The following is a 461,373-nucleotide window of genomic DNA, read 5'->3' as shown; positions in this document are numbered from 1 at the left end:
ATCGCGTACCCAAACTCCTCCGCAAGCTCTTCCGCTTTCTTCTTCCTGTCGGAGCTGGCATTGCCCACCAACACAATCTCCGCCCCCAGCGCAGCCGTCGCCTCGCGCTTCACTATCGGAGCGTTCCCCGGCATCACGATCACCGCCTTCGCTCCCATAACGCGAGCTGCGTAGGCCACGCCCTGGGCATGGTTGCCGCTCGAATACGTGATGAACCCGCGCCCCGCCGCACTAGGATCATGCTCCACGATCGACGCGATCATGTTGTAAGCCCCGCGCAGCTTGAAGCTGCCAATCGGCTGCTCGCTCTCGGCCTTCACGAACAACTCGAACTTCGGAGCAGTCAATCCTGCTGCGGCAAACATCCCCGCATTGATCCGATGCAGTCCCGTCCTCACGGCAACGTCCGCGATCCTTGTCCGCGCATCTAGAAAATCCTGAAGCCCAACCAGCATCACATTCTCCTTCTATCCCGCGAGCAACGCGAGCGCCACGCGAAGCCCAATACAAGTCACGAAGTGACCGCCGCCCGCGCAGGGCACCCGTTTCTACTTTTTCTCTGCAGCTCTCATTACCTTCGCAAAGAAATCGATCAGCCGCCACTCATCCCCAAGTGTAGGCTGGCTGCTCTCAAAGTCGATATGCGAGATCACCGGACTGACCAGTGCCGCCTTCAGTACCTGCGGCGGTAGCTCTTTCGCCAGCCATAGAGTTTCCGCGGAAGGAATGATGTTGTCGGCTTCGCCATGCATCAGATACACCGGCACCGTCAGACCGGTCAGCTTCCCATGGGGAGATAGTTCTTCGAGCTCCTTCATATGCCGGATGCCTGAAGCCACAAGCAGCTCCTGGGTCCCATCCAGTTCCGTATCCATGAGGTGCCTGGCTTCAATCTTTTGTACCGCAGTCAGCGCCGCCATCGTCGAGATCTCCGCTGCCTTGTCTTCGTACAGATGCGCCCGCAGCACAGTCTTGATCGCCGGGACATCGGCGGGAGGGACGAAGTCCTCAACATATTGATACTCGAGAACCAGCGGGCCATACTCATGCGGCTTCAACTCTTCAACTGACCCGTTCGGTCGGGCGTCGCGTCCTGTCCGGTAGTACTCGGTCACCCGTGCCATGGAGTCCTGGGACCCCACCGCCAGCACAAATTTGAAGGCCGTCTTATACGCGGGTTCCGAGGCCGCCACCAACGACAGGCCGCCCGAGAAGCTCAGCCCTACGACACCTACCTGCGTTCCAGTTTGCTTCGCAAACCACTTCGCCGACTCTCCAATCGTCCGCACCGAGCTTGCATCGACATGGTAGTCCTTGATGTCCGGAAGCTCCGGCGTCAGCACCCGTATCCCGCAGTTCGAGATCGCCTTTGCGAACGCCTCAAGTCTCGGCTCGTCAATCCCGAGATGATGCACCCCATGCAGCACTACCAGCGCTGGAGTATCCGTCTTGCCCGTCGGCAGATACTCACGTGCTCGCACGACCTGCTGTGAACCGTCGCCAGTGGGGATGGAAAAGTTGATGTCGGTGATCGTGATCGGCGCTGCGACGGTCGCGGCAATCATCCGCGGAACCGGCTGCCCGCCCAGTATCTTCAGGATTGCCACGGCCTGCAGATGTGTCCGCATCCACGGCCACACCACCAGCCCGCAAATCAGCAGGGAAGCGACCACCACTACGCCAGTCCGAGTCCAGTTTCGCCGCTTCGGCTCCTGATGCTGCCGTATCGAACGCAGATGCCGCAGCGAAGACCCCGGCCGTACCAGCGCTCGGCTCAGGTGCTCCAATCGCTTGCGCCTTGTCTTGTGGTGTTGAAGATCGATCCCGCTCATGTTGTCTCACGAGCATACCGCGTCGTCGACCCGGTGATCGATCACGGGCTTGTGCCGGCGGAGCTTCACTTGCGGCTCGGCGACCCGCAAGACAAGCCCTATAGGGTTATGTGGCTGTAGCCCCTTTTGATTGTTTGACATAGAAGCAGTAGCGTTGCGCAAATGGCTCATTATGAAAGACTTATTCCTAAATACTTCATTGCGCGTGGCTTAGTGGAATACTCCACCCCTTATCTACCTGCAACGCACCAAAGGCACAGCCGAAGCTGTGCCTTTGTTTTATAACCAAGCGGTTTCGCTGAAGCCTCAGATCTCCAAAATCACCGGCATAATCAGCGGCCTGCGGCTGGTGCTCTTCTGAATAAACCGCTTCAGATCGTTGCGCACCTTCTCCTTGACCACGCCATAGTCCTGCTTCTCTTCCGCGCTGGAGTTGTTCAGGGTCTTCTGCACGATGTTCCGGGCCTCGTTGATGACCTGTTCGTCATCGACAGCGAAACCGCGCATCACCAGTTCCGGCAGGCTCTCGACCTGTCCCGTGCGCTTGTTGATGGCGATGATCGGCAGCAGAATTCCGTCCTCGGAGATATGTTTGCGGTCGCGAATCACAACATCCTCGACCACTTCAATCGAGCCGCCCGAATCGATGCATACCCGACCAGTCGTGACCTTGCCATTCTTGACGGCGGTGTTCTTGTCGAAGTCGAGAATCTCACCGTCTTCGAGCAGGATCACCTTCTCGACCACGCCCATCTCGCCTGCGAGTTCCGCGTGGCGTTTCAGGTGGCGGTAGTCGCCGTGGACTGGGATGAAGAACTTCGGCTTGACCAGGTTGATCATCAGCCGCAGCTCTTCCTGGCTGCCGTGGCCGCTGACGTGGATCAGACCCTGCGTGCCGTCGTCGTGGATCACCTTGGCGTCGCGGCGCTCCAGGTGGTCGATCATCCGGTAGATGCCCTTCTCGTTGCCCGGAATCACGCGCGAGCTCATCAGAACGGTGTCGCCCGCGTCGATCTTGGCAAATTTGTGGTTGTTCACCGCAGCGCGGCTGAGCGCAGACATCGGCTCGCCCTGTGTCCCCGAGATCATGATGCAGACCTTGTCCGGAGCCATCTCTTTGATCTGCCCCGGATTGATGATCAATCCCTTCGGCAGATCGAGATAGCCCAGATCCTGCGCAATTTCCGTCGAGTTATCGAGCGAGCGGCCAATGATTGCGACCTTGCGGCCGTGATTGTGCGCCAGCTCCATCGCCAGTCGAATCCGGTGGATCGACGACGAGAAGCAGCTGAAGAACAGCTTCTTCTTGGTGCGCGCGAAGATCTCATCCAGCCGCGGCCGTACGGCCCGCTCGCTCGGCGTATAACCGGGGCGATCGACGTTGGTCGAGTCCTGCAGCAGCGCCAGAACACCCTGCTTGCCCAGCTCCGCAAACGCATGCAGGTCGAAGGGCTTGCCATCCGGCGACGAAAGATCGATCTTGAAGTCGCCCGTATGCAGCACCACTCCGACAGGAGTGTGGATGGCGAGAGCCACGCAGTCTACCAGCGAGTGCGTCACCCGGATCGGCATGATCGAGAACGGCCCAAGCGTGAAGCGGTGCCCTGGAAGCATCTCGATCAGGTCGGCGTCATCGAGCAGGCGATGCTCTTCGAGCTTGCCTTCGACATACGCCAGCGTGAACTCCGTGCCATAGACCGGGACGTTCAGCTCCGAGAGAATCCAGGGCAAACCGCCAATGTGGTCTTCATGTCCGTGCGTTAGTACGATCGCCTTGACCTTCGACCGGTTCTCCACCAGGTAGCTGATGTCGGGAACGACGATGTCGACGCCCAGCAGTTCTTCTTCAGGAAACATCAGGCCGGCGTCGATGACGATAATGTCGTCTTGCCAGCGGAGGGCCATGCAGTTCATTCCGAACTCACCAAGGCCCCCAAGGGGTATCATGCGTAATTTATCTTGAGCCATCAACTTTTGAGTTTAGCAGTAGTGTCCCCGTTCGCATCCGCATCCAGTTCCCACAAATCACGAATAAGGTAACCCCGAGTCGCTTACACTGGCTTGCATGAGCGCAAAGCACAAACAGACGATTCAGGAGCTCGCTTCGGCCCCGCGCAAAGTTCTTGTCCGGTTCGACCGGCCATTCGATGCAGGCTCAACCTCCGGATACATTCTCGATGCCGGGCCGGATTTCTTTCTCCTCGCCACGATCGACGACACCATCCATTTGGACGGTTTTCTTTGTCTGCGCTACAAAGACGTCCGAAAGCTGCAGGCTCCAGCAAAATTTGAGACATTTGTCGCAGCCGCCCTCAAGCAGCGCGGCGAACGGATTCCGAAAGCGCCCTCAGTCAGTCTGGCCAGCATCAGCGACCTGCTTCTTACCGCCGCGACCGCGTTTCCACTGGTTACGGTCCATCGCGAGAAGATTGCGCCAGAGTTCTGTCATATCGGCCGCATTGCTGGCCTGAACAAGAAGCAGGTCGCTCTCCTGGAGATAGGTCCGGATGCTCTTTGGGATGACGAGCCGAGAATCTACTCTCTGAAGGAGATCACCCAGGTGGGCTTTGGCGGCGGTTACGAGGAGGCCCTCATCCTCGTCGGCGGTGAACCCCAGACCTCCCCGTCAATTGCGCCCTAGCCTGAGCGTCTACCGCAGCAGATCTTCGAGCGCCAGAGACAGCTCCGTCTTCTCATCCCGATACTTTACGATCACCGGCGTGTAGACACTCAATCCCCACTCCGCGCCCTTGCCCTTGGTGATTCCGCGCGAGCCCGGCACCACGACAGCGCCTTCAGGAATGATCAGTGGCATCTCCGCTGTGGCCTTCAGTACCGTCCCATTGACCAGGTCGTAGACCGGAGTTCCGCGCGTTAGTACCGTTCCCGCCGCCAGCACGGCCTTCGTGCGCACGATCGTCCCTTCATAGACCCCCGTGTTGCCGCCTACCAGCACATCGTCCTCGATAATCACGGGGCTCGCATTCACCGGCTCCAAAACTCCGCCGATCTGCGCCGCCGCCGAAAGATGCACGCGCTTGCCGATCTGTGCACAGCTCCCTACCAGCGCGTGGGAGTCGACCATCGTCCCCTCGTCCACATAGGCTCCGACGTTCACGTACGCGGGAGGCATCACGACGACGCTCTTCGCGACAAAAGCTCCCGATCGCACGCTCGATCCGCCGGGCACGACGCGCACGCCGTCGCTCACTGCGAACCGCCGAGCCGGGTATGTCGCTTTGTCCACAAAGCCGAAGCCTTCGGTACAGCCCATCTCGACCATCTGCCCGAGACGGAATCCGAGCAGAATCCCGCGTTTCACCCAGGCATTCACTCGCCATCCAATGGCTGAAGCTGCATCCGGCTCCGCCGACCGCAGCGTGCCTGCTTCCAGCGCTCCGCGCAGCTCCAGGAACGCCGTCATCGCATCATTGTTACCAATCGCATCCGCGCCCAGCGCGAAGAAATGCTCAATCTGTGTCTCAAGAAGGGAAGTGTTCGTAGAAGTCATGTTTCTTAGATTGTATCGGCATGAGCCTGCGGATTATTTCTCGCAGGGGCCACGCTCAATCAAAGGCGGAGAATAGGTTCGTGTGGCATCGCTGTAGGTCTCAACTTGGCACGACACTTGTCGGTACTGCGAGCCATCAAACGAATACAACGTTAGACCTGTCTGAAATGCAGACATGTGGGTATATATCAAGATTGATGGCGGTCCATGATGAGCCCGACGCAATACCCTGATTCCGTTGCCGCCGGTCTCGAGAACCATCCGATTTTCACTATCAAGCACCCACACTGCACAGTTGCCGGTGGCCCCGCACAAAGGCGTACCCCAACTTTGAATCAGGAGAAGCGTTCCGGCTCGAGTACTTACCTCTCGCATGAAAAGTTCGCGTCTTACTTCAGCGATCTCTTCTGGGTCGAGATCAAACTCCTTTGCGCGTCTTTGAATCCCTGGCTCAAGCGCTTGGAGAATCGCTTTCTGCCGACTCAACGGAAGGTTCGAGATGCGAACTGGAAAAGGCTGCTCGCCGATAGACCATAACTGTCCTTGCGCACTAGAGCAGAATGCGATCGCAGCCAGAGCCATCATCAGGGAAACGAGCCTCATATTCGGCTCCCTTAAAACATCCTCAAATCGGCCCCGCTAGGCGGAGCCTCCACCAGCAGTCCCAACTCCCCCGCAATCCGCTCCAGCTTCCTCTGCGTCGTTGGCGAAACCTTCACCATCGGCAGCCGCACCGCATCGTCGCCGATCTTCCCCATCAACGAAAGGACCGCCTTCACCGGGGCCGGGCTCGGCTCCATGAAGTTTGCGGCAAGCAGCCGGCCGTAGTGCCGGTTGATCCGTCGCGCCGTCGCCCAGTCGTTCTCGAGCGCTGCCCCAACCATCGCCGCCATCTGCCCAGGAATCTCGTTCGAGGCCACCGAGACTAGTCCGCATCCGCCCACCGCAATCGCGGGTAGCGCCATTCCGTCGTCGCCCGCAAATACGCTGAAGGCTCGCGGCAGAAGGTTGATCAGTTCCGTGATCTGCGCGATGCTCCCGCTCGATTCCTTGATGCCGATGATGTTCTTCTCTTCGGAGAGCCGAAGCACGGTGGCGGGTTCTAAGTTCGCTCCCGTTCGCGAAGGGATGTTGTAGAGCAGCACGGGAAGCCCAACCGCCTGCGCGATCGCGCGGAAGTGCTGGTACTGGCCCTCTTGCCCGGGCCGGTTGTAGTACGGGTTTGCCGTGAGGATACCCGTCAGCCCCGGCATCTGCGCAAGTCGCTCGGCTTTAGCAACCGCCTCGCGCGTCGCGTTGCTGGTGCAGCCCGCGAAGATCGGTACTCGACCGTCCGCCGCGCCAATTACCACTTCGATCGTCCGGAGCCACTCCTGCTCGGTCAGCGTCGCCGCTTCGCCTGTCGTCCCGCAGGGAACCAGGAACGAGATGCCCTCTTCAATCTGCCAGTTCACCAGCGCATGCAGCGCCGGCTCGTCCACGCTCCCATCCCTGCGAAAGGGAGTTACAAGAGCGGTGCCACAACCCATCAAATTCATAATCTTCGAAGTTTACCGCTTTTCTTATAACGACGTGTCCTGCGCGGACGGCGGTCACTTCGTGACATGTAATGGGCTTCGCGCAGTCCTCCCGTTGGTCGGGATCAGCACGCGAAGCGGTATACAAGTCACGAAGTGACCGCCCCGCGCGTAGCGGGCCTTTTAGACCCACTCCCCGCTTCGCATCAAGGGCTCGGCCGTTCCATCTTTCGTCATTCCATCGACATCCATCTTCCCGGACCCAATCATCCAGTCCACATGGATCAGGCTGGAGTTCGCTCCCAGCGCCGTCAACTCGTCCTGCTGCATCTTCTCGCCGCCGATCAGGCACGTTGCATACGCCTGTCCCAGCGCGATATGGCTCGCAGCATTTTCGTCGAACAGCGTATTCCAGAACAGCACGCCGCTCTGCGCAATCGGCGACGAATGCGGCACCAACGCCACCTCGCCCAGCCGCCGCGCTCCGTCGTCGGTCGAGATCAACCGGTTCAGCACGTCTTCGCCAGCGGTCGCCGTCGCCGAGACAATCTTTCCACCCTCGAACTTGCAGGTGATGTTTTCGATCAAAGTCCCCTGGTGGGACAAGGGCTTCGATGCCTTCACAAATCCATCCACGCGGTCCTTGTGCGGCGTGGTGAAGCACTCTTCAGTAGGAATATTCGGGTTACAGAAGATCCCGTTGCCAGCCTCGCCGCCGCCGCCTGCCCAGAGATGATCGTCTGCAAGCCCAACGGTCAGGTCCGTCGTGCCGTCTTCCGACTTGAAGCGCAGCGAGTGGAACCGCTTCGCATTCAGCATATCCACGCGCTTCTTCAAATTCAGGCCATGCTGCTTCCACTCTGCCACCGGATCCTCGCCGGTTACGCGCGAGGCCAGGAAGATCGCATCCCACAGCTTGGCCACGGCCACATCGACTTCTTCGCCCGGGAAGACAAGCTTCGCCCACTCCGGAGTTGCGGCAGCCACAATCGACCAGTTGATCGCATGCTTGGTGATCAACTCCATCGCGGGCTTGCCTGCCTTCGAGGCAGCAATGTTTGCCCGCGAGACCTTCGCCGGGTCCTGCTTGGCGAGGAGCGCTGGATTCGCCCCGGCAATCGCCAGCCTTGCCGCGCCGCTACGAAACGCCGCAGCCATCGAGTCCGCCATCCACTGCGCGGCGTGGTCGAAGCTCGCGTCGTCAGCATACTTGTACCGCGCCAGCACTGACGGATCGTCGCTGTAGAAGCTGGTCACCAGCAGCGCTCCGGCCTTGTAAGCGTGCTCGGTAATCCGGCGCACCAAAGGAAGTGCCTCAAGCGGTGCGGAGATCAGCAGCTCCTGCCCCTTGCCAAGGTTCAATCCAACGCGGACAGCAACTTCCGCAAAACGGTCGAGCTTCTCCTCAAAAGTAAGGGAGGCAAATGTAGCTGGCACGGAAAGTACAGCGGTAGCACTCATGCGTTAAAAGTAGGTGTCAAACCAGTGAAACGCAAGCGTAGAGACCACGGCGGCAGCAGTTCGGGAACAGCTTCCGCCTATTGCCGACCGTGTTTGATCCCTTCGAAGTTGACGCTATTCCGAAATAACACGATCAAAATCAGTCGCAGCCTCTTCAGAACTGGGTGTACACCTCGTGGAAATCGAAGCACCCGGTGCGAGTAGAGAGCCACTCAGCCGCACGCACTGCGCCCTCCGCAAATCCCCTCCGAGAGAAAGACTCATGAGTTAGCACCAGCCGGTCGGAGGCGCTTCGCGCTTCCAGCACATGGACGCCCATCACATCGCCCTCGCGCTTGGACTCGATACGGATCTCTTCAATGTCCGAAGCCTCTTCGACGATCTCGCCCAGCGTGATCGCTGTTCCCGAAGGAGCGTCCAGCTTGCCCGCATGGTGTGTCTCGGAGATGGTGTAGTTGTATCCAGCGCCCTTGAGCGCGGCACCCATCTTCTCAGCCAGCTCCAGCATCACCTGCACGCCAATCGAGTAGTTCGTACCGTACATCAACCCGGCACCCTTGCGCTCCGCGAGTCCGCGCATATCGCTCAGCTTGTCGTACCAGCCGGTCGTGCCAATGACCATCTTCGCGCCCGTCGCCAGGCACGCGCGCATGTTCTGGACCACGGCATCGGGCGTTGTAAAGTCGATCACTACGTCGAACCCCGCCACGAAAGGCGCGGTCAGCGCCGCTGCGTCGCGATTCTCTTTTGCATCCAGGACGTGTACCCCGTGCCCTCGTTCATGCGCTATATCCGCTACCAGCTTGCCTGTCTTGCCGTGCCCAAGGATCAAAATCCGCATTGCGCTTCAGTCTCCTGCCTCAAGCCTATATCGGGACGACCGCGGTCCGAGCGGTTACGTCGAAGACCGTCTCATCGACTGTGGTGAAGAAGACACGATGGAGCGATTTGATCGCCTCCTCAACATCTTCTTCATCGATCATGAAGCTCATGTTGATCTCGCTTGCTCCCTGGGAGATCATCCGCACATTCACATGGCTGACCGCGGAGAAGACGCGGCCCGCAATGCCGTTATGTCCGCGAATGTCCTCGCCCACCATGCAGATCAGGGCCTTGTTGCCCTCGAGCTTCACGTCGGCGATCTTCGATAGCTCCGCGCAGATCTCCGGCAGCCGCTGGTTCGAATCCACCGTCAGCGAGATGCTCACCTCGCTGGTCGAGACCATATCGATCGCGCACTGGTACTTGTCGAAGACATCGAAGACAGCCTTCAGGTATCCGTGCGACATCAGCATCCGGCTTGCCACCACATCGATGATGGTCAGGCGCTTCTTCGCCGCGATGCTCTTGAACGGGCTCGCGCAGGGCGGCGCCATCGCCGTAATTTTGGTGCCTTCGTTTTCTGCGTTGCGCGAGTTCAGCACCCAGACCGGAATGCTCTTCTGGACTGCAGGAAGGATGGTGGCTGGATGCAGCACCTTCGCTCCGAAATACGCAAGCTCGGCTGCTTCTTCAAAGCTGATCGTCTTTACTCGCAGAGCATCCGGGCAGATGCGCGGATCGGTCGTCATGATGCCGTTGACGTCCGTCCAGATCTCGATTGCGCCGGCATGAAGTCCGCCACCGACCAAGGCAGCCGTGTAGTCGCTACCGCCGCGTCCCAGCGTCGTCGTGATCCCTTGTTCGTTCGAGCCGATGAAGCCGCCCATCACGGGCGTCTTCCCGGCCTCCAGCAGAGGCAGGACAAGCTCCGCCAGCTTGGCTTCGATGGCGTCTTCCTGCGGAACTGCCTTGCCATAGGTGCTGTCGGTGATGATGCAGGTACGAGCGTCTACGTGAGCGCCGTTAAGTCCATGCTGATCGAAGGCCTCGGCAACGATGCGGCTCGATAGCCGCTCACCGAAGCTCACCACAAGGTCAGCCGTGCGTGGAGTGAGCTCGCCCACTGCCGCGATTCCGCGCAGCAGGTCGTCGAGCGCGTCGAACTCCGCCTCAATCGCTGGCCGCAGCTTCACAAAACGGTCGCCCTGCAGCAACTGCGCAGCCGTATCCAGGTGCCGCGTCCGCAGCCGCTCGCTGATGGCCAGCGCTCCAACGCGATCGCCGCGACCGGCAGCAGCACCGCTCGCGATCATAAGGTCGGTGACCTTCGCCATCGCCGAGACGACTACCGCTGCCTGCAGCCCGCGTTTGCGCCTACCTTCGACGATCGCCGCCGTACGCCGCATCGCAACCGCGTCCTCGACCGACGTGCCGCCGAACTTCATTACGACAACGTGTTCGCGAGCTGTACTCATGCGGTCACCGCCGCTGGCTTCACAGGTTTCAATTTACCGAGTCGCGCCAGCACCTCCGCGTTCAACACCGCCGCTCCCGCCGCTCCGCGAATCGTATTGTGCGACAGCACCACAAACTTCCAGTCGAGCAGTGGGCACTCGCGCAGACGTCCGACGGTCGCCGCCATGCCCGCGCCGCGCATACGGTCGAGCCGTGGCTGCGGCCGGTCTGGAGCGTCTTCGAATTGGACAGGATTCTCAGGCGCTGTCGGCAGATGCTGCCCATGTAGCGGATCGAACTCCGACCAAGCGGCAAGAATCTCCTCACGGGTAGCTTTCCTCTTGAACTTGATGCTCACACACTCGGTGTGGCCGTCTTCAACCGCCACGCGGTTGCAGTGCGCGCTTACCTTCGCGTCGAGCATCGCGACTTCATCGCCGCGCAGCGTGCCGAGGAGCTTCGCTACCTCTTCCTGCAGCTTCTCTTCTTCGTTCTTGATGAAGGGAATCACGTTGCCCATGATGTCGAGCGAAGGTACGCCCGGATATCCGGCTCCGCTTACCGCCTGCATCGTGCTCACGAAGATGCTCTCGATCCCGAACTTCGTCTCGAGCGGCTTTAGCGCCAGCACCAGCCCAATCGCAGAGCAGTTCGGATTGGTCACGATGTAGCCGCCCGAATCCTTACGCCAGCTCTGCTGCTCGATCATGTCGAGATGGTCGCCGTTTACCTCGGGCACTACGAGAGGAACATCCGCAGCCATCCGGAAGGCGCTCGAATTCGAGATCACCGCGCAACCTGCCGCGGCAAACTTCGGCTCCAGCTCCTTCGCGATGTCCGAATCAAGCGCCGCGAAGATGATGTGCGGCAGTTCTCCGGTTGCGCCTTGGGGCACATTCGGCTGCATCGTCATCGCAGCAATATGTTTAGGCAGGGGCGTGTCGAGCTTCCACTTGCAAGCCTCGCCATACGTCTTGCCCTGGCTGCGATCGCTCGCGGCGAGCCATGTGATGTTGAACCACGGATGATTGTGAAGCAGCTGGATGAATCTCTGGCCGACCATCCCGGTCGCGCCCAAAATACCGACATTCCTGCGTTCCATAATCCTTCAAGGATAACGCGGGCCACCGCCCCGCGCCATCCTCGTACCACCTAAGGATCACTGCAACGTCAACATTCCGTCCCGGCTTGAATCGGATGGAAGGCCACGCGGCGTTAGATGTCGTCCGTCCGCCGCCCGCGCCGCACGTAGGTTCGGCCGCCAGTTCCGCCCCAGACGCAGAGAGCCACAACGAGGTGAATCAGGAACCATAGCCCGATGCCTTCATCGCGATAGATCAGCACCAGGATCAGAACCCGGGGCAGAAGGAGCGCCATGATCGGCGAGATGATGTTGTCCAGATGAAATCGCACCAGGTCGCGGTCGAACCACGCAATGATCAGTGCCACGCGGGGAAGAAAGAGCGAGAAGACTAGGAACCACAGCGGGAGCGCATGAACAGCCAGCGATTGCAAGGTCAAACGGTCGGACATGAGCGGCGTGCCTTTCGAGCTACAAACTGCGGAGAACTATTCCATGCGATGGCCCCAGCTGCGAATTCGTTGTACCCAGCCTCTATTGTTCGGGTGCCCCATCCATCGCGCCTTTGTTCCACGCGATGGGTGGGAACGTAAACCCTCTCCTTGCTACTTCGCCGCAAACGTAAACTTGGCGTCCGCCGTGCCCAGCGCCTTTACCGTCACCTTCATCGTCTGTTCGCCCAGCTTCTCATGCACCGCCGCCAGCGTGTACTCTCCCGCTGGCAAGCCCTTCAGCGAGAACTTCCCGTCTGCATCGGTCACGGCATAGAACGGTGTCTCGCTCACGTTGATAAACGCATTCATCCACGGATGGTTGTTGCACCGGACCGGGATCATCGTCTCCACCTGGTTGAACTGCTTGGTCTGCGACTCCCCCTTGGGAGACTGAGAGATGTCGATCGAGGCGCTTCCCGGAGCCGTCGGCATGGTGTGGATGTTGTGCATGGTGATGTCAGAGTTGCGGAACTCCACGGACCCGCCCTTCATCAGACCGATTACATGCGGCGTATAGCGGCAGCCCTTCTGGTCCATTACCACGGCGGGGCCGCTCCCCGCAGGCATACTGAACGCCGCCGGAGGCCCAGACTTAACATAGATAAAGACGTTCGCCAGATCGCCGTTATGCACCGCATACTGCTCCGACATGTTGTTGTCCCCGCCGGCACTCATTCCGCACGCTGGGTCCATCGTCATATCGATTTTTACCGGCGCAGGAGCCTTGCCCGTGAACTTCACCGTGCCATCAATCGACCCAATCTCTCCCGCAGACAAAGGTGTAGCTGCCGGCACCTGCGCCATTGTGGGCTGCTTCGCCGATCCCTCATCAGTAGGCTTCGCCTTACATCCCGCAACACCCAACGCCACGACAACCGCCGCTACAAAGATCCCGTGCTGCTTCATCCGCATGCTTTCCTACTCCCTGAACCCTATCCCCTACACCCTTGCTTCTAAAGCGCTGCTACAACCGCGTCCGCAAACGCTTTCGTCCCGCTCGTTCCGCCGACATCCTTGGTCAGCGTCTTGCCTTCCGTATAGACGGCTTCGAGCGCCTTCTGTACCAGGTCCGCCGTCTCGGCCTCGTCGATATGGCGAAGCATCAGGATTGCAGATTGCAGAAGCGCCGTCGGGTTCGCCATGTCTTTGCCCGCAATGTCCGGGGCGGAGCCGTGCACCGCTTCGAAGATCGCGCAATCGAGCCCGAGGTTCGCTCCGGGGACCAGCCCCAGGCCGCCGACAAACGCCGAGCAAAGATCGGAGAGAATATCACCGTACAGGTTCTCCGTAAGAATCACGTCGTACTGATACGGATTCATCACCAGCTGCATGCAGGTGTTGTCGACAATATGTTCGGCGTATGTCACTTCCGGGAAACCGGCTGCGACCTTCCGGGCGCAATCGAGAAACAGCCCGTCGGTCACCTTCATGATGTTCGCCTTGTGGATGGCGTGGATCTTCTTGCGGCCAAACTTCCGCGCATACTCGAATGCAAATTTCGAAATCCGCGTCGATCCCTTTTCGGTGATGATCTTCAACGACTGCGCCACTCCTGGCACAATCATCAACTCAAGCCCGGCGTACAAATCCTCCGTGTTCTCGCGGACGATGATCAGGTCCACGCCCGGATAGTTCGTCTTCAGCCCCGGCAGATTCTTGATTGGCCGGAAGTTCGAATACAGGTCAAACTTCTTACGCAGCGTCACGTTGATCGAAGCGAACCCGCCGCCGATCGGGGTAGTCACCGGTCCTTTCAGCGCGACCTTATTTTGCTCGATCGACTCGTACAGCGCTTTCGGGATGTACTCACCCGTCTTCGCGAACGCATCGGCCCCGGCGTCATATGTGTGCCAGTCGAAGCTCACGCCGGTAGCCGCGCCGGCCGTCTCCAGAATCTTCACCACCGCGCCCGAAACCTCCGGCCCAATGCCATCGCCCGGGATCAACGTAATCTTGTGCGTCCGCTTCGCTTCTGTCGTCATGCTCAATCTCTCCTCAACCCTTGTCATCCTTCGCTGAAAGCGGAGGACCTGCTTCTTTATGTTCCTACTTCCGCTTCCGCGAGTCCCCACCCAGCAACTCTTCTAACTCCGCCTTGAACTCACGCACGTCCTTGAAATCTCTATAGACGCTGGCAAACCTTATATAAGCCACCGTATCGATCTCCTTCAACTGGGCCATAATCAGTTCGCCCACCTCGCTCGTAGACCTCTCGCGCTCCGGCGAATCGACTACAAACGCCTCGGTCGAATCGACGATCTGCTCCAGCTTGATCGCCGCCACCGGCCGTTTCTCGCACGCGTGCAGCAGACCGCTCAGGACCTTCTGGCGGTCAAACTTCTCCCGCCGACCGTCCTTCTTCACCACCATGTAGGGAATTTCGTCGATGCGTTCGTACGTCGTGAAACGCTTGTTGCACCCTTCACACTCACGGCGCCGACGGATGGAGTCCGCCTCTTTACTCTCGCGTGAGTCCACAACCCGGTCTTGCGCAAATCCACAGTAAGGACATCTCATAGCCAAAGCCGATTCTAGCAGTGCGGCTCAACCAAGCTGTTCGAACGCGCCTATCCGAGTCTCTGAGACTGTCAACCGCTCAAGCCGGGCATCAAGCTCCGCATATTCAGCGGCGAACTGGTGCCTGAAGCGCTTGTAGCTCACTTCACCCTCCCATCGGTCGATGGTCAGGAACTTATTCGCGGACTGATCTGAGCGCAAAAGAACCGTCCCGAGGTACCCCTCGGCACGTTTGAACAGCTCCACCCAGCTGCCTTGCGGGCCATACGCCGCCTGGAACTCCTCGAGCGACTCTTCGCGGACAATGAACTCCCACACAATCTGCATGGCGCACCCGGAAGATTAGCTTACATCGCTCCCCGACGCCGCTCCACTTTCATCTGCAACTTTCTTCAGACTCACCCGGTCCACCTGCGCGAGCACCAACCCCGTTGGCAGGATGCTCAACGAGAGAACCGCCAGCAGCACCGCTCCACATGCCGTCGCCGACTCTACCGGAACTCCGTAGAAGGTCCTCATCGCCGCCGCAGTCACCGCAATCTGCGTAAACCAGCCGACGATCGGCAACTGCAGCAGAGAGCCGCCGATGCTTGCTCCCATCAACAACATCGTCTGCGAATAGCTGATATGGGCCAGCCCCGGCGTATCCACAAAGCCGTGAAGAACTTCGACGTACGTCAGTCCGATGCCGCCCCACATTACCAGAGAGATCACGGTCACTACTGCAAACTCACCGAACGAAGACAGCGCATTCAGCCCATTGCGAAACTCGAGGATCTTGTTGCTGAGGCTTTCCGCCGCGCCCTTCGAAACGTGCCCGAGCACGCCCCGCGCAAATGCCGCAACGGCCCCGCCAGCCACTCGCACGACCAGCGCGAAGACGGCCAGCACCAGAGTCCCTGCCAGGCTGAACAGCCCCGTCCGAACGAAGACCTCATGGTGCGGCATGTCCTTCGGAGTGAACGCAAGCGCCGCCGAAAAGATCATCGCCGCCGATCCAAGGTCGAACATTCGTTCGATCGTGTAAACCGCAATCTGGGAGCTCAGCGAGAGCTCGACCTTCTTCGCAATCAGGTAGGGCCGGGTCAGGTCAGCCAGCCGCCCAAAAAGTCCCACCGCTGTGAAACCGATAAACTGCGACGCAACGGTCGTGAACAGCCCAATATGCTTTGTGGGCCTGACGAGAACCGCCCAACGCGCGGCCCGCATCCAGTACGTCGAATAGACGAGTGCCACTCCCGCTGCAATCGGCTTCCAATCCACATGCTTCAACTGCGACCAGAAGGCCGCCCAATCGAAGTGGATCCTTCCCCGGAAGATCAGCACCACTAGCACCAGCACAATCAGTGCCGCAAACCACGAGATCCCGCTGCGATTCTTCATTGCATCCCCAGGCTCAATCAGCCGTCAATCTCTGCATTGGCTCTTGTCGTTGAAGGGCTATTGGTCCTGTTGAAGTCCCGCCACCTGGTTCGCGGCCGTCCGAGCGGCCAGCTTTCGCCGATTGAACTCGCCAATCACGCGCGCCACATAAGCTCGAGTCTCGCGATACGGCGGAACTCCGTGGTACTTGTCCACCGCTCCCGGTCCCGCGTTGTAGGCGGCCAGCGCCAACGTTGCGTCGTCGTGATACCGCACCAGCAGTTGGTCCAGATACGCCGTTCCTCCGGCGATATTCTGCTCCGGACGAAACGCATCGTTCACGCCCATCGCACTCGCGGTTCCCGGCATCAATTGCATCAACCCACGTGCGCCCGTACGCGAAACCGCATACGTCTTACCTCCGCTCTCCGCCTTTACCACTGCGGCCAGCAGGTCTTCATCGATATTGTGCTGGGTCCCGGCGCTTGCCAACAAGGTATGCATCTCGGCCTTGGTCGGCTCGGCTGAAGCTTTGCTAGCCCGCTTCACTCCAGCGCTGCTGATCGGGGAGACCACAAACACTGGATCGGGAATCATCTCCACCCGTAACACAGCGTCCGGAGAGACATCGATATAGCTGGAGTCGGCGGCAGCAACGGCAGCCGAGGTCGGCATCAGGAACAGTCTCAAACGACCGTCTTCGAGGACCTCGCGCCGAGCGCAATCCATTTCGAAGCCATTTCGCAGAGTCAGATGTTCCGCCGCCCTGGCAACGCTCGGCAGGGGACTCGCCGCCAGCAGTGCGGTCAACCCCATCTTTTTTACGGAGAACTTCACGCTCACAGGCTACCACTCAGGGCGCGCGCATCGTACTCATCTTCCGCTCTCTGCAACGAAAGTACCTCGTCGATGGCATCAGCCACTCCGTCTTCCAGGTGATGCGCGCCGATCGTCCATCCTCGCGCTCGCGCCATCTCCTTCAGGTCTTCGGGAGCGTTGCCCATCAGCACCGGCCAACCCGCAATCTCCAGCATCGAGAGATCGTTCCAGTTGTCGCCGATCGCCATCATCTCGTTCGCTTCGATGCCCAGCGAGGCGGCCAGCCGTAGCAGGGCCACACCCTTCGAACACCCCGCAGGCAGAATGTCCAGCAGGCTAAGGTCGCGCTCCGGATACTCCGTCCGGCTCAGCGCGACCTCTGCGTCTTCCAACAACTCCGGCGCCGATACACCAGCCGAAAATACCCCTGGATGTTCCAGCAGGCGAGCCTCCGCCCGCCGCATCCGCTCAATAGTCCCGCAGACCATCATCTGGATCGGAGCATTCCCTGCGGCATTCGCACGCAGCAGCGCATCCTCAATCGGCACCGATTGTTCGATATACGGAGAGTTCGCCTCCATCCATTTGCCGATGCTTCCATGCAAGTCCGCAAGCTCTTCCACCACCAGCGATCCCCGCGCGTCCTCGCCATCCGGCTGCACCATGTCGAAGGTCACCACCAGCGCATTGCGAAACTCGGCCAGGTGCTCACACAGCCACAGCGAAGTCGGCAGCGTCAGAAACGTCCGATCAATCAGCCTCGCACCCACGGTCCGCGTCACCGCTCCATTCGAGCTGACTAACGCCTGCTCGCCATGCAGATTCAAGCTACGCAGCACCTTCATCGCATACGAGTGCCGCCGCCCGGTCGCGATCACCACATGAATACCGGCCTCGTTCGCGGCCTGCAAAGCGGCCTTGTTCCGCGCGCTCACCTTGCCCTCGGCACCCAGCAGCGTGCCGTCTACATCGATCGCGATCATTCGCGGTAACTTTTGCTCACTCACCTCTAAATTGTCTCACTTGAAAGGAATACATATCCATAACGGACGCATAATCATGCATTTACCGGATGTTAACTCGACATTCACACATATCCGGGCCACTCTAGAAGCAGGCTTCACAAAGGCTGACTTATGTTTCACAAAAATGTTGCAAACTCCGTTCGGAGTCAATTCTCTTCACCACTAGGTCCACAACCGTCTTCTGAGGTAGCCCAAATCACCGGCCCGCGTCTGGTCCTGCTCCCCGCAGGCGGCGACGGAACCCCGCAGAAGACCTCCTCCGCGCTCATCGACTTCATCGCCATCTCCTCGCATCGCTGCTCGGCGTTCTTTGCCGAGGCAGCTGTGCTCGTCCTAGTGCTGGCCCTGCTCGACAGGTTCATGCTCAAGGGGCGTATGGAGATCGACTGGGTTCTCAGCGCCTTCACCATCAGCCTCATCCTTCTCTCCGCCAGCATAGCGACCGAGTTCACGGCCCGCCGCTGGCTCAAAGCTCATTAGCAGTTGCTCTGAAGTGTTGTCTTAGCGGTCTTCCGGACCGCTGCCCCGTCGCGCCCCAAAAACCCACTATTTCGCCTCCGCCGAGCCAGTTGATTGCTCGAAGGACAATGCACGGTCTAGCGACCAGTCCCAGGACGATTCCCGTTGATGTTGCGCGGCACGATATTTTTACAATTCGACCGCGCCATGAATGCCATCTTGCGTTCTAATCATCTACAACGAAATCAAGGAGAAGATATGCAACTTGCAATGGTAGGGCTTGGACGAATGGGCGCGAACATGGTCAAACGTCTCGCGAAGAACGGCCACGAGTGCGTTGTGTTTGATAGAAGTGCTGCGACTGTCGCGGATCTCGCGAAGGAAAATGGCGTCACCGGTGCCTCGTCCATGGAGGACCTGATCGGCAAGCTGGCCAAGCCACGCGCCATCTGGCTGATGATTCCTGCAGGCGTGGTCGAGCAGACCGTCGAAGCGATCGCTCCGCACCTTGAACCCGGCGACATCCTCATCGACGGTGGAAACTCCTATTACATCGACGATATCGCTCGCGCGAAGATGCTCGCCGAGAAGGGCATCGAGTATGTCGACGTTGGAACCAGCGGCGGCGTCTGGGGCCTCGAGCGCGGCTACTGCATGATGATCGGCGGCAGCAAAGCGATCGTCGAGCACCTCGATCCCATCTTCAAGACCATCGCCCCCGGCCCGGGCAGCATCGACCGCACTCCCGGTCGCCCGACCGGCATCGGCACCGCCGAAGACGGCTATCTCTACTGCGGCCCCAATGGCGCGGGTCACTTCACCAAGATGGTGCATAACGGCATCGAGTACGGCATGATGGCCGCTTATGCGGAGGGCCTCGCCGTGCTGAAGGCCGCAAACATCGGCAAGCATGTCGCCGAAATCGACGCCGAGACGACGCCCCTGCGCGATCCGGAGCACTATCAGTACGAGTTCGACCTGCCCGAGATCACCGAAGTCTGGCGTCGCGGCAGCGTCATCGCTTCGTGGCTACTCGATCTCACCGCCACGGCTCTCATCGATGACCCGCAGATGTCGAAGTTCGGCGGCCGCGTCTCCGACTCCGGCGAAGGCCGCTGGACGATCAAGGCCGCAATCGACGAAGGCGTACCCACCCCTGTCCTCACCGCATCTCTCTACGAGCGCTTCAGCTCGAGGGGCAACTCCTTGTTCGCGGATAAGCTGCTCTCGGCGATGCGTTTCCAGTTCGGCGGACACCACGAAGTACCCGAAAAGAAGTAGCAAGCTCGATGATTGTGTTTGAGCTTTGAAAAGGATGACGGCTCCCTCAGTTTTTGAGGGAGCCGTTACTCCTTGAGAGCCCAGGACAGTTAGCAGCGCCTCCGCCGAGTAGGTAGCATAGAGAGATGCCCCAGATCGCCTTCCTCGAGTGCTCCCGCTGCCATCACCATCTTCCAGCCGACACCCCGCAGACCCTCTGTCCCCTTTGCGCTGGCTCGCTCTACGTCCGGTACGACATGGACGCCCTCAGGCGCTCCGCCCAGCGTGAAGATCCCGCCGCTCGCGCGGTGGCGTCTTCCACCTCGCTCGGCATGTGGCGCTACGCCAGCGTTCTGCCTGACGTCACCCCGGTCACCCTCGGCGAAGGCTGGACGCCCATGCTGCAGAGCAAGCGCTATCCCGGCCTCTTCATCAAGGAAGAAGGCGCGAACCCCACTGGCACCTTCAAGGCCCGCGGCCTCTCGCTCGCCGTCACCATGGCGAAGCACTACGGTCTCAAGCACCTTGCTGTCCCTTCTGCGGGCAACGCCGCCGGAGCCCTTGCTGCCTACGCCGCTGCTGCTGACATCGCCGCCCACATCTATATGCCTCAGGACGTTCCCTTCGCCAACTACCTCGAAGGCGTCGTCTACGGAGCCGATGTCCACATGGTCGACGGCCTCATCTCCGATTGCGCACGTTTAGTCGGCGAACAGATCAAGTCGCAGCGCGAAGCGAACACCCCCGCCGAAGAGACCTGGTTTGACATCTCCACGCTCAAAGAACCCTTCCGCGTCGAAGGCAAGAAGACCATGGGCTACGAACTCGTCGAGCAGCTCCAATGGACCTATCCTGACGCTGTCTTCTATCCCACTGGCGGCGGTGTCGGCCTGATCGGCATGTGGAAGGCCTTCGAAGAGATGGAAGCCATCGGCTGGATCGCTCCCGGTTCTAAACGCCCGAAGATGTACGCCCTGCAAGCTTCCGGCTGCGCTCCCGTAGCCCGCGCCTTCGACGAAGGCAAGCCCGCCAGCGAGTTCTTCCAGAACGCTGCGACCTTCGCCGCCGGCCTCCGTGTACCCAAGCCCTACGGAGACAGCATCATTCTCGACATCGTCCGCGCCTCAGGTGGCAAGGCCCTCGCCGTCGATGATGAAACAATTCTGGCAAGCATCCTCGACTATGCGAAGAACGAAGGCATCTTCCTCTCGCCTGAAGGCGCGGCGGCCACCGCTGCCTACGACCAGCTCCTGGCCACCGGCGAACTCACTCCCACCGACCGCGTCGTCCTGTTCAACACCGGTGCTGGCCTCAAGTACACGGACATGACCGCCGAGGCCATGCACCTCCGCCGCCCCGGCTCGTTGCCGAAGAGCCTTCCTGTAGGAGGCATCATCACCCCACAATAGATCAAGCACCTCATAGAAAAGGAGAGCAGAGGGAAAACAATGTTTGTCGCGATAACTTTAATAATTGCTGGTTGCGCCGTACTAGCAGTTGCTACGTTTGGAAAGAATTTCTCCGTTGGAGACGCTGACGCTATGACGTCATGGGATAGGCCACGCTCCAGATGGTCAAGGCGACCGGTGTCTCTAATTGCCGGACTGATGCTTCTCGGCATCGGCATCAAGTCATTGATTTCCAATTAGGCATACATGCAACAGTTACCCGAACCCCTCTTCCTAAACTTCGTCCTCACCGCGCTCCAAACCACCCACGCGCGCCTTGCCATCACCTCAGGCGAAGCGACACGCTATCCTGCCGCAGTCGCTCCTTTTGCCGCGATCGCAACCCCCACTACGAAAGCTCTCAGCCACCTTCGCGAACTCCTCACGCCTGACGAATACGTCTGGGCAACAGCTCTCGGTGAAGCCGACCCCGCCGCCGCGCAACTCAAAGTCGAGACCTCCATCGACGTCCTCCAGATGATCCTGCCGCCCGAGGTGGAATTGCCACCACCCTACCCCGGCATCCTCCCACTCGACTGTTCGCGCGCCGCCGAGATGGTCGCGCTAACCGATATTGCCTTCCCCGGCTTCTTCCGCCGCCGGACCTGCGAGATGGGCTCCTACTTCGGGATCCACTCCGGCGAAACGAACGAACTCATCGCCATGGGTGGCGAGCGTCTGGTCTTCCCCGGCTACTCCGAGATGAGCGGCCTCTGCACCCATCCTGACCATCGCGGCCAAGGCTATGCTGCTCATCTCCTGTGGCATCTTGCCAGGCTTCACCGCGCGCAAGGCATCGTCTCCTGGCTGCACGTCACCGCAACGAATGCCACCGCCGTCAATCTCTACCTCAAGCTCGGGTTCCAGACTGTCCGCAGCATCAAGCTCCACAAGCTAGTCGTCGTCTAGTTCAGGTCCATCTATCGTCGGCGGTTATCATGGAAGCTCACCCGCTCCCATGCTCCCCATCCGTCCTCAAATTCGTTCGGTCCTCGCTCTAGCCTTGCCTCTCATCCTTGCGGAGGTCGGATGGATGTTCATGGCCGTAGTCGACACCATCATGGTCGGCCACCTGCCTCACCCGGCGATCACCATCTCCGCCGTCGCCCTCGCGCAGGTTCTCTACAACACCATCGCCTTCGGCATCGGCGGCGTCCTGCTCGGTCTCGATACCTACCTCTCGCAGTCCCATGGCGCGGGCAAGTTCGACGAAGCTAACCGCTGGCTCATCCACGGCCTCGTGCTCTCAGCCATTCTCATCGCCATCCTCATGGCCGTCGTCCACGCCGCCAGCTATGGCCTTGCGTACTTCCCCGTCGACCCCGTCATCCGCGATCAGGCAGTGACCTTCCTTCGCGTCCTCAACCTCGGCACCCCCCCGCTCATTCTTGCGCTCACGTTTCGTCGCTATCTCCAGGCCTTCAACCACGCCAGGTCCATCGCAATAGCTCTCGTTACGGCCAACGTCGTCAACGCGCTGCTGGACTGGGCCTTCCTCTTCCCGCACCACTGGGGGCCGATCACGCTTCCGGGGCACGGAGTGGTGGGAGCCGCCATCTCCACCGCCCTCGCTCGCCTTTATCTGGCCCTCTGCTTCTTCGCCGCCATCTGGTACTTCGACCGCAAACATACCTACGGCCTGCGTTCGGTCACGCGCCGTATCGAGTACAGCCGTCTCCGCGAGCTCACCCTCTTCGGGGCCCCCGTTGGTGCGCAGATCTTCGTCGAGATCTCCATCTTCGGCGCCGTGACCTATCTCATCGGGACCTTCGGCCCACTCCCGCTTGCCGGCCACGAGATCGCTCTCAACGTCGCCAGCATCACGTTCATGGTGCCGTTCGCCATCTCGGCTGCAGCGTCGGTTCGCGTCGGTCAGGCCATCGGCCGCAAGTCTCCGGGAGAAGCCCGCGCCGCAGGCTGGACCTCCATAGGCCTCGGCGCAGCCTTCATGCTCTGCGCCTCGGCCGTGCTGGTCCTGATGCCGAACCTCATCGCCCGCGCGTTTACCGTCGACCCCGCAGTGATCGCCGCCGCTGTCCCTCTGCTGCTCGTTGCGGCCGCCTTCCAGTTCTTCGATGGCGTCCAGATCACGGCCACCGGAGCTCTACGCGGAGCCGGAAACACCCACATCGGCCTCTTTGTCCACCTCATCGGATACTGGCTGATCGGCTTGCCCGTGGGCGTCCTGCTCGGCTTCCACTACAAGCTCGGTGCGGTCGGCCTGTGGATGGGGTTGTGCCTCGGCCTCATCATCGCCGGCGCAGCTCTGGTTACAAGCTGGCATCGCACCGCAGGCAAAATCGCGACGCTGATCCCGGTTGCCGATTAGCCTTCGCCGTACGCCCCGCCGTTTACTTCTGCTGACTCAACCGGTACATCATCAGCGCATTCCGCTTCGCCTGCTTCGCGATGGAGTCGAGATAGACGATCTCGCCATCGGCGTGCGCACCCTCACCCATCGCGCCGGTGCCCACAAGCCCCGGAAGATACGCCGCAATGAACGAGATGTCGCCAGCACCGCGCAGCATCGGGTCCAGCTCCGGCATCGGCGGAAAGCCGAGCGTCGCGTTCACCGCATTCAACTGCCTTACCAGGTCGTGGCCCGCTTCGGTCACCGGCATCGCCGGATAGGCCTCGTCAAAAGAGATCGTTGCTCCCGTCCGGGGCAGATGCTTGCCCACGATCTCCCGCATCTTCTGCTCCACGCGCTCGCTCTGACCGTTGTCCAGCGTCCGTATGTCGCCAATGGCGATGGCAGTGGGAGGCACGACGTTCGCCTTGCCGGTCGCACGGCCTCCGAGCTTCGATTCATTCAACTCAGCGGTCGCTCCGCCGAGCATCAGGCCCACGTTGAATGTTAGTCCCGGCTCCGGCAGTTGCGTCCGAAACGCGTCAACGATACGCGTCATCTCGTAGATCGCGCCGGCCCCCATGTAATCGGAGAATATCTGTGAAGAATGCCCGCTCTTTCCTGTCGTATCCAGATGCCAGGTGACCGAGCTCCGTCGCGAGATGCTGATGGTATCCACCCCCTGCCGCCGCACCCCGCTCTCAAACTCGAACGCGACATCGCTCAGCTTCGCCGCGTCGATCATGTCCTTGCGCGTTACCGCGATCGGATCGCCATGCCGTTCTTCGTCCCCGCTCAGAACGATACGGATCTCTGCCGTGTCCAGAACGCCGGCGGACTGCATCGCTCCCAGCGCAACCAGCATGACCACCAGTCCGCCCTTCATATCGTTCACGCCAGGGCCCGTCGCTACATTCCCCGTGCCGTCGGGAACCATCATGTAGGTCTGGAAGCTGCTGTCCTTCTCGAAGACCGTGTCCATGTGGCCTATTAGCAGCATCCGCTTGCCGCAGTTGCCATTGCCCAGCGGGCACGCATGCTCTGCCACGAGATCGCCTGCGCGGTGAGCATCGTCCATCGCCACCCATCGCGTCTTGAAGCCGAGTGCGCGCAGCCGAGGCTCGATCTCGTCCTTCACCGCAATCACGCCTGGGATATTCATCGTTCCGCTGTTGATGTTGACGATCTTTTCGAGCATCGCCACTGCCGCGCGGTTCTGCGTATCGACCGACCGAATCATCGTGCTTTCGACCGGCGCAATCGCCGTCTGCCCAAAGGCAGCAAAGCCACCAGTAAGAACCAGCAGGGAGCTCATCCAAATCTTCGCCATAATTCCCGGAGAATATCACGCAGTCACTGCCCGCAATTGCAGGCAACACATTATCGTCAACGACGGGCAGACTGATGCCCGCATGTCGCTGGTACACTTTGCGTCAGGAAAGGGTGACCGGTTCATGTCGCGAACGCAGCCTGAGGTGATCATCCGGACGGCGACCCCCGAAGACGCCGCCCTATGCGGCCAAATATGCTACGACGCTTTCTTCGCAATCAATACCTCTCATGGCTTTCCCTGCGACCTTCCCGGATCGGAAGCAGGTGTCAGCCTGCTCTCGATGATCTTTTCAAGTCCGGACTGTTATAGCGTCGTGGCGGAGGTCGATGGCCGGGCGGTGGGCAGCAACTGTCTCGATGAAAGTTCCGTCATCTGCGGCGTAGGTCCGATCACCATCGACCCGGGCGTGCAAAATCTCGGGGTAGGCCGCAAACTCATGCAGGCTGTGATGGATCGGGCCGCCGAACGCGATGCACTTGGTGTGCGGCTGGTGCAGGCAGCCTTCCACAATCGTTCCTTTTCGCTTTACTCGCTGCTCGGCTTCGATGTTCGCGAACCACTGGCCTGCATGCAGGGGCCGCCGATCAAGAAGTCTATTCCCGGATGTTCGGTGCGGCCCGCACAGCTTGGAGATCAGCTCGCCTGCAACGCGCTATCGAGTCGGATTCACGGATTCGATCGAGCGATCGATCTTGAAGAAGCGATCCGGAAAGGAACCGCAAGGGTCGTAGAGCGCGAAGATCGAATCACCGGGTACACCTCGCATCTCGGATTCTTCGGCCACTCCACAGCGGAAACAAATCTGGATCTGCAGGCGTTGATCGCGTCGGCGGATTCTATCGCCGGACCGGGAATTCTGGTGCCTTCCCGAAACAGCGATCTGCTACGGTGGTGTCTGGAAAACGGTCTTCGCGTTACACAGCCGATGACGCTTATGAGCACCGGATTTTATAAAGATCCTGCCGGTGCGTGGCTGCCATCGGTTGTCTTTTGACCGATCACTGGCTAGTGGTTGTGATGGTCGAGGAATGAAAACCTACCCGAGACTTTTCCCTAGCAATTCCGCTGACGTCCTCTCCAGCACGCCCACCTGGCGCTCCATGCGCCTCATCTGCTGCTGCTCCACCGTTCCCGGCTTGCCATCGTCCTCGGCAGTGAAAGCGTTGCCCAAAGCTGCAGTCACCGTCAGCGGCCCCGTGCCCAGAAGCGCCGCGCTGGTGGCCTCCAGCCGAGCGATCAATGCTTCCACGCGCCGTATCGTCCGTTCCTCGCCTGAACCCACCGTCGTCAGTGTCGTCGCAACCCGCATCAGTCGCCGTAAATACGTCACGAAGGTCAGTGCCTCGGTTTGAATGTCTCCAGAGGTAGCCTTCCTGCCGAACCCTGGCTCCAGCATCATCCTGTCCAGCGACTCCTCGGCATCGTTGATCGCGAGTCCTGAAAGTCGTCTCGCCGGGGCCAGCATCTGGCGCTCCGCCACGGCTCGCTCCGGTCCGCTCACCTGCCAGTAGCGAGTCATCGCGCGCAGGTATCCTGCGTCCGCGCTGGCTCCCCGGCCCAGAAGCCTGCCCAGCTCCAGGTGCTCATGTTCCGGCCACAGCAAGCGCATGGCGAGAACCGCTACCAGCGCCCCCAGCACCGTGTTCGCCATCCGCACCGCGGCGTAGCTCCAGTCGTGGAAGTACGGCATCGACATCAACACAAACGTCGGCGTCAGAAAGAAGCAGTACCACGCATAGTTCACCGCGTAGGTTGCCAGTGTCAGCGCCGAGACCACGGCTAGTACCGCGATCAGCCCCGCTTGCCCGTGGATCGCGGTCGCCAGTACCGCCGCGAGAACGCCACCTGCGATCGTCCCGCCCACCCGCTGCATTCCGCGCCGCAGCGTGCCCGAGCCATAGGGCTGTAGGACAATGATCGATGTCATCGCCAGCCACGACCCATGTCGCACATGCGTCAACCGCATCAGCACAATATCGATGCCGCCCACCACGGCCATCCGCAACGCATGTCTCATCATCACCGAGTCGAACGTCCAGTTTGCACGTAATGCATCCACCCAGCGATACTGCCCCATTCCTGCCGCCGGCTCTCGTACATCCTCATCGCCTTCGTCGTGTGCGAGCATCTCCCATCGCGCCGCCGCGCCTCCCACCCGCAGTTCCACACCGCTCCAAACCGCGTGTACCGCTTCGAACGCAATCTGCACATTCTCGAGCGCGTCGCGTTCATCGGCCGCCAGGTGAGCCCGCGTCGTCCCCTTGGCAAACGGCCATCGCGGTCGCTTCAGCCTTGGCTGCACATGCTCCAAGGAATGCGACCCCTCAGGCGTATACGAAGCCGCTCCATCCCCCGGCCGCTGCCTCAGGCCTCGCGAGATCGCCCACTCCGCCCCGCTCAGCCACCGGGCCGCCTCGCGTACCGCGGCGAAGGACGCTGGATCGTCCGCAACCTCCGCCAGTTCCCTCCAGCGCATGGTGATCGCGAAGAGCATGTCCGCCGTCTCCAGCAACACGGTCAGGTTCCGCGCCCTCACCGTGCGCGCCGTCATCCGAGCAGGAACGCGCCCTACCGCATGTCGCGCCTTCTCCATCTGCAGCCGCATGGCCCGTTGAAAGTGCCCCGTATGCTCCAGGCTGATCCGTCTCTCTTCGGCAGCCGCGCCATGTTCCCCGTCGCCAGCCCACTCCTCCACCAGCATCTTTCCGGAGAACTCCGCGAGCACCGTGTAGCATTCAGCCACCTCTCTTCGTGCCGGTCGAAATGGGTCGACAGGCCATAAGACCAGACTCAGCGCTGCTGCCCAGACGCCGCCGAGCACGAACTCCAGGGCGGCTGCGCAGGCATGTGTGAAGCTGTGGTCCGCTCCGCCAAAGCCCGCAAAGTACAGCACCAGGATGATCACGCTCGTCGAAGCGATTCGCTCCGATGCCACTCGCGCGAACGTTGCCGCAAAGCAGACCGCTGCCGTCACGGCTACCGCAGTCCATAGATTTCCGCCGACCATCGCCCCAATGACGCAGACCAGGCTGCCGCCCGCGAGCAGCGTAGCCATCGTCTCCAGCCGAGACCGGTACGGGCCGCCATTATCGACCAGAACTGCCTCAAACCCGCCGAGCGCCGCCCATCCCATCGGCAATCCGAGCAGGCGGCATACGGTCATGGCTCCCGCGACCGCGACACCGGCGCGCAATCCGCGCGCCCACTGCAGCGACTTCAAAACCTTCTCGAAACGATCGATCGCTGCCGCAACGCCCATGGCCTCAAGTCTATTGCAGCCTTCCTCGCAACCCACCCGCGACGGCCTCTAGGTAATCGGCATCTGCTCCCGCACCCGAGTCTTCGACCGTGTCGTCAGGGTCACGGCAGAGACCAGAATCAGTCCGCCTCCAACCCATGCACTTGGCCCGAGCCTCTCGCCCAGCACGAACACTCCCAGCAACGATCCCATCAGCGGCTCCATATTCAGCAGCACACCTGCCTGTGAAGCAGGCACCTGGGTCATCCCCCAGTTCCACAGCAGTGTCGTCGTCGCGGTGCAGAGCACTCCGCTTGCCGCAAGCGCTGCCCATGCTTTCCATGAGATACCCAACACTGGCGGCATGCCGTACTGTATCGGGACCCATACGGCGAGCATTGCCGTGCCCACCGCCTGTCCGTAAACCGTGACCGGGATCGCGCTATGCCGCTCCATCAACTGTTTGTTCGACAAAATCCAGAACAATGCAATCGCCAGCGAAGCCACAACGCAGAGGTCGCCCGCAAGACTCGATCCGCCACCAGCAACATGCCCCAATGCGATCAAGGCCGCTCCGCAAGTCGAGCCGCCCAGAGCCAGCCATCCCACCAGGTCCATCCGCTCATGCGCCCACACGGTCGCACCCACGGCGAGAATCACCGGCATCATCCCGACCATCAGAGCCGCGTGCGAGACCGTCGTAAGGGACAGCCCATAAAACTGTAGTAGAAACTGTACCGGCACACCCAGGAACGAGGCCACCAGCAGAACGCCCCACTCCCGCCGGTTGAACTTTGGGGGATGCGTCAGCAGCAGCGGCAACATCGCGAGCACGGCGAACGCAAACCGGTAGAACACCATGTGCCCCACCGACATCTCACGCAGAGCGATCTTGCCAAAGAAAAATCCGCATCCCCACAACGCGCTCGCCGCCGTACAAGCGCCAAAACCTAAAGCCCTATTCTTTCCGTGCATCTTTCAACTGTAAAGGCAGGGAGAAGGGAAAAGGGCCGAGGGAGAAGGGCGATCCCTTTTCCCTCGGCCCTTCTCCCTGCCTCTGCTACCAGACTCGGCAGGCATCCACGGGCACCATCGGAGCGCCCTTCTTGCAACTGAACGCCGCCGCGAATCCGGGCTGGTTCACAATCGCTCCATTCGCCCGGAAGTGGTCTGGTGAATGCCCATCGGTCAGCACCTGGTTCCGCACCTGTTCCGGTCGCGCGTTCTCGCACCAGTTCTGCGCGAAGCCGATGTAAAAACGCTGCGGCTCAGTGTAGCCATCCTTCTTCGCCATCAGGTCGACGCCGTTCGCCTTCGCGCGCTCAAGATACGCCATGTATGCAAGCACCAGGCCACCGTTGTCTGCCGTGTTTTCCCCCAGCGTCAGCTTGCCGTTCACCTTCACATCATCGACTGCAGTGAACCCGCCGTACTCCTTCACCAGGCAATCCGTCCTCGATTCAAACTTCTTCGTGTCCTCAGCAGTCCACCAGTCGCTTAGGTTTCCCTTCGCGTCGAACTTCTTTCCTTCATCGTCGAACCCATGCGTCAGTTCGTGGCCAATAACCGCGCCAATGTGGCCATAGTTCACCGCATCGTCCTGGTTTTTGTCATAGAAGGAGGGCTGCAAAATGCCAGCAGGGAAGTTGATGTCGTTCATGCTCGGATCGTAGTAGGCATTCACCGTCGGTGGCGTCATGCCCCACTCGCTGTGATCCACCGGCTTGCCGATCTTGTTCAGTTCCCGGTCGTTCTCAAACTCCGTAGCGTGCTCCGAGTTCCCAAAAGCATCGTCCGGGGAGATCTTCACCGACGAGTAATCCCGCCACTTGTCCGGATAGCCAATCTTGTTCGCAACGCCGTGCAGCTTCTCCTTCGCCCGCACCTTCGTCGTTGCGCTCATCCAGTCCAGCGAGTCGATGTCCCGGTCCATCGCCGACTCAATGTCATGAACCATCTCAAGCATCTTTGTTTTGCTATCCCCGGCAAAGTACTGGTCCACGTAGACCTTGCCCAGCGCCTCGCCCAGCGTTCCGTTCACGCCGTTCGAGCACCGCTTCCACCGAGCCTTCTGCTGCGGCTGACCGCTCAGCTTGCGCCCGAAGAAGTCGAAGCTTTCTTCGTCAAACTTCTTCGGTAGCTGTCCCGCATTCGCCGAAAGGACCTGGTAGCGCATGTACGCCTTCAGCGTCTCCATATCTGTCGCCCTTACTTCTCTCACCAGCACGGGGAAGAAGTCCGGCGTCGAGTCGTTGATCTCGGTGATCTGAGGCGAATGGATTGCGCTCAAAAACTGCCCGAAGTTCACCGGCGAGATGCTCGCCTCGAACTTCGCAATCGGCACCAGGTGGTAGATCTTCTCCGGATCGCGCATCTCGGTCACGCCCATCGAACCCTTCGCCAGCGCCGTCTCGAACGCCAGGATCGCCGTCGCATCCTTCTTCGCCTTCTCCTCCGGCTTTCCGGACAGCGTCAGCATCTTTGCGATGTGCTCCTCATATTGCTTGCGAATTTCGATGTCCTTCGCGCCCGTCCGAAGGTAGTAGTCCTTCTCGGGAAGACCCAATCCGCCCTGGCTGACAAGCGCGATCTGCTTGGTCGCATCCTTGAAGTCCTGCTGTTCGCCGAAGCCGAAGAAGACCCCGATCCCCAGCCGCTGCAGCTTGCCAATCAACGTCGGCAGGGCCAGCTTTCCGCGCATTCCGTCGCTCAACCCGTCGATCTCTGCGAGCAGCGGCTCGATCGGTGCCAGACCTTTTTTGTCGATCAAGTCCGTGTTCAGACACGCGGCGTAGTAGTCCCCGATCTTCCGCTCATCCGCCGACCTGCTTGCTCCGCCTGTGGCTTCCTTGGTTAGAATTCCGTTCAGCGCCTGCGTGTTCACGTTGTACAGCGCGTAAAACTGATCAACGGCTGTCTGATCGGCCGGAATGGGATGGTTGGCTTCGAACTTTCCGCAGGCAAATTTGTAAAAGTCGTTGCACGGATCCACGCTGGCATCGATCGAAGTGGTGTCGAATCCGGGAATCGGCAGGTACTTCTCAGTGGTCGCACCAGTTCCCGGTGCCGGCGCCAGACTCTGAGCCGCCGCGCAGGCGCCCGCACCCAGAGCCATTGCCACCACACTTGCCGCGGTCACTCCCGCACCCCACCCTGCTGTCCTGATCAACTTCGTTACACGCACATCATTCTCCTCTGTATTTCTGGCACTTCAGCAAACACAATCACTCGTTTGTATCATTACGTCATCGGCTTGATCGAAGTTCACAGGTTCAGGCTGCGACGATCTCGCTCTTTTCCCGTCTCACCAACATGTGAAACAGTAATCAGAAGCACGTTGTCCACCCCCGCGCCGGATGACCATGCCGCTCTCGAACCTCATCGCCGCGATCTCTCCCCTCGCCGATCTTCGACCGGTGTCGCGTCTCCGCTTCGCTCCGCAGCTTGTGTTCGCTGCGCTTCTGCTCTGCGCGCCGCTCTGTATGGCCCGCGATCCCAACCCGCCCCAACGCCTCCCACTCACTCCCTTCGGCTTCCAGACCGTGTCCGAGCGCTATCTCCTGCAGGGCGCGACCATGCTCACCGTCGACTTTGTCGACAACACCCACCTCTTGGTCACCTTCGGCATCTCCCGCCTCATGCAACGCCTTCCCGAGTGCCCGGCCGACGATGAAGACCGCACCGTCAAGGTTGTTCTCCTCGAAGTTCCATCGGGCCGCGAACTCGCCTCGACCGAGTGGCGCTTCCACGATCTTGGTCAGTACCTCTGGAACCTCGGTGACGGTCACTTCCTTCTTCGAAATCGCGATAGCCTTACACTCATCTCTCCGCTTCAAAACCTAGCAGCCAAGCCCTTCGCGCAGGAGTCCTTCCTCCACTTCAGTCGCCGCATCGAGGCCATCTTGGTCTCCGCCGATCATGACCTGCTCGCCATCGAGACCGTGAAGCCCAAGGCTCATGCTCCGCTCGATCCCATGCTGCAGGTATCAACGCAACCGTCTTCCACAGCGGCTCCGGATCCCAGCGCCGCTCCGTCCGTGCCTCCCACTCGCTCCACCGGTCTGCTCCGCCGCGATCCAAATGCCTTAGCTCCCAATCTGCCACCGGTGGAGATCAGTTTCATCCATCTCCTTCACTCTGACCCGGCCCACATCGTCGCCCAGCTCGCTGCCCGTATTCACACCGAAAAAGTCTCCAGCATTCCGCTCACGACCGAGGGCTTCCTCGAGACCCGCGCCGAATCCAAGGACGGCGTTCTATTCCACTTCATCACCTACACCGGGAAGGATCTGGATCTCGGCGACTTCGCCACCAGCTGCCATCCCCGCCCCACCTTCATCAGCCATAGTGAATTCGTTACCTATGGATGCCGGGGTGCCGATGAATCTCTCGACCTCGCAGGCTTCAATCTCCGCGGCGATTTGATCTGGCAGATTAACTTCACCGACACCCAGGCATATCCGTCCTTTGCCTCGGCACCTGCCGCGGGCCGCTTCGCCTTCTCACGAACGATCACCACTTCGAACGTCTTTGGATCAGAGACGCCCTCCGCGTCGCAGCTTACAGCGCAGGAGATCCGCGTCGTCCAGATGTACAACGGCAAGCAGCTTCTCCGCGCTGTTGCGAACCCGATCCAGCGTGCCGGACAGAATTACGCTTTATCGCCAGACGGCCTGACCCTCGCCGTCATTCACGACGTCCCCGCACCGCCCGAGTTCAAAGGCGAAAAGCCTCTCCACGATCCCGCGGTTGAACTCTTCAAGCTTCCCGCTTTCACCGCGAAAGATCTGGCCGAGATGAAGACGGAGGCGGCCATGGCACCTCCTCCAAGCGCCGCCCCGATGCGCTTTTCCCTCCGGGAGATCAAAGACGCTCTGAACCCAAAGCCCTTAGCCCCCGGTTCTACCGACGCTGACAGCAAGATCGTCGGCGACACGATCCATAGCACACCCGAGTCGCCGGACCAGACGACCGCAGGGCGCATCGTTGGCGATCCGCTAACTTCTCCCTCGGCGAAACCAAGTTCAATCACGGCAGCCCCGCCGGTCGAAGGCGCAGCAAGCTCCTCTGCAACGATTCTCACATCCGATGTTGCACCCGCCTGCGCCAACCTCACTGCGAAGTCCGTCGCCGCCTGCCCGGTTAACTCGGCAACAAAACCTGCGACAACCCAGCCTGTGAAGTCCAACGATGACACTTCGCCCGAGCCCGAGAAGCGCCGCAAGCCGCCGACCCTCTACGAACCCCTTCCTGCTCAAACTTCGCCTGCCCAGCCTCAATGATTCAGGCAGGACCCTTGATCCCACCGGCTGCCGAAGATCAACGCGCCGCAACCGGCGCAATCGAGATCTGCCGCGACTCCTTCAACCCGCCATGAATCCCCGGCCCTCGCATCTCTACCTCAAGGGTGTGAGGGCCGGGTTGAATGCCTTCGCCGCCCAGTGGCATCTGCACAAACGCCAGGTATCCGGAGCCGCCGTCGGCCACGAACTTCGTCTCGCTCCGCGCCTCGACGGCTCCCGTATTCGACCGCAAGAGAAACACTGCCGCCCAGCTCTCCGGCGCGTCCTTCTTCCGCAGCTTCTCCGCTGGATACAGCCGTACAAACGTCCGCAGCGTATCCGCCGAAGACAGCCTCTCCGGCGAAACCGGCCTTACTCTGCAATCCTCGGCCTTCATCGGGTCAATCGCAAAATGAACCTGTTCCTCGTCTTTGGCGGAGAGCTCACTCCGCTGCCGCATACCGCCGGCCGCACTCACGCTCTTCCAGCACGAGTTGCCGACGATCAAGCTGCTCGCCATGATCGCCGCCCCGCGCGGACTCTCGATGTTCACCTTCTGCTCGACTACGGAGTAGACTTTGCCCTGGTCGTCATGAATCGCTATCCGCCACACATAGTGGCCGGGATGGAGATGCCCGTCTCTCTCCCAGGTGACAAACCGCCCATTCCAGCCGGCCTGGACCTCTCGATCCAGGGCAGAGGTGGCCAGCGTCACATCTTCAACCGACTCAGCGACCGACAACTCCCGTGGAGCGGGCCCCTTTCCTGTCCACTCCACCAGGGCGCTCATCGGCAGCATCGGTGTCAGCCCGCCGCGGATAGGGAAGTAGTCGACATGCTGCGTGATCCGAAAGTCTGGCGACGCGATGGGCTTCTTCGCCTCCAGCTTGATTCGAGCCAGCACTTCCTTCGAAAGCACCTTGCGGTCTCCGTCGTAGATCGTTCCCACCGCCGCAATGTCGACGATCGTCACCCGCTCCTGGTGATCAGAAACTTCCACCTCTACGGCCGGAGTTCCCTTGTCTCGGTCCGCCGCCGTCATATCGAAGGTCAGCAGGTAGTTCTCGTCCAGGTCGCGATGGATATATCCGGCAAGCGTGCTCAGCGAATTCGAAAATCCGCCCATCGTGTCCTTCGCCGTCTGCATGACTACCGATGTCCGATATTGCGCCACCGTTGCTGCCGCACTGAGTTGGGTCGCAACGCTGATCGGCCCTCGAAAGAGATTTCGTCCTTGCGCGGCACTGTCCTGACTGGCTGAGCCATAAGGGACGATCACTTCCGGGCCGCTCACATTCGCTACATAGATATGGCCGCCAATCGCCAGCGTCATCCCCTCCAGCGCCTCCGGCCCATCATGAGCCAGGATCTGGTCGTTCAAGCCGTAGATCGACTCGCCCACCGGATTCATGGCCAGGATGACCTTTGGCCCATCGAACCGCTGCATCAGCGCAATGGCCTCTTCTGCTTTCCGCAGCCATGTTCCTTCCCAACGAAATCGCTTCGGCAGGGGAGCCGAGGAGGTGTACTGCATCGGCTCGATCGTGTGGTCTACGAAGTCGAGATTCGCTACAAGTTGCGAACGTCCATTGGTAAAGGGTGTCAGGCTACCGTCTGCGTCCAGGATGCCGACCTTCCACGGCAATACCTCATCGGCCAGACCGCCAAAGTACTTCTTCGCCTCGCGTACTCCGATCCCGTGAACAATCGGGTCGTTGGGCGGAAACACCAGCAGCACCAGTGGAACTTCCGGTGGAGTTGCTCCTCCCGGCGCCTGTACCCGCACCTTGCGCACGATTCCGTTGACGGTCATTTTAAAGGCGCTATCCGTTAGACCGTGTGGGACCACTCCCTTTTTATCCGCCACATGCAGCGACACTGTCGCCGCCTGCGCCGACGCAAAACCATCCCTCCGGAGCAGGTCCATCTCCTTGTAGGCCATGGACTGTTCTCTGCTGGGCGCTATCGGCAGATCCAGCAGATTCGGATTGGTCGGGGCCGCGACCTCGGGGCCGCCGTCCGCCGGAGACTGTTGCTGTCCAAGAGCAACTCCAACCGTGAGCAAAGCCGAAAGAAGGAACGGAAGCCGACGGAGATGTCTCTCAATATCCACCCATGCACCGTGGCGAAATTATAGCGCTCCCAATTTGACACGGCATGGCGAAACGCAATCGCAACGCCGGTATCGCATTGCGGTTTTTGCCTTGCTTGCCCTACCGCGCACCAATGTTCACCGTACGCCACTTGCTCAACGCCACCGCCCCGCCGTTGCCCAGCGACCACACCCGCCACCGGTACGCCCCCGGCGCGTCGGCGAACCGCCCCGTCGTCCGTGTTCGCAGATGTCCGTTCTCTCCGGGCACAAAGTACATGTTGGAGGTCGAAAAGCCCACCCCCTCGCTCCGCTGCCACTCGACGATCTGTAGCGTTCCGCCGCCGGGGTTATCCCACCAGAACTCCGGAACCGGCGAGCGATTATCTCCATCCACCGGCGCAGCCAGCGCCACGCTGGTCAACTTCTCCACCGCGTCCCGTCCTACCTGGGCGGCAAAGCCTCCCAATTCCAACTCCCGCATCGCCTCATCCTGCTCTTCCACGGGCAGGTTCGGAGTCAGTTGCAGCACCCTCCACTTCCCAGCCGAATCGGTGCGCAGCACCACCACCGCGTGGGCTGACCCGAAGCTGTCCGAGCCTTCCACCACCGCCCGTAGCGCGACGACCGCGAATCGCCCATTCGTCACGGCATTTGTCGTGTTGATGTCGATCTTCAGCGCGCCAAGTATCTCGCCGCCCTCGGGGAGTAGAGCCATAAGCTGTGCGTGAAGGGAATTGAAGCGCACCATCTCGGGATCTGACGCGCTACCCACACCGCCGCCAGAGAGCACGCTCTCCAGGGCGCTTTTGGCCACTATCACCGGAACCGGGGGATACTTTCGCCCGAAAATATCCGTCCGCAGATCACGTTTTTCGTCCAGGAGCCAAAGCGCGAACGTCCGAGCTGCGAGAGGATGCGGTGCATGGACCATGACTGAGAGCTCCGCTACAGCGCTTCTATCGACCGGTCTCTCTGGCGTCTCCATCTGCGGAATTGGTTCAACTCTCCCCAGCGTCCTGAGAGCATCACCGCCGGTCAGGCGTGTCTCCCGCCACATCCACGCGTTTGGACGCCCCAGCGTCACCAGCACATCGGGAGCATTCTCTTTGCCCGCTACCGCATCCAGCCGGGCGCGAAGTTCCGAGGCTCCCACATCCTCGAAAGTCACCTCGAAATGGCCCTTTGACTCGCTGGAAAAACGCTCCCACTCTGGATCTCGCTTTAGTCGCACCGAAGTGGTTCCTGTGACGGATGCCGCCGCTGCAGCCCCGATCGGCGCGCTGACCAGCGATCCGTTTGCCGCCTCGGCCGCAGCCGAAATCGTATCCAGCGACTCGCCGAAGTTGCCCGCGCTCTGCCCAATGCTCCCGGCCGTTCTGCCCACGCTCCCCGCCGTTTGGCCCAGCGATCCCGCCGTCTGGCCGGTGTTACCAGCAGCGTTGCCGAAACTTCCTGATGTCTGGCCAAAGCTGCCTGATGTCTGTGAACGCACTTCGGTGGAGAGACTTGCGATCGAAACCGCCCGTGGCGGCCCGATTGGAACCACGCGCCACACGGTGAGCTTTCTCTGCTCGCCATTCGGACCCTGCGCAAACGATGCCGCAGTTATCAGCAGGCAAACCGCCACCATTCGTCGCAGCCACATACTCCACCCCGCGCCTTCGCCTGAGTCTACCCGGTCAGACGATCCAGCCTCGGCAAAAGTATCGAATCGCAATGAAGTTCATCCCAAATAGAAACGCAGCGAACCATCACGACGGATGACTTCGCCGTGATGGTTCGCTGCATGGTGTTTCTTGGAGATTGCGTGTCGTCCTCCGGACCGTGCCGGAGAAGAGAACTTACGCAGCCTTTGCGGTCGCGATCGCCTTGAGGCGGGAGTTCAGGCGGCTCTTGTAGCGGCTCGCGGTGTTCTTGTGGAGAACACCCTTCTGTACGCTCTTGTCCAGGATCGAGGCGGTTTCGCGGTACTGCGTGGTTGCAGCAGCATGGTCGCCCTTCACGATCGCTTCGCGGAGTAGGCGCAGTGTGCCGCGCAGCTTGCTCTTGTTGGCCCGGTTCACAGCGGTCTTTACGATGGTCTGACGTGCGCGCTTCAACGACGAAACATGATTTGCCATAAACTCTTCTCTTCTGAACCCGTTAGGAACGGGTGAAATTTGGGATGCAGACCTGGGCTTACTCGAATCGCGTCTCTTGGCTTCCAGTCTTTTATAGACAACAGCCCAACGCGCGCCACAGTCTGCCGCAAACATAAGTCTACGGAACTCCCCCGCCGCAGTCAATCAATTCCGGCACAAATCCCGCCCTACCGCCCAATTCCACCCGCCTTCAGAATTAGCCCCACCACCATCCCGCCGGCTTCTGTCTTCGGAAACATCATCCCAAAGTGCCCCACATCGACAGGGTCCTTCACCTCCACCTTGTCGCCCTTCGCCTCCGCAGCCTTCCTGTAAGCTTCCGCCGCCTCCGGCTCCAGCACCATCGAAGCGACCAGCGATGTCGGAACCCCAGTCGGCAGAAGCAATACCGGATCGGCCGCCGCATACCTCGCCGGCACCTCCGCCGGAAGCCCTCCCATCAGCTCCTGGATCACCGGCTGTCCGCAGATATCCTTGTCCAGCCCGATAAAATCGTGAACATTCCCGGGCCCGTCGATCGCCACCACGCCCGCGATCTTCAGCGGATCAGCCGCCCAAATCTCAGACCCCTTCGCAATCTTCCCTCGCGCCGCCAGCCAAAGTGCCGCCGTCGCTCCCGCCGAGTGCCCTGTAGCCACCACACGATTCAAATCCAGCGGATATCGTTTCGCCAGCTCCCGCAGATGATCCGTTGCCGACGCCCAGTCAAGATAGCTTCCTGGCCACCCCGCACCCTTGTCCCCGATCTGCCGGTACTCGACGTTCCACGTCGCCATCCCCTTCGCCGTCAACTCGCTCGCCAGCGGAGACATATAACTCCGCGTCGCGAACCCCTTCACCCAGCATCCCCCATGAACGATCACCGCCACCGGGAACGGCCCCTTTCCCGGCGGCATCCGAAGCTCGCCAAACTGCAGCGGATCGGCCCCATACGCCTCGGTGATCGTTGGCGCGGTAGACGGCAGCTTTTCCACATCCCTGACCATCATCGATCGCAGATCATCCGCCGCTACCGGCCTCGCCAGAGCCCAAAATCCTGTCGCCAGAACCCCAAACACCGCAACTATTCCAAGCCAGGCCATCTTCCCCATGCGCCCGAGAATAGGTGCCCCGCCGCCTTCCAGCAAGCAAACTTTTCTCCGGGAGCGCCAGCTAGCCCACTACTGTTCCCGCAAGACATTCGCTGGATCGATCTGCAAAGCCCGTCTCACCGGTCCCGTCACCGACAGCAAGCCCGTCAGCACCATCGTCATCCCTACGGCGCAGATCACCACCGGATCGTTCGCCGAAGCCTGGTAGACCACTGCCGAGAGCAGCTTGCCCGTCGCCACGCCCAGCCCAATCCCTACGAGACTACCGCCCGCCAGCAGTATCAGCATCCTTCCCAGCGCCGCCCGCAGCACCTGCCGCCCCTGCGCTCCCAGCGCTACCCGGATGCTCAGCTCCCGTAACCGCTTGCTCACCGTGTACGAGGCCAGGCCAAACGTTCCGGCAATCGAAAGTAGAAGGCCGAAGGCTCCGAAGACGCTCAGCGCTGCCGTCGCCACCTGAGCGGGGAAGAAGCTGAAGGCCAGCGAGCTCTTCCACGACTCCGAGGCGCGCAGCGGAATCGCCACATCCATCTCCCGAATCAGGGCGCGTACCCGCTCCGCCATGTCACCCTCCGCGCCGTCGTCGGCTCGCACGATCAGATCCGTAGCCGTGTCTGGAGCCTGCGTGATCGGATAAAACAGCGCTTCGCTCTGGTCTTCGCTCAGGAAGAAATACTTCCCGTTCTCGACCACGCCGACGATCTGCACCAGCTCGCCCTTCCGGTTCTTGAAGTACCGGCCTATTGCCGCATTGACGTCGACAGAGTGCAGCAAGCTCTTCACAAACTCCCGATTGACCACCGCCACGCGCGGCGTCTTCGCCGTATCCGTAAAGCTCACATCGCGCCCCGCCAACATCCGCGTCTCGGCGGCGTTGAAGTATCCCGGCGAAACCTGGTAGATAAACGAAGCGAACGCAACGTTCGACGGGCGCATGTCTGTAGTCTGCTGCGCGTAGACGTCCGTAGTCGAAGGATTTGCCAGCGGCGTCGTGTTTGCATAGCCTGCCGCCTTCACCCCCGGCATTGCCGCCACCCGCTCCAGCAGTCGTCTCTGAAACTGCTCCGCTGCCTCGTCTTTGTACTGCGCCTGGCTCACATCGAACCGCGTCAGCGTCACATTCTTCGGATTGAATCCAAGGTCCATCGTCAGCGCCCGTGTCATTCCGCGCAGGGCCACAAACACCGCCGTCACCGTCACGCAGCACAGCGCAATCTGCAGCGCCAGCAGCACATCGCGCAGCGCCCATCGCCGTCCCGCCAGCCCTTGTCCTCCGCTCTTGATCGCCTCGTTCGGGTCGGTCTTGAAGATCTGCCGCAGCGGCATGACGCCGAAGACCAGCCCCGCCACCACCGAGACCGCCAGCGCTACCAAGATTAAGGACGGCTGCGGCGTCACCTGGAAGCGGATCGGATAATCGCTCGGCGGATTCCACCGCGCCAGCTCGGTCAACCCGATCCATGCCAGCCCGCATGCAAGCATTCCACCGAACAAGGAGATGACCACGGCCTCCACCAGCACCTGCTGCACCACCCGCCACCGGCTCGATCCCACCGCCATCCGGATCGCAATCTCCCGCGTCCGGTCCGCGGTTCGCGCCGCGAACAGGCTACCCAGATTCGCGCAAGCCGCCAGCAACACGATTCCGCCCAGCCCCAAGACCGCCGACAGAAACGCACGCGCCGGTCGGCCAAGGTAGTCTCCAATCAGCCCCGGCTTCGTCAGCCTGTAGCCAAGCTTCTCTTCCTCCACCGGATGCCCGTGCCGCACCCGGTTTGCGATCGCGTCCAGGTCGGCCTTTACCTGTGCATCGGTGACGCCGTCCTTCAGGCGCGCCATCGCAAAGATGTTTCTTCCGCTCCAGCGGTCCAGCCAGCTGACCCCTTCAAGCGACTCCTCATTCGCCATCGGCACCACGATCCCCGGCTGCAGAAATGTCTCCGTCCCATGGAACCCCTCAGCCGTCACGCCAACGATCGTGTATGGCTGCTTGTTCAACCGGATCATCTCGCCGACGATGTTCGGGTCGCCATTGAACTCCGTCTTCCACGTCGCCCAGGTGATGACCGCGGCGTTCGAGGCTCCAGGATGGTCGTCGTCCGACCTCGTCAAAAGTCTCCCCATCGCCGCCTTCACAGCGATCACCTCGAAGTACTGCCCGCTCACCTCGAGCCCCCACACCGGCCGCGTCAGTCCATCCGCTTCCATTCCGAAGTTCTGCGAGACCTCCGCCGCCACGGCTGAGAACACGGTGTTGCTCTCCCGCAACTCGCGAATCTCCGGGTAGGAAAACACCGGGTACCCTGTCCCCAGCGGCTGCACCTGCCGCACCCGGTCCACCCGATCCACATCCAGCGGCCGCAGAATCAACGCATCGACAACCCCAAAAACAATCACGTTTGCGGCGATCCCCAACGCCAGTGTGAGTACCGCCGTGATGGCGAACCCAGGGGAGCGTCTCATCTGGCGAAGCGCAAATCTCACATCCTGCAGCAAGTTGCTCATCGCGTGCCTCCGGTTTGCAAAAGTGGGTTCGATACGTTCTTGTGCAATTCGAAAACCATAGTCCGGGATCGGCAACTTGCTCAAAGAAATCGGTTTTACCTGTAAACGCTCGTCGGACGCGAGTTGTGCGGTGTCCGGCGCCGCAAAGCACTGTCCACCAATGGACAGCCACTGTGGCCTATCACCGAAACCAGATCCATTCCGATAAAACCCCACAAAAGCGGTAGAAAAATTGGCTTGACTCCCACATCCGTTAGTTCTACTCTCTCCCCATTCGGACTCTTATTGGCACCTCCCGCCAACCCGAGAACAAGCTTCACCGCCAGCCATCCGGCTGCCCGCCGCACTCATCCCATAACTCATACCCGCTTTCTGCCGATATCTTCGGCAGCAACTTTGCGCACGCCCTCACCTGCAACTCCCTGACGGAGGTCAGATCACTAATTGAATAAAAGAGCCCTCGACATCACGCCTGGCATTGAGCCCCTGTACGGGACCCGCGACGAAAACCTTCGCCTCCTTGAAGATGGCCTGCACGTGACCATCGACCTACGCTCCGACGCCATTCATGTCACCGGCCCAGACGACGCCATCGAACGAGTCGCGCGCGTCTTCTCCGACTTCGAATACCTCCGAAAATCCGGCGTCAACCTCCACAACGGTGAACTCCACGGCATGTTGAAGCTGGTCGTCGCCGATCCCACTGTCAGCCTGCGCTCCCTCGTCGAATCCGGCAAGCAACGGTCGGCGGGCGTAAAGCGCATGGTTCAGCCGCGCTCCCCAAACCAGCGCAAGTATGTTGAAGCCATCGAGCAGTCCGACATGACCTTCGGCCTCGGCCCAGCTGGAACTGGCAAGACCTACCTTGCCGTCGCCATGGCCGTCTCTGCTCTCATGGCGAAGAAAGTCAGCCGCATCATCCTCGTCCGCCCCGCTGTGGAAGCCGGCGAACGCCTCGGTTTTCTCCCGGGGTCGCTTCAGGAGAAGGTCGACCCATACCTCCGCCCGCTCTACGACGCGCTCTATGATCTGCTCGACCCCATCAAGGTCGATAAGATGCTCGAGTCCAACGTCATCGAGGTTGCCCCGCTCGCCTTCATGCGCGGCCGCACCCTGGCTGACGCCTTCATCATCATGGATGAGGCCCAGAACACTACCACCGAGCAGATGAAGATGTTCGTCACCCGTCTCGGTAACAACTCCAAGTGCGTCATCACCGGCGACCTCACCCAGACCGACCTGCCCAATCCCAAGAAGTCCGGCCTACTCGAAGCCCTCAATGTCCTCTCCGGCGTCGAAGGCATCCGCTTCTGCCACTTCGAGGACGTCGACGTAGTCCGCCATCAGCTCGTACAGCGCATCGTCCGCGCCTACGACAGCTACGGGCGCACGCAGCAGCAGCTTCCGCTCGGCATCGACACCGGCATGCCAGGCTCAACGCTTGCCGAACCGCCCCACGCAATCTCCAAACCTCAGTAAAGCCACAAACCGGGTGCCCCATCTTCGTCGCAGTTTCATCGCGACTAAGGTGGGCATTCGTGCATAGCACGAACCGCTTTTCTCTTCTCCGATAGAAATGTCATCTCGACAGAAGCGAAGCGCAGTGGAGAGACCCCCGCATTTGCTTTCCTAACCCCGCCCGGCCCTACCCATGCGATACCATCTAAACAGCGACCGATGATGACCATCGACCCTCCAAGTACGCGCTTCATCTCCGCTCTCTCCGCGTTGGCGCTCTTCCTCGCATGCGCCCTCAGCGCCCCGGCGCAATCCCCGCGATGGAACCTCACTTGGTCCGACGAGTTCAACGGTTCCAATGGTTCGGCCCCAGATCCCAAGAAGTGGGCCTTCGACCTCTCCGACAATCAAAATCACGAGCTCGAAACCTACACCCGCAACCCCGCGAACGCGCACGTCGAAGACGGAAAGCTTGTCCTCTCGGCGCTGAAGCAGGACACTACTCGTCCCGACGGCACCACCCGCCATTACACCTCCGCCCGCCTCTTCACCCGCGGGATCTTCGCCCAGACCTACGGCCGTTTCGAGGCCAGCATAAAGATGCCTCTGGGCAAAGGCATCTGGCCCGCCTTCTGGATGCTCGGCGACGACGTCGACACCGTCGGTTGGCCCAAATCGGGCGAGATCGACATCGTAGAAAACATCGGCGAGGCGACCCTCAGCCACAGCACCATCCACGGCCCTGGATACAGCGGCGACAAAGGCCCTACCAGGGCATTCACCCTACCCGAAGGCCAGCGCGTGGACACCGCCTTTCATCTATACGCCCTCGAATGGGCACCTAACGACATCAAGTTCTTCCTCGACGACCATCTCGTCGCCGAGCGCACTCCCGCCGATCTCCCTGCCGGAGCCACTTGGGTCTACAACCACCCATACTTCATCCTTTTGAACCTCGCCGTAGGTGGCGACTGGCCCGGCAATCCCGACCAGACCACCATCTTCCCCCAGCAGATGCTCGTCGACTACGTTCGCGTCTACAAACGGCCTGACCAGCCCGTCCACGCCCTGCCGAGCGCACTCACCAAATGATCTCCATTGACCCGCAAGCCCAGGCGCTCGTCCCGGATGCCGCCGCGCTCTCGAAGCCTGCCCTTTCGCGTTTCCTGAACCGCGCCCGCACCGCCGTCGGCCTGGAAGGCGAAGTTGACGTGCTGCTTACCTCCGACGCCGAACTGAAACGCCTCAACCGCGCCTTCCGCAACAAGAACAAAGCCACCGACATCCTCAGCTTTCCTACGCCGCCCGAGATCGCAGACCATCACGCCGGTGACCTCGCCATCTCGCTCGAAACCGCCGCCTGCCAGGCCACCCAGTTCGGCCACACTCTCCCCGATGAGCTCCGCATCCTCATCCTCCACGGCCTGCTCCACCTCTCCGGTCTCGACCACGAGACCGACTCCGGCCAGATGGCCGCCCGCGAAGCAGAACTTCGCTCCGCGCTCAAACTCCCCGTCAGCCTCATAGCCCGCGTCACTACAGAGTCCGTCAGTACGCGGCGAAGTGAATTTTCCGCAAAGAAGTCGCCACGTATCTCAAAAACCCGTCATTCTGAGCGCAGCGAAGAATCCCCGCGTCTGCTTTCCGCTCGCACCAGTAAAAAGGCCCCGCGCAAGACCGCCGCCAAACGGGCTAGTAAGAAAGCAACCGGCAGGAAGCGGGCCACTCGATGAACGCCGCCTACTTCCTCTCGCTCGTCATCCTGCTTGGCGTCCTCCTTCTTGCCGCCTACGTCGACCGCGTCTACTCCGAGATGGGCAAGTTTCTCGCCCGCGAGTACCAAGACAACATCGACGCCTGGGAAGAGGTCGTCGAGCCGCGCCTCCACCTCGCACGCGAGTCCATCGCCCTCTCTGCCTCGGTCCTGCGCCAGCTCTCGCTTGCCGCCATGGCCATGCTCTCCGGCCTGCGCCTCTATAGCCCCAATTCGCTCGTCCCCGTCTATACGCGCACCCCGCATCTCGCGGACATCGCTCGCACCATCATCGAGCTCGTCCTGCTCATCGTCATCTTCGATCGCCTCCTGCCGCAGCTTCTCTTCACCCGGACCCGAGGTCTTTGGATCGCGAAGATCCGTTACTTGCTCGAAGCCCTCTTTTACCTCGTCCTTCCGGTCACCCTGCTGATGGGACTGCTCCTCTCCATCGCAGCTCTCGCCGAGCCAGAAGACACCACCGAAGAAGATCACCCGTCGGAAGCCATGGACGCTCTGCTCGAAGCTGGTGAAGAAGAGGGCATCCTCGAAGAGTCCGACCGCGAACTCGTTCGCTCCGTTGTGGAGTTTGGCGACAAGGTCGTTCGCGAAGTCATGACGCCACGCCCGGAGATCTACGCCGTCGAAGGTTCAATGACGCTCGAAGTCTTCACAGCGTCGCTCGAAGAGAACATCTACTCCCGCGTCCCGGTCTTCTCCGGCCAGCTCGACAACATCACCGGCATCGTCTTCGCCCACGATCTACTCCAGGTGCTCGATACCGAGGCTGGCCAGCTCACTGTCTCGCAACTGCAGAAGCCCGCGGCCTTCGTTCCCGAGACTAAGAAAGTCAACGAGCTTCTCCGCGAGATGCAGCGCGAGAAGCAGCACATGCGAATCGTCATCGATGAATACGGTGGCGTCGCCGGCCTCATCACCATCGAAGACCTCATCGAGGCCATCGTCGGCAACATCTCCGACGAGCACGACGAGACGGAAGACGACGACGCCCCCGTCGCCGAACCGGACGGCTCTTTCATCGTCTCCGGCAGCTTCGAGATCTCCCGGCTCCGCGACCTCTTCCAGCCGCAGTTCGACGCCCGGTTCGCCGACAGGGAAGACCCGTCCGACACCGCGATCGCCCCTGAATCTTCTGACGCTTCAGCTATAGAAGCGCGCACAAACGCCGATCGCCGCTCCGCTGCCCTTCCGCTAGCTTATTCGGACCGCCGTTCAGGCGAACGCCGCGCCGTGGTCTCAACGACAGTTCACGCTGAGACTGACTCCGACTCGGACTCCGAAGACCCCAACGCCCGAGAAGAGGTCATCACCCGTGAACTCGCACGCGACTCCGACCAGCCCACCGCCCTACGCCTGCCCGAGCACTACGAGTCCACCACCCTTGGTGGCCTGGTCTCGGAGATCGCAGGCCACATCCCTTTGCGCGGCGAAGTCGTCGAAGAAGACGGTCTCCGTCTCGAGGTCCTGGCCTCCACCGACCGCCGCATCGACCGTATCCGGGTCGCCCTCTCTAATCCCTCTGCCCAAGAATAAGCCCGGCGTTGTTCAAAATCTGTGCCCCATGCATCACGGCCTCATCGTGATGCGTGGGACCGCCACGACCCCACCCACAGCGCATAATAGAAAGAATGCCTTTTCGCTCCGGTTTCGTCTCCATCATCGGCCGCCCCAACGCCGGCAAGTCCACGCTGCTTAACGCGCTGCTCGGCCAGAAGCTCGCTATCGTCACGCACAAGCCCCAGACCACGCGCACCCGCATCCACGGCGTGCTCGAAGTCCCGCTCAAGAAGAAGGCAAAGGGCGAGCCCGGCCACCCCGCCGCCCAGATTGTCCTCGTCGACACCCCCGGCATCCACAAGCCCGAGACCCATCTCGACAAGCGCATGATGCAGGAGGTCTACGACGCGCTTGAATCCCGCGACTGCGTCCTCTTCATCGTCGACGTCACCCACCGCCTGCCCCAGCCTGAAAAGAAGGAAGGGCAGGGAACACCTAAGCCCTTCACCGCCAATCGCATGGCGGAGTCCGCCGCCGAAGACAACTTCGCCCTCTCGCTGATCCAAAGGTTGAGCAAAGAGACGAAGGTCTGCCCGGTCCTCTTGCTCCTCAATAAAATCGATGCCATCTCCCCCGGCGAGGTGATGCCGCTCATCGCGCACTGGTCTGCTCTCTATGACTTCGCGGAAGTCATCCCCATCTCCGCCCGCAAGAAGATCAACCTGGACCTCCTTCTCGACAAGGTCGTCGCCCAGCTCCCCGAAGGCCAACGCTACTTCCCCAAGCACCAGCTCACCGACCAGCCCGAGCGCTTCCTCGTCGCCGAGCTAATCCGGGAGAAAATACTGCTGCTGACAGGCGAAGAGGTCCCTTACGCCACCGCTGTCGTCGTCGAAAAGTTCGAAGAGCCTGTTCCTGAACTCACTGAGACGGGCAAGATCAAGAAGCGCCCCGCTGGAGCCAAGCTCCCACTGACCAAGATCGCCGCCGCCATCTTCTGCGAGCGCACTGGCCAGAAGGCGATCCTCATCGGCAAGCAGGGCTCCATGCTCAAGGAGATCGGCACCGCCGCCCGCAAGGACATCGAATCGCTACTCGGCACCCGCGTCTTCCTCGAACTCTTCGTCAAAGTCCAGGACGACTGGCGCAGCAAGCAATCCTTCGTGGAAGACCTCGACTGGCGCCGCCAGCTGGAACAAATCGCCGCCAAACAAGCTGCGGAAGAGTAGCCCATCGGCAAGCCTCTCCCATAAAGCTTGTCATCCTCCGACGAAGTCGGAGGATCTGGTTTCGCCCCTATCCTGGCCATTCCTGGCAATCGTTTACCGGCAGCCGCCGTCTAAAAACAAACCGGCTACCGCCGCCAGGAAACCAAATTTGAACGAGCTATCTCGCCGGTTATTCGTCCGCGGAGCTGTAGGCCTCGCCACCACACTGCAGTTGCAACGAGCCGCGTGGGCCCTCGGCTTCGCCTCCGCACCCGATGTCTGCAAGCTAGAAGCCGAGCAGGAGGTCGGGCCCTACTACGTGGCCAACGAAATGATTCGCCGCGACATCCGCGAGAACAAAGGAGGCTTTCCCCTGGCTCTCGATCTACTCGTCTTAGACAGCCGCACCTGCAAACCGCTGCCTTACGCCGCCATCGACGTCTGGCACTGCGACGCCCTCGGCCTCTACGCGGGCTACACGAAGAACAACCCCATGGACGGCGACGGCCCCGGCGGATTTGGTGGACCGGGTGTCCCCGGCGGGCCTCCGCCGGGCTTCGATCCCAGCCACCCCGGCCCACCTCCCGGCGACCACGGCCCCGGCGGCCCTCCTCCTAATGGAATGGGCGGCATGCAAGGTCCCCCAGCCACCGATAAGCTCACCTTTCTCCGCGGCATCCAGTTTACCGACGCAGAAGGACGCGTCAGCTTCCAGACCGTCTTCCCCGGCTTCTATCAAGGCCGCACCAACCATGTTCACTTCAAGGTTCGTCTGGGCGGTCACACCGGCCTCGCCGATAGCCATCGCACCTATCTTGTCGGCCACACCTCGCACGTCGGCCAGGTCTTCTTCCCCGAAGAGGTCTCTTTAGACCTGATGAAGCAGGAGCCCTATGCCAGCCATAAGATCCACCGCACTACCATCGCAGAGGATGGCGTCTACAACGGCCAGCACGGCGACACCTCCGTCTCAACCCTGAAGTTTCTCGAAGCTGGCAAGCCGCAGTCCGGCATGCAAGCCCACATGGTCGTAGCCGTCGACCCAACCGCCACCCCAGCCCCGGCCCGCCGCGAAGGTGGCCCGCCGCCTCCCACTCAGGGCTGAATAGGTCAAATCTTCCACCACATCGGGTGCCCCATCCATGCAGCTTTATTGCATGGGTGGGCATCGAGCGCAGCGAGACCGCTTCTCCTCCTGCGCCGGATGTACGATTACTCCGTGCCGGAAACCATCACCACGCCACGCCTTGAACTCATAGCCATCACCCCCGAGGCCCTGCGCTCCGAGCAAGCCGCCGACGGCACACTCGCCTCCATCCTCAACTGCCGCGTTCCCGCCGAGTGGCCCCATGCCGACTGGGAGCCCCACGTCTTCGAGCTCCTCCTCTCCACCTTCGCCGAACATCCGGAAGACATCGACTGGCACCGCTACATCCTTCTCCGCTCTGAAGATCAAGAGAAGCCAGTCTTGATTGGCACCACCGGTGCCTTCCGCTGGCCCTCCAACCGCTCCGAGGCCGAGTTCGGCTACGCCATCCTCCCCGAGTTTCGCCTCCACGGCTACGCCACCGAAGCCGCGAAGGCCATGCTGGCATGGATCGAAGCCCAGAATGCCGTTTCGACCGTGATCGCCCACACGTACCCCGAACTCCTCGGATCTATTCGCATCCTGGAGCGTTGCAACTTCACCGTCTCGGGTCCAGGCGCAGAACCCCGTACCTTCCGCTATGTCAGACAGCGATGATTGTTCCCGGCGAGCGGCTGCCTCGTTCCACCTTGCTGCCACCTGCGGCAAGCGCACCGTGATACTCGCCTAGGCCACCTGCACCTTTCCAGCAGCGGCCAACTCTTTGTTGCCGGAGTTACGCAGGCGAATTCGGTTCACGTAGACGCAGACTATTTCTTCAGCTCGAAAACGAGATTAGGTAGTTACTCCTTCACCGTTACGCCCAATGCCTTCATCTTCCGGTAGAGATGACTTCGCTCCAGCCCCAGTCCTTCGGCTGCTCGGCTCACGTTGCCGTGGCACTCATCCAGCTTTTTCAGGATGTAGTCCCGCTCGTACGCCTCGCGTGCCTCGAGCAGTGTCGCGAACTCCTCGCCGCGCCCGTTGCCATTTGAAGTCTTGCCCGCCTCGCGATACACCAGCGCCGGCAGATGCTTGCGATCGAGGCGCTGAATCTTCGGGTTCAGAATCAGCACCCGCTCGACGAGATTCCGCAGTTCGCGCACGTTCCCCGGCCAGTGATACTGCTTCAGAGTGGCCAATGCGTCGTCGCTCATCTCCACCCTCGCCCGCCCATACTGCTGCCCGAACTCAAGCAGAAACTCCTTGACCAGCAGCGGAATATCTTCCTTCCGATCACGCAGAGGCGGCACGTAGAAGGGAATCACGTTCAGCCTGTAGAAGAGGTCCTCGCGAAAGTTTCCTCGCGCAATCTCTTCTTCGAGATCCTTGTTCGTCGCCGCAATCACCCGGACATCGACATGCACCGGATGCGATGCCCCGACTGGCAGGAACCTCTGTTCATCGAGCGCCCGGAGCACCTTCGCTTGCGTCTTCAGACTCATGTCGCCGACCTCGTCCAGAAACAGCGTCCCTCCGTCCGCGCGCTCGAACGTCCCACGCTTCTCCGTCGGCCTGCCGTTGCCTGGAGCACCGCCACCTGGTCCCGCTCCATTGCGATAGCCAAACAGCTCCGTCTCGATGTAGTCCTCGGGAATTGCCGCGCAGTTCAGCTCCACAAAGACGCGATCTTTCCGTAGGCTCTCGGCATGCATCGCCCGACCGATTAGCTCTTTTCCCGTCCCGCTCTCTCCATAGATCAACACCCGCCCGTTCGTCGGAGCCATCAGCTTGATCTGCTGCCGTAGAGCCTTCATCGGCACGCTCTGCCCGGTCACCGTGCCCTTCACGGCAAGCTGACGCGCGAACTCAGCGTTGTCTTCACGCAGCTTCCGCGCCTGCGTTGCGTTCTTCAGCACGACCAGCGTTCGCTCCAGCGATAGCGGCTTCTCCAGGAAGTCGTAAGCTCCCAGCTTGGTCGCTTTCACCGCCGCCTCGATGGTCCCATGGCCTGAGATAATCACTACTTCAGGCGGATGCTCGAGGCTGCGAATCTCCCCCAACGCGTCGAGGCCATCGCGATCCGGCAGCCAAACATCCAGCAGCACCACGTCGTACGGAGCATCCCTTAACAGAGCCATTGCCTCGGTCGCCGTCGCAGCTGTAGTCACCAGGTACTCTTCTTCGCGCAGAATGCTCTCGAGCGACTCGCGGATCTCCTGCTCGTCGTCGACGATCAATACATGGTTCAAACCCGCACCTCTGAAACTGATTCCACTTGTTCTGTCTCGACCGTCGCCGGGTCGCCGTCACCTGCCGTCGCCGCCCGCAGTTCCACAATGAACTTCGCCCCCGCCGGGATGTTCTTCTCCGCACGGATGCTTCCCTGGTGTTCCTGCACAATCTTCGCCGCAATCGCCAGGCCCAGACCGGTGCCGCGTTGTTTGGTAGAGAAATACGGCAGAAACAGCCGTTCCCGCATCTCGTCCGTCAGCCCGCTGCCGGTGTCTGCAATCGTCAACTCCACCATGCCGCTCTCGAGCAACACGGTCGTCACCCGCATCTCGCGCAGCAGACTCGCCTGCATCGCCTCTGCCGCGTTGTCGATGAGGTTGCCCAGCGCCCGCTTCAACGCCTCAGGATCGGCCATTACCAACGGGAGATTTTTGCCGAGACGTTGTGTCAGCCGGATATTCTGCATCCGCCCAGCGAACATCGCCAGGGCGTTCTCGACGATGGTGTTCAGGTCAGCAGGGCGAGGTCGAGCGGTGGGGAACTCAGCGAGCGCCGCGAACTGGTCCACCAGCGACCGCATACTCTCGACCGACGATGTAATCACCTCGCTGCAGCGCTTGATCACGTCAGTCGAGGGCGACACGATCTGATGCCCGGCCAGCGTCTCTCCCAGCCGACCGATATGCCGATGAATTTGCTCAGCCGAAAGAGAGATCGGCGTCAAAGGATTTTTGATCTCATGGGCTACGCGCCGCGCGACTTCCTTCCACGCCGACTGCTTCTGCGCGTTCAACAGCTCCGTGGCATCTTCCAACACCACAACGTAGCCGCGCACCGACCGCTCTCCGCCGCTCACATCCTCCAGCAGAGCTACCGTAGCCAGCAGGTTTAGCTTGCCGTTGCCGCGGTCGTGGTTGGCTGCCGTCATCTCCAGTTCGCTCGATGCCGATCCCATCCGGTGGCTCCGCCGCATCAGCCGGTCCAGAACCTCCAGCACGTCGGCAGGGAAGACCTCTTCGATCCGCATCCCCAGGAACGGCCGCTGGCCTCCGGGATCGATCAGTTCGCTCAGAGCCCGGTTGGCCAGCACGATCCTTCGTTCTGCATCGAGCGTCGCCACGCCATTCGGGATCGTCTCCAGCATCGTCTCCAGCTCGCTCCGCCGTGCCTCAAGCGCCGCGTTCGCCTCGCTGATCTGGACCGTCGACTCCTGCACCTGCGCCCGGCTGCTCTCGAGATCGCCCACCATACGGTTGAAGCTGTGCACCAGGTCGCCCAGCTCTTCGGTCGCACTCTCCTGCACGCGGTGGGCATAATCACCTGCGGCGATTTGGTCCATCGCATCAGCCAGCGCCTCTACCGGCTTGGTCACCTGCTTCGAGAGATGCAGCGCCAGCCAGCTCGAAGCAAAGAGCGCGAGGCTGGTGATCATCAATAGAAGCTGCATGTACACGGCGCGAATCTGTCGACGCGCGCGAAATAGCGTCCAGTAGCCGTCGGCGTCCGCGCGCAGTCGAGCCACGGTTGCAGCAAGACCGTAGGGCATCGGCAGTCCTACTACGATCAAGCCGCCTTCCTTCATGCCCGCCAGGCCTAGAGCATAGTCCGTATTTCCAATGCTGAAGAGCGGAAGATCGGTCCGCTGGGCCGCTGCAAGAATTGTCGCTTCAGTCGCCGGTTGTGTCGCCGATGGGGCTGTCCGCTCACGCGCCGAATCGCTCGCAGCGTGTTCCCCGCCACTCGCTGGGTGCCCTTGTTCTTCCTCATCGATTGGACCGGAAGGCCACGGCTTTACCTTCAGCTCGGTCGCCTCGCCCTTTTCAGCGGGAACATGGAATGAAGCCAGCTCCCGGCCATCACGGTAAACGATTGCGAAGCCGCCCTGCAGCGTGATCTCGTGCTGGCTAAGTACCGGCCGAAGCTCTGTGCCTTGCAGAGAAAGATCCCTCGCGAGTCCCGATGGAGAACCTCCGATGGACGCTGCAATCGAGTCCGCCTCTGCCCGGGCGTTTGCCGCCGTGTAACGCGAGAGCTCCAATGCCATCTGGTTGCTGTCGTCACGCATCTCGGTCACAGGCTTCGAAAACCAGTGATCGACGGCGCGGTTCATCAGCACGAAATTGAACAGCGACATGAACGCGATGGGCAGCAGGCTCACTAACACCGCTCCCCAAAGCATCCGGGTGCGCAGGCGGCTACCCATCACCCGGCTGCGCTGATCCGCATACAACTTCAGAACGTTGCGCCCCAGCAGAAGCAACACGAACACGAAGACCAGAAACACGACCGCCGACAGGCCGGTGAAGACAAAGATCTCCTCGGTCGTCGATGGATTAATGAACTTCAGGTTGTTCGTCAGCGTCGCTACCGTTGCAATCAGCAGCACGAGCACACTGCCCAGCACGATAATGACGGCTTTACGCCGGACGTTGCCTGTCGCCATCGCTGGTCTTCACCCCGGAGAATCGGCCTTATCCAAATCATTAATGCCGATTCATTCGTTCAGTCTAATCCCAGACATCCACTCCAGCCACCGGCTTCCACTCCCGGTCTTGGGCCTTGGCCACCGCCTCGTAGGTCAGAACGCCGTGATAGGTGTTCACGCCCTCGGCGATGCCCGCGTCCTCGTGGATTGCAGCCCTTGCCCCCAGCTTCGCCAGCTTCATCACATAAGGAAAGGTGGCGTTGGTCAGCGCCAGTGTCGAAGTATAAGGAACTGCCGCAGGCATGTTCGTTACGCAGTAGTGGACCACACCGTTGACTTCGTACGAAGGATCGCTGTGCGTCGTCGGACGCGCCGTCTCGATGCAGCCGCCCTGGTCGATCGCAACGTCCACGATGACCGCACCCTTCTTCATCTTCTCGACCATCGCCTTGGTCACGATCTTCGGTGCCGCTGCTCCCGGAATCAGCACGCCGCCGATCACCAGATCAGCCTCGCGCACCGCCGCTTCCACGTTGTAGCTGTTCGACGAGACCGTATAGAGGCGTCCGCCGAAGATGTCATCCAGCTCTCGCAGCCGATTCAAATTCATGTCGATCAGGGTGACCTTCGCTCCCATGCCCAGCGCGATCTTCGCAGCGTTCGTGCCCACGATGCCACCGCCGATGATGCAAACGTTACCCGGAGCCACACCCGGAACGCCGCCGAGCAGAACTCCGCGCCCGCCGTGTTCTTTCTCAAGATATGCCGCTCCCACCTGCACGCTCATTCTGCCCGCGACTTCGCTCATCGGCGTCAACAGCGGAAGCGTGCCCGCTTTGTCGCGCACCGTCTCGTAGGCTATGCCCGTCACCTTCTTTTCTAGGAGAGCATCGGTCAGCCCACGCAACGGGGCAAGATGCAGGTAGGTAAACAGTACGAGCCCTTCGCGAAAGTTACGGTATTCCTTTTCGACCGGCTCCTTGACCTTGACCACCATGTCGGCAAGGCCCCACACGTCAGGCGCTCCGCCAACGATCTCCGCGCCAGCCTCCTGGAAGTCCTCGTCCGCAAACGCCGACAGCGCGCCCGCATTCTGCTCCACCAAAACCTTGTGACCAGCCTCGGTCAACGCCTTCACGCCCGCCGGGGTTATCCCGACCCGGGTCTCGTGGTCTTTCACTTCCTTCGGCACGCCAATAATCACGGTTTCCTCCGTCTTTGCCTGTCTGATTGCTCGTCTACTTTTCCGATTGTATAGAGGCAACTTCAAAACTCTTCGCCCCGCCTGCGATAGCCCATCCCCATGCTATCCTCACTCGAATCCCATGGCCTTAGCCAGCGGTACAAGCTCCATCGATCAGACCGACACGAATTCTTTCAAGGACACCAGCGCCTCCGTCCTGTTCGATCTCATCCGAGGCCTTGCGGCCTTGATCGTCCTCTTCGGACACTGGCGCAACCTGGTCTTCGTCGACTATCCCAGCGTCGCCACGCATCGCCTCATCCTCGCTCTGCCCTACGCTCTTACATCCGCCGGACATCAGGCCGTTGTCATCTTCTTCGTCCTCAGCGGCTATCTGATCAGCGGCAGCGTCTTTCGCTCCTTTACCCGCAATCGTTGGACATGGATCGACTATCTCACCCACCGACTCGTCCGGCTCTGGGTCGTTCTCATCCCCGGATTACTTCTGTGCCTGTTATGGGACTCAGCCGGCCTGGCTCTCCATCTTGCTCCAGCCCTCTATAGCGGCCATCTGCGCGAGGGATTCATAGGAAACATCCCGGCGCGGCTAACTCCGCGGGTCTTCTTCGGCAATCTCTTCTTCCTCCAGAATCTCCTCGTCCCAGTCTTCGGCTCGGACGGGCCGCTCTGGTCGCTTGCCAACGAGTTCTGGTACTACCTGCTCTTTCCCCTTGGCCTGGTCGCCCTGCGCAGCCAGACCCCCACGTTCCAGCGCCTCGCGTGTGGCGTGCTCTTCCTGGCGACGGCCTGGTTTCTGCGCCATGACATTCTTCTGCTCTTTCCCATCTGGCTGGCGGGAACTGTGCTCGCCTTGGTCCCGCCTCAGCGGCTCCGACCCCGCACCCGCGTCATCGCCGCAGTCATATACGCGCCGCTGCCCTTCGTCTTTGCAAAGCTCCACGGTCTCCCCGCTATGCTCTCCGACTACTTGTTTGGCGTAGCGACCTCCCTCTTTCTCTGGATAGTCCTCTCTGCAACCGGACCCGCCGATCCGAAGCTGCTCTTCACCCGGTTCTCCCGATCCATCGCGAAATTTTCGTACACCCTCTACGTCGTTCACCTACCCTTCGCCTTGTTTCTGACGACTCTCATCATGGGCGAGCGCCGCTGGACTCCAGATGCCGCTCACGTCGTCATGGGCCTCGCCATCGCCGCTGCGGTCCTCGTTTACGCATGGTTGATCGCTTTGACGACGGAGTTTCACACCGACCGAGTCCGCCATTGGATCGAAGCCCGCGTTCGCCGCTGATCTCCCTCTGGCCCCGCCGAAGACCCTCCCACGCCTCAGGGCTTACAATGGATGAAGACCCGAAACAGGAAACGACTCACGCCCAATGCCATCGAACGGTTACCAAATGCGGTACTCGCGCATACACAATATGCGCTCGCTCTTCAGCCTCTTTTCAAGCGACCTGGCCATCGACCTGGGAACCGCCAATACCCTCGTCTTCGCCCATGGCAAGGGCATCATCGTCAATGAACCTTCGATCATTGCAGTCAACAAGATCACTAATGAGGTCGAGGCCGTCGGCAGGGAAGCGAAAGAGATGCTGGGCCGCACTCCCGGCAACATCGTGGCCATTAAGCCCATGAAGGACGGCGTCATTGCCGACTTCCGCCACACTGAAAAGATGCTTAACTACTTCATTCAAAAGGCGCACAACCGCAAGATGATGGTGCATCCGCGCATCGTCATCGGCGTCCCTTCTGAGATCACGCAGGTAGAAAAACGCGCTGTCATGGACTCGGCCTATCGCGCCAAGGCCTCCGAAGTGCATCTCGTAGAACAGGCCATGGTCGCCGCCATCGGTGCTGGCCTTCCCATCACCGAGCCCGGCGGCAACATGGTCGTCGATATCGGCGGCGGTACCACCGACATCGCCGTCATCTCGCTCGCCGGCATCGTCTACTCGCGCTCCGTCCGCATGGCCGGCAACCAGATGGACGAAGCGGTGATGACGTATCTGAAGCGCAAGTACAACCTGCTCATCGGTGAGCGCACCGCCGAACAGATCAAGATCGAACTCGGGTCGGCCTATCCGCTCGATAAGCCGATCACGATGGAGGTCAAGGGCCGCAACCTCATCGAGGGCGTGCCGAAGACCATCACCATCGAAGACTCCGAGATCCGCGAGGCCCTCGGCGAGTGCATCGCGACCATCATCAACGCCATCCGCGTGGCTCTCGAACGCACTCCGCCGGAGCTTTCTGCCGACATCTCAGACCGCGGTATCGTCCTCACCGGTGGCGGCGCGCTCATCAAGAACCTCGACAAGCGCATCCGCGAGGAAACGGGCCTTCCCGTTTCGATCGCCGATGACCCGCTTGCGTCGGTTGTTCTCGGCACCGGCAAGATGCTCTCGGACTTCAAACTCCTACGCAAAATCTCGATCGACTAAGGGTTCCCGAAACTTCGTCATCTCCAATGAAGGTCCTTGCAGCTTTGCCGCATGGACCTTCATTCTTTTGTGCCGCCAAGCGAACGTAAACATCCGTAGGGTAGACTTTCGCCCATGAGTCTTTCGGGTAGATTGCACCTCTCCGGCCTTTCGCTTGGCCTCGTTCTTGGTTTGTCTTACACGGCGTGCCTTCAAGCGCAAACCCCAATCCCGCCGCACACCTCACAGATTGTCAATCCCGATCACAGCGTGACCTTCCGCTACATCGATCCCACCTCAGCCTCCGTCTCGGTCGTCGTCGACAACATCAAAGACCCTATCTCCATGACGAAGGACGCCGATGGCCTCTGGAGCGTCACGACCCAGCCGCTTGTGCCCGAGATCTACGAGTACCACTTTCTCGCCGACGGCCAGACCCGCCGCGACCCCACCACGCTCGCCGTTACCGGGAGCACCTATTTCCCGCTCACCAACTTCCTTAACGTTCCCGGCGACGGCCCACTGTCCTGGGACGCCACTGACGTCCCCCATGGCGAGCTGCACCGCCACATCTACACAACGCACATCGTTCAAGGAGTATCGCGCAACCAGAGTGACTACATCGTCTACACCCCGCCCGGATACAACCCCTCCGCGAAACAGGTCTACCCCGTCCTCTACCTTTTGCACGGCTGGGGCGATATGGCGATCGGCTGGACCGACAAGGGCAGGGCAAACTTCATCCTCGACAACCTCATCGCGCAAGGGAAGGCAAAGCCGATGGTCGTCGTGATGCCGCTAGGCTACGGCGATACCGCCTTTGTCAGCGACTGGGGTGTCTGGGGACACGACGAGCCGATCGAGCACAATCTTGACCTCTACAGCCAGGTGTTGCTCACCGAGATCATGCCGCGCGTCGAGAGCGAGTACCGCATCTCGAAGGATCGCAACGGCCGAGCGATCGCTGGTCTATCCATGGGTGGCCTCGAAGCCCTCTCGATCGGCCTCCACAACACCGATAAGTTTGCCTACATCGGCGGTTTCTCTTCCGCTGTTCATCGGCTAAACTTCATCAAGAGCTTGCCGCTTTTGACTCCGAAGGATGCGAACCTGAAGCTGCTCTGGGTCTCCTGCGGTACTGGGGACAATCTCATCGAGCCCAACCGCAAGCTCGTCGCCTTCCTCAAGGGCGATAACTTGGCGGTTACGGCGATTGAAACGCCCGGCTTGCACACCTGGCCCGTCTGGCGCGACAACCTGACCAACTTCGCCCCACTGCTCTTCCAGACGAAGTAGCCGAAAAGCTGTGTGGTCCACGTCTCGCTTCTGAGACGTGGACCACCACCTACTTCTTCGTTCCCTCAACCATCTCACTCACATAAGCCTTGCTCAGCGTCGCCTTATCCTTCGCGACCGCCAGCAGAGTCGGGTAGAACTGAACAAACGTCGTATCCACCGCCGCATGCTGCTGATGGCAGGAGTAACAGGGGGCAGCCTGCGGGATGATCCTCGCCGCCTTCATGCCGTCAAACGAATAAAATCCCCATCCGCCAGGCAGGGAAGAGTCCTTCACATGGACCTCCAGCCCCATGATTTCTCCGGTCTGCGTCAGCCCGTGCCTGTTCAGAGAAGCCTGGTGCTCCCCGCCATGCACCGCACCGCTGTTCTCCAGCACCAGCGCCGTTCCATCCGGCCACGTCCCGGACTTCATGAACACCCTATAACTCGACGGATTCACGAAGACGGTGTTGAACATCGAGTGGTCCGATGCGTCTTCCTTCGTGTTGTAGCTCATGTCCACGCCGGAGCCCAGGTAGACCCACTCGCGATACTGCGCCGGGAACTGAAGTTCCTTATCCGCCGTAATCACGGGCCCATCGGAAGCCGAAACAGGAGCAACTGAATCTGGGCAGACGACGGCGAACAGCATCGTCGATGCCATGGCAAGCGAGATCATCAGTCGGATTTGCATGGTCCACCTTCAGGAATGAGTGATTTCAGAACAAGGTACGCGTCCGCCGCCCGGTGAGTTCCCACTTATCCAGAAAAGTCTCAAGCTCGCCACTCTCGCTGCACGAGAAAAGCCGCGAATTTGCTGGATAATAGAGAGGGGTGGTTGTTCTTAGCTGATGGAATCTTTCTTCGTCCGATTCAGAAATGCACTTGTGCTGGTAACGGTCCTGCTGCTGCAGACCATCCTGCTCGCGGTGCAGGTGCGCGACCTTCGCGGCCCCAGCCAACCCGACGGCCGCAAAGTCACGCTTCTCCGCTCCTGGGCCGTCGCCGCAGTGGCTCCGTTTGAACGCTCGACTGGCTTTATCGGCAGAACAGTCCGTGGTGGCTGGGCCAACTACATCGACCTCCGCCATACCCGGCAGCAGAACTCCGACCTTGAAAAAGAGGTCGCCCGGCTCCGCCTCGAACAGGCCCAGTTTGCCGAGGACGCCATCCAGGGACGACGTCTGCAGGCGCTGCTCGACTTTCGCCGCCAGTACGTCACCTCCACCGTCGCCGCGCAGGTCATCGGCACCAGCGGCGTCGATTCTTCACGCGTTCTGTTGATCGACAAGGGCGCCGACTACGGCCTCAAGCCGGACATGGCCGTCATCACCCCTGATGGCATCGTCGGCAAACTCCGCGACGTCTTCCCGCACACTGCGCAGGTGCTGGAGATCGACGATCCATCATCCGGAGCGGGAGTCATCCTCGCCAGCACTCGCATCCGCGCCATCATTCATGGCGGCCCCGACGGCAAGGTGCAGATCGGCAATCTCACCGCCGACAGCCGCATCAAGCCGGGCGAGATCGTCCTCACCTCGGGTGGCGATCAGGTCTTTCCCCGCGGCCTGAAGGTCGGCACGATCGAGTCCCTCGCCCCCGACAAGGACCGTCAGCTCTACAGCCTCATCAACATCAAGCCGGCCGTTAATCTCTCGCAACTTGAAGAAGTGCTGATCATCACCGCCACCCAGGCCGACCTCTCCGCGCAGGCGCAGCAGGATCTCGCCCAGGGAGAGGCTTCCGGCGAGCAGATCAAGGCGGACGCCAAGCGAGCCGCCGACCTCGCCGCCGAGCGTCTCCCCAGCCTCACGCCTCCGCCCAACGCCGACGGCACACCCGCTGTCGACCCGGCCGCAGCCAAACCCGGCGAGCCGCCGAAGCCCGTAACCATCGTCCCCAGGACGACGCCGGTCCTCCATCCAGACCGCTACTCTCCTGGCCAGACGCCTCCGGCATCCACTCTCACGCCCGGCGGCCAGAACTCTAATCCGGCACGGGCGACGTTCGTGCCGGATAGCTCCACCGATTCGTCTGCGACTGCGCCGGCTCCCACCCCGCGCAAGAAGCCGGTAACGCCTTCCCCTTCAACTCCCCCCGGAACTCCCAAGGAGCCGCAGCGCTAGGCGCGACCATGGCTACCCGCAGTTATACCTCCCGCCGCGAGCTCGACGAGCATACCTTTCACCCCGCCGTCGCTCTTCTCGTGCCCGTCGCGTTCATCATCCTGCAGGCGCTGCTGCCGAAGCCGTTCCCGAAGCTCGCGATCCTCGATCTCCCGCTAATCGCGACTATCTTCTTCGCCGTCAGCCGCCGCAACCCCATTGCTGGCACCTTCACCGGCATGGTGATCGGCCTGCTGCAGGACGTGCTCACTAACCAATACATCGGCATCAACGGCATCACCAAGTCCATCATCGGTTATACCGCCGCCAGCATCGGCTTCAAGGTCGACGTCGACAACCTCTCCACCCGGTCCCTGATGTGCTTCGCCTTTTCCCTCGCGCAGAGCGGCCTGCTCTATCTCATCCAGAACCATCTCCTCGGACACCTGGGCGTGCCCGTGCTCTGGCTGCACGAACTCATCCGCGCGGTGGTTAACACCCTGGTTGCCATCCCCATCTTCTTCCTGCTCGACCGCACAAGATCCGATGAATAGCCGCATAGCGGGACTAAACTGAACGCAGGGCAGCTCTAATCATGGAAAACACGCCACAAGCCGAGGTCGTTCGCGCTGGCAACGAAGAGAAGCTCGCGCCTGGCAAACTCCACGCCGCGCAATACATCGTCGCGCTGGTGCTGGTCGTACTGCTCGGCGGCCTGTGGCGCCTGCAAGTCATCGGTGCCAGTAACTATCGCCTCCTAGCCGAAGCAAACCGCATTCGCAAGGTTCCTGTCCTCGCGCCGCGCGGCAAGCTCTTTGACCGCGATGGCCGCATCCTCGTCGATAACTACCCTTCCGTCACCTGCTACATCCTTCGCGAGCAGATCCGCGACGCCAGCAAAGATAGCCCCGAGCTTGCCCTGATCGCCCGAGGTCTCAACCTCACCGTCGATCAGGTTCAAAGCATCCTGCGCCACTATCAGCTTGCTCCCAAGTACGAGCCCATCCCGCTCAAAAAGGACATCACCCCCGACGAGCAGGCCTTCATCGCCGCCCATCGCGACGAACTTCCCGAGCTCGAAACCCAGGACGAGCAGCGCCGCCTCTATCCCAGCGACGGCTTCGCTGCCCACCTCATCGGCTACGTCGGCGAAGTCTCCGAGCAGATGCTCGACGACGAGCGATACGCGGCCTACTCCGCAGGCGACGTCGTCGGACGCTCGGGCGTCGAACAAACCTACGACGCCGTTCTGCGCGGCACCGACGGCTACCGCAATATCATCGTCAACAGTCACGGTAAGGAGGTCGGCCAGCTTGGCCAGCAACTCGCCGTTCCCGGCCAGGACCTGAAGCTGACGATCGATCTCGACATCCAGATGGCCGCCGAGAAAGCGCTCCAGGGCAGGAACGGCGCAATCGTCGCCATGGATCCGCATACCGGCGAGATCCTTGCGCTCGCCTCCCGTCCGACCTACGATCCCAACGCCTTCGCCGTCCGCCTGACCAAGGCATACTGGTCGCAGATCATCAACGATCCCGAACACCCTCTTCTGAACAAAGCCATTCAGGCCCAACTCGCTCCCGGTTCTACTTTCAAGATCATCATGTCCGTCGCTGGACTGGAGGAGAACGTTGCCCAGGACATGCGCGTGAACTGCGCGGGCGGAGCGACTTTCTATGGCCACTTCTACGCCTGCGACGCGCGCCACGGTGGTGTCGACATCCACAACGCGATCCCGCTCTCCTGCGATACCTTCTACTACACGCTCGCCAACCGTCTCGGCATCGACACCATTGCGAAGTACGCGACCGCGCTGGGCATCTCGCAGAAGACCGGCATCGACCTGCCGAACGAGGCCAGCGGCACCATGCCCTCGACCGCCTGGAAGCTGAAGACCCAGCACGCGCCCTGGTATGTCGGTGAAACCATCTCGGTCGGCATCGGTCAGGGTGCGGTCACGGTCACGCCTATCCAACTCGCTCGTGCGCTCGGCGGCATCGCTTCTGGCGGCGCAATGCAACGCCCCCACGTCGTCTTTCCGGATGAGGTCCCCTCCGAGCTCCGGCAGGCCATCGCGGAGAACTTCCCCGGCTCCGGCGAGAAGGCATTCCCGCTCTCCGTCCCCAACTGGCAGCTCATCACCGACGCCATGGCGCAGACCACCATCACCGGCACTGCCGCCGCCGTGCACATGGCGAACATCGACTTTGCCGGCAAAACCGGTACCGCGCAGCTGGTCAGCCAGAACTTCGGTGCGAAGGGCATGGGTAGCGGAGCGAACCGGGCCAACGCCTGGTTCGTCGGCATGGTCCCACGCCGGAACCCGGACATCGTCGTCGCCGTACTGGTCGAGCACGGCGGCTTTGGCGGAGCGGCCTCAGCGCCCCTGGCTGCCCAGGTCATCAACACCTTCGTGACCAAGAAGCGCAAGCAGGACAACAACCTCGTGGTCGCCGAGGTGCCGAAGCCCAAACCTGCCGAGACGCCTGCGCCGGGAGAGGCGGTCGCCGCTCCTCAACCTGCAGCGATCAAACAATCCTCGCCCGCCGCTGAATAGACCCAGCTTGGTCCACGTATGCGCCCCCAAAAGAAGCGTCATCTCGACCGGGCCCTGGGCAGCGCGAAGGGGAAGTGGAGACACCCCCGCATTTCGTTTTCATCCCGCACAGCCGCGTCGAATGTTCACTTCGCCTTCGCCATCGGCGGATGATCCGGATTCCACATCGGCTGTCCCGCTACGATGTGATCGACTCGCATCCCCGGAAACAACTCGCGTAACTCAGTCGCGCACTGCTCCATGCCCGGCTCTTCTGAAACCTCATGCCCTAACAGGATCATTGCCTTGTGCCGTCCCTGCGCCACCGCGTCCCGGACATACTCGACCGTCTCCCACTCGCTTGCCTCGCCTGCAATCAACAGCTCTACCTCTGGAGCATTGAGTGCGGTTACCTGCTCCTTCAGGCCCGCCGCGCCTGGTATCAGAGCTACATGAGTAATGGAAAGGCTCGGATCGCCCTCGACACGCAGGGTCTCGGCGTGGAACCGCTCTTTCAGCGACTTCGCTAGCTCACCCAGCGTGGTCGCAGGGATAGTGACGAAGTATTCGCCGTGCGGAAACGCCGGGTGCGGCAGCTTCTCCCATCCGAAGGCCTTATAGACGCCCTCAAGGATGTGGTCGCCCTTCGGATCAGCATGGATTTGGTCATGTAGGCGGTAGACCACCAGGTGGTGCTCCACGATGTAAGCCATCTTCTCCTTGTAGACCGGATCGTTAACGAAGTCCTTCGTCTCGTCGCGATGGTTATAGAACGTGGGCTCGTGAGAGATGATCAGGTTGTCACCGCGCTTCACCGCGTCACGCAGCACCTCCATGGTGTCGAGAAACGTAGTCGCGATGCCGGTAACTGGTGTCGACGGATCGCCGCCCTTCAGCGTGTCCACCGTATCTGTCGGCGGCGCTTCGGCGTAGCGATGCTCGATGCGTAGCCAGGCTTCGGCGGCGGTGGGAGTCTGCGCGAACGCGGGCGCAGTGTAGAGACTGAAGCCAAGCGCCAGCGACGCTCCGCTTAGGACGACAGAAAGATTACGAGTCCGGTTCATTCCAGCCATCTTATCGTCGCCTGTAGCCATCCGGCTGCTTTTAGAAGATGCTTAACCCATGCGTCGTTTCAACTCCACGTACTTCCGCGACTTCGACTGGGTGTTGCTAGGCTTCGTCCTGCTGCTCTCCGTCATCAGCGTGCTCGAGATCAAGTCCGCGACGCTTCAGACCAAGTTCCGCGGCTTTGAGACCAAGCAGGTGGAGTTCCTCATTGTCGGCCTCATCTTGATGTTCATCATCTCCATCGTGGACTATCACACACTCATCGACATCGCCCCATGGGCTTACGGCGTGAGCCTGGTCTCGTTGGTGGCCGTGCGATTAGTCGGCAGCAAAGTCCTCGGAGCCCGCCGCTGGATCAAACTCGGTGGCTTCCACTTCCAGCCGTCGGAATGGGTCAAGCTCGTGCTCATCGTCGCCGTCGCCCGATACTTCTGGGGGTTGGCAGGTCGAGACCTGAGTTGGCGCGACATCGGCAAGGTCTTCGCCTTGGTCTGCGTTCCCATGGCAATGGTCCTCCTCCAGCCGGACCTGGGCACCTCGCTCACCTACGTGCCTATCCTCGTCTGTGGCCTCTTTCTCGGTGGCCTCCGCATCAAGCAGGCGGCGATCCTCCTGCTTGTCTTCGCCTTAATCGGTGGAATCGCATGGAAGTCCGGCAAGCTCCTCAAGCCCTATCAGAAGGCCCGCCTCACAGCCTTTATGGATCCCGATAATGACCCTAAGGGCTCGGGCTACCAGATTCGCCAATCTTTGATCGCCGTTGGCTCGGGCGGAATCTGGGGTAAGGGCACTAATAAAGGTACCCAGACCCAGGGCGACTTCCTCCCCATCCCCTACACCGACTTCATCTTCGCCGCCTTCTCAGAGGAGCACGGATTCGTTGGCGCGGTCGGCGTCCTCGTCCTCTACTTCCTCATCCTGATGCGCTTGATCCAAAACGCCCAGACCGCCTCCGACCTTCCCGGGGCCTTTATTATCATGGGGATAGTCGCGGTCATCGTCTTCCAGATCGCCGTCAATATAGGCATGGTCGTCGGCCTGATGCCGGTCACCGGCATTCCGCTGCCGTTGATGAGCTATGGCGGATCGTCGATCCTCTTCACCTTTCTCGCTCTGGGCATCGTCATGAACATCCGCATCCGGCGTTTTGTGAACTGAATCACTTTGGGTGGCTCGGCTTCACGGTCTGCTTCGCCGGGTGAAGCGTATAGTTATGCATAGCGGAGGTTCTGCGATGAAGCATCTACAAGCGGTGAAGCAGCTCGGTGGCGGAAGCAACAGTCCTGGTGGCGGCAGCAACAGCCCGGCCAGAGATATGGCTCTTATGGGCGGCGGATCCGGCGGCTCCGTACAAGCTGCGGCTTAGTTCAGATAGGCCAGACCTGCCAATCGATTCGGTAGGTCGCTCCCGGCAGTGGGTACAGGATCTCAATCTCTAGTTGATGCGGCGAGCGGGGGATTGGCGTGAACGTGATCCGACTCGCTTCAGCATCGTGGCGGTTTCCGCGGAAGCTGCAACTCCTGTCGGGCAAAGCCATGCTGAAGAGACACGCTGGATCGAGCGTAATGACGGTACGGAATCTCCTGTAGGGAAACTCGCAGGTAAATTCATAAAAATCCTGCCCGCTGATCGCGAATGCGTTGGCATTCCATTCGGCCCTCATCTCGAATAGAACGATCGCCCCCTGTGGAGGATTGATCGTTCCCATGGGATCAATCGAGCGTATCTCGAAGGCGGCAAGATTCGGTTTCGGCGTGGTCGATACATCGACAGCCTTTATGCTGTCCTGCGGAAAGTCCTTGAAGCCGCCGCTCCTGAACTTTGCGATCTGCTCTTCGAAGTCACCGATCTTTTCCCCGGGCAACGGGCAGAACACAGCCCGGGATACGTGTGCTTCCTTCTGCTTACAAGCGGAGTTCCACGTAGTCCATCGCTCGAAGGTCGTTCGGTCGGCTGCAAGCACGTGGATGAGTGAGACCTGATGCACCGTGATCGAGCCATCAGGCCGGACGAAGATCGTCTCATCCATATCGTGTACGCCGTAACCGTACCGGCGAACGCAGCTTACGTAGTGCGCTGAGTCGCTCGGCTTCAAGTTACGTGGCTCTTTGGGCCACACTCGGCGGGTAGCCCAGCGAATCACCTCTGTCACGACGTTGATGCGGACTAGCTCCATCACAGCTATGGTGACCTTGAGAATCGGCCACGCCCAGCGAAACAGTTTGAGGAACCTGACAGAGTTCCACAGGGCCAGGGATTTGGCGGGGGCCTGTGCAAACCACACCACGGGGAGCGTGGTGAAGAGAATGCTCAGCACAAACTTCTCCGTATCCGCCTCAAAGTGCAGAGGTTTGTAGCGATGTTGCAGCCACGCCAAGGCGTTGTCAGCGTAGACCGGAAGGGTCCAGTGAAGCTCGACCAAAGCCGCGGCTGCGACGACAAGCGCAACTCCCAGCCACTCGCGGGCCTCCGAGATCTTGTCGTCATACGCCTGCATCTGCCGGAGAAGTCCACGGATGTCCTCGTCGACCTGACCCGGGTCTTTATCGCGCAGATCGGCAAACGCCATCTCAAATCCGGCCAGTAAGCCCAGGCAGCCGAGTACAAAGATCTCTCCAATGGAGTACCAGACGGCATCGTATCCGCCATGAATCAGCGAGAGAAACCACGTTTGGATGAGCACGACAGCGAAGAGAAGCCAGAGCACGTTCGCCAGTGTCTGTGCAGCCAAGAGCAGGATTTTTCGCAACAGGAAGAGCACGTGACGGCAGAATTGCAGGACGAACCAGGCACGTCTGTGGACGGGCGTATCTGAATCCTTCGGCACGAAGCGTCTCCCGTGTGTTGGCGACCATGATCGCACAACTTCGAAACAGAACCCCTCCCAACTTTCCCCCGCTTTGTGAACTGACGGTAAAGTGGTAGAAATAAGGCAGGCAACGCGCTATCTCAGCGGACGCCGGGGTTCACTCCCGACTCGTTTAGCGCAAGCCCTCTCTCAGTCTCGGTTGACTTACTCGCCGGTCGTATAGAAACTGCAGGGACCGCAGTAGATGCAGCAGATTTGGTGCAGAGCTACGCGTAACACCTGTACGGTCAGACGCCGTATAGCGAAATAACCCGCTCCCTTTGGCGCAAGGCGCCGGCAGCGGCAACAAGACTTTAGAAAAAGGCCGGCCAGGCTGAGGATCGACTCCAATGGCCGGACAGGATTTTGGAATGATCGCATCCGGAAGGCAAACGGCCCCGCCTCTACATGAGGCTGTCTTGGTCACCTCCTCATGCCGATCGCCGCAAGAAGCATATCCCCGTGGTTCCGACACATGCCGCGCCGTCTCAGGCCGCTTTTCGAAGTGTGCCCAGGCAGTTCTTCCAACGGTAGTCGCCCTCGCAGCTTCAGCATTCCGCATCCTGTCCTCACCAGAGGTGAGCCCCGCCTAGCCAAAAGCTGGCGCGCTCCCGATCCTTCGTCTGCCTGCCGCTCGCAACCCTACGGGGCCGGGCAGAAAGCAGAGCAATGTCGAAGGAAATTTACATCTCAAGCACCCCCCACGAGACCCGTCTCGCCATCGTCGAGAACGACGAACTCGCAGAGATCTACTACGAGCGCGAAAACGAGTACACCCTCGCAGGCTCCATCTATAACGGCCGCGTCACCCGCGTTCTTCCCGGCATGCAGTCGTCCTTTGTGGACATCGGCCTCGAACGCGACGCCTTCCTTTACATCACCGACTTCATGGAAGAAGCCGGCGACACAGCCGACTTCGAATCCACCCACGGCGGCAGCGGCGAAGCCCGCGGCCCCCGCTCCGACAGCCAGAGATCCGACAACCGCAACGGCGACCGCGGAGATCGAGGAGACCGTGGCAACCGCAACGATCGGGGCGAACGTCCTGCACCGGTGACCATCGAAGCCACCGCATCCGCACCCTCTGAAAATTCAGGCGAAGGCCGCTCCGAACAGAATGGCCGTGGCGATCGCAACGGTCGTGGCCGCAATCGCCGTGGACGCGGCAACCGCAACGGCGAGCGTAGCCAGAGTGGCGACCGCCCACCAGTTACAAGTGACCGCCCACTCGACGAAGAGACTCCACGCATCGCCGACGAACCCGCATTCATCCCCGCTTCCTCTGTCGATGTCGAGACCGTAGGCGAAGGCGCTCCCGGTGCCGATGGCAGCCGCCGCTGGCGTGGTCGTCGCGGCCGTCGCCGTGGCCGTGGAAACCCAGGCCAGCCCGGCGAAACACAGGGCGAGAACACTTCTGCCGACACGAACTCGGAGGCTGCGCCCTTCGCCTCGGACAACGCCAACCTTGTCGAATACGCCGTTGAAGAGAACGTGCCGGAGATTCAAGCCGCTCCCGTACAGGAGATCTACACCGGAGAAGACGAGCCCGCCCGTTCCGCCCCGCCGCGTGACGGCCAGCGTCGCGAAGGTGGACGCGGCGACCGTGGAGGCCGTGGCAGAAACGACCGCGGTGGCCGTGGTGATCGCGACGATCGTGCTCCTCGCGCACCCCGCGGCTTCGCCCCCTCGCACAGTCTCTACGGTGTCGATGCTCCTTCTGGAGGAGAGGAAGAGACGTCCGCGCCATCCGAGCCGATCATCCTCCCTGGTGAGTCGCTCGGAAAGTACCGCCGCGACAGCGAAGGAGCCCCGTCGGCTCCCGCAAGCAGCGCTCCCGCAAATGTCGTTCTTGCCAAGCCAACCACTGTTGTCGACGATTTCGTCGCGACCTCATGGGATGGCGGCGCCGTCCTCCCAGGCGAGACGCTCTCCCGCCGCAGCCGCCCGGACTCCGGACGCGATGCAGGTCGCGATAGCGGTCGTGATTCGCGCCGCGACGGACGCCGTGAAGGCCGATCCGAGCACCGTCAGGACAATCGCCAGAACTTCCGCAACGAGCAGCCCGCAGCTCCCGCAGCCGTCCCGCATGTCGTTCACGACGCCGAGGGCCTGAGCGTCGTGTCGCCGATCGAAGAACAGCCTGAGGTCGCGGCAGTTGCGCATCACGAGCCTGAATCGCCATTCGTCGAGACCATTCCCGCCGCGCTCGATCCCATCGTTGCCGTCCCCGAACCCGGCAGCCCCGAGCCGGTGGAAGCGGTCGCAGTCGAACCCGTCGCGCACGTAGAAGCCGAGTACGAGCCGAGCGAAGCCTCAGCCTCCTACCGCATCGATCCTGCCGCACCCAGTGAGTTCCGTCAGAGCGCTCCTGTAGTCGAAGAAGAGGTCTTCGAGGAAGAGTTTCTCGAAGAGGAGACCGAAGAGGTCGCCAATGCGGTTGAAGTTGCGGACGGCCACGCTCCTGAAGAGTTTCCCCTTTCCGTTGACCACTCGCACCCGTTCAACCGCCTCGACGAGAACGACGCCGAAGTGGAGCCGCACGCGGTCGATCTGAACGCCGTCGCCGAGAGGTCCGAAACCGCAGCCGTTGCCTACGAAGAGCCTGTTTCACACCTCGACACCACCGGAGTTCCTCCACCTCCGCCGCCGTTCTTCGCTCCTACCGAGGTCGCCGCGACCGAGATCACCACTATTGCATCCACGGGCGAGATGCACTCCGAGTCCCTCGCCGTCGCTCCGGTCGCCGAGCACGCGGCTGAGCCCACCGCCCCCATCCTCCACGAGACCAGCGTCGTCAGCACGAACGGTCTTCAGAGCTTTGCTCCCGGAACCGGCACCCTCGAAGAAGAGCTGATCGACGACGAGGAGCACGAGGCCACGACGCTCCACGCCCACTACGACGAGGAGTTCGACGATCTTGAAGAGGAGACCCTCGAAGGTGCAGCCGATCTCGGCACCATGCTCCGCGAGATGTCCATCGACCAGATCACGCGCACCGGCGACGGCGAGTCCGAAGAAGATGAGGACGACGACTTCGAGGAAGAAGAAGCCGAAGGCTCTGCTGAGTTCGAAGACGAGGGCTTCACCGAAGGCGACAAGCCCACCGAGCAGTCCGCTGCGGATGCCGAGTTCTTCGCGAACACCTTCCGTGAACCCGCGACCGAGACCGAAGGCACTGCATCGCGGACCGACTCCGACCGCCGTCCGCGCCGCGAAGGTGGCCGTGATGGCCGTCGTGAAGGCCGCAGCGGCAGCCGCGATGGTCGCGACCGCAACCGCTCGCGCAACACCGGCGGCGACGGCGAACGGCCTCGCTTCGGTAGCGGTGGCGGAGGCCGTTCACGCCAATCCATGCAGGCAACCAATCTCCCCGCAATCAGCGATCTGCTGAAGCCCGGCCAGGAGATTCTCGTCCAGATCGCCAAGGAGCCCATCGCCAAGAAGGGCGCGCGCATTACCTCGCACATCGCGCTCCCCGGCCGCTTCCTGGTCTTCATGCCGACCGTCAACCACACCGGCGTCTCCCGCAAGATCGAGTCCGACAGCGAACGCCGCCGCCTCAAGGAGATTCTCCTCTCCGAAAAGGGCGATGCCTCCGGTGGCTTCATCGTCCGCACCGCAGCTTCGGGCGCAAGCGAGGATGAACTCCGCTCCGACCTCCGCTTCCTGCTCAATCTCTGGGCCGACATCAAGCAGCGTTCGGAATCCTCGAAGTCTCCGGCACTCATCTATCACGACCTAAATCTGGTCGAGCGCATCCTGCGCGACCAGGTCACCGACAACTTCTCCGCCATCTGGGTCGACACCGAGAGCGAGTACGAGCGTGTCCTGCGCTTTCTGCAGCGCTTCCAGCCGCAGCTCATCCGCCGCGTGAAGCTCTACACCAAGGAAACCCCACTCTTCGAACAGTTCGGCATCACCGAAGAGATCAACAAGGCTCTCCGCTCGAAGGTCTGGCTCAAATCCGGCGGCTCCATCGTCATCAACCAGACCGAAGCTCTGGTCGCCATCGACATCAACACCGGCAAGTTCGTCGGCAAGACGGCTCGCCTCGAAGACACCATCGTCAAGACCAACCTCGACGCCATCCCGGAGATCGTTCGCCAGATTCGCCTCCGCGATCTCGGCGGCATCATCATCATCGACTTCATCGACATGGACGAACGCAAGAACCGCAACAAGGTGATGGCCGCGCTTGAAGAGGAACTCAAGTCCGACCGCGCCCCGTCAAAGGTTCTCCAGTTCAACGACTTTGGTCTCGTCGCCATCACCCGCAAGCGTGTCAAGCAGTCGCTCGAGCGCACCTTATCCACCACCTGCGGCGTCTGCCAGGGCACCGGCATGACCAAGTCGCCGATCACCGTCTGCAACGACATCTACATCGAGATGCGCAAGATGCACAAGCATCTTGATCGCGGCGACGTGATGCTTCGCGTCCATCCCGAAGTAGTCAAGCAGTTGAAGTCCGGCACCGCGAAGTGGCTGCAGGAGATGGAAGAGATGGTCGGCAAGACTATCCTCGTCAAGAGCGACCCGAGCCTTCATCCGGAGCAGTTCGACATCCACTAGGACTTACCCGCTGGTGGACTTCTAATGTTGTTCAGAGTGAAAGGGCGTGGCCACGGTCGCGCCCTTCACTTTTCCGGCTGGGAAACTCAGTAGTCCAAATCTCCCTTTCGTGCGTCATACATACACAACCCGCAACAACCGGCGAAAAGCCGGGTTGAACGGGAACAAGCACGCAGAATTTTTTTACGGAGTCCCATCGATGCAGATATCGCCCCGCCCTCTCCAGATCTTCACCCGGGTCGCAGCCGTCGCAGTTTTCGCCGGTGCGAGCACGCTTGGTCTTCAGGCCCAGCAAGCAGCACCTGCTGCTCAGTCGATTTTCTACGTCGCCCCGCAGACGACACAGTCGCTCATCGCTGCGAACGACGAGCCCTCGGCGATCGGCTACAGCACCAGCGCCGGTGCGGAAGAGACAGCCGACGCAGTTGGCTACATCGCCAATCCCTCGCCGCAGCCGCCACCGCGCCGCTATGGCCGCCGCCCGGTCTATGCCGACTCTTCGCACAACGCTGACGGCTCATCCAAGTACACCTTCTTTGGCGGCGCTGGCGTAACCATCCCCACCGGTGGAACGCATGCGTACTATTCGCCCAACTACGACTTTCAAGTCGGCGGCGGCCGCAACTTCAACAAGAAGATCGCGGCTGTGCTCGAGTTTGACTGGCACGCTTTCGGAATCCAGACCTCAACTCTCAATAATCTGCTCACCATCTATAACGGTGGCAATGTTCAAGCCGGTCTTGCCCAGGTGGGTGGTCACGGCCATATCTGGTCTTTCACCGTCGGCCCTCAGTACACCTATTACCAGGGTGACAAGATCGGTGGCTACGTAATCGGTGGCGTCGGCTTCTATCACAAGGTGACGGACTTCACGACCCCTGCGACCGGCACCTACTGCGACCCTTACTATGGCTGCTTTCAATATGAAGCGAATCAGGTGATCGATAGCTACGTGAGCAACGCGGTCGGCGTGAACGGCGGCCTAGGGTTCACCTATAAGATGTCGCGCTTCAGCGATCTAAAGTTCTTCGGCGAAGCCCGCTACGTTTACACCGCCAACGAAAGCCGTCCCTTCTTTGTTGATGCCACGGGAACGACCAATCCCACCAACGACGCAAACTACTTCAACGCTTTTCCCCAGAACAGCGCCAAGACAACCTACATTCCGCTCACCTTCGGCGTACGCTTCTAGCGTCAAACAAGCACTTAGCCACGACCACAGACCTTTGTCGTCCTTCGCTACACAGATCACAGTCACATCGTGATCCGTGTAGCGGAGGATCTTCTTTTTTGCGGGTGCCAAATGTCCGGGTGCCCCATCCATCGCTCCTCTGTTTCACGCGGTGCATGGGTTCTTCCAAAGAAACACCTACAATGAGTAGAGACGACCTATGCTCAACCTCCGCCCCGCAACTCCATCCGATGTGGCCGCCATCCTCGGCTTCATCCGCGAACTTGCTCTCTACGAACGCGAACCCGACGCCGTTCTCACCACCGAGGACGACCTCCTCCGGAACGGCTTCACCGAGCCTCGTCGCTTTCACTGCCTGATGGCCGAGTGGAATGGAACGCCAGTAGGCTTCGCCCTGTACTTCTACAACTACTCCACGTGGGAGGGACGTCCGGGCATCTACCTCGAAGATCTCTACGTACAGCCCGCGCTGCGTGGGAAGGGGATCGGCAAGTCCATCCTCACCCGCCTCGCCGCTATCGCTGTCGAAGAGAACTGCGCCCGCTTCGAGTGGAGCGTCCTCGACTGGAACCAGCCGTCAATCGACTTCTACCACGCCATGGGCGCGGTCGTGAAGAGTGAGTGGCGCGGCATGCGCGTCGATGGCCAAGCTCTCAGGAATCTCGCAAAGCAATATGTAACCGAAGAAGTAGCAAAATGAAAAAGATCAAGATCATCGGCGGCGGCCTGGCCGGCCCCGAAGCCGCACTCACCGCCGCTCGCTTAGGCTGCGATGTCGGCCTCTACGAGATGCGCCCGCACCGCTCAACCGAAGCCCATCAAACCTCCGACTTCGCGGAGCTCGTGTGCTCGAACTCTCTAAAATCCGAGTCCGAAAACTCCGCGCCCTGGCTGCTCAAACAGGAGATGCGTCGCGCCGGCTCGCCTCTTCTCGAAGAGGCCGACGCGACCGCAGTCCCCGCAGGCCACGCCCTCGCCGTCGACCGCGAGCTCTTCTCAGCACGTGTCGCCGCCCGCATCGCAGCCGAGCCCCGCATCACGGTCCACCGCGAAGAAGTCGTCGAGCTCCGCGAGAATGATCCTGAAATAGTTACAATTCTCGCCAGCGGTCCGCTCACCAGCCCCGCGCTTACCAAGGAGCTCCAGCGGCTCACCGGCGCCGACCACCTAGCCTTCTACGACTCCATCTCCCCCATCGTCGATGCCACCACCATCGACATGGACAAGGTCTACTTCGCCGCCCGCTACGACAAGGGCACAGCGGACTACATCAACTGCCCCTTCACCAAAGAGGAGTACGAAACCTTCCTCGACGCGCTGACCACCGCCGAGAACGTCGAAGCTAAGGACTGGGAAAAATTCCCCGTCGACGGTACCGCCAACAAGCTTCAATACTTCGAAGGCTGCCTGCCCATCGAAGAGACTGCACGCCGTGGCCGCGACACCCTCCGCTTCGGCCCGATGAAGCCCGTCGGCCTCACCGATCCAAAGACCGGCCGCTGGCCTTACGCCGTCGTCCAGCTTCGCCAGGAGAACCTCCGCGCCGACAGCTACAACCTCGTCGGCTTTCAGAACCACCTCAAGTACGGTGAGCAGGCCCGCGTCCTTCGCCTCATCCCCGGGCTCGAGAACGCGAAGTTCCTGCGCTACGGCCAGATCCATCGCAACACCTACATCCACGCCCCCAGCCTGCTCACGGAAACGCTCCAGCTCAAGGCCCACCCGAACGTCATGATCGCCGGGCAGCTCTCTGGTGTCGAAGGCTACACCGAGTCCATCGCCAGCGGCATGCTCGCAGGCCGTTACGCCGCAGCCATCGCGAGCGGCAACGCGCCAACGCCCGCCCCCCGAGCATCCGCAAACGGCAGTCTTACCCACTACATCACCCACGCCGAGACCAAGAAATTTACCCCGGCCAACATCACTTTCGACCTTCTGCCTCCGTTGGAGACCGAACTCCGCAAGAAGATGCGCGACAAGAAGGAGCGCCACAAGCTGCAGTGTGACCGCGCCCTCGCCGCCTGGGATGAGTGGCTGCGGTAGTAAATCGCAATAAGCTCTGAACCGGCACAGGACGCTTCGCGTATCCTTTCTCGTAACGAGGAGTCCTCAGCCTTCAGACACGATGGATACGAAGCGGACCAAAACGCGCAGCACGCCTGGCGACTGGCTGAAGAAGCAGCTTGTGCCGCGCGCCTACGACCGCCACATCCTCTTTGAAGAGATCTTCGCAAGGGTCGCAAAGATCTTCCGCCTCGACGACCTTCTGCGTTATCTCGCGCAGACGATGATGGATCGCCTCGACCTCTCATCGCTCACCATTCTCGTAAAGCACGGCAGCGTCTTCGAGGTCATGCGGACTGCGGGCAACGTCAACGTCTCCGGCGTGCCGTTCCCCGTAAACTCATCGGCCATCTCGCATCTCAGGCGCAATGCACGGCCCACCATACTCGACAAGGGCCGCACCGACCCGTGGCGCATGCTGGCCACAAAAGATGAGGTTCACGCGCTCGACCGTCTGCACGCGCAGATGCTGCTGCCCTTCGTCGGCCGCACTGGCCTTGTGGGCTTCGCGGCCCTTGCCCAGCGCGGCAATCGCGGCTTCTCCCTGCATGATCTCTATCTCTTCCGTGAGCTAGGTAGGCACGTTGGCCTCGCGCTCGAAGCCGCAATGACGCTCGAAGATCTGAGCAGGGAATCAGCTCACCGCGCCAGCGCCAACCGCGAACTCGAACTCGCCCGCGAGGTTCAGGAGCGCATGTTTCCGCAGCGCATTCCCGCCATTCCGGGAGCTACCATCGCTGGCCGATGTGTCTCCGCGCAGGCCGTGGGAGGGGACTACTACGACATCTTCCTCACCGTCGATGGCGACATCTGCTTCGCGCTCGGTGACGTAAGCGGCAAGGGCATCTCGTCTGCTCTGCTGATGGCGACACTGCGGGCCTCACTACGTACGCTGATCCTCGACAACGACCTCAGCCCCACGCAGCTCGTATTCAAACTGAACCGGCTCATCCACGAGGCCTCCGCGGAGAATCGCTTTGCCACCTTCGCTGTCTTCTTCTATAAGCCGCGATCGCGCTCGTTGACTTATGTGAACGCCGGACACAATCCACCTCTGCTGCTGCGTGGCAAAGAGGTCATCCGCCTCGAAAGCGGCGGGCCCGTCCTGGGTCTCTTTCCCGACTGCACCTACGAACAGGAAACAATTCAGATCGAACCCGGCGATCTTCTCCTCGTCTACAGTGACGGCGTGACTGAATCGATCAACCCGGCCGGAGACGAGTGGTGCGAAGAGGGTTTGATCGCTGCGATGCGACATCGTCGCAAGGGAGCAACCGCGGTCGTTGAAGATGTCTTCAAGTCACTGCAAGTCTTCGCTGCAGGTACACCGCAGCCAGACGACATCACTCTGCTGGCCTTCGAAGCCGACGGCATCGGCAAACGCTCCCAAGGTGCGCTTGAAGTCGGCCAACCCTTACCAATCGATCTGCCGGAAGAGATTTTCCTGGCTCTGGAGTAATTCCGCGGGTCGAGTGGCTGACCGAAAAGGCAGCTGGTGTTTCGCATTTTTCAGAACTGCAGTGCCCGTTGGGGGCCAAGACTATTTGGATACAGTCCTCCGGCCGCCATGCCGCCTGTCGTGGTGAACGACCGCTGCCGCGCCGACAACCCCTAACACGGGCAATACGAACAGCATAATCAAGTAGATGTTCATCGGAGCTCTCCTCACATTGCCGGATTTGGTCAAACATTTATATCGTGTTACGATACTCTTGGAGTTGGTGAATTGTCCACGCGTCTCAAAAAATCCGAAATTCAAATGCTGGCTCAGTTCCGATATGAGATCCGCCATTTTTTGCAATTCAGCGAGCAGGCTGCAGGGGCTGCGGGTCTGCAGCCGCAACAGCATCAGCTGCTTTTACAGATTGCTGGAGCTCCCGACGGCACTGTAGTCACGGTCTCGCATATGGCCCATGTTCTCGGTCTTCGACACCATTCCGTGGTTGAACTCAGTAAACGGTGTGAAGCGCTCGGTCTTATACGAAGAACGAACGATCTTGAAGATCGCCGGCGCGTAGTCCTCGAGCTGACTGAGCAGGGAGAGACTGCGCTCCAACAACTCTCCCAGGTCCATGCACAGCAATTGGGTGAACTAGCTCCCAGTCTCATCAAGGCATTGAACCGGATACGTAAGACGAGAACGCCTTCCGGCTCCCGCTCAACCTTGGGACTGAAGGAAGAAGGATAATCTTGAAGTCAGAAGCATCTATTCTCAGAGACTTCACCGTGGACCGGAGAGTGTGGCTCCTCTCCGGTGTCTCGATTGGCATTGGCATTTGTGCGACTCTATTGGCTGTCGTGCTGCTGCGCTGTATCTCACTGTCAACGAACCTCTTCTACTACCATCGCTTCAGCATCGCCCCCGTGTCCTCTGCGGGAAGTTCGCTGGGATACTGGATGGTTCTCATCCCGGTTCTTGGCGGCTTGCTCGTTGGTCTGATGGCGAGGTTTGGTTCAGACAAAATCCGTGGGCACGGCATCCCTGAAGCGATCGAAGCCATTCTCCTTCACCGGGCAAAAGTCGATCCGAAGATTGCTCTTCTCAAGCCTCTGTCTGCGGCCATTGCGATCGGCTCGGGCGGTCCGTTCGGTGCCGAAGGTCCCATCATTATGACGGGCGGAGCTGTGGGGTCGCTTATCGGGCAGTGGATGCATGTGACCGATGCGGAGCGAACAACGCTGCTTGTAGCTGGAGCGGCAGCGGGCATGTCAGCAACCTTCGCAACGCCGGTCGCTGCCATTCTCCTTGCCGTCGAGCTCCTGCTCTTCGAGTGGAGACCCCGAAGTCTGGTGCCGGTAGCTTTGGCAAGTGCTACAGCAGGACTCTTGCGGGTCTATTGGCTTGGCGCGGGACCTCTGTTCAACATGCCAGCGTTCGATGCTCCTCCACGTGGCTCCCTAGTGCTCGGGGCTCTCGTTTTAGGAGCCATCCTTGCATTGGTCGCGTCAGCCATGAGCCGAATGATGTATGCCTTTGAAGATCTATTTGAACGACTCCCCATCCACTGGATGTGGTGGCCTGCGATTGGAGGTGTCGGGATCGGTGTAGGTGGCCTGTTCTTCCCGCGTGGGCTGGGAGTTGGCTACGACAATATCGCTGATCTGTTGCGTGGCAATGCTCCGCTTGGGCTCATCGGAGGAATACTGCTTGCGAAATCGCTGATGTGGGCGTTTTCGCTCGGATCAGGTACTTCGGGTGGCGTACTCGCTCCGCTGCTGATGATCGGCGGTGCCGTCGGCGCGTTGGCCGGACATCTGATACACGCACCAGTGGAATCGCAGGCCTTATGGGCTCTGATCGGCATGGGGTCGATGCTTGCTGGGTCGCTCGGCGTTCCCTTGACGGCCATTCTTTTCTGTCTGGAAGTCACCCATTGCCTGCCTGCTTTGCTACCTCTCACCGTAGCCTGCATCGCGTCGTATCTCGTGACGTCCCTCATCATGCCGCGGTCTATTCTCACTGAGAAGCTGAGCAGGCGTGGTTACCACCTGACCCGCGAGTATGGTGTCGATCCGCTTGAACTTGTCCTCGTGCGCGATGTCGTGTCTGCTCCAGCCCAGGGCGTATCAACGCACCAGCTGCCCGACTTTTATGCGTATGCAGACGAGACGACGCGCAGTGCCGCAGAAACGATGGCATCGGAAGGGCTGGAGACTCTTACTGTCGTCGATCGTGAAACTCGACTGATCTGTGGAGAGCTGTCACTCAGAGATTTGCTTCGCGGCAGGGGACGTTCGTATGAACGTGAAAGCGAACGCCTGAAACTCTCCCGGTCTCTTTCCCCAGAGCACGGCGGCCACAATTGATTCGCCTTGGGTCTGGCTCACACACGTGAGCCAGACTGTCCTTATGGGGTCCTACTCCGTCTTCTTTTTATTTCTAGCCTTCACTTTGAACCAGATCGGGCTGCCGATAAACCCGAAGTTCTCCCGAATCTGGTTGCCGAGAAAGCGCTCAAAAGAGAAGTGCAGCTTCACATCCTTGTCAGTAAACAGGACGAACGTTGGCGGAGCCACGGCAGCCTGCGTCATGTAATAAATCCGCACGCGCTTGTTCATCGGCACCGATGCCTTCTGGAAGTCTACTTTCTCAAGGAAGCGATTCATCTGGCCAGTCGTCACACGCTTGCGTCGCTCGCGTGAAACAAGCTCGACCTTCTTAAAGACCGACTCGATGTTCTTGCCATCGGCAGCCGAGATGAACAGCAGCGGAGCATAGTCCAGATACTTCAGCTTGTCGCGAACATCCTGCTCGTAAATCTTCTGATCAGCAGGAGGCTTGCCGTCGAACAGCCGCATGCCATCCGGGCCGACCTTCGTCATCAGGTCCCACTTGTTGATGACGATGATCACGCTGCGTCCGCTCTCGTGCGCATAGCCGCCGATGTTGGCATCGGCTGCGGCAACACCTTCACCCGCATCGATGACGAGCAGAGAAACATCCGCTGCCTCAAGATGCTTGCGCGCCATGATCACGGATAGCTTCTCCGCCATCAGCTTCGTCTTGCCCTTCCGTCTTATGCCAGCCGTATCGACGAACCGGAAGTTATGTCCTCCGCGCTCGACGACTTCATCCACAGCATCGCGCGTCGTTCCCGCAATCGGCGAGACGATGGCGCGATCGGTCCCGGTCAGAGCATTCAGCAGCGTGCTCTTGCCCACATTCGGCCGCCCGATGATTGCGACCTTAGTCTCCTTGTTGTCGTACTCGCCATGCGACCGCAGGCGGCGAACCCTGACCGGTGCCGCGCCCGCCTCGTGCTGCAAAGGCTCGGGCGAAAAGTCCGGGCCATCCTCGTCTTCTTCGAGCTCATTGTCTGCCGTCAGCATCACCGCTTCAGGCTCGTGATCCTGCTCTTCGGGAAGCACCTCAAAGACCGCATCCAGAAGGTCGCCGATGCCCGATCCATGCTCTGCGGAGATAGGCATCACATTCCGGAAACCAAGCCTGCGGAAGTTCTCCGCTCCCGCCAGCAGGGCATCGGTGTCCATCTTGTTCACCGCGAGGAACACCGGCTTGCCCCCGCGCAACAGCAGCCGCGACAGCTCAAGATCAGGCGAAGCAAGCTCCGTCCGTCCATCGACCACCATCACAATCGCGTCAGCCTCTTCAAGCGCGACCTGCGCCTGTCTGAAGATCTCGCTCGGAATCAGCGCTTCGTCGTCGGGAACTACGCCACCCGTGTCGACGATGCGCGCGTCACGGCCCATCCATTCGATCTCGCCATAGATGCGGTCGCGCGTAATGCCGGGCTCGTCGCCGACGATCGAACGCCGCGATCCAGTAAGCCGATTAAACAGCGTGCTCTTGCCGACATTCGGTCGTCCGCAGACCGCGATCAAGGGCAGGTCCGCAGCCTCAGCCGCAACGCCTGTCTCCACGGAGAACCCTGCAGCTATTGCCTCAACGTCGCGCCAGTCGTCGTCGAGCAAGCGCTCGCGTCCAGCCACGTTCGCGGAACGCGGCGTCTGACGGCCCACAATCCCATCCGCAGGCCGCGCATCGTTCGGCGGCGAACCAACGCGCCGAGCCATGCTCTTCTTCTTCGGCGCAGCCCCATCCGCCTGGGCCACCGTCTTCTTGGACTCAAACTCCGGCGACCGCCGCGAGATGCGCTTTGCCGCAGCCTTCTTCGCCGCAGCCGTTGAAATCACCTTGCGCTTCCGCGGATCGACCGCACCTGTAGTCGGCGTCGACTTCGGCGCCCGCCCCTTCTTCGGCCGCGTGCTCGCCTGCCGGTGCTTCTTGCCTAATCTCTTCCGATCGTCTTTTTGCGCCATTGCCTATGCCTTCTTCCGGCACCGCAGCGCCCTTACCATTATAGGGAGCCGCGCCGGTGCGATCCATGTTTCGTGTCACTTCGCGAAGGAAACACGAAACTCCGCATAGAATCGACACAGCCCTGTGTCCTCGACCGTTCAAATCGCGCCCGCGCCGCCCGCGAATCCCAATCCTTCCGGTCGCCTCCCCACGCTCAAGGAGTTCTTCTCCCCCGGTGGCCTTCTCGCGCAATCCACCCTTGCCTTTGAGCACCGCCCGGGCCAGTTCGAGATGGCGAAAGCCGTCGAATCCGCCCTCACCGACAAGCGCCACCTCATCGTCGAAGCAGGCACCGGAACAGGGAAGACCCTCGCCTATCTACTACCCGCGCTCCGCATCGCCCGCGAGCGTCAGCAGCGCATCATCATCTCCACCGGCACCAAGAACCTCCAGGAGCAGCTCTACTTCAAGGACGTCCCCTTCCTCGAGTCTCTACTCGGCCCACTCAAAGTCTGCTACATGAAGGGCCGCGGCAACTATCTCTGCCGCCACAAGCTTTACGCCCTGCGCGCAGCACCGCTGCTCAATGGCCTCGAAGAGATCTCGCAATTCAACGCCATCAACGCCTGGGAGCGCGACACCCCCACCGGCGACCGCGCTGAGATCGACGATCTTCCCGAGAACTCCCCGCTCTGGCACAAGCTCGATGCTCGCACCGAAGCCTGCCTCGGCCAGTCCTGCCCGGATTGGGAGCGCTGCTTCGTCACGGGCATGCGGCGCAAAGCGCTTGAGTCCGACATCGTCATCGTCAATCACCACCTCTTCTTTGCCGACCTCGCCATCAAGCAGCAGGCCGCCGGAGCGCAGGACGCAGGCATCCTCCCCGAAGCCGCCGCCGTGATCTTCGACGAGGCACACGAACTCGAAGAAGTAGCCAGCAACTACTTTGGCATCGGTCTCTCGACCCAGCGCTTCGACGAGCTCACCCGCGACGTCGAGCTGATGCTCAAGTCGAAAGATGCGCTTTCCAGCTCCATCACCAGCGCCTGCACCAGCCTGCACGATCGCGCCCGCCTGTTCTTCGCCGCGCTTCCGTCCGATAGCAACGCCAACATCGGCCGCATGCCCTTCGACCGCCGTGTGGACTTCCTCGAAGAGAGCGGCGACTCTTACACTGCCACGCTCAACGCCCTCACGCGACTCGAAGGCGAACTCGACCGCGTGAAGAACGTCGACGAGATTCCAGGCCTGCGCAACCGCGCCTCGGACATCCGCCGAAGTCTCAACTTCCTCCTCGAATCGACAGACCGCAACACTGTCTTCTGGATCGAACGCCGGGCCGCCGGAGGAGTGCGCAACCTGGCGCGAGCGCCGCATGCTCCCGCCTTCAACACCCATCTACAGGCCACGCCCATCGACGTCTCGGAGCTGCTTGCCACCTCGCTTTTTGACGCCTACGGCTCCGTCGTCCTCACCTCGGCGACCCTGACTGTCGCCTCTACGCCCAGCGCCAGCCAGCAGCAACCGCAGGAGAGCACAGGCGCCGGCTTCGACCACATCCGCAAGCGGCTCGGTCTCGCCTCTGCCCGCGAACTCGTCGTCCCCAGCCACTTCAACTACCAGAAGCAGGCGCTGCTTTATCTTCCGCCCAACCTGCCCATCCCCAGCGATCCTGAGTTTGCCCCACGCGCCGCTGAGCGCATTCGCCGCGTGCTTGAGATCACGCATGGCCGCGCTTTTTGCCTCTTCACCAGCTACAGCGCCATGCGCGACATGCACGAGCGCATCTCTGCCCAGTTGCCGTACCCTTTGCTGCTCCACGGCACCGCTCCGCGCCACGTCCTGCTCCAGCAGTTTCGCGATACGCCCAACGCCGTCCTCTTCGGCACCTCAAGCTTTTGGCAGGGAGTTGACGTCCAGGGTGAGCAGCTCTCGTGTGTCATCATCGACCGCCTGCCCTTCGCTGTCCCCTCCGATCCCGTTGTGAAGGCCCGCATGGACGCCATCGAAGCCGAAGGCGGCAAACCCTTCTTCGACTACCAGGTTCCATCCGCCGTCATCACCTTGAAGCAGGGGTTCGGACGCCTCATCCGCTCGCTCGACGACCGCGGCGTGCTGATGTTGCTTGACCCAAGAATTCAGCGGCAGCGATACGGAAAAATCTTCCTTGAATCGCTGCCGCCCTATCGCATCACGAACGAAATAACCGATGTAGAGACCTTCTTCGGTCAAAACTAGCCAGCGTCACTTACCCTTGCGGGCGCGGCCCTTGCGGAAGAGCTCACTGACGGTACGCACAAAGTGGGCCGCCGGAGCGGGTGTTGCGACGCCACCACTTAGGATCTTCTGGAACGAGACATCGTGGCCGTAGAGCTCGGCTGTGTCCTTGACGTTCTGGTTTACCTCGTCGCCCTGCAGGTCGATCCCAGCGAACAAACCCTTATTGCGGGAGTAGGTCAGGAACTCCGCGTTCGCCAGTTCCGTCGTGGATGCCTGTGCGCTACGCCCAACCGGGCCGCCGGCCACGGAGGCATCCCCACCCAGCTTGACCTTGTCCTTCAGCAGGTGATTCAAGCTCTCATGCGTGCGCCCGATCAGGACGAGATCGGTAGACTGGCCGCCAATCTGAAATCCAAAGCTGGCCCCGGCCATTTGGACAAATACGGGAGCACTCCAGCCCTTCGGCGTCCGGCATGTCGCCACGCCCTGTCCGTACTCTCCACCGATAACGAAAGCGCCCTTCTTAAAGGCAGGCACAACGATGACGCACTGGGCTGACGCGGCGATGTCGAGCGGAATGCCCTTGTCGGGCGTGTTCATCAGTTCGTGCAGGATGGCGTGTGAGGCTTCGATGCGGTGGACCAGCTTGTCGGGCACCTGCGCATGGGCGGCAGGTGCGGCGATAACACTGACGGCGAGTAGCGCAGAGGCAACGAGGTTACGCATAGAAGAGGGCTCCTTTTAGATTCAATCTATTGGAGCCTCTTTCGATACCGAACTGTTGTATGACGGTTTCAGAAGTTTGCATCCCTAATGGCGACGCAGGACAGCGTATCGCCGTGTGCGTAATATTTCGACGGAACAACGATCACGTATCCTTGTAACAGCCCCATGGGACGCAACCTCTACATCCTCGCCGCAACCCTCTTCCTCTTCGCTTTGGTCTCCTGCGGCGTCTCGTTCACCAACATCGCTCAGCAGCCCGGCTCGCCCGGCGATACCTCTCTCTGGCGCACCATGGGCCTCGGTCTCTTCGTTATCTCGCTGCTGGTGACGCTTGGGGGCATCTTCTCCTCGCTCTTCGAGCAGGCGGAGCGCCGAGCCGAAGAAGAACGCCGCCGCAAGCGCTCGCACTAGCTTGACCGCCCAACCGATACAATGAAAGCTGCGGCCACGCTTCGTTCTCACCGGGCCGCGATGCACGAAGGGATCGACGAAAGCAATGTTTGAAGTTACCGTAGAAGCCGGTTTCTCCTCCGGCCACTACCTCCGCAACTACCAGGGCAAGTGCGAAAACCCGCATGGCCACAACTACAAGATCTTCGTCACCCTCATCGGCGAAGAGCTCGACGAGACCGGCCTTCTGCTCGACTTCAAGCTGCTGAAGCACCTGCTGCGGCCCGTCGTCGACTATCTCGATCACCAGATGATCAACGAGCTCAAGCCGTTCGACGAACTCAATCCGTCGGCTGAAAACCTTGCCCGCTACTTTTACCAGCAGACTGCGCAGCAGCTCTCCGATATGACCGCAGGCCGCGTCCGCGTCAAAGATGCCACCATCTACGAGACGGACTCCAGCTTCGCCCGCTACTACGAGTAGCAGGCTCTGTATGTCCTTCTTTCTTGCTTGTCATTCCCCGAAGGGAATCTGCGTTTACAGCCCAAACACCTTCAGGGTAAGCTTCGCCTACTCGCCGGCGTAAGCCCGGCTCTTCCAACTCACGGCCCCGCCCGTCAGCTTGCGCGTCAGCGAGTACCACTGGATCGCCAACAGCGTCGCAATCCCCACTGGGTGCAGCAGAGCTCCACGCCAGTCTTGCCGGAAAGCACGCGCAGCCAACGTGCGCGGGAACCATGCCGCCGCAACTGCCACTGCAACATAGACAGCGACCTCCGGTTTGACAGCATGGCCTGCCAGCAGCGAAATCGCCAATAGATACGGCACGATCTGTCCCAGCACGAGGATCAGCGAGATCGGCAGAATCCTCACCGGCGCGGCGATGCCTTCCGTTGCATTCTTCGCCAGACCGCTCCACACCTGCCTAGCGTTCCGGTACATCCTGCACCGCGCCAGCGTGGTGATGTCGGCGAGGTCGGTCTTCATGCCATGCTGACGGAATAGCTTCGGCAGCATCAATCCGTCGTGCATCGTCGCCTTGATTGCCGCATGGCCACCTGAAGCAAAGTAACTTCCGCGCTCAACCATCATGAACTGCCCACAACCCGCAGCGAACGCCGGATCGGTGCTCTTCCTCATTCGGTCGAGCGGCAGGAATCCGAGCAACACGAAGTGGATCAGAGGCAGCAGCAGCCACTCAAGAAAAGTTCCTGTTTCCTGCCGAGGGAAGCCACTGACCAGCGGAGCTTTCGTCGACTCCATAAACCCGGCCATGCGAATGAGTGCCTCTGACTCAAGCCTCACATCCGCGTCGACAAAGCAGAACGTGTCGTACTTGGCGACATGCGCCAGCGACCAGCACGCATGCTGCTTTCCGTTCCACCCTGGCGACAGCTTCGGCGCAAGCTCGAGCCGCACGCGAGTATCGCGAGCAGCCATCGCAGCCACGATCGCGCCGGTCCCGTCGGTCGAGTGATCATCCATCACCACCACTTCGAACTCCATGCCGGTACTCGTAAGCACTGAAGAGACCGCAGCCTCGATGCCATGTGCCTCATCGCGCGCGGGGATGAGTACCGAGACTCCAGGATGCACAGCCACAGGTGGAAGCGCAGGTGTCTTGTACCGTCGCAGGTTCATCGCAAACAGCACCGCAGGAGTAAGCGCACACAACATGGACGCCACGGACAGCGTATAGAACATTACTGAGTTCACTTAGGCATCTCCTGCATCGGAGTATGCTCCGCAACGTATGGCCGGCGTGTGACAAACGCCCTGATTCGCTTGCCCATGGCGTAGAAGCCGCCCGTCCCGAGGCTGCCGCGCGCCAGCACGTCAAAGGCTGCCGGATCACGAGCGATCGACTTACCCTTCAATTCATTAAGCGCCTGTTCCATCGCCACGATGGATCGCTGCTGAATGGCCTCAGCACTTTCCCCCGGATGCACGATGACCGGTGCCGCGAAGCACAGCAGCGTCTCCGGCAGCCGCTCGTCCCAAAAGGGATACTCGATGGCAAGCGGCAACAGCGTACAAGTTCCGATCTTTGAAGCCACGCGCGCAGCCAGCGCAGCCATCCCTGCCTTGAACTCCAGCGGCCTCTCGCGCGGATCAGCAAAGCGCCCCTGAGGTGTCACCCACAGCACGCCACCTGATTCAAGGATCGCCTCGCCAGTGCGCAGGAACTGCACGGCTCCCCTTGCCGTTGTGGCTTCAACCGGGAAAATGCCGAGACGCTTCAATATCCCATATTTTTCAAGCGCGGCGTCATCCATCGGAGCGTAGTGTTTGCGCTTTGGCATCAACTCCGCTGCCAGCAGCACCGAGACCATGGGGTCCCACCACGAACTGTGATTCGCATAGACAATCAGCGGCCCAGCGACACCCTTGAACCGCTCCACATGGGCAATTCGGACCGCATGAAAGTGCCTGCGAAAGTATCCCCGCACAATCCGCCGGAAGAATCGCAGCATCGGCGTCGAGATGGTCGGGAGATTCATGCAGGTAGCTTAGCCTATTGCCCTTCGATTCGTCCGAAGCTTCATGCCCGCACCGATTTGTCCAGCGTATCTGCGGCGATCCATCCCGACATCATCACCATCGGCATCCCGGGCCCCGGGTGCGCTGCGCCGCCTGCAAGATAAAGCCCATCCAACTCACGACTCTTGTTCGCCGGCTTGAATGCGCCGTTGAAGACCCCATGGCTGGAGATCCCATAGATCGCGCCATTCAGCACGCGATAGCGATCGTGAATATCCTGCGGCGTAAGCGCAGACTCGTACACGATGCGGTCCTCTATGTCCTCCATGCCCGCGGTGCGCTTCAGCTTATCGAGGATCACCTGCCTGTACTCCGGAAACATCTTCGTCCAGTCGTGATGTGGCCGCAAGTACGGCGTATGCACCAGCACGTAGAGCGCTTCGCCTCCGGCAGGTGCGCTCGTCGGATCGCTGCACGATGTCGCCGCCAGATAGCACGTCGGATCAGGCGCAGGCTCGCCAAGATCGTAGATGTGATGAAACTCCTCGTGAGGATCGCGCGAGAAGACGAAGTCGTGATGCGCCAGGTGTTCGTATCTCTTGTTCAGTCCGAGGTAGAGCACCACGCCCGAACATGCTGGCTCATAGTTTCGCTTTGCGTCGAAGTGTCGCTTTACCTCGCCGCCAATCAACTCGCGATGCGTGCGCACCGCATCGGAGTTCGATACCACTGCGTCAAACTTATGCACGATGCCCTTGGTCGTCACCAAACCCTCGACGGCATGGCCATTCGTGAGGATCTTCGCAACATCGGTCTCAGGATGGAAGACGACGCCAAGTTCAGTCGCCAGCTTCGCCAGGCCCTCTGGAATTGCGCGGGTTCCGCCGATCGGATACCAGATGCCTTCTTCCATCTGCATGTGGCCGATCGAACAAAGAATGGCCGGCGACGCATCGGGCGAGCTGCCCACATACTGTACAAAGTGGTCAAGCATCTGCGCGGTGTTCGCATCGGGAATGAACTCGCGGATTGTGCCCGCAACCGTCTTGCCCAGCCGCATGCGCATCACGTCGCGCAGCACTTTCAGATCGAAAGCTCCACTAACATCCATCGTGTCCCGCATCGACCCAATCGATCGCCAGAAGAAGAACCGGTCGCTGATCGAGTGAAGCTGCTGCGACATCTCCAGGAACTTTACGTAGCCCTTACCCATCGAGGGCCACACGGCTTCGAGCTGGGCGGCCATCTCTTCCGTGTTGTCCTTCAGGTCCAGTTGCGTGCCGTCCTCGAAGAAGCAGCGCCACTGCGGATCGAGCCGCACCATGGGCACATAGTCTTCCATCTTCCGGCCAGCTTCATCGAAGATCTTCCGCAGCACCGACGGCTGAATCAGAATCGTCGGCCCCATGTCGAAACGGAAGCCCCTCTCGCACAGTTGCGCCGCCTTGCCTCCAAGCCAGGCATTCTTCTCAAATACCTCCACGCGGTGCCCTCGCGCGGCCAGCGTACATGCAGCCGCAAGTCCCGCAAGCCCGGACCCAATCACGCCGACCTGTGTATCTCTAGCTACTCCCTGCCCCTTACTCATATTGCTCCTGAAAAAGTTACTTATTCCCTGCGCCCATGCGTAGCGCCGCTCGAATCATCAGCCGCACGCCAGCTATCCGATCCGTAAGCGTCGCTCCATGCGTCGATTGAATCACGCCATCGAACAATGCCTTGTGCGCCTCTGTCGTCGCGTCGTAGTTGCGTGTGCTCCTGCTCCGCTGCACGGTGATGCTCTGTGGAGAGGTCATCTCCAGCAATCCCTCCGCGCCTTGCGTCACTCCGAAGCCGCTCTTACCTCGGCCGCCGAAGGGCGTTCGCGGGTCGGCGGCTGGAATCATCAGGTCGTTGATGATCACGTTACTCGCAGAGAGCCTCGCAGCCAGCACACGTGCCTCCTTCTCGGCCCCGAAGATCGACGCAGTCAACGAATAGGGACAAGCCTCATTGATCGCGAGAGCGTCGGCCATGTCGTGCGCCTTCAGCAAAGTCAGGACCGGAGCGAAGATGTCCGCCTGCGCGATCTTCATCGAAGGCGTCGCGTCCGTGATAAGTACAGGCCGCTGCGATGCCTCGATCTCTCGATGGATCTGCGCGCCCAAGCTTGCCGCATCGTCGAGGAGAATTTGTAACTCACGCTGAACTTTTTCCGGAAGCGCGACCCCATGTACCCAGTCGAGCTGGCTCAGGAGCAACCCAATAAACTCGGCGCGCCGTGCGGGTTCCGCGCCGACCAGGATGACGCGTCGCGGAGCCATGCATGTTGCCGACCCATTCAGCCTCATCCCAAACGCAAGCGCCTTGACCACGCGTGAGAGATTGGCGGAGGGCAGCACGAAGACCGCGTCGCATCCTGAGAGTTCGGCGACGCAGGGAGTCAGGGTGTCCGCGAGTTGACGCATCAACGCCTGCCCCGATGTGGCGGAGCCGGTAAACACTACCTTGTCGACGCCACGAGCGATCGCCTCCTGGGCGTCTTCAATCGACTCGCCCGTTACCTCGAGAAGCTCGCGCGGCAACCCCGCTCCATACATCGTCTGCACGACCAGTTCCGCGATCGGCGCGCCTCCAACACCCGGCTTCCACACCACCGAATTCCCGGCCGCAAGCGCCTGCATCACCTGCACGCCGGGAAGAAACAAGGGATAGTTCGATGGAGCGATCACCAGAATGTGGCCCAGCGGCACGCGCCGCACCTCGGTCAAAATCCCCAGCAGCCACAGGGGAACGCTTCGCAGGCTCAACCTTCGCGGCTTCAGAATCGCCGCCGCTTCCTGCTCGAGAAATTTGTACGCGGCAAGTAGCGGGATGATCTCGGAGCAGCACGTATCGGCGGCGTTGCGTGCCAGCGTCGAGGGAATCGCGGCGCACAAGGCATCCGTGCGCGCCGCGAGGAGATGCCTCACCTGCTTCAGAATGCGAAGCCGCGCTTCAACAGGCTGCGCGGCCCAACGTCTTTGTGCCGCCAGTCTGGTCGAGGCATCCGCCATGGCAACCATCTTAGGCTGTCGCGAGATGCTTTCTTCAACCAGAGAGATCGGCATGGTTACGACGCCACTCCCACGAGCGTCTCGCGCGGGATCGCATTACCTGCCGTCGCCGCTGCATCCCACTGCGGCTCCATCCGCAGGTCCTCAAGCAGCAGCCGCGAAGTAATCCGCGCCGACTCAAAGATCACCGGCAGGCCGCTACCTGGGTGCGTCCCTCCGCCGACAAGGTACATCTGGTCGATGTCCTCGAAGCGATTGTGCGGACGCAGGTGCAGCATCTGGCCCAGCGAATGCGCCATGGAAAACGTCGACCCCTTATACAAGTCGAACTCGCTCGCCCATCCGCTCGGCGTCACGATCTTTTCCGTGCGAATGCGCTCTCGCAGCCCGGTGATGCCGATCTTCTCCATCTGATCGATCGCAATCTCGCGATACCTCGGAGCTTCCTCCGCCCAATCGATCATGCCCGCATCATGTGTAACCGGCAGCAGCACATAAAGCGTGCTTTGCCCCGCAGGTGCGAGCGTCGCATCGGTCACGCAAGCATTCTGCACATAGAACGATGGCGTCTCCGAGAGCCGATGCAACTCTTCGATATCGCGAAGGTTCTGCCGGTAGTTCTTCGCCAGATAGATGGTGTGGTGCGACACGTCATCGTAGCGGCCATCGATGCCGAGATACATCATGAACGTCGAGCACGAGTACCGCTTCTTCGCCAGCTTCTCGTCCGTCCATTTATTGCGAAGCCGGTTCGGCACCAGCCGCTTCATCGCTCCGGCAAAGTCCGCGTTCACCACGACAGCATCCGCGGGAAGGCTGTGGTTCGCAGTCTTCACGCCGATGGCTTTGCCCTTCTCGATCAGCACCCTCTCCACAGGTTCGTTCAGCAGAATCTCCACGCCCATCTCGCGACACATCCGCGCCATCACGCGCGTCACCGAGCCGCATCCGCCGGTGGGATGAAAGACCCCATGCTCGTACTCGAGGAACGACAGGATCGAAAACAGGCTGGGACACCGAAAGGGACTCATCCCGAGATACTTCGACTGGAAGCTGAAGCCAAGCCGAATCCGTTCGTCCTTGAAGTGTGACTGCAGATCGCCATCCAGCGACCTCCACGGAGCCAGCAGTGGCAGCAGCTTCAGCATCTCCGGCTTCGCAAGGTCGCGCCAGCTCTCAAAGGGTGACTGCAGAAACGGCAGGAACTTCGCCAGCTTGGTTCGGTTATGGGTAAGGAACTCATGGAACCGCTTCGCATCTTCAGGAGAGATTGCCGCGATCGCCTTCTCCATGCGCTCTACGTTCGGCGTCGCCAACAGTTCACCGCCCGCACCAAAGACTAGGCGGTACTGCGGGTCAAGCCGCGTCATGGGGACTTCAGCCGCAAGATCGTATCCCGCAGCCGAAAAGATCTCCTTTAGCACCTGCGGATAGAGAAAGAAGGTCGGCCCAATATCGAACTTGAAGCCGTCCTGCTCCATCGTCGACGTGCGCCCGCCGACCTGCCCGCGCTTTTCGACGACGGTCACCTTCACTCCCGATTTGGCCAGGAGCAGTGCCGCTGCCAGCCCACCCGGCCCTGCTCCAACGATCACTGCATTGCGAGATTGTTGCTTCATGCGCTAGGAATGCCCCTGCTTCAAATCGATCAAAATGATCTTGCTGACGCCTTGTTTCTTGAGTAGACGCTATTCCCTTGGCCCACGGATCAGTCCCCTAGGGTTCGCTTACAGTGCGATCAAGATTCGCGGGGTTCATCTTTATGGGACTGTAATGCCATCCATCCTAATGCCGAATCGTCGCTTGGAGTTCTCAATCTCGCGGCTTCACTATACTTGTCAGGGACACGGCACTTGATCTGCCGCCGTCTATGGGAGCACGTCTCTGCACATTCTTGTTCTATCGCCGCACCGTAACGACGCAGCCTTTTCCCTTGGCCTCGCAATTGAGAGCTGGCTCGCGGCCAAACATCGCGTCACTGTCCTCGGCGTCTTCACCCGTAGCGCCACTGCCCCGTTTTCGGACGCCGAGACGGTTCACCCCAACGACCTGCTAAGCTACGTCTCCGGTATGCGCCGCAAAGAGGATGGCGAGCTCTTGAAGCTCCTGCCAAAGCTGCGTATGGAAGACCTGAACCTGAAGGACGCGCCGATTCGCCTGCGCTGCGGAACTGACGGAGAGTTTACCGTCGCTCCTGCTGCGGACGACAGCGCCGTCGTAAAGATCCAGAAGGCTCTCGCAAAGCTGGACGCTGAGATGAAGATCGATGCGGTTCTTCTGCCATTAGGCCTTGGTCATCATGTCGATCATCTGGTGGCCCGCAACGCCGCGCTCGACTTCGGCGCAACCCGCGCCTGCGCCTTCTACGAAGACCTGCCCGACGCCCTGCGCAATGGCGATGCTTTCGATACTGATCGCGACACAGACCCGGCCGTCCACGACGAGGTGGCGAGTCTCAGCCAGACTTATACGCCCGTCCTCTTGAAGAGCGGCCACGATGCTGAAAACGGCATCAAGCGAAAGTTGAAGATGGTCTCCGTATACGCCTCCCAGATCGATGAGCCGACAATGCAGACCATCAGCAACTTCGCGACTCGTTATGGAGCGGGAGAGCGCGTCTGGGCAAACGAGACGTGGGTGGCCGATGGCCGGCTCACGTCTGTCACCATCTGAGTAAATCCCGGTCCTCGATATGCGCTACAGGTGCTTTCGAACGAACCGCCTCACCGTCTCCGTCACCACCCCAAAGACCAGGTGCGAAGCCATCTCGCTGGTGTGTTCGCGTGGAGTCTGATCGTCCGCTTCCGCCCCCAGACCCAGCGCCGGAAGCGCGGTCTCATGCGTCAGCGCGGCCAGTGTAAGTCCGAAGCTTGCACCGTCCTTGGCCGTAGCGGAAGGGAAGTATTCGGCCAGCGCGCCATACGCAGCGCCCGTCGCAACACCAAATCCCCAGTGGATCGTACCTGCCGCCAGCGCCTTCGCCGGCCCGCTCAACTCGCGGCCAGCAATCTTCTCCGCAAGTACGTCGGGCGGTTCCGGCTCGCCGTGCGTGCGCGGGGGATAGACTTTCTCTGCCAGCGACTTCGCCGCCGTCGCCACTACACCGGCGATCAATCCTGCCAACAGCCCCTTCATCAGGGACTTCTCCGTCACTTGCAAAGCCTCACTCATTCCAACTCCTCTTGTTTTGCCTTCAACATTATGATGCCGCCCAAGCAGTTTATGACAGCTCGTTTGTGTCAGTCGGCATAAGCTTCGGGTGCGGTAATGTCCGAACCGTACACTGCAGGCCGTTCCGCAAGCCCGGTCGAGCGCAGCGCCAATGTGATGCAGCAAGAAACAGCAAGGTTCATTAGAAGAGCAGGAATTGCCGCATACATCGCGCACACTCCGCCGAAGATATGCAGCGGGTAGACGGACGACTTGAGCCCCAGCGACACGGCCATATACGTCCCTGCCGACATCCCCGCCACCCAGCCCGCGAGGAGCGCCCAAGGGTTCATCCAACGTGTGAAGGCTCCGATCACCACCGACGGAAAGAGCTGCGTCATCCAGATGCCGCCCAGCAACTGCATCTCGATGGCATACGGCGCGGGCAGGTAGAGCACGAAGACCAGTGCCCCGAACTTCACCGCCAGCGAGACGAGCTTCGCCATCTGCGACTCCTGCATGGGCGTAGCCTTCGTCCGTGCGAACTCGCCGTACAGGTTGCGCGTGAAGAGGTTCGATGCGGCAATGGACATGATCGACGCGGGTACAAGTGCTCCGATGGCGACCGCTCCGAGGCAGAACCCTGCAAACCACTCCGGGAACATCTTGAGGAAGAGCAGCGGCACAGCCTGGTTCGGGTCCTTCGTCACCACGCCTGCCGCCAGCGCGATGAACCCCAGCAGAGCGATCAAGCCCAGCATAAAGCTGTACGCCGGAAGCATCGCCGCGTTGCGCCGCACTGTGTTGGCGGAACTCGCGCTCAGTACGGCGGTCGCCGTATGTGGGTAGAGCATCAGCGCAATCGCCGACCCGATCGCCAGCGTCGAATAGCCCAAATACTGACTTGGCCGCAACAAGATCGACGCCGGAGGATTGTGTGCCGCCAGCGCCGCGCTCGCCAGTGAAAAGACCTTCGCGTAGCCGCCAAGCTTCCACGGCAGGATGATCAGCGCGGCCAGCACCATGATGTACAGCATGAAATCCTTGACGATGGCGATCACCGCAGGTGCGCGCAGGCCGCTCGAATACGTATACGCCGCAAGGATCAGGAACGCGGCACCAAGCGGCCATTCGCCCGTAACTCCCAATGCCGCGATGACCACCTTCATACCGACAAGCTGCAACGCGATGTAAGGCATCAGGGCGAGAATGCCGGTTAACGCAATCGCAACTGTAAGCCAGCGATTGCCGTAGCGCCCGGCGACGAAGTCGGCGAAGGTGATGTAGCCATGCCGATGGCAGACCGTCCAAAGCCGCGGCAGCACCAGCATCATGTAGGGGTAGGCGATGATGACGTACGGCAACGCGAAGAAACCCATCGCGCCTGCACCGTAGAGCGCCGCCGGAACCGCGATGACGGTATAAGCGGTGTACAGGTCGCCGCCGATCAGGAACCACGTGATCCACGTCCCGAAGCTGCGCCCTGCGAGGCCCCACTCTTCGAGCGAGTCGATCCCGCCCTCAGGCCGACGCCAGCGCACGGCCCAGAATCCGGCCATCGTGACCAGCAGAAAGATGAGGCAGAAGACCGCCAGGGCTGTCGGGTGATAGGTCGTCATCGGAGAAGGTAGCCCGATGGTATCAGCAGGGTTAGAGCGCAGTCACACGCAGGGTGCCCCATCCATGGAGTTTCATCGCATAGGCGGGATTGAATCGTCCAAAACTACCGGCGTGCCTTCGAAGTTGCCAACCAGTTCTTCGCGATCCACGCCACGTAGCCGCCCTGGAGTATCCAGACCGCTGCATAGGCGTAGAAGAGATTATGCGGATGGCTGCTCAACGGGCCAAGATCGAAGAATTTGTGCCAGGTCATTGGGTGATCTCCAAAGAGGCTTCGATCGCCTCAAGCGCGGCCTCTTCCTGGATGCGCTGCCGCCGCCGTTCGAGGCTGTACCGCAGTCCCAATACGAGAAAGCCCCATAGCGCCCATCCGGCTATATTCCACCAGACGGCAGGGTAGAAGCTGGCATCGAGCGAGCCATCGCCGCCAAAGACCGGCGCAGGATGCTGTGTCCGCCACCAGCGGATCGCCATGAAACTGATAGGCACATCGATCGCCGCGAAGACCGAGATGACCGCTGCCAGGGTGTGGCCTTCATCGTTGCCGCCGGAGAACTTGCGCGCGATCAGGTAGCTCACGTAGAGCATCCAGAGGATCAGATAAGTCGTCGTGCGCGCGTCCCATGCCCACCAGATACCCCACGCCGGCTTCGCCCACAGCGATCCGGTCAGCAGGCCGATGGTGACAAAGATGACCGTGACTTCAGCCGAGGCGACTGCCAGAGCGTCCGCGCCCAGCGCCTTCCATGGATCGCGACGCCGCCAGTAAAGGAACGCGAGCGATGCAGCGCAGTTGACGTATGGAAAAACCATGCCCAGGATGGCATGGGGCAGGTGGTAGTAGAAGATGCGCTGCACGTTGCCCATCGTCGCTTCGGTCGGCACCAGGAAGATCGCTTGGCGGAAGCCGATGGCCAGCACGACCAGCGCCACCGCAAACCAGGCGGCTGCTGCGACGCGGGGAACAACGGATCGGGATGGAGTTTCGAGCTGCACTGGGAGAATTCTAACGCCGCCCGGGCTACTCTGCGTGGAGAATCGTCTCGAAAAGCAGCAGGCAGACCGTAGTGAAGATGATGTCGTACGCTGCCAGCAGTTTGATCCAGAAATACGGCTGAATTGGGTCCACATCGCCGGTCAGGACGTCCGTGGTCGCATTCACCATGGAGAGAATAGCCGGTACGGATATGGGAAAGAGCAGCAGTGGCAGCAGAAGTTCGCGATTCTTGGCCCGCAAACCAAGCGCGGCGAAGAAAGTCCCATTGACAACCAGCGCCCATGTTCCCAACGGCATAATCGCGGTCAGCATCCAGCCATTGCCCAGCGCATGGACGTTGAAGAAGATGACAAAAAGCGGTGCGATTACCAGTTCCACTACCGTCACAAACGCAAGATTTGCCAGCGCCTTACCGAGAAAGAGCGCGGACGGCGGTGCCGGCACCATACGCTGCGCGTCCAGCACGCTGTTCCTCACCTCTCGCGCCCAGCTTTGGTTCAACGTTGTCACCGAAGCGAACAGTAGCGCAATCCAAAGGATTCCGCCGGAGATCTGCCGCGTCGTCGTCGGATTGCCGGTCGGGTCGAATGCGATGCTGAAGACGACGACTACCAGCAGCGAGAAGAACAGCATCCCGTTGATCGCGTCGCGTGACCGCCACTCAAGCTGGAGGTCTTTCAACAGATGGCGTGTGACCTGGCGCAGGTAGTTCATCCGTGTGCTGCCGCCTTGGTAAGGTCGGCCAGAGTCGACTCCGACGCTCGCAGGTAGTCCGCAGGTGAAAGAACCAACTGCAGCCCCCGCTGCCCTGCCGAGACCGAGATAACATCGAATAACTCAATCGTCTCGTCCGCGAAGGCAGGGAAGGGCTTCTTGGCCGCCATCACGGTGACGCCGCCACGAATGTACCCGGTCAGCGGCTCGACCTCCTTGAGCGATGCAAGGTCGGCCTTCTTCGCCCCAGCCGCATGGGCCAGCTTCTTCAGATCTAGTTCTGCATCACCGGGAATGACGGCGAAGACATGCTCGTTTGCGTTTGTATGCGTCAGCAGTGTCTTGAAGACCTGCTCCGCCGGCATGCCAATCTTCTTTGCTACGGAGATTGCGGTGAGGTCATCCGGATCGACCTCGTAAGGCCGCAGCTCGTAGCTGATCTTCAGCCCATCCAGCAGCCGTGCTGCGTTCGTTTTGGCGATCTTGGCCGTGCTCAAATCGCAGGCTCCCGCTTCAGCACGGAGGCGATCTTTCCAGCGCGCATGGTCAGCGTCGTGTCCGCTATCGGCGCGCCAAGGTGCGCCTGGTGCGTGGTCAGGATGATCGTCCGTCTGCCAATCCCTGCCATTGGGCCGCTTGTGATGGGCCAGGTCCGGAAGTCCGCCAGGAGCGTCACCATCATCTCCGCGGACTCCACATCAAGGTTCGAAAAGGGTTCGTCGAGCAGGAGCAGTTCCGGGTCACTTTGCAGCACACGCGCCAGCGATGTCCGCTGCCGCATCCCCTGCGAGTACTGCCCCACCGGCCGCTTCAGGTGTGGATCGAGCCCGACTGCGCGAAGCGCCATCTCCGGGCTCCCCGTGCACAAGCCGCAGCCATCGCCACGCAGACCGGCGAAGTAGCGAAGGTTCTCGCCCGCGGAGAGCTCGTCGTAGAGCATCGGCGCGTGGCTCATATACGCGATCCGTCCGCGCTGCTCTTGCGGTGTAGTGCCAAAGGTAGCCACCGACCCGCGCGATGGCGAGATCAAACCGGCGACCATGCGCAGCAGCGTCGACTTGCCTGCGCCGTTCTCGCCCAGAATCATGGTGCAGCTTCCCATCTCGAAGCTGGTCGAGACGTTCCGCAGTGCGGCGAACGCTCCGTATACCTTCGAGACCTCGCGAAGCTCTGCCGCCGCTGTCTGCGGTTGGGTGGCGATCGCTGCGGCCTGGGCTTTCTCTAGAACCATCTCGTCCATGGCGATCCCGGTACTTCGCCTATGCGAGTATAGAGCGAAGCCCGCCGCAACACACTTGCACCAAGAGGTCACTCCAACCATGAGACTGAAGTCCGCGCTGCTCTCCGCCGCTCTTTTCGCCGCCGTTCCCGCCGCTTCGCTCCTTGCGCAGGGCAAGAGTCCGCTCGATCCCGAGACCGAAAAGCTCTCGCACGAGATCTTCAAGCAGCTTGTCGAGACGAATACGACGGACTCCGTCGGCAGCGTGACGGCGGCTTCAGAGGCCATGCGCAAGCGGCTGCTCGATGCTGGATTTGCCGCCGAAGACCTCGTTCTGGCAGGACCGAACGACCGCAAGATGAACCTCGTCGCGCGCTATCGCGGCAAGGCGGCATCGACGCTCAAGCCGATTCTGATCATCTGCCACGAGGACGTAGTCGAAGCTCCGCAGGCCGAGTGGGCCACCGACCCCTTCAAGCTGGTCGAAAAGGACGGCTTCTTCTATGGTCGCGGCACGCAGGACATGAAGGACTCGGACGCGATCCTGGTGACGAACTTTATCCGGTTGAAGAAGCAGGGATTTGTGCCCAGCCGCGACTTCATCCTCGCGCTTACGGCGGATGAAGAAGGCGGCAAGTCGAACGGCGTGGACTGGCTTCTGAAGAACCGGCCGGAGCTGATCAAGGCCGAGGCAGCGCTGAATCCGGACTCGGGCGGTATCGACACCGAGAGCGGCAAGCCGGTCGTGATGGTGCTTGAAGCGACAGAGAAGCTCTACGGCGACTTCGAGCTTTCGACGAAGAATCCCGGTGGCCACAGCTCGCTGCCGACCAAGGCGAATGCCATCTATGAGTTGACCAAGGCACTGGATCGTCTTGAAAAGTACCAGTTTCCGGTCGAGATCAACGCCGTCACCCGTGCCTACTTCGAGCAGATGTCTTCTATCGAAAGGAAGCGCGGCAACACACAGATTGCTGACGATATGCTCGCCGTGCTGAAGTCGCCTCCCGACCTGGCTGCTGTCACCCGGCTCTCAGAAAGCCCCCGCTATAACTCGACGCTACGGACGACATGCGTGGCGACGATGCTTTCGGCCGGACAGGCTCCGAACGCTCTGCCGCAGTTCGCTAACGCCAACGTGAACTGCCGCATCCTTCCCGGCCACACGCAGGAAGAGACGCGCCAGACGCTGATCACGGTCTTCGCGGAGCCCGGCGTGACGGTTCAGTACAAGGACGATGGCGGCACGTTATTTCCGGTTGGAACGGACCGCGTTTCGCCCACACCTCCACCGCTGCGCGCCGACATCTTCGACCCACTGAAGAAGGTGATGGCGGAGATGTATCCCGGCCTGCCGATCCTGCCGCAGATGGAGACCGGAGCTTCAGACAGCATCTACACCATGGCTGCGGGAGTTCCGAGCTATGGGATCAACGGTGTGGGCATCGATACGGACGATATGCGAGCCCATGCACGGGACGAGCGCGTGAACATTCGCTCTTATGATCGCGGCGTGGACTTTTATTACCGCTATCTTCAGGCGCTGGGCGGCAAGTAGCGCCCAGTTTTACAAAAATATTGCGCGTTTCATGTCACCTCTCAAATGTTCCACGTGGAACATTTGAGGCTGAAAGCGGGTATTCCCCGCTGGTCATCTCGCCAGGCACACAAAAACATTGGGTTTTGGAGGGCGACGCGTGGTCTAGTCAGTTCCGGTGCCCGCGTGGACGCTGAAAAACGAGCATTTCTGAGCTACTTCGTTGAAGGCAAAATAGCAGCGGCGGCGGCCGGTGTAGCGGCCTTCTTGTTGTCTACTGGCGCATACTTTGACGCGCACTTTGCTTGCAGTTCCGTGGCGTGAAAGACGCCGTCGTGCCCATAGGTTCCGACGGCTAGCGCCTGGGAATCGTCCTTGAACGTGTCCGGTGGCGGCTCAGAGCCCTGGTAGGCGACTTGCAGTGTCTTGCCCTGCTCCATCAACGCAAAGTTGACCATCATTCCCTGACGCTTGATCGATCCTGGAGCGACATTTCCGGCCACGCGCAGGTGGCGCGTGTAGGCCTTATCGCCAAGCCCCTGCAGCTCCGCGATGGTGACGTAATACTGCTTGGTCGAGCCGATCGAGGTGACGGCGAGATAGGCGACCGTCGCGAGGATGATGACGCTGGCGACGATGATTCCGATAGGTTTGCGCTGATTGCTGGCCATGACTGCATGTAGTTTACGCCCGCCCGGTAAGCCGGGTGCAGAGCGGGAACAAAAAAGGTGATTGGCGGAAATGGCAGCGGTTCGCATAACCCGGAGTCAGCTAGTCCGAATTCGACAGGTTACCGGCGTATACTCTGAAAACAAGATTACCGATACCAGAAGCAGGGGAATTGCATGAGCTTGAGCAGCGCGAACGGACATTCGAACGGCAACGGAAACGGCCATGCCACGGCCTCAAACGGCAATGGCTACAAGGTTCCTACCGGACGCGCGGAGTGGATCGTCAAGCGCAAGGCCGAGGCTGAGCGCACCGGCGACACCAATATGAGCCAGATGCACTTCGCGCGCAAGGGTCTCATCACGGAAGAGATGGCCTATGTCGCCCAGAAGGAGAAGATCTCCGCCGAACTCATCCGTTCCGAGATTGCCAAGGGAACGATGATTATCCCGGCGAACATCAACCACGTCGAGCTTGAGCCGATGGCCATCGGCGTCGAGTCGCTCTGCAAGATCAACGCCAACATCGGCAACTCCGCTCTATCGTCAAACGTGGATGAGGAGCTCCGCAAGCTGCACACGGCTGTCCACTTCGGTGCCGATACTGTTATGGATCTATCGACCGGCGGCGATATTCCGATGATTCGGGAGGCGATCCTGCGTCATTCGCCGGTGCCGATTGGCACGGTGCCGCTTTATGAGGCTCTGTCGCGCGTCAAGAAGGTCGAAGACCTGAACATTGACCTGTATCTCGAAGTGATCGAGGAGCAGGCGCAGCAAGGTGTGGACTACTTCACGATCCACGCCGGCGTGCTGATCGAGTACGTTCCACTTGTAGCCAAGCGCATCACCGGCATCGTCAGCCGTGGCGGCGCGATCCTCGCGCAGTGGATGACCTCGAATCACAAGCAGAACTTCCTTTATGAGAACTTCGACCGCATCACCAAGGTGATGGCGAAGTATGACGTCAGCTACTCGCTCGGCGATGGCCTTCGCCCCGGCTGCCTCGCGGATGCTTCGGATGAGGCGCAGTTCGCGGAGTTGAAGACCCTTGGCGAGCTCACGCGGCACGCCTGGAAGTCCGATGTGCAGGTGATGATCGAAGGCCCGGGTCACATCCCGATGGACCAGATCAAGCTGCAGGTGGATAAGGAAGTCGAGCTCTGCGACGGTGCCCCGTTCTATGTGCTTGGGCCGCTGGTCACCGATATCGCTCCCGGCTACGACCACATCACGTCGGCCATCGGCGCGGCGATGATCGGCTGGCACGGCGCAGCGATGCTCTGCTACGTGACGCCGAAGGAGCACCTCGGCCTGCCGAACGAGAAGGACGTCAAGGACGGCATCATCGCCTACAAGATCGCTGCCCACGCTGCGGACGTTGCGAGGCACCGTCCGGGAGCCCGCGATCGCGACGATGCTATCTCACACGCACGCTATACCTTCGACTGGGACAAGCAGTTCGCGCTGTCTCTTGATCCGGAGACAGCTCGCTCCATGCACGACGAAACTCTTCCCGATGACTACTACAAGGAAGCGGCTTTCTGCAGCATGTGCGGACCGAAGTTCTGCAGCATGAACTGGTCGAGCAAGGTGGACAAGTTCAATGAGAGCGAGTTCGGTTTGAAGAAGCAGGATCTGACGCAGATTATGACGGAACAGCTCGCCATGCGCGGCTAGTTTGCATCCTACGTTGTGAAGTTGCGTTTCCAGACAGGGCCAATGATTCGTTCATTGGCCCTCTGGGTGTAGCCCCCTTGCGCAAAATTGCACGAGCTATCGCCAGCAAGCAATACCGCCAGATCCTACATTTGAAGCGTGGGTCCTATCAGGATGCAGACTCAGACTCAGACACAGTCAAAGATATTGCTCGATGCAGAGAGTTTTGCGGCTCATTGGGATGAGCTGCAAGAGCTCCGGCGCGGGCTTGGGGTCGAGTCTGATGTGCTGCTTAATCCAATCCATTTTTTGACGGCGACCGACGACACCAGACGTTCCTGCTCGGTGGCCGTATGGCGAGAGGCGAAGCTGGTCGGCGTGCTGTATGCTACGCAACACTATTTGAAGGGTCTGGCCACGGGATATGGAATTGGCGGCGACTTTACGGGGCGCGGTCTGCTTCTGTGTTCGGCTGCCGACGAGAGCTATGTGTTGTGCGCAGCGATTCGCCAGTTGACGAGCGAGGGTGTCCATTCGCTCCATCTGCGGCTTCTGCCTCGGGGCGAGGCCGTCGCTCCGGTGAGGGGGCTCAAGATGAAGACCCTCGATGCCGTCATCCCGGGCGATCTGCTTCCTCTGCTGCCGGACTATGAGGAGTTTCTCAGCGGCCTGGGCAAACATACGCGACGCAACATCCGTGCCTTCACGCGCAAGACGGAGCTGGAAGGGATTGAGTTTGTAACGTTGCTGGGGAAGTTGGAGTACGACCTCGCCGTGGAAAGGTTGAACTCGGAGACCGACTTTCCCGCTGATCCGCTGCGGCTTGCTCGCGACGAGAGACTGCTGGAGCTTCATGGCGGAGAGCGGCTTGGCCTGCGCGATAGTGAAGGAACCCTGGTCGCGGTGATGTGCGGCTTCCGAAAGGGCGGGAAGTTCCACCTTCTTACCCAGTTGAATGATGTGAAGCACGAGCGATTGAGCCTGTCCCTGGTGCTTCGTGGATACGTGACGAAGTACCTGATTGAAGAGGGACTAACGTGCCTGCACTTTATGGGGGGTAGCTCACTGAGTTTCGGGCGATATTGCCAGCCGGAGAACTACAGGTCGATCTTTGTTGACCGTAGGAATGGATCCGCTGCCGCAGTGAAAATGGTTGCGAGCCACGTCGTTCGTCTGATGCAAAACCTGGGCAGGGCGATTCCGGAGAGGTTGGCCGTGATCTGCAACGGTCATCTGGATGATGCGTTGCTTAAAGAAAGAACCGTGCTACGGCCCGCAGCGATGCTGTTGAGCCAACGTCGGGCAGCGGCGACTAATCCTTTGCAGCGTGCCCGCGCATCAGTATAAAAACCGGCCCGATAACGGTAACGACGAATGCAAGAGCAAGAAACAGATCATTAAGCAACATGCGAGGCAGATTCCTTGGGAGAGTGGGACCGCATTCGTTTACAGGATGGAAGCGTTTTCCCGAGTTGGGAATGGCACTTCCGAGATCGATCCCATGCCGCTAACGTTGCACATGAGCCAAGCCCTTGTTTCGTTGCAATGAAATCGATTTTGGTGCATGCCTGCGGGTTAATCAACAGAAATGTGACGATGCCGGGCATTAAATTCTGGTTGCATGCATTCTTCTGAATAACTTGCATCACAGATGGTGCAAAGTGCCTTTCTTGCCAATTCCTACTTCGCCAACTCCAACATATCCGCCGACCGGTTGACGGCTTCGGCGAGGCGTGCGATCTGAGCCTGGGCGCGTGCTGCATCCGGCTCGTCGATCGCCTCCGTCACGCCAGGTATGACAACTGCGGCGTAACCGGTAAACTCGCCCGGCGAATAGATGACGTGCTTGTACCAGCTTCGGCGCGGCAGTCCCTCGGGGTCGAGTAGAGCGGACTCCGCGTCTCGCAGGGCGCGATTCAAGGCAGCGAGGTCGGTGGGAGTTCCGGTCTGACTTCGGTATGCGGTTTGGGCTGCGGCGGAGAAACGGGCGGCGGCCTTAGTGGCGGCGGCGAAGTCTAGGCCTAGCTTGGCGGCCTCAGCCTTCTGCTGTGCGGTGACGATGTAGCCTGCGATCTCCTTGCTGTAGGGGCGGTAGTCGTAGGGAAGGATGTCGGCGTCGGCCATATGCAGAATCTCGAGGCCGAAGACGCGGGCCTGCTGCTGCTCGTAGACGAAGGTGGGGTCGGCGAACTTGGTGAACCAGTTGTAGTTATCGAACACAGAGTGGTAGACGCCGTAGGGGCCCTCGGAGCCGATGTCGGTCGAAGGCACGCCCATGTGCTGGATGAAGGGCGTGAAGTCGGAACCGGAGCCGAGGTCGCCGACATGGACTTCGGTCGATTTGTTGTTGGCCCCGTTCGCGAATTCGGACTGGCCGCGACGGCCATGACCATCTTCCTGGCTCTTCTTCCAGGCGTCGTAGACGGTTCCGCCCTGCGGGCTGGCGACGCCCTGGGTGACTTCGCGGACGAACTGCTTCAGGGATGGAACGGCTGAGGCGTTGAAGTCGGGGCCGGCTACGCCTACATCGGTGTTGAAGTAGGCGACGGCGTGCTTCAGATGCTCGGCGTTGTCTTCAACCCACTCTGTAGAGCCGATGAGGCCTTCTTCTTCGGCGTCCCACGATCCGATGACGATGGTGCGCTTGGGCTTCCAGCCCTGCTTGAGGAGATCACCGAGGCCGTGGACGGTCTCGAGCATGGCAGCAGTGCCGCTGTTGGGATCCACTGCGCCGTAGACCCAGGCATCGCGATGGTTGCCGGCGACAACCCAGTCGTCCTTCTGCTCGGGGTCGGTGCCGGGGATGGTGCCGATGACGTCCCAGATGGTGCGGAGTTTCGTCTCCTGCTCCAAGTGCATGTGGACGGTCACGGCGGCTGCGCCGGGAGCTCCGCCGAGGTGATAAGTGAAGGGAAGGCCGCCCTGCCAGTCACGCGGGGTCTGCGGGCCGCCTAGGGCCTGTAGGATCGGCGCGGCGTCCTTGTAAGAGAGCGGGTTGGCGGGGATGCTGGGCTGGTTCTTCTGGAGCTTGTCAGCGGGGATGCGCTTCGAATCGGGCAGGTCGGGCGTGGAGGCTATGCCGGGGGTCTCGGGGTCGCCGGGATAGATCGGAAGGAATTGGGTCGAGCCGCGCTGGACGCCAGACTCCGGGCGGTAGGGCCCCTTGGGGTACATGTCGCCCTTCACGTAGCCGTCGTCGGCGGGGTCGGAGTAGATGAGGACGCCTTTGGCTCCGTACTGCTGGGCAATGTAGACCTTGACACCGCGGAAGTTGCCGCCGTAGCGGACGAGGACGATCTTGTCCTTGACGCTGACGCCGAGGGCAGCGAGCTTTTTGAAGTCGGCGAGGGTGCCGAAGTTGGCGAAGACGACCTCGCCGGTGATGTCGCCGGAGGGGCTGGAGCCGTTGAAGGCGGGGGTGACGCGGGGATCGTCCTGGAAGGGATCGCCGCCGTCTTTCGTTGGGTCTACGTGTTCGGGCGATGGGCCGGACATGAGGAGCTTGCCGTTGGCGTCGTGGGCCTCGATCGCGATGCTGATGGGCTTGTTCATCAGGACGCTGTAGGGGACGATCTTCGTGTCGAGGCCCGCGGCTTTGAACTTTTCGGCGACGTACTGGGCGGTCTTGTAGTCTTCGGGCGAGCTGGCCCAGTGGGGCTCGGCGGTGAGGGTCTTGAGGTGCTGGCCAGCCAGCTTCGCGTCGGGGACGGCGAGGAAGGCTGCATCCCACTTGGCTTGCTGGGTGAAGTCGCGATAGCCGAAGACCTGCTGCGGCTGCTGGGCGAGGAGAGCGGAGGCAGTAAAAGGGAGCAGGCAGGCGAATCGCTTGAGGGTCAAGTAGGGCCTTGTCTTCTATGGAATTTGACTGCCTATGAGCGTAGAGAGATTTGGGGCGGGATGCAAGGGACACAACGGCAAAGCCACTAACCAGATGTTAGAAGGCAGCACCGATGAAGGCGCTTAGTCCGCAATGCAGAGGTAATCTCCGAAATCATCTTGCTTGTATCTGGAGATGACTGAGTCCACGATTCGATAACCGTGGTCGTTCAACAGATCGAAGAGAGCTTCTACCGTTTGCCCCTTGGGAAGCCATGGGGGATGAGTCGCAATGATGAGTGCAGGATGGTGCTGGGCGAGAAGGTGTCTCGCGCCCTCGCAGACCCACATCTCTGAACCTTCGGTATCGATCTTGATCAGATGGGGGACGAGTCCGGACTGACGCGAGTAGGTGTCCAAAGTGATGGCTTCGATCTCGATCACGGAGAGATTCTCAGGAGAGATATTCGTGATCTCCGTACCCGCAAGAGAGTTCATGAATGAATTGCCGTCTCCAACCAGGTGAAAGGGCGTTAATTCATCTCGATTGGAGACGGCTTTGGAAACGATGTCGAGCTGGGAGAGACGGTTCAGCCGCTTGTGAAAGGACAAGGATTCAAGCAGGGCTGGAGATGGCTCGAAAGCGGCAACCCTGCCCCGGACTCCTACCCGCCGGGCGGCAACCATGGACATCCATCCCTGGTGAGCGCCGACATCGAAAAACACGTCTCCTGGATGCAGCCTTTCGGAGATCCATCGCATGACGTGCGGCTCATTGAGCCTGATATTCAAGAGCCGGGGATGTGTCCATACCGGCCTGCCGAAGAGCATCTTCGGAACCGGGAGTTGGGATTGCCTTAGGCTCTGCTTGAGAAACCCATGCAGCGTGGGCAGGCGTCTCTTCATGGTCGAGCTAAAGGCGGACAGCACTGTGGTCTCTCTACTCGGAGTGATTTCTACCCGCCAGGGCCAACTGAGCGTTGATGCCAGTTGGCCCTGCGCGCTTTATGCGACGACGGGTTCGGTGCAGAACTTGCAGCGCTTCGCGGCGACCGGAATATCCGAGAGGCACTGGGCACAGACCTTCGTGACGGGCGGAGCTTCCGGCACCGGGCCTTTCACCTTCGCGAGCAGGTAGCCGAGTGGAACCACAATGAAGAAATAGACGACCGAGGCCTTCAGGACGAAGTCGATGACGGCATTGAGGAAGCTGCCGTAGAGGATCTTTCCGCCGTTGACGAAGAAGAAGAGGGCCTCGAAGCTGGGCTTGCCAACGATGGCGGCGATGAAAGGGGTGATGATGTCGGTGGTCAGCGCGGTGACGACGGAGCCGAAGGCGGCACCGATGATGACGGCGACTGCGAGGTCGACTACGTTGCCACGAAGGATGAAGTCACGAAAACCTTTGAGCACTGGATAATCTCCCGGGGAATGACGTTGATGCTCTTTATGATGCGGCTGAGTATAGCAGCGTGGTGCGATGAGGCGGTGGATTTGGCGGGGATGTCGACGTTCGCCAGCATTGGGTTAATGAGCGCCGCTCATCCAGAGAGCGTAGGGGTAAAGCAGGAAGACGAGGATGAGCGTGAGGGCCATCAGGTCCATATAGATGCAGAGGATGACGCCAGCGTGATAGAAGCTCCAGCGGCGGCGGATGCAGCGAACCGTGTCGACGGTACCGGCGATGGCCAGGAGGGTGGGGATGACGAGGTAGGGGGTGGCTCGGTTATGCGGGAAGCCGGAGAGGGGGAAGGCGGCTAGAAGACTGGAGAGCACGAGGATGTTTCCGCGAATGAGGGACTTCTGGCGCGGATTGAAGACGGCGGGCAGCACTGATCGATTATCCGCCCGGCTTGGGTAGCGTGGTCTGAATTGCTGCGTGGAGTTGTGGGAGATGAACTTCGCGGCGGTAGCGTTTGACCCTCCCACCGCGAGGTGCGATGAGAGGGTGGCAAGAGGTTTAGGCTTCGACGAGCGCGGGTTGCGTCGTGTCGGCGGAGGCGAAGGCCTGGATTGATTCGTTGTAAGGGCCGGTGAGGACGCCGCGCTCTGTGATGATGGCGGTGACGTACTTCGCCGGGGTGACGTCGAAGGCGGGGTTCTCGATCCCAACGCCATCGGGGGTCATCTGCTTGCCGTTGGAGTGAGTAACTTCGAGGGCGGAGCGCTGTTCGATGGGGATGAGGCCGCCGTGAGCCGTCTTGATGTCGATGGTGGACCAGGGGGCGGCTACGTAGAAGGGGATGCCGTGTTCTTTAGCCAGAATTGCCACACCATACGTCCCGATCTTGTTGGCGACGTCGCCGTTGGCCGCGATGCGGTCTGCGCCGACGATGACGGCCTGAATCTTGCCCTGGTACATGAGCGAGGCGGCCATATTGTCGCAGAGGACCGTGGTGGGGATGTTGTCCTTCATGAGCTCCCATGCGGTGAGGCGCGCGCCTTGCAGGAAGGGGCGGGTCTCGTCGGCAAAGACGTCGATCTTATGGCCGGCTTCGATGGCTGCGCGGATGACTCCGAGAGCTGAGCCGTAGCCGCAGGTGGCGAGTGCTCCGGCGTTGCAGTGGGTGAGGACGGTGCCCTGCTTCGGCAGCAGGGATGCGCCGTTTGCGCCCATCTGCTTGCAGGCAGCGATGTCCTCGTCGTACATCTGGCGGGCGCGGGCTACGACGGCTTCCTTGATCTCGGAGATGGGGGTGTTCTTGGCGGCGAGATTGTTGTAGAGATTGCGGATCTCGGCGATGCCCCAGAAGAGGTTGACGGCGGTGGGCCGGGTGGCGGCGAGGTGAGCGTCGATCTCGGCGACCTCTTTGGTCAGCTCGGCGAGAGATGTTGCTTGGCTGCGCTGAATGCCGATGGCGACGCCCATGGCGGCGGAGACGCCGATGGCGGGAGCGCCGCGGACGATCATGTCGCGGATGACGGTGGCGACCTGTTTGTAGTCGGTCGCGAGAACGTAGGTCTCTTCAAGCGGGAGCTTGGTCTGATCGAGGAAGTTGACGCCGGTGGGAAGCCATTCGAGGGTGGGAATCATGTGTATTTAGTTTATCGCGACGCGGGCAAAGCGAGATGCGCTTTGCGGACGTCGTTTGCGGTGAAGGCGGCGAGGAAGGGCGCGCCTTCGGCGGCGGCTTCGATCCTGGCGCGGCCACCTTGTTCGCGGTCGACCAGGCAGAGGACGCCGGCGACGATCATGCCGGCTTCGCGGGCGGCTTCGATAGCGGTGATGGTGGATCCTCCGGTGGTGCAGACGTCGTCGACAATGACGACTTGAGCGCCGGGCTTGAGGAAACCCTCTATTTTGCGTCCAGTTCCGTGGGTCTTTTCGGATTTGCGGACGAGGAAGCCGTGGATGAGGGTGGGCTCGGGGCCGGGGTCTTCTTCGGATGGGAAGTCGGGGTCGTCGGCCATGGCGAGGGAGAGTTCGAGGATCTCGCGGTGGTCGGCGAGGGCCCAGGCGCTGGCGCTGGCGATGTTCGAAACGAGGGGGTCGGCACCCATGGTGAGGCCGCCCACGGCTTCGATAGCGTAAGCGTTGGGGATGTATTCGCGGATCATCTCGTAGAGAACGAGGCCGGAGAGGCGGCCGCCTTCGGCGTGGAGGGTCGTGACGCGGCAGTCGATGTAGTAGTCGCTCTTGGCTCCGCTGGCGAGAGTGAAGTCGCCGAGCTTGAAGGAGTGGGTGGCGATAAGGTCGAGCAGGGCGGAGCGGGTGTCGGTTGGCATGGCTAGACTATTTTAGCGGTAGAGGGTCTTACGGCCATGGTTGGCGAAGAACGATGGACAGCGGAGATGGAGGCGGAGGTCCGTGAGGCTGCGCTTGGGGCTGGGTTTCATCTCTTCGGGGTTGCGGGAGCGGATGCCGGAGAGGCTGAGGGTGAACGATTTGCGGCCTGGGTGGAGGCGGGGCGCGCGGGGGAGATGGAGTACCTGAAGCGGCGGGATGAAGACGGGGTGTTGCTGCGTGAGGGGGTGAAGGTGGCCATTCCGTGGGCGCGATCAGTGGTCGTCTGTGCGCTGAACTATGGGTCGGAGGAGGCGCTTTCGGTGGAGGAGGCTCCGGAAGGCGCCGGGTGGATCGGAAGGTATGCGTGGTCGGGTAGTAGGGAGAAGGGAGAAGGGCCTGCGGAGCTGGTGGCTACGGACTATCACCTGGAGATGCTGACGAGGCTAAGGGTGGTGGAGGCGACGATTCGCAGTCGCGTGGCGTGTGAGACGCGGTGTTATGTGGATACGGGGCCGATCGTGGAGCGAAGTCTGGCGGCGCGGGCGGGCGTTGGATGGGTGGGGAAGAATACGTGTGTGATCAACCAGGGGATGGGGTCGTGGCTGCTGCTGGGGGTGGTGATTACTTCGCTGGAGGTAGGTGGGGCGGTGGCGCAGATTGCCGCGGCTGACCGGTGTGGAAGTTGTACTCGGTGTATTGAGGCTTGTCCTACGGATGCGCTGGTGGCTCCGCAAGAGATGGACGCTTCGCGATGTATTGCTTATCTGACCATTGAGAAGAAGGGGGCTATCGCTGAGGAGCTGCGCGAGGGGATGGGCCGGCAGGTGTTTGGGTGCGATATCTGCCAGGATGTTTGTCCCTGGAACAAGAGATCAGGGAAAGCTGTGGTGGGCGTGACTGAGGGGATGGAGGTGAGGCGGGAGCTGGTGAATCCCTCTTTGGCGTGGCTGGGTTCTCTGGATAATAAGGAGTTTAAGCGGTGGTTCAAGGGGTCTCCGCTGGAGCGGACAGGAAGGAAACGGCTGATGCGGAATGTGGCGATTGCGATGGGGAATAGTGGTTTAGGGGAGTTTGGCCCGAAGCTTGCCGAATGGGCGGAGGGGGAGGATGAGGTGCTGGCGGAGGCTGCTCGGTGGGCCTTGGAAAGGCAGGGTGTAGTGGGTAGCGTGTAGGGTGTAGGGACAGGGATCGAGCGTGTTAACCGAAAGGTTCGGAGAGCTTGGGCGTCTATGGGTTCGTCGCGGTCCTTCGCTTCGCTCAGGATGACGGCAAGATCAAGAGCAGAAGCAGATCCTCCGCTTCGCGAAGGATGACAATTGCTGGTGCCGACGGATGACAAACGATAGTGCCAGAAATGACAAGGGTTTGTTTGTTGGGTGATCTAAAGATATGCCATCGATTTTGCCTATGAAGACGGGGGAGCCTGAGGAGCGGCGGCGCGGTGCGGAGGTGATCGTGCCTGAGCGGGTGCGTCCTGAACTGCAGACCAGCGTAGCGAAAAATGAGGCAGCGAAGGGTTCCGATGGAGAGAAAGAGCCGGAGCCGATTGAAACTTTGCGGCCAAAGGTTCCCGGTGGGGCGGGCTCGCAGATAGTGGCGCTGGCGAAGTATATGGCGGGGACCGAGGTGCATACCTATGCCTTCAGCGTGGCGGCGAATGTGATCCTGTCCCTGTTTCCATTCATAGTGCTGTTGCTGACCATCACGCGGCAGGTCTTCCACTCGACTGCGATGGAGAGCGTCGTGGGGGATATGATGCGGAGTTTTCTGCCAGTAGGACAGGACTTTATCGTCCGAAATATGCAGATACTCGCGCATCCGCGGAAGGGTACACAAGTCTTTTCGCTGGTGATGCTGCTGGTGACGTCTACCGGCGTGTTCCTGCCGCTGGAGGTGGCGCTGAATAACGTCTGGGGAGTGACGAAGAACCGGAACTATCTGCACAACCAGGCGGTATCGCTGGGGCTGGCGTTTGCGGTGGGCGCGCTCTCGATGATCTCGGTTGCGCTGTCGGCGGGGCAGCAGTCGGTGGTGAGATTTGTGTTCTTCGGGCATACGGACAATGTGGTGTTCCGGTTTGTGGCGGGGTCGTTTCTCCATTTGGTGGGCGGGGTGGTGAGCATCCTGCTGTTCTTCCTGATCTATTGGGCGCTGCCAAACCGGCAGGTGCCAGCGCGGGCGGTGCTTCCGACGGCGATCGTGGTGGGGCTGGCGTGGGAGGGAGCGAAGGTTTTGTATATCCTGGCGCTGCCGTGGCTGGACTTCCAGTCGGTGTATGGGCCGTTTTATATCTCGGTGGGACTGATGATGTGGGCGTTCCTGTCGGGTCTGCTGCTGCTGGCGGGGGCGCATTTTTCGGCGACTCGATATACTCTGGCGCTGGCGCGTGAAGCCGAGCGGGAGGGGTAGTAGGGGATGACGATGGAACCGCTGAAGCGGTTGATGGACAGGCTCAAGCGACCTCCGAGGGGATTGGAGGGCGCGGCTTTCTGGATGGCCGTTCAGTTCTTTGTGCTGGGGCTGTTCCGACTGGGCAACAGCGAGTGGAACGGGCTGTTCGCGGTGTTGCAGGTACTGACGGCGATCACGTTCTTTGGCGTGGGGATACCGCTGGCGCTGCGGTTCATCCGGGCTCGACTGCTGTGGAGTCTGCGGCGAAGGCTGGTGCTTACGTATCTGCTGTTTGGGCTGACGCCGGTGGTGCTGGGCGTGACGCTGGTGAGCGTGTTCGGGTACTTTGCGGCGGGTCAGTTTGCGATTCACCTGGTGGATTCTCGCCTATTGGCCGGGCGTGACCGGCTGGCAGGGCAGAACGGCAACCGATTTGGGCGGATGCTGCAGGCGGCCGGTCTGCAGCCGGGTGGCGTGAAGGGACAGGACCTGGTGGCGTCGCTGCCGGATGACAATACCGGAAGCTCGCTGGACGAGATGCGGGCGACGCTGTTGCATCGGCAGAGCAGGCTGTTTCTGGATGGGGTGATGGTCGGCGTGAGCCAGAACTCGGCGGACGCCAGTTCGGTGCGAACTCCGCTGGGGCTGCCGCCGTGGGCAGCGACGCTGCCGGACGGGCGGTTTGCCGGGCTGGTGCTAGATGGAAACGAACTCTACCTGGTGGCGATCAACCAGGAGAAGATGGCGGACAACCGCGTTCTGAGCCTGCTCACGAGCGTGGAAGTGGACGAACACTTGATGGAGTTGGTGGCCGAGGGGCTGGGACGGGCGGAACTGTTTGCGGTATCGACGAGTCCTACGCCGACCGCCGAGACGCCTGAAGGGCAAGTAAAGCGAAAAGAGCAGTCGACGAGGCGGGGTCGGCCGGATTCGGTTTCGGGCGGTGCTGCTCCGCCTCCGCTCAATGTGGCTGACATCCAGGTGCGGTTTCTGTCTACGCTTCGATTGACGAACTGGGACACGGGTGCCGTAGACAGCATCCCGATCCGGGTGGATTCGCGGCCATCGCTGCTCTACGGGCAGTTGTTTGGTGGATCGCTCGCCGGGGTGATTACGAGTGCGTACCGGATCGCGCTGATTGTGCTGATCGTCGTGTTCGCTCTGCTTGAGTTGCTTGCGCTCTACCTAGCAGTGAGGCTGGGGCGGACGATTACCGGGTCTGTGGCGGATTTGTATGATGCGACGCAGAGCATTGACCGGGGAGATTTCAGCCACCGGATCAAAGTGAAGGGCGTCGATCAGTTGTCGGAGCTGGGGCGGTCGTTCAATGCGATGACGGGGTCGTTGCAGCGGCTGTTAGTGGAGCAGAAGGAGAAGGAACGGCTGCAAAATGAGCTGTCGATTGCGCAGGAGGTGCAGGCGAACCTGTTTCCTCATGCCGATTGTGACTTGGCGAATCTGCAGCTGCATGGGGTTTGCAGGCCGGCGCGGTCGGTGAGCGGGGACTACTACGACTTCATCCTGTTCCACAGCGAGGCGAATCTGACGGGCAAGCTGCGGACGGAGAGCGGCGTGGGGATTGCGCTGGGGGACATTAGCGGCAAAGGGATCTCGGCGGCATTGCTGATGGCGACTCTGCACTCGGCGGTGCGGGCCTACCGGTTTGCGAGCGAGGAAGTGCTGTACGCGAAGGATGCGGTCTCGGGGCTGACGGTGAGTCGCGAAGAAGTGGGTGAGGATGCGGGGGAGCTGTTCCAGTCGCCGGGTAGGATTTTGTCGCTGCTGAACCGGCATCTTTATCGCAGCACGCAGCCGGAGAAGTACGCGACGCTGTTTCTTGCGCACTATGACGCGCGGACCTCGTGGATGACGTACTCGAATGCGGGGCAGTTGCCTCCGTTGGTCCTGAGCCGGGATGGGAGCATTCGGAGGCTGGACAAGGGTGGGACCGTGGTCGGGCTGATGGATGGGATGAGCTACGAGGAGGACGGCTTCCAGATGTCGAGCGGGGACATTATGGTGGCGTATTCGGATGGAGTGACGGAGCCGGAGAACGACTTTGGAGACTTTGGCGAGGACCGCTTGATGGAGGTGGTGGCGCGATATCGTGATGAGCCACTGCACGTGATCTCGGCACAGGTGATGCTGGCGCTGGACGCGTGGATCGGGGCGGACGAGCAGCCGGACGACATTACGCTGGTGCTGGCGCGGCAGGTGTAGAGGTTGTATATTCCGAAGGCAAATGAGGAGACGCGGCTGCCAGTGCTGCAGGCGATGATGCGGGCGCATCCGCTGGCGGCGGTGGTGACGATGGGTGCCGGTGGCCTGATAGCTTCGCATATTCCGCTGGTGTGCGAGGACGCCGAGGGCGCGGAGTTTGGGGTGCTGAAGGGGCATGTTTCGCGAGCCAACTCGCAGTGGAGGGACCTGGCAGAGGGTGTGGATGCGCTGGTGATCTTTGCTGGGGCTCAGCATTACATCTCGGCGGGTTGGTACCCAGGCAAGGCAGAGGATGGTAAGGAAGTTCCGACGTGGAACTATGTGACCGTTCATGCCTACGGGCCGCTGCGGGTGGTCGAGGATGCGGCGTGGATGTTGGCACACCTCACGAGTCTGACGGACACGCATGAAGCGTCGTCGGAGGTGCCGTGGAAGGTGGGGGATGCTCCGGCGGAGTTTATCGCGACAATGATGAAGGGGATTGTCGGGTTCGAGCTGCCGATTCGGAGGCTTGAAGGGAAGTGGAAGGTGAGCCAGAATCGAAGTGAACGGGACCGGCTGGCGGTGGCGGATGCGCTTGAGGGGATTGGGTCTCCGGAGAGCCTGAGGATGAAGGAGTTGGTGGGGCGAGGAGAGTAGCCGATGGCGATTCAGGTTGAGGGGATGGTGCCTTTGCTGGTGGTCTTCGATGTGCCGACCGCAGTGGCGTTCTATCGGGATGTGATCGGGTTCGAGGTGGTGAATACGTCGAAGCCGTTCAGCGATGCGAAGGACGATTTTGGGTGGGCGATGCTGCGGCTGGGCGAGGTGAAGTTGATGCTCAACAACGCCTACGAGAATAATGTCCGGCCCGCGTTACCGGAAGCTTTGCGAGTGATCTGGCATAAGGATGTGATTCTTTACTTTGCCTGTCCGGATGTGGATGGGGCGTATGAGTATCTTCGGATGCGGGGAGTTGTGGTGAAGGAACCGTCAATCGCTTATTACGGGATGAAGCAATTGAACGTTACCGATCCGGATGGGTACCGTTTGTGCTTTCAGTGGACAGTAGAGTAGGAAACCAGCTTTAGCTGGGTTATAGCGGTTGGGTATTTTTCAATTTTTTATTTCACCAAATAGTTAATTAACGATATGGTGAATCTTGTGAAAAGCCTTGATACTACCTTTTCCGCTCTCTCGCACCCCGTACGCAGGAAGGTGTTGGCCCGACTGCGCAGAGGTGAAGCTCCAGTGAAGGAACTGGTGGAGTCGATCGCGATCAGCGGGCCTGCGTTGACCAAGCATCTGCAGATATTGGAGAGGGCGGGGCTGATTACACGGGGCCGCGATGCTCAGCGGAGGCCCTGCCGGCTCTGCGTGAAACCGATGCGGGAGATTGATGCGTGGATGGAGAGTTACCGGGAGATGTGGGAAGAGAGTTTCGACCGGCTGGAAGTACACCTGAAAGCGAAGCAGGAAAAGCAAAGGAGCGGTAAAGATGGCAAATGAGTATGACGACGTCTTGCGACGGGAGATTGTAACGACGCGGGTCTTTGATGCTCCCCGCGCGATGGTGTTCGAGGCGTGGACCGATCCGGAGCAACTGAAGGTGTGGTGGGGGCCGAGAGGGTTCTCGAACACGTTTCACGAGTTCGAGATGAAGCCCGGCGGAACGTGGCGGTTCACGATGCACGGGCCGAACGGGACGAACTACGAGAACGAGTGCCGGATTGTGGAGATCACTCCTCCGGAACGGATCGTGATCGAGCATGTGTCGCCGCCGAAGTTTCGGCTTACAGCGATTTTTGATGAGCTTGGAACGAAGACGAAGTTGACATTCCGGCAGTTGTTCGAGTCCCCGGAGGTCTACGGGCAGATCAAGCGGCTTGCCGGGCAGGGCAACGAGGACAACCTGGACCGGTTGGCGAACTTTCTTGCGGAGTTGAAGACGAAGAAGTGCTAGTTCTTAGCTGTGATGGCTTTGACTACGATGGCATTGGGCGAGGCCCCCGCTGGCAGGATGGTGAAGAGATTGGGGCCTAGCTTGCCGAGGGTGCGAATGACGGCTACGTCGCCGGAGTGCGCGTCGGCGGCGAGGAGGAGATGCTCGTCGGCGGAGAAGGCTAGGAAGTCTGGCGATGAGCCGGTGCGGAGGCTGCTGACGAGCTTGCCGTCATCGATGCTGTAGAGCGAGAGGGAGTCGGCGCCGAAGTTCGAGACCCAGAGGGCGGAGTTATCGGCGGTGACCAGGCCGTGGACGGGCTTGTTGCCGATGGGATAAGTGCCGCCAACCTCATTGGTGTAAGTGGAGATCTCGGAGATGGAGCCGGAGGCGAAGTTGGAGGAGAAGATCTCGCCGCCGTCGGGCTTCATCGCGAGATGGACGGGGGTTTCTCCGACGTCCAAGAAGGCGAGGACGGAGTCGTTCATGAGCGATGGATTCTGTTTCGCGGGCCAGGAGTCGGGTGCGGCGGCGAGGTTGATGGACATGACCTGGTGGCCTCCGGAGCAGGCGATAAACGCTTTAGAGGAGTCGGGAAGGATGACCGCGTCGGTGGCTCCGGGGCAGTGATCGAAGGAAGCTCGGAAGTGCAACGGCTGGGGTTGCTGCTTTGCGGGAGCGTTCGGATCGAGGGCCGGGGTGGGATCGACGGCAAAGATGGAGACGCTGTTGCTGGCGCGGTTGGTGACGATGAGCGAGCGCATGTCGGGCGCGATGCGGGCCAGGCCGGGGGACTCTCCGGTGCCGGCTACGGCGATCTCGCGTCGGAGGTCGAGGTCAATGACGGAGACGTTGTTGGAGGCGGAGTTTGCGACGTAGGCGCGGCGGCCGGCGGGGTCGACGGAGATGAAGTAGGGCTGACGGTGCAGACCTATGGTGTAGACGACCTTGTTGGTGCCGGCGTCGATGATGGTGATGGAGCCGTTGCCGTTTTGGGGTCCGGAGTTGACGACATAGACCTCGTTCTTGACGGGGTTCACTGCCATACCGGACGGGTTCGCGCCGACCTGAAGTGTGCGATCGGGGCGAAGGTAGACGAGGTCGAGGACGGAGACGGTGTTGGCTCCGCCGTTCGAGACATAGGCGAACTCCCGGTAGCCGGAGGGGACGTCGGGGAAGTCGGAGCGGCGGCAGGCGGTGAGGCTACTGAGCAGGGCGGCGGCTGCGAACGCGGCGGTGAACTTCGGGAGATGGGTGGTGTTGGAGTGCACTTCTAGGAGTGTAAAGGGTGGGAGTGTCACAGATGCGCGGTCGGGATTTCGAGGAGTCTAACGTGGAGCTGTAAGGCCAAAGTCTTGGCCTACCTAAAAGCCAAGGCGGTCGAGCTTCGCTCGACCGCCCACCCTAACGACGATACGGCCGTCGCGAAGATGGGGCACCCAGTTTGGGTGGAGTTATTTGACTGGGTTGCCGGATTCGTTCCACTCGTAGACGACGATGCCGAGGTCATTTAGGAGCTGCATGGCGGTCTCCATGTTGCGACGGACTTCAGGGCGGGCTTTGGCGGGGGTGTCGTGGGCCTCTTCAAGGGCGACGACACGGCCGTAGGGCCACGCGGTCCGGGGGACGGCGTTGAGCGCGCCAGGGAGGTCGGAGGTGCGGATGTTGAGGTCTTGGCGGCGGGCTCCGACGGGACGTAGGATGCCGCCTACGCCGAGGTCGCTGGTGTTGGCGTCGGCGACCGTGACGTGGAGGGTGAGCATGTTGGCTTGGACGGTGAGGTAGGGGTTCTCCCACGAGGTGAGAGCGTGGACGGCCATGTACCGCGATTTCGAGGGCGGAGGGATGAGGTCGAGCTGCTGGCGGATGAGCTCGGCCTGCGCCAGCTTTTCGGAGGCGTTGACGCGGGCGTCGGAGTCAGGGACGACGGCGGAACGGTTGCAGCCGGCAAGAGCCGTCAGCGCGAGACAGAGGATGGCGGGGCGGATGAAGGGCACGAGGATAAGCATATCAAGGGGGGGCGCCGTGGCTTTGACGTGAGAACCGAAGGATAAGGTTTGGGCCGTCCCACTCATCGCGATAAAACTGCGATGAAGGGGGCACAGAGAAGGGGGCACAGAGTAACGATCAATGCGGGGGGGGCTCGCTACTTCCCCTTCGACAAGCTCAGGGGCCGGTCGAGATGACGAGTCTGCGAGGGGGGTCGGTTTGGACTAAGGGTTGAGGAGGCCGAAGACGGCTACTGCTTTCTGGGTGCCGACGTAGACGCGGCCGTTGGCGATCATGGGAGTGATGAACTTGTTCCCGTTGCCAAAGGCGTCGCGGCTGCTTGCGGCATGGTTGCTGTTGTAGAGCTCGGTGGCGAGGTTGGAGGCGTCGTAGGCGTGGAGGACACCGGCGGAGTTCGGCGAGCTTTCGACGGCCCAGACGATGCCGCTCCTGGTGCCGTTGGCGGAGACGGCGGGTGTGGTGCCGGGATAAGGGAAGGTAACTGCGGAGATGCTGGACGGCGCAGTGGCTAAGAGGGCGTTAGCGACGGGGAAGGCGCGGAGATTGTCGCCGCGGCCACCGTAGTAGAGGGTGTTGTTGAAGAAGGCTGGGCCTGACCACGCGCCACTGGCGACGCCGTTGGGAATCTGCTGGTAGAGATTCGAGTTGTCAGGCGATGAGAGATTGATCTTGCCCATATCGTCGCGGTCGGCGAGATAGATGTTGCCATCTTTTCCGGCTCCGACTACGAGATGGCGGGTTTTGCCGGCGCTGTCCCGCATGTCGGGCAGGAGCATGGCTCCGCCGGAGCCGAGGTCCTGGTCGATGTCGGATTCGGCGGTGGTGTTCCAAGGTTCGAAGTAGTCAACGACGGCTAACTTGGGGGTGGTGGCGATCTTCAGCAGGGCGTTGCCGAAGTCCGACCTGCTGGGGAAGCCGTCGGGTGTGTATCCGGGGTCGAAGGTGCCGTTGGCGTCGAGTAGATAGATGCTGGAGGCGTCGGCGGCGAGGCCGAAACCGCTCATCCAGACGGCTCCGTCGCTGCCGTTGGGGGTGAGGTTGAGGACGCTCGATTGCTGGAGGGTGGTCTCGTTATAGCCGATGACCCAGCCGGTGTAGGGGGCGATGTCGCAGTGGCTGGTCCAGGTGGTGTAGAGGTTGCCGTTGAGCAGGAGGAGGCCGACGCGTTCGGCGTACTGGCCGGGGTCGAAGGTGAGGGTGCCGTTGGAGCTTCCGTCACCGGTGCCGGGATAGGTTGCGGCGATCTCTGTTGGGCTGCCGGAGAGCTCCGTGCCGGTGACGAGGTCGAGGGCGTGGAGGCGCTGGTGATACTTGCCGGCGTTGTCCTTCGACATGCCGACAACGAAGATTGTGCCGCTGGGGCCGAGGGCACGGTCGATGACAGGCGTGGCGGTGATGCCGATCTCAGGCGCGATCTGATTGCAGCTATGGATGTCGCTGGTGGTCTCGCCGGAGCCGAGGATCGAGGTCTTCCATAGTTGGGCGCCGTTGGTGGCGTCGAGGGCGTAGACGGAGTCATGCTCGGTCGCGACGTAGAGGACGTTCGCGGTGGCGCTGGATGTGACCTTCAGATCACTTACTAGAAGGGGTTGAGCGTCTACCTTGCCATCGACGGGAAAGAGGCCAAGGAGGCCGAAGGTGGTGGAGTTGACGTTGGCCGGGGTGAGCGTGGTCTCCTGCGCGTTGAGGCCATCGCGGGCGTTGTCGTAGTGGTAGGTGGTGACGTCGATGCCGATGGCGACGGGGGGCGGTGTGGTTGCCAGGGCGGCGACGGTGAGAGCGAGCGCGGCGGTGTGTTTCAAGGTGCCGGAGGTTCCGGTGAGTGTGACGTTGGCGGTGCCGGTGGCGGCCTGCGCGGAGGCCTGCAGGGTAACACTCTGCTCGGTGCCGGAAGTGAGCGAGATGGAGGCAGGGGAGGCAGTGACGCCGTTCGGGAGGCCATCCATGGCGAGAGCTACGGAGCCGGAGAAGCTGCCGGTTCCTGAGGCGCGGATGGAGACTGTGGCTCCGGATGCGCCGGTGCTGAGGGTGAGCGCGGCGGGGGTGACGGTGAGGCTGAAGTCGGGGGTGGAGGTCTGCAGGGCCGGGGAAGTGGTGCCGGCGCCGCAGCCGATGAGGCACATGGCGAGGCTCAGGACGATAGCCCCGGGGAAGAACGCTTGAGATGTTGTTTGTTGGGTCGTCATCGGGCCCTTTTGTGTCTTTGTTCAGCTTATGGGTCTGATGCAGGTTTGGATTGAATTGTGGGTATGGGGAGGGGACTGGATGCAGAAATGGGAAGGACAGTTGGGGAGGTGGCGTTGCAGAAGATTTTGTGGCCAAAAGGTTCGGAAGGTATGGGGTGGGTAGCGGTATCGGGTCTTCGACTCCGTCTGGCGCGACGATGCTGCGTCAGACTTCGCTCAGGATGACGGATTTGTGGTGCACCCGGCAGCAGGGGCGGTCCCACTCATCGCGATGAGACTGCGATGAATGGGGCACAGAGTTTGAAATGGGGCGGTTCGGTAATGGTGCGAGCGCGGGTTTTAGTGGCCGTGCCATCGGGGTGTGCGTTTTTCGAGGAAGGCGGCGGTGCCTTCGGTTTTGTCGTGGGAGTTGCAGAGTTCGCCGAAGATCTCGGCCTCGACGCGGAGGGCGTCGTGAAGTTCCAAATGGCTGCCGCGGCGGACGGCCTCCAGCGATCCGGTGATGGAGAGCGGGGCAGCCGACGCGATCTGGGTGGCCAGGGCGTGGCCGACGGCGAGCAGGTCGGCGGCGGGGTGAACCTCATCGACCAGGCCGATGCGGAGGGCTTCAGAGGCGTCGATGGTGTCGCCGGTGAGGATGAGGCGGAGGGCGCGGGATTGTCCGATGAGGCGCGGAAGGCGCTGCGTGCCTCCGTATCCGGGCATGATGCCGAGCTTGATCTCGGGTTGGCCGAGCTTGGCGGTGTCGGCGGCGAGGCGCATGGTGCAGGCGAGGGCGAGTTCGCAGCCGCCGCCTAGGGCGAAGCCGTTGATGAGGGCGATGACGGGCTTGCCGCAGTTTTCGATGAGGGCGAAGACAGTCTGGCCGCGGAGGGCGAGTTGCTCGCCGGTGGGGGAGTTTGGGGCGGTGCCGGCCAGGGCCAGTTCGTTGATGTCGGCACCAGCGGCGAACGCGCGATCGCCGGAGCCGGTGATCAGGACGACGCGGATGGAGGAGTTCTCGGTGATTTGAACGAAGAGCTCTTCGAGTTCGTCGAGAACCTTCGCGTTGAGGGCGTTGAGGACCTTCGAGCGATTCAGGGTGACGGTGGCGACGTGATGCTGGCAGTCGTAGAGCAGGGTTTCAAAGTGCATGGTGGTCTCCCTTGGAGACGGTAGTCCGGGACGGTCGAGTGTGCAAGTGGCGGACGTTCAGGCGGGTACAATGAAGGGATGATCAAGGGAATTACGTTGGTGCAGGCAGTTGGATCCGAAGAGGCGTTCGGCAAGCTGGGTGGCTTGTTCGCGGCGCTGGGATTCGAGCCGGGTAAGGGTTGGGAAGACAAGGACGGCAAGGGAGCTGCGTTTCTCGCTCCGGTGGGGAACATTGAGCTGGTGGCCGGTCGGGCGCCGGGCGTTCCGAAGCTGCTGGTCGAAGTGACGCAGCTGGATTCCGTGCGGGCGGCGATCCATGCGTGGATGCTTTCGAACTTCCGCAGCGAGGATGTTGCGGTGAAGTTGAGTGAAGCGAAGTCGACGCATTGGAACTCGCGGCTGGTGACGGTCGATCTGGGCGATGGTCTGGAGGCTGGATTCTGGGAGTCGGAGAATCCGCTGCATGGCAAGCCGGTGGCGATTGAAGGCGATCTTTCGGCGGCTGGCATGCGGTTCGCGATTGTGACAGCGAGGTGGAACGCCGTGATCACGGACCGGCTGCTGCAGGGATCGCTCGATGGGCTGACACGCAGTGGCGCGAAGATGGCGGACATTGAGATGGTGCGGGTGCCGGGTGCTTGGGAGATTCCTTCGGCTGCGCGGACCTTAGCTGAGACGAAGAGCTTCGACGCGATCATCACGCTGGGATGCTTGTTGCGTGGAGAGACGGCGCACTACGAGGCGATCTACACCGAGGTGGCGCGGGGGATTGGGCAGGCGCAGCAGGAGACGGGCGTGCCCCATGCGTTCGGTGTACTGACGTGCGAGACGCTGGAACAAGCGCTCGATCGCGCTGGCGTGAAGGCTGGGAATAAGGGATTTGAAGCGGCGATTGCCGCGATCGAGATGGTGTCGATCCAGCGGAAGATTGCGGGGCAAGCATAGTGGGGACTCGACGTAAGTCTCGTGAACTGACGATGCAGATGTTGTTCCAGGGCGATCTTGGGAAGCAGACGCCGGAAGAGGTACGAAAGCTGTTCTGGCCATCGCGCGACGATGTGGATGAAGAGACGCGCGGGTTCGCCGAGGACCTGCATCGGGTGGCTACGTCGCGACAGGCGGAGATCGACAAGATCATCGAGGACCACTCGCAGAACTGGCGGATTGAGCGGATGCCAGTGGTGGATCGCAATCTGCTACGGACGGCGATCGCGGAGATGCTGGCGTATCCGAACACGCCGGGGCCGATCATCATCAATGAGTCGCTGGAGGTTGCGAAGCGGTATGCTGCGCCGGAGTCGATTCACTTTCTAAATGGCGTGCTGGACGCGATCGCTCGGGATCTGTTGAAGGCGCGACTTTCATAGAGGCAGGGTATAGGGGATAGGATTTTGAGTGTAGAACGGCAATAGCAAAAGCCCCTCGCGAGAGGGGCTTTGCTATTGTCTGTTTCGGTCCGTATGGTTTCGCTACATCCTGCTTTTAGGTCGTCTTACGGGGCTTCTGTACGAGCAGGTTGGGGACGGCGAAGGTGCCGGCTGCTCCGGTCGCGCTGGGCAGGTTGGGGGCAATCGTCTTGGTGTCTTCGCATGTTGTCGTGCCAATGGCCGCGGGGTCTGTACATCCTGTGGTGCTGATCAGGTGGACGAGCGCATCGCCTGAGGTGCCGACGTAGAGCGTGGTGTTGTCTGCGCTGATGGTTCCTCCAACGGGAGCGATGGCAGGGGTTGTGAGCGGAATCGTGTAGTAGTGTCCTGGTATGGCGACGCCCGAGGTATTGCCGCCTGAGCCGAAGGTGGGCGGAACGTAGAAGGGCAGGAGACCGCTGGTGCCCGTGTAGGTAACGAAGGCCACCTTCGAGTCCGAGGTGGGAAGGACGCCGGTGATGGCGGTGGGCACGATGCCGGTGAGCGGGATGGGAGCTACCAGGCTTGAGAAGGTGAGGCCGTTGCCGTTGGTGGGGCAGGTGATGCCGCCCGAGGCAGTGAGCGATCCCGGGCCGTTGGTTGTGGCGGCGACGGGAGCGAGGTTGACCTGGATGTCGTTGAGGGTCGCTGCCGCTGCGTTGGCGCCGAGGATGTGGAAGCCGTCGTTGGTGGCGGCGAGACGGTCGGTGAGAGCGGCGACAGAGTCGGCCGTGGGGTAGAAGGTGTTGGTGACAGCGGGCGGAGCGACGGTGGTGTCCGTGACCGTCGCTGGGCAGTAGCCCCGTGCAGTCGTGACTGGACCAGAGAAGTAGGCGCCGACTGCAGGGACGGTCACGGCGACGTCATTGACGGCGGTGCCGCCAGCGGTTGCTGGCGAGAGCTGCTTCCATCCGCTGAAGGTGGAGTGGACCAGTATCTGGTTGCCTGCGGCGATGTAGACAGTCTGCGAGTCCGGACTCCATGCGGCATGGGTTCCTACGCCACCGTAGGTGGTGGAGATGGCGCCGCTGGAGTTATAGAGATAGATCTGCTGGCGGACCGGGTCGCTGATGACGACGGTGCTGTTATCGGGCGATACCGAGAGGACGACGCCGTGAACGGTGGTGTCCTGCCTGGAGACGGCGAGCGTGCTGGAGTTGACGACCATGAGCTCGGTATCGCTGCCCATGTAGATGTTGGTGAGGTCGTTGCTGATGGCGATGGAGTTGGGAACGAACGGCAGGCGGACGGGAGCGCCAAGCTGGGTCTGCGTGAAGTCTACGGGGACGATGTATTGTGAGTCGGTGCTGGCCACGTAGAGGACGGTGCTGTTGGTTCCCGGGGTTGTGATGCCTATGGCCTTCGAGGTGACGGCCTTCCCGTTGCCGAAGACACCAAGTTCGCTCTGCGGCGCGGTGTTGCAGGTGGGCGGTTGGCAGATGGCGGTGATGGCGGCCTGTCCGGGGAACGTAGGCGTCACAGTGCCGTTCGAGGAGGCAGGAATGGTGATGGGGGTGGTCGAGACGTACTCTAATGCCAGGCCGGTCATCGGATTGTTATTGGTGTCGGTGACAGTGGCCGAGATGGGCTGGGTGTTGTTCTGATTGACGATGATGTTGGTGGTGCCGGTGGTGCTGCCCGGATAGCTGAGGGCGATGTCCGCGGGCGGGCAGGTGGAGAAGAACCCTGCAGAGCTTCCGGTGAGAGCGACGGTTGCGGTGACGATGGTGGCACCGGGCTGCTCGGCGGTGGCAAGGCCGTTCTGGTCGATGGTGACGATGCCGGCCGATTGCGCGGCGTAGGTGATGTGGCCGACCTGGCAGCTGACGTTTACGCGGTTGGTGCCGGTTCCGGCGTAGACGCGCGCTGCGAGCTGGGCGATCTTGGTCTGAGAGACGCAGCTTTTCTGATCGTAGGCCGTAACCGGGGGATTGGGCTGCACGATGGTGGAGTAGGCACAGCAGCCGTTCGCATAGGCGACCGGGCAAGCGACGGCGGAGGTCGTGGAGCTGTCGGCGTTGGTGGCGGCTGGGCTGCAGTTGGTCGCGGGGTCATCTCCCGCGCAGCCTGCGGCGTCTGATGGCGCGCCGAGAACCACGCTCGTCACGACGGGGTGTACGTAGACGGGGATCGGGTTGCTGGTAACGCCGTTGGCGGTCGCGGTGACGTAGGCGACGCCGGTCTTACCGGTGGAGGTGCAGGTGGTGTAGTCGGGAACGCCGCCGCCGGAGTTGCGGTTCCAGGTGCCGCCGCATAGTCTGCCCGAGGTGGGCTGAATGTCGAGCAGCGTGCGGGTGGTGTCGCTGGAGGCGTAGTTATAGCTTGCGGAGCCGACGCTGGCGTTCTTGCAGTCGGTGCCGGACGGAGAGGACGTCTGGGAGATCTCACCCTGATTGATGGAGATGCCGATAATCTGGGGTCCAAGAACGATCTTGGTCACCTGTCCGACGGATACGCCGGAGTCGCCAGAGCAGTACGTGATGGCTGTTTTCTTGCCGCAGCCATTGATGGAGATGCCAAAAGGGATGGCGAAAAATAATAGAGCAACTACCGAGACAAACCGACGCATTGAACCTCCCCGTCCAACCGGAACCCTAGCTGAACGGTGCTACCGCAGACGCTGAATTACCGAGACTTCAGTGTAAAGGAAAACGGTGTACAGGGGATAGACGGGGCCATGCAGAGAAAAGGGAGAAGGGAAAAATGAAAAGGGTGAAATGCGTGGTTGGTTGTTCCCTTCTCCCTTTCTCTTCTCACTGCTTTTCCGGCATTTCGGTGGCGAACCAATTGAGCATCCGTTCATCGCGGTCGCGGGTGTGGGCTGGGTCGACGAAGTGGTGGCCTTCGTTGGGGTAGACGACAAGCTGGGTTTTGACGCCTTCGGCGCGTAGGGCGTGCCAGAACTCGAAGCTTTGAGGGGCGGGGCACTCGCCATCGCGATCGCCGACGAGGATGAGGGTGGGTGTCTTGACGTTCTTGATGTACTCGATGGCGGAGCTCTTGGCGTAGACGGCGGGGTCGTCGTAGACGGTTGCGCCGAAGAAGGGCGTCATCCACTGGTCGATGGAGTTCTGGCCGTAATAGCTCTTCCAGTCGGAGATGCCGGCGCCGGCGACGGCGGCCTTGAAGCGATTGGTCTGGGTAACGCCGAACATGGTCATGAAGCCGCCGTAGCTCCAGCCGGTGAGGCCTTCGCGGTTCTTGTCGATGGAGTATTTGGCTTCGAGGACGTCCATACCTTTGAGCACGTCGCGGAGATCGCCGTAACCGAAGTCCTTAACGTTGGCCTGGGTGAAGCGCTCGCCCTGGCCATAGCTGCCGCGTGGGTTGGGCGAGAAGACGAAGTAGCCCATGGCGGAGAAGAGCGCTCCGCCACCGGCCCAGGAGTTGCCGAGGGCAGCGGATGGGCCGCCATGAACCTCTACGAGGAGTGGGTACTTCTTTGCGGGGTTGTAGTCGGCGGGATAGAGGAGCCAGCCCTGGACATTGAAGTCGTCGTTCTTCCACTCGATGGATTCGCTCTTGCCCCAGACGGGCTTGATGCCGTCGTTGAGGTGGGTGATCTGTTTGACGGAGCCGAAGGGGCCGGCGTAGATCTCCGGTGGCATATCGAAGGAGCTACGGATGTAGGCGATGGATTGACTGTCAGCCGATAACGAAACGCGCATGGAGAGGCCGCCGGCGCGGAGAGTCTCGGGCCGGTTGAGGTCGTATTGAGCGATGTCTTTTTGCGAGGCGATGTCGTAGGCGAAGAGGTGGGTGTTGCCCTTCGCCATCTCGGAGACACCGAGGGTGTCGGAGTTGACCCAGGAGAACCAGGCGGGGGTGGCTTCGCGGTTGGGGGTGATGTCTTTTGGCTCGCCACCCTTGCTGGAGACGAGGTAGATGTCTCCGCCGGTGGAGCCCTGGTCGGACATGATGCCGCCGATAAAGGCGATCTGAGAGCCGTCGGGGGAGAAGCGGGGGACGGCGATCTGGAGACCGTGGAGTGGGCCGGGGATGGTGGCGGGGTCGAGGATGACCTTTGCTCCAAACTCCATCGTGTCCATGACGTGCTCACCATCTGGAATGCGACCGTTTCCATCCTGCACCACGCCTGCAACGTACAGCTTTGCGACCCACCAGTTGTTTTCGCCTGGCGGGTTGGCCGCGATGAAAGCGATGAAGCGGGAGTCCGGGGACCAATCGAACTCGTAAACGTGGAGATTGGCAGAGTCTTTCGGGCTCAAGAAGCTGAAATGACTGCTTGCGACATCGACAGCGGCGACGCGCTGGATCTCAATACCGTCTTCGCCGATGACGCCGGACCAGGGCTTCATGGCGGCGAGGGCTCCGGCGGAGCGGGTGGCGTTTTCGACGAAGAGAAAGGCGATGGACTTGCCGTCGGGCGAGAAGGCGAGGGATTGGACGTTGCCGGTGAGATGGGTGAGTTGCTTGAACTTGCTAGTGGATTTGGTCCAGAGGAAGATCTGCTCCTGGCCTGCCTTCTCAGATTTTGGAGTGCAACTTGACGTTAACGCGAGGGCGGTACCGTCTGGCGACCAGACCGGTGCCTCGCTGGCGCAGTCTTCACGGCCCTCGATCTTCAGGACGGTGTCTTTGGCGGGGTCGGCAACCGGGGTGATGTGGAGCTGGGTGCCTTCCGAGCGGTTGAGTGTCCAGGCTACGGTTGCGCCGTCTGGGGAGAGCGCGACGTAGGTCGGAGACTTCGAGGCGTGCATGGCCTCGGTGATCTTTTCGAGACGTGGGTCATGGGTCTTGAGGGACTGCATGGGGGCGGGATTGCCGCTTTGGGCAAAGGCAGTGGCAGCGATGACCAGGGCGAGGGCGAAGACGGCGGAGTGCGGGTAGGAGCGGCGTGCGGACATGAGGGAAAGGCTAGCATGCGCCGCTCAAGATATTCCGGGAGTCTCTGTTGCATGTGTTATAAAGGCGCCCTCCCTGCACGGCACGACCCGGACGCGTTCAAAGAGCTTCATGCGATGAGGTGCCATAGTGACTTTTGCCCGGCCGGAGCGTATTTCGGGGCCAGCGGCCCTTTGCGGTCTGACTTATGTGGGGCTGTTCCTAGCCCTCGCCAGCGTCCTACGGAATCATTTCGGTTTTCCTCTCGATGACTCGTGGATTCACCAGGTCATCGCGAGAAATCTGGTGGAGTACCACAAACTCGGATTTCTTCCAGATAAGGCGACCTCGGGAACCACAAGTCCGCTCTGGTCCGGCGTCCTGGCGCTCGGATTGATGCTGCTGCCCAAGGTGTCGCCAGTGCTCTTGTGTGCTTCGATGGGCGCGTTACTGCTTGGAGGCATCGGCTATTGCCTCAAAAAACTCTCGGAAGAAGATGGGCTTCCGTCCATTGAATCGTGGTGCATTGCAGCGGCACCTGCCCTGAGCGGTAATTTTCTGTGGTTTGGACTAATCGGGATGGAGCACCTGCTCTTCATTCTTCTCTCGGTCCTGCTAATTATGACCTGGGCGCGGACGCCCGCGGGACGCGGACGCGGGGACCAGGTGATGCTGTTGATGATCTCCTTGTTGATTGTGCCGACTCGGCCGGAGGGCATTGTCCTCGTTTTTCTCCTTTTGCCTGCGCTGCGTCTCTTCCGGCGGACGTTGAAGGATTACTGCTTTGTAGCGGCGGGGGGATTGGCCGGCGGCTTCGCGTCTGTCTGGATCAGCTGGATGACCTCGGGCCGGCTAAAGCCGGCGACGATGGCGGGGCGGCAGTTGCTTGCTTACGGTCGCCTTGGGTACTTGGCTCAGTGCGGGTACCAGCTTTTGAAGTCCTGGAATTACATGGAACTCGGCAGTCTGACTCGTCGGTATGGCCCAACGGCGGCTGCGCTTCCGTTATTCATCGTCGCCTTGATTCTCGCGCTGGGAATCCGCCGGCTCTTCGTCCTGAGGGCTTACAGGTTCCTATTTCTTTGCGGATGGGGCGGAACGATCGGTGTGCTTTATCTCTTGGAGTTACCGACGCCGGGACACGGCGGTCGCTATATTGCTGTTCTGTTGATGGCTTGCTATTCGTGCCTATTGCTAGGCATCAGCCGGATCGTCTCGGTTTTTGGTGGGCAACGCGTTCTCTACCGGACAGGATTGGCTTTTGCGGCGTTGGTCTGGGTCGGCATATCGATCCCAATATGGAGGGTGGCTGCGGCGGCTGACATTGACCAGATCAACTCGGAGCACGGTGAGATGGGACGCTGGGCGATGGCAAACCTGCCGCCCGAATCCTTTCTAAGTCCGAAGGTGGCGATTTTCGACATCGGTGAGATTGGCTATGAGGTGAGGGGCGACCTGGTCGACCTGGGTGGGCTTGTTGACGCTGGGTTCATCTCCCATATCGTCCAGCACACAACCGGAACGTATCTGAAGCAGCGCGGAGTGAACTATGTGATCCTCGCGGGTGCCACTGGGGGTGACGCGACTTCGCTGGCCAACCGTCTTTCCCTAACGCCACAGTACGGGGTGAATCTCACATTTTTGCATGGCGTGTGCGCTGATCCGATGACGGCCCACATAGGTCTTTTGACGAGCTACACCGCCTATCCCTGCCAAAATGTCTACCGCGTGGCCTATCAGTAGCAAGAAGTCAGCATAATTTCTCGCAACCAGGGCAAATTCCACCAGAATTATTGACTCCGACGGTACGGCTTGATATTGTTAGAAGGTTCCGCGAGTATCCGGAGCGCGCTGCAGGGTAACCAGCGGCGATGTGGGCGGAAAGACTGCCCAGAGACAAGCGCGATCTGTGCGGCGATAGTCGACAGAATCTGCCCTTCGTTTACAATGGATACAAGAGATTCACCCCGGCAAGGTTTGCGTAAGCAGACTAATGTTCGGGGCCTATCGCAATCGTGCCTGTGACACCCTCCACCCTGGATGGGCTATACGGGCCGGGACAGCGAAACGGAGCCGGCCCTTCGGGTTTTTGTTGAGGGCGCTCGGTCACCGTCGACTGTTTTCGTCTGGTTTGTTGTACCGATGTACAGGCGTGAAGCAGGGAAGATCTTCGTAAGAGACGCATCAGCGTTCTCATTTTTTCGCGTGTGCGCGCAAATGCGCCGCCGAAGAGCGAAGCCCTCACCCTTCTGCGCGTCTGAAAACAAGTTTTGTTTCACGGTTTTTCGAAGGAGCTTCAGTGCCTACGTTCCATCAGCTTGTCAAGCAAGGCCGCACGCCGACACGTTATAAGACCGCCAGCCCCGCTCTGCAGGGTTCGCCCCAGCGCCGTGGCGTCTGCACCCGTGTGTACACGCAGACCCCGAAGAAGCCGAACTCGGCTCTCCGCAAGGTTGCGCGTGTCCGCCTCACCAACGGAATTGAAGTTACGACCTACATCCCGGGCATTGGTCACAACCTGCAGGAGCACTCGATTGTGCTGATCCGCGGCGGCCGTGTGAAGGACCTGCCGGGTGTTCGCTACCACGTTGTGCGTGGAACGCTGGACTCGGTTGGCGTGGCGAATCGGAAGCAGAGCCGCTCGAAGTACGGCGCGAAGCGTCCGAAGGCTGCTGCCGGTAAGTAGTTCGACTTTTAGATGAAGTGACAACAGGTTCAGGTCTTGAGAAGTCAACGGCCCTGAAGGAAGAAGAGAAGAGCAATGCCAAGAAAAGGCTACATCGCGAAGCGTGAAGTTTCACCGGACCCGGTTTATAACTCGACCCTAGTGACGAAGTTTGTGAACAGCATGATGTGGGGCGGCAAGAAGTCGACCGCGCAGGGCATCTTCTACACCGCCATGACGAACCTCGAGCAGAAGGGTGGCGACGAGGCTCTGAAGCTGTTCAAGAAGGCGATTGAGAACTGCAAGCCTCTTCTGGAAGTAAAGTCCCGCCGTGTTGGTGGAGCGAACTACCAGGTGCCAATCGAAGTTCTGCCGGAGCGCCGTACCTCTCTCGCGATCCGCTGGCTGGTGACATATGGCCGCGCTCGTGGCGAAAAGGGCATGGTCGATAAGTTGACCGCCGAGTTGCTCGATGCCGCGAATGGCCGTGGCGCCGCGATGAAGAAGAAGGAAGACGTTCATCGTATGGCTGAAGCGAATAAGGCGTTCGCTCACTATCGCTGGTAGTTCGTAGGGAATAGGGATAAGGGAGCAGGGAATAGAAGAGCATTCCCGCTCCCGCAAGTTTGGGTTCAATGTAAGTAACCGCGGATGGAAGTCCGCAGAGTGAGAGATAGAACGTGGCACGCACTACACCTCTGAATCGTTGCCGGAATATCGGAATCATGGCGCACATCGACGCCGGCAAGACGACGACGACCGAGCGCATTCTCTTCTATACGGGCATCACGCACCGTATTGGAGAAGTGCACGAAGGAACTGCGACCATGGACTGGATGGAGCAGGAGCAGGAGCGCGGCATTACCATCACTTCCGCTGCTACGACTTGCACCTGGAAGAACATCCTCATCAACATCATCGATACCCCGGGCCACGTGGACTTTACTGCTGAAGTCGAGCGCTCGCTTCGCGTGCTCGATGGCGCGGTAGCTTGCTTTGATGCAGTCGCCGGTGTGCAGCCTCAGTCGGAGACGGTGTGGCGGCAGGCGGACAAGTACAAGGTTCCCCGCATTTGCTTCATCAACAAGATGGACAAGGCCGGCGCGGATGCAGTGTATGCGACCTCGACGATCGTTGACCGTCTTGGAGCACGTGCGATTCCGATCAACATTCAGATTGGCGCAGAGGCGAAGTTCCTTGGCGTGATCGACCTGGTCACGATGAAGGCGATCCTTTGGCACGACGAGACGATGGGCGCGGAGTACTCGATTGAAGAGATTCCGGCTGCGCTGCTCGATACGGCGAAGGCTGCTCGCAATGTGCTGATTGAAGCGGTTGCTGACTCTGACGATCTGATCATGAGCAAGTACCTGGATGGCGAAGAGCCGACGCTTGATGAGCTGAAGGCTGGCATTCGCAAGGCGACGATCGCGATGAACATCTTCCCGGTGCTCTGCGGTTCGTCCTTCAAGAATAAGGGTGTGCAGACGCTGCTCGATGCAGTCGTTGACTACCTGCCAAGCCCGCTCGATATTCCTCCGATGATTGGTTCGAGCATCGACAATCCGGAAGAGAAGATCGTTCGCAAGGCTGATGATGCAGAGCCGTTTTCGGCGCTGGGCTTCAAGATCATGACCGACCCGTTCGTTGGGCAGTTGATCTTCATCCGTGTCTACTCGGGTGTTCTGAAGACGGGCGATTCGGTATTGAATCCTCGTACCGGAAAGACGGAGCGCATCGGCCGCCTGCTGAAGATGCATGCGAACAAGCGTGAAGAGATCACCGAGATCATGGCGGGCGATATCTGCGCGGCTGTCGGGTTGAAGAACCTGATCACCGGCGACACGATCTGCACCGACAAGGCACCGGTGGTGCTTGAGTCGATCGACTTCCCGAAGCCGGTTATCGAGGTTGCGGTAGAGCCGAAGACGAAGGCCGACCAGGAGAAGATGGGCATGGCCCTCGCCAAACTGGCGCAGGAAGATCCTACCTTCAACGTGCGTACGGACATCGATTCGGGCCAGACGATTATTGCTGGAATGGGCGAACTTCACCTCGAGATCATTGTCGACCGCATGATGCGCGAGTACAAAGTTGAGGCGAACGTTGGTAAGCCGCAGGTGAACTACCGCGAGACGATCCGTTCGAACGCCGATGCAGAGGGTAAGTACATTCGGCAGACGGGTGGTTCGGGTAACTACGGGCATTGCAAGATCCGCATCTCGCCGAACGAGCCGGGCAAGGGTTACGAGTTCACGAACGACACCAAGGGTGGAGCGATCCCGAAGGAATACGTGAAGCCGATCGACCAGGGCATCCAGGATGCAATGCTGCGCGGCATTCTGGCTGGGTACGAGATGGTCGACATCAAGGTCTCGCTATATGACGGCAGCTACCACGACGTCGACTCGAACGAAATGGCATTCAAGATCGCCGGATCGATGGCCTTCAAGGAAGCTGCTCGCAAGGCGAAGCCGGTTCTGCTTGAGCCGATCATGTCGGTCGAAGTGACGGTTCCTGAGGACTACATGGGAACGATCATCGGCGACTTGAACTCTCGCCGTGGCCGCATTGAAGGCATGGAGATGGTAGGCAATACGCAGGCGATTCGCGCCAGCGTGCCGCTGTCGACGATGTTCGGATACGCGACACACATGCGTGGAGCGACCCAGGGCCGCGCGAATTACTCGATGCAGTTCAAGCAGTATGAAGAAGCGCCTCGGTCGGTCTCGGAAGAGATCATCGCCAAGGTGGCAGGCAAGGACCCCGAACGGTAATCGTCCTTGCACGCCGGGCGATTTGAGATTGAGCCACTAACGATTTTGCAGTAAGAGATATACGGAGAGAATCATGGGTAAGGAAAAGTTTGACCGGTCTAAGCCTCACGTAAACATTGGAACGGTGGGTCACATTGACCACGGCAAAACGACGCTGACGGCGGCGATCACGAAGGTGTTGTCCAAGCACAACCCGCACAACGTCTTCCGTTCGTTCGACACGATCGACAACGCTCCTGAAGAGCGCGAGCGCGGTATCACGATCTCGACCTCGCACGTTGAGTACGAGACCCCGAACCGCCACTACGCTCACGTCGACTGCCCAGGCCACGCTGACTACATCAAGAATATGATCACCGGCGCGGCGCAGATGGACGGCGCAATTCTCGTTGTGGCGGCGACCGACGGCCCGATGCCCCAGACCAAGGAGCACGTGCTTCTTGCTCGCCAGGTTGGCGTTCCGTACATCGTCGTGTTCCTGAACAAGTGCGATGCGGTTGAGGATGAAGAGCTGATCGAGCTGGTCGAGATGGAAGTTCGCGAACTTCTTTCGAAGTACGAGTACCCCGGCGACGACACTCCGATCATTCGTGGTTCGGCTCTTGGTGCTCTCAATGGTGAAGCTCAGTGGGAAGCAAAGATCGACGAGCTGATGGAAGCTGTCGACAAGTACATTCCTCAGCCTGAGCGCGCTGTGGACCTTCCGTTCCTGATGCCGATCGAAGATATCTTCTCGATCTCGGGCCGTGGAACTGTGGTCACGGGTCGTATCGAGCGCGGCAAGATCAAGGTGGGCGAAGCCTGCTCGATCGTTGGCTTCCGCGATACGCAGCAGACGGTCTGCACCGGCGTCGAGATGTTCAAGAAGCAGCTCGATGAAGGTCTTGCGGGCGACAATGCTGGTCTGCTGCTCCGCGGCGTTGCGAAGGAAGATGTGGAGCGCGGCATGGTTCTGGCGAAGCCAGGATCGATTACGCCGCACACCGAGTTCAAGGGCGAGATCTATGTCTTGAGCAAGGAAGAAGGCGGACGTCATACTCCGTTCTTCAACGGCTACCGTCCCCAGTTCTATTTCCGGACCACGGACGTGACCGGATCGGCGAAGCTGCCGGAAGGTACGGAGATGGTGATGCCGGGCGATAACATCCAGCTCGAGATCACGCTGCACACGCCGGTCGCGATGGAGAAGGGTCTCCGCTTCGCGATTCGTGAAGGCGGACGCACCGTTGGTGCGGGTACGATCTCCGAGATCATCAAGTAAGAGCAGTGTGTAGGGGATAGGGTTCAGGGTGTAGGAGAGACCTGAATTGAGAGTAACGAGGGTTGCCGATTCAAGTAGAGGTTCTTGGCCGGCAACTACTCCAAACGATCTTTGGAATCAGAAAGAGTAATCAAATGGCTGGACAGAGAATCAGGATTCGTTTGAAGGCTTATGACTACCGCGTGCTGGATACGTCGACCGGCGAGATCGTCGAGACGGCGAAGCGCACCGGAGCCCAGGTTGCGGGACCGATTCCGCTTCCGACGATGAAGAACAAGTATTGCGTTCTGCGCTCGCCCCACGTCGACAAGAAGTCACGCGAGGCTTTCGAGATCCGTACGCACAAGCGCTTGATCGACATCCTCGAGCCGACGCAGCAGACCGTGGACGCGCTGATGAAGCTCGATCTGCCGGCTGGTGTAGACGTTGAGATCAAGACGGTTCAGAAGTAAGTAGATTTCGGTAAAACGTTTCTAGTTTTGCTAAGTGAAGTAGTAACACCGGCAGTGCTGGACTAGAAGTTCAGCATGATGAGGAAAGGAAATTCAAATGTCAGTAGTAGGAATTCTCGGTAAGAAGATTGGCATGACCCAGGTATTCGATGAGCGCGGTGATGTTCACCCGGTCACGGTCCTGAAGGCTGGCCCATGCGTCATCACGCAGCTCAAGACGCTGGCGAAGGATGGCTACGAGGCCGCTCAGATCGGCTATGTTGATTTCATCAAGGCATCGAAGGTCAACAAGGCGATGACTGGCCACTTTGCGAAGTCGAACGTTCCTCCGGTCAAGATGATCAAGGAAGTCGCGCTTGAGACAGTGAAGACGGTTGAAGGCGAAGAGGCGGTTGTTGCGAAGGCTGGCGATCGTATTCTGGTCGACATCTTCAACGACGAGCGCTTTGTTGACGTCATTGGAACCTCGAAGGGCCGCGGATTTGCTGGCGTTATTCGCCGCCACGGCTTCGGCGGTGGTCCCAAGTCGCACGGTCACATGTTCCAGGTGCAGGGTTCGATCGGAGCTTCTTCGTTCCCGTCGCGCGTATTCCCTGGCCAGCGTATGCCGGGCCACATGGGCCACGCGCAGATCACGGTCCGCAACCTCCGCATCCGCAGCATCGATCTTGACGACAACCTCATCCTGGTCGATGGAGCTGTGCCCGGACCTCGTGATGGTTTCGTGCTGATCTCGAAGGCAAAGGCTCCGCCGCGCGAGCGTCGTGGATTTGCCGGTGCCGCCACGAAGGACGCGCTGAAGGCTTCGAAGAAGGCTGCTCCTTCCAAGAAAAAGTAACTCCGCATAAATGAATTGGTTCTCCAATTCATAAACAAGGTCAGGGCCCGCCGCATCGATGGCGGGCAAGAAGAGAGAAGACGATGGCAAGCATCAATGTAGTAAATCTGACTGGAGCGAAGGTTGGCGAGTTTCAGCTCGCTGAACTGTTCAGCCAGGAGATCAACGACGCTCTGCTCTGGGAGTCGGTAAAGCAATACCGCGCTTCTTTACGTCAAGGCACTGCCGCGACCAAGACGCGTAAGAACGTCTCGGGTTCGGGCAAGAAGCTTTGGAAGCAGAAGGGCACTGGCCGCGCGCGTATCGGATCGATCCGTTCGCCGCTCTGGCGCTCGGGTGGTACGGTCCACGGACCTCAGCCGCGCAGCTACGAGTATGCCTTCCCGCAGAAGAAGCTGATGGGCGCTCTGCGTTCGGCTATCTCGGCGAAGATCACCGAGGGCAAGATCACGATCGTTGAGAACTTCAATGTTGCCGAAGGCAAGACGAAGCTTTATCGCAACGCGTTGAACACGCTTGAAGCGGGTAAGACGACGCTGCTGGTTGAGTCCAGCCGCAAGCTCGACGAGAAGCTGTACCTGGGATCGCGCAACCTGAAGGGTGTTGAGCTTGTGCTCAGCTCCGAGGTGCACCCCTACGACCTCCTTCGCTACGAGCACGCAGTGTTCTCGGTCGATGCCTTCGAAGCACTGCAGGACACCTTGAAGAAGTTTGTATCGAAGCGCAAGCACGCTGAGAAGAACGCAGGCACGTCGCAAGAAGAAAGTGAGGTTGCGTAATGCCTACCCTCTATGAAGTGATTCGCCGCCCCCTGATTACCGAGAAGGGCATGACCGTGAAGGAGACGCAGAACACCCTGGTGTTCGAAGTCGCCCTGAAGGCCACCAAGACTGAAGTGAAGCAGGCCGTTGAGACGTTGTTCAAGGTAAAGGTCGAGACGATCCGCACCGCGACCGTCGAAGGCAAGGAGCGTCGCCGTGGTAAGTACTCCGGCTACCGCCCTGACTGGAAAAAGGCTTATGTTCGCCTGAAGGAAGGCGAAAAGATGCCGGAGTATCTGGATAGTCTGTAGGCCACAGCCCGTAGACGTATTTACTGAACGAATTTCGAAATTTGCGTCGCTATAGAAATAAATAGCCGCGCGGCAGAAGGAACAAGATAATGCCGATTAAATCATTTAGACCGATTACACCGACGCTCCGCTTCCAGACGAAGCTCGTCAACGACGACCTGACGACGGACAAGCCCTACAAGCCGCTTCTCGCGGTAAAGCCGCGTACCGGCGGTCGTAGCAGCACCGGCCGTCTGGCTATCCGCCACCAGGGCGGCGGTCACAAGCAGAAGCTTCGTCTCATCGACTTCAAGCGCGACAAGTACGGGATTCCCGGCAAGGTCGAGACGGTTGAGTACGATCCGAACCGCAGCTCGCGCATCTGCCTGATTGCTTATGCTGACGGCGAGAAGCGTTACATCATTCAGCCGATCGGCTTGACGGTTGGGCAACAGATCATGAGCGGACCGGATGCAGACATCCTGGTTGGCAATGCTCTGCCGCTGAAGAACATCCCCACCGGTACGATCGTGCACAACATCGAGCTTCGTCCCGGCAAGGGCGCGCAGATGGCGCGTTCAGCTGGAGCCCAGGTCAACCTGATCGCGAAGGAAGGCGACTACGCTCTTCTGAAGCTGCCTTCGGGCGAGACCCGCAAGGTGCTGGTTGAGTGCATGGCGACGATCGGCCAGGTCGGCAATACGGACCACGAGAACGTCACTATCGGTAAGGCGGGACGTAACCGCTGGAAGGGCATTCGCCCGGCCAACCGTGGTGTCTCGATGAACCCGGTCGACCACCCACACGGTGGTGGTGAAGGTAAGACTTCAGGCGGACGTCACCCGGTAACTCCGTGGGGCCAGCCTACGCGTGGTTACAAGACGCGTAACAACAAGCGGACGGATGTATTTATCGTCAAGCGTCGCAGCAAGTAATTCGGTTTTAGTAGTTAGTTTTCGGTTCTTAGTTCTGAGAGAAACACCAAGTCTCGCACCTAAGAGATTCGTCGTATCGAGCATCGCAACAGAGTTACGGAGCTAAGCAAATGTCACGTTCACTGAAGAAGGGCCCTTTCATCGACGCGCACCTCATGAAGAAGATTGAGGGCATGAACCAGATCAACGAGAAGAAGGTGCTGCGCACCTGGTCTCGCCGGTCGACCATCCACCCCGACTTTGTCGGTCACACCATTGCGGTGCATAACGGCCGCAAGTTCATCCCGGTCTACGTGACGGAGAACATGGTTGGCCACAAGCTGGGCGAGTTCTCGGCGACCAGGACCTTCAAGGGCCACTCGGCCAAGTCGGGCGAATCGGCAAAGCCTCGTTAGTCTGTAGGGCGGCAATCTGCCGCGATGAAGTGCAGTGACGGAACAAGTTTGAGTTACGAAGGACGATGTTATGGCTAAGGCAGCAGCAGTAAAAGTGAGAGAGTTTCGCGCGGAAGCAAAGTTCCAGCGCACCAGCCCGCAGAAGGCGAAGTTGGTTCTCGACCTCATCAAGGGACTCCGCGTAGAGCAGGCGCTCAACACGGTCCACTTCAGCACGAAGCGTATCGCTCCGGTGGTGGAGAAGGTCCTCCGTTCGGCGATCCAGAATGCCAGCTACGTCTCGGACGAGCAGGGCCTGGATGTCGATGTCGATAACCTTTACGTTCACACCGCGGTGGCGAACGAAGGCCCGCGCATGAAGCGTATCCGCCCTGCCCCAATGGGCCGCGCGTTCCGCTACCAGCGCAGGCTCGCACACATCATCGTGACGGTTGCCGAGAAGAAGGCTCCGGAAGCGGCGGTTAGCGCAACGGATGCTCCGGTCAAGAAGGCAGCAGGGAAGAAGACTGCAGCCAAGAAGACCGCCGCGAAGAAGGCTCCGGCTAAGAAGGCAGCCAAGAAGACGGCCGCGAAGTAAGGGTTCAATAGGCGTCATAAACGCAGATTCCCTTCGGGAATGACAAACAAAATGCGGGAATGACAAAGAAGATTTGAAGTAAAATTAAAGTTTTGCGAATGCCCTGCCGGCTCAACCGGCAACAGGGCCGGAGTAAAGGAAGCTATGGGACAGAAAGTCCATCCGTATGGGTTTCGCCTCGGGATCAACAAGCCGTGGAAGTCACGCTGGTTTGTGGAACGCGGCTACGACAAGCTGCTGGTCGAGGACGTAAAGCTGAAGGCTGAGCTGCGCGAGAAGCTGAAGGCCGCCGGCGTGAGCTCGGTTGAAGTAGAGCGCCCAGGCAACAAGCTGCGTCTGATCATCCGCACTGCGCGTCCGGGCATCATCATCGGCCGCAAGGGTGCCGAGATCGACAAGCTCAAGGCCGACATCCAGAAGCGCACCAGCCGCGAGGTGTTCATCGATATCCTCGAGGTCAACAAGCCGGAGCTTGATGCTCAGCTTGTGTCCGAGGCAATTGCGTTGCAGCTCGAGAAGCGCGTCAGCTTCCGCCGCGCGATGCGCAAGTCGGTCGATTCGGCACTGCGTTTTGGTTGCAAGGGGATCAAGGTCCGCGTATCGGGCCGTCTGAACGGCAACGAGATTGCTCGTTCGGAGTGGTATCTCCAAGGCCGCCTGCCGCTGCACACGCTGCGCGCGGACATCGACTACGGGTTCTCCGAGGCCCACACGACCTATGGAATCATCGGCGTGAAGACCTGGGTCTACCGTGGCGACATCTACGAGCAGAAGAAGCGGCGCGACCAGGTTACGACGACGGGCGCATTCGCTTCCTAAGGGCAGCGAAAGGCAGCTTGAAGCAGCTAAGCGCAGCGGAACATCGCTGATGGCAGCAGGATTTGATGGACTAGTTCCTGGCGAATAGCTGGGGCTAGAAGCTAAGAGCTAAGAGGGTTTCATTATGTTGATGCCAAAGAAGGTCAAGTACCGCAAGCAACAGCGCGGTCGCATGTGCGGTAAGGCATGGCGCGGAAGCGATCTGTCGTTCGGTGAGTTCGGCCTGAAGGTCGTCGAATGCGGTTACATCACCGATCGCCAGATCGAAGCGAGTCGTATCGCCATGACGCGTTTCATCAAGCGTGGCGGCAAGGTGTGGCTGCGTATCTTCCCGGACAAGCCGATCACGAAAAAGCCTGCCGAAACCCGTATGGGTAAGGGTAAGGGAGCTCCGGATCACTGGGTTGCGGTTGTGCGCCCGGGCAAGATCCTGTTCGAGATGGAAGGCGTAACGCCTGAGCTCGCGAAGGAAGCGATGCGTTTGGCTGCCCACAAGCTGCCGCTGAAGACGACCTTCGTGATGCGTCACGATGTGAAGGCTACGGTAGCTGCGAAGTAAGTTCGAGCAATAGATTATTCGGCCGGATTCAATCGATCAGGCCAGCAACTTTGTAGTGAAGAGAGAAGAATTATGGAACTGACAAAGATCCGCAGCCTGAGCGACGAAGAGCTGAAGACGGAGCAGGCGAAGGCCGGCGAACAGATCTTCCGCATCCGCTTCCAGAAGAGCCTGGGCAACCAGGAAGGCATCAAGAAGCTTCGCGTGCTGAAGACGGACATCGCCCGCATCAAGACTATTGCTCGTGAGCGCACTTTGAGTGCGGAGCGCGAGGCCAACCCGGTGGTGAAGAACGTCGCCCCGGCCAAGAGCACACGCACCGCGCGCAAGAACGCGAAGAAGGGCTAACCCATGGCAGAGACAGTGAACACTACCCCCGCAACTACGGACGCTACGGCTGAAGCAGCGGCTACGCGCCGCAACGAGAAGGTCGGCCTCGTCGTTTCGACGAAGATGCAGAAGACCATCGTGGTCGAGATCGAGATGCGCAAGGCGCACCCGAAGTACAAGCGCGTAATGAAGTCGAACAAGAAGTTCTACGCGCATGACGAGCAGAACTCCGCTCGCGTCGGCGATGTGGTCCGCATCCGCGAGGCTCGGCCGCTTTCGAAGCTGAAGCGCTGGTCGCTCGAGGAGATCGTTCGCCGCTCCTCGCTCGCGCAGGCTGAAGACAAGGCCCCGGTCGCTGCACCGGCGAAGTAGTTCGCCCGGCGCATTTAGAAATTTGCAGTAGAAGCTTTGGTTAGAGATTCAGGAGCCGAACGATGTCAGTACAAATGAGAACAATGCTTGACGTGGCCGATAACTCGGGCGCACGCAAGTTGCAGGTAATCCTTCCGCTCGGCGGCGGGCTGGGCAAGAAGGCCGGTCTCGGCGATGTCGTTACGGCAGCGGTGAAGGAAGCTTCGCCCGACGGGACGGTCAAGAAGGGCAAGGTCGTGAAGGCGGTCATCGTCCGCACGCGCAAGGAGTATCGTCGCCGCGATGGCACGTATATCCGCTTCGACCAGAACGCCGCTGTCGTGATCAACGACTCGAACGAGCCGGTTGGGACGCGTGTGTTCGGACCTGTTGCTCGTGAGCTTCGCGACAAGAAGTTTTTGAAGATTGTTTCGCTGGCGCCTGAAGTTATCTAACTTCGGATGTTGGTTAACCGTAATTATTAAGCGAGCCGGTCTTAGACCGAGGGACTTCGGCAGATAGCCGGAGTCGATAGCGAGGAGCTAGTTATGGCAAGCATCAAGATCAAGCGTAATGACCAGGTTGAAGTAATCGCTGGCAAGGATAAGGGTAAGAAAGGCCGCGTCCTTCGCGTCATCGGAGAGAAGAACCGCTTGTTGGTTGAGGGCGTGATGATGATGAAGAAGCACGTGAAGCCGAATCCCCAGCGGAACATCAAGGGCGGCATTGCGGAGCAGGAAGCGACCATCCACATCTCGAACGTGATGCTGATCGACGCTGAGGGTAACAAGACGCGCGTTGGCACTCGGGTTGAGGGTGACAAGAAGGTTCGCGTTTCGAAGGTTTCTGGGAATGTGATTCCCGAGAAGAAGAAGTAAGTAATTCTGTAACTAAGGTGCACCCTACGAAACGGTAAAGGCCCATCGGGCATGACTCCGGAACCGTGGAGAAAGCGAAGAGAGCAATCATGGCAGCACGATTCAAAGAGAAGTACAACAACGAGATCAAGCAGGCGATCGCGAAGGAACTGAACATCGAGAACGCGATGGCGATTCCGAAGCTCGAGAAGATCGTCATCAACATGGGTTTGGGCGAAGCGACCCAGAACGTCAAGATCATGGACCCGCTCGTGGCTGACCTGGCATCGATTGCCGGACAGAAGCCGGTGACGACCAAGGCGAAGAAGTCCATCGCTGCGTTCAAGGTTCGCGAAGGCATGCCCATCGGAGCGATGGTGACCCTGCGCGGCGATGCGATGTATGAGTTCCTGGACCGCTTGATTTCGATCGCGCTTCCGCGTGTTCGAGACTTTAAGGGCGTCTCGGCGAAGAGCTTCGACGGCCGCGGCAACTACACGCTGGGTCTGCGCGATCAGCTTATCTTCGCTGAAATTGACTACGCGAAGGTTGACAAGCTCAAGGGTATGAACGTGACCATCGTGACGACCGCCAAGGACGATAACGGCGCGCGTACGCTGCTGAAGGCGTTCGGTATGCCCTTTCGTACTGCCTAAGCGTTAGAAACAGGCAGAACAAGTTCGGTGAAATCCACAAGTTTCGCGTAGAATTGAAAGAGAGTTATGGCAACTACAGCAAAACGCGTCAAAGACGCACGAGTTCCGAAGTTCAAGTCCCGCCAGCACAACCGCTGCCAGATCTGTGGTCGCCCTCGCGCTTTCCTGCGCAAGTTCGGCGTCTGCCGTCTCTGCTTCCGTTCGCTCGCCCTCAAGGGTGAGATTCCGGGTGTTGTGAAGTCCAGCTGGTAATTCCGTTTGACGCGGGTCTGGCGCAGAGCCGAGACCTGCAAAACTCCAGAGACCTCATTTCGTTGCTTCTTCGGAAGCTTCAGAGTGCAGAAGTCTGGACGTAATTTGTAGCAACATTTCCGCTGGTTCTCGCGAGTGCTTTGACAAAAAGCAGGCGTGAGCGAACGGGGAATGAAGGAGAATTGATGAACCTGACCGACCCAGTAGCAGATTTTTTGACCCGCATCCGCAACTCCGTCCGTGCCCGCCACCAGAAGCTTGACGTTCCCGCCTCGAAGTTGAAGGCGGAGATCGCTCGCATTCTGAAGGAAGAGGGTTACATCGCGAACTTCAAGCCTGCTGAAGAGAATGGCATGAAGGTGATCCGGGTATACCTGAAGTACGGCCCGAACAACGAGTCCGTCATTCGCGACCTGAAGCGCATCTCGCGTCCCGGTTGCCGCGTTTACCTTGGCCGCGACGAGATTCGCCGCGTGCAGGGTGGACTTGGTATCTCGATCATGACGACACCGAAGGGTGTTATGACCGGCCGCCAGGCTCGCCGTGAAGGCGTTGGCGGAGAGATCCTCGCTGAAGTTTGGTAATTCTTTTTGAATTTAGGGACTACGGCGTGAGATATCGCCGGGCTGCAGTGGAACTTATCGGTTTCGACTTATAAGGGACTCGCAAGCCACATAAGGATTAGTACATGTCACGTATTGGTAAAAAGCCGATTCCGCTTCCGGCGGGCGTCAAGTGGACCGTCAACGCGGAAGGTACTTCCGTTCTCGTCGAAGGCCCGAAGGGCAAGGTCAGCGCGATTCTCCCTGGCGGCATCAAGCTCGTCGTCAAAGAGGGCAATCTGATCGCTGAGCGCGAGAATGATAAGCAGGCCGCGTTTCACGGGCTTGCTCGTTCGCTCGTGTTCAACGCTGTAACCGGCGTTACGACTGGCTGGACCAAAGAGATCGACATCGTCGGTATCGGATACCGTGCGGAGTTGAAGGGCAAGAACATGGTTGTGTTCACGCTCGGCTACTCGCACCCGATCGAGTTCCCGCTGCCTACGGGCATCGAGGTAACGATCGATCCGAAGCAGACGCACCTTGTGGTCTCCGGAATCGACCGCCAGAAGGTCGGCCAGATTGCCGCCGATATGCGTTCGCTGCGTAAGCCTGATCCGTACAAGAACAAGGGCGTTCGCTACACCGGTGAGAAGCTGAAGAAGAAGGTCGGAAAGACCGGCGCCAAGTAAAGCTTAGGGACCAGGGCTAATGTCCTGGTCCCACCAAAAAAGATAGAGACCGAACGTCATCAGCACTCTGGTGACGCTACTAGGAAGGGAAAAAATGATTAATCCTCGTCAACGTAATGTCATTCGCCAGCGCGTTCACACGCGTATTCGCGAGAAAATGTCTGGCACCGCGGAGCGTCCGCGCCTCAATGTGTACCGCTCGCTCAACCACATCTACACGCAGCTGATCGACGACCTGAATGGCGTCACGATCGCCTCCGCTTCGTCGATGGGCAAGAAGGGCGAAGAGAAGGTCTACGGCGGCAACGTCGAGGCTGCAAAGGCTGTCGGCAAGCTGATCGCTGAGCGCGCTATCGAGAAGGGCGTCAAGAAGATCGTGTTCGATCGCGGCGGCTACCTGTATCACGGCCGCGTGAAAGCTCTCGCTGACGCTGCCCGTGAAGCTGGGCTGGACTTCTAAAGGTTCTTAGGCGCCTGGACAGGCAGCCAGAAAGCTGGATAAAGACTATGGCAGTTCTCAAGAAGAAGATTGACGCAAACCGGCTGAACCTGAAGGACGAGGTTGTTTCGATCAACCGCGTAACCAAGGTCGTCAAGGGCGGTAAGAATATGTCCTTCGCCGCGCTGGTTGTGGTGGGTGACGCCGGTGAAGGCGTTGTGGGCTACGGTTCGGGCAAGGCCAAGGAAGTTCCCCAGGCGATTCGCAAGGGGATCGAGTCGGCCAAGAAGAACCTGTTCAAGATCAACCTGACCGAGACCACGATTCCGCACCAGGTGCTTGGCCACTTCGGCGCTGGTTCGGTGATGTTGAAGCCGGCTCCGGAAGGTACGGGAATCATCGCTGGTAAGACGGTTCGCGCTGTGATGACGTCGGCTGGGATTCAGAACGTGCTGACGAAGTCGCTTGGCACGGCGAACCCGCACAACGTGATCAAGGCGACATTTGACGCGCTGATCCAGCTCCGCAACAAGAGCGAAGTTGCTGCCCTGCGTGGCAAGTCGGAAGACGAGCTCTAAAGACAGTTTTACGTTGTACGTTTCGCGTTGCAGGTGACCGCGGGCGGCAACTATCAGGAGAAGAGTTATGGCAGATACAAATGCAGTCGCGAAGATCAAGCTGCAGTACTTCCGGTCGAAGATCTGCACGCCGGTGAAGCACAAGTCGGTTATCAAGGGACTTGGATTCACCCGGCTGAACCAGATCGTCGAGCGCGAAGATACACCTTCGATCCGCGGTATGGTAGCGAAGGTTCCGCACCTTGTTCGCTTCGTCTAAGGGCAGGATATAAACCGCAACACAAATTACATGCGAGTCGGCCAGCTTCGAGCTGCCGGCGTTATAGCGAGGAAATAGAAATGGCAATTCGTAATCTTTCCAATCTGCGCGCTCCTAAAAAGGCGAATGAGAACAAGAAGCGTGTCGGCCGCGGTATGGGTTCGGGCATGGGTAAGACATCTACCCGTGGACACAAGGGCCAGGGATCGCGCTCGGGTTCGAGCCTGATGCGTGGTTTCGAAGGCGGCCAGATGCCGCTGCACCGCCGTCTGCCGAAGCGCGGCTTCACTAACATCTTCCGCGTTGAGTACACCGTACTTGGCTTGGACCGCGTGGCTGAGCTCGTCGCTGAGCATGGCGCGATCGAGTTCACGCTCGAGAAGATCGTTGAGCTGAACCTGCTCCGCCGGAAGAACGGCCTGATCAAGGTTCTGAACAATGGTGAGATCAGCTCGGCTGTGACGATCCATGCGCACAAGTTCTCGAAGTCGGCTAAGGAAGCGATTGAGAAGGCTGGCGGCAAGGCGATCGTGATTGGCGAAGCGGCTGCAGCCTAAGAATTACCAAGGATCTTTTGTAAAGTGCAAAGCCAGGCCTGCGTGCCTGGCTTTGCACGATAGAATTCAGAGAACGCAATTCATCTTCAACTTGCTTTAGCCCCGAGGTTCCAGAGTTCTGATGTTTGAGAAAATTGCCAACATCTTTCGTATCCCCGACCTCCGCAAGCGCGTGCTGTTTACGCTGGGTCTTCTCGCTGTATACCGCCTTGGCGCACATATCCCGACACCGGGCATCAACGCCGACCTGCTGGCGCAGTTCTTCAACCAGAACTCAGGCTCCGCGCTTGGGTTGGTTGACCTGTTCTCGGGCGGAAACCTGCGCAAGCTGACGGTCTTCGCGCTGGGCATCATGCCGTACATCACTGCGTCGATCATCTTCCAGCTGCTGACGGTTATCTATGAGCCACTGGCGAAGCTGCAGAAGGAAGGCGAGCTTGGTCGCCGGAAGATCACGCAGTGGACTCGGTACGTGACAGTGCTGCTGGCGATTGTTCAGTCCACCGCTATTGCGGGGGGCTTGATGGGAACGCAGACCGGCGCGCCGATGGTGACCATCTCGCACTGGCTGTTTGGCCCGCTATGCGTGCTGACCTTGACGACCGGAACGGCGTTTATCATGTGGCTGGGTGAGCAGATCACGGAGCGCGGTATCGGCAACGGTATGTCGCTGTTAATCTTCACCGGTATCGTGGTTGGCCTGCCGCGCGGTATCGAAGACCTTTATGTGAAGGTTCGCGACGGCGCATGGGGAGCTTTGACTCCTCTCGTCGTGATCCTGCTGGTTGCCGGTATGGTCGCGGTCGTTGCGTTCATCGTCTTCGTCGAGAAGTCTGAGCGCCGGATTCCGGTGCAGTATGCGAAGCGTATTGTCGGCCGCAAGATGATGGGTGGTCAGTCGACCCACCTGCCGCTGAAGGTGAACTCCGGTGGTGTGATGCCGGTGATCTTTGCAAGCTCGATCCTGTCGGTGCCGCTGCTGTTTGGTGGCGTGAACTGGTTTGGTACGCCACTGCGCGACACTTCTTTCTTTAGCCCGATCTTTCGCAATATCGCTCCTGGCGAGCCCATGTATGAATTGATCTTCATCATTGCGATCATCTTCTTTGCTTACTTCTATATCTCGATCGTCTTCCGCCCTGATGACATTGCGGACAACATGCGGAAGTACGGTGGCTTCATTCCTGGTATCCGTCCGGGGAACCGTACGCGCGACTTCATCAACGATGTGCTGACGCGGATCACCCTGGTTGGAGCGGTCTATCTGATCATCATCTCGCTCGTACCGACGTTGTTGATCAGTGGTATTCACTTCAACCATCTCTGGTTGGTTGGGTCGCTCTTTGACCGGCTGCCCACGGTGTTTACCAACGGACTTGGGGTGAACTTCTACTTTGGTGGAACTTCGCTGCTGATCGTTGTGGGCGTCGCGATGGATACGGTACAGCAGATTGAATCACAGCTGATCATGCGGCATTATGACGGATTTACGCCGAAGTCTGGCCGCATCCGTGGCCGCAAGAGCTGGTAAGGGAACGCATTGACAGACTCGATACAGAGAACACCGGCCTCGGCGGAAGATTTCCTGCCCGGGCCGGTTCTTCTTCTTGGCGCTCCGGGAGTTGGTAAAGGCACGCAGGCGCAGATCCTGATGGCGGAGTACGGGATTCCCCAAATCTCGACGGGCGAGATTCTGCGGAAGAATATCGCCGACGGGACGGAGCTTGGATTGAAGGCCAAGGGGCTGATGGACCAGGGCCTTTTTGTCGACGATGAGACGGTGAACGGGATGGTTGCGGCTCGGCTGCATGAGCCTGGGGCTGAGCGCGGTTTTATTCTTGACGGGTATCCTCGGACATTGGCACAGGCAGGATTTATCGATGGGCTGCTGGAGGTTCACCAGGTTTCTGGACAGATGACGCTGCGGCTTCTGGCGGTCAGTTTGAAGGTGGATGAGCAGGAGTTGCTGAAGCGGATCACCGGGCGACGGATCTGCCCGGCCTGCAAGCGGAGTTATAACGTCTACTCGGAGCCGCCGCTGGTTGCGGGCATCTGTGATGTTGAGGGAAGCGAACTGGTACAGCGGCCGGACGATACGGAAGAGACCTTTCGGGAGCGGATGGTGGAGTACAACGCGAAGACGGCGCATGTGATTGAGCATTATCGCGGCCAGGGATGTTTTGCTGAGGTTGACGGGGCGAGGCCGGTTGCGGAAGTGACGGCTAGTGTTGTGGCGGCTTTGAAGAGTTTGCGGGCTGCGGAAGTGGTTGGGAAGGGCTAAGGACGTATCTCAGCGGCTAAAGCCGCAGGGCGGGACAGGCTCTGAAGGTACGGCTGAAGCCGTGCTGTTAAGTGAGACGAGGATCGTAGGGAGTCTTCGCTCCATCTAAAGGATCTATGGCAATTGTGATTAAGACCCGGGCTGAGATTGAGAAGATGCGGGAGTCAGGCAAACTGCTGCGGCAGGTGCATGACGTGCTCGCGCCGTTGGTAGTGCCGGGTGCGACGACGATGGATTTGGAGAATGCGGCGAACGCGAAGATTGCGACGTTCTCCGGCGTGAAAGCGGCGTTCAAGGGGTATCACGGGTTTCCGGCGGCACTTTGTACGTCGGTGAACGCGCAGGTGGTGCACGGGATTCCGAACGAGAAGGTTGTGCTGAAGGATGGCGATCTCGTTTCGATCGACTGCGGCCTGATTCTGGATGGCTACTACTCGGATGCAGCGGTGTCGTATGCGGTCGGCAAGGCTTCGCCGCAGACGCAGCGGTTGTTGGATGTGACGAAGGCGTCGCTGGAAGAGGCGATCAAGTTTGCCGTGGTCGGCGGGCGGCTGTTCGACATCGGAGCTGCGGTGCAGACGATGTGCGAAGCTGAGGGGTTCGGAGTGGTGCGGGACTTTGTGGGCCATGGCATCGGGCGGTCGATGCACGAGGACCCGCAGGTGCCAAACTTTGGGACCAAGGGTAAAGGCCCGAGGCTGAAAGAGGGCATGGTCCTGGCGATCGAACCAATGATCAATGCCGGCAAGCCCGAAGTGAAGACGCTGAAGGATGGCTGGACGGCGGTGACCGTGGATGGAAGCTATAGCGCCCATTTTGAGCACACGGTCGCTATCACAAAAGATGGGCCGTACGTACTTACCCGCTAGGTTTTTCAAGGGAAACAGGGTATCATCAGAGATGCTGCGTGAACCTCGGCCTTCGTGTGCCGTTGTGATCCAAGCAGATCAAGAAGATTCACAGTTTGGGTAGTTGTTTTCAAGGAGATTCGTTTGTCGAAGGAAGATGCAATTGAAGTGATGGCGGTGGTTGTCGAGACCCTGCCAAACGCGATGTTCAAGGTCGAGCTCGAGAACAAGCACCAGGCGCTCGCGCACGTATCTGGACGTATGCGTAAGAACTTCATCCGCATTCTCCCCGGTGATCGCGTTGCGATTGAGTTGAGTCCTTACGACCTCAACCGTGGCCGCATCGTCTACCGCTACAAGTAGACTCTCTCCCCTTGCAGGAATTTAGCTAATAGCTTCCAGGCGCTAGCTGAAGTAGAAGTTGGGTACTATCGCGCGCCTTCAACCGGCAGTATGCGGTCGAAGGGCGAAAGCTTTTGTTTGAAGGGAAATAACATGAAGGTTCGTGCATCCGTAAAACCGATTTGTGACAAGTGCAAGGTCATCCACCGCCGTGGTGTGGTGCGTGTGATCTGCGAGAACGCCAAGCATAAGCAGCGCCAGGGCTAATACCTTGGCCCTCGCATAAGCGAAGGCCTTACAGTTTCTGAACTGCCCGGACCCAGCAGGCGAGTTAGCCGAAGTTAAGGCTTGCGATGAACCTGGTGGAATCGATCCGCAAACCAACTAACCCTGCTTCGCAGCTTTGATCTGCGAGGCCCTACAGAAAAGGAACCCTATGGCACGTATTGCCGGTGTCGATGTCCCGAACAACAAGCAGGCGAAGATCGGGCTCACGTACATCTTTGGAATTGGCGATTCGCGCGCGATGAAGATCCTCACGAAGGCCGATGTTGACCCTATCGCGAAGATCGGCACGCTCGACGAAGACGCTCTGAACCGCATCCGTCAGGTGATCGAAGTGGAAGGCGGCATTGAAGGCGATCTCCGCAAGGACATCTCGCTGAACATCAAGCGCCTGATCGAGATTCAGTCGTACCGTGGCCTTCGCCATCGCCGCAGCCTTCCGGTTCGCGGACAGCGCACCCACACGAACGCTCGTACCCGCAAGGGCCCCCGCAAGGGCACGGTTGCCGGTAAGAAGAAGGTGACCAAGTAATGGCGAAGACTCAGAATCAGCAAAAGAACAAGTCGGCTGCAGGGAAGAACAAGAAGTTCAAGAAGCGCGAGCGGAAGAACGTTCCGTACGGTCTTGTGTTCATCCAGGCTTCTTTCAACAACACCATTGTCACGATCACGGACCAGACCGGCAACACGCTGAGCTGGAAGAGCTCGGGTTCGCTCGGCTTCCGCGGATCGCGTAAGGGCACTCCGTTTGCGGCACAGCAGGCAGCGGTTGGAGCGGCGAATGCTGCTCGCGACCACGGTCTTCGCTCGGTCGATGTGCGGGTTTCGGGACCGGGTTCGGGACGTGAGTCCGCGATCCGTGCGCTCGCGACTGCTGGCATCGATGTGCGCAGCATCCGCGACGTTACGCCGATGGCGCATAACGGATGCCGTCCGCCGAAGCGCCGCCGCGTTTGATCTAAGTGTGAAAGCGATGTGCCGCAGCTGAGTTATTGGCTGCGGCGCATCGGTCGTATCAGATTCATTGGATCGGGACATGAAGCGCTGGTATGGCGTGTAAACCGATCGTCACTCGATTCAGGAGATAAGAAATGGCACGTTATACAGGCGCAGTCTGCCGTCTTTGCCGTCGTGACGGCACCAAGTTGTTTCTCAAGGGAGCCAAGTGCTTCAGCGAGAAGTGCCCCGTTGAGAAGCGCAACTTTCCCCCAGGGCAGCATGGACAGAGCCGCAAGGTGAAGAAAGTTGTGGGCTACGGTCTGCAGCTTCGCGAGAAGCAGAAGGCCAAGCGCATCTACTTCACGCTCGAGACCCAGTTCCGCGCGTACTACCAGAAGGCTTCGAACAAGACCGGCGTAACCGGCGAACTGCTCTTGCAGCAGCTTGAGACGCGTCTCGACAACGTGATCTACCGTCTTGGTTTCGCGATCAGCCGCCGCCAGGCTCGCCAGGTGGTTCGTCACGGACACGTTCAGGTGAACGGCCGCAAGGTGAACATCCCGTCGTTCCAATGCAAGATTGGCGATGAGATCGCGATTCGCGAAGGTTCGAAGGCGCTTGCGCTTCTCGAAGAGGCAAAGGGCTTTGCCAGCGGTCAGAACTCTGTGCCGTGGCTTGACATCAACCGCGATGGTCTGTCGGGCAAGGTCATCGCTCTGCCGTCGCGTGCGGACATCAACCTGCCGGTGAACGAGCAGCTGATCGTCGAACTTTACAGCAAGTAGTAGCTGGCTTGCTGCTGGTTGAGAGCCTCGGCAGTGTAGAGGCTAAAAGCAGATTCCCTTCGGGAATGACAAACAAGGGGTGGGTCGTCGCTGGAACAAGGCGGCTCACCTGAGCATCACCCACAATTTCACCCGTAACAGTAGTACACCGCCATAATCGCAGAATGCATCGCGAGTGAGCCGGATAAGGAGAAACACATGCTTTGGAGAGGTTTTCAAAAGCCCAAGCGTCTTGCAGTCGACACCGAAACACTCACAGACAAGTACGGCAAGTTTTCCGCTCAGCCCTTTGAGCGTGGCTTCGGTACGACGATCGGCAACGCGCTTCGCCGGACTTTGCTTTCATCCATTGAGGGCGCTGCTGTAACCGCCGTTCGCATCGAGGGCGTGCTGCACGAGTTCCAGTCGATCACCGGCGTGGTTGAAGACGCTACCGACATCATCCTGAACCTGAAGCAGATCCCGTTCAAGCTGAACGGCGAAGGCCCGAAGGCTCTCTACCTGCGGTCCGATGCTGCTGGTGTTGTGACCTCGGGCATGATCGAGGCCGACGGCGATGTTGAGATTCTCGACCCGAACGTGTATGTCTGCACGATCTCTGAGGGCGGCAAGATCGACATGGAGATGCGGTTGAAGCGTGGCCGCGGCTACATCTCGGCTGACAAGAACTTCGACGGCGACCTTGGTCTTGGGTTTATCCCGGTTGACTCGGTTCACTCGCCTGTTCGTAAGGTGAACTACCTCGTTGAGGCTGCGCGTCTTGGTCAGATCACCGACTACGACAAGCTCTCGATCGAGATCTGGACGAACGGCACTGTGCTTCCTGCTGACGCGCTTGGTCTTTCCGCCAAGCTGCTGAAGGATCACATGACCATCTTCATCAACTTCGAAGAAGAGATGGAGGCAGGTCACGACAGCCTGCACGATGGTCCGGCGATCCGCAACGAGAACCTCAACCGTTCCGTTGAAGAGCTCGAGCTTTCTGTACGTAGCTACAACTGCCTGAAGAACGCCAACATTGCCACCATCGGCGAGCTGATCCAGAAGACCGAAGCCGAGATGCTGAAGACCAAGAACTTCGGCCGCAAGTCGCTCAACGAGATCAAGGAAATTCTTGCTCAGATGGGCCTTTCGCTCGGCATGAAGATCGACGAAAACGGCAACCCGCAGCCTGGCCCGACCTCGGTCCTTCCGGCGGCGACGCTGGCAGCGAGCTTCGGTCACTTCGACGATGATGATGAAGAGGACGACGAGGATGATCTCGACGATCTTCAGGGAACCGAAACCGAGAACTTCTAACCAGTACTGGGTCCACGAGGCGGAGTCTCTGCCTTGTGGGCCCATTTTCATGAACTGAACTACGTAGTATCCGACGCCTGCAAAAGCAGGAGTCGAAGGAGATCACAATGCGTCATCGTAATGCCGGATTTAAACTCGGCCGCAATACCAGCCATCGTCGCGCTATGCTGCGCAACCTCGTCACGTCTGTCATTCTGATGGATCGCGTTGAGACCACCATCACCAAGTGCAAGGCTTCGCGCCCGATCGTCGAGAAGATGATCACGCTGGGTAAGAACGGCTCTGTTCATGCACGTCGCCAGGCTCTGGCTTACCTGATGACGCCTGAGTCGGTCGACCGTCTGTTCAATGTCGTTGCGCCGCGCTATGCGAGCCGCAATGGCGGTTACCTGCGCATCACGCGCACTGGCCCGCGCAAGGGCGATGCTGCGGAGCTTGCTTACATTGAGCTCCTCGGAGCCGAGCATGAGCTGAACGAGAAGGCGCAGAAGCGTGCTGAATCTCGCGAGAAGAAGCGCGCTGAGCTGGCGAAGCAGCTTGAAGAGCGTGGAGAGGGCGAGCAGCCTGATCCGAACGCAGAGGTCTAAGGGCAGGGAATAGGGTGCAGCGATCGATTGCTGCTTCTGCCCAAAAGGTAAGAAGGACGCGGCCACCTTGTGGTTCGCGTCCTTTTTCGTGCGCAACAGGTCGGTTGAAAGGATTTGGGAGGCTGGGGCGTTACGTGCTCTTTCGGATATAGATCTCGAGAATGGCGAGACAAAGAGGCATGCCGCGCCTCACTTAACGATGGCGTTATAGCCATCGGCGAGCAGGTGCTGGCGCATGGCGTCTGCGTCTTTGCGGGTGGCGAAGGGACCAACCTGGACGTGGAGCAGGTGGTCCTGGGGCTCGTTACGGATGAAGACGGTGTAGCCCTTCTTCTTAAGCGCGGCGATGAGGGTGTCCGCGTCTTCCTGGTGGGAGACGGCGGCGATCTGGACCATCGTGGTGCCGCTGGAGGTGGCTGTTGGCATAGCAACTGGAGCAGTCGCCGGAGCCTCCGCTGGTGCCTTCAGCGCGACGGGGCGGGCTGCGGGTTTGACGGGTGGCTCAGTGGAGGATGTGACAGGGGCGGTCACGATTTCGCCGTCGGGATCGCTCGGAGTGTTGGGCTTGGCGTCCTGAGGCTGGGTGGTCGCGGCGTGGACGGGGGAGCCGGAGCTACCGGCCGATGGCTTGAAGCTGCTGAAGACTCCGCCCGTGGAAGTAGAAGGCTGTGGTGTGGCCGCAGTGATCGCGGTCTGTACGGACTTTCGGCCCATGGAGTAGCCGAAGCCGAAGAAGATGGCACAGAGCAGGGCGAGGCCGAAGAAGATGCCAAGGATGGTGCCGGTGCCGAGGGAGATCTCGCGGTCTTCCTGATCGATGCGGGTGCGGTCGTGTTCCCGATAGTCGGATACGTCGCGGTCTCTGTCGTGAAGGGTGGCCATGGTAGTTCCTGTTGAAGCCGGAGTGTACGTGGTTCGAAGTTAGGGAACGATTGGAGGTTCGGGTGTATTGGCGACGGCGGGAGCTGGGGCGGCGAAGGTTTTGTTCAGGAGATTCATCAGCTCCATGGGGAGCGGGAAGACGATTGTGGTGTTCTTCTCGACGCCGATCTCGGTGAGGGTCTGGAGGTAGCGGAGCTGGAGGGTCATGGGCTGGGTGGCCATCAGTTCGGCGGCTTCGACGAGCTTAGCGGCGGCGTTGAACTCGCCTTCAGCGTGGATGACCTTGGCGCGGCGTTCTCGTTCGGCCTCGGCCTGCTTGGCCATGGCGCGGAGCATGGACTCGGGCATGTCGACCTGCTTGACTTCGACCGAGACAACCTTCACGCCGAATGGGGCAGTATGGCCGTCGATGATGGTCTGAATACGGAGGTTGAGTTGGTCGCGGTGTGCGAGGATGCCGTCTAGTTCGACTTCGCCGAGTACGGAGCGGAGGGTAGTCTGAGCGAACTGTGAAGTCTGGTAGATGTAGTTCTGGACCTCGATGACCGCCTTGACAGGGTCGATGACCCGCATGGTGACGACGGCGTTTACCTTGAGCGTGACGTTGTCTCTGGTGATGACATCCTGTGGGGGGACTTCCATCGCTTCCTGGCGCATGCTAATGCGGCGGATGCTGTCAATTGGGCGAAAGACGAAGATGACGCCGGGTCCCTGAGCCTGGGGACGGACGATACCAAGGCGGAGGACAACGCCGCGCTCGTATTGGTTGACGATCTGGATGCAGCTGAGGCAGTAAAGGACGATGATGGCGACGATGATCAGCAGGGGCATCTGGCGTTGACCTGTGCATGGTGACCGATGAGGAACGTCGGGTATGCGTAGTCAAGTCTACTCTTGCCGGAGATGGTGGCGAATGTGAAATGACCGCGTGGGGCGTGCCTATTCTGGCTCTCCCTTGGATTTTAGGTGGGTTTATCAGGGATTTTGGGCGGGAAGGTTCGGGCGGTACTGTGGTGTAAGGGTTTGGCGGGTCCTTCGACTTCGCATCTCGCGATGAGGCCGCGAGATGCTTCGTTCAGGATGACGGTTTCTTGGGTAGGGGAAGGAAGGTGGTTCGTGCTTTGCGCGAATGTCCCGCCTTAGCGACGATAAGACCGTTACGAAGATGGGTCCGGGGGGTTATTCGGCGGTGTCGATGGCGTGGACGAGGAGTGTCAGGCCTTCGAGGGCATCAACGCGGACTTGAGAGCCGACCGGCAGAGTTTTTGTTGGGGAGGCGAGGCGGGCTTGCCAGAGTTCGCCGCAGACTTCTACCTGGCCGGTGGGTGCGAGCGGGCTGACGACCGTGGCGATCTGGCGGAGCATCGCGTCGGGGCCTAAGAGGACTTTGTTGCGGCGGGCCTTGAGGGCGATCCCGGCGAGAAAGAAGGAGATGGCTCCGAAGCCGATCCCGGTGGCTAGAGCGGTCGAAAGGTGGACGCGGAGCTCGGGGACCGGGCTGTCGACGAGCGTGGCGAGGCCGAAGACAAGGCAGGCGATTCCTGCGGCGGCGAGGACTCCGTGGCTGGCGAACTTGGCTTCCAGCACGATCATGACGAGGGCGGCGAGGAGCAGGGCGACGGCGGTGTGGCGGAGGGGGAGAAGGTTCAGGCCGAAGCCGGCTAACAGGACGCAGAGAGTGCCGAGAGCGCCGGGGATGATGGTGCCGGGGACGTTGAACTCCAGGTAGATGAGCAGGCCGCCGGCGACCATGAGCAAAATCGCGAGGTCGGGGCTGGCGAGGCGGGTGAGGAGGCGCTCGCGGGTACTTGGGGTATCGGTATGGATGACTGCGTTCTTCAGATGGAGGACGGTGGAGGTGCCGTCGAAGCGCTTGATGGTGCGGCCATCAAGCTGGCGTAGGAGGGTGGCGTCGTCGGGGGAGATGAGGTCGATGAGCTTGAGGTCGAGGGCTTCGGAGTCGCTGTAGGACTTGGAGTTGCGGACGGCGTCTTCGGCGGCGGCGACGTTGCGGCCCCGGCGAGAGACGAAGGAGCGCAGGAAGGCGGCGGTGTCGTTTTCTAGCTTCTCCTTCATGACGGGGTCGAGGGTGGTGCCTTCGACTACCGGGTGGGCAGCTCCGGCGTTAGTGCCGGGGGCCATGGCGGCGATGTCTGCGGATTCAAGGAGAAAGAAGCCTGCGGAGCCGGCCCGGCTGCCGGTGGGGGAGATGTAAACGATGACGGGGACGGGGGAGGATTCGATGGCGGTGACGATGGTTCGGGTGGAGGAGAGCAGGCCGCCGGGGGTGCCCAGGGTGAGGAGTACGGCGCTTGCGTGGGCGGCCTGAGCATCGCGGAGGCCTCGGGCTACGTACTCCTGGGTGATGGGTTGAATGGTGTCGTGGAGGGTGAGCTTCAGGACGGTCGCAGTCTGTGCTCCCCCTGGCAGCGTACCGAAGAAGAGGGTGGCCAGGAAGAAGCTGAGAATCCCACCCATGCGAGAAAGCCGCATGGATGGGGCACCCATTGTTGTGTGGCTGTCTCGATGAGTGCGGTTCGTGCTTCGCACGAATGCCCACCTTAGCGACGATAAAGCCGTCGCGAAGATGGGGCACCCGGCACTTGTGGTTTGAGTCATGGGATGGATTGGCCTCGGGAGATGAGCTGCTGCTTCATCCCGATGGCGGAACCGTTCTTGGGGTCCAGTTTGAGGGCGCTGGTGACGTCGGTGGATGCGGCGGCGAGGTCGTTCTGCTTCAGGTCGAGACGGGCAAGGACCATGTAGGCTGCGGCGTTGGGTGCGAGTTCGAGGGAGGCCTGCGATTCACTACGGGCGTCTGCGTCCGCGCCGCTGCGTTCGCGGACTTGGGCAATGCCGGCTCGGGCCGCTGCCGACTTCGGGTCTCCGGCGAGAGCGGTCTGGAACTCGCGTTCGGCCTCGGGGACGAGGCCCTGAGCAAGGTAGTCGTTTCCGAGCTGGGTGTATTGGGTGGCCTGTTCTGCAGGCGGGAGGGTGGCTAGGCGCATGGCGCGGACCTGGTCGAGCTGGAAGGCCGCCTGTCGAAAGGAGGCCTCGGAGAAGGTGCGACGGATGCGTTCCAAGGGCTCGAAGCCACCCGCTGCGATGGCGTTGGTGAGGGGAGTTCCGGTCAGGTGAAGGTTGGCGGCGATGCGGGATTTGAGCTCGGTGGCCTCGGTGTCGAAGGGGCGGAGCTTGAGGGCAGTGTCGATCTCCGGCTGGGCGTGGGCGGGGTCGCCCTGGCGAAGGATGGCGAGGCCGAGGTTGAAGTGGTAGTCGGGATCATTGGGGTCGGCGGCGATGACCTGGCGGAAGAGGGCGACGGCATCTTTGCCCTGGCGGCTCTGGGCGACGGCCTCGTTGTTGAGGACTTCGGGGAGTGGGAGGCGGGTCGCGACTAGTTCGAACGCCTTCTGGGCGTCGGCATACTTGGCGCTGTTGAAGCGGGCGAGGCCGAGGAAGAAGTTGGCTTCGAGGGTGACGCGGTCGTCGGCGGGAACTTTGGCCAAGGTCGCGGCAGCCTGGTCGTACTGGCGGGCCTGGTACTGGGCCTTACCTAGGGCGAGGAGGGCGGCGGCGAAGTCAGGGGCCTCGTTGACTGAGGCTTGCAAGCGCTTGATGCGGTCGACGGAGCTGGTGGACTCGATGCCGCGGATGAAGTTTTCGAAGGCGCTGAGTTTGGCTCCGCCGGGCGCGGCTAGGAAGGTCTGGAGGGCGACGGGGAACTTGGGGTCGATCTGGCGGGCGATCTTCCAGGCGATGGCGTTCTCGCAGTCGAAGAGCTTGGGGAGTTCGCTGGAGTCTTCGAGCGGGGCGGAGAGGCTGAGTTGCTTCACCTGAAGGACGCGGGCCTGCACGACGATGCGACCGTCGGCAACGTTGTAGTTGCCGACGATGACGTAGTCGGCATCGAGGGTCTGGGCGATGCGGATGGTGGTGGCACGGGTGGGTCTGAAGTCGATGGGGAGGCCCAGGTGATCGAGGGCGAACTGGCGGTCGTCGCGAGTGATGGTGAGGAAGCCGGAGGAGTTGAAGCGGCGGTCGAGGGTGTCGGGGAAGGAGTCGGCGATCCAGTTCAGGGTGGGGTCGCCGGAACGGTTCTCGAAGGGGAGGACGAGGACCAGGCGGCCTGGAGTGGTGGGGTCCGGGGACTGGCTTATGGCAGCGGTGGCGGAGAAGAGGGTGCAGGCGAACAGGAAGAGCGAAGCGCGGAGGCGGTGGAGGTTCGACACCTCTGAAGTATAGTTCGCGGGCGATTTGTTGGTGGGAGATGGGATCGGCATTAGATGCGCGAACGTTTTACGTCCCACCCACGCGGTGAAGCCGCATGGATGGGGCACCCAGCTCTCGGCAGGTGGAGAAGCAGGTCCTTCGACTGCGGGACTCGCGGTGATGCTGCGAGTCCCTTCGCTCAGGATGACAGTTCTCTACTGACAGGAAGAGCGAGGCTCAGCGGGGCGGGTTGAGGCGGGCGTCGACGATGCGGGGGAAGTGGAGGATGGCGGCCCACTCGCCGCCGCGCGAGGTCTTCCAGACGACCTCGCCGTGGAGGATGGCGGCGGCTTCGTTTGGGAGCAGGTCGAGATGGAAGTCGAAGTATTTGGCGTCGTTTGCGGAGTTATGGCGGCTCAAGCTCAAGGCATTCTGCGGAGGTGCCCACTTGGTTGCGAAGAGCAGGGCTGTGTCGTAGCCACTGGGGTCGGAGGCGGCGCGCTGGATCTGGATTAGCGAGAAGTTTTCGATCGCGACGAATTTGTAGGGATGGGTCGTGTAGCCGAGGTCGGGGCGGGAGATCTCGGCGGCGGCTGGCCAGGCGGTGAGGACGGTGGCTTCGGGGTAGTGGGCCTGTAGAAAGTCGATGGCCTGCTGATGGACGACGATCATGTCGCGGTAGGTGAGGTTGTCTTCGGGCGCGAAGGCGTAGGGCGGGTTGATCCAGATCCCCGCCAGGAAGGCGACGGCGGTGAGTCCGGCCAGCCAGAACCACTGTAGGCGGGCCATGTGACTCTGCCAGATGGCAACGCAGATCAGGATGACCAGCGGGTACATCGGGAGCAGGTAGCGGGTGAGAAGCGCACCTCCAAGGATGGAGAACTCGAGGAGGTTGGCGGCGAGGATGACGGAGATTGCGGTGACGACGGGGTGCGAGAGGCGGGCGCGGGGGGCGATGGCCGGCATGAGGATCGCGGCGATGGCGCAGGCCACAGCAACGAACATGTTCATGTGCAGCGTGAGGTGGACGATGCGGTGGTAGAGGCAGAGGAAGATGCGGTAGGCGCTGAGGTTGGCGGTGGCGTTGTAGCGGAGGAACTCGGGGTTGCCGAAGATGAAGCCCGTTTTGAAGCGGTGATAGCCGTACCAGGTGAGGAGCGGCAGAACCGGTGCAGACAAAGCGGCGAACGACTTCAAATGCTTTGTGGCCGGGATCTTCGGGACGGCTCGATTTCGGCTGGCGCGGAGCGCGAGCGAGAGCTCATAAATCGCGAGGGCCAGCGGGGTGACGATGGCGGTCTCTTTCGAGAGAGCGGCGAGGGAGAAGAGCGCGGCGACCTTAAGTTGCGGGCGATCTTCGCTCGGCTCGAGGTACAGGGCGATGGCCCAGAGGGTGAAGGCGGCTGCGAAGATGTCGGCGTGGGCCAGGGTGCTTTGGGCAAACCAGACGGGGTAGATAGCGGTGAGGAGGGTCGCGACCCAGGCGGCTTTCTCGCCGAGCAACGTGCGGGTGAGGCGGAAGACCGCCAGCAGAGCGGCGGCGGCGAAAAGGCAGACCAGGACGCGCGTAGCGAGGATGTGGAAGCCGAAGATCTTCCACCATCCGGCCATGACGATTGTCGGGAGCGGAGGGTGGGCGTTGGTCACGGTCGACTGCGGAATGAGGGTTCCGGTACGGAAGAAGTCGAGCGCGGCGGGGACGTAGTAGCCGCCTTCATCCCAGAAATAAGGGAGACGGAGGAGGGTGAAGTGTGAGACCAGGATTGCGAGGAAGAAGACGGGAAAGAGGACGCAGAGAGCTATCGATTTGTTTGCGGGAGATGGCTGCGCGGGGAAGGTTGGCATCGAGTTTGTTGGCGGAAAGGTGCGGACGGTTCAGGTGATGCGATCGCGTTCGGGCTACTTCGACTGCGGCCCTTGTGATTAAGCTGCAAGGACCCTCGCTTAGGATCACGGCTTGTCCTTGTGTCCGAGAAAGCGGATCCTCCGACTTCGTTGAAGGATGACAGGCAAGGTAGTTGCCGACCAGCTTAGTTGACCGGGCCGCCGCGCTGGGGGATGGGAACGACGAAGCGGGGCTCGCCAGAGTTCTCAGATTTTGGTTCGAGGGCGAGAGCGCCGAAGGTCTGCTCATACTGGGCGAGGTTGTTGCCGAGGACGTTCCAGAGGGCCTTGGCCTGCTGCGGGCTGAGGTAGATGCCCTGGAAGTTTTCGATGGCGACCTGCGACTGCGACTCCTGGTGCATGGTGCCGAAGACGAGGAAGAAGTCCCAGACGCTCATGCGCACCTGGACGCTGTTGGCGTAAGAGCTGCGGTAGTCGGGGGTGCTGGAGAGCTTGAGCTCGGGCTGGTCGGGGTTTGGGTTGTTCGGGTTACTCGGATTACTCAAGGGAATTCTTCTCGCGGGTCGGGTCAGACCGGTGTTGGGTAGATCAGAATTTTGGTGCGAAAGGGGGGACTTGAACCCCCACGGATTGCTCCGCCAGATCCTAAGTCTGGTGCGTCTGCCAATTTCGCCACTTTCGCACTGATTGTAAAGGGTTTAGCTTAGGCTTTCAAAACCCGTCTGTTCGGTGTCCGGTTTGGTGTCCCATTGCTTCCGAAGTTTGCCAGCCTATCAACAGCCGACTGATTGTGATCCGGACTCAGGTGGGCGTACCGCATGGACATCTGTATTGTACTGTGTCCCATGAGTTGAGCAATGGTGCGGATGTCCACACCGGCCATAGCCAACCGGGACGCGAACGTGTGGCGATTCTTGTGCCAGGTGTAATTCGCGATCTTCGCCTCAGCGACGGCAGGGTCAAACCATTCTCGGTGCGCAATCATCGGGGTTTTCTTCGAGTTCAGGAACACGGGACCACTCGGCCCTGACATTTCATAGAGCGTCTTGAGAGCGGTAAGAGCAACGTGGTTCAACGAGATGTGCCGACCGCTTTTTGTGTTCGCTAACTTCCGAACGGTGAGTATCCTGCCGTCAAAGTTGATATCGCTCCAGTGCAGTCGCCATTGCTCAGAGGCTCTCATGCCGGTGTGCAGGCTGATGAGGAACGCAGGCAGATAGGAGGGGTGGCGTGTGGCTAAGACTTTCGTGATTGCTTGCTCCTCATCCAATGTGAGGAACCGGACGCTCAGGTTGTCTTCTGTTTTTCTGCGTATGCGTGATGCGGGGTTGGCGGCAATCTTTCCGTTATCGACTGCAACCCGAAACACGAGAGAGAAACAAGCCTGCCAGCGGTTGGTGGTTGCATCAGTCCAGTCCCGGCTCTCCTTCTCTGTTGTCAGCCACCTTTGGATCTGCTGTTTGGCAATGTCATGGACTTTTCTGTCTCCCCAATCTGCCCTCAGACGCTCAATTTTCAGTTTGAGTTCATGTGTCGACCGTTCGCCGTTTTCTGCCTTGGAGTGTTCAAGAGCATCGTCTAAGAGATCGGAGAACAGGAGAGATTTCCCAGACAGTTCGGGGAGCTTGATGCCCTGTAGCTTCTCCGTCTTTCTCTTGTCCAAAAGAGTCTTCGCGTCGGATTTGCGGCCGACCTTCTCACGGTGTTTCTTATGATCTGAGTCTGTCCACCGAATCCACCAGACGTTGCTGCCCTTATCTCTTTCGTAGACACCGAGGATCTTTTCCATGTGTCGACTGTACACCGGACTCTAAGAATTAGACAGTCTGGTGAAACGGACACTTGAGGCAGAGAGGTAATATACAGCATTTTCCTTGACAGGGGGGAGCCACTGTGAGATTATATGAAAGTCATCTCAATTTGGGGTGACGAGGTAGCGCAGGCGGAGGTAGTTTGCCGAACTAGGCAAAAGATCAAACGAAGTCTCAGGCGTAACTATACAAAGACCTGAGAGACCAGAAGCGGCTGAGTCAGTTCTCCGTAAGCTGAGGTGCAGAACACCGACCTGAGTAAAGGGCGCCCCCCCGGTTCAAGTGGGAATCAAAAAACATCTTGTTTTTGATTGCAGCTTAATTGCTGTGGGAGCTCTATGATTCGTCGCGGTCTTGTCATTCCTGTTCAGGTTACTGAGCAGACGATCCCTGTTCCAACCAAGCTTCTCTATGACCGCAAGTCTGCGGCCTTCACCCTTTCTATTTCTGTTCGCAGTCTTGACTATCTGATTGCAAATAAACGCCTGAACACCATCAAAATGGGTTCCAAGGTCATGGTCTCGCATGGTTCGTTGGTCAAGTTTAGCCGACAGCACCACGCCTCATTGACGGAACAAGACTCACAAAACTCTCGCGAATAGAGAGACAGCCAAACATCGCACTCGATGCGTTCACAGCCCGTTCAGGGCTGCGGACACGCCTGTCTCTTTCACCCTTTGGCCGTTGCCATTCAAGAGGATTTTCTGATGAGTTTTGATATTTCCAGCAGTGTGCAGCAACAGATTCACGCCGACGCTATGATGCGGACGGCTGACTACTATGACGAGTTGGTCCGTACAGACCAGAAGTCATCAACCACAGCCATCACCAGTCTTTCCCCCACATGGATCATGGAAGGCTGCATCTCGGGAGGTATCTGGGGACCGTCAACTCCCCACACAGAGCACGCCTGCGCCGCGAGAGAAGCATACAAGTTCGGTCAACGATTTACAGATCGGATATATCCCTCTGTGGATGGCTCCGCAGATCTAGAGATCCCATCGTACGAAAACAGAAGCCTTGTCTTCGACGAACTTGAGATCAAGGAGAATGAGACTCAGCCCGGATTCATCGGTGTCCAAGTACATGACCGCGATCAGTCAAGGAAGACAACCGCGAGCGCGAACACCAGTGCGTTTGGTGCACGCGACCATGAACCAGACTCGGATCACTTCGAGCAATCGGCCGAGCACGTAACTGAAGACGACTTGAACGCAGATTATGCAAACTATCTCGAAGGTACTGCGACGGCAGAAGACGTTCTGGCTGCCATCACGATTTTCATTCGGGCGAAGCTGACTTGGGGCTTTAAAGAAGCCACTTTTCGCAAGCTCAGCGCAGATGATCTGCTCGGGGTGTTCTGGGCCAAGATGGAAGGTCCCGTCGTTCATAAGAGGTTCAAAGCCGATAAGGAAAGCAAGTTCTCTCATTACGTGAACAGCGCCTGGTCGAACCTTCGGGCTGAAGCCTACAGCAAGATCAAGAAAGATCGAAAGCTCTTTCAGAGCAGCACTCCAGTTCCTTCTGACGATCCAGAAGGCTTTGATCGCTCGGATGAGAACGACTATGCGTTAGATGTCTACACGCGAGCTCAGCACGACACGACTCAGGAAACGGCAAGACTTGAACAGGAAATAAAGCGAAGCCTCTCTGCCACAGGTAAAGCGATTCTGGAAGCCTTACTGGATACTCCTAACAAATCAGAAGTGGCGAGGCGACTCGGTATCAGTCGACACGTCGTTGACCGGGCACAGGAGCGGATGCAAGTGGCTCATGCACGGGCGCTACTGCGTTTGGACTCCGGGAAGGTTGCCTAATGAGCAACATCTATCGGTTCGCTTACCCGACCGTGCCCCACTACCAGATGCCATGCGCTATGACCGGCTGCCTGAAGAGTATGAACCTGGAACAGTTCCGGTTCATACACCTGCTCCATTCTGAAGCCCAGAGGACCAATCGGTCTCAGATCTGTATGAGCCCAGCATTCATCAAGGACCGGACCGGGATTCACAGCACGAATCTCGGAAAGGTCCGCACGGCTCTGCGTGAACTCGGTCTGCTGCTCTTTGAGAAGGTGGGCACGGAATACATTTACACAGTCTGCCATCCTGAAACACGCTTGCCGGTGACAGATCAGACGATGCTTCAGACGATTGACTTAAAACTGGTTTCACCGACAGACCGAATCAAGTACATCTTTGGCATCATCCCCGATGGTCATCACGGAGAAAAGGGCATCACTGGCCGATGTCCTCTACCGAAACACAAGGACGATACTGCATCGTTCACCATGTACCCGGAAACCGGTGCATGGCGGTGCAGAGGTTGCGATCAGAAAGGATCGTTGCTGTCTCTTGAGATCCTTATGTCTGAGGACGGGATGGGAGTCACCGTTGACGACCAGGAGGCTTACAAGCGTGTCAGCACTAAGTTGCGTCGCCTGGGTGCTGGCAGTCGCACCACGGGCGTGCCAAGGGCTTCTGCTGACATTGTGTTTCCTTACACAGATGATGACTACGATGTCCTCTATGAATTCGTTCGCATAAAAGGTTTGAAGTCAAAGACGAGAGTGCGACGGGTTGATCCAGACAGACCAGGGCGCTACATCTGGAACGATGACGGCTGCCGCAGAGTCTTATATCGTTTGCCAGAGGTCAGGGACGCATCCACGGTGGTGGTTGTCGAAGGGGAGCCGGATGTGGAGACCGTCCGAAAACTGCTCTTGAGGGACTGTGACGGAGAGTTCATCGCAGTTACCACGAATCCGTACGGGGCACTCAATTGGCTGCCAGAGTACACGGACACCCTGGCTTTCAAACGGGTGATCCTGCTCGGTGACAATGACGACAAAGGGCGGGCTCACGTTGAGCAGGTGAAAGATTCCTTGGCGGCTGCCGCCATTGAGTTCAAGCATGTCGAACTGCCCGATGAGTTCAAGGATGTTACGGAGTATCTGTGTGTCTTTGACCCCGGCTGCCTGACAGAACTGATCGGCAGTGACTGGGTAACGCTGGTAGACAAGACCTACTCCCTTCTATAGGCAGATTGGCTATAAACAAAGACTTATTTGTTTATAGCCAATCTGTGATCCTGAAAACCTTTGTCACCATTGGGGATTGTAGACTTCGCTCCATTGTTAAGGATTGTGTCTTTGTATTGGCTGTTGCTCTTGCTGTTGCTTGTTCTTTGCTAACAGTTCTGTTCGTTCGGAGAATGCAATCTACAAGTCATGCTGAACCAGTACAGCATCGGCGGAAAGTATAGAAAATGTTGAGATGGTCTGCTAGGTGACTCTATCCGCTCGGACAATCCAGACTTCCAACACCACGTGTTTGTGTGCAGAGCCCATCCATCACTACCGAAAATAGACCGCGCATATTTCATAACTCTGCCGTCTATACCAATAGAGGGGTAAATAATCCCACTCTCTTGTTCTGGCTGGGGTTGTGATCCTCATCAGAGTCACAACCCCGTTTTACAAAGAAAGTGAGGCACGGATGCAGTCAAAACCTCTCAGCAAATATGAAGTATCTCGCCGTCTCATTACCCTCTACATCGAACACATTGAAAGCCTCTACGCCGACAATCCTAAAGACGCAGAGAAGCTGGTGACGATCTTGAAGGTTTACAAGCATTCTCTGAAGAGGCGAACCAAACCTCAGCCGGTTGACTTCGACTGGCTCTGGCTGCTGAAACACAACTTGAGGCAGGCAGAGAACGTCCTGGTAGAGATCCTAGAGAACGAACCCGAACTAATGCTGGGTTGGTTCATGGGCTGCAAGGCAACAAACCCGGCGCAGCATCTCAGCAATGTGCTGACCGAAATCATCCTAGAGTTCACGAAAGAGATCATGCAGACCGAGTCTATGTTCCCTCATCTGAAAGCAGAATTTGACAAAGAACGCGCGGAATACCGGCTCGCGAAGGCTGAGTACGAGGATCTATCGAATTATGACTGAAGCAAGCCCAACATCATTAGCCACGTGTGCATTGCGTCTTTACCAACACATCTTGTCTCTGGCGAAAAGGAAGAACCGAACCGAGGTCGGAATCGCTCATGCAAGGGCAGCAGAGATCGCAGGCTGCACTCGCATCGAGTTGAGGTCTGTGCACGATGGGTTCAGAACGAGCAAGCTGCTTGGCTGCAAGCGAACCAAGCACACCTTTCATTACCAACTGCCGACAACGATCAAGCCCTGATCCACGGCCTAGACATTCACCATGAGGACTTCCTGCCCTCTTGGTGGTAGGGCTGGAGCTTTACCGCTGGATTAGTCACCTGGCGGTCTTCGGCCAGCCCGCACGCTCCGAGGGTGACTCGCACCTTCGGGGCAAGTATTGGGACAGTTGAGCTTCGATGCTCCTGTCCCATTTTCATTGCACACTATGCAAACAGATTGAACTCTCCACCATCGTGTCTACAGGCGCGACGGAGAAGGGGCAGCGACTGTCTGCAAGTCCTGCCCTTGATATTGACATTGCTCCGACCGCACATCGGGGTAATAACGGCTGGCCTCTTCAGGCGGATGAACGCACCATCTGCTCTGGTCTCCGCCAGCCGGTGACAACGCGGGCGAGTGACGGCGCAACAAGCCTCCTCGCCCGATGTCATCCTTCAACGCCCAGCAATCCATTCGGAAGGGTAGGCGGTCGACTAAGCACCATGCTTTTTAGCTAGGAACCGACGCCCAAGCTTCTAATTTACTCGCAACTGATCAGGAAAAAAATGCAAAGCACTTCCCACAGTCACATGAGGGCGAACACACTTGTGTTTCAGGGGTTTTGAGGCAGTGATTGCTGTTGAATAGACGAATCCTGCACAGAAAAGGATGCAAAGAAACAATGCCAACACCACGCAAATCTTTATCGCAATTAGCAGTATCCGGCACGCTCGGAAAGAATCTAGGCCGATATCAGAGCCGAATTGCAGCCCAGCCTAACTTCATCCGGCCTGTCGGCAAGGCACCGCCTCATCTCACTCCTGGTGAACGGGCAGTCTGGGCAGAACTTGTGAGGGCTGCTCCACCTGGCTTACTGCAACGAAGTGACCGTCTGGTCCTGGAAGTTCTTAGCAAGCTGGTTGTTCGGATGCGTACTTCATCGGACCCAAAGAGTTCTGAACTCAACAGCCTTGTCAACGTCCTAACCAAGATGGGGCTTACCCCTGTCGACCGAACCAAGCTCAATCTTGAGTCTCCTCCCGAACCCTCTGCACAAGCTGCGGAGGATGCACGGTGGGCAGAACTCGATGAGCTTGACTGATCCCTATTCCTGAAAGATGTGCCTATGCAAATACAAACCCTCGGGCTGTCACCGCCTGAGCGAAGAGCTACGCCTCTCGATAATCCTGCCAACAGTCTGAACAGTCCTGCCAATTGGGGCTGGCTATCTGGTGGTCGCGAGTCGGCAGCCGGCGAACTCATCAACGATCAAACCGCCCTTCAGATCACCACAGTGTTTTCCTGCATTCGTGTATTGGCTGAGTCGGTTGCCAGCCTTCCGGTGAAGCTCTTCACCATCACTGATAAGGGCAGAATACAAGAGCTCAACAGCCCAATCCATTACCTGCTCTCCGTTTCTCCAAATGAGGAGATGAGCAGCTTCACTCTGTTCGAGACCCTGATGTGTCATCTTGCCCTGACCGGCAATGGTTACGTCCAGATTCAACGGAGTCCAGACGGCTCACCCTTAGCTCTATGGCCTCTCAGTCCTCGTCTTACTGTCCCTGTACGGCTTCCTAACGGAACACTGGCATACAAGACTACGGACGGTGAGGCGGGTGGGCAGAGTCGCATCCTGGCAGCTAAAGACGTGATCCACGTCCCTCTCACCAGTTGGGACGGTCTGGTCGGCATGTCCCCGATCATGCAGGCGAAGCAGAGCCTCGGCCTAGCTGCGGCTGCCGAGAAGTTTGGTGCAAGGTTATTTGCAAACTCTGCCGTGCCTCAGCTTGCCATAACCACGACAAACAAATTCAAGCCCGAAGACAAAGCCAAGATGAGGCAGGACTGGGAAGCACTTCACTCAGGTTCTAGCCAGCATCGGATAGCGGTTCTGGACCAGGATCTGAAGATCGAGAAACTGAGCATCACTCCTGAAGAGGGGCAGTTCCTCGAAACCCGGCATTACACGCGAGCCGACATCGCAGCCTTGTTCAGGGTTCCTGCCCACATGGTGGGTGAACTTCAGAAGCTCTCCAACAGCAACACCGAAAATATGAACCTCAGCTTTGTGGTCGATACCTTGCGTCCCTACCTTAGCCGAATTGAGGCAGAACTAGCTCGGAAGCTACTTCCTAGAGAGACCGGCAAGGTTAGCAGCCTCACAGTCCAGTTCGATGTGACAGAGCGTCTACGGGGCGACTATGCCTCACAGACAGCGGGCGCAGCAGCAGGGCGCATCGGTGGCTGGCTCACTGGCAATGATGTACGCCGTTCGATGGGCTTCAACGAAGCCGGACCCGAACTAGATGTTTACCTGGTGCCGGTTAACTATCAGAACGCGGACAGGCTACTCAATGAATCTGCCCCGACAGAAACGGTTGTGAACAATGCCTCATAAGAAAGAACTGAGATATCAAGCAGCAAAGGAACTTCGGGTGCAGTCTGGTCCTGACGGTTCCCGCACCATATCCGGTTACGCGATCCGATACAACGAACCCAGCGTGGATATGGGGTTCACTGAGGTCGTTGCACCAGGTGCCGTTACGGACTCACTTAGGCAGAATCCTAGCGTGCTATGTCTCCGGGATCACGATCCCACCCTGCTCATGGGCAGGACGACAGCAAAGACACTCACATTGACTGAAGATGCAAATGGACTTCGATTCGTCTGCAAGCTCCCCAACACTTCGCAGGCGAACGACCTGGCTGAGTCTATCGACCGTGGGGATCTCGACGGCGTGTCCTTCGGGTTCAGCGTGCCGAATGGTGGAGACAAGTGGTCCAGTGACAGCAAGGGCAACGTCACGCGAACTCTTCTCAAGATCAATTTGGCAGAGATCAGTCCATGTTCATTCCCGGCCTATCCGTCAACCTCGGTCTCAATCCGTTCCTGTCCATCTGAACTCCGAACACTGCTCAAACGATCAGAGGACGATGATGGGGAAGACGAGGATGGTTGCGGGTGTGACTGTGCTGAATGCCTGAACGGAGATTGTGCAGACTGCTCTGATCCTGATTGCACGGACGAAGACTGTGAACACGGCGACGACTCAGCCCGCTCCGTTCATCTCTGGAAGCTTGAACTCCGAATCGCACTAGCCAACCGGCTTTAGACCTAACAAACAACACTGCCTGGACTCACATCCGCATTTGCGGGTGATGGCCGTCTAGCGCCTCACGAAAGACAAGGAACCCAACATGGCAACTCTTATCGAACTCAAGCAGAACCGTAACAAACTTCTCACGGACGCACAGCAGATCCTCACCAGCAAGGCTGCGAACGCTGAAACCCGTATCGCAGCAAACAAGATGATTGCCGACGCGGACGAACTGGATGTGCAGATCGGACTTGAGGAACGCATCGCCAAGACTCAGAGTGAGGAACGCAACAGCACCCGGCCTCCACGGTCGCAGCCTGGAGACCAAGGCATCCCGGCAGATGCAGAGAAACAGAAGATGGCCTTCCGGGACTGGATGCGTACCGGCCACGTATCACAGGAGAACCGCTCTTATCTGCGACAGGCTGAAACTCGCGACCTGGGTGTCGGCACGACTGCTCCGATCACCGCTGGCGCTGTACTGGTGCCGTCTGGCTTCGATCCTCAGCTTCACATATCACAGAAGTCCTACGGTGCGCTAGTTGGGGCAGTGAGGCAGTTCAAAACGGACGACGGACGTAGCCTTAAGGTCAGTCTTGCCGACGATACGGCGCAAGGTCTCACGGTGATCGGTGAAGCCATTGCAGTGACCGAGAACGATCCGAACCTCTCTGGCTTCACCAGCAACGTCGACGAGCTCACCACTGGACTCGTGAAGGTCAGCAATTCGTTGTTACAGGACTCAGCCTTTGATGTCGATGACTTCATCCAGAACACCTTCGCAGCCCGCTATTACAAGGGTCTGTCGAAGATGATCTCGATTGGCAACGGTTCGAACATCGCGGCCATTACGGCAGGTGCAACCCTCGGAGCAACTTCGACTGCTCCCACAGTATTGGACCTGCCCTCTCTGATTGCAATCTACGGCGCGTTGGACGCGGCTTATTTGGAAAATGCGAGCTGGTTGATGAGTTCCACGGTGAGGTCAGGACTCATGGGTCTGACCGACAATTATGGTCATCCGATTCTGCAAGCCGATCTAACTGGGCAGCCGTTCAATGCCCTGTTCGGTCGTCCAATCGTTCTGAGCCCCTTCATGCCATCGGTTGCTGCTACGACAGTGCCGATCCTGTTCGGTGATCTCACCAGCTATACGCTTCGCACGGTCGCAGGCGGCTTGCAGGTTGTCAGGCTCACGGAACGGTACGCGGAATTAAATGAGACTGGATTTATTGGTTATACCCGTGCAGGTGGATACAACACCTCGCAGGCTGCATCGCCTTCGATTGTCAGCCTCAAGATGCATTCGTAAACTGGATCGTACGATACCCAGTCCCCACCATCCCTAGAGGATGGTGGGGTTTTTCTTCGTTACGTTCCAATTGATGTCGGCTCAGCACTCACCGCGGGGTTGTAGTAGGGGACTTCCACGGGAAAGGTCACACACTGCGGGCAATATCTAGAATGATTGATAAGACGAATCAATGCCTCTAGACGTTCTATCTGTTTCAGCAAGTCGACAGGATCCTCTTCAAGATGTCGCCCCGGGGGCAGCATCACTCCTATGCCGTCATCTTTGTTCGCATTCCAGCTACGTAGTAAGAATACCTGTCTATCGCAATTAGCTCGCAGTGTTCCGACAAGCTCCTCTTTGAGGTTTCTGAAATGTAAGAGCTTAAAGTCTCGTTCTTTCCGTTCGGTCTCGTTCAAAAACTCGGGTGGTAATTCATAACGTTCGGATCTGAGTAAAGGTATTTCCATAATTCTCCTGATAAGTCAGTTCATTTTGCTTTACAGATGCTACGCCGAAGCGAGAATCAGCGTGTCTATTGGCAGAGGTAAGCCGACAGGCTTTTCTCTCTCCTATCCATCCTTTTGTAGATCCGTTCCATATCGCGCTTATCGGTTGGTGTCAGTGTCTTCACAGCCTTCAATGCCAGGAACGGACGTAGGCGATCAGCCTCCTGCTGGATAAGCATTGCTTCGGTCATGACGCGGGTGGACAACTGAATATAAGGATCACGGCTCATGTCTCGCATTGTGTGGCCTCTTGGGCAGGATGGGTTCGGTCTAAAATTGACAGTATCCCGACGAATTCATGATGTCAAGGTGTAAGCCGCTGAAAATAAGTCACTTATGTCAATAAATTTGTTGCTGTATAGGATTTAAAAACTACAGAATCAGAGAGATAGTTGTGCAAGCATGAGCAGAAAATAATTCTCAGACGAGGGGATAAACTCATGTATGGCCAATCACGAGGAAGAACTCTTGAATGAAGACCCATCGGGTTACGATCCAGGTGCTCCAACGGCAGACGACTTCTACGCCTGTCCCATCGGTGTGGCTCTGTGGGAGCAGTACCGGGCAGGGCATCCAGATGCACAAGCCGAACCGCCTGCCCTTCCTGAAAGCCTGCCCGATGCTGTTGAGTATTGGGCGCACGCGAACTCTTGTGATGACTGTAACGAGGTATAGCCATGTGTGGACGCTACTATCGCCGTTCTGATAAACAACGTATCGCCGAAGCTTTCCGCCTCGGCAAGCTGGCAGAGTTGCCCCTTGAGGTTGCGCCATCCTTCAACATCGCGCCGACAACCATGCAGCCCGTCATAGTCGCCGACCGTGACACCGGGGAACGCACCATGCGCGTCATGCGTTGGGGTTTGATTCCGGTCTGGGCCAAAGATCCGAAGGCAATGGGGCTTAGCACGATCAACGCGAAGGCAGAAGGGCTTATGGAAAAACCTATGTGGCGCACGCCTTTCAAGAAGCGTCGGTGCCTAGTGCCGGCTGACGGCTTCTATGAGTGGAAGAAGCTCGACGCGAAGACAAAGCAGCCTTACGCCTTCCGGCTCAAGGATAACCAGCCATTAGCCTTCGGCGGCGTGTGGGAGCACTGGAAGGCTCTGGACGGCTCTCTGGAGTGGGATACGTTCTCCATCATCACCACGGAGCCGAACGAACTCACGGCAAGCGTCCACAATCGAATGCCGGTCATCCTGAAGCCGTCGGACTATGAACGCTGGCTGGACACAACGGACCTGGAACGTCCCCCGGTCGATCTCCTACGCCCCTACGATGCCGACCTGATGTCGGCGCACGCAGTGGACCCGCGTGTAGGCAATGTGAGGAACAACGAGCCCGGCTTATGCGAGGCGTTTGAGTGTCCGCCGAATTCAGCATGACATTCATCGTTACTCAGGCACTTTGCCTCAGAATGCATCGTTACTCAGGCACTTTGCCTCAGAATGCTAGGGAGGAAGGTTTTGGCCACGCGCAGGTTCGTTGATCTGCGATGGTAACGTCTGCACGTAGATCCCGTAAACCTGGCATCTCCGTTATCGTGCTTTAGCCGTAGCCAATGCCAGTAATGTTCTTTTTCCTAGGTCCGTGGGAGCCCAGAAGAGTGACTGCCCCCCATTCGTTGTTGGTTGCATTTCGACCTTCGCAAGATTCAACGCAATAAATTGAAGCTTTACCCGTTGAAAAGAATGGGGGTGGGGTGTCCAACTTGTCAGCAAAGTTTTGCCTGTCTCTCGATACAGCTCCTTTAGGGCTAATTCAAACTGGCTATACATGTGATGATCGTTGGGACATCCCAATATATGGGGACCGAGCCTCTCAAAAAGTTGCCCCCAAGTCACCGTGAATCTCCATTGCATGGAAGCCTGGTAGTTGCTACTACGATGAGTTCCTGTGAACTCAACCGGATCCTCTAAGGAGGCTAGATCGGCGACGACCGGCATGGCTTGCCTGAGTTGTTCTTCGAGTTCACCATTACGTCGCTGAAGATTTACGAGGTCCGAAAGGATGTCGGAGGCAGCAATTTGATCCGCCCTGACCCAACCCACAGCCGGCTGGGTCTTCATCGCGTGGACGAGACTTATTGTGACGGCACCCGGCAGATCTTTAGGGTCTTTCCACATCTTAACCATTTTGCCTGTTTTGGCTCTATCCCTGAATCGATCAAGCTTCTCTCTCAGCGCGGGATCTGCTTCGGACTTGTCAAAGGGGATAGAACCCGGAGCCTCGTGAATAAAAGACATAACGGGCAGCCCTTTATTCAAGGCGTAGTCATATTCTTTTTCGGTATAACTCAAGCCTTCAGGTGTAGTAGAGCCATACCGACCGCCAACGATAAGCACGTAATAATCGCAATCGTCGATCACACCTTTGATAAAAGTAAACTGTTCCTCATTTGAGGCCGGAAAGAGTTCCATGACGGAAGGGATGCAGTTCATCTCCAAAAGAGCTTGTATGACCGCCCGTCGCTCATCCATGAGGTCCGCATAAGTCGAACTGACGAACACCTGATAGCGTTTGTTTTCCATAGGAGTCCTGAGTGTTGAGATGCCAGTCTAGCAGTATGTCCGTAGGAGCAGAACAAGCCCTAAATCGGCGAAGGTGTCTTGCCCTGGCTGCGGAGAACTCTGTTAGCCAGGGTCTCCAGTCGATCCGCAAGTTTTAGGGCTTGCTCAGGCGATATCGCCAACTGAACGCAGTCCAATTCGCCCTTTGCTAGGGAATCGGGCGTTGCGGCGAAGAGCAATTGCGCAAAGATACCCACATCAAACTTGTCGATGTTCCACGTTATAAGCGGCATCATCGATATCTCGCCTTTTTCGTTGCGCAGGTATTTGTCGTCTTCCATAAGGCCCTCTCCTGTCATTTCTCTAACACTTTAGCCCGAACCCTCCGAAACACCCGATTGTAAATCTCATGCGCCAACTCTACTGATTCGTCTATTGCGGCACTGGTGGGAATCACGCGGACGTTGACGTGCTTCTCGCGTGCCAACCGAATCCCCGCAATGAGGCACGCACCGAGGTAGACCATGCTTCGGTTGAGGCGAGGCATGTTGGCATCAGGATCGAACATTGCGGGCACCTGTCTTTAGCTTCACATACTGTTCCGTGGTCAGGTTGAGCCAAGCTGAACCCCTCCCGAGGCTAATCCCATGCTCAATCGCCTGTCGGTCAGCCAAAACCTTGCCAGCCCCACCACGCAACGCCATCTCGATCACTTTTATGGAGTCCTGGAAGATCATCTGACGGGGCAGAGGTGTCTTCAGGTCCTCTTCAAGGAACGTGACCCTCCAGCCATTGGGCATCAACATGAAGTGCATATAGACCCTGCGTCTGGGCTCGCAGCGTCCGCAGTACCGTTCACCGCCCGGCCACTGTCCCGCGTCAATGGGAGTCCTGCAGTTGCAGCAGATCTTACCTGCCAACCGTTGCCGGGTTGTCGATGACCGCTCCCCGCCCATGTGCAGAGTGTAGGCGAAGACAAGGCGAAAGTCATCCACGGGTCATCGTAATTTCCGATAACCTCGACTTTCGAGCAGGTACACTCTTCCAGAGCAATGACGCACATGAAAAAGCGCGGCTGGCTGGGTCTCTATCTTCTTCAGGGGACCGTAGTGTTGATGTTCCTGGCATTCCCCTTCGTCGTCGGGGAGGCGACCACCAAGTTGCTGGGTGATCGCTGGTTCTTGCCTGTCACCTTTGTGTACGGGGCGCTATGGCTCAATCAAGGCCGTCTGCTTGGGAAATGGACATGCCCCCGTTGCGAGCGAAGCTTTCTTCGCAGTGACAAGTCAACGGTATCTATGCCCTTCCGGCTGCGATGTGCCAACTGCGGCTTTCGGCTCGGCTCGGTCAGGACATCCGCTCAAGGCGTCTGAAGTTTCCCATAACACCGACTTTCGAGGAGCTATGAAGCACAGGGATAGTCATCAAGCGATCACGACGAGATAAATTGTCTCCATGCAGCGAATGACACTTCGCATCACCTCTTTCGTCGTTCTCTTCCTTGCCGCATTCAATTTTGGATGCCATCGGTCAGGGCCACTTCCCGGACGAGGTGGTGAATGGCTCATGATGACTCAGCATGAGAGACAGATTTTTGTCTCTGCCTATCTCGACGGAACTGGAGCTGGAACATCTGATCTTTGCAAGGATTTGGAAAACAACGTGGTCATCCTCAAAATGAAGGACACCGTAGCTCCTTCGGATCACCCATGCATTCATTTCCGACCCCAATTCACCCACGGAAAGACGGATGCCCTGGCCACCTACAACTACGCTGACCCATATGTGGCGATCATCGACGGTTTCTACAAGCATTCAGAATGCAGGGCAATGCCCTATACCGCGATCATGCAACATCTGAACGATGCGGAGTTCAAATCAAGCGAAGACTTGTATAGGCTCGTACGCTCTGGCGATGCTTCATGGGGCGCATTTTCAGGCTTCGAAGGGATCGAGAAGTGTTACGGTGCAGATCGAAAGCGCTGAGTGCGCGGAAAACGGCGTTTGCGGAAACTACGTCCGACTGCCGCGCATTCAGTTGACGTATTCCAGGATTTGCTCGGTGAATCCTGCCGCTCTCAACACGGAGGGTTCTACATCCGAATGTAAAACCAGCATGGCAATGTTGCCGTCCAAATCGGTGTTAAGCGCCTCGGCTATCTCGCCGGGAGAAGCGATTTCAACATAAGCCAGTTCGGTAAGGCAGTGTGCCTTCGATTCATAAACCTTGAACCAACTGCGAGACGGCGATTCTGGGGCGAGTACACACACTTTGTAACCTTCGTGAGTCTGGGTGATGAGCAAGCGGACATTCATACCGAAAGTATAGGAAAGAGAGATGAATCTGAGAACAGGCTTCGGTCGGCTAAAGCCTATGCTGCACCTCGGTTGAGCACGGCCATCGCATTCCTCAGACTGGAGTGATCCATGTGAGCATACCGGGCAGCCGTTGCAATCGTCTTGTGACCCGTCTCGTATAGGCGAAGCATGAGCGAAGGCACAGAAGCTGTATTTTCAGCATTCAGGACGCGTTATCCACAGTAATCGTATGGGATTTGCACAAAGAATTGCGTTGCACCGAAGTTGGTGCTTCCTATAATGGAAGCTGGCGAGGATGGATAGCCTCCAAACCTCACCTGCTGTTCCTTGCCTCACTCGTCCTCGGACCGGAGGCGGTCTCCAAAACCGCCTCCGGGGCGCGTGATAGCAATTTGCCTACATGCCCATTTTGCTATTGTGGCTGGGTGGTGTCAACAGAACACACCGTGGCTGCCTTTAGCAACTTTGATCGTCTTTTCGAGCCCGACATCAGCGTGGGTCAGTTGGCCCAAATTTTGGTGTCCGCTTTGGTGTCCTTTTGCTTCTGGCTTTGCTGCCATCGATTGCGAATTCCTGCAAGGCCGGATTCTCATAAACCAATAGAATCATGCACTTTGCGATTTGCTGCGACCTAATGCAGTGGGCTGAAACAGGCTGAAACGGTTCCTAAGTCTGGTGCGTCTGCCAATTTCGCCACTTTCGCACTTCCATGGGACCTCTCTATTGTACTGTGTGCGATCGGCTGCGCAATCCACCGGGTGATGGCGCGAGGTAACAACCCGAAGTGTTGCCGACTGAAGGCATTTGCTGTTTTATTGCACAGCTTTCTTGAAGCGCGGCGTAACTTGGACTCACTGTTGATTGGGTTATCGCAAAGGGAGAATGTATGAAGAGGCTATTGAGAGCAGGTTCAGGTTTCGGATTGGGGGTTTTACTCACTGTTTGTATAACGGCTAGTTCGCAACAGAAGCCTGCTGTTTCAGAGCGGTCAACCGTCACCCAAAGTGCTGCCGCAGCCACTCCCGCAGCGACGACTGCCATTCCTGTAACAACCCCTGGAGGCACGGCTGGCCTGATGCCGGTATGGACGGGCACGTCGACGATCGGAAATTCGATCGTCTACCAGACGGCGAACGGGATCGGGATTGGACGCTTCCCCAACGCCACGCTCGACATTGGCGGGACATCGACTTTTCGCGGGTCGATGGGAGTCTCGCGAGCTGGCGATGCGACAACTTCGGCCGGGGCGAACTCTTTCCCGATCCTGATGCAGTCGTCGGTCTACAACACCACGCTTGGCAAGAATGTACTTCCTTACTTTCAGCTTGAGACCGAGGCGGCGGCCAACAACACGGCGAACGCGGGGGCAACGCTGAACTTTCTCTATTACAGCGGCGTAGGTGCCGCGCCGAGCGAGAGCGGGCTATATTTCAACGGCAATGGGACGATCCATTTCGCTGCCGGACAGACCTTCCCGATCACGACCGGAGCGACTGGTCCCGCTGGACCTAAGGGGCCGGCCGGTCCTGCGGGGCCGCAAGGTCCGACTGGGCCCGCAGGCCCCACTGGTAGCGTGCCCGCAAATCTAACCGCGATCTCAGGACAGTTGAGCACGACGAACGGTGTCGCTTATCTGGGCTCTGACCGTTTCGTCTTTCCGGGTAGCTGCGTGATTGGAGATGTCTTTCTCTCGGTGAACGGATACGGGTCCGGCAATGCCTTACCGGCCGACGGTAGATTGGTCCCAATCCAAAACAACACGGCCCTGTTCTCGCTGATCGGAATCAACTTTGGCGGCAACGGAACCTCGAACTACGCGTTGCCGGATCTCCGTGCGTTCGCGCCAAAAGGAATGCAGTACTCGATCTGTCTCAACGGAACCTTTCCTTCCGAGAACTAGGCCTGCCTGTGTCCGAGAGTGGTCGGCATCCGCGCGGATGAGATAATTTTCTTTCGCGCGGAAAACCTGCGCTCGCGATAGAGGCAAAGATTGAAGAAGGCATTGATTACAGGAGTTACGGGACAGGATGGAGCGTACCTGGCGGAGTTTCTGCTGGCGAAAGGGTACGAGGTACACGGGATCAAAAGGCGATCGTCGCTGTTCAACACGGCGCGGATCGACCACATCTATGAGGACCCGCACCAACCGCACCCTCACTTCATCCTGCACTACGGCGACATGACGGATTCCACGTCGCTCATTCACATCGTCCAGAAGGTGCAGCCGGACGAGATCTACAACCTTGCGGCGCAGTCGCACGTGCAGGTGTCGTTCGAGCAGCCGGAGTATACGGCGAACGCGGACGGTCTCGGTGTTCTGCGGCTGCTGGAGGCAATCCGGATCCTGGGCCTCGAGAAGAAAACCCGGTTCTATCAGGCGAGCACGTCGGAGCTTTACGGGTTGGTGCAGGAGATTCCGCAGAGCGAGAATACGCCGTTCTATCCGCGCTCTCCCTATGCTGTGGCGAAGATGTATGGATACTGGATCGTGGTGAACTACCGCGAGGCGTACGGAATGTATGCGTGCAACGGAATCCTCTTCAACCATGAGTCGCCACTGCGCGGAGAGACGTTTGTGACGCGGAAGATTACGCGAGGACTGGCGCGGATCAAGGTGGGTCTGCAGAAGGAGCTGTTTCTGGGCAATCTGGATGCGCTGCGCGACTGGGGACATGCGCGCGACTACATCGAGATGCAGTGGCTGATGCTCCAGCAGGAGAAGCCGCAGGACTATGTGATTGCAACTGGAGTCCAGCATAGCGTGCGGGAGTTCGTAAAGCGGTGCGCGGAGTTGCTAGAGTTGGAGCTGGCGTGGCAGGGTTCAGGCGTGGATGAGAAGGCTCTCGACAAGGATGGCAACGTCATCGTTGGAGTCGATCCGAGATATTTTCGACCTTCCGAGGTGGAGACGTTGCTGGGTGACCCGGGCAAGGCGTGCCGCGAACTGGGTTGGACACCGAAGACGAGCTTCGACGAACTGGTGCGGGAGATGGTGGAGGCAGACTTGAAGTCCGCCGAGCGGGATGCTCTGGTGCGGCTGCACGGCTTCGACGCTTATAACGTGCGGGAGAATTGATCTTGGCCGAGCGTTTTATGGACAAGGGCAGCAGGATCTATATCGCCGGGCATCGCGGGCTGGTGGGGTCGGCGATCGTGCGGGGGCTGGAGACGGCGGGGTATTCGAGCCTGCTGCTGCGAACGCGCGCGGAGCTCGACCTGACGGACCAGGGTGCGGTGGCGGAGTTCTTCGCGGCGGAGAAGCCGGAGTTTGTGTTTCTGGCAGCGGCGAAGGTGGGCGGTATACTCGCGAACGATACGTATCCGGCGGACTTTATCCGCGAGAACCTGGTGATGGAGACGAACGTCATCGAGGCGAGCCGGCAGGCTGATGTGAAGCGGCTGCTGTTCCTTGGATCATCGTGTATCTATCCGAAGCTTGCGCCGCAGCCGATGCCGGAGTCTTGCCTGCTGACGGGGCCGCTGGAGCCGACGAACCGGGCGTATGCGCTGGCGAAGATCGCGGGCATCGAGATGTGCTGGGCCTACAACCGGCAGTATGGGACGCGGTACCTTGCGGCGATGCCGACGAATCTCTATGGGCCGGGGGACAACTTCGACCTGAATACATCGCATGTGCTACCGGCATTGATGCGGAAGACGGCGGACGCGGTGAAGTCAAGCGCTTCGACCGTAACGGTTTGGGGGAGCGGAACGCCGCGGCGAGAGTTGCTTTACTCTGATGATGTGGCCGAGGCCTGTTTGTTCCTGATGAACCTCGATGACGAGAAGTTCGGGACGCTATTGGTTGAAGACGTACCGCCGCTGATCAATATCGGGACGGGCGAGGATGTGACGATTCGCGAACTAGCGGAGACCGTAGCCCGGGTGCTGGGGTTTGCCGGGGAGCTGGTCTTCGATAGCAACAAGCCCGATGGGACACCGCGGAAGTTGATGGACGTGACTCGGCTGCATGGGCTGGGGTGGCGGCATCGGACGGAGCTTGAGGATGGGATTCGTCGGACGTGGGAACTGGTGCGGGAGCAGTTGTAACGAATCCGTCTGCGGATTCTTTTAAAGATTCGAGCGGTCTGGGTGACGTAAGCGATCCTCGCTTCCAATCCTGAGATCCTTCGCCTGCGTTTGGCGCAAGTGCGCGCCAAACTTCGCTCAGGATGACGGCGTTTGCTGGCTGGTGGGGTATCTTAGGCAGTAACAGCAAATCACATCCATAGGAGTTCTTCATGTTCAAGTTGCGTTCTGCCGCGATTGCGGTGGCAATGGTTGGCGTTTCGTATGCGGCGCAGGCACAGGGTGTCGAGGTGAAGCATTTGCAACCAAACCCCAAGGCTGCGATTGCGAGTGGGGTGTGGGCGGGCGACACACTTTATTTGAGCGGACAGTTGGCAGATCCGGTCACGCCTGAAGACAAGGCGAAGGGAACTCCGGCAGTCTATGGCGATACCGAACAGCAGGCGATGTCGGAGCTGAACAAGATTCAGGCGCTGCTGAAGGAGCAGGGGCTGGACATGAAGGACGTGGTGAAGATGACCGTGTTCATGGCAGGCGATCCTGCAAAAGGCAACAAGCTGGACTTCGCTGGGATGATGGCTTCGTACACGAAGTTCTTCGGGACCAAGGAACAGCCGAACAAGCCGGCGCGGTCGGCGATGCAGGTTGCGGCTCTGGCGGCACCGTGGGCGCTGCTGGAGATTGAAGTGATCGCGGTGCGGTCTAAGTAAGGGAGTTGGGAATAGGGAGTAGACGGCCAAGACCCGTCCGTGGCGATATGCGCCGTGGGCGGGTCTGCTATTTGTGGGCAGGCGCTACACTGGATCTAAGACCCTGATGCGCCTGCTGACCCGGTATATCCTTCGCGAAGTTTCGTCCCATGCGGTGCTGGGCGGGGTGCTGTTCACCTTTGTGCTGTTCATGCAGCATCTCTCGGACATTCTGGGGCTGGCGGTGCGAAACTCGGCGAGTCTCGCTGATGTCTGCCGGATCATCCTGTACATGCTGCCGAATACGCTGACTGTGACGATCCCGATGGCGATCCTCGTGGGGATTCTGCTGGGATTGAGCCGGCTGGCGGCCGATAGCGAAATCACTGCGATGCGCGCGAGTGGGATGGGCGTGCTGGGGTTCGTACGGATCGTTTCTATCCTGGCGGCGCTGGGCATGGCAGCGGGGCTGGTGAACTCGATCTGGCTTGCACCCAGGTCGGCGGCGGCGCTGCTGGGGCTCGAGAACTCGTTGAAGTCGAGCCAGGCTTCGTTCGAAGTGCAGCCACGGGTCTTCTATGAGGACCTGAAGAACTACGTGCTCTATGTGCAGGAAGTGAAGCCGGCGTTGGGCGGAGCTTCGATTTGGAAGCATGTGTTTCTGGCGGACTTGAGCGATCCGGAGTCTCCGCATATTACGACGGCGGACAAGGCTGTCGTGTTGAACGAACCGGGATCTGCAAACGCGCTTCCGGGTGGCGCGGATAGTGCGACGATTCGGCTGCATCTGCTGGATGGGACGCAGCATCAGGTCTCCGCGAGTAGCCCCGGGCAGTACGACATCTCGACGTTTTCTACGACCGATATTCCGCTGCAGACGGGAGTACAGAACGGCACACGGGTGAGCCGTTCGGACACGCCGATTCACGCGCTGAGTCTGTCGGAGGTGTGGCGGTTGAGCCGGGTGACACCGAAGGATGGGAAAGACTTCAGCTCTCGACCGTTTCTCATTGAACTGAACTCGAGGTTCTCATACCCGTTTGCATGCATCGTGTTGATGCTGGTGGGTGTGCCGCTGGGGTTGTCGTCGAAGCGCAGCGGGCGGAGTACGGGAATAGTGCTGGCAATCGCGCTGGTATTTGTCTACTACCTGACGTCGCTGGTGGGCGTCGCGTTTGCGAAGTCGGGGAAGGTGTCGCCGTTTGTAGGCGTGTGGTCGGCGAATCTCATTTTTCTGGTCGCGGGCGTGCTGTTGCTGCAGCAGTTGTCGCGCGGAGGCATCGCACTGAACATCTTCGCGTCCGTGGGGCAGTGGCTGGGACGGATGCTCGAGCGGATGATGAGCCGCGATGAGGACGGGCCCGGCACCGCAGAGAAAGTCACTATGGCGCAGCGACTTGCGAACTTCCGCGCCACGCTGCATATACGGTTCCCGCTGCTGCTGGACGACTACGTGATGCGGGAGTTCGTGACGAACTTCCTGTTTGTGCTTTCGAGCTTTGCAGTGCTGTTCGTTGTATTCACGTTCTTTGAGTTGATCGGGGACATCATTCGCAACCGCACCGCGCTGGTGACGGTGGGCGAGTACCTGGTGAATCTGATTCCCTACATCATCTCCGCTGTGACTCCTCTGTGCGCTCTGGTGGCGGTGCTGGTGACATTTGGGGCGTTGAACCGATCGTCGGAGCTGACGGCGATGAAGGCTACGGGGATCAGCTTGTATCGCGTCGTTGCCCCGGTTCTTGTCATTGCGGCGGTGCTGGCGGCTTCGCTGTTCGCGTTCGATGAGTACTACCTGCCCGGAGCGAACCGCCGGCAGGAGGCGCTGCGGGCTGTGATCAAGAACAAGCCGGCACAGACGTTTCTAAGGCCGGATCGGAAGTGGATCTCCGGGCAGACGGGGACGGCACTGGTTCAGGCTGCTGCGACGACGGGGAAGTCCGGAAAAATAGTGCAGCCGGGAGCTCCTGGCGAGCCGGCCCGGATCTTCTACTATCAGTTCTTCGACAGCAACAAGGATGTCTTCGCGAACCTTACTGTGTTTGAGTTGGAGCCGGATACGTTTGTGCTGCGACGGCGAATCTTTGCGTCGTCGGTGCGGTGGGATGGGCATAACTGGATCTTCGACCAAGGATGGCAGAGGACGTTTGCGGGCGAGACGGTGGGGACTTACCAGCCATTCGCGGTGGCCGAGTTTCCGGAGATCAAGGAGCAGCCCTCTTACTTCAAGAAGGAAGATCTGCAGTCGCAGGAGATGTCTTTTGCGGAGCTGTCGGACTACATTGGCGACCTGAAGCAGAGCGGTTTCGACACGATGAGGCTGCGGGTGCAACTGATGAAGAAGATCGCGTACCCGGTGGTGACGCTGGTGATGGCGATCCTGGCGGTGCCGTTTGCGCTTTCGATGGGCAAGCGCGGGTCCCTGGTGGGCATCTCGACGGCGATTGGGCTGGCGATCTCTTACTGGGTGGTGGCGGGTCTGTTTGAGGCGATGGGAAATGTGAATACGCTGCCGCCGGTGCTGGCGGCGTGGTCGCCGGATGTGCTGTTCGGGATCGTTGGGGCATATCTTCTGCTGCGGACACCGACGTAGTTCATACAAAGTAGCGGCCGGAGACGGTAGGATAGAGGCATCTATGAAGCTTGCTCTCGCAGTATTCGCGCTCTCTTCCGCCGCCCTAGCTCAGACACCCGCTCCGGCAACTGCCGCGAAGCCTGTCACTCACCATGCCGCTACGACGGCGACCGCCAAAACGGCAGCTGCGGGGCCGCCGAAGGTCGTTGGCGTGCCGCATACGATGTACTCGTTGAAGTACATCGACACGAAGATTGGCACCGGCCCGCTGGCTGAACCGCGGAAGTACTACACGGTACACTACACCGGATACTTCCCGGATGGCACGAAGTTTGACTCATCGGTGGACCGCAAGGAGCCGTTTGTTTTCCCGTATGGCGCGCATCGCGTGATTATTGGCTGGGACACGGGATTTGAGGGAATGCACGTTGGTGGCAAGCGCCGGTTGTTCGTGCCCTACCAGCTTGCTTATGGGCCGCTCGGCAATCCTCCGCGGATGCCGGCGAAGGCGAACTTGATCTTCGATGTGGAGCTGATTAGCTTCTCGGATACGCCTCCTGCGCCACCCACGCCTCCGACTCCGCCCCCAGCTCCGAAGGCTGACCCGGCTAAGCCTGCGGACGCGCCTGCGACTCCGCCTGCGGGTGCTCCGGCGACAACCCCTCCAGCCACGGCTCCTGCGACGCCTCCGCCTGCTTCGGCCCCGACTACACCTCCTCCTGCTCCAGAGAAGCCGGCAACTCCGCCTTCGAACTAACTCAATTCCAGGAATGAGGGCGGCTGAGAATCTTCAGCCGCCTTTGCCGTCTCTAACGTAAGGAGATCCAGAGATACATGTTCAAGAGACTCGCGCCACTGGCACCTTATCTGAAGCGTTACTGGCCGAGCCTTGCCCTGGGCGGTGTGTCGACGGTTTTCTATAACGTGGTGAAGGTGCTGATCCCGCTGGTGATCGGGCACGCGATCGACGATATGCACTCCGGTATCACCGAGCAAAAGGTGATGTATCACGCGCTGCGACTGGTGGGGCTGGCGGTGCTTTCGGGGCTATTTCTGTACCTGACGCGGCAGGTGGTGATCGGGGTCTCGCGCAAGATCGAGTTCGACCTGCGGAATGATATGTTCGCGAACCTGGAGCGGCAGTCGGCGAGCTACTACCAGACACATCGGACGGGCGACATCATGGCCCGCACGACGAACGATCTGAACGCGGTGCGACAGTTGCTGGGGCCGGCGATCATGTACAGCGCGAACACGATTGTGTTCACGGCGGCGGCTCTGCCGTTCATGTACAGGATCAGCCCGAAGCTGACGTTCTTTGCGTTTGTCCCGCTTCCTCTTGCGTCTGTACTCGTGCAGTACTTCGGCAACCGGATTCATACTCGGTTCGAGCGCATTCAGGCGATGTTCTCGGACATCTCGGCGAAAGCGCAGGAGAACTTCTCCGGAGCGCGGCTGATCCGGGCGTTCGCACAGGAGGATGCGGAGATCGCGTCGTTCGAGAAGGCGAACCAGGAGTACATCCGAAGGAGCCTGCTGCTGGTAAGGCTAATGGCGATGTTGTGGCCGACGCTGGAGTTCGTGCTGGGTCTGTCGCTGATGATTACGCTACTGGTGGGCGGACACGAGGTGGTGTCGCATTTCATTTCGGTGGGCGAGTTCACTTCGTTCAACGTGTACATGGTGCAGTTGACCTGGCCAATGATCGCGGTGGGCTGGGTGGTGAACCTGTTTCAGCGCGGAACCGCTTCTGTCGTGCGTATTGATGAACTGCTCAAGGAAGTCCCGACGATCCGCGATGCGGAGGGTGCTTCGCATACGGCGGAAGAGATCAACGGTGCGATCAGCTTCCGCAACTTGAACTTCGCTTACAACGAAGGCTCGCCGGTGCTGTCGGATATCGATCTGGAGATTCCGGCGGGGTCGAGCCTGGCGATCGTGGGGCCGACGGGGTCGGGCAAGACGACGCTGGTGAACCTGATTCCGCGGCTTTATGACGCGCCTGTAGGAAGCGTGCTGATCGATGGCCGTCCCATTCGAGAGTACCGGTTGGAAGACCTTCGCCGGAGCGTTGGATTTGTGCCGCAGGAGACGTTTCTGTTCTCGGATTCGATTCGCGAAAACGTGGCGTTTGGAGTTGCGAGCGCGACCGATGCTGAGGTGGAAGCGGCTGCTTCGACTGCCCACATCAAGACGGAGATATTGGAGTTTCCCAAGGGATTCGCGACGATGGTTGGGGAGCGCGGCGTGACCCTTTCAGGCGGTCAGAAGCAGCGGACGGCGATTGCGCGTGCGGTGCTGCGCGACCCAAAGATCCTGGTGCTGGATGATGCTCTGGCCAGCGTCGATACCTACACGGAGGAGCGGATCCTTGGCGGTCTACGTGAGGTAATGCAGGGAAGGACGACGATTTTGATTGCGCACCGGGTGTCGACGGCTAGAAACGCGGACAGGATTGCGGTGCTGGTTGAGGGAAGGATCGTGGAGCTGGGGACACACGAGGAGCTGATTGGCGAGGGTGGGTATTACAACGAGCTTTACGAGAAACAGCAGTTGGAAGAAGAAATCGCTGTGACGAGCTAGTGGCTGGCCGTCGAAGTCTGCGCGCAGCATGAGCGAAATGCGGGTTCTTCGGCTCCGCCTCATAACGACAGCTGGGTTTTTAGGCGCTCCAACTCGAGCGTTTTGCTTCTCCGCTGGAGATTTCGAGGCGAGATGTCGTGGGAATGAAGGTCTCTTCCTGGGTGCGGAGTTCGCGGGGGAGGACTCTCCCGGCGATGGGATCTTTTGCGGCTACGGCCCAGGCCTCGCGAACATTGCGCACGCAGGCGACGACCTCCAGGAGTTGTTCCCTCGAGGCGTTGTGCGAGGCCTCAAGCGTCATGGTGAACATGGCGGTGTAAAAATCCGAGAGAGCGGCGGAAGGGCCGGCGGCAAGATCGGGACGGAGACGTGCCTGTAGATACATGAAGACGTCGATCGCTTTTTTTATCGCCGTTCTGCGGCCTTGTACATCGTCTTCCTCGACGCATTGGACGGCGCGATGAAGGAAGCGAATCACACCGTCGTAGAGGGCGAGGACGAGTTCCACGCCCGTTGCGCCTTCGAGTACTCTTTGCCGGTACGTTGAGCTGTCCGTGCGTGCCTCAGAAGTTCTTCTGGTTGTAACCGCTAATGGCGCTGTAGATCTGGCTGATCTCGCTCAGTTGCAGCGGGATTGCCTGGAGCACTTGATTGGCGGCGTTCAGTTCAGCGGTGAGTGCGGTCTTCTGGTTCGCGATCGAGGCATCCTGCTTCGAAATGTTGTCGTTGAGACCGGTCTCCTGGGTAGAGTTCTGTTGCTGGGCGAGAGAGACTGCTCCGTTGACCGAGGAATTTCCGAGATTGCTGAGTGTTTTGGAGAAGCTTTGACCGAAGCTGCCGGTGTTTTGAAAGAAGCCCACAATATCGGAGAAGTTGGCATTGAGGGCGTTGTCGAGCGCGCTGGTGTCGATTGAGAGCGTGCCGTCTTGGTTGGTCGTAAGGCCGAGCTGAGAGAGGCTGTTGATGCTGCCGCTGGCGGAGCCACCGAAGATGGCGGTCTGGAGCTGTGTCTGGATGAGTGCGAGAGTAGGGCTGCCGAAGAGCGGCTGCGCAGTCTTCTCCTGGCCCGAGATGTCCTTGATGACCGCGTTGTAGGCGGTAACGAGGGAGCTAAGCGATGTCTCAATCGCGTTATTGTCGTTGGTGACCTGGATCTGGACAGTGGTGTTCAGCGGAGAGGACAGGAGCTGAAAGGTGACTCCCGGTATGGCCCCGGTGACGGTGTTCGAGGCGCTGGATACGGCAAGGCCGTCCACAGTGAGGGCGGCGTTGACCCCGGCTTGCGCGGTGTGGAAGGCGATGGCGGTGCTTGTGCTGGAGTCGGCGAGGGAGTTGCTTGAGAGGGTGATGGCCCCGGAGGCTCCGCTGGTGTTGCTGGTGATGGAGAGGCGCGATCCATTGGCGTCTGAGACGATGCTGGCGGTGACCCCGATGGCAGCATTGTTGATCGCGGTGGCGAATGTCTTGAGTGTGTCGCTGGTGCCGCTGACGACACTGATCTGATGGCCGTTGATGGTGACGCTGCCGCTGAGTGTGTCGCTGGCGTTGGTGATGGAGTCTGAATAGTTCGAGGCGGTAGTCGCGAGTGAGGTGACGACCACGCTATGACTGCCGGCGACCGCTGTGGTGTCAGCACTGGTCAGTGCGAGGACATTCGTATTGGAGCTGGAACCCTGTTTCTCTGCAAGGACTCCATCGAAGGAGGTGAGCGAGGAGAGAGAGGTGCTGAGGGTTGACAGGTCCGTGCCGAGGGTGCTGAAGACGGTATCCTGCGCCTGGAGAGCGGCTAGCTGCGTCTTCCAAGGGGTTTCAATGGCCTGCTGTACAGCAAGAATGGAGGTTACGGTGCTGGCTACATCGAAGCCGGCGCCGCTTGTGGCTGATCCAAAATTGATTCCAACAGTTCCCATCTTGGGCACTCCGTGTGTTGCTCCGCGCATTCACAAATTGCGGCGGCGGTTGAGAAGGGAACCGGCTGATCCGGCCCGCCGAAGATCTTGCTTTATTCGTGCAGTTTTGTTGCCAAGTCGCATCGCATCTGGTGAGAAGCGACTTTTCTTTCTAACGGAAAAGTGCGGGTGAGACCCATGAGGCCTCACCCGCTTTGAGTGTTACTGCGGTTTACTGCAGCAGCTTGAGGATCTCCTGCTGCACGGTGTTGGCCTGGGCAAGAGCGCTGATGCCCGTCTGGCTCAGTACCTCGTACTTTGCGAGGTCGCTGGTCGCCTTGCCGTAGTTGGTCGCCTGAATTGCGTTCGAGGCGGAGGTGAGGTTGACGTTCGCCGTGTCGGCGACAGCAGCCGCAGCGGTGAGCTGGTTGATGTTGGCCCCAAGGATGCCGCGCTGGTAGGCGACGTCCGCGATCGCTGCCGTGAGGCTGGTCAGAATCGTGGGCGCGGAGGTAGCAGTGAGCGTGTTGATGCTCGCGTCGTTGAAGTTCACGCCGGCACCGGGCGTCTGCTTGGTGGTCTGCGTCAGCGTGCTTCCGGTCAGGTTGAGGGTCTGCCCTGTGCCCGAAGGTCCGTAGATGCTTAGAACGCCGGTGGAGGAGTTGAACGAGGCGACGACATTAGCAGCCTGAAACGTCGCATTGGAGTTGATCTGCGTTGCCAGCGTGGTGCCGCTGGTTCCGGAGTTGACGGTGATGGAGTTTGCCGTGCCGCCACCGACCGCAATGGTAAGCGTACCGGCGAGGGTGTTGGTCGAAGTGCCGAGAGTGATGGCCTCCAATGACCGACCATCTACGGCGGCGGTACCGGCAGCGGCGACAGGAGCCGCATCCGCAACACTGGCCGAGGTGGTCGACGTCAGGGCGTTGTTGGTGAAGGTGACGGAGCCCCCGATGCCGTTCGAGGGTCCCTTGATGGTGATGACGCCGGTTGCGACGACGACGCTCGCGGTGATTCCTTGGGAAGAGAACGCCGCATTTGCGTTGAAGGCGGCAACGAACTGGCTAGCCGTGACACCGGTAACTGAGAAGTTCGACGCTGCGCCGTTCGCGAGGCCGACGGAGATGGTACCGCTGAGGAGATCGGTTGCGTTGGTTGGGGTTATGGTGCCCGTCGACTGCACGCTTGCGGCCGAGGTGGTGCCAGCAGCTGCGACGGTAAGAGCGGCGGTAGTGATTGCGACGGAAGAGGGGCTCTGGCCGACGCTACCCGTGGTGAGAACTCCGACCGTGTCGTTATAGCTGCTGGCACCGGTCACGGAACCATCGGATACAAAGAGGTTCGTGGCATTGGTCGTAAAGACCTGGTTACCGGAGAAGTTGGTCGTGGAACCGATGGCGCCGATCTCCGAAAGAATGGTCTGATACTCCTGGTTTGCGGAGCTGACCTGCTGTGAGTTGAGGGTGGAGTTCGCCGATTCTGTTGCCAGGGTGATAGCGCGGGTCAGCAGGCTGGTCACTTGAGAGAGGGCACCATCCGCAGTCTGCAGAAGGCCGGTACCGTTGGTTGCGTTCTGAGAGGACTGCTGCAGGGCGGCTTCATTGGCCTGCAAGCCATTGACCACCGCGAGGCCGGCCGCGTCATCCGCGCCGCTGTTGATACGTGAACCGGAAGAGAGTTGTTGCAGTACCGTCTGCAGACTCGCCTGCGTCTGGTTCAGATAGTTCTGCGCATAGATTGCCGAGATATTGTTGAGGACACTCAAGGACATTGTGTTCCGCTCCTGTATTGACGATTTGGTGGTATCGAGGTTTTGGTATCAGCGCCGAGTCTGCCCCGAGTGCCGACCGGATCCTGTTGCCCACGCGCTTGTGCAGGATTCGATCATCATGCGGAAGGCTCCGCGTTCCCAGACTTCATCGGCGATGAGACTTTTCGCATTAGGGTGTCTGAATGCGAGAAAGGGAATGTTCGATGGCGGGAAGGAGCGGAGGGGTTACCGGAAAGTCGGCTCGTGGCGTGAGAGTGTCTGCCGATGAAGCACTCGAGGCGGGGCATCCGATGATCGAACTGACACGGTTGAACGGCAATAAATTCTCCATTAATAGCGACACGATCAAGTACATCGAGGCGACACCAGACACGACGATTTCGCTGACCACCGGGGAGAAGATACTGGTCGCCGAGACGTGCGAGACGGTGGTCAATCGCTCCATCGAGCATCGGGCAAAGGTCTTGCGCTTGGCGTGGCCGGACGCGGGGAGGTTTTTGAGCGGCAAAACGGCGGAGAGCGCGGGCGGAGACGCGGTCAGGACTGCGCTTGCGAGTTCCTCGAACTCCTAGGCGGCGACTTGTAGCGGATAGTGATTGCTGTCAGAAAGGAATTTTCTGTGGACATCGCCAGTGTGATGGGCATAACCCTGGCCCTGCTGGGCATCCTGGGCGGCATGTTGATGGAGGGCGGAAGCATCGCCCAGATCACACAGCCGACCGCCGCGATCATCGTACTTTGCGGCACTGGCGGCGCGGTGTTGCTGCAGTTCCCGATAGGCATCTTCATGGCTGCGATAAGGCAGGTGGCGAAGGTGTTTACGGTGGAGACATCGAACGCGCAGATGACCCTGAGCCAGATCGTAGAGTTCGCCAACAAGGCTCGGAAGAGCGGCGTCGTGTCGCTGGATGAGGACCTGCCGAGGATCGCGGAGCCGTTTATGAAGCAGGCGTTGATGCTTGCGGTCGATGGTATCGATCCGAGTGCGATCCGGCAGATCATGCACCTGGAGTTGGAGAATGGCGCGGAGATTGAAGAGAAGATCGCGTCAGTATTTGAGGCCGCGGGCGGGTATTCGCCCACGGTCGGAATTCTTGGCGCGGTGCTGGGACTTATCCAGGTGATGCAGCATCTGGACAACATCAATGAAGTCGGGAAGGGCATCGCCGTGGCCTTTGTCGCGACGATCTACGGAGTGGGACTGGCGAACCTTGTCTATCTCCCGATCGCGGGGAAGCTGAAGATCAAGCATCGCGAGGAGCAGGTGGTGAAAGAGATGGTGCTGGAAGGGATTGTGTCGATCCTGGAAGGAATGAATCCGCGCATGCTCGAGTTGAAACTGAACACTTATCTGCTGGAAGCGCGCGCCGAAGAACAGCGGGCAGAAGATCGCAGGATCAAATAATGAGGAAGAAAGCTGTATCGCATGTGAGCCATGAGCGATGGCTGGTCTCTTACGCGGACTTCATTACTCTGCTCTTCGCGTTTTTCGTGGTGCTGTTTGCTTCGAGCCGAGGAGACAAGCGCAAGCAGGTGCAGGTGTCGGACGCGATGAAGTCTGCGTTCACGGAGATGGGGGTCTTCGATCCGAGCTCGAAGACGATCTCGTTGATGAATGCGGGCGGGGCGACTTCTGCGGGCAAGCCGGTCCCGATGCCGATGGTCGAGCAGAGTCCTGAGGAGTTGAAGAAGGCGATCGACCAGGTAGTGGCGACTCAGGTGAGCCAAGGCAAGCTCGCGGCGGGCAGCGTGACCACGCGCATCACTCCGGATGGACTGGTGATCTCGTTGCATGATGCTGGATTCTTCGCTTCGGGCTCGGCGGAGGTGAACCCGGTATCGCTACATATTCTTACTACGATCATCGAAGCGCTGCCCAACCGTAGATTGCGCGTGGAAGGGCACACGGATAACGTGCCGATTCACACCCAGCAGTACGCGACGAACTGGGAGTTGTCGACGGCGCGGGCTTCGGCGATTGCACGGTTCATCATTGAGCGGCATACGATTGAAGCTAATAACCTTTCGGCTGCTGGATATGCGGAGTTCCATCCCGTGGCGAGCAACGACACGGAAGACGGGCGCACGCAGAACCGGCGTGTTGACATCATTGTTTTGTCGGGTCAGGTTTCATAACTATTTAGTTAATAAATGCCTTGATAGAAGCGCCCTGCGCGGGCGGCGGTCACTTCGTGACATGTGTTGGCCTTCGCGTGGTGCTCCGGTTTGTCGGAAGAACATGGATTTATGCCGGCCGACGCGAAGCGGTATACACATTACGAAGTGACCGCTCCGCGCGTAGCGGACTCGTCCGGCAGGACAACGGGTTATTTTGCTAGGCCAAGTATCTTGACGATCACGCGCTTGCTGCGCTGGCCGTCGAACTCCGCATAAAAGATTCGCTGCCACGTCCCAAGGTCGAGGCGGCCTTTGGTGATGGGTAGCGTTGTCTCGTGATGCAGCAGGAGTGACTTCAGGTGGGCGTCGCCATTGTCTTCGCCAGTGTGGTGGTGCTTGTATCCGGGCCAGCGCGGGGCAATGTTTTCGAGCCACTGCGAGATGTCTTCGATCAGACCGTCTTCATGGTCGTTGACGTAGATGGCGGCGGTGATGTGCATGGGGCTGACGAAGCAGAGGCCGTCGTCGATGCCGCTTTGATGGACGATATCCTCTATCTCGGGCGTAAGGTGCACCATCTCGTAACGTTCCTTCGTGTTGAGCGTCAGGTAGGCGGTGTGGGACTTCATTGTGGCCATGAATCTCCTCTAAAGATCGCAGTGTTGCAGTTAAGAAACGGGTCGAATGGGAGAGATTTATAGTGAGGGGATGAGCCGTGAGACCGATGCTGTCGATATTTCCAGTATGCATTCAAACATCACTGAAATATTTGATGCAGGATTGGAGTGCATGGCTGAGGGGAACGCCTCGCGGGCGGCGGAGTTGTTCGAGCAGGTGTTGGCCGCGAGGCCCGGCGATGTAGAGGCTGCACATGGCCTGATTCGGGCGCTGGTAGATTCGGGACGAGTGGATGAGGCGCTGGCGAGAACGCAGCAGTTGATTGAGCGCGAACCGGATGATGTGCTGGCAGTCACGCGGCTCTCGATGATCTACCAGCAGAAGGGGATGATCACAGAGGCAGAGGCTGCGGCTGCGCGGGCGAAGATACTCGGGTGGAAGATGGAGCTGCGAGGCGGACCTGTGGCGAAGACGGACTTATGACAAGAAGATTGCTGGTTGCGAGTACGAATAAAGGGAAGCTGCGGGACTTTGCTATTGCGGCTGGAGCTGATGTGAACCTGGTTCCGCTGCCGGGGCTGGAGGGAATCGCCGCGCCGGATGAGGATGAAGACACGTTCGTGGGAAACGCCCGGATCAAGGCGACGTACTACTCGCGGTTTGCGCCGGGGGAGATTGTGATCGCGGATGACTCGGGGCTGGAGGTCGATGCTCTTGATGGCGCGCCGGGAGTGCGGTCTGCGCGGTATGCGGATGACATAAAGTTCGTAGGTGAGGGTTCTGCGGATGTGCGGAACAATGCGTGCCTGATGGCAGCGCTTGTTGGTGTTGAGGCGCGCGCAGGGCGGTATCGTTGTGCGCTGGTGGCGGCTCGGGATGGCGTGGTGCTGGCTGTAGGAGACGGTACGGTTGAGGGACGGATTCTTGTGGCAGCGCAGGGCTATGGCGGCTTTGGCTATGACCCGTACTTCTTGCCGGAGGGTGCGACCGGGTCGATGGCGGAGATTGATTCGACGGAACGATTATTGTTGAGCCATCGCGGGCGGGCGTTGCGGGATTTGTTGCCGAAGCTGATGCTCTAATCCCACCCATGGCCAAAGGCGAGCCATGGATGGGGCACCCAATGCATGGATTTCGCACAAAGACTTCGATAATCGGACTCCAAGACTCGGGTTTCTTGACGCTGGCTGAGCGAGGGCGGAATAATCCGAATTGCCCGTCTGTACGAGGATGCGGCACCGCAAGGAGCTCTTCCGATGGCAACTGTCGCTCCGCCTGTACCTTCTTCCTCTTCGACAATTCGTGGTGTGCAGCCGTTGCGCGCCGGGCAGGGGAACTCGTTTTTGTGGCGCAAGCTGCATTCGCTCTCGGGGATTGTGCCGATTGGCGCGTTCCTGGTGGAGCACATCCTTTCCAATTTTGAAGCGATCCATGGGCCGCTGGCTTATGCGCAGCAGGTGAAGTTCCTGAACAGCCTGCCGTTGGTTCGAGTGCTGGAGTGGGCGTTCATCTTCATTCCGCTGGCGTTTCATGCGGGGTACGGAGTGTTCATCGCGTTCCGCGGACGCAGCAATGTGAATGTGTATCCGTGGGCAGGGAACTGGATGTACATCTCGCAGCGCGTGACCGGGCTGATCGCGTTTGTGTACATCATTCAGCATGTGTGGCGGCAGCGGTTCGCCGGCGTGAGTCTACCGGACCATCCTGGAGCAGCGTTTGCGAAGGTACAGCATGAGCTGGCGAATCCCTGGATGCTGGCGATCTATGTGATCGCGATGGTGGCCACGACGTGGCACTTCGCATACGGCATCTGGTTATTTGCAGCCAAGTGGGGGATCACGCCGGGCGAGCAGGCGCGGAAGAAGTTTGGATATGTGTGCGCGGCGATTGGGATTGCGCTTTGTGTGATGGGGCTTTGGGGGATGTGGGCGTTTGTGGGTCCGCAGTATCAGAATGCGCCGGCGGATGTGCTGCCGGCGCAGTCATCGAGGCTCGTGTTGCCTGCGCCGACGGACCTAATGCAACGTGCGATGGCTTCTGAGCGCACGGGGAACGCGAAGTGAACGCTGCTCCTTCGGTTCCTTATCTCAGCTTCAGTCTTCTAGGTATTGGCGCGTGTCTGCTTTTTGTAGGTCTCGTTATTGCAAATAGAGCGGTTCTGAGAATGGCAGACGACCTGAATGCGCGCTATCAGCGCAGAACTTACCGCTGGTATTCCGCCCTCGGCGCCGGATCGTCAGGCGTTATTAGAGAGTATGGTGTCGGGCCTGAGAAACAACATTTACGGCGTGGTTACGCGTTTATCGCTGCCGGGATAGCATTGATGCTTTTACCGGGGTTGATCCACAAAGCAACAGCTTGAGGTAAGGAATGGCAGCTCCAAGAATCATCGTTGTAGGCGGCGGACTGGCTGGGCTTTCGGCGGTCATCAAGATCGCGGAGGCGGGCGGGACGGTTGACCTGTTCTCGATTGTGCCAGTGAAGCGTTCGCACTCGGTCTGCGCGCAGGGCGGCATCAATGCGGCGAAGGACCTGAAGGGCGAAGGCGACTCCGTCCTGAAGCACTTCGACGACACGGTGTATGGCGGCGACTTCCTCGCCAACCAGACGCCGGTGAAGAACATGACGGCGCAGGGGCCGGCGATCGTCGACCTGCTCGACCGCATGGGAGTGCCGTTCAATCGCACGCCGGAAGGCCTGCTGGACTTTCGACGCTTTGGAGGAACGCTCTATCAGCGGACGGCGTTTGCGGGCGCGACCACGGGGCAGCAGCTACTCTATGCGCTGGATGAGCAAGTGCGGCGTCATGAGTCTGAAGGCAAGGTGACCAAGTACGAAGGCTGGGAGTTCCTGTCCGCGGTGCTGGATGCCAATGGCGCGTGCCGCGGTATCTGTGCGATGGACCTGCGGACGATGGAGACGCGGACGTTTCCAGCGGACGCGATTATTATCTGCACGGGCGGCAACGGAGCGATCTTCGGGAAGAGCACGAATTCGGTGGTGTGTACTGGCTCGGCGCAGTCCGCGCTGTATCAGCAAGGGGCGTACTACGCGAACGGCGAATTCATCCAGGTGCATCCTACCGCGATACCAGGAGAAGATAAGCTGCGGCTGATGAGCGAGTCGGCGCGAGGCGAGGGCGGCCGGGTGTGGGTGCCGCGCGACAAGAACGACAAGCGCCTGGCGCGTTCCATCCCAGAGGCCGACCGCTGGTACTTCCTTGAGGAGTGGTATCCGAAGTATGGCAATCTCGTACCGCGCGATGTGGCAACGCGCGCGATCTTCAAGGTTGTCTACGAGCATGGCATGGGCATCGATGGGCAGCCGATGGTGTACCTCGACCTGACGCATCTTCCCAAGGAGCGGCTGCACAAGCTCGAAGGCATTCTTGAGATCTACGAGAAGTTTGTTGGGGACGATCCGCGCGAAGTGCCGATGAAGATCTTTCCCGGCATGCACTACACGATGGGCGGCTTGTGGGTGGACTTCGAACAGCAGACCAACATCCCGGGCGTGTTTGCGGCCGGCGAGGCGGACTACAGCATCCATGGAGCGAACCGGCTGGGCGCGAACTCGCTGCTCTCGTGCATCTATGGCGGCTTCGTGGCGGGGCCGAATTCGCTTGCCTATGCGAAGAGCCTGGCAGCGCAGCCGGGCGATGGCGGTCACGCAGCCGAGCTGCAGCGGCAGAAGGAGAAGAACAACGGGCTGCTCGCTTCCACCGGCACGGAGAACCCGTTCAAGCTATGGCGCGAGTTGGGCGAGACGATGACGAAGCATGCCACCATCATTCGCTATAACAGCGGGCTGGATGAGGCGGACGCGAAGATCGTCGAACTGCTGGGGCGCTACAAGCACATCAACCTTTCGGACAAGAGCCAATGGGCCAATACGAGCTTCGCGTTTACTCGGCAGCTTGAGAACATGCTCGAACTGGGGCGCGTGATCGTGCAGGGAGCGCGGCTTAGGGATGAGTCTCGCGGAGCACACTTCAAGCCCGACTTTCCGGAGCGGAATGATGAGAAGTTTTTGAAGACGACGAAGGCAAGCTTTGCGGATAAGGCTCCGAAGTTTGAGTTCGAGGAAGTGGATACGAGTTTGATCGTGCCGCGGGCTAGGAATTATGCGGCTAGTGCTTAGGGTACGGGCTGCCCACTCATCGCGATGAATGGGGCACAGAGTTTCGACGGAGATTTATATGGCGGCAAAGACGATCAAGGTTGAGATCAAGAGACAGAGCGGGCCGGATGGCGCGGCAACGGTGGAGAAGTTCGAGATACCGTATCGGCCGAATATGAACATCACGTCGTTGTTAGGCGAGATTGCTTGCGACCCGGTGACGGTTGAGGGTAAGGCGACGACGCCGATTACGTATGACTCGAACTGTCTTGAGGAGATCTGCGGCTCGTGCGCGATGCTGATCAATGGCAAGGCGAAGATGGCGTGCTCGGCGCTGGTGGATAAGTTGAATGGGGATGGGAGCGGGACGATCACGCTGGCACCATTGTCGAAGTTTCCCGTGGTGCGCGATCTTTCCGTCGACCGCAGTGTGCTCTTTCAGAATCTGAAGGCGGTGAAGGCGTGGGTGCCGATTGATGGGACTTACGATCTCGGTTCGGGACCACGGCAGTTTCCGCAGCTTCAGGAAGAGCTGTACCCGCTGTCGAACTGCATCTCCTGCACGATCTGCATGGAGGTTTGCCCGCAGTTCAATGACTCGACGAACTTCGTCGGCGCGGCCACCATCGCCCAAGTTAAGCTGTTCAACAACAATCCGACCGGAGCCGTGCTGAAGGCGGAGCGACTGCGGGCGCTGGCCGGTGATGGCGGGGTGCAGGAGTGCGGCTTCGCGCAGAACTGCGTGGAGGCGTGTCCGAAGCAGTTGCCGTTGACCGAGGCGATCTCCGATGTAAGCCGCGACGTGATGTTCCAGCAGGTGAAGGACTTCTTCGTGCGGTAGCGATTTTCTCGCGCAACATGGTAGGGTCGTGAGCGGAAGTCAGGAGATTTGAAATGAGCATTGGACTTGCAGAGGCGCGACGCATTATCGCGGCAGCGGAGAAGAAGGCAGATGAGCTTGGGCAGCCGATGAACGTTGCGGTTGTGGACGCCGGCGGCAACCTGGTGGCGTTCGAGCGGATGGCGAATGCTTGGCTAGGGTCGATCGACATCTCGCAGAAGAAGGCGTGGACTTCAAGGGCGTTCGACATCACGACGAAGGATCTTGGCACGCATTCGCAGTCGGGCGATCAATTCTTCGGGATTCATGCTTCGAATGATGGCAAGGTGATGATCTTCGCTGGCGGCATTCCACTGAAAGTCGATGGCAAGGTTGTGGGTGCGATTGGTGTGAGTGGTGGCTCGGGTGAGCAGGACCATGCTGTGGCTGAGGCTGGGGCGGCTGCGCTGTAAATTAGAACGGCCATCGAGTGGAAAGAGAAACGCCCCAGACCGTTGGCCTGGGGCGTTTTCAGTTTTGCCGGAACTCTTTGGCGAAGCGAAGAATGCGGGATTTTTCGCTTCGCTCAGAATGACGGCGGTATTGCGGTTTGCCAGTCGGCGCTGGTTAGGGCTTGGGGACTTCGTTGATCGTCTTGAGGATCTGCGAGACGATCTGGTAGGGGTCGCCCTGAGAGTTGGGGCGGCGGTCTTCGAGGTAGCCCTTGTAGCCGTTCTTGATGAAGTTCACGGGCATGCGGATGGACGCGCCGCGGTCGGAGAGGCCGTAGCTGAACTGGTCGATCGCCGCAGTCTCGTGTAGGCCTGTCAGGCGAAGGTGGTTGTCCGGGCCGTAGACGGCAATGTGCTCGGCGACGTTCTTCTCAAAGCCCTTCATGAGCGACTCGAAGTAGGGCTGTCCGCCGGTCTCGCGGATGTGCTTAGTGGAGAAGTTGGTGTGCATGCCGGAGCCGTTCCAGTCGCCCTTGATGGGCTTGCAGTGGAGCTCGACGTCAACTTCGTACTGCTCGCAGAGACGCATCATGAGGTAGCGGGCGACCCAGGTGTCGTCAGCAGCCTTCTTGGAACCCTTGGCGAAGATCTGGAACTCCCACTGACCCTTGGCGACCTCGGCGTTGATGCCTTCGTGGTTGATGCCGGCGTCGAGGCAGAGGTCGAGGTGCTCTTCTACGATCTGGCGGGCGATGCTGCCGACGTTCTTGTAGCCGACGCCGCAGTAGTAAGGGCCCTGCGGGCCGGGATATCCGGTCTCGGGGAAGCCGAGCGGGCGGCCATCCTGGTAGAGGAAGTACTCCTGCTCGAGGCCTACCCAGAAGTCGGCGTCGTCTTCGATGGTGGCGCGGTGGTTGGTGGGGTGCGCGGTGCCGTCGGGGAGCATGACTTCGCAGAGGACGATGTATCCATCGATGCGGCTGGAGTCGGGGTAGAGGGCGACGGGCTTCAGGATACAGTCCGAGCTCTTGCCTTCGGCCTGCTGGGTGGAGGAGCCGTCGAATCCCCAGAGCGGAAGGTCGGCGAGCGTGGGCTCATTTTCGAAGGACTCAAGCTTGGTCTTGCCGCGCAGGTTGGGAACCGGCTTGTAGCCGTCGAGCCAGATGTATTCGAGTTTGTACTTGGTCATAGGAGTATTCGCTGACGCTCGGCTTTCTGATGGGTTTTAGACGACTGGTTTTTAGACAACGTGGGTACGTTCAGGCATCAGAGCGCCGTGGAGACGGGCGTGGCGGCGCATCTTTTGCTCAATGTTTGAATCTAAAGTTATCAGATTCCGGTGGATGAGCGCGAAGAAGTTCACGCAGCCTTTACGTCGCCTTTATAACTTTGTGGAGCGGTCCTTGCCTTTCATTCCTGAGGGCGAGTCGCGCGCGCTCGTGCGTGCGCGGCGGGGAATTGCTGCGAATAGAATTAGGAAGTCAGGCTCTGTGCGAGCCATTGTGGAGGTTTGAAGTGGCAGGTTCGGTGAAGAACAAGAAGATCGCGTTGATCCAGATGTCGTGCGAACCGGATACGGCCGCAAATCTGGACAAGGCGGCTGACCGGGTGCGCGAGGCAGCGCGTGCGGGAGCGAACATTGTGTGTCTGCCGGAGCTGTTCCGGGCGCAGTACTTCTGCCAGCGCGAGGAGCATGCGCTGTTCGATCTGGCGGAGTCGATTCCCGGGCCGAGCTCCGAGCGGCTTGCGGCTGTGGCGAAGGAAGAAGGCGTGGTGGTGATTGCGTCGCTGTTCGAGCGGCGGGCGCCGGGGCTGTATCACAATACGGCGGCGATTCTTGAGACGGACGGGTCTTTGGCGGGGATCTACCGCAAGATGCATATTCCGGATGACCCGCTCTACTACGAGAAGTTTTACTTTACGCCGGGCGATCTCGGCTTCAAGGCGATCAAGACCTCGCAGGGACATATTGGAACGCTGGTGTGCTGGGACCAGTGGTATCCGGAGGGCGCGCGGGTAACGGCGCTGCAGGGCGCGAACACGCTCTTCTTCCCGACGGCGATTGGCTGGCATCCGAGCGAGAAGGAAGAGTTTGGTGAGGCGCAGTACTCGGCGTGGCAGACGATTCAGCGAGCCCATGCGATTGCGAATGGTGTGTTTGTGGCGTCGGTGAACCGTGTTGGCTTTGAGCCTGGCGACGTGGTGCACGATGGCGTCACAATCAAGGGGCCTGAAGGCGCGGGGCTGGAGTTCTGGGGTGGCAGCTTTATTGCCGATCCGTTTGGCAGGATCATCGCGAAGGCTCCGCATGACCGCGAGGACATTCTGATCGCAGAGATCGATCTGAAGCTGCTCGAGGATACGCGGCGAAACTGGCCATTTCTGCGGGACCGGCGGATCGATGCGTATGGCGGGATAACGAGCCGGTTCTTGGATTGAGTTGGAACATACTGCAACAAACGAATAAGAAAGCCTGATCGATGACGACACCCCGCCCCAAGGACTACCGAATGCCCGCAGAGTGGGCTCCGCACGAAGCGACGTGGATTGCGTGGCCACATAACGCCGAGGACTGGCCAGGGAAGTTTCAGCCGATTCCGTGGGTGTACTCGGAGATTGTGCGGCATCTTTCGCGGGTGGAGGACGTGAATATCCTCGTAAACGATCTTCCGGCGGAGAAGCGGGCGACACAGTTGCTGCGTCGTGCCGGGGCAAATATGGCCCGGTTGCACTTCCATCATTGGGCGACGGACCGGGTTTGGCTGCGGGACTCGGGGCCGATCTTTGTGAAGAATACCGAAGGGGCGACCGCGATTACGAACTGGAAGTTCAATGCGTGGGCGAAGTACGACAACTGGCGGCGCGACGACCAGATTCCGCAGCATGTGGCGAAGCTGTATGCGATGCCGGAGTTCCGGCCGGAAGTGAACGATCACCGCCTGGTGCTCGAGGGCGGGAGCATCGACACGAACGGCGCGGGCGTTCTGCTGACGACAGAAGAGTGCTTGTTGAGCGAGGTGCAACAGCGCAATCCGGGTGTGAGCCGGGAGCAGCTTGAGGCTGCTTTCGCCGAGTACCTTGGCATTGAGAAGGTGCTATGGATGCACCGCGGATGCGCGGGTGACGACACGCATGGGCATATCGACGACGTGACGCGATTTGTTGGCGAGAACACCATTTTGACGGCGGTTGAGAAGAACACAGCGGACGAGAACCATCTGCCGCTGGCGGAGAATCTCGACCGGTTGAAGAGTGCGCGGAACCTGAGCGGCGACACGTTCGATGTGCGCGAGTTGCCCATGCCGAACCCTGTGATCTTCGATGGGCAGCGGCTGCCGGCGAGCTATGCGAACTTCTACATCGCGAACGATCTGGTGCTTGTGCCGACCTTCAACGACTGCCACGACCGGCTGGCGCTGAACATCATCGCGGAGTGTTTTCCGGAGCGCGAGGTGATCGGAGTTCATGCTGTGGACCTGGTGTGGGGGCTTGGGACGCTGCATTGCATGACGCAGCAGGAACCGGCGTAGATGGGGGACGATCTCGACTTTATGCGCGCCGCAATTGCTGAGGCAGAAGCCGCTGAGCGCGACGGCGAAGTCCCCGTGGGCGCGGTGATCGTGCATGACGGTGAGATCATTGCTCGGGGCAATAATCGCGTCCTGCGCGATAGCGATCCTACTGCCCATGCGGAGATTATCGCGATGCGGGCAGCGGGTAAGTTGCTCGGAAACTACAGATTGGAAGGATGTTCACTCTATGCGACGCTGGAGCCTTGTGCGATGTGCGCGGGGGCGATTCTTCATGCGCGTATTGCGAGGCTGGTGTATGCGGCGAGCGATCCCAAGGCGGGCGCTTGCGGGTCGGTGCTCGGAGTGATGAATCATCCGCAGTTGAACCACAAGGTTGAGGTAGCTTCGGGTCTGCTGGCTGAGGAGTGCGGGGTCATGTTGTCGGATTTCTTTCGGGCTCGGCGGGGGCGATCGTCGGTGGGACAGATTCCGGAATAATTTTTGGCTCGGCTGGAGAGGTTCGGAGGCCGCTCTGCATCTATCTGAAGGAACCAGCCTAGTTGGCTGCGCGAGGAGAGATTAAGATGCCTTCAGGTCGGCTGGCGGGAAAGACTGCGATCGTAACGGGATCGTCTTCAGGGATTGGACAGGGAATCGCTCTGAGGTTTGCGAGCGAGGGTGCCAACGTCGTGATCGACTTCCACGGTCATCCCGAGGCGGGCGAAGAGACGCGTGCGAAGGCTGAAGCATCTGGCGTGAAAGCGATTCTGGTGAAGTCGGATGTCTCAAAGATCGCTGATACGGCGAATCTGGTGGAGCAGGCATGGAGCCAGCTTGGCGGTTGCGATGTATTGGTGAATAACGCCGGAGTAGAGAAGAACGCGGCTTTCCTTGATGTGACCGAAGATGACTACGACCTGGTCCTCGACACGAATCTGAAGGGCGCATTCTTTCTGACGCAGGCCTTTGTAAAGCGGCTGCGCGATGAGAAGATGCGGGGCTGCGTGATCAATATGAGTTCTGTGCACGAGGATATGGTGTTTCCGAACTTTGCGACTTACTGTGCGTCGAAGGGCGGAGTGCGGATGCTGATGCGGGATCTCGCGGTGGAGCTTGGGCCGATGGGAATTCGAGTGAACAACATCGCTCCGGGAGCGATTTCGACGCCGATTAACAAGTCGCTGCTGGAGGATAAGCCGAAGCTTGACGCACTGCTCAAGAACATTCCGCTGGGTCGCTCGGGCTCGGTTGAGGATGTCGCGGGGCTGGCGGTTTATCTTGCCTCGGACGAGGCAGCCTACGTGACGGGATCTACCTTCGTGGTGGATGGTGGGCTGATGCGCAACTATCATGAGCAGTAGGTTTTGATGGGAGTTGCGGATTGAAGTTGACGCTGGGGCAGGTTGCGGATTTTATCCATGCTGAGGGCGAGTTCCGTTCAGGGGATGAAGCGGTTGGATACTCGATCGACTCACGGACGATCGGTGCGGGGGAGTTGTTCTTTGCGGTGAAGGGCGAGCGCGTCGACGGGCACGACTACGTTGAAACCGCTTTGGCGAATGGGGCTGTCGCGGCGGTGGTCTCGATGAGTTGGATGCCGTCGGATGAGCTTGATCCATGCCTCCTGCTGCGCGTGCCTGATGATTGCGAGGACTGCGTGCTGCGAGCGATGCAGCAGCTTGCGAACGCAGTTCGGCGCCTGTGGGGAAAGAGACTGATTGGCGTAACCGGGTCGGCGGGAAAGACGACGACCAAAGAGGCAGTCGCGACGGTGCTGGGGAGTCGCTTCCATGTCTTGAAGTCGGCGGGGAATCTGAACAATCATTTTGGCCTGCCGCTGCAGTTGCTCAAGCTGGAGCTGGAGCACGAGGTTGCGGTGATTGAGATGGGGATGAACCACGCGGGGGAGATTCGGGCGCTGGCGAAGATCGCGGAGCCGGACTGGGCGGTTGTCTCGAATGTGGCGGCAGTCCATCTGGAGTTTTTCCCTGAGGGGATTGCCGGGATCGCGGCGGCGAAGTACGAGCTGGTGGAGGCGCTGCCCGGGGAAGGGATCGCGGTGCTGAATGCGGACGATGGCTATGTAGCTGCGTTTGCGCGGGGACTGGGGGAGCGGGCGGTTTTGTATGGGATCTCGCAGAACGCTGGGGTAAGGGCGCAGGATGTCGTCGACGCCGGGTTGGATGGCGTACGGTTTACCGTCGTCGCGGGCGAGGAGCAGGCGGAGGCAAGGCTAGGCGTGCTGGGACGTCACAATGTGTCGAATGCATTGGCGGCGATCGCGGTGGGACTGAAGTCGGGGATATCGCTGGCAGAGTGCGTGGCGGCGGTTGGGGAGCTGCGGGCCGGGGACCGGCGTGGCGAAGTGCTGATCTGGAACGGAGCGACGATCATCAATGACTCGTATAACTCGAACCCGAAGGCATTGGATGCGATGGTGGATGCGCTGATGTCGGTGGTCGCAAAGCGGCATATTGTGGTGGCGGGCGAGATGCTGGAGCTCGGACCGGAGGCGGCTGAGCTTCATGCGGCTTGCGGACGGCGGATGGCGGAGCGCGGGGTATCGGTGGTGCTGGGGGTTCGAGGGCAAGCTCGGGCTTTGGTGGATGGAATGAGGGAATGTGGAGGGACGGTGGTTTTTGTGGAGTCGGCGGAGGCTGCGGGGGTATGGATGCGCGAGAATCTGCGCGAGGGGGATGTGGTGCTGATGAAGGCCTCGCGGGGAGTGAAGCTGGAGCGGGCGCTTGAAAGCAGGGTATAGGGTGTAGCCATGGTTCAGGAGGGCAGCATCTTAGGGTTATGGCTAAGGAACTGGTTCGAGGTGCAGGACAAGCGATCGCGGTAAAAGGGGCGAGCGCGATCAAGAAGCATGCGAAGAAGGCGGCCAAGAAGCACGCTGCGAAGAAACATGCCGCCAAGAAGCACGCGAAGAAGGCGGCGAAACATGCGGGCGATCATGGGCTGGAAGAGAATTCGACCAAGAGCGGTGGTTCAGCCGAGCAAGAGTTGCGACGGGCATTTCATCACCTCCAGCGGGCCTCTGCTGTGATCTCGCTGATTGAAGCGGAGTCGGGCGGGGACTTGAAGGTGATGCTGCACTACGGGATCGAGCTCTACCGCGAGGCTTCGGAGGGGAAGGTCAGGAAGGCGCGGGCAGCGGCTGGGCTGTTGCGGGCGACGGAGCATCTGGCGATGGCCGGTTTATACGCGGCGCGTGGGGTGCATCCGTTGCACGTCAAAGAGCCGGCCATGGACGATATCGAGGAGCTTGGTTGGTCTATCGGGCAGAGGCTGGCCGAGGTTGATCCGGCGACGGAGTACGGGTTGAGGCTGCACGCCATGGTGTTTGAACTGGTGAAGCGCGCTGAGGGGTCTGAACACGATCCGCACCTGGCTTGGGAGCTGGTGAATGGGGCGGACGGGGTCTGTGTGGCGCTGGAGGCGGGGATCGAGTAGCCGTGGCGAACCTGTCCGTGGTCCCGCGCCTGTATAAGATGATAAAGATGTGCCCTGAATCCACTGTTTGATCGGGGCGCTCCATCTTGAGGGGCGGAATCGACTTTGCTCTATTGGCTGCTTTACCAGAAGCTGTTCCCCTACTTTCGGCTGTTCCGTATCTTCCACTACCTGACGTTTCGGACGGTGTTCGCGAGCCTGACGGCGCTGCTGACGGGGCTGCTGATCGGGCCGTTTCTGATCGCGAGGCTGCGCGAGTTTCAGATTGGGCAGTACATCCGTGAGGAGGGACCGCAGTCGCACCAGAAGAAGGGTGGTACGCCGACCATGGGTGGGCTGCTGATCGTGATCTCGATCCTGGTACCGACGCTGTTGTGGAGCGATCTGTCTAATCCGTTTGTGTGGATCGTGGTGCTTTCGATGTTGGCGTTTGCCGGGATTGGCTTCATCGACGACTACGCCAAGGTGACCAAGCGGACGAACAAGGGACTCTCGGCGAAGGGCAAGCTGGGACTGCAGTTTCTGGTGGGAGCGTGCGTGGCTGTGGCGCTGTCCGTGCTGAACCAGCGCGGCGTATATTCTGCCCGGCTGGCGTTTCCATTCCTCAAGCGCTTTCGACCCGATCTGATCATCGGCAGCCTGCTGCATCAGCCACACTTCTGGTGGCTGGCGTTTGTGCCGTTTATCGCCTGGGTCGTTCTGGTGCTGGCCGGGGCGAGCAACGCCGTAAATCTTACCGATGGGCTTGACGGGCTGGCGATTGGATGCACGATCATCGCGGCGGGTGCGCTGACGGTGCTGACCTATGTCAGCGGGCATGTCGTTTTTTCTGACTATCTTGAGCTGCAGCGCATGCCTATGGTCAGTGAATTGACGATCTTCTGTGGGGCTATGGTGGGGGGGAGCATCGGTTTTCTTTGGTACAACGCGCATCCGGCAGAGGTCTTTATGGGTGATGTGGGATCGCTGGCGCTGGGTGGGGCGATTGGGACGGTCGCGGTCATCATCAAGCAGGAGCTGCTGCTGCCGTTGATTGGCGGCGTCTTCATCATGGAGCTGTTCAGCGTGATCCTGCAGGTGGGGAGCTACAAGCTGAGGAACGGCAAGCGTATCTTCAAGATGGCCCCCCTCCATCATCACTTTGAGTTGTTGGGGTGGTCGGAGTCGAAGGTGATTGCAAGGTTCTGGATTCTGGCGCTGATCTTTGCGTTGCTGGCTTTGACGACTTTGAAATTGAGATGAAGACCGGAAACAAAGTCGACCTCACGGCGCTCATGTTGCTCGCGGTATCGCTTGATATCGGACTTTGTCCAAGCCGTAAACGAATGCTATTTTCGCTACCGGCCTCGTCCTTGCAGGGTTACGGTTGTGCTCCTCATCTACGCCGGTATTAGAGGTTCCCGATGGTGGTTTGCCCTTCCACCGGTTATCTATGTAGCTTTTGAGTGGGTAATTGCTCGGGGAGTGTAATGGAACTAAAGAATAAGCGTGTTTTGGTAGTTGGTCTCGGCAAGTCCGGTATCTCGGCGGCGATGTTTCTGCGTGGGTTGGGGGCGCGGGTGACGGTGTCGGATACGCGGTCGGCGATTGCGCTGGCGGAGCAGATTCCGGCGCTGCTGGATGCGGGTGTGATGGTGGAGTCGGGTGGGCATGGGTTGCTGACGTTTCGGCGGCAGGATCTGATCGTGGTCTCGCCGGGGGTGCCGCTGGATACGCCGGAGGTGAAGCAGGTGATCGGCTACGGGTTGCCGGTGATCGGGGAGTTGGAGCTGGCGACGCGGTTTTTGAAGGGACAGATCGTTGCGGTGACCGGGTCGAATGGGAAGACGACGACGACGAGTTTGATTGGGAAGATCTTTGCCGATGCTGGGAGGGCGACGCAGGTCGGCGGGAACATCGGGCTGCCTGTAATTGAGCTGATTGCTGGAAGCACGGACGAGACGATGAATGTGCTCGAGGTGTCGAGCTTCCAGTTAGAGACCACGGAGGATTTTCATCCCAAGACTGCCGTGATCCTGAACATCACTCCAGACCACCTGGACCGGCATCACAGTTTTGAGAAGTATGTCGATGCCAAGGAGAAGATCTTCGCGAACCAGACTGCGGAAGATGCTCTGATACTGAACGCGGACGATCCCACGACGCAAATGTGCGCTGGTAAGGCGAAGTCTCGGGTGTACTGGTTCAGCGCGACGAAAATTGTGCGGCAGGGAGCGTTCCTGCGCGACGGTGTCGTCTGCTGGGTGGAGAAGGAGGGCGGCAAGTCGAAGCCGATTCTTCCTGTGGCGGAGATTCACCTGAAAGGGACGCATAACGTCGAGAATGTGCTGGCGGCGGTGTGCGCGGCACGGTTGGCGGGTACTCCGGCGGAGCAGATTCGTAAGGCGGTGGCGGGTTTCAAGGCGGTCGAGCATAGGCTAGAGTATGTGCGGACGGTGAAGGGCGTTGAGTACTTCAATGACTCGAAGGCGACGAACGTGGATGCGGCGATGAAGGCGGTGGAGTCGTTTGCCGGGTGCGTGCATTTGATACTCGGAGGCAAAGACAAGGACTCGGACTACACGCAGATGCACCAACTACTGGGCGAAAGGGTTAAAACTGTTTATACGGTTGGTTCGGCGGCGGAAAAGATTGAGCGGCAGCTGTTGGGAGTCGTAAAGATAGTAAGTGCCGGTACGCTAGCAACGGCGGTGGCGAAGGCATCTGCAGGAGCGTTGGCGGGCGATGTGGTACTGCTGGCGCCAGCCTGTTCGAGCTTCGATCAGTTTGACAACTACGAACACCGCGGCCGGGTCTTTCGGCAGTTGGTGATGGATCTTCCGGGGTAACTCTTCCCGGCGATGGAGCAGGGAAGCAGGCGGTATGGCGAAGCGCGTTGGCGTTGATAAATGGCTCTTCGGGACAGTCCTGCTGCTGGTGCTCTTTGGGCTAGTGACTGTGTTTTCCGCATCTGCGGTGATGGCGAAAGATCAATACGGCTCGCCGTATCCTTACATGCTGAAACAGGCGTTCTGGGCGGGAATGGGCCTGCTAGCGCTGGTTGCGCTGATGAAGATCGACTACCGGCGCTATAACAATCGCAAGGTGGTGATCGGAGCGGTTGGGGTGACGATCCAATTGCTGGTGGCAGTGTTTGCCGCGCCGGGATCGCACCATACGCACCGCTGGTTCCGCTTTGGCGGGCTGTCGACGTTTCAGCCTTCGGAGCTGGCTACGCCGGTGATGATTCTGTTTCTCGCCTACTTCTTGCAGACTCGCCTGCACCAGATGGATGACTACAAAGGGACGATTCTTAAGGCAGTTGCTCCGCCGCTGCTGATGATCGCGTTGATCTTGAAAGAGCCGGACCTGGGGACAGCGCTGGTCTGTGCTGGGGTCATGTTGTTCATGCTGTATCTGGCTGGGATGCAGATGCGGTACATCTGGATCGGCGGGCTGGCCGCGGTTCCGGTGCTGGGATACATGCTGTTCTTCGTGCCGTGGCGACTGGCGCGGATGAAGGTCTTTCTCGATCCCGAGGCCGATCCACGCGGAGCCGGGTTCCACATTCTGCAGTCGTTGATTGCTGTCGGGACTGGTGGGATTCGCGGGCTGGGGTTGATGGAAGGGCGGCAGAAGCTGTTCTATCTGCCGGAGCCACATACGGACTTTATCTTTGCGAATGTTTGCGAGGAACTGGGACTGATTGGAGCTATTGGCCTGATCGCGCTGTTCGTCGCGTTGGCGTATCGCGGGATGCGAGCAGCGTACCTTTCGACCGATCCGTTTGCGCGGTTCATGGCGTTTGGAATTACCTCGGCGATCATCATTCAGGCGTTCTTCAATATGAGCGTTGCGGTGGCTCTGGTGCCGACCAAGGGGATTACGCTGCCGTTTATCTCCTACGGTGGGACATCGCTGTTCGTGACGCTGGCTTGTATGGGCGTGCTGCTGAACATTACGCGCGAGATTGATTAAGTGCAGGGTGTAGGGGACAGGGTTCAGGGTGTAGGTTTGCTTCGCGTGTTGATTGCCGGGGGCGGAACCGGCGGGCATGTGATTCCGGCGCTGGCGATTGCGCGGGAGGTTCGCGATGCTTATGGGGCAGAGGTGCGGTTCGTGGGGACTGCGCGCGGGCTGGAGACGCGGTTGGTGCCGGAGGCGGGGTTCCCGTTGGAGCTGATCCATGTTGGGCAGTTGAAGAATGTGAGCCTGGCGACGCGAGTACGGACGTTGCTCGACCTGCCGATGGGGATATTGAAGTGTGTCACCCTGCTGCGGAGTTATCGGCCGCAGGTGGTTGTGGGGGTGGGTGGGTACGCTTCGGGGCCGGCGATGCTGGCGGCGATCCTGCTGCGGGTGCCGACGCTGGCGTTTGAGCCGAACGCGGCTCCGGGACTGGCGAACCGGCTGGCTGGGCGGTTTGTGACGGCTGCCGCGGTGAACTTCGAGGAGACCAGGCGGTACTTTCACGGAGCTCGGGTGACGGGGATTCCGGTGCGGGAGGATTTTTTCTCGATTGCGCCGAAGGCTGGGGGTGCTTCGAAGAGACTGCTGGTGTTTGGTGGGAGCCAAGGGGCTCGGATCTTGAACCAGATCATGCCGACGATACTGTTTCCGCTGCTACGTGATTTGGCGGGGCTTACTGTCCTGCATCAGTCGGGACCGAGGACTGAGGCGGAGACGCGGCAGGCTTATCTCGAGACAGGAGCGGATGAGTCGCGGTGGCAGGTAAGCGCGTATCTCGATGACATGCCTGCGAGATTTGCGGAGGCTGACTTGATCCTGTGCCGTTCAGGGGCGAGCACGATGGCAGAGCTTGCTGCGGCTGGGAAAGCTTCGCTGCTGGTGCCGTTTGCGGCGGCTACCGATGACCATCAGAAGAAGAATGCGGAGGTGTTCGTCGGTGCTGACGCAGGGCGGATGCTGCTGGAGTCGGAGCTGAACTCGCAGGCACTGATCGATACGTTGATGGAGATGCTACGTGATGACGCTGAGTTGAAGGCGATGGGGGAGAAGGCGAGGACTCTGGCGCATCGCGATGCGGTGAAGGAGATTGGGAAGATGGTGCGGGAGTTGGCGGGGTGAAGGGGTTCGAAGTGATCTATCTGGCTCTCTAAAGACAAAAGGCTGGGATCGCGTGATCCCAGCCTTTTGTGTTTTCTAAAGCTTTATTGTTAGTGATGCGGGCCACCATGGTTTCCGCCACCACCGCCACCGCCGTGGGGAGCACCGCCGCCACCGCTCGGGGCTGCATGGCCACCCCCGCCGGGGTTGCCGCCTCCGCCGAAGTTCGCACGGGGAGGTGGAGCCGATTGGCCGCCACCGAAGTTGCTGCGGGGTTGCGCTCCGCCGAAGCCGCCGGGGTTGCCACCCTGGCTGGGGTGGAAGCTGGAACCGGGGTTTACGGTCTGAGTTCGTCCGCCGTTGTTGAAGCCGTTGACCGGCTGCGCGGGGCGGGCGTTGCTTCCAAAGCCATTGCCGTAGGTGCCGCCGGGGCGAACCTGGCCGGGTTGATTGCCGGACTGGAAGCCACGTTGACCTCCGGGCTGGTTTCCCGGCTGATTGAACGACTGACGGTTGTTGTTGGAGAAGCTTCCGTTGCGATCGTTCACACCGCCGTAAGCCCCGCGGACGTTGCTTCCGTTGGCTACACGGACTCCGTTGCTGGTGCCAGCATAGTTTGAGCGACCGTCGCCTTGGCCAAAGCCGCCGCGGGAGACGTTGTTGAAGGTGCCGCCACGGCGATCGTTGCTGATGCCGCGAGCGAAGCTGGAGCCTCCGGGATGGCCATCGAAGCCGTCGATGTGGCGGTCATAGACGTGGCCGTAGTTGCGGCCGCGATCGAAGTGGTTGTACTCGCGGTTATAGAAGAACGAACCGCGATCCCAGTAGCCGCCGTAGAAACCCGTACCGAAGTAGCCGAAGCCGTAGTTGATGCCGCCGTAATAGCCGACAGAAGGGCCCCAGTATCCGGCGTTCCAGAAGTAGCCGCTGCCGCCGTAACCCCAGTATCCAGGCGTCCAGAGGGCACCGGTGTAGGGAGCGGCGACCCACGCTCCGTCAACCCATTCGTAGCCGTCATCGGTGTACTCCCAGTATCCGGGGGTCCAGATAAAGCCGTCACCGGGGCAGATGGGTTGTTCGTAGACGGGGATGGCCGGTGGAGCGAAGCCGACAGAGATAAAGACGCGCGCCTGAGCAGCCTGGGGCGCGAGCATAAGGGCACCGGCCAGCATCGCCGTTCCGAGAGTGTTTGTGATGATGCGCGTGAACTTCATGGCTTCTGCCCTGGCCTGCCTCTCCTTCGCTTGCCCGGTACCGCTTTGCTGCTGCGGGTTGCGCGGAGGGTAGAGCCTTCAAGTCCCGGCCTAAAAGACTTCTAGGTCCGGTCTCACAGCTATTTAGACACAAAAACTGATCAGTTGTTGCGTCTACTTTAGCGCGGATTCGTGCTGAACAGGGCTTTCGGACATATCACGTGAACTCCGCTTTTGGTATCAACAAGTTGAGTGATGTCCACATCGCAGGCGGTCGAGATGAGAGCGTAGGCGTCCTCGCGCGTGAGCAGAGGATGGTCAAGGGTCTGCTGCGAAAGGAAAGTGATCATATTGCGGACGGCCATCTCGGTGGCCTGCTTCAGGTCTTCGTGGAAGCCCATGGAGATGTAGGCGGTAGGCGTCTCGGCGCGGGGCCAGCGAAGCGGAGTGGCATCGTCCGGCTTGGCCTTATGCAGGATGAACTGGAAGGTGCCGGTGAGCTGGGTCTCTAAGGCGGTGATGTCGACCTCGCCGTTGCCTTGTCCTGCGTGGCCGTCGCCGACCTCGAAGAGGCCGCCTTTGGCGTTGACCGGGATGAAGAGCGTCGTGCCGGCGACCATCTCCTTGTTGTCGATGTTGCCGGCGTGCATCCAGGGCGGGGCGGAGTTGTACTTGCCCGCGCCTTCTGGTGGAGCGAGGCCCATGCTGCCGAAGAATGGGTGCAGAGGAATTGTTACGCCGGGAGCGAAGGCGGCGGTCATCTTCTGGCGGTCGAGCGGGATGATCTTTGTGCGTCCGTATGGGAAGTCGTCAGGAAGGAAGCCGCGACCCGGGCCGAAGCCGTTGCAGGCCCAGGGGACATCGATCTGGATCTTCTGGATGCGGACTTCGAGGACGTCACCGGGTTCCGCGCCGGTGACAGCGATTGGACCAGTCAAGATGTGGCCGCCTGGGCCGCGGTCTGCCAAGGGGACCTCGGAGTAGATCTTACGGACATAGTCCGGAATGTCGGAGGGGTTTACGCCGAGGGATTCAAGGCGCTCGGCGGGGCCGCAGGTAGAAAGCGTCTGGATAGTGACGGTGTCGCCGGGGACCACGGTGAGCACGGGCTTCGCCTTGGCTGAGTAGTAGCCCCACGCCACGGTTGTCGGCGTGGCCAGCAGTGTCTGCTGAGCGGAGAGCGTGGTTGCGGAGAGCGAGGCAGCCAGAGCCACCAGCGGCACAGCGGACAGTTTGAACGGCATGGGATGGGTATAACACACGCGGGAGGGCAACGTTGATTCAACCGGATGGCGCTAGCATCTGATCAGATAGAAGGTACAGATGACGACCAGTTTGATAGATCCGGCTGTGGTTGCGATCGATCCCGTTTGTGGCATGAAGGTTGACCCGGCTAAGGCGGCAGCCACGATCGAGTTTGAGGGCGAGAGCTTCTACTTCTGCGGGAAAGGCTGCGCGGCTAAGTTCAGTGCCGATCCGATGAAGTACCTGCAGCCGAAGCCCGCGCCCGAGGCTCCCATTCAGGCTGCACCGGGGATGAAGTACACGTGCCCGATGGATCCGGAGATCGTTCGCGACCAGCCGGGGGCGTGTCCGAAGTGCGGGATGGCGCTGGAGCCGATGACCGTCACGCTCGATGAGGCGAATCCGGAGTTGGAGAGCATGACGCGGAGGTTCTGGACAGGCGTGGCGCTTACGCTGCCGCTGCTCGCGATCATGGTGTCGGAACTGATGCCGGGGCAGCCATTGCAGCATCTTCTGGGTGGCGGGTTGGGATGGTTCGAGTTTGCCATTGCGACTCCAGTTGTTCTGTGGGGTGGGTGGCCGTTCTTTCAACGGGGATGGGCTTCGATCGTCAACCGCAGTCTAAACATGTTCACGCTCATCGCGATTGGCTCAGGCGCGGCGTATCTATACAGCGTTGTGGCTGTGGCCGCGCCGGGTGCCGTTCCCGCATCGTTCCGCATGCCGGATGGAAAGGTGGGGCTGTACTTCGAGGCGGCGGCGGTGATCACCGTGCTGGTGTTGCTGGGGCAGGTGCTGGAGTTGAGGGCGCGGAGCCAGACAGGATCGGCGATCAAGGCGCTGCTCGGCCTCACTCCCAAGACGGCACGGCGGGTTGCAACTGATGGAAGCGAGCACGATGTCGATCTCGCCGAGGTGCATGTGGGTGACCGCTTGCGCGTCAGACCGGGCGAGCGAGTGCCCACGGACGGCGTCGTGGTCGATGGGGCAAGTTCGGTCGATGAGTCGATGGTCAGCGGCGAGCCGATCTCTGTCGAGAAGGAGAAAGATGCGAAGGTAATAGGCGGCACGATCAACGGGACAGGCACGTTCACGATGCGAACGGAGCGCGTTGGCTCCGACACGCTGTTGGCGCAGATTGTGAAGATGGTGAGCGAGGCGCAGCGGACGCGCGCGCCGATCCAGCGGCTGGCGGACCGAGTGGCTGGGTACTTTGTGCCGGCGGTGCTGCTGGCCGCTGTTGCGACGTTCGTTGCATGGGCGTTCTATGGGCCTGCGCCGCAGTATGCGCATGCGCTGGTGAATGCTGTTGCTGTGCTGATCATTGCTTGTCCCTGTGCGCTGGGACTCGCGACGCCGATGGCGATTATGGTGGGCACGGGCCGGGGAGCGCACGAGGGCATCCTGTTTCGCAACGCCGAGGCGCTCGAGACGATGGAGAAGGTCGACACGCTGGTGGTCGACAAGACTGGCACGCTGACCGAGGGCAAGCCGAAGGTCACTGTGGTTGTGGCGGCGGAGGGATTCGAGGAGACCGAGGTTCTTCGGTTGGCGGCGAGCCTGGAGAAGGCTAGCGAACATCCGCTAGCTGCGGCAGTGATCGCGGCGGCTCGTGATCGCGGGTTGGAGATGGCAGCGGTTGAGGCCTTTCAGTCTGCGACCGGGACAGGCATCTCCGGTATGGTGCAGGGAAGAGGCGTGACCGTGGCGAATGCTGCGGGCATTGTGAAATCGGGCACATCCGTTGAAGGATTGCGCGATCGGGCCGAGGCTCTGCAGCGTGAAGGGCAGACGGTGATGTATGTCGCAGTTGATAGCACTTTGGCCGGACTGATAGCAGTTGCCGACCCGATCAAGGCGACGACAGAAGAGGCTCTGGCGCAACTCTTGAGCAAGGGGATTAAGGTCATCATGGTGACCGGCGACAACCGCATTACGGCCGCTGCGGTCGCAGGCAGGCTGGGAATCGACTTCGAGGCTGACGTTCTACCGCAGCAGAAGGCTGACTTGGTGAAGCGTCTTCAGGCGGAGGGTCGGATCGTTGCGATGGCGGGCGACGGAGTGAATGATGCTCCGGCGCTGGCGCAGGCGAACGTAGGCGTTGCGATGGGCACAGGCACGGACGTTGCGATGGAGGCGGGCGGAATCACGCTGGTGCGTGGCGACCTGCGCGGGGTCGCGAAGGCGCATGAACTCAGCCAGGCGACGATGCGGAATATCCGGCAGAATCTTTTCTTCGCCTTTTTTTACAACGCGATAGGTGTGCCGATTGCTGGTGGGGTGTTGTTTCCTTTCTTCGGCGTTCTCCTTAGTCCGATGATCTCAGCGGCGGCGATGAGCTTCAGTTCGGTCTCGGTGATTGCCAACTCGCTGCGGCTGCGCTCGACTCGGATCTGACGGCGGTCGGACGACGTTGCGACCGATGTGTACCGCAGCAGATGCTTTGTCTTAGGAAGTATGAACGAGTAAGCTGAAATACGGCTGAAGTTGCTCGAAACTGTTTTGGGGAGTTGACTGAGAGAGCATGACTGAGCGCGGATATTCGCAGGCTTGCTGCTCTCTGTAGCTAACCAAAGACTGGAATGTAGCCATGCTGGATCCCGTTGCCTTGATGCCTCACGCCGTTTGCTGGGCTGCCGCGCCACGACTGATATGGACGATGGTCGTGACGAACGCGATCACCTTCCTGAGCTACCTGAGCATATGTCTCACCTTGTTATTCCTGGTCAGGCGAACCGGGAAAGTGATTGCGCGCGACTGGGCATACTTCCTTGTAGGCTTCGCGCTATTCATCGTGGCCTGCGGGTCTACGCACCTGCTGGAGGTGATTACGACCTGGACGCCGATATTCTGGGTGGATGCGTGGACGAACGTACTAACTGCCGTTCTTTCGGCGTATGTGGCGATCATGCTAATCCGGCGTGCGGGCCAAATCGGCTTCGGTGTCAACGACTACAGTGCCCGGCTTCAGAACGTAGAGGCAGAGCGGCTCCAGTTGCAGGAGAGCCTGATCTCGGCACAGAAGCTTGAGGAGTGGAGCCGTATCTCCGCAGCGGTGAGCCACGAGATACGCGGGCCGCTTGAGGCCATCCAGAACCTGCAATTTTTGATTCAACATACCGAAGGGATCTCGCCAGATATTGCAGCGCTCGCGCTCACTACGACTGAAGAGGCGGCGAGGGTACTAGCGATCTCTGATTCGACACTTTCCTTCATGCGCGAGACAAAGAGAAGAGAAGAGATCGATATGGCACTGGCGCTCGAATCGGTCCGCTTCCTGTTGAACCCGCTGATTCGCGAAAAAGGCCTGGACTTCCAAGTGGAGATCTCCGGCAACTGCGTGGTTGAGGCTTTTCCGGGGGAGATTCGCCAGATCCTTCTCAACATCATTCGTAACGCGTGTGAGGCGGCGGGTGGGCGTGGGTCGAGGGTATTGGTGCAAGTAGCTGGCGAAGAAGACGGCGTGCAGGTGACAGTGAGCGATACCGGTCCGGGGATCGACCCGGAGATAATGCGGAACCTATTCAGCTTCGGTATGTCGACCAAAGGGAACAAGGGCAACGGGATTGGATTGTGGACGGTGAAGCACCTCATGGACAAGCATCATGGTGAGGTGAAGGTGGATTCGGCTGTCGGGAGAGGGACTAGTTTTCAGTTGTGGTGGCCTGCGAAGGTGGAGCAGGAGAGTGGCGACCTGCTGATGGCGGGCGATTAGGGCCCGTTCGTTCCACAGGCTAGTTTAGAAGCCCCTGCACAAGCTTCTCTGTCTCCTGTCGGAGCTGAGTGTAGGCCGCTTCGGTCGCAGGGCCCGAGAACCCCGTATGCGTCTCCTTCACCAAGCCATCGCGACCGACGAAGAAGGCCGTTGGCCAGCAGTTGAGGTTCCTGCCCTGAGGCAGCTTTGAATTGAGCTGTTCGGGCGTTCCGGCAAGCAGCACCGTGTATGGGATATGGTACTTCGCGATGAACGCGCGGAGGCGCTGCGGATCCTTCAATTCGTCTTCTTCTTCAAAGGAGAGATCGACGATCTCGAGGCCCTTCGCGTGATAGCGGTTGTAAAGCTCGACGAGAAAAGGGGCTTCATCGTGGCAGTTGGGGCACCAGCTTCCACCGATCGCCACGATGACGACCTTGCCTTTGAAGCGCGGATCGGCTTCGGTGACGGTCTCGCCGGCAAGACTTGTCGCAGAGAACTGAAGCGGCTTTGAGGGATCGATAACGCCAGTCTGGTCGGTCGTCTTCGTCGGCGGCGCAAGATTTTCTTTTCGGGCCTCCGCGGGACGTCGAGCGGTCCACTGCTGATTGTCGCGAAGGAGATTCGTGACCAGCAGGGTTCCATCCTGTTGCGGCTTCAAAGAGTAGAGCGCAGCGCCAGCGGCGGACAAGTGGCTTACTCGGTACTCGTTCGCTGCGGCGTCGAAGGAGCCGTAGAGGCCGCCGGTGTCGCCATCGATACGCAGGATCACGGCCTTGACCGGAGGCCGGCTACCGGAGGGAGAGACACGAAGCGTCCATGCCGACTCCCCTTTAGGGGATTTGACGGCGATCTCCCAGTCGCCAGTGATGGCGAAATCACTTACTACTGCGGTGGTTGGTTGGTCGAGCGCGCCCGGTTGCAGCTCGATGGGAATCGGCGTTCCAGTTGCCGTGCCGAATGTGCCGTTGAAGGACTGAGGAGTCAGAGTACCTTCGAGCTTGCGGGCGAAGTAGTCGAAGTGCAGGAGAAGATGTGTGCCGGTGAGCTCTCCGCTGCTGGAGATGGAAGATTCGCCAGCGTTGATGAGGCTTCCGCTGATGTGTCCGTCCTTGGTTGCAGGCGACAGGTCGAGATTCACGGGCACCTGCTGGCCGTGGACGAGGGCCGTGCCGCTCCAGTGGGCAGGAACGTTCTGGGCGGACGAGAGTGAGGGCAGAATCAGGCTTCCGGAGGAGAGAACGAATAGGACAAGAGCGGGAATTTTCATGGAACTTCCTTACGGTTTCGGTCGGCTGTAACGACCGGCGGACACAACTGAAAGTCAAATTGTTAGATGGCCTGCGGGGGTATTGGACTCATGTCTTGGCGGTGGTGGGGACCATGCCCAAATTTCTGCGCAAACCTAAATATAACTTTGTATGCTAGGCGAATATGCCCTCCGGCCATTTTGCCCTGCACCGCATCGTTGCAATAGTTCTGCTTGCCTTCTCCTGCTCGGCACATGCGACGCCCGCAAGCATCAAGAGTACGGCGACCTCTCCTATCGTGATCAAAGAGCTCGGAGAGGGAACGTTCACGCTTAACGGCACATGGCAATTTCACCCTGGAGACGATACAGCGTGGGCGAGCCCCGCATTCGATAGCTCTGCGTGGGAGCAGCTGAGCGCAGACCGGCCGTGGGGCAATCAGGGGCATGCGCGGCTCACAGGCATGGCCTGGTACCGGTGTTCTATCGCTCTCGTCCAGGCTCCCGGCATGGCTCAGGAGATTTCACTTCTAGTGCCGAAGATGCACGATTCGTACGAGATCTATTGGAACGGTTCGCTCGTCGGGCGCAATGGCAGGCTGCCACCCCGCCCCCTTTGGTACATCTCGCAGCCGATGCAGACCTTTGAACTTGGCCGCGTGCAGCAGGGCGTCTTGGCTGTGCGTGTATGGAGACGCCCCTTGCTCTCCGATGATTCCGGCGAGCGTGGCGGGTTTGATGGTGCACCACTGATCGGAAGCCCCGATGCCATTGCGACTGCCAAGGCCGCGTATGAGTATCGGTGGCTGCGAAGCCGGCAACTCCATTTCGGCGCTAATCTGCTTTGCGCCGTAATCGCGTTGCTAAGCTTTCTTATCTGGTTGCAAGCACGTAGACGATGGGTCTTGTTCTGGACGGCAGGCTTTGCCATTGTTCAACCTGCGATTCTGATGCTGCTGAATGCTCACCTCGGATTACCTTATCCTCTCGCCATGGGAGCTGCACAACCCCTGCATGCATTGCAGGACATATCGCTCTGGTTTCTTCTTCTCTGGCTTCTCTCCCTCCATGAGAACCGTGTCATTTGCCGCGTCACGCAGACTCTTGCTTGCATCTACACCGTCTTTGAAGTGGCGGATGGAGCGATGGTTGCGCTCAGTTTAAATCCGCAATGGACCGCGCTTGCCCAGGCATCCGATGCGTTATTGACGTTTTTCACTATCCCGTTTGAAGCTTTTCCGCTGGCACTGGTGGGCTATGCGCTTTTGCGGCGCAAGCGGTTTGATTCGGCGCGCTGGCTGGTGGCCGTCCTCGCATTTCTCGACGAGATGATGCTCTTCTTCACCGACACAGTGAAGCAAGGCCGTCAGTTCACGGGTTGGCCCATCGCGGACAAGATTGATTTGCCGCTCTTTTATGTCGATGGCAATGGTATATCGCTGGGCACGCTCGCTGGAACACTTCTGCTTATCGCAATTGTTTACGCGGCCTATAACAGCGTTCGCGAGGACCAACTCCGCCAGGACGTTCTGGAACGGGAGAAGTTGGAACTTCTGCACGAAAGCAACCGCATGCGTCATCACGCGGAGCACGATGGTTTGACCGGTCTGTTGAATCACCGCGTCATTGTCGAACGGTTGGGTGAAGAGATGGTCCGCTCTCTTCGCGATGGGACCCCGCTGAGCGTGATAATCGCCGATGTCGATCATTTCAAGAAGGTCAACGATACCTTTGGCCACCTGGCAGGCGACCTGGTTCTGAAGGAGATCGGCACAGTCTTTATGCGCACTCTTCGTCCCTATGACTGCGTGGGACGGTACGGCGGCGAAGAGTTTCTACTTATCCTGCCAAATTGCGAGATAGAAAGTGCGCTCGTCCGTGGCGAACAACTGCGGGCGGCCGTGCAATCGGCGCACATTTGGGATGGCGACACGTTGCTGCAGGTAACCGCGAGCTTTGGCGTGGCCTCGGTTCTTTCATCCCATGACGATGCCGAGACGGTAATTCGTGCTGTCGATGCAGCCCTCTACAGGGCCAAGAACAGTGGACGTAACTGCGTCGTGCACGCTGAGATGGAGACCTCGTTTAGCGAGGATCAAAACGAGAGCGGACTAGCGACGCCTCGTTAGAGCAGCGAGAATTCGCCGTGCCTGGTCGTGTCGAGTTGGAATCTTTATGGCCTCCGCGCCGTCCAGCACCGCATTTGTTGTGGGACTCAGCCGGACAACGACGACAAAGCCAGAGCGGCTGTACCTATCCTTGACCGGCAAGGTCATGGTCGTGGTACAGCATCTCTGGCATTGTGATAGCGAGTTAGTGGCCGGTCTTATTTTTCTGTGTCCCCAAGCAGCGATGCCTGCTCCGTGAACGCTTCCTCTGTACTGGTCCGGACCTTCTTTACAAGACCCGTCCACACCGGGTTGGTCTTCGAAGAATCGTAAGTCCCACTGGCCATCTCGGCCTCGTAAGCTGCCCTCTTCTCCATCCCTCTTTGGTAGGCCGGAAGCTCTTTGACCAGCTTGAATGCGGCGGCAATGGCCACCCCGACGTCATCCTTAAGCTCCTCGGGCACGGAAGCGTAGACCTCCGGCTTGTGTTCTTCAATCCACTGGAAGGCGATGTGCAAGACGAATGAGCTCACCCAGTCGCCGTAGGCGTTTAAGGCTTCCATTCCAGCAATCCATGAGGGATGCATCTCCCAATCGCGCGGATGACAGGGAACCGGAGGCTTGGGGTGATGAGGGGGCGGACAGTAATCGCAATCCTTTTTTTGATGCGGCATTAGGAACTCCAGGGCTTTCGAGCGCGATGCAGCATGACTCGATGGCGGGGTTATGAAGACAAATTGTTTACCCCATGCCGTTCTTCCCCATCACGCCGCAAGCTGCTCGGATGTCGTGGATAGTGGAATGACTTCCTAAACCGGCGGTCTGGAAGAGGAAGATCAGGAGATGAGGGCGAATCACATTTCGAGATGATCCCACCCCGTTCCGAATCACTCCATAGCACGGAAGTGGAGATGGAGGGCCATGCGATCTGAGTAAAGGAAGGTCAAGGAAGAATAGTGAGAAGGAGTCGAAACGCATCTACAGTAGCAACGGGGTCACGATCATGCCGCTGCCCGCGCCAAGGGCTATCCTGACCGACATGCCGCAAAGCGTAGTACGTTGGGACGTGCCACAAGTAGGCCCATCTTCAGCGCAAGTTCTGTCCCGGAGTCATCTGAACAAATGCCCTGCTTTTTCGCTTCACGCAAGTGCCCAGTCTTTGTTGTCCTATCAATCCTCTGGATTTCCACGACTGTTTTCGGTCAAACATTGCGCGCGAGCCGTGTGCCACCGCAACTGGTCATGTATCCGGTCCCTGATGAAGTAAGCTGTTCGCACTTTCGCGTGAGCCTGAATGGACGCAGCACGAACGTTCTGCATGCAGCGACGGGATACTACCTGCTGAACTTCGATGCCTCTGGAGCAGTCAAGGTCTCGGTCACTGCAGACGATCCGCATTTCTGGGACGGAGGAGTCGAGATTCAGCCGATGCGGCTTGGCATCCGTCCAGTTCGGCACGGAGCGACGATCAGCTTCACCATGACCGGTTCTTCGAAGCTGACGATCACACGTCCGGGCGACCACTTCGCCGACGCAGAGATCCTCTTCCTCTTCGCCAACCCTATCGACCACTCCGGTATCACCAGTGCAACTCCGCACGTCCGGTACTACGGTCCCGGAGTCCATCACGAAGATATCGATGCCAGTGCCGGGGATACGATCTATCTTGCCGGTGGCGCGGTTGTCTTCGGCTCGCTCAACATCTGGCAGGTGGATGACGTGCGTGTTCTGGGCACCGGCACGATCATCTATGACGGCCCGCAGGACCCGCACTCGGATACCGGATGGATACACAAGAAAAACTGGCATTGCATCGTCATGGACGAAGCGCACAACATCGAGGTTGACGGGATCACATGCATCACGCGCAGCCGGAGTTGGCAGATCCAGATGAAGGACTCGCGGCACATCGGCATCTTCAACATCAAGGCCATTGGAGGCAATCCGAACGATGCCAATCAGGATGGAATTGACTGGCTCGGCGGCGGCGACACCACGATCAGCCATGGCTTCTTCCGCGCCTCGGACGATGTATTTGCCCTGCAAGGCAACTGGGACGGCTACGACCTGGCGCTCATGCGCCATCCCGGAAATGATGTGACCAACATCACCATCGAAGACACGATCGCCTCGACGAGCATCTCCAATACGATCCGTGTGGCATGGCCACAGAAGACCTTCAACAGTGCCCATTTTCACATGAGCAACGTGGACGTGATCCACACCGGCTACGGTGGCTGCAAGGTGCCTTTCGCGTTCTTTGAGCTTTGGGCGGATCCCGAAGGCGCAGGCTCCCACACCGACTATCGCTTTCGCGACATTCGTCTGGAAGATTGGTATTCGCTCTTCAACATCGATCAGCCCAATCCCGGCGTCCGCGATGTTGCGTTCAAAGACATCTGGGCGATGGATGGTCCGGCAATGGTTGCCCCAATTCTGAAAGGCGATGTATCCGGAGTAACGCTCTCTGGCGCAACCGGGCAAGGTTTCGACGGTGCAACGATCGACGTTGCAGGAGGCGCTAGCAGGCCTGTGATTGAATCGGCAAGCATCAAAGCCCACTTCATCTACACTGCTGGTCTGATCAGACCGAAGCAGCTTGTCACCTTTACCGCCGATGATTCGGCGACCGAGACCCGCCACTTCGAATGGTTCTTCGGCGATGGAACACGAGGCAAAGGCCATACCATTCGTCACAGCTTTCCAGACGCCGAAGGAACGCTCCTTGATGGATCTGGCCGCTTTCGCGTCCTCTTGCATGTGATCGATGGCCATGGCTCGCAATCGCAGCAAGGATGGAGCAGCCAGCCGGTCGTGATCGCTCAGGCTAGACCTTTGTCGGCTTCCGGCGGTTTAGCCGCTTCACCGGATGGAGCAGAGATCTTCGACCGCATCCTGCATGTCCCCGCCGATGGTGGATATACCTTCACTCTGCTCACCAGCCTGGAGTCGACGATGAGCATTGATGGACGAGCCGTACACTCACCGAAAGCGCGTCCGCAGGTATGTGGTTCGGAGGGCGACTCCGTTCAACCGATGCGGCTCAGCGCCGCGTTGACTGCGGGAGATCATTCCCTCCGCATCGAACGCAAGCGCGGCATTGAGAACGCGCAGACGCCGCCTGGCCCCATCTCCGACCAACCTCTTTTACTCTGGGAGGGCCCTGGCATTGACCGTCAGGTGATCCCCGCAAGCGCCTACTCCAAGGTGCTCGTATCTTCGAATCAAGAATAGCCTCGTCTCAAAAGAGAATTTCGAGACGTGCTAAGGGGGATCGATAGCTCGCGTTGGGTGGTTAACGGCCGAATCGGCGCCCTCGCCCTTGGCACGGTTTGGGACGCCAGTCTCGATTGCAATAAGGCCGAACGGTGACAGCGGTTATAATTTCGATAGAAGCGGGAGTAGCTCAATGGTAGAGTAGCGGCTTCCCAAGCCGTTGGTTGCGGGTTCGATCCCCGTCTCCCGCTCCAGTGAATCAACGGCGAACAGACTCCTCTCAAAATATGCGCTCTGTTTACAGCTTGAGGTCGGTCTCAAGCTGGGGAGATTCGCCGGCCCGATGCTAAGTATGGCCCAGTCTTCAGTCGAAGAACGAAGTCTGCGGGTCGTCTGAAGAAATAGTTCGCGCGGGCACAAAGAAGACAATCCGGTGACCTTTTGATGACATTTCTGAAGATTTCTGCGGATAGGCTTGCAATGTGGTTCGACTCAGGGAATCACCTTCGGCAAATCCCAGATGAAAGCTTTTCGCGAGATCGACCCTGCCAGTCTTGACTCCGTCTCCCTTAAAGAAGAGATGGATCTTCACGGCTATGTCTTAGTACGTAATCTGCTCCCACGTGAGATTCTTGGTCCTCTACTGAAGGAGATCACTGACGTTCTTTATGTGTCGGGCTGGCTTCTGCCTGACAGCAATCCCATAGACAGAATTGCAAATGTAGACGCCGCCTGTTCTGATGGAGATCCGGTCTATAAAAAAGTGTACGACTACATCTTCGGCCTCCGCAGCTTTCACGCGATGCCCCATAGCTGTGAAGCGCAGCGCGTGATGAAAATGCTTGTCGGCGAGCAACTGCTGATTCATCCCAAATCGGCCGCCCGGCTTATCTTTCCGAACTTCGGACCAGGTGTTATTCACGCACATCAAGACCATACTGCTGTGGCCGGCGATGCCGAAACCTTTACCGCGTGGATGCCGCTACATAATTGCCCCGAAGAACTTGGCCCTCTCTGTATCCTGCAGGGCTCGCACCGTTATGGCCTCCAATCCACCGTCGGCCAAACAGGGTACATTGCGGCAGGGACTGAACACGGTGACGACTGGGTGGGCGGCACTATCAACAGCGGAGACTTGCTACTCTTTCATAGTTTGACGGTGCATAAGGCTGCGCCTAATCGGTCAAGCCAACTACGAATTTCGCTCGACTGCCGCTTTCAAAGCTATCTCAAGCCTGTCAATCCTGGAACTCTTGTCTTTACTGGCTCGGGCAGGCGGTCATGGGAGAAGGTCTATGCCCATTGGCCTAAGGACAAACTCAAATATTACTGGAAGGCTTTACCGCTACAACTCAAGCCTTCAAAAATTGAGTTATCGGAACTTGCCCGGACGTCCCACTCGTTGGAAACGCGCGAGCGATATGCCCGGATACTGGAGAGGCTTGACGCTGAGTTACCCCTCCTCACGTCTTAGCGACTTGTTTCCATCAAAATATGCCATCTGCTCATAAAATTCCGGATTCACCAGGAGCGACGGATCGACGACTGAAGTACATAGTTTGGATAGCAATGCTCCTGGCGACACTCTCGGTGCTCTTCTACAGCGAGATACCACTCTTCAGGCAGCCACAAGAGAAGATTCAGCTCCATGCCCTTCGGTGGATACTCATCCCACACGCTATCGCAGGAACTTTTGCGTTGATCGGCGGCCCTTTCCAATTCTCCCGCCGTCTTCGCCAACATCATAGAGAACTTCATCGCATAGCAGGGCGTCTTTACGCTGCATCGGTCGGCCTCGCTGCCCCACTGGCGGTATTGTCGACCGCTTACAGTCACTACCCTAAAGCGATCTACTTTAAAGTAGCGATCGTCTTTCAGGCCGCAGCATGGGTGATCACAACGGGCTGCGGCATCTATGCAGCGATGAGGCGTCGCTTCGCTGTGCATCGGGTGTGGATGGTCCGATCGTATGCGGTCACCTTCACGTTCGTCGCAACTCGTGTTCTACAGCCGATTCCGGCGTGGAATCATCTTGGACGATTCTGGTTTGCAGCCGCCATCATCTGCATAACCTGCCTCGCTTTGTTGGTTCCGCAGATTGGCCGGTCATCACGCCTTCTCGTGATGCGTCTCTCTTAGTACTACGGGCAGCTGTGTGGGGGCGCGAAAGCCGGATCCTCCGTGCCAATCGACAGAACCGCTGAGCGTGGCTGATGCGAAGCGCGTCAATAGTGGGCGCAGTATCGCCGCCGAAGCCATGCGTAGCAGACTCGCTCCTACACAGGCATGCGGGCCGGCACCTAGGGTCAACTGTCCCGCTTCTCGGCGAAGGACTTCCAGACTGTTGGGGCATGCAAACCGCTCGGGGTCGTGGTTCGCTGCAACGATGCGCAGGATCAATTGATCATTCTTGGAAATAGAAGCCCCTGCAAGGACGATGTCCTCAGTGGCTCTTCGCCGCAGATACCGACTCAAGCCGGCGTAGCGCATAAGCTCCTCAATGGCTTGATCAACTGACGCGGGCTGTTTGTGCAGAATGGTCCATTGCTCCGGGTGCTCTAAAAGGGCATAGCATCCGTTCGCGAGCAGGCAAGGTAGAGTGTGCGACAAGGCAACAAATCCGGAATCGCGCAAACTTTCCGCCTTCGCATGAAAGCATGCTTGAAGCTCTGGTGTGACCGCTCGCGCGTTCTCACGCAGAACGGGGTCAGCGGGCTCTGCCGCGGAAGCCGAGACGGAGTGAGCGAGTTCCCTTAGGGATGCCGCATCCTTCTCCTCTATCTCAGTAACCATTGCGGCGAGCGCGAGACAGGCGGGACGCAGATAGGCCTCCAGCAGGTCTACGACCTGATCCTCTGGGAGGGATGCGAGTGTCTCGTCGATCGTGAGACTGATCGCATCCGCCCACGTGCGAAGCTGCACGTGAGACAGTGCCTCGATCGTCTGTGCGCGCATCCTTGCCATAGCGCGTTCGTCTTCTTCTGTCTGCAGTTGAGAGCTATACATCACGAGGCTTCTAGATCGCAGCGCGGCCAGCACATCGGCGTGCCTGCTCAGCACCCACGCATTGAGCTCTTGATCGAAGTAAGCAGGCTCGACGACAGGCGGAATGGGAGAGTCGAGTTCATCGCTCTTCCAGAGCGGCACCGATTTTTTCTCTGCTGAGCGCATATCGACTCCGCCTTTAGTGTGCCAAGGCTCGAGTGAATGCTTGTCAGGCATTTGTCAGCATTCCGTCACTTCCATCCCCATTCAAGCAAATGACAATGGTCTGACAATCGCGTGACAACCTAGGCTTTAGGACTTACTAGGCTGGAGAGCGTGGCGACGCCTTCCAATCCGCTTAGCTCGGCTGAGATCTACTGGAACGTCGCAGCCGAGACGTACGAAGAGGACTTCAGCGGAACGATCGTGGGAAAGATACGCCGCAGCGTCGTTCAGCAGGCGCTCGCGCGATCCTTCCAGCCGGGGCGGCGCGTACTTGAGATTAACTGCGGCACCGGTATTGACGCAGTCTTTCTCGCGCGCCGCGGCGTCCACGTCGTGGCCTGCGACCTCTCTCCACGCATGATTGAGCTCGCCAGAGCGCTCGCCGCGAAAGAAGACGTATCGCCGTCTCCTGACTTCCGTGTTCTGGCTACGGAACACGTCTCGACGCTCGTTGCAGAAGCCGCGTTTGACGGAGCTTTCTCCAACTTCTCTGGACTCAACTGCGTCGAAGACCTGCATCAAGTAGCCGACGACCTCGGACGTTTGCTGGAGCCGAATGCACGCCTGATCCTCTGCATGATGGGGCGCTTCGTGCCCCTCGAGATACTGTGGTTTCTTGCGCACGGCAGACTGAGGCGGGCCTTTTATCGTCTCCGTAGTCCGAGAACTCACTATGCAGGCACCACTGGCATCGTCATCAAGAGGCCCACGGTCAAACAGATCGAACGCCAGATACAGCCGGCATTCCGGCTGGTCGGATGGAAAGGCATCGGCATTGTTGTTCCGCCGTCTTATGCTGAGCCGTTCGCAACTCGCTTTCCGAGGTTCCTCCATTTCCTTGCAGCGGTCGACCGCCGCATCGGCTCTCTTCCACTCTTCCGCAACATGGCCGATTGTGTGCTTCTCGAACTCGAACGTACGCTGGTGGCTCCGCGCAAATGAGATTTGTTGCCAAGCTGCGTTCAGCTGTTCGGTCCTTCCTGTTGGGGCAGTCGGGATTCTCAACCGCCTTCGACCTTCCGCTTCAATCTCCGCAGACGGAGGTCGCAGTGTGGCTACATGGCCTTGGTGAACCACGTGACGTTACCTTCTGCCATTCCGTGGCGTGCCCGATGCCATGCATCTTCTGCATCGCCTTTGAGACGGATGGACTCGAACAGGCCGCCGATCATCAGCGCGTATCCCTTCATTTCGTTGAGCGCACTGCTAGCAGCCGACTACTCGGCCAGATCGACCTGGACTATCAGGACACCATCACAACTACTGGCCCGGAGTTGCGGCTTTATCGCGCAACGGCCTGTATCGAGACCTGCCTTCCGAGCTACCGGCGGTGGATGCGATCTCTCTACCTGGCGCGCGAGCGTTGGAAGGCCCTCCGGTCCGGACGTTCTCAAATTTCATCGCTCGACAGTCGATGCAACGAGATCGTCTTCTTCTGCCCGCGCCCCATCGTCCTCGTCAGCCTGTTTCATGGCAGCAGTGGCAACATCTTTCCCATGAACCTGATGGGCATGTTTGAGGAAGGGTACTTCGTCTTCGCCCTGAACCGCAGCAAAAAGTCCGCCGGTGCGGTGGCAGCAGCTGCAGAACTTGCCATCAGCACCATTCCCTTCGAGCATGCCGAACTGGCGCGCGGGCTTGGACCGAATCATAGCCAGAATTCAATTGACTTTGCACGTTTGCCCTTTGGCACATTTGCCTCCAGAACTCTCGGTATCCCTGTCCCTGAATTCAGCCTCGCCGTCCTTGAACTTCAAGTGGAAAAGGTTCTCCATCTTGGAAGCCATGATTTCTTCGTGGCCCAAATCATGAGCACCCAGGTCCAGGCCAGCGCTCCCGAGTTCTATCGCATTCATGGTCTGTATGCCGCACATCGCCGCCGGGCTTAGCGGTCTTCAATCCGCGATGCGATTACTTCCAGCCGAGAGGCCTCGACCCCGATGCTCCGGGAACGCAGAAGCAACTCGAAGTAGGGAATGGAACCGTCGGGTTTGCGGATGGAGCGTAGAAAGGGCAGCAGGTAGCCGTCGTCGAAGACGAAGTCCGCAGCGGTCTCGGTGCCGGCCATGGACTGGCCTTCGAGAATGAGAACCTTGCCCGAACCGCTCAGAGTAGGGCGATACGCGACGAGACCGTAGACGGTGTGGTCTGGATCGCTGGCGGTGGCGTCGTACTTCCGTTGCTCGCCCGGATGAGGAGAACGGTTGACGATGGAGAAGACCCCCGCAGTAAGGTCATTCTCGAAGTAGAAGTTCATCGAGGGCTCGAAGAGCTGGACCCATGGGGTTGACTCATAGGTGCCGAGAAGGACGAGGTTGCCCTGCTTGATATCGTCCATGCGTAGATCGCGAGCATAGCGGAACTGGGTGCGGTCCATGTTGAGGCCGGGGATGTGGAAGAGGTGGTTCTCGATACCGGCATCGACGATGGAGGTGTAGCGCCGGATGCCGATGTTGACGGTCTGGGCGGCGGGATAAGGGGATGGCGGAAGATTCTTAAGATAGTCGCCGTTGAGGTAGGTGTCGAGGGTAATGCGGCGCCTGGTCAGGTTTTGCAGGATGACGAGGCCGCTATCGGCAAGGATGACATTTGTCCTGTCGCTCGCATTGAAGAGACTCGACCAGAAGAGAGGTACGCTCTCGCTGACAGCGACGAAAGGTCTGGCGTGGCGGCGCTCCATCAGAAAAGCGCCGATGCTGGCCGTCGCGACGAGGGTGGTCACGATCAGGGCGATAGTGAGAGCCCTGACGAGGATCTTGTTTTCGCGTGGAGTCGCGCCTGACGTCTCGGCTGCGGATACGTGCGCCGGAACGCTCTGCGAAGGGAAGATTTCGGGGTCGATGACGATTGCGGGGTCGGGAAAGGGTCTTGGCGTTGCTGGTTGGGAGGGCGCAATCTGTGTCGGGCGAGGGGCCTGGCGGGTCTCGAAGACCGGGATGTATCCGCCCTTCGGAATAGTCAGAAGAAGCTCTTCTTCGGCACCCTCTTCGGTGAAGTATTGCCCGAGGCGATGGCGGAGTCTGCTGGCGTGGGATCGAACGATGCTGTCGATGCCGGGGTCGTAGTCGGGGTTGCGACCGAAGACGACGGAGCCGATGTACTGTTCGTTGATGTTGTGGGTCTGGCCGGTTTGGGCGAGCTGGCAGACACAGGTGAGGAAGCTCGAAAGGCGCTCTGACTTGGCGAAGGACGGGGAGGCGACGATGCGTTCCACCAACTGCCAGCGCGGGTCGTCATCGATCTCGGGCGACTGGGTGCGGCGGTTCGGTTTGGTCGGAGTTGCTATCAAGTTTGCCAAGAGGGTCCTGTTCGCAGCGCTGTCGAGAGGGTTATGCGAGGGTGACTTGAGGTTAAACGCACGTCGTGAAAGGACGGTAAATCGTTGCATCCGCGACGCTTATATCGTTTAACAGCGAAGTCGCTGCGAATTGCTTAGGTCTATCTCCAGCTGCTGGCTAGAGTTCGAGTCATCACAGCCAAATCTGGAGACCACCTCGCCATGAACCCTTGCTGCACAAATCCTTCGTCCTCTTCCACGTTCTTTCTGCGATTGCCTGCAAGGTTGTTGCTGCTGGCCCTGTTCCTGATTGCAGGGGTGACGGGTCTGCACGCGCAGTTTGACGCAGGCGCGGTGCTGGGCACGATCAAAGACCCTTCGGGGTCGAATATCGTGGCGGCGACGGTGCAACTGCTGAACCTGTCGAAGGGCTTGAAGGTGGTTCGCCAGACGGATGGGAATGGCGACTACGAGTTCGATAGTGTGCAGGCGGGCGAGTACACCCTGACGGTATCGGCCCCGGGGTTTTCGACGTCGACCACCGATCCGTTCACGGTGACGGTGGGGTCGCGACAACGCGTGGGACTGACGCTGAAGTTGGGCTCCAACAGCGAGAGCGTGACGGTGTCGGACGCGGCGAGCCAGCTTGAGACCGAGACCAGCGACCGCGGCGAGACGGTGCAGACGGCGGAGGCGGTTACGTTGCCACTCAACGGGCGATCGTATGCTGATCTGTCGGTGCTGGTGCCCGGAGTACGTAAGTCGCTTCTGGGTACGGTGGCGTCGAACCCGCCGCGCGATGCCTCGTACAACGCCAACGGCCTCACCTCGCAGTCGAATAACTTCGAGCTGGACGGCATCGACAACAATGCTTACCAGGAGGCGAACCAGGGTTACTCGAACGAGGCTGTGATTCCGTCGCCGGACGCGATCCAGGAGTTCAAGGTCCAGACCGATAACTATTCGGCGGAGTACGGACGAGCGGGTGGCGCGATCATCAATGCGACGACTCGAAGCGGAAGCAACGCATTTCACGGCGGTGCGTATGACTACCTTCGCAACACGGACCTGAATGCCTTTGGCCCCTTCGTCGGCACAGGTGTGAAGCCGACGCTGGTGCAGAACCAGTTCGGCGGAACCTTTGGCGGGCCGATCCTGCGAGACAAGGCGTTCTTCTTCGTCGACTATGAAGGTCTTCGTTCGATTGCACATCTTCTGACGACCGCGATTCTGCCGACAGCCACGGAGTTGACTGGCCTCTTCACAGCCGATGGCACAGCGGCAGGCGCTCCCGTGCCGGTGAAGAATCCCTATACGGGGACTGTTTATGCAAACGGCCAGGTTCCGTTGAGCGATCCGAACATCGACCCGGTTGCGCTTGCCGTGTTCAAGGTGCTACCCACGCCAAACATTCCGGGTGCCGCGCTTACCGCCAATAACTACCAGTACCTACCCGCCAGCACGACGAAGGACGACAAGGGAGACGCCCGTGTCGACTTCAATCTGAATGCAGCGCAGAACGGCTTCTTCCGTTATAGCCAGCGTGCGGTGCAGTTCTTCCAGCCGCCGAACTTTGCCGGTCCGGCCGGCGGCAACAACAACGGGACGCTTTTTGCGCGGACGCGACAGATTGCCGCGGGATATAACTGGACCGTGACGCCGAGCTCGATCCTTGAACTTCGGTTTGGACAGACCTGGACGGAGAGCGGCAAGAGTCCAGCGTATCTTGGGCAGACCAACTTCCTTGTGGGCGTTCCAAACGTTCCGCAAGACCCCAGCTATACGGGCGGCCTGAACACGCAAACGGTGACGGGCTTTACCGCCTTTGGAGAGCAGGCGACCAGTCCGCAGTTCACGAACCCCACGCAGGCGAATCCGAAGGTGAACTACACCTGGATCAAAGGCCACCACAGCTTGAAGGTGGGTTATGAGTATGGATGGCTCGCGCAGGCTATCTCGGACTTCCATCCGAAGTTCGGGTCGGACGTGTACTCCGGTCAGTTCAGTTCGGCCGGTAAGACGACGACGCCGCAGGCGGCTAATCTTGCCGACTTCCTCTTCGGTGCGCGTAACAACTATTCGCTCAACGCTGTGAATGAGGTGAACTACAAGCGCTTCTGGCACATGGGCTATGTGCAGGACGACTGGAAGGTGCTACCCAAGCTCACGGTCAACGCGGGACTGCGGTATGAGTTCATGTCGCCGAACTTCGAGCAGGACAACAAGCTGCTCAACTTCGATCCTGTAAATCAGCAGTTGCTGCACGCCGGTACAGGCACGGACGTAAGCAGCGATGCGGTCGGCCATGTCTTTAAGCTGCACTACGAGGGCGGCAGCTCCTTGGCGGACCGGGCACTGGTGAATCCGGACTATAAGGATTTCGGACCGCGCCTCGGACTTGCTTATCAGGCTCTCCCCGGGACCGTGGTTCGCGGCGGCTATGGCATCAGCTATGCGTATCTCTTCCGCTTCGGCGGCGAAGGTCTGCTTGCGTACAACGGGCCGGACAACTACTCCGCAACGCTGCCGGTGAATCAGACGCCGAGCCAGAGAATCTGCACTGCGCTTACTCAGGACCCTACTACCTGCTTCCGTCGCACCCAGGATGGGTACCAGACTAACTTCGCCGGGCCGAGCAACTTCACGACGACGCGCGCGCAGACGCGGTACACGCCGAAGGACTTCAAGAACGGCTACGTGCAGGCTTATCATGTTTCGGTGCAGCAGCAGTTGCCGAAGGACGCCACGCTTGAGGTCTCATACGTTGGCAACCATGCGGTGCATATTGCCACTCTCGAAGATACGAACCAGGCACGGTTGTGCACGGCGGCGGAGATCTCCGGTGGAGCGTGTGTCTCGACGGGAACGGCATCGCTGCTCAACCGGCGTCCAATCCAGAACTTCACGGATATTCTTACCGAGACCAACGCGGGGTTCCTGGTCTACAACTCGCTGCAGACGAAGCTGGAGCGGCGCTTCAAGAACGGACTGTTCCTGATCAACTCGTTCACCTGGTCGCGGGGCATCAATAACTCCTCTGCAGATCTGGAGGCGAACAACGGTGATGGCGCTGTGACGAACATCGCCAACCCAGCCGGGGATCGCGGGCCTTCGGGCTATGACCAGCCGCTGAACGATACGACCTCGGTGATCGCTGACCTTCCCTTCGGACATGGACGCAGGTATGGATCGAGCGCGCCGGCATGGCAGCAGGAGTTGCTGGGCGGCTGGCAACTGACGGGCATCAACATCGTCACCAGCGGTGTGCCGATCGACCTGACGTACACGGCGAACACGAATCAAGTCGTATCTACAACGAGCTCGGTGTATGCGCTGCGACCCAATCTCGTCACGACTGCGGGCGCGGTCTACGGGGGTACGCTGACGAAGTCGAAGAGCGCTCTTGGCGGCTATCTCAATTCTACGGCGGTCTCTGGACCGACGGGAGCGCAGCTCTTCGGCAACGCTGGCCGCAATAATCTGCGCGGGCCTGCATTCGCGCAGTTCGACCTGGCGGCGCACAAGAAGTTCACTCTGCTGACCGACCGCCAGACGCTGGAGTTCCGTATTGAGGCTTTCAATGTGTTGAACTCGACGAACTACATCAGCCCAAGCGCCAACATCGGTACGGAGAGCGCTGCGGGAGTGCTGAGCCCGAACGCCAGCTTCGGCACCTTCAGCGGAAGCACCAGCGTCTTCCCGTCGCGGCAGGTGCAACTGGCTCTTCGTCTCGCTTTCTAACTCAAACCGAAACCTCGCAAACGGGACGACCGTGGCCCTGTCTTTAGTGACGCGGGTCGTCCTGTTTCAAAGCCTCATGAATAAAGGACCTCTCATGCCTCGTGACACACAACTCCAAAGCCGTCGCAACTTTCTGCTCAGCTCCGCAGCCGCCTCGCTGGCTGGGGCGCTCCCCGTTTCGCTGATTGCGGAGCCTGCCCGGCCGCAGGCGACTGAGGATCATGACTCGGACAGCGCCATTCCCACGCGGGATACGGTGCTCAAGTTCTATCCCGATGGCCGCCGCCGGGGGTTTGCGGGCAACACCGTAATCTGCCATCTGCCACAGCAGAGCCACACCCGCGATGCGATCACGGCGCTGGGTGACGCGCTTCGCAAAAGTCCCTTCATCCACAAGCTCGGCATGCTTCCCAGCGAGAGTTACCACATGACCGTGTTCCCAGGGACGAACGACCAGGGCCGCACGGCTGAGAACTGGCCGTCGGATATTCCGCGTGATGCTCCGATCGCCGAATGTAATCGCATTATTGGCGAGCGTATGAAGAGCTTTGATACAGAGTGCCAGCTTCCGATTCGCGTGAGAGTGAATGGTCCGCATACGTTCGGCTATGGCCGCGCCTGCACGCTTCGGCTCTCGCCGGCCGACGAGGTGGAGAACCACAAGCTGCGGACCCTGCGCGATCGACTCTCAGAGGTGTATCGGTTCAGGCTGAAAGACCACGCGAACTATGCCTTCCACATGACCCTGGCCTACCAGGTTGCCCCTTTCACCCAAAAGGAACAGAGGCAGTACCAAGCTGTCCTGGAGCATCACATTCCAGCCATCATCGCAACGGCCCCGGTCCTAGAACTCGGAGTGCCCGAGTTCTGCACCTTCGAAGACATGTTTCGATTCGAGATCAAAACACTGTTGCAGGCTTAGCCGTTGCTATTTGTTAGACGTGGTCGTCTGGTTCGGAGATGTGATCTCCGGGCGCGGCCGGGATGTGGCTGCCCTTCTGGGTCACAACGTAGGAGACGGCACCGGAGCGGATCTCGTCCTGCGCGACGCGACAAGCCTTCATCGACTTTGAGACGCCGAGCGCGGGCGCCCCAGACTGCAGTTGACGGGCGCGGCGTGCAACACCTTTGACCAGGCTGTATTTGTTGTGGAAGGCACTCTCAATCGTCATGCTTTTCACCCCGTGCGGAGAGGGTAACTCACCGCGAAGGAATAGCCAAGGCAATTCCAGCATTACTGGGCAGGTGCGACGACGGAGTATGGCACGTAACTGAAACGGGATCAGGAGTTGTAAAAGGTTGTGAGAGCAGCTTCAAGCCGAGGCGAGGGAGCTGCGGTCAGGCAGGTGGATGCTGTCGCCGCGTCAGTATCTGCGGCTTGAGGTTGCTCTCCTGCGGCGATGATGCGTTCGCTAAGCACTATAGCGCGGAGTTCAGTGGCAGCCTGATCGAGAACATCGTTGACCAGAGCGTAACGGTAGTGCTCGAGTTGCTTGAGCTCTTCGCGGGCTTCGGTCAGGCGGCGCTCGATGACCGCTTCGATGGTCATATGCTCTGCCTGGCTGCGGTTGCGAAGGCGCAATTCAAGCACCTCCGGACTGGGCGGAAGGATGAAGATGGAGACGGCTGCTGGAAGCTTCTTCATTACCTGGAGCGCGCCCTGGACGTCGATGTCCAGCAGCAGGTCTTTGCCCCGTTCGCTGGCGTGCGCGAGGGCCGAGGCGGCGGTGCCGTAGAAGTTGCCGAAGACCTCTGCCCATTCCAGGAACTCGCCCGCGTCGACCATGCGAAGAAATTCTTCGCGGGTGGTGAAGTGATACTCGCGGCCATTCGTCTCCGAGCCGCGGGGCGCGCGGGTGGTATAGGAGATGGAGAACTCGATGCCTTCGACGAGGGTGAGCAACTGGCTGACCAGCGTCGACTTACCAGAGCCTGAGGGTGCCGAGATGATGAAGAGTATGCCTGCCATGGGATCGGATTAAGTGTAACCGCTGGCGAAGAACTCAGGCATTACAGTAAATGTGTGACCCATCTTGCCAACGCGGTCGATCCCAAGCTAATCCTCATCACGCTGCTGATTGAACTGGGTGTCGCGGCTGCGGTGTCGAGCTCGCTTGCGAGGTCTGTCCGCTTCAAGCGCCTGCTGTTGCAGAAGGACAGGAAGCCTCGGCAGACGCTGAAGCTTACGGCGATGATCTGCGTACCGCTGATGCTCGGCGTGTGGGTGAGGGTGACGGTGCCGAACTTCCTGGCGGCTGACATCAGCTTCGAAGCGACGATTCTGCTGGGTCTGCTCCTTGGGCCGGCCTACGCCGCACTAGGCGGTGCCGCAATGGCCTTACCCGCGGTGTTGCACCACGAGTACTGGGCGTTGCCGGTAAATCTGCTGGTGGCCGCAGTGGCGGGAAGCTTCAGCGCCTTTGTGGATGAGAACGACATCTGGCTTTTTTCGCCGTTGATCGATCTAAGCATCTATCGGTGGTTCAAGCGCAATGTGAGGCGGCCGCACTTCGATCGGCAGATCATTCTTCTGGTCCTGATCACGGCGATGCAGTTTGCCATCAGCCTGTTTGCCAGATTCTATCCGCGACACTTCTTCGATCTGTATGCGGACTCATGGTTAATCGAGCTGGCGATCTGCGCCTCGGCTCCGGTAGTCGTGGGCATACCGTTGAAGATCTGGAATGCGATCCGGATTGAGCGGCAGCTCGAAGAGCAGGGAAGGTTGCTGCTGGAGGCTCGGCTGGATGCGCTGCAGCGGCAGATCAATCCGCATTTTCTTTTCAACACGCTGAACTCAATCACATCGCTGGTGCGATCGCAGCCGGAGCTTGCTCGGGAGATGATCGTGAAGCTGGCGAACATCCTGCGCGTGTTGCTCAAAGACCGTGAGGCGTTCGTCCCGTTCAGCGAGGAGCTTGCCTTTACCGACGACTATCTGGCGATCGAGGTGGTCCGGTTTGGATCGAAACTGCGGGTGGTGAAGGAGATTTCTGAGGAGACGCTCAACATCGTCGTCCCCAGCATGCTTCTACAGCCATTGATCGAGAACAGCATCAAGCATGGGCTGGAACCGCGGATCAATGGGGGAACGGTGACGTTGCGCAGTCGGATTATTGATGGGCGGCTTGAGATCGAAGTGGAAGACGATGGCGTGGGTATGGCGCCGGAGAGTGCCTCCGCCTCGCCCGTGAGTGGACTGGTGCGGCCAGGAACGGGGATTGGCATGCGGAACGTGAGAGAGCGGATGGAGGTGCTCTACGGGCAAGAGGCCGAGGTGTCGATCGAGAGCCGGCCGGGGCGTGGGACCAAGGTGGTGCTGCTCATGCCGATTCTGGATTCGGGCGCGGGGCCGTGGGCGGAGCTCGGGGCGGTAGCGCAGGTGGGATGGGGAGCAGCCATGAAGGCGATCTCGCGGGGATAAGTCCTACGTCCCACCCATGCGCGATGAAACTGCGCATGGATGAGTTACCAGAGCTCACGAAGTGAGTTATTTTGAAGCGTAGGGTGTGTAGTCGGTGTACCCCTTTGCTTCAAAGGTGTAGAAGGTGCCGCGGTCGTAGTCGGTTAGTGGCAGGCCCTGCTGGATGCGTGCGGGCAGGTCGGGGTTTGAGATGAAGTGGCGACCGAAGGCCACAGCATCAGCATCACCGGCGGCGATGATCTTTTCGGCGGTATCGGGCTCGAAGCCTCCGGCGGCGATGATCTTTCCTTTGAAGATCTTGCGCAGGCGCTCCGCGCCAATTGGGGGTTGGTCGTCACCACCAACCACGATGTTTCCCCTGACGCGGGGTTCGACGACGTGAAGGTAGGCGAGGCCGAACTGGTTGAGTTGCTCGGCGACGTAGCTGAAGAGGGCATCAGGATTGCTGTCGTCCATGTTGTTCCACTTGCCGCCGGGGCCAATGCGGACGGCGACGCGGTCAGCTCCCCAGACTGAAATTAGAGCAGGGACGACCTCGAGCAAGAGACGTGCGCGGTTCGGAATGGAGCCGCCGTACTCATCTGTGCGGTGGTTGCTGTTGTCCTGCAGGAACTGGTCGACGAGGTAGCCGTTGGCTGCGTGAAGCTCGACGCCGTCGAAGCCGGCATCCATCGCGCGTTTAGCGGCGGCGCGGTAGTCCTCAATGATGGATTTGATCTCGGAGACTTCAAGAGCGCGGTGCGGCGAGGGCTTGACCCAGCCGTCCGGTGTGGAGGTGAGCTTCGTCTCGTCCTGCCAGTACTCCGGATTGACGGAGGCAGAGACGGGGTGGACTCCGCCATTGTTACTGATATGGGAGGCGCGGCCGGTGTGCCAGAGTTGCGCGAACATCTTGCCGCCCTTGGCGCGGACGCGAGCGAGAACCTTCTTCCAGCCTTCGACCTGCGCATCGGTGAAGAGGCCGGGAGCGCCGTACCAGCCACGGCTGGCGAGCGAGATGTTAGTGGCTTCGCCGATGATGAGACCTCCCTCTGAGGCGCGCTGTTCGTAGTATTCGGCCATGAGATCGCCGGGGACTGCGTCGGGCTGGGTGGAGCGAGAGCGGGTGAGGGGCGCCATGACGACGCGATGCTTCAGGTGCGTGGGGCCAAAGTCGACGGGAGTGAAGAGCTTGCTGGTGTTGCTCATTTTCTTGCCTCCGTGCTGCTTCTCTGATTCTCAGCAGTAGTTATGAACTAGATGGTTCAAAAGTCTAGGAAGATGCAAAAGTTAGGAGGCCGCAGCCGGCGACGCCATTATTGCACCGGACAGTGCAAAAGCCGATAATGAATTTTATGAGAACGGGCCGCCCAAAGAACTTCAACCGCGAAGAGGTGCTGGATAAGGCGATCCCGGTCTTTTGGAAGCATGGGTTTTCGGACACCACGCTGGCCGATCTGGAGACAGCGACCGGAGTAAACCGTTCGGGGCTTTATACGGAGTTCAAGGACAAAGAAGACTTGTTCTTAGCCGCATTGAAACGATATCTCGAGACAAGTGGGCTGATTGACGTTCTGGCCCAAGAGCCGAAGGGCTGGGCCAATGTAGAGAGCTATCTGCGCATGGCTTTGAGCTGCTGGCCGGGGCAGAAGGGCTGCTTTTCTGTGAGTTCGATGCGAGAGCTTGCGGTGCTGCCGGATGAGGCGCGGGCGATTGTGGCGAGGAGTATGACGCCGATCAAACGATTGCTGGTGGAGAACATAGAAGCGGCGGCCGCGCGAGGAGACGCGAGTTTTATCGCGGAGATGGCGATGACTTACTTCTCCGGGATCAGCATCGACCAGAACCTTGTAGGTAACGCGACAGGCTCGCGCAGGATCGAGAACTTTATGGGAGTTCTGCGGGAGCTTTAGCGGTGCGGTCGATCACGCGCTGGTAGTACTCCTCATAAAGCGGAATGATGCGAGTAGCGCAGAAGCGGTCCTGCGCGGTACGGCGGGCGGCGTGGGCCATGGTGCTTAGGTCGATGCGGTCTTTGAGTAGCCCGATGGCGGCGGCGGCCATGCCTTCAACGTCGCCAACTTCGAAGAGGCGGCCGGTGACGCCGTCGTCGATCAGCTCCGCGACGCCACCTACGCGGGTGGCGATGGCGGGAACACCGCAGGCCATGGCTTCGAGCGCTGCGAGGCCGAAGGACTCCATCTCGGAGGGCATGATCATGAGGTCGGCTAGCGGGAGAAGTTCGTTCACGTTGTCCTGTTTGCCGAGAAAGTGGATGCGGTCTTGAACGCCATGGCGCATGGCGAGGTATTCGGCGGCGGAGCGGTCGGGGCCATCGCCGATGAGCAGCAGGCGTGAGGGGACTTCCTTGGCGATGCGGGCGAAGACTTCGACGACGTCGGTGACGCGCTTGACCGGGCGGAAGTTGGAGAGGTGGACGATCAGCTTTTCGTTGGACGCGGCATAGCGGGGGCGCATCTCGGCGACGAGGTCGGGATTGCGGACGTAGACGTCGCAGTTGACGAAGTTATGGATGACTTCGATCTCGGAGTGGATGTCGAAGGCCTCACGGGTGCGATCGCGGAGATAGCTGGAGATGGCGGTGACGCCGTCGGACTCCATAATGCCGAAGCGGGTGATGGGCAAGTAAGAGCGGTCGAGACCTACGAGGGTGATGTCCGTGCCGTGCAGCGTAGTGATGAAGGGCAGGTGTTTGCCGCGGGCGGCGAGCATCTGGCGGGCGAGCAGGGCGCTGACCGAGTGCGGAATGGCGTAGTGGACGTGGAGGAGATCGAGCGAGTAGAACTCGGCGACCTCGGCCATGCGAGTGGCGAGGGCCAGGTCGTAGGGGGGGTGCTCGAAGAGCGGGTACTGATAGACCGCGACTTCGTGGAAGAAGATGTTGGCCTCGCGGCCGGTGAGGCGGAAGGGCTGCGAGGAGGTGATGAAGTGGATCTCATGGCCGCGCGCGGCGAGCTCGATACCGAGCTCGGTGGCGACGACGCCCGAGCCGCCGTAAGTGGGATAGCAGGTGATGCCGATCTTCATAGGTACCCATAGTGGATGAGCGCGGGCGGGTTTGGGTGCGAGAGTATTTCAGGGATGACCGCAAGCAGGGCATCGTACTCTATCTTGCGGTGGCTACGCAGGCGGGTTGAGATACCGTCGAGGTCAGTGTCGTTGTAGCCGGGGTGGCAGACGAGCTCCCAGGTGCCTTCGGGTAACTTTGCCATGATTTGAACGAGCGTTTGCTGATCCAGGTCGCCGGTGGCAGAGATGCCGATGCTACCGGTTGTGGAGCGGACCTCTTCGAAGAGTATTTCAGGTTGCGCGTTGAAGGGCTGCCGAAGCTGATCGAGGATCTTCATCTGGATACGGCGTGAGACGCCGCCGTGGCCGAGCGACCAGCTCCATCGCGCTTCGAACGGATGGCGGATAGCGCGAATGCCATGGGCTTCCGCGACCCGGAGCAGAGGACGCGTGACCTGCGGGAACATGTGGGTGTGTTTGTGGGTGTCGATGTGCGTGACGGCGATGCCGGCGTGCTGCAGCTTGCGAATCTGCGCCGTGGCTTCGCGCTCTATGTCGAGCTCGCTGATGCGACCGAGGACGAGATCGCGAACGAAGTCGAGAAGCTTTGGGCGGAGTGAACGGCGATCTAGGCCTGAATTTGGGCCCAGCAGCGAAGGGATCGATTCGGGCTGCGAGACGGGGTCGCCGTCGGTGAGAACGACGTGGCAGCCTACGCCGAGTGTTGGGTTGGCGTGGGCGATGGCGACGGCGTCGTCGAAGGCTGTGCCGTTGGCCATGAGCGTGGCTGAGGTGAGCGCGCCTGCCTGGTGAAGTTCGGCGATGGCGCGGTTGACGCCGGGCGTGAGGCCGAAGTCATCGGCGTTGATGATGAGGCGGGTCGGCATCGGATCAGGCTTGGGTCCCCATGATCTCTGCATCGGGCTGGGAGGCGTACTCGGCCCATGAACCGTCGTAGAGGCTGATGTCGTCTGCGCCTGCGAGTTCAAGCGCGAGAGCGAGGACAGAGGCGGTTACGCCGGAGCCGCAGGTGGTGGTGATGGGTCGGTTCAGGTCGAGGCCGCGTTGCTCGAAGGCGGAGCGTAGTTCTTCGCGTGGTCGGAGGCGGCCATCCTGCACCAGTTCGCCGAAGGGGAGACTGGTTGCGCCGGGCATGTGGCCGGAGCGCAAGCCGGGGCGTGGCTCCGGGGCGGTGCCGTTGAAGCGGGCTGCGGAGCGGGCGTCGACGACCTGAGCGTGAGAGGCCAAGAGGTCTTTGATCGACGCGAGATCTTTGACAGCGATGGGATCGAGCACGGCGGTGAATTGCGCGGCCGAACGATGCACGGAGCCTGGCTCGGTTGGGCCGCCGGAGGAGATCCACGCAGGCAGTCCGCCATCGAGCATGGAGACGCGCTTTGCGCCAAAGGCGCGGAGCGTCCACCAGGCCCGAGGCGCGGAGAAGACGGGCTGCTGCTCGTAGACGACGAGATGTGCCGTGCTGCTGACGCCAAGAGCCGCCATGCTGAGGGCGAAGGCTTCGGGCGACGGCAGCATGTGGGGCAGGGAGGTTTCGTGATCGGAGAGGGCTTCGATGTCGAAGAAGACAGCGCCGGGGATGTGGGCTTCGAGATAACGGGCGTGGACATCGACCACGGGAGTGACGCCAACGAGGGGAAGTGAAGCGTCGAGGACGATGATATCCGAGGCGGAGAGGTGTTCCTTGAGCCAAGCCGGAGAGACGAGGTAATTCACGGTGCGCTCTTTTCGAGGGAGGCGGCAGAGCATACGATGCCCGGCAGGGATTGCGATCTTTGCCGCGAATCGACTCGCATCGCGGCGGCTTCGAAACAGGTTTGCCTCTGTCGCTTATCGTAGCAAACGTGGTGGGTCAGGCTGCACTGACACAGTTCCACCCGGCGAGTGGCTTGCACATTCCAGTGGCCCGGACTTATAGTGGGTGCGCCTTCCAGATGCTTACAGAATCGCCCTGCGAAATCGATTTACTTCATCGATTGTCGGCTGGCGAATGCAAGGATGGCGTTTTGAAGTCCAGGGGATTCGATCTCAAGCAGGTTCAAGGAGTCAGACAAGTGACGCGAACGTTCGTGGTGGGTGCTCTTCTTCTCTCAGGTTCGATGCTGGCGCAGACGACGCCCGCTGTCTATCAGGATGCCTCACAGCCCGCTGCGGTGCGAGCGCACGATATCGTCTCGCGCATGACGGTCGAGGAGAAGGCTGCGCAGCTTGAGGACTGGGCGACGGCGATTCCGCGGCTCGGGGTTCCTGACTACCAGACGTGGAGCGAAGCGCTGCACGGCGTGGCGAACTCCGGCTACGCGACCGTTTTTCCGCAGGCGATAGGCATGGGAGCGACGTGGGACCCGGCGTTGTTGCATAGAGTGGGTGACATCATCTCGACCGAGGGCCGGTCGAAGTTCAACCAGGCACAGCGCGAGAACAATCATCGCATCTTCTATGGGCTCACCTTCTGGTCGCCGAACATCAATATCTTTCGCGATCCGCGCTGGGGACGCGGGCAGGAGACATACGGCGAAGACCCGTTCCTGACCGGCAAGATGGGCGTTGCTTTCATTGAGGGCGTTCAGGGCGACGACCCTGACCACCCGAAGGCGGTTGCGACGAGCAAGCACTTTGCCGTGCATAGTGGGCCGGAGTCGACACGACATACGGCCAACGTGGATGTGAGCCCGCGCGACCTGGAGGAGACTTATCTGCCGGCGTTTCGTACGACGGTGATCGATGGCCATGTGAAGTCGGTGATGTGTGCGTATAACGCGGTTGACGGCATGTCGGCATGCGCGAACACGATGCTGCTGAAGGAGCATCTGCGCGATGCGTGGGGCTTCAAGGGATTTGTTGTGTCAGACTGCGCGGCGATCATGGACGTGACGAACGGGCATCACAATGCCCCGGATATCCTGCACGCAGCGGTGATCTCGATCAAGGCGGGGACGGACCTTTCGTGCAGCATCTGGGCTCCGGGCTTCAACACGCTGGCGGATGCGGTGAAGCAGAATGTGGTCTCGGAGGATCTGCTGACGCAGGCGGCGGAGCGGCTCTATACGGCGCGCTTTCAGCTTGGCATGTTTGATAAGCCGGGGATGAACCCGAACGACAAGATTCCTTTTACGGAGACCGCGTCTGAGCCTCATCGCGAGGTGGCGCTGAAGGCTGCGCAGGAGACGATGGTGCTGCTGAAGAACACCGGGGCTCTTCCGCTGAAGAGGGAGACGCAGTCGATTGCCGTGGTTGGTCCGACGGCTGCGCTGCTGACCTCTCTGGAGGGCAACTACAACGGCGTTTCGGTGAATGCGGTGTATCCGGTGGACGGCATCATGAAGCAGTTTCCTGGCGCAGCAATTCACTACGCGCAGGGAGCGACATTGGCTACTGGTTTCAGCGTGCCGGTGCCACGCACGGTCTTCGGTGAAGGTCTTAAGACAGAATACTTCGCCGATGCCGATTGGACGGGACGGCCGGTAGTAGAGCGGATCGAGAAGGACATTCAACATGACTGGCGGGATGCAGCTCCGGTTCCGGAAATTCAGACGCACGACTACTCCGTGCGCTGGACGGGAATGCTGAGTGTGCCGGCTCCAGGTAAGTACACGTTTGTTGTGCAGGGCGGCGAAGGCTTTCCCTACTCTCCCAATGAGGTGTACAGCTTTGCAGTGGATGGCAAGGTGTTGGGTGAAGGCAGCATGACCGGCAGCAAGCTAGACATGGGCAACTTCAAGATGGCACCAGGAGCGTCGCCCTCTGCGCCACCGATTATGAAGGGGCCGAAGCCGCTTCGCATCGAGATGACGTTTGAAGATACAAAGCCGCATGCCTTCGAGATGAAGTACAGCCACTCCGGCGACCTGGCTGGCGGAGGCACGACGCTGCGCTGGGAGGCTCCGGCGAGTGGTCAGCTGCAGGAGGCTGTGGCTGCAGCGAATGCCTCTGATGTGGTCGTCGCGTTCGTCGGGCTTTCGCCGCAGCTTGAAGGCGAGGAGATGCCGGTAAAGATGGATGGGTTCAATGGCGGCGATCGCACCAGCATCGCGCTTCCGAAGTCGCAGCAGGATTTGCTGGAGGCGGTGGCGGCGACGGGCAAACCAGTGATCGTCGTGTCATTGACTGGGAGCGCACTGGCGATGACGTGGGCGAAGGAGCACGCTGCGGCGGTGATCCAGGCGTGGTACCCGGGCGTCGAGGGGGGCACTGCGATTGCGCAGACGCTGGCGGGCGAGAACAATCCTGCGGGAAGGCTGCCGCTTACCTTTTATGCTTCGGTTGATGACCTTCCCGCGTTTGCCGACTACACGCTGAAGAACCGGACGTATCGCTACTACTCGGGCAAGCCGCTGTGGGGCTTTGGATATGGTCTAAGCTATACGACGTTCAAGTATGGGCCGGTGCAGTTGTCTTCCGCTTCAGTCAAAGCTGGCGATCCGGTTACAGCGACCGTAGCTGTCACCAACAGCGGAGGCGTTGCTGGCGACGAGGTAGTCGAGGCGTATGTGAAGACGCCGCAGAAGGGCGGCCCTATTCACTCGCTGGCTGGCTTCAAGCGCGTGCATCTTGCACCGGGCGAGAGCCAAAATGTGGCTGTCGAGATTCCAGCACGGTCGTTCTCGAGCGTAGACGATGCGGGAGCACGTTCGATCCTGGCGGGTTCGTACAAGCTAAGCATCGGCGGCGCTCAACCCGGCGAGACAACGAGCAAGTCTGAAGTCTCCTTCACAATGAACGGGACGATGACGCTGCCGAAGTAGCCAGGGCTTGCTTTGAAGGTTCAGCGCGGATTGCTAAGCGTTCGTCGAAGCGCTTCAGGGTGGTTGGAGACGAGGATGTCTACCGGGCGATCTTTCAGATACTCCCGGTAGACATCCTCGCCGTTTGCAGCGAACTGCAGGTCGGGGCCTTCCATCAGGTCCGTAATGATCTTCTGCCCTCGCTGGTGAGCGTACTGAAACAAGGCAGGTTCGCCGGTGCGGGGCAGGTAAAGGTCTATAGGGTGTTGACCTGCGGTCTGAATTGCCTGGTCCACCTCGGATTGAGTCTTGGTGAGGATTGAGACTCGTACCTGAGGATCAGAGGCAAGTGCCGCCTGAGCTGTTGCCTCGTCGAAGGTAAGCAGGATCGCGCGATTGAGAAGTCCGTATCGTTTCAACTCCGAAACGACCTGGGCCGACGGGGCATCCTTCAGGTCCACCATTAGCTCAATCTGATGGTGTTGCGCCCAAACTAAGAACTGATCGAAGGTTGGGATTGCCTCCACGAGACGCCCAGTCTCCGGTCCGCGGAGGTGGACTTGTCTGAGCTCTGCCGCAGACTTGGACAGGACTGGCCCGGCGGCGTCGGTGGTCCGGTCCAGCGTGGCGTCATGGAGGAGATAGAGCCGCCCATCGCTGCTTCGACGCAGGTCGAACTCAATCATGGCAACGCCGGCTTGGGCTGTCTTCTCCATGACGGGCAGGCTGTTCTCAACCTGTGAGGGCGAGAGCCATCCACGGTGCGCGCACACGACAGGCTGCTGGTGGTGCGACTGGGGTGGGGCCGGTTGTTGCGCGTAGAGGGCAGTGGTGGCGGAACAGAGTAAAAGAGTTCTAAAAGTTAGCATTTCGTCTCCACCAACCTACACCTTGCGCTATGAAACTTCATTAGAACTAAATCAGTAACCTCCCCTCGCGATCGTGGCGAGGGCTTTTGTTGCCTATTGGCAAACTCTACGAACGGTGACATGCCTTTCGGTGAGCCACTCATCGATGTTTATCGGGGCATAAGTGCCTGTATTTACGGCAGTTTTCGCATAGGCAATCTAACAAGGTAAGCGAGAGGAAAAAGAGACAGGGACACATAGTCTCCGGCCAGCGCAGATGCGCTGAAAAGGAGACTCACCTTGTTCAAAAAGATTGCCACCTCGTCCGCCCTTGCCATCGCCCTTCTCGTTGCGCCAACCACGAAGATGTTTGCCGGGACGCTGCCTACGCCGTCCGCGGTTACCGGTGGCGACCCTCAGCCGACAGGTGAGTCGATCGTTGCTATCGCCTTGATTATTCCTTCACTCGCGGTTCTCTAACTGTCGTAAACTTACTGACGCTGAAGTGATCGTGCCTAGAGGAGGACGTAGTGCATCTTTCGAGCCTCGACCGTCTCTTCTGGGCACTCTCCTTCTTCGGGCATTGCATCCTGCTCGGCGTGCTTCTTATTCGCAACCGGGCGTCAGCTTTTCCGGTCTTCACGACGCTGATCTGCGTGAATATCGTTCGCACGATCGTGCTGTTCTTCACGCTACGGTATGGATCGAAGGGCGAGTACTTCTATACGTACTGGACGCTGGCTTTCGTGGATCTTGCTCTCCAGTTGGCTATCGCTTATGAGTTGGCAACGCACGTTTTCCAGCCACTTGGAGCCTGGGCTCCTGATGTCCGGAAGAGTTTTATCGCGCTGGCCGCTACCAGCGTCGCTCTGGCGGCAGGGCTTGCATGGTTGGCTGCTCCGCCAGCGAAGACGCTGAGACTGGCGATTGTGATTCGCGGAGATCTGTTCGCGTCCGCACTGATGAGCGAGATTTTTGTTGCGATGATTGCACTTTCGGTCACCCTGGGTCTACCTTGGCGCACACACGTTGCGAGGATTGCGCAAGGGCTGGGGCTTTATTCTCTCTACGGCATCTTCATGGACGCGGCCCACACGTTCTTTCCCGCGGACAACATCCACCGACTGCTTTCCGAGTCGCAGATAGGGCTCTATCTGATCTGTCTTACGTACTGGTCTGTGACGCTCGCGATGGAAGAGCCAGTTCCCCGCAAGCTGCCCTCTGAATTGCATGAAGAACTTCGCGCCCTTCAGGAACGGGCGGCACTTGTTCTAAGAAGCTTGCGCACGACGGCGAGTGCATCATGAGGCAAATCGTCTTTCTCTTTATCGTGGGGGCCTTCGTGTCGACGCTCATTGGGATAGCTCTCTACTACATCATGCGGGCCCGCAGAGCCTCTACGAATGCGTGGCGGATTCTGCTAGGACGGCTCCGGCAGATCGATCGCGAGAAGTTTGCCGAGGTCGCCCTGGATCTGCTGGACGAGCGGCCTGATGAGCAGTCGCATCTCGAACCGGACCGCATCTTCGAGATGATTGGCGGGATGAACGGGCTCGATGCTCTCGAGGAGAACTGCGATGTCCTGATCGACTTGGCGACTTATGTGCAACGCTGGTATCCGGATGCGCTGCAACTCTCCGAAGAGCTGCGCCTGAATGCGCGGGAGATTAAGTGGCATATCGGACGGCTTCGCGGGGCTTCAGCGACCGGCCATCTGCGGGAGCAGTTTCCTGTCTATGCGCAGCGTGCCGTCGCTACGTACTACCTGATGACACGGAGCCTGCTGGTGCTGTACGAAGGTGTAAAGCTGCCCGAGTTCGTCGAACTGCAACAGGCGCTCTAGCTGGTGCAATCATTCGGTGCGGCGGATGACCGCAGCGACCACAGTTCCAACTACTTCAATATCCTTGCGATATCGAAAGCGCCGGTTGGACTCGAACGAGAGCGCGTGCGGTATAACGGTGAGCCAGTCTGATTCTTTGTCGAGCTCGCAAAAGCCAGAGACATAGCCGTCGCGCGTCATGAGGAAGTAGATAGGGCGATCGAACTCGTGGTTCCATTCGCGACGGGTGGCGATGGAGCGCTTCTGCGTGTCAATGAGAACGATGGAGCCAGCGCGGATCATGGGTTCGAGGGTTCGGTCTTGTCTTCCGATCACCGCGCGCCGATAGTGACTGGGTAGCAGACCCTGCTCGGCCGGAAGGAGAGCGGTCGCTTCGGCCGGGGTCTCGGTGACGAGGGTGTCGGGCAACCAGACCTTCGCGTAGGTATCAAGATTGCCCTCCGCAAGCAGGGTCGCGTTGGGGACTGAGAGGTCTTCTGACGGTGTAAAAGTTGTGTCCGGTGTAGGGCACATGCCGAGCATCTGATCCGGGGTGAGGCTGTAGATATTGGCGAGGACGATGAGTTTTGTCGCGGAGAGGCCGCGGTTCTCCCGCTCAACGCGATCCAGCCAGCTGGCGGAGATCCGGTAGGCCGGGTTGCCCCACTGCTGCGCGAGCCGCAGCGTGCGCTGTTCGACCTCTCTCAGTGTGAGCTTCCAGGCAAGACGTGATGCCCGAAGTTTGCCGCCGATACCTTCCATGAATTTCTATCCCAGTGCTCTATGAAAATTGACGCGAACGGCCTGAAAAGGAAGACGACGGGCCCGGCGGTCCCAAAAAATGTGCTTTAGGAGTCATGCTATACCACGGCGTCTAGCTGTTGCTGATAAGCAACAAGAACCTGCAAGAGGCCAATATGTGGTGCTGGACAAAGCCGATATCCGCTTCGATTTGCCTGTAAATCCTGCGCCTCGTCCTTGCGAATTGTGTAAACGCAACAAGATTGGAAGCAGAGCCCCTATCCTCAGCGAACTGGGAGACGATCTGTTCTCGCAGCCGGTTCGAACTTCAAAGGGTGCGAGAGCATAGCGGAGAAGGAATGGAACGACAGGTGGCTTTGCAGTGTCTCTGCCTGGCGTTCCGCTGCTCCCTTTTCCGGGATCGTCGGCGGTGACGTGTGTCTGGAGGCTGGGCGGGCTGGCGATGTGATCGGGCGTAACTCGGTCGTCGCGCAGTCGACGGGCTTGACACACACGGTCTCCCTGAGCCTTGTGATCACGCCCTGACAACGCGCCGCCTTCAGTCACACAGTAAAGTTGCTTAGATCCATACCTTTGATTCGATGAAGTTCCCCGAGCGCTTACGGGTGCCGGTAGTTACGCCAGCGCCAGCGTTGGGGTTGACGATCGCCGGAGACGAAGGCGCAGCGGTTTTGGTGGACTGGCGGCTCAGCTTCGCAGTGTTGGTCGTGGATCCAGGTGCGTAGTCAATGTCTTCGCGTCCCGGATATTCTTGCGGAGGTGGCACTCGGTTCATTCGCGCATAGTTCGGAATCGCAACCATAGGCGAACCGTCTTTCCACTTCCCGGTCATCACCATGACTCCGCCGAGCAGGTCGGGTTTCCACTCCATCGACAGAGGAGCGTCGCTAAGCTCGCGTTCGATCTCCTGGTTGTCCGAAGTCTCTACGTTATAGACGAGCGGGCCGTATTTTAGGGCAACGGTGCCAAGATCGGCCTTGATGCGATCGTCAGCAACGACGCGTTGGGGCTCCAGCGGAAGCTCAAACTCGATCGTGTCGCCCGCGTTCCACTCGCGCGTCACTACAGCGTATCCCTTTTCGATATGCGGAGTGATCTGCTTGCCGTTGACTGCGAAACGCTTCACGCCCCGGATCGCGGGGGTCTCGGTATAAAGCTTGCTCGTCTTGCGATTTGGAATGCGGACGAATACGGTAAAGGTGGCGGGCTGCTCCGGATTGACGGTGATGGCGATCGCCCCCTTCCACGGATACTCCGTCTTCTGCACCATCTCGACATTTGTGCCGGCGATCTCGCCGACGCGAATGCGGCTGCCGACGAACATGTTCACATAGACGCCCTGCTTGCTCTTCACGTAGGACCAAGTGGGCATCATCAATAGTGTGCGTGGGATGTTGCCCACGCAGCAGGGGCAGGTGTGCCACTTCGCGCGCTGCGTGTTGACCAGCGGATTGGTGTAGCAGAAGCTCTTGCCATCGAGCGCGACGCCGCCCAGCAGAGCGTTGTACATCGTCTGCTCGTAGAGATCGGCGTACTTCGCATCGTGATACGCAAGGTTCAGCTTGTACTGGAAGAAGACGAGGCCGCAACTTGAGCAGGACTCGCAGTAAGCCGCGTTGCGCAGCGAGTAGTTCGGGCCAAAGCCTTCTGAGGTCTCTCCGCTCCCGATGCCGCCGGTCAGATAGTACTTTCGGTTCACCATGTTGTCCCACAGCGACAACACCGCTCCCTGGTAATCTTTGTCGCCGGTCTCGGCGGCGATGTCCGCCATGCCGGAGTAGAAGTATGTCGCGCGAACGGCGTGGCCAACGGCCTCGTACTGCTGTCCTGGGGGAAGGTGGCTCTGATCGTACTCGGAGCCACCACGGCGTGAGTCGAGCAGAAACTTCGCCAGAGCGATGTAAGCGTCTCCGCGATGATTGCCTTCCTGGTCGTTGACGAAGCGGCCGAAGCGAACGAGGGCCTGCTCCATCTCCTGGTGGCCGTCGAACCAGTCCTTCTTGCCGGGGCCGAGGTTCGCAACCCAACAGTCGGCCAATTTCTTTGCGGCGTTATAGAGACGGAGGTCCTTGCCGTCGGTCAGGGTGTAGTGATTGATGGCGGACTCGATGAAGTAGCCCGACACGTAGCCTTCGTGGTTGCCGCGATGGTCGGGCGACCAGCGCTCCGGCCATTTGCTGCGGTCGGTAAGGATGAAGGCAGTTTGTAGATAGCCATCGGACATCTGCGCGGCGAGGATGATCGGAATCCAGCGCTCCAGCGTTGCGCTCATTTTCTGCTGAGAGGCGATGATCTCCTGATCGCCTTGGGCGTCAACCATCAGAGCGATGCACATCGACTCCACGGTCTGATGGACCCAGGCGTTTGAGAAGACATAGCCCTTGTGCGGGGCATGGGCTTCTCCGCGGTTCGCCTTCGCTGCCTCGACGAAGTTGTCGATTCCGCCATCGCCCTTGTTTGTGGGAATATCTGTGCGTTCGCAGTAGTCGATGCAGTGGGGAATCCAGTCGACGATCAGTGTCTTCGCGCGCGCCCCCCACAGCGGGCTGTCGATGCTGTACTTACGCGTATAGACGACATCCAAGCGGTCGGCCGGTGGTGGAGCCTCCGCGTGGACATGGACGGTCGCTTTCGGGTCGCTGCCTCCGCCTGAACCCATCAACGCTAGGACATAATCTCCGGGAGCAGAGAACTTTGCCGTTGTAACAGGTGCCGTTGCCTTGGCAAATGTTACTGTGCCGGGGCCTGAGACCTTGGACCACCGCGCGACGTTCTCTCGGCGATCCTCCAGCCAGATCGCCTTGCCGGCGAGGTAGGTCTGACCGCCGATCATCACGGAACGATCGATCCCTGCATGAATCACTGGAGGCAGCACCGGCACGGGACCGGCGTTATATACGCGCCACTCGAGCACACCCGCCGGCTTCTCTACTTCGGGATTGACCTGCAGCCGCAGTCGGTCGGTCTTGATCTCGGTGAAGCTGGTCGAATTGAACTGGTCCGCTGCGGTGCCGAGTCCCTTGACGTTCTTCACCGGAGCATAATCGCTTCCGTTCCAGTAGAGGAGCTCGTAGGACGAGGGCGCGACGAGCGTGGCCCATTCGGTCCCCGGAAGGCCCTTGGCGCGGGGCGCGTCGATAGCCCAATAGATATCGACGGAGTCGATGGCGACGGGCGCGCTCCATTGGTAGTCGATCCATGGCGCGGCTTCGTCCGGGGACTCTTTCCTGAGAGCGTAGAGGCTGTTTGACCGATCGCGAGAGTTTGCGGGAGTCTGTCCGTCGTTGACCGCGGAGATGCGGTTCTCGCTGGTGGCGACGAGGCTGGATGGTATCGCAATCTTTGCCAGGTTGACGCGACTAGCGGAGGGCTGGGTGAAGGCGTTGGTCGAGTTTCCATGGGCCAGCATCGCCGCTCCCGCAACGCCTGTGAGGAAACTGCGGCGGCCTATAACGTGACTCGGGTCTCCGTTGTTGGTTTGATCGATTCGGTATTGGTCGTGGGGGCCGTGCGATGCGTTGCAGACAGTTTGGCTGAATATATCCCGGTCTTCGTTGCGAAGCATGGTCCCTCAATCTGCTGTGAAGTATGGAGCGGCGGTGAGACCTCTGCAATCAAGATAAACGTGAACCTCACACTTTCAAGATCCAGGACATCACGCCACACAGGCACAGAAATTGTAGGCATTGGAGTCGAAACGCGAATGGTCCATTTGACCCATGGGTTTTCAAAGTTAACGGACCGCGCATCGAGTATGCACACCGCCCGTTCGTCCTGCCGGCAAATGCTAGCCAAGCGAGCCAATTGAAGCAACCAAGGAGCTCACTCACACAGAAATCGGTAGATATAGATGTCTCGAATGGACCGAAGCGATGCTTTGCCCTCTGTGATCTGAAGTAGTTGCGTTTAGACAATCGATTGTCTAAACGAACAGCAGATACGCGAGCGCTTGGACAACCGTGAAGGCCGATACTTTTAGCAAGAATACTTCATTGAAGATTGACCGCTCGCTGCGTCGCTAGCACCGGGAAAAAGACCTTGACTTGGCTCGCCTAATCGCCGAAGGATCATCGTCTCATGGGATGTGACGGGCAGCGGGCACCTGAACGACGGTTTGGAGAAATACTATCCTGGGATAGGACGAACTGACGCGAATCTGATAAACTTACTTTTGTTGCTGCGATTATTCATTTGGTGTGTCCGTCGGTGTTAGCGAGAAGCGGCCGGGTTCACGATAAAGATGCGCTAGAAGCGAGCTGGATCTTGTAAACGCTTGGCTCTATGAGGCATCTTTCCGAATTGTCAGAGGCAATTGGGGACGTAGCTCAGTTGGTTAGAGCGCTGCCCTGTCACGGCAGAGGTCGCGGGTTCGAGCCCCGTCGTCCCCGCCATACAAAGCAAAGAACTTAGCTTCGTATGGCATCCCGGAGTGATAATTAGATCCGGGTTCAGTAAGGTCCAACAGAAACCTCATTTGACAATTTGAGGGTGTACGCCCCCCTTCGTTTCGCCCAGACTCCCAATCATCACCTCAAAAACTTCCTCTGAGTCGCGTGTTTATGGGAGTTTGCCGGCCGCGTGTGAACAGCCAGCGTGGGCCTACTGTTAGTTGGGGTTGACGCTTGGAGCTTGCCGGATTTCGCCGGGACGATCTTCGACGCCGCCTGGCAGCAACAATATAGGAACCGAGAGAGATTACGTCATTACCGCTGATTCTCGGACGATTCGGGACCGAACGAGCAGTCAACGCTGATATATCGGCTTGCCGTCGGCGAAACTGCCCGCAGAGCTTTCCACATTCCGCAAGAAAAAATACTTCTCGCCTCTTCCCATAGTCATTCGAGTGGTCGTACTATTCCTTTGCATAGCCATTCGAGTGGAGAGTGTGGATGAGATCTAAGAAGCCGTCCGAAGCCGGAGAGATCCTCCAAGGCACGCTGGATTTATTGATTCTGCGAACGTTGGTGACCGGCCCGTCCCACGGACATACGATCGCCCAATCCATTGAACGCACCTCGGAGAACGCATTAGGGGTGGAGCAGGGGTCGCTCTATCCCGCGCTGCATCGGCTTGAAGACCGCGGCTGGCTCCAGGCTGAATGGGGCGTGAGCGAGAACAACCGCAGGGCAAAGTTCTACCGGCTTACGGCTAAAGGCCGGAAGGAATTGAATGCGGCGGCTGGAAGATGGCGGAAGATGACTCACGCCATCGGCCTCATTCTCGGAGAGTCGTTCGAGTAGTCGGGAGGGCAATCACTATGAGCTTTCGTCGGTTCACGAATCGAAGTGGGAAGGATCAAGACTTTGCGGAGGAGATTGATTCACACCTTGCGCATGAACGAGATGCGAATCTAGCTCTCAAGCTCTCCCCTGAAGATGCTCGCCGGCAAGCAATGCTGCGTTTCGGTAATCCTCGGACTCTTCGTGAGAAGGAATGGCTGTATCGTTCCATCCCCTTCATCGAGTCTGTGAGGCGGGACTTGTCCTTTGCGTTGCGGTCGCTTGGAAAGACACCGGGGTTTGCTGCCATCGCCATTCTGGTGATTGCCATTGGTATAGGCGTGAATACTGCGGTCTTTTCAGTGATCAACGCGGTCTTGCTTAAGCCGCTTACCTATCCCGACCCGCAGGCGCTGGTCACGCTGGTCAACACCAGCCCTCGAGGGAACTTTCCCGGCGCCAGTATTCCGAGATTTAGCTTGTGGCAACAGCAGACCGGACTCTTCCAGCAGGTCGCCGCGTATGACTTTGGCGGGTCTGGACTAAACCTCACTGGAGGCGATCACCCGCAGCAAGTCCAGGGAATTCACGTTTCGGCAAGCTACTTCCAGATGTTCGGCGCGCCCTTCGTGGCAGGACGCAGCTTTAACGCTGCGGAAGATACTCCCAATGCCGGACGCTTCACGGTTCTAAGCTATGGGCTTTGGAGGAACCGGTACGGGGGCAATTCAAATGTCGTCGGGTCAACGATTCAGCTGGACGGACAACCCTATTTGGTCGTCGGGGTGGTCGGGCCGGGTTTCGTAACCGACACGCCGGCTGATCTTTGGGTGCCTTTCCAATTCGATCTGAACTCTCACGACATGGTGACTTTCTTCACCGCGGCCGCGCGTCTGAAGCCTGGCGTGACGCTTCAGCAGGCCAAAGTCCAATTGCGGGTGGTCGCAGATCAATTTCGTAAAACGTTTGGCGCGGATGCAATGCCTCCCGGCGGCGGATTCGGAGTCGTGTCTCTCCAGGAAACCATGATTGGCGACACTCGCTCCCGGCTCCTCGTCCTCTTGGGAGCGGTGGCTTTTGTGCTCTTGATCGCTTGCGCTAATGTAGCGAATCTTTTGCTTGCAAGAGCCGCTGCTCGCAGACGAGAGTTCGCGACGCGTGCTGCTCTGGGGGCTGGCCGCGGTCAAATTATTAGGCAGTTGCTGGTTGAGAGCCTCACGCTCTCCCTCACAGGTGGCCTAATCGGCCTCGGATTAGGACTGACGGGAGTTCGACTACTCCTTAAAGTCAATCCTGGCGATATCCCTCGGATCGGCGAAGATGGCTCTGGGATCTCAATCGACTTCAACGTTCTGCTCTTTACCCTTGGGATATCTCTTCTAACGGGAATTGTCTTTGGCTTGGTGCCTGCGATCACCGCTTCACGGCCGGACCTTGCTGCCGCGATGAATGAGAGCAACAGCCGCTCGGGAACGGGCTTTCGGAGCGGAAGGCTTCGCTCCATCCTGGTCGTTGCCGAAATGGCCTTCACCGTGGTGCTGATCGTCGGTGCGGCGCTGCTCATCCGTACCTTCAAAAATCTCGAGTCGGTCGATCCCGGGTTCGCGATGCACAACGTGGTCAGCATGTCGATGTCCGTTAGCGGCGACCGCTTTCAAACAACAGCACCGGTTGCACAGGTCATCCGTGGAGGAACGGACCGTTTACTCGCAATTCCCGGAGTCCTCGATGCAGGGGTAAGCAATTGCCTGCCTATGGCAGGAGGCTTCGGAATGGGCTTCGATGTCGTTGGCCGACCGAAGGGAAGTTCGGGTGGAGGCGCAGGCTTTTGCTCAATCTCGGCGGGCTACTTCACCGCGCTTAAAATTCCACTTCTGCGTGGCCGTTTGCTTACGACGCGGGATGATGCCGCCGCACCTGCCGTTGTGGTGATCAATAAGGCCATGGCCCGACAGTACTGGGCGAATGGCGATCCCCTGACCGGTCAGATCCTTATTGGTGCGGGTGCCGGTCCCGCCTTCGCTGAAGGACCGCGTCAGGTTATAGGAATCGTGGGTGACACCAATGACCGTGGTCCGGATACCGATCCCAGCCCTATGATGTATATCCCGATGGCACAAATGCCTGACCTCGAGACAGCTTTGAACTCGCGCGTGGCTCCGCTTTGGTGGTTCGTTCGCAGCCAGGTCGATCCCCACACATTGGTTACTCCAATCTCTGACGCTCTCCGCGAGGCCAGCGCGGGACTTCCGGTCGCCCACATCCGTACGATGGAAGAACTCGAGGCCCAGAATATCGCGCGTCAGCGATTGAACATGCTGCTGCTATCAGTCTTCGGATTCGCGGGACTGCTGATGGCGGCTATTGGTATCTACGGAGTGATGTCCTATTCCGTTCAGCAGCGGACACAGGAGCTTGGTGTCCGCATCGCACTCGGAGCGCAGGCCTCGAGTCTTCGCAACATGGTGATCCTTCAGGGAATGACGCTCGCGATCATCGGCGTAGTCATCGGCAGTGGTGGCGCTCTCTGGCTCACACGCTTTCTTGGCAGTTTCCTCTTCGGAGTTAAGCCTCTCGACCCGATTTCCTTTGTCGCTACCCCACTCCTGCTGAGTCTTGTCGCGCTGGTCGCTGTCTGGGTGCCCGCAATGAGAGCCACGGGAGTGGATCCTATGGTCGCACTTCGGATTGAATGAATACGATTTAGCAGGTCCACAATGTGCCAAGCCACGCATCAAGTGATGATTGGCGATGAAAACAGCTCGCTCATGCGTCAAACCGGTCCACGCTAAAGGCCAATGCAAGTGTGCGGACGATGGGCCGCAATGCATCCCCTCCCACTTCAGGTCGCAAAGATAAAGGTTTCCGACTCTTCGACTCTGTATCCCCTCCTGACAAGTCCCCGATCACTTCTCCCCCGTCCGAATGCGCAGCAAACCCTTCCCCAAGAGTCCATTTGGCTTCAGTCAAATTATTTTGATGACGAACCTAACCGCGCTCGGAATGCGTTGTCTAATCGGCGCATGGAGAGAGTGGAGTCAGAAGCAATCAGGCAGATACTAGCCGGCGACCGGGACGCATACCGGGTCCTGATGGATCGACACTTCCATGCCGTGTTCCGCGTGGCGTTTCGGGTAACCGGGAACGAGGCGGACGCGGAGGAGGCGGCGCAGGAGGCGTTTCTGCGCGCGTACAACAAGCTTTCGACATTTCGGCAGGAAGCTAATTTTTCGACATGGATCATACGCATCGCGATGAACACCTCAATCAATCTGGTAGAGCGGCGGAAGCGGGACCTGTCTCACTATGCGCCGCGTGCGGGAGAGGACAACGCTGATGACAGGGCAACGACGCAGGTGGCTGATGAACGGGCAGGGCCGGAGCGGATGCTGCTGGACCGAGAGGCGGTAACGCTGCGCGAAGAAGCGATGGCGCTGTTGACACCGATGGAGCGGACGGCATTCACCATGCGCCATATGGAGGAGATGCCGATTGCGGAGATCGCCACGGCGCTGGAGGTCCCGGCGAACTCGGCGAAGCAGGCGGTGTTTCGAGCGGTGAGCAAACTGCGGCGCGCGTTGATGCCGCTTGCGGGAGGACTGGCATGAAGCGGATGGAGCATATAGCGGAAGAGGATTTGATCGCCTACCGGCTGCATGAGTCAGCGGATGAAGCGGCAATCCGAGCACACCTGGAGAGTTGTGCGGAGTGCGCGGCGGTTTCGGATTCGATTGCCGAGACGCTGCGTGTATTTTCGGCGGGGCCCGTCCCGCAGCCTGATTTAGAGCGGAACTGGCAGCGGCTGCGCGGAAATTTGAGCGTGCTAACGGGAGAGAAGAAGCAGCGGTTCAATTGGCTGCGTTCGAGTTGGATGTTGCCGGCCGGCGGATTTGCGGTGGCCATGTTGCTGCTGGCTGCACTCCTGCTGGGGCCTGTGCGGTGGCGCGTGGTTCCGCAGGGCGGGTCGCACGTTGCGAACGTTGGCGGGCCCTTGACGGAGCAGCCGACGGACCCTGCGATGGCGAATCATCTGGATGCGGCAGAGCGTTTTCTGACCGAGGTGAATAACTCCTCGGGCCCGCTGGATGCGTCGACGAAGGAGCAAGCGCACTCGCTGTTGCTCAAGAACGCGGTCTATGTGCAGCAGGCTCGATCGGAGAACGATTTGGGCGAGGCGACGGTGCTTGAGAACCTGGGCCGGGTGTTGACGGCGGTCGACCATGAAGGAGCAGGCAGCGAGACGGCGCGGATCGAAACGGAAGGATACCGGCGGACCGCGGCGGAAGCGGAGAACACCCATCCGACGCTGGGTGTCCGGCTGGAGATGAATACGAGCGGTCTGCTGTTGGAGATTCGCGTGTTGCGGCAGAACGACAAGGTTGGGCAGTAGCGGAGAAAGAGGAGAGATGACGATGCGAAGTGTCTTAGGGCTTGCGGTTTTGGCAGTGGGAATGACGGCGCAAAACGCTTCGGCGACTTTGGTCTCGCCAGGAGCTGGCAGCGCAATGGTGATGCTGCTTGACGACGGCGCATACGGTGACGGAACCAAGGCGATGAATGAGCAGCGCTGGCAGGATGCGGTATCGAGCTTCGACAAGGTGATCCAGTCGAAGGATCGGAAGTCTGATGCGGCTCTGTACTGGAAGGCATACTCGCTGAAGAAGCTGGGTAACGCGCAGGCCGCGGCATCGACATGCGATGAGTTGAGGGCGCGCTTCACGGCGAGCTCCTGGAACCGGGACTGCTCGGCGTTGACGGTTGATGCGCGGGTCTCGATTCCCCCGGTCGAAATGGAGAGACATGAGCATTCAACGGGCCGGACACCGGATGAGGACCTCAAGATTCTGGCGATGAACTCGCTTTTGAATCAAAACCCGGAGAAGGCCGTTCCCATACTGCGAGGGATGCTCGGGTCGAACCAGCCACCTTCACTGAGGAAGCATGCGCTCTTTGTGCTGGCGCAGAGCAAGAGCCCGGAGGCCGAGGCGATCCTGCATGACGCGGAGCTGGGCAAGATGGGGCCGGACGTGCAGCATGATGCGATCCAGGCTGCCGGCGTCTTTCTAGGAAAGAAGAACAACGGGACACTCGTCGAGGTTTACAAGTCGACGGGCGACGCGAAGATCAAGCGGTCGGTGGTGTCGGCACTGTCCGTCTCGCAGGATGCGTCGCGAATGGTAGATCTTGCGCGGAGTGAAAAAGACATCGAGATGAAGCGGTCGATCGTCTCGCAGTTGGCGATCATGCACGACAAGGTCGCTGAAGACTACATGCTGGAACTTTTGAAGTAAGCAGAAAGAACGCGAGGATATTGCAATGACGATGGTGCGATGGATGCAAAGTTCAGTATTGACGGCAATGGCACTGGCCACAGTTGTGGGGTTCGCCCAGCAGCCGGTGGTAGAGCACGCACAGGTGACAGTGCGATCTGCCGAGCATGGGCTTGCGGCTGAACTCGAGATCGCGAAACACGTCGGTTCGCCGGTATGGGTGGGATGGTCGATCCCGGTGCAGGGAGGCTTCTCATCAGGCTGGGATACTGATCACCCAGTGATGCTTGAGGGCGAGAGCCGCTACAGCGACGGCGACCACAAGCAAAGTAAGCGCTTCGATCACTCGTTCATTCTGTTGCGCGTGGCGGGCGGTTCAGTGGAGAAGCTGCGTGTCGAGCAGCCGGATCGGCAATTGGATGCGGGCGGGTTGCAGTTCGTGTGGCTGAACGGAGTGGCCCCAGAGGACAGCGTGAGAACTTTGGCAGCGATGGCTAAGAAGGACTCGGCGAAAAAGTTGAGAGATAGTCTCGTCTTCGCAGTTTCGATTCACGAGACACCGGTGGCGACCGAGGCGCTGGCTGAACTCGCGAGTGATAGCAACGAGCTAGAGGTTCGAGAGAAGGCTGCGTTCTGGCTCGCAAACCAGCGTGGAGCTGAAGGATTCAAGGTGATCCAGAGACTGGCGCAGAAGGATGAGGATGCTCAGTTCCGGGAGAAGCTTACGTTCGACCTGACCTTAGTGAAAGACCCCGCATCAGCGGCGCTGACGGAGTTGATCCGCATGGCGCACCAAGACTCCTCGCCGCAGGTCAGAAAGCAGGCACAGTTCTGGATGGCGACCAAGGGGGGCAAGCAGGTGGCTGGCGATCTGCGCGAGCAGGCGGAGAATGATCCGAACGAGCAGGTTCGGAAGCAGGCAGTGTTCGCGCTATCGCAACTGCAAGAGCCGGAAGCATCAACGCAGTTGATTCAGGTGGCGAGCACTAACAAAGATCCAGTGGTGCGCAAGCAGGCAGTGTTTTGGCTAGGGCAGTCGCATGATCCCAGAGCGCTCGAGTATCTGACGAAGCTGCTGCAGCAGCCTTGAGATCTCAATCGTCGCCGAGCGGTTCCTGAAGAACGTCCGGGAACCGCGCTCGCCGATCCTGCGTAATCCTTTAAACTGTAAGGGACTCGTCGGAGATTCACATGGTTCGTTTTTTTGCTGCGGTCGCGTGGACCGCATCCGCGGTTCTACTTGTGCCAGCAGCCACCGCGCTCTCGCCCCAGGCGCAGCAGCCACAGCCCACGTGCGCAGGCCGGACGCTTACGGGCACAGTGCAGGACAGCACCGCAGCCGTCATCCCCGGCGCGACAGTTCAGATTGACAGTGATCCCGCGCAGAATCGGACCAGTGGAAGCGATGGCCGCTTCAGCTTCAAATGCGTTCCCGCTGGCGCGCACCATCTCAGCATCTCCGCTTCAGGCTTTGCTACCGCGGAGCAGGACCTGCCCGCACGCGTCCCTGCGGATTTCCACATCACCTTGATCCCCACGAGTTCTGTGAGCGTCAACGTCGACGCCGAGGAGACCACCGCTGAGCCCATCCTTGGCGGCTTGAATGGGACTTCTGTTACCGGGGCACAGCTCAACACGCTCGCCGACGATCCCGACGATCTTCAACGCGAGCTACAGCAGCTTGCTGCGGCCGGCGGCGGACCGCCCTCCGGCACCGTCATCTCCGTCGATGGCTTCCAGAGTGATAGCCCGCTCCCTCCGAAGTCCTCCATCGCCCGCATCGAAGTGAATCCGGACCTCTTCTCGGCGGAGAACCGTCAGCCGCCCTGGGAGGGTGGCCACATCCAGATCTACACCAAGCCCGGAGCCAAAAGCTTCCACGGATCGTTGTTCACCACCAACTCTTCCGAGTGGATGAACTCCCGCGATCCCTTTTCGGATGCGCATGCCTCCATCGGCAAGCAGCGTTACGGCTTCACCCTCACTGGCCCCGTGCGCAAGGAGGGTTCGAACTTCTCGCTTGCCCTTGAACACCGCTCTATTGATGAGTTCGCTGTCGTCAACGCAGTAACCCTGGACCCGGATGGGAACGAGACCCCCGTCGTCTCGAACGTCCCGGTACCGCAACGCCTGTGGATCGGCAACGCCCGCGTCGACGCGCAGCTCGGCCCCAAGAACATCGCGTTCGTCGCCTACTCCGCCAACGTAAACCACCTTGTGAACGTTGGCGCAGGCGGTACTTCGCTGCTGGAGACCGGCTATGGTTCCGAACGCTACGACCACACTCTGCGCTTCTCCGATACGACGACCCTCTCCCCGAATCTCCTCCACGAGAGTCGCGTGAGCATTGACTTTCGCGGCGAAATAGACGCCCCCAACTCCAGCGCACCACAGCTTGAGGTCTCAGGAGCGTTCACTGGCGGCGGAGCCGCCATTGGACCGCAGCGTATCCGTCAGGTCCGAACGGAATGGGACGACGACTTCATTCTGAGCAAGGGCAAACACTCCCTGAAGGCCGGCATTCAACTCTTCGACTTTGTCGAACACCAGACGCTGACCAGCAACTTCAATGGAGGTTACACCTTCGGCGGAGGCGACGCCCCCATCCTCGACACCAACAACAACGCCACCTCGAAGATCGCACCCATCAGTGGCCTCGAGCAGTACCGCCGAGCCCTGCTTCATCTCCCCGGTGGAAATCCCTCGCAGTTCTCCTCGGTCACGGGCGATCCCAAGATCAATTTCACAGAAATCTACCCTGTCTTCTTCGTCCAGGATGACATCAAGCTCCGTCCTGATCTCACGCTCTCGGCCGGTCTCCGCTACTTCTTTGCGAACCGTCCCTTCCAGGACACCGGTATTACGCCGCGCCTCGGCGTCTCCTGGGCTCCTGGAGGCAGCAAGACCCTCAAGCTCAACGCGCACCTCGGGCTCTTCAGCGGACACAGTCCAAACGGCCTGCAGGGCACGCAGGCAGAACTGCTCCGCGAAGACGGGAAGGCGCGTGTCACCTCGCTGGCCTACAGCACGGTCTACAACGCCGGGGGAGCACCCGATACCAGCGGCGACTCCGTGATTCACGCGATCCGCACTCTCGCCCCAAACTACAAGAGCAACCAGGTCTTGATGTCACAGATCGGTGCGGACAAGACTCTCCCCTACGGATTTACCCTCAGCACTAACCTTACCTACATCCGCGGCTGGCGCCAGGAACGCACCCTCAACGTCAACGCCCCGATCGACGGCTCGCCAACCGGCCCGCGCGCAGGAGCTGCCAACCTCAATGTCCTTCAGCTTCAGAGTTCGGCTGACACCGCGGGCGACATAGAGTTCGCGGGCATTGGCAATCAGAAGTTGAAGGTAGTCCAATTTTTTGTCGGGGCCGTCCGCATTCATATCCTGACCAACGCGGATGACGATGCCTTCTTCAATCCGCAAAGCTCCGCTACAAATGCCGGCGAATACTCTTTGGAGAGTGGAGACTCCCTCTGGCAGAACTTCGCGAATGTTACGTTCAACCTGCCCAAGAAGGTGATTGTCTCCTCTGACTACTACGGCAACGGCAACTCGCCGTTCAACATCACCACCGGGTTCGACAACAACGGTGACGGCAACTTCAATGACCGCCCGCAGTTCGCCCTACCCGGACAATCAGGAGCCGTTGCGACTCCCTTCGGCAACCTCATCGCTACCGGCGGGACCGGCGTCCTCGCCCGCAACCGGGCGAGCCTTCCCTGGAACTTTCACGTTGATGGGAATATTCAACGTGCCTTCCCTCTCACCCGCAACCCGAAGGCGGACCATCAGCAGACTCTCACGGCCAACATCCGTTCTTCGAACCTGCTGAATCACACCAATGTCACGGCGGAGGGCGGCGTCCTTGGCTCTCATTTCTTTCTGACTCCTTACGCCGCCGACAACAGCCGCCGCATCGAAGGCGGTCTCCGCTATAGCTTCTGACGGGGGCCAGCAATTTTGACGGCACATCCGGATTGCATGATTTAACGCGGGTAATTCTCCGTAAATTCCACCCGGAGTTGAACCTAATCATGTAGTACGAAAACTTTCGTTGACAAGTACGAAGGTCTTCGGATATTGTTTGGCCCATGAAGAAGTCAAAGGAAATTCCGAAGCCGACAGAAGGAGAGCTGGAGCTGCTCTCGATCTTGTGGCAGCGTGGCGAGGCCACAGTTCGTGACGTGTTTGTTGAGGTGAATGAACACCGGCCAGTGGTTTACACAGGTGTTCAGAAGCTGATGCAGATCATGCTGGACAAAGGGTTGGTGCTGCGGGACGTGACGGAGCGGGCCCATGTATATCGTGCGGCTGTGGCCAAGGAAGAGACAGAGCAGAGGTTTATGCGCGACCTGAGCAACCGCTTCTTTGCGGGTAGCGCGGGCCAGCTTGCGTTGCGCGCGCTGGAGATGGAGCAGGCCAGCGACGAGGAGTTGAGCGAGATTCGAAAGCTGATCGCAAAGAGACGGTCGTGAGAAGAAGGGAGGATGGGCATGAGTGTTCTAAACGCAATGCAGGCAAGGGAAGTGGTCGCGCTGGGATGGACCCTGCTGCACTTTTGCTGGCAAAGTACAGCCATATCCGCAATGTATGGGGTGATCGACCGATGCACGACCCGCGCATCCGCAACTGTGCGCTACGGCATCGCTCTAGGAGTGCTGGCGTTATTGCCTCTGGTGGCCATCGCGACGTTTGTGGAGCAGGAACAACTTGTCTCGCATGTACGGATAGAGCAGCATGAGTTCGCCGGATCACAACTGGGAGCGATGCACGCTACGCTGATTGAGCAACTGCCAGCCGCAGCGCCAGCAGTTGGGAACAGCGAGCTGTGGATTGCGCAACACGCGAGTCTGCTGCTTCCGTGGATGGACGGCGTGTGGCTTGCGGGGGTGTTGCTCGTAGCACTTCGCGCCGCTGGCGGATGGTGGGAGTTGCGAGCATTGCGGCGGCGAGCACAGGCAATCGTCCCGCAGGACCTACGTATCAGCTTCGACAAGCTGGTGCGACGTTACCAACTAGGACGCCGAGTAGTGCTGCGTGTTTCGGACGAGGTGATCTCGCCGATGGTGTTCGGTGTCTGGCGGACGGTGGTGCTGATGCCGCTGAGTGCGGCGATGTCTCTGCCAACGGAGCAACTGGAGGCAGTACTGGCCCACGAGCTGGCGCATGTGCGGCGATGGGATTATCTGTGCAATCTGCTGCAGACTTCGGTTGAATGCCTGTTCTTCTTTCAACCCGCGGTGTGGTGGGTGAGCCGGAGAGCGCGTGAGTTTCGCGAGGTCTGTTGCGATGAGGTGGCCGCGAAGGCGTGCGCCGATCCAGTGGTGTACGCGGAGGCGCTGCTTCACATGGAAGAACAACGCGCCCAACATATGCGGCTTGCCGTGGCACTGCACGGGAACGAAGGAACGCTTTTGAATCGGGTACGACGAGTCATGGGGGAGAAGGCAATGGAGCAAAAGTCGATGAGCGGAGTGAGAATCGCGGCGGTAGGAATGGTGCTGATAGGGCTGTATGTGGGACCGCATGTGGCGCACGGAATGAAAGCCGAACGCCGACAGGCGGTGGTGGCTGCGCAGCCACCGGCTATGCCAGACGCTGAGGTGTCAACGCCTGCTCCGGTGGTGGCTTCCGCAGTGAGCGACAGCCCCTCTGTGGCCGCAGTTGCGGCACCCGCGCCTCTGCCGGAGCCCAGCACTATTGAAGCGGCCTTCCCGAGCCCTGCTCCGCAACCGAACCCGTCTGCAATGGCGATAGAGGAGCCTTCGCAACAGGGCGGCGGGACGGCATATCTGCAGAAGATGCGTGACGTGGGCTATCCGCTCGATCTGAACAAGGATCTGGATGAGATTGTCGCGCTACGTTCCGTGGGAGTCACCCCGGAGTACGCGAAGAGCATGGCCCAGGTTGGCTTAGGAACGCCCACGTTGCACGACCTGGTTACGTTGAAGTCAGTAGGCGTGACACCTGAGTACATCGCAAGCCTGAAGGGATCCGTGCTTGCACCAACAAGCTTCCACGATGTTGTAACGACGAGGTCGATGAACATTACGCCTGAGTATGCAAGATCTCTTGAGTCGCTGGGATTGGGCAAGCCATCGGTGCACGATGTCGTCAGCATGAGGTCTATGGGGATAACGCCGGAGTACGTCGCGAGCCTGAAGAACTCTGTGCTTGCACCGACGAGCTTTCACGATGTTGTTACGGTCAAATCGATGGACATCACGGCTGAGTATGCAAGATCTCTGGAGTCGCTGGGGCTGGGCAAGCCGACGATCCACGATGTGGTGAGCATGAAATCGGTTGGTGTCACGCCTGAGTATGTTGCCGCGCTGAAGGCGAGCGGTATCCCCCCGGCTGATCTGCATGAAGCTGTAAGCATGAAGTCCGTTGGCGTGACACCGGAGTATGCCCGCGCCATGGCGTCTGCAGGATTCTCCGGGATGGACGCGCATGAGTTGATCGCGATGCGTTCGCAGGGAATGACGCCGGAGTATGCGAAGTGGTTGAAGGCGACCTTCCCGGATGCGGATAACCACGCCATGCGTCAGGCGACGGTGTTTCATATCGACGCCGACTTTGTTGCCAAGGCAAAGGCCAGCGGCTTCAATAGTGCGAGCCTGGATAAGTTGACGAAGTTGAAGATGTCGGGGCTTCTGAACTAGCCACTTTACAAAGACAGCGAACAGAAGATTCCGCTGCGGTCGAGAGACCGTGGATGGCGAGCTGCGTCCATTGACCGCTCAAACGTGCCATAGAGAAAAGAGACTCGGAGGACCGCATATGAGACGCCATCTGTTCGCATCATTAATATTCGCTTCGTCGATAACGGGAGCGGCGCAAACGATATCCGGGCTGTGCATGATCTCGACACCGCAAAGCGCGGATAGTCCGTTTGTGTCGCAGGTGATGTTGTCCGAGGGCAACTGCGATAAGAACTCAGACAAGTGCATGGAGGTCTCGACTTCGAATCTTGATTGGCGGCGTTGGAGCGGCGTCTCGTCGCAAACGCTCGGGACGGAAGGATCGCAAGCAGCAGCGCGTTTGGCGGGCGATGCAGGCGACCTTACCTGCAGTGGTGTTGTGCATGATGGTGTGCTATCGGGCCGGTTCCGCTTCGACGCCAGTCCGGCGTTTGCGGGGACGATGGAGAAGATGGGGTTTGATGGAATCACTCCGCGTAAGCAACTCAGCTTCCTGATCCTGGATGTAACGGTGGTGTGGACGAAGGAGATGCAGGGGCTTGGCGTGACGGAGCTGTCTGCGAACAAGCTGGACGGTTTGCGTGCGTTGCACGTCGATGCCGACTATATCCACGCGATGGCCACTGCTGGTTATCCCGAACTGCGCGCCGGCAAACTTACCGAGATGAAGGCCGTTGGAGTGACGCCGGAGAAGGTGCGTGATGCTAAGGCAATGGGTTTTCGGCCGACGGAGCAGGAGTTGATCCAGATGTCGATCTTCAAGATTGACCGGCCGTTTGTGGAACGCATGCGTGCCCGTGGGCTGAACGACATGACTCTCGCCAAGCTGATCAAGATCAAGATCTTCAAGCTCGACGACTGAGGCCGAAAGTTTGAGGAAACGAACCGGTTCTTTGTGGAGCGATGATGTCCAAAATGATGATGCTCATGTCATGCGCATTGTGCCTCGTAATCCCTTCTTCGGCGTTGCTACAAGGCCCGCAGAGGTTTGACTCACAACTGAACTTTCGGAGAGGGCGAACGAACTGTTCTCACACATGGAGTTCAGGGCCGTCGCTTACGGTGCGTCTCTCCATTCGCGGTCGGAGTGAAGCATGGGAGCTCGACATCCGTTGCGAGGGATATCATTGCAGGTTCCATGAGTCCCAACATCCACGTGATCCTGAGGACAAGGGAGATGTTGGCATCGCCGCTGTATCTCATCGCGACTCGGTCAGGATCGCAGGTATCGAAGGCTTCACGAGTCTCGCTTAGGAGCAAGCACGCTATGAAATATATCTTCACGCTGTTTGTATGGGCTCTGTCGCTCTCTGCGCAGCAAAGCACAACTGCATCTGCACGTTGGCAGATCACCGCCGACTTCTACGGGACTACGCGCTACTACCGGCTCGACCTGGATCAGCGAGATGCTGCGCATCTGTCGGGTACGTTCAGTGGGACGAAGCTCACGGGAGCTTTGACGGGAGGCCACTTGTCGCTTTCGGGTAAAGCCGATGATGGCGGCGACACACGCTTCGACGCTATGCTGCAGGACGATGCCCTGACGGGCACGCTTAGCTTTGGCGATCCCTCTGCGCCACCGCTCGTAGTGCCGTTCACGGCCATTCTGGTGAAGCCTCTTGTACGGGCGACGCCGCAGACGCACGAGTTCAATCCGACGGCGTACTACCGGCAGTTCTCCCCGTTTTATAAGCCGGTGCTCGCCGCCAATCCCGGTGACACCATCCATACAACAACCGTCGATGCGGGCGGCAGCGATGCGCAGAATATCAAGCGCATCGCGGGTGGCAATCCGCAGACTGGTCCCTTCTACATACAAGGTGCGCAGCCCGGCGACACGCTCGTGGTCCATATCGACCGGCTGAAGCTGAACCGCAATACGGCAGGCTCTGACGATCAACTGGTGCAGTCGGCACTGTCTCCCGATCTGGCTGTAAAGACTCGCGACAACAATAAGGGCGTTACGTGGAAGCTGGATCTGGAACACATGACGGCGTCGCCGGATCCATCGAGCGAGCACCTGAAAGCTCTGAACGTGCCTCTGCATCCCATGCTTGGATGCATCGCCACCGCGACCAGTCCTGGTGGAGCGCCACCGCCGACAGGCGACTCCGGTTCGTTCGGTGGCAACATGGACTTCAACGAGATTGCGGAGGGCGCTACCGTCTATCTGCCTGTGGTGAATCCGGGCGCGTTGTTGTACTTCGGGGACGGGCATGCGCTCCAGGGCGACGGGGAACTCAACGGCAATGCGCTTGAGACGTCGATGGATGTGACGGTCACCGTGGACCTGATCTCCGGCAAACGCCTCGGCTTCCCACGTGTCGAAACGGAGATGCAGATCATTGCGCTGGGCTACTCCGGTTACCTGGATGATGCCTTCAAAGATGCCACGAGCAACATGGCCGACTGGCTGATGGACGATTACAAGCTGACGCCGAGTGAGGTCGCTCAGTTTTTGGGAGTGGCAGCCCATTACCGCGTGACCGAAGTAGCCGACCGCAACTCTGGTGTTGCCTTGAAGATTGATAAGGCGCTGCTGAAAAATCTCTCCGCGCCACAGAAGTCTCAATAGGAGCTGCTCACAACGTTTCATGACAAATCCCGTTGCCTAATCTATTCGGCTCGAAGCGCTTCTACAGGATTGACGGCAGCGGTGCGACGCGCCGGCAGATAGCTTGCGAGGCACGCTGCTGCGGTCAGAACGACCGGTACGGCCGTGAACGTGACTGGGTCGAGAGGGCTAATGCCAAACAGGAGCGAGCGCATGAGTTGCATCACTGCGGCTGCCGCGATCAGGCCGATCGCTGTGCCAGCACCCGTAAGCACCAGTGATGAGCGAACGAACATCCACACCAGTCCGCCCTTGTCTGCGCCCAACGCCATGCGAATACCGATCTCTCGCGTGCGCTGAGAGACTGCATAGGAGATCACGCTGTAAATTCCGAGGATCCCGAGAGCGAAGGCCATGACTCCGGCGATGGCCAGCATCACCAGCGTGAACGATGTGCGCGCCATGGACTCGCTGTAAAGGTCCTGCATGGTGCTGATTGCCGTTACTGGAAGATTCGAATTTGCCGACCAGACAGCACGCTGCATCTCGTTGATGAAGGTCTGATCGCCGGCTCGATTGCTTCGGATTGCGAAGTAGACAGTGCGCCAGGCCTCAAGCTTCTCAGGGACCGAGGGATCACCCATCAACGAAGGCCAGTAGACGGTTGCGGGGGATATCTGGTCCACGCCATTTTCGCGCACGTCCTGCACTACGCCGACTACTTCATGCCAGGGCATGCGCGGAAACTCCTGGAAACGCTTGCCGATTGCAGCACGTGGCGAGCCCCAGAGCTCGATGGCAAGGCTTTCGGATACGATTCCGATCGGACGCGCGCTGTACATCTCTGCCCAGGTAAAGTCGCGTCCGGCGATGAGCCGTGTGCCTGCGGTGTGGAAGTATCCCGGCGAAACGTAGTTGTAAAGACGCATGGGAGCATCCGCGCCTTCATAGCTTTTACCTTCGATGAGAATCTGATCCCAGCTCGGCTCGGCTCCGCTCATAGGAACAGACGCGGCGAAGCCGACGGAAGCGACGCCTGGAATCGCGGCCAGATTATCGAGAATGCTGTTTTGGAGATGAACGGTGGTCGTGGAGTCGTGCACCAGCGTCTCCGGGATCGACAGGCGCATGACCTGGAGCGATCGAGGATCCGAGAAGCCTGGATCGACATTACGCATCGCCAGAAAAGTCCGAATCATCAGGACTGCGCCGATGAGCAGAACGAGCGCCATGGCCATCTGGGCCATCACAAGCAGATTGCGTCCGCGCTGTCTTTCTCGGCTTACACTCGCCGTCCGCATCGCGCCGAGCAGTGCTACGCGCTCCCGCGAAGGCGCATAGCGCAGTACCGGGATGGCACCGAAGAAGAGCCCGGAGAGCAGGGAGAGAATGAGGGTGAAGGCGATGGACCAGCCGTCGAGCGAGATCTCGTTGAGGCGTGGCAGGTCTGTTGGTCCGACAGCCAAAAGCAGATGAAGACCGGCGTAAGCCACGGCTACGCCAGCCGCTCCGCCCAGCAGTCCCAGCGTCACGCTTTCAAGCAGTAGCTCACGCGCGATCCGCAATCGATCGGCCCCAAGAGCGGAACGGACCGCAAGCTCCTGCTGACGCGCATCGGCTCGGACCAGCAGCAGGTTGGCCACGTTGGTGCAGGCGATCAGCATCACCACGCCAATCGTTCCCATGACCACCCAAAGAACCGTATGGATGCTGCCCACAACGGCCTCTTTCAACGGCTGCAGCGCTGGTGTGATCTTCCAGGCCAGATAAAAATGCGGATCGGTGCCCGGACCATTGGTCCACGAATCCATCCATACATTGAGCAGGCGCGCTGCGTCAGCATTCGCCTGAGGGATAGGGACGCCCGGTCGGAGTCGCGCGATACCGCGATAGGCAAAGCCTGCGAGTTGCTCCTTGACCGGGTCGAGAGCCAGAGGAACAAGGAGGTCGAAGTCGTAGGTGACGACCTTGAATCCGCGTGGCATCACTCCAGCGACCACGCGCGGTTGGGAGTTGACGCTTATAGTGCGTCCCACGATGCTAGGGTCGCCGCCGAAGCGCCGCTGCCAGTAGCCATAGCTCAGCATCACTCGGCCCAGACCATGGGCATCCTGATCGGCCCCGGTAAGCCATTGGCCGGTGAAGGCAGGAACGTTCAGCGTCTCAAGAACACCGCTTGAGATCTGCACCGTGCTAACCTGCTCCGGCTGGGCGAGGCCGGTGATGCTGGCCGTTCCCGGGCCATACAATCCGATGGATTGAAAGCTCTGATTATGCGCGGCGAAGGTGAAATACATCGAGGCCGACAGGCGCAGCTCGCTGCGAAACTCAGAGAGCCCAGGTGCACCCGGCGCATCGAGGTGAAGCGAAACAAGTTGTTCCGGCTCTGGATAGGGAAGTGGCCGCAGCAGGACGCTGTTGAGAACGCTGAAGACCGCAGTATTGGCTCCGATGCCAATCGCTAGCGTCAATACCACGGTGATTGCGAACCCCGGAGACCTCACCAATCGGCGGAACACATATTTCAAATCCATCAAGAGTGATTCGATTCTTTGCCACTGCCATACTTCACGACTACGCTCGCGGAGGAGTGCGACATTGCCGAAGGCTCGACGCGCAGTTCGTTCGGCTTCATCGCGCGACATGCCTTCTTCCATCAGTTCATCGGCGCGCTCGTCAATGTGTTCCTGGATGGAGACAGAGATGTCGTCATAGCGGCGATCTCTGGAGAAGAAGCGGCTGAATCGTGGCAATGCACACCTCCTGAATTTTGGCTGCTAGACTTTGGCCGCGGCGAGGACAAGGGAAAAACCCGCAAACATCCGCTCAAAGCTCACAACTTCGCGTTCGAGGTGACGAATGCCTGCAGTGGTTAGCCGATAGATCCGTGTTGGCCGCCCCTTGGCGGAGATGCCAGCTTCCGTGTCGAGCAAACCCTGCTTCAACATTCGCTGTAGCGCAGGGTAGAGCGAGCCTTCTTCGACCTGTAGAAGGTCCTCGGAGACCAGCTTGATGTGTTTCACCAGCGCGTAGCCATGCATTGGCCTCAGCCGCAGCGATTGGAGAATCATGATCTCCAGGGCACCAGGGAAGAGGTCGCGATGTTCGGGATTCTTTGCCATTTCGGGAAGATTAGCCTTCTAATAGCTATTTTGGCAATAGGTATTTTACAGGCAAATATCCAGATTTCTCTACTGATAAAAATAGCGGCGTGATTCCCGTCAAAAACTGCGAGATTTTCTATGAAAGGCGCGAAGTCCGGCCATCGAAATCCGAACGTGGACTGTCCCACTCAAAGTAGTTGGATCGACATATGCGCGGTATCAATTGGATTGCTGCGCGCCACTACGAAAGCGAGGTCCTTATGGTCGATCTCGAAGGTGCCCTGTTCGACCAGCGTCGAGCTCTTGCCCGACCCCAATCGACGCGGCAGCCGAAGAGGATGTCGAGCATCGCGATGCGCTCTGCAACGCGGACTGGATGATTGTAACGATGCAGGTGTGAGCGTGACTCCATAACGGAGGCGGATTCTTTTGGTGATTCCGTATAGCCCCTCGATGATTGCGGCCTCGAATCCTCGTAAACGGTCGAATTACTGTGCTTACAGCAAGTCGATTACCTGCTCGTCTCCGTCGTCGTAGATCACGCGGGAGGTTTCGGACAACGCAAGAATCTGGCGATCCACGTCGGCAGAATTCAGCAACTCCATTTGGGGCCAGGTGTCCCCACGCTTTGGCGGCGGCCCGTTCAGCACTTCGTCTGTCTCCGCTGTAAGTTTGCGGCTATACGCGATGTATCGTACTGATTTGCTCAACAGGTAGCTGCGCAGCGCGGCCGGCGCACCCCGCGTGGGCATGCCTGGAGGAAGACTGCTCATACCGGGAAAGTCGGCGACGTAGATGTTGTTCCGCCGGAAGTCCATCGCGAAGGTCGGTAGAAGGCTGGCATAAACCGCCTGCCCCGGTGGGATTGTGCTCTGTAGCTTCAACTGTCGATCCCGCTCCCGTCGCAGAACGTCGCCGGTCAACCCGTAGAAAGACCCATCCCATGCAAGCGCGGTCTCTCGCTGCTTGAACATGTACTTGAAGAACATGAAATTTTTGTCGTCCCTCCCGAATGCCATCGGTCCCAGGATCAACATTGCCGCGCAGGCGCTGAGGGTCAGGCGCCGTGCCATGATCGACCTGCCCATGCCGGGAATGCGCGCAATAGAAGCCAGCAGGATCAGCGCGAACGGCAACAGGAAGGGCCTGGTATAGCGCGATAACGCTGATCCAGCGGTCGCGATGCTAATGGGGAGCACGACAAATCCGCCGGCGAAGATCAACATCGAAACTTTGTCTGCATAAGGCAAACCGCGCGTAGTGATCCAGTGCGACGCCGCAACCACAGCAAAGGTAATCAGGAAGGTAAGGCCAGCGACGGCCGGATAAATCCCCGGGCTAATACGATGCGGCACTGGACCATAGGCAGCGATCTCAAAGCCCTTTCCCAGCAGCGGGAAAAGCAGTGTTCCCTCCTTCCGCTTCAGATCCAACATCCACGGAATTAGAACAGCCAGAAATGAAAAGGCACTGAGCAGCGCTTCGCGCGCAACCCGCACCCAAGACCGCTCGCGCAGTCGCATGAGATGGAGGCAGAACAGAAGCAGAAGCGCCATGGGAAGGTACGTCGATTTGAGCAACGTAACGGCGGCCGCAAGCAATCCCAGCAGCACTGACCGTGAAGCCGCAGCCGTCTTGTCTGCCGTCTCTAGCAGAAATAGAGCTGTAAAGATCGCCGCCGGAAGCGTCGTCATGGTCAGGTTTAAATGCGAAAGCGGCATGATCAGGACCAGCCATGCAAGGCCGAGAGATACTGTCACTGTATTTCCCAGTTTGCGACCCGCCTCATACATGCAGCCGGCAAAAAGAGCCAGTCCGGCGCCCGCATCGATAAACCAGATCGAACGCAGATCGCCGGCCACCAGCATGAACGCCTGGAGAAAAAAGTTTGCGCCCAGACCGGATTGCACACGGCGCTCGCTGAATGGATCGTAGGGTAGTGAGCCAAGTTGGATAAGCTTTCCCGGTGAAGTAAGGTACGAGGAAAGATCGTCAAACCTGCTGAACCGTGAATAAGTCAGGGTTCCCACCGCTGAAGCAATCAACGCTCCGATGCAAACCACCGCCAGGCCGCGCACATACCACGGCTGTTGCCTGAAGCTTACCCAGAATTCTGACATTCGAACTCTGTACGAGGGCAAGGTAGCCAAAAACAGAATGTCTCCCAGGACGACCATCGCGATCAAAGAGGGCCGATTCACCAGGCCGGCGAGGTTGAGAAATCCCCCAACAAAGATGAAAGTTGATAGGCCGACGAGCCCGCTTATCGGCCACGCGATCTCGGCGAAATCAAGCAGCCGCATAATCTGCCAGCCAGTTCCAATCCACGCCACAGAGAGACAAAGGGCCCAGAGACAGAGGATAAGGTAGTACATCAGCCGTCCTAGCAGATTAGCCGCAAGATTTTTGGAGATTGGAGGAATTTCTATGGGGACCCGGGAAGCCTTGGGAGAAGCGTATCATCTCCTCCGAATGCTCAAACGTCGTTTCCCAAACTGAAGAGTTGGCTGTAGGCCACACTCTTTATCTTGTGCAATGACTATCCAAGGGCATATAGCCCGTCTCAATCTCGTTGCCGATAGGCCATTGCTGACGCAGAGAGAGCAACGGCAGACGAATCTGCATAGGTGCTCTTGAGATCTGGAGTTTTCGGAGAATTCCGGAAAGGGATGGTGGGCAGTGAGGGACTCGAACCCCCGACATCCTGCTTGTAAGGCAGGCGCTCTAACCAGCTGAGCTAACCGCCCGTTACCGGGACAACTTCAAGTGTATGGGAGCGCGGGGAGAGACGCAATCTTTGCCCGGCCTGTGCAACAGCCAACGGGGACAGGATAGAGTCTAGCTCTTCCAGGCTTCGCCCTCCGGGAACGCGAACTTCTTCAGTGATTCCGGACGAATCTCGATGCTGTATCCGGGTGTCTCCGGCAGGAAGTAACGGCCGCGCCGGATGTCGACGGGCGTGAGAAAGTGCTCGTGCAGGTGATCCACGTATTCGATGACGCGATCTTCGAGCGAGCACGAGACTCGAAGGTAGTCGAACGCCGAGAGGTGTTGCACATACTCGCACAGACCTACGCCACCGGCGTGGGGGCATACGGGGATTCCGAACTTGGCGGCCATCAGGATGATGGCGAGGTTCTCATTCACGCCGGCGACGCGGCAACTGTCGATCTGGCAGACGTCAATCGCCTCTGCCTGCAGCAACTGCTTGAACATGACCTTGTTATGGCAGTGTTCGCCGGTTGCGATGCGGGTGGGAGCGACCTCTCGGCGAATGCGGGCGTGGCCGAGGATGTCGTCAGGACTGGTGGGCTCTTCCATCCACCAGGGATTGAGTTCTGTGAGCTGGTTGGTTCGATCGATGGCTTCGAGCACGCCCCACTTCTGGTTGGCGTCGACCATGATGCGGTTGTGGGGGCCGATGGTCTGACGGACGATGCGGCCGCGGCGGAGATCATCTGCGGGAACCCCGCCAACCTTGAGCTTGAAGTGCGTCCATCCGTCGGCCAGACCTTCTTCGCAAAGACGCTTGATCTTCTCGTCGCTGAAGCCGAACCATCCGGCAGAGGTGGTGTATGCGGGATAGCCATTAGCGAGCAGCGATTCGATGCGCTGGGCCTTTCCTTCTTCGCTCGCTGTGAGGATGGCGAGGGCCTCGTCGCGCGAGAGCACGTCGTCGATGTAACGGAAGTCGATCGCGGAGAGAAGTTTCTCCGCGGGCATTCCGGCGAGCAAACGCCAGAGTGGCTTGCCTTCGGACTTTGCGTACAGATCCCAGACGGCGTTGATGAGCGCGCCGGTGGAGAGATGAATGACCCCCTTCTCCGGGCCGAGCCAGCGGAACTGGCTATCGTCGGTGAGCGTGCGGTTGAAGGCAACGAAGTCGTCGGTGATCGATGAGAGCGTGCGGCCAACGATGAAGCGGCCGAGATAGTTCAGCGCGGCGACGCAGAGGTCCGTGCCGCGACCCAACGTGAAGGTAAGGCCGTGGCCTTCAAGAGCGGAGTCCGTCTCCAGGATGCAGTAGGCGGCGGAGTAGTCGGGGTCGACATTGACGGCGTCTGAGCCGATGTGATCGCGCGAGGTGGGAAAGCGTAGATCGACCACACGGAGGGCAGTTATTTTGATCTGCTTCAATCGAACAAACTCCTTGGACTGGGACGCGGGAACAAGCTTTACGGCGTTGGCCAATCGTTGTCAAGCGGTCTACAGTGAAATGGAAGCTGCGAGATTATGGTCTCATGTTGAAGGGCCACGTTTACAGCTCTTGGAGTTCAAAAAAGCCATGACTAATTCGATTAATCACTTCCGCCTTGAAGGTCGCCGCGCGGTGGTTACAGGAGCCGCGAGCGGTATCGGAAAGGCGATTGCCGCAACGCTTGCGGAGGCCGGAGCTCGGGTCGTCGTGCTGGACCTGAACGCGGAGAAGGCGGCGGAGGCCGCGCGTGAGATGGGCGCAGATGCTGTAGGCATCGGATGCGACGTCTCCGATGAGAAGAGCGTTGCGACTGTGTTTGCGACGATCGCAGAGTCCGGGGCATGCGAGATCCTCGTGAATAGCGCGGGGATCGCGCATGTGGGGACGGTTGAGTCGACCTCGGTCGAGGACTTCGACCGACTCTTCAAGGTGAATGTGCGCGGGACGTATCTCTGCATGCAGGCAGCGGTGGTGCAAATGAAGCGGAAACAAAAGGGCGTGATAGTGAACCTCGCATCGATAGCGGCGACCTCGGGCTTGCCGGACCGCTTCGCCTACTCGATGACCAAGGGCGCCGTCTTGTCGATGACGCTTTCCGTGGCGCGCGACTATCTCGAGTCGAAGATTCGCTGCAACTGCATCTCTCCCGCCCGGGTGCACACGCCGTTTGTCGATGGCTTCATCGCTAAGAACTATCCGGGGCAAGAGGCGGAGATGTTCGAGACGCTTTCGCGCAGCCAGCCCATCGGGCGGATGGGAACACCCCAGGACGTGGCGCTGTTGGCTTTGTATCTCTGCTCCGATGCGGCCTCGTTCGTAACGGGCGTGGATTATCCGCTGGATGGTGGATTCTTCAATCTGCGCTGAGGCCGCGCTGCTTTACGACGACCCCAGCGAACCTAGTGGTTAGAGGGTAAGCGACGGGGGAGCTACGCTGTGGTCCGCACCGAAGCTTTGGTTGGGCTCGGCTCCCATCTCGAAGGTCAGGTGGGCTCCGTTTGCAATCTCGGTGTGATTGAACCAGGCACGTGACTGCTGCTGGCCGTTGATGGCGAAGCTCTGGATGTAGGCGTGGTCTGGGTTCGAACGGCGGACATCGATGTGCAGATTCTTGCCGCTGCCAAGATCCACGGTTGCGCTCTCGAAGAGCGGCGAGCCGAGGATGTAGTTGCCGCTGACGGGATCGACCGAATAGAAGCCGAGCGCGCTGAGGATGTACCAAGCTGACATCTGTCCGACGTCCTCATTGCCCTGGATGCCATCGGGCTTCGCAAGGTACATGGTCTCCATCAGGCTTCGCGCGCGGGCCTGTGTCTTCCACGGCTGGCCCGCGTAGACGTAGAGATACGCGATGTGGTGCGAGGGCTCATTGCCATGCGCGTATTGGCCGACGAGACCGGCGATGTCAGGCGGCGCATTCTTGGGCAGTGTGGGAGCGGTAGTGAAGAGTTCATCGAGCTTCGCGACGAACGGCGTGCGGCCGCCGAAGAGGTCGATAAGGCCCGCCGCATCGTGCTGCACGCCGAAGGTCGTCTGCCACGCGTTCGATTCGGTGTAGTCGCGCCACTTGTCGGAGTGGCCGAGATCGATGGGATCGAACGGCGCAGTAAAGCTGCCGTCGGCGAGCTTGGGACGCATGAACTTTGTCGATGGATCGAAGTAGTTGCGATAGTTCTTTGAGCGGTTGACGAGCATGGTGGCGTCGTCGGCGTGGCCCAGCTTCTTCGAGACGTGGGCGATCGCCCAGTCGTTGTAGCAATACTCGAAGGTTTTCGAGACCGATTCTTCTTCGAGGTCGGCGGGGATGTAGTTCATCTTGCGGTAGTAGTTCAGACCGCGATAGTCGTCGACCATGGCGCGCTTCATCATGCACTTGTAGGCCGTTTCCGTGTCTATCCCCTTAAAGCCTTTGTTGACCGCCTCGGCGATGATCGACGCGGAGTGGTAGCCGGTCATGGTGCCGGTCTCGGTGCCCTGCAGCGGCCAGACGGGCATGCCTGCCGGGCTTTCGACCGCCATGCGGATGAGCGAGTTGGCGAAGTCGGGCACGCGAGCCGGTTCAAGCAGCGTGTAAGCGGGGTGCGCGGCGCGGTAGGTGTCCCAGCAGGAGAAGGTCGTGTATTGCTGATGGCCTGCGGGGAGTTGATGGATCTTGTTGTCCATGCCCCGGTAGCGGCCGTCTACGTCGTCGAAGAGCACCGGACCGAGCGACATATGGTAGAAGGCGGTGTAGAAGATTTTTTTATGGGTCTCATTCGCGGAAGTGATCGCGATCTTCGAGAGCTGCTTTCTCCAACGAGCTTTGGCATCTGCGGCGATGCCGTCGAAGTCCCACGCGGGAACATCATGCTTCAGGTTCAGAGCGGCGTTCTCCGCGTTGACGCCTGAGATGCCGGTCTTGATGAGGATCGTCTCGTTGGCACGTGTATCGAAGTGCATCACGCACTTCAGATTCGTGCCGGTGAGGGGAGCCGTTGTTCCGATATCCTTGTCGTCCTGGTAGAAGGCGATGCTCTTGGGCTTCTTCGAGAGCTGCAGGGCGAAGTAGGCATTGCGCCCGTTGCCCCATGCCTTGGTGATGTGGCCGCCGGCGAGTTTGTCCGGAGCAGGCGACGATAGCTCCGCCGAGAGTACGTTCTTGCCCCCCCCATAACAGTGCTGTAGGTCGAAAATGATCCAGGCTTCCTTGCTCTCTGGGAAGGTGTAACGATGGACGCCGGCGCGGTCGGTCGCGGTCAGTTCCGCCTTGACGCCGGAGTCCTTTAGCAACACGGAGTAGTAGCCAGGCAACATCACCTCATCATCGTGGCTAAAGCGCGAGCGGTATCCGAGTTCGGGATTTGCAACTGTTCCCGGAACAATCTTCACCGGCCCGACGCCGGGCATGACGAGGAAGTCGAGCAAATCGCCACAACCGGTGCCGGAGAGATGCGTGTGGCTGAAGCCCATGATGGACGTGTTCGAGATGTGGTATCCGGAACACCAGTCCCAGTCGTCGTCGTAAGTGTCGGGGCTTAGCTGAACCGCGCCGAAAGGAACGGCTGCGCCAGGGAAGCAGTGGCCATGGCCGCCCGTCCCGATACGTATGTCGAGCCACTGCAGCGGGTCTTCATGCGACGACTTTGCGGGACCAGTTTCGGCCAACGCGAGGGCGGTGGAAGGAAGATAGGCAGCAGCGACGGTGCCCGCGCTACGATGCAGAAAACGACGGCGAGTGATCATGGGATATAGACTCCGGGGATGCGGTAACTTAATGCGACATAATCATTATCAGGCAAAATGACAACGTTATCTTAATAGGCAGATGTGGTCGGTCACATGTCTCGCGCGGCGATGATTAACAGAAGTGAAGTACGAAGGTGAAGGGGTAGTCGAGATGGATCATTTATGGACGCGCCGGTTCGCTATAAAGTCTGGAGCCGCGGTCGTCGCTAACGCGGGTCTTCGGGGAGCAGCGGCATTTGCTCAGACCCCGGACCTCACCTCCTTTGATCCGGCGGGTGGACGGCCGAAGGTAGCCGACCGCCGCTTCCAGAGCGCGGTCGTGGAAGAGACGATTACCGAAACAAGCCGAAAGATCGGTGACCCCGCGCTGGCCCTACTCTTTGCGAACTGCTTCCCGAACACGCTCGACACAACGGTTCGACCTGGGACCTTCGAAGGCAGGCCGGACACGGCAGTCATCACGGGCGACATAGCCGCGATGTGGCTGCGGGACTCCTCCGCGCAGGTATGGCCATATCTGCCTCTGGCAAAGAAGGACCCCGCGCTCCGGGCGCTGCTTGAGGGCGTCATTCGGCGGCAGACGCGCTGCCTCTTGATCGACACGTATGCGAACGCCTTTATGGCAGACCTTAACGCACCGCCTCTGAGTTGGAGCACAAAAGACCTGACTACGATGAAGCAGGGCGTTGGCGAGCGCAAGTACGAGCTCGACTCGATCTGCTATCCCATACGTCTAGCGCATGGCTACTGGAAACAGACCGGGGACATAAAGCCGTTCGATGCCGCGTGGAAACAAGCGATGGAGCGGGTAGTGCAGACGATGCAGGAACAGCAGCGCAAACAAGCCGATGGCCCGTATAAATTCCAGCGGACGTCCCCAATCTCGACGGAGACTCTGCCTGCTGAAGGCTATGGCAACCCGGTGAAGCCGGTGGGATTGATCGCTTCTGGCTTCAGGCCCTCGGACGATGCATGCATCTTTCCCTTCCTGGTGCCTTCGAATCTCTTCGCGGTGACGTCGTTGCGGCAGATGGCTGAGCTAGCTAATTCTGTGCTGCATGATGCCGCGCTTGCGAACCGCGCCGAAGCACTTGCTTCTGAGGTGGAAGCCGCCTTGAAGCAGTACGCGGTGGTACCGACAACCCAGGGAACTATCTGGGCTTATGAGGTCGATGGCTTCGGTAGCCAGTTGCTTATGGACGACGCCAACGTACCGAGTCTGCTGGGGCTTCCGTACCTTGCGAGTTCGCCAGATAAGGCGCTCTACGCGCGAACGCGAGCCTTCGTGTGGAGCGAGCGGAATCCGTGGTTCTTCAAGGGCAGTGCTGGCGAGGGCATCGGCGGCCCCCATGAGGGCAGGCCGATGATCTGGCCGATGTCGCAGATAGTCTATGCGCTGACTTCAAATAATGATGCGGAGACCCACCGTTCGCTCGCGATGTTGCTGGCATCTGCGGCGGGTACGAACTTCATTCATGAAAGCTACAACAAGGACGACATCAAGAAGTTCACGCGGCCCTGGTTTGCCTGGGCCAATACGCTCTTTGGTGAGTTGGTGTTGAAGGTGGCCGCTGAAAGGCCGCAGTTGCTGCGCTAGGAGGTTAGAAGTCCATGGACTTCGTGCCAGCGATCGTGAAGGCGACACCGGTGTTAACCGCAAGGTCTGGCTGCGCTCCGCCGATGAAAAGGCGGTAGAGGCCTGGACGAATGCTGCGATGTCCTTGCGCGTCGACGAAGCTGAGGTGGGCAGGATCGACGGTGAAGGTGATCTCGCGCGACTTCCCGACACCGAGATCGACGCGCTGTATCCCAGCCAGAGCGAGATGCGGTGCTCCTGGAAACTGGGGAGGAGCCAGATAGAGCTCCACCACTTCCGTGCCTGCAACCTTACCGGTGTTACTTATCCTCACCGTCACATCGAGAGGCTTACCTGCCGCGAGTGTGCTCCCGCCGAGGTGCGGCACACCATAGGTGAACAGCGTGTAGCTAAGGCCGTATCCAAAGGGATAAAGCACAGGGCCACTGAAGTATCGGTATGTCCGGCGGGACATGCTGTAGTCGTCGAAGGCGGGCAGGTCTGCCACGCCTCGATAGAACGTGACCGGAAGCCGGCCCGAGGGATTCGCGCGCCCGGTGAGGATGTTGGCAATCGCGTGTCCCGCCTCCTCGCCCGGATACCAGGCCTCGAGCAGAGCGGAGGCTCCGATCTTGCCGGGATCGAGCGATACCGCGGAGCCCGAAGTAAGCACCACAACCAGCGGCTTACGCAGTTCGGCGAGCCGCTTGAGAAGAGTCATCTGCGCCGCTGGCAGATCGAGGCTGGTGCGATCGCCACCGGCGAAGCCATCGAGGTGAACCTGCAGAGCTTCGCCCTCGAGATCGGGCGAGAGGCCGACAAAGGCGATGATGGAATCGGCATCGCGGGCTGCGGCCACGGCTTCGTTGAGGAGTGCATCGGCGGGCGGCTCCCACTCGAGCGCGATGCCTTCGTCTTCGCCGATGTGCTCGAGTTCCAGCTTGATCTCATGTGGTGCGGTATCGGCAAAGTGCAGCTTCACTCGGTCGGTGTCGAACTTCTCGCTGTTGTTTTTGATCTGTAGCTTGCCGTCGAGGAAGAGGCGGAAGTGGTCATGTGCGGTGCAGTCCCAGCAGCGTTCCATGTTGACGCGAATCGTGTAGTCGCCCGCGGCTGGAGGGAAGAAGTATCCGTGCCAGCGCGCGGAGTAGTGCGGCGTCACGATCTTTGGATCAGGGCCGACGCGGTCCAGGTCCAGATCGACGTTGTCGACGATGCTGGTGACGAGCGGTTCACCTGAGATTGACGTTGTGGGAAAGTACTCTGCGACGAGACCCGCGAGAGAGTGTTGCTCGACACCGATGTGAAACGCGGTGTCCGGGATAGGCGCGGTAACGCCAGGTGCGAGCAGGCTGCCCTGCGCATATTGAACCGTCTTGAAACTTTCACGCAGCCCTTCGAGAGGTGTCATGCCCTGCGAGGCGGTCCCGTGATAGTTTGCCTCCAGCACCTTCAGCATGTTGGCTGTCGGTCCCACTACTGCAATGCGTTGCTCAGAGGATTTGATGGGCAGCGTGCCATCGTTGTGCAACAGCACAACCGACTCCTCTGCGGCGCGAAGAGCAAGCGCGCGACTTTTCGTCGTGTCGAGATCGGACTTGCTGATGCTGTCGTAAGGCGAGCAGCCGAGGGGGTCCATCATCCCGAGCCGGAAGCGCGCAAGCAGCAGCCGATGCAGCGAGCGATTGATGGTTTCTTCTGTCACGAGTTTCTGCGCGTATGCCTGCTTGAGTGCGAGGTACGAGCTGCCGCAGTCGAGGTCGACACCGGCGTTCAGAGCAGCCGCCGTGCCGTGCGCGGCGTCCGCCGTGTAGTGCTGATACTCGGTAATGTTTCCGACGGCGTCGCAGTCCGAAACGACGTAGCCGTTGAAGTGCCAGAGATCGCGGACACGTGCCTGCAACAGGCTGGAGTTCGCGCAGGAAGGGGTCCCACTGATCGCGTTGTAGGAGCACATCAAGGCAGCCGCCTTACCTTGCGTGGTCACTTCATGAAAGGCAGGAAGGTAGGTATCGGCGAGGTCGTGAGGCGAGACCTTTGCGTTGAAGCTGTCACGGCCTTGTTCTGGTCCGCTGTGTGCGACGAAGTGCTTCGGCGTAGCATTCGCCTTCAGGTAAAAGGCGTCGTTGCCCTGCACGCCTTGCACGAAGTTTGTCCCTAGCGTCGCGGTCAGGAAGGGATCTTCACCGTAGGTCTCCTGGCCTCGGCCCCAGCGCGGATCGCGGAAGATGTTGATGTTGGGCGACCATAGTGTGAGGCCGCCGTAGCGCGGCGAATCGTAGCGGGCGTGTTGGCTGAACTTCGCGCGGGCCTCCGTGGCGACTGTGTCGCCGACGCTGTGCAATAGCTCCGCGTCCCATGTCGCGGCAAGTCCGATCGCCTGCGGAAAGACCGTTGCATAGCCATCGCGCGCCAGGCCATGCAGCCCCTCGTTCCACCAGTTGTAAGCGTGTATGCCGAGACGGGGAATCGCGGGAGCGCGGTCCTGGAGTTGCTCGATCCGCTCATCGATGGTCATCTGCCGGATGATGGTGTCGATGTGGCCGTCGATGGCCTTCGGCGCCAGGTTCTTCGAGCAGGAGTTTTGAGCTCCGGCAGACTGGATCATGACGGAGGCTGTGAGGAGGACTGCAGGAAGAAGGCAGCGACGCATTTGGCTCCTAAATCGAAAAGTTCAGAAGATCTCTGGTCGACACCATTGTGCAGTATCCGCTCGACTTCAGGTTTGAGATCAGTACCCACGCCGGGCGCGCCACAACGCCCCGGCGATGGGATCTACGACGCCATCGAGCGTTGCTATGCCTGGGTACTCGCGATCCACCGCTGCTACCAGGGCGCTACGCACGGGCAGAACGTTCTCCATGATCGAACCGGTAAACGCAAGTGGAGGCACCAGCGATGCGTGGCTCGGAGACTTTCTCATCCGGGCAATCAAGAGGCAGGCAAGATAGGCGAGGTCGGCACCTTCTTTTTCCAGTACTGCCTGCGCTACAGCATCGCCTTCTTGGGCGACCCTCAGAACGCCCTTAGCCAACTGAGAAAAGTCCGGTGCCGGGATGGTGTTGGCGAAGGCCACGATCTCTTCCACCGAGCCGAGATGCCAGAGCTGAAGTACCGCAGCCAGCAGCCGCGTGGGACGCTCTTCATCGATGGAGAGAAAAAGCGCGCGCAATGCTTCCAGTCCGATCCTGTGACCCGAGCCTTGGTCCGCAAGGGCAGGACCCCATCCGCCAGCGGTGGTAACCACGCCATTACCGTCGCGGGCAGCGACATTCGAGCCCGTTCCCGCGAGCACAACAACGCCCGGCTGTCCGGGAAACGCCGCATCGAGCGCAATCTCCACGTCACCAAGCAGAATCAAGCCGCCAGAGACGTGCTTGCCGAAGCTATCGCGCAGCCAGTCCACGACCAGGGGAACTGTCTCGCCAGCGGTGCCGATGCAGGTTCGCGTGATGGACTGCATGGAGATGCCAGAGACGGCAGCAAGCTCCGCAAGTGCTTGCTCAAGATTCTGCGCGGTCGTCTCGGCGTTGGCGCGCATGCGCTTGATGGTGCCGCCGCGCACGCGCGCCAGCACGCTCGTGTCATCCGCAACCAGATAATCGGTCTTGGTTCCGCCGGCATCAACGGCAAGAAACAGGCTCATTACAGAATTCCCTTCGAGATCGCTACTCCGCCAATACGGCCTTGGTCAGGTTGCGCGGATTGTCTACGTCGATCCCGTTGTTGATCGCCATGAAGTACGAGAATAGCTGCATGGGGATGACCTCGCATAGGGGCAGCAGAGCCTCGGAGGCCTCTTCCACGAAGATCGTGTTGTTCGCAAGTTGCGCAACTTCGCTATCACCAGTGTTGGCGATTGCGAGGATGCGCGCACCCTGTTCACGCATGTCGCGCATCAACTGAACGACCTTCTCGTAACGAAGCTCGGAGTCCGGGTCGGAGTGGTCCACGGTGGCCACCATCACCAGTGGCGTCTGCTCACTGACGAGAGCGTTAGGGCCGTGCTTCAACTCGCCACTGGGGTAGCCTTCGGCGTGCAGGTAGGCGGACTCTTTGAGCTTTAGCGCGCCCTCTCGGGCGATTGGATTGTGGACGCTGCGGCCGAGGAAAAGGAAGCTTTGCGCTGTGCCGTAGTGGGTAGCGATCTCGCGAACGGAGCACTCCCAAGCATCGAGTTGGGCGGCAATTTTTGCGGGAAGATCGCGGAGTTCGGAGAGCCGATCTTCAACCTGCTCCGGCAGCAGCTTGTCCTCGACCTCGCCCGCTAGAAGCGCGAGCAGATAGAGATTCAGCAACTGTGCCGTGAAGCTCTTCGTGGCGGGTACGGCACGCTCGCGACCGGCCTCTGTAGGAAAAGATACGGTCGCCTCACGCGCCATGGTGGATGTGGCGACGTTGGTGATCGCCAGGGTCTCGTGATCGTTGCCTTGAGCCTTGCGAAGCGACGCGAGTGTATCTGCAGTCTCGCCGGACTGCGAGATCACCATGACAGAGCCATGATGACGCACCTTCTCCGAGCTGTAGGAGTATTCGCTGGCGTATTCGACATCCACCGCGATTCCGCTCAACTCTTCGATCAACAACTCCGCCACAAGGCCTGCATGACGGCTGGAGCCGCTGGCGGCGATCACAATCGCACCGCCGCAGTTGCGCAGCCAGCCGCGAATGGGATCGCAAGCCTCGGCGCGGAAGCCGTTGCTGTCCACATAGCGGGCCAGGGTTGTCGCCAGAGTAGCGGGTTGTTCGTGAATCTCGCGAAGCATCCAGTGCGGATACGGTGTTGGGCTTACGGAACTCGTCATGGCGTGCTGCTGCCCCCAGTTATCGATAAAGTGACTATTTGAACTCTATTCGATCATAATAGGTTGCGTTTCGTGGAACCAAATGCGGAGATCGCCAACTTTTTTTGGTGCTTACGCTAAACTCAGGCAATTCAGGAGCAATTGGGAAGAGGAACGGACTTTGTCGAAGAAGATCGATGTGCGCGCGGACCGCATCATGCGGGCGTTATTACGTGCCGGAGATATATCGGTGCAAGAGCTGGTGGAACAGATTGGCACCTCCGCCCCCAGCATCCGGCGGGACCTTGCGCGGCTGGAGAAACGTGGATTAGTACTTCGCACGCACGGAGGAGCGACGCTGGTGGAACAGTTGCTGTACGAACCATTCCGCCACGATACGTCGTTTCAGGCGCGCGAGTTGCGCATGGCCGATGAAAAACGGCGGATAGGGCTTGCCGCGAGCGAGTTGATCGCCGAAAAGGAGACGATCGGGCTGACTGCCGGGACGACGACGACGCAGATCGGAAGGTCACTTCGGCATCGGCGCGGCATCTCCGTGATTACAAATGCTTTGAACATCGGCATGGAACTTTGCAATCAGCCGGCTATCAAGACGACGCTCACCGGAGGTTCGCTAGCCTGGGCGTGGACCTTTGCGCTGGCCGGGCAGCCGGCCTTGAATACGCTCCGCGACGTCTACCTGGACAAAGCATTTCTCAGCGTGACGGGATTCGATCTCGAACGCGGCGTGACGACGCTTGAGACGGAGGAAGCGACCGTCTCCCTCGCAATGCTGCGGCAGGCGAAGGAGGTCATTGTGGTCGCGGACTCGAGCAAGATTGGGCATGTCAGCCCTGCGTTGATCTGCCCCATCTCTGCGATCCATGTGCTGGTGACGGACTCGGCTGTACCTGCCGACTTGGTGAAGGCTTTGAAGGCGAAGGGAATAAAGGTGGTCATCGCCTAGCGGATGTTGCTAAGACGAGCAAAAGATCCCCTGGCCCTCTAAGTTTGAAAAGGGCCGGTCTTATGGCTGGGTGGGCGGAGGAGGAATTCCAGCCTCCTCCGCCGTCGGCAGGACTTTGTCCTGCTGCCAGCGGTCGATGAGCGTACTGATCTGGTCGCCACGCCGCTGCCAGTTCTCAATCTGCAGGTCGTAGCGGACGAGCACATTGTCCAGCCAATAGGGACGATTCTCCGCCAGCCAGCTTGCCCGGTAGAGATTCTTGATCATCGAGTAGCCGTCGCGGAGATCTTCGCAGCGGCCATTCATGCTGCTGATGGAATAGAGCAGCTCCCGTGTCTCGGTCTCGTGGGCCTTGTCGTCTTTCTGGGCGTAAGCGCGGGCATAGGCGATGCTGATCTCCTCCGATAACTGGAACTTCATGCCGATGAAGTCGATACGCCGTGCGGCCATCTCCATGGCAAGCAGGGCGTCACGCTCCCGGATGTGAGGATCGGTCGCAAGCACGGTCTCGATCAGCTCGATGGCTCGCTCTGCCTGTAGACGCGCCTTTGGAATCGTGCCGCGAATCTTCGCAGCCTTCTTCCGCCCAGCCTCGCTCCAGGGGTCGAGCCAGAAGGTGTCGTCCGATACATCGAGGCCGTCGACGGCAGCCATCAGATTGCGCTGTGCCTCGTCGATGCGGCCCGTTGTGTCGCCATAGAACGTGGTGCCGAAGGTCACCTGGTAGGCTGCGCCGTCGCTCTTTCCGGGCTGCCACCCGGCAGCGCCGCCGAAGAGGACGCCGAACCAGTCAAGATTGAAGAGGCCCTCACCATCATCGTTCCAGACGGTAGTCAGCTCGCCGGTACTGCCCAGTCGCTGTCCGGATTCGACGAAGCCGGAGATGTTATCCAGCGCGGTGTTGCCGAGCGGATAGACGACGCGCCAATTGGCGTCTCCGGGGGCGACCCAGGTCTCGATGCCTACCTTCTTGAACGGCGTAATGTTGGCGTCGTAGTTGTCCTGGTGCCAGTAGATCCACGGGATGGCGATCATGTCCTTGGGCAGACGCGCAACCGAGGCGGGGTCGCTGCTGCCGAGGTCTCCCCAGAAGAGCAGTCGCCGATTCAGAGGCGAGAGAGTCTTGTGAATGGAAGTGAGGAAGTCCGCGTAGACGGGGCCGAGGCCGCGCTTGTCGACATCCGGCTTGGTACGGCCGGTGCCCAGCTCGAAGGTCTCGTCCGCGCCGATGTGTAGGAAGGGGCTGGGGAAGTCTTCGGCGATCTGGGTAAACCAGTTTTTGATCTGCGGCAGAGTGCCCGCCTGCCCGGGAGCGATCACATGGCCGTGCGGGCTCTCGGCGATGTCCGCGTACTTCTCGTATTTCAGGACATGGTGAAGATGGCCGAACGCTTCCTGCTCCGGGACGATGGTGATATGCAGGCTGCGCGCGAAGGCCGCAAGCTCCTGCGATTCGGCACGAGTGAGCGAGGCTCCTGGAGGCGCGGCGAGCGGATCGCTCGCGTACTGCAGCGTGTGCTCGAAGTAGGGGGAGTAAAGGTTGATCTTGTGTGCGGCGAAGACCTCAAGCTGGTGCTTCTGGAAGGCGAGCGTGGGCATGGGGCCGCGGGCCAGGTCGTCGTGAACGCCGCGATACTTCATTGCAGGCCAGTCGCGTATGGTGCCCGTCCACACCTTGTTGCTTCCGCCGTCGGACTCGACGAGCTGCTTCAGAGTCTGTACGCCATAGAAAACGCCCGCAGCGGTCTCGCCGATGATCTCGACATGACCGGGAGTGGAGACCAGGACGTAGCCTTCATCGTGCATCGCCGGATCGAAGGCAAGCTTGCTCTGGCTGAGCATCTTTCTTGCTGCGGTTGAATCCGACCGGAGCAGAGCGACAGTGAGGTCGGGGCCCCCTGTCGCCGGCGTCACTAGGACTCCACGCTCAGTCAGGATCTTCTCAAGATCGTGCGCGGCGAAGTTGTCCTCTGCGTCTCCTCCTGGAGCCGTCACAAGCGCAGAGTGAACTGGCAGTCGCTCTTCGGCGTGGATCTCACGCGGCTGCGGCGTCAACACAGGATGCGACGGAGTCTGCCCCGAAGCTGCGGTTGTCAAAGCTAAGCCGAGCAGGGAAGCTGTGATTCCAAGATCTAAACCCGATGGCAGGAAGCAACGTAAGGTAGAAGCGATCATATTTGTGAGGGTATCCTCAAAGTGATTGTTTGATGGCTAAATGTACATTGTTGCGGGCCAGGTTGCACAGATCGGGTTCAGCACGACAGGATGAGGTAGAGGGGAATGATGAACCAGCTATTTACGAGGGAACTAGTTCGAGCAGGATGGAGCGCGGTGGCCGCTGCCTCGATCCTTTGCAACGCTGGAAACGTGGTTCTCGCTCAATCTGAGGTTGCACCCTCGCCGCCGACGCCGCTCATGGTGGACGGGTCGCAGTTCAAGCTGCAGGGCAAGCCCTTCCGGATTCTCTCGGGCGAGGTGGAGTATGCCCGCATCCCGCGAGCCGACTGGCGTGACCGGCTCCGCAAGGTTCGTGCGCTGGGATTGAACACCATCACCATCTACGTCTTCTGGGACCTGCATGAGCCGCAGCCGGGTGTCTATGACTTCCATGGTCAGAATGATGTCGCGGAGTTTGTCCGCGAGGCGCAGCAAGAGGGCCTCTATGTCGTCCTACGGCCGGGGCCGTATGTCTGCGCGGAGTGGGATTTAGGCGGCTATCCTTCGTGGCTGCTGAAGGACCACGCGATGCTTCTGCGAAGCGCGCAGGAGAGCTATCTTAAGCCGGTCCGAAGGTGGATGAAGCGTCTGGGCGAAGAGCTTGCGGCGCTGCAGGCGAGCCGCGGAGGTCCGATCATAGCCGTGCAGGTAGAGAACGAGTACGGCTCGTTCGATGTGAAGGAAGATCGTGGCGACTACATGCGCAAGGTGAAACAGATCGTCATCGACTCAGGATTTGGCGAGTCGCTCCTCTACACGGCGGATGGTGGCGACGAGGAGCCGAAGGGATCGTTGCCCGGAGTCTTCGCAGCGGTGGATTACGGCACCGGTGACTCCGACCGCTCGGTCGCGCAGATGAAGGCGTTCCGTCCCAACGCACCTGTCTATGCAGCGGAGTACTGGGACGGCTGGTTCGATCACTGGGGCGAGAAGCATCAGCTTACCGACGGGGCCAAGCAGGAGGCTGAGATTCGTTCGGTGATTGAGAAGGGCTACTCGATCAACCTGTACATGATCCACGGCGGCACCAGCTTCGGTTGGATGAATGGAGCGAACTCCGGGGATGCAGGCTATCAGCCGGATGTGTCGAGCTACGACTATGACGCTCCCATCGACGAAGCCGGAAGGCCAAGGCCGAAGTACTTCGCTCTGCGCAAGATGATCGCCGAGGTGACGCACACGACGCCACCTCCGGTGCCTGATTCCGCTCCACTGATGACGCTGCTTGCGGTGAAGCTGACCGAGTCGCGTTCGCTTTGGTCAGGGCTGCCGAAGAGTGTGCATTCGTCATCGCCGTTGTCGATGGAGGATGTCGATCAGGCGTATGGCTACATCCTTTATCGGACGAAGATCGCGACAGACAGCCCGAAGGATGCGACGCTGCACTTCGATGCGTTGCACAGTTACGCGCGCGTCTATCTCGACGGGCAACTCGCAGGTGTTGTCGACCGCAGGCTAGGGCAGTCGGAGTTGAATCTGACGGCGAAAGCTGGGCAACAGCTTGACCTGCTGGTGGAGAACTCAGGACGCATCAACTTCACAACCAACATTCGCGGCGAGCGAGCGGGAATCGTTGGCGATGTGAAGCTGAACGGAGCGGTGCTGCATAACTTCGAGATTGTTTCGCTACCACTGAATGAGCCGCCGTCGGAGGGCTACTCCGCAACGGGCTGTGTGGGGCCGTGCTTCTATCGTGGAGGATTTACGGTGTCGAAGGTCGGCGACACTTTCCTCAACACGGCGTCGTTGGGCAAGGGCGTCGTCTGGGTCAATGGGCATCTGCTTGGCCGCTACTGGAACGTCGGGCCGATGGGCAGTCTGTTCCTTCCCGGCGCGTGGCTGCATGAGGGCGTCAATGCCATCACGGTGATGGATCTCAACGGCGGCAAAGAGATCGAGGTGAGGGGGGACGACCATCCCACGTACCTCGACCCGAAGCCGGAGTCGACCGAGCCTAAGGCTTGAGCGATATGCGGAACGTGTAGGCATGGTGGCCTACTGGTGAAGCCGGAAGCTTGATGTGGAGGCCATCAGCCTTTTGGTGCCAAGCGAGCTTCTCGCCATAACCAAGCAGCGTCACGTCGCCTATGGCCACCGCTGGCGACGCGAAGGAGCGGATGAAGCTCTCACCACTCACTGGCCAGCCGAGCTCTATCGCGTAGACGAACCCCTTATTCGTGGTGAAGCGATAGTCCTCGGGGGTGAAGGGCTTTTCGACCTTGTCCTGCATAGTGCCGGTGGCGATCTGGGTGGGGCCTTCGCCGAACTTCGTCCAGGGGCGGCTGCCGTAGATCGCCTCACCGTTGACGTTGAGCCACCCACCAATCTCCAGCAGTGTCTGCTGCGCGGCTTCGGGAATGGTGCCGTCGGCACGCGGCCCAATATTCAACAGGAGGTTTCCGTTCTTGCTCACGACGTCGACTAGTTCGTGGATCAGCGGCGTGGGCTGCTTGTAGGTGTCGCCGTCGATGTAGCCCCAGCTTTCGTTGCTGAGCGACGTGTCTGTCTGCCAGGGTAGAACGCGAATGCCGGGAAGTTGACCGCGTTCCACGTCGAGCACGCCGGCGCCCTCGTGCATGTTGTCGAACTTGTAGTTCATCACCACGGCTTGCTGATGTTGTGCGGCGTAGTTGTAATAGAAGGCGGCGAAGCGGCGCTCGGTCTCGCGGAAGGATGGCTGGCCGACCCACCAGTCGAAGTAAAGCAGGTCGGGGTGATACTTCTCGACGATCTCTGATGTCCGCGCGAGCCAATCCTCACGGAAGGCGGCGGAGACGTAAGTAAAGTCCTTGCTTAGTGCCGCATCGTCCTCGCTTTCAAGATTGCGAATCTGCGCCGGACCGTAGAGCGAGGCGTACTTCGGATCGTTTATGTCCGAGTCGATCTTGCGGCCGCCATCGAAGAACCAGTCGTGCTCGGCGCGATGCGACGACGCTCCTAACTTCATTCCGTTGGCTCGAATAGCAACTGCGAGATCGCCATAGAGGTCTCTGTGCGGCCCCATCTTTGCTGCGCTCCACTCCGTGAGGTCGGAGTTGTACAGGGGGAAGCCGTCATGGTGCTCCGCGACGGGGACGACGTAGCGCGCACCCGCTCGCTCGAAGAGGGACGCCCACGCCGCCGGATCGAAGTGCTCCATGCGGAACTGCGGGATGAAGTCCTTGTAGCCAAACTTCGTCTGAGGGCCAAAGGTGGCCATGTGATGTGCGAAATCCTTCTCCGACGGGAGATACATATTGCGCGAGTACCACTCCGAACCCGAAGCTGGGACCGAAAAGACGCCCCAGTGGATGAAGATTCCGAATTTGGCATCGCGATACCAGTCGGGGACGGTCTGCATGCTCAGACTCTCCCAGTCGTCGCGGAACGGGCCGGTGGCGATTGTCTGGTCGGCCAGGGAGAGAATGCGCTGACGCTGCGTCGCGAACTGCCTCGTCGCAAGTATCCAGGAACGATCAATTTGGTCTGGAGTGAGCAGATTTGCAGTCGCATGTAGGTCATTTGTCCGTTTATCGGATTGTTTAGCCGTGCTTTGAGCCAAACCAAAATGAACGCAGAGGAGTGCAAAGATGAGCGCCAAGGCCGCTTTCGGGAGAATTTTGCTTGTTTTGAATGTAAGTGAGCAGAATTCTGAAGATTTATGCACTTCCCAAGACATATCCCATCTCCGATGAAATTTATTTATTGTAAAAATTCCGCAACAGGGATAAATTTCTTTCATTCAATCAGTTTTGTTCACCTTGGCTCCATTTGAACAAAAAAATGGCTCTTGGTCCTATCAAAAAGTCTAGACCCGTGCCCTTCCACCTTTTCGCGCCAGGAGCTCCGCCAACGCAAGTAGCCACAGACACGAACCTCGGGGCCATCAGGCGCGTGTCCAGGTAACACACACATCGGATGCCGCACTTCGTTGCAGACCAGTAGCGATCAATCCGATTTCACAGTGTACGAACGTCCCACATTTTGGAGGCAGCATGATCAAACGGAAAGCACTTTCGCAACCGCTTGCGATCCTATTCACGGCCATTCTTTTCTTGGCGTCGTGTAGGACATACGCGCAGACGATCACTGGAGCGGTCACAGGCACCGTCGTTGACTCGACCGGAGCGATTATCCCGAACGCTACCGTCACCGCCACGAACGTCCAGACCGGCGTGGCGACCCCTACCCACACCAATCAAGACGGAATCTACTTTATCCGTTTCCTCCAGATCGGCCGGTACAAGGTTGAAGTCGACGCTCCTGGCTTCAACAAGCAGGCCACCAGCGAGTTCGGCCTGGAGGTTCAACAGGAAGCTCGTATCGACGTGAAGATGTCGGTGGGTGCGGACAGCCAGGCCGTTACGGTCACAGACACGGCACCGATTCTTAACGCCGAGAATCCGACAACGGGAGTTACCATCACGGCCGCGGTTGCAACCGAACTGCCCCTCCAGGCACGTAACTTCTCCTCCCTTACCACCCTTACCCCGGGAGCCGTCGCCACCGCGCCTGCGAACGCCAACAGCGTTGGTCGCCCTACCTATAACTCCGGCTTCTTCGTTAACGGCAACCGCGAGCAGACCAACAACTACACGCTGGACGGCGTCGATATCAACGACGCGATCGACAACTACATCAATTTCTCCCCGAACGTCGACGCGATCGGCGAACTGCACATCATCAGCGGCAACGCCACCGCAGAGTACGGCAACGCCAACGGCGGCCAGGTCGTCATGGTCACCAAAAGCGGAACGAATCAGTTCCACGGAAACGCTTTCTGGTTCCTTGAGAACACGAACCTGAATGCCGACAGCTGGACGAACAAGCACTTCGCCGATCCTGCAAGCAGGGGCGGGGTTCCGGACTTGAACCGTAGCATCTTCGGCGGCACACTCGGAGGCCCGGTCTTCCGCGACAGGCTCTTCTTCTTTGTGGACTATCAGGGTGCCCGTCAGCACAACAACACCACCGAAGGTGACAGCGTGGCGACCGCTGCCATGCGCGCCGGTTTCGCCCCGGGGCTTCAACAGAATGTTGCCATCCTTAATCCCGTTGCACAATATCTCTTCGCACATCCTGAGATCTATCCGCTTCCCAACGTAAACGTGGCCGCGAATGCTGATGGAAGCGCACCTCTGAACAACTACGTCGGAACGAGATCGAGCGCTACGACGAACAACCAGGGCGACATCAAGGTCGACGGCAAGCTGACCAGGAATGACAACCTCTCCGGACGCTTCACCATTGGGCGCGAGTACGACGGTGACAGCAAGGTCTCCATTCCTACTCGTCCTGGTGGAACCAACATCAGCCCCTATACCGGCTTCTCAGTCATTTGGACTCACGTCATCTCCAACAATGTGGTGAACGAAGCGCGTGCCGGATTCAGCCGCGGTCGCTTCTCGAACCTCGTCTCGGATCCCGCCGGCAAGATTGGCGCAAATGGCAACAGTGATGCAGGCATCCCCGGAAGCCAGGTTGCTCCGGGTCTCGCGGGCATCTACATCAGCGGTAACAATCTCGGTAGCCCGTCCGGGAGTACCCCAGCCTTCGGCGGCAACGGCGTCCAGAACGACAGCCTCACGAACGCCTTTACCTACGGTGACAACGTGAGCTGGCAGATTGGCCGGCACTCGCTGAAGTTTGGCGGAACGGCGATTCGTTATCAATCAAACCGCAACTACTCCGGTAATGACGGCGTTCTCGGCCACTTCGACTACAACGGCACTTACAGCCAAAAGACGTACGGTACCACCGATGCCTGGGCTGACTTTCTGCTCAACCAGTCCTCCGCCTTTGGCCAGGGCTCTTACGTCACCAAGTGGGGCCAGCGCCAGTGGCGCGACGCTCTCTTCTTCCAGGACGACTGGAAGGTCACCCCGAACCTCACCATCAACCTGGGCATGCGTTGGGAGTATGATCAGCCGCTGTATGAGTCGCACGATCGCGAGTCGAACCTGAGCCTCGCGACCGGTGCCATCACCATCGCCGGACAGAACGGTGCCAGCGCCGCTCTCTACAAACCGTTCTACAACGGTTACATGCCGCGCGTCGGGTTTGCTTACTCGCCTGCAGACCTCAAGGGCAAGTTCGTCATTCGCGGCGGATATGGCATCACCAACTTCCTCGAGGGCACAGGCGCGAACCTTCGCTTGACGCTCAACCCACCCTTCTTCAGTAACTCGGCTGGTACGCAGAGCGGCGACAGCGCTTACTTCCAGACCGGAAACGGCTTCCCGCTGCCCACCTCGACCAATATCTGGTCCGGAAACGTTCGCGCCTGGGAGCCCAACCTCAAGCCCGCTCTTATCCAGCAGTTCAACCTGACGACCGAGACGCAGCTCTCGGCCAACACGTCGCTCATCATCGCCTACCTGGGACAGAGCGGACACCACTTGGTCGATCCGCGTGAGGGCAACCAGCGCACCTGCCCCACCTGCCCTCTGCCGATCACAACCCTCTCGCAACTCGCTCCGTTCTCTGCCGCATCACCGAATCCAGTGATCTCGGGTATCTCGAACATCAGCTACACGGAGTCGGAGTCGAGCATGAACTATAACTCGCTGCAGGTCACTGGCCGTCAGCGGGTCACGCACGGGCTGGAAGTGTTGACGAACTACACCTACAGCAAGGGCCTGACCAACAACCTCGGTTACTACGGCGGCAGCCACACATCATCGCAGAGCGCCTACTGGCAGGATGCGTACAACGGTCGCGGCGACTACGGTCCGGCGTTCTTCGATGCGAAGAGCATCTTCAGCTTCGCCGGATACTACGAACTGCCCTTCGGTCGTGGACGTCTCTACGGTTCGAACATGAACCGTGTTCTTGACGAAGCGGTCGGCGGATGGAAGCTTGGTGCTATCGCCAACCTCCACTCCGGCTTCCCGTTCACGGTCAGCTCGCCGGGTAACTACTCAGTCAATCAGCGTGCAAACCGCGGCAACCACTATCGCACGCTGATCGTGAAGGGCCGTTCGGTCGATCACTGGTTCGGTACTGACCCCTCGGCGACCGCCTGCGGTGTCGACCAGGACAACGGAACTTGCGCCTATGGTCAGGAGAGCACGACCGGATTCGGAACAGCAGCTGTCGGCTCCGAGCGCTCGCCCGGCTACAAGGGAGTGGACGCGAACCTGAGCAAGTCCTTCGCGATCCGTGAAGGAACCAACCTCCAGTTCCGCGCCAACTTCTACAACGTCCTCAACACGACCAGCCTGGGATCGCCGCAGAACGACATCTCGTCGAGCAGCTTCGGCCAGATTAGCGACACCGTCTCCACTGAACGCCAGATCGAACTCGCGCTGAAGCTCACCTTCTAAGCAGGTTCGCATCAACCGAAATAAATGCCAGCCAGAATTGCGGGAGACCGCACTCTGGCTGGCATTATCTTTGCGGGTATTGAGCCGTGGCCAACACTTTCTTTCGTAGCATAGGAGTTGAGGGCAAAGATGAAGAGACGATTCCAACAATTGCTGATGGCAAGCATCGGCGCGGTAGTTATATTCAGTTCATTGGCAGCACACGCCCAGAAGACTGAGTTCTGGATGGGCAACGGTGTTGCCGCTGTGAACTCTTTTATGGCGCATAAGGACAAGATCGATATCATTTCGCCGACTTGGTATCAGATCGACGAGACCGGGCTTGTGACGGGTGAGCCTAATGAAGTTGTTCTCAAGGCGGCTAAGGCCTCGCACCTGACGATCGTCCCGCTGTTTGCGATCTTCGATCATGTGAAGATCCATCAGTTGATCAATGATCAGAAGGCGCAGGACGAGATGAACAAGGCCTTACTTCGCGAGTGCAAAGAGCATGGCTACGACGGCATCAACTATGACGTCGAAGATGTGATGTGGACCGATCGCGATGCTCTCTCCGCGATGGTGAAGAAGACCGCCGACCTGTTGCACGCGGAGCATCTGCAGATCCAGATCGATGTCGTTCCCAACGCTCCGGGGCACGCAGGCGAAACGGCCTTTGGCAAGTGGATCTTCGAGGAGTGGCGCGGTGGCTACGACCTGAAGGCATTGGCCGAATCGGTCGACACAATCTGCCTGATGACCTATGACCAGCACACGCATTGGACAACTCCCGGACCTGTCGGCGGATGGATCTGGACGAAGGACAACCTCGACTATGCTCTGAAGGTTGTTCCCCCGCAGAAACTCTCGCTGGGCATAGCTATCTATGGATATCGCTGGTACACAGGCGATCCCGGTCTGGGTAAGGCGGAGAAGAAGCCGAACGAGACTTCGGACTTTATCTCCGGCCCGGAGATCGAGATGCTTCGTGAGCGCTTCCACGGAGTTCCACAATGGGATGAGGTGGACCACACGCCCTGGTTCTACTACTACCGCGACCAGATGCGCGAGTGGATCTTCTGGACCGACAAGCACGCGTTCAAGGATCGCTATGAGCTTGCAGGCAGCAATAAGGTTTTCAGCATCTGCTCCTGGGATCTGGGCGACGAAGATCCCTCCATCTGGGACGCCGTTCCAAGTCGCAGATAGTCCCGTTCTGGTAGGCTTCGCAAAGTGGGCCCGCGCAAGCGGGCCCACGCCGTCTAAGGAGGACCGTGAAACGGATGTGGGCTAGAAGACTTCAGAAGAGCGGATGCGCTCTAAACCTGGCTGTAATCTTCGTGACCGCTACGTTGCTTCCCATGAGGATGATCGCAAGCGGTCCCGCGCCGTTGAATCAAGCAGGGAATCCAGCGATGGTTCCTGCGGATCGCCTCTCGGAGGACTGGTGGAAGCAGCGACATGAGGCCGTTCTGCACGATGTTGCTGAGCATCCAGACACCCAGCTTCTGTTGATAGGCGACTCGATCACCAACAACTACGACAAGTCGACGCTGCCAGACGAAAACTTTCAACCAACCTGGAAGACCTTCTATGAGCCCCGTAAGGCACTGAACCTTGGCTTCAGCGGAGACACCACGGCCAACGTATTGTGGCGGCTCGATCACGGCGAGGTTGCGGGCCTTCACCCGACGGTCGCGTTGATCTTGATCGGAACTAACAACACAGGCTTCAAGTCCGAGAGTGCGGAGCAGACAGAGGTCGGTATTGATGCAGTGATTGCAAATCTCGAGCAGCGTCTGCCGGAGACGAAGATTCTCCTGCTCGGCATCCTGCCGAGCGATATCTCAGATTCGAAGACGGAAACGGACCTGGCAGTCAACGCTTATCTCGCAAACGGCTATAGCGAAAATCCAAGGGTGACCTATCTGGAGGTGGGATCGATCTTTTACAAGAACAACAAGCTCGATGCTTCGATCTTCTACGACCCGCGCCTGCCGCAGCATGGCAAGCCGCTGCATCCGGACACCAACGGGCAGCGCATGATGGCGGAGGCGATCGAACCGACGCTGGCGAAGCTCATGGGCGACTCGCCCCGGATGCCGCTTGACGCTATGACGGAGATCAACACGGCGCTGATACCTGTTCCGAAGCTTGAGCAGGACTCGTACGACTGGTATGCGAGGCATCATGCAGAACTGAATACGAAGCTGCGGATCAATCCGAGGGTAGTGATGATCGGCGATTCCATCACGCACTTCTGGGGCGGCTTGCCGAATGCAAACCACGTCAACGGGCCGACGGCGTGGCAACATCTATTCAGGGACGATGCAGGTGCCGTGCTCAACCTTGGCTTCGGTTGGGACAGGACACAGAATGTTCTCTGGAGGCTTCGGCAGGGGGAGTTTGACGGCCTTACGCCGCGAGCCATCGTCCTTATGATCGGTACGAACAACCTATCCGGAAGCAGCAACGCCCGCGCCAGTACTCCACAGGAGATTGTCGCCGGCATCGAAGCGATCCGCGAGGAGCTTCACAGACGATCTCCGAGCAGCCGTTTGATCGTCATGGCAATACTTCCGCGTGGACGAAGCGCGGCGGATCCGTTCCGCGTCAGCATCATTGCGACGAACAAGCTGTTGTCAGCTCGCTTCGGCAACGATGCTTCCGTTACTTACCTCGACATCGGCGCAAAGTTTCTCGACGCTGATGGAACGTTGCCCGTGTCGATGATGTCAGACGGTGTGCATCCGACCGATGCTGGATACGAAATCTGGGCCGATGCCTTGGCGGATACATTTCGCAAGCTGAACACTACACCGTAGGTCAAACGCTGATTAGGCGTTTTGCAGGAGATCGATCATCGTCCGAATCTCCGCTGCGTCGACGGTGTAGTCGAAGCCCAGAGCTTCAGAGTCGTCGATCGCATCATCCGCGGTCGAAACGGTGTGGGCTGAAGTCTTCCGGCGAAGTGATCCGTGGAAGTGTTGGGCGCCAATCGTCTGGCTAAGTGAGGCCGCATTCTGGATGCGCAGGCCGCCGCCTACGGCGATCTCGATTCGACCGGCTGCCTGTTCCACGAGTGCTGCCAGAGAATGAACCCCGACCATGACGTCGCGCTCGCCTCCAGAGGTGAGAACGCGCTCGCACCCGCTCGTAATCACATCTTCGAGTGCCTGTGGCAGCGATGACGTAACGTCGAAGGCACGATGAAAGGTGACCTCCATCGGCCGGGCCATCTTGACCATGGCTTGTGTCGCTTCCACGTCAACGGTCGCGTCGGGGCGCAGGATGCCGAGTACCACTCCTGAAGCTCCGCACAACTTTGCGTGCTCAATATCGGTACACATCACGGCGATCTCCGCCGCGGAGTAGACAAAGTCTCCGCCACGCGGACGGATCAATACATGTACGGGAAGGCCACTCTGCGCGACTGCGTAGGAGAGCAGCCCGTGGCTAGGTGTAAGGCCGCCCTCGCTGAGAGCGGAACAGAGCTCTATGCGATTGGCGCCGCCTTCTTTGGCAGCGAGACAGGCATCGATCGTCTCGGCACACAACTCAAAAACTATCTTGCGCATTGGATTGCTCTTCACTACAAAACTGAACCGGTGCAACGAATGCCCGGAACATGAAAAAAGACAATGTTGCCAGACAATCATACCGGCTGATAAAACTCAGCCGCGGGCTAGGAGCGTAAACTCCCAACCCGCGTCTTACAGAGCTAGACAGAGTTAGAACTTGTAGTTGAGCGAGAGTTGAATGTGACGTTCCTGATTGCGAACATTGCTGATAACACCGAAGTTGGTGTCATGAATGTTGTTGTCCGGATTGGCATAGTCAGCGACGTTCATGATGTTGAAGAAGTCAGCCCGGAAGCCGAGGCTCTGCTCGCGGATGACCTGGAAGTCCTTGAACAGCGACGTGTCGAGCTGATAGTAGCCCGGCGAGCGCTCAGTGCCATTGGCTGCGGTGCCAAACTCGTACGTGGAAGCCTGGCCATAAGCGCAACCATTCGTCTGAACGCCGGAGCCATCTGTGCAGGTTGTCGCTGAAGGGTCAGTTCCGAACCAGTGGTTGATGTTGCGGTTACGAATCTTGATGTGTCCGTACTGGTTTGCACGGGCGCCACCATAGGAGTTAGTGTTGCCGCCATTCGCGGTGATCGTAACCGGCGGACCGGTGAAGGCCTTGAAGGCATTGGTCAGCGACCATCCGCCAAGTACTTCTTGCAGCAAGATGTTCGATCCGGCACCAAACTGGCGTCCGCGACCGTAGGGCAGGGCATACACGATGACGGCATTGAACTGGTGACGAATGTCGTCGCCGGAGACACCGTAGTCGGCCTTGCTGTTGTAGTAATCCTGGAAGGTCTGATCGCCGCTGGTCGTAGCGGTGTTGGGAACGCCGTAGTTGCCGGCAGCGTTGCTGATGGACTTGGCGAAGGTGTAGTTGAAGTTGTACTCAAGGCCGCGGGACTGCTGACGGCGAACGGTTACCTGGAGGCCGTTGTAGTTCGACACGGCACGGGACTCTGTGACGAGGACGGCACCGCCGGCTCCGGCGAGGTTGTAGTAGGGCGTCAAATCAGCCGTGGGGATTGTTGCGTTCGGGTTGGCAGCTAGCAGGGCATTCACGTCCTTTGCCTGAGCCTGCGTGAACTGATTCTCGTTGCCGTAGTCGATCAGGTGGCGGCCGGTCTGGCCGACGTAACCCATTGAGAGGGAAGTATTGGAGCTGAGCTGCGTCTCCAGCGTCAAGTTGTACTGCTGAATGTAGGCAGGCTGAATGTTTTGCGGCCATGCGCTATACCCGGAACCATTTGCCGAGAAGGCGCTTGATCCGACCGTGAAGCCCTGGGATGCGTGAATCGCGACGCCAGCGGAGCTCGCGGCAGGGTTAGCGGCGTTGTAGTTCGCGGTGATGCCCGTGAGGTTGAAGGTCGAGACGAGTGGCGGGTTATCGGTGAGGCGCTGATTGGCAGCGTTGCCTTCGAAGAAGCTGGTCGCTCCATAGCCACCGCGAATCGAGATGTTCGAGGCGGCCTGATAGGCGAAGCCGATGCGCGGCATGATCTGCTTGTAGTTGGCGTTATAGCAGGCGGTAGTGGGGCAAACGATCGAGCCCGCCGGCGCTCCGAACGGAACGGCCTTGGCGTATTCGAGCGTACCGCCATTCAGGGGGATGATGTTCGCGTTCTTGTTGTTGGCCTCGGTCATGGGCTGGTCAAACTCGTAGCGGATGCCGAGGTTGACGGTCAGCTTGGGAAGCAGCTTCCAGTCGTCCTGGAAGTAGCCTGCAACCCGCCACTGGCGATTGCCAAACTCGCCACCGTCTTGGAGGCCATTGTCGTGCGCCGCATCGAAGATGAAGTCAGCTGCAGGCAGTGAGTTGGACGAGTCGGCGGGATTTTCGGTGAAGCTTCCGTTGTAGTGGAAGAAGCCGAGAGCACCGGCGTTCTGGCTCTGCGTATAGTCCTGTTGGTAGCGAACCGCCTGAGCGCCGATCGTAAGGAGGTGCTTGCCCTTCTGCCAGGTGAAGTTGTCGTTGTAACCGAATGTGTTATCGATAAGCAGCTGCGGTGCGGCGCGGTTCCCGATCGACTGAGCTCCGTCGATGGTCTGCTCGGTGAATCCAACATAGCGCTGTGCGCCAAAGGGAATGCCAACCTGCTGGTCGCCGGATGTCCCAAAGCTGCCGAAGCGATCGATCGGCACGCCCTGGTTCCAGTTGGTCCGCGTAAAGCCGGCGTTGAACTGGTTCACGATCGCCGAGGAGAAAGTGTGGACCCAGCTTGCTCCGAACAAGGTCGTCGGGAAGCTGTTCACGCCCGAAAAGCCGATCGGGAAGACAGTGTCCTTACCGTCGCGCGCCCGCGACTGCGCATAGAAACCAGAGATGTGGTCGGCGGTCCCGGGGGTCCAGTCGATCTTGGCATCGAACTGGTTATTTACCAGGTAGCCGCGCTCGGTTCCATTGAAGCGGGGAATATAGGTGCCGGTATCGGCTGGAGCATTCGGTGTCGGGTAAAGATTGGAGTGCGCAGCCAGGTACTTTGCAACGGGGTTGTTGACCGGTACCTGATTGTTGACGAACGGCTGGTACGAGTTGGTCGCGGTGTTGAAGACCTGGGAGTTGTAAAGCTGGAAAGGGATCGCAGAGAAGTCGCCGGACAGCATGGCGGGCGTCAGTACCTGGTAGGAAGCTGCGCTGCTGGCGGGGCGACGAACGCCTTCATAGTCGCCGAAGAAGAAGAGCTTGTCGTGACCGTTATAGAAGTGCGGTATACGAACCGGGCCGCCGAAGGTGCCACCGAACGTCGTCTGGGTATAGCGATTGATGTTCTGTCCGCGGTTCTTGTTGATCCAGCTGTTGGCGTTCAGCTTGTCGTTCTGCAGATAGGCATAGGCGTTGCCGTGGAACGCGTTGGTTCCGCTCTTCAGAACGGACACGATGTCGCCACCGTTCACGTTGCCGTAGATGGCAGGCGCGTTCCCGGAGATGACCTTGATCTCCTGCAGCGCATCGGGCGCGGGATTATAGGAGATCTGGTTGTTCTGTGGCTCGTTCAGGTCTACACCATCCAGGGTGTAGTAGTTTGCCTGGCCGCGATTTCCGTTTACAGAGATCAGGTTGTTGCTCGTCGTGCTGCGCTCAATGGCATTGCTGCCGGTCAACCCGGTTGGATCGGTCATCACAACGCCCGGCGTAAACAGGGCGACTGACTCGAAGTTGCGACCCTCAAGCGGAAGGGTCTGGATTTCGTTCTCGGAGAATGTCGTTCCGATCACCCCGTCGGTGGTGTTGATGATTGGCGCAGAATCGGTCACTTCAACGGAACTGTTGGCCCCACCGACTGCCAGCACCGTGTTGATCTTCACCGTCTGATTGATCTCAAGCGGGAAAGGCGCGGTTTGCTTCTCCGCGAAGCCGGTCGCCGTGGTGCTGATCTTGTACTGCCCGATTGGCAGGAAACGCGCCGAGTAGATGCCGTCTTTATTGGTCTGGACCGGCGTGCTCACCCCGGTTGCGGTGTTGGTCACGGTCACGGTCGCGCCGGGAATCGCCGCTCCGCTAGCGTCTGTCACCTGTCCGGTCACGGCTCCGTCAACGGTTTGGGCGCCGGCCAGATTCGGTAGAAGGCAGCTCGCGGCCAGCAAGAGGAGACAGAGAGCGGTGAAAAAGCGGTTGGTCTTGGTACTCATTGTCGAACACTCCTGTTGGTTCGGAATTGTCTTGTGGCTCTACCGAATCCGGAATCGGTCACGGCTTGTGAATGTGCGATTAAAGATTGGCTTGTGAGAACTGAGAATAGGAATTTGTTGATGAGCTGTCAATCAAATAATCAAAAACGTGACGATTATTTTCACTATGCGTCACGAAATTGAATAAACTGCTTCATCGGTTGCACAAGACAAACGATGCGTCTGTTTCCCGCTTCACGTAGCATGGTTCCGAAGGAGATTCGCTAGGAAATGACTGCAACGAAACAAGATCGGGCGACGCAGATACTTCATCTGCTGCTGCAAAAGGGCAAGGGCAGCGTTGAGGAACTAGCGCTGGCCGTGGATGCCTCGCCGGCCAGCGTGCGCCGTGATCTGATCAAGTTGGAAGAACGAGGCCTCGTGAATCGCCGCCATGGAGGGGCTGAGGTCGCCGGAAAGATGGCCTACGAGCCGTTCCGTTTCGACGCAGCGTTCCCCTTGCGGGAGGAGAGATTCGCGGATGAGAAGCGGCGGATCGCGCTTTCGGCCGCCGCGATGGTCGCCGATGGCGAGACCATTGCGCTCTCCCCTGGCACGACGACTACACAGGTGGCCCGCAGCCTGCGGCATCGCGAAGGAATCCACATCGTGACCAGCGCGGTGAACATCGGCATGGAGCTATCCAGCCTGCCGAATCTTCGCATCACCCTGACAGGCGGCGCGATCCGGTGGCCGGGCTCGTTCTCCATGGTCGGTGCGACGGCCTTCGATTCGTTGCAGCGACTCTTCTTCGACAAGCTCTTTCTCGGAGCCTGCGGCGTCCACCCGAAGCACGGGATCACTGTGATTGAGTCTGACGAGGCGCTGATCTTGAATGAGATGGTGAAGCACTCCAAGCAGGTCGTCGTCGTAGCCGATTCGAGCAAGATCGGCATGATCTCCGCCATGCAGGTGTGTCCCATCGAACAGGTTCAGTGCATCATCACAGATAACAGCGCGGAACCCGGGATGCTGGAACTCTTCGAGCGTCAGGGAGTAAGTGTTGCCTTGGTTTGAAGTAAGTTAAGCGACAGGGAAGGCCAGCCGGGGAACCTTGCGCCGGCCTTGCCCGTTCGACGGAACGGCTAGCGCCCGACCTGTGCCGCACCGGCCATCAACTGGGAGTGCAGATTGGCCAATTGCTGCGACTGGTGCGTGATGGAATCAACGAGGCCCTCAAAGAAGATGCCCTCGGCAATCGTTGTCCAGCCCGGCTGATGAATGAACTTCAACAGCGTCTCGAACGAATCGTCCGCAGGAAGTGCAGCGACGGCACGTCGCATGTCAGTGACTTTCTTATCGAAGCGTTTGATATGCTCCGCCGCTACTCCGTGTGTTGCAGTTGCAGTCGTCATGGTGATTCTCCAATCATGGCGTGCATTCGCACGTCCCTATCTAGTGATTGCATGCCCCGGGGCGTGTCGCGATAGTCCCGATTTATTTGCATGAGGAACGTTACCGTGGGCCTGGACTGTAAGATCAGGGAATGCCGATTTCCGCTGAAGAACGCGCACAAAAGATCAAAGTCATCGTGTTCGATGTAGATGGCGTCTTGACCGACGGCCAGATCTTCGTCCTTCCTGAAAGCTCCAGCGCCGACGCCAAAGGCATCGAGTTCAAGGGCTTCGCCGCCCACGACGGCCTGGGCATCTCGCTCGCCCGGCTCGGCGGCCTTCGCATCGGCATTATTACCAAGCGCCGCTCCCGCACAGTAGCCATTCGAGCCAATGATCTCAAGGTCGAGTTCATCTACCAGGGACAGGCGCACAAGCTCGCTGCCGCGGAAGAGATCGTTGCCAAAACAGGCACCACGATGGAAGAGCTCGCCTATGTGGGCGATGATATCGTCGATTTCCCCGTTATGCGGATCTGCGGTCTCGCTATTGCGACCGCGAACGCAAGGCCGCAGGTGAAGGCGATGGCCCACTACGTCACGCCGAACGGCGGAGGTCATGGGGCCGGGCGCGATGCAATCGATTTCATCCTTGCGGCGCAAGGTTCGCTGGATCGCGTGATCGAAGAGTATCTTGACGCAGAAAATCCTGCTGCCGCTGCCGCGGATGTCGGTAACGGCGGCATGTAGCTGTGGATCGTTCGGCGAATAAAGTACGAAGACCCGCGCTACAATAGCGCATGGAAACTCAAGCCAGTCTCGCCTGGGCGCATCCGGTCGTGTCGGAGTGGTTCCTCGCGAAGTTCGGCTCTCCCACCGAACCGCAGATCGAAGGCTGGCCCAGCATCGTCAGCGGCGATCCGACTCTGATCTCCGCGCCAACCGGTTCAGGCAAGACGCTGGCGGCGTTTCTAGTCGCCATTGATACCCTACTGCGGCAGGCAATCGACGGCGCTCTCCCGCCGCAGACGCAGGTCATTTACATTTCGCCCCTGAAGGCGCTCTCGAACGACGTGCAGAAGAACCTCGAACTGCCGCTGCGTGAGATTCAGGAGCTTGCCATGCAGCGCGGCTTTCTCTGCCCGGAGATTCGCACTGGCGTACGCACTGGCGACACGCCTACGAAGGATCGTGCCGCGATGCTGCGCACTCCGCCGCACATCCTGGTGACGACGCCGGAGTCGCTCTACCTTCTTCTGACGGCGGGCAAGTCGCGAGAACATCTGCGCCATGTCCGTACCGTCATCGTCGATGAGATTCATGCCATCGCGGACGACAAGCGTGGCGCGCATCTGGCGCTCTCGCTGGAGCGGCTGGACGCGTTGATAATGGGCGAAAACAGGCTCTCTCCTGGCGCGCACCTCACAGGGCGGAGCACGCCACCGCAACGCATCGGCATCTCCGCGACGCAGAATCCCATTGAGCTGGTCGCGCAGTTTCTTGTCGGATGCGATGCGTCGCGCAGGCCGGCGAAGATCATTCAGGTCGGACAGCATCGGCATCTCGATCTTGCGATCGAGGTCCCGAGTGACGAGCTTAGCTCGGTTACGACGAACGGCATGTGGAGCGAGATCTTCGACAAGCTCGCTGCCCACGCCAATAATCACCGCTCCACGCTGGTCTTCGTTAACACGCGCCGGTTGGTGGAGAAGATCGCCTTCTCGCTGGCTGAACGGCTTGGCGCTGAACATGTGGCAGCGCACCACGGCTCGCTCTCGCGCGACCTCCGGCTCGATGCCGAGCAACGCCTTAAAGCCGGCGAGATCAAGATCCTTGTTGCAACAGCGTCGCTGGAACTCGGCATCGACATCGGTGACATCGATCTCGTCTGCCAGATCAACAGTACGCGGGCAGTTGCGGTGGCGATGCAGCGCGTGGGGCGGGCGGGCCACTGGCGCGGAGCGATTCCCAAGGGTCGTCTTTTCGCGACCACCCGCGACGATCTTCTGGAGCAGGCCGCGCTCATCGGAAAGATGCGCGCGGGTGAGTTGGACAGACTCGAGATTCCTGAGCAGCCCATCGATGTGCTGATGCAGCAGATCGTCGCCTGCTGCGGGGCTGAATCATGGGAAGAGGACACTCTCTTCGACGTCATGCGGCGAGCGTATCCGTACCGCAACCTTACTCGTGAGCTCTTCGACGAGATCGTAACGCTGCTGAATACAGGCATCGAAGCGAGTCGCGGCCGCTATGGAGCATACCTGTTGCGCGATGGCGTTCAGCATCAGCTTCACCCGCGTCGTGGCGCGCGCATGACCGCCATAGCGAACGGCGGAGCGATCCCCGACACGGCTTTGTTCAATGTCATATTGCAACCGGAAGGGGTACAAATTGCCACGCTCGACGAGCACTTCGCCGTCGACTCGTCACCCGGAGACGTGGTTCTGCTAGGCAATACAAGCTGGCGCATCCAGCGTGTAGAGGCCGCTGGCCGCGTTCTTGTCGAAGACGCACATGGCGCTCCTCCCAACTTGCCCTTCTGGTTCGGTGAGGCCCCGCAACGCACGGCAGTTCTTTGCGATGGCGTGGGCGAACTTCGCGAGAAGATCTCTGCGATGACGCTGAATGTGCCGCCCGGCTTTATCTCGCCCGCACAGCCGGAGGTCGCGGTGGCCATCGATTGGCTCCAGGAACAATGCGGCGTCTGCGGCAGCGGCGCGCTGCAACTTGTCGCCTACATCGTCACTGGCCGTGCGGTATTGGGCGCGGTTCCGTCAAAGACCACCATCATCGCCGAACGCTTCTTCGACGAAGGTGGAGGAATGCAGTTGATCCTGCACGCTCCCTTTGGCGGACGTATCAACAAGGCATGGGGCCTTGCGCTGCGCAAGCGCTTCTGCCGGGGCTTCAACTTCGAGCTACAGGCAGCGGCGACAGATAACGGCATCAACATCTCACTCGCCGAGCAGCATAGCTTTCCGCTCGCGGATGTCTTCCAGTTCCTCACTGAACATACGGCAAAGGAGCTGCTGGAGCAGGCCGCGATCGCATCGCCCATCTTCAAGACGCGCTGGCGCTGGGCGGCCGGCCGTTCGCTGCAACTGCTGCGCATGTCGAAGGGCAAGCGCATCGCTCCGCAGGTGCAGCGCACGCGATCTGAAGACCTCTTGGCAAGTGTCTTTCCCCAGGCTGCGGCGTGTTTCGAGACGATCGTCGGCGACATTCAGATTCCCGCGCACCCACTGGTCGACGAGGTAATGAAAGACGTGCTGCAGGAAGCGATGGACCTCGAGGGTCTGATCGAAGTACTGAAGGGGATCAAGGATGGGAGCATCCGCTGCCTCGCCGTCGACACGCCCGTTCCATCGCAGTTCGCGCATGAGCTCCTGAATGCGAATCCCTATGCGTATCTCGACGAAGCTGGTCTTGAAGAGCGTCGCGCTCGTGCGGTCTCGCTGGGGCGTGGCGTTCCAGACAGCATTTTGCAGGAGGCTGGGCGGCTGGACCAGGCGGCCATCGACACAGTGCGTCGCGAATGCTGGCCCGACCTCCGGGACGAACACGAGTTGCATGATCTGCTGCAGTCCGTGGTCGCTCTGCCTCTGTCGATCTTGGATCGACCAGAGACACGTCACTGGCCCGTCTTCTACGAACGATTGGTGCATGCTGGCAGAGCCTCGACCATGGATTGCGCCGGTGCGCCGTGCTGGATCGCGACCGAGCGTATCGCGGATGTTGGCGTCTTATGGGGTGATTCGGAAAAAGCTCCTGCAGCAGTTACAAAAGAATCCGCACTGAAGCAATGCACTCAAGGCTGGTTACAAATTCTTGGACCAGTCACGGCAGCAGCGTTCGATTCGTTCTTACGAGTCGGAGCGGCAGACGTCTTCAAGGCGTTTCTCGCCATGGAGATGCAGGGGCTATTGATGCGCGGCGTCTTTGAGAACACAAAGACCGAAGAAGATCACGCTATCGAGTGGTGTGAGCGCCGCATCCTGCAGCGGATTCATCGGCTCACCATGGGGACGAAACGCAAACAGATTGAAGCGGTCGCACCCGGAGTCTACATGGACTGGCTGTTGCGCTGGCAGCATCTCGCGCCGCAGACGCAGCTTACGGGTGAGGAAGGCGTGCTCGATGCGCTGCGTCAGCTCGAGGGCTTCGAAGCACCAGCCGTCGAGTGGGAACGGACTCTGCTTCCCGCGCGCGTCGCCGGATACGATCCCCGGTGGCTCGATGCGCTGTGCCTTTCGGGGGCAGTGGGATGGGGAAGGATCTCGCCGCATCCGGCGTGGTCCGAAGGCGATGGCGCCGCGCCACGCCGCGTGATTCCGACCAATGCCGCTCCAATCACCTTCTATGTTCGCGAGACCGCCGATTGGCTGCCGTATGCTCTCGCAGAGCAATGCGTCGAAGAGTCGAAACTTGCCGCTGCGCTCAGCCCGGAGGCGCTGCAGGTGCGCGGCCTCTTACAGCAACGCGGTGCGTGTTTCGCCAACGATATGCAGCGAATCTCCGAGCTGACACGCCCGCAGACGCAGCAGGCGCTGTGGGAGTTGGCAACTGCAGGACTTGCGGCTGCCGATGGCTTCGACCAGTTGCGCGCGATGATGGACCCGCGCCGTAAACACGTCGCAAGCTCATCCGAAAAGAAGACGCGCAGCTCGGCGGGCCGCTGGTCGCTTCTCTGCGAGGAAGTTCATACGGATCCTACCCGAGCAGAGCAGGCCCGTCGCACCGATCTGGCGCATGAGTCCGCTGCGAAGATGTTGCTGGCTCGTTACGGTGTGCTCTTTCGCGATCTGCTCCTGCGCGAATCGAACGCTCCGAAATGGCGTGACCTGTTGGGAATTCTGCGCCGCCTGGAGGCGCGCGGCGAGGTTCGCGGCGGCCGTTTTGTCAGCGGATTCGGCGGCGAACAGTTTGCGCTGCCCGGGGCCGTTGAGTCGTTGCGTCTCTCCCGCCACGTTACAGACGCCGATATCGTCGTTGCGGCAGCGGATCCGATGAATCTTGCCGGAATCGCCGTCCCCGGCGAACGCGTTTCCTCCGTACCCGGCAAGTCTGTTGTCTATCGCAACGGCGCTGTCGTGTGCGACGAGGGCACCCGTCCTACCGTAAGACCCAGCCTGCCGCGACGGTCTGTCATCTTCTCCGGCGAACTACCACCCTTACCGAAGCCCCCTGCAGAACAGACTCTTCCGGGATTGTTCTCTCTATGAGCGATCCCGAAAGACTCACTTCGAAGGCTGCCGATCCGGACCCTACGGAGCTGTCGCCCGAAGATTTTTACTTCGAAGGCCCGTACATGGTCTTTACTGCGGCCTATCACTTGAAGCGCGGATACTGCTGCAACTCCGATTGCCGCCACTGCCCCTACAAGTAACGAAAAGTTAGCGGGCAGGCTCGACAGGTGTACTGGCCGGTGGAAGTGCCGAAACGAGGCTGCTATGCGCTATCCGGCTGTCGCGCAATGATTTGGCGACCATGAGCAGATTCACGACGCGCGGATCTCTCACGTAGCGTGCAAGATCGTAGTCCTTTGCCATCTCGGCCTGTACATTGAAGCCGGCCTCAGCCGCAGTCTCGAGGGAGTGCAGCATCTCCGGTTCGTTGTGCAGCCGCGCATAGACCTTCGCCATCTGGAAGCAGAAGTTGGCGCGGTCGCCGGTTGTAATCATATGCAGCGACGAGCCGTTCGAGGCGGTCCGCTGAAAGATATCCGGGTCGAGCTTGAGCGCCATTGTCAGCTCCGATTTAGCTGACGACACATCCTTCGCTTCAATGTAGGCGATGCCTAGATTGGAGTGCGAGACGGCGGATTTCTTGTTCAGCTTGATGGCGTGCTTGTAGCTGCGAATGGCGGCTGGAAAGTCATGATCGATAAACTGTACGGCACCGAGGTTGTTCCAAGATTGCGGGTCGCCACGCTTCACCTTAACGGCCTGCTGGAAAAAAGCCCGCGCGATAGGCTCATTTCCCATTTCGAGCTGCGTGACGCCGATTTTGTTCAGGAGAGCCCCAGGCTCTCCCCCACGCTTCAACGCATAGCCGTAGTAGTCGAGAGCGTCTTCGAGGAAACGGCGAATTCGCAGCAGATCACCCTGCATCTCGAGGTCCGCGACGTTGGCGGTTGACGGGTTGGGCAGATGCGGTTCGACCATCTTCCACTCCGGAGTGGAGTGACTAATCGCGCGAGCGGCATCGTCAGATCCGCGCGAAGACACAGGAATGCCGGTCTGGCCTGACAAAGGAATGGAAAACGCGAGGAGGGATAAAACGGAGAAGAGACGGATTGGTAGCGTACGCATCATGAGAGTCCCCCAAGGGAAACTTGGGGAGGATTCTGCGCCCGCGTAACGCGAGTGTCAAGTGGCTATTGTGCCGGGGGCGTTACCTGTCCTGCGGTATTGGGAACTCCGGTTGGTGCAGCCGTGGGAGCGGGCGGTACCGTTGCATTCGGTTTTATCAACAAGGCGGTACGCGGAAAGGTAAAGCTGCCGCCCGCGTCGTCGATCACGTTGACCTGGCAGATGTAGTTGCCGGGGGCCAATTGTGCAAGCGCGACGTCGAACTGGAACTCCACGGCGTTGCGGTCGGCGACGTTCACTGCCTTCGCTTCGACCAGAGGCGTCTCGTACACTTTCAGGCCGCCTGAAAGAAATTCAATGCTGGTGAAGACGTGTACTGGTCCGGTTTCGCGCCGCGTCAGGCCCTTGGGAGTGGGCGCGGCTGCAGTCGGCGCGCCTGCCTTGACCCGCGTCGGATCGTAGACCTCGTAAAGAAAATAGAGATGCTGATCCGGCCGGAAGACATGCGCAAGGTTCGGAATGAACTCGAAGCCGTCGCGAATCAGCGGACTTACGGCCCGCTTGTCGGTGTTCGGCGTGCGTTGGCTGGCTAACACAACTGAACTCAGCTTAATCGGAACCTTCTTTAGATCGGGAACCTGGAGGTCGGTCTCGAAGCTGCCCATGGCTCCAGTCTGGTTCTCGCGGACAACGAACTTCAGGTGATACCGTCCGGGAGCGAGTCTGAAGCCGGTGGAGTACTGAATGTTCTTCCGCTGCACTTGCTGAGCCTGGTCAAGTGCAAGCTTCACCGTCTCCCGAGCATTGCCGACGATGATGCCTTGCGCATTCTTTACCTGTCCGATGATGTCGAGCGTCGCCTTATCGCGGTCGCCATTCTTGATGAAGGGAATCTGCGAGCCCGGTACGATCAGCGAGACGGGAACGAAGAACTCGTTGTTCTCCACGCGGAAGTAGAGCGCCTGCAGGTAGAGGGAAACATCGGTCGCCGGCAGATCACTATGAAGCTGCTCCGTCAGTTGAAGCTCGCGGTCTTCCGTCTTAGCGTGCTGGAAGTCGGCCTGGGCATAGTATCCGGGCCGGTAGTCGAGCTTCGCGTCCTTTAGGTCAGGACGGTTGAGCTTTATCGTCAGATGTCGAAAGCGGCCGTCTTTAGCGGCATCGGTCGAACGAAAGCCAAGGATGTAGTACGCCTCGGTGTCGTGCTGGATCTGTTGGAAGGCGGGAGCGAAGTCGTTGGAGTCAAGGAAGGCTTTACCGCCGGTATCGACGGCGAGTGTGGCCAGAGTCTCTTGCGAGGCGAAGTTTCCAGAGAGGCCGCTCTGCACTGCCGCACCGCTGTAGGCAGCCGTGCCGCGCAAACTTCCGGTAGAGGCGTTGCCGACCGGAGGGATGGCTTCGAGCCCTCGCGAGTCTACGCTGTAGATGGCCATGTTGGCCTTCACCGCCTCGTTGGTGGCTGCGCGCATGGATGCCTGGTTCTCAATTCCATTGCGCGTTAGGCCGCCGGAGAAGTAGAGCAGGCTCTTGCGCTGGTCGACGTGTCCTAGAGAGCGGGCGATGTCACGAATTGCGTAGAGCTCGCGATCGGTGTTCAGGCTGTTGTACTCGGTGTCGTCCGCGGTGTAGCTGGAGGCGTCGTCGGCAGTGCCGTCGGAGGAGCCAGTCGCTCCATTTGCAAAGCCGCCGCCTTCGGAGCCGTTGTAGCGGCCCACGCCGTGAAGCAGCGTGGTCTTATCAGCGGTAAAGTCCTGATCGACTTTCAGCGTCGTGTCAAGACTGACCAGCGCGACAAGGTCCGCAGGCTGCATCTTCTTGTTAACGTAGTCCTTGGCTGCGTCGACGGCGCGGTCGATGTCTTCCGGTTGCATGCTGCTCAGATCGAAGAACATTACGATCAGACGGTGATCGCGAAGGGCATCCGTATTGGCAGCAAAGTTGTTATTCAGCATGTCGGCAATCGTGGCTTTGCCGGCGACCGTTCCTTTCTCTTTGAGAGCTACCGCTTCATCGGCGTTTTGGTAGTCGAAGCTGGCAACCTTCTGCGACTTATTGTTTTCAAGGATGATGAAATCGGAGGCCTTCAACCCCTTCACCACCTCTCCGGTCTTCTTGTCTCTCACGACGACGTTCGTTAGAACGATGTTGGACTCAACCTTCATGGTGAAGGTTCCGGAACCGGACGACTGCTGCGCTGCCCCTGCGATGGGCGAGAGGGAAAGCGATGCGAGGAGCATTGTCGCAGCGAGTCTGCGCGAGTGAAGGACTAGAGGCATGATCGGCGTCTTCATTAGAACCGGTACCTCGCAATGAAGGTCAGCGAGCGCGTCGAGGCTACCGACGAGACTTGTCCGAAGGTTGGCGAGTTCAGCGTCGTGTTGATGCCCGAGTATTGAATCGTGTTGAAGACATTGTTCGCCTGCAGCCGCGCCTCGAAGCTTCGCGTGCTGCCTAGTTGCAGCGTTCGTGAAAGCGAGGAATTTACGGAGACGACACCGGGCCCTTCGATCGAGTTACGCGATGCGTTGCCGTAAGCGCCGGTGGCCGGGGCGGAGAAGGCCGCCGGATTGAACCAGCTCGAAAACGTCTTCGAGCCTGAGATGGGCACAGCGAAGTTGCGGTCGGCACGCTGCGAGCTTGAGACGCCCGTGGCAATCTCCTGCACCGTATTCACGAAGTTCGGCGTGTAGTAACTTCCGGTCTGGAAGGCATAGTTACCGCTGACCGAAAAGCCGTCGAGCGCCTTGGACCAGAAGCCGCCGGCTGCGAGGAAGGCGCGATTAGGGCCGAAGGGAAGCTCGAGAACCCAGTTGCCGCTAACCTGGTGGCGAATGTCGAAAGAACTGTTGGCCTCCTCTGCTCTGAGGTTGGCGGGGTCCTGCGCGACGACCGAGCCGCTACCGCCGATCGAGGACGCGTCGTCGATCGAGTGTCCATAGAGATAGCTTGCCTGAAGAGAGATGCCCTTCTGCATCCGCTTGCGCACGTTAATCGAAAGCCCGTTGAAGCGCGAATAGCCCAGCGAATCTTCGTAGTTGAACGCCGCCACCTCTGGATTGAGCAGCCCGAACGCGGTGCGGTTCGGCGCACGCAGGATGTCCAGTCCGCCACCCTTCGATCCGTTGTAGCCAATGTTCGCGACGATCTGCAGAGGCAGAGTCTTCTGGATGTCCACGTTCCACACCTGGACGTGGCCCAGGCGATAGTCCTTGTTGGCGGAGAAGTTGTTCTGCACCGTCGCATTCGAACAGCCGAAGGCGTTGGACAGGGCGAGTGCCCCGCAACCTTGTGAGTCCGCGATGTTGGTCTGCGTAATCGCGAAGGCGGGCTGCGTGCCCGCCGGAGAGGGCTGAGATGCCAGCTGTGATGCGATCGTAGCGTACTGGCCGGTGTTGAAGTTGATGCCATAGCCGCCGCGCACCACCATCTGCTTTGTCAGCGCGGGCAGGAAGGTCTCCGGCGCACGGTACGCAAAGCCCAGCCGGGGCGAGTAAAGATTGCGATCTGGGTTGACCAGCGAGCGTGGGAAGTTGCCGCTGTAGGAACCCTTCTGGCTTGGCAGGATGGCGGCGACGGCGGTGAAGTCGGCGTTGTGGTCGAGATTCACGAGGTGGTTGAATTTTTCAACGTACGGCGAGAAGTATTCATACCGCAGGCCAAAGTTCAGCGTCAGACTTGGCAGCGCGCGCCAGTCGTCCTGGGCGTACCAGTCGAATACATTGGCGCGCAGATACGTCTTGAAGGCGCTCGCCTGAATCTTCGATTGCTGCGGCAGGCCAAGCAGGAAGTCGGCGAAGCCGGAACCGGTAGGCGTCGTGGGGCAAGTGGCGGTATCAGTCGCAACGCACTGCGTGGCGTAGCCGGAGAACGTCAGCGTGCCGAGAGCATTCGTGCCGCCGATAGAGTCCGCATGGACGCGGCGAATATCGAAGCCGAAGCGCATGTTGTGCTTCTTGTGATTCCACGCGACGAAGTCCGAAAAAGAGATCGTCTGGTTTACCTTGTCGCTCGGACTCGGGGTGGAGATGCCTGTGAAGCCAGTGAACGAGAGCGACGGCAGGCCGTAGTAGATGCCCGGGTCTGCGCCGATCACCGGCTTCGGAATGCTCAGTCCAACATTGTCTATGGGATCGGTCGCCTTGTTGGTGAAGTAGTTCGTGGAGAACGCGTGGGAGCGGTTCCAGTTCAGCGATGCGTTGTTACGCAGGCGTCCGTAGCTGATGGTGTAGCCAGCGGTGACACCGTAGCTGTCGCTGGAACTGGAGCCGCCAAAGGGGAGAAAGATGCTACGGCTGTCGCTTGCGGAGTGGCTGTAGCTGCCGTTGAAGTTGATGTTCTGCGTGATCGTTGGAGGGCCGTTAGAGTTGCCGCCGTTGCGGCGTCCGCCTCCACCGCTACCACCAAATCCGGCGAAGGGGTTCGAGGCGTTCTGGCCGAAGTTGCGCACGTAGCGCAGCGAGGCCGTATCGCGGTTTGCACCTGCGTTCGTGATCGTCTGGTAGTTGTAGTTCTGCGTTCCAACGTTGGTGATGTTGGGCGAAGGGTAGTAGGCGAGCAGGTTCTTGACTGTCGAGCTCAATCGTCCGTTCGGGATCGTGTCGTTCGCGAACGGCTGGCCGGTCTGCGGATCATAGACAGCGATGCCGAGAGCGGAGAAATCAGGGTTGTTTGCGATTGGGCCGTTCGGCGTCGCTCTTCCTGTCTCGACGTCTGTCGGAACTGTTCCATAGAAGTTCTCCGGCGTGATATTCCGCTGTCCCGTCACGCTGAGAAAGAAGAACTGCTTACTGCTCGCCTTCATGATGTGCGGGATTGATGGTGACCCCGAAAGCGTGATGCCGAAGCTGTTCTGCGCGCCGCCAAGGTTAGGCGTGGGCGCTCCGGTCAGCGAGTAAGGAACTGCGTTCAGTCCGTTATAAGCACCCTGGTAGTAGATGGTCCCGTGGGGCTGGCTGGGGTTGAAGTTACGGAACCCTCCCCCGCCGCCGCGACCACCTCTGCCACCTCCCCCGCCGGGGCCGCCAAAACCGCCAGGGCCACCGCCCGACATGATGCCGCCCAGCATCCCGGCGACCGCGTTCATCACATCGCCATTCGCTCCACCCTGGCGTTGCGCCTGTTGCATCGCATCCTGAATTCGCTGCCGGATGTCGTCTTCGCTCACGCCCGCGAGGCCATTGGTTTGCCCCACGGCTCCCGACACGGTCACGGAGTCGCTTCCCGCAGCGTCGCCCGTGGCGGCGGAGGGAAGCGCGGCACCGGCGTTCCCGGTTCCGCTACTGGCGTCGGCAGTGTCGAGCTTGCCGCGCTGAACGTTCAAGCTCTGAAGCCCCCGCGTGATCGCACCGCTGACGGTTGCGGTCTGCGACTCTTCTGCTGCCTGCCGGGACGCCAGTTGCATCCCGAAGTCGGCAACCTGTGCGGGCTTGCCGCCGTTCAATCCGTCGGCATTGATCAATGTCTCCTGTGTGACGGAAGCGAACGCCGCAAGCTCGGCGCGAAGGACGTAGCGGCCGTTCCTCGGGATCGACATCGAAAACGCGCCCGTGATGTCTGTGGTGGTCGCATATTTCTTCCCGGTGAGGGTATTGGTAGCTGTCACAGCGACGCCGGGAAGCGGAATCGTCCCACTCTTCACCGTCCCTGAGATGGTCCCGCCTTGAGCGGCGGCTGGTTTTGGTGGTGCCGCTTCAGCGGTCGCGAGAGTGGCGGGTGTCTGCGCGATCCCCATCGCTGCAAAGCCTGGCACACACAAGAGAATGACGCCAGCCATGGTCGAGGACAACACACTCCGGCGACCTTTCAAGAAAGACCTTTTACGGGATGATCGCATCAGTGAGGGTCGGCCCCTGGAGGCGCCTGTTCGGTAGCGTTCCCTGATCCCTCCGGACGCTTGCGGCGCGCCATCGAAGCTGCGTCGATCACGGTAAGCTGCGTGGGAACGAAGACTCCGCTCTTCAGCACTCCCGGTCCGATTACCGTGTCGCCAACCTTTACGTCGGCGAGCGTGATGCTCTCGCCGCCTGAACTAGGTCCTCCGGGTCGAACAGAGCTGTCGCCGCCGCCCGCTGCGAAGGCGTCAGCGCTTCCATCGCCGCGCATCGCCATGCCTGCTCTGCGACCGCCGCGCTTGAACGACGTTCCTTCGTCCACAGTGATCTTCTGCGTGACCCCATCCTGGCGATGGATCGTCAGCTCAAGCTCGTCGATCGCCGTCACCTTGCCGCTGATGTAGGTCTTGCCCATGTCCTCGCGCATCTTCTTCACCTGCGCGGCATCGACGACGAAGACAGCTGCGGCGTGGATCGTCTTGGCCTGCGCGTCCAGCACACCCATCGCTCCAAGCCCGTCGCCAACGTGGATGTCGGCAAACTTCACGGGCTGTCGTTCCTTCATCAGGCGCGTGTTTGTGGTCACGGCGACCTGGAAAATATCGCCTGCATCGGTCTTGACCGAGAGATGGTCCCCGGCGACGGCGGTCACGGTTCCACGCACCATGCGCCCCTGGGCGCCCATGGCAACCGCCCCATCGTCGGGCGGTCCCTGTTGCGCTCGCAGCGTCGGTACCCCCAGCAGCAGCGCCAAAGCGATTACGGCCACGCAGGATGATTTCGATGCGAAGCCGCCTTGGGGAACTCTCCCCGTCTTCGTGAAGCGGATCTGATCTCTGGTTTGCATTGTGCTTGCTTTCCTATGCCTCTGTAGACGTTTGGAGCGAGTGAAAGACTCCCTCCGGGTTGCATCGCTCTGCCAATTAGTTCCCGACCCGGTGGCCTGACAATTGCCCGCTCGGAAGTCGGGACGGCTGGTAAACTCCGGCAATGCACGATGTTGCGAAGCACTCCCATGTCGAAGGCCACTTCCAGTCCACTGAAACTGTTCGAGATGTGGTCATCGGACTCTCGGATGGATTGACGGTACCATTCGCCCTCGCTGCCGGACTCTCCGGCGCGGTCGCCTCCTCGCACATCGTCGTGCTCGCCGGACTCGCCGAGATCGCTGCCGGCTCGATCGCAATGGGCCTCGGAGGCTACCTCGCCGCCCGCGGAGACGTGGAGCACTACGCCTCCGAGCGGAAGCGCGAGGAACGCGAGATCGTCGAGCGCGTTCACGATGAAGAAGAGGAGATCTACGAGATCTTCGAACAGTATTCGGTCGACCGCGAGGCTGCCGCGCCCGTCCTCGAAGCCCTCAAACGCAATCCGAAAGCCTGGGTCGATTTCATGATGCGGTTCGAGCTCGGACTTGAGGAACCGGCGGCGAACCGTGCCTATCGTTCCGCCCTGACCATCTCCGCGTCTTATATTGCAGGTGGATTTGTGCCGCTGCTTCCGTATATGTTTGTCGGCAGCAATACCGTTGCACTGGAGTTCTCCGTCCTGATCACCCTGCTCGCCCTCGCGCTCTTTGGCGCTCTAAAGGGGAGGCTGGTTGGAACGGGAGCCCTGCGGAGCGCACTGCAGACCGTCAGTATCGGCGGAGTTGCGGCGGCTGCGGCGTATGGGTTGGCGCGGTTATTAAATTCTGTCCACTGAAATTGAAATTTGCAGGATAATTTTGAGGCCGTCGCGTCGGTCCCGAGCATCAGATCGCAGAACCAACATTTGATCGCGCCGCCTGCATCCCATACCCGATACCGTGGAGCCCCAGCATGATGACCGCCGTCGAACCCTCTGTCTTAAATGTTTTGCAGCGATTCGGCATCGTCCGCGCCGCGACGATGCGGCTGATCGAGCCCCTGACTCCCGAGGACCTGATGGTACAGTCCAGCCCGGACGCGAGCCCGGTAAAGTGGCACCTGGCCCACACAAGCTGGTTCTTTGAGACCTTCGTCCTGCGCGAGTTCCTCGCCGGATATCAGGCATTCCACCGGGACTTCCACTGGCTCTTCAACAGTTACTACAACGCTCTGGGCGAGATGCCGGAGAAGAAGCTGAGATCTTCTTTTTCGCGCCCCCCAGTTGATACCATCCTGGCCTACCGCGTGCATGTCGATTCAGCCATCGCACGCCTGCTGGAGTCGGGTTCGGTGCCGGACGATGCTCTTCGCCGCATCGTCCTCGGCCTTGAGCACGAGCAACAGCATCAGGAGCTGATCGCTACCGACGTCAAGCACGCGTTGTTCACCAATCCGCTGCACCCGGCTTATATCGAATCGAAGACCAGCGATGCTGGCGAATCGATTGCTCCGCCCGTCGAGTGGGTCTCGTTTGGCGGCGGACTGACGCAGATTGGCCTGGATCTAGACCCCGCGGACGTTAAAGCTTTTGCCTTCGACAATGAAACGCCGCGCCACAGCGTCTTCCTTGTGCCGTACTCTTTGTCGAACCGCTTGGTGACCTGCGCCGAATACCTCGCGTTCATAGAACAGAACGGCTACGCAAGGCCCGAACTTTGGCTCTCCGAGGGCTGGGCGAAGATGCGTGACGAAGGTTGGGAGGCCCCCCTCTACTGGGGCCGTGACAAGTCCACCAAATCCGGGTGGTCGGTATACACAATGCACGGAATGATCCCGCTTGAAGAGCTGAGCGAAACCGCCGTCTGTCACCTCAGCTTCTTTGAGGCAGACGCCTATGCCCGCTGGGCAGGTTGTCGACTCCCGACCGAGTTTGAATGGGAGCATGCCGCATCCACCGTTCCATCAACTGCAGGCAATTTCATCGAATCACACCTTCTGCACACATCCACCGCGCCATCCGGTGTCGGCTTGAAACAAATCTTCGGCGACACATGGGAGTGGACCTCCTCCGGCTACACCGGCTATCCCGGCTATAAGCCACTGCCCGGTGCCTTGGGCGAGTACAACGGAAAGTTCATGTCCAGCCAGGTGATCCTTCGTGGCGGATCGTGTGTAACCCCTGCCAGCCACATTCGTCCTACGTACCGCAACTTCTTTCCGCCCGCGACCCGGTGGCAGTTCTCCGGGCTTCGACTGGCACGCTAGTTTTCAAAACTTTCCCTCGATACACGCACGAAAGAAGCCGGAGACAACTTGTCCACTCTCACCGCTGTTCCTGTAGTCAACGAAATTGCTCATGCTGTGGCCTGCGAAGTCCGGGATGGTCTCACCGCCAATCCCAAAACGCTTTCGCCCTGGCTGTTTTACGATGAGGCCGGATCGAACCTCTTCGAGGAGATCACCCGGTTGCCGGAGTATTACCTGACCCGCACCGAGCGCCAGATCTTCACCGACCATGCCGATGAGATCGTCGAGCAGGCTCGCCAAGGCAAATGCCTCGCGATTGTCGAATTGGGCGCAGGCACGGCGACCAAGACCGGCATCCTTCTGCGCGCGACTCTTCGCGGACAAAGCCGTGTCGTCTATCAGCCCGTCGACGTTAGCCCGAGCGCGCTCGAAGAGGCGCGTGAGTCTTTGGAGGCCAGCTTCCCCGGCCTGACTGTCCGGCCGAATGTGGCCAACTACGTGACGGAGCCGCTCGTGATCGACCGGCCACCGTCATCACGCCTTCTCGCGCTGTACATCGGGTCGAGCATCGGCAACTTCACGCCCGCGGAGGCACGCGGAATCCTGCGGAATCTGCGTGAGCAACTGATCCCAGGCGACGCTCTTCTGCTGGGCACCGATCTCGCCCCGGGAGAGCATAAGGACGAAGCGGCACTTCTGGACGCTTACGATGATGCCGCCGGGGTAACAGCGGCGTTCAACCGCAACATTCTCGCCCGCATCAACGCCGATCTTGGAGCCGACTTCGACGCGGAGACCTTCCGCCACCGAGCAGTCTGGAACGCGGAGGCATCGCGGATTGAGATGCACCTCGAATCGACCACACGGCAGACTGTCGATATTCCCGCAAACGCGGCTTGTCCCGCGCTATCGCTGGAGTTTGAGGAAGGCGAGACCATCCACACCGAGAACAGCTACAAGTTCACCGAGGCCAGTATCGGAGAGCTATTGGGCGACTGCGGCTTTACTTCGGAGAAGTCCTTCAGGGACGCGAAAGACCTCTTCGCCGTAACGCTGGCCCGAGCCATCTAGGTTGTGAGTCAGAAATCCTGACCGGCCTCAACAGCTCGGGTGCCCCATCCATACTCGCGTCTTTTGCGAGGATGGGTGGGATGTACGCGGCGGGAATAACTGCCGCTCTGCATGACCCACCACACTAGCGTTGGTACGGGCCACTCTTGCCGCCGCTCTTACGCAGCAGCACGACCTCGCGGATGCGGATGCCTTTGTCGAGCGCCTTGGTCATGTCATACACCGTCAGAGCGGCGACAGACGCGGCCACCATCGCCTCCATCTCGACCCCTGTGCCCGCCGTGGTCGCTGCAGTCGCCTCGATAGCGACGCCACCGGACACAACCGTAGCCTGCACATCGACAAAGCTCAAGGCCAGCGGATGGCACATCGGGATCAACTCGGAAGTACGCTTGGCCGCCTGTATTCCGGCGAACCGGGCGACTTCTAACGGGTTGCCCTTGGGATTCTGCGGAAGCGCCGCGAGCACCGCCTCTGAAAGTTCGACGAAAGCCGACGCAACCGCCTCACGCTTCGTCGCAGTCTTCGCGCTGACATCGACCATGTGGGCCTGGCCAGCATCGTCGTAGTGGGAGAGCTTGTCCATCCGATAAGCCTATCGCAGCAACACGGAGATCACGTCACCCGCGCGGAACTCGGTCCTGTCCGGCGGGAAGACGGCGTAGCAGTTCGCCCGGGCATTGGCGGCGAGATCACCCGAGCCCTGCCATCCCACAAGTCTGACGGAAGCCTGCCTGAAGTCCGATTCGAGCCGTGCCGGAAGCATACGGGTCAGTCCCTGTTTGCCTTCGACATCGTGGGCAAGAGTCGCCTGCGCGAACCGTGGTCCGGAGACATCTTCCCCCAGCATCGTTCGCAGGGAGGGTTCGACAAAGCAATGAAACGTCACCTGCGTAGAGACTGGATTTCCTGGCAATCCAAAGAAATAACGAGCAGGGAAGAGCGAGCCATCTTTCCTGCGTTCGGGCAGCCGTCCGAAGACGATCGGCTTGCCGGGCTGCATCTTCACCCCGGTGAAAAAGAACTCCGCACCCAGTTCTGCCAGCACCTCTTCGACGAGGTCGTACTTGCCCATCGAGACGCCGCCCGAAAAGAGGATCAGGTCGTGCTGCCTCGCCTCGGCGATGCGTTGCAGCAGCTCTTCGCGCACGTCGCGGGCGATGGCAAGCCGATAGGGGAGCGCTCCGGCCAAATGAACCAGCGTGGCAAGAGCGTAACCGTTCGAGTTACGAATCTGCCGCGAGTTCGGCGTCTCGTGAAGCTCCACCAGCTCGTCACCCGTCGCAACGATGGCCACGGAGGGCCTGCCCGCCACCGCCAGCGTCGACTCCCCAGCCGTCGCCGCGAGGGCGATCTCCGCCGCTCCGATCGTCGAGCCAACCGCAACAACGACCTCTCCGGCGCGAGCTTCGCTACCCTGAGGTACGACATTCTCTCCTGGGCTGACGCGACGGCCTTGCTGTGCGCGGATGTTACCACCGTCTAGCTCAACATGCTCGACCATGGTCACAGCATCCGCTCCAGCGGGTAAGGGCGCGCCAGTCATGATCTCGATGGCTTCGTTGTCCGCTAGCGGAGGTCCGCTCCACACGTCCCCCGCGCGTACCTGTCCGACGATACTAAGCCAGCCGCCGGCAGAAAACGCCGTGGCGCGGACGGCAAATCCATCCCTTGTAGATCGGTCGAAAGGGGGCTGGTCTCTGTCGGCGACGATAGCCCGCGCAAGCATCCGTCCCGCCGACTCAAGCAGCGGCACTTCCTCCGTAGCTCCGGCCACGCTTCCGCGCAATTCAGCCGCGTGACGCAACACCTCATCGACTGCCGCTTCAAAGTCGAGCACCCGAAGGACGGTGGGGGGGCCCAGGGAAGTATCCGGAAGATTTGAACTGATCGCCATCACTCCAGATGATAGCCACAAAAAGGGATCTACAAAGCAAAACCCCGGGCTGAAGTGCCCGGGGTTTGTTCCTACCAATGCAAGTCTCACTACGACTTCTTTTTTCCTGCCTTGTAGCTCGACTTGACCGTCTCTCCGATCCCCGTGAGAACCTGTGTCACCTCGGCAGCATGTGCGCCTTCAGGAGCAAGCTCCAGGTACTTCTGGTAGGCGTCCACGCAGCCGGGAGGCACTGTGACCTTCTGGGTCTTCGGGTCAACGCTTGCCTTCTGAACCAGGGCCTGACCCTTGATGTAATACGCTTCAGCCTTGTTCGGGTCAGCGGCGACCGCCTTATCGGCGGCTGCAGCAGCGTCCTCCATCTTGCCGGCGTTGTAAAGCGTTGCTGCTTCGTTAAAGAGATACATACCAGCCTTTGCGGGCTCTGCTTTGGCAGCATTGTCGTAGGCGTCCGAAGCGTTTTTGGCGTCGCCGATCTTTCCATAGGCCTGGCCAATCTGGTTATAGCCGTCGGCGGCGGTCTCTGGAAGCGGCTTCTTCGAAGCCGCGTTCAAGTCGATCGCCTTCTTGTACGAGGTCACGGCGTCGGTGAACTTCTGCTGAACGTCCGGGTCGGAAGGTGACTTGCCCGAGCTCTTCGCTGCCTTCAAGTTCTTATCGGCAACCCCCAACTGCGCATCGCCCAGCGTGATCCAGAGGATCGCCTGGTCTGGGGCCTGCGTCGTTGCTTGCGTCATGGAGGTAAGCGCCGCCTCGTAGTTGCCGGCCTTGTTGTCCTCGCGCGCCTGCTTCAGGGCGACGTTGAGATTCGCAATCTTGGAGTTCGCGGCAATCGCCACAGCCGCGTTCTTCTTGTACTCCTCAAGGTTCTTCTTCTCTTCCGGCGTCATCTTGTCGACGAACTCTTTCCGGGTCATATCGAAGTTTACGACCTTGTCCTCACCGGCCTTGAAGGGCTGCTCGGTGAAGTAATCGACGACGACATCCTTCGAGGTCACTACAACGAGGTAGGTCTTCGGGTCGATGCCTGTGCCCTTGTAGTCGCCGTTAGCGTCGACCGGGAAGGTGTACGTCCATTTCACTGTCTTGGGGTCGGTGTTCTTGTCCGTCGTAAGACGAACAGTGGCATCCGGTACCGTCAAACCAGCGGCATTGTTTACGTGTCCGTGGATGCTCGCGGGGGCTGGGCCCTGGGCCTGCGCTGCAGCTGCCGACACCATAACGGCCGTCAGCAGGACAGACAGCCTGAGAGACCTTCCGCGAAACTTCACTGCAATTCGATTGATCACTTCATTCTCTCCCGCGCCGAACGTGTCGGTCGCATCTCGATTTCGCTATCTTCAAAGACTCTATCAACTTCTCTGCTGCCGCAATCTCTATATTAGGATGCCTGATGCCAGTGCATCGCTACCGCGCAACGGCGACATATGCGATTGGATCGGTCAGGCCCGCGTCGTGAAATGCCCGGAGACGCAGTGCGCAACTGTCGCACCTGCCACAGGCCTCATTCTGACCCGAATAGCATGACCAACTTACATGCAAGGGTGCACCGATTTCAACTCCAAGCCGGACAATCTCGAGCTTCAGCATCGCAATCAGCGGAGTAACGACTCGAATCTTCCCCTCCTTCGTCCCCTGGCGGATCAACTCGTTGAAGGCGTCATAGTAGGCTGGACGGCAGTCGGGGTAGCCTGAGCTGTCCTGCTCCACCGCTCCGATGAAGATCGTCTCCGCGCCGATCACCTCAGCCCAGCTGACGGCGGCCGAAAGGAAATGCGCGTTGCGGAAGGGAACGTAGGTCACCGGAACCTCGCCGCCGATCGCTTCCAGGTCGGAGGGCGCGTCCGGCACTTCGATCTCGAGATCGGTCAGCGCGGAGCCGCCGATCCGACGGAAGAGATCGATCCGCAGGTGCATGAAGTCCTTCGCTCCGATCGCGTGCGAGACGTCCAGCGCGGACTGAAGTTCGCGCGCCTCGGTTCGTTGCCCGTAGCTGAAATGGAGAGCGCAAACATCAAAGTCGCGTGCAGCAAGTGCGGCGCAGACCGTGGAGTCCATTCCTCCCGAGAGGCAGACGACCGCCTTCAGTCTTGGAGCGCCGTCGGGATCTGCCACGGTCGATGGAGAACAAACGTGCATAGAATCAGTTTATCGACCATATGACGACTATCCGCAAATTCGTGCTCGCAGCCGCGACGGTTTGGGCCACAATGGCCTCAATAACACCCGCGTTTTGCTCAGCCATTCAGGATGGCGAGCTCAAAATCGCAGAACTCGGCACCTGCAAGCTGGCAAGCGGCAAGGTCATCCTGGACTGTCGTGTCGGTTATCGCACTTACGGTCGCCTCGATGCGGCGAAGGACAACGCCGTGATCATGCCGTCGTGGCTCAATGGCCGGTCGGAGGACCTCTCATCGCTCTTTGGCGCGATGCCGTCGCCGAAGCGCCTGGTAGATACCTCCCGTTTCTTCTGCATCGCCTTCGACGCCTTCGGCGACGGAATATCCTCCTCGCCCTCGAACAGCCGACAGCAGGCGGCCATAAACTTCCCGGAGTTCAACATGGAAGACATGGCGCGAGCGCAGTACCGCGTTGTCACCGAAGTTCTCGGGATCAAACACCTCCACGCCGCTATCGGACTGTCGATGGGAGCGCACCAGGTGTTTGCCTGGACGACGCTGTATCCGAACTTCATAGATCTCGCCGTTCCCATCGTCGGTTCACCCCAGGTCACCCCGTTCGATCTGCTATCGAAGCAGATCGCCATCGATGCGATCGAGTCCGATCCCGGATATCAGGGAGGCAAGTACACCGTCGAACCACAGTTGAAGCTGGCCAACGCAGTCGGGGCTCTGATCGTCTCCGCGCCTGGCTACCGAAATGAGCAAACGACGCGCGAGAAGTTTCCGCAATGGCTAGGAGAACTGGAAGCCCCGCAGCGACAGGACGCGAACGACCGCGTCTGGCAGCTCAAGGCCATCCTTGCTCACGACATATTGCACGGAAAGACAATCGCGGAGGTCGCGCGAGCTACGCCGGTGAAGTTCCTGATCATCGTCGCGGCGGAAGATCGCATGGTTACGCCCCAGCCTGCGCTCGATTGGGCAAAGGCTGCACGAGCCGAGACTTACGTATCGCCGGGTACCTGCGCTCACCTGATCATGAACTGCGACGCGGAGGCGGTCAGCGAGCGCGTGCAAAGATTCCTGGCACAGTAACGCCGTCGGCTATTTACTCTCGACTGACTTGAGATGGAAGGTGATCGTGCCCCAGAACAACCGGGCGCGAATCTGCACCGGGATGTGGCGGGCATCGTCCGTGTACCAGATCCAGATGTTGCCACGATTCTTCACGATACCTTCCGCTGCAGTCGGCTGGACCCGTATCGTCTGGAACGTCCCTGCTGGCGTCTTGATCTCTTCCTTTGCCTCGACCTTCATCACCACGGTTACGGTGCGCATGGAGTCCGCCAGAGGGAAGCGTACTTCCTGCCCGACCACCAATGGCTGCGAGGCGGCATAGAAGATCGCCGAAAGGGAATCGGTGACGCAGGCAGGGATTGAGGCGGTAAGCGTCTTCGATGTCCCCTTCACCATGTTCTTCTCGAACTGGGTCTGCTTGCCTGCCTGGTAGTTGAAGGTCAGGTCGCTGTTGACCTTGCGCGGCCCCTCCTGCAACTGCTTGCTGAAGCCGTTCGAACATCCGGTGTGGGTATCGAAAGCCGCCTGGAACTTATCGATCACCGGGAAGAGCATATTGGTCCCGCCAACCGTGTCGGCGGTTGCGGTGATCTTCTGCTCGGTGCCCTGCTGTTCCAGGTGGAAGACCGCCGTGCCTGCGGTGAAAACGCGCCAGTCGACGTCGAAGGACAGGGTCTGTCGTTGTGGGAAGACATAACCCGGCGCGGGAGCCTGAAGAGTTGGGATCGGGGTGTATTGAGTCTGGGATGTTGACTGTGCGACCGCGCAGGCGGAGAGCAGAAGAGTCGCGGAGAGGATTGCGGAATAAAGAGGCTTCAACGAATCGGGGCTCGCACGGTCAATTTGGGATACTCAGTGAGCAGCAAGAAACCACAGCCGCGCCGCCAGCGCCGCATAGATTGCGGCCGAGCCCATAGCAGCATTGTACTCGCGATGATGCAGGTAAAGCGGCCTGGAGAAAGTACCCGCCGTCTGGCCGGTGGAGGCTGGAGTCAGTCGAGGAAGTAGCCGTGGCACCTTCGCCGCGTAGGCATCGAATTCAGAGAAATGCGCGCGAAGATACTCCTCTTCGGACAGGATGGTAGGAAGATAGATCGCCAGGAAGAGTGCTGCCAGAACGATGAAGATGACCCATCGTCCAGAGGCCGCGGCGAACCCGAAGGCGATCGCCATCGACCCCAGGTACAGCGGGTTGCGAGTATGCGCGTAGGGGCCGGTCGTGGTCAGCTCCGAGTTTTTGCGAACATATCCTGCGGCATAGCCTCGCAGCCACAGGCCAGGGAGCACCAGCAGAAGGCTGCCAAGCATAGACTGCCACGTCGGCCGCGCCAGCCACAAAAAGACCGCAGCGAAGACGAATCCCAGTGGGACCCTTATTCTGCGGGCGATCTTCTGCCACGTCGTGCGACTCTTCTTCGTCCCCTGCTCGTTCAATTCCGTTCCTTCGATTCTGTTTGCGGCAATTCCATTTGCGCCATCTCTGATTCTCGCAGCAGATCGAGCGCGGCGGCGATGACCTCTTCCACCGTGATCCTCTGCAGGCCCGCTTCCGATTGGTCATGGCGGCTATGGTCAACGACGCTCGAGCAATGCCGCAGGACGCGGCGCTTCGTGGAATAGGGCCCGGTACGGTCAGGATCGGTAGGCCCATAGAGGCCCACGACCGGACGTCCCAAGGCTGCCGCGAGATGCAGCGGTCCGGTATCTCCTGCGATCACGATAGCGGCGCGGCGCTGAAGGGCGATCATCTGGGGCATGGTTGCGGGCGCGGCGACAGCGCAGCCCAGGCTTGCCTTGACCACAGCCAGTGCAGCTGCGTCGTCTGCCTTGTAGGCGTTTACCAGCGTCGCATAACCCGCTTCGGCCAGCGCAATCGCCACGCGTCCGTAGCGTTCGTGCGGCCATTGCTTGGCTCCCCATCCGGCTGTTGGAGCGAAGAGCGCATACCGGTTCCAGAGCTCCTTCGGCAGAGTGCGGTCAAGAAAATCATCTACCCACGCCTCTGCTTCCGAGTCCACGGGAAGCCTGACCTCGCAAGCTGTCAGCGGCGAGCAGATCGCCTCGCCCAGAAGCTCGCATCCCTGGTCGATCACATGCGCCGAGTGCGTGACGACCCGGCTCTTATAGAGCCACCGGGCAGCGGATTCGCGAGGCCTTGAACGTCCTGTGTAGCGCGGGGTGCCGCTCATCCTTCCCACCAGAGAGGAACGGATGAGGCCCTGCATGTCCACGCACAGATCGTACTTCGCCGCTCGTAACTCTTTTCCTAAAGCTGCGATTCCGCTGACCGTCGCCGTCGTTAGCGGCTTTCGCTTCCACTCCTGCGTTGGTACGGTATGGCAGCGGTCGACGATGGGGCGCTTGGGATCGCCAGTGGCAACATGCTCGCCACCCTCCGCCTGCAGCAGAGGACGCCAACGCGGATCGATCACCCAGCCGATGTACCAGTCAGGATGCTGCTGACGCATCGCCGCAACCGCTGGCAGAGCGTGCAATACATCTCCCATGGCACTCGTGCGCACGATCAGAACCCGTAGAGGCGTTGTGGCGGATGCATGCGCCGCTGTCGTCGGTGTAGAGGAAGCACTCAAGCCCTGATTTTCTCACGCGGCTACGAGACTTGGGAGGCCAGCCGGGCGAGGATAACGTCGATGGCCGAGGCTTCGTCTAATAGCTCCACTTCAAGCGGCGCGACTACCACCGGGCCAATTGACCGGAGCCGATCCATCATTGCAGGTGAGAGCTTGACGGCATCTTTCTCCGTCGTCACAAAGCCATCCGCGCCCGTCTGCCGGGCAGAACGGACCAGACGTTCGATATCGCCTGCGGAGTAGCGATGATGGTCCGGGAAGGTCTCGGTGACCACGATGTCGATCCCGGCGTGGGCGAGCATTGCGAAGAATCCTTCAGGCCTGGCAAGTCCACTGAAGACGATAGGACGGGATGGATTGCCGGGTCCGTTGACGACTTCCAGATTCCGCCGAATCGTCAGGACCGGCGGCAGCGCAAACGACAATATCTTCTCCAGCTCTCGCTCGTCCTCCCGCAGCACAACGAAGTCCGCCCGACTGATCGCCCGGAGCGGCTCACGCAGATTGCCCGCTGGAAGCAGCCTGTCTTCGAAGTCCTGCCGAGTGATCAGTAACACCTCTACCTCACGCGCGAGCTTCTGGTGCTGAAAGCCGTCGTCCAAAATGTAAATGGCTCTTGTCTCGGCAGGCTCGTTGTGCTCGGCGAGCATCCCAGCTCGGTATCGATCTCGTCCCACGAAGATCTTGGCTCCAGGCGCTCGTCTGGCCAGCAACAGCGGTTCGTCGCCAAAGCGGGCCGCGTCGCCACGTGGATCGACCTGTTCTGTCAACTTGCCCACCCGACCATATCCGCGGGTGAGGATGCGGACCTCGAAGCCTCGCGCTCCCAGCAACTCCGCAAGTAGGAGCACCACAGGCGTCTTGCCGGCTCCTCCGGCCGAGAGGCTGCCCACGCTGATCACGGGATGCCCAAGTCTCCGTTGACCCAGAATTCCGCGGTCATGCAGCCATCGCTTCGTAGTGACAACGCCTGCGTAAAGAGGGACGAGAGGCAGCAGCAGCAGCCGCCAGGTAGGCGTCACAGCGCCGCGGCCCCATTGTCGGACTCAGATACCTCGTCAGAGGCGGCTGCTCGTATCTGGCCGCCCTCGCCGCTGCGGACATCCGTACGCGGCGGCAGAAGCCGCAGCAATGCAAGCGCAGTTCGCGCTGTTGCCCCGGACTGCGCCGCCGAAAGCTCGCGGCCCCGCGATCCCATGGCGTGCGCCTTCTCCCGGCTCCGCAGCAGACCGAGCAACGCCGGCCCAAGGTGCTCCTTGTCGACGATGGCGATGCCGTCATTCGCCAACATGGCCTCGACGATCTCACGAAAGTTCTCATACGAAGGGCCAATGAGAACCGGTACGCCGGCCTGCGCCGGCTCCAGCGGATTGTGTCCCCCGGCGGAGACCAGGCTGCCTCCGACAAATGCCACCGTTGCCAGCCGGTAAAGTGCGGCCAGGTCGCCGATCGTGTCGAGCAGGAAGATAGTACCTTGCTGTACGGGAACCCTTGCGCGGGCAAACGTCGTTCCTCGAAGCGCCAGAAAGCCGCGCTCCTTCAGCAGCAGTGCCACCTGGTCGAAGCGCTCGGGGTGGCGCGGAGCGATCACCAGCAGCGCCTTCGGATACGCGGCCACAATCCCTGGCCACGCATCGAGGATCATCGCCTCCTCGCCCTCCAGCGTGCTTCCGCAGACGATCAGGGCCGCATCTCCCTGAATACGCAGACGGAGGTTCGTCACCAGTGTTGTTTCCTTCGCAAGGTTGGCATCGTACTTGATGTTGCCTGTCGTCTCGATCCTGGGAGCCCCCATTCGCTCCAGCCGTCGCGCCGTCTCGTCGCTCTGTGCAAGAAAGATCGTGACCTTTTCCAGCAAGGGCCGCCATAGCGCCTTGAGCATCATGTAACGCGGGAACGACCGGTCGGAGATCCGCGCGTTGACCACGGCCACGGGTATCTCTTCGACGGCGCACTCAGAGATCAGACGGGGCCAAAGCTCGCTCTCCATCAGCACGACCAGCTCAGGCTCGAGCAGGCGAAGATAGCGGCGAACAACAAATTTGAAGTCGAGAGGGAAGTAGAAGATCGCGCATCCAATCAGACGCTCCCGGGCGAGCCGCTGACCGGCTTCGGTGGTCGTCGAGACGGCGAAGACCATTCCAGGACGCTCCCGGTTGAACTCACCGGTTCTTATCTCCTCAATAAGCCGCGCCGCTGCTAGCACCTCACCCACCGAGACAGCATGAACCCACGTCAGTGGCCTCCGGCCTCCGCCTCCGCGGCGCTCCACGCGTATGGAGGCGACGCGCTCGCGAAGCGCCGCCGGCACGAAGCCCAGCCGCGAAGCCAGGCCCGCGCGATATCGCCCGCTGGTCGCCATGCGAAACAGAAAGTATGGCACTCCCGCAACCAGCACCAGCGCCAGCAGAAAGCTGTAGATCAGCATCACCAATACCAGGTCCCCAGAGGATTCAAGACCAGACTCCGTTCTTCAGGTTCTGTAGTCCTTTACGTTCGCTACCAGCGCAGATCATAATCAAGCAGAGCCATGGCCCCACTTAATCTCTCCCCTTCGCTGGCGTTCAAGATGTCGCTTCTGGCCCTGTTGCTCCCCACGTGTACAGACTACGCTGCGGCGAGCGAAAAAAAGGCCCCGCCGGTGAGACCGGCATCACAGTATGACACCTTCGACGCTCATCCCAAAGAGAACGTCACCATAGCGGTCGAGCCTTGCGACGATCCCAAGGACTGTAGCTTCTTTCGGCTGCCCTACGTGCAGCACAGCCTTCTGCCCATCCGTGTGATCATTACCAACGACGGCGACCGTGCCGTGTCGCTCGATGACGCTCGGATGCAGTTCATTTCGGCGAACCGTGACATCATTCCAGCAGCGACGGACGACGACCTCAACCGCCGCCTCTTTCTCATGAAGAGCGTCAAGGGTTCCAAGATCCCTCTGCCCGCGCCGCTGCCTGCAATTCCCATTCATCACGCACCGGTTGATAAAAAGATTCTTCAGGATGAAAACGATTTTGGCTTCCAGGGAACGGTCGTGAACGCCCATAGCACTCTGGCGGGCTATCTGTTTTATGACGTCAAGCCGCTCGATGACCCGGCGCTCAAGGGAGCGGAGTTCTACGTGAAGATGGTGCATTCTCTGGACGGGAAGCAGGACTTCTTCTCGTTCACCATCCCCTTCGATAAATGGCTGGCCGCGCAGGATAAGAAAGAAGTGAAGAAGGACGCGCCGGCAAAGTAAGGGACCGGCTTAGATCCCTACGGGGTAAGGCTTTTCGTGCATCTCGCCGCCCTTGTTTCCCGGACGTTCGAATCGTCCCTGCAGCAGGCTCAGCAGCGCCGTGTACCAGTATCCCGCTACAAAGAGTAGAAGAAACGGCACAGTGAAGTAGTTCTCGCTGGTGATCGCGTACCAGACGGTGAAGGTGAAGTAGCAACCGATCGCCAGTTCGATCCACGGAACGATTCCAAGCCGTTTGCGGTAGACCTTCGCTTGCGACTTCTCACCCTTGTTGTTGACGCGGTACTTCGGTGTGCGGGCAAACGCGCTCTTGATGCCAAACAGCGCCTCGAGCACAGCCTTGGTATTGGTGATGGTAAGACCGACGCCCAGCGCCATCAGAAACGGGATGTATAGGAGAGTCTTGTACCAGGTCTTCGGATGCAGTTCTTTCTGGCTGACCAGGTAGAAAGACGAGACCGACATCGTGCTCGCCAGGAACAGCGGCAGGTCGATCAGCAGCATCTGTGTAGTGCCCTGCCAGCTTCGGATAATCATGGCGGGCATCAGCAGCGTGCTCAGCACGATCATCAGCGGATAGCTGATATTCGCCGTGAGGTGATACCAGGCTTCGAGCTTGGTGTGAAAAGGCTGGTCGCTCTTCAGAACACGCGGCAGAATCTTTTTTCCGGTCTGGATCAGTCCCTTGGCCCATCGCGCCTGCTGGGTCTTGAAGGCGGTCATCTCGATGGGCAACTCGGCGGGACACTCGACGTCCTGCAGGTACTTGAACTTCCATCCGATCATCTGCGCGCGATAGCTCAGGTCGGTGTCTTCGGTGAGAGTGTCATGCTGCCATCCGCCCGCCTGTGAGATCGTCTCGCGACGCCACATGCCTGCAGTGCCATTGAAGTTGAAGAAGACACCGGCGCGCGAACGGCCACCATGCTCCAGGACGAAGTGCCCGTCGAGCATGATCGCCTCTACCTGCGTCATGAAGCTGTAGTCGCGATTGAGGTGCGTCCAACGTGTCTGCACCATGCCGATCCCCGGCTCCGCGAAGTGGTGGACCACCTGCATCGCCCACTCGGGCGGAGGCACAAAGTCGGCGTCGAAGATCGCAACCAGTTCGCCCTTCGCGACATCGAGGCCCTTATCGAGCGCTCCCGCCTTATAACCGTAGCGGTTCTCGCGATGCAGATAGCGGATCGGCTGAGGGGCCATACCCGCGAATCCGGCAGCGTAGCGATCCACAATCTGCCGTGCCACTACCACCGTCTCATCGGTCGAGTCGTCGAGCACCTGAATCTCGAACCGGTCGCGCGGATAATTTATTCTGCAGCACGCGTCGATCAGCCGGTCGATGACAAACTGCTCGTTGAAGATAGGCAGTTGAATCGTGACGAAGGGGAGCTCGCCCTCGGCAAACCGCGCTGGCGGCTCACTCCACTTCGCCGCGTTCTTGCGGTTTCTGTAGTATAGCCAGACCAGTTGGTAGCGGTGGATGCCATAAAAGGCGAGGATCACCATCACGATGAAGTACGGCACCAGCAGGCACACGTCGAACGTGTTCCATCGGTAAAGGTGCTCAAAGGTGTGGTCGCCGTAATGCGTCCGCCAATAGTGGCCAAGGCCCTTCTGGCCCAGGAACATGGCGACGGCCGGCACGGCGCTGAGAGATAAAAGCAGTGTTGGCTCCAACTTGGTCAGGAAGAGTGAACAACCAGCAACCGTGCGGCCTGATCGAACCTGGAGCTTATTTTACTCGAGTGACGCGGCTACGACATTCCCTGGCTTCCGAAGCCCTGCGGGGGCGGTTACAGACGCCGAATTCGACGCCACCGGAGCCTGGCATTGACGAGTCGTGACCGGCTCAGTGCCATCAAGGTCATAGCTGGCAGAGCAGACGCTGACCACCGCCGAGATGTTCGCGTCATGAGGCGCCAGCACGGTCGCCGGAAGCGCTCCGGCAAAGATGACCGAAGCTCCAGGCACCACCGTCAGCGAAGACGATGCCACTCCCGCGCAGGAGTGGACCGGGGGTAGGTTCGCTGCGGGAGCGATCTGACCGGCGACTTGCAAAGTGATGTTCACTTCGGAGATCTCACTCTTCTGGCATGCGTCCCAGATCGCCTGTCCATCGGTCCCCACAGGAAGACTCAATATCTCTGAGGAGGCATTGGTCATCTGGATCTTATAGGTCTCACCGCTGGCACCTTCGCCCCGGCCGAGGGAGACGAGAGATATCCGCCATGGCGATGCGGCCGCGTTGCCGTGAAGGTTCGTCGCGATCGTAGTACGGCTGCTTCCCCCGGTGATGACTGGAAGAAATGCGGCAGGCGTAAGCGAAACCGTGACAGGCGCGGGAGCGGCATGGAACTGGCCGTGCGCTGTGTCTGCAGCAAAGATCGCACAGGAGAGTCCGGCAACCGCCGTCAAAGCACTGCAACGCCAGTTTCTCAAACTCATTCGAGTGAGGGCGAAATGATTCATAGAGGCATTACTCCTGGGGGATTGACGTCTCGTCCCGATATACGACTAAAGTTACACCTCGTCGATTGCGGTCGAGAAGAAATAAATTCTCGAATCTCAGCGATCGGTAACCCGTTGACTGGCGGTGAGTAACCGGTTGGCCACGGTTCATCGTTGACGAAGATCGTTCTAATTGTTGAGGTAGAAGGTCTGGTAAAGCGCATCGCGTTCCACTGGGGCGAATCCCGCATCCCTGATCACGCGGCGAAGGTCCGCCTCGGTAAAACCGGCGCGATCGGAGTTGGTCGGAGGGACGGCCCCGCCATCATTCGCTCCAAATCGGAAAGCCATCTGCATCACCTTCAGACCCTGGTCGATGCCGCTGGATTCGATGTTTTCGAAGTTGTCGAGCACCATTCGCGCGATAGCCAGCGTTCGCAGATACTCGACCGCTGTGGGCTGTTCAAACTCCGCCCGCTCGCTGTCCGGTTTGTAGCCGCTCAGGGACAAGCCGGTAAATCCCGCTGTCTCTTCCTGCAAGGCGCGCAGAGCCAGCAGCTGCTCAACTAGTTCCTCAGCCGTTGTGTCGCCTCCGAACGTAAGCTCCGCTCGGGAGTGCAACCCGACGCGATGCGCCGCCGCATGGACCGCCAGCCATCGCTCAGGTGACACACCCAGCCTGCCGCCTTCGATCGCATCAAGCCCAGCCGCTCGCAGACGCGCCAATATCTGGTCTTCGGGTACCCCGGATTCCTGCGCCATCACCATAACGTCTTTCGAGGTCAACGCTTGCATCCGCAGGGAAGGGAATCGCGCGCGAAGTGCGGTCAGCACAGATTCCATATCTTCGAGGCTGGGTGCATCGCCCGTGAGCCTTATCGCGGCCACTCCTCCATCGACTGCGGATCCAACCACGTCGAGAAGGTGTTCTGCAGTGCTGCCAAATTGAAAGCTGCGGTCGACCACATAGGTGACGATGCCGTCCGGATGCAGCCCACGACGGATCGCGTCGGCCTCCATGCCGATGCCGATCAGGTCGTCGCTACGAAAACAATCGAGTGCCTGTTGCTGGCTGATTCCCATGCTTCGATCTTACAAGCTGAGCGCTCGAAAAGCTGCAATGGAGGAGGTCTAGCGGAGGCGGTAGATCTGTACCGTCAATGCGCCGAGAGCGATCAACAGAACGATGATAATGGCCACGCCAAACTTCAGCCAGACCCGCATCGAGTTCAGGTCATTGGTAATCCACTCCAGTTGCTTAGTCTGGGTGATCCTGTGCGTCTCCGCCGCGTCTAGCGAGTCCTGTAGCGCCGCGATCTGCTTCTTCTGCTCCGCAACCTGCCGCGAGACGCTGCCGAAGACGTCCGCGACGTGGCCAATCTCTTCGCGTAGGCTGCCTGACATGGAAGCGAGCGCGGAGGCCTGCGAGCGTTCCGCCTCGCGCCGGTTCGCAAGATAGTTATCCGCCAACGGCAGCAGCCGCGTGGCGTGAGGAAGCAGTTCAACCATTTGCGCGAATAGACGTGGCCACATGCTTCCAGTCTAGGTCATAACTCCGCCGCCTAGTCAGAAGTTCACGCGAAGTGCAGGTTCGACCGAAACCGATGCCGGTGACTGCCGTAACTCAGGCGAAGATGCTCCGCTTCGCCGCACGCCGCCGCAGAATCACGGCGACCAGCGTAGAAAGCAGGATCGCGGTGATCAGCCCCTGCGACCAGACGCAGTAGATACACCACTTCTCCATCACGAAGGCCTCAAGGTAGCTGAGGAAACAAGCGCACATGAAGCCGAACTCGGCCAGATGCAGGACGATCCAGAACCGGCCAAACAGGGCGAGGAGCGCGATCAGACCATAACCGGCTATACCTACGGCTGCGACGGGGATATGGCGTGCATTCGGTGCCTCATCGAAGCTGCGGGGCGGGAAGACCGCGAACCGGCTGTGGTTCACCGCTCCACAGTCCCAATGCTCGGAGACCGCGCAGGGTGGAGCCTGAGATGGATCCATGTTGTGTACCTTCAAAGCCAGTACCGAGACGACCAGGCCCGCAATCGCGAGCAGCGCAATCAGAAATCGCATGGTGCCATATTACGTTGTCGTTGGGTCTGTTGGAGGTAGAGCCCCAGGCTTGGTTCGGCTCCCCCTCGTCTTAGCGACAGTCTTGACGACGATCGACTTCCGCGTTGACTTTTTCTTGGGAGCCGCCACCACCCGTTTTCTGGCTGGCTTCCGTGACTTCTCAGCCCTTACAGGGAGATGCGCCGCCAACCGCTGTTCCATCACCGCAACAGCCGCTGGATTCTCATCAACCAGCAGGAACTCCCGTCCGTTTCGCGCTGCCGCCGCCCCTGTCGTTCCGCTGCCGGCAAAGAAGTCCAGCACCAGGTCGCCCGGGTTCGAGTGCACCCGCACGATCCGTTCGAGAATCCCAAGCGGCTTCTGTGTCGCATAACCGGTCTTCTCTTTGCCGGTGGGCGAGACGATCGTGTGCCACCAGACATCGGTCGGAGTCTTGCCGCGCGCGGCCTTCCTTGCTCCCACCAGGGTCGGTGCCATGTAGGGAATGCGGTCGGTCGCCTCCAGATTGAAGGTATAGTGCTCCGGGTGACGGGTGTACCAGAGGATGTTGTCGTGCTTGGCCGGCCACTTCTTGGAGGCCCGTGCGCCGTAGTCATAGGCCCAGATGATCTCGTTCTGAAAGCACTCGCGCCCAAAGATCCCGTCCAGCATCACCTTGCAGTAGTGCACCTCGCGAGGATCGATATGGAAGAAGAGGCTTCCATAAGGCGACAGCACGCGGTGCGCCTCCTCCAGCCTTGGCCGCAGAAATCCCAAATAGTCCGCGAAGCTGTCGCCATAACCGGTCGTCGAAGCCGTATGTGCCGCCAGTTCCGTCCGGTACCGTTTACCGCCAAAGCCCACTCGGTCGCCCTCGGGGTCCTGTACGGTCTTCATCGCCGGCCGCGACTGCCGCTTTCCGGTATTGAAGGGCGGATCGATGTAGATCAGGGGCACCGATCCCGCTGTCAGCCCTCGTAGTACCTCCAGGTTGTCGCCGTGCACGATCCGATTCACCGTTTCAGGGTATCGCGTATCGTCCGCCGCTTTCGGCGGTCTCCCGTACCTTCGCAGGTGCCGGATTTTGGCGGCAAGGTCCCTGCCGTGTATGTTTTATGCAGAACATCCGCCTTTCCCTGATGCCCTTCGAATCTCTTACCTTCGCCATGCTGTCTGATCCCGGCCGTGTCCGTCGTCGCAACGAAGACGCCTGCGCCGGTGACGCGCTTCACGGCGTCTTCGTCGTCTGTGACGGTGTTGGCGGAGCCGCCGGAGGAGAGGTCGCCAGTCGCCTCGCCGCTGACTCCTACCTGGCCCACATGATCGAGATGCGACGGGCAGGCGTCTCGCCTGAAGTCGCAGTGCACAACGGCGTCGAGTATGCCAACCGCCTCGTGCATCGCCAGTCGAGCCAGGCCGCCGCCTTACGCGGCATGGCGACCACGCTGGTCGCGCTCTACTTCGAGCCGAGGTCTACAGACGCCGTCGTTCCTTCAGGCGTATGGCTCGCCAACGTGGGCGACAGCCGCTGCTACCGGCTCCGTAATAACGAACTCGAGCAGTTGACGCTCGACCACTCCGTCGTCGAGGAGCAGGTCCGGGCCGGCGAGATGACCCGTGAGCAGGCCGACCGCTCGCCCATCCGCAACGTCATCACTCGCGCTGTTGGCTCTGAGTCCAAGGTGCTGGCTGACGTCCAGAGAATCGATGTCCGGCCCGGAGATATGTATCTGCTCGCCTCCGATGGCCTGATGCGCGAACTCGCTAACCCTCAGATCGCGTCGATCTTGGCTGGGGCAGTGCCTGACCCAGCCGACGGGACCGAGGATGCGGACCAGCCCGTCAGCAACGCTTTGCTGATCCGGGCCGTGGAAGAACTCATCGCCTCCGCGAATCGCAACGGAGGAGGCGACAACATCACCTGCTTGCTGGTGGAGACCGTCTGAAGACTCGATTCCGGCAGAGTGCTCCTCATTCGCGCTAACATCTCATCCAGGCAGCCTTGCACCGAATATCGGCCAGTAGGCTCGCCCATCCGCATCGCTGTGAATGGGATTAGCATCGGAAGTCTGTTGAGGAGATCAGAACTTGAGCGAGCTTTACTTTGAAGACTTCTACGTTGGGCAGACCTTCCACTCTGTGGTCACGGCAAAGGTGACTGCTGAAGAGATCAAGGAATTCGGCCAGAAGTACGATCCGCAGCCCTTCCACCTCGACGAAGCCGCCGGCGAAGGCTCTTTCTTCAAGGGGCTCGCCGCCTCGGGTTGGCTGACCGCCGCTATCGTCATGCGTCTTCGCGTGCAGAGCATCCAGGTGGTCGGCGGCATGATCGGCGCTGGCGTTGAAGAGATGCGCTGGACCGAGCCCGTCCGCCCCGGTGACACCATCCGCACCGAGATCGAGGTCGCCGGTGTCCGGCAATCGACCTCGCGCAAGGACTACGGCATCGTGCGGACGCGCACTCTCGCCTACAACCAGCGCAACGAGGTCGTCCTTCGCTCGACGGTAAACTTCCTCGCCCCAGTCAAGTCCGGAGAGAAGGGTTGATTCCCACCCGGGACTGAAAGTAGACCTGCACCAGATTCGGTGCTTCCTTACCCACAGACCCGGGGCGTATTCTTGACCTCATGATGCGTATGACAGTGCTGGCCTCGGGGTCGAAGGGCAATAGCACCCTCGTCGCGTCTTCTCGCACCCGCGTTCTCGTCGATGCGGGGCTCTCCTGCCGCGAGTTAATGCGCCGGATGGCCATCGCCGGGGAAGACCCCTCCGCGCTCGACGCCATTCTGATCACCCATGAGCATCTGGACCACGTAGCCGGACTAGCCGTGCTCGCCCGCAAGCTCCGCATCCCCGTCTTCTTCACCGAGCAGACCCACCGCGCCTGGGTGCGCATGCTCACCCCCAAGACGACGATGACCTACGCCAAATGGCTCGACCATCTCCAGCAGGAGAAAGAGGCCAAGGCGGCCCAGGCGACGGTGCAGGAGAGCGGTCGCTCCGCTGAAGATCTCTGCGAGATTCCCGCTGTTTCGTTGGAAGACGTTCAGGCCGAAGAAGACGCTCCGCCTGCCGTGAAAGCCGATCCCTCCGCGCTTCCGGCGGTCGAGTACTTCCTCGCCGGTACGAACTTCTGCATCGGCGACATCGACATCACGCCCTTCACCATCCCGCACGATGCCGCCGACCCTTGCGGCTTCGTCTTCGCGGCCGAAGGCATCCGCATGGCTATCGCCACCGACCTTGGTTACATGCCGCCCAACGTGAAGCAGGCGATCGCGGGCTCCGATGTCCTTCTGCTCGAATCAAATCACGACCTCGAAATGCTGCGTGACGGGCCTTATCCCTGGTCGGTGAAGCAGCGCGTCCTCTCCCGCGTCGGTCACCTATCGAACCATGCGACGGCGGAGTTCCTCTCGCGAGACTATGATGGCGGTGCCGCGTACATTGTCCTGGGCCATCTTTCGGAGTCGAACAACGCTCCCGAGCTGGCGCGCATCTCTGCCGAACAGGCGGTCGGTGACCGGATGAGACTACTGGGAAACCGCATACTTCTGGCCGAGCAGGCCCAGCCGCTGGAGTCCATCCAGCTCTAACTGCCAGCGGTCGCCGATGTGCATGATTTTGAACACAGTGTGAATCTTTGCTCTCGGGCCGCGATCAAACAGGATAGACTGGAGATACGCTATGCAAAGATCCTCGAGACAGAATCCGATCCAAATCTCTGAGCACAACTCCAGGGGATTTGATCGCCGTGGAAGTCGGGCTGTTTGCAGCGACCCCATCGTTGGCGCGATCCTCTCGGGCTGGCGCTACGATCTCTCGGCACTCTCGCCGGCCATGCGCAAAGACTACGACCAGCATATGGCCGAGTGCGCTCACTGCCGCTCCAAGCAGCGCATGCATCGTACTGTCGACGTTCTGCTCATCTCGGTCAGCACGTTGTCGATTGTGGCTTTTTTTCTCGCCGCGGTTGTCATGCACCACGTTGAGGCGATCACCCACATCCCGCAAGTGCATGTTCATCTGCTCCACGCTGCGGTGTACATCTCGCTTGAGGCAGTCGCTATCGCCGGTCTATTCTTTTCGACGCTGCTTTGGATTCTGGTGGCGATTGCCACCCCACTCCCAGGTTTCCTGGGCGCAGTTTTGCAGCAGCGCATTCCGGAAGACCTGCGGCAGCGGTTCTCAAAGGACGCAGCCTAGCAGGATCCATGGCCGTTCCATCTCCGAGTCCCGTGCATTTCTCTTCGCAAGGTGAAGTTCTTCCGCCGCTTGGGGAGACATCGCCCTCGCGCGACCTTCAAGAAGTTGAGCCCGCAGCCTCAAAACGCAGAGGCTTTGTTTTTTCGGACGCACCTGCCACCTATCTCCTGGTCGCAATAAACTGTGCGGTCTTCGTGTGGATGGTTTGGCGCGGTGTCTCGTTTCAGTCCCCCTCACCCGAAGATCTTCTACGCTTCGGAGCGAACAGCACAGGCCACGTCCTGAACGGTGAGTGGTATCGCCTGCTGACTGCGACCTTCGTCCACGTCGGCTGGATTCATCTTGCCACCAACATGTGGTGCCTCTGGAACCTCGGACTGCTGGGCGAGCCTCTGGTCGGCCCCTTCGGCCTGGCCGCCATCTACATGCTCACCGGGATCGCGGGAAACCTGCTCTCCATGGCGGTTAATGTTGTGACTCGCACTGACTCGATTGGCGCGGGCGCGTCCGGGGCCGTCTTCGGGATCGCCGGAATCCTGATTGTGCTGCTATCGAACCGCCGGCTCCCCATCCCGTGGGACGAACTGCGCCGGCTCCGGCGGTCCGTTATACAGTTCGCTATCCTGAACCTGCTGATTGGTGGGGCCTCCAACTTGTTCGATGTTATCCGGATCGACAACAGCGCCCATGTTGGCGGCTTTCTCTCAGGCCTCGCGCTCGGATTTCCTCTGATCCCGCGCATGACCGCCGGACGCGAGCGCTACTTCGCCCGGCAGAAGCTTACCTTTGCCGTGACCGCGCTGGTGTTATCGCTTTTTGGCTATTGGATCGCAAAACTCAGCCAGAGCTAGTTGCCTAGCTCGTCGCGGTCGAAGCGAACTTCTTCACCATGGCCAGCAGCAACCTGCGATCACTATCGCCAAGCTGCGAGGAGTAACGCTGGATCTGTGTAAGGAAGCGGATCTCCTCCTCGTTCAGGTTCAGTCCGGACATCTCCTTGGCCACGCCCTCCTCCGCGAAGAACTGCGAAAGCTGCATGTCCAGCGAGTGAGCGATCTTCTGCAGTGTGTCCAGTGAAGGAACGGTGTGCCCATTCTCCACCCGCGACAGATAGCAGCGCAGCAGCCCGGTACGCTTCTCGATGTCACCCTGCGACATGCCCTTCTGCAGCCGGTATTCGCGGATCGTCGTGCCGATATTCATCGACAGAGAGAGGGACTTCGGGTGCTCACCGGGGCTCGTGGAGAAGATTGACTGAACGTTTGCCATTGACCATAAAGTAACTAGCCACGAGACACCGGTCAATGGGCAACCTTTGGCGGTGACGCGAATTCGGTACCATTCCGGGTTCCCGTGCCCTCGGGAGCGCCGAAAACCAGCTCCTAACCCATGTACATGCCGCCATTTACGTCGAGAGTATGCCCGGTGATGTATCCAGCCTCCTCGGACGCGAGAAAGGCAACAGCTGCGGCGACATCCTGATCGGTTCCCGCCCTCTGCAGTGGAATGTGCTGCGTCATCGCAGTCCGTTGTTCGTCCGTCAGGACGGCTGTCATGGCAGTCTCAATGTAGCCCGGAGCGACCGCATTCACCGTGATCGTCCGGCTCGCAAGCTCTCGCGCCAACGACTTCGTGACTCCGATCAAACCGGCCTTCGAGGCGGCATAGTTCGCCTGTCCTGCCTGGCCCATTTCCCCAACCACGGAGGTGATATTCACGATCCGGCCCCAACGCGTCTTCAGCATCGAGCTCATCACCGCCTGCGACATCAGAAACGAACCCGTGAGGTTGGTGGAGAGCACATCATCCCAGTCCTTCTTCTTCATGCGCAGGGTCAGGATGTCGCGGGTAATGCCGCCATTGTTTACAAGGATGTCGACCTTGCCGAAGTGCGCGATGACCGCCTTGGCGCAGCCCTTGATGGAGTCCTCGCTCGCCAGGTCAAGCTCAAAGGCATGAGCAACTCCACCCGCTGCTGCAATCTCCGCGGCCACTTCGGCCAGCTTCTCCTGATTGCGAGCTGCCAGAGCGACCGATGCTCCCGCCTCCGCCAGCTTTAAAGCACAAGCCCTGCCGATTCCCTGCGATGCCCCGGTCACGAGCGCGATACGACCTGCCAAAGTTCCCATAGTCCCCGTTCTACAGCAGTGCCTTGTTCTGGCTGAAGCCGACCTAAGAATTATACGGAGCCATCCGCCTCAAGCGGCCAGATGTACACCTGCAGCCGTCGGGAGAAGTGGAGGACAGGTGGCCGACTTGGCAACACCAACCCATGCGCCGGCGCGATGCGGTTGGTGCGAATCTCGGCCTCCGCAGCCTCCAGCGGCCACGGCTTGTGGTGGATGTTGCCCACCAATATCCGGCCGCGAAAGCTGGTGAAGAGGCAGTACCTCTCGGTAAGGAAGTGCTCGAGCGTGCCCGGCTGGCTGGGGATCGCGTCGGCCGGTCTACCCAGCCCGCGGTAAGTCGCCTGGAAGCTGACATCGCCGGAGGTCAGCAGACGGCGGCTCTTGTAGCGCACGGTGCCGTCAGCGGCCGTCTCCCGGACCATGTTTGCGAAGTAATAGGGAAGGTGGAAGATCGTCCTGGCTCCAATCACCGCAAGCAGGCTGGCGGCGTCGAGCGAGAAGAAGAAGACGCCCGCGCGGCCGGTCAGCCGTGAGCGGACGTAAGTGCGAAGGTTCAACTCGGGGAATGTCTCGACCATCGGGATGGCCAGGTCGCGTCCGGCGCGTCCCGGAATGCGATGCCGGATGCCATCCATCCAGAAAGGCACCACGCCGACCCAGGCAAAGTCGTCGAAGGTATCAAGATCGAGGCCGGGTGGAATCAGCGCTGCGATGGTCGCCGGCGCAATCGGCCAGTGCGCGAAGAGCAGGTCATTCCAGTTCTGCGTCATGGTCCAGGCGCGATCGGGCAGCGGAAATGGCCGGTGGGCCGTCTCGTCGAGCGTGCCGGTAGGTCTCTGTTCCGCGTCCATCTCTTGATCCATGGCCACATCTCTTGTGATGCGACCGATCATCCACCGCTGCGAATAACGTATCCTGTCCTTCGACCATGTCACAAGAACAGATCCAATCCGTAGCGCCGCACACGGGCGGACCAGCAACAAGCGAACTAAAACAGAACGTCACCGACGTATACGCGATCCACGGAGCCGACCCCGAGGTGCTCGCATATGCCATGGCGAAGTACTCCCGATCTTCGCTCTCGATGCGTGAGTCACTCGCGGAGATCGACTCGCAGCGTGCCGAGCAGTTCCTCAACACTTTTTACTTTCAGTACGGCCACCGCTCCATCGCCGACCTCGCCCACATCCCCTTCGCCATCGAACGGCTGAGCCTTCTGGCCGCGATCGCGCTGGTCGACGAGCAGCGATGGGACGGCCAGGAGCGCTCGACGCGCTATCAGGACTTTCGCAAGTCAGGCTGGTATACGCCTCCGTTTGGCGAGGCGACCCCAGTATTCACTGCCGCGATCGAAGCGTCGTTCGCCGCATACGACGGGATCTCGCGCGGCATGCTGGAGGCCTTGAAGTCTGCCATCACCCGGCCGGACGCGATGAAGCCCGATGCCTACGAACGCACCCTGAAGGCCCGGGCATTCGATGTCGCGCGCTACCTTCTCCCCCTTGCCACCAACACTTCGCTAGGACAGATCGTGAACGCGCGCACGCTGGAGACCCAGGTCTCGCGCCTCCTCACAAGTGAGTTTGCAGAGATCCGCGAGATTGCCGAGAAGCTTCGAATCGCCGCCTCTGAACCAGCCTGGAACGTGCAGCACAGCGAGCTTCAGCCGTTGATCGACGATCTTCGTGAGACCGATGCCGCCGCCGCTCAGCTTCTTGGCAATCGCGTTCTCCGCCCGGTAAAGACAGCGCCGACGCTGGTGAAGTACGCCAACCCATCCGACTACATTTCGAACTCGCGTGCAGAGTTGAGAGTTGCCGCCAGCGAACTGTTGGCCGGCAAGGCGATTGCCGCTGCTCCAGTGGTGGACCTGATCGAAGACGGCGAGTCGCTCGAAGTCGAGATTGCCACGTCGCTGCTCTATCCGCACTGCCACTATCCGTACCGCCAGCTTCGCGCCGAGGTCGAAGGCCTGAGCGTCGCGCGACGGGACGAACTCGTGGCTTTGGGCGCGGCGCATCGCGGTCGCCACGATGAACTCTCCCGGTCATTCCACTCTGGCCACGGGCTGCGCTTCGACATTTTGATGGATATTGGCGGATTCCGCGACATGCACCGCCATCGCCGCTGTGTGCAGCTGCTACAGGAGTACACCGACCTGCACGGATACGAGACGCCGGAGTGTCCCGGGCAGCCTACGCTGGCCCAGGCCGGCCTGGAAACGGCGTACGTGGAAGCCATGGACGCGGCGTTGCGTTGCTACAGGCGCTTAAAGAAGAGCAGCGAGCCGGAGGGCGCCCAGTCCGCGCAGTATGCGCTCCCACTGGGTGTCCGCTGTCGCTCGCTCTTCAAGATGGACTTTGCCGAAGCGCTCTACATCGCAGAGCTTCGTTCCGGCGTCGCCGGTCATTTTAGCTATCGCCGCGTGGCCTGGGAGATGTATCTTGCGGTGGCCAGACGTCACCCGTCGCTGGCCGGATACTTCCGCATCGAAGACGTGAATCAGCCCGTCGACCTGCTCCGGCGCTGACGGCAGCGCCTCGGTGTGATCTAGACTCCCGAGACAGACGCCGGAATCGTCGGTGCCGAGGCGACGCTTGCTTCGAGCAGCGCCGTACCAAGGTCGACCGATACCGTCTGCAACGGAACGCCGAGCGTGTAGGCGATCTCGGTGATGCTGTCACCCTGACCCTGCAGCACTTTGATATTGGCGGAGAGTGAGAGTTCCACCGTGTCGGTTGGCGGTGGGGGTGGCGGAGGTGGGGGCGGCGGTGGCGGGGTCTTCGCCGCTGCGGTTGTCGACGAAGAATCGCTGTCCGACGGGAAGACTGGAGTGACGACGGCGACTGGAGAGATGCTGATGCTCATGGGAGGACCTGCCTTAGGTGGTTCTTACTTCCTCTTCGAGCTATATATCGGTCGGAGTTAGAAAAACTTCATCTTCTGTAGCCCAACACCGTCAAGAATGAGTGCGCTCGAATTCGCCTTTTCTTTGCCTTTTCCCGTTTCGGTGCTAGAATCCGATGACGTCAGAAAACGACGTTCAAAATTGGAGTGTTCACGTGGCAGACGACCGCAGCAAAGCTATAGAGACCGCGCTTTCACAGCTCGAAAAACAGTTTGGCAAGGGCTCGGTGATGCGCCTGGGATCGAAGGAGGCGATCGTCCCGATCTCCGTCATCTCGACAGGGGCGATCTCATTCGACGCCGCACTCGGCGTGGGCGGAGTTCCGCGCGGACGCGTCATTGAGATCTTTGGCCCTGAATCCTCGGGTAAGACGACGATTACGTTGCAGATCATCGCCGAGGCGCAGAAGGCCGGCGGCCTTGCTGCGTTTGTAGACGCAGAGCACGCGCTTGACCCGGCCTACGCCCGCAAACTTGGTGTCGACATCGACAACCTGCTGATCTCGCAGCCAGACTACGGCGAACAGGCGCTCGAGATCGTCGAGGCTCTGGTCCGCTCGAACGCCATCGACGTGCTGGTGGTCGACTCGGTCGCGGCGCTCGTGCCTAAGGCAGAACTCGACGGCGAGATGGGCGACTCCCACATGGGCCTACAAGCCCGTTTGATGAGCCAGGCGCTCCGCAAACTGACCGGAACTGTCTCGAAGTCGCGCACCTGCCTGATCTTCATCAACCAGATCCGCGACAAGATCGGCGTCATGTTTGGCAATCCGGAGACTACGACCGGCGGTCGCGCACTTAAGTTTTATTCCTCCATGCGTATCGACATCCGCCGAATTGGCGCTGTCAAAGAAGGCGATGTAGTCGTCGGCTCCCGCACCAAAATCAAGGTGGTGAAGAACAAGGTGGCTGCTCCGTTCCGCGACGCCGAGTTCGACATCCTCTACGGTGAAGGCATCTCACGCGAAGGCGATGGGCTCGATCTCGCCGTGCTGCACAACATCGTGGACAAGAGCGGAGCCTGGTACAGTTACCAGGGCGAGCGCATCGGTCAGGGCCGCGAGAACGTCCGCAACTTCCTCAAGGAGAACAAAGACGTCTTCGGGCGCATCGACGCCGAGGTCCGCAAGAAGTTGAACATTGGCGCGGCTGTCCCTGCCGATGTTCCTGCAGCCCCGGCTAATGGAGCGGCGGTTGCGGCGGAAGTGATCAAGAGCAAGAAATAGCCGTCGGAATGTAGGAAAAGGGGCGACTGTGCGAGCGGTCGCCCCTTCTTGCTGTCCGAAATTACGCGCCGATGAAGGGCCTACCCAACCCGATCACCGTTCGTCCAGCCGTGATGTTCAGCACCTCGATGAACGCAACCACCAACGCGTCAATGCCGGTCACCAGCCCGAAGTACCCGCCAACCTGCGAGAAGCTGAAGCTGGCAGTATTCCAGCCTGCATCACCCGCAGCCAACAGGAAGAAAGTGATCCAAAGCAGAAGGAAGATGCTCCAGACCGCTTTGTTCGAGCGGAAGGTCACGATCCACATCAGGAAGGTGAAGACTCCCCACATCAGCAGCACGCACGCGATGCCGACGGGCGCTGGCGGCTTGATCCATCCCGCGCCGACTGTCCACTGCAACAGCGCAAACCACCACCAGAAGAGTCCATACGAAGTGAAGGCGACCATGCCGAAGGTGTTGCCGACGCGGAACTCCAGCACCCCGGCAATCAGTTGAGCGACGCCTCCATAGGCGAAGGCCAGCGGCACGACCACCGGCACTGCTTCTTTCGGGAGAATGCCTGCATTAATGCAACTGAGAACGACGGTGGTCAGTCCGAAGCCGGCGAGTCCCAGAGGGCCGGGATTGGCGATCTTCGGAGCCAACACCAGTTGAGAAGAGGGAGACCCCGCCGGGTACTCCGAGAGACTTGCCATGAATTTTAATTCCTTTAGTCGCGGAAGTTAGATTTCGCGCCATGGTACTCACTTCGCAGGGAGCTTGTCCCGTGAATTTTCACCAGGTTCCCCGCTTGCACGTCCGTTCATCAAACCACGATATGCTTCAACTGACATGCATACCGTCAAGGCGATCTATCCGGGCACCTTCGATCCACTTACCAATGGGCATCTTGACCTGATCGCGCGGGGCTCGAAGATCGTTGACGAGCTTGTCGTCGCGATCCTTCGCAACAGCGAGAAGGGAACGCCGCTGTTTACCGTCCCCGAGCGCGAAGAGATGATCCGCGAGGCGGTCAGTGGCTTCGGCAACGTCTCCGTGACCACCTTCAACGGCCTCTTGGTGGACTTCGCCCGGCAGCAGGGAGCGAAGGCCGTCCTGCGCGGCATCCGTGCCATCAGCGACTACGAGTACGAGTTCCAGATGGCCATGATGAACCGCAAGCTCGACCCCGAGCTCGAAACGCTCTTCATGATGCCGGCGGAAAAGTACACCTACGTAAGTTCGCGGCTCATCAAGGGAGTCTTCCAACTCGGCGGCGATGTCACCGCGCTCGTCCCGCCGCTGGTTGTCGAACGTCTCAAAGCCAAGACAGTGACTCCGCGTGAAGATTGAGCCCTCCGCTTCGCCTGCCAGGATGACTCTTCAGGAGCAGTTCGGCCAGATCGACATCTACGTCTTCGATCAGATTCTGCGCGGCAACATCGCTCCCGGCATGCGGATCGTCGATGCCGGCTGCGGCTATGGCCGTAATCTCGTCCACCTGCTGCGAGAAGGCTGTGACGTCTTCGCCGTCGATGCCAGCCCCGAAGGCGTTGATCACGTCCGCCAGCTTGCCGCGATCCTTGCCCCGCAGCTTCCAGCGCAGAACTTCCAGGTCTCCGCGATTGAGCAAATGCCCTTCCCGGACGACTTTGCCGAGGTCGTAATCTGCAACTCCGTCCTGCACTTCGCCCGCGACGAGCGCCACTTCCACGACATGCTGTCCGAGCTCTGGCGCGTTCTCCGACCGGGAGGAATGCTCTTCACCCGAATCGGTTCCCGTATCGGCATGAGCTTTCCGCAGGTCCGCAAAGATATCTACCGGATCGGCGACGGTTCCGAGTGGTTCCTGGTGGACGAACAGATGCTGCTCGATCTGACTGCGGAGCTCGACGCCGTCCTGGTCGACCCGCTCAAGACGACCATCGTGCAGGACCACCGCTGCATGACCACCTGGGTGCTGCGCAAACGCCGCGTTTCACGCCAGGTCTGACGCTTCCGTTGTATCCACAATCGTTGGGATGGCTGTCAATCTGGATCGAACGATTCGATCCCTGGCCGGAGTCCCCATGCAATCCACTCGAAGTGTCTCTCACCTTGCAGTTGCCACGCACATTCTGCTTCTCCTGGCATTCTTCCTGGTGGGATGTTCGAGCTCGCTCGCTCCGCTCTCCGGTACTTCAGCCAACGCGCTGACGGGTAACTGGCAGGTCTCGTCCATGTCCACGACGGCGATGAAACTGCCCATGCTTTCGGGCGAACTAACGGGTTCTGCGGTCTCGGTCACCGGCATCTTCCACGCGGCTTCGGCAGGCGCATGCGTCAACCAGGCTACTGCTATCTCGCTCACCGGCCACGCTGACACCAAGAATGTACTCACGCTCACCGGCTCACTGGCTGGCGGCACACTCACCATCTCGGGCAACGTTGCCGAGGATAACAAATCCCTCACCGGCACCACCTACAACGTCACCGGCGGCACCTGCGCCCTCTCCGCGCCAGTCACGGCATCGGCTCAGGCCTTCAGTTCAGTAACCGGAACCTACGCGGGCAGCTTCTCTGACGCCGGCGGCCACGTCATCGACATCACCGCCAACCTGACTCAGACCCCGGAGTCCGATACGACCGGAAACTTTCAGTTGAGCGGTTCGGGAACCTTCCCCAACAATCCCTGCTTCTCCAGCCCCGTCACCGTCTCGAACGCCCAGGTAACCGGTGGCAGCTTTACCCAGACCTACGCCGATCCGTCGACCCAGAACTCGGTCACAGCCACCGGGACATTCTCCAGCGACGCCAACACCCTGACCGTGACGAACTGGACTCTGACCGGTTCCTGCGGCCCCGACTCCGGCACCGGCCTGCTGACCCGCCATCCCTAGTCTTCAGCATGTTGGCACCTGGGTCCGGCAAATCATCCGGAAGGCTTTATCTTGCCGTCCAAATCTGAAAGACTAGAAGCTATGAGCACAGCGACGGCAGTAAAGGTGTTGACGGACCGGATCAACCGGATTGAAGTCTCGGCCACCATGGCCATTACCGCGGCAGCGTTGAAGCTGAAGTCCGAAGGTGTCAATCTTTCCGACTTCGGCGCAGGCGAGCCGCACTTTGCCACGCCCCGTCACATCAAGGACGCGGCCATCGACGCCATCGAGAAGAACTTCACGCGCTACACCGCCGTCGCCGGCATCCCCGAAGTACGCAAGGCCATCGTCGATCGCCACGCCTGCGACTTCGGCTCGAACTACACGCCGGAAGAGTGCGTCTTCACCACCGGTGGCAAACTTGCTCTCTTCAACGCCATCCAGGTGCTGGTTGATCACGGTGACGAGGTCATTCTCCCTGTCCCCTACTGGGTCTCGTTCAAGGACATCATCCAGTACGCTGGCGGCGTCGTCGTCCCCGTCGAGAGCCGCGAAGACGAGAACTTCCGCATCACCGCCAAGATGATCGAAGCGGCCATCACACCGCGCACCAAGGCCATCATCCTGAACACGCCTTCGAATCCTTCGGGCGCGGTTGTATCGCCTGCCGATCTGGAGGCCATCGTTCGCCTCGCGCACAAGAACGAGATCTACGTCCTGCTCGACGAGTGCTACGTCTACCTGAACTTCACCGGCGAGATCGTCAGCGGCGGATCGTTCACCGATTGCAAAGACCATGTAGTCATTCTGGGATCGCTGTCGAAGACCTACGCGATGACCGGCTGGCGCGCGGGCTTCGCGCTCGGTCCGAAGCAGATCATCGGAGCGATGAGCAAGCTGCAGTCGCAGAGCACCTCAAACGCCGCCAGCATGGTGCAGCGCGCTTCGATTGCTGCCGTTCATGGATCGCAGGAGTGCGTCGGCGAGATGCGCGCGGATTACATCAAGCTGCGCGACCGCGTGCTCGAAGGCTTCAAGACCATCCCTGGTCTTACCTGCACGGTTCCTGAAGGCGCGTTCTATGTGTACCCGAACATCAGCAAGTTCATCGGCAAGGGCGGCGTCACGTCCGCGACCGACCTCGCGGCAAAGCTGCTGAGCGAGGCGCACGTCGTCGTCGTCCCGGGCGAGGCCTTCGGAACCAGCGAGCACATTCGTCTCTCCTACGCCGTCTCCGGCGATGTCATCGACGAAGGCGTGAAGCGTATGCGCGAGTACTTCGCCAAGCTTGCGTAGGCTCTGGCAGGCGCGTTTCTGATTTCTTTAGATAGAGGGTTATGCCGAGTCGAACGAAAGCAGAAACACCGCGATTCGCGCCCGTGATTCTTGCGGGTGGCAGCGGGACACGATTCTGGCCGCGCAGTCGCCGTGCCCGCGCCAAGCAGGTGCTGGCGCTCGATGGTGAGCAGACGATGATTCAGCAGACGCTGACTCGCCTCCTTCCACTAGCCAATCCTGCAGATGTCTGGGTTGTCACCAATAGCCTGCTCGACAAGACCATCGCCGAGCAACTGCCCAACGTCCTCTCCGAACACATCCTGAGCGAACCTGCGGCACGCAACACCGCTCCGGCCTGCGCTTTGACTGCGTTTCTGCTCTTCAACTCCGCTCCTGATACCGTGTTGGGTGTCTTCCCCTCGGACCATGTCGTGGAGAACGGCAAGCGCTTTGCCCAGGTTCTTCAGGCAGGTATTGAGATCGCGGCAGACGGCGAGAACATCGTCGTTCTTGGCGTTCCTCCTACGCGTCCGGAGACCGGCTACGGATACATCGAGCAAGGGGACGTTGTGGCCGAGGCTGACTCCGCCTCCGGTGGTGTTCCCATCAAAATCGCCCGCGTAAAGCGCTTCCGCGAGAAACCTGACCGCCACACTGCGGAGCGTTTTCTTGCGGCGGGGAACTTCGCCTGGAATGGCGGAATCTTTCTCTGGAGCGCGCGCACGCTGGTCTACGCCATCCGCGAACACTCGCCCGAGATGGCTCCGATCCTTCAAGAGATCGCAGCGGCTTACGGCACGCCCAACTTCGCGCGTGTCTTTGCCGAGCAGTATCCGAAGTGCGAGAACATCTCCATCGATTACGCCGTGCTCGAACGCCGCTCCGCCAAAGGCGAACACAAGTCCGGCATCTACTGCCTGCCCGCGGACTTCGGCTGGAACGATCTCGGATCCTGGGCATCGCTGCATGAACATCTCGGCGAAGCCGAGGCTGACAATGTGCTCGACGGCGCAACCACCGGCATCGTCGCCATCGAGTCCTCCGGTAACTACGTCTACGCTCCGGGCAAGATGGTCGCGCTTCTGGGCGTCGACGACCTGGTCGTCGTGGAGACTCCCGATGCTTTGCTCATCACGACCCGCGATCGCTCGCAGGATGTGAGCAAGGTGGTTCGCGCGCTTCACGACAGCGACCGACACGAGTTGATCTGAACACGCTGCAAAGAACTTAGGAGAAGCTGACGGATGGGTGTGGTCAAGTTTGGGACCGACGGCTGGCGCGGCATCATCGCCGATGACTTTACCTACGCCAATGTGCGCGTGGCGGCCTCTGCCATTGCGCACTACGTGATCAAACAGGAGGACGCCTCGCACGGCGTCTGCATCGGCTACGACACGCGCTTCGGCTCGAAGTCATTCGCCAAGGTTGTCGCTGAAGTGCTTTCAAACGCGGGCATTCCTGTCCAGCTTGCGAACGGCATCACGCCGACTCCCGCTCTCTCGTACGCAGTGCGCGAGCGCGGCGCGGCAGGCGGCGTGATGATTACCTCAAGCCACAATCCGGCGGAGTGGAATGGCGTGAAGTACAAGGCCAGTTATGGTGGATCGGGCAAACCCTCGATCATCTCCGCGATTGAAGGCTATCTCGATGAACCGCTCGACCTCGCGCCCATCGCGGGCAAGATCGAAGAGGTCGACTTCAACGAGGTCTACATCGCGGCGATCACGAAGTTCGTCGACCTCGATGCGATCAAGGCGTCCGGCTACAAGTTCCTTATCGACACCATGTACGGCGCCGGCCGCGGCGTGATCGCGGGCATCTTCACCAAGGCGGGCATCCCGTTCGTCGAGATGCGCAATGAGATCAATCCTGCGTTTCCGGGCATCAACCCCGAGCCGATCCTTCCGCACATTAAGGCCACGCAGGTGAAGGTGGTTGAAGAGAAGTGCGACGCGGGCTTCATCACCGATGGCGATGCCGACCGCATCGGTGCGGTCGATGAGAACGGCAACGTCGTCGACGCGCACAAGATCTTCTCCATCCTGCTGAAGTGGCTGCTCGATCGCAAGGGTTGGCCCGGCGACGTGACCCGCGCGTTCAATACGACAAAGATGCTCGACCGCATCGCTGCGAAGTACGGCCGCACGCTGCATGAGCACGGCATCGGCTTCAAGTACGTCTGCGACCTGATGCTCGAGAAAGAGATTCTTATCGGTGGCGAAGAGTCGGGCGGCGTAGGCATCAGCAAACACCTGCCGGAGCGCGATGGGCTGCTGAACTCGCTGCTGCTGGCGAACGTGATGGCCGAAGAGAAAAAGACCCTCGGCCAACTTGTCGCCGCCTTGCAGGAGGAGTTCGGTGAGCATCAGTACGATCGCATCGATATGCACATCACCGAGGAACTGAAGCAGTCGGCGATTGCGCGTGCGAAGGCAGGAGTTACCGAGATCGCAGGCCTGAAGGTGCTGAAGACGGAGGCGCTCGACGGCATCAAGTTTTTCCTCGAAAACCCCGCCTGCTCCGGGAAGCCGAACGCGGCAGAGACATGGTTGTTACTTCGCGCCTCGGGGACCGAGCCGCTGCTTCGGGTCTATTGCGAGAGCTGCTCGGTAGAGTCGGTCGCGCAGGTCCTGGCCGCCGCCAAAGCCTTCGTTTTAAGCGGAGCGTAGACATGAGCTATGAGTTAAACGAATTGCCGGGCATGACCGTGATGGGCATCCATACACGTCTCTCGAATGCCGAGCTGAATAAGCTTGGCGATCTATGGCGCAGGTTTCACGCCATGGGCGACCACAAGATCGTTGAAGCGCGGCTGAACGACATGCACTGCTGCGTCTATTGTGAGTACGAGGGCGACCACACGCAACCGTATACGGTGGTGATCGGATGCGAGGTTGCCGAGGGGACGCCTGCGGTTGAAGGCATGAAGGCCGTACGCATCGAGGCAGGGAAGTTCGCCGTCTACAAGCGGCCTTACGAGCGACCGAACCCGGTCTTCGCGACCTGGGAAGAGATCTGGGCAACGCCCTCAGAGGATTTGGACCGCAGCTATCAAGCCGACTTCGATCGTTACGGCGCTGCGGAGGGCATTACGGTGAATGTGGGGGTTCGGTGAAGATTGCAACGCAGGGGCTGCTGTTCGATATGGACGGCGTGCTCATCAGCTCGATCGGTTCGGTGGTTCGCAGTTGGCGCATCTGGACGAAAGAGTACGGCATCCCAGGATGGGAGACGTATGAGGTTCCGCACGGCAAGCGCGCAATCGACATCATCCGCGAGCTTCGGCCCGACCTTGACGAAGCGGGCGTGCTCGCTGGCTTGCGCGAGATTGAAGAGATCGAGATCGTCGATACCGCCGACCTGAAAGTCCTCCCCGGTGCGCGGGAGTTGTTGGAGTCGCTGCCACCGGAGCGCTGGTCGATCGTGACCTCTGCGACGCGTCGATTGCTCCTCGGAAGGCTGGAGGCGGCGGGGCTTCCGATCCCAGCGCACATTATCGCCGCCGATGACGTCGTCAACGGCAAGCCGCATCCCGAGCCTTACATGACCGGCGCGAAGCTGCTGGGATTTGATCCCGCTGATTGCATCGTCTTCGAAGATGCTCCGGCAGGCGTTGGCGCGGGCGTGGCTGCGGGTAGCCGCGTGATTGGGGTGTTGGGGACGCATACCGCTGATGAACTCGAAGCCGCGACGTGGATCGTGCCTTCGCTAGCGGGAGTTGTAGCGCGAAGCACAGCGGATGGGTTGGAAGTGGAGTTCGATGCGGTTTAGGTAACGGACAGTGGCGGCCCCAGAAGCTCCATTCCATAAGCTCTCATCTTCGCCGCGTCGTTGACGTAGGTCGTGCGTCCTCCCGCCGATCTATCCCGCGTGTCGAAGAACTCTTCCATCTTTCCCGCCGGAGCATAGGTGATGAGGAAGCGGCCAGTCGTTTCGCCGACGAAAGCGAATGCGTGGGAGACTTCGCGCGGGCCAAGGATCGAGTCGCCTGCCTTTAAATGATGAAGCTGGGTCCCGACCTCGACGATGTATTCCCCTTCAAGAACGTAGAACCACTCGTCCTGATCGTGGTGCAGATGGCGCGGCGGCCCGCCCTTCTTGGTGTGATGATGCTCCATGGCGAAGAAGTCTCCGCCGCAATCTTTGGAGGAGACCTTGAAGGTGGTCGTGCCGTTGGGAAGGACGCGCTTGAAGTCGTAGCGATCACCACCTGAGAGTACTGGAGCGCTTGCGCCCACGGCCGGGGATGGAACCGCTGTCGAAGCCTGCGCTAAAGCTTCGCGGGAAAGAAGCCCGGAAGGAACTGCCGCGGCGAGGAAGCGAAGAAATGAGCGGCGCTTAAACGTAGTCATCTGTCACCTCGGGAACGTTAGGTTAAGAAGTAGTGGCCCTCAGTCTGAAATGTTGACGATATTTGCTGGCCATTTGGATTGGATACTACTCCACCTAACAGAAGAGGAGAGCCATTGGCTCTCCTCTTCTGCTAGGACAATGATTTGCGAATCATGCAGCCCAGTCGTAGCCCTCTTCTCCATGCTGCGAGAGATCAAGCCCGGTACGCTCGTCCTCTTCGCTCACGCGCAGGCCGATGAGCTTGTCGACGATGAAGAGAATGATCAGCGTGCCGACGATCGAGATCGTCCACGCGATAGCCACGCCGATGAACTGGTTCAGCAATTGACCCTTGTTGCCTTCGAGGAACCCGGTAGCCTTGCCCGCACCGAAGATGGGGTTGATGGCGCTGTTGGCGAAGACGCCGGTAAGGATGGCTCCGAGAGTGCCGCCCGCGCCGTGAACGCCGAAGGCGTCGAGCGAGTCGTCATACCCGAAGATGTTCTTCACCTTCACCACCATCAGGTAGCAGAAGATGCCGGCGATCAGGCCGATCCAGAGAGCGGACATCGGCGTTACGAAGCCAGAGGCCGGGGTGATGGCGACGAGTCCTGCGACCGCGCCGGAGATCGCTCCAAGAGCCGAGCAGCGACCGTTGCGGAGCCACTCTGCCGCGCTCCAGCCGATGGCCGCAGCAGCCGCGCCGAAGTGCGTGGCAACGAAGGCAGACGTAGCAAGCGTCCCCGCACCCAGTGCTGAACCCGCGTTGAATCCGAACCAGCCCACCCACAGCAGGCAGGCGCCGATGAAGCTGAGCACGACCGAGTGCGGCGGCATCGCCGTCTTCGGGTAGCCGAGCCGCTTGCCGAGATAGAGCGCAGTCACCAGCGCCGAAACGCCCGAGGTGACGTGAACCACCGTGCCGCCCGCGAAGTCGAGGCAGGGGAAACGTCCGCCGAGGCTTGCGTTCAACAGGCCACCCTTGCCCCAGACCATGTGCGCCATCGGGCTGTAGATGAAGATCGCCCACAGCACCATGAAGACCAGCATGGCGGAGAACTTCATGCGCTCGGCGAAGGCACCCGTGATCAGCGCAGGCGTAATAATCGCGAACATCAACTGGTAGACCATGAAAGTCTGCAGCGGGATCGTCGCCGCGTATTTGAGATCAGGTGCGAGGCCGACTCCCCGGAGGAAGACGTTATGCAGGCCGCCGATGAAGGCGTTGCCCTCGCCGAAGGCCAGCGAGTAGGTCACCAGAGCCCACAGCACGGTGATGACGCCCATCATCGCGAAGGTCTGCATCATGGTGCCGAGGATGTTCTTCTTGCGCACCAGGCCGCCGTAGAAGAGCGCGAGGCCGGGGCCGCTCATCATCAGCACCAGAGCGGCGCTGACCAGCATCCAGGCGTTGTCGCCAGCAGTCTGCGCGGCGGCGATTGCAGCGGTCTGGTCGGCGGAGGCCTTTTCGAGCGCGGCAAGGCGGTCGGGCTGAGAGGCCGCAGTGCTGGATACCTGCGCCAGCAAAGAACTTCCTGAGAGCATAATTCCCATCACCAAAAGGACAGCGAAACTGCGAAGACCCACACGATACAACTGCCTCATCTTTGAACCCCCATCTTTACAGTCTGGATGAACCACTAAGATACATCTCCACTGCAACTAGCTTGCCTCGAACGGGGAGGCGGGTGCAGACAGTGCAAAAGAAGCAGGGATGTATCTAACTCTACGCGATGGACGCGGTTTGACAAACGTCGGACGCTGTTTTCTAGTCGAGGCATGAGATTCGGCTTGGTGATACTCATCGCGGCGCAGTTCCTGGCGGCCGGCCTCTTTGCGGCTCAGACTACATCCCATGCCCAGCCAGCCGGATCGCATGGTCTCCGCAACGATCAGTACGGTCTCTTCCTGCGTCCGCGCGATGCGAGCAACAGAACCGGCGAACCCATCGTCCTGTATCCGTATCAGCCCTGGAAGTGCATGGCATGGCGGTTTGAAAGCTCGCAGGACGGCGTCCGGCTGATCAATTACTTCACGAGCAAGTCGTTTGAGGTCGACCGAACCTCCGGCAGTAAAGCGCTGGTTCAGGAGCCTGCCTCCGCCGAACAGCGTCAGAATGAGACACTGCACTTCATTCCATTGGGAGGCGATCTTTACGAGATCGAAGTTCAGGGGAACGCGGGCGTCCTTACAGCTGTGGACAGCGACGGTCACGGCGATCTCCGTGTCACGGTCGCGCCCTGGAAGCAGATGCCCTCGCAGAAGTGGCACCTGGTCGATCTGCCTGACCACTTTACGGGGTGATCTAAGTCCGACGTACCGGTGACTACTTGAGGAGAAGAGCTTCGACCCGCTGAAGATCGTCTTCGGTATCGACGCCGACAGTGTCCTGTTCAACCGGGGAGATATAGAGGTTGAAGCCGTTCTCAAGAAGGCGGAGTTGTTCGAGGCGTTCAGTCTGCTCAAGCTGCGACGGAGCCAGAGCCGCGAAATGGTTCAAAGCTGCTTTGCGATAGGCATAGAGGCCGATATGCTTCCAATACGTGGCCGACCCGCTGCCATCCCGGTCATAAGGAATGGTTGCGCGGGAAAAATAGAGAGCTCTGCCATCTAGCGCCGTGACCACCTTCACGGCATTTGGGTTGGCGATGTTCTCCGTCGCACAGACGACCTTCAGCGTCGTGACGTCCACATGCGCCTGGGAGAAAGGTGCGAGCAGCGCGGAGATGTGGCCGGGGGTAAGCATCGGCTCATCGGCCTGGATGTTGACGTAGATTGCCGCGTCGTGGAGCTGGGCGACGGCATGAACCCGGTCCGTTCCGCTGGGAAGGTCGGGCGATGTTCGCTCGAACGGCCAGCCGTTCCTCTCGCACAGGGCGGAGACCTCATCCGAGTCGGTCGCAATCACGATCTCGTCGAGCTGCGGGCAGGCGCGCGCGGCATCGTAGACCCACGCCAGCATGGGCCGGCCGGCAATCTCGCGCAGCACCTTGCGCGGCAGCCGCGTGGAAGCAAGGCGAGCGGGGATGACGGCGAGAGTGCGGGTGGTTGCGCGCATGTGCTTACAGAATATTGACGGCGCGCGCGGCAAGCAGGACGACCGTCGCAAAGGAGATGATCGCCTGGATCATCATCAGGACCTTGGCCCAGCGCGAGAGCACAGGGCAGTCGGTGGGAGAGAAGGCGGTGCTGGTGTTGAAGGCGATGAAGAGGTAGTCGACGAACCCCGGGCTCCAGGAATCTTCGCCCATATCGCGCCGGGCGTCTGGAGCGAGCGTCATCTGCGGAAAGAGAAAGGCCCCGTCGGTGTGTGCTCCGCGCAGGTCGCGCGCATTAGGGCCGCCGCCATCCAGTCGCCAGTACCACGACGCGAAGACGAGGATGTTGGTCAGCCAAAGCGCCGCGGCGGAGCGGAGGAGTTCTCCGGGACTCTCCTTGTGCGCGGGGAGCGCGGCCACAAGCAGCCACAGCGACCAGGCCATATCGAGCGTGATCACGGCGTTGGTGATGTACCCGAGCACCTGGTTCATGGTGTGGTTGCTCATGCGGCGGGCGATGACCGTTGGCACAATCAGCACGACGATGACAACCAGCACCAGCCAGTTTGGGCCGACCGCGAGCGAGTCCGGCAGAGCGAGGCGAAGGCCGCCAATGGCGAAGAGAGCGAGCAGTGCGGGCCATCGCGGCTCGGGGTCGCGCTCCGGGGCGGAATGCATGGCGTGATTTACGGTGTCGCTGACGGAGTGAGCGACCGCCCTGGCGGCGTCGCCGGCGGAGTGTTGCGGCGAACCGGCTTTAGCGGGAGCGTCAGGCATGTCCTCCCATGATGCCCTTGCGGGAGCGGCGCGGCAAGTGGCTGGTTTGAGGCGAGTACCCAGCGGCGAGGGTACAGGTGCCCGCAGCCATTTACCGGGCGCGGTGAATCAAGTATCATCGGAGATGGCCGCAGGGTTATTCCATCCCCCGCGATTGTCGAGGTTCCCGACTTTCACTGCGTCGGGCCGCCTGGCGATCAAGCCCTTTATCCCAACACACCGTGGCGGTGTAGCTCAGATGGTTAGAGCGACGGACTCATAACCCGTAGGTCGGCAGTTCGATTCTGCCCACCGCCACCAAGACTTGAAGAGCCCAAGTGTTCTTGCTCAGGGCTCGCTCATGACAAAAAAAGCACCGGCAGCCCGAAGGCATCACCGGTGCGCTTGATCTTCTGCGGCTGTTGAACTTAGAAGGGCGGCTGCGTATAATCCATTCCATCCAGGTCGGTGATCAGGCCAGGCCCGGTCGGCGTCCAGTTCAGGTTCTGTTGCGTCAGCACGCTCGAAGAGGGCATATCGTGCACGGCGAAGCGCCCAAGCCATCCGAAGTGCGCGTCGGCCTCCTCAGGCTTGATGCTGATTACCGGCACCTTCAGCCCTCGGCCAAGCGCCTCCGCGATTGCCTTCATCGACACGCCCTCTTCGTCTACCGCGTGGAAGATCGCGCCCGGCTCCGCCTTTTCGAACGCCAGGTGGTAGAGACGTGCCACGTCGGAGATGTGCGCCGCAGGCCAGCGATTGCTGCCATCGCCGATGTAGGCAGACACACCTTTCTCGCGAGCGACGGCGGTCACATAGGGGACTAGACCCTGCTTGCGAGTGTCATGCACCTGCGGCAGCCGGACCACCGTGGCGTTCAATCCACGAGCGGTCAGTTCCTTTACCGCTGCCTCCGAGGCCGCGCGCGGATTCCAGGATAAGGTGGGACCGTCCTCCGTCGACGGCTTTCCATCGATGTTGGCTGCGATTGCGGTACCTGAGGTCATGACGAACGGCCGGCTGGAGCCGAGCAATACCTCACCCATCGCCAGAATGGCCTTGTGGTCGTCCTCGCAGTTCTTCTGGAACTGCGAAAAGTCGTGGTTGAAGGCAAGGTGGATGGTGCCGTCCGCCTTGGACGCTCCTTCGCGAAGACTGTCTAGGTCTTCGATATTGCCGTGAAGCACGTCGACTCCCGCTGCTCGCAGGGCCTCGGCACCCGGCTCCGACCGGGTCAAACCCAGCACACTGTGCCCCGCCTCTATCAACTTCGGAATAAGAGCCGAACCGATGAACCCTGTCGCTCCGGTCACAAAAATACGCATGATGATCTCTCCCTTTGCCTTCTCGAATGAGTGGCGGACCTGATCCGGCACTCATAGCTCAATAGATGGGTCGCGAATCGCGGACGATCTATACTGAAAGTCCGTATGATCAGTCCAATCGTCCCAGATTCGCCAGTCTCGCAGTTCGTTCGGAACCCTGATCAGAGGCCCGATCAAAAGATGGACCCGCTCTCTGAAGTGATCTCCCTGCTGAAGCCGCAAAGTTACTCTTCTGGTGGCTTCGCGGTGAGCGGCGACATGGCCATCCAGTTCCCGAAGCACCAGGGAATCAAGTGCTATGCCGTGCTCGCTGGCCAATGCTGGCTGGTATTCGACGATATACCTGGGCCTATCCTGCTGAACGAAGGCGATTGCTTTCTGCTGCCGCGCGGGATGCCGTTCCGGCTTGCGACCGATCTTGCGCTGGAGCCCGTCCACTACACCGTCGCGATCGCCCAGTTCGGCATGCGCAATGAGGCGCCAGGTGTCACCGTCGGAGCGCGGTACATCGCTGGTGGCCACTTCGCGCTGACCGGCAGCCATGCCGAGATGCTGCTTCAGTCGCTTCCGCCCATCGTCCATATTCGCAGCGAATCGGACAAGGCGACGATGCGCTGGTCGATGGAGCGGATGCGCGAGGAGCTCCGCAATCCTCAACCCGGCGGCTCGCTGATCACGCAGCAACTTGCCTGCATGATGCTGGTGCAGGCTCTGCGTCTTCATCTGACGGATACGGCCAGTGCAGGCCAGGGCTGGCTCTCCGCGCTCTCGGACAAGCACATGAGCGTTGCCATCACGAGCATGCACCACGATCCCGGCTATGGCTGGACGCTGCAGTCGCTGGCCGAACGCGTCGGCCTGTCGAGATCGGTCTTCGCTCTGCGCTTCCGCGAAACCGTTGGCAGTACGCCGATGGAGTACCTCACGCGATGGCGGATGGTGCTGGCGACCGACCGCCTGAAGAACTCCTCAGATGGCCTCTCTGCCATCGCGCAGTCGCTTGGCTACGAATCGGAGAGCGCCTTCGGCAAGGCTTTTCGCCGGGTCATGGGATGTTCTTCAAGGCAATATGCGCGGATCACGCCGAACTCCCTTCCAGCGAAGTAGATCCCCCGCTCCGAACTCTGCCATAGACTTAGGGGATGCCACCAAGCAAACGACGGCCTCCTGTATGGCTGATGGGGCTGTCCAATGCCACCTTCGGTCTGGTGGGCGGCTTTATTGTGTTGCCGCTGCCGCAGTTGCTGGCGGCTGAGGGCGTCGGCGTGGCGAAGATCGCGGCAATTAGCGCTGCGTGTCTATCGCCGGGATTTTGGGTGTTCCTGCTGGGGCCGCTGCTCGATCTCAGGTTCAGCCGCCGCTTCTATGCGGGCCTGTTCGCCATCCTGGCTGGGCTCGGACTGGCGTTTGCTGTTGTGATGAAGGCGCACCTGCCCATTCTGGAAGCATCGGTGATGATCTCCTATGCAGCGGCGGTGCTGAGTTCGAACGCGCTGGGCGGGTGGCTGGGGGCGATCCTGCCGCAGGTGGTGGAGGGCGCGCACGACGAGTCGAATCACGAGGCGGTGAGGCTGGGAGCCTGGACGCAGGTGGGGAGCTTCCTTGGCGGCGGCGCAATCGCCGTGCTGGCGGGCGAGTTTCTACGGCTGTTCCCGGTGAGTTTGGCGGCGGTCCTTCTAGGGCTGCTGGTGATGCTTCCGGCGGCGGTGTTTCCATGGATTCCTCTGCCTGTTGAGGCGGATGGGGTGCGGCGGCGGACGGCGGTGGAGAGCTTTGCGGAGCTGTTTCGCGACTTGAAACAGTTGCTGACCCGCCGCGAAGTGTGGTGGATGATGGCGCTATTCCTTGCCCCGACGGGGTCGTTTGCGCTGACCAACCAGCTTGGCGGGGTGGCGCGGGACTTTCACGCCTCGGACGCGTTTGTGAGCCGGATGGGCGGCGCGGTGCTCTCGTTTGCCGGGGCGACGGTTTGCCTGCTGCTGCCGGTCTTCGCCCGGTGGGTCAAGCCGCTGCCGCTCTATCTGACGATCGGGACGGTTGGGAGCCTGTTTACGTTGGGGCTGCTGCTCCTGCCCAAGACTCCGGCGGCGTTTGCCGTCGCGTTTATGGCGGAGAATGTCGTGCAGGCGCTGAGTTTTACTTCCGCAGTGGCGATCTGCCTGTCGACGATCGGGAAGGACAATCCGCTGGCGGCGACCCAGTTCACCCTGCTGACCTCGGCGACAGTGCTGCCGATTCTGTATATGGGTGTGCTGGATGGCCGGGCATACGCGGGGCTTGCCGGAGTGAGTGGATTGACTGGGATGTATTTGTGGGACGGGTGTTTAAGCCTGGTGGCGTGCGCGGTGATGGCGTTCGCGATGTGGCGATGGCCCGTCGTTCGGGCGGTAAAAGCGGATGCTCCCCTTCGCGAAAGATGACAAAGCAAAAGGCAGAATGACGAATTCCGGAGCTAACCGGTGCCCGGCGGGGATAGAATACGTCTAACCTTGACGGGCGCGTGTGCTTGTCCGCGAAGCTGTATCTGGAGATTGCCGCGACTATGCCGAAGACCTCGAAGATCCTGTTGCTTGCTGCCTCTGCTGTTCTTGTACTGACGATCTTCATGGGTGTGAACGCGAGCGGCGTGAGCGCTGCTTCTGACACCGCCCAGGACAGTGCCTACAAGCAGATCAACGTATACAGCGAGGTCTTGCAGCACATCCAGAGCGACTACGTAGTGGAACCGAACATTCCTTCTGTGACGAACGGGGCGCTGCGCGGGCTGCTGGAGTCGTTGGATGCAGACTCGAGCTACCTCTCTCCGGATGACTACAAGCTCTACAAGATGGATAAGGGCGGCAAGGCGCAGGTCGGGATCAACGTCTCCAAGCGCTTTGGCTATGCCAATGTCGTGTCGGTCGTTCCGGGTAGCCCGGCAGACCGAGCTGGTCTCGTGGACGGCGACATTCTTGAGGCGATTGACGGGCACGACACACGCGATATCCCGCTGGCGATCATCCAGAAGATGCTCGAAGGTGCTCCGGGAAGCGCGGTTTCGGTCTCCGTGGTGCGGCAGAAGAAGCCGGAGCCCGAAAAGATCGATATGACTCGCTCGGTGACACAGATTCCCGCGGTGCAGGACGCGATGTATGACGGGTTCAGCATCCTCTACCTGAAGCCGGGCATCCTGGATCACGAGCATGTACAGCAGTTGGAATCGAAGCTGAAGGGTATGCGCGGTGCGGGGAACAAAAAGGTTCTGCTCGACCTGCGCGATGTGGCTGCGGGCGATATGGTCGAGGCGCAGCGTCTGGCGAACTTCCTCCTGAAGTCGGGAACTATCGGCAGCCTTGAAGGGCAGCAGGTGGCGAAGGTTACGTTCACGGCTGATCCGTCCAAGGCAATCGTTCCGGCGGCTCCTGCGGTTGTGCTTGTGAACCATGGTACGGCCGGGCCGGCCGAACTGGTAGCCGCGGCGCTGCTCGACAACAAGCGCGCGGATCTGGTGGGGGAGAAGACCTTCGGCGAGGGAACGCAGCAGAAGACTTTTGAGATGCCGGATGGTTCGGCGCTGATTCTTTCGGTCGCGAAGTACGAGTCGCCTTCGGGGAAGAAGCTTCAGGATGAGGGAGTTACGCCGGGAGTCATGGTAGCTTCGGCGGTCGCGGTGCAGGCGGACGTCGATGACGAAGCGCCTGCGGCACAGCCTATGGGAGCAACTCCCGCTCCGGTGGTGGTGACCAAGCCGCAGGTGACGGTAGATGAGCAGTTGACCAAGGCGCTGGATCTGTTGAAGGCGAAGGCGGCTTAGATCTTTTTAAAGATTTGCCCCCCACCCCTTATTTTGGATATGCGCCTATGTTCTCTGAAATGAGGGAGTTGGCGGTGGCCTTCCGGATAAAGCTCTCATTCCGGGGATGATAGCCCGTGTAAAGAAGCCTGCCGTCTAGAAGATGCGCGTTTTTTTCTATACTGACTTAATTGTAACGAAGCGCGTGGGGTAATTGGGCACATTTCTTCGCGTTCGAGATGGCTCGTAAGTGATTGATAAAATGCGGGTTACTTGAGAAAAATAAAGTCGAGCGCGTGGGTGGGGGCTTGACAGGATTTTCGGGACTGGCATTTTCGGGACTGGTACGCCCCTTGTCGAAGTGATTTGTGGCTGAAAGCTGAAAGCTTATGGGGGCCGTATAGTCGCTCGGGGTCCTTCGACTGCGTCTCTTGCGATGAAGCTGCAAGAGACTTCGCTCAGGACGACGGATCTTTGTCGGATTGGTTTTCGAAGTGACAATTGCGCGGCGGACCCACTGATTGCGGCAGGCCCACTCATCGCAATGGTGCCGCGATGAATGGGGCACAGATTTGTGGCCGGGGAGTTGGTTCCGGAGTGGGTTTCAGACGTTTACGTGTGTTCGAGGGGCGCGGGGTGATCTGCTAGGCTGAAACTGCCGTGTTGAGCCTCTTCCGCAGCCGACCCTCCCGAGATCGTGAAGACGTAGATGACGCCGAAGCAGAGCGTCTGGCTGCGCTTGAGGCGCGGTGGGAGGCCGAGACGCAGGCCGACCGCGAACGGGAGCTCGAAGAGAAGCGAAAGAATGGGTGGGAGCCGCCGAAGAGCCACAAGGCCGTGGCGCGGGCTACGTTCAGTGTGTTGTTGCTGCTGTCGGCTCTGTTTGGGGTGATGTGTGGGTTGATGCTGGTCTACTCGGTCGACCTGCCGCAGATCGACGACCTGGTGAAGTACCGCCCGAATACAACCACCACGCTCTACGATGTCCACGGTCGTGCGTTTGGCAGCTTTTCGCTGGAGCGCCGGGTGGTGGTGCAGTATGCCGATATCCCGGTCAATCTGCGGGACGCGATCATCTCGATTGAAGACAAGAGCTTCGAACGGAACTGGGGAGTAAACCTCTTCCGGGCGGTGGGTGCGGCCTATCGCGATCTTCATGCCAAGGGGAGGGCGCAGGGGGCTTCGACGCTGACCATGCAGTTGGCGCGGAACCTGTTTCTCTCGTCAGAAAAGACATACGGCAGAAAGCTGCAGGAGGTGCTGCTCTCGATGCAGATCGAGCGACGGTTTACCAAGGAGCAGATCTTTACGCTGTACGCCAATCAGATCTACCTGGGACGCGGAACGTATGGATTTGAGGCGGGGAGCGAGTTTTACTTCAGCAAGCATGTGAAGGACTTGAACCTGCAGGAGGCGGCTTTGCTGGCGGCGCTGCCGAAGGGGCCGGAGGCGTACTCGCCGCTGCGCTATCCAGAGAAGGCGCTGAAGCGCAGAAATCTTGTCTTGAGCGAGATGCTGCATGACAAGAAGATCACCGCGGATCAGGCGAAGGCTGCGGAGGCAGCGCCGCTGGGGCTGCGGATCGAGACGCCTTCGAACAATGTCGCTCCTTATTTTGTGGAAGAAGTTCGGCGACAGCTGGAAAAAGAATATGGCGTCGAAGAGGTGCATGGAGCGGGGCTGCGGGTTGATACGACGCTTGATCTGGATCTGCAAGCGGTGGCGAATAAGGCGGTGCTCGATGGCACGGCAACCTACGAACGGCGGCGCGGGTGGCAGGGGCATCTGCTGAACGTGGTGCTGGCAGGGCTTGATCCTGACCTCTACAAGCATCCGGACTGGGCGCAGCCCGTGATCGAAGGGACGTATGTGCATGGTCTGGTGGGCGAGGTGGCCGCGGACCATGTCATCGTGAAGATGGGCGCTCGGCGGGCGGTGTTGAAGCAGGCGGACTGGGCGTGGACACAGTTTCCGACGGCGGACAGCTTTCTGCGCACCGGCGACCTGGTCTACGTGAAGGTAGACAAGGTGCTGCCGGATGGCGGGATGCACGCGCTGCTGGAGCAGGACTCGGGCGCGCAGGCGTCGATGATGGCGATCGACAATGTGAACGGCGAGGTGCTGGCGATGGTGGGCGGCAGGGACTATGCACTCTCGCAGTTCAACCGGGCCACGCAGGCGCTGCGGCAGGTAGGGTCATCGTTCAAGCCGTATGTGTATACGACGGCGGTGGAGGCGGGAGCAAAGCCGACCGACATTGTTGTGGACGGCCCGACCTCCTTCTACACGCCGAACGGGCCCTACACGCCGCATAACTATGAGGGCGACTACAAGGGCGCGATGACGCTGATCAACGCGTTTGCGGAGTCGCGGAATATCCCGGCGCTGAAGCTGGCGGCCAAGGCGGGAATAACGAAGGTCATCGAGACGGCGCACCGGTTCGGGGTGACAAGCAACATCCCGGCGTTTCTGCCGGTGGCGATCGGGTCGGCGGACATCACGCTGGCGGAGCAGGTGGGAGCCTACAGCGTCTTTCCGAACGATGGGATCAGGATTGAGCCGCACTACATCCGACGCGTGACGCAGGCCGATGGGCAGCCGATGCACGAGATTGAGGTGCAAGTGAAGGAAGTGATCTCGGTGGACACAGCGCGGACGATGATGCAGTTACTGCGGGCTGTTGTTGCGTATGGGACGGGAGCCGCGGCGAGGCAGTTGAACCATCCACTGGGCGGCAAGACGGGGACGACCAACAACTATACGGACGCGTGGTTCGTGGGCTTCTCGCCGGGTGTCACCTGTGGCACATGGATTGGATTCGACGATCGGCAGTCGCTTGGCGAGAAGGAGACCGGAGCGAAGGCGGCGCTGCCCATGTGGATGGACTTTATGCGGGCAGTGATTGCGACGCGGCCGGATGAGGTCTTCCCCAGCGAGGGAGCGCCGAAGAAGCAGCTGGAAGTACCGGTGGGGACGGATGCTCCAAAGCCGGTGAGGAAGGCGAAGCCTGTGGAACCGGATGCGGATGAGGACCAGGATGCTCCGGCGGCTGCTGCTGGAACGTCGGTGATGCCTGCGGATGCAGCTCCGGAGGATGCGGCTGAGACCCCGGGAAAGCCTAAGACTATACCGCATTAGAGGCGGAAGAACGCCCTACGCGGGCGGCGGTCACTTCGTGACGTGTATACCGCTTCACGTGGTGCTCCCGCTGGTCGCAACCGGGAGGGGCTCGCGAAGCCCAATACGAGTCACGAAGTGACCGCCGCCCGCGCAGGGCGCCCGTCCGGCAGGACAGTCTTTCCCAGGCTCTTACACAGAGAGAAGTAGCGCTTGGCGCGGGCGACATCGAGGCCGATCTGGGTGCGGAGGGCTTCGGGGTTGGGCCACTTTATCTCTGGCCGGAGACGGTGAAGGAAGGCGAGACGGATGGGAGTGCCTTCGTCGAGGTCGATGGGGTGGAAGTTGAGGATGTGGGTCTCGACGGTGAAGTCAGGCGTTCCCGGAACGTGGCCGAAGGTGGGCCGGGTGCCGACATTGGTGACGGCGTCGAAGGTCTCGCCATCGATGGTGATCTGGGTGATGTAGACTCCGGCGGCGGGAAGGAGTTCCGCGTAGTCGGCGAGGTTGATCGTCGGGACGGTGTATTTGGTGCCGTAGCCTCGGCCTGAGGCCGGGGTGCTGACGATGCTGAAGGGGCGGCCGAGGAGCGGGCGGGCGCGGTGAACCTCGCCTGCGGCGATGAGCTTGCGGATGCGGCTGGAGGAGACGGCCTCGCCGCGCAGAACGCTGGGGCTGTAGGTCTTGACGGCGAAGTTAAGGTCGCGGCCTAGCTGTTCCAGACCGTCAATTCCGGCTTCGGCATTGTGGCCGAAGCGGAAGTTTTCGCCCTCGTGGACCTCGACGACGTGGAGGGCGTCGCGAAGGATGGTCGAGGCGAAATCGCGGGCGGTGAGGCGGGAGAGTTCGAGGTCGAAGGGGAGAACGAAGGCGGCGTCGATGCCGGTGGCGGCGAGGAGCGCTAGCTTTTCTTCGAGCGGGGTGATGAGCGTAAGGTTGGTCTGCTTACCGAGGACGCGGGCGGGGTGGGGATCCAGAGTAATCGCAAGCGATGTGGCTCCGAGAGCCGCTGCGCGGGCGATAACTTCAGCGATGACCCACTGATGGCCGCGGTGGACGCCGTCGAAGTTGCCGATGGTGGCGACGGTGGGGCCTAGATCGGAAGGGAGTTCGGCGAGGCTGCGGTAGATCTTCATGCCGTCCCCTGGAGTTCGGTTGCCGACCCACTCATCGCGATACGGCTGCGATGAATGGGGCACAGAGTGTTCGTTCGAGGCGCAGAAAAGAGCATGTTCATGCGGATGGTTCCGATTTCAGGTCGAAGCCCAGCTTGAGGCCGTCGTAGGCGAGGCGCACGTGTGGCGGGAGAGTGGCGTCGGTAGTGGCGTGGTCGAGGTCGTGGCCCATGTGGGTGAAGAAGGCTCGTTTTGGCTTGAGCTGCTCGACGATCCTGAGGGAGTTTTCGACATTGGAGTGCGTCGGATGCGGCGTGATGCGGAGGGCGTCGAGAATGAGGATGTCTAAATTCTGGAGCTGCGCCATGCTTGCTTCCGGGATGGAGCTCATGTCCGTCAAGTAGGCTGCGGAGCCGAAGCGGTAGCCACTGATGACAAGGTTGCCGTGGTTGACGGGAATGCGTTGGAAGCTGGCTCCAAAGAGGTGGATTGCCTCGTTCTCCTTGAGGCGATTGAGTGCGACGCGGGCTATGGTGGTGCCTCGGGTGGGCGGGCGGAAGGTGTAGTCGAAGATGCGCTCGATGACGGCGGCGGTCTGTTCGTCGACGTAGAGGGGGAGGGGGTCGACGAGCGCGAAGGTGAGCGGGCGAAGGTCGTCGAGGCCGAGGATGTGGTCGGCGTGGGGGTGGGTGTAGAAGACGGCGTCGACGTGGGTGACGCGCTCGCGGATGGCCTGGGCGTGAAAGTCCGGGCCGGTGTCGATGAGGACGGCGTGGTCGGCACCTTCGCTATGCCAGGCGATATGGACAGACGGACGCGTGCGGCGGTTGCGCGGGTCTCCGGCGGGCGGCGGCGTGACGGCGGATGTGCAGACAGCGCACCCGCACCCCAGCGTGGGGACGCCCATCGAGGTGCCGGTGCCGAGGAAGGTGAGTGTGGCGTTCATTCAGGGAGAAAGGTCAAGAGAGAAGGGAGAACAGGAGAGCTAGCGGACGATGCTGGGGCCGAAGCCGGGGGTGCCGGGTGCGGGTGGCTGGGGTTTCTGAGCGTTGCGAGAGAGTGCCTGGGTGATGTCGAGGAAAGCCAGGCGGAGCTCGAAGAGGGCGCTGTCGATGAGTTGCTGTTCGTCCAGGGTCAGGCTGGCAGTGGTCTTATCGGCGATGACGGTGAGCATGTCAATGCTCTGACGCGCGCCGAGCAGGTCGACCTGCGGCTTCTGGCCTTCGGGGGTGTTGCCGCCGAGCTGCATGATGGCCGTCATGTAGACGGATTGGACGAGGCGCTCGAAGGTCATCTTCGGGAGCTGCTCCATGCCAGGGTTGGCGGAGCGGATGGCGATGTCGAGGCGCTCGGCGGTGGCGTCGAAGGCGATGCGAGACTGCTCCATCTGCTCGGCGGTGGGGGCTGGCGGGGCATTTGGGTCTTCTTCGGCGAAGTCGCTGGCGGAGGCCTCGGGTGCGGCGGCGATGGGCTGCGGTGATTCGGGCTGCGGAATGACGCGGGCGCTTGATTCTTCGGGGGCTGGAGCGGGAGGGACTACGGGGCGGATCTTTTCAGGGGAGGGGTCGGCGTCGGGGCGGGGTTCGCCGTCGAGGTTGAACTTGCGGCGGTCGGTGATGACGAAGGGCTTGTTCTGCTCGGACATGATTTCTCTTTCGGGAAAGGCTTGATGATGCTGTGTGAAGCATGACGAGTCCAGCGCGTGGACTTATTGGATTCGATGAAGTGTTCTGCTCCATCGAGTGTCGCTGAAGAAGTGAAGAAATTCGTGAACTGTGGACTGCGCTTGTGTGGCCAAAGAGGGATCGGTGTCGCTCACTTCCGGAACGTTGATCGACCAGTAGACAAGCAGGGGACGGCCGATGATGTTTTCGCGGGGAACGAATCCCCAGTAGCGGCTATCGATGCTGTTGGTGCGGTTGTCTCCCATGGCGAAGTACTTGCCGGGCGGGACGACAATGTCCTCGCCTTCGATGGCAGAGGGAATTGCGAGCGACCACTGTGCTGAGACCTCCGGTTCGCTGTCTGGGGCGACTGATGGGAAGTCATTCACGTACGCATCGTAGGGGCGGCTTTGATCGGGTTTTGCTACGTAAGCCTCGCTCTGGGCAACTCCGTTGAGGAAGACGACGCCGTTGCGAAGGTGGATGCGGTCGCCAGGGATGGCGATCACTCGCTTGACGAGATTCATATGGGAGCCATTCTCTTCGAGGGGCTTGTAGAAGACGATCACGTCGCCCCGCTTCACCTCGCGGTATGGCAGGAAGGACGCTCCTTTTGTGGCGGGAGCCAGCATCTCGCGGTCGGCCAGGACGTGATCGCCTACAAGCAAGGTGCTCGCCATGGAGGATGACGGGATGAAGAAGTTTTGAAAGATGTAAGTGATGGCGAAGAGCCAGACTGCGGCTATTGTCAGGTAAGAAGCGATGAAGCTCAAGCCGCTTTCGCTTGCGCGGGGATTTTTCGCTGCCTGTCGTTCAGCCATCTCTTAGACGTTCCTTTCGGGGATCGTAACTGGGGTGGTGATGGGCTTTGCGGTACCGCCGGGATAGGTGACGGTCAGATTGCGTTCGAGAGCTTCGCGGCGGATGTAGCCCAAGGCCAGGTTGATGGGACCGGAGGCTAATGGGATGGCAGCTGCGCTGGTGAGCTCTCCGACAGCTTTGCCGTCGGCTTCGAGGATGGCACCGGCGACGGGGAGCTCACCTGCGAGCTGAAAGGCGTGGAAGGTGCGGTGGACGTTGCCTCGCGAGCGGATGCGCTCGACGATCTCCTGGCCAAGGTAGCAGCCTTTGGCGAAGTGCAGGGCGCGGGGCTGCGCGGTCTCCTGCGGCAGTTCCTTGTCGCGGATGTCGGTGCCGTAGAGCGGCGTGCCTTCGAGGATGCGGAGGTGGTTGAGGGCTTCGTCACTGACGAGTGTCGCGCCGCTGGCGACGAGGGCTTCAGTCAGCTGGGCGACGGTATCTGCTGATTCGGACCAAAGCTCGAAGCGTGGGACCAGAGGACTATAAGCATGGAGGACGGCGAGCTTATGGCCCTTCCAGTCGTCGATTGCCGTGAAGTGCAGCGGGGCAACATCGTCTGTCGCGATGCCGATGGTAGCAAGTGTGGATGCGGCCTGTGGACCGGCGATGACGAGGCCGAAGCTGGAATGCTGCGCAAGTTCGACATCGTCCATGATGATGAAGCGATCGAGGAGCTCGATGAGCGCGGGAACGCGGCCTGCTGCGGTTCCGAGCAGGATGCTTTTGTCGAGCGCTAGCGCTACGGCGTCGCCCTGGATTCTGCCCTGCGAACTTAGGAAGAAGTTGTAATTAAGCTCGCCGGATGAAAGCGCCTGGATGGAGTTCGTGGTCATCCCGTTGAGCCAGCGGACGCGATCGTCGCCGGTGACCTTAATCCAGCCAATGCTCGACAGCGGCGCTACGGCAGAGGATTCAAGCAGCGCGGTGAACTGCTGCTGCGCGGTGGCGGATTGTGCGGGCGGGAAGGCGATAGCAGTCATAAGTAATTACACGACCGGACACGCAGGAAAGACACTGCGTACACTGATTATAGCGACTGATGCGGAGGGTTATGGCTGGGTTGAAGCTGGGTGGACGGTGGGCGGCGAAGGTGGGATTCGTTCTGATTACTGCGGTGGCGACCGCCTCGGCTTCCGATAAGGACAAGAAAGACGCGACCACGGGCGAGACCCGGATGACCAAGGATCAGGCGAAGGAGCTGTTCAAATCCGTCGACGACATCCTGGCGTTCGCCAGCAAGGACTCGAAGCTGCCGATCGAGCACAGCGTGAAGCGGACTTTGATCTCGCGCGACGAGGTAAACAAGTTTCTGCGCGAGCGCTTCGACAAGGACGAGAGCACCAAGCGCCTGGAGCGGTCTGAGATTGTGCTGAAGAAGTTTGGTTTGTTGGATCGCGACTTTCATCTGCAGACGTTCCTGGTCTCGCTGCTGACGGAGCAGATCGCCGGCTACTACGACGACAAGACGAAGACGGTGAACCTGCTGGACTGGATCGCGCCGGACGAGCAGAAGTCTGTGCTGGCGCATGAGTTGACGCACGCGCTGCAGGACCAGAAGGTGGACCTGTCGAAGTGGTCTGAGGTCGGCGCAAAGGGAATTGCGAAGACGAGTGCGGAGGACAGTGAGCATATCCGGAACGACGAGGGCGATACGGCGCGCGAGGCTGTGACCGAGGGTCAGGCGATGGCTGTCTTTGTTGATTACGGGTTGAAGGACTCCGGCAAGACGATCGCCGACGCGCCGGAGATGGGGCCGAAGTTGAAGGAGATGACGGAGGACACGGGTGGATCACCGCTGCTGGCGCGGGCTCCGCTGCTGTTGCAGAAGTCGCTGCTGTTTCCGTATGGCGATGGGTTGGCGTTTGAGCATCGCGTGCTGGTGAAGGCCGGAAGGGATGCGGCGTTTGCGGGTGTGCTGGCGCGACCGCCCTCGTCCAGCTTCGAGATTATTCATCCGGATGCGTATCTCGCGCATACGCCGGTGCCGGTGCTGCGGATGCCGGATATTCATCCTCTGATTGATGCCGAGTACACGCCGTATGACGAGGGCGTGATGGGCGAACTGGATGTGCGGATCATTGCGGAGTTGTTTGGCGGCCAGCAGATTGCGGCTGCGCTTTCGCCAGCGTGGAAGGGTGGCATCTACTATGCGGCGCAGCGCAAGAGCGCCACGGCAGCGCAGAAAGAGACACCGTCTTCGCTGGGGATCTTCTACTACTCGAAGTGGGAGAACGAGGATTCGGCGCGGTCGTTTATGCGGATCTACTCGGGGCAGCTTGCGCGAAAGTATTCGGGGCTTAAGCGGCGCGAGAAAGACGAAAAAGGCGACGAGGAACAGGTTTATTCGACCAACGAAGGCGATGTGCTGATAGCGCTAAAGGACGACCAGGTGTTTGTGGCCGAGGGCTTCGATCTGGCGCTGGCGCGGAAGCTGCGGGATAGCGTGGAAGAGGTTCAGTCGAGCGGGCCGCTACAAGTGGCGTCTACGCAGGAGATAGGCCCGGCGATGTCTTTGGTGCATGTAATGGGGCAGTTTGGCGTGATGAAGGCGGCGCTGGCCGGACGATATACTCACTGACGGGTCCTTAAACAAAGAGCAAGAGAGTCAGAACGGAGCAGAAGAATTGCAGAAGGCTGAGATTGGCATCATTGGCGGGAGTGGCTTGTATGCCATGCCCGGGTTGACGAACGTGCGTGAAGAGAGCTTTGAGACACCGTTCGGAGCGCCTTCGGACGCATTTATTCTGGGCGATTTGGGCGGTCGTAGCGTGGCGTTCCTGGCGCGACATGGACGCGGGCATCGCATCCTGCCGAGCGAGTTGAACTTTCGCGCGAACATCTACGCGATGAAGATGCTCGGCGTGGAGCGGATTCTTTCAGTGTCGGCTGTGGGGTCGCTTAAGGAAGAGCACAAGCCTACGGACTTCGTGATTCCAGACCAGTTCATCGACCGCACGTTTGCGCGCATAGGGACGTTCTTCGGCGACGGTATCGTGGGTCATGTGGCCTTCGGCGATCCGGTATGCTCGACCGTCCGCAGCGTGTTTGAGAACGCCTGCGCCGAGGTTGGTGTTGTTGGGAAAAACGGCGGGACTTATGTGTGCATGGAGGGGCCGCAGTTCTCTACGCGGGCGGAGTCGAACCTGTACCGTAGCTGGGGCGCTGACGTGATCGGCATGACGAATCTGCAGGAGGCCAAGCTGGCTCGCGAGGCGGAGATTTGCTATGCCACGCTCGCAATGGTGACCGACTACGACTGCTGGCGCGAGGGTCATGATGACGTGACCGTGGACCAGGTGGTCGCGGTGCTGCACCAGAATGCCGATAACGGAACGAAGGTTGTGAAGGCGGCGATTGCGGCGATGCCCACGGAGCGCAAGTGCGCTTGTGCGGATGCGCTGAAGTATGCGATTTTGACGGACAAGAAGGCGATTCCGGAGGCGGCTAAGGAGCGGCTGGGATTGTTGCTGGGGAAGTATTTGTAACTTTTGGAATTGCAATTAGAAAGAGAGCTTGATGTCGATACTTGTAGTTGGTTCGGTGGCGTTTGATTCGATTGAGACTCCTTCCGGCAAGAGGACAAAGATCCTGGGCGGGGCGGCGACGCACTTCGCGCTGGCTGCGAGCTACTTTACGGATGTGCGCGTGATCGGGGTCGTCGGAGAGGACTTTACGGCGGAGCACGAGGCGGTCTTCGAGAAGCGCGGGATTGATACGGAAGGTATCGAGCGCGCAGACGGGCTGACTTTTCACTGGACCGGCGAGTACAGCGGCAGCCTGAACGAGGCGAAGACGCTGGGTACAGATTTGAATGTGTTCGCGACGTTTGCGCCAAAGATTCCCGAGCAGTATAAGGACAGCGAGTATCTTTTCCTGGCGAACATCGACCCGGTGCTGCAACTGCAGGTGCGCCAGCAGATGCCGGATGTGAAGCTGGTCTGCGGCGACACGATGAACTACTGGATCGCCGACCATCGCGCGAACCTGGACAAGGTGCTTGCGGTGTTGGACGTGTTGCTGATCAACGATGGCGAGGCGCGCATGATCTCTGGTGAGCACAACCCGGTCAAGGCGGCGGAGAAGGTGATGGCGTTGGGGCCGAAGTCGCTGGTGGTGAAGCACGGCGAGTATGGAGCGACGGGCTACTTCAGCGAACGCGCGTTTGGTGGGAAAGCTTCACGGCCCTTCCGTGCGCCGGCGCTTCCGTTGGGCGAGGTGGTCGATCCGACCGGGGCTGGCGACTCGTTTGCCGGTGGATTCTATGGCTACATTGCGTCGCAGCCGGAGCTCACACCTGCGGTCTTCAAGACGGCGATGTTCTACGGCGGCGTGATGGGCTCGTTCGCGGTGGAGCGGTTTGGAACCGACCGGCTCGCTTCGGTGACCAGCGAAGAGATCAATGAGCGGTTCGAGCTGTTCCGCGAGATCTCGCATCTCGAAGACGCGTTGGCAGGAGCCTGAGCTTGCGACGTAGACGAACCTCGAGCGCACGGCAGAGCCTGATCCGGGCTGTGTCGGAGTCATCCAATGTTGATTCGAATGTGATTGCTCCCGCGACGCGGCAGGAGACAGTACCGATCGCGTTGATGGCGGTGGTGCTCGGCTTCATGGCGTTGCTGATTTGCTTCACTCGCGGTTACGTATTGCTGTATGGCGATGCGGTGGCGCACCTGGGGATTGCGCGTAGGATTCTGGACTCGCGGGCGCCGGGGCTGTCGCAGTTGGGTGGAGTATGGCTGCCGTTGCCTCACCTGTTGATGCTGCCGTTTGTGCAGCGAATGTTGTGGTGGCAGACCGGACTGGCCGGGTCATGGCCTTCGCTGATTTGTTTCATCATCGGCGCGGCGGGGTTTTACCGGCTGGCGCGAAGGATGCTGGTGCCACGGTGGGCTTTCGCTGCGACCGTGTTTTATCTACTGAACCCGAATCTTCTTTATCTGGCAACGACGGCGATGACGGAGCCGTTGTTCCTTGCGCTGTTGATCTGGCTGACGCTGCTGACGATGGAGTGCGTGGACGCGATCGACCGCATCGACGATGCGCCGTTGAAGGAACGCGCGGCGCGGGCGAAGGCGATTGGGCCGAAGCTGTTGGTGATCTCGCTGTTGATCTTCGCTGCGGTGATGACGCGGTACGACGGATGGATTGCAGGCGCGGTGGTGTGGTGCGTGCTCACGCTGAAGATCGTGAGGACTCGGAAGCTCTTCGCGAAGGTGACGCCGGCATTCCTTCTGTTCACGGTGATTACAGTGGCTGGGCCGGTGCTGTGGCTCTGGTACAACCAGCACTTCATGCACGATCCGCTGGACTTCATGCGTGGGCCTTACTCTGCTGCCGCGATCGATAAGAAGACATCTCCGCCGGGAGCGAAGCACTATCGCGGATGGCATAACCCCGGATGGGCGCTGCTGTTCTATACGCGAACGTCGCAGGTAGATGCTGCGATGTGGGAGACGGGATTTCTGCTGCTGGCGGGGGCAGTGGCGGGGCTTTGGTTGACGCTGCGCAAAGGCTTTACCGGAGCGCAGCGGGCGGCGACGCTGCTGTGGATGCCGATACCGTTTTATGTCTACTCGGTGTCGTATGGGTCAGTGCCGATCTTCATCCCGCAGCTTTATCCGCACTCGTTCTATAACTCGCGGTATGGGATGGAGATGCTGCCGGGGCTGGTGCTTTTCGCGTTTATCGCGATCGCTGCGCTTGATGTGTACCTGAAGATCACGAAGCCTGAAGTCTCGAAGTGGCTCCCTCGCGCCGGGATCGCGCTGGCCGTGGTGAACTGCGTGGTGATGACCCTGACGATTCCACTGGTGCTGAAGGAAGGTATGGTCAACGCGACGACGCGGCAGGCATTCGAAACGTCGGTTGCGCGGCAGATAGAGTCGTTCCCGGTGGGCGTGCCGATCCTGATGACGAATGGCGACCACATTGGAGCGCTGCAGCAGGCTGGGATTCCTCTGAAGCAAACGATCAATGAGGGCGAGTGGTACAGCTGGAAGGCGGCGCTCGACGCTCCGGCTGAGAAGGCGGACTACGTGGTCGCGATCGCTGGCGACCCCGTGGACATGGCTGTGCATAAGCATCCGGAGAACCTGACGGAGCTGACGGTGCTTTGTACGACGGGGCAACCGTGCGCTCGGATCTACAAGTCGGATGTGTGGAAGCCGTAGTTCCTCAAACTCCCACATCTCAGGGGCGAGATGTGGGGCACCCGCATTTGTGGCCGTCCCACTCATCGCGATGAGACCGCGATGAATGGGGCACAGAGCTCTCTGGTCAGGATGACGGGGTTGGGTGGGCTGGAAGTAGAATCGTTTGAGCATGTACGCGCCTAGTTCTTATCACTTCAGCGATATCGATCAGTTGCTGCTTTCGAGCGGAACCGCCAAGCGATTGCTTCTGGCGTGCGCTCTCGGCGGCGTGGTGGGAATCGAGCGGGAGTGGCGGCATAAAGCGTCCGGGCTGCGGACGAACATACTGATCTGCATGGCCTGCGCGTTCTTTACACTGCTGTCGGCTGTGCTCGCGGGTGAGGGCAACCCAGACAAGGGACGCGTTGCCGCGAACATCGTGCAGGGGATTGGGTTTCTTGGCGCTGGTCTGATTCTGCACACTCGGAATCGGGTGCTGGGGTTGACCAGCGCGGCGAGTGTCTTTGCAGTGGCTTCGATTGGGATGGCGTGTGGGGCGGGCCTCTATCTGGAGGCGGTGCTGGCTACGGTCATCGTGCTGTTTGCGTTGCAGTTGGTAGGAGCGCTTGAATCGAAGCTCGGATGGAAACACTTCCCGATGCTGTACGAGGTACGTGGGACCGACCAGACGAAGATCTATGTAGCGATTTTGAGCGTGCTGGACCGGATGGGCGTCCGCATGAACGTGATCGACAAGGACAGCGTGGCGGAGCTCGAACGTGTCACGTTTATCGTGAACACGGATCGTAAGCGGCATGCTCAACTGCTGGCAAATTTGAAGATTGCGGATGCTGCGGACTCTGTAATTGCATTTCAGGATGAAGAGGAAGAGTAAGTGATGGATTTTGTGAAGGCCCATGCGTGTGGGAATGACTTTTTGATTCTGGAAGAGGCTGTGGCACAGCGGCGTCATGCGGAGCTTGCAAAGAAGCTATGTTCGCGGAACACGTCGATTGGCGCGGATGGGATTGAGTTTCTGGAGCGGCGTGCGGGCGGGGAGTTCTTCCTGCGCCTGTTCAATGCGGACGGCAGCGAGGCGGAGCTTTCGGGCAATGGAACGCGGTGTGTGGCCGCGTGGCTGGCGCAGAGCGAGGGACTGACGCAGGTGACGCTGGGCACGCATGCCGGCAAGCGGGCTTGCACGGTGATTGAGGCAAGCGATCCGGTGTACACGATTGAGAGCGAGATGGGCGTGCCCCGGGTGATGGCGCGGGCGATCGATCTGCCCGGCGTGGGGATCGTCGAAGGCGCGATGGTGAACGTGGGCAATCCGCACTTTGTCTTGTTTGTGCATACGGACGACTTCAGCGCGCATGGCATGAGCTGGCAGGAGCTTGGAGCGAAGATCAGTACCGACCCGATGTTTGCGCACGGGACGAATGTGGAGTTTGTGAAGGTTCTGTCGAAGAGCGAGATTGAGTTTCGGATCTTCGAGCGCGGTTGCGGTCCGACGACCTCTTCAGGGACGGGGACTTGTGCTTCTTCTTCGGCGGCAATGGTGCTGCGTGGGGTGGATCGCGAATTGACCGCAATTGCGCAGGGCGGAGCGCAGCGGACGGTGTGGCCAAGCAATCAAGAGGTAATGCGGCTGACTGGGCCGGCGGAGATTATCTGTGCGGGCAAGGTGGCGGGGCTGTGATCCTTCCCAAGGCGCTGAAGCCGGGGGCGCGGCTGGCGATTGTCTCGCCGGCGAGCGCGGCGAAGGTGGAGCTGGTTGAGGCAGGGATGGCCCGGCTGCGCGGGATGGGGTATGAGCCGGTGCTGATGCCGCATGCGCTGGCCCGGGGGCCGCTTTATTACGCTGGCCCGGTTTCGGAGCGAGTTGCTGATCTTCATACGGCGTTCGCAGACACGAGCATCGATGGAATCGTGTGTACGCGGGGCGGATGGGGCTCCGCGGAGCTACTGCCTTATCTCGATGCGGAGCTGATCAAGGCGAATCCGAAGGTGTTTGTCGGGTATAGCGACCATACCTCGCTGCATATCTGGATGAGGAAGTTTGCCGGGTTAGTGACGTTCCACGGGCCGATGGTCGCGGCAGATTTTTCGCGGGCGGACGGGGCGGATGTGGCCAGTTGGAATGCTGCGATCTGCGGTGGCGGGGCTTGGTCGGTGGGTACGGCGGAGGGGCTGCGGGTACTGAAGCCTGGGGTGGCCGAAGGCGTCTTCGATGGCGGATGTCTGTCGATCTTCGTGGAGTCGCTGGGGACGCCGTATACGCCGGAGGCTTCCAACGGGATTCTGTTTCTGGAGGACATCGGGACGAAGCCATATCAGTGGGACCGGCAGTTGCTGCATCTTCGTTACGCCGGCCAACTGGATCGCGTGAAGGGGATTGTTCTGGGGGATATGACGCAATGCGTTCCGGCGGAGGAGCAGGATTTGCTGGAACGCGCGATCCTTCACGCGCTGTGGGATTTTGCGGGGCCGGTGGGGATTGGGTTGCGGAGTGGGCATGTGGGGGCGGGGAACTTGACCTTGCCGCTCGGGGTCGAGTCGAGGCTGGATTTGAGTGCCGAGGCGAGGCTGGACTTTTTCGGGGCGGTTTCGTAGAGGTAATGTCCTGCCGGACGGGCCCGCTGCGCGCGGGGCGGTCACTTCGTGACTTGTATACCGCTTCGCGTTGCCGCCGGTGCTTTATTCTTGAGTTAACAGCTCATGTATACGACCGACGGTACGGCTTCAAAGCATATTCATTTGATCGGCATCTGCGGCACAGCGATGGCTTCGCTCGCCGGGATGCTCCAGCAGCAGGGGCACCGGGTGACGGGGTCAGATGCGGCGGCTTATCCGCCGATGAGCGATCAGCTGCGGACGATGGGGATTCATGTGGCCGAGCCTTATGCTGCGGCCAATCTCGCCCCGAGGCCAGACCTGGTGGTGGTGGGCAATGCGATCTCTCGGGGCAATGTTGAGCTGGAGCATGTGCTCGATGTGCGGATCCCTTTCTGCTCCATGGCCGCGCTGCTGCATGATGAGTTCATCGCGGGGCGGGAGTCGCTGGTGGTTGCAGGGACGCATGGCAAGACGACCACGACGAGCATGCTGGCGTGGATCTACGAGGTTGCATCGCGCACGGATGCGCGGTTTTCTCCGTCATTTCTGATCGGTGGCGTGGCGGAGAACTTTGGCGCCAGCTTCATGGTGCGGTCGATTGAGGGCGACGCGAGGCCGCCCTTCCTGATCGAGGGCGATGAGTACGATACGGCCTTCTTCGATAAGGGGCCTAAGTTTCTGCACTACTTTCCTGACGCCGCGATTCTGACGCATGTCGAGTTCGACCATGCGGATATCTATGTCGATCTTGAGGCGGTGAAAACGGCGTTCAAGCGGCTGGTGAATCTCATCCCGAGACGCGGGCGGCTGGTGGCCTTTGATGGCAGCGAGAATGTGACGGAGTGTGTGACGAAGGCGTTCTGCTTTGTCGAGCGATATGGGCTTGATCCCGAATCCTACTGGCGGGTCTCAAGATTGCGCCACGCGGGCAGCGTTAGTTCGTGGCGGCTGGATCGAGGCGGGGAGTTCTTCGCCGATCTGACTCTGCCGATGGCCGGTGAGCACAATGCGATGAATGCGACGGCAGCTGCGGCGCTCGCGGCCGGACAGGGCATTCCGGCGAAGGCGATCGTGGAGGCACTGGCGACCTTCCGCAGCGTGAAGCGGCGGCTGGAGGTTCGGGCGGAGGTTGCGGGCGTGACCGTGATCGATGACTTCGCACATCATCCAACCGCAATTCGCGAGACGCTTAAAGCGTTGCGGGAGGCCTATCCGGGCCACCGCATCTGGGCAGTTTTAGAACCGCGATCGAATACCCTGCGGCGAAATGTTTTTGCGGAGGCGCTGGTGGATAGCCTGGCGCTGGCCGATGCCGTGGTGCTGGCGGAGGTCTTCAAGTCCGAGAGCATACCTGTGGCGGAGCGGCTGCATCCGGAAGAGGTCGTGCAGGGATTGAACGCGCGTGGGGTTCCGGCGGTGCTGCATGAGGATGCCGACGCGATTGTGAACGCGCTGGTTCCTGAGCTGCGATCCGGCGACGTCGTCGCCATTCTTTCGAACGGCGGCTTTGGAGGAATCTACGAGAAGCTTCCAGCGGCGCTTGCGGTCGAGCTTGCCGGGGTATCCTGAGACGTTATGTTTGCTGCTTTCAAGATGTTGTTCGTGTACTTGGTGTTCGGCGGAATCGCCGGAGTGCTGGGAGTTCCTTACTCATTTTTGATCCATGATATTGGGCCGCTTTACCGGCTGGCGATGCGAATCATGCATGCGGGCGTGGTGGCGGGCGGGATTCGCGTTGAGGTCGTCGGCAGGGAGAATCTGCCGGTGGATCGGAGCTGCATCTTCATGTCGAACCATGTGTCGAACCTCGACCCGCCGGTGCTGATGCCGAGTCTGCCGGGGCGCAGCTCGATCCTGCTGAAGAAGAGTTTGATGGGGATTCCGATCCTGGGCACGGCGATGCGCATGGCGAAGTTTGTGCCGGTGGAGCGCGGGCACAGCGTGGAAGCGGCGAAGACGAGCATCGCGGCGGCGGCGAGTGCGCTTCGTTCTGGACTGAACATTATCGTGTTTCCTGAGGGGACGCGGTCGCGCGATGGGCGGTTGAAGGCATTCAAAAAAGGGCCCTTTTTCCTAGCGGAGGACACGAAGGCACCTATTGTGCCGATTGCCATTTCGGGCACGCAGGACATGATGCGGAAAGGCAGCTTTGCGATCACGCCGGGGGTGGCGAGGGTGGAGTTTTTGAAGGCGATTGAGCCGGGCGAGTATGCCAGCCGCGATGAGTTGATGGCGGCAGTTCGGGGGGCGATCGACGCGGCGCTGCCGTTGGAGATGAAAGCTGTATAGAAGTTGTCCTGCCGGACGGGCGCCCTGCGCGGGCGGCGGTCACTTCGTGACTTGTATATCGCTTCGCGTGTTGATGCCTAGTGCTTGATGAGCCACATGCCCCAGCTAGCGGCAATCGTTCCGAAGACGAAGAGCGCAAAGCAGAAGGCTCCAAAGCGGACCATCATCTTTGGTTCCGAACGCTGGGTGATGCCGAAGACGATCGACGTGAAGAAGGCGAAGAGAAGGACAGCTCCGAAGTGGGTGACGGTCATGAGAGCTTCCTTCCGCTGGCCAGCGAGTGTGCGTCGACGGCGGAGACAACGTTGAGCAACCCGGCAACCACAATGAACTTCGTCCCGTAGTCGGCGATGGCTATCTGGACCGAGGAGTGGCCGAGGTCGAAGGCGCGGGCGAGTATGTAGAGCACGCCGCTGCCGAGATCGCCGGCGAAGCCGAGAATGTCGAGCAGGTCGCCGGTGTTCGGCGTGTAGACCTTGCCTTCGAGCGCGATGCCGATAGAAAACATGGCAACGATGGAGACAAAGAGGAGTACCGCGCGGATAGGCTTCTTGATCAGCAGGTGGCCCGCGCCGGGGATGAGCCATCCGGCGAAGAGAGCGACTGCGGGAGAGACGCCAGATTTCTGGTTGAGAAGAGCTTGGTCGGCCTTGCTCATCTGGACTTTCGCGGGGGGCGCGGCCTGTGGGTTTGTAGACATGCAACTTCCATCATAAGGCAAAGTCGAGATTGTCGACTGGGATGGGAGATGAAGTCGCTGCGGGTCAGAGTAGCTATCCGCCTCCGTTAGCGGTGCGAAAACGCTGAGGACGGGGCCTGCTCAGAGGCTGTTCCACTCTCTCCGAGGTCCATCCGCTCGATGAGGCCGTCCGCAGTGCTATACGCATGCCATACTTCGCTGTCTGAAAGGACCTCGCCGGCTAGACTCTTGACGACCTGGTGGACTCGGACATCGATCTTCCCCTCGCCACGGTCGATGACCTCCGTCGGATCGACGCGAGGATCAAACTCTTTCCACTGGCGGCTCCAGTAGGCACGAATCTCTTCCTTCCCCACGACACGGCCGCCCTCCGATGCCTTTGGCCAACTGACGCTCTCGCTCATCAGCGCCAAGGCACCCTCGATGTTTCGCTTATTGAATGCAGAATAGATCGTTTCGATGAGCGTCTGTGCTGCTGCCATGTTGTCCTCCGTGGATCGTTCGCTTGATGGGATGCGCCTGTCTCAGATGCGGACGAGTTCGCTCTGGATCCGCCCAGTGATCTCTGCTTTGCCTGCGCGGGCGATCATGTTGACTTCGCTGCGAACACCGAACTCGCCGGGAAAGTAGAGGCCCGGTTCGACAGAGAAGCAGGTGTTTGGGAGCAGCCACCTTTCATCATGTGTTTCCAAATTATCCAGGTGGGCTCCGCTGCCGTGAAGTGTGTTGCCGATATTGTGGCCCGTTCGGTGGGTGAAGAATTCGCCGAGACCGGCGGAGCGGATGACGGCGCGGGAGGCGTCGTCCGCCTGCCAGCCTGCGATCGGTTTCCTGGCGGCAAAATCTGCCGTGACCAGGGCACAGGAGGCGTCGCGGGCGTCGCGGACGGTGGTGAAGATATGCTGCTCGCGATCGCTGGGTTCGCGGCCAACGACGCCGGTCCAGGTGATGTCGTAGTAGCAGGAGTTGGGCTCATCAAGACGGGCCCAGATGTCGATCAGGACGAAGTCGCCGTTGCGGATGGGGGCGGAGGTCTCTGGCGATGGATGGTAGTGGGAGTCGGCGGAGTGGGGGCCGACGCTGACGTTGGTGCCGTGGTCCCAAACGAGGCCCTCGCGGCGCATGCCCTCCTGGAGGAAGTCGACGATGGCTTGTTCGTGTGTGTGTCCGTCAGCGCGGATGAGGTTGCCGATCTGCTGAAAGCCTGCGGCGAGGACGCGGTCGACCTTTTCTCCGGCGGCGAAGTGAGTGGCGATCTGCGCTTGGGTGAGCACGGCTTCGAAGCTGGCGACGAGGTTGGCGGAGGTGACGATCTCTTTGCCGAGATCGCGTAGCAGTTCCACGGTGCCGGCATCGACCATTGCGACGTACATGATGGCGTTGCGCGGGGAGTACTGCATCGCGAGCTTGGTGTGGCCTGCGGTCAAGGCCGCGATTCCCGCTTCGAGCTCCTGCCAGGAGGAGTATTCGGACTTTTCGCCGGGCAGCGTGTCGAGACGGCCGCTCTCGATTCGGTGGACGAGCTTTTTGGGCTTACCCATGGCGGGGATGAGATAGTACCAGCGCCGGGTGACTAGCTGACCCTGGGGCAGGCCTAGGATGCTGTAGGCGAGCGGGTCGCGGTAGTGGTGGTCGTAGAAGAGCCAGCCGTCGAGGTGGGCGTCGGAGAGTGCAGATTGAATTGCCGCCAGATCCATGAGGGCTATTCTAGCGGCAAGTCTTAGCCCACATCGTCGACGCTAGAGCGGTTTGCTGTCGGCTCCGAGGACGCTGCCATAGCCGGAAGCCTGCGCGAACAGGATCAGGTGGTGGTGCTGGGTGGGCTGGAAGGAAGCAGGGATCGCTACTGAAACGGTCTTTTCTTCCGCAGACTTAAGCGTCGCAACGCGGGTGAGCGAGCGGGCCACGGAGACGTGGGTAAGGGTACGGCCGGAGTTCTCCCCGCGCTGGACGCTGGACTGGTCGCTGTCGTCGGCGACGACGGCGATGATGTCGACGCCGGTTGAAGGGATTGCTCCGTTGGCCGAGAAGCTCACTGATAGAGAGTTGCCACTGCGGCTGACTGAGGAGATATTGAGCGCGACACTCTCGGAGCGGCCGATCTGCTCCTTGACGGCCCGGACCAGGCCGCCCTTGTCGCTGCCGACAAACTGTTCACTGCCATTGACGACCATCTGTGGGGTGTAGACGCTGTCAAGATTGAAGCGCCGACCGTAGCTGTTCTGGCGGTCGGTGTAGATAGATGAGGAGAAAGGATCTTGCCAGCCCAGAGAGTTCCAGTAGGTAACGTGTTCGCTGATGCCGACGATAAGTTGACCTGCGGCCGTCTGGGTGTGGTCGATCTGGCGAAGCAGAGCATCGGCAGGCGGACAGCTTGAGCAGCCCTCGGAGGTGAAGAGCTCGACGAGTACCACGGCAGGTTTGGCTGCGGGCGCCTGGGCCTGGCTCACGATTGTGCCTGTGAATGCTAATACGAGGAGTGCTGCTGCGGACTTGATGGGGAAGAGGTGCATCGATGCCTCCGGAACTCACCCATGAGACGCGGCGGAGCGCTTCTGGATACATGGACGGTGATGGTTCGAGACTGTAACTTCCTGAGCATGAAAGGTTCTAATGTCTGATACGAGTAGAAGCGCGCCGCTGGATGGAGACAAGTTCGCAACAAAATGCCTGAGATAAACGAATCACGAGATGAAGCGGGGATGATCGCGGCGATTCTGGCAGGCGAATCGCAGCGGTTTCACGATCTCATCCGACCGTACGAACGGAGCGTATACGTGATGGCGCTTTCGTTTGTACATGACGAGTCCGACGCGGAAGATATCGCTCAGGAGGCGTTCCTGAAGGCGTTTCGCAACCTTGCGAGCTTCCGTGGCGAGGCGAAGTTCGGGACCTGGTTGATCAGCATCACATTGAACGAGGCGCGCAGCAGGCTTCGCCGGAAGAAGCTGATCAAGATGGAGCCGCTTGAAGCGCCGGACGACGATGGCAGCCATGTATCGCCAGCGTTGTTGCGGGACTGGAAGGAGATTCCTTCGGAGGCGCTGGAGCGAAGCGAGATGAGGAGCTTGCTGCAGAAGGCGGTAGAGGGACTTCCGCCGATCTACCGAGAGATCTTCGTACTTCGGGATATTGAGGAACTAAGCATTGCCGAGGCCGCCGATGTGTTGCAGATTACGGTTGCTTCGGTGAAGGTAAGGCTGCACAGGGCGAGAGTGGCATTACAGAAGACCCTGGCGCCGCAGTTGAAGCAGATGGACTCGAAACGGAGGTGGTTCCCATGGTCATAGAGTGCAAGCACGTCTGGGAGCACATCTCCGGATACCTGGATGGAACGTTGGAGCCGGAGGTCTTGAGGATGGTGCAGGAACATCTGGAGCACTGCGAGATCTGCTCGGCGATCCTGGATTCGACGCGGAATATTCTGATCCTGACGGCGGACGAACGGGTCTTTGAGCTGCCGCTGGGTTACAGCGAACGGCTGCATAACCGGTTGGATGAAGAGTTGCGTGGGGCCGAGGGTGGAGATTAGGGATTCTGGACTGAGAGGGACGAGCGCCCTGGGTGATGTCAGCCTTATCGGGGTCCTTCGACTACGTCTCTTGCGATGAGGCTGCAAGAGACTTCGCTCAGGATGACGGATCTTCTTTCTGGGCACCGAATAGAACTACGCGTTGTGGACGATCAGGTGGGTAGCCTCTTCGGCGATCACGAGGATGAGGGTGAGGATCGCCAGAGCGATCTGAAAGTTCTCCGCACGAATCTTGCCCTTAGGTGCGGCGGCCATGCGCCACTGCGAGGACGGGCGTGCGCGGAGAGAGCGAATTCGCCAGATCACGTAGAGATTGATGAGCGAACCGGCCACGGCGACGATCATCATCGGAACGCGGATGACATCGGCATGAAAGCCGCTTGAAGGGCGGTTGAGACCGGAGGCTGCTGCAAGTGCGCCGAGTCCGATGAGCAGGCGTGCTCCGCTGACGGCCATCACCCAGGTGCATGCGCTCTGCAGGATGATGAAGCCGAAGCTGACGACGGCAAGTGACCATTTTGCGAATGTTCGCTGAGAAGCTGCCTGGGTCGTTTGCTCCTTCGCGGCGCTATTTGTCGAGTCCGTGATCACGCTCTCGACGGTACTACAAACGGGGCTTGCCCTGCAGGCCGTGGGGTGCCGGGGTTCGGCTTCGGTACCGGGGTGATGCGTCTTCAGATCGCCTCGGAGCCGGGAAGTGGTTGTGCTGCATATAATTGGCGATCATGAAAAAGTTGGCCGTCCTCCTGTTTCGTATCTTTTTGCTGGTCCTCATGCCGGGTCTCTTTCCTGTAGATGCTGCCGATGCTTTCGGGCAGGAGCTGGTCACGCACGGGTGGAGCGGAGAGCTGCGGGACGGCAATGGGGCACGGATCGATGGCGGAACGGTGCGCCTTTTGGGTGGTCATGGCGAGATCGTTGCGACAACCTCCGCTGACGGAACGTTCCGGTTTGCCGGACTGGCTGCGGACAAGTACACGATGGTGGTGGTGATTGCCGGAGTCGAGCATAGGTACGCGGGAACTCTCGAGCTTTCGACGGAGTCGCTGCCGATGGTGGTGACGGTTGCGAAGTCGGGCGAGGTTAAGGTGGCGTCGCGGCCAGAGGAGTCGGCCACAGCGACGGGTGGCGAGAAGCTTTCCAGCCAGACCGTGAGCGCGATTCCGCTGAACAAACGGGACTTCAGCCAGCTTCTGCTGCTGGCCGCCGGGACGATGACGGACTCGAACGGTCAGACGAACTTTACGCAACAGTTTGCCATCAATGGGCAGCGCGGAGTGGAGGCGACCTTCGCGATGGATGGCGCGGACACAAGTGACCCGGAGATGGGCGGCGCGGCGTTCAGCAACTTCAACGTGGATGCGGTGGAGGAGATTCGGTCAAGCTCGGGCTGGATGCCGGCTGAGATCGGACGCGGCGCTGCGGGATTCACGAATGTCATCACGCGTTCGGGAGCCGGCGGATTTCATGGGTCGGTGTTTGAGTTTCTGCGGAACTCGGCGCTCGATGCGCGGAACTACTTCGACCATCCCACGCTGGCTGAGCCGGGAAGGATCCCGCCGTTCCGTCGGAACGAGTTCGGCTTCACCAACGGAGGGCCGATCGTGATTCCGCATGTCTACGATGGTAGCGGGAAGACGTTCTACTTTGGGCAGTATCAAGGCTTCCGGCAGGTTCTGGGAACGTCACAGGTGTTTCCTGTGCCGACGGCGCAGGAGCGGGCGGGAATCGATACGACGGCTTATGCGGGCGATACCTTGACGGTCACGCCTGATCCGAAGATTGCGGCAGTGCTGGCGCGTTATCCGCTGCCGAACAATCCGACGGGAACGTATGGGGTGTATACCTTCGCGGGATCGTCGAAGGTTACAACCAATGCGAACCAGTTTTCGCTGCGCCTGGACCAGGTGCTTCCGAAGAACCAGCATGTGACGGCCCGGTTCAACTTCAACAACCTGTTTGGGCCGACGACGAATCCCGACCAGACCGCGATCGATCCCAGCTTTGGCATCGTCTATGTCGATCATCAACGGAACTTTGCGGTGACATACACGAAGACGGTTTCGCCGAAGTTCGATCTTGAGAGCGGCATCAGCGTGACGCGGACGACGCCACAATTTCCGACGCCGAACCGGACGGACCCGGCGATCAAGTTCAACGATGGGCGGTATGAGGCCTTCAACTCGGCGGGCGGTTCGGTGGCCGCAGCGTTTGGGAACCTCTTCCAGGCGCGGCAGGCGTTTACGTGGACGACCTCGAAGCATGTGGTGAAGGGGGGCGGCGAGGTCCGCGTGAATCGCGACACGACGTACTTCGGGACCAGTCCGAACGGCGAATATGACTTTGGCGGCGGTGGGGACACGCATCCACAGTATTCGCCGGTTGAGATTACCTCTGCCAGTCACACTCATGACATTCATGTGGGGGACAAGCTGCCGGATACGTTGACCGCTCTGCTGACCGGTAGCGCATACGTCTATACAACGGCAGTTGCTCCGCCGTTTATCTCGGGTGGATCGCACATTGGGCCAGCAGCGATCTCGCGCAACGGCTTTGCGGTGTATTTGCAGGACACCTACAAGATCTCTCCACGGATCGTGCTGGACTATGGCTTGCGTTACGAGATCTACACGCCAATCGTGGAGCGGGCGCATCGGACGGCGGGGTTCCTGGGCCCGGACGGTGGAACGCAATATGCTGTGAATCCGCAGCCAGGGTATCGGACACAGAAGAACGGATTTGCGCCCCGGGTGCAGGTGGACTGGCGGGTTACGGGGTCGCTGCATCTCCACGCGGGTGGCGGCATCACGACGATTCCGCCGAACATCTGGCAGGATAACTTTCTTACCGGCGCGGTGCCGTTTGTGATCTACCCGCATATAACGGCGACGGCCGCTGCACCGATTCTCTACGGGTTCCAGATCACCTCCGCGCAGTTGCCCACTTTCTATTCGACTTCCGGAGAAGATGTCTTCGCGAGCGGGAAGACGAAGACGGTGGCGGCCAACACGGTGCTCGATGTGGAGCGATACCAGAAGGACCTGGCGGCGTTGACGCCGGGAGCGCAATTCACTCCGCTGAACCTGGCGGCGATAAGCCCGAAGTTCGGCAACGGGTATTTGCAGACCTGGACGGTTGGAGCGGAGAAACAGTTCGGCAAGATGACGGCGGATGCGGCGTATGTGGGAACGGCTTCGGCGAAGCTGCCGCGGATCTCGTCGCCGAATGGGTACTCGGGAGCAGGGCCAGCGTTTGCGCCGTATACGCAGTTCGATGCGAATGGCGACGCGATTGGAGGGTATGGGACGGAGCAGGTGATCGAGGCGACGGCGCACTCCAGCTACCACGCGCTGCAGACTTCGCTCTCGGGCCCGCTGCCGCATGGCGGGCCGGGGGTGCAGATCAGTTACACGTGGTCGAAGGCGCTTGACGATACGAGCGGCGTGGCGGGAGGCATTGGCGGAACAGGAGCGGTATCGAATCCGCTGCCGCAGAATCCCTTCGATACGCACCCGGAAAAGGGGCCATCGAGCTTCGACGTGACGCATGGATTTACCGCAAGCCTGGCGCAGGATCTTCAACTTGAAAAGGTGGACATGCTGCAGGGGATCAATCGCAAGTTCACCGCCGGGTGGGAGTTGCTGAGCATCTCGACGATCAGCAGCGGTTCGCCGTTCACGGTGTACTCCGGCGTGCAGCAGACGGACGCAGGTCTGGCCGGCGTGGACAGGCCGAACCTGATCGAAACGCCTGAGCTTTCGACGGCGCGCAAAGTCCGGTTCGATTACTTTGGGCGTGGATCAGGAGAGGTCAACAATAACGGTAGCTTCTTTTCGATTCCAAAAGGGTTTGGCACACTGGGGCGGAATTCATTCCGTGGGCCGGCTTATTACGACTTTGACTTCTCTCTGATCAAGGACACGCCCGTGGGAAGACGGGCGGCGGGAGGGGAGTTGTTCGATGTGCAGTTCCGGTCGGAGTTCTTCAATCTCTTCAACATAGCGAACCTCGGGCTGCCGGCGAACACCATCAATGGTGGAGGATTCGGTGAGATCGGCAAGACGGCGGGAACTTCGCGGCAGATTCAGTTCTCGGTGAAGTTACTGTATTAAGGCGCAAGAGCCCGCTGCGCGCGGGGCGGTCACTTCGTGACTTGTGTACCGCTTCGCGTGGTGCTCCCTTTGGTCGCCACATATTTCTTGCCGACCAACGGCCGGGTCACGCGAAGCCCAATACAAGTCAAGAAGTGACCGCCGCCGGCGCAGGGCAGTTAGAGTATGTTATTCCTGAGGGATCTCCTATGAGTGATGAAAGCGGGCTTTCACGGCGGTCGTTCCTGTCGCGCCTGGGTGCGGTCGGCGTAGCAACTGTGGCTCCGGCAGTCGCACAGCCAGTGAGTGCGGCTCCGGTGGCACTGCTGGATGCGCCTGCGCCGGAGGCAATCGAGAACGCTGTCCCAGTCAGTCTGAAGGTGAACGGGAAGGTGCTCGATCTCAAGATCGATCCAAGAACTTCGCTTCTCGACTGCCTGCGCGAGACGGCCAGCCTGACCGGAACGAAGAAGGGTTGCGACCACGGCCAGTGTGGCGCTTGTACGGTGCATGTGAACGGGCGGCGGGTAAACTCCTGCTTGTCGCTTGCCCTGATGCACGAGGGCGATGAGATCACGACGATCGAAGGTCTGGGCACGCCGGAGAACATGCACCCGATGCAGGCTTCGTTTGTGGAGCATGACGGCTACCAATGCGGCTACTGCACCTCGGGGCAGATCATGTCGGCGGTCGCTTTGCTGAAGGAGCCATGCGGTCCGGCGGACGCCGACGTGAAGGAGCTGATGAGCGGCAACATCTGCCGCTGCGGAGCTTATCCGAATATTGTTGCGGCCATCCAGGCAGTTCGTCACACGGCATAAGGAGCAGGCGCATGGAGCTATTCAAGTTTACGAAGGCGACCGGGATTCCGCAGGCGGTGCAGATGGCCGCGATGTCGAAGACGGCGCAGCAGGGCGCGGATGTCCGGTTCATCGCGGGCGGAACGACGCTGCTCGACCTGATGAAGCTGAATGTCGAGGTGCCGACGCAGTTGGTCGACATCAACGGCCTCGCGCTCGACAAGGTGGAGCGCTTGCCGGATGGGCGGCTGCGCATCGGCGCGCTGGTGCGTAACTCCGATCTGGCGCATTCCGCTGAAGTCCAGAAGGACTATGCCGTGCTCTCGCAGGCGTTGCTATCGGGAGCTTCGGCGCAGCTTCGCAACATGGCGACGACCGGCGGGAATCTGTTGCAGCGAACGCGGTGCATGTACTTCCGCAACGATGCGCTGCCATGCAACAAGCGCGAGCCTGGGACAGGATGTCCGGCGATTGAAGGCGACAACCGGACGCTAGCGATCTTTGGGACGAGCAGCGATTGCATTGCGACAAACCCTTCCGACATGAACATCGCGCTGGTGGCACTTGAGGCGACAGTACAGGTTCAGGGGCCGAAGGGCGAGCGCGAAGTTCCCATCGGCGAGTTCCATCTGCTGCCCGGAAAGACGCCGCATCGTGAAAACGTGCTGGAGCCGGGCGACCTGGTGACGAGCGTGACTCTTCCGGCTGCGAAGGCTGGAGCGAAGCAGACCTATCTGAAGCTGCGGGATCGGGCTTCGTACGAGTTTGCGCTGGCATCTACCGCGATTGTCGTTGAGTTGCATGGCGGCAAGATCAGCTACGTTCGCGTAGCGCTGGGTGGAGTCGGAACGAAGCCGTGGCGGTCGCATGAGGCAGAGCACGCGTTGATGGGCAAGGCAGCGGATGCGAAGAACTTTCGAGCGGCAGCCGAAGCGGCGCTGCACGGGGCGAAGCCGCAAAGCGAAAACGGATTCAAGGTCGAGCTGGCGAAGCGCTGCATTGTCCACGCACTTACAGTTGCTACCCAGCAGGCATAAGGAGGAGAGACTATGTCCACATTTTCTACGACCGCACTTCCTCTGAATACGCCGCCCAAGACCATGGGCAAGCTCCCGCGCGTCGATGGACCGCTCAAGGTCACGGGCGCGGCGATGTACAGCTCCGACTACAACCTGCCCGGGATGCTTTATGCCGTTCCTGTCTGCGCGACGGTTCCGAGCGGGAAGATTACGGCGCTCGACGCAAGCGTTGCGGAGAAGATGCCGGGAGTGAAGGCTGTGTACAGCCACGGCAACATCGGCAACCTCTATCGCGCCGCTCCCCCGTCTGGATTTATTGGGATTCTCGATGAGCAGCGGCCACCGCTCGAGGACGAGGTGGTGCGATACTACGGGCAATACGTTGCCGTGGTGGTTGCGCAGACCTTCGAGCAGGCGACGGCGGCTGCGGACAAGGTGAAGGTCACCTATAGTAAGACCGACCACAATGTAAGCGACAAACTGAAGACCGACGAGAAGCCGAAGGTGGACTTCCATCGCGGCGACCCCGATGCAGCGTTCGCTTCCGCTGCGGTGAAGATCGACGAGACCTATGCAACGCCCACCGAGACTCACAATCCCATCGAACTTCACGCCAGCGTTGCAAGCTGGGATGGGCAGGGGTTCACGGTCTACGAGACGACCCAGGCGGTGATGAATCATCGCAACGTGATGTCGCAGATGCTGGGCGTGCCGGAGGAGAACATCCGCGTGATCTCGCGCTTCCTTGGGTCGGGCTTCGGCGGCAAGCTGTGGCCCTGGCCACACACTTTTCTTGCGGCATCGGCTTCGCGCAATCTTGGTCGACCCGTAAAGTTGGTGGTCGCTCGGTCGACGATGTTTGAGAGCGTCGGCCACCGGCCACGGACGCAGCAGCGTTTCCGCCTTGGAGCAAACGCCGACGGAAAGCTGGTCGCGCTGATTCACGACTCGCTCAACCACACGTCAATTCTGGATGACTACAGCGAAGGCTGCAGCGAGGCGACTCCTTACAGCTACAGCACGCCGAACCTGCGGGCGACGTCAGCGATCGTACGACGAAATGTGGGTACACCGACCTCCATGCGTGGGCCGGGAGCGGTGCCAGGGCTCTTCGCGATGGAGTCCGCAATGGATGAGCTTGCAATCAGGCTGAAGATGGATCCCATCAAGCTTCGGCTGATGAATGAGCCGGAGAAGGATGAAGGGTTGAACCTGCCCTTCTCGTCGCGGCACTTTGTGGAGTGCCTGAATACGGGCGCGGAGAAGTTTGGCTGGGCCAAGCGCACGCCGGGCGTCGGTTCGATGAAGAAGGACGGCCTGACGATTGGCTGGGGCGTCGCCGGATGCTCCTGGATCGCGGAGCGCACCGAAGCGCAGGCGGCAGTCGACCTAATGCAGACCGGCATGGTCCGGGTGTCGACAGCGACCCAGGACATTGGGACGGGAACCTACACCGCGCTTTCTCAGATGGCTTCAACGAAGCTGGGCATCCCGCATGATCGAATCGAGGTGGTGCTGGGCGATACGCGACTGCCTGCCGGGCCTATCTCCGGTGGATCGTGGGCGACGGCGTCGCTGGTCCCCGCAGTGATGGAGGCGATCGAGAAGGCAAAGGGGACGTTGTTTGCCGTGGCCGGCAGTGCGAAGGGAACGCAGTTCGACGGCGCGAAGCCGGATGCCCTGGCGTTCACCGATGGCCGCGTGCATCTGAAGGACAAGTCGCCGGATACGGGTGTGCCGTTTGAGGAGATCTTGAACAAAGCGAACATTCGCGTTGCGTCGGGGCAGGGAAGCTCGAAAGGCACCTTCGGCGATCCGAACAAGAAGTTTTCGACGCACAGCTTTGGGGCGCAGTTTGCAGAGGTGACGTGGCAGCCGGAGACGGCACGGCTTCGCGTCTCGCGCGTCGTCACGGTGATCGACGGCGGACACATCATCAACCCCAAGCCCGCGCAGAACCAGATTGAAGGGGCCGTGGTGATGGGCGTGGGCATGGCGATCTTCGAGGAGACGCACTACGACCCGAAGTTCGGCCTGCCGCTCAATAACAATCTGGCCGATTACATGGTGACGACGAACGCGGACTCGCCGGCCATCGATGTCACCTTCCTCGACTATCCGGACAAGGTGTTGAACGAGCTTGGCGCGCGTGGCGTGGGCGAGATCGGGCTGGCGGGAATTGCGGCGGCGATCACGAACGCGGTGTATCACGCGACGGGCGTTCGGGTTCGGGAGCTGCCGGTCCGGATTGAGGACTTGCTGGGGCCTAAGATGGACGTCGCGTAGCTCGTCTACGCAGTCCAGAAGCCTTCGTGAACCTTACCAGCCTCTTCAGCGAGCAGCGGCCCGGAGACCTCGATGACTCTTTGGCCCTTGGCGAAGACGTCCCGGCAAGGGATGTCGAGCGTGGGGTTCTGCTCGTGGCTCCCGGTGTACTTCAGCAGGCCCTCTTCTGGCAGACCGTAGACGACGCGGCCAATCCCGGTCCAGTAGATGGCCCCCGCGCACATCGCGCAAGGCTCGGTGCTGGTGTAGAGAGTGCACTGACCGAGCTCCGAGTTTGTAAGCAGCTTCGCGGCGCGGCTACAGGCGACCATCTCCGCATGTTGTGTGGGATCGCCCTTGGGGCGCACGGCGTTATTCCGGGCTTCGATCACGGTCTCGCCCCACTGATTGACGATGAGCGCACCGAAGGGATGGCGACCGTCTTTTCGGGCTTCGCCAGCGAGCGCGATGGCGCGCCGTAGCAGAACAAGGTCCTCTTCGTTGAAGTCATCCCTCTTCGCCATCACTGCCCCCAAAGTTGCCGCGCTCGTCCTGTCTCTCAGGATGATGCGCTCCAGTCTAACAACGGAAGTGTAGGATGAACGGCGGCGGCCTACTACTTGTTTCAAAATGGACCGTGGGATGGTGCGGGCACTGCCGAAGCCTGACGCGGTAGCGGCGCATCGAACACCAGTAACTTTGAAAGGAAATGAGACACCATGGCAATTGAGAAGGCAGTTTATACAGCGCATGCAACAGTGACCGGCGGCCGCGATGGAGCGGGAAAGACAGACGACGGCAAGCTCGACGTAAAGCTGCAGATCCCCAAGGAGATGGGCGGCACGGGCGAAGGCACCAACCCCGAGCAGTTGTTTGCTGTCGGATATGCGGCATGCTTTCTCGGCGCGCTAAAGGTCGTGGCTGGCGAAGCGAAAGAACGGCTCGACCCGGCGACTTCGATCAACTCGTCGGTATCGTTCGGCCCGCTGGCGGATGGAGCGAAGGGATTCGGTATCGCCGTGACGCTCGAAATTCATGTTGGCGGCGTGGACCACACCAAGGCAGTAGAGATGGTGAATGCGGCCCATGTGATTTGCCCGTACTCGAACGCAACCCGTAACAACGTTGATGTGACGCTGACTGTCGTCTAGCCAGGCAGCAAAGGAACGAAAGGGCTCGGCGATCTGTGCGCCGGGCCTTTTCTGTTTCAGGAGGGTAGACTCGTCTGCATATGAGCCATGTACTGATCCTCTTCCAATCGAACACCGAGCCTATCGAGCGGCTCGCGCTTGCGGTGGCTGTGGGAGCGGTCGAGTCGGAGGGGCTGATCCGGCTGCGACGGCTGGCCGCGCCAGGAGCTCCCGAGGTGGGTCACCAGTCCTATGGAACGATCAAGAGGGCAGATCTGGAGTGGGCGGATACGGTCGTAGTCGGGCTCGAGCACTCGGAGCCGGTGGCGGAGGAGCTGGGGCCGCTACTGGAACTGCTGTCCGAGGGTGGGCTGGCCGGCAAACGTGGGTGGACCTTCACCGAAGCTGGTCCGGACGGACAGCGTACGGCGGCACAGGCTTTGGTCGAGGGTGCACTGCGGGAGGCCGAAATCTCGGTCGGACTGCCCCGAGCCCTCGTAGAGCCTAGTGGTGATCTGGCCGACACGATGAAGACGCTGGGGCAGCTTTCGGGAGACTGATTCAGCGTCCTTTCTGAACTTCTAGAAGTTTTGAATCTTATCTCGATGTCGAGATATCTTATGTCGTAGGAGTTGGGAGATGCGATCCGAAGAGACACAAGCCGAAACAACGGGCGGGGAAAAGATCACCGCCGCAAAGTTATGGCTGGTGTTGGCGCGGGCTTCGGCTTCGGTGGGCACGTTCATCGAGCGGTCGATGGGGCTGAAAGGCTTCTGCCTGACGGACTTCATGATCTTGGAGGCCCTGCTGCACAAGGGGCCGATGACGATCTCGGCGATTGGCGAAAAAGTTCTTCTGGCAAGCGCATCGATGACCTCCGCGATCGACCGTTTAGAAGAGCGAAAGCTGGTGCACCGCAGCCTGAGCGCGGAGGACCGCCGGGTTCGGCTGGTTGACCTGACCTGCGACGGTAGACGATTTATCGAGGATTTATTCGCCCAGCATGTGGACGATCTCGAGAACATCTCCACCGGGATCTCGCAAGAAGAGCGCAAGGTTTTGTACGTGGCATTGAAGAAGATTGGCTTCGCGGCGCAGGCGGCAACGCCACCGCTGCCGGGCCATGGCGGCAAGGTCACTTGATTCGATCCGCTTAGCAAGGGCAGCAGAGTGAGAGCAGTGAAAGGAAGGAAGTAAGATGCTTACGATTCGCAAGAGCAAGGAACGGGGCCACGCTGATCATGGATGGCTGGATTCGCACCACACGTTTTCTTTCGCCAATTACTACGACGAAAAGCACATGGGCTATCGCTCGCTGCGCGTCATCAACGAAGATCGCGTGGCACAGGGCCGCGGCTTTGGAGCGCATGCACACCGCGACATGGAGATCCTGAGCTATGTCCTGAGCGGCAAGCTGGCGCATAAGGACAGCATGGGCCACACCGAGTTGCTGGGGCCGAACGAGATCCAGAAGATGTCCGCCGGCAGCGGAGTGGTGCATAGTGAGTTCAACGGTTCCGATACGGAGCCGGTGCACTTTCTGCAGATCTGGATTGAGCCAAAGACTCGCGGAACGGCGCCTGCCTATGAGCAGTTGAAGTTCGAGGCGGAGGAGAAGCAGAACCGGTTCAAGGTGCTGGCTTCGTCTGTGCCGACGCCGGGAGCGGCGACGCTGAACCAGGACGCGAAGGTCTCGGTAGCGGAACTGGAGGCGGGCAAGGAGTTGAGCTACGAGCTCGGCGCGGACCGTCATGCGTGGTTGCATGTGATCCATGGAGAGGTCTCGGTGAACGGCGAAAAGCTTTCCACGGGAGACGCGGTTGCTGTGGACTCCGAAGAGGTATTGAAGATTGCCGCACAGGGTACACCGAAGAGTGAGATACTCCTCTTCGACCTGCAATAAAGCCTGCGCGGTGGATTTGGCTGAAGCGGCACCAGCATGTTTTCTGGTTGCCAGGACGAAACGTAACAGTCACAGACTTTCTTACGAGGACACTTCCATGAACCGTCGCAACTTTATCGCTCTCGTCGCAGGCGTTGTTCTTTCAGCAACGACCGCGTTTGCACAGACCTCCACCTGGACCATCGACAAGAACCACAGTGAAGTCAACTTCCAGATTCGCCACGCTGCGGTCAGCACCGTCCGTGGCTCGATCAGCGGCATCGTCGGCAGCGTGACCTGGGATGAGAAGGATCTCTCGAAGGCCAGCGTCACCGCGACTATCGATGCCGGCACGGTGAGCACGAACAACGAAGCCCGCGACAAGCACCTCAAATCGCCCGACTTCTTCAACGTCGATAAGTTCCAGACGTTGACGTTCAAGTCGACCTCGGTGGTACGCGCCGATGGCAAGCTGAAGGTCATTGGCGACCTGACGCTGGCTGGCGTGACCAAGTCGGTGACGCTCGATGTAGACGGCCCGACGGCCCCGGTAAAGGGCATGCAAGGCGGCCTGGTGACGGGCTTCTCGGCGACCGGAACGATCAAGCGCAGCGACTTCGGCTTCGGTTCGAAGTTCGGCGAGCCGATCCTCGGCGACGAAGTGAAGTTCACGATCGACGTGGAAGCTGACCAGAAGTAAAAATCTCCAAAGCGAAACGCCTCGTGCTTTCAAGCACGAGGCGTTTTGCTTTTTGGGAGAAGAGATGTCCTGCCGGACGGGCCCGCTGCGCGCGGGGCGGTCACTTCGTGACTTGTATACCGCTTCGCGTGGTGCTCCCGTTGGTCGCAAAATGAGATTCGATCCCGACCAACGGGAGGGCCATGCGAAGCTTTAAAAAGGCGCGCGTAGCGCCCGCCGTCCGCGCAGGGCGCCCGTCCGGCAGGACACAAGTCTCTGTCAATCATTTATCTTTGATAGTGCATGAGTGACGCTGTAAATCTCCTTGAAAATTATGACGATGCGACGCTCGACCAGGCCTTCACAGGCGTGATGGCCGAGGCGACCGCCGATGTCGCAACGATGGACGCCGAAGCTTTTCGGCTGCACTGGCTGGGTCGCAAGCAGGGGCGGCTGAAGACGATCAGCGAGGCGTGGCTGAAGTCCGCGCCTGCGGAAGCGCGCAAGCCGTTGGGCATCCGGTTCAACCAGCTAAAGCAGCAGATCGAGGCGGCGCTTGAGGCTCCGGTCGCGGCTACGGCACAGGTTCGCGGCATCGACATCACCCTGCCGGGAGCGGTTCGCGCTCCGGGTGTTGAGCATCCGCTGCTGAAGACAATGCACGAGATTGTGCAGGTCTTCAATCATCTCGGCTTCGGCACCAACACCGGACCGCAGGTGGAGACGGACTTCTACAACTTCGAGGCGCTGAATTTCCCTCCGAACCACCCAGCGCGCGATACGCAGGACACGCTGATCATCGCGGACCAGCAATCAAAGCCGGCGCGCGAGCGCCTGCTGATGCGCACCCACACCAGCCCGGTGCAGATTCGCACGATGGTGGAGCAGGCTCCGCCGATACGTATCGTGATTCCGGGCAAGGTGCATCGTAACGACGCTGCGGACGCGACGCACTCGCCGATCTTCCACCAGGTGGAAGGCCTCTGCGTCGACACGAACATCACCTTCTCCGATCTGAAGGGAACGCTCGACCACGCTATGAAGGCGCTCTTCGGATCGGCGGTAAAGACGCGATTCTTCCCCAGCTTCTTTCCGTTTACAGAGCCGAGCGCGGACGTACAGATAAGCTGCATCTTCTGTGGCGGCAAGGGCTGCCGCAAATGCAAGCACTCGGGATGGATTGAACTGTTGGGCTGCGGTATGGTCGACCCGGCGGTCTTCGCAGCGGTCAACGAGCAGCGTGCGTTGGCAGGGGAGACGTCGCCCGCGTACGATCCAGCGAAGATCAGCGGATTCGCATTCGGCATGGGTGTCGAGCGCATCGCGATGATCCAGCACGGCGTCTCCGATATCGGACACTTCTACAGTGGCGACATGCGGTTTCTGGAGCAGTTCGCCTAGCCACCCTCATGCTGCCGTCATTCTGAGCGCAGCGAAGAATCCCCGCATTCTGTTCGAAGCTCCACGGATTTAGACAAGCGAAACAACTATGAACATTCTTACCAAATGGCTCCGTTCGTATGTGCCGAATATTCCTGCTGAAGTGGATGACACGCAGCTTGCTGAAGACCTAACGCTGCGCGGCATTGCAGTTGAAGGCGTGCATTCGCTGGGCGACGGCAACGGGCATCTTTTTGAGATGGATATCACCACCAACCGCGTCGACGCGATGAACCACTACGGCATCGCTCGCGAGGCGGCGACGATCTACGATCTGCCACTCGCTTCCCTCAATGCCACTCTGCCTCCCGCGAACAGCGCAGCGGCGTTCCCGGTGCGTATTGAGGAGCCCGGCCTCTGCGGACGCTTCACCGCGCAGGTTCTGCGCGATGTGAAGATCGCGCCAAGCACCGGCGTGGTCGCGGAGATGTTCTCGCTGCTGCAGCAGAAGCAGATCTCAAACGCGGTGGATGCGAGCAATTTTGTCCTGCTCGGCATGGGCCATCCGACACATGCGTTCGACCTCGACAAGATCGAGGGCGGCATCGTCGTTCGTCTGGCGCACAAGGGCGAGAAACTGAAGCTGCTCGATGGCACCGAACGCATCCTTGAAGCTGATGATCTTGTCGTGGCCGACGAGCGCAAAGCGCTGGCGCTGGCTGGCGTGATGGGCGGTTGGGATTCGATGATTACGGCTGAGACGAAGAACATTCTCGTCGAAGCAGCATGGTTCGATCCGGCGAGCATTCGCAAGAGTTCGCGCCGTCACGGCCTGCATACTGACGCGAGCCACCGCTTCGAGCGTGGTGCGGACTTCAACGCCGCGCCTATTGCGAATAGGTTGGTCTCGAAGCTGATTCTTGAGTCGGGCGGATATGTTGAGGGTGAGCTTGTTGACATCGTTGTACCGGAGATCGCTGCGAAGACTGCGTCGCGGACGGCGATCTCGCTGTCGGTGAAGGAAGTCCAACGGCATCTAGGCACGACTCTTGCGGACGAGGGCATCACAAGGGAAATTGTGGCGCAGTATCTGACTTCATTGGGCTGTACGTTGGAGGCGCAGACAGGCGATCTCTTTAAGGCGATGCTGCCAAGTTGGCGGCTCGATCTGGAGCGCGAGATCGACCTGGTCGAAGAGGTTGCGCGTGTCTACGGCTATAACAAGTTCGCAAACACGCTGCCCTCGCCGGGAGTGGTAATCGCGCAACCCACGGCTGCTGCCGAAGCTGCGGTGCGTTCACGGCTGCTTGCTCTCGGTTTCAGCGAGTCGATTTCGAGCACATTCGCATCGCAGGCGGAGAGCGATTTGTTCTTTGCCAGCACCGCGGGCAAGGGAACGATCGCCATGGAAAATCCGCTCTCCGATGAGGCGACTCTGCTTCGGCCATCGCTGGTTCCGGGGATGGTGACGATGTTGGCGAACAACCTGAATCGCGATGTGCGCGAGGTGCGGCTGTTCGAGCAGGGACAGGTCTTCGCCGGCAACACGGAGACAGTGAACGAGGCGGCAAGCCTGTCGTTGGGGCTGACCGGAACCGGTGCCGCGAGCGCGCTCTATCCCGCTGCGGATGCGGGCTTCTATGAGTTGAAAGGGGCAGTGGAGTCACTGTTCACGCTCTTCGACCACGCTGCGGTGAAGATCGCAGCCGAGGCTCCGAAGTGGCTGGAGGCGGGACGTTCGGCTTCGCTCTACGTTGGCGAAAAGCTCGTCGCTGTCATTGGCGAATTGACCGCCACGGAGCGCGATGCGCGGAAGCTACGGCAACCTGTATTCCTTGCCGAGGTGGATCTCGCCTTTCTCTACACCTTGCCGCTGAAGAACGTGATGGCGCGGGAGCTCTCGCGCTATCAGGCCGTGGAACGGGACTTCTCTTTTATCTTCCCCGATGCCATGTATTGGCAGACCATCGCTGCGGCGATCAAAGCTCTGGGCATTCAAGAGCTGACAAGCCTCGCGCCAGTGGAGGTCTTCCGAGATGCCAAGGGCAAGAACGTGGCTTCCGGGCACTATGCGCTGCTGCTACGGTGCGTCTTCCAGTCCAGTACCCGGACGCTGCGAGAGGACGAACTGACGGGCTGGTGGTCCGCAATCATCGCGTCACTGTCGAATCTTGGCGGAGTGCTGCGGGACGGACAGTAGAGTTTTACGGACGGGACGGGCATGGTGTTCGTGCGGGAGAGAGCGGTTCGTGCTCCCGCGCGAAGACCCACTCATCGCGAGGGACAAAGGCGCGATGAATGGGGCACAGGGCGGGACAGGTATCAGGCCAGTTGGCCACCGGATCAGACCGGGACAAATGCCGAAGAAACCGGCAAGAAGCCTCGAAGGAAACCGGAAATTATCAATGAAATTCCTGCGCCGCGACGTTATACTTTAGTAATGAGTGACAGCGGTATCAGCTTCGATGAGTTTCAGGCACTCGAGCAGAAAGTGCTCCGCGCCGTGGAGATTGTTAAACGCGAGCGCGAGGCCCGCGCTGCGGCCGAGGCTGAGGTCGTCACGCTCCGCGCTCAGCTCGCGGCGCAGAGCCAGCAGACGGAGTCGCAGGTGACCACACTGAATGCGACGCTGACACAAGAGCGTGAGGCGATTCGTCAGCGTATCGAAGGCATGTTGTCGCAGATGGACGAGTTGCTCTAGTTCGACGGAGGTACACCGATGCAGGAGAGTCCGACGATCCCCGATACTGAGTTCGAGACCGAGCCGCTAGAGCCGATCTTTGCTCCTCCCGCAGTGAGCGTGGAGATCTACGACCAGGTCTATCACTTGCGCGGAGTGGATCCGCAGTACATCGAAAATCTTGCAGCGATGGTGAACGAGAAGATGCGCGCCGTCTCGGAACACGGCGGCACCGTAGATTCGCTGCGGGTGGCGGTGCTTGCGGCGCTGAATATCGCCGATGAACTCTGCACGCTGCGGCAGCAGTACGACGAACTCGCAGGCTCGCAACACAGTGTAGAAAACTCGATGCAAAGCCGGGCGCATTCGCTCTCGGGCATGCTGGACGAGGTGCTTGAGGATCGCCGGGTAGGCTGAGTATTTGGCTTGATCTTTGAGCGACTTCTGGCGAAGATGGTGTGACCCTAGCCGTCTCCCGGAGCCTCATTGACCGCCCATCGCCGCATTGTTGTTGTCGCCTCGTCTGCAGCCTGCCTCGTTTCACTTTTCGCATCTCTCCCTTCAGCGCACGGACAAGACAAGCCGGCGACTCGGGCTGCGACCATACAAAGCGCCTCCGACACAATCTCTGATCCGAAGTACCTTGCGGCGATGGCCGAGGGTAAGAAGCTGGCGCGGGAGCGGCAGTACGCCTTCGCCATCGACGCATACAAGAAGGCGAACAAGGTTGCCGGAGGCAAGGACCGCAAGAGCCTGGTCGAGGCATACGATCTGGAGATAAAGACTGGGCAGTACAAGGACGCGATCGGCGTTGCTTCCCTGATGGAGCAGGCATCACGGACTCCCGTGGAGAAGTCGCTTGCGGAGAGCGACCGGGGGCGGGCGATCCTCTTCGAAGTAGGCGATAAGAACAAGGTCGACAAGCTGGAGGCTGCGGATGCGGCGTTCAAGGCGGCGATCGCGGATTATCCGAAGAACGTGAACGCGCATTTTTTCGATGGCGAGGTGTTGGCGCGGTTGAACCGTATGGACTCGGCGAGCGCTGAGTTCAAGACCTGCCTGAGCTGCATTGCTCCAAACGACCCGGCGTACGTCCGCGCAAAGCACTTTGCTGAGAATCCCGCGCTCTCCACGGCGAAGATGGCACCGGCGTTTACCGTGGTGGCGCTCGATGGCACGAAGTTTAATCTGGATGAGATGGGCGGCCGCGTGGTGCTGATCGATTTCTGGGCGACGTGGTGCGGGCCCTGCAATGAGGAACTGCCGCATCTCAAGAAGATCGCAAAGGAGTTCGCGGGCGAACCGCTGGTGATGATCAGCGTGAGCGACGACAAAGACGAAGCGAAGTGGAAGGACTTCATCGCCAAGCACGAGATGACGTGGGTGCAATATCGCGACGCAAATGGCGAACTGGGCAAACAGTTTGGAGTGCAATCGATCCCGCACTACTTCACCATCGATGCGGACGGTGTTCTGACCGCAGAGATGATGGGATCCGGTTCTGATGTTGAGGGCAGATTGAAGAAGCTCATCGCGAAGGCGAAGGCATCGGGAGCGAAGCCAGTCGCGATGGCGTCGGGAACGGAATGAAATTGAATGCTCGGGACCGCCTTGCTAATCCGAGCGGTCGCGATTAGCATCCAATTCAGAGGCCGGCCTGCAAAGCAGGTGCGCGACCAACGCTGGTTGAACCAATAATCATTGAACAGGGGTCCAGCTCGTAGATATGGCTCGGTGTGCTATGTCCGCCAGTCCGGAAAGCCTAAAGAGCCACGGCGGGATCCCACCGTCTTAGACGGGTTCACCAGCGACTCGACGCACGGCCCAGTGGGTCGGCTTTGCATTACTCCTTCCTTGGCTGAATCCCTTTACGTGCATACAACGTTTCTTCAATTCGGCCATCTGCATATTCCTGTCTTCGGCGTGGTGGTCGCAGTTGGTCTGATGGCTGCGCTGTCGCTGACGCAGTGGAGCGCGCGCCGCGTCGGGCTCGACGCAGATCGCGTGTGGAATACGGCGATGCTCGCGGTGGCGGCGGTCTTTGTTGTCTCGCGGCTGCTGCTGGTCGCTTTTAACTTCAAGAGTTTTCTGAAATATCCCTTTCTATTGCTGGCAGTGCCGTCGCTGACGTCGCTGGGCATCGCGGTAAGCGCCGCGCTGGTGTACGGTTATGTGCGTTGGCGTGGAATCCCCCTGCTGCCGCTGATGGATAACTGTTCTGCCTCGGCTGCGCTGTTGTGGGCGTTTGTGAACGTGGGCTATCTGCTCGAAGGTACGCGGGACGGTATGCCGGTTGGCGCTGCATTGTCTCCGCAGCCGGTTGAGGTGTACACGCTGGTGGCGGCTCTTGTGATCTTGTTGGCCGTGCTTAACGCACTGCGTTCCGGCTATCGTGGGGGCGAAGCGACGGGTTTAGCGCTGTCGGCAGGCGGGCTGGCGATCTTCTTTATCGACTTCTATCGGCTGCCTTCGGAGTTGCTGCCGGGCCTGCCCATCGATCCATCACAGATAATAGCTTTAGCGATGATTTCAGTCGGCGGCGCGCTCCTTTATCGCGTCGTGACACGGCTCTACGCCCAGATCCATGCCCAGATCCATGAGCCAGATGAGAGAGAAGGATAGCGATGCCGTCTAAGAACATGCTGCCTAAGGGGCAGCGGCACCACTCGGTGCGCAAGGAGTATCGCGCGACACGCGGCGCGGAACCGGTGCCCGAGGTTGTAATTCCCGTCCTCGATCTTGAGGACGATGGTGACTCGACCTTTGAGGATGGTGTACGAACATTTTCCGCTGCTGCGGAGGCGGCTGGGAAGCGGCTCGATGCGTACCTGGCGCAGGCGATTCCTGACATCTCCCGGGCACGTGTGCAGTTGCTGATCGAGTCCGGTCAAGTGCGTGTCGATGGCAAAGATGGCAAGGCGAAGCAGAAGCTGGTTGGGGGCGAATCGATTGAGATTGAAGGCGAGCCGCAGCCTCCTCCGCTTCACGCGGTTGCTGAGGACATTCCGCTCGATATTATTTTCGAAGACCAGTATCTAGCCGTGGTGAATAAGCCTGCGGGCATGATGGTCCATGCGGGCTCCGGCGCGACTGACGATGAGCGCAATCGCGGGACACTGGTGAACGCGCTGTTGTTTCATCTGGGCAAGCTGTCTGAAGTAGGCGGCGATCTGAGGCCCGGCATCGTTCATCGCCTCGACAAGCAGACCAGCGGCATCATTCTCGTGGCCAAGGACGACTCCACCCACCGCAAGCTTGGGACGATGTTCTCCGAACGCCGCGTCGAGAAGACCTACCTTGCGCTGGTGCATGGGCATCTTGCGAAGGATCACGTAACGGTCAACCTGCCGATCGCCCGCGACCTGATCCGGCGAACCCGGATGACAACCCGGAGAGGAGCGTCCGACCCTGGCTCGCGTTCGGCCGTCTCGCATGTTTCCGTGGTGAAGCGGCTGAAGACCCCCTACGGGCCGTTTACCCTGGTCGAGGTAAAGATCGAGACCGGCAGGACGCACCAGATCCGCGTGCATATGCAGTCGCTGGGGCATCCGGTGGTGGGAGATTTTCTCTATGGAGCGCCGCACCATATCCATGCCGACCCGCCGGTAAAGGGCGACGACGGCTTGGAGCTGGAGCGGAACTTCCTGCACGCCGCGCACCTGGTCTTTGTTCACCCCAAGACGAGCGAAACCATGGACATGCGCTCGCCTCTGCCGGTCGAGCTGACTAGCTTCCTTGCCGCATTGGAAGCAGGGCCTGAGCAGAAAGTCGGCGTAAGTTGATACACTCAACCCCGTGATACTCGTGAACGATCTTCTTCGCCGTACCAGGATTCCTGCAACGATTTTTCTGCCAGCGTTGTGCGGCGTTTTTCTGTCAGGCTGCGCGCACGTAACGTCGCCCGCGCATTCGTTCGTGTCCGTTGCGCCGTCTGTTGATTTGTCGGCCGACCCCCAGACGCCTGCCGTGCCGCCCGCCCAGACGCCGTCAACCGCGCCTCAGAGCGCTCCTGCGCCAACGACTCCCGCTCCAACTCCGACCGCCCCTCAGACTACGAGTCCAGCGCCGGGCGGAGCTCCGGCTGGAGGACAGACGCAGTCTGACCAGCCGTCGCAGGGGCCAGTCTTCACGCTGCAGGTTGAGACGGACGAAGTCAACCAGATCTTCACCGTCACCGACAAGAAGGGCCACTTCATTACCGGCCTCAGGCAGGAGAACTTCGGCCTTCTCGATGACGGGCGTCCGCCCATCTCGGTCAAACAGTTCACCCAGCAGACCAATCTTCCGCTGCGCGTCGGCATCATGCTGGACACCAGCAGCTCCATCCGGCAGCGTTTCCAGTTTGAGCAGGACTCCGCGATTGAGTTTTTCCTGCAGGTGCTGCACACCAACGACCGCGCCTTCATCGAAGGTTTCGACGTGCAGACGGACGTCGCGCAGGGCTTCACCAATAACATCGACCTGCTCAACCAGGGCATCCGCAAGCTGCGACCCGGCGGCGGCACGGCACTCTTCGATGCGCTCTACAAGACTTGCCGCGACGAGATGCTGACGCTGCGCGAGACGAACTCTGTCCGCAAGGCGCTGATTCTGGTCTCGGACGGCGAGGACAACTACAGCCGCGCGGAAGAGAGCGACGCCATTAAGATGTGCCAGCGTGCAGACACGATTGTCTATGCGATCAGCACCAACATCAGCGCGACCAAGGGCAAGGGAGACGACGTCCTGAAGACGATCGCGCAGGCGACCGGCGGCGGAGCCTTTTACCCGGTAAGGATTGAGGACGTAGCGACGGGCTTCCGCAACATCGAGGAAGAGCTGCGCAGCCAATACCTCCTGATCTACCGGCCCGCGAACTTCAAGATGGATGGATCGTTCCGAACGATCTACCTGCACGCCCTCGACCAGCGCTACCAGGTGCGGACGCGTTCCGGGTACTTCGCTCCGAAGCCGCAGTAGAGATTCGTCGCGGCTGCAAAAAATGCAGCGCGCAAGGAAACTCATCGGAATTTCATGGGTCTAATCCTGTAAAGGAATTGCCATGCGAATGCTTCGAGTCCTTGCGCCCTCCGTTCTCGCCTTCACGTTCGCAACTGTTTCGGGCTTTGCCGGGGCCCAGGCTCCGGTGACGCGGGTGGCACCGCCAACTTTCAGCGATCTTGCCGACCAGCCAGCGACGCATACGGGCTTCGTCTTCGACCGCTCCATGATGCAGGTTGCGCAAGGGTTTCTGGCCTCTGGCGGCCTCGACGCGCAACGCGCGGCGGCAGCGGTGACCAGCATCAGCTTCGATACTTACCGCTACGCCCGGCCGGCTTTCTACACGCCGGAGGCGATGGCGGCGCTGGTGGAGTCGTACCACGCGGCCGGATGGAAGCACCTAGTGAACGGCAACCAGTCGCCAGCGAACTCTGCTCAACCGAAGACGAACGTCACGGATCTGTGGCTGCACTTCTCCGGGGCGGACATCGACGACGTGACGGTGCTCATCCGGTCGCCGAGGGACATGAACGTGATTCAGGTAGCTGGCGACCTCAGGCCACTGGATCTTATTCATCTCAGCGGGCACTTCGGCATTCCGAAAGTCGATCCGAACGCCGTAATGGTTCCCGCTCCCAACGGACGCTAGGCAGCGACGACGCGGCTGAATACTCAGCTTGCCCGAACAGCAGCTTCTTCGATCTCTGCGGAGATCGTGGAGACGCGGTTTCGACCGTTCAGCTTGGCGGAATATAGTCCCTGATCCGCGGCCTCGATCAGCGACGCAGGCAAAGTCCCTATCTTTGGAATGGCGCTCCAGCAGCCGACAGACACTGTGACGATTTGATGCAGGCTGCGCTTGTGCTCGAGTCGCAAAAGTTCGATACGGTAGCGCAGCACCTCGGCCACCTGGAGGACTCCGAATAGGTCGGTTCCGGGCATGAGGACGACAAACTCTTCTCCCCCGAAACGGGCAGGCAGGTCGCCGGCCCGATTGACGGTGCTCCGGATCGAGTCCGCAATGTTCCGCAGGCACTGGTCTCCCGCAAGGTGTCCGTAGAAATCGTTAAAGAGTTTGAAGGAGTCGACGTCGATCATCATGACCCCCACCGGCTCGCCTTCGCGCATGGCTCGACGCCACTCCTGGTCGAAGATGTCGTCGAACCGGCGACGGTTGGCGAGACCCGTTAGGCCGTCGCTGATGGCGAGTTTTTCCATCCGCTCGTAAGCCTCTCTCGTCTCCCGTTCGAAGTCGTCGCGTTCAAGCTGGAGAATGCTGACCGGGAAGCACATGAGCATGGAGACGGCAAGAAAGGCCTGAAGCGCGGTGACACTGTACGGCTCCTGAATCGATCCGAAAGGGCCGAGGCGGTGCAAGGTTCCTTTGGCGGAGACGATGCTCAGAATGTTGACGGCGATGGCCGAACCGCTGAAGCCAAGCTTGAACGCGATGAGCAGGAGAAACGGCATGAGGAGAAAGGCGATGGGAGTCGGCTTGTAGTTGAAGAGAGCCCAGCCCACCAGGCTGAACGTCCCGAGCAACCCCAGGGTCCGGGACAGGTTTTTCCAGGCAAAGAGAGCGTAGGTCTCGCGGCTGATCAGAATGACTCCGAGAGGAAGCCAGAGGACGATGCCGATCGCGTCACCGGTGAACCAGCGCGCCCAGTAGGGCCAATAAGAGACATGCAGGTCGAGATCGCGGGAGTACGCGGCGGCGACTGGAAAGCCGGTAATCGCCGGACCCAGCAACGCGGGCCAGACGATGAATCTCTTCAACAGGCCCCGCTCTTTGATCCACCGCGAGACGCCATTCAGCGGAGGCAGGCAATAGGCCGCGATCAGCAGTTCGGCGACATCGCTGACCGTGTCGGAGACGACCTGGTCGATCGGCTGCGACCACTCGAGCGTGACCTGGACGATCACCATACCGGTGATCATCTGCGGCCAGAACCGCCGGGGCGTGCGCAGAAAGAAAGCTACCTGGAGGCCCACAATCGGCCAGCAGACGGACAGGTTGTCCCTCAGGAACGTGCTGATGGCGAGCCGGAAGGCGATGCCGTACACAAGTCCGCTGACCAGCACGATCGCGATCGTCTGGAGCAAGGGACGGCGGCGGCCCCAAATGCGAACCCGCGCTTCGAAGCTTCTTAGTCTGGGTTGGATCTTCGTGGCCAGTCCCAAGTCGATCCTCCGAGAAGAACATCGGCGGATCGGGGCGGTACTTCAACTCTTTTTCGAACTACCGGGTGAGCACTTCCACAATGACCCGGCAGTTACTTCTCGCGCACCCACCGAGCCTCTTCTTGCGGAGCAAGTGTGATCGGGCCAGCAAACGCTGCGCTTGTCTTGCCGTTTAGCCGATAGAGCATGGTCGTTCCGCCGAGTGCGGACAGATCTACCTTGAACCGCCGCCGCTTGTTGGAGAGATTCTTCAGCACAAAGCCATCTGCGTCATAGCTGTAGCGCAGAGCGTATGCGGGTTCGTTGAACTCGACGTTGCCATAGCTGTTAAGGTGAGGAGCGACGGAGACATCGGCATCGGCGGGGATGGTTAGGCCAAGGAACTTCGAGATCAGCACGGCGGAGTAGACATTCGGATACTCGTAGTACTTGCCCGCTCCATGGGCGTTCTTGCCGTCGATGTAGTAGACGTAGTCCATGTCATAGCGCTCGCCCATGAAGTAGTTGTCCTTCGCGCCCTCCGCTGCGACTGCCTTGAGTTGGTCGAGCAGAACACCATCCTGCTTCTGCGACGCTCGGAAGGCGGCGTCCCAATACCAGTAGCGACCTGCGGCGCTGAGGTCGTAGGGACCACCGTTGCCGATCTCGGACTTCGTATATCCGGCGATGTCCGCGGCGACAAAGCTTGGGAAGCGTTCGAACTGGCCGGCATTCTCTTCAACCAGCCGACGCACGGCGGCAGATTGCGCCGGTGTCGCATAGCCGAAGGTTACGGGAACCGTATTCGCCAGGAGGTGGATGTGGTCGTGAGCCTTCCCGTCACGGTCAACCCAGTCAATGAACCGCTGATTCTTATCGTCCCAATATCCATCAGGTATTGGAAGGATGAGTGCGTCAGCGAGCTTCTTCGACGTGGCGGCGTAGCTGGCGGCCTTCGCCTGTCGTCCCAGCAGATTCTCCATGACGGCAAGCAGCTTGAAGGTGTTTGCCGCGAAGGCCTGCGACTGCGTCACGCGGCCATCTTCGATCACCTGGTCTTCGTAGTAGACATCCGACCAGACTCGCCCATACTGGTCCACGCTTGCGAGAGTCCATGCCGCCGCGCGTTCCAGATTGCCGATGTGATTCCGCAGCCAGGCTAGATCCTTGCGAGCCTCGTAGAAGTGCCACGCCTCTTCGATCACTTCGATGTTTGCCGTGAGCGGAAACATGGCTGCGTTCTGCTTGTCGTCCAATGCTGCTTCTGCGGACGTGGTACTCGCGTGAACCATCCGGCTGCACCGAAGTGGGAGCGCGGGAGAGATGCTCCGGGTCGTCATCCATCAGCTTGAACTGAAGTTCGATCATTCGCTTCACGATGTCGAGATCGGCCTCGGAGCCCATCGCCAGCCGGCCCTTGATCTGGAACTCGTGATCGACCGCTGGATAAGATCCTGCATAGGCGGAGGTGTTCAGCGTGCTGAGGACATAGCCGCTGCTGTAGCGGAAGTTTGCCGCCATGGTCTTCTCCACCACGGAGGGAAGCATCGTGCCCCAGTAGAATCCCGCCAGCGCATTTTCGATCTGTGTGTTCTCGCCTATCTTGATTGAGAACCGGTTGCGAAAGGGATCGCTGTGGGGTCGAGCCTCTGCCTTGTAAGCCGTAACGCTGTCGGCGTTCAGAACGACCCTCAACCCACCTTCGGTCTTTGTCGCAAGTACGTCACCTCCGCTCAGTTCGAGATACCAGGAGTTGTCTTTTGACTCAGCGTCTACAGGAAGAATCCAAAGGCCTTTGTTGGCTTTAATCCTTGAACCCGCTGCATTGATGGGAAGGATCCACCACTGATCGTGCTCGCGGTTGACGCCGATGCCCTGGCAGTCGGTAAAGGTCATTTCTACTGGCGCACTATGATTTGTGCGGGTAACAAGAGTGCCTGTACCGGTGGCAGTCAGCGTGGCGTTTTTTAGAGACCGTAGAATCCCATCGGCTTGGCCAAACGATGAAGCTGAAGCTCCGAAGAGCAGGAGAATGACTACCGCGATCAGTGTCTTCACAGATGCCTTTTGATGGGGAGATGAGAATCTTTCGAATGAGGAGACGGCTTGCACCTCAAGCGCAGTTGGAAAGCTGCACCGGAGATCAGCAACATCCTACTAAAAGGAATCAGCGTCTGGCTTGTTACAATTTCTGACGCGGTAGCAAGCCTAGAAACGAGCACGTATGCCGGATCAGGAATTCCCGAAGCTCTACCTCTATCGCCGCATCGTGCAGGCGAAGCTGTTCATCGACGCACATTCGGCGGAGAGGATCGATGCCACCGATATCGCGGACGAGGCCTGCTACTCGAAGTATCACTTTATCCGTACGTTCAGGGACATCTACGGGAAGACACCGCATCAGTATCTGACCGCCGTTCGGGTAGATAAGGCGAAGGCCCTGCTCGAAACCGGTATGCCCGTGACCGAGGTGTGCCTGTCTGTGGGGTTTGACAGCCTTGGGTCGTTCACAGGTCTCTTCAAGCGACGGACGGGCGTCACTCCTTCGACCTTCCAGCGAGAGAGACTCGCAAGACGGCAGAGGATGGATAAGGCCCCACTCAGCTTCGTTCCCGGATGCTTTGCAGCGCTCTACTCAGGCCGCGAGAATAGCAATACTCGAGAAGCGACGTAGCGGTGCCCGACGCTATAGTCATCCAGAACGTGACTCAATGGAGGACAGCAAATGATCACCAAGATGAACCACACAAGCATCTTTGTGCTGGACCAGGACAGCGCCTACGACTTCTACGTCAACAAGCTGGGCTTCAAGGTAAACACCGATGCGCAGATGGGGCCGAAGGGCCGATGGCTTACCGTCAACCCGCCTGAGCAACCCGATCTCGAAATTACCCTGATGGCGATCGATGACAAGATGATGTTCGACAAGAGCTCCGCAGCGAAGATGAGCGAACTTGTCGCCGCGGGCACCTTCGGCTTCGGAACCTTCCTGTGCGACGACATGCTCGCTACCTACGAGGAGCTCAAGGCCAAGGGCGTCCACTTCAAGAAGGAGCCCGCCCACGAGTTCTATGGCTTCTCGGCCGTCTTTCAGGACGACTCCGGAAACTGGTTCTCGCTCAGTGAACGGCCAAAGTAAATCCTGGCCCTAGCTGTAGAGTTCCACGGAACGCAGTAGCGCGAGCTTGCGTTCCGGCGGCAGAAAGCTGGCTTCGACGGCGTTCGCGGCTAGTTCGCGGAGATGGTCCAGGGTGAAGCCGAACTTATCGTGTGCGAGGATGTACTCCTCAAGCAGGTTGCTGCCGAACATCGGTGGGTCGTCGGAGTTCAACGTCACCATCAGGCCGGAGTTGAAGTAGTCGCGGACGGGGTGCTGGTCGAAGTCTGGGCAGCACCCCGTCCGGATGTTGCTGGTGATGTTCAGCTCGAGCGGAATCTGCTTGGTGGCGAGCACTTCGAGCAGTTCGGGATCGTGCTGCGCTGCGAGAGCGTGACCGATGCGCTCCGCGCCGATGTTGATGGCGGACCAGATGCTTTCGGGGCCAATCGTCTCGCCGGCGTGGGCAGTCAGGCGGAGCCCTGCGGCCTTGGCTTCAGCGTAGCTCTCGCGGAAGAGGTCGGCGCTACCACGGGCTTCGTCGCCGCCTATGCCGATGCCGATAATGCTCGGATACTGCGCGCGAAGCTCGGCGGCCTTGCGGAAGACCTTCGAGGCTTCTTCCGCACCGAAGTGCCGAACTGCGTCGATGAGCCAGTAGATGGTGGTGCCGAACTCTTTTTCGGCACGGATGCGGCCGCGCTCGATGGCCTCGACGTATGGTTCGACTTCGGCGTTCTTCCAGTAGTAGATGATGCCGAAGGAGATGTAGACTTCCGCGTGAACGACACCTTGAGCGGCAAGTTCCCGGACCATGTTGTAGGTGATCAACTCGTAGTCGTCCGGGCCCTTCAGGCGCGCGGAGACTTCTTTGAACGAGGCCATGAAGCCGAGGAAGTTCTCGTAGATATAGAGCTTGCGGGCGGCCTCGGCGGTGAGCGGCTCGGCGTCGTGGCGCTTGCTTAGTTCGAGCAGAGTCGCGGGGAGGATCGTGCCTTCGAGGTGGAGATGGAGCTCGACCTTAGGCAGACCCTTCAGCCAAGTGGGGACATCGATCTCGAGCTTCGCTTTCGTGCGCTTCTGCGGCATCAACTTAGTCTAATGGGTTCGGCGCGGAAAGGAGCAGACAGCAATGCATCTTGCAAGGTGGATGCGGGAACCTTGATGCTCGGACGTTCAAGGTTAGGCACTAGCGAATGGTAGTAGTTGGGGTACGATCTCGGGATGGTTCGGAGCAAACGAACTTCTGCCGCTGTTGGGATTCTCGTGTTGCTGGTTACTGCGGGAACCGTTGTGCTCATGTGGAAGCATGCTCCGACGAACGCCGAGACACTTGCCGTCATAGCGCTGCGACATCAGGGCGATACAGCTTACGAGGCGGCGAAGTGGAACGGCTGGTATCGGCCCGGAAGCAATAAGTGCAACAAGGCGGTGGCGGACTGGATTGTCGATTCGGGACATCCGAGGCCGTTCGTGCGAGGGCATTTCGGGTTGATTCCGCGTGACCCGAGCGCGCATGAGTGGGCCGATCCGAAGATTAACATCAAGGGGTGGTCGGCGCCGATGCAGCGAACTGAAGCCCTGCCAGGCGACGTAATCGCGCAGGAACATGGGCCGATCTACGGGCATGGGGGGATCGTAGTCGGGCAGGGAAGTACGGTATCGGCCTACGGTGACGTACAGCCGCAGGGACTGGTGCTTCAGGACGACTGGGGATTCCGGACAGGCGCGGGAGCGAATGGGGAGAGCGGTGTCGACCCCGCGCCTACCGTGAGGCGCTACATCGAGGAGTAGCTACCCTTCGTAGAACTCGCTCCGTTTGCGGCTGTAGAAGAAGTACACAAGCAAGCCAATCACAAGCCACACAAAGAAGCGTACCCAGGTAATAGCGGGCAGGCCGGCCATCAGCAGGATGCAGAAGAGCGTGCTGAGAATGGGGATGAGCGGACCGAAGGGGACGCGGAAGCCGCGGTGACGGGCGGGATCTTTGGCGCGCAGAACAATAACGCCGATCGAGACGAGGACGAAGGCGAAGAGTGTGCCGATGTTCGACATCTCGGCGAAGGTGCCGACGTCGAACAGGCCCGAAGGGATCGCGACCAGGATTCCCGCGACCCAGGTGGCGAACGCGGGCGTACGGTACTTGGGGTGGATGCGGGAGAAGACATCGGGCAGCAACTTGTCACGCGACATCGCGAACCAGACGCGGGCCTGGCCAAGCTGGAACACCAGGATCGAAGAGATCATGCCGACGAGTGCGCCCAGCACCACGATCAGCCGCACCCAGTGCAGGCGTTCTCCGCCGGGCGTGAGGGAGAGTCGCTTGAGTGCATTGACCACCGGTGCGCCGTCGCCAGCGACCGTCTGCCAGGGCACCATGCCGGTTAGCACGGCGGCTACACCGATGTAGAGAATGGTGCACACGATGAGCGTGGCGACGATGCCGATGGGAACGTCCCGGCGCGGATTCTTGCACTCTTCGCTGGCAGTCGATACCGAGTCGAAACCGATGTAGGTGAAGAAGATGATCGATCCACCAGCGAGCACACCGGAGAAGCCGTTCGGCGAGAAGGGGTGGTAGTTCGACGGGTGGACGAACGACAGTCCGAAGCCAATGAACAGCAGGATGGCGGTGATCTTGACCAGCACCATGATGTTGTTGGTGCGGGCTGACTCGCGGATGCCCCGGACGAGCACCACGGTGAGCAGCAGGACGATGATGAACGCCGGAATGTCGAAGCCGAAGTGCCAACCCGCAGCGAAGATGTCCTTACCGGCGAGATCCTGCAGACCCAGCGGAAGATACGCAGGCGACAGCCACTTGGGGTCGAGGTGGATGCCGAGCCAGTCCATCAGGTCGACGATATGCGCGGCAAAGCCGACGCTGACGCTCATGTTCGAAAAGGCGTACTCGAGGATGAGGTCCCAGCCGATGATCCAGGCGATGAGCTCGCCGAGCGTCGCATAGGTGTACGTATAGGCGGAGCCAGCGATGGGAATCATGCTGGCGAGCTCCGCATAGCAGAGGCCGGTAAGGCCGCAGACGATCGCTACAAGCACCAGCGATAGGGCCAGCGCCGGACCTGCGCCAGGGCGTCCCGCAACGGCCCCATGGTGCAGAATCAGATCGATGATCGGCGAGCCCTTCCAGTCGGCGATCTTAGAAGGATTGCCGCCGATGGCCGTCCCGATGACCGTGAAGATGCCCGAGCCAATGACCGCGCCGATGCCAAGGGCGGTGAGTGAAACCGGGCCTAGGTGCTTGGTAAGGGCGTTCTCCGGACGTTCCGACTCAGAGATCAGCTTGTCGATCGACTTCGTGCGAAAGATTTGGCGGGGCAGTGGCGTGTCCCTCTGAATTGATTTGGTCGAGCGGACGAGACCTCGCGTGAGCGACGGTCTTGGTCTTTTGAACAGTAGCAGATAGGTAGAACTCTACTACTTAGACGGTCTGGGGGAAGGAATAATTTTGCCGTTGCCGCTGTCCTCGCTCTTGAGGGTTGCGCTCGACACGGCCTTGTAGCTTACTCCGTTGAATTCGAAGTAAATCAGGCCAGCCTCGAAGGCGCTCATGTGCCATCCGAGGACGATGTCGTGAAGACCGTGATGCGATTGTGGTACGACGCTGTAAAGCCAGCCATTGAGGCCGATGTCAGGCGAGGCGATGACGTGCGCGTGAGTTCCGTTGAATGCCACAAGCCACATCGCTCCATTCGCGCCTTGTCCGCTGCGCGCACAGCCGCTACCGGCCTCTACGAGAAAAACGGCGTAAGGAGCAACGGAGACGCGAGAGAACTGCAGATCCTCCAGCCACGACCCGTCATCGCACTCCCACACGCCAGGGTGGGAAGAGCGCGCGGCCAAGGCGGCACGAACTGCGGTCATCTGCCTGGGAGTCAGAGTGGCAGGGGTGCTGCCGGAGCGGTCGAGATTTGTGGGAACGTTTTGCCAGATGGAACTTTGCGCCGACGCACCGATTGCTCCTATAAACGCGAGAAGCACCGTTGCGGTCCGGAACGCCAAGGGATTTACCTCTGCGGTTCAACATAGCGACGGCCTTCTGAAGTAGAAGGCCGTCGCTGTTCTCAACAATTCAAGGGCGACTACCGCTTGCTCTTACCGCGCGATGCCTTCTTGAGCTTCTGCTTGCTCTCGCCGCGAGCTCCGGCGCGGGGACCCTTGGCTGGTGCTGCCTTGCGTGCTGCGCGCTTGATCTTCTTGCGCTCGAGTGTGTCGGTAATTGCCTTGGTGTTCGCCATGAAGGTTCGGGTCTCTTTATCTCTCTTGAAGTATTTCGGATTTGTGTCCGGAATGGTCGCTGGCGAGCGAAGGGCTAAAGCCGTTCGAGCTGGGCAAACTTCTCCACCAGCTTCTTCACGCCGTGCTGTTGAAATTGTACTGTAATCTTGGCGTCATCCCCATCCCCTTCGCGGCGAAAGACCATTCCTTCGCCGTATTTGGGGTGGCGAACGCGTACTCCCTGCTGTAGGCCGGTCTTTCCTGTGGGTGCGGGGACATCGAGCTTGGGGCGGGAGAACTTCTGGCCAGCCTTGAAGCTGGGTACGGATTGGCCTCGGGCGGCGAAGAAGTTGGCAATGTTGTCCATGGAACTGCCGCCAGCCCGGGTTGAGGTTGCGGCCGGACGACTGCGGCTACCGCTCTGGTCTTCGTCTTCGTAGCTGTAGTGGCGCTCGCCGTTCTCGTGACCTCCTGAGCCGCTGCCGGGACGATTCCCGTAGGAGTTGCCATAGCCGGAGTTGAAACTCGGCCTCTGACCGGGGCTGCCGAGGTCTTCGACCAGCCGCTGCGGAACCTCTTCGAGGAAGCGTGACGGCACGCTAGCCTCCGGCATGTCGCTGCCGTAGCGGCGACGATAGCGGGCGCGCGTCATCACGAGGGTGTCCATGGCGCGAGTCATGCCGACGTAGCAGAGGCGGCGTTCTTCTTCTAGGCCGACGGGGTCGGTGAAGGTGCGGGAGTGCGGAAAGAGGCCCTCTTCCATGCCGGTAAGGAAGACGAGTGGGAACTCGAGCCCCTTGGCGGCGTGCAGCGTCATCAGCGTGACGCGGGCCTCCGCGGAGTAGCTGTCAGCGTCTGAGACGAGGGCGGCGTGGTCGAGGAACTCATGCAGCGTCTCGCCACGCTCTTGCGCGTCCTGCGCGGCGTTAGCGAGTTCCTTCAGATTCTCTATGCGGGAGAAGCTCTCGGGCGTGGCCTCTTCTTCGAGCGCGCGGATGTAGCCGCTGCGGTCATTGAGGAACTTGATCAGCTCCGGTAGCGTTGCTGGATCGCCCGGAGCACGGAAGGCAGGCTTTTCGTCCGACATGATGCGCTCGGCGGCGCGATCCTGCGCGGAGGCAGGTTTGTTATCGGCGGCGCTGCGCTTCAACGTCGGAGCGTTTGCCTTGAGTACGACCGGAGCGAAGGGGTTGAACGACGCGGCATCGACATCTGTAACCGGTGCCGTCGCATTCTCTGCGGCGATGGTCGAGACCTCTTCGCTGGGGCCGAAGTCGAAGCCAAAGTTGAAGCTGGTATCGAAGGAGGTGTCCGAGCCGTTGCCCTCGACGGGAGGGAAGTCGTCCTCTTCTTCCGCTGGTGCTGCTGCTTCGAAGGCGGACGGATCGAAGCCGGTGTCTCCGTCTTCCGCAGCCAAACCTCCAACATCCTCGGTCAGCTTTGCGGCAAAGTCTGCACCCAGCATGGCGCGGGCATCGTCGATTAGGCGTTTGAATCCCGCCAACGCGGTGAGCGCGCGGGCAGGCAGCAGGCGATCTTCGATAGCGCGGCCAATCGCGTCCCAGGTGCTGATGCCAGTGGTCAGCGCCATGCGTTCGAGCGTCTCCATGGTCGTCTTGCCGATGCCGCGTGGCGGCGAGTTCACGACGCGGCCCAGCGCGATGGAGTCGTTCGTGTTCTGCACCAGCTTCATGTAGCTGAGGATGTCTTTGACCTCGGCGCGATCGTAGAAGCTGAAGCCGCCGACCATGTGGTACTGGACTTGATAGCGGCGAAGCGCCTCTTCGACCAGTCGCGACTGTGAGTTAGTGCGGTAGAGCACGGCGCAGCGTGGTGGCTCTTCCAGATTGCCGGACGCCTTCAGATACGTATTGATGCGATCCGCGATGAAGAGGGCTTCGTTCTCACCATCGGGTGCCTCGTAGTACCCGATCATCGACCCGCCCTCGCGTGCGGTCCAAAGATTCTTGCCCTTGCGCTGCGTGTTCTGCGCGACCACCGCCGAAGCGCCTTCGAGGATGATCTGCGTTGAGCGGTAGTTCTGTTCAAGCCGGATGGTCTTCGAGTTGGGAAAGTCCTTTTCGAAGTCGAGGATGTTCTTGATGTCCGCGCCGCGCCAGCTATAGATGGACTGGTCTTCATCGCCGACGACGCAGATGTTGTGGTGCGATCCCGCAAGCAGCTTCATCAACTCGTACTGCGGACGGTTGGTGTCCTGGTACTCGTCGATCATGACGTAGCGATACTTGCGGTTGTACCGCTCGCGGACCTCGCTGGACGACTTGAGCAGCCGCACGGTCTCGAGCAGAAGGTCGTCGAAGTCCAGCGCATTGGCCTTGAACAACTCTTTCTTATAGATCTCGAAGATGTGCGCGATCTTCTCTTCCAGCGGGTTGGTGCTGGCGAGGAAGTACTCCTGCGGGTCGATCATGTGGTTCTTCGCCCACGATATGCGACCAAGCGCCACGCGCGGCTTCAATTGCTTGTCGTCAATGCCGAGGCGTTTTAATGCCTGCTTCACGACCGCCTGTTGATCGGTCTCATCATAGATGGCGAAGGTCCGTGTGAGTCCAACACCATTCGTTCGTAGCGCTTCGATATCCCGGCGCAGCACACGCACGCAGAAGCTATGAAAGGTTGCCAGCGTGGGCTTCGCGAGCGAACTGTGCCCGAGGATTTTGTCGACGCGCTCGGACATCTCCTTCGCCGCCTTGTTGGTGAAGGTGACGGCGAGGATGGCATCTGCAGGCACGCCGCGCTCCTCGATAAGGTAAGCGATGCGATGCGTGACGACGCGGGTCTTGCCGCTGCCCGCGCCGGCGAGCAGGAGCACCGGGCCATCCACGGAGCGGATGCCCTCCTGCTGCTGCGGGTTCATATTTTCGAGAAGGTGAGACAAGTGTGGAACTCCAATACCTATTTTAGCTGGAGACCTAATTTGTCGTTCCACCGGTCTCCGTGCTTGGCTCTCGCTTCAATCCGCGCGAAAGATCACACGCAACGTGATGGAACGATTCGTGTCTGACTCACAGTGGTAAACACTCAACCGACTTGGGACTTATCGAGTGTCCATTTATAGAAATTCCAGTGTCCAAAATGTCCATTTTCGCGAATCACTTATCTCTCAGATTAATAAGGATTGAATCTCAATTTTTTATAGAAACGAGCGGAACCTATTCGCGTCTATCTGCGTAGTTCACCTCACGACCCGCCCTCTGAACCATGGCAGAGTGGCCCGCCGAACTTGAACGAAATGTCCCTACAGGGACCGGAGCCACTATGCACCTTCGCCAGATTCTCGCTACGTCCGTCGCTGCCCTTGCGCTCATCTCCACCACTGCCGTTTACGCGGCACCCACCAGCATCTCCTCGCCTGTCCATGCCGTATTCACCAATGGCAAGATGGTAAAGATCAGCTTCCGCAACGACTCGGGATCGCAGCTTGAACTCAAAGTCGGCGACAACATCATGAAGGTGCAGTCCGGCGCCACGCTTTCGCTGAAGCTGCCTGCAGGCACCAAAGTGCTCGCGAACACTGCAACGCCAAAGCTCACCGCTGGCAGCGTGATCGCGGAGGTCGCTTCATACCTCGACGGAGCGACACTCAGCATCCACTAAGACGTTCTTCCCCTGAACTTCCATCACGCGGAATGCTAAAGCGGAGGTTCTTCGTGATGGAAGTTCGATTTTCGAAAACTTAATTGACCAGCATCTTTACTGGCGTTTCGTGCAGGCTTGCCGCAATGCTGTCCCACAGCGCGATGCGCGCAAGCAGGGCGATCTCCGCTGCCTCGGTGGCTTCTTTCCACTTCTTGCTGTCGCTGCCGCACAACTCGCTGACCATCTGCAGTGCCATGGGCCCGTGGTCCTCGCCGTCTACTTCAATATGCCGATCGAGGTACCAGCGCAGCGTCGCCAACTTGCCAGAGAGACGCTCGTCCTGGTCGCGGATGAAGCCGCGAAACATATCCGGTATAAGGTCTTCGCGGCCGAATGTAAAGGCTGCGGCGACCTCGTGCAGCCTGCCACGCTCGATGATGCCAAACGTCGTCTGAACGAAGCGCTGAGCCGCTTCCGGCGCGGAGCTGCGCGCGAGCGCAGTCGCCCAGTCCGAACCGTCGCGGAGATGAATCAGCAGGCTTTCGATAGCCAGCGTGCAGGCACCGCACTCCTTCATCGCGTGGATGTATAGCTCGAAGTGGCTGATGGGGCGTGTGCCGTAGATGTCGCTCTCTTCGCCGAGGACGATCTCATTCACGAGCCGGCGGCTGGTAGGGAAGCGGCTTGGGACCCAGGGTACATCGATGCAGGTAAGGCCACGCTGCAACGTCTTCAGCAGCGACATGAAATCCCATACGGCGAAGACGTGCGACTCCATGAAGATGTGGAGGTCTTCGACCATCTCGAAGCTCGCGTAGAGCGGATGGTTCGCAAGCCGCGTGTAAAGCGGGCGCAGGCGTTCGGCGAGCGTCTGTAGTTCTTCGGATTGTTCGAGGATTTGCATGTAACGGAGGCCCTTTGGTGGAGGTTGTACGCTGTAAGTTTACGTAAAACCTACAACTTCATTTAGCCGTACAGACGGCACACTGGCACTGCCGCCGCAGGTACTCCCACGAGTAGATGCCGCTCTCGTGGCCGTCGCTCCACTTGAAGCGAAGAGCATATTTGCCTACTGGAGAAACTTCGAGCGGCTTGATCGGCGCTTCGTACATGGGCAGCAAAGTCTGCGGTTTGGGCTTGGGAATTCCCGGGGCCCGGCCGGCGGCGTCGCGCTCTTCGTGGCAGGTGGCGCAGGGGCAGCCATGCCTCAACCAGAGGAAGCTCCATGTGCTGGTGTGGCCGTCGCGCCAGTCGATCTCCATGCCCGTGCCTTCAGATTTTTTGACGCGAACCTTAGCAGGCGTGACTGCATCTGGCGGCAACTTCAACTGCTCCTGCGTAGCTTCGCGCTCGGCTTCGGTTGCGTTGAGGATGCGAATGCCTTCGTGACTCATGCTTGCCTCCAGAAGAAGTATCCCGCCATCAGCACCCCGGTGGCGACAACGATGAGGCGCAGAACGTCGGGGTTCATCTTTCGCGCGTACTGCGCTCCAAGATAGCCGCCGACGCCACAGGTGACCATCGAGATCAAACAGTACTTCCAGATGACCGCGCCGCTGACGATGAAGGTGATGACGGCGCAAAGGTTCGACAGGCACGCTGCAAGCACCTTCATCGAGTTCAGCGAACGCATATCTTCAATGCCGAAGAGCGCAAGCGCACTCATGATGAGGAAGCCCGCGCCCGCGCCAAAGTATCCGATGTAGAAGCAGACCGGCAGCAGGACGCAGAAGAGCGGCAGCAGTGCAGGAGTTGCGTCGCGATCGTGCTCGGTCATCGCGGCGAGTGCCTTCGATTCAGCACGTACCCGCAGCCACTTCGAGACTGGGCCGCTGATCCCGAACAGCAGGGAAGCCAACAGCAACAGCCACGGCACCATGTGCAGGAAAGTTACCTGCCTGGTCTTCAGCAGAACAACCGCTCCGCTTACTCCGCCGAGGATCGACGATACGATGACGACCGGCAGAAGGTCTTTACGAAGGTCTTCACGCAGCGCGGCTACAGAGGTCAACTGCCCCGGCCACAACGCGACCGTGTTCGTCGCGTTGGCCTGGATCGGCGCCACACCCATCGCAAGCATCGCAGGGAAGGAGACGAACGACCCGCCGCCCGCCATGGCGTTCATCACACCCGCGAAGAACGAAGCGACGACCAGCCACGCGTAGTGGAGATGAACTGTAATGGCAGAAAGCATTCACCTCCCATTGTAGTCGTCGAGGGCAAGTTCCTGGGCAGTCCCACTCATCGCGATGTTGCTGCGATGAATGGGGCACAGAGTCGTATTTAACTTCATGCTGAAGATGGAAGCTGTGGTGTCGCGGCGATCAACTCCTGCGTATACGTTTCGCGAGGGTGCTCGCAGACTTCGAGAACATCGCCCATCTCGACCAGTCTGCCCTTCTGCATCACGGCAACGCGGTCGCAGAGATACCGCACCAACGGCATCGAGTGTGAGATGAAGAGGTAGGTCAGACCGTGGTCGCGCTGCAGGTCGCGAAGCAGATTGACGACCTGCGCTCCAACCAAGACGTCGAGCGCGCTGACAGGCTCGTCAAGCACCAGGAACTCCGGACGCAGAGCGAGAGCGCGGGCGATGTTGATGCGCTGGCGTTGGCCTCCGCTGAACTGGTGTGGATAGCGGGGGAGAGCGCTGGCGTCGAGCCCGACGGTGTTGAGCATCTCGTTGAGCCGGGCGTCTAGGCCGCCCTCCGGCCGCTCCTTGTGGATGGCAAAGGGCTCGGCAATAATCTGGCGGACAGACATGCGCGGGTTGAGCGCGGCGTAGGGGTCCTGAAAGACGATCTGCATGCGGCGACGCAGTCTTCTTAGTTGCTGCGAGCTTGCGGTGAGGACATCTTCGCCCGCGAAGCGAACCGAACCAGCGGTTGGCTCGATGAGGCGAAGGATCATGCGGGCGACTGTGCTCTTGCCGGAGCCGGACTCGCCAACGAGGCCGAGGGTCTCGCCGCGATGGATATTGAAAGATACGTTATCGACCACGCGTGCCACGCCGCCCGTGCGAGGGTATTCTTTGGTCAGCCCGGTGGCTTCTACGAGCACTTCGGGAGCAGGATCGGACATAGCCGGATACTAGCATCGCGAGAGGGTAGATGAGCTTAGTGGGATTGCAGGGGAAGACAGCGCTGGTGACGGGAGCGAGCGCAGGGATTGGCCGGGCGACGGCGCTGGCATTGGCAGCGGCTGGCGCGAATGTGGTGGTGACGGCTCGCCGCGAAGAGCGACTTGCTGAGCTCTGCGCGGAGATTGACGCGGCGGGCGGCAAGATGGTGTTTCATGCAGGAGACGCCGCCAGCGAGGCGACGGCAGTTGCGGCGATCAAGCTTGCCGTGGAGAGCTTTGGGAGCCTCGATATCCTGATCAACAACGCCGGCGTTGGTAGCTACAAAAACCTTGTTGACACGCCGGTGGAAGAGTTCGACGCGATGATGGCGTCGAATGTGCGGTCGGGCTTCGTGTTCTCGCGTCATGCGGCTCCACTGATGATCGAGCAACAGAGCGGGACGATTCTCTTCATCTCGTCCGTCGCGGGACTGACGGGGATTGGCGGCGAGTCGGTCTATTCGGCGACCAAGTTCGCGCAGGTAGGCTTCAGCCAGGCGCTTGATGCGGAGCTACGCAAGCACAAGATCAAGGTGGGCGTGATCTGCCCAGGTGGCGTAAAGAGCGAGTTCGGATTGGGGCGGGGAAGAACGGAGGAGTTCATCCGGAACTCACACATGATGGAGCCGGAGGAAGTCGCTGAGGCGATCGTCTTTGCGTGTATGCAACCAGCGAATGTGCGGATTCCGCAGATGCTGGTCCGCCATATGGGTTAGGTCGAGGTTTCGTCGTCGCTCACTTGCAAGTGACTCAGAAACTCTTGATCCTTGCGCGTGAGATCGGCCTTTGCCAGCAGGTCAGGACGGTTGCGATAGGTCTTGGCGAGCGCCATCTGACGACGCCATTTGCGAATCGCACTGTGGTCGCCCTGCTGCAGCACCTCTGGTACTTCAAGGCCAAGGAACTCCGCAGGCCGCGTGTAATGCGGATAGTCGAGCAACCCGCCGGAGAGATGTGTCGAGTCGGGCACGCCGTCCGCAGTAAGTCCGCCTTTTTCCGGCGCAGACTCTGTCCCGAAACTTTCGTTGCGGGCAGAGTCAGGGTTGCCGAGCACGCCGGGCATCAGCCGCACGACGGAGTCGAGAATGACGGCGGCAGCAAGCTCGCCGCCTGACAGAATGTAGTCGCCGATGGATAGTTCGCGGTCGCAAAGCAGTAAGTTGATGCGCTCGTCGATGCCCTCATAGCGGCCACAGAGGAAGACGACGCGCTCCGCAGCGGCGAGTTCGTGGGCGATAGCCTGAGTGAACGGCTGGCCCTGCGCGGAGAGAAGGACCACTGTCTCCTTCGTCGTATCGCGTTCGGGCTTCGCGGCGATGTCGAGGGTCTGGAAGCAGTCGTAGATGGGCCCGGGCTTAAGCACCATGCCCTCACCTCCGCCGAAGGGTCGGTCGTCGACGGTGCGGTGGCGATCGTGCGTAAACGCGCGTAGATCATGGGTGCGGACATCAACAATCCCAGTGGCGATAGCCCGCTTCAGCACGCCATGATCGAGCGGGCCGGTGAAGAACGCGGGAAAGATGGTAAGGATGTCGAAGCGCATATCGCTGCTTTGAGTTTAGTGCGTCGCCTGTTCTCAGGCATTCGTCTGGCGGAGTAGGATTTCCGCATGAGCTTATTTTTTGCGGTAGGGTCGGCGGAGATGGAGATCTCGCCGGAGCAGGCTAAAGCGAACCTGTTCGAGGCGCTCGGTAAGCTGGGCGAGCGGAAGAAGGTACTCGCCGTGCCGCCGGACTTCACGCGTTTTCACTCCAAGGCGGGCGAGTTTACCGAGTATGCCTGGGAGTTTTACGGCGATGCGATGACCGATGTCCTGCCAGCGCTGGGCACACACAAGGCGATGAGCGACCACGAGATCGCCACGATGTTCGGCGCGACGCCGCGCGATCTCTTTCGTGTCCACGACTGGCGCAACGACGTCGTCACGCTGGGTGAGGTCCCTGGCGAGTTCATGCTGGAGGTCAGCGAGGGCAAGCTCGATTACACCTGGCCAGCGCAGGTTAACAAACTCATCCGCGACGGTGGCCACGATCTCATCCTGTCGATTGGCCAGGTTGTCCCACATGAAGTTGTGGGCATGGCCAACGGCAACAAGAACATCTTCGTAGGCACTGGCGGTCCGTTGGGCATTCACCGCTCGCACTTCCTCGGCGCGGTCTACGGCATGGAGCGCATGATGGGCCGCTCGGAGACGCCGGTTCGGCGAGTGCTGAACTATGCCAGCGAGCACTTCGCAAAGCAGCTTCCCATCGTCTACGTACAAACAGTCGTGGCGAAGAACGCAGCGGGAGACCTCGTGCTTCGCGGCATGTTTGTCGGCGATGATGCCGAGTGCTTCGAGCGCGCCGCCGCGCTCAGTCTCGAATGCAACTTCCTGATGCTCGATCGCGAGATTCACAAGGCCGTTGTCTTCCTCGATCCACACGAGTTCCGCAGCACATGGCTCGGCAACAAGAGCGTCTACCGCACGCGTATGGCACTTGCCGACGATGCCGAGCTCATCGTCCTTGCGCCGGGCGTGCATGAGTTCGGCGAAGATAAGGCCATTGACTCGTTGATCCGCAAGTACGGTTACTGCGGCACTCCCGCCACGCTTGAGTACGTCAAGAGTGACCCACAGCTAGCCGCAAATTTGAGCGCGGCGGCTCACCTGATTCATGGTTCAAGCGAGGGAAGATTCACGATCCGCTACTGCCCCGGTCATCTGACGCGCGAAGAGATCGAGAGCGTCCACTTCGAGTATGGTGACCTCGCGCAGATGACCGCGAAGTATGATCCCTCCGTGCTGCAAGATGGGTGGAACACCGTGGATGGAGAAGAGATCTTCTTCATCTCCAACCCAGGCCTGGGGCTGTGGGCGTATCGCGGCAGGTTTGGCGATTAGCCGCAGCTTGAAAGCGATCTTCCAAAGCGCAGTCTTCCTCGGGGCATTCCTGCTCTTCCTGCTGGAGCCAATGGCAGCCAAAGAGTTGCTGCCTGTCTTCGGCGGCGCTTCGGCCGTTTGGATCACTTGTCTCGTCTTCTTTCAGGCTGCTCTGCTGGTGGGATATCTCTATGCGCACCTGCTCGCTCACTGGGAACAGGATGCGCGATGGCGGCTTTTGCATGGAGTTATGCTGGCCGCCGCTTTGCTCTGCGCTGCAATGTGGGCCAGCGGGCATGCGCCGTGGTGGTTTATCGCCGAGCATCCCGCGCGAAGCATCTGCGTAAGACTGGCGATCTCTATCGGTTTGCCGTTCACGATGCTCGCGGCGACCAGCCCGCTGTTGCAGGTATGGCTTCGGCGGGTGGAAGCGGGCGGCGTTCCCTATCGGCTCTATGGCCTATCGAACATCGGATCGCTGCTTGCGCTCGCGGCCTATCCAACATTGATAGAGCCGCATCTTTCCCTGCGACTGCAACGGGGCGCATGGTGCGCAGGCTTCGCGGTGTTTGCCGCGCTATCCGCTTGGCTGGCAGGGCGGGTGCGCTCTACAACTCCTATTGCGAGCCCAGAGGAGCCGACTCCATCGTCGCCGCTGAGCACAAAGCTGCTCTGGCTGCTGCTTCCGATGGCTGGAGCGATGCAATTGAGCGCCGTGACCGAACACATGACAGCCAACGTCGCGGCGATTCCTCTGCTCTGGATCATACCGCTGGCAACGTACCTGCTGACGTTTGTGATCGCCTTCCAAGGCTCGCGGTGGTTGCCACGAACGCCGCTGCTCGGAGTACTTGCCGTGCTGCTCTATGCGCTCGGCAACTTCCTCACTCGGCCAGAGTACCGTGTGCCCGTAGGCCTTGGCATCGGCCTCTTCCTCGCAGAGTTGCTCGCCGCATGTCTTGTCTGCCATACGGAGCTTTACAGGCTCCGACCTTCAGGCGCAAGCGAAACAACAGAGTTTTATCTAACCATGGCAGCAGGAGGAGCACTGGGATCGTTCCTGGTGGGTGTGCTCGCGCCGATGGTCTTTCGCGGCAACTACGACCTGTCGCCGACCTTCGTCGCAACAGCGGCGGTAGTGCTTGCCGTTTGCTGGAGCGATGGCTGGAAGCAGCAGCTGCTGTGGGGTGCCCTGACGATTGCAATGGCGTCGTTCTGCGTCACGATGAAGACAGCGTACTCTCAAAGCGTGCTCACCAGCGAACGAAACTTCTACGGTAGCCTGCGCGTGAAGAGCGGCGTAACTGAGACTGGCGACGACATGCGCACGCTGATGCATGGCAGCATCGTGCACGGAACTCAGATCTTTTCCTCCGATTTGATGCGCGTGCCAACGACCTACTATGCCCCTGACTCCGGCGTCGGCCTCGCACTGGCAGCTTGCTGCGGCGAGCGCCCACGCAGGATCGGCGTCGTCGGTCTGGGCGTGGGGACGATTGCTGCTTACGGCAGGGCAGGGGACAGCATCCGATTCTACGAGATCAACCCAGCAGTCCGGCCCATCGCTGCGAACTGGTTCACTTACCTGCGGCAGTCGAAGGCTGCAATCACGTTCGCCGAGGGAGATGCACGAGCATCGCTAGCCGGCGAACAGCCGGAGAACTTTGACGTGTTGGCGATCGACGCGTTTTCAGGTGATGCGATCCCGCTGCATCTGCTGACGGTCGAGGCGTTTGCAGTCTACAGACGGCAGCTTGCGCCGGGCGGCGTGATGGCCTTCCACATCTCGAACCAGTATGTAGATCTGGAGCCGGAGATTGCGGCGTTGGCCAAGGCTAGCAACATGCAGGCGCGGCGAGTCACAAGCATGGCTGTCGAGCCGCGCGGAGAGTTCCAGGCCTCGTGGATTCTCGTATCGGACAACGCAAATCTTTTCGCCGTTCCGCAGTTTGCAGCTGCCGTGCCTCTCAACTCACGCAGCGGAGTGCAGGCATGGACCGACGACGCTTCGAGCCTGCTGCTGCTGGTGCGCTGGTAGCGAGCGGCTACTTCTTCTCGCGCGCCAGGACCAACTGGCCGAGATGAAACGCCGTGTGGTTGGTGCGGTTGAGGAAGACGCTAAAGCGGTTGCGGGTCGGATCTTTGACGAGGTCTTCGTCGGTCATCGCGGTGTGGCGTTCGAGCCATTGCTCAGGAGTAAGCAGGAGGGCCTTCTCGAGTAGCAGGCTGTTCGTCTCGTTCCAATACCGCTTCAGATCAACGACCGGCGGGAGTTCAGCGAAGGTGCCATCGGGATTCGATAGGAACAGCTCGTCGAGTTCCACATGGTGGCGTTCGCCGAGACCAAGCAGCGGGAGCATCAAATCGTGCACGGCGGTCAGGTGGCCAAGCAGATAGATGACGCGGTTGCGACCGGGCGCGATGGGCTTGAGGAACTCTTCTTCGGTAAGCCCGTCGAAGAGCGAGGTGGCGCGCTTGATGGTTAGCTTCCAGTTGCCGATGGCTACGTCCACCATGATTTGTTGCGGTGTCATTCGAGGCTCTCCGATTGCGATTCGAGAATTTGCTAAAGACTTGCCATGCCCCGATGAGATGAGTTTCCCGGCCCGGTTGCTTCAATATGTGGCGACCGCATCCTACCTGGGTGTAGCTATCCTTAAATGTCGAGGAGAAAGAATGATGGATTCAACGAAGATTGCTGCGGAAGACCGCCAGCTTACGGTCTCTCTGCCGGATGAGCGCGTGAACGTATGTATTGGTTCCGGCACTTACTCGATTGTGATCAAGGGAGCTGACACTGCGGAGAGATTTGCAATGATCGATATGTGGATTCCACCGGGCGGCGGTCCGATGCCGCACTCGCATCTTTGCGAAGAGACGTTCTACGTGATGGAGGGCGAAGTGGCGGTCTTCTGCGGCGAGACGCGCACGCTCGCCCCGACGGGTTCAGCGATGAACATCCCAAGCTGGGCTCCGCATGTGTTTCATAATCTCAGCGACAAGCCTGCGCGGCTGATGTGTACCGTGTCTCCTGCCGGGCTTGATCGGCAGTTCCTGGAGATCGGCGTTCGCGTGGCGACTCGGACCTCGCCACCACCGTCGGTGAGCGCGGAACAAAGGGCTGAATTGATGAAGAAGATCCCGGCCATCGTCGAGAAGTACGACGGCAAGGTGCTTCCGCCGGATGCATTCGACCATCTGATGACCCCGGAAGAGATCCAGTTTCTGAAGGATGCAGAGGGAGCGTAGGCTTACGCGCCGCTTGCCCGTCTCCGCTCTCGAAACGCCGCGACCTTGAAGCGATTCCCGCATGTGGACATGCTGCACCAGCGGCGATGATGCGATTTGGTGCGGTCGTAGAACCAGAGAATGCAGGTCTTGTCCTCGCACGGACGCACCAGCTCGAAGTCGCCCGTGCTGAGCAACTCTGCGGCGGCTTCGACAAGCGGGCCAAGCGCTTGTTCGGCTGTGCCGGACTGCCAGCTCCGCTTCAGCTCCAATCCCTTCCCGCGATGCTGGGAGAGCTCGAGATGACTGCTGCTCTTCGCTAAGAGCTCGTTGAGCGGACCAGGCAAGAGAGGTTTGCCTGCTTTCTTGCGTTCAATTGCATCGCGGATCGTTTCACGCACGGCGCGTGCAGTTTCGAGCAGCTCCCCAGGCCGTAGCTTAGGACGAGGAGAAATGACGAAGCCTGCCTGTTGCAGCCAGCCTTCCACATCTCCGTCGCTCTCGAAGAAGTCGACCTTCTCTCCGTCGGCCACGGCGACCGTATTGAGGAAGTCGAGCACCGGATGATCCGCGATCATCCGCGGTTCAACAAGCTTCTTTTCTCCGGTCTGTGGCGTTGCGTTCATGAGTTTGATTGTAACCAGAGAAAATTCTATTGACAAGTTACATCTCGAGTGTAACCTTTGAATTGAGATTTCTCCGGTATCACCTGGAGTTCGAAGGAGAGAAGATGAACCGACGCGATTTCATAGCAAGCACGACAGGAGCTATCGCCATGGCAACGTCAGTAACAGGCAGTGCAGCCGTAGAGGTCAAGAAGGAGAGTCCCAAAGTGCCCCACACTTCTATTCACCGGATCGACGCCGACGGCGTCAACGTCTTCTATCGCGAGGCTGGTCCCGCCGACGCTCCGGTAGTTCTCCTTCTGCACGGCTTCCCAACGTCGTCGTTCCAGTATCGAGAGCTGATGCCTCTGCTCGCGGATCGCTACCATGTCATCGCACCTGATCTCCCCGGCTTTGGCTTCACGGAAGTCCCGGCGGAACGGCACTACACGTACACCTTCGATGCGCTGGCGAAGACGATCACTGCATTCACGGAAGCTTTGCAGCTGAAACGCTATGCGCTGTACGTCTTCGATTACGGCGCGCCAACGGGCTTGCGTGTCGCGATGGCTCATCCAGAGCGTGTGACGGCAATCGTCTCGCAGAACGGCAATGCTTATGAGGAGGGCCTTGGCGACGCATGGGCACCGATTCGCCACTATTGGAGCGATCCGTCGCCAGCAAATCGGGAGGTCGTCCATCAGGCGCTGAGCCCTGAAGGCTTGAAGTCACAGTACACAGAGGGAGTGCCGCACCCCGAACGCATCAAGCCGGAGGGTTACACGCTGGATGCAGCGATGATCGCTCGACCCGGCAACATGGACATTCAGCTCGATCTCTTCCTCGACTACGCGAACAACGTGAAACTCTATCCGGCGTTTCAGGAGTACTTCCGCAAGTCCAAACCTCCGCTCTTGGCCATCTGGGGCAAGCACGATCCCTTCTTCATTCCACCCGGCGCGGAGGCTTTTCGCCGCGACAATCCAAATGCGACTGTGCAGTTTCTCGATACCGGACACTTTGCGCTCGAGACCCACGTCGAGGAAGTGGCAACCGCGATGAGGCAGTTCCTCGCGAAATCGATCAGCTAAAAGCAAAACGGCCAGAGGAGCGATCCTCTGGCCGTTCTTGTTTCGTTCGTGAAGCGATTAGTTGGCGACTGACGCTTCCGCGGCCTCTACAGCCTTCTCCGCTGCCTTGGCAGCAGCCAGTTCGGCGAGTTGCTGCTTCTTGAGGATGGCGGTGTTCTGTCCCAGCTCGTCGGCCAGCTTCTCCGTCGTGTAGGTCTCAACCACGTCGCCGACGCGGATGTCCTTGTGGCCGGCTAGATCGATACCGCACTCCACGCCGTCACGGACTTCAGAGACATCTTCCTTGAAGCGCTTCAGTGAGGAGATCTTGCCCTTCCACACTTCCACGCCGTCGCGCATCAGGCGAGCCTGTGCACTGCGCTTGATGAGGCCGTCGGTCACGCGGCAACCGGCGATCTGGCCCACCTTCGTGATCTTGAAGACGTTGAGCACTTCTGCGCGACCAGCGTAGTTCTCCTTGAAGACTGGTTCGAGCAGACCGTACATCGCCTTGGTGATCTCATCCTGCAGCTCGTAGATGATGGAGTGGAGACGGATCTCGACGTTCTCGCGATCGGCCACTTCCGCAGACTTGCGGTCGGGCCGAACGTTGAAGCCGATGATGACGGCGTTCGAGGCAGACGCGAGCAGCACGTCGGACTCGGTGATAGCGCCGACGCCGGAGTGGAGGACGCGAACGCGAACCTTCTCGGTCGACATGCGCTGGAGCGAGTCGGCCAATACTTCGACCGAACCCTGCACGTCGCCCTTGAGGATCAGGTTCAGGTCCTTCATGCCGGCCTGCTTGATCTGCTCTGCGAGGCCTTCGAGCGAGACGCGCGAGGACTTCGCAAGTTGAGCTTCGCGTTCCTTCATCTTGCGGTACTGCGCAATGCCCTTGGCCTTGTCGCGGTCCGCCATGACGAGGAACGTATCGCCAGCGTCCGGCATGCCTTCGAGACCGAGGATCTCGACCGGCGTTGATGGACCAGCTTCGGTGATGGAACGACCGCGATCGTCGAACATGGCGCGGATCTTACCGAAGGTGTTGCCAACGATGTAGCTGTCGCCAAGCTTCAGGGTTCCGTTCTGCACGAGGATCGAAGCGACTGCACCGCGACCGCGATCGAGCTTGGCTTCGATGACCGTACCCACTGCGGGACGCTCAGGCTGGGCCTTCTGCTCGTTGGTGTCGGCGACGTAGCAGATCATCTCTTCGAGAGCGTCGAGATTGAGTCGCTGCTTCGCCGAGACTTCTACGAACTCGGTCGTCCCGCCAGTCGCCGTGGACTGAACGCCACGAGCGGCAAGCTGCTGGATGACCTTCGCGGCGTTGGCCTCGGGCTTGTCGATCTTGTTGACGGCGACGATGATCGGCACGTTCGCCGCGCGGGCGTGATCGATGGCCTCGATAGTCTGAGGCATGACACCGTCATCGGCTGCGACGACGACCACAACGATGTCCGTGACCTTGGCTCCGCGTGCACGCATGCGGGTGAAGGCCTCGTGACCAGGGGTATCGAGGAATACGATCTCGCGACCGAACGCAGGGCTGTCCGGCTTGGTGATCTTCACCTTGTAGGCACCGATGTGCTGGGTGATGCCTCCAGCTTCGCCGGCGGCTACGTCGGTGGAGCGGATGGCGTCGAGCAGCGACGTCTTACCGTGGTCGACGTGACCCATGACGGTGACGACAGGGGATCGGACGACCTCGACCATGCCGGTCGTGTCTTCGAGCAGGCCTTCGATGGCCTCGTTCTCAAGCTGCTCTTCAACCGAGATGACGGTTGCGTCCGCGCCGAACTGGCGGGCCACTTCCTTGACGAGTTCGCCGTCGAGCGACTGGTTGACGGTGACGAAGACACCCTTCATCAGAAGAACTGCAATCAGATCCTTACCGCGAACATCGAGCTTCTCGGCGAGGTCCTTGACCGAGATGCCTTCGGTGACGGTGATGGTCTTGGTGATCGGCAGAGGCTCGCGAGAGATCTGCTGGCCGCCGTAACGCGGTGGCGGCTGGAAGCCCTTCATCGGGCCTTCCTTGGACTTCTCGTAGCGCTGTCCACCACGACGCTGGCCAGGACGCGCGGCAGGGCGCATGCCCTCGCCGGGGCCCGGCATTACGCCGGGAGCGCCTGCAGGACGGGCACCCATGCCGGGACGCGGCGGGAAGCCAGGACGGCCAGGAGCTCCGCCAGGAGTGAAGCCGGGGCGAGGAGCTCCGCCGGGCCCGGCAAAGCCAGGCCGCGTCGGGTGCATGGGGCGGCGAGCGCCGGGAGCCATGCCTGGGCCACCGGGACCGCCCATGGGACCGCTGCCGGGACGTGGCCCGGAGAAGTTGCCGGGGCCGCTGCCGGGGCGCGGGCGCTCGAAGATGGGACGGTTACGCGGCGGTGCTCCAGGAACTGGCGGCGGTGCCGTGTAGATAGGCCGAGGACCGGTCTGCGGCATAATGACGCGACGCGGAGCCGGGCCTGGAGGTGGTGGGGGAACAGCCGGAGCCGCAGCAACGGCGGGGGCTTCAGCGACAGGCGCTTCCGGGACCGCAGGTGCGGCGGATGCAACAGGGGCAACTGGAGCGGGCGGCGTTACGACAGGCGTTGCGGCAGCTGCAGGAGCAACCGGAGCGACGACCTTGGCCGCCGGAGCTTCAGCCGCAGGAGCGGCTACAGGAGCCACAGGAGCGGCAACGGGTGCTACCGGAGCTGCGACCACCGGACGAGCCGGAGGGGCTGCCGCGACCGCGCCACCGACTGGCGGCCGTACGACAACCACACCACCCGCAGGCGGGCGGCTGGCAATCGCTGGCTGAACCGGTGCAGGCGAAATGATGCGCGCGCCCTGGTTGGGCAAGGGAACGATGCGGCGCGGCGCCGGAGCCTCAACTACTGGAGCTGGAGTGCTGGCAACAACGGGTGCTGCCGGGGCCACCGTGACCGAAGGACGAACTGCAGCCACGGCGGGAGCGGTGCCTGCGACAGGGTTGGCGACGACGACGGGGCCGCGCGGCGGGGGAGCGTTCCTTGCGGCTGCTTCCGCATTGCGCCGCTCGAGGATGGCCTTTACAGCGTCGCCGGGCTTTGAAACTCCAGCAAGACTGAAGGCAGGCTTGGCTGGCGCGGCAGTCTTCGACGAATTGCTGCTGCGTCCGCCGTTCTTGAAGTAATCGCGGACCCGCTCGGCCTGGCCGGGATCGATGGAACTGGAGTGCGTCTTTCCAGACACGCCGATCGCTTCAAGCGCATCCAGAATGGGCTTGCTCTTTACTTCAAGTTCTCTTGCAAGATCGTTAATTCGAACCTTCGTCATCCGTCCCTTTTCGCTCCCCTGCGCCGCTTAGCTGCTCATATCAGCCTCGTCGTGGAAAGAATATGGTGCATTCTCTATTATCCCTGAAATCGCGGTATCGCGAACCAGGCAATCCATGTGTGCGTGGCGAAAACTGCTAACCACGGTCGTTCCCGTCGGTGTCGATGCCCTCTTCGGAGACTTCCTGGCTCTGGTTCACCAGCTCGTCGGTGGCATCGTTTTCCAGCTCAATCAGTGCCTCACGATTGTCGGCGTCAGAATAGCCGTCGTTCGCGGAGTTGAGATCTTCAATTTCGGCGAGTTCTTCGGAAGAGAGGGTTGCAACCTCTTCCACTTCGCCGGTTCCAAGCTGTTCGGCGAGAACAGCTTCGGGTGTCTTTGTCTCGGTATCACTTGCCACGGAATCCTCCTCTACAGCTTCATCTTCTGATGCTGCTGCGGACAGAGTGGCTACTTCTTCGCCCTCTACCGGCGCAACGACTGGCCTTACTTCGCCCTCTTCGTACTGGCCGAAGTAATGGCGAACCGCGACCGAGATCTTCTCGACCGTCTTCTCGCCGATGCCGGGAACCTCTTCCAACTGCTCGGGCGTCATGTCGGCAAGCTCTTCGACCGTCGTGATTCCGGCGGCGATGAGCTTCTCGAGAATCGTCTCGCCCAGTTCGGAGATCTGCTCGACCGGCGTGGTCGGGCCACCGCCCATGGCGTGCATCTGTTGCTCGACTTCCTGGCGCTTCTCTTCCTCGCTCTTGATGTCGATCTTCCACTGCAGCAGCTTGGCGGCGAGACGGACGTTCTGGCCCTTTTTGCCGATGGCGAGAGAGAGCTGCGTGTCGTCCACGATCACTTCAATCTGCTTGTCGGCGAGATCGACGATGGAAACACGCGCGACCTTGGCGGGCTGCAACGCCTTCTCGGCGAAGGTGGTGATCTCTTCCGAGAACTCGATGATGTCGATCTTTTCGCCGCGCAACTCGCGGATGATCGACTGCACGCGCATGCCCTTCATGCCGACGCAGGCGCCGACCGGGTCGACGTCCTTATCGCGGGACATGACAGCAATCTTGGTCCGCTCACCGGCTTCTCGTGCAATAGCGCGGATGGTGACCGTGCCGTCGTAGATCTCGGGAACTTCGCTCTGGAAGAGGTTCTGTACCAGTGCTGGGGCGGCGCGGGAGACGATCACCTGCGGTCCTTTGGCCGCGCGGTCGACGCGCAGCAGGACGACGCGAACGCGCTCGCCGACGGAGAACTGCTCCAGCCGCGACTGCTCGCGCTTAGGCATGCGGGCCTCGGCCTTGCCCAGGTCGAAGATCACGTCCATCGGCTCCAGGCGCTTCACGGTCGCGTTCAGGACCTCGCCGGCGCGGTGGTTGTACTCGAGGAATACGGTATCGCGTTCAGCCTCGCGCACCTTCTGGAAGATGACCTGCTTGGCCATCTGCGCGGCGATGCGACCGAGCGGCGTGGTGTCCTTGTAGAAGCGAAGTTCGCCGCCAATCTCGACATCGGGAGCAAGCTCGCGCGCCTGCTCGAGCGTCATCTGGTTGACGTCGTCTTCTACCTGCTCCTGCGTCTCGACGACCGTCTTGAAGACGTAAGCGCGGATCTCGCCGGTCTCTTTGTCCATCTCGGCGCGCATATTCTCCTGCGTCTTGTAGTACTTGCGCGTGGCCAGCGCGATGGCGTCTTCAACAGCTCCGACCACGACTGCGGGCTCGATGCCCTTATCGCGGCTCAACGTCTCGATCGATTGGTAGAGAACACTTGCCATTTTCTTTTCGTCCTTCTCGGCTGCAGCATTGCTGTTGCAGCGGTGCTATTCAGTTGTCTTTCCGCACGAAATTCAATGTGCGAACTCTTTACACAAACTCGTTCAACTTCCCAAATCTCAGCGACCTAAATCTCGGCGACCAGGTTCGCCTTCTCAACATTCGCAAACGGTATGGTCACCGTCTGCTCCTCCGTTGCCTTCGCTGCAGCCGCCTTCTTCGCCTTGCCCTTCTGCTTCACCGCCGACAGGTCAATCGTCAGCTCTCCATCTTTGAAACTCGTCAGCCTGCCCAGCCAGTGGCGATTGCTGTTGACCGCCGTAAACGTCTGCAGCTTGACCAAGCTGCCGCAAAACCGTGCAAACTCCTCAGGCTTCGAAAGCTTGCGCTCCAAACCGGGCGAAGAGACCTCAAGCGTGTAATCCGCGCCGGGAATGAGATCTTCCACGTCGAGCACGGTGCCGAAGTCGCGAGCAAACACTTCGCAGTCCTCGTGCGTTACGCCCGAAAGCCGCTCGACCGGAACTCCACTGGGCAGGGAAGCAAGCTCTTCCGGAGCTTCGCCGGATGCTGCAATCTCCGCGAGCTTTGCCCGGGCCTCGGCATCCTTCTCGATGAAGACCCGCAGGGTACGGAACTTCGCCCCGCCGCTAAACTCAACTTCGACTACTTCGAGCGAATGCGAGGCCGCGACGCGTTCGGCTAGTGCCCGGATTTGATCTACCTGAACTGCCATGGTCGTCTCGGTAAGTAGTTGATTTATCTGCCTATCGCCGGTCTTGCTGCCGGCTTGGGCGGGATTTCTTCAGAGCAAATAAAAAGTGGGCTCTCGCCCACTCGTCTCTTCCGTCATTTTCCGGTGCGTTCACGGATCTTACGTTTACGACGGAACAAATTCGCCTGCAAGTTAGATAGTACACCGATGGGGGATGGGATTCAATGGCTGTGATGCTGGTGCCTAAACGTCTTCCATCGTCGGAACACAGTTTCTCGGTAATCTTTAGAGGTGCAGTCCGCTACCCGTCCCCGCCTCACTGACGCACTCACATCCGAAGACTTCCTTGCCTGGTATTGGCTCAAGGAGGAGCTGATTGCCTTCGCACGCGAGCACGGCATCTCGACTGTCGGTCTGAAGCGTGAGGTAGAAGCTCGCATCGCCGCCTATCTCTCAGGCGCAATCCCGAGCCGGCACACCGCAACTCCAAAGCGTCCCGGCAGTATGCCAGCCGAGTTCGCCCTAGATACCGTGATCGGCGAGGGCTGGCGCTGCGGCCCGATTCTCGGTCGCTTCTTCCGGCAGGAGCTTGGCAGCGGCTTCCACTTCAACGCCGAGATACGTGACTTCATCCACAACGGCACCGGTAAGACGCTCGCCGAGGCGGCCATCTGCTATCAGAATAGTGTCACGCCGGGCCATAAGCGCCCCGCAATCCCGGAACAGCTCGAATACAACCGCCACTTCCGCGAGTTCTTCGCCGCCCATCCCGGAGCGACGCGCGTGCAGGCCATCGCCGCCTGGTGGGACAAGCGAGGTTCCCGTCGTATGTAAGTCCGGCAGATCCGCCGCTGAACCGTCAGAAGAGGGGAATCGAGCCACCCTGAACCCGCGCCTCTTCCGTACACGGAGCCGTAACATTTGCCGCATCCCCACAGCATCTCTACAATTAAATAAATCCCGTCCATCCGACGTTGTCCGCACGCGTCCGAACCCTTAAGGCACTCAAGGGACTCAAATCTCGATGATTAGCACGCCCATACCTGAAGCTCTTACCTTTGACGACGTTCTCCTCGTCCCCGCCTATAGCGACATCGTTCCGACGCAGGTCAGCACCAGCACGCAGCTCACCAAGAAGATCACTCTCTACACGCCGCTGATGTCCGCCGCCATGGATACCGTTACGGAGTCGCGCCTCGCTATTGCCATGGCCCAGCAGGGCGGCCTCGGCGTGGTTCACCGCAATCTTTCGATCGAGCAGCAGGCTGGCGAGATCGACAAGGTGAAGCGGTCGGAGAGCGGAATGATTGTCGACCCGGTAACGATCTCCCCCGACGAGACCATCGCCGCCGCGCTCGACATGATGCGCCGCTTCAAGATCTCCGGCGTGCCCGTCACCAAAGACAGGAAGCTCGTCGGCATCCTCACCAACCGCGACCTCCGCTTCGTCTCCCGAACGGACCTCTTTATCGACTCTGTGATGACCAAGAAGAACCTCATCACGGTCCCCGTCGGAACTACGTTGGAAGAGGCCGAGCACATCCTCCACCAGCACCGCGTAGAGAAGCTCCTCGTCGTCAACGACGAGTACGAGCTCAAGGGCCTGATCACGGTCAAGGACATCCAGAAGAAGCTGAAGTACCCGAACGCCGCCAAGGATGCCCAGGGTCGCCTCCGTGTCGCCGGAGCCATTGGCGCAACAGGTGACTTTCTCGAACGCGCTGCCGAGCTCGTCGCCGCCCGCGTCGATGCGCTCGCTATCGACTCCGCCCACGGCCACTCATCGCGTGTGCTTGAAGCGGTTGCCGAGGTGAAGAAGGCTTTCCCGGACGTCGATCTCCTCGCCGGCAACGTGGCCACCTACGAAGGTGCGATGGCTCTGATCGACGCCGGAGCCGACGCCATCAAGGTCGGCATTGGCCCCGGATCGATCTGCACCACGCGCATGGTCACCGGCGCGGGCATGCCGCAGATCACCGCTATTTCCGAGGCTTACCGTGCAGCCAGCCAGCGCGGCATTGCAGTCATCGCCGATGGAGGCATCAAGTACTCGGGCGACGTGACCAAGGCCATCGCGGCGGGCGCAAGCGTCTGCATGATGGGTTCGCTCTTCGCCGGTGTGGATGAGAGCCCGGGGGAGACGATCCTCTACCAGGGACGGTCGTTCAAGGCGTACCGAGGTATGGGCAGCTTGAGCGCCATGGCGCAGGGCTCCGGTGAACGCTACTTCCAGGGCAAGGAAGACATGAACGAGATCTCGAGCGGCGAGCGGCCATCACTCACCGCCCGCGAGGGAAGCACGCAAAACCGTCTGGCGAAGTTCGTCCCCGAAGGCATCGAAGGCCGCGTGCCGCATCGCGGACCTCTTGAAGCGATGGTCTATCAGCTCGTGGGCGGCTTGCGTTCAGGCATGGGCTATCTCGGCTGCTCCACCATCGAAGAGCTGCAGAAGAATGCGAAGTTCATTCGCATCTCTGGAGCGGGCCTGCGCGAGAGCCACGTCCACGACGTCATCATCACCCGTGAAGCCCCGAATTATCACGTTGAGTAGCAGCCGTGACGTGCACGTCGAGCGATCCAACGCATCGATCTGACTGACCCAGCGATAAAGGAGAAGATGCCGACAGTTTTTGTGCACCGTCCCACGGCCGAGTCGCTCGAACGCATCGGGTCTGTCCGGCGTTTCCTGAAGATATGGACCCCTGCGCTAGCGGGGGTTGCCATTATCGCAACGGAGTCGACACCGACGTTCTCAGCGGCGAACACCAGTTCCTGGCTGCGACCTATCGCCGAGAGATTTTTCGGACACATCAGCACGCCCGCATGGGAAGAGGTTAATCACCTACTGCGCAAGACGGGTCACTTCAGCTTTTATGGTCTGCTGTGCGTGCTCTTCGTGCGCGGCTGGTTGCTCACCTTCGCGCGCAACCCATCGATTCGAACCAGTGTCTGGCGCCGGAGGTCCTGGGCCGCTGGCGTCCTCTCAATATTTCTTGTTGCCAGCGCCGATGAACTCCATCAGTCCTTCCTGCCTTCGCGGACCGGTCTCTTCTCCGACGTTCTACTGGATACCGCTGGAGGCCTCGTCCTTAGCACCGTAGCGATGGGCATCGGCTGGTGGCTGCGCCGTTCGAGAGTGGGGGAAGTTTTGACTGCCTGATGCTTCGCTAAAGCCCCGGCTGTCCAGTCTTCTCCAGCACCATGGCGTCGAAGCGATGCGTGGTGACAAAGCCAAGCCCCTCGTACAGGCGCACAGCCGGCTCGTTTTTGGTGGTCACGGTGAGGGTCATCGCCTCGAATCCAGCATGCGTCAAGTGCTGCATAGCGTGAATAAGAAGAGCGCGTGCGAGTCCCTGGCCGCGAAGCGTCGGTGAGATGCAAAGCTGCGTAATGTGCGCCACTCGCGGAGCGACGCGCGAGGCCAGCACCAGCCCAAGGAGCTGGCCGTTGGCCGGGTCGATCAGCATCCACGAGGCCGCGGGGTCGAAGACGCCGCAGCCTGGGAAGCGGACGATGTTGTGCAGGAAACGAAGCGAGCCATGCAGCGACCGGTATTGGTCGTTGATGATCGAATCGACATGCGGAGCGTAGGTGTAACAGAGGTGGATGAGCTCCGCCGCTGCCTGGTAGTAGGTGCCCGTCCATTGCCGGAAGAGCAGCCCTCCAGGCAGTGGCCGCGCCGGCGAACCAGATCGTAGCGAGATCAAGGCAGGCGATGGATAGCGCAGGTCGCACTCCATGAACAGCCGCTGATAGATTGAGAATCCCTGCGCCCTGAAGACGGTCGAGGTGGCGCCTTCATCGTAGAGCAACAGTTGCGATTCGATGCGCGAGATGTTGGGAGCGTGCATCAGCACTTCCAACAGATGCATCAAGAGCATCCGCGTCATCTCCAGAGCGGAGTTGCCAGCTGAGCCAACGGCATAGGCGTCGCCCACGACCGCCTTCTGCCCTTCGTAGACGCAGAAGGTAAATCCGCAGATCTTGCCGCGATCGAGCGCCACGAAGCCCGGCAGCACACGAGAATCGAGATACTGCAGTAACAGCTCGGTGGAACTGCGGTAGTCCCACCGCAGCCGGTGCTCCCATGTGACCGCCTCGTGCTCCAGCAAGGGACGCAACTGCTTGCCTGTAAAGTGGCGAATGTCGAGGACTTCAAGCTGCGGAACGGTAAGCATCTATCTCCGCACCTCGCTCGGCGCGCATGGCTTCCCATCACCCTGGAGAGATGGCTGGACGGAGCAATCCGCAAAGTAGTGGCGTAGCTTCATCATTGCCGGGCCAACACCTTGTAGACTTCGAACCCTTGTGCGTCATAGAGGAAGAGCGGCGTATACACCCGTCCGGTAAGCCAGCGGCCCAATTCGTCGGTGTCGTTCGCGCGGACCACTAGCAGATGTTCTCCGTCGGGAACGCCTTGCTGATCGTAGTGGACTAGGCGCTCATTGCGGTAGAAGGCGAGACCGTAGTCCATGTCGCGTTTGATGCCGAGCACAGCGACAGTCTTCTCGTTGGGTGCCTGCGCCGCAATTTCCTGGGCCAATGGACGAGCAGAGTAGTTCAGGTCAAGCTCGCGCCCGTGGAATCCGAGCAGGAAGATCATCATCGCCAGCACCGGCACGAGAGAGACCTTGCAGAGCTGCTGCGTTCCCCAGCGGCGGGCGACAAAGATCACCAGGGCGATCGTGGCTGCGGCGCTGATCGCCGCGACTATAAGCCAGAACTTCGGCGGCACCAGGGTGTCGTACTTCATGTGCTGCGGCGCGAGCAGAAGCACGAAGACCAGCACCGCGCAGCAGGCCGCGTGCGACCACAGCAGCCAGGGTCGCATGCCCCGCTCTCGGATGCGGTACAGATAGTCGCCGGTAAGAATTGTCAGGGGCGGAATGGAGGGCAGGATATAGCCGGGCAGCTTCGATCCGGAAAACGAGAAGAACAGGATGGGGAAGATGGCCCAGAGAACGAGGAACTCCGGGAAGGCGTCGCCTGCGCGACCGTGGCCTAGATAGCGCAGGGGCTTGCGTCGCGCAGACCACTCGGCGATTGAGACATCGATGCCATCGAAGAGGGCGCGAATTCCAATCACTGTCCATGGCATCAATGCGATGAACAGGACCGCGATGTAGTACCAGAACGGCTGGTGGTGCATGTACCGGTTTGTGGCAAATCGTTCGAGGTTGTGCTCTAAGAAGAACTGCCTGTAGAACGTGGGGTTGCTGTGTTGCACCGCGATGTACCAGGGCAGCACCATCACCAGGTACAATACGATGCCGGGCCACCAGATCGTTCGACGAAGTACCGCCCACTCCTTTCGCAGTCCAAGGAAGAGAAAGATGATGCTCAGCGCGAGGAAGGGGGCAACCGGGCCTTTGGCCAGCGTGGCCGCGGCACCAAAGAAGTAGAGATCGAACAGCCAGAACTTCTTTCCCGTCTCATACCAGGCATACCAGCCCAGCATTCCGATGCAGAAGGGCGCGGCCAGCTGCATGTCGGTGGAGGCTCCCCGCGCAAAGGCTGCAATGCCGAGGCAGGAGGCGGTAATCAGGGCGGCGTCGAGGTGGCCGCCGGGTCGAAAGCGTCGCAGATGTAGAAAGACCAGGGCGATCAGGAAGGCCGCGCCGGAGGAAGATGGAAGACGCGCCGACCAGTCCGAGACGCCGAACTCCTTGAAGAAGCTCATCGCTCGCCAGTAATAGAGCGCGGGCTTCTCCAGCCAGGGTTGCCCATACAGTAGCGGAGTGATGCTTCCACCCTGCAGGCAGTGCAGGGAAGCGGCCAGATCGTCGATCCGCAGGCTGTGAGGAATCACGCGTGCGTGAACTTCATGGCAGGCATCGGAGTGCGCCTGCAACATCTCCCTTGCCACTTGCGCGTACCGCGGCTCGTCTGCGCCGACCAGCCCCAGCTGGTCGCCTCCAAAGAACGGTACCAGCCCATAGAGCAGCATGAACGCGGTAACCGCCAACAGGATGGCGGCCTCCCACAGCGACGCGAGCGAGAGGCGATCAAACATCCCGGGTTCGGGCGCAGGAACTGCCGGGCTGTTCGGGTTATCGGATACGGATTGTTGAGTTTCGTTCACGGTTCGATTCTGAGACGGCAGGGGGTAAGCCTAAGTTACAGGGGCACAGTTGCTAAAGCGCACAGATGTTTGGGTTGCTCCAGGTGACGGCCCCGCTTCCGTCCTGGCCCTAATCGCCGCAGCGTGCGCGATGCTGGACCTTTAAGAGGCCAAACAACTTGACGCTATCACAATCCCGGCCTTGGCATACGTTCCGCCGGATCGCGAAAAGAGGTTACCTGCGTCGGTCAAGTTGTCGGCATTCCGGCACTTGAGAGCTGAGCCAGCACGGCGTCAATTGCCGAGGGCATGGGGCTGGCCAGGGTGCATCCGCTGGCGTTTCTATGACCACCGCCGTGGAAGGCCTCCGCTACACGCGAAACGTCGAAATCTCCTTTGCTTCGAATGCTCGCCCGGATCAGGCCGTCGGCCTGTTCGCGCAGGAAGAAGGCAGCCTCGATGCCGTCGATGGCGATCAGATTCCCTACAATCCCTTCGCAATCCTCGGCCGTCGCCTCCACGGATTCGAGGTCCGAGAGCATAACCCAACTCCATGCCAGGCTTCCGCGGATCTCCAGCCGATCGAGCGCCCGGCCCAGCAGGCGTACTTTGCTCAACGGGCTCGCAAAGTAAAGATCGCGGGCGATCCTCGCGGGGTTCGCGCCGCGTAGCGTGAGGTCGTGCGCAATGGCGAAGCTCTCTGGTGTCGTGTTCGGGTAGGTGAACGCTCCGGTGTCGGAGAGCAGAGCGGCGTAGATGCAGGTCGCCATGGAGGGCGTGATTTCGACCCCGGCAGCCACCGCGATGCGATACACCATCACAGCGACCGCACTCGCCTGCGGATCGATCCAGTTGATGGCACCGAAGTTGCGTCCGCTGACATGGTGATCGATGTTGATCAGGGGCCGTCCCTCAAGTCCCTTCAGTCCTGTCCGCTCGATCCCATCGCATTCCAGCAGGATGGCCGGCGTACCGGGAGCCGCGGAGACGGTTCCGGTGAAGTTGATGCGGCTGAGCCCGGGCAGCGACCGGTAGATCGCCGGGGCCGAATCGGCCAGCACCAGCTCGGTGGTGCAGCCCAGTTGGTTCAGAATCTCACCCATGGCCAGCACCGATCCGATTGCGTCTCCGTCCGGCCGCGCATGCGAGACCACGATGAAGTGTCGTTGTTCGCGGAAGTAGGCCAGGAGTTCGGAGATGGGAGCGCCGTAAGCCGGAGTGGCCGCAGCCTCCTCGTTAAGGACGGCGTCCGAGAGCTCCAGCGGGTCCGAGAGCGAATGCAGGCTTGGAGTCTCGATCATGAGAGGGTCGTCGGCTCCGGCGCGGGTGCTGTCGCCTCGCGCTTCTTGTCGCGCTTTCTCATTCGCCCCAATAGCTCGTCCATCCGCCCCGTCATCTTTTCGGAGCGGTCGATTGCAAAGGTAATGTCGGGTACATGACGCACTCCCATCCGCTCGCGCAGGGAAGAGCGAATAAACATGCGCGCCGTCATCAGCGCGGCCAGCGTCTCTTCTTCCTCGACCTCTGTGCCCTGCACAGCGATGAATATCCTGGCGGACTTGCCGCCAGGGGCTAGGACGACATCGGTGACGTGGCAGGGCGCAATGCGGGGGTCGGAGAGTTCGCCCTCCAGCATCGCGCCAATCTCGTCGGAGAAGGTGCTGGTGACTCGGTTTCGGTGGTAGGTTCGTGCGCGTTGCTCTGGCATCTGTCTTTACCGATGGTAAATGGTTGGATGCGCCCTTACGAGCGCTATCGCGACCATTCTGTAGTCGATCGACGGCGCGAGGTGAGGATAAACTCTCGCACGGGCCGGAGAAGTCACTCGCCCGAAGCTACATCCAGACTCTCTTGCTCGACAATCTCGGCGTAGATCTCTGTCACCGTAACACCGAGCTTATTGGAGTAGCTGTAGACGGCTCGTTCTACCTGCTCGCACTGTCCGGTAAGGTAGCTGGTCGAGGCGGAGATCGCCGCAATCCCAAGCGTCGCCCGGTTCCAGATCGTTCCTTCGTCAAGCTCCGCCACTGAGATATTGAAGCTGTGTCGCAGCTTGTCCTTGATCGATCGAACTGCGTGGCGGCGCTCTTTCAAGGAATGCGCGCCCGGAATCTCAAGTTCGACGGTTATGGTGGCGATAGGCATAAATGGGAATGAAAGCGTATCTGCGGGACTCGTACTCTGCCGAAGCGAAGAAACGGCTTTAGAATCAGAGGCGATGACCATGCCAGGCAACGCGGGAAAGATCAAGGCACAGGATACAAGGCGGAACACCCTTACCGGACTGCTGCTGGTAGCGATCCTGATAGTGATTGTAAACACCTGGGTGGCGTTCCGCTCCGTAGGCGTCCTGGTGGACAACGAGCGATGGGTCCAGCACACCCTTCAAGTCATTAACCAGGTCGAGCTGATTATGAGCGCCGCCAAGGACGCGGAGACGGGCAATCGTGGATTTCTGATCACTGGCGAAGACACCTATCTTGTTCCGTATACAGAAGCGGTCAAAGAGCTTCCTGGCGATCTGAATACATTTCAAACCCTAACCGCCGACAACGCCTCGCAGCAGGCACGGCTACTAGAGATGCGCGCTCTCCTCGAGCAGAGGTTAAGCCTACTGGCCCAGGGTATCCAGAGACGTAGAGAGGGCAGCCCCCAAGACGAGGTTCGCCTCCTGGTGCTTACCGGAACGGGAAAGCTGGAGATGGATCACGTGCGGCGAGTCGCGGATGCTATGGAGGCCGAAGAGCAGAGGCTGCTTACCATCCGTGAGGCAGCAGCGCACCGGAGCAGTTTGCAGGCCCGCGGCACGATCGGGCTCGCCAGCGCGCTGGATCTGATGTTGCTCGTCATGATCTTCCGCCACCTGGGGCGGGAGCGCGCCTTGCGACTGGAAACCGAGCGCGTGGCGGCCGAACTCGCAGTAAGCCGGGAGGCGGTGGAGGCAAAGTCCACCGAGCTTACAGCGCTAAACCGTGAGCTCGAAGAAAGAGTCAGAATCAGGACGGCCGAACTCGAGACCACCAACCGCGAGCTGGAGGCCTTCAGTTATTCGGTCTCACACGATCTCCGCGCGCCGCTCCGGACTATCGATGGCTTCAGCCTTGCCCTCGAAGAGGACTACACCGAAGCTGTCGACGCCACCGGCAAGGATTACATCAGGCGGGTGCGGAGCGGAGTGCAGCGGATGGGACAGCTGATCGACGCCCTGCTGCAACTCTCCCGCATCACCCGCGCCGATCTCGTCCGCGAGGAGTTCGACATGGCCGCCCTTGCGCGTTCTGTCGTCGCCGATCTGCAGATTGGGACCAGCAAGGCCGGCAGTGGAGAGATGGGAGCTCTTGCCACTTCGGTAAGCTTCGTCATTGACGACGGGCCGGTGGCGAACGGGGATCCCAGGCTCATCCGGGTCGCGCTTGAGAACCTCCTGGGCAATGCCGTGAAGTTCTCCTCAAAGGTAGGCGAACCGATCGTGCAGTTCGGCTGGGACGACGGTGTTTCAGCCTGGTTTATCCGAGATAACGGGGCCGGCTTCGACATGTTCTACGCAGACCGGCTCTTCACCGCCTTCAATCGCCTGCACGGCGACAAAGACTTCAAGGGTTCCGGCATCGGTCTTGCCACCGTCGCTCGAGTCATTGGGCGGCATCACGGGCGGATCTGGGCCGACAGCGTCATCGGTAGCGGCGCGACTTTTTGGTTTACGTTAGGATGATCACTATGGCAGAGGCGGGACGCTTGATTTTACTCGTTGAAGATGACCCCGATCACGAGTTGCTTACGATACGGGCTTTGAAGAAGTCGAACATTGCCAATGACATCCGTGTCGCGCGCGATGGCGAAGAGGCGATCGAAATGCTCTTCGGTGCGAACGCGATCAAGCCGCAGGTAATTCTGCTCGACCTCAAGCTGCCCAAGGTCGAAGGTCTCGAAGTACTGCGAAGGATCCGCGAGAGCGACCTCACCCGCATGCTCCCTGTGGTCGTGCTTACTTCGTCCGACGAAGAGCGTGATCTGGTGCGAAGCTATCAGCTTGGCGTGAACAGCTATATCCGCAAGCCGGTAAACTTCACTGACTTCGCAGAAGCCACGCGCCAACTCGGAATGTACTGGCTCGTACTCAACGAAGCTCCTCCCCTAAGCTAGAATCGAGTCCGTGACGACCGAGGACCCGGCCCACGAAATGATGTCGGGGTCAGCCAGCCAATTGGCTTCGGGCCGGAGGATTGCATTGCCCGGAGATTTACAGCTGAAACAACTCGACGTGTTGCTGGTGGAAGATAGTGCCGATGACGCCCTCTTGCTGGAGCGTCATCTTCGCCGCAACGGGTTCGATCCACGCATCGTCCGCGTGGAGACCGCCATCGAGATGCAGCGCGCGATGTCTGAACCGGCATTCGGTGGTCTCTCCGCGGTCGTGCTCGCCGACTACAATCTCCCTACCTTTAGTGGTCCGGAGGCCTTGAAGATTATCCGGGCAAGCGGCCTGGAGCTTCCCTTCATCATGCTCTCGGGTGCGGTCTCGGAAGAGGCGGCGGTCGAGTCCATGCGCGCCGGCGCACAAGACTATGTCACCAAGCAAAACCTTACTCGACTCGTTCCCGCCATCGAGCGCGAACTAAAAGAGGCCGAGGCGCGCCGCAACCGTCTCGCTGCAGAACTTGCGCTTTCGGCGAGCGAGGCGCGCTTTCACCGTTTAGTCGAGGCAATGCCTCTTGGGCTGCTCATCAGCGACGCCGCAGGCCGCGTCGTCTACGCGAATCTGGCGGTCGAGCGTCTCCTCGGCTACAAGGCAGTCGTCCCATCGTCCGCGCCCGTGGCTGACGGTGGACTCACCCTCGACGCCATCTGTCCCACCCTGCCCTCCACCATCGAACTGGAGCATAGCGACGCGTCCGCTCCCTCGGCCCCATTCGAAGCTACCTGCGTGACGGCATCCGGCGAGAAGGTCGACGTCCTTGTCGGCGTCGCCATACTCAATCCCGGCGATCCTTCCGAGGACCGTCAGCTTGCGGCGTTCCTCGCCGACCTGACCCTGCAGAAGAAGAGCGAAGAGGTGCTTCGGCAGACCGAGAAGCTGGCCATCGCCGGACGCCTCGCGGCTTCGATCGCGCACGAGATTAACAATCCGCTCGAGGCCATCACCAACTGCCTCTATCTCATCGAGCAGGGGCAGATGGAGCCGGACTCCCGCAACTACCTCCAGATGGCGCAGCGCGAGCTCGACCTGGTCTCGAAGATCACCATGCAGACGCTGCGCTTCTACCGCCGGTCGAGCCGGCCGATGAAGACGGACCTGCGTGATCTCGTCGAGTCAGTGCTCGACCTCCTGGACCGCAGGGTGAAGCAGCAGGACGTCGAAGTTCTGAGGCGCTTCCGTGACATCCCGCTGGTGCTTGCGCACGAGGGGGAGATTCGCCAGGTGCTCGCGAATCTGGTCGGTAATGCGATCGACGCTCTCCCCGAGGGTGGCAAGCTTGAGCTTCGCACCGCGCCAGGCCACGACTGGGTCCATGGCACTCCCGGCGTCCGGGTCACCGTTGCCGACAACGGAACCGGCATGGACGCGGAGGTTCGCAGCCGCATCTTCGAGGCTTTCTACTCGACCAAGGGCATCACCGGTACCGGCCTGGGTCTTTGGATCTCCCGCGACATCGTGGAGAAGCACAAGGGACGGCTCGACGTCTGGAGCCGCAAGCGCACCGACGACACTCCCGGTGGGACCGTCTTCACGCTCTTCCTGCCGGTCGAAAGCGGCGAGAGCGCGGCCTGGTAGTCCGCAGATAGTCTAGTTGTCGCGCGCGGCCTCAGTGCTACTCTGTCTCTAAATCACCATCCCTGAGCGAGCATCGAAATCCCTGAGTGGAGTCGTCAGCTTGAACGAATCAACGGACCGGATATCGGACCGGGCAACAGACCATTCCCTGCGCAAGGAGCTTGGTCTGCGCGACCTCGTTCCCATGCAGATTCTCCTCGTCGTGGGCATCACCTGGGCGGGGCTGGCCGCGCGCCAGGGATCGGGCCACGTCGTCTACTGGCTGCTCGCGATCCTTATGCTCTTTCTCCCCGTCGCCGGCGTGGTCGGCTTCTGCGTGAAGATCTGGCCGCTGGAAGGCGGTGTCTACCAGTGGACCAAGCACGCCATCGGCCCCTTCGCCGGCTTCATCAGCGCGTGGAACTTCGGTTTCTGGGCGCTCGGAGCCGTGGCCGAGGTCGGCATTCAGACCGCCACCAGTCTTAGTTACGCGCTTGGCCCCAAAGCCGCCTGGGTCGCCAATAGCCACCTTCTCATCAACAGCTTCAGCGTTGGGATCTTCGCGATCATCCTGATCGTCAACATCCCCGGATTCGGCATCGGACGCTGGGTCTCTCACTTCGGCACCGCCGTGACCGTTCTGGTGACGCTCCTGCTGGCCGTGCTCATCCTCTACCACCCTCATACGTCGCCAGCGCATCCGCACATCTCGCCGCAACGGCCCTTTTCGTTCGCTCTGCCGACGGTGACACTGCTGACCATCAACCTCTTCAGCAAGCTCAGCTTCAACGCGCTCACGGGCCTCGAACAGGTAGCCGTCTTTGCCGGAGAGATCCGAAACGCGGCGAAGACCATCCTGCGTTCCGCATGGATCGGCGCCCCCATCATCGCGGTCATCTTCATCCTGATGAGCGGATCGATCCTTACCTACATCCCCGCCGACAAGGTAGACCTTACCGGCCCCATCCCGCAGATCCTCGCTGCCGCCTTCGCAGGTGGAGACTCGTCTCCTGGAAAGATCGACTGGGGATTGTTTCTGGGCCGCGCGACAATCCTTGTCCTGGCCATCGCCCTGGTCGCTCAGTTTGCGGTCATCGTCGCCGAGACTAGTCGCCTTCCGCTCGTCGCGGGCTGGGACCACCTGATTCCTGCCTGGTTTACGAAGCTTCACCCGAAGTACCGAACGCCCACAAACTCGCTCTGCGTCATTGTCGCGCTCAGCATTCTGATGTGTTTCTTTGCCTCCGCCGGCACCAACGCGCAGGAGGCGTTTCAGCTGATCGCCGTCAGCGCAAATATCGGCTACGGCATCTACTACCTGCTGATGTTCCTGGTTCCGCTGGTCGCGGGATCGCGCTTCGGTGAGCCGGCGGGATGGCTGCTGAAGTTGGCCTGTTGCTGCGGTATCAGCGTCACGCTGCTTTCGATCGCGTTTTCGCTGGTTCCCGTCGTGGACGTCAAAAACCCATGGTTCTTCGCGCTGAAGGTGAGTCTGACGGCCTTATTCGTCAACGCGGTTGGCGGCGCGATCTTTTGGCGGGGAAGCAGGATCAAGAACAGAGAAGCCGAGTTACAAAGGGCGAACTAACCGGCTTATCGCCGCACCAGCTCCGCCGTATCGCCGGCATGCTGGTCTTCCATCTTCTCATCGGTGAAGCTGTCGCCCAGGCCGCCGTAACGACGTTCGCGGCGCTGAAAGTCGGCGATGGCCTCAAGCAGGTGGATTCCACGGAAGTCCGGCCATAGGCGATCGGTTACAAAGATCTCCGCGTAGGCAATCTGCCACAACAGGAAGTTCGAGATGCGCTGCTCGCCACTGGTGCGGACGACAAGATCCGGGTCAGGCATCTGCGCCGTGTACAGCCGCCTTGAGACGTGATGCTCGTCCATCTCCGAGATAAGCTCTTGCAGCCGCGCAAAATCGCCGGCCGACTCCGTAATGGCGTCGCGCAGCGTCTGCCGCATCGCGTCAACCAGCTCTGAACGGGCCCCATAGTTCAGCGCTAGGGTCAGCGTGGTGCCGGTGTTCTTGGCTGTCTGCTCAGACGCCCACTGCATCGTGTCCTGCACTTCGGTAGGCAGCTCGGTGAGCCGCCCAATGTAAGCCATGCGAACGTTGTTGTCGTTCATTCGCTTGACGTTACCTACCAGGTAGCTCTTCAGCAGCTTCATCAGGAAGTTCACCTCGGCCTTGGGGCGGCGGAGGTTGTTTTCGAGCGAAAACGCGTAAAGCGTAAGCCAGGGAAGGTTGATGCGCGAGGCAGTCTCGACTACATACTGCACTGACTCCGCCCCTTGCTGGTGGCCCAGGAAGCGCTTCATCAGCCGCTTTCCCGCCCAGCGCCCATTACCGTCCATGATAATGGCGACGTGCTGGGGAATCCGGGCCGGGTCGAGCTGGCGATAGATTGCCGCCTCTTCCAGGGACAGTTCGTGGACGCGGCTATTTAGTGGTGCGCGCAATCAGATCCTCGCAGAGATTACGCTAGCATATCCGCGAGTCCACACGCCCGCTTTTCCACGCCGAACGCGAAGCCTGCGCCGGGGCCTACGCCGTGCGGCGTCGGCCCGCAGCGACTTCGCGAACGTGGTTCAGGAAGATGGACCGCTGCAGCGAGTCCCAATTGGCTGTGTAGTGTGCAATCTCCGCCAGGAAAGGGTCAGCCATCAGCACATTCGACTCATCGCGGTGACGGTTCGAAGCGTCACGCAGCAAGGTCGAAATATCCACCTGAAGCGCGCGCGCCAACCGGTCCAGCGAGGAGAGCGTCGGCATCGCCTTGCCATTCTCGATCTTGGAGATATAGGTGCGGGGAACGTTCATACGGGCAGCAAGCTGTCTCTGCGAGAGATTACGGACGTGCCGCAAATCCCGGACAGCAGTCGCGACCTGGAGACCGCTCTCGACGGTCGAGGGAGTGCCAACCAGCGCCAGGGGAGCAGCGACAGGTACTGGCTCCTCGACTTCGAGGCACTTCCGGCAGCGGCGGCACATTGCGCTGGTCGTGCGGAACTGCACCAGATTGCAATGGTCGCAACGCAGGACCTCACGTTGTTCGACGGGTGCCATCATAGTTGCCATAGTTGTCAGTTGCGGGAGGATCCAGAGCAAGGACCTCAGCGCCCTTTGAGTTTCGATGTCCGATAACTCGAAGATGCGATGTGCCTAGAGTGACACTGGGTAACCGATGAGTCAAGGGGAAAGCCGTCGATAGACCGAAAAAACAGGTATAAATACCGAAGTGGAATCAAGGTAGTAACTTGCGCGGAGGCAATCGATGGCGGACGGATTTACTCGGGAGCGGGCATGGGCACTGTTACAGGAATGGACAGCTTCGCCTTCGCTGGTGAAACACGGCCTTGCGGTGGAGGCCTGCACGCGCTACTACGGCGTGGCTGAAGCAGCTCGGCTCGGGATGGTAGGCACGGAATCCGACGATTTCATTGAGCTCTACGCAATCGCCGGCCTGCTGCACGACTTCGACTACGACAAGCACCCTTCGCTCGAAGAGCACCCCTTCGTCGGCGTGAGGTTTCTTCGCGAACAGGGCTGGCCGGAGGTCGTCCTCCATGCCATCCTCGCCCATGCGGACTACTCCGGAACCCCGCGAGAGACGCATCTCGACAAAGCCCTCTTCGCCTGCGACGAACTCGCCGGATTTCTGACCGCCTGCGCTCTGGTGAAGCCGTCAAAGTCAATCCACGAGGTAGAAATCGCCGGCGTCAAGAAGAAGATGAAAGACAAAGCTTTCGCTCGCGCCGTCTTGCGCGAGGACATCATCAATGGAGCGGAGCTGCTGGGACTGTCTGTAGACGAACACATCGGAAACTGCGTGAAGGCGATGCAGGAGAGAGCGGCGCTGCTTGGGCTTGAGTCTCAGGGCTGAGGTTGCTTCTCTGCGGCTGCCTTCAGCGCGTTCAGCCAATCCTGATCCGAGTCGGCGAGTTCCTTCGACGAAAACATATGTGAGAGCAATATCCCGTCCATCGATTCATTTGAAGCAATGCGAGTCTTGCCACCGGGCAGCGGCTCAAGCGTCCAGACATGGACAGCACGGCTGTCGAAGGCGGAGCCTGCCCAGGCAATGCGGCGGCCCGGCTCGATGAGCTTTACCTTGGAGTGAACCTCGTTGCCGCCTATCGTCCAGTGAAAGGTCGATCCGGAGACTAAGGGAGTGGCCGCCTCGGTCTTAGTGATGCCGGGCTGCCACCTGGGCCAGTCATTGATATCCGTGAGAATCCTCCAGACAACATCCGGAGGGGCATCGGCAACGACTCCGACCGACGCCTTGATAGGTGCGGACTCGTGGATACGCCCAGTACCTGCAAGCGATTCGAGGTTGCTCATCGAAGTGCTGGAGAAGTTGAACTGCAGGATCATGGTGAGGCATACCGAAAAAATGACGATAAGACTTCGGACGATCCACTTCATTCTTGCCTCGTTCGGATGGTTGGATGGATGCGGCCGCAACTAGAGTAACTGGCTACCCAAATCTCGCCTGATACCGGCATCCGCGAGCGCCTGATTGGTTGCGTCAACAGACCCCGGCAGCCCCACAGCCCTGCTCGCGTCCTCGATCACAACGCACTCGAACCCGAGCGCGGTGCCATCAATCGCCGAGAACCGTACGCAAAAGTCATAAGCCAGCCCGCAGAGAAAGAGCCGCTTCAATCCCCGCTCCCGCAGATATCCCGCAAGCCCGGTCGGCGTAGAGTGGTCATTTTCCAGGAACGCGGAGTACGAGTCGATCTCGCGGCGAAACCCCTTGCGCAGCAGTAACTCCGCGTGCGGAAGATCGAGCGCGGGGTGCAGCGCGGCTCCGTGAGAACCCTGTAGACAATGATCGGGCCAAAGCGTCTGCGGCCCGTATGCCACCTCTGTGACCGTGTAAGGCTGCTTGTCGGCGTGTGCGCTTGCGAAGGAGATGTGGCTTTGAGGGTGCCAGTCCTGCGTGAGGATGACGTGCTCGAACTGCCCGCCTAGCTTGTTGATCAGCGGCACGATCGCGTCGCCCTGTTCGACCGCAAGCGATCCCCCGGGGCAGAAGTCATTCTGCATGTCGATAACGAGGAGCGCGTCGGTAGGGAGCGAGGTCATCTCTGAGAAAGAGTAACTGATGCGTCGTGCACTTATCCCATGAAGCCCATATAAGGGTTCGAGCCGAAGTTGCCGAAGTTCGGGAACACCTGCCGGACCTGGCCATCGGAGAGGCCAAACCACTTGGCCAGCGTTCCCGCGTACTGCTCGATCGAGACGGTCGGAATCAGTCGCCCCGCGCCCATATCGTTAGCCTGGTTGGATCCGATGACCGGGTACTGACCGTACATGTCCTGACCGTTGACCGCGCCGCCGGTGACGAAGTGATGGCTGCCCCAGCCGTGGTCGGTGCCGTCGCTGTTCGCGGTCAGGGTGCGACCGAAGTCCGATGCTGTGAAGGCGGTCACGTTATTTGAAAGGCCAGCGGTCTGCATCGCCGAGTCGAAGTATTCGAGCGCCGAACCAAGCTGCGTCAGCAGACGCGCGTGCTGCGGTGCCTGGTTGTCGTGCATGTCGAAGCCGCCAAGCTGCACGTAGAAGATCTGCCTTGTCACACCGAGCCCGCTGCGTCCGCCGATGATGCGGGCAACGGTCTGGAGCGAACTTGCTAGCGGATTATCAGCCAACTTGTTCGTCGTTGGGTCGAGATACTGCGGAGGATTGGCCACGCCCGTAGGTCCGGCAGGCAGCATGCACGTCGCGAGCGTCGCTTGCGCGGCGATGGAGCGTTGTACGACTGCTTCGTACTCCTTGGCGAAGAGGTTGGTCTCGTCAGCGCTGAGGATCGACGAGAGCGCAGAGGTTCCAGCCGAGGTGCCGAAGGTGGGGTTGGCGAGTCCATAGATCGGGATGGGGCCGGCAGAGGTGACGTTGAGTTGGTAAGTGTTCTCGCCAGAGAGAAAGAGCGCGGTACCGGCAGTGGAGATGCAGGTAAAGGCAGAGTTGGAGTTAGCGTTCTGGCTGCCGAGGATGTCCGCGATCGCTCCACCCCAGCCCTCATGCACAGCGCTTCCGCTGGTTGCCGTGATCGCTTGCCAAGCAGCCGACTGGTCGAAGTGCGAGTAGAGCGAAGCAGGCAGGGGCACGGAGTTAGCCTGAATCTGCGACTTTGTGACCGGGGCGATCAGAGTGCCGGAGTTCGAGATAATGGCGGCGCGTCCGGCGTTGAAGAGGTTCTGTACGCCAGTAAGGTTCGGGTTCAACGCGAAGGTGCGGCCGCTCTGCGGTGTCTTCAGGGTGACGGGCAGGAGGCTGCTCTGCGCATAGGCAAGGCCGGGAGCTCCGGAGCGAGCCTGCGTGAACGACGCAAAGGATTCAGCGTCGGTGGCGATCACAGTACCGTGTCCATCGTTGCCACCCGACAGGAAGATGCAGACGAGTGCCTTATAGTCCGATGTGCCGGACTGCTGCGCCATCGCGGCCACCGAGTTCAACTCGAGCAGGAACGGGCTGACGGTGAGGCCGGCCATCGACGCCATGGAGGCGGTGCGGAGGAACTGCCGTCTTGATTGCTGCCGCTTATTCATCATCTTCATGTGCCGCCTCCGCGAACCGCTGACTGCTGTCTTCGCTACTTGCTAACTGCCAACTTGCTGCCTTACTAAAACTGCGCATTGAATGTCGGCGACGCCATCGTCAGATACACCGCCAACTTCACCCGGTTGAGCAGTGCCGCATCGATCGCTGCCTGGTCACCACTTGTTACATCGATCGACGAGATCGCGCCGATGATCTTGCTCCGCAGCGAACCGTCCATCTGGCCCGCCATCAACAGTAGGCTCAGGCGATCGAGGAGGGCATCGGGAGTGGCAGCCAGGCCAACCTCCGTCGAGTAACTCGAATAGACATCCATGCCGTTGTGAGCATCCGCGTTGATCGCGGACTGCATGAAGTTCATGTACCCGACGACGGTGGACACGTTCGTGATCTGCATCTCTGGCGCGACCAGCCCTGCGTTCACGATGCTGGTGCCCGGAGGGGAGAAGCCGGGAGAGAACCAGTTGAAGACACTCGGCGAACGCAGCGTCATCTGGCCGATCCCGTAGACGGGATCTTCCACGTCGCCCACGTTGTAGACGCCGTCGCGCGATTGCGCCGTGAAGGCGCGTGCCCACTCGATGTACTTCAGCATCGGTTCGCGGACCTTGCCGTAGCCAACGTTATCCGCTGCAGTGGCGGCGTTGCGCGCCTCGTCGTCCAGCAGGATCGCCTGGATGACGGTTTTCATATCGCCGCGCACGCCTTGTCCGTTATCGATGAAGACAGCAGCGATGCGGCCAACATACGCTGGGCTGGGATTGCTCGTCACCAGGTGCTGGATCATCTGCTTCGCGAAGAACGGCGGCAGGTTCGGATGGTTGAAGAGCGTATCCAGCGCGATCTTCAAATCGCCCACAGGATCAGGGTTCGAGCCGGCTGCGATGTTCACGCCCAGGAAGCTCTTGGCGTCCGTCGAATGATGGCTGGGAAAAGGCTGCATCTGCAGGATGTCTTCACCGAAGCCCGGCCCAACGTAGTAGCAGCAGTTGTACCAGCCAGTGCCCGTGGAATCGCCGGGTCCTCCCCAGCTGAAGCCCGTGAAGACCTTGGCCAGCGCCATCACGTCAAGGTTCGAGTACGTAGGAATCGTGTTTCCTGTTGCGTCGAGCTTCTGCGTCCCATCGGGATTGAGCTGATAGAGGCCAATGGTCAGAAGTTGCATCACCTCGCGGGCGTAGTTCTCGTCAGGGTCGCGCGTCGAGTCGCCCTTATCGTTGCCCAGCATGGAGAGAAACTTGCCCATCATGGGGTGTAGCGTCACATCTTCGAGGAGTTGGCGGAAGTTCCCGAACGCGTCCTTGCCCAGCATGTCGTAAAAGTCAGCGGTTCCCCGTGGCATGTTGCCTACGGCACCATTGGTGCTGGAGACGACGAACATTTCGGAGAGGGAATACTTCATACGCTGGCGAAGCTGATCGTTACCCGCCAGCGCCTGCTGATAGAACGACTGCGCTACGTAGTTTTGGCCGGCAAGATTCGCCAGGAAGAGCGCGCTGTTGCACGTCACGTCGTTGGCCGCGCATGGGGGATTGTTGACCATCAACTTCTCTTCGACATCGGTCATGTGCAGCGTAGGTTGGGTCAGGAACTGTTCGCTGAACCACTCCAGGTAGCCGACCTTCGAGAGGTGATGAATGTCACCATCGGTCGCCCCGAAGGTCGCCTGCTCGAGGAAGCGCGAAGCGTCGGTAGCCGAGACCGCGAGCGTCGTTGGCGTGCCATTGATCTGAGCGATCAAGTCGGTTGAGGTCGCCGGGCCGGGGCTGGGGTTCAGCACCTGAAGATCGAGGTTGCCAGGATCTACGAGATTAAGGCTGGCGGTCAGTTGATTGCCGCTGTTGAACGTCGTTGGGACAGGCACTCCATTGGCAAGCACGGTGGCGCCGGTGATGAACGCGCTGCCATGCAGCACGACGGTCGCCGGGCCGGGATCGAACGCCATCGGCGTCGCCGAGTTGAGGATCGGAACGGGGTTGAAGATGCTGACGTTCTGGCTGATCGACACCTTTGGATCGTCGACGCTGGTGGCCGTGAGCTGAACGATATTGTTCGGTGTCGGAACCACTGCGGGGGCCGTATACATCACGCCGCCGAACTGGCTTGGGGCGATCGTGCCAATCACGGCGTTGCCCTGAGCCATGCCATTGAGCTTCCACGTCAGCGCTGTATTGCTGGTGCCGTCTACAGCGACGCCAAGATAGATGCTGTTCGTCACGCGTACCGTGGTCTCGTTGGAGATCATCATCGTCAACTTCACCTGGCCGGGCTTCACCAGCTCTGAGAGCTCGTAGGACTGGGCAGAACCAGGATCAGGGTTGGTGACATGAATGCCGTAGTTGCCCGGTGTCGGCGCCGTGAACGTGGCGGCCAGTTCTGTTGATGAGACATAGGTCGTCGGAACGGCCACGCCATTCCAGAAGATCTGCGAGCCATAGACGAATTGCGTGCCCTGCACCGTCACAAGCTGCGAACCTTCTGCGAAGTTCGCTGGTGTAGCCGCCGCGATGACGGGAATGGGATTCCATACATTCAGCGTGACCGAGCCCGGAGTGTCCTTCGGGTAGTTCGTCGCCTGGGCCGTGATCACTACAGTGTTGCTGGGGATGGGAACGATAGCCGGCGCGGTATAGACGCCTTTGCTGTCCACGGTCCCAATCTTGTCATTTCCACCGGCAACGCCATTGACCGAATAGACCATGGGCGAGCCGGTGAAGGCCGCGTTGTTCGCAAGCTGCACAGTCTGGTTGACGCGAAGCGTATTTGTGGGGGAGGCGATGTAGGATGCGAAGCCGGGAGCGAGACCAGTGCCACAGCCGCTGAGTGAGAGCGCGGCGATCAGGAGCAGGGTGGCAATCAGGAGAGGTCGCAGAGATCGAATCTTGAAGTTCCGTTGCAGCACTCTCGCCTCCAGTGGTTCATGCGGATAAGTCCGCGAATTCGTGCATTACAGCAGCAGGTGGTCGCACAAATGTGCGCTGTCAGTTTCGCGAGTATAGCGTCGGCATGGGGTGGCGCACGATCAACGATAGTTAACCGAGATGCAACGAAAGTGCCATTTGGACAAGGGATTTCCCACTCGTCGCGGCTGGCTACACAGCGCGAGAGGCTCAATCGAAGAATAGGAACAGTAGAAAGAAGATCAGCGAGGACGAGTTGCGGGCCGCCTGTTGCCGCTCAGCAACTCGATCGTGATGCCCATGGCGGGAATCATAAACGCGAACGATCCGAGCACCCACATGATGACCGCACCCAGCGTCTGGTCTTCAACCGCAGCCATGCCGAAAGGGTTCGTCGTGGTGAAGTAGAACTGGTACACCGGCCGCCCGCAGAATGCGAGGAAGGCACAGAGCAGGGTATTGATCGACTCCGCCATCAGGATGTACACGATGACGTCCCAGTCACGCCTGCCGGACTTCGTTGGCCACGGCCGAATGAGGCAGTGCCAGAAGAGGATGGAGGTAAGAAGGAAGCAGATGTGTTCGACGTCATGCCAGAACTCGTGTTCGAGCGCGAAGTCATAAGCAGCTGGAACATGCCAGCCGAGGAACGCAAGGTTCATGGCCAGGAAGCCGATGAGTGGCGTAACCAGCCAGTGGCTGAACCGGCGCAGCGGACGAGTGCGGATCAGCGGCGCAGCCACAAACTTTACCACCGGACGAGGCAGGCCGCGCAGCAGCGGAACAGCGGGAAGGCCCAACAGTAGCAGCGGCGGTATCACCGACATCAGCATCAGGTGTTCGATCATGTGCGCGGTCAGCATCGTGTCGGCGAAGCCATCCATCGGCGAGGCGATCGAGAACCACAACACAACCAGCCCGGCAAGAAAGAACCCGAGTTGATCGATGCCGAACTGCTGCGGTCGCGATCTCCGAATGACGATCCAGCCGCGCACATAGATGACGCCCGTAAGGACGATCGAGGCGGTCAGCCAGACCGGAAGCTCCCATGCGCGAAAGACAGCAAGTGCTGCATCGGACATGCCTCTAGTGCCTGGCCGGTTCTGCGGGAGCCTTCATCTCGCTGGTCTTGGTAAGCTCGCGCGAGGCGTCGATCGCCGGCGCAAGATCGTTGCCGCGCAGGCTCTCGAGGAACTGCGTCAGCGCCTTAGTCTCCGACGGATTCAAGGCATTGCCGTAGGCAGGCATGTTGCCTCCGCCCTGCAGCACCTGGCGAATGATCTGGTCTTCGGTCATGCGCGATGCGACGTCATCCAGTGCGGGCCCGCGCTCTCCGCCAACGCCGTCCAGCGCGTGGCAGTTGCGACACTGCTTGTTCTGCAGCACGACTGCGCCCTGACGCTCAAGCGGCGTACGGTGCTGAAGAAACTTCACTGGCACCGGGTCGCTCGACCACGCATTCATGATGGGACTCCACGGCGTGTAGGTGCCCAGATGCGTAAAGATGCCGAGTGAGACCGCGATCACCGAGACCATCAGCACGGCCACGGGGCGCTTGGCCCAGTGGCGTTCCCCTTCGCCCGAGACGAGCGGAAGCAGCAGCATCGCCGCGATGCCGATGACCGGAACGACGAGGATGACGGGGGTCTCGATCGACGGTGGAAGGAAGGCCAGCACAGCGTAGATCCAGAGGAAGAAGTAGTCGGGCTTCGGAGCCGTCTGAATGATCGTCGGGTCCGGCGGGCCTCCGGGACCGAAGGGCCCAAAGAAGAACGCGCACGCCATCACGGCGAAGATGATCGCCGCAGCGAAGACAGCGTCCTTCCATGCGGCATCAGGCACGAAGGGAATACCGGTTTTCGCGGTGAGTTCGTGATACTCCTTCACGTAGGTCTCTTTGCGGACGATGCGGCCAGGTACAGGCCAGTCGCTGACGCCGTGAAAGAGGGTCATCCATATATGCACGCCGACCGACGCCAGCAGGATGCCCGGGATCACGAAAACATGCAGCGTGAAGAAGCGAGACAATGTCGCCGCTCCAATGGTCGGTCCGCCCAGGACAAGATGAACCAGCGGAGCTCCGATCAATGGCACGCGGCTTGAGATCGAAGCGCCGATGCCGAGGCCCCAGTAAGAGTCCTGATCGAAGCGCATCACCTGCCCGGTGAACGCCATGCCCAACGTCAGCAGCAAGAGAAGTACGCCGACCATCCACGTAAGTTCGCGCGGAAACTTGAACGCTCCGAAGAGAAAGACCTGCGCCATGTGGATGAGCACAATGGCGATCATGAAGTCCGATCCCCAGCCATGCAGCGCACGCACATACCAGCCCAGCGCGATGTTGTGGTTCAACACGTTCAGCGAGCTCCACGCTTCGCCGGCCGATGGGCTATAGATCAACGCGAGCAGGATGCCGGTGACGATCTGCAGGATCAGCAGGACAGTAGCCGCGCTGCCGAAGACGTACCACCAGCTCGCGTTGTTCTCGGGCGTGGGATGCGACGCAAAGCCCCACGCCGTCTTGAACAGGCCGAGTCGGCTCTCGACCCAGTTGAAGGCTCCGAGGCCAGCGTCGGTGGCGCGGTCTTTTATGCTTGCCATGGCTTAGACCTCCTCGCCTGGGTTGGTCGCTGCCTGTATCTGTACCAGTGGCTTGTCTTTGCCCGCGCACGATGCCTGAGTCGCCAGCGTAGGCATGTCGCCCGCGTGGATCATCAGGCCATCGCCGGTCAGCTTGTACTTGTATTCGAAGAGTCCACGCTCCGGCGGTCCGGAGGCGCGATCGCCGTTCTCGTAGTACGCTCCGCCGTGGCAGGGGCACATGAAGAGCTTCGACTCCGAGAACCACCGAACGGGGCAGCCCAGATGTGCACAGTTGATGGCGAAGACCTGGAACTGCGATGCCGAGATGCGGCGCACCCAGCATGCGACCTTGCCGGTCTCGCCATCGCCGAGACCCTTGACCGGGCTCTCGAAGTCGACCAGCCGCGTCTCACCGACAGGGAAGTTATCAGCCGAGCCCAGCCCAACCCACGCGCCTTCCGCTTCCGCCTTCCTGCTCGCCGGTCCCAGCAGGTATCCGACGATGGGCACGGCCAACGCCGCACCGACCGCGCCGTTCAACAGCACGGAGAGCTTAAAGAGGAAGGTGCGGCGCGAGTGCGCGGCAGCTTTCTCCTCTGCCGTCTTTTCGTGCGGAACTACTGTTGCTATAGGTTCGCCGGAATGTTGCTGCGGTTCAGACATAAATCTCTCTCCGTGACGACTACGGGTGCTGCTGGTAAGGCTGGCCGGGGCTCGCAACGCGATGGCTGGCGATCCAGGCGACGATGTCGGTGACCTCGGCGTCGGTCATGATCTGTTTCGCGCCGGAGACCGTATGCTGGCTCCAGTCGGGCATGCCGCTCTCCGGCTTCCCGGCGAGGATGTTGCTGCGCAGGTATTGATCGTTCACCAAAGCGAGATAGGCGGGGTCGACGATCGGCCCGGTGTGTCCCTTGCCCGCGCCACCCGCTCCGTGGCAGCTTGCACAGAAGGTGTTGAAGGCCTGCTCGCCCTTCGTTGCATCACCGGTCAAGGTAGCGGCATAAGCCGGTAGCGTGGGAGTTCCAGCCGGCAGCGGCTTGCCCCACTCCGTGACCATGCCGTGCGCAAGAGCGGCAATCTGCTGATCGGTCAACATCCCTCCCGCGCCTTTACCGAATGCGGGCATCAGCGTGCCGGGGATGCCGGCGGAGATCGCGTGCGTGATATTCGCTTCACCCGCAATCGCGAGGTACGTCGGGTTGTTCAGCGAGATGGAGGCCGCGATCTGACCGTTCGCTCCGTGGCAGGCGGCGCAGTTCTGTTTGTACAGCTTGGCGAACTCGAGCTGCTGCTCGGGGCGGACCTGCTCCTCGGTACCGAGACGCGGCTTGCCGGGAGCATTACAGCCGATCGCAAGAGCGGCCAGCGAGCCGGCAAGCAACAGGCACAGGATGGAGCGTTGCGTCATTGCTGGGCGTCCTTGTCTTTATGATCGAGGTCTTTCTTCTCTTGTGCGTCAACGTGGATCACCGGGAAAGTGTCAGTGTGCAGACCCGCGCGCACCGCGAAGGGAAGCGCTCGGAACTGTGCTGTTCGGACCTTGGTATGCAGATTCACCACATAGCCGCAGACCAGCCCGAAGGCGATCAGTGAGATGAAGAACCAGAACCAGTCAATGCGCTGGTTCAGGATCGGGCTGATGACTCCGATGCCCGAGTGCAGGATGACGGTGAACATGATTGGCGCTGCCACGCCTGCGGTAAGGATGGGCCAGCGCGGGAACATGGGCAGCATCGCTCCATAAAGGAGTCCCACCAGCAGTGAGGTCAGCCCGTGAATGATAAGGGCGGCGAGTGCTCCGCGCAGGTGGAACTCGCTCAGGAACGCGTCGCTCGCGCCCGCCCAGCTTACGAAGCCGCCGGCGGCCAGCAGGTTCGTCGCGTACCAGAAGCTGTGGTACTTGATGAGGCTGAAGATGCCCGCCGGAACGGTCATCGCGATGCCCCCGGCGATGCCACCCTTGATGCCAGTGGTGATCTGGAAGGTCTCGACCGGGATGACCAGTCGGGGCTTCTCGGATGCAGGAGCACGCCTGCCAAGGGTGCGGCTGGTCGAGATCTCGATGGGCTCAATCTCAACCGCGACCGGGATGTGGGCCTCGTGCGGGAAGACCTGCAGGAACCAGCCGACGATGCTCCATAGCGTGAGCACAAGGCCAAGGATGCCGATCACGATGTTGGTCACCAGACCGGTGCACATCAGCGCGATGCCGAGTGACATCACCATCGGGTAGGCCGTGGGCGCCGGAAGCTGGATCACATTGGTGTCTGTTGCATGAGGATCGTGGGGATCGTGCTGCATGGTGCCTCCTTTCCGGTAAAGCTAACGGCCAAAGACGTAAACGACGAGAAAGACGATGACCCAGACGGCATCGACAAAGTGCCAATAGATGGAGAGGACCTCGAGCTTCTCGGTGTGCATGCTGTTCATCTTGCCGTTGAGCGAGAAGATCAAGGCCAGCGTCAGCATGATGAGGCCAACCACAACGTGCGTGGCATGGAGCCCGACCAGCGAGTAGAAGGTGGTGCCGAAGAGATTGGTGCGAATCGTCAGGTGGTCATCGACAATCAGCTTGTGCCACTCCATGCCGGTGCCGACGAGGAAGATACCGCCGAGCAGCACGGTCAACGCCAGCCACAGCGAGGTCGCCGAACGCGCACCTTTATGCAGGGAGGAGACGGCATAGTGCACCGTAATGCTGCTCGAGAGCAGGCAGATGCTGGTGAGGATCGGGATCTCGAGGACGTCTTTCGGCGTCGGCCCGCTGAGACTCTTGCCCACGTAATAGAGATACGCGACCACGAAGATGATGAAGATGGCCGCTTCGGCGATGATGAGGCACGCCATGCCGACGACGCCCTTCGAGGGCAGCTTCCACTCTTCGACTGGTGCTTGCGGGATGACTACTGCTTCGCTCTGGCTCATGCGGGGACCTCCTCTCTATTCGTATTGGCCGTCGGTGTCTTCAGGATGCTTCAGGTCCCATAGCGGGCGGCGGCTGGCAACGCTCGGCGTGGTGGCAAAGTTATAAGCAGGCGGCGGCGAGGCTGTGGCCCATTCGAGCGTCCACGCGTCCCACGGATCGGGCCCGGCGATCTCGCCCTTGAAGTACGACCAGACCATGTTGTAGACGAAGATCAGCGTGCCGATTGTCTGAATGCCGGCACCGGTCGAGACGAGGAAGTTCAACAGGAACCAGCCGCGATCGGCCTCATAGGTATAGATACGGCGCGGCATTCCGAGCATCCCTGGGATGTGCATGAGATCGAAGCACAGGTGGAAGCCGATCAGGAAGATCCAGAAGTGCCACTTGCCGATCTTCTCGTTCAGAAGGCGGCCGGTCATCTTCGGATACCAGTAGTAGAAGGCGGCGAAGATCATGAACAGGATCGCGCCGACCAGCACAAAGTGGAAGTGGGCGACAACGAAGTAGGAGCCGCCAAGCTGCCAGTCCAGAGGAGCGACAGACAGCATGATGCCGGTCAGGCCAGCCAGCATGAACTGGAAGAGGAAGGCCACTGCAAACAGCATTGCGGTGGTGAAGTGGACCTTGCCGCCCCAGATGGTGGCGAGCCAGTTGAAGATCTTGATGCCGGTAGGAACGCCGATGGCCATCGTTGAGAGCGTGAAGAAGGCGTTGCCCGCAGGTCCGAGACCGACCGTGAACATGTGGTGAGCCCAGACGCTGAGGCTGACGAAGCAGATGCCGATGGAGGCGGCGACCATCGCCGTATATCCGAAGATGGCCTTGCGCGAGAAGACCGGGATGATCTCGCTGGCGAAGCCGAAGGCGGGCATGACCAGCACGTAGACCTCGGGGTGGCCGAAGATCCAGAAGAAGTGCATCCACAGAACTGCAGAGCCGCCAGCCTGAGCGTCGAAGAAGTGCGAGCCGAGGTAGCGGTCGAGCATCAGCATGATCTGCGCGGCGCTCAACGGGCCAACAGCGACGAAGGTGAGCAGCGACATGCTCAGGTAGAGCCACGCCAGAAGCGGCAAGCGGTTCATCGTCATGCCAGGGCAGCGCATGGAGATAATGGTGGTGACGATGTTCAGCGCCGTGCCCACGCTTCCGATTCCGCTCAGGAAAACCGCGAGCGTCCAGTAGTCCGTGCTGTGCCCGGGCGAGAACGCATGGGCGGTCAGCGGAGCGTAGGCCCACCATCCCACGTCCGGAGCGCTGCCCGCGCCGTACATGCCGTCTCCGCCAATGTAGCTGAAGTAGAGCAGCAATCCGCCGAACGCGGAGATCCAGAAGCTGAAGGCGTTCAGCCGGGGAAACGCCATGTCGCGCGCGCCAATCATCAGCGGAACAAGGTAGTTGCCGAAGCCAAAGAGAATCGGCATCCCGACGAAGAAGACCATCGTCGTGCCGTGCATCGTGAAGAGCCGGTTGAAGGCCTGCGGCGAGACGGCGTGATTGTTGGGGAACGCCAGCTGGATGCGCATCAGCACGGCTTCAAATCCAGCGATCACCAGGAAGACCAGCGAGTAGCCGATGTACAGCATGCCGATCTTCTTGTGGTCGGTGGTCGAGATCCAGTCCTGCAGCACCTCGAATACAAGGCGGCGCGGAGCCGTTTCTGTAGTCTGGTCTA

The 461,373-nt window shown here is 59.9% G+C and carries 407 protein-coding genes, 5 tRNA genes, 1 other RNA gene and 1 pseudogene (2 of these 414 only partly in view); 231 read left to right on the top strand and 183 right to left on the bottom strand.

Annotated features, from left to right (window positions below; all coding sequences use genetic code 11):
* The 3 genes from HDF16_RS04445 to HDF16_RS04435 form a co-directional block, all read right to left on the bottom strand.
* Positions 1-455, bottom strand: partial view of a threonine ammonia-lyase gene (locus tag HDF16_RS04445; protein WP_184213894.1) — the 5' end (the start) only. 577 nt of this gene lie to the left of the window's left edge; only the first 455 of its 1,032 coding nucleotides appear in the window; the start codon lies at positions 453-455; its stop codon lies beyond the left edge, outside the window.
* Positions 456-548: 93 nt separating this feature from the next.
* Positions 549-1,832, bottom strand: a complete 1,284-nt coding sequence (locus tag HDF16_RS04440) for an alpha/beta hydrolase family protein (protein WP_184213893.1) — start codon at positions 1,830-1,832, stop codon at positions 549-551.
* A 306-nt stretch (positions 1,833-2,138) separates the two neighbouring features.
* Positions 2,139-3,800, bottom strand: a complete 1,662-nt coding sequence (locus HDF16_RS04435) for a ribonuclease J (RefSeq protein ID WP_184213892.1) — start codon at positions 3,798-3,800, stop codon at positions 2,139-2,141.
* A gap of 97 nt (positions 3,801-3,897) precedes the next feature.
* Between HDF16_RS04435 and HDF16_RS04430 the strand changes: the two genes are divergently transcribed.
* On the top strand, positions 3,898-4,473 hold the full coding sequence (locus HDF16_RS04430; RefSeq protein WP_184213891.1) for a hypothetical protein: 576 nt from the start codon (positions 3,898-3,900) through the stop codon (positions 4,471-4,473).
* A gap of 9 nt (positions 4,474-4,482) precedes the next feature.
* On the opposite strand, the gene HDF16_RS04425 is transcribed toward HDF16_RS04430, so the two are convergent.
* The 14 genes from HDF16_RS04425 to HDF16_RS04360 form a co-directional block, all read right to left on the bottom strand.
* Positions 4,483-5,343 (bottom strand): 2,3,4,5-tetrahydropyridine-2,6-dicarboxylate N-succinyltransferase, encoded by an 861-nt coding sequence (locus tag HDF16_RS04425; RefSeq protein WP_184213890.1) that lies wholly within the window; start codon positions 5,341-5,343, stop codon positions 4,483-4,485.
* A 614-nt stretch (positions 5,344-5,957) separates the two neighbouring features.
* The gene (gene dapA, locus HDF16_RS04420; protein WP_184213889.1) at positions 5,958-6,881 is read right to left on the bottom strand and encodes a 4-hydroxy-tetrahydrodipicolinate synthase; all 924 of its coding nucleotides are present in this window, start codon (positions 6,879-6,881) and stop codon (positions 5,958-5,960) included.
* Between the two features lie 162 nt (positions 6,882-7,043).
* A complete protein-coding gene (locus HDF16_RS04415; RefSeq protein ID WP_184213888.1) occupies positions 7,044-8,321 on the bottom strand; it encodes an aminopeptidase in 1,278 nt (425 codons plus the stop codon).
* A 154-nt stretch (positions 8,322-8,475) separates the two neighbouring features.
* The gene (locus tag HDF16_RS04410) at positions 8,476-9,162 is read right to left on the bottom strand and encodes a 4-hydroxy-tetrahydrodipicolinate reductase (RefSeq protein ID WP_184213887.1); all 687 of its coding nucleotides are present in this window, start codon (positions 9,160-9,162) and stop codon (positions 8,476-8,478) included.
* A 25-nt stretch (positions 9,163-9,187) separates the two neighbouring features.
* Positions 9,188-10,618, bottom strand: a complete 1,431-nt coding sequence (gene lysC, locus HDF16_RS04405) for a lysine-sensitive aspartokinase 3 (protein ID WP_184213886.1) — start codon at positions 10,616-10,618, stop codon at positions 9,188-9,190.
* Positions 10,615-11,700: an aspartate-semialdehyde dehydrogenase gene (gene asd / locus HDF16_RS04400; RefSeq protein ID WP_184213885.1), complete on the bottom strand. Its 1,086-nt coding sequence runs from the start codon at positions 11,698-11,700 to the stop codon at positions 10,615-10,617. Before asd ends, lysC begins: the two co-directional genes overlap by 4 nt.
* Positions 11,701-11,813: 113 nt before the next feature.
* The gene (locus HDF16_RS04395) at positions 11,814-12,131 is read right to left on the bottom strand and encodes a hypothetical protein (protein WP_246408641.1); all 318 of its coding nucleotides are present in this window, start codon (positions 12,129-12,131) and stop codon (positions 11,814-11,816) included.
* Positions 12,132-12,284: 153 nt separating this feature from the next.
* Positions 12,285-13,079, bottom strand: a complete 795-nt coding sequence (locus tag HDF16_RS04390) for a beta-sandwich domain-containing protein (RefSeq protein ID WP_184213884.1) — start codon at positions 13,077-13,079, stop codon at positions 12,285-12,287.
* A gap of 47 nt (positions 13,080-13,126) precedes the next feature.
* Positions 13,127-14,155 (bottom strand): isocitrate/isopropylmalate dehydrogenase family protein, encoded by a 1,029-nt coding sequence (locus tag HDF16_RS04385; protein WP_184213883.1) that lies wholly within the window; start codon positions 14,153-14,155, stop codon positions 13,127-13,129.
* A 64-nt stretch (positions 14,156-14,219) separates the two neighbouring features.
* On the bottom strand, positions 14,220-14,690 hold the full coding sequence (nrdR, locus tag HDF16_RS04380) for a transcriptional regulator NrdR (RefSeq protein WP_184213882.1): 471 nt from the start codon (positions 14,688-14,690) through the stop codon (positions 14,220-14,222).
* A gap of 27 nt (positions 14,691-14,717) precedes the next feature.
* The gene (locus tag HDF16_RS04375) at positions 14,718-15,017 is read right to left on the bottom strand and encodes an antibiotic biosynthesis monooxygenase family protein (RefSeq protein WP_184213881.1); all 300 of its coding nucleotides are present in this window, start codon (positions 15,015-15,017) and stop codon (positions 14,718-14,720) included.
* A 15-nt stretch (positions 15,018-15,032) separates the two neighbouring features.
* Positions 15,033-16,073, bottom strand: coding sequence for a lysylphosphatidylglycerol synthase transmembrane domain-containing protein (locus tag HDF16_RS04370; RefSeq protein WP_184213880.1), 1,041 nt, complete (start codon positions 16,071-16,073; stop codon positions 15,033-15,035).
* A 57-nt stretch (positions 16,074-16,130) separates the two neighbouring features.
* On the bottom strand, positions 16,131-16,895 hold the full coding sequence (locus HDF16_RS04365) for a lytic transglycosylase domain-containing protein (RefSeq protein WP_348641238.1): 765 nt from the start codon (positions 16,893-16,895) through the stop codon (positions 16,131-16,133).
* Entirely contained in the window at positions 16,892-17,854 is a 963-nt protein-coding gene (locus tag HDF16_RS04360) for a Cof-type HAD-IIB family hydrolase (protein ID WP_184214295.1), read from the bottom strand. Before HDF16_RS04360 ends, HDF16_RS04365 begins: the two co-directional genes overlap by 4 nt.
* Before the next feature lie 153 nt (positions 17,855-18,007).
* Between HDF16_RS04360 and HDF16_RS04355 the strand changes: the two genes are divergently transcribed.
* The 5 genes from HDF16_RS04355 (at position 18,008) to HDF16_RS04335 (ending at position 23,392) form a co-directional block, all read left to right on the top strand.
* A complete protein-coding gene (locus HDF16_RS04355) occupies positions 18,008-18,376 on the top strand; it encodes a hypothetical protein (protein WP_184213879.1) in 369 nt (122 codons plus the stop codon).
* A 237-nt stretch (positions 18,377-18,613) separates the two neighbouring features.
* On the top strand, positions 18,614-19,636 hold the full coding sequence (gene gnd, locus HDF16_RS04350; RefSeq protein ID WP_184213878.1) for a phosphogluconate dehydrogenase (NAD(+)-dependent, decarboxylating): 1,023 nt from the start codon (positions 18,614-18,616) through the stop codon (positions 19,634-19,636).
* 125 nt (positions 19,637-19,761) lie between these two features.
* Complete coding sequence (locus HDF16_RS04345) at positions 19,762-21,024, top strand: threonine synthase (RefSeq protein WP_184213877.1); 1,263 nt, start codon at positions 19,762-19,764, stop codon at positions 21,022-21,024.
* 246 nt (positions 21,025-21,270) lie between these two features.
* Positions 21,271-21,972, top strand: coding sequence for a GNAT family N-acetyltransferase (locus tag HDF16_RS04340; protein ID WP_184213876.1), 702 nt, complete (start codon positions 21,271-21,273; stop codon positions 21,970-21,972).
* Between the two features lie 49 nt (positions 21,973-22,021).
* Entirely contained in the window at positions 22,022-23,392 is a 1,371-nt protein-coding gene (locus tag HDF16_RS04335) for an MATE family efflux transporter (protein WP_184213875.1), read from the top strand.
* Between the two features lie 22 nt (positions 23,393-23,414).
* On the opposite strand, the gene HDF16_RS04330 is transcribed toward HDF16_RS04335, so the two are convergent.
* The gene (locus tag HDF16_RS04330) at positions 23,415-24,728 is read right to left on the bottom strand and encodes a M20/M25/M40 family metallo-hydrolase (RefSeq protein ID WP_184214293.1); all 1,314 of its coding nucleotides are present in this window, start codon (positions 24,726-24,728) and stop codon (positions 23,415-23,417) included.
* Positions 24,729-24,867: 139 nt separating this feature from the next.
* Here HDF16_RS04330 and HDF16_RS04325 point away from each other — a divergent pair, with 139 nt between their 5' ends.
* The gene (locus HDF16_RS04325; protein ID WP_184214291.1) at positions 24,868-25,740 is read left to right on the top strand and encodes a GNAT family N-acetyltransferase; all 873 of its coding nucleotides are present in this window, start codon (positions 24,868-24,870) and stop codon (positions 25,738-25,740) included.
* 42 nt (positions 25,741-25,782) lie between these two features.
* Here HDF16_RS04325 and HDF16_RS04320 read toward each other — a convergent pair whose 3' ends face one another.
* The 3 genes from HDF16_RS04320 to HDF16_RS04310 form a co-directional block, all read right to left on the bottom strand.
* Positions 25,783-28,005 carry an FUSC family protein gene (locus HDF16_RS04320; protein ID WP_184213874.1) on the bottom strand — a complete coding sequence of 741 codons (2,223 nt, stop codon included), beginning with the start codon at positions 28,003-28,005 and terminating at the stop codon, positions 25,783-25,785.
* A gap of 48 nt (positions 28,006-28,053) precedes the next feature.
* Positions 28,054-28,959 (bottom strand): DMT family transporter, encoded by a 906-nt coding sequence (locus tag HDF16_RS04315; RefSeq protein ID WP_184213873.1) that lies wholly within the window; start codon positions 28,957-28,959, stop codon positions 28,054-28,056.
* A gap of 85 nt (positions 28,960-29,044) precedes the next feature.
* Positions 29,045-31,168, bottom strand: a complete 2,124-nt coding sequence (locus HDF16_RS04310; protein ID WP_348641237.1) for a M13 family metallopeptidase — start codon at positions 31,166-31,168, stop codon at positions 29,045-29,047.
* Between the two features lie 178 nt (positions 31,169-31,346).
* On the opposite strand from HDF16_RS04310, the gene HDF16_RS04305 reads away from it, so the two are divergent.
* Positions 31,347-33,266 (top strand): hypothetical protein, encoded by a 1,920-nt coding sequence (locus HDF16_RS04305; protein WP_184213872.1) that lies wholly within the window; start codon positions 31,347-31,349, stop codon positions 33,264-33,266.
* A 37-nt stretch (positions 33,267-33,303) separates the two neighbouring features.
* Here the strand turns inward: HDF16_RS04305 and HDF16_RS04300 are convergent, their stop codons facing one another.
* The 5 genes from HDF16_RS04300 to HDF16_RS04280 all read right to left on the bottom strand — a co-directional run bounded on the left by HDF16_RS04300 (position 33,304) and on the right by HDF16_RS04280 (position 41,098).
* Positions 33,304-35,379 carry a hypothetical protein gene (locus HDF16_RS04300; protein ID WP_184213871.1) on the bottom strand — a complete coding sequence of 692 codons (2,076 nt, stop codon included), beginning with the start codon at positions 35,377-35,379 and terminating at the stop codon, positions 33,304-33,306.
* A gap of 100 nt (positions 35,380-35,479) precedes the next feature.
* Positions 35,480-37,078 carry a hypothetical protein gene (locus HDF16_RS04295; protein ID WP_184213870.1) on the bottom strand — a complete coding sequence of 533 codons (1,599 nt, stop codon included), beginning with the start codon at positions 37,076-37,078 and terminating at the stop codon, positions 35,480-35,482.
* Positions 37,079-37,202: 124 nt separating this feature from the next.
* Positions 37,203-37,481, bottom strand: coding sequence for a 30S ribosomal protein S20 (gene rpsT, locus HDF16_RS04290; RefSeq protein ID WP_184213869.1), 279 nt, complete (start codon positions 37,479-37,481; stop codon positions 37,203-37,205).
* 188 nt (positions 37,482-37,669) lie between these two features.
* Entirely contained in the window at positions 37,670-38,629 is a 960-nt protein-coding gene (locus tag HDF16_RS04285) for an alpha/beta hydrolase (RefSeq protein ID WP_221312468.1), read from the bottom strand.
* Positions 38,630-38,662: 33 nt separating this feature from the next.
* Positions 38,663-41,098 (bottom strand): ABC transporter permease, encoded by a 2,436-nt coding sequence (locus tag HDF16_RS04280; RefSeq protein ID WP_184213867.1) that lies wholly within the window; start codon positions 41,096-41,098, stop codon positions 38,663-38,665.
* Positions 41,099-41,542: 444 nt separating this feature from the next.
* Here HDF16_RS04280 and HDF16_RS04275 point away from each other — a divergent pair, with 444 nt between their 5' ends.
* The 7 genes from HDF16_RS04275 (at position 41,543) to HDF16_RS04240 (ending at position 48,779) form a co-directional block, all read left to right on the top strand.
* Entirely contained in the window at positions 41,543-42,577 is a 1,035-nt protein-coding gene (locus HDF16_RS04275) for a PhoH family protein (RefSeq protein WP_184213866.1), read from the top strand.
* Between the two features lie 198 nt (positions 42,578-42,775).
* A complete protein-coding gene (locus HDF16_RS04270; RefSeq protein WP_184213865.1) occupies positions 42,776-43,648 on the top strand; it encodes a glycoside hydrolase family 16 protein in 873 nt (290 codons plus the stop codon).
* Entirely contained in the window at positions 43,645-44,289 is a 645-nt protein-coding gene (gene ybeY, locus HDF16_RS04265) for an rRNA maturation RNase YbeY (protein WP_184213864.1), read from the top strand. Before HDF16_RS04270 ends, ybeY begins: the two co-directional genes overlap by 4 nt.
* Complete coding sequence (locus HDF16_RS04260; protein WP_246408639.1) at positions 44,286-45,863, top strand: hemolysin family protein; 1,578 nt, start codon at positions 44,286-44,288, stop codon at positions 45,861-45,863. The genes ybeY and HDF16_RS04260 overlap by 4 nt, the downstream gene beginning before the upstream one ends.
* Before the next feature lie 95 nt (positions 45,864-45,958).
* Positions 45,959-47,056, top strand: a complete 1,098-nt coding sequence (era, locus tag HDF16_RS04250; protein WP_184213863.1) for a GTPase Era — start codon at positions 45,959-45,961, stop codon at positions 47,054-47,056.
* 148 nt (positions 47,057-47,204) lie between these two features.
* The gene (locus tag HDF16_RS04245; RefSeq protein WP_184213862.1) at positions 47,205-48,140 is read left to right on the top strand and encodes an intradiol ring-cleavage dioxygenase; all 936 of its coding nucleotides are present in this window, start codon (positions 47,205-47,207) and stop codon (positions 48,138-48,140) included.
* Positions 48,141-48,254: 114 nt separating this feature from the next.
* A complete protein-coding gene (locus tag HDF16_RS04240; protein WP_184213861.1) occupies positions 48,255-48,779 on the top strand; it encodes a GNAT family N-acetyltransferase in 525 nt (174 codons plus the stop codon).
* 185 nt (positions 48,780-48,964) lie between these two features.
* Here HDF16_RS04240 and HDF16_RS04235 read toward each other — a convergent pair whose 3' ends face one another.
* The 3 genes from HDF16_RS04235 to ald all read right to left on the bottom strand — a co-directional run bounded on the left by HDF16_RS04235 (position 48,965) and on the right by ald (position 53,965).
* Entirely contained in the window at positions 48,965-50,353 is a 1,389-nt protein-coding gene (locus HDF16_RS04235; protein ID WP_184213860.1) for a sigma-54-dependent transcriptional regulator, read from the bottom strand.
* Positions 50,350-52,779, bottom strand: coding sequence for a sensor histidine kinase (locus HDF16_RS04230; RefSeq protein WP_184213859.1), 2,430 nt, complete (start codon positions 52,777-52,779; stop codon positions 50,350-50,352). Before HDF16_RS04230 ends, HDF16_RS04235 begins: the two co-directional genes overlap by 4 nt.
* A gap of 64 nt (positions 52,780-52,843) precedes the next feature.
* On the bottom strand, positions 52,844-53,965 hold the full coding sequence (gene ald / locus HDF16_RS04225) for an alanine dehydrogenase (protein WP_184213858.1): 1,122 nt from the start codon (positions 53,963-53,965) through the stop codon (positions 52,844-52,846).
* A 121-nt stretch (positions 53,966-54,086) separates the two neighbouring features.
* On the opposite strand from ald, the gene HDF16_RS04220 reads away from it, so the two are divergent.
* The 3 genes from HDF16_RS04220 (at position 54,087) to HDF16_RS04210 (ending at position 57,678) form a co-directional block, all read left to right on the top strand.
* Positions 54,087-55,253 carry an acyltransferase family protein gene (locus tag HDF16_RS04220; RefSeq protein ID WP_184213857.1) on the top strand — a complete coding sequence of 389 codons (1,167 nt, stop codon included), beginning with the start codon at positions 54,087-54,089 and terminating at the stop codon, positions 55,251-55,253.
* 85 nt (positions 55,254-55,338) lie between these two features.
* A complete protein-coding gene (locus tag HDF16_RS04215; RefSeq protein ID WP_281383407.1) occupies positions 55,339-56,403 on the top strand; it encodes a rod shape-determining protein in 1,065 nt (354 codons plus the stop codon).
* Between the two features lie 114 nt (positions 56,404-56,517).
* Positions 56,518-57,678: an alpha/beta hydrolase-fold protein gene (locus tag HDF16_RS04210; protein WP_184213856.1), complete on the top strand. Its 1,161-nt coding sequence runs from the start codon at positions 56,518-56,520 to the stop codon at positions 57,676-57,678.
* Between the two features lie 49 nt (positions 57,679-57,727).
* Here HDF16_RS04210 and HDF16_RS04205 read toward each other — a convergent pair whose 3' ends face one another.
* The gene (locus HDF16_RS04205) at positions 57,728-58,354 is read right to left on the bottom strand and encodes a cytochrome P460 family protein (RefSeq protein WP_246408635.1); all 627 of its coding nucleotides are present in this window, start codon (positions 58,352-58,354) and stop codon (positions 57,728-57,730) included.
* A 193-nt stretch (positions 58,355-58,547) separates the two neighbouring features.
* On the opposite strand from HDF16_RS04205, the gene HDF16_RS04200 reads away from it, so the two are divergent.
* Genes HDF16_RS04200 through mrdA form a run of 3 tightly spaced genes read left to right on the top strand, consistent with a single transcriptional unit; the run spans position 58,548 to position 62,322 of the window.
* Complete coding sequence (locus tag HDF16_RS04200; RefSeq protein ID WP_348641236.1) at positions 58,548-59,786, top strand: rod shape-determining protein MreC; 1,239 nt, start codon at positions 58,548-58,550, stop codon at positions 59,784-59,786.
* An 8-nt stretch (positions 59,787-59,794) separates the two neighbouring features.
* Complete coding sequence (gene mreD / locus HDF16_RS04195) at positions 59,795-60,319, top strand: rod shape-determining protein MreD (RefSeq protein ID WP_184213854.1); 525 nt, start codon at positions 59,795-59,797, stop codon at positions 60,317-60,319.
* A gap of 41 nt (positions 60,320-60,360) precedes the next feature.
* Positions 60,361-62,322, top strand: a complete 1,962-nt coding sequence (gene mrdA, locus HDF16_RS04190) for a penicillin-binding protein 2 (RefSeq protein WP_184213853.1) — start codon at positions 60,361-60,363, stop codon at positions 62,320-62,322.
* Positions 62,323-62,447: 125 nt separating this feature from the next.
* Here mrdA and HDF16_RS04185 read toward each other — a convergent pair whose 3' ends face one another.
* A complete protein-coding gene (locus tag HDF16_RS04185; RefSeq protein ID WP_184213852.1) occupies positions 62,448-63,365 on the bottom strand; it encodes a Nif3-like dinuclear metal center hexameric protein in 918 nt (305 codons plus the stop codon).
* A 58-nt stretch (positions 63,366-63,423) separates the two neighbouring features.
* Here HDF16_RS04185 and rodA point away from each other — a divergent pair, with 58 nt between their 5' ends.
* Entirely contained in the window at positions 63,424-64,527 is a 1,104-nt protein-coding gene (gene rodA / locus HDF16_RS04180; RefSeq protein WP_184213851.1) for a rod shape-determining protein RodA, read from the top strand.
* A gap of 76 nt (positions 64,528-64,603) precedes the next feature.
* Complete coding sequence (locus HDF16_RS31165; protein ID WP_281383406.1) at positions 64,604-64,735, top strand: hypothetical protein; 132 nt, start codon at positions 64,604-64,606, stop codon at positions 64,733-64,735.
* Position 64,736: 1 nt separating this feature from the next.
* Here the strand turns inward: HDF16_RS31165 and HDF16_RS04175 are convergent, their stop codons facing one another.
* On the bottom strand, positions 64,737-66,197 hold the full coding sequence (locus HDF16_RS04175; RefSeq protein WP_184213850.1) for a hypothetical protein: 1,461 nt from the start codon (positions 66,195-66,197) through the stop codon (positions 64,737-64,739).
* A 690-nt stretch (positions 66,198-66,887) separates the two neighbouring features.
* Between HDF16_RS04175 and HDF16_RS04170 the strand changes: the two genes are divergently transcribed.
* From HDF16_RS04170 to HDF16_RS04140, 7 genes are all read left to right on the top strand, one after another.
* Positions 66,888-70,787: an Rne/Rng family ribonuclease gene (locus tag HDF16_RS04170; RefSeq protein WP_184213849.1), complete on the top strand. Its 3,900-nt coding sequence runs from the start codon at positions 66,888-66,890 to the stop codon at positions 70,785-70,787.
* A 199-nt stretch (positions 70,788-70,986) separates the two neighbouring features.
* Positions 70,987-71,979 carry a hypothetical protein gene (locus tag HDF16_RS04165; protein WP_184213848.1) on the top strand — a complete coding sequence of 331 codons (993 nt, stop codon included), beginning with the start codon at positions 70,987-70,989 and terminating at the stop codon, positions 71,977-71,979.
* Between the two features lie 199 nt (positions 71,980-72,178).
* Positions 72,179-72,679, top strand: coding sequence for a GNAT family N-acetyltransferase (locus HDF16_RS04160; protein ID WP_184213847.1), 501 nt, complete (start codon positions 72,179-72,181; stop codon positions 72,677-72,679).
* Complete coding sequence (gene trmFO / locus HDF16_RS04155; protein WP_184213846.1) at positions 72,676-74,022, top strand: methylenetetrahydrofolate--tRNA-(uracil(54)-C(5))-methyltransferase (FADH(2)-oxidizing) TrmFO; 1,347 nt, start codon at positions 72,676-72,678, stop codon at positions 74,020-74,022. The genes HDF16_RS04160 and trmFO overlap by 4 nt, the downstream gene beginning before the upstream one ends.
* Before the next feature lie 82 nt (positions 74,023-74,104).
* Entirely contained in the window at positions 74,105-75,502 is a 1,398-nt protein-coding gene (locus tag HDF16_RS04150) for a PP2C family protein-serine/threonine phosphatase (protein ID WP_184213845.1), read from the top strand.
* Positions 75,503-75,802: 300 nt separating this feature from the next.
* The gene (locus HDF16_RS31775; protein ID WP_184214283.1) at positions 75,803-76,231 is read left to right on the top strand and encodes a MarR family transcriptional regulator; all 429 of its coding nucleotides are present in this window, start codon (positions 75,803-75,805) and stop codon (positions 76,229-76,231) included.
* 2 nt (positions 76,232-76,233) lie between these two features.
* Positions 76,234-77,850: a chloride channel protein gene (locus tag HDF16_RS04140; protein ID WP_184213844.1), complete on the top strand. Its 1,617-nt coding sequence runs from the start codon at positions 76,234-76,236 to the stop codon at positions 77,848-77,850.
* A 51-nt stretch (positions 77,851-77,901) separates the two neighbouring features.
* On the opposite strand, the gene der is transcribed toward HDF16_RS04140, so the two are convergent.
* Complete coding sequence (gene der, locus HDF16_RS04135; protein ID WP_184213843.1) at positions 77,902-79,824, bottom strand: ribosome biogenesis GTPase Der; 1,923 nt, start codon at positions 79,822-79,824, stop codon at positions 77,902-77,904.
* Positions 79,825-79,948: 124 nt separating this feature from the next.
* Here der and HDF16_RS04130 point away from each other — a divergent pair, with 124 nt between their 5' ends.
* Positions 79,949-82,042 (top strand): ATP-dependent DNA helicase, encoded by a 2,094-nt coding sequence (locus HDF16_RS04130; protein ID WP_348641235.1) that lies wholly within the window; start codon positions 79,949-79,951, stop codon positions 82,040-82,042.
* Between the two features lie 6 nt (positions 82,043-82,048).
* On the opposite strand, the gene HDF16_RS04125 is transcribed toward HDF16_RS04130, so the two are convergent.
* Entirely contained in the window at positions 82,049-82,750 is a 702-nt protein-coding gene (locus tag HDF16_RS04125; protein ID WP_184213842.1) for a lipid-binding SYLF domain-containing protein, read from the bottom strand.
* A gap of 165 nt (positions 82,751-82,915) precedes the next feature.
* On the opposite strand from HDF16_RS04125, the gene HDF16_RS04120 reads away from it, so the two are divergent.
* Both HDF16_RS04120 and queD read left to right on the top strand, forming a co-directional pair.
* Positions 82,916-83,161, top strand: coding sequence for a hypothetical protein (locus tag HDF16_RS04120; protein ID WP_184213841.1), 246 nt, complete (start codon positions 82,916-82,918; stop codon positions 83,159-83,161).
* 85 nt (positions 83,162-83,246) lie between these two features.
* On the top strand, positions 83,247-83,624 hold the full coding sequence (queD, locus tag HDF16_RS04115) for a 6-carboxytetrahydropterin synthase QueD (RefSeq protein ID WP_184213840.1): 378 nt from the start codon (positions 83,247-83,249) through the stop codon (positions 83,622-83,624).
* Positions 83,625-83,711: 87 nt separating this feature from the next.
* On the opposite strand, the gene HDF16_RS04110 is transcribed toward queD, so the two are convergent.
* The 5 genes from HDF16_RS04110 to crtI are packed head-to-tail and all read right to left on the bottom strand — an operon-like array spanning position 83,712 to position 90,276.
* Positions 83,712-84,857 (bottom strand): glycosyltransferase, encoded by a 1,146-nt coding sequence (locus tag HDF16_RS04110; RefSeq protein WP_348641234.1) that lies wholly within the window; start codon positions 84,855-84,857, stop codon positions 83,712-83,714.
* Positions 84,854-85,642 (bottom strand): lysophospholipid acyltransferase family protein, encoded by a 789-nt coding sequence (locus HDF16_RS04105; protein ID WP_184213839.1) that lies wholly within the window; start codon positions 85,640-85,642, stop codon positions 84,854-84,856. Before HDF16_RS04105 ends, HDF16_RS04110 begins: the two co-directional genes overlap by 4 nt.
* Before the next feature lie 41 nt (positions 85,643-85,683).
* Positions 85,684-87,210: a phytoene desaturase family protein gene (locus HDF16_RS04100; RefSeq protein WP_184213838.1), complete on the bottom strand. Its 1,527-nt coding sequence runs from the start codon at positions 87,208-87,210 to the stop codon at positions 85,684-85,686.
* Positions 87,211-87,226: 16 nt separating this feature from the next.
* Entirely contained in the window at positions 87,227-88,711 is a 1,485-nt protein-coding gene (locus HDF16_RS04095) for an aldehyde dehydrogenase family protein (RefSeq protein WP_184213837.1), read from the bottom strand.
* A gap of 2 nt (positions 88,712-88,713) precedes the next feature.
* Complete coding sequence (gene crtI / locus HDF16_RS04090) at positions 88,714-90,276, bottom strand: phytoene desaturase family protein (protein ID WP_184213836.1); 1,563 nt, start codon at positions 90,274-90,276, stop codon at positions 88,714-88,716.
* A 265-nt stretch (positions 90,277-90,541) separates the two neighbouring features.
* On the opposite strand from crtI, the gene HDF16_RS04085 reads away from it, so the two are divergent.
* A complete protein-coding gene (locus HDF16_RS04085) occupies positions 90,542-91,330 on the top strand; it encodes a PIG-L deacetylase family protein (protein WP_184214277.1) in 789 nt (262 codons plus the stop codon).
* A gap of 24 nt (positions 91,331-91,354) precedes the next feature.
* On the opposite strand, the gene HDF16_RS04080 is transcribed toward HDF16_RS04085, so the two are convergent.
* The 7 genes from HDF16_RS04080 to HDF16_RS04050 all read right to left on the bottom strand — a co-directional run bounded on the left by HDF16_RS04080 (position 91,355) and on the right by HDF16_RS04050 (position 96,378).
* Positions 91,355-91,828, bottom strand: a complete 474-nt coding sequence (locus HDF16_RS04080) for a DUF1440 domain-containing protein (RefSeq protein ID WP_184213835.1) — start codon at positions 91,826-91,828, stop codon at positions 91,355-91,357.
* Positions 91,829-91,896: 68 nt separating this feature from the next.
* Positions 91,897-93,426, bottom strand: a complete 1,530-nt coding sequence (mctP, locus tag HDF16_RS04075; RefSeq protein ID WP_184213834.1) for a monocarboxylate uptake permease MctP — start codon at positions 93,424-93,426, stop codon at positions 91,897-91,899.
* Between the two features lie 104 nt (positions 93,427-93,530).
* Entirely contained in the window at positions 93,531-93,680 is a 150-nt protein-coding gene (locus tag HDF16_RS04070; RefSeq protein WP_184213833.1) for a hypothetical protein, read from the bottom strand.
* Positions 93,677-94,423, bottom strand: a complete 747-nt coding sequence (locus HDF16_RS04065; RefSeq protein WP_348641233.1) for a cytochrome c biogenesis protein — start codon at positions 94,421-94,423, stop codon at positions 93,677-93,679. Before HDF16_RS04065 ends, HDF16_RS04070 begins: the two co-directional genes overlap by 4 nt.
* A 25-nt stretch (positions 94,424-94,448) precedes the next feature.
* Positions 94,449-95,138: a heme exporter protein CcmB gene (locus HDF16_RS04060; RefSeq protein WP_184213831.1), complete on the bottom strand. Its 690-nt coding sequence runs from the start codon at positions 95,136-95,138 to the stop codon at positions 94,449-94,451.
* Positions 95,135-95,635, bottom strand: coding sequence for a Cys-tRNA(Pro) deacylase (ybaK, locus tag HDF16_RS04055; protein WP_221312464.1), 501 nt, complete (start codon positions 95,633-95,635; stop codon positions 95,135-95,137). The genes HDF16_RS04060 and ybaK overlap by 4 nt, the downstream gene beginning before the upstream one ends.
* The gene (locus tag HDF16_RS04050; RefSeq protein WP_348641232.1) at positions 95,632-96,378 is read right to left on the bottom strand and encodes an ABC transporter ATP-binding protein; all 747 of its coding nucleotides are present in this window, start codon (positions 96,376-96,378) and stop codon (positions 95,632-95,634) included. The genes ybaK and HDF16_RS04050 overlap by 4 nt, the downstream gene beginning before the upstream one ends.
* 79 nt (positions 96,379-96,457) lie before the next feature.
* On the opposite strand from HDF16_RS04050, the gene HDF16_RS04045 reads away from it, so the two are divergent.
* The gene (locus HDF16_RS04045; protein WP_184213829.1) at positions 96,458-97,915 is read left to right on the top strand and encodes a M20/M25/M40 family metallo-hydrolase; all 1,458 of its coding nucleotides are present in this window, start codon (positions 96,458-96,460) and stop codon (positions 97,913-97,915) included.
* 194 nt (positions 97,916-98,109) lie between these two features.
* Here HDF16_RS04045 and HDF16_RS04040 read toward each other — a convergent pair whose 3' ends face one another.
* On the bottom strand, positions 98,110-98,565 hold the full coding sequence (locus tag HDF16_RS04040; RefSeq protein ID WP_184213828.1) for a cytochrome c maturation protein CcmE: 456 nt from the start codon (positions 98,563-98,565) through the stop codon (positions 98,110-98,112).
* 174 nt (positions 98,566-98,739) lie between these two features.
* Here HDF16_RS04040 and thiC point away from each other — a divergent pair, with 174 nt between their 5' ends.
* Positions 98,740-100,242, top strand: coding sequence for a phosphomethylpyrimidine synthase ThiC (thiC, locus tag HDF16_RS04035; protein ID WP_184213827.1), 1,503 nt, complete (start codon positions 98,740-98,742; stop codon positions 100,240-100,242).
* A gap of 153 nt (positions 100,243-100,395) precedes the next feature.
* Positions 100,396-101,568 (top strand): GNAT family N-acetyltransferase, encoded by a 1,173-nt coding sequence (locus HDF16_RS04030; protein ID WP_184213826.1) that lies wholly within the window; start codon positions 100,396-100,398, stop codon positions 101,566-101,568.
* A gap of 333 nt (positions 101,569-101,901) precedes the next feature.
* Here the strand turns inward: HDF16_RS04030 and HDF16_RS04025 are convergent, their stop codons facing one another.
* The 6 genes from HDF16_RS04025 to HDF16_RS04000 all read right to left on the bottom strand — a co-directional run bounded on the left by HDF16_RS04025 (position 101,902) and on the right by HDF16_RS04000 (position 107,763).
* Positions 101,902-104,058, bottom strand: coding sequence for a M28 family metallopeptidase (locus HDF16_RS04025; protein ID WP_184213825.1), 2,157 nt, complete (start codon positions 104,056-104,058; stop codon positions 101,902-101,904).
* A 123-nt stretch (positions 104,059-104,181) separates the two neighbouring features.
* Positions 104,182-104,943: an FkbM family methyltransferase gene (locus HDF16_RS04020; RefSeq protein ID WP_184213824.1), complete on the bottom strand. Its 762-nt coding sequence runs from the start codon at positions 104,941-104,943 to the stop codon at positions 104,182-104,184.
* A gap of 99 nt (positions 104,944-105,042) precedes the next feature.
* Positions 105,043-105,450 carry a large conductance mechanosensitive channel protein MscL gene (mscL, locus tag HDF16_RS04015; RefSeq protein WP_184213823.1) on the bottom strand — a complete coding sequence of 136 codons (408 nt, stop codon included), beginning with the start codon at positions 105,448-105,450 and terminating at the stop codon, positions 105,043-105,045.
* A 114-nt stretch (positions 105,451-105,564) separates the two neighbouring features.
* Positions 105,565-105,870 carry a permease gene (locus HDF16_RS04010; RefSeq protein WP_184213822.1) on the bottom strand — a complete coding sequence of 102 codons (306 nt, stop codon included), beginning with the start codon at positions 105,868-105,870 and terminating at the stop codon, positions 105,565-105,567.
* Between the two features lie 127 nt (positions 105,871-105,997).
* The gene (mtnA, locus tag HDF16_RS04005) at positions 105,998-107,071 is read right to left on the bottom strand and encodes an S-methyl-5-thioribose-1-phosphate isomerase (protein WP_184213821.1); all 1,074 of its coding nucleotides are present in this window, start codon (positions 107,069-107,071) and stop codon (positions 105,998-106,000) included.
* 11 nt (positions 107,072-107,082) lie between these two features.
* Positions 107,083-107,763 (bottom strand): orotate phosphoribosyltransferase, encoded by a 681-nt coding sequence (locus HDF16_RS04000; RefSeq protein ID WP_184213820.1) that lies wholly within the window; start codon positions 107,761-107,763, stop codon positions 107,083-107,085.
* A gap of 36 nt (positions 107,764-107,799) precedes the next feature.
* Between HDF16_RS04000 and queG the strand changes: the two genes are divergently transcribed.
* The 7 genes from queG (at position 107,800) to HDF16_RS03965 (ending at position 114,317) form a co-directional block, all read left to right on the top strand.
* Positions 107,800-108,936, top strand: a complete 1,137-nt coding sequence (gene queG / locus HDF16_RS03995; protein ID WP_246408631.1) for a tRNA epoxyqueuosine(34) reductase QueG — start codon at positions 107,800-107,802, stop codon at positions 108,934-108,936.
* Between the two features lie 235 nt (positions 108,937-109,171).
* Positions 109,172-110,173 carry a YihY/virulence factor BrkB family protein gene (locus HDF16_RS03990; RefSeq protein WP_184213819.1) on the top strand — a complete coding sequence of 334 codons (1,002 nt, stop codon included), beginning with the start codon at positions 109,172-109,174 and terminating at the stop codon, positions 110,171-110,173.
* Positions 110,174-110,179: 6 nt separating this feature from the next.
* The gene (locus tag HDF16_RS03985) at positions 110,180-112,375 is read left to right on the top strand and encodes a PP2C family protein-serine/threonine phosphatase (RefSeq protein ID WP_184213818.1); all 2,196 of its coding nucleotides are present in this window, start codon (positions 110,180-110,182) and stop codon (positions 112,373-112,375) included.
* Between the two features lie 3 nt (positions 112,376-112,378).
* Positions 112,379-113,014 (top strand): FMN-binding negative transcriptional regulator, encoded by a 636-nt coding sequence (locus tag HDF16_RS03980; RefSeq protein ID WP_184213817.1) that lies wholly within the window; start codon positions 112,379-112,381, stop codon positions 113,012-113,014.
* Between the two features lie 3 nt (positions 113,015-113,017).
* Positions 113,018-113,431: a VOC family protein gene (locus HDF16_RS03975; RefSeq protein ID WP_184213816.1), complete on the top strand. Its 414-nt coding sequence runs from the start codon at positions 113,018-113,020 to the stop codon at positions 113,429-113,431.
* A gap of 75 nt (positions 113,432-113,506) precedes the next feature.
* Complete coding sequence (locus HDF16_RS03970; protein ID WP_184213815.1) at positions 113,507-113,863, top strand: ArsR/SmtB family transcription factor; 357 nt, start codon at positions 113,507-113,509, stop codon at positions 113,861-113,863.
* Positions 113,853-114,317: an SRPBCC family protein gene (locus tag HDF16_RS03965; RefSeq protein WP_184213814.1), complete on the top strand. Its 465-nt coding sequence runs from the start codon at positions 113,853-113,855 to the stop codon at positions 114,315-114,317. The genes HDF16_RS03970 and HDF16_RS03965 overlap by 11 nt, the downstream gene beginning before the upstream one ends.
* Here HDF16_RS03965 and HDF16_RS03960 read toward each other — a convergent pair.
* The 4 genes from HDF16_RS03960 to HDF16_RS03945 form a co-directional block, all read right to left on the bottom strand.
* Positions 114,314-115,597, bottom strand: coding sequence for a YncE family protein (locus HDF16_RS03960; protein WP_348641231.1), 1,284 nt, complete (start codon positions 115,595-115,597; stop codon positions 114,314-114,316). The two genes, HDF16_RS03965 and HDF16_RS03960, sit on opposite strands and share 4 nt — an antisense overlap.
* Positions 115,598-115,750: 153 nt before the next feature.
* Positions 115,751-116,305, bottom strand: a complete 555-nt coding sequence (locus HDF16_RS03955; RefSeq protein ID WP_184213812.1) for a hypothetical protein — start codon at positions 116,303-116,305, stop codon at positions 115,751-115,753.
* A gap of 204 nt (positions 116,306-116,509) precedes the next feature.
* Complete coding sequence (locus HDF16_RS03950; protein ID WP_221312463.1) at positions 116,510-118,492, bottom strand: PQQ-binding-like beta-propeller repeat protein; 1,983 nt, start codon at positions 118,490-118,492, stop codon at positions 116,510-116,512.
* Positions 118,493-118,831: 339 nt separating this feature from the next.
* Positions 118,832-119,626, bottom strand: coding sequence for an enoyl-CoA hydratase/isomerase family protein (locus HDF16_RS03945; protein ID WP_184213811.1), 795 nt, complete (start codon positions 119,624-119,626; stop codon positions 118,832-118,834).
* A 78-nt stretch (positions 119,627-119,704) separates the two neighbouring features.
* Here HDF16_RS03945 and ribH point away from each other — a divergent pair, with 78 nt between their 5' ends.
* A complete protein-coding gene (ribH, locus tag HDF16_RS31160; RefSeq protein ID WP_184213810.1) occupies positions 119,705-120,571 on the top strand; it encodes a 6,7-dimethyl-8-ribityllumazine synthase in 867 nt (288 codons plus the stop codon).
* On the top strand, positions 120,571-120,993 hold the full coding sequence (nusB, locus tag HDF16_RS03935; protein WP_184213809.1) for a transcription antitermination factor NusB: 423 nt from the start codon (positions 120,571-120,573) through the stop codon (positions 120,991-120,993). The genes ribH and nusB overlap by 1 nt, the downstream gene beginning before the upstream one ends.
* A 115-nt stretch (positions 120,994-121,108) precedes the next feature.
* On the opposite strand, the gene HDF16_RS03930 is transcribed toward nusB, so the two are convergent.
* Both HDF16_RS03930 and HDF16_RS03925 read right to left on the bottom strand, forming a co-directional pair.
* On the bottom strand, positions 121,109-123,601 hold the full coding sequence (locus HDF16_RS03930) for a hypothetical protein (protein ID WP_184213808.1): 2,493 nt from the start codon (positions 123,599-123,601) through the stop codon (positions 121,109-121,111).
* A 184-nt stretch (positions 123,602-123,785) separates the two neighbouring features.
* Positions 123,786-125,900, bottom strand: coding sequence for a S9 family peptidase (locus HDF16_RS03925; protein WP_184213807.1), 2,115 nt, complete (start codon positions 125,898-125,900; stop codon positions 123,786-123,788).
* 127 nt (positions 125,901-126,027) lie between these two features.
* Here HDF16_RS03925 and HDF16_RS03920 point away from each other — a divergent pair, with 127 nt between their 5' ends.
* The 36 genes from HDF16_RS03920 to rplQ all read left to right on the top strand — a co-directional run bounded on the left by HDF16_RS03920 (position 126,028) and on the right by rplQ (position 151,085).
* Positions 126,028-127,620 (top strand): hypothetical protein, encoded by a 1,593-nt coding sequence (locus HDF16_RS03920; RefSeq protein ID WP_184213806.1) that lies wholly within the window; start codon positions 126,028-126,030, stop codon positions 127,618-127,620.
* A gap of 556 nt (positions 127,621-128,176) precedes the next feature.
* Positions 128,177-128,563 (top strand): 30S ribosomal protein S12, encoded by a 387-nt coding sequence (rpsL, locus tag HDF16_RS03915; RefSeq protein WP_174336420.1) that lies wholly within the window; start codon positions 128,177-128,179, stop codon positions 128,561-128,563.
* A 75-nt stretch (positions 128,564-128,638) separates the two neighbouring features.
* Positions 128,639-129,109: a 30S ribosomal protein S7 gene (gene rpsG / locus HDF16_RS03910; protein ID WP_089842869.1), complete on the top strand. Its 471-nt coding sequence runs from the start codon at positions 128,639-128,641 to the stop codon at positions 129,107-129,109.
* Positions 129,110-129,222: 113 nt separating this feature from the next.
* On the top strand, positions 129,223-131,319 hold the full coding sequence (gene fusA / locus HDF16_RS03905) for an elongation factor G (RefSeq protein WP_184213805.1): 2,097 nt from the start codon (positions 129,223-129,225) through the stop codon (positions 131,317-131,319).
* A gap of 73 nt (positions 131,320-131,392) precedes the next feature.
* Positions 131,393-132,580: an elongation factor Tu gene (gene tuf / locus HDF16_RS03900; RefSeq protein ID WP_184213804.1), complete on the top strand. Its 1,188-nt coding sequence runs from the start codon at positions 131,393-131,395 to the stop codon at positions 132,578-132,580.
* Between the two features lie 134 nt (positions 132,581-132,714).
* Complete coding sequence (rpsJ, locus tag HDF16_RS03895; protein ID WP_013581294.1) at positions 132,715-133,032, top strand: 30S ribosomal protein S10; 318 nt, start codon at positions 132,715-132,717, stop codon at positions 133,030-133,032.
* A gap of 97 nt (positions 133,033-133,129) precedes the next feature.
* Positions 133,130-133,870, top strand: coding sequence for a 50S ribosomal protein L3 (gene rplC / locus HDF16_RS03890; protein WP_184213803.1), 741 nt, complete (start codon positions 133,130-133,132; stop codon positions 133,868-133,870).
* A gap of 83 nt (positions 133,871-133,953) precedes the next feature.
* Complete coding sequence (rplD, locus tag HDF16_RS03885) at positions 133,954-134,649, top strand: 50S ribosomal protein L4 (RefSeq protein WP_184213802.1); 696 nt, start codon at positions 133,954-133,956, stop codon at positions 134,647-134,649.
* On the top strand, positions 134,649-134,942 hold the full coding sequence (locus tag HDF16_RS03880) for a 50S ribosomal protein L23 (RefSeq protein WP_184213801.1): 294 nt from the start codon (positions 134,649-134,651) through the stop codon (positions 134,940-134,942). The genes rplD and HDF16_RS03880 overlap by 1 nt, the downstream gene beginning before the upstream one ends.
* A gap of 89 nt (positions 134,943-135,031) precedes the next feature.
* Positions 135,032-135,856 carry a 50S ribosomal protein L2 gene (gene rplB, locus HDF16_RS03875; RefSeq protein WP_184213800.1) on the top strand — a complete coding sequence of 275 codons (825 nt, stop codon included), beginning with the start codon at positions 135,032-135,034 and terminating at the stop codon, positions 135,854-135,856.
* Positions 135,857-135,966: 110 nt separating this feature from the next.
* Positions 135,967-136,251 carry a 30S ribosomal protein S19 gene (gene rpsS, locus HDF16_RS03870; RefSeq protein ID WP_184213799.1) on the top strand — a complete coding sequence of 95 codons (285 nt, stop codon included), beginning with the start codon at positions 135,967-135,969 and terminating at the stop codon, positions 136,249-136,251.
* A gap of 70 nt (positions 136,252-136,321) precedes the next feature.
* A complete protein-coding gene (rplV, locus tag HDF16_RS03865; RefSeq protein ID WP_184213798.1) occupies positions 136,322-136,828 on the top strand; it encodes a 50S ribosomal protein L22 in 507 nt (168 codons plus the stop codon).
* A 144-nt stretch (positions 136,829-136,972) separates the two neighbouring features.
* Positions 136,973-137,647 (top strand): 30S ribosomal protein S3, encoded by a 675-nt coding sequence (rpsC, locus tag HDF16_RS03860; protein ID WP_184213797.1) that lies wholly within the window; start codon positions 136,973-136,975, stop codon positions 137,645-137,647.
* A gap of 124 nt (positions 137,648-137,771) precedes the next feature.
* Positions 137,772-138,206, top strand: a complete 435-nt coding sequence (rplP, locus tag HDF16_RS03855) for a 50S ribosomal protein L16 (RefSeq protein ID WP_184213796.1) — start codon at positions 137,772-137,774, stop codon at positions 138,204-138,206.
* A 72-nt stretch (positions 138,207-138,278) separates the two neighbouring features.
* On the top strand, positions 138,279-138,554 hold the full coding sequence (gene rpmC / locus HDF16_RS03850; RefSeq protein WP_184213795.1) for a 50S ribosomal protein L29: 276 nt from the start codon (positions 138,279-138,281) through the stop codon (positions 138,552-138,554).
* 3 nt (positions 138,555-138,557) lie between these two features.
* Positions 138,558-138,908, top strand: coding sequence for a 30S ribosomal protein S17 (gene rpsQ, locus HDF16_RS03845; RefSeq protein ID WP_184213794.1), 351 nt, complete (start codon positions 138,558-138,560; stop codon positions 138,906-138,908).
* Between the two features lie 62 nt (positions 138,909-138,970).
* On the top strand, positions 138,971-139,342 hold the full coding sequence (rplN, locus tag HDF16_RS03840) for a 50S ribosomal protein L14 (protein ID WP_184213793.1): 372 nt from the start codon (positions 138,971-138,973) through the stop codon (positions 139,340-139,342).
* Between the two features lie 93 nt (positions 139,343-139,435).
* Positions 139,436-139,765, top strand: a complete 330-nt coding sequence (rplX, locus tag HDF16_RS03835; RefSeq protein WP_221312460.1) for a 50S ribosomal protein L24 — start codon at positions 139,436-139,438, stop codon at positions 139,763-139,765.
* A gap of 89 nt (positions 139,766-139,854) precedes the next feature.
* Positions 139,855-140,400, top strand: a complete 546-nt coding sequence (gene rplE / locus HDF16_RS03830; RefSeq protein WP_184213792.1) for a 50S ribosomal protein L5 — start codon at positions 139,855-139,857, stop codon at positions 140,398-140,400.
* Between the two features lie 66 nt (positions 140,401-140,466).
* A complete protein-coding gene (locus tag HDF16_RS03825; protein WP_184213791.1) occupies positions 140,467-140,652 on the top strand; it encodes a type Z 30S ribosomal protein S14 in 186 nt (61 codons plus the stop codon).
* 185 nt (positions 140,653-140,837) lie between these two features.
* Positions 140,838-141,236 carry a 30S ribosomal protein S8 gene (rpsH, locus tag HDF16_RS03820; RefSeq protein WP_184213790.1) on the top strand — a complete coding sequence of 133 codons (399 nt, stop codon included), beginning with the start codon at positions 140,838-140,840 and terminating at the stop codon, positions 141,234-141,236.
* A 104-nt stretch (positions 141,237-141,340) separates the two neighbouring features.
* Complete coding sequence (gene rplF, locus HDF16_RS03815) at positions 141,341-141,886, top strand: 50S ribosomal protein L6 (RefSeq protein ID WP_184213789.1); 546 nt, start codon at positions 141,341-141,343, stop codon at positions 141,884-141,886.
* 94 nt (positions 141,887-141,980) lie between these two features.
* Positions 141,981-142,346, top strand: a complete 366-nt coding sequence (rplR, locus tag HDF16_RS03810; RefSeq protein WP_184213788.1) for a 50S ribosomal protein L18 — start codon at positions 141,981-141,983, stop codon at positions 142,344-142,346.
* A gap of 47 nt (positions 142,347-142,393) precedes the next feature.
* Positions 142,394-142,903: a 30S ribosomal protein S5 gene (rpsE, locus tag HDF16_RS03805; RefSeq protein WP_184213787.1), complete on the top strand. Its 510-nt coding sequence runs from the start codon at positions 142,394-142,396 to the stop codon at positions 142,901-142,903.
* 67 nt (positions 142,904-142,970) lie between these two features.
* Positions 142,971-143,162, top strand: coding sequence for a 50S ribosomal protein L30 (gene rpmD / locus HDF16_RS03800; protein ID WP_184213786.1), 192 nt, complete (start codon positions 142,971-142,973; stop codon positions 143,160-143,162).
* Between the two features lie 80 nt (positions 143,163-143,242).
* Positions 143,243-143,719 carry a 50S ribosomal protein L15 gene (gene rplO / locus HDF16_RS03795; RefSeq protein WP_184213785.1) on the top strand — a complete coding sequence of 159 codons (477 nt, stop codon included), beginning with the start codon at positions 143,243-143,245 and terminating at the stop codon, positions 143,717-143,719.
* A gap of 121 nt (positions 143,720-143,840) precedes the next feature.
* Positions 143,841-145,250: a preprotein translocase subunit SecY gene (gene secY, locus HDF16_RS03790; protein WP_184213784.1), complete on the top strand. Its 1,410-nt coding sequence runs from the start codon at positions 143,841-143,843 to the stop codon at positions 145,248-145,250.
* A gap of 9 nt (positions 145,251-145,259) precedes the next feature.
* On the top strand, positions 145,260-146,000 hold the full coding sequence (locus HDF16_RS03785) for an adenylate kinase (RefSeq protein ID WP_184213783.1): 741 nt from the start codon (positions 145,260-145,262) through the stop codon (positions 145,998-146,000).
* 116 nt (positions 146,001-146,116) lie between these two features.
* Positions 146,117-146,869, top strand: a complete 753-nt coding sequence (gene map / locus HDF16_RS03780; protein ID WP_184213782.1) for a type I methionyl aminopeptidase — start codon at positions 146,117-146,119, stop codon at positions 146,867-146,869.
* A gap of 123 nt (positions 146,870-146,992) precedes the next feature.
* Positions 146,993-147,211, top strand: coding sequence for a translation initiation factor IF-1 (gene infA, locus HDF16_RS03775; protein WP_013581270.1), 219 nt, complete (start codon positions 146,993-146,995; stop codon positions 147,209-147,211).
* 132 nt (positions 147,212-147,343) lie between these two features.
* Positions 147,344-147,457 (top strand): 50S ribosomal protein L36, encoded by a 114-nt coding sequence (rpmJ, locus tag HDF16_RS03770; protein WP_174335722.1) that lies wholly within the window; start codon positions 147,344-147,346, stop codon positions 147,455-147,457.
* 169 nt (positions 147,458-147,626) lie between these two features.
* The gene (rpsM, locus tag HDF16_RS03765; protein WP_184213781.1) at positions 147,627-148,007 is read left to right on the top strand and encodes a 30S ribosomal protein S13; all 381 of its coding nucleotides are present in this window, start codon (positions 147,627-147,629) and stop codon (positions 148,005-148,007) included.
* Positions 148,007-148,432 carry a 30S ribosomal protein S11 gene (rpsK, locus tag HDF16_RS03760; protein WP_184213780.1) on the top strand — a complete coding sequence of 142 codons (426 nt, stop codon included), beginning with the start codon at positions 148,007-148,009 and terminating at the stop codon, positions 148,430-148,432. Before rpsM ends, rpsK begins: the two co-directional genes overlap by 1 nt.
* A 134-nt stretch (positions 148,433-148,566) precedes the next feature.
* Positions 148,567-149,199, top strand: coding sequence for a 30S ribosomal protein S4 (gene rpsD / locus HDF16_RS03755; RefSeq protein WP_184213779.1), 633 nt, complete (start codon positions 148,567-148,569; stop codon positions 149,197-149,199).
* A 198-nt stretch (positions 149,200-149,397) separates the two neighbouring features.
* A complete protein-coding gene (locus HDF16_RS03750; RefSeq protein WP_184213778.1) occupies positions 149,398-150,498 on the top strand; it encodes a DNA-directed RNA polymerase subunit alpha in 1,101 nt (366 codons plus the stop codon).
* A gap of 107 nt (positions 150,499-150,605) precedes the next feature.
* Positions 150,606-151,085 (top strand): 50S ribosomal protein L17, encoded by a 480-nt coding sequence (gene rplQ / locus HDF16_RS03745; RefSeq protein ID WP_184213777.1) that lies wholly within the window; start codon positions 150,606-150,608, stop codon positions 151,083-151,085.
* 189 nt (positions 151,086-151,274) lie between these two features.
* On the opposite strand, the gene HDF16_RS03740 is transcribed toward rplQ, so the two are convergent.
* From HDF16_RS03740 to HDF16_RS03705, 8 genes are all read right to left on the bottom strand, one after another.
* Complete coding sequence (locus HDF16_RS03740) at positions 151,275-151,967, bottom strand: SPOR domain-containing protein (RefSeq protein WP_184213776.1); 693 nt, start codon at positions 151,965-151,967, stop codon at positions 151,275-151,277.
* Positions 151,968-152,006: 39 nt separating this feature from the next.
* Positions 152,007-152,798, bottom strand: a complete 792-nt coding sequence (locus HDF16_RS03735; RefSeq protein WP_184213775.1) for a slipin family protein — start codon at positions 152,796-152,798, stop codon at positions 152,007-152,009.
* A 348-nt stretch (positions 152,799-153,146) separates the two neighbouring features.
* A complete protein-coding gene (locus HDF16_RS03730) occupies positions 153,147-154,460 on the bottom strand; it encodes an NfeD family protein (protein ID WP_246408628.1) in 1,314 nt (437 codons plus the stop codon).
* 122 nt (positions 154,461-154,582) lie between these two features.
* On the bottom strand, positions 154,583-156,250 hold the full coding sequence (locus HDF16_RS03725; RefSeq protein ID WP_184213774.1) for a tetratricopeptide repeat protein: 1,668 nt from the start codon (positions 156,248-156,250) through the stop codon (positions 154,583-154,585).
* A gap of 166 nt (positions 156,251-156,416) precedes the next feature.
* Positions 156,417-158,024: an ArnT family glycosyltransferase gene (locus HDF16_RS03720; RefSeq protein WP_184213773.1), complete on the bottom strand. Its 1,608-nt coding sequence runs from the start codon at positions 158,022-158,024 to the stop codon at positions 156,417-156,419.
* Positions 158,025-158,209: 185 nt separating this feature from the next.
* Positions 158,210-158,569, bottom strand: a complete 360-nt coding sequence (locus tag HDF16_RS03715) for a DUF3467 domain-containing protein (RefSeq protein ID WP_184213772.1) — start codon at positions 158,567-158,569, stop codon at positions 158,210-158,212.
* Positions 158,570-158,621: 52 nt separating this feature from the next.
* A tRNA-Leu gene (locus tag HDF16_RS03710) sits at positions 158,622-158,706 on the bottom strand.
* A 21-nt stretch (positions 158,707-158,727) separates the two neighbouring features.
* On the bottom strand, positions 158,728-159,813 hold the full coding sequence (locus tag HDF16_RS03705; protein ID WP_184213771.1) for a tyrosine-type recombinase/integrase: 1,086 nt from the start codon (positions 159,811-159,813) through the stop codon (positions 158,728-158,730).
* A 360-nt stretch (positions 159,814-160,173) separates the two neighbouring features.
* On the opposite strand from HDF16_RS03705, the gene HDF16_RS03700 reads away from it, so the two are divergent.
* From HDF16_RS03700 to HDF16_RS03670, 7 genes are all read left to right on the top strand, one after another.
* Positions 160,174-160,437, top strand: a complete 264-nt coding sequence (locus tag HDF16_RS03700) for a hypothetical protein (protein ID WP_184213770.1) — start codon at positions 160,174-160,176, stop codon at positions 160,435-160,437.
* A 24-nt stretch (positions 160,438-160,461) separates the two neighbouring features.
* Positions 160,462-161,652, top strand: a complete 1,191-nt coding sequence (locus HDF16_RS03695; protein ID WP_221312459.1) for a hypothetical protein — start codon at positions 160,462-160,464, stop codon at positions 161,650-161,652.
* Positions 161,652-162,875: a hypothetical protein gene (locus HDF16_RS03690; RefSeq protein ID WP_184213768.1), complete on the top strand. Its 1,224-nt coding sequence runs from the start codon at positions 161,652-161,654 to the stop codon at positions 162,873-162,875. Before HDF16_RS03695 ends, HDF16_RS03690 begins: the two co-directional genes overlap by 1 nt.
* A gap of 406 nt (positions 162,876-163,281) precedes the next feature.
* Entirely contained in the window at positions 163,282-163,794 is a 513-nt protein-coding gene (locus tag HDF16_RS03685) for a hypothetical protein (protein ID WP_184213767.1), read from the top strand.
* Positions 163,795-165,121: 1,327 nt separating this feature from the next.
* On the top strand, positions 165,122-166,396 hold the full coding sequence (locus tag HDF16_RS03680; protein ID WP_184213766.1) for a phage portal protein: 1,275 nt from the start codon (positions 165,122-165,124) through the stop codon (positions 166,394-166,396).
* On the top strand, positions 166,386-167,111 hold the full coding sequence (locus HDF16_RS31770; RefSeq protein ID WP_432432231.1) for an HK97 family phage prohead protease: 726 nt from the start codon (positions 166,386-166,388) through the stop codon (positions 167,109-167,111). The genes HDF16_RS03680 and HDF16_RS31770 overlap by 11 nt, the downstream gene beginning before the upstream one ends.
* An 85-nt stretch (positions 167,112-167,196) precedes the next feature.
* Entirely contained in the window at positions 167,197-168,408 is a 1,212-nt protein-coding gene (locus HDF16_RS03670; RefSeq protein WP_184213764.1) for a phage major capsid protein, read from the top strand.
* Between the two features lie 514 nt (positions 168,409-168,922).
* Here HDF16_RS03670 and HDF16_RS03665 read toward each other — a convergent pair.
* A complete protein-coding gene (locus tag HDF16_RS03665) occupies positions 168,923-169,126 on the bottom strand; it encodes a hypothetical protein (RefSeq protein WP_184213763.1) in 204 nt (67 codons plus the stop codon).
* Positions 169,127-169,340: 214 nt separating this feature from the next.
* On the opposite strand from HDF16_RS03665, the gene HDF16_RS03660 reads away from it, so the two are divergent.
* Both HDF16_RS03660 and HDF16_RS03655 read left to right on the top strand, forming a co-directional pair.
* Positions 169,341-169,571, top strand: a complete 231-nt coding sequence (locus tag HDF16_RS03660; RefSeq protein ID WP_184213762.1) for a hypothetical protein — start codon at positions 169,341-169,343, stop codon at positions 169,569-169,571.
* Between the two features lie 2 nt (positions 169,572-169,573).
* The gene (locus tag HDF16_RS03655) at positions 169,574-170,281 is read left to right on the top strand and encodes an SOS response-associated peptidase (RefSeq protein WP_184213761.1); all 708 of its coding nucleotides are present in this window, start codon (positions 169,574-169,576) and stop codon (positions 170,279-170,281) included.
* 153 nt (positions 170,282-170,434) lie between these two features.
* Here the strand turns inward: HDF16_RS03655 and HDF16_RS03650 are convergent, their stop codons facing one another.
* The 3 genes from HDF16_RS03650 to HDF16_RS03640 all read right to left on the bottom strand — a co-directional run bounded on the left by HDF16_RS03650 (position 170,435) and on the right by HDF16_RS03640 (position 172,221).
* Entirely contained in the window at positions 170,435-171,427 is a 993-nt protein-coding gene (locus HDF16_RS03650; RefSeq protein ID WP_184213760.1) for a DUF4062 domain-containing protein, read from the bottom strand.
* Positions 171,428-171,486: 59 nt separating this feature from the next.
* Positions 171,487-171,747 (bottom strand): hypothetical protein, encoded by a 261-nt coding sequence (locus HDF16_RS03645; protein ID WP_184213759.1) that lies wholly within the window; start codon positions 171,745-171,747, stop codon positions 171,487-171,489.
* Between the two features lie 213 nt (positions 171,748-171,960).
* Positions 171,961-172,221, bottom strand: a complete 261-nt coding sequence (locus HDF16_RS03640; protein ID WP_184213758.1) for a hypothetical protein — start codon at positions 172,219-172,221, stop codon at positions 171,961-171,963.
* Between the two features lie 640 nt (positions 172,222-172,861).
* On the opposite strand from HDF16_RS03640, the gene HDF16_RS03630 reads away from it, so the two are divergent.
* Positions 172,862-173,392, top strand: a complete 531-nt coding sequence (locus HDF16_RS03630; protein ID WP_184213756.1) for a hypothetical protein — start codon at positions 172,862-172,864, stop codon at positions 173,390-173,392.
* A 48-nt stretch (positions 173,393-173,440) separates the two neighbouring features.
* On the opposite strand, the gene HDF16_RS03625 is transcribed toward HDF16_RS03630, so the two are convergent.
* Positions 173,441-173,710, bottom strand: a complete 270-nt coding sequence (locus tag HDF16_RS03625; RefSeq protein ID WP_221312458.1) for a hypothetical protein — start codon at positions 173,708-173,710, stop codon at positions 173,441-173,443.
* Between the two features lie 901 nt (positions 173,711-174,611).
* Between HDF16_RS03625 and HDF16_RS30165 the strand changes: the two genes are divergently transcribed.
* The 7 genes from HDF16_RS30165 to HDF16_RS03585 all read left to right on the top strand — a co-directional run bounded on the left by HDF16_RS30165 (position 174,612) and on the right by HDF16_RS03585 (position 183,601).
* Positions 174,612-175,625, top strand: coding sequence for a tail fiber protein (locus tag HDF16_RS30165; RefSeq protein WP_221312457.1), 1,014 nt, complete (start codon positions 174,612-174,614; stop codon positions 175,623-175,625).
* A 90-nt stretch (positions 175,626-175,715) separates the two neighbouring features.
* Positions 175,716-176,801, top strand: coding sequence for a GDP-mannose 4,6-dehydratase (gmd, locus tag HDF16_RS03610; protein ID WP_184213754.1), 1,086 nt, complete (start codon positions 175,716-175,718; stop codon positions 176,799-176,801).
* A gap of 2 nt (positions 176,802-176,803) precedes the next feature.
* Complete coding sequence (locus tag HDF16_RS03605) at positions 176,804-177,775, top strand: GDP-L-fucose synthase family protein (RefSeq protein WP_432432230.1); 972 nt, start codon at positions 176,804-176,806, stop codon at positions 177,773-177,775.
* 191 nt (positions 177,776-177,966) lie between these two features.
* The gene (locus HDF16_RS03600; RefSeq protein WP_221312455.1) at positions 177,967-178,464 is read left to right on the top strand and encodes a Rid family hydrolase; all 498 of its coding nucleotides are present in this window, start codon (positions 177,967-177,969) and stop codon (positions 178,462-178,464) included.
* A 106-nt stretch (positions 178,465-178,570) separates the two neighbouring features.
* Positions 178,571-181,036, top strand: coding sequence for an LptF/LptG family permease (locus HDF16_RS03595; protein WP_184213753.1), 2,466 nt, complete (start codon positions 178,571-178,573; stop codon positions 181,034-181,036).
* A 43-nt stretch (positions 181,037-181,079) separates the two neighbouring features.
* Positions 181,080-181,775, top strand: coding sequence for an FKBP-type peptidyl-prolyl cis-trans isomerase (locus HDF16_RS03590; protein WP_184213752.1), 696 nt, complete (start codon positions 181,080-181,082; stop codon positions 181,773-181,775).
* 77 nt (positions 181,776-181,852) lie between these two features.
* Positions 181,853-183,601 carry an ABC transporter ATP-binding protein gene (locus HDF16_RS03585; RefSeq protein ID WP_184213751.1) on the top strand — a complete coding sequence of 583 codons (1,749 nt, stop codon included), beginning with the start codon at positions 181,853-181,855 and terminating at the stop codon, positions 183,599-183,601.
* Positions 183,602-183,680: 79 nt separating this feature from the next.
* Here HDF16_RS03585 and fliS read toward each other — a convergent pair.
* The 3 genes and pseudogenes from fliS to HDF16_RS30475 all read right to left on the bottom strand — a co-directional run.
* Positions 183,681-184,136: pseudogene (fliS, locus tag HDF16_RS03580) on the bottom strand (flagellar export chaperone FliS); the annotation flags it as partial.
* Between the two features lie 28 nt (positions 184,137-184,164).
* Positions 184,165-185,511, bottom strand: coding sequence for a flagellar filament capping protein FliD (gene fliD, locus HDF16_RS31155; protein WP_184213749.1), 1,347 nt, complete (start codon positions 185,509-185,511; stop codon positions 184,165-184,167).
* Between the two features lie 211 nt (positions 185,512-185,722).
* Positions 185,723-187,261, bottom strand: a complete 1,539-nt coding sequence (locus tag HDF16_RS30475; RefSeq protein WP_246408626.1) for a flagellin — start codon at positions 187,259-187,261, stop codon at positions 185,723-185,725.
* Positions 187,262-187,551: 290 nt separating this feature from the next.
* Between HDF16_RS30475 and HDF16_RS03560 the strand changes: the two genes are divergently transcribed.
* The 3 genes from HDF16_RS03560 to HDF16_RS03550 are packed head-to-tail and all read left to right on the top strand — an operon-like array spanning position 187,552 to position 189,397.
* On the top strand, positions 187,552-187,833 hold the full coding sequence (locus HDF16_RS03560) for a flagellar FlbD family protein (protein ID WP_184214257.1): 282 nt from the start codon (positions 187,552-187,554) through the stop codon (positions 187,831-187,833).
* 47 nt (positions 187,834-187,880) lie between these two features.
* Positions 187,881-188,666 carry a flagellar motor protein gene (locus HDF16_RS03555; RefSeq protein WP_184213748.1) on the top strand — a complete coding sequence of 262 codons (786 nt, stop codon included), beginning with the start codon at positions 187,881-187,883 and terminating at the stop codon, positions 188,664-188,666.
* Positions 188,666-189,397 carry an OmpA/MotB family protein gene (locus tag HDF16_RS03550; RefSeq protein ID WP_221312454.1) on the top strand — a complete coding sequence of 244 codons (732 nt, stop codon included), beginning with the start codon at positions 188,666-188,668 and terminating at the stop codon, positions 189,395-189,397. The genes HDF16_RS03555 and HDF16_RS03550 overlap by 1 nt, the downstream gene beginning before the upstream one ends.
* A gap of 191 nt (positions 189,398-189,588) precedes the next feature.
* On the opposite strand, the gene HDF16_RS03545 is transcribed toward HDF16_RS03550, so the two are convergent.
* Positions 189,589-190,017 carry a secondary thiamine-phosphate synthase enzyme YjbQ gene (locus HDF16_RS03545; protein ID WP_221312452.1) on the bottom strand — a complete coding sequence of 143 codons (429 nt, stop codon included), beginning with the start codon at positions 190,015-190,017 and terminating at the stop codon, positions 189,589-189,591.
* A gap of 46 nt (positions 190,018-190,063) precedes the next feature.
* Here HDF16_RS03545 and HDF16_RS03540 point away from each other — a divergent pair, with 46 nt between their 5' ends.
* The 6 genes from HDF16_RS03540 to HDF16_RS03515 all read left to right on the top strand — a co-directional run bounded on the left by HDF16_RS03540 (position 190,064) and on the right by HDF16_RS03515 (position 195,409).
* Positions 190,064-190,480: a tetratricopeptide repeat protein gene (locus HDF16_RS03540; RefSeq protein ID WP_432432229.1), complete on the top strand. Its 417-nt coding sequence runs from the start codon at positions 190,064-190,066 to the stop codon at positions 190,478-190,480.
* Complete coding sequence (locus HDF16_RS03535) at positions 190,477-191,079, top strand: non-canonical purine NTP pyrophosphatase (protein WP_184213746.1); 603 nt, start codon at positions 190,477-190,479, stop codon at positions 191,077-191,079. Before HDF16_RS03540 ends, HDF16_RS03535 begins: the two co-directional genes overlap by 4 nt.
* 174 nt (positions 191,080-191,253) lie before the next feature.
* Positions 191,254-192,060 (top strand): succinate dehydrogenase, encoded by an 807-nt coding sequence (locus tag HDF16_RS03530; RefSeq protein ID WP_184213745.1) that lies wholly within the window; start codon positions 191,254-191,256, stop codon positions 192,058-192,060.
* Positions 192,061-192,367: 307 nt separating this feature from the next.
* Positions 192,368-194,137 (top strand): succinate dehydrogenase flavoprotein subunit, encoded by a 1,770-nt coding sequence (sdhA, locus tag HDF16_RS03525; RefSeq protein WP_184213744.1) that lies wholly within the window; start codon positions 192,368-192,370, stop codon positions 194,135-194,137.
* A 58-nt stretch (positions 194,138-194,195) separates the two neighbouring features.
* Entirely contained in the window at positions 194,196-194,957 is a 762-nt protein-coding gene (gene sdhB, locus HDF16_RS03520) for a succinate dehydrogenase iron-sulfur subunit (RefSeq protein ID WP_184213743.1), read from the top strand.
* A gap of 53 nt (positions 194,958-195,010) precedes the next feature.
* Positions 195,011-195,409: a GlcG/HbpS family heme-binding protein gene (locus HDF16_RS03515; protein WP_184213742.1), complete on the top strand. Its 399-nt coding sequence runs from the start codon at positions 195,011-195,013 to the stop codon at positions 195,407-195,409.
* Positions 195,410-195,563: 154 nt separating this feature from the next.
* Here HDF16_RS03515 and HDF16_RS03510 read toward each other — a convergent pair whose 3' ends face one another.
* A complete protein-coding gene (locus tag HDF16_RS03510) occupies positions 195,564-196,577 on the bottom strand; it encodes a glutamine synthetase beta-grasp domain-containing protein (RefSeq protein ID WP_184213741.1) in 1,014 nt (337 codons plus the stop codon).
* Between the two features lie 326 nt (positions 196,578-196,903).
* On the opposite strand from HDF16_RS03510, the gene HDF16_RS03505 reads away from it, so the two are divergent.
* The 10 genes from HDF16_RS03505 (at position 196,904) to murG (ending at position 207,423) form a co-directional block, all read left to right on the top strand.
* A complete protein-coding gene (locus HDF16_RS03505; protein ID WP_348641230.1) occupies positions 196,904-197,827 on the top strand; it encodes a carbon-nitrogen hydrolase in 924 nt (307 codons plus the stop codon).
* Positions 197,828-197,868: 41 nt separating this feature from the next.
* A complete protein-coding gene (locus tag HDF16_RS03500) occupies positions 197,869-198,918 on the top strand; it encodes an agmatine deiminase family protein (RefSeq protein WP_184213740.1) in 1,050 nt (349 codons plus the stop codon).
* Positions 198,919-199,398: a tRNA adenosine(34) deaminase TadA gene (gene tadA, locus HDF16_RS03495; RefSeq protein ID WP_246408624.1), complete on the top strand. Its 480-nt coding sequence runs from the start codon at positions 198,919-198,921 to the stop codon at positions 199,396-199,398.
* A gap of 86 nt (positions 199,399-199,484) precedes the next feature.
* Entirely contained in the window at positions 199,485-200,261 is a 777-nt protein-coding gene (locus HDF16_RS03490; protein ID WP_184213739.1) for a glucose 1-dehydrogenase, read from the top strand.
* Between the two features lie 20 nt (positions 200,262-200,281).
* A complete protein-coding gene (locus HDF16_RS03485; RefSeq protein WP_184213738.1) occupies positions 200,282-201,661 on the top strand; it encodes a UDP-N-acetylmuramoyl-tripeptide--D-alanyl-D-alanine ligase in 1,380 nt (459 codons plus the stop codon).
* A gap of 38 nt (positions 201,662-201,699) precedes the next feature.
* Complete coding sequence (locus tag HDF16_RS03480) at positions 201,700-202,356, top strand: hypothetical protein (protein WP_184213737.1); 657 nt, start codon at positions 201,700-201,702, stop codon at positions 202,354-202,356.
* Positions 202,357-202,461: 105 nt separating this feature from the next.
* Positions 202,462-203,598 carry a phospho-N-acetylmuramoyl-pentapeptide-transferase gene (mraY, locus tag HDF16_RS03475; RefSeq protein ID WP_184213736.1) on the top strand — a complete coding sequence of 379 codons (1,137 nt, stop codon included), beginning with the start codon at positions 202,462-202,464 and terminating at the stop codon, positions 203,596-203,598.
* 227 nt (positions 203,599-203,825) lie between these two features.
* Complete coding sequence (gene murD, locus HDF16_RS03470) at positions 203,826-205,184, top strand: UDP-N-acetylmuramoyl-L-alanine--D-glutamate ligase (RefSeq protein ID WP_184213735.1); 1,359 nt, start codon at positions 203,826-203,828, stop codon at positions 205,182-205,184.
* 34 nt (positions 205,185-205,218) lie between these two features.
* Entirely contained in the window at positions 205,219-206,313 is a 1,095-nt protein-coding gene (gene ftsW / locus HDF16_RS03465; RefSeq protein WP_184213734.1) for a putative lipid II flippase FtsW, read from the top strand.
* Positions 206,314-207,423: an undecaprenyldiphospho-muramoylpentapeptide beta-N-acetylglucosaminyltransferase gene (murG, locus tag HDF16_RS03460; RefSeq protein ID WP_348641229.1), complete on the top strand. Its 1,110-nt coding sequence runs from the start codon at positions 206,314-206,316 to the stop codon at positions 207,421-207,423. It begins immediately after the preceding gene.
* An 89-nt stretch (positions 207,424-207,512) separates the two neighbouring features.
* Here murG and HDF16_RS30470 read toward each other — a convergent pair whose 3' ends face one another.
* Entirely contained in the window at positions 207,513-208,616 is a 1,104-nt protein-coding gene (locus HDF16_RS30470) for a YXWGXW repeat-containing protein (protein WP_246408623.1), read from the bottom strand.
* Positions 208,617-208,774: 158 nt separating this feature from the next.
* Complete coding sequence (locus HDF16_RS03450; protein ID WP_184213733.1) at positions 208,775-209,839, bottom strand: acetamidase/formamidase family protein; 1,065 nt, start codon at positions 209,837-209,839, stop codon at positions 208,775-208,777.
* Between the two features lie 79 nt (positions 209,840-209,918).
* Between HDF16_RS03450 and HDF16_RS03445 the strand changes: the two genes are divergently transcribed.
* Together HDF16_RS03445 and HDF16_RS03440 are read left to right on the top strand one after the other, a co-directional pair.
* Positions 209,919-212,237 carry a heavy metal translocating P-type ATPase gene (locus HDF16_RS03445; protein WP_184213732.1) on the top strand — a complete coding sequence of 773 codons (2,319 nt, stop codon included), beginning with the start codon at positions 209,919-209,921 and terminating at the stop codon, positions 212,235-212,237.
* Between the two features lie 193 nt (positions 212,238-212,430).
* Complete coding sequence (locus HDF16_RS03440; protein WP_184213731.1) at positions 212,431-213,555, top strand: sensor histidine kinase; 1,125 nt, start codon at positions 212,431-212,433, stop codon at positions 213,553-213,555.
* A gap of 19 nt (positions 213,556-213,574) precedes the next feature.
* On the opposite strand, the gene HDF16_RS03435 is transcribed toward HDF16_RS03440, so the two are convergent.
* Positions 213,575-214,804, bottom strand: a complete 1,230-nt coding sequence (locus tag HDF16_RS03435) for a TlpA disulfide reductase family protein (protein ID WP_184213730.1) — start codon at positions 214,802-214,804, stop codon at positions 213,575-213,577.
* Positions 214,805-214,968: 164 nt separating this feature from the next.
* Between HDF16_RS03435 and HDF16_RS03430 the strand changes: the two genes are divergently transcribed.
* Positions 214,969-216,912, top strand: coding sequence for a GGDEF domain-containing protein (locus HDF16_RS03430; protein ID WP_184213729.1), 1,944 nt, complete (start codon positions 214,969-214,971; stop codon positions 216,910-216,912).
* A gap of 197 nt (positions 216,913-217,109) precedes the next feature.
* On the opposite strand, the gene HDF16_RS03425 is transcribed toward HDF16_RS03430, so the two are convergent.
* On the bottom strand, positions 217,110-217,454 hold the full coding sequence (locus tag HDF16_RS03425; protein WP_246408621.1) for a hypothetical protein: 345 nt from the start codon (positions 217,452-217,454) through the stop codon (positions 217,110-217,112).
* 661 nt (positions 217,455-218,115) lie between these two features.
* Between HDF16_RS03425 and HDF16_RS03420 the strand changes: the two genes are divergently transcribed.
* The 4 genes from HDF16_RS03420 (at position 218,116) to HDF16_RS03405 (ending at position 222,246) form a co-directional block, all read left to right on the top strand.
* Complete coding sequence (locus HDF16_RS03420) at positions 218,116-220,125, top strand: hypothetical protein (RefSeq protein ID WP_221312451.1); 2,010 nt, start codon at positions 218,116-218,118, stop codon at positions 220,123-220,125.
* 161 nt (positions 220,126-220,286) lie between these two features.
* A tRNA-Gly gene (locus HDF16_RS03415) sits at positions 220,287-220,361 on the top strand.
* 266 nt (positions 220,362-220,627) lie between these two features.
* Positions 220,628-221,581 (top strand): phytanoyl-CoA dioxygenase family protein, encoded by a 954-nt coding sequence (locus tag HDF16_RS03410; protein WP_184213726.1) that lies wholly within the window; start codon positions 220,628-220,630, stop codon positions 221,579-221,581.
* A 95-nt stretch (positions 221,582-221,676) separates the two neighbouring features.
* Entirely contained in the window at positions 221,677-222,246 is a 570-nt protein-coding gene (locus HDF16_RS03405; protein WP_184213725.1) for a DUF2306 domain-containing protein, read from the top strand.
* Here the strand turns inward: HDF16_RS03405 and HDF16_RS03400 are convergent.
* Positions 222,217-223,278, bottom strand: coding sequence for a cytochrome P450 (locus HDF16_RS03400; RefSeq protein WP_184213724.1), 1,062 nt, complete (start codon positions 223,276-223,278; stop codon positions 222,217-222,219). The two genes, HDF16_RS03405 and HDF16_RS03400, sit on opposite strands and share 30 nt — an antisense overlap.
* A gap of 150 nt (positions 223,279-223,428) precedes the next feature.
* On the opposite strand from HDF16_RS03400, the gene HDF16_RS03395 reads away from it, so the two are divergent.
* Together HDF16_RS03395 and HDF16_RS03390 are read left to right on the top strand one after the other, a co-directional pair.
* A complete protein-coding gene (locus tag HDF16_RS03395) occupies positions 223,429-224,259 on the top strand; it encodes a methyltransferase domain-containing protein (protein ID WP_184213723.1) in 831 nt (276 codons plus the stop codon).
* Positions 224,260-224,429: 170 nt separating this feature from the next.
* Positions 224,430-225,206, top strand: a complete 777-nt coding sequence (locus HDF16_RS03390; RefSeq protein WP_221312450.1) for a flavin reductase — start codon at positions 224,430-224,432, stop codon at positions 225,204-225,206.
* On the opposite strand, the gene HDF16_RS03385 is transcribed toward HDF16_RS03390, so the two are convergent.
* Positions 225,203-226,615 carry a hypothetical protein gene (locus HDF16_RS03385; protein WP_184213721.1) on the bottom strand — a complete coding sequence of 471 codons (1,413 nt, stop codon included), beginning with the start codon at positions 226,613-226,615 and terminating at the stop codon, positions 225,203-225,205. The two genes, HDF16_RS03390 and HDF16_RS03385, sit on opposite strands and share 4 nt — an antisense overlap.
* Positions 226,616-226,816: 201 nt before the next feature.
* Here HDF16_RS03385 and HDF16_RS03380 point away from each other — a divergent pair, with 201 nt between their 5' ends.
* Entirely contained in the window at positions 226,817-230,335 is a 3,519-nt protein-coding gene (locus tag HDF16_RS03380; protein WP_184213720.1) for a TonB-dependent receptor, read from the top strand.
* Between the two features lie 94 nt (positions 230,336-230,429).
* On the top strand, positions 230,430-231,257 hold the full coding sequence (locus HDF16_RS03375; protein WP_184213719.1) for a DUF1868 domain-containing protein: 828 nt from the start codon (positions 230,430-230,432) through the stop codon (positions 231,255-231,257).
* A gap of 13 nt (positions 231,258-231,270) precedes the next feature.
* Here the strand turns inward: HDF16_RS03375 and HDF16_RS03370 are convergent, their stop codons facing one another.
* Together HDF16_RS03370 and gmk are read right to left on the bottom strand one after the other, a co-directional pair.
* A complete protein-coding gene (locus HDF16_RS03370) occupies positions 231,271-231,507 on the bottom strand; it encodes a DNA-directed RNA polymerase subunit omega (protein ID WP_184213718.1) in 237 nt (78 codons plus the stop codon).
* 110 nt (positions 231,508-231,617) lie between these two features.
* Positions 231,618-232,304 carry a guanylate kinase gene (gmk, locus tag HDF16_RS03365; protein WP_184213717.1) on the bottom strand — a complete coding sequence of 229 codons (687 nt, stop codon included), beginning with the start codon at positions 232,302-232,304 and terminating at the stop codon, positions 231,618-231,620.
* 54 nt (positions 232,305-232,358) lie between these two features.
* Between gmk and HDF16_RS03360 the strand changes: the two genes are divergently transcribed.
* Positions 232,359-233,759 carry a sensor histidine kinase gene (locus tag HDF16_RS03360; RefSeq protein ID WP_348641228.1) on the top strand — a complete coding sequence of 467 codons (1,401 nt, stop codon included), beginning with the start codon at positions 232,359-232,361 and terminating at the stop codon, positions 233,757-233,759.
* Positions 233,760-233,825: 66 nt separating this feature from the next.
* Here HDF16_RS03360 and HDF16_RS03355 read toward each other — a convergent pair whose 3' ends face one another.
* Positions 233,826-234,947 carry an alkene reductase gene (locus tag HDF16_RS03355; protein ID WP_184213716.1) on the bottom strand — a complete coding sequence of 374 codons (1,122 nt, stop codon included), beginning with the start codon at positions 234,945-234,947 and terminating at the stop codon, positions 233,826-233,828.
* A gap of 146 nt (positions 234,948-235,093) precedes the next feature.
* Here HDF16_RS03355 and HDF16_RS03350 point away from each other — a divergent pair, with 146 nt between their 5' ends.
* Positions 235,094-235,651 carry a TetR/AcrR family transcriptional regulator gene (locus HDF16_RS03350; protein ID WP_184213715.1) on the top strand — a complete coding sequence of 186 codons (558 nt, stop codon included), beginning with the start codon at positions 235,094-235,096 and terminating at the stop codon, positions 235,649-235,651.
* Here the strand turns inward: HDF16_RS03350 and bshA are convergent.
* From bshA to sseA, 3 genes are read right to left on the bottom strand one after another with little or no spacing between them, the layout of a single operon-like run.
* Positions 235,626-236,786: an N-acetyl-alpha-D-glucosaminyl L-malate synthase BshA gene (bshA, locus tag HDF16_RS03345; protein WP_184213714.1), complete on the bottom strand. Its 1,161-nt coding sequence runs from the start codon at positions 236,784-236,786 to the stop codon at positions 235,626-235,628. The genes HDF16_RS03350 and bshA overlap by 26 nt on opposite strands.
* A complete protein-coding gene (locus tag HDF16_RS03340; RefSeq protein WP_184213713.1) occupies positions 236,783-237,655 on the bottom strand; it encodes a ChbG/HpnK family deacetylase in 873 nt (290 codons plus the stop codon). Before HDF16_RS03340 ends, bshA begins: the two co-directional genes overlap by 4 nt.
* 4 nt (positions 237,656-237,659) lie before the next feature.
* The gene (gene sseA, locus HDF16_RS03335; protein WP_348641227.1) at positions 237,660-238,502 is read right to left on the bottom strand and encodes a 3-mercaptopyruvate sulfurtransferase; all 843 of its coding nucleotides are present in this window, start codon (positions 238,500-238,502) and stop codon (positions 237,660-237,662) included.
* A gap of 338 nt (positions 238,503-238,840) precedes the next feature.
* On the opposite strand from sseA, the gene HDF16_RS03330 reads away from it, so the two are divergent.
* Positions 238,841-241,531, top strand: a complete 2,691-nt coding sequence (locus HDF16_RS03330; protein ID WP_348641226.1) for a glycoside hydrolase family 3 C-terminal domain-containing protein — start codon at positions 238,841-238,843, stop codon at positions 241,529-241,531.
* A gap of 20 nt (positions 241,532-241,551) precedes the next feature.
* Here HDF16_RS03330 and HDF16_RS03325 read toward each other — a convergent pair whose 3' ends face one another.
* Entirely contained in the window at positions 241,552-242,379 is an 828-nt protein-coding gene (locus HDF16_RS03325) for a glycerophosphodiester phosphodiesterase (protein ID WP_184213711.1), read from the bottom strand.
* Positions 242,380-242,658: 279 nt separating this feature from the next.
* Between HDF16_RS03325 and HDF16_RS03320 the strand changes: the two genes are divergently transcribed.
* From HDF16_RS03320 to HDF16_RS03310, 3 genes are read left to right on the top strand one after another with little or no spacing between them, the layout of a single operon-like run.
* Positions 242,659-242,838, top strand: coding sequence for a hypothetical protein (locus HDF16_RS03320; RefSeq protein WP_184213710.1), 180 nt, complete (start codon positions 242,659-242,661; stop codon positions 242,836-242,838).
* Between the two features lie 50 nt (positions 242,839-242,888).
* On the top strand, positions 242,889-243,665 hold the full coding sequence (locus HDF16_RS03315; protein WP_184213709.1) for a hypothetical protein: 777 nt from the start codon (positions 242,889-242,891) through the stop codon (positions 243,663-243,665).
* Positions 243,662-244,201: a hypothetical protein gene (locus HDF16_RS03310; protein WP_184213708.1), complete on the top strand. Its 540-nt coding sequence runs from the start codon at positions 243,662-243,664 to the stop codon at positions 244,199-244,201. The genes HDF16_RS03315 and HDF16_RS03310 overlap by 4 nt, the downstream gene beginning before the upstream one ends.
* Before the next feature lie 9 nt (positions 244,202-244,210).
* Here the strand turns inward: HDF16_RS03310 and HDF16_RS03305 are convergent, their stop codons facing one another.
* Together HDF16_RS03305 and HDF16_RS03300 are read right to left on the bottom strand one after the other, a co-directional pair.
* Positions 244,211-244,942, bottom strand: a complete 732-nt coding sequence (locus HDF16_RS03305) for a helix-turn-helix domain-containing protein (protein WP_184213707.1) — start codon at positions 244,940-244,942, stop codon at positions 244,211-244,213.
* A 559-nt stretch (positions 244,943-245,501) separates the two neighbouring features.
* Positions 245,502-248,507 (bottom strand): glycoside hydrolase family 127 protein, encoded by a 3,006-nt coding sequence (locus HDF16_RS03300; protein ID WP_221312449.1) that lies wholly within the window; start codon positions 248,505-248,507, stop codon positions 245,502-245,504.
* A 749-nt stretch (positions 248,508-249,256) separates the two neighbouring features.
* Here HDF16_RS03300 and HDF16_RS03295 point away from each other — a divergent pair.
* From HDF16_RS03295 to HDF16_RS03240, 12 genes are all read left to right on the top strand, one after another.
* A tRNA-Asp gene (locus tag HDF16_RS03295) sits at positions 249,257-249,333 on the top strand.
* A gap of 498 nt (positions 249,334-249,831) precedes the next feature.
* The gene (locus HDF16_RS03290) at positions 249,832-250,182 is read left to right on the top strand and encodes a PadR family transcriptional regulator (RefSeq protein ID WP_184213706.1); all 351 of its coding nucleotides are present in this window, start codon (positions 249,832-249,834) and stop codon (positions 250,180-250,182) included.
* 17 nt (positions 250,183-250,199) lie between these two features.
* Complete coding sequence (locus HDF16_RS03285) at positions 250,200-252,857, top strand: ABC transporter permease (RefSeq protein WP_184213705.1); 2,658 nt, start codon at positions 250,200-250,202, stop codon at positions 252,855-252,857.
* A gap of 327 nt (positions 252,858-253,184) precedes the next feature.
* Positions 253,185-253,769 (top strand): RNA polymerase sigma factor, encoded by a 585-nt coding sequence (locus HDF16_RS03280; RefSeq protein WP_184213704.1) that lies wholly within the window; start codon positions 253,185-253,187, stop codon positions 253,767-253,769.
* On the top strand, positions 253,766-254,551 hold the full coding sequence (locus tag HDF16_RS03275) for a hypothetical protein (RefSeq protein WP_246408619.1): 786 nt from the start codon (positions 253,766-253,768) through the stop codon (positions 254,549-254,551). The genes HDF16_RS03280 and HDF16_RS03275 overlap by 4 nt, the downstream gene beginning before the upstream one ends.
* 22 nt (positions 254,552-254,573) lie before the next feature.
* Entirely contained in the window at positions 254,574-255,452 is an 879-nt protein-coding gene (locus HDF16_RS03270) for a tetratricopeptide repeat protein (RefSeq protein WP_184213703.1), read from the top strand.
* Positions 255,453-255,477: 25 nt separating this feature from the next.
* On the top strand, positions 255,478-256,521 hold the full coding sequence (locus HDF16_RS03265) for a HEAT repeat domain-containing protein (RefSeq protein ID WP_184213702.1): 1,044 nt from the start codon (positions 255,478-255,480) through the stop codon (positions 256,519-256,521).
* Positions 256,522-256,622: 101 nt separating this feature from the next.
* Positions 256,623-259,391: a carboxypeptidase regulatory-like domain-containing protein gene (locus HDF16_RS03260; RefSeq protein WP_184213701.1), complete on the top strand. Its 2,769-nt coding sequence runs from the start codon at positions 256,623-256,625 to the stop codon at positions 259,389-259,391.
* A gap of 146 nt (positions 259,392-259,537) precedes the next feature.
* Complete coding sequence (locus HDF16_RS03255) at positions 259,538-259,921, top strand: BlaI/MecI/CopY family transcriptional regulator (RefSeq protein ID WP_184213700.1); 384 nt, start codon at positions 259,538-259,540, stop codon at positions 259,919-259,921.
* 18 nt (positions 259,922-259,939) lie between these two features.
* A complete protein-coding gene (locus tag HDF16_RS03250; protein ID WP_184213699.1) occupies positions 259,940-262,111 on the top strand; it encodes a M56 family metallopeptidase in 2,172 nt (723 codons plus the stop codon).
* A gap of 118 nt (positions 262,112-262,229) precedes the next feature.
* Complete coding sequence (locus HDF16_RS03245) at positions 262,230-263,012, top strand: hypothetical protein (protein ID WP_184213698.1); 783 nt, start codon at positions 262,230-262,232, stop codon at positions 263,010-263,012.
* A gap of 405 nt (positions 263,013-263,417) precedes the next feature.
* Positions 263,418-264,725 (top strand): acetamidase/formamidase family protein, encoded by a 1,308-nt coding sequence (locus HDF16_RS03240; protein ID WP_184213697.1) that lies wholly within the window; start codon positions 263,418-263,420, stop codon positions 264,723-264,725.
* Positions 264,726-264,766: 41 nt separating this feature from the next.
* Here the strand turns inward: HDF16_RS03240 and HDF16_RS03235 are convergent, their stop codons facing one another.
* The 5 genes from HDF16_RS03235 to HDF16_RS03215 form a co-directional block, all read right to left on the bottom strand.
* A complete protein-coding gene (locus tag HDF16_RS03235) occupies positions 264,767-267,457 on the bottom strand; it encodes an ABC transporter permease (protein ID WP_184213696.1) in 2,691 nt (896 codons plus the stop codon).
* A gap of 24 nt (positions 267,458-267,481) precedes the next feature.
* Positions 267,482-267,826, bottom strand: coding sequence for a PadR family transcriptional regulator (locus HDF16_RS03230; RefSeq protein ID WP_184213695.1), 345 nt, complete (start codon positions 267,824-267,826; stop codon positions 267,482-267,484).
* A 479-nt stretch (positions 267,827-268,305) separates the two neighbouring features.
* Positions 268,306-270,183 (bottom strand): hypothetical protein, encoded by a 1,878-nt coding sequence (locus HDF16_RS03225; RefSeq protein WP_184213694.1) that lies wholly within the window; start codon positions 270,181-270,183, stop codon positions 268,306-268,308.
* Positions 270,184-270,478: 295 nt separating this feature from the next.
* Positions 270,479-270,555: transfer RNA gene (locus HDF16_RS03220), tRNA-Val, on the bottom strand.
* Positions 270,556-270,646: 91 nt separating this feature from the next.
* A complete protein-coding gene (locus HDF16_RS03215; protein WP_184213693.1) occupies positions 270,647-271,945 on the bottom strand; it encodes an enolase C-terminal domain-like protein in 1,299 nt (432 codons plus the stop codon).
* Between the two features lie 148 nt (positions 271,946-272,093).
* Here HDF16_RS03215 and HDF16_RS03210 point away from each other — a divergent pair, with 148 nt between their 5' ends.
* The gene (locus HDF16_RS03210) at positions 272,094-272,873 is read left to right on the top strand and encodes an SDR family NAD(P)-dependent oxidoreductase (protein WP_184213692.1); all 780 of its coding nucleotides are present in this window, start codon (positions 272,094-272,096) and stop codon (positions 272,871-272,873) included.
* A gap of 39 nt (positions 272,874-272,912) precedes the next feature.
* Here the strand turns inward: HDF16_RS03210 and HDF16_RS03205 are convergent, their stop codons facing one another.
* Positions 272,913-275,228 (bottom strand): GH92 family glycosyl hydrolase, encoded by a 2,316-nt coding sequence (locus tag HDF16_RS03205; protein WP_184213691.1) that lies wholly within the window; start codon positions 275,226-275,228, stop codon positions 272,913-272,915.
* Between the two features lie 154 nt (positions 275,229-275,382).
* Between HDF16_RS03205 and HDF16_RS03200 the strand changes: the two genes are divergently transcribed.
* Complete coding sequence (locus tag HDF16_RS03200) at positions 275,383-276,828, top strand: glycoside hydrolase family 125 protein (protein ID WP_184213690.1); 1,446 nt, start codon at positions 275,383-275,385, stop codon at positions 276,826-276,828.
* A 4-nt stretch (positions 276,829-276,832) separates the two neighbouring features.
* On the opposite strand, the gene HDF16_RS03195 is transcribed toward HDF16_RS03200, so the two are convergent.
* The 3 genes from HDF16_RS03195 to HDF16_RS03185 all read right to left on the bottom strand — a co-directional run bounded on the left by HDF16_RS03195 (position 276,833) and on the right by HDF16_RS03185 (position 281,612).
* Complete coding sequence (locus HDF16_RS03195) at positions 276,833-279,460, bottom strand: glycoside hydrolase family 3 C-terminal domain-containing protein (RefSeq protein WP_184213689.1); 2,628 nt, start codon at positions 279,458-279,460, stop codon at positions 276,833-276,835.
* A 78-nt stretch (positions 279,461-279,538) separates the two neighbouring features.
* A complete protein-coding gene (locus HDF16_RS03190; protein WP_184213688.1) occupies positions 279,539-280,453 on the bottom strand; it encodes an N-acetylglucosamine kinase in 915 nt (304 codons plus the stop codon).
* Positions 280,454-280,475: 22 nt separating this feature from the next.
* A complete protein-coding gene (locus HDF16_RS03185) occupies positions 280,476-281,612 on the bottom strand; it encodes an SIS domain-containing protein (RefSeq protein ID WP_184213687.1) in 1,137 nt (378 codons plus the stop codon).
* 160 nt (positions 281,613-281,772) lie between these two features.
* Between HDF16_RS03185 and HDF16_RS03180 the strand changes: the two genes are divergently transcribed.
* A complete protein-coding gene (locus HDF16_RS03180; RefSeq protein WP_184213686.1) occupies positions 281,773-282,558 on the top strand; it encodes a DeoR/GlpR family DNA-binding transcription regulator in 786 nt (261 codons plus the stop codon).
* Between the two features lie 60 nt (positions 282,559-282,618).
* Here HDF16_RS03180 and HDF16_RS03175 read toward each other — a convergent pair whose 3' ends face one another.
* Positions 282,619-284,733 (bottom strand): beta-N-acetylhexosaminidase, encoded by a 2,115-nt coding sequence (locus HDF16_RS03175; protein ID WP_184213685.1) that lies wholly within the window; start codon positions 284,731-284,733, stop codon positions 282,619-282,621.
* Positions 284,734-284,838: 105 nt separating this feature from the next.
* On the opposite strand from HDF16_RS03175, the gene HDF16_RS03170 reads away from it, so the two are divergent.
* Positions 284,839-286,740, top strand: coding sequence for a glycoside hydrolase family 35 protein (locus HDF16_RS03170; RefSeq protein WP_246408617.1), 1,902 nt, complete (start codon positions 284,839-284,841; stop codon positions 286,738-286,740).
* Here the strand turns inward: HDF16_RS03170 and HDF16_RS03165 are convergent.
* The gene (locus tag HDF16_RS03165) at positions 286,730-288,355 is read right to left on the bottom strand and encodes an alpha-L-fucosidase (protein ID WP_246408616.1); all 1,626 of its coding nucleotides are present in this window, start codon (positions 288,353-288,355) and stop codon (positions 286,730-286,732) included. The two genes, HDF16_RS03170 and HDF16_RS03165, sit on opposite strands and share 11 nt — an antisense overlap.
* A gap of 394 nt (positions 288,356-288,749) precedes the next feature.
* On the opposite strand from HDF16_RS03165, the gene HDF16_RS03160 reads away from it, so the two are divergent.
* The 3 genes from HDF16_RS03160 to HDF16_RS03150 all read left to right on the top strand — a co-directional run bounded on the left by HDF16_RS03160 (position 288,750) and on the right by HDF16_RS03150 (position 294,883).
* On the top strand, positions 288,750-292,079 hold the full coding sequence (locus tag HDF16_RS03160; RefSeq protein ID WP_184213683.1) for a TonB-dependent receptor: 3,330 nt from the start codon (positions 288,750-288,752) through the stop codon (positions 292,077-292,079).
* 129 nt (positions 292,080-292,208) lie between these two features.
* Positions 292,209-293,267 (top strand): glycosyl hydrolase family 18 protein, encoded by a 1,059-nt coding sequence (locus tag HDF16_RS03155; protein ID WP_246408614.1) that lies wholly within the window; start codon positions 292,209-292,211, stop codon positions 293,265-293,267.
* Between the two features lie 74 nt (positions 293,268-293,341).
* Positions 293,342-294,883: a GDSL-type esterase/lipase family protein gene (locus HDF16_RS03150; RefSeq protein WP_184214233.1), complete on the top strand. Its 1,542-nt coding sequence runs from the start codon at positions 293,342-293,344 to the stop codon at positions 294,881-294,883.
* A 12-nt stretch (positions 294,884-294,895) separates the two neighbouring features.
* Here HDF16_RS03150 and HDF16_RS03145 read toward each other — a convergent pair whose 3' ends face one another.
* Both HDF16_RS03145 and HDF16_RS03140 read right to left on the bottom strand, forming a co-directional pair.
* Positions 294,896-295,636: a copper homeostasis protein CutC gene (locus HDF16_RS03145; protein ID WP_221312447.1), complete on the bottom strand. Its 741-nt coding sequence runs from the start codon at positions 295,634-295,636 to the stop codon at positions 294,896-294,898.
* Between the two features lie 153 nt (positions 295,637-295,789).
* A complete protein-coding gene (locus tag HDF16_RS03140; protein WP_184213682.1) occupies positions 295,790-299,260 on the bottom strand; it encodes a TonB-dependent receptor in 3,471 nt (1,156 codons plus the stop codon).
* A 270-nt stretch (positions 299,261-299,530) separates the two neighbouring features.
* Here HDF16_RS03140 and HDF16_RS03135 point away from each other — a divergent pair, with 270 nt between their 5' ends.
* Complete coding sequence (locus HDF16_RS03135; RefSeq protein WP_184213681.1) at positions 299,531-300,316, top strand: DeoR/GlpR family DNA-binding transcription regulator; 786 nt, start codon at positions 299,531-299,533, stop codon at positions 300,314-300,316.
* A gap of 68 nt (positions 300,317-300,384) precedes the next feature.
* On the opposite strand, the gene HDF16_RS03130 is transcribed toward HDF16_RS03135, so the two are convergent.
* Positions 300,385-300,654 (bottom strand): hypothetical protein, encoded by a 270-nt coding sequence (locus HDF16_RS03130; protein ID WP_184213680.1) that lies wholly within the window; start codon positions 300,652-300,654, stop codon positions 300,385-300,387.
* Between the two features lie 131 nt (positions 300,655-300,785).
* On the opposite strand from HDF16_RS03130, the gene HDF16_RS03125 reads away from it, so the two are divergent.
* Genes HDF16_RS03125 through HDF16_RS03115 form a run of 3 tightly spaced genes read left to right on the top strand, consistent with a single transcriptional unit; the run spans position 300,786 to position 306,018 of the window.
* Positions 300,786-301,382 carry a KdsC family phosphatase gene (locus tag HDF16_RS03125; RefSeq protein ID WP_184213679.1) on the top strand — a complete coding sequence of 199 codons (597 nt, stop codon included), beginning with the start codon at positions 300,786-300,788 and terminating at the stop codon, positions 301,380-301,382.
* 50 nt (positions 301,383-301,432) lie between these two features.
* A complete protein-coding gene (locus HDF16_RS03120) occupies positions 301,433-305,854 on the top strand; it encodes a DEAD/DEAH box helicase (protein WP_184213678.1) in 4,422 nt (1,473 codons plus the stop codon).
* On the top strand, positions 305,851-306,018 hold the full coding sequence (locus HDF16_RS03115) for a DUF5522 domain-containing protein (RefSeq protein WP_184213677.1): 168 nt from the start codon (positions 305,851-305,853) through the stop codon (positions 306,016-306,018). The genes HDF16_RS03120 and HDF16_RS03115 overlap by 4 nt, the downstream gene beginning before the upstream one ends.
* Positions 306,019-306,025: 7 nt before the next feature.
* Here HDF16_RS03115 and HDF16_RS03110 read toward each other — a convergent pair whose 3' ends face one another.
* The 4 genes from HDF16_RS03110 to HDF16_RS03095 all read right to left on the bottom strand — a co-directional run bounded on the left by HDF16_RS03110 (position 306,026) and on the right by HDF16_RS03095 (position 313,621).
* Positions 306,026-306,946: a tetratricopeptide repeat protein gene (locus tag HDF16_RS03110; protein WP_184213676.1), complete on the bottom strand. Its 921-nt coding sequence runs from the start codon at positions 306,944-306,946 to the stop codon at positions 306,026-306,028.
* A 62-nt stretch (positions 306,947-307,008) separates the two neighbouring features.
* Positions 307,009-309,234 (bottom strand): VWA domain-containing protein, encoded by a 2,226-nt coding sequence (locus tag HDF16_RS03105; RefSeq protein ID WP_246408612.1) that lies wholly within the window; start codon positions 309,232-309,234, stop codon positions 307,009-307,011.
* Positions 309,234-312,731, bottom strand: coding sequence for a carboxypeptidase-like regulatory domain-containing protein (locus HDF16_RS03100; RefSeq protein WP_432432233.1), 3,498 nt, complete (start codon positions 312,729-312,731; stop codon positions 309,234-309,236). The genes HDF16_RS03105 and HDF16_RS03100 overlap by 1 nt, the downstream gene beginning before the upstream one ends.
* A gap of 44 nt (positions 312,732-312,775) precedes the next feature.
* Positions 312,776-313,621 (bottom strand): hypothetical protein, encoded by an 846-nt coding sequence (locus tag HDF16_RS03095; protein ID WP_184213674.1) that lies wholly within the window; start codon positions 313,619-313,621, stop codon positions 312,776-312,778.
* A 143-nt stretch (positions 313,622-313,764) separates the two neighbouring features.
* Between HDF16_RS03095 and HDF16_RS03090 the strand changes: the two genes are divergently transcribed.
* The 3 genes from HDF16_RS03090 (at position 313,765) to egtD (ending at position 316,940) form a co-directional block, all read left to right on the top strand.
* The gene (locus HDF16_RS03090) at positions 313,765-314,478 is read left to right on the top strand and encodes a VIT1/CCC1 transporter family protein (protein ID WP_184213673.1); all 714 of its coding nucleotides are present in this window, start codon (positions 313,765-313,767) and stop codon (positions 314,476-314,478) included.
* 116 nt (positions 314,479-314,594) lie between these two features.
* A complete protein-coding gene (egtB, locus tag HDF16_RS03085; RefSeq protein WP_184213672.1) occupies positions 314,595-315,887 on the top strand; it encodes an ergothioneine biosynthesis protein EgtB in 1,293 nt (430 codons plus the stop codon).
* A 48-nt stretch (positions 315,888-315,935) separates the two neighbouring features.
* On the top strand, positions 315,936-316,940 hold the full coding sequence (egtD, locus tag HDF16_RS03080) for an L-histidine N(alpha)-methyltransferase (protein ID WP_184213671.1): 1,005 nt from the start codon (positions 315,936-315,938) through the stop codon (positions 316,938-316,940).
* Positions 316,941-317,064: 124 nt separating this feature from the next.
* Here egtD and moaC read toward each other — a convergent pair whose 3' ends face one another.
* The 4 genes from moaC to queC form a co-directional block, all read right to left on the bottom strand.
* Positions 317,065-317,526: a cyclic pyranopterin monophosphate synthase MoaC gene (gene moaC, locus HDF16_RS03075; RefSeq protein ID WP_184213670.1), complete on the bottom strand. Its 462-nt coding sequence runs from the start codon at positions 317,524-317,526 to the stop codon at positions 317,065-317,067.
* A gap of 9 nt (positions 317,527-317,535) precedes the next feature.
* A complete protein-coding gene (locus HDF16_RS03070) occupies positions 317,536-318,837 on the bottom strand; it encodes a molybdopterin molybdotransferase MoeA (protein ID WP_184213669.1) in 1,302 nt (433 codons plus the stop codon).
* An 89-nt stretch (positions 318,838-318,926) separates the two neighbouring features.
* The gene (locus HDF16_RS03065) at positions 318,927-320,126 is read right to left on the bottom strand and encodes a tetratricopeptide repeat protein (RefSeq protein WP_348641225.1); all 1,200 of its coding nucleotides are present in this window, start codon (positions 320,124-320,126) and stop codon (positions 318,927-318,929) included.
* A gap of 118 nt (positions 320,127-320,244) precedes the next feature.
* Positions 320,245-320,976, bottom strand: a complete 732-nt coding sequence (gene queC, locus HDF16_RS03060; RefSeq protein ID WP_184213668.1) for a 7-cyano-7-deazaguanine synthase QueC — start codon at positions 320,974-320,976, stop codon at positions 320,245-320,247.
* Positions 320,977-320,996: 20 nt separating this feature from the next.
* Here queC and HDF16_RS03055 point away from each other — a divergent pair, with 20 nt between their 5' ends.
* Entirely contained in the window at positions 320,997-322,055 is a 1,059-nt protein-coding gene (locus HDF16_RS03055) for an alpha/beta fold hydrolase (RefSeq protein ID WP_184213667.1), read from the top strand.
* Positions 322,056-322,064: 9 nt separating this feature from the next.
* On the opposite strand, the gene HDF16_RS03050 is transcribed toward HDF16_RS03055, so the two are convergent.
* The 5 genes from HDF16_RS03050 to HDF16_RS03030 all read right to left on the bottom strand — a co-directional run bounded on the left by HDF16_RS03050 (position 322,065) and on the right by HDF16_RS03030 (position 327,056).
* Complete coding sequence (locus HDF16_RS03050; RefSeq protein WP_221312446.1) at positions 322,065-322,856, bottom strand: DUF3108 domain-containing protein; 792 nt, start codon at positions 322,854-322,856, stop codon at positions 322,065-322,067.
* 33 nt (positions 322,857-322,889) lie between these two features.
* A complete protein-coding gene (locus tag HDF16_RS03045) occupies positions 322,890-323,471 on the bottom strand; it encodes a methyltransferase family protein (protein ID WP_184213666.1) in 582 nt (193 codons plus the stop codon).
* On the bottom strand, positions 323,468-324,544 hold the full coding sequence (locus HDF16_RS03040) for a glycosyltransferase family 9 protein (protein WP_184214222.1): 1,077 nt from the start codon (positions 324,542-324,544) through the stop codon (positions 323,468-323,470). Before HDF16_RS03040 ends, HDF16_RS03045 begins: the two co-directional genes overlap by 4 nt.
* A gap of 104 nt (positions 324,545-324,648) precedes the next feature.
* Positions 324,649-325,650: a tetraacyldisaccharide 4'-kinase gene (lpxK, locus tag HDF16_RS03035; protein WP_184213665.1), complete on the bottom strand. Its 1,002-nt coding sequence runs from the start codon at positions 325,648-325,650 to the stop codon at positions 324,649-324,651.
* Entirely contained in the window at positions 325,647-327,056 is a 1,410-nt protein-coding gene (locus HDF16_RS03030) for a 3-deoxy-D-manno-octulosonic acid transferase (RefSeq protein WP_184214220.1), read from the bottom strand. The genes lpxK and HDF16_RS03030 overlap by 4 nt, the downstream gene beginning before the upstream one ends.
* A 102-nt stretch (positions 327,057-327,158) precedes the next feature.
* Between HDF16_RS03030 and HDF16_RS03025 the strand changes: the two genes are divergently transcribed.
* Positions 327,159-327,869, top strand: a complete 711-nt coding sequence (locus tag HDF16_RS03025; RefSeq protein WP_184213664.1) for a hypothetical protein — start codon at positions 327,159-327,161, stop codon at positions 327,867-327,869.
* Between the two features lie 9 nt (positions 327,870-327,878).
* On the opposite strand, the gene HDF16_RS03020 is transcribed toward HDF16_RS03025, so the two are convergent.
* From HDF16_RS03020 to HDF16_RS02995, 6 genes are all read right to left on the bottom strand, one after another.
* Complete coding sequence (locus HDF16_RS03020; RefSeq protein ID WP_184214218.1) at positions 327,879-329,501, bottom strand: cellulose synthase family protein; 1,623 nt, start codon at positions 329,499-329,501, stop codon at positions 327,879-327,881.
* 108 nt (positions 329,502-329,609) lie between these two features.
* A complete protein-coding gene (locus HDF16_RS03015; protein WP_184213663.1) occupies positions 329,610-330,341 on the bottom strand; it encodes a hypothetical protein in 732 nt (243 codons plus the stop codon).
* 168 nt (positions 330,342-330,509) lie between these two features.
* Complete coding sequence (locus HDF16_RS03010) at positions 330,510-331,403, bottom strand: dehypoxanthine futalosine cyclase (protein WP_184213662.1); 894 nt, start codon at positions 331,401-331,403, stop codon at positions 330,510-330,512.
* Positions 331,404-331,451: 48 nt separating this feature from the next.
* On the bottom strand, positions 331,452-331,853 hold the full coding sequence (locus HDF16_RS03005) for a hypothetical protein (protein ID WP_184213661.1): 402 nt from the start codon (positions 331,851-331,853) through the stop codon (positions 331,452-331,454).
* 91 nt (positions 331,854-331,944) lie between these two features.
* Positions 331,945-332,400 carry a vitamin K epoxide reductase family protein gene (locus tag HDF16_RS03000; RefSeq protein WP_184213660.1) on the bottom strand — a complete coding sequence of 152 codons (456 nt, stop codon included), beginning with the start codon at positions 332,398-332,400 and terminating at the stop codon, positions 331,945-331,947.
* A 9-nt stretch (positions 332,401-332,409) separates the two neighbouring features.
* On the bottom strand, positions 332,410-333,396 hold the full coding sequence (locus HDF16_RS02995; RefSeq protein ID WP_184213659.1) for a DNA methyltransferase: 987 nt from the start codon (positions 333,394-333,396) through the stop codon (positions 332,410-332,412).
* A gap of 98 nt (positions 333,397-333,494) precedes the next feature.
* Between HDF16_RS02995 and HDF16_RS02990 the strand changes: the two genes are divergently transcribed.
* From HDF16_RS02990 to HDF16_RS02970, 5 genes are all read left to right on the top strand, one after another.
* Positions 333,495-334,325: a PP2C family protein-serine/threonine phosphatase gene (locus HDF16_RS02990; RefSeq protein ID WP_246408608.1), complete on the top strand. Its 831-nt coding sequence runs from the start codon at positions 333,495-333,497 to the stop codon at positions 334,323-334,325.
* Positions 334,326-334,467: 142 nt separating this feature from the next.
* Positions 334,468-334,926: a MaoC family dehydratase gene (locus HDF16_RS02985; protein WP_184213657.1), complete on the top strand. Its 459-nt coding sequence runs from the start codon at positions 334,468-334,470 to the stop codon at positions 334,924-334,926.
* 80 nt (positions 334,927-335,006) lie between these two features.
* Positions 335,007-335,975, top strand: a complete 969-nt coding sequence (locus HDF16_RS02980) for an MBL fold metallo-hydrolase (protein ID WP_184213656.1) — start codon at positions 335,007-335,009, stop codon at positions 335,973-335,975.
* Between the two features lie 91 nt (positions 335,976-336,066).
* A complete protein-coding gene (locus HDF16_RS02975) occupies positions 336,067-336,585 on the top strand; it encodes a hypothetical protein (protein WP_221312445.1) in 519 nt (172 codons plus the stop codon).
* 8 nt (positions 336,586-336,593) lie between these two features.
* Positions 336,594-337,436 (top strand): rhomboid family intramembrane serine protease, encoded by an 843-nt coding sequence (locus HDF16_RS02970; RefSeq protein ID WP_184213655.1) that lies wholly within the window; start codon positions 336,594-336,596, stop codon positions 337,434-337,436.
* 4 nt (positions 337,437-337,440) lie between these two features.
* On the opposite strand, the gene HDF16_RS02965 is transcribed toward HDF16_RS02970, so the two are convergent.
* The 3 genes from HDF16_RS02965 to HDF16_RS02955 all read right to left on the bottom strand — a co-directional run bounded on the left by HDF16_RS02965 (position 337,441) and on the right by HDF16_RS02955 (position 339,577).
* Entirely contained in the window at positions 337,441-337,788 is a 348-nt protein-coding gene (locus HDF16_RS02965) for a helix-turn-helix domain-containing protein (protein WP_184214214.1), read from the bottom strand.
* Positions 337,789-337,967: 179 nt separating this feature from the next.
* Entirely contained in the window at positions 337,968-338,714 is a 747-nt protein-coding gene (gene fabG / locus HDF16_RS02960) for a 3-oxoacyl-[acyl-carrier-protein] reductase (protein ID WP_184213654.1), read from the bottom strand.
* 50 nt (positions 338,715-338,764) lie between these two features.
* The gene (locus HDF16_RS02955; RefSeq protein WP_246408606.1) at positions 338,765-339,577 is read right to left on the bottom strand and encodes a YqjF family protein; all 813 of its coding nucleotides are present in this window, start codon (positions 339,575-339,577) and stop codon (positions 338,765-338,767) included.
* Between the two features lie 65 nt (positions 339,578-339,642).
* Here HDF16_RS02955 and HDF16_RS02950 point away from each other — a divergent pair, with 65 nt between their 5' ends.
* The gene (locus HDF16_RS02950) at positions 339,643-341,244 is read left to right on the top strand and encodes an FAD-dependent thymidylate synthase (RefSeq protein ID WP_184213653.1); all 1,602 of its coding nucleotides are present in this window, start codon (positions 339,643-339,645) and stop codon (positions 341,242-341,244) included.
* 20 nt (positions 341,245-341,264) lie between these two features.
* Here HDF16_RS02950 and HDF16_RS02945 read toward each other — a convergent pair whose 3' ends face one another.
* Entirely contained in the window at positions 341,265-341,582 is a 318-nt protein-coding gene (locus HDF16_RS02945) for a hypothetical protein (RefSeq protein ID WP_184213652.1), read from the bottom strand.
* Between the two features lie 194 nt (positions 341,583-341,776).
* Between HDF16_RS02945 and recA the strand changes: the two genes are divergently transcribed.
* Complete coding sequence (gene recA / locus HDF16_RS02940) at positions 341,777-342,847, top strand: recombinase RecA (protein ID WP_184213651.1); 1,071 nt, start codon at positions 341,777-341,779, stop codon at positions 342,845-342,847.
* 61 nt (positions 342,848-342,908) lie between these two features.
* Here recA and HDF16_RS02935 read toward each other — a convergent pair whose 3' ends face one another.
* On the bottom strand, positions 342,909-343,547 hold the full coding sequence (locus tag HDF16_RS02935; RefSeq protein WP_184213650.1) for an acetate uptake transporter: 639 nt from the start codon (positions 343,545-343,547) through the stop codon (positions 342,909-342,911).
* A gap of 136 nt (positions 343,548-343,683) precedes the next feature.
* Here HDF16_RS02935 and coaD point away from each other — a divergent pair, with 136 nt between their 5' ends.
* From coaD to HDF16_RS02895, 8 genes are all read left to right on the top strand, one after another.
* Entirely contained in the window at positions 343,684-344,184 is a 501-nt protein-coding gene (coaD, locus tag HDF16_RS02930) for a pantetheine-phosphate adenylyltransferase (protein WP_184213649.1), read from the top strand.
* Entirely contained in the window at positions 344,174-344,824 is a 651-nt protein-coding gene (locus tag HDF16_RS02925; RefSeq protein WP_348641224.1) for a class I SAM-dependent methyltransferase, read from the top strand. The genes coaD and HDF16_RS02925 overlap by 11 nt, the downstream gene beginning before the upstream one ends.
* Before the next feature lie 76 nt (positions 344,825-344,900).
* A complete protein-coding gene (locus HDF16_RS02920) occupies positions 344,901-345,710 on the top strand; it encodes a hypothetical protein (protein WP_184213647.1) in 810 nt (269 codons plus the stop codon).
* Between the two features lie 81 nt (positions 345,711-345,791).
* The gene (locus HDF16_RS02915) at positions 345,792-346,988 is read left to right on the top strand and encodes a pyridoxal phosphate-dependent aminotransferase (RefSeq protein WP_184213646.1); all 1,197 of its coding nucleotides are present in this window, start codon (positions 345,792-345,794) and stop codon (positions 346,986-346,988) included.
* A 41-nt stretch (positions 346,989-347,029) separates the two neighbouring features.
* Positions 347,030-348,181 carry a mannose-1-phosphate guanylyltransferase gene (locus tag HDF16_RS02910; protein ID WP_184213645.1) on the top strand — a complete coding sequence of 384 codons (1,152 nt, stop codon included), beginning with the start codon at positions 347,030-347,032 and terminating at the stop codon, positions 348,179-348,181.
* 33 nt (positions 348,182-348,214) lie between these two features.
* A complete protein-coding gene (locus HDF16_RS02905; RefSeq protein WP_184213644.1) occupies positions 348,215-349,639 on the top strand; it encodes a phosphoglucomutase/phosphomannomutase family protein in 1,425 nt (474 codons plus the stop codon).
* A 2-nt stretch (positions 349,640-349,641) separates the two neighbouring features.
* On the top strand, positions 349,642-350,085 hold the full coding sequence (locus HDF16_RS02900; protein ID WP_184213643.1) for a GyrI-like domain-containing protein: 444 nt from the start codon (positions 349,642-349,644) through the stop codon (positions 350,083-350,085).
* Positions 350,082-350,741: an HAD-IA family hydrolase gene (locus tag HDF16_RS02895; RefSeq protein WP_348641223.1), complete on the top strand. Its 660-nt coding sequence runs from the start codon at positions 350,082-350,084 to the stop codon at positions 350,739-350,741. The genes HDF16_RS02900 and HDF16_RS02895 overlap by 4 nt, the downstream gene beginning before the upstream one ends.
* Here the strand turns inward: HDF16_RS02895 and HDF16_RS02890 are convergent.
* Both HDF16_RS02890 and HDF16_RS02885 read right to left on the bottom strand, forming a co-directional pair.
* On the bottom strand, positions 350,738-351,322 hold the full coding sequence (locus tag HDF16_RS02890) for a cupin domain-containing protein (RefSeq protein ID WP_184213642.1): 585 nt from the start codon (positions 351,320-351,322) through the stop codon (positions 350,738-350,740). The two genes, HDF16_RS02895 and HDF16_RS02890, sit on opposite strands and share 4 nt — an antisense overlap.
* Before the next feature lie 151 nt (positions 351,323-351,473).
* Complete coding sequence (locus HDF16_RS02885; protein ID WP_221312442.1) at positions 351,474-352,847, bottom strand: ammonium transporter; 1,374 nt, start codon at positions 352,845-352,847, stop codon at positions 351,474-351,476.
* Between the two features lie 246 nt (positions 352,848-353,093).
* On the opposite strand from HDF16_RS02885, the gene HDF16_RS02880 reads away from it, so the two are divergent.
* Positions 353,094-353,606 (top strand): RICIN domain-containing protein, encoded by a 513-nt coding sequence (locus HDF16_RS02880; protein ID WP_221312441.1) that lies wholly within the window; start codon positions 353,094-353,096, stop codon positions 353,604-353,606.
* A gap of 22 nt (positions 353,607-353,628) precedes the next feature.
* On the opposite strand, the gene kdsB is transcribed toward HDF16_RS02880, so the two are convergent.
* Positions 353,629-354,360, bottom strand: a complete 732-nt coding sequence (gene kdsB, locus HDF16_RS02875) for a 3-deoxy-manno-octulosonate cytidylyltransferase (RefSeq protein ID WP_184213639.1) — start codon at positions 354,358-354,360, stop codon at positions 353,629-353,631.
* 4 nt (positions 354,361-354,364) lie between these two features.
* Complete coding sequence (locus HDF16_RS02870; RefSeq protein ID WP_246408605.1) at positions 354,365-355,117, bottom strand: hypothetical protein; 753 nt, start codon at positions 355,115-355,117, stop codon at positions 354,365-354,367.
* A 223-nt stretch (positions 355,118-355,340) separates the two neighbouring features.
* Here HDF16_RS02870 and HDF16_RS02865 point away from each other — a divergent pair.
* Positions 355,341-355,417 (top strand) — tRNA-Met (locus HDF16_RS02865).
* Between the two features lie 107 nt (positions 355,418-355,524).
* On the opposite strand, the gene HDF16_RS02860 is transcribed toward HDF16_RS02865, so the two are convergent.
* On the bottom strand, positions 355,525-356,421 hold the full coding sequence (locus HDF16_RS02860; RefSeq protein WP_184213638.1) for an SDR family oxidoreductase: 897 nt from the start codon (positions 356,419-356,421) through the stop codon (positions 355,525-355,527).
* Between the two features lie 105 nt (positions 356,422-356,526).
* Between HDF16_RS02860 and HDF16_RS02855 the strand changes: the two genes are divergently transcribed.
* The 4 genes from HDF16_RS02855 to HDF16_RS02840 all read left to right on the top strand — a co-directional run bounded on the left by HDF16_RS02855 (position 356,527) and on the right by HDF16_RS02840 (position 363,331).
* A complete protein-coding gene (locus tag HDF16_RS02855; protein ID WP_246408604.1) occupies positions 356,527-357,528 on the top strand; it encodes an AraC family transcriptional regulator in 1,002 nt (333 codons plus the stop codon).
* Between the two features lie 71 nt (positions 357,529-357,599).
* Positions 357,600-358,841, top strand: a complete 1,242-nt coding sequence (locus tag HDF16_RS02850; RefSeq protein WP_221312439.1) for an MFS transporter — start codon at positions 357,600-357,602, stop codon at positions 358,839-358,841.
* A gap of 122 nt (positions 358,842-358,963) precedes the next feature.
* Positions 358,964-360,214, top strand: coding sequence for a S41 family peptidase (locus tag HDF16_RS02845; RefSeq protein ID WP_184213636.1), 1,251 nt, complete (start codon positions 358,964-358,966; stop codon positions 360,212-360,214).
* 816 nt (positions 360,215-361,030) lie between these two features.
* Entirely contained in the window at positions 361,031-363,331 is a 2,301-nt protein-coding gene (locus tag HDF16_RS02840) for a penicillin-binding protein 1A (RefSeq protein WP_348641247.1), read from the top strand.
* 110 nt (positions 363,332-363,441) lie between these two features.
* On the opposite strand, the gene ribF is transcribed toward HDF16_RS02840, so the two are convergent.
* The 5 genes from ribF to HDF16_RS02815 form a co-directional block, all read right to left on the bottom strand.
* Positions 363,442-364,509, bottom strand: a complete 1,068-nt coding sequence (gene ribF / locus HDF16_RS02835; protein ID WP_348641222.1) for a riboflavin biosynthesis protein RibF — start codon at positions 364,507-364,509, stop codon at positions 363,442-363,444.
* A 34-nt stretch (positions 364,510-364,543) separates the two neighbouring features.
* Entirely contained in the window at positions 364,544-365,371 is an 828-nt protein-coding gene (locus HDF16_RS02830; protein ID WP_184213634.1) for an MBL fold metallo-hydrolase, read from the bottom strand.
* Positions 365,372-365,410: 39 nt separating this feature from the next.
* The gene (locus tag HDF16_RS02825) at positions 365,411-366,070 is read right to left on the bottom strand and encodes a DUF1844 domain-containing protein (RefSeq protein ID WP_184213633.1); all 660 of its coding nucleotides are present in this window, start codon (positions 366,068-366,070) and stop codon (positions 365,411-365,413) included.
* Between the two features lie 63 nt (positions 366,071-366,133).
* Positions 366,134-366,910: a signal peptidase I gene (lepB, locus tag HDF16_RS02820; RefSeq protein ID WP_184213632.1), complete on the bottom strand. Its 777-nt coding sequence runs from the start codon at positions 366,908-366,910 to the stop codon at positions 366,134-366,136.
* A gap of 3 nt (positions 366,911-366,913) precedes the next feature.
* The gene (locus tag HDF16_RS02815; protein WP_184213631.1) at positions 366,914-367,930 is read right to left on the bottom strand and encodes a YgfZ/GcvT domain-containing protein; all 1,017 of its coding nucleotides are present in this window, start codon (positions 367,928-367,930) and stop codon (positions 366,914-366,916) included.
* 71 nt (positions 367,931-368,001) lie between these two features.
* Here HDF16_RS02815 and HDF16_RS02810 point away from each other — a divergent pair, with 71 nt between their 5' ends.
* From HDF16_RS02810 to HDF16_RS02770, 9 genes are all read left to right on the top strand, one after another.
* Positions 368,002-369,528, top strand: a complete 1,527-nt coding sequence (locus tag HDF16_RS02810) for a hypothetical protein (protein ID WP_246408603.1) — start codon at positions 368,002-368,004, stop codon at positions 369,526-369,528.
* Positions 369,529-369,574: 46 nt separating this feature from the next.
* Positions 369,575-370,435, top strand: a complete 861-nt coding sequence (gene mtnP / locus HDF16_RS02805; protein WP_184213630.1) for an S-methyl-5'-thioadenosine phosphorylase — start codon at positions 369,575-369,577, stop codon at positions 370,433-370,435.
* 31 nt (positions 370,436-370,466) lie between these two features.
* The gene (locus HDF16_RS02800; RefSeq protein WP_184213629.1) at positions 370,467-371,411 is read left to right on the top strand and encodes a PfkB family carbohydrate kinase; all 945 of its coding nucleotides are present in this window, start codon (positions 370,467-370,469) and stop codon (positions 371,409-371,411) included.
* Positions 371,412-371,413: 2 nt separating this feature from the next.
* Positions 371,414-373,120 carry a hypothetical protein gene (locus tag HDF16_RS02795; RefSeq protein WP_246408602.1) on the top strand — a complete coding sequence of 569 codons (1,707 nt, stop codon included), beginning with the start codon at positions 371,414-371,416 and terminating at the stop codon, positions 373,118-373,120.
* 151 nt (positions 373,121-373,271) lie between these two features.
* Positions 373,272-373,976 carry an MgtC/SapB family protein gene (locus tag HDF16_RS02790; protein WP_184213628.1) on the top strand — a complete coding sequence of 235 codons (705 nt, stop codon included), beginning with the start codon at positions 373,272-373,274 and terminating at the stop codon, positions 373,974-373,976.
* 3 nt (positions 373,977-373,979) lie between these two features.
* Entirely contained in the window at positions 373,980-374,780 is an 801-nt protein-coding gene (gene dapF, locus HDF16_RS02785; protein WP_221312437.1) for a diaminopimelate epimerase, read from the top strand.
* Positions 374,777-375,694, top strand: coding sequence for an LD-carboxypeptidase (locus tag HDF16_RS02780; protein ID WP_184213626.1), 918 nt, complete (start codon positions 374,777-374,779; stop codon positions 375,692-375,694). The genes dapF and HDF16_RS02780 overlap by 4 nt, the downstream gene beginning before the upstream one ends.
* A 105-nt stretch (positions 375,695-375,799) precedes the next feature.
* Entirely contained in the window at positions 375,800-377,266 is a 1,467-nt protein-coding gene (gene mpl, locus HDF16_RS02775; protein WP_184213625.1) for a UDP-N-acetylmuramate:L-alanyl-gamma-D-glutamyl-meso-diaminopimelate ligase, read from the top strand.
* 6 nt (positions 377,267-377,272) lie between these two features.
* Entirely contained in the window at positions 377,273-377,986 is a 714-nt protein-coding gene (locus HDF16_RS02770; protein ID WP_184213624.1) for a lysophospholipid acyltransferase family protein, read from the top strand.
* Between the two features lie 77 nt (positions 377,987-378,063).
* On the opposite strand, the gene HDF16_RS02765 is transcribed toward HDF16_RS02770, so the two are convergent.
* The 5 genes from HDF16_RS02765 to HDF16_RS02745 form a co-directional block, all read right to left on the bottom strand.
* Complete coding sequence (locus HDF16_RS02765; protein ID WP_184213623.1) at positions 378,064-378,240, bottom strand: hypothetical protein; 177 nt, start codon at positions 378,238-378,240, stop codon at positions 378,064-378,066.
* On the bottom strand, positions 378,237-378,686 hold the full coding sequence (locus HDF16_RS02760) for a DUF6677 family protein (protein WP_246408601.1): 450 nt from the start codon (positions 378,684-378,686) through the stop codon (positions 378,237-378,239). Before HDF16_RS02760 ends, HDF16_RS02765 begins: the two co-directional genes overlap by 4 nt.
* 86 nt (positions 378,687-378,772) lie before the next feature.
* Complete coding sequence (locus HDF16_RS02755; RefSeq protein ID WP_184213622.1) at positions 378,773-379,168, bottom strand: nuclear transport factor 2 family protein; 396 nt, start codon at positions 379,166-379,168, stop codon at positions 378,773-378,775.
* A gap of 42 nt (positions 379,169-379,210) precedes the next feature.
* A complete protein-coding gene (locus HDF16_RS02750) occupies positions 379,211-380,383 on the bottom strand; it encodes a M24 family metallopeptidase (RefSeq protein WP_184213621.1) in 1,173 nt (390 codons plus the stop codon).
* Between the two features lie 42 nt (positions 380,384-380,425).
* Positions 380,426-381,199, bottom strand: a complete 774-nt coding sequence (locus tag HDF16_RS02745; RefSeq protein WP_184213620.1) for a DUF1223 domain-containing protein — start codon at positions 381,197-381,199, stop codon at positions 380,426-380,428.
* A 153-nt stretch (positions 381,200-381,352) separates the two neighbouring features.
* Here HDF16_RS02745 and HDF16_RS02740 point away from each other — a divergent pair, with 153 nt between their 5' ends.
* Positions 381,353-381,976 carry a sigma-70 family RNA polymerase sigma factor gene (locus tag HDF16_RS02740; protein ID WP_184213619.1) on the top strand — a complete coding sequence of 208 codons (624 nt, stop codon included), beginning with the start codon at positions 381,353-381,355 and terminating at the stop codon, positions 381,974-381,976.
* Positions 381,967-382,218 carry an anti-sigma factor family protein gene (locus tag HDF16_RS02735; RefSeq protein WP_184213618.1) on the top strand — a complete coding sequence of 84 codons (252 nt, stop codon included), beginning with the start codon at positions 381,967-381,969 and terminating at the stop codon, positions 382,216-382,218. Before HDF16_RS02740 ends, HDF16_RS02735 begins: the two co-directional genes overlap by 10 nt.
* 135 nt (positions 382,219-382,353) lie before the next feature.
* Here the strand turns inward: HDF16_RS02735 and HDF16_RS02730 are convergent, their stop codons facing one another.
* Positions 382,354-382,809 (bottom strand): hypothetical protein, encoded by a 456-nt coding sequence (locus HDF16_RS02730; RefSeq protein WP_348641221.1) that lies wholly within the window; start codon positions 382,807-382,809, stop codon positions 382,354-382,356.
* A 134-nt stretch (positions 382,810-382,943) separates the two neighbouring features.
* Between HDF16_RS02730 and HDF16_RS02725 the strand changes: the two genes are divergently transcribed.
* The 4 genes from HDF16_RS02725 to HDF16_RS02710 all read left to right on the top strand — a co-directional run bounded on the left by HDF16_RS02725 (position 382,944) and on the right by HDF16_RS02710 (position 390,414).
* Entirely contained in the window at positions 382,944-386,330 is a 3,387-nt protein-coding gene (locus HDF16_RS02725) for a TonB-dependent receptor (protein WP_184213617.1), read from the top strand.
* Between the two features lie 188 nt (positions 386,331-386,518).
* On the top strand, positions 386,519-387,130 hold the full coding sequence (locus HDF16_RS02720) for a 2Fe-2S iron-sulfur cluster-binding protein (RefSeq protein ID WP_184213616.1): 612 nt from the start codon (positions 386,519-386,521) through the stop codon (positions 387,128-387,130).
* Positions 387,131-387,141: 11 nt separating this feature from the next.
* Positions 387,142-388,146 (top strand): FAD binding domain-containing protein, encoded by a 1,005-nt coding sequence (locus HDF16_RS02715; protein WP_184213615.1) that lies wholly within the window; start codon positions 387,142-387,144, stop codon positions 388,144-388,146.
* Positions 388,147-388,158: 12 nt separating this feature from the next.
* Positions 388,159-390,414, top strand: coding sequence for a xanthine dehydrogenase family protein molybdopterin-binding subunit (locus HDF16_RS02710; RefSeq protein ID WP_184213614.1), 2,256 nt, complete (start codon positions 388,159-388,161; stop codon positions 390,412-390,414).
* Positions 390,415-390,419: 5 nt separating this feature from the next.
* Here HDF16_RS02710 and HDF16_RS02705 read toward each other — a convergent pair whose 3' ends face one another.
* Positions 390,420-390,917, bottom strand: coding sequence for a nucleoside deaminase (locus tag HDF16_RS02705; protein WP_184213613.1), 498 nt, complete (start codon positions 390,915-390,917; stop codon positions 390,420-390,422).
* 195 nt (positions 390,918-391,112) lie between these two features.
* Between HDF16_RS02705 and HDF16_RS02700 the strand changes: the two genes are divergently transcribed.
* The 15 genes from HDF16_RS02700 to HDF16_RS02630 all read left to right on the top strand — a co-directional run bounded on the left by HDF16_RS02700 (position 391,113) and on the right by HDF16_RS02630 (position 403,773).
* Positions 391,113-391,544: an organic hydroperoxide resistance protein gene (locus HDF16_RS02700; protein WP_184213612.1), complete on the top strand. Its 432-nt coding sequence runs from the start codon at positions 391,113-391,115 to the stop codon at positions 391,542-391,544.
* An 80-nt stretch (positions 391,545-391,624) separates the two neighbouring features.
* Positions 391,625-392,083: a hypothetical protein gene (locus HDF16_RS02695; protein WP_184213611.1), complete on the top strand. Its 459-nt coding sequence runs from the start codon at positions 391,625-391,627 to the stop codon at positions 392,081-392,083.
* A gap of 79 nt (positions 392,084-392,162) precedes the next feature.
* On the top strand, positions 392,163-392,666 hold the full coding sequence (locus HDF16_RS02690; protein WP_184213610.1) for a MarR family winged helix-turn-helix transcriptional regulator: 504 nt from the start codon (positions 392,163-392,165) through the stop codon (positions 392,664-392,666).
* Positions 392,667-392,721: 55 nt separating this feature from the next.
* Positions 392,722-393,426, top strand: coding sequence for a pirin family protein (locus HDF16_RS02685; protein ID WP_184213609.1), 705 nt, complete (start codon positions 392,722-392,724; stop codon positions 393,424-393,426).
* 97 nt (positions 393,427-393,523) lie between these two features.
* Positions 393,524-394,105 (top strand): YceI family protein, encoded by a 582-nt coding sequence (locus tag HDF16_RS02680; protein ID WP_184213608.1) that lies wholly within the window; start codon positions 393,524-393,526, stop codon positions 394,103-394,105.
* Positions 394,106-394,387: 282 nt separating this feature from the next.
* Complete coding sequence (pheS, locus tag HDF16_RS02675; protein ID WP_184213607.1) at positions 394,388-395,485, top strand: phenylalanine--tRNA ligase subunit alpha; 1,098 nt, start codon at positions 394,388-394,390, stop codon at positions 395,483-395,485.
* A gap of 88 nt (positions 395,486-395,573) precedes the next feature.
* Positions 395,574-397,664: a phenylalanine--tRNA ligase subunit beta gene (gene pheT, locus HDF16_RS02670; protein WP_184213606.1), complete on the top strand. Its 2,091-nt coding sequence runs from the start codon at positions 395,574-395,576 to the stop codon at positions 397,662-397,664.
* A 240-nt stretch (positions 397,665-397,904) separates the two neighbouring features.
* Positions 397,905-398,165, top strand: a complete 261-nt coding sequence (locus tag HDF16_RS02665) for a hypothetical protein (RefSeq protein ID WP_184213605.1) — start codon at positions 397,905-397,907, stop codon at positions 398,163-398,165.
* Positions 398,166-398,183: 18 nt separating this feature from the next.
* Positions 398,184-398,561 carry a cell division protein ZapA gene (locus HDF16_RS02660; protein ID WP_184213604.1) on the top strand — a complete coding sequence of 126 codons (378 nt, stop codon included), beginning with the start codon at positions 398,184-398,186 and terminating at the stop codon, positions 398,559-398,561.
* Between the two features lie 69 nt (positions 398,562-398,630).
* Positions 398,631-399,734 (top strand): TlpA family protein disulfide reductase, encoded by a 1,104-nt coding sequence (locus tag HDF16_RS02655; protein WP_221312436.1) that lies wholly within the window; start codon positions 398,631-398,633, stop codon positions 399,732-399,734.
* A 61-nt stretch (positions 399,735-399,795) separates the two neighbouring features.
* Positions 399,796-399,982: non-coding RNA, 6S RNA (gene ssrS / locus HDF16_RS02650), on the top strand.
* 16 nt (positions 399,983-399,998) lie between these two features.
* A complete protein-coding gene (locus tag HDF16_RS02645; RefSeq protein WP_184213603.1) occupies positions 399,999-400,766 on the top strand; it encodes a prolipoprotein diacylglyceryl transferase family protein in 768 nt (255 codons plus the stop codon).
* A 2-nt stretch (positions 400,767-400,768) separates the two neighbouring features.
* Complete coding sequence (locus HDF16_RS02640) at positions 400,769-401,926, top strand: RluA family pseudouridine synthase (protein WP_184213602.1); 1,158 nt, start codon at positions 400,769-400,771, stop codon at positions 401,924-401,926.
* 157 nt (positions 401,927-402,083) lie between these two features.
* Entirely contained in the window at positions 402,084-403,103 is a 1,020-nt protein-coding gene (locus HDF16_RS02635; protein ID WP_246408599.1) for a VWA domain-containing protein, read from the top strand.
* Between the two features lie 82 nt (positions 403,104-403,185).
* Complete coding sequence (locus HDF16_RS02630) at positions 403,186-403,773, top strand: hypothetical protein (protein ID WP_221312434.1); 588 nt, start codon at positions 403,186-403,188, stop codon at positions 403,771-403,773.
* A gap of 23 nt (positions 403,774-403,796) precedes the next feature.
* Here HDF16_RS02630 and HDF16_RS02625 read toward each other — a convergent pair whose 3' ends face one another.
* From HDF16_RS02625 to HDF16_RS02615, 3 genes are all read right to left on the bottom strand, one after another.
* Positions 403,797-405,305 carry a sensor domain-containing diguanylate cyclase gene (locus tag HDF16_RS02625; RefSeq protein WP_184213600.1) on the bottom strand — a complete coding sequence of 503 codons (1,509 nt, stop codon included), beginning with the start codon at positions 405,303-405,305 and terminating at the stop codon, positions 403,797-403,799.
* Between the two features lie 92 nt (positions 405,306-405,397).
* Entirely contained in the window at positions 405,398-406,318 is a 921-nt protein-coding gene (locus tag HDF16_RS02620) for a hypothetical protein (protein WP_184213599.1), read from the bottom strand.
* Positions 406,200-407,342, bottom strand: coding sequence for a hypothetical protein (locus HDF16_RS02615; protein ID WP_184213598.1), 1,143 nt, complete (start codon positions 407,340-407,342; stop codon positions 406,200-406,202). Before HDF16_RS02615 ends, HDF16_RS02620 begins: the two co-directional genes overlap by 119 nt.
* Positions 407,343-407,508: 166 nt before the next feature.
* Here HDF16_RS02615 and HDF16_RS02610 point away from each other — a divergent pair, with 166 nt between their 5' ends.
* Positions 407,509-407,958: a helix-turn-helix transcriptional regulator gene (locus HDF16_RS02610; protein ID WP_184213597.1), complete on the top strand. Its 450-nt coding sequence runs from the start codon at positions 407,509-407,511 to the stop codon at positions 407,956-407,958.
* 51 nt (positions 407,959-408,009) lie between these two features.
* The gene (locus HDF16_RS02605) at positions 408,010-408,423 is read left to right on the top strand and encodes a VOC family protein (RefSeq protein WP_184213596.1); all 414 of its coding nucleotides are present in this window, start codon (positions 408,010-408,012) and stop codon (positions 408,421-408,423) included.
* A 9-nt stretch (positions 408,424-408,432) separates the two neighbouring features.
* Here HDF16_RS02605 and add read toward each other — a convergent pair whose 3' ends face one another.
* On the bottom strand, positions 408,433-409,470 hold the full coding sequence (gene add, locus HDF16_RS02600) for an adenosine deaminase (protein WP_184213595.1): 1,038 nt from the start codon (positions 409,468-409,470) through the stop codon (positions 408,433-408,435).
* Between the two features lie 135 nt (positions 409,471-409,605).
* On the opposite strand from add, the gene HDF16_RS02595 reads away from it, so the two are divergent.
* Positions 409,606-410,175, top strand: coding sequence for a hypothetical protein (locus HDF16_RS02595; protein WP_184213594.1), 570 nt, complete (start codon positions 409,606-409,608; stop codon positions 410,173-410,175).
* Here the strand turns inward: HDF16_RS02595 and HDF16_RS02590 are convergent, their stop codons facing one another.
* The 4 genes from HDF16_RS02590 to HDF16_RS02575 form a co-directional block, all read right to left on the bottom strand.
* Positions 410,176-411,684 (bottom strand): amino acid permease, encoded by a 1,509-nt coding sequence (locus HDF16_RS02590; RefSeq protein ID WP_246408727.1) that lies wholly within the window; start codon positions 411,682-411,684, stop codon positions 410,176-410,178. It abuts the gene before it with no gap.
* A 135-nt stretch (positions 411,685-411,819) separates the two neighbouring features.
* Complete coding sequence (locus tag HDF16_RS02585) at positions 411,820-412,404, bottom strand: hypothetical protein (RefSeq protein WP_184213593.1); 585 nt, start codon at positions 412,402-412,404, stop codon at positions 411,820-411,822.
* Between the two features lie 80 nt (positions 412,405-412,484).
* On the bottom strand, positions 412,485-412,640 hold the full coding sequence (locus HDF16_RS02580; protein ID WP_184213592.1) for a hypothetical protein: 156 nt from the start codon (positions 412,638-412,640) through the stop codon (positions 412,485-412,487).
* A 74-nt stretch (positions 412,641-412,714) separates the two neighbouring features.
* Entirely contained in the window at positions 412,715-415,519 is a 2,805-nt protein-coding gene (locus HDF16_RS02575) for an ATP-dependent helicase (protein WP_246408597.1), read from the bottom strand.
* Between the two features lie 380 nt (positions 415,520-415,899).
* On the opposite strand from HDF16_RS02575, the gene HDF16_RS02570 reads away from it, so the two are divergent.
* Positions 415,900-416,238, top strand: a complete 339-nt coding sequence (locus HDF16_RS02570; protein ID WP_184213591.1) for a hypothetical protein — start codon at positions 415,900-415,902, stop codon at positions 416,236-416,238.
* A gap of 79 nt (positions 416,239-416,317) precedes the next feature.
* On the opposite strand, the gene HDF16_RS02565 is transcribed toward HDF16_RS02570, so the two are convergent.
* The 4 genes from HDF16_RS02565 to HDF16_RS02550 form a co-directional block, all read right to left on the bottom strand.
* The gene (locus tag HDF16_RS02565; protein ID WP_184213590.1) at positions 416,318-417,124 is read right to left on the bottom strand and encodes a DUF3050 domain-containing protein; all 807 of its coding nucleotides are present in this window, start codon (positions 417,122-417,124) and stop codon (positions 416,318-416,320) included.
* Positions 417,125-417,182: 58 nt separating this feature from the next.
* Positions 417,183-417,614: a DUF971 domain-containing protein gene (locus HDF16_RS02560; protein WP_184213589.1), complete on the bottom strand. Its 432-nt coding sequence runs from the start codon at positions 417,612-417,614 to the stop codon at positions 417,183-417,185.
* Positions 417,611-418,414 carry a sulfite exporter TauE/SafE family protein gene (locus HDF16_RS02555; RefSeq protein WP_184213588.1) on the bottom strand — a complete coding sequence of 268 codons (804 nt, stop codon included), beginning with the start codon at positions 418,412-418,414 and terminating at the stop codon, positions 417,611-417,613. Before HDF16_RS02555 ends, HDF16_RS02560 begins: the two co-directional genes overlap by 4 nt.
* A 95-nt stretch (positions 418,415-418,509) precedes the next feature.
* Positions 418,510-419,301, bottom strand: coding sequence for an ATP-binding cassette domain-containing protein (locus HDF16_RS02550; protein WP_184213587.1), 792 nt, complete (start codon positions 419,299-419,301; stop codon positions 418,510-418,512).
* 29 nt (positions 419,302-419,330) lie between these two features.
* Here HDF16_RS02550 and HDF16_RS02545 point away from each other — a divergent pair, with 29 nt between their 5' ends.
* Positions 419,331-420,056 carry an SDR family oxidoreductase gene (locus HDF16_RS02545; RefSeq protein WP_184213586.1) on the top strand — a complete coding sequence of 242 codons (726 nt, stop codon included), beginning with the start codon at positions 419,331-419,333 and terminating at the stop codon, positions 420,054-420,056.
* Here the strand turns inward: HDF16_RS02545 and trmD are convergent.
* Positions 420,053-420,883, bottom strand: a complete 831-nt coding sequence (trmD, locus tag HDF16_RS02540) for a tRNA (guanosine(37)-N1)-methyltransferase TrmD (RefSeq protein ID WP_184213585.1) — start codon at positions 420,881-420,883, stop codon at positions 420,053-420,055. The genes HDF16_RS02545 and trmD overlap by 4 nt on opposite strands.
* A gap of 66 nt (positions 420,884-420,949) precedes the next feature.
* Between trmD and HDF16_RS02535 the strand changes: the two genes are divergently transcribed.
* Positions 420,950-422,224: a lactate racemase domain-containing protein gene (locus tag HDF16_RS02535; RefSeq protein WP_184213584.1), complete on the top strand. Its 1,275-nt coding sequence runs from the start codon at positions 420,950-420,952 to the stop codon at positions 422,222-422,224.
* A 7-nt stretch (positions 422,225-422,231) separates the two neighbouring features.
* Positions 422,232-424,241: a spermidine synthase gene (locus tag HDF16_RS02530; RefSeq protein ID WP_246408595.1), complete on the top strand. Its 2,010-nt coding sequence runs from the start codon at positions 422,232-422,234 to the stop codon at positions 424,239-424,241.
* A 7-nt stretch (positions 424,242-424,248) separates the two neighbouring features.
* Here the strand turns inward: HDF16_RS02530 and HDF16_RS02525 are convergent, their stop codons facing one another.
* A complete protein-coding gene (locus HDF16_RS02525) occupies positions 424,249-424,737 on the bottom strand; it encodes a DinB family protein (protein WP_184213582.1) in 489 nt (162 codons plus the stop codon).
* Between the two features lie 142 nt (positions 424,738-424,879).
* Here HDF16_RS02525 and HDF16_RS02520 point away from each other — a divergent pair, with 142 nt between their 5' ends.
* A complete protein-coding gene (locus HDF16_RS02520; protein ID WP_184213581.1) occupies positions 424,880-425,452 on the top strand; it encodes a cupin domain-containing protein in 573 nt (190 codons plus the stop codon).
* Between the two features lie 2 nt (positions 425,453-425,454).
* Here HDF16_RS02520 and HDF16_RS02515 read toward each other — a convergent pair whose 3' ends face one another.
* Positions 425,455-426,057 (bottom strand): CGNR zinc finger domain-containing protein, encoded by a 603-nt coding sequence (locus HDF16_RS02515; protein ID WP_184213580.1) that lies wholly within the window; start codon positions 426,055-426,057, stop codon positions 425,455-425,457.
* Positions 426,058-426,161: 104 nt separating this feature from the next.
* Here HDF16_RS02515 and HDF16_RS02510 point away from each other — a divergent pair, with 104 nt between their 5' ends.
* Positions 426,162-427,127 carry an alpha/beta fold hydrolase gene (locus HDF16_RS02510; RefSeq protein ID WP_184213579.1) on the top strand — a complete coding sequence of 322 codons (966 nt, stop codon included), beginning with the start codon at positions 426,162-426,164 and terminating at the stop codon, positions 427,125-427,127.
* Between the two features lie 57 nt (positions 427,128-427,184).
* Here HDF16_RS02510 and infB read toward each other — a convergent pair whose 3' ends face one another.
* The 3 genes from infB to rimP all read right to left on the bottom strand — a co-directional run bounded on the left by infB (position 427,185) and on the right by rimP (position 432,923).
* On the bottom strand, positions 427,185-430,415 hold the full coding sequence (infB, locus tag HDF16_RS02505) for a translation initiation factor IF-2 (RefSeq protein ID WP_184213578.1): 3,231 nt from the start codon (positions 430,413-430,415) through the stop codon (positions 427,185-427,187).
* Positions 430,416-430,551: 136 nt separating this feature from the next.
* Positions 430,552-432,189 (bottom strand): transcription termination factor NusA, encoded by a 1,638-nt coding sequence (nusA, locus tag HDF16_RS02500; RefSeq protein WP_184213577.1) that lies wholly within the window; start codon positions 432,187-432,189, stop codon positions 430,552-430,554.
* A gap of 125 nt (positions 432,190-432,314) precedes the next feature.
* The gene (rimP, locus tag HDF16_RS02495; protein ID WP_184213576.1) at positions 432,315-432,923 is read right to left on the bottom strand and encodes a ribosome maturation factor RimP; all 609 of its coding nucleotides are present in this window, start codon (positions 432,921-432,923) and stop codon (positions 432,315-432,317) included.
* A 270-nt stretch (positions 432,924-433,193) separates the two neighbouring features.
* On the opposite strand from rimP, the gene HDF16_RS31525 reads away from it, so the two are divergent.
* From HDF16_RS31525 to HDF16_RS02480, 3 genes are all read left to right on the top strand, one after another.
* On the top strand, positions 433,194-433,736 hold the full coding sequence (locus HDF16_RS31525) for a DUF6434 domain-containing protein (RefSeq protein ID WP_184213575.1): 543 nt from the start codon (positions 433,194-433,196) through the stop codon (positions 433,734-433,736).
* 190 nt (positions 433,737-433,926) lie between these two features.
* Entirely contained in the window at positions 433,927-435,453 is a 1,527-nt protein-coding gene (gene guaB, locus HDF16_RS02485) for an IMP dehydrogenase (protein ID WP_184213574.1), read from the top strand.
* A 66-nt stretch (positions 435,454-435,519) separates the two neighbouring features.
* Complete coding sequence (locus HDF16_RS02480; protein ID WP_184213573.1) at positions 435,520-436,062, top strand: VanZ family protein; 543 nt, start codon at positions 435,520-435,522, stop codon at positions 436,060-436,062.
* 7 nt (positions 436,063-436,069) lie between these two features.
* Here HDF16_RS02480 and HDF16_RS02475 read toward each other — a convergent pair whose 3' ends face one another.
* From HDF16_RS02475 to HDF16_RS02455, 5 genes are all read right to left on the bottom strand, one after another.
* Positions 436,070-437,080, bottom strand: coding sequence for a GNAT family N-acetyltransferase (locus HDF16_RS02475; RefSeq protein WP_184213572.1), 1,011 nt, complete (start codon positions 437,078-437,080; stop codon positions 436,070-436,072).
* A 92-nt stretch (positions 437,081-437,172) separates the two neighbouring features.
* Positions 437,173-438,984, bottom strand: coding sequence for an ArnT family glycosyltransferase (locus HDF16_RS02470; protein ID WP_348641220.1), 1,812 nt, complete (start codon positions 438,982-438,984; stop codon positions 437,173-437,175).
* A 227-nt stretch (positions 438,985-439,211) separates the two neighbouring features.
* Entirely contained in the window at positions 439,212-440,264 is a 1,053-nt protein-coding gene (locus HDF16_RS02465) for a DHH family phosphoesterase (RefSeq protein ID WP_184213571.1), read from the bottom strand.
* A complete protein-coding gene (rbfA, locus tag HDF16_RS02460) occupies positions 440,261-440,671 on the bottom strand; it encodes a 30S ribosome-binding factor RbfA (protein WP_184213570.1) in 411 nt (136 codons plus the stop codon). The genes HDF16_RS02465 and rbfA overlap by 4 nt, the downstream gene beginning before the upstream one ends.
* 113 nt (positions 440,672-440,784) lie before the next feature.
* Positions 440,785-441,108: a DUF503 domain-containing protein gene (locus HDF16_RS02455; RefSeq protein ID WP_184213569.1), complete on the bottom strand. Its 324-nt coding sequence runs from the start codon at positions 441,106-441,108 to the stop codon at positions 440,785-440,787.
* Between the two features lie 79 nt (positions 441,109-441,187).
* On the opposite strand from HDF16_RS02455, the gene HDF16_RS02450 reads away from it, so the two are divergent.
* From HDF16_RS02450 to HDF16_RS02435, 4 genes are all read left to right on the top strand, one after another.
* A complete protein-coding gene (locus tag HDF16_RS02450) occupies positions 441,188-442,675 on the top strand; it encodes a sensor histidine kinase (RefSeq protein ID WP_184214185.1) in 1,488 nt (495 codons plus the stop codon).
* A gap of 5 nt (positions 442,676-442,680) precedes the next feature.
* A complete protein-coding gene (locus HDF16_RS02445) occupies positions 442,681-443,106 on the top strand; it encodes a response regulator (RefSeq protein WP_184213568.1) in 426 nt (141 codons plus the stop codon).
* An 85-nt stretch (positions 443,107-443,191) separates the two neighbouring features.
* On the top strand, positions 443,192-444,736 hold the full coding sequence (locus tag HDF16_RS02440) for a hybrid sensor histidine kinase/response regulator (protein ID WP_246408593.1): 1,545 nt from the start codon (positions 443,192-443,194) through the stop codon (positions 444,734-444,736).
* Between the two features lie 100 nt (positions 444,737-444,836).
* Positions 444,837-446,303 (top strand): APC family permease, encoded by a 1,467-nt coding sequence (locus HDF16_RS02435; protein WP_184213567.1) that lies wholly within the window; start codon positions 444,837-444,839, stop codon positions 446,301-446,303.
* A 5-nt stretch (positions 446,304-446,308) separates the two neighbouring features.
* Here HDF16_RS02435 and HDF16_RS02430 read toward each other — a convergent pair whose 3' ends face one another.
* Positions 446,309-447,178: an isoprenyl transferase gene (locus HDF16_RS02430; protein WP_184213566.1), complete on the bottom strand. Its 870-nt coding sequence runs from the start codon at positions 447,176-447,178 to the stop codon at positions 446,309-446,311.
* A gap of 85 nt (positions 447,179-447,263) precedes the next feature.
* Positions 447,264-447,797: a helix-turn-helix domain-containing protein gene (locus tag HDF16_RS02425; RefSeq protein ID WP_184213565.1), complete on the bottom strand. Its 534-nt coding sequence runs from the start codon at positions 447,795-447,797 to the stop codon at positions 447,264-447,266.
* Between the two features lie 196 nt (positions 447,798-447,993).
* On the opposite strand from HDF16_RS02425, the gene HDF16_RS02420 reads away from it, so the two are divergent.
* Positions 447,994-448,602 carry an HD domain-containing protein gene (locus tag HDF16_RS02420; protein WP_184213564.1) on the top strand — a complete coding sequence of 203 codons (609 nt, stop codon included), beginning with the start codon at positions 447,994-447,996 and terminating at the stop codon, positions 448,600-448,602.
* On the opposite strand, the gene HDF16_RS02415 is transcribed toward HDF16_RS02420, so the two are convergent.
* The 11 genes from HDF16_RS02415 to ctaD form a co-directional block, all read right to left on the bottom strand.
* Positions 448,593-449,147 (bottom strand): SRPBCC domain-containing protein, encoded by a 555-nt coding sequence (locus HDF16_RS02415; protein ID WP_184213563.1) that lies wholly within the window; start codon positions 449,145-449,147, stop codon positions 448,593-448,595. The genes HDF16_RS02420 and HDF16_RS02415 overlap by 10 nt on opposite strands.
* A 39-nt stretch (positions 449,148-449,186) precedes the next feature.
* Positions 449,187-449,813 (bottom strand): bifunctional nicotinamidase/pyrazinamidase, encoded by a 627-nt coding sequence (gene pncA / locus HDF16_RS02410; protein ID WP_184213562.1) that lies wholly within the window; start codon positions 449,811-449,813, stop codon positions 449,187-449,189.
* A gap of 32 nt (positions 449,814-449,845) precedes the next feature.
* Positions 449,846-451,288, bottom strand: a complete 1,443-nt coding sequence (locus tag HDF16_RS02405) for a DUF1501 domain-containing protein (protein WP_221312432.1) — start codon at positions 451,286-451,288, stop codon at positions 449,846-449,848.
* A 65-nt stretch (positions 451,289-451,353) separates the two neighbouring features.
* Entirely contained in the window at positions 451,354-454,191 is a 2,838-nt protein-coding gene (locus HDF16_RS02400) for a DUF1800 family protein (RefSeq protein WP_184213561.1), read from the bottom strand.
* 240 nt (positions 454,192-454,431) lie between these two features.
* Positions 454,432-455,271 (bottom strand): cytochrome c oxidase assembly protein, encoded by an 840-nt coding sequence (locus HDF16_RS02395; RefSeq protein ID WP_184213560.1) that lies wholly within the window; start codon positions 455,269-455,271, stop codon positions 454,432-454,434.
* A 4-nt stretch (positions 455,272-455,275) separates the two neighbouring features.
* Positions 455,276-456,790 carry a cytochrome b N-terminal domain-containing protein gene (locus tag HDF16_RS02390; protein WP_184213559.1) on the bottom strand — a complete coding sequence of 505 codons (1,515 nt, stop codon included), beginning with the start codon at positions 456,788-456,790 and terminating at the stop codon, positions 455,276-455,278.
* A 3-nt stretch (positions 456,791-456,793) separates the two neighbouring features.
* Positions 456,794-457,435 (bottom strand): ubiquinol-cytochrome c reductase iron-sulfur subunit, encoded by a 642-nt coding sequence (locus HDF16_RS02385; protein WP_184213558.1) that lies wholly within the window; start codon positions 457,433-457,435, stop codon positions 456,794-456,796.
* A 19-nt stretch (positions 457,436-457,454) separates the two neighbouring features.
* Entirely contained in the window at positions 457,455-458,183 is a 729-nt protein-coding gene (locus HDF16_RS02380; RefSeq protein WP_184213557.1) for a c-type cytochrome, read from the bottom strand.
* Complete coding sequence (locus tag HDF16_RS02375; RefSeq protein WP_246408590.1) at positions 458,180-459,076, bottom strand: hypothetical protein; 897 nt, start codon at positions 459,074-459,076, stop codon at positions 458,180-458,182. Before HDF16_RS02375 ends, HDF16_RS02380 begins: the two co-directional genes overlap by 4 nt.
* 21 nt (positions 459,077-459,097) lie before the next feature.
* Positions 459,098-459,700 carry a cytochrome c oxidase subunit 3 gene (locus tag HDF16_RS02370; RefSeq protein WP_184213556.1) on the bottom strand — a complete coding sequence of 201 codons (603 nt, stop codon included), beginning with the start codon at positions 459,698-459,700 and terminating at the stop codon, positions 459,098-459,100.
* A gap of 15 nt (positions 459,701-459,715) precedes the next feature.
* Positions 459,716-461,373: the 3' portion of a cytochrome c oxidase subunit I gene (gene ctaD, locus HDF16_RS02365; RefSeq protein ID WP_184213555.1), read on the bottom strand. The gene runs 31 nt beyond the window's last position; the window shows 1,658 of its 1,689 coding nt (coding positions 32-1,689); its start codon lies beyond the right edge, outside the window; it ends in the stop codon at positions 459,716-459,718.

The organism is Granulicella aggregans (genome assembly GCF_014203275.1).
In the GTDB taxonomy this organism is placed as follows: Bacteria; Acidobacteriota; Terriglobia; order Terriglobales; family Acidobacteriaceae; genus Edaphobacter.
This window is presented reverse-complemented; position numbering and strand designations above follow the sequence as displayed.

Bases quoted from the DNA above. Each gene is read 5' to 3' on its own strand.
- HDF16_RS04440 (WP_184213893.1), bottom strand. From the start codon at position 1,832: ATGAGCGGGATCGATCTTCAACACCACAAGACAAGGCGCAAGCGATTG.
- HDF16_RS04435 (WP_184213892.1), bottom strand. From the start codon at position 3,800: ATGGCTCAAGATAAATTACGCATGATACCCCTTGGGGGCCTTGGTGAG.
- HDF16_RS04430 (WP_184213891.1), top strand. From the start codon at position 3,898: ATGAGCGCAAAGCACAAACAGACGATTCAGGAGCTCGCTTCGGCCCCG.
- HDF16_RS04425 (WP_184213890.1), bottom strand. From the start codon at position 5,343: ATGACTTCTACGAACACTTCCCTTCTTGAGACACAGATTGAGCATTTC.
- dapA (WP_184213889.1), bottom strand. From the start codon at position 6,881: ATGAATTTGATGGGTTGTGGCACCGCTCTTGTAACTCCCTTTCGCAGG.
- HDF16_RS04415 (WP_184213888.1), bottom strand. From the start codon at position 8,321: ATGAGTGCTACCGCTGTACTTTCCGTGCCAGCTACATTTGCCTCCCTT.
- HDF16_RS04410 (WP_184213887.1), bottom strand. From the start codon at position 9,162: ATGCGGATTTTGATCCTTGGGCACGGCAAGACAGGCAAGCTGGTAGCG.
- lysC (WP_184213886.1), bottom strand. From the start codon at position 10,618: ATGAGTACAGCTCGCGAACACGTTGTCGTAATGAAGTTCGGCGGCACG.
- asd (WP_184213885.1), bottom strand. From the start codon at position 11,700: ATGGAACGCAGGAATGTCGGTATTTTGGGCGCGACCGGGATGGTCGGC.
- HDF16_RS04395 (WP_246408641.1), bottom strand. From the start codon at position 12,131: ATGTCCGACCGTTTGACCTTGCAATCGCTGGCTGTTCATGCGCTCCCG.
- HDF16_RS04390 (WP_184213884.1), bottom strand. From the start codon at position 13,079: ATGAAGCAGCACGGGATCTTTGTAGCGGCGGTTGTCGTGGCGTTGGGT.
- HDF16_RS04385 (WP_184213883.1), bottom strand. From the start codon at position 14,155: ATGACGACAGAAGCGAAGCGGACGCACAAGATTACGTTGATCCCGGGC.
- nrdR (WP_184213882.1), bottom strand. From the start codon at position 14,690: ATGAGATGTCCTTACTGTGGATTTGCGCAAGACCGGGTTGTGGACTCA.
- HDF16_RS04375 (WP_184213881.1), bottom strand. From the start codon at position 15,017: ATGCAGATTGTGTGGGAGTTCATTGTCCGCGAAGAGTCGCTCGAGGAG.
- HDF16_RS04370 (WP_184213880.1), bottom strand. From the start codon at position 16,073: ATGAAGAATCGCAGCGGGATCTCGTGGTTTGCGGCACTGATTGTGCTG.
- HDF16_RS04360 (WP_184214295.1), bottom strand. From the start codon at position 17,854: ATGATCGCGATCGATGTAGACGGCACGCTGCTGGGTGCCGAGGGCAAG.
- HDF16_RS04355 (WP_184213879.1), top strand. From the start codon at position 18,008: ATGTTTCACAAAAATGTTGCAAACTCCGTTCGGAGTCAATTCTCTTCA.
- gnd (WP_184213878.1), top strand. From the start codon at position 18,614: ATGCAACTTGCAATGGTAGGGCTTGGACGAATGGGCGCGAACATGGTC.
- HDF16_RS04345 (WP_184213877.1), top strand. From the start codon at position 19,762: ATGCCCCAGATCGCCTTCCTCGAGTGCTCCCGCTGCCATCACCATCTT.
- HDF16_RS04340 (WP_184213876.1), top strand. From the start codon at position 21,271: ATGCAACAGTTACCCGAACCCCTCTTCCTAAACTTCGTCCTCACCGCG.
- HDF16_RS04335 (WP_184213875.1), top strand. From the start codon at position 22,022: ATGCTCCCCATCCGTCCTCAAATTCGTTCGGTCCTCGCTCTAGCCTTG.
- HDF16_RS04330 (WP_184214293.1), bottom strand. From the start codon at position 24,728: ATGAGCTCCCTGCTGGTTCTTACTGGTGGCTTTGCTGCCTTTGGGCAG.
- HDF16_RS04325 (WP_184214291.1), top strand. From the start codon at position 24,868: ATGTCGCGAACGCAGCCTGAGGTGATCATCCGGACGGCGACCCCCGAA.
- HDF16_RS04320 (WP_184213874.1), bottom strand. From the start codon at position 28,005: ATGGGCGTTGCGGCAGCGATCGATCGTTTCGAGAAGGTTTTGAAGTCG.
- HDF16_RS04315 (WP_184213873.1), bottom strand. From the start codon at position 28,959: ATGCACGGAAAGAATAGGGCTTTAGGTTTTGGCGCTTGTACGGCGGCG.
- HDF16_RS04305 (WP_184213872.1), top strand. From the start codon at position 31,347: ATGCCGCTCTCGAACCTCATCGCCGCGATCTCTCCCCTCGCCGATCTT.
- rpsT (WP_184213869.1), bottom strand. From the start codon at position 37,481: ATGGCAAATCATGTTTCGTCGTTGAAGCGCGCACGTCAGACCATCGTA.
- HDF16_RS04280 (WP_184213867.1), bottom strand. From the start codon at position 41,098: ATGAGCAACTTGCTGCAGGATGTGAGATTTGCGCTTCGCCAGATGAGA.
- HDF16_RS04270 (WP_184213865.1), top strand. From the start codon at position 42,776: ATGATGACCATCGACCCTCCAAGTACGCGCTTCATCTCCGCTCTCTCC.
- ybeY (WP_184213864.1), top strand. From the start codon at position 43,645: ATGATCTCCATTGACCCGCAAGCCCAGGCGCTCGTCCCGGATGCCGCC.
- HDF16_RS04260 (WP_246408639.1), top strand. From the start codon at position 44,286: ATGAACGCCGCCTACTTCCTCTCGCTCGTCATCCTGCTTGGCGTCCTC.
- era (WP_184213863.1), top strand. From the start codon at position 45,959: ATGCCTTTTCGCTCCGGTTTCGTCTCCATCATCGGCCGCCCCAACGCC.
- HDF16_RS04230 (WP_184213859.1), bottom strand. From the start codon at position 52,779: ATGGCGACAGGCAACGTCCGGCGTAAAGCCGTCATTATCGTGCTGGGC.
- HDF16_RS04220 (WP_184213857.1), top strand. From the start codon at position 54,087: ATGGCCTTAGCCAGCGGTACAAGCTCCATCGATCAGACCGACACGAAT.
- HDF16_RS04215 (WP_281383407.1), top strand. From the start codon at position 55,339: ATGCCATCGAACGGTTACCAAATGCGGTACTCGCGCATACACAATATG.
- HDF16_RS04210 (WP_184213856.1), top strand. From the start codon at position 56,518: ATGAGTCTTTCGGGTAGATTGCACCTCTCCGGCCTTTCGCTTGGCCTC.
- HDF16_RS04205 (WP_246408635.1), bottom strand. From the start codon at position 58,354: ATGCAAATCCGACTGATGATCTCGCTTGCCATGGCATCGACGATGCTG.
- mreD (WP_184213854.1), top strand. From the start codon at position 59,795: ATGGCTACCCGCAGTTATACCTCCCGCCGCGAGCTCGACGAGCATACC.
- mrdA (WP_184213853.1), top strand. From the start codon at position 60,361: ATGGAAAACACGCCACAAGCCGAGGTCGTTCGCGCTGGCAACGAAGAG.
- HDF16_RS04185 (WP_184213852.1), bottom strand. From the start codon at position 63,365: ATGAACCGGACTCGTAATCTTTCTGTCGTCCTAAGCGGAGCGTCGCTG.
- rodA (WP_184213851.1), top strand. From the start codon at position 63,424: ATGCGTCGTTTCAACTCCACGTACTTCCGCGACTTCGACTGGGTGTTG.
- HDF16_RS31165 (WP_281383406.1), top strand. From the start codon at position 64,604: ATGAAGCATCTACAAGCGGTGAAGCAGCTCGGTGGCGGAAGCAACAGT.
- HDF16_RS04170 (WP_184213849.1), top strand. From the start codon at position 66,888: ATGTCGAAGGAAATTTACATCTCAAGCACCCCCCACGAGACCCGTCTC.
- HDF16_RS04165 (WP_184213848.1), top strand. From the start codon at position 70,987: ATGCAGATATCGCCCCGCCCTCTCCAGATCTTCACCCGGGTCGCAGCC.
- HDF16_RS04160 (WP_184213847.1), top strand. From the start codon at position 72,179: ATGCTCAACCTCCGCCCCGCAACTCCATCCGATGTGGCCGCCATCCTC.
- trmFO (WP_184213846.1), top strand. From the start codon at position 72,676: ATGAAAAAGATCAAGATCATCGGCGGCGGCCTGGCCGGCCCCGAAGCC.
- HDF16_RS04150 (WP_184213845.1), top strand. From the start codon at position 74,105: ATGGATACGAAGCGGACCAAAACGCGCAGCACGCCTGGCGACTGGCTG.
- HDF16_RS31775 (WP_184214283.1), top strand. From the start codon at position 75,803: ATGCTGGCTCAGTTCCGATATGAGATCCGCCATTTTTTGCAATTCAGC.
- der (WP_184213843.1), bottom strand. From the start codon at position 79,824: ATGGCGCAAAAAGACGATCGGAAGAGATTAGGCAAGAAGCACCGGCAG.
- HDF16_RS04125 (WP_184213842.1), bottom strand. From the start codon at position 82,750: ATGCGTAACCTCGTTGCCTCTGCGCTACTCGCCGTCAGTGTTATCGCC.
- HDF16_RS04120 (WP_184213841.1), top strand. From the start codon at position 82,916: ATGGGACGCAACCTCTACATCCTCGCCGCAACCCTCTTCCTCTTCGCT.
- queD (WP_184213840.1), top strand. From the start codon at position 83,247: ATGTTTGAAGTTACCGTAGAAGCCGGTTTCTCCTCCGGCCACTACCTC.
- HDF16_RS04105 (WP_184213839.1), bottom strand. From the start codon at position 85,642: ATGAATCTCCCGACCATCTCGACGCCGATGCTGCGATTCTTCCGGCGG.
- HDF16_RS04100 (WP_184213838.1), bottom strand. From the start codon at position 87,210: ATGAGTAAGGGGCAGGGAGTAGCTAGAGATACACAGGTCGGCGTGATT.
- HDF16_RS04095 (WP_184213837.1), bottom strand. From the start codon at position 88,711: ATGCCGATCTCTCTGGTTGAAGAAAGCATCTCGCGACAGCCTAAGATG.
- crtI (WP_184213836.1), bottom strand. From the start codon at position 90,276: ATGAAGCAACAATCTCGCAATGCAGTGATCGTTGGAGCAGGGCCGGGT.
- HDF16_RS04080 (WP_184213835.1), bottom strand. From the start codon at position 91,828: ATGAGTGAGGCTTTGCAAGTGACGGAGAAGTCCCTGATGAAGGGGCTG.
- mctP (WP_184213834.1), bottom strand. From the start codon at position 93,426: ATGACGACCTATCACCCGACAGCCCTGGCGGTCTTCTGCCTCATCTTT.
- HDF16_RS04070 (WP_184213833.1), bottom strand. From the start codon at position 93,680: ATGACCTGGCACAAATTCTTCGATCTTGGCCCGTTGAGCAGCCATCCG.
- HDF16_RS04060 (WP_184213831.1), bottom strand. From the start codon at position 95,138: ATGAACTACCTGCGCCAGGTCACACGCCATCTGTTGAAAGACCTCCAG.
- HDF16_RS04050 (WP_348641232.1), bottom strand. From the start codon at position 96,378: ATGGACGAGATGGTTCTAGAGAAAGCCCAGGCCGCAGCGATCGCCACC.
- HDF16_RS04045 (WP_184213829.1), top strand. From the start codon at position 96,458: ATGAGACTGAAGTCCGCGCTGCTCTCCGCCGCTCTTTTCGCCGCCGTT.
- HDF16_RS04040 (WP_184213828.1), bottom strand. From the start codon at position 98,565: ATGGCCAGCAATCAGCGCAAACCTATCGGAATCATCGTCGCCAGCGTC.
- thiC (WP_184213827.1), top strand. From the start codon at position 98,740: ATGAGCTTGAGCAGCGCGAACGGACATTCGAACGGCAACGGAAACGGC.
- HDF16_RS04030 (WP_184213826.1), top strand. From the start codon at position 100,396: ATGCAGACTCAGACTCAGACACAGTCAAAGATATTGCTCGATGCAGAG.
- HDF16_RS04020 (WP_184213824.1), bottom strand. From the start codon at position 104,943: ATGAAGAGACGCCTGCCCACGCTGCATGGGTTTCTCAAGCAGAGCCTA.
- mtnA (WP_184213821.1), bottom strand. From the start codon at position 107,071: ATGATTCCCACCCTCGAATGGCTTCCCACCGGCGTCAACTTCCTCGAT.
- HDF16_RS04000 (WP_184213820.1), bottom strand. From the start codon at position 107,763: ATGCCAACCGACACCCGCTCCGCCCTGCTCGACCTTATCGCCACCCAC.
- queG (WP_246408631.1), top strand. From the start codon at position 107,800: ATGGTTGGCGAAGAACGATGGACAGCGGAGATGGAGGCGGAGGTCCGT.
- HDF16_RS03990 (WP_184213819.1), top strand. From the start codon at position 109,172: ATGAAGACGGGGGAGCCTGAGGAGCGGCGGCGCGGTGCGGAGGTGATC.
- HDF16_RS03985 (WP_184213818.1), top strand. From the start codon at position 110,180: ATGACGATGGAACCGCTGAAGCGGTTGATGGACAGGCTCAAGCGACCT.
- HDF16_RS03975 (WP_184213816.1), top strand. From the start codon at position 113,018: ATGGCGATTCAGGTTGAGGGGATGGTGCCTTTGCTGGTGGTCTTCGAT.
- HDF16_RS03970 (WP_184213815.1), top strand. From the start codon at position 113,507: ATGGTGAATCTTGTGAAAAGCCTTGATACTACCTTTTCCGCTCTCTCG.
- HDF16_RS03965 (WP_184213814.1), top strand. From the start codon at position 113,853: ATGGCAAATGAGTATGACGACGTCTTGCGACGGGAGATTGTAACGACG.
- HDF16_RS03955 (WP_184213812.1), bottom strand. From the start codon at position 116,305: ATGCTTATCCTCGTGCCCTTCATCCGCCCCGCCATCCTCTGTCTCGCG.
- HDF16_RS03950 (WP_221312463.1), bottom strand. From the start codon at position 118,492: ATGACGACCCAACAAACAACATCTCAAGCGTTCTTCCCCGGGGCTATC.
- HDF16_RS03945 (WP_184213811.1), bottom strand. From the start codon at position 119,626: ATGCACTTTGAAACCCTGCTCTACGACTGCCAGCATCACGTCGCCACC.
- ribH (WP_184213810.1), top strand. From the start codon at position 119,705: ATGATCAAGGGAATTACGTTGGTGCAGGCAGTTGGATCCGAAGAGGCG.
- HDF16_RS03930 (WP_184213808.1), bottom strand. From the start codon at position 123,601: ATGCGTCGGTTTGTCTCGGTAGTTGCTCTATTATTTTTCGCCATCCCT.
- HDF16_RS03925 (WP_184213807.1), bottom strand. From the start codon at position 125,900: ATGTCCGCACGCCGCTCCTACCCGCACTCCGCCGTCTTCGCCCTCGCC.
- rpsG (WP_089842869.1), top strand. From the start codon at position 128,639: ATGCCAAGAAAAGGCTACATCGCGAAGCGTGAAGTTTCACCGGACCCG.
- tuf (WP_184213804.1), top strand. From the start codon at position 131,393: ATGGGTAAGGAAAAGTTTGACCGGTCTAAGCCTCACGTAAACATTGGA.
- rpsJ (WP_013581294.1), top strand. From the start codon at position 132,715: ATGGCTGGACAGAGAATCAGGATTCGTTTGAAGGCTTATGACTACCGC.
- rplC (WP_184213803.1), top strand. From the start codon at position 133,130: ATGTCAGTAGTAGGAATTCTCGGTAAGAAGATTGGCATGACCCAGGTA.
- rplD (WP_184213802.1), top strand. From the start codon at position 133,954: ATGGCAAGCATCAATGTAGTAAATCTGACTGGAGCGAAGGTTGGCGAG.
- HDF16_RS03880 (WP_184213801.1), top strand. From the start codon at position 134,649: ATGCCTACCCTCTATGAAGTGATTCGCCGCCCCCTGATTACCGAGAAG.
- rplB (WP_184213800.1), top strand. From the start codon at position 135,032: ATGCCGATTAAATCATTTAGACCGATTACACCGACGCTCCGCTTCCAG.
- rpsS (WP_184213799.1), top strand. From the start codon at position 135,967: ATGTCACGTTCACTGAAGAAGGGCCCTTTCATCGACGCGCACCTCATG.
- rplV (WP_184213798.1), top strand. From the start codon at position 136,322: ATGGCTAAGGCAGCAGCAGTAAAAGTGAGAGAGTTTCGCGCGGAAGCA.
- rpsC (WP_184213797.1), top strand. From the start codon at position 136,973: ATGGGACAGAAAGTCCATCCGTATGGGTTTCGCCTCGGGATCAACAAG.
- rplP (WP_184213796.1), top strand. From the start codon at position 137,772: ATGTTGATGCCAAAGAAGGTCAAGTACCGCAAGCAACAGCGCGGTCGC.
- rpmC (WP_184213795.1), top strand. From the start codon at position 138,279: ATGGAACTGACAAAGATCCGCAGCCTGAGCGACGAAGAGCTGAAGACG.
- rpsQ (WP_184213794.1), top strand. From the start codon at position 138,558: ATGGCAGAGACAGTGAACACTACCCCCGCAACTACGGACGCTACGGCT.
- rplN (WP_184213793.1), top strand. From the start codon at position 138,971: ATGTCAGTACAAATGAGAACAATGCTTGACGTGGCCGATAACTCGGGC.
- rplX (WP_221312460.1), top strand. From the start codon at position 139,436: ATGGCAAGCATCAAGATCAAGCGTAATGACCAGGTTGAAGTAATCGCT.
- rplE (WP_184213792.1), top strand. From the start codon at position 139,855: ATGGCAGCACGATTCAAAGAGAAGTACAACAACGAGATCAAGCAGGCG.
- HDF16_RS03825 (WP_184213791.1), top strand. From the start codon at position 140,467: ATGGCAACTACAGCAAAACGCGTCAAAGACGCACGAGTTCCGAAGTTC.
- rpsH (WP_184213790.1), top strand. From the start codon at position 140,838: ATGAACCTGACCGACCCAGTAGCAGATTTTTTGACCCGCATCCGCAAC.
- rplF (WP_184213789.1), top strand. From the start codon at position 141,341: ATGTCACGTATTGGTAAAAAGCCGATTCCGCTTCCGGCGGGCGTCAAG.
- rplR (WP_184213788.1), top strand. From the start codon at position 141,981: ATGATTAATCCTCGTCAACGTAATGTCATTCGCCAGCGCGTTCACACG.
- rpsE (WP_184213787.1), top strand. From the start codon at position 142,394: ATGGCAGTTCTCAAGAAGAAGATTGACGCAAACCGGCTGAACCTGAAG.
- rpmD (WP_184213786.1), top strand. From the start codon at position 142,971: ATGGCAGATACAAATGCAGTCGCGAAGATCAAGCTGCAGTACTTCCGG.
- rplO (WP_184213785.1), top strand. From the start codon at position 143,243: ATGGCAATTCGTAATCTTTCCAATCTGCGCGCTCCTAAAAAGGCGAAT.
- secY (WP_184213784.1), top strand. From the start codon at position 143,841: ATGTTTGAGAAAATTGCCAACATCTTTCGTATCCCCGACCTCCGCAAG.
- map (WP_184213782.1), top strand. From the start codon at position 146,117: ATGGCAATTGTGATTAAGACCCGGGCTGAGATTGAGAAGATGCGGGAG.
- rpmJ (WP_174335722.1), top strand. From the start codon at position 147,344: ATGAAGGTTCGTGCATCCGTAAAACCGATTTGTGACAAGTGCAAGGTC.
- rpsM (WP_184213781.1), top strand. From the start codon at position 147,627: ATGGCACGTATTGCCGGTGTCGATGTCCCGAACAACAAGCAGGCGAAG.
- rpsK (WP_184213780.1), top strand. From the start codon at position 148,007: ATGGCGAAGACTCAGAATCAGCAAAAGAACAAGTCGGCTGCAGGGAAG.
- rpsD (WP_184213779.1), top strand. From the start codon at position 148,567: ATGGCACGTTATACAGGCGCAGTCTGCCGTCTTTGCCGTCGTGACGGC.
- HDF16_RS03750 (WP_184213778.1), top strand. From the start codon at position 149,398: ATGCTTTGGAGAGGTTTTCAAAAGCCCAAGCGTCTTGCAGTCGACACC.
- rplQ (WP_184213777.1), top strand. From the start codon at position 150,606: ATGCGTCATCGTAATGCCGGATTTAAACTCGGCCGCAATACCAGCCAT.
- HDF16_RS03740 (WP_184213776.1), bottom strand. From the start codon at position 151,967: ATGGCCACCCTTCACGACAGAGACCGCGACGTATCCGACTATCGGGAA.
- HDF16_RS03735 (WP_184213775.1), bottom strand. From the start codon at position 152,798: ATGCCCCTGCTGATCATCGTCGCCATCATCGTCCTTTACTGCCTCAGC.
- HDF16_RS03730 (WP_246408628.1), bottom strand. From the start codon at position 154,460: ATGCGGCTTTCTCGCATGGGTGGGATTCTCAGCTTCTTCCTGGCCACC.
- HDF16_RS03725 (WP_184213774.1), bottom strand. From the start codon at position 156,250: ATGCCGATCCCATCTCCCACCAACAAATCGCCCGCGAACTATACTTCA.
- HDF16_RS03720 (WP_184213773.1), bottom strand. From the start codon at position 158,024: ATGCCAACCTTCCCCGCGCAGCCATCTCCCGCAAACAAATCGATAGCT.
- HDF16_RS03705 (WP_184213771.1), bottom strand. From the start codon at position 159,813: ATGGAAAAGATCCTCGGTGTCTACGAAAGAGATAAGGGCAGCAACGTC.
- HDF16_RS03700 (WP_184213770.1), top strand. From the start codon at position 160,174: ATGATTCGTCGCGGTCTTGTCATTCCTGTTCAGGTTACTGAGCAGACG.
- HDF16_RS03695 (WP_221312459.1), top strand. From the start codon at position 160,462: ATGCGTTCACAGCCCGTTCAGGGCTGCGGACACGCCTGTCTCTTTCAC.
- HDF16_RS03690 (WP_184213768.1), top strand. From the start codon at position 161,652: ATGAGCAACATCTATCGGTTCGCTTACCCGACCGTGCCCCACTACCAG.
- HDF16_RS03680 (WP_184213766.1), top strand. From the start codon at position 165,122: ATGCAAATACAAACCCTCGGGCTGTCACCGCCTGAGCGAAGAGCTACG.
- HDF16_RS31770 (WP_432432231.1), top strand. From the start codon at position 166,386: ATGCCTCATAAGAAAGAACTGAGATATCAAGCAGCAAAGGAACTTCGG.
- HDF16_RS03670 (WP_184213764.1), top strand. From the start codon at position 167,197: ATGGCAACTCTTATCGAACTCAAGCAGAACCGTAACAAACTTCTCACG.
- HDF16_RS03665 (WP_184213763.1), bottom strand. From the start codon at position 169,126: ATGAGCCGTGATCCTTATATTCAGTTGTCCACCCGCGTCATGACCGAA.
- HDF16_RS03660 (WP_184213762.1), top strand. From the start codon at position 169,341: ATGGCCAATCACGAGGAAGAACTCTTGAATGAAGACCCATCGGGTTAC.
- HDF16_RS03655 (WP_184213761.1), top strand. From the start codon at position 169,574: ATGTGTGGACGCTACTATCGCCGTTCTGATAAACAACGTATCGCCGAA.
- HDF16_RS03650 (WP_184213760.1), bottom strand. From the start codon at position 171,427: ATGGAAAACAAACGCTATCAGGTGTTCGTCAGTTCGACTTATGCGGAC.
- HDF16_RS03645 (WP_184213759.1), bottom strand. From the start codon at position 171,747: ATGGAAGACGACAAATACCTGCGCAACGAAAAAGGCGAGATATCGATG.
- HDF16_RS03640 (WP_184213758.1), bottom strand. From the start codon at position 172,221: ATGCACTTCATGTTGATGCCCAATGGCTGGAGGGTCACGTTCCTTGAA.
- HDF16_RS03630 (WP_184213756.1), top strand. From the start codon at position 172,862: ATGCAGCGAATGACACTTCGCATCACCTCTTTCGTCGTTCTCTTCCTT.
- HDF16_RS30165 (WP_221312457.1), top strand. From the start codon at position 174,612: ATGAAGAGGCTATTGAGAGCAGGTTCAGGTTTCGGATTGGGGGTTTTA.
- HDF16_RS03600 (WP_221312455.1), top strand. From the start codon at position 177,967: ATGTTCAAGTTGCGTTCTGCCGCGATTGCGGTGGCAATGGTTGGCGTT.
- HDF16_RS03595 (WP_184213753.1), top strand. From the start codon at position 178,571: ATGCGCCTGCTGACCCGGTATATCCTTCGCGAAGTTTCGTCCCATGCG.
- HDF16_RS03590 (WP_184213752.1), top strand. From the start codon at position 181,080: ATGAAGCTTGCTCTCGCAGTATTCGCGCTCTCTTCCGCCGCCCTAGCT.
- HDF16_RS03585 (WP_184213751.1), top strand. From the start codon at position 181,853: ATGTTCAAGAGACTCGCGCCACTGGCACCTTATCTGAAGCGTTACTGG.
- fliD (WP_184213749.1), bottom strand. From the start codon at position 185,511: ATGGGAACTGTTGGAATCAATTTTGGATCAGCCACAAGCGGCGCCGGC.
- HDF16_RS30475 (WP_246408626.1), bottom strand. From the start codon at position 187,261: ATGTCCTTGAGTGTCCTCAACAATATCTCGGCAATCTATGCGCAGAAC.
- HDF16_RS03560 (WP_184214257.1), top strand. From the start codon at position 187,552: ATGATCGAACTGACACGGTTGAACGGCAATAAATTCTCCATTAATAGC.
- HDF16_RS03550 (WP_221312454.1), top strand. From the start codon at position 188,666: ATGAGGAAGAAAGCTGTATCGCATGTGAGCCATGAGCGATGGCTGGTC.
- HDF16_RS03545 (WP_221312452.1), bottom strand. From the start codon at position 190,017: ATGGCCACAATGAAGTCCCACACCGCCTACCTGACGCTCAACACGAAG.
- HDF16_RS03540 (WP_432432229.1), top strand. From the start codon at position 190,064: ATGGGAGAGATTTATAGTGAGGGGATGAGCCGTGAGACCGATGCTGTC.
- HDF16_RS03535 (WP_184213746.1), top strand. From the start codon at position 190,477: ATGACAAGAAGATTGCTGGTTGCGAGTACGAATAAAGGGAAGCTGCGG.
- HDF16_RS03530 (WP_184213745.1), top strand. From the start codon at position 191,254: ATGGCAACTGTCGCTCCGCCTGTACCTTCTTCCTCTTCGACAATTCGT.
- sdhA (WP_184213744.1), top strand. From the start codon at position 192,368: ATGGCAGCTCCAAGAATCATCGTTGTAGGCGGCGGACTGGCTGGGCTT.
- sdhB (WP_184213743.1), top strand. From the start codon at position 194,196: ATGGCGGCAAAGACGATCAAGGTTGAGATCAAGAGACAGAGCGGGCCG.
- HDF16_RS03515 (WP_184213742.1), top strand. From the start codon at position 195,011: ATGAGCATTGGACTTGCAGAGGCGCGACGCATTATCGCGGCAGCGGAG.
- HDF16_RS03510 (WP_184213741.1), bottom strand. From the start codon at position 196,577: ATGACCAAGTACAAACTCGAATACATCTGGCTCGACGGCTACAAGCCG.
- HDF16_RS03500 (WP_184213740.1), top strand. From the start codon at position 197,869: ATGACGACACCCCGCCCCAAGGACTACCGAATGCCCGCAGAGTGGGCT.
- tadA (WP_246408624.1), top strand. From the start codon at position 198,919: ATGGGGGACGATCTCGACTTTATGCGCGCCGCAATTGCTGAGGCAGAA.
- HDF16_RS03490 (WP_184213739.1), top strand. From the start codon at position 199,485: ATGCCTTCAGGTCGGCTGGCGGGAAAGACTGCGATCGTAACGGGATCG.
- HDF16_RS03480 (WP_184213737.1), top strand. From the start codon at position 201,700: ATGGCTAAGGAACTGGTTCGAGGTGCAGGACAAGCGATCGCGGTAAAA.
- murD (WP_184213735.1), top strand. From the start codon at position 203,826: ATGGAACTAAAGAATAAGCGTGTTTTGGTAGTTGGTCTCGGCAAGTCC.
- ftsW (WP_184213734.1), top strand. From the start codon at position 205,219: ATGGCGAAGCGCGTTGGCGTTGATAAATGGCTCTTCGGGACAGTCCTG.
- HDF16_RS30470 (WP_246408623.1), bottom strand. From the start codon at position 208,616: ATGAAGTTCACGCGCATCATCACAAACACTCTCGGAACGGCGATGCTG.
- HDF16_RS03450 (WP_184213733.1), bottom strand. From the start codon at position 209,839: ATGCCGTTCAAACTGTCCGCTGTGCCGCTGGTGGCTCTGGCTGCCTCG.
- HDF16_RS03445 (WP_184213732.1), top strand. From the start codon at position 209,919: ATGACGACCAGTTTGATAGATCCGGCTGTGGTTGCGATCGATCCCGTT.
- HDF16_RS03440 (WP_184213731.1), top strand. From the start codon at position 212,431: ATGCTGGATCCCGTTGCCTTGATGCCTCACGCCGTTTGCTGGGCTGCC.
- HDF16_RS03435 (WP_184213730.1), bottom strand. From the start codon at position 214,804: ATGAAAATTCCCGCTCTTGTCCTATTCGTTCTCTCCTCCGGAAGCCTG.
- HDF16_RS03430 (WP_184213729.1), top strand. From the start codon at position 214,969: ATGCCCTCCGGCCATTTTGCCCTGCACCGCATCGTTGCAATAGTTCTG.
- HDF16_RS03425 (WP_246408621.1), bottom strand. From the start codon at position 217,454: ATGGAAGCCTTAAACGCCTACGGCGACTGGGTGAGCTCATTCGTCTTG.
- HDF16_RS03410 (WP_184213726.1), top strand. From the start codon at position 220,628: ATGAAAGCTTTTCGCGAGATCGACCCTGCCAGTCTTGACTCCGTCTCC.
- HDF16_RS03405 (WP_184213725.1), top strand. From the start codon at position 221,677: ATGCTCCTGGCGACACTCTCGGTGCTCTTCTACAGCGAGATACCACTC.
- HDF16_RS03400 (WP_184213724.1), bottom strand. From the start codon at position 223,278: ATGCGCTCAGCAGAGAAAAAATCGGTGCCGCTCTGGAAGAGCGATGAA.
- HDF16_RS03390 (WP_221312450.1), top strand. From the start codon at position 224,430: ATGCCATGCATCTTCTGCATCGCCTTTGAGACGGATGGACTCGAACAG.
- HDF16_RS03380 (WP_184213720.1), top strand. From the start codon at position 226,817: ATGAACCCTTGCTGCACAAATCCTTCGTCCTCTTCCACGTTCTTTCTG.
- HDF16_RS03375 (WP_184213719.1), top strand. From the start codon at position 230,430: ATGCCTCGTGACACACAACTCCAAAGCCGTCGCAACTTTCTGCTCAGC.
- HDF16_RS03370 (WP_184213718.1), bottom strand. From the start codon at position 231,507: ATGACGATTGAGAGTGCCTTCCACAACAAATACAGCCTGGTCAAAGGT.
- gmk (WP_184213717.1), bottom strand. From the start codon at position 232,304: ATGGCAGGCATACTCTTCATCATCTCGGCACCCTCAGGCTCTGGTAAG.
- HDF16_RS03355 (WP_184213716.1), bottom strand. From the start codon at position 234,947: ATGAGCAACACCAGCAAGCTCTTCACTCCCGTCGACTTTGGCCCCACG.
- HDF16_RS03350 (WP_184213715.1), top strand. From the start codon at position 235,094: ATGAGAACGGGCCGCCCAAAGAACTTCAACCGCGAAGAGGTGCTGGAT.
- bshA (WP_184213714.1), bottom strand. From the start codon at position 236,786: ATGAAGATCGGCATCACCTGCTATCCCACTTACGGCGGCTCGGGCGTC.
- HDF16_RS03340 (WP_184213713.1), bottom strand. From the start codon at position 237,655: ATGCCGACCCGCCTCATCATCAACGCCGATGACTTCGGCCTCACGCCC.
- HDF16_RS03325 (WP_184213711.1), bottom strand. From the start codon at position 242,379: ATGCTAACTTTTAGAACTCTTTTACTCTGTTCCGCCACCACTGCCCTC.
- HDF16_RS03310 (WP_184213708.1), top strand. From the start codon at position 243,662: ATGAGGCAAATCGTCTTTCTCTTTATCGTGGGGGCCTTCGTGTCGACG.
- HDF16_RS03305 (WP_184213707.1), bottom strand. From the start codon at position 244,942: ATGGAAGGTATCGGCGGCAAACTTCGGGCATCACGTCTTGCCTGGAAG.
- HDF16_RS03300 (WP_221312449.1), bottom strand. From the start codon at position 248,507: ATGCTTCGCAACGAAGACCGGGATATATTCAGCCAAACTGTCTGCAAC.
- HDF16_RS03290 (WP_184213706.1), top strand. From the start codon at position 249,832: ATGAGATCTAAGAAGCCGTCCGAAGCCGGAGAGATCCTCCAAGGCACG.
- HDF16_RS03285 (WP_184213705.1), top strand. From the start codon at position 250,200: ATGAGCTTTCGTCGGTTCACGAATCGAAGTGGGAAGGATCAAGACTTT.
- HDF16_RS03280 (WP_184213704.1), top strand. From the start codon at position 253,185: ATGGAGAGAGTGGAGTCAGAAGCAATCAGGCAGATACTAGCCGGCGAC.
- HDF16_RS03275 (WP_246408619.1), top strand. From the start codon at position 253,766: ATGAAGCGGATGGAGCATATAGCGGAAGAGGATTTGATCGCCTACCGG.
- HDF16_RS03270 (WP_184213703.1), top strand. From the start codon at position 254,574: ATGCGAAGTGTCTTAGGGCTTGCGGTTTTGGCAGTGGGAATGACGGCG.
- HDF16_RS03265 (WP_184213702.1), top strand. From the start codon at position 255,478: ATGACGATGGTGCGATGGATGCAAAGTTCAGTATTGACGGCAATGGCA.
- HDF16_RS03260 (WP_184213701.1), top strand. From the start codon at position 256,623: ATGGTTCGTTTTTTTGCTGCGGTCGCGTGGACCGCATCCGCGGTTCTA.
- HDF16_RS03255 (WP_184213700.1), top strand. From the start codon at position 259,538: ATGAAGAAGTCAAAGGAAATTCCGAAGCCGACAGAAGGAGAGCTGGAG.
- HDF16_RS03250 (WP_184213699.1), top strand. From the start codon at position 259,940: ATGAGTGTTCTAAACGCAATGCAGGCAAGGGAAGTGGTCGCGCTGGGA.
- HDF16_RS03245 (WP_184213698.1), top strand. From the start codon at position 262,230: ATGAGACGCCATCTGTTCGCATCATTAATATTCGCTTCGTCGATAACG.
- HDF16_RS03240 (WP_184213697.1), top strand. From the start codon at position 263,418: ATGAAATATATCTTCACGCTGTTTGTATGGGCTCTGTCGCTCTCTGCG.
- HDF16_RS03230 (WP_184213695.1), bottom strand. From the start codon at position 267,826: ATGGCAAAGAATCCCGAACATCGCGACCTCTTCCCTGGTGCCCTGGAG.
- HDF16_RS03225 (WP_184213694.1), bottom strand. From the start codon at position 270,183: ATGTACTACCTTATCCTCTGTCTCTGGGCCCTTTGTCTCTCTGTGGCG.
- HDF16_RS03210 (WP_184213692.1), top strand. From the start codon at position 272,094: ATGACTAATTCGATTAATCACTTCCGCCTTGAAGGTCGCCGCGCGGTG.
- HDF16_RS03205 (WP_184213691.1), bottom strand. From the start codon at position 275,228: ATGATCACTCGCCGTCGTTTTCTGCATCGTAGCGCGGGCACCGTCGCT.
- HDF16_RS03200 (WP_184213690.1), top strand. From the start codon at position 275,383: ATGGATCATTTATGGACGCGCCGGTTCGCTATAAAGTCTGGAGCCGCG.
- HDF16_RS03195 (WP_184213689.1), bottom strand. From the start codon at position 279,460: ATGCGTCGCTGCCTTCTTCCTGCAGTCCTCCTCACAGCCTCCGTCATG.
- HDF16_RS03190 (WP_184213688.1), bottom strand. From the start codon at position 280,453: ATGAGCCTGTTTCTTGCCGTTGATGCCGGCGGAACCAAGACCGATTAT.
- HDF16_RS03185 (WP_184213687.1), bottom strand. From the start codon at position 281,612: ATGACGAGTTCCGTAAGCCCAACACCGTATCCGCACTGGATGCTTCGC.
- HDF16_RS03175 (WP_184213685.1), bottom strand. From the start codon at position 284,733: ATGATCGCTTCTACCTTACGTTGCTTCCTGCCATCGGGTTTAGATCTT.
- HDF16_RS03170 (WP_246408617.1), top strand. From the start codon at position 284,839: ATGATGAACCAGCTATTTACGAGGGAACTAGTTCGAGCAGGATGGAGC.
- HDF16_RS03160 (WP_184213683.1), top strand. From the start codon at position 288,750: ATGATCAAACGGAAAGCACTTTCGCAACCGCTTGCGATCCTATTCACG.
- HDF16_RS03155 (WP_246408614.1), top strand. From the start codon at position 292,209: ATGAAGAGACGATTCCAACAATTGCTGATGGCAAGCATCGGCGCGGTA.
- HDF16_RS03150 (WP_184214233.1), top strand. From the start codon at position 293,342: ATGTGGGCTAGAAGACTTCAGAAGAGCGGATGCGCTCTAAACCTGGCT.
- HDF16_RS03145 (WP_221312447.1), bottom strand. From the start codon at position 295,636: ATGCGCAAGATAGTTTTTGAGTTGTGTGCCGAGACGATCGATGCCTGT.
- HDF16_RS03140 (WP_184213682.1), bottom strand. From the start codon at position 299,260: ATGAGTACCAAGACCAACCGCTTTTTCACCGCTCTCTGTCTCCTCTTG.
- HDF16_RS03135 (WP_184213681.1), top strand. From the start codon at position 299,531: ATGACTGCAACGAAACAAGATCGGGCGACGCAGATACTTCATCTGCTG.
- HDF16_RS03130 (WP_184213680.1), bottom strand. From the start codon at position 300,654: ATGACGACTGCAACTGCAACACACGGAGTAGCGGCGGAGCATATCAAA.
- HDF16_RS03125 (WP_184213679.1), top strand. From the start codon at position 300,786: ATGCCGATTTCCGCTGAAGAACGCGCACAAAAGATCAAAGTCATCGTG.
- HDF16_RS03120 (WP_184213678.1), top strand. From the start codon at position 301,433: ATGGAAACTCAAGCCAGTCTCGCCTGGGCGCATCCGGTCGTGTCGGAG.
- HDF16_RS03115 (WP_184213677.1), top strand. From the start codon at position 305,851: ATGAGCGATCCCGAAAGACTCACTTCGAAGGCTGCCGATCCGGACCCT.
- HDF16_RS03110 (WP_184213676.1), bottom strand. From the start codon at position 306,946: ATGATGCGTACGCTACCAATCCGTCTCTTCTCCGTTTTATCCCTCCTC.
- HDF16_RS03105 (WP_246408612.1), bottom strand. From the start codon at position 309,234: ATGAAGACGCCGATCATGCCTCTAGTCCTTCACTCGCGCAGACTCGCT.
- HDF16_RS03095 (WP_184213674.1), bottom strand. From the start codon at position 313,621: ATGCAAACCAGAGATCAGATCCGCTTCACGAAGACGGGGAGAGTTCCC.
- HDF16_RS03090 (WP_184213673.1), top strand. From the start codon at position 313,765: ATGCACGATGTTGCGAAGCACTCCCATGTCGAAGGCCACTTCCAGTCC.
- egtB (WP_184213672.1), top strand. From the start codon at position 314,595: ATGATGACCGCCGTCGAACCCTCTGTCTTAAATGTTTTGCAGCGATTC.
- moaC (WP_184213670.1), bottom strand. From the start codon at position 317,526: ATGGACAAGCTCTCCCACTACGACGATGCTGGCCAGGCCCACATGGTC.
- HDF16_RS03070 (WP_184213669.1), bottom strand. From the start codon at position 318,837: ATGGCGATCAGTTCAAATCTTCCGGATACTTCCCTGGGCCCCCCCACC.
- queC (WP_184213668.1), bottom strand. From the start codon at position 320,976: ATGCACGTTTGTTCTCCATCGACCGTGGCAGATCCCGACGGCGCTCCA.
- HDF16_RS03055 (WP_184213667.1), top strand. From the start codon at position 320,997: ATGACGACTATCCGCAAATTCGTGCTCGCAGCCGCGACGGTTTGGGCC.
- HDF16_RS03040 (WP_184214222.1), bottom strand. From the start codon at position 324,544: ATGGGAGATGTATTGCACGCTCTGCCAGCGGTTGCGGCGATGCGTCAG.
- HDF16_RS03030 (WP_184214220.1), bottom strand. From the start codon at position 327,056: ATGCTGATCTACAGCTTTCTGCTGGCGCTGGTGCTGGTTGCGGGAGTG.
- HDF16_RS03025 (WP_184213664.1), top strand. From the start codon at position 327,159: ATGGCCCCACTTAATCTCTCCCCTTCGCTGGCGTTCAAGATGTCGCTT.
- HDF16_RS03020 (WP_184214218.1), bottom strand. From the start codon at position 329,501: ATGTTCCTGGGCCAGAAGGGCCTTGGCCACTATTGGCGGACGCATTAC.
- HDF16_RS03015 (WP_184213663.1), bottom strand. From the start codon at position 330,341: ATGAATCATTTCGCCCTCACTCGAATGAGTTTGAGAAACTGGCGTTGC.
- HDF16_RS03010 (WP_184213662.1), bottom strand. From the start codon at position 331,403: ATGGGAATCAGCCAGCAACAGGCACTCGATTGTTTTCGTAGCGACGAC.
- HDF16_RS03005 (WP_184213661.1), bottom strand. From the start codon at position 331,853: ATGTGGCCACGTCTATTCGCGCAAATGGTTGAACTGCTTCCTCACGCC.
- HDF16_RS03000 (WP_184213660.1), bottom strand. From the start codon at position 332,400: ATGCGATTTCTGATTGCGCTGCTCGCGATTGCGGGCCTGGTCGTCTCG.
- HDF16_RS02990 (WP_246408608.1), top strand. From the start codon at position 333,495: ATGCAGAACATCCGCCTTTCCCTGATGCCCTTCGAATCTCTTACCTTC.
- HDF16_RS02980 (WP_184213656.1), top strand. From the start codon at position 335,007: ATGATGCGTATGACAGTGCTGGCCTCGGGGTCGAAGGGCAATAGCACC.
- HDF16_RS02975 (WP_221312445.1), top strand. From the start codon at position 336,067: ATGCAAAGATCCTCGAGACAGAATCCGATCCAAATCTCTGAGCACAAC.
- HDF16_RS02970 (WP_184213655.1), top strand. From the start codon at position 336,594: ATGGCCGTTCCATCTCCGAGTCCCGTGCATTTCTCTTCGCAAGGTGAA.
- HDF16_RS02965 (WP_184214214.1), bottom strand. From the start codon at position 337,788: ATGAATATCGGCACGACGATCCGCGAATACCGGCTGCAGAAGGGCATG.
- fabG (WP_184213654.1), bottom strand. From the start codon at position 338,714: ATGGGAACTTTGGCAGGTCGTATCGCGCTCGTGACCGGGGCATCGCAG.
- HDF16_RS02955 (WP_246408606.1), bottom strand. From the start codon at position 339,577: ATGGATCAAGAGATGGACGCGGAACAGAGACCTACCGGCACGCTCGAC.
- HDF16_RS02950 (WP_184213653.1), top strand. From the start codon at position 339,643: ATGTCACAAGAACAGATCCAATCCGTAGCGCCGCACACGGGCGGACCA.
- HDF16_RS02945 (WP_184213652.1), bottom strand. From the start codon at position 341,582: ATGAGCATCAGCATCTCTCCAGTCGCCGTCGTCACTCCAGTCTTCCCG.
- HDF16_RS02935 (WP_184213650.1), bottom strand. From the start codon at position 343,547: ATGGCAAGTCTCTCGGAGTACCCGGCGGGGTCTCCCTCTTCTCAACTG.
- coaD (WP_184213649.1), top strand. From the start codon at position 343,684: ATGCATACCGTCAAGGCGATCTATCCGGGCACCTTCGATCCACTTACC.
- HDF16_RS02920 (WP_184213647.1), top strand. From the start codon at position 344,901: ATGCAATCCACTCGAAGTGTCTCTCACCTTGCAGTTGCCACGCACATT.
- HDF16_RS02915 (WP_184213646.1), top strand. From the start codon at position 345,792: ATGAGCACAGCGACGGCAGTAAAGGTGTTGACGGACCGGATCAACCGG.
- HDF16_RS02910 (WP_184213645.1), top strand. From the start codon at position 347,030: ATGCCGAGTCGAACGAAAGCAGAAACACCGCGATTCGCGCCCGTGATT.
- HDF16_RS02905 (WP_184213644.1), top strand. From the start codon at position 348,215: ATGGGTGTGGTCAAGTTTGGGACCGACGGCTGGCGCGGCATCATCGCC.
- HDF16_RS02900 (WP_184213643.1), top strand. From the start codon at position 349,642: ATGAGCTATGAGTTAAACGAATTGCCGGGCATGACCGTGATGGGCATC.
- HDF16_RS02890 (WP_184213642.1), bottom strand. From the start codon at position 351,322: ATGACTACGTTTAAGCGCCGCTCATTTCTTCGCTTCCTCGCCGCGGCA.
- HDF16_RS02885 (WP_221312442.1), bottom strand. From the start codon at position 352,847: ATGCTCTCAGGAAGTTCTTTGCTGGCGCAGGTATCCAGCACTGCGGCC.
- kdsB (WP_184213639.1), bottom strand. From the start codon at position 354,360: ATGCGCGCAACCACCCGCACTCTCGCCGTCATCCCCGCTCGCCTTGCT.
- HDF16_RS02870 (WP_246408605.1), bottom strand. From the start codon at position 355,117: ATGCCTGACGCTCCCGCTAAAGCCGGTTCGCCGCAACACTCCGCCGGC.
- HDF16_RS02860 (WP_184213638.1), bottom strand. From the start codon at position 356,421: ATGCGTATTTTTGTGACCGGAGCGACAGGGTTCATCGGTTCGGCTCTT.
- HDF16_RS02855 (WP_246408604.1), top strand. From the start codon at position 356,527: ATGATCAGTCCAATCGTCCCAGATTCGCCAGTCTCGCAGTTCGTTCGG.
- HDF16_RS02850 (WP_221312439.1), top strand. From the start codon at position 357,600: ATGGGGCTGTCCAATGCCACCTTCGGTCTGGTGGGCGGCTTTATTGTG.
- HDF16_RS02845 (WP_184213636.1), top strand. From the start codon at position 358,964: ATGCCGAAGACCTCGAAGATCCTGTTGCTTGCTGCCTCTGCTGTTCTT.
- HDF16_RS02830 (WP_184213634.1), bottom strand. From the start codon at position 365,371: ATGAACGCCACACTCACCTTCCTCGGCACCGGCACCTCGATGGGCGTC.
- HDF16_RS02825 (WP_184213633.1), bottom strand. From the start codon at position 366,070: ATGTCCGAGCAGAACAAGCCCTTCGTCATCACCGACCGCCGCAAGTTC.
- lepB (WP_184213632.1), bottom strand. From the start codon at position 366,910: ATGGCTGAACGACAGGCAGCGAAAAATCCCCGCGCAAGCGAAAGCGGC.
- HDF16_RS02815 (WP_184213631.1), bottom strand. From the start codon at position 367,930: ATGACTGCTATCGCCTTCCCGCCCGCACAATCCGCCACCGCGCAGCAG.
- HDF16_RS02810 (WP_246408603.1), top strand. From the start codon at position 368,002: ATGGCTGGGTTGAAGCTGGGTGGACGGTGGGCGGCGAAGGTGGGATTC.
- HDF16_RS02800 (WP_184213629.1), top strand. From the start codon at position 370,467: ATGTCGATACTTGTAGTTGGTTCGGTGGCGTTTGATTCGATTGAGACT.
- HDF16_RS02790 (WP_184213628.1), top strand. From the start codon at position 373,272: ATGTACGCGCCTAGTTCTTATCACTTCAGCGATATCGATCAGTTGCTG.
- dapF (WP_221312437.1), top strand. From the start codon at position 373,980: ATGGATTTTGTGAAGGCCCATGCGTGTGGGAATGACTTTTTGATTCTG.
- mpl (WP_184213625.1), top strand. From the start codon at position 375,800: ATGTATACGACCGACGGTACGGCTTCAAAGCATATTCATTTGATCGGC.
- HDF16_RS02770 (WP_184213624.1), top strand. From the start codon at position 377,273: ATGTTTGCTGCTTTCAAGATGTTGTTCGTGTACTTGGTGTTCGGCGGA.
- HDF16_RS02765 (WP_184213623.1), bottom strand. From the start codon at position 378,240: ATGACCGTCACCCACTTCGGAGCTGTCCTTCTCTTCGCCTTCTTCACG.
- HDF16_RS02760 (WP_246408601.1), bottom strand. From the start codon at position 378,686: ATGTCTACAAACCCACAGGCCGCGCCCCCCGCGAAAGTCCAGATGAGC.
- HDF16_RS02755 (WP_184213622.1), bottom strand. From the start codon at position 379,168: ATGGCAGCAGCACAGACGCTCATCGAAACGATCTATTCTGCATTCAAT.
- HDF16_RS02750 (WP_184213621.1), bottom strand. From the start codon at position 380,383: ATGGATCTGGCGGCAATTCAATCTGCACTCTCCGACGCCCACCTCGAC.
- HDF16_RS02745 (WP_184213620.1), bottom strand. From the start codon at position 381,199: ATGCACCTCTTCCCCATCAAGTCCGCAGCAGCACTCCTCGTATTAGCA.
- HDF16_RS02740 (WP_184213619.1), top strand. From the start codon at position 381,353: ATGCCTGAGATAAACGAATCACGAGATGAAGCGGGGATGATCGCGGCG.
- HDF16_RS02735 (WP_184213618.1), top strand. From the start codon at position 381,967: ATGGTCATAGAGTGCAAGCACGTCTGGGAGCACATCTCCGGATACCTG.
- HDF16_RS02725 (WP_184213617.1), top strand. From the start codon at position 382,944: ATGAAAAAGTTGGCCGTCCTCCTGTTTCGTATCTTTTTGCTGGTCCTC.
- HDF16_RS02720 (WP_184213616.1), top strand. From the start codon at position 386,519: ATGAGTGATGAAAGCGGGCTTTCACGGCGGTCGTTCCTGTCGCGCCTG.
- HDF16_RS02715 (WP_184213615.1), top strand. From the start codon at position 387,142: ATGGAGCTATTCAAGTTTACGAAGGCGACCGGGATTCCGCAGGCGGTG.
- HDF16_RS02710 (WP_184213614.1), top strand. From the start codon at position 388,159: ATGTCCACATTTTCTACGACCGCACTTCCTCTGAATACGCCGCCCAAG.
- HDF16_RS02705 (WP_184213613.1), bottom strand. From the start codon at position 390,917: ATGGCGAAGAGGGATGACTTCAACGAAGAGGACCTTGTTCTGCTACGG.
- HDF16_RS02700 (WP_184213612.1), top strand. From the start codon at position 391,113: ATGGCAATTGAGAAGGCAGTTTATACAGCGCATGCAACAGTGACCGGC.
- HDF16_RS02695 (WP_184213611.1), top strand. From the start codon at position 391,625: ATGAGCCATGTACTGATCCTCTTCCAATCGAACACCGAGCCTATCGAG.
- HDF16_RS02690 (WP_184213610.1), top strand. From the start codon at position 392,163: ATGCGATCCGAAGAGACACAAGCCGAAACAACGGGCGGGGAAAAGATC.
- HDF16_RS02685 (WP_184213609.1), top strand. From the start codon at position 392,722: ATGCTTACGATTCGCAAGAGCAAGGAACGGGGCCACGCTGATCATGGA.
- HDF16_RS02680 (WP_184213608.1), top strand. From the start codon at position 393,524: ATGAACCGTCGCAACTTTATCGCTCTCGTCGCAGGCGTTGTTCTTTCA.
- pheS (WP_184213607.1), top strand. From the start codon at position 394,388: ATGAGTGACGCTGTAAATCTCCTTGAAAATTATGACGATGCGACGCTC.
- pheT (WP_184213606.1), top strand. From the start codon at position 395,574: ATGAACATTCTTACCAAATGGCTCCGTTCGTATGTGCCGAATATTCCT.
- HDF16_RS02665 (WP_184213605.1), top strand. From the start codon at position 397,905: ATGAGTGACAGCGGTATCAGCTTCGATGAGTTTCAGGCACTCGAGCAG.
- HDF16_RS02660 (WP_184213604.1), top strand. From the start codon at position 398,184: ATGCAGGAGAGTCCGACGATCCCCGATACTGAGTTCGAGACCGAGCCG.
- HDF16_RS02640 (WP_184213602.1), top strand. From the start codon at position 400,769: ATGCCGTCTAAGAACATGCTGCCTAAGGGGCAGCGGCACCACTCGGTG.
- HDF16_RS02630 (WP_221312434.1), top strand. From the start codon at position 403,186: ATGCGAATGCTTCGAGTCCTTGCGCCCTCCGTTCTCGCCTTCACGTTC.
- HDF16_RS02610 (WP_184213597.1), top strand. From the start codon at position 407,509: ATGCCGGATCAGGAATTCCCGAAGCTCTACCTCTATCGCCGCATCGTG.
- HDF16_RS02605 (WP_184213596.1), top strand. From the start codon at position 408,010: ATGATCACCAAGATGAACCACACAAGCATCTTTGTGCTGGACCAGGAC.
- add (WP_184213595.1), bottom strand. From the start codon at position 409,470: ATGCCGCAGAAGCGCACGAAAGCGAAGCTCGAGATCGATGTCCCCACT.
- HDF16_RS02595 (WP_184213594.1), top strand. From the start codon at position 409,606: ATGGTTCGGAGCAAACGAACTTCTGCCGCTGTTGGGATTCTCGTGTTG.
- HDF16_RS02580 (WP_184213592.1), bottom strand. From the start codon at position 412,640: ATGGCGAACACCAAGGCAATTACCGACACACTCGAGCGCAAGAAGATC.
- HDF16_RS02570 (WP_184213591.1), top strand. From the start codon at position 415,900: ATGCACCTTCGCCAGATTCTCGCTACGTCCGTCGCTGCCCTTGCGCTC.
- HDF16_RS02565 (WP_184213590.1), bottom strand. From the start codon at position 417,124: ATGCAAATCCTCGAACAATCCGAAGAACTACAGACGCTCGCCGAACGC.
- HDF16_RS02560 (WP_184213589.1), bottom strand. From the start codon at position 417,614: ATGAGTCACGAAGGCATTCGCATCCTCAACGCAACCGAAGCCGAGCGC.
- HDF16_RS02555 (WP_184213588.1), bottom strand. From the start codon at position 418,414: ATGCTTTCTGCCATTACAGTTCATCTCCACTACGCGTGGCTGGTCGTC.
- HDF16_RS02550 (WP_184213587.1), bottom strand. From the start codon at position 419,301: ATGTCCGATCCTGCTCCCGAAGTGCTCGTAGAAGCCACCGGGCTGACC.
- HDF16_RS02545 (WP_184213586.1), top strand. From the start codon at position 419,331: ATGAGCTTAGTGGGATTGCAGGGGAAGACAGCGCTGGTGACGGGAGCG.
- trmD (WP_184213585.1), bottom strand. From the start codon at position 420,883: ATGCGCTTCGACATCCTTACCATCTTTCCCGCGTTCTTCACCGGCCCG.
- HDF16_RS02535 (WP_184213584.1), top strand. From the start codon at position 420,950: ATGAGCTTATTTTTTGCGGTAGGGTCGGCGGAGATGGAGATCTCGCCG.
- HDF16_RS02525 (WP_184213582.1), bottom strand. From the start codon at position 424,737: ATGACACCGCAACAAATCATGGTGGACGTAGCCATCGGCAACTGGAAG.
- HDF16_RS02520 (WP_184213581.1), top strand. From the start codon at position 424,880: ATGATGGATTCAACGAAGATTGCTGCGGAAGACCGCCAGCTTACGGTC.
- HDF16_RS02515 (WP_184213580.1), bottom strand. From the start codon at position 426,057: ATGAACGCAACGCCACAGACCGGAGAAAAGAAGCTTGTTGAACCGCGG.
- HDF16_RS02510 (WP_184213579.1), top strand. From the start codon at position 426,162: ATGAACCGACGCGATTTCATAGCAAGCACGACAGGAGCTATCGCCATG.
- infB (WP_184213578.1), bottom strand. From the start codon at position 430,415: ATGACGAAGGTTCGAATTAACGATCTTGCAAGAGAACTTGAAGTAAAG.
- nusA (WP_184213577.1), bottom strand. From the start codon at position 432,189: ATGGCAAGTGTTCTCTACCAATCGATCGAGACGTTGAGCCGCGATAAG.
- rimP (WP_184213576.1), bottom strand. From the start codon at position 432,923: ATGGCAGTTCAGGTAGATCAAATCCGGGCACTAGCCGAACGCGTCGCG.
- guaB (WP_184213574.1), top strand. From the start codon at position 433,927: ATGATTAGCACGCCCATACCTGAAGCTCTTACCTTTGACGACGTTCTC.
- HDF16_RS02480 (WP_184213573.1), top strand. From the start codon at position 435,520: ATGCCGACAGTTTTTGTGCACCGTCCCACGGCCGAGTCGCTCGAACGC.
- HDF16_RS02475 (WP_184213572.1), bottom strand. From the start codon at position 437,080: ATGCTTACCGTTCCGCAGCTTGAAGTCCTCGACATTCGCCACTTTACA.
- HDF16_RS02465 (WP_184213571.1), bottom strand. From the start codon at position 440,264: ATGATCGAGACTCCAAGCCTGCATTCGCTCTCGGACCCGCTGGAGCTC.
- rbfA (WP_184213570.1), bottom strand. From the start codon at position 440,671: ATGCCAGAGCAACGCGCACGAACCTACCACCGAAACCGAGTCACCAGC.
- HDF16_RS02455 (WP_184213569.1), bottom strand. From the start codon at position 441,108: ATGCCTATCGCCACCATAACCGTCGAACTTGAGATTCCGGGCGCGCAT.
- HDF16_RS02450 (WP_184214185.1), top strand. From the start codon at position 441,188: ATGCCAGGCAACGCGGGAAAGATCAAGGCACAGGATACAAGGCGGAAC.
- HDF16_RS02445 (WP_184213568.1), top strand. From the start codon at position 442,681: ATGGCAGAGGCGGGACGCTTGATTTTACTCGTTGAAGATGACCCCGAT.
- HDF16_RS02425 (WP_184213565.1), bottom strand. From the start codon at position 447,797: ATGGCAACTATGATGGCACCCGTCGAACAACGTGAGGTCCTGCGTTGC.
- HDF16_RS02420 (WP_184213564.1), top strand. From the start codon at position 447,994: ATGGCGGACGGATTTACTCGGGAGCGGGCATGGGCACTGTTACAGGAA.
- HDF16_RS02415 (WP_184213563.1), bottom strand. From the start codon at position 449,147: ATGAAGTGGATCGTCCGAAGTCTTATCGTCATTTTTTCGGTATGCCTC.
- pncA (WP_184213562.1), bottom strand. From the start codon at position 449,813: ATGACCTCGCTCCCTACCGACGCGCTCCTCGTTATCGACATGCAGAAT.
- HDF16_RS02405 (WP_221312432.1), bottom strand. From the start codon at position 451,288: ATGAAGATGATGAATAAGCGGCAGCAATCAAGACGGCAGTTCCTCCGC.
- HDF16_RS02395 (WP_184213560.1), bottom strand. From the start codon at position 455,271: ATGTCCGATGCAGCACTTGCTGTCTTTCGCGCATGGGAGCTTCCGGTC.
- HDF16_RS02390 (WP_184213559.1), bottom strand. From the start codon at position 456,790: ATGGCAAGCATAAAAGACCGCGCCACCGACGCTGGCCTCGGAGCCTTC.
- HDF16_RS02385 (WP_184213558.1), bottom strand. From the start codon at position 457,435: ATGTCTGAACCGCAGCAACATTCCGGCGAACCTATAGCAACAGTAGTT.
- HDF16_RS02380 (WP_184213557.1), bottom strand. From the start codon at position 458,183: ATGACGCAACGCTCCATCCTGTGCCTGTTGCTTGCCGGCTCGCTGGCC.
- HDF16_RS02375 (WP_246408590.1), bottom strand. From the start codon at position 459,076: ATGCAGCACGATCCCCACGATCCTCATGCAACAGACACCAATGTGATC.
- HDF16_RS02370 (WP_184213556.1), bottom strand. From the start codon at position 459,700: ATGAGCCAGAGCGAAGCAGTAGTCATCCCGCAAGCACCAGTCGAAGAG.